Annotated in this window: 412 protein-coding genes, 3 tRNA genes, 3 rRNA genes and 2 pseudogenes (1 of these 420 running past the window's edge); 166 read left to right on the top strand and 254 right to left on the bottom strand. The window is 62.2% G+C overall.

Translation table 11 applies throughout. The annotated features are described in order from the left end of the window. Positions 1–566: the 3' portion of an NAD(P)-dependent oxidoreductase gene (locus MPZ60_RS23030; RefSeq protein ID WP_034354990.1), read on the top strand. It extends 346 nt beyond the left edge of the window; the window shows 566 of its 912 coding nt (coding positions 347–912); its start codon lies off the left edge, out of view; the stop codon is at positions 564–566. 61 nt (positions 567–627) lie between these two features. Here the strand turns inward: MPZ60_RS23030 and MPZ60_RS23035 are convergent, their stop codons facing one another. From MPZ60_RS23035 to MPZ60_RS23045, 3 genes are all read right to left on the bottom strand, one after another. Continuing rightward, positions 628–1281 carry a BON domain-containing protein gene (locus MPZ60_RS23035; RefSeq protein WP_003068458.1) on the bottom strand — a complete coding sequence of 218 codons (654 nt, stop codon included), beginning with the start codon at positions 1279–1281 and terminating at the stop codon, positions 628–630. After that, positions 1278–1886 carry an SIS domain-containing protein gene (locus MPZ60_RS23040; protein WP_003068456.1) on the bottom strand — a complete coding sequence of 203 codons (609 nt, stop codon included), beginning with the start codon at positions 1884–1886 and terminating at the stop codon, positions 1278–1280. The genes MPZ60_RS23035 and MPZ60_RS23040 overlap by 4 nt, the downstream gene beginning before the upstream one ends. An 89-nt stretch (positions 1887–1975) precedes the next feature. Continuing rightward, positions 1976–2377 carry a YraN family protein gene (locus MPZ60_RS23045; RefSeq protein ID WP_034354994.1) on the bottom strand — a complete coding sequence of 134 codons (402 nt, stop codon included), beginning with the start codon at positions 2375–2377 and terminating at the stop codon, positions 1976–1978. On the opposite strand from MPZ60_RS23045, the gene rsmI reads away from it, so the two are divergent. After that, positions 2377–3300 (top strand): 16S rRNA (cytidine(1402)-2'-O)-methyltransferase, encoded by a 924-nt coding sequence (gene rsmI, locus MPZ60_RS23050; protein ID WP_034354997.1) that lies wholly within the window; start codon positions 2377–2379, stop codon positions 3298–3300. The genes MPZ60_RS23045 and rsmI overlap by 1 nt on opposite strands. An 84-nt stretch (positions 3301–3384) precedes the next feature. Here rsmI and MPZ60_RS23055 read toward each other — a convergent pair whose 3' ends face one another. The 3 genes from MPZ60_RS23055 to MPZ60_RS23065 form a co-directional block, all read right to left on the bottom strand. After that, on the bottom strand, positions 3385–4635 hold the full coding sequence (locus MPZ60_RS23055) for an Hsp70 family protein (protein WP_034355331.1): 1251 nt from the start codon (positions 4633–4635) through the stop codon (positions 3385–3387). Between the two features lie 118 nt (positions 4636–4753). Beyond that, positions 4754–5575 (bottom strand): VOC family protein, encoded by an 822-nt coding sequence (locus MPZ60_RS23060; protein ID WP_034355000.1) that lies wholly within the window; start codon positions 5573–5575, stop codon positions 4754–4756. A gap of 22 nt (positions 5576–5597) precedes the next feature. Then, positions 5598–6182 carry an OsmC family protein gene (locus tag MPZ60_RS23065; RefSeq protein ID WP_187771833.1) on the bottom strand — a complete coding sequence of 195 codons (585 nt, stop codon included), beginning with the start codon at positions 6180–6182 and terminating at the stop codon, positions 5598–5600. Positions 6183–6403: 221 nt separating this feature from the next. Between MPZ60_RS23065 and MPZ60_RS23070 the strand changes: the two genes are divergently transcribed. The 7 genes from MPZ60_RS23070 to MPZ60_RS23100 are packed head-to-tail and all read left to right on the top strand — an operon-like array spanning position 6404 to position 14079. Continuing rightward, positions 6404–8116 (top strand): TIGR04028 family ABC transporter substrate-binding protein, encoded by a 1713-nt coding sequence (locus MPZ60_RS23070; protein ID WP_187771834.1) that lies wholly within the window; start codon positions 6404–6406, stop codon positions 8114–8116. A 26-nt stretch (positions 8117–8142) separates the two neighbouring features. After that, complete coding sequence (locus tag MPZ60_RS23075; protein WP_034355003.1) at positions 8143–9090, top strand: ABC transporter permease; 948 nt, start codon at positions 8143–8145, stop codon at positions 9088–9090. Continuing rightward, positions 9087–10019: an ABC transporter permease gene (locus MPZ60_RS23080; RefSeq protein WP_034355006.1), complete on the top strand. Its 933-nt coding sequence runs from the start codon at positions 9087–9089 to the stop codon at positions 10017–10019. Before MPZ60_RS23075 ends, MPZ60_RS23080 begins: the two co-directional genes overlap by 4 nt. Further along, on the top strand, positions 10016–11701 hold the full coding sequence (locus MPZ60_RS23085; RefSeq protein WP_034355009.1) for an ABC transporter ATP-binding protein: 1686 nt from the start codon (positions 10016–10018) through the stop codon (positions 11699–11701). The genes MPZ60_RS23080 and MPZ60_RS23085 overlap by 4 nt, the downstream gene beginning before the upstream one ends. Further along, a complete protein-coding gene (locus tag MPZ60_RS23090) occupies positions 11682–12800 on the top strand; it encodes a putative FMN-dependent luciferase-like monooxygenase (RefSeq protein WP_034355012.1) in 1119 nt (372 codons plus the stop codon). Before MPZ60_RS23085 ends, MPZ60_RS23090 begins: the two co-directional genes overlap by 20 nt. Then, positions 12797–13492, top strand: a complete 696-nt coding sequence (locus tag MPZ60_RS23095; protein ID WP_034355015.1) for a CMD domain protein — start codon at positions 12797–12799, stop codon at positions 13490–13492. Before MPZ60_RS23090 ends, MPZ60_RS23095 begins: the two co-directional genes overlap by 4 nt. Beyond that, the gene (locus tag MPZ60_RS23100) at positions 13489–14079 is read left to right on the top strand and encodes an alkylhydroperoxidase domain protein (RefSeq protein ID WP_034355018.1); all 591 of its coding nucleotides are present in this window, start codon (positions 13489–13491) and stop codon (positions 14077–14079) included. Before MPZ60_RS23095 ends, MPZ60_RS23100 begins: the two co-directional genes overlap by 4 nt. A gap of 9 nt (positions 14080–14088) precedes the next feature. Here MPZ60_RS23100 and MPZ60_RS23105 read toward each other — a convergent pair whose 3' ends face one another. Then, positions 14089–15594, bottom strand: coding sequence for a DASS family sodium-coupled anion symporter (locus MPZ60_RS23105; protein ID WP_034355020.1), 1506 nt, complete (start codon positions 15592–15594; stop codon positions 14089–14091). A gap of 268 nt (positions 15595–15862) precedes the next feature. On the opposite strand from MPZ60_RS23105, the gene MPZ60_RS23110 reads away from it, so the two are divergent. Further along, positions 15863–16189, top strand: coding sequence for a hypothetical protein (locus MPZ60_RS23110; protein WP_034355023.1), 327 nt, complete (start codon positions 15863–15865; stop codon positions 16187–16189). A gap of 72 nt (positions 16190–16261) precedes the next feature. Here the strand turns inward: MPZ60_RS23110 and MPZ60_RS23115 are convergent. From MPZ60_RS23115 to MPZ60_RS23205, 19 genes are all read right to left on the bottom strand, one after another. Beyond that, positions 16262–16338 (bottom strand) — tRNA-Met (locus MPZ60_RS23115). 40 nt (positions 16339–16378) lie between these two features. Further along, the gene (gene rplQ / locus MPZ60_RS23120) at positions 16379–16762 is read right to left on the bottom strand and encodes a 50S ribosomal protein L17 (protein WP_003050544.1); all 384 of its coding nucleotides are present in this window, start codon (positions 16760–16762) and stop codon (positions 16379–16381) included. 131 nt (positions 16763–16893) lie between these two features. Further along, complete coding sequence (gene rpoA / locus MPZ60_RS23125) at positions 16894–17892, bottom strand: DNA-directed RNA polymerase subunit alpha (RefSeq protein WP_003050542.1); 999 nt, start codon at positions 17890–17892, stop codon at positions 16894–16896. 112 nt (positions 17893–18004) lie between these two features. Continuing rightward, on the bottom strand, positions 18005–18628 hold the full coding sequence (rpsD, locus tag MPZ60_RS23130; RefSeq protein ID WP_003068426.1) for a 30S ribosomal protein S4: 624 nt from the start codon (positions 18626–18628) through the stop codon (positions 18005–18007). A 90-nt stretch (positions 18629–18718) separates the two neighbouring features. Next, the gene (rpsK, locus tag MPZ60_RS23135; protein ID WP_003050538.1) at positions 18719–19123 is read right to left on the bottom strand and encodes a 30S ribosomal protein S11; all 405 of its coding nucleotides are present in this window, start codon (positions 19121–19123) and stop codon (positions 18719–18721) included. 17 nt (positions 19124–19140) lie between these two features. Then, positions 19141–19506 carry a 30S ribosomal protein S13 gene (rpsM, locus tag MPZ60_RS23140; protein ID WP_003068424.1) on the bottom strand — a complete coding sequence of 122 codons (366 nt, stop codon included), beginning with the start codon at positions 19504–19506 and terminating at the stop codon, positions 19141–19143. A 22-nt stretch (positions 19507–19528) separates the two neighbouring features. Continuing rightward, the gene (rpmJ, locus tag MPZ60_RS23145) at positions 19529–19642 is read right to left on the bottom strand and encodes a 50S ribosomal protein L36 (protein ID WP_003050535.1); all 114 of its coding nucleotides are present in this window, start codon (positions 19640–19642) and stop codon (positions 19529–19531) included. 118 nt (positions 19643–19760) lie between these two features. Further along, entirely contained in the window at positions 19761–21074 is a 1314-nt protein-coding gene (secY, locus tag MPZ60_RS23150; RefSeq protein WP_003050520.1) for a preprotein translocase subunit SecY, read from the bottom strand. 24 nt (positions 21075–21098) lie between these two features. Next, positions 21099–21530: a 50S ribosomal protein L15 gene (gene rplO / locus MPZ60_RS23155; RefSeq protein WP_003050519.1), complete on the bottom strand. Its 432-nt coding sequence runs from the start codon at positions 21528–21530 to the stop codon at positions 21099–21101. Positions 21531–21541: 11 nt separating this feature from the next. Further along, positions 21542–21724, bottom strand: coding sequence for a 50S ribosomal protein L30 (gene rpmD, locus MPZ60_RS23160; RefSeq protein WP_003050517.1), 183 nt, complete (start codon positions 21722–21724; stop codon positions 21542–21544). Positions 21725–21738: 14 nt separating this feature from the next. Further along, entirely contained in the window at positions 21739–22260 is a 522-nt protein-coding gene (gene rpsE, locus MPZ60_RS23165; protein WP_003050515.1) for a 30S ribosomal protein S5, read from the bottom strand. A 15-nt stretch (positions 22261–22275) separates the two neighbouring features. Further along, the gene (rplR, locus tag MPZ60_RS23170) at positions 22276–22641 is read right to left on the bottom strand and encodes a 50S ribosomal protein L18 (RefSeq protein ID WP_003050513.1); all 366 of its coding nucleotides are present in this window, start codon (positions 22639–22641) and stop codon (positions 22276–22278) included. 11 nt (positions 22642–22652) lie between these two features. Continuing rightward, entirely contained in the window at positions 22653–23186 is a 534-nt protein-coding gene (rplF, locus tag MPZ60_RS23175; RefSeq protein ID WP_003068417.1) for a 50S ribosomal protein L6, read from the bottom strand. Positions 23187–23210: 24 nt separating this feature from the next. After that, on the bottom strand, positions 23211–23606 hold the full coding sequence (rpsH, locus tag MPZ60_RS23180) for a 30S ribosomal protein S8 (RefSeq protein ID WP_003050510.1): 396 nt from the start codon (positions 23604–23606) through the stop codon (positions 23211–23213). A 20-nt stretch (positions 23607–23626) separates the two neighbouring features. Beyond that, on the bottom strand, positions 23627–23932 hold the full coding sequence (gene rpsN, locus MPZ60_RS23185) for a 30S ribosomal protein S14 (RefSeq protein ID WP_003050509.1): 306 nt from the start codon (positions 23930–23932) through the stop codon (positions 23627–23629). An 8-nt stretch (positions 23933–23940) separates the two neighbouring features. Next, complete coding sequence (rplE, locus tag MPZ60_RS23190) at positions 23941–24480, bottom strand: 50S ribosomal protein L5 (protein ID WP_003050507.1); 540 nt, start codon at positions 24478–24480, stop codon at positions 23941–23943. Positions 24481–24490: 10 nt separating this feature from the next. Next, complete coding sequence (gene rplX / locus MPZ60_RS23195) at positions 24491–24808, bottom strand: 50S ribosomal protein L24 (protein WP_003068411.1); 318 nt, start codon at positions 24806–24808, stop codon at positions 24491–24493. Positions 24809–24820: 12 nt separating this feature from the next. After that, complete coding sequence (gene rplN, locus MPZ60_RS23200; RefSeq protein ID WP_003050500.1) at positions 24821–25189, bottom strand: 50S ribosomal protein L14; 369 nt, start codon at positions 25187–25189, stop codon at positions 24821–24823. A 421-nt stretch (positions 25190–25610) separates the two neighbouring features. Further along, positions 25611–27206 (bottom strand): glycerol-3-phosphate dehydrogenase/oxidase, encoded by a 1596-nt coding sequence (locus tag MPZ60_RS23205; protein WP_034355026.1) that lies wholly within the window; start codon positions 27204–27206, stop codon positions 25611–25613. 499 nt (positions 27207–27705) lie between these two features. On the opposite strand from MPZ60_RS23205, the gene MPZ60_RS23210 reads away from it, so the two are divergent. The 3 genes from MPZ60_RS23210 to glpK are packed head-to-tail and all read left to right on the top strand — an operon-like array spanning position 27706 to position 30460. Next, a complete protein-coding gene (locus tag MPZ60_RS23210) occupies positions 27706–28470 on the top strand; it encodes a DeoR/GlpR family DNA-binding transcription regulator (RefSeq protein WP_003068405.1) in 765 nt (254 codons plus the stop codon). Beyond that, positions 28467–28949: a GNAT family N-acetyltransferase gene (locus MPZ60_RS23215; RefSeq protein WP_034355029.1), complete on the top strand. Its 483-nt coding sequence runs from the start codon at positions 28467–28469 to the stop codon at positions 28947–28949. The genes MPZ60_RS23210 and MPZ60_RS23215 overlap by 4 nt, the downstream gene beginning before the upstream one ends. Positions 28950–28963: 14 nt before the next feature. Next, positions 28964–30460: a glycerol kinase GlpK gene (gene glpK / locus MPZ60_RS23220; RefSeq protein ID WP_034355032.1), complete on the top strand. Its 1497-nt coding sequence runs from the start codon at positions 28964–28966 to the stop codon at positions 30458–30460. 110 nt (positions 30461–30570) lie between these two features. On the opposite strand, the gene aqpZ is transcribed toward glpK, so the two are convergent. Next, entirely contained in the window at positions 30571–31269 is a 699-nt protein-coding gene (gene aqpZ / locus MPZ60_RS23225; RefSeq protein ID WP_003068393.1) for an aquaporin Z, read from the bottom strand. A gap of 100 nt (positions 31270–31369) precedes the next feature. On the opposite strand from aqpZ, the gene MPZ60_RS23230 reads away from it, so the two are divergent. Continuing rightward, complete coding sequence (locus MPZ60_RS23230; protein ID WP_034355035.1) at positions 31370–32548, top strand: esterase-like activity of phytase family protein; 1179 nt, start codon at positions 31370–31372, stop codon at positions 32546–32548. Positions 32549–32618: 70 nt separating this feature from the next. After that, entirely contained in the window at positions 32619–33458 is an 840-nt protein-coding gene (gene proC / locus MPZ60_RS23235) for a pyrroline-5-carboxylate reductase (RefSeq protein ID WP_034355038.1), read from the top strand. Between the two features lie 85 nt (positions 33459–33543). On the opposite strand, the gene ubiA is transcribed toward proC, so the two are convergent. The 5 genes from ubiA to recG form a co-directional block, all read right to left on the bottom strand. After that, a complete protein-coding gene (ubiA, locus tag MPZ60_RS23240) occupies positions 33544–34425 on the bottom strand; it encodes a 4-hydroxybenzoate octaprenyltransferase (RefSeq protein ID WP_034355040.1) in 882 nt (293 codons plus the stop codon). Positions 34426–34474: 49 nt separating this feature from the next. Beyond that, positions 34475–35323, bottom strand: a complete 849-nt coding sequence (locus MPZ60_RS23245; RefSeq protein ID WP_034355043.1) for a phosphatase PAP2 family protein — start codon at positions 35321–35323, stop codon at positions 34475–34477. Positions 35324–35421: 98 nt separating this feature from the next. Then, entirely contained in the window at positions 35422–35958 is a 537-nt protein-coding gene (locus MPZ60_RS23250; RefSeq protein WP_034355046.1) for a Dps family protein, read from the bottom strand. A gap of 63 nt (positions 35959–36021) precedes the next feature. Then, a complete protein-coding gene (locus tag MPZ60_RS23255; RefSeq protein ID WP_003050465.1) occupies positions 36022–36990 on the bottom strand; it encodes a LysR substrate-binding domain-containing protein in 969 nt (322 codons plus the stop codon). A 142-nt stretch (positions 36991–37132) separates the two neighbouring features. Further along, entirely contained in the window at positions 37133–39316 is a 2184-nt protein-coding gene (gene recG / locus MPZ60_RS23260) for an ATP-dependent DNA helicase RecG (protein ID WP_034355049.1), read from the bottom strand. Between the two features lie 148 nt (positions 39317–39464). Here recG and MPZ60_RS23265 point away from each other — a divergent pair, with 148 nt between their 5' ends. From MPZ60_RS23265 to MPZ60_RS23280, 4 genes are all read left to right on the top strand, one after another. Then, entirely contained in the window at positions 39465–40676 is a 1212-nt protein-coding gene (locus MPZ60_RS23265) for an HD-GYP domain-containing protein (protein ID WP_034355051.1), read from the top strand. 87 nt (positions 40677–40763) lie between these two features. Further along, the gene (gene queA, locus MPZ60_RS23270) at positions 40764–41852 is read left to right on the top strand and encodes a tRNA preQ1(34) S-adenosylmethionine ribosyltransferase-isomerase QueA (protein WP_034355054.1); all 1089 of its coding nucleotides are present in this window, start codon (positions 40764–40766) and stop codon (positions 41850–41852) included. A 127-nt stretch (positions 41853–41979) separates the two neighbouring features. Next, positions 41980–42834, top strand: coding sequence for a Wzz/FepE/Etk N-terminal domain-containing protein (locus MPZ60_RS23275; RefSeq protein ID WP_034355057.1), 855 nt, complete (start codon positions 41980–41982; stop codon positions 42832–42834). A 104-nt stretch (positions 42835–42938) separates the two neighbouring features. Continuing rightward, positions 42939–43865, top strand: coding sequence for a DMT family transporter (locus tag MPZ60_RS23280; protein ID WP_242608132.1), 927 nt, complete (start codon positions 42939–42941; stop codon positions 43863–43865). A gap of 20 nt (positions 43866–43885) precedes the next feature. On the opposite strand, the gene MPZ60_RS23285 is transcribed toward MPZ60_RS23280, so the two are convergent. Then, a complete protein-coding gene (locus MPZ60_RS23285; protein ID WP_080746147.1) occupies positions 43886–44623 on the bottom strand; it encodes a uracil-DNA glycosylase in 738 nt (245 codons plus the stop codon). A gap of 172 nt (positions 44624–44795) precedes the next feature. Here MPZ60_RS23285 and MPZ60_RS23290 point away from each other — a divergent pair, with 172 nt between their 5' ends. Next, the gene (locus tag MPZ60_RS23290; protein WP_012840108.1) at positions 44796–45200 is read left to right on the top strand and encodes a winged helix-turn-helix domain-containing protein; all 405 of its coding nucleotides are present in this window, start codon (positions 44796–44798) and stop codon (positions 45198–45200) included. A gap of 21 nt (positions 45201–45221) precedes the next feature. Here MPZ60_RS23290 and trpC read toward each other — a convergent pair whose 3' ends face one another. The 6 genes from trpC to trpE all read right to left on the bottom strand — a co-directional run bounded on the left by trpC (position 45222) and on the right by trpE (position 49739). Beyond that, complete coding sequence (trpC, locus tag MPZ60_RS23295) at positions 45222–46022, bottom strand: indole-3-glycerol phosphate synthase TrpC (RefSeq protein ID WP_034355065.1); 801 nt, start codon at positions 46020–46022, stop codon at positions 45222–45224. After that, complete coding sequence (locus MPZ60_RS23300) at positions 46015–46176, bottom strand: hypothetical protein (protein WP_242881955.1); 162 nt, start codon at positions 46174–46176, stop codon at positions 46015–46017. The genes trpC and MPZ60_RS23300 overlap by 8 nt, the downstream gene beginning before the upstream one ends. Beyond that, positions 46173–47216, bottom strand: a complete 1044-nt coding sequence (trpD, locus tag MPZ60_RS23305; RefSeq protein ID WP_122974741.1) for an anthranilate phosphoribosyltransferase — start codon at positions 47214–47216, stop codon at positions 46173–46175. Before trpD ends, MPZ60_RS23300 begins: the two co-directional genes overlap by 4 nt. Before the next feature lie 111 nt (positions 47217–47327). Continuing rightward, positions 47328–47909 (bottom strand): aminodeoxychorismate/anthranilate synthase component II, encoded by a 582-nt coding sequence (locus tag MPZ60_RS23310; protein ID WP_034355070.1) that lies wholly within the window; start codon positions 47907–47909, stop codon positions 47328–47330. Between the two features lie 4 nt (positions 47910–47913). Further along, entirely contained in the window at positions 47914–48243 is a 330-nt protein-coding gene (locus tag MPZ60_RS23315) for a chorismate mutase (protein ID WP_034355072.1), read from the bottom strand. Then, positions 48240–49739, bottom strand: a complete 1500-nt coding sequence (gene trpE / locus MPZ60_RS23320) for an anthranilate synthase component I (RefSeq protein WP_034355345.1) — start codon at positions 49737–49739, stop codon at positions 48240–48242. The genes MPZ60_RS23315 and trpE overlap by 4 nt, the downstream gene beginning before the upstream one ends. A gap of 444 nt (positions 49740–50183) precedes the next feature. Between trpE and MPZ60_RS23325 the strand changes: the two genes are divergently transcribed. Next, a complete protein-coding gene (locus MPZ60_RS23325; protein WP_034355074.1) occupies positions 50184–50789 on the top strand; it encodes a chalcone isomerase family protein in 606 nt (201 codons plus the stop codon). Position 50790: 1 nt separating this feature from the next. On the opposite strand, the gene speE is transcribed toward MPZ60_RS23325, so the two are convergent. The 3 genes from speE to rpe all read right to left on the bottom strand — a co-directional run bounded on the left by speE (position 50791) and on the right by rpe (position 53755). Then, complete coding sequence (gene speE, locus MPZ60_RS23330) at positions 50791–52056, bottom strand: polyamine aminopropyltransferase (RefSeq protein WP_034355077.1); 1266 nt, start codon at positions 52054–52056, stop codon at positions 50791–50793. 138 nt (positions 52057–52194) lie between these two features. Continuing rightward, complete coding sequence (locus MPZ60_RS23335) at positions 52195–52878, bottom strand: phosphoglycolate phosphatase (protein ID WP_034355080.1); 684 nt, start codon at positions 52876–52878, stop codon at positions 52195–52197. Between the two features lie 196 nt (positions 52879–53074). Beyond that, on the bottom strand, positions 53075–53755 hold the full coding sequence (gene rpe / locus MPZ60_RS23340; RefSeq protein WP_034355083.1) for a ribulose-phosphate 3-epimerase: 681 nt from the start codon (positions 53753–53755) through the stop codon (positions 53075–53077). 31 nt (positions 53756–53786) lie between these two features. On the opposite strand from rpe, the gene apaG reads away from it, so the two are divergent. The 6 genes from apaG (at position 53787) to MPZ60_RS23370 (ending at position 60075) form a co-directional block, all read left to right on the top strand. After that, entirely contained in the window at positions 53787–54194 is a 408-nt protein-coding gene (gene apaG / locus MPZ60_RS23345; protein WP_034355086.1) for a Co2+/Mg2+ efflux protein ApaG, read from the top strand. Positions 54195–54213: 19 nt separating this feature from the next. Continuing rightward, a complete protein-coding gene (locus MPZ60_RS23350; RefSeq protein ID WP_034355089.1) occupies positions 54214–56181 on the top strand; it encodes a site-specific recombinase in 1968 nt (655 codons plus the stop codon). Between the two features lie 61 nt (positions 56182–56242). Beyond that, entirely contained in the window at positions 56243–57220 is a 978-nt protein-coding gene (thiL, locus tag MPZ60_RS23355) for a thiamine-phosphate kinase (protein ID WP_034355092.1), read from the top strand. 99 nt (positions 57221–57319) lie between these two features. Further along, a complete protein-coding gene (locus MPZ60_RS23360) occupies positions 57320–58936 on the top strand; it encodes a DUF4139 domain-containing protein (protein WP_034355095.1) in 1617 nt (538 codons plus the stop codon). 21 nt (positions 58937–58957) lie between these two features. Further along, positions 58958–59551, top strand: a complete 594-nt coding sequence (locus tag MPZ60_RS23365) for a phosphatidylglycerophosphatase A (RefSeq protein ID WP_080746148.1) — start codon at positions 58958–58960, stop codon at positions 59549–59551. A 23-nt stretch (positions 59552–59574) separates the two neighbouring features. Next, positions 59575–60075: a CinA family protein gene (locus MPZ60_RS23370; RefSeq protein ID WP_034355098.1), complete on the top strand. Its 501-nt coding sequence runs from the start codon at positions 59575–59577 to the stop codon at positions 60073–60075. Here the strand turns inward: MPZ60_RS23370 and MPZ60_RS23375 are convergent. The 14 genes from MPZ60_RS23375 to MPZ60_RS23440 form a co-directional block, all read right to left on the bottom strand. Next, positions 60069–61640 (bottom strand): pilus assembly protein TadG-related protein, encoded by a 1572-nt coding sequence (locus tag MPZ60_RS23375; RefSeq protein WP_034355101.1) that lies wholly within the window; start codon positions 61638–61640, stop codon positions 60069–60071. The genes MPZ60_RS23370 and MPZ60_RS23375 overlap by 7 nt on opposite strands. A gap of 21 nt (positions 61641–61661) precedes the next feature. Next, on the bottom strand, positions 61662–62087 hold the full coding sequence (locus tag MPZ60_RS23380) for a DUF3613 domain-containing protein (protein ID WP_034355104.1): 426 nt from the start codon (positions 62085–62087) through the stop codon (positions 61662–61664). Positions 62088–62104: 17 nt separating this feature from the next. Further along, entirely contained in the window at positions 62105–63781 is a 1677-nt protein-coding gene (locus MPZ60_RS23385; RefSeq protein WP_034355108.1) for a tetratricopeptide repeat protein, read from the bottom strand. Further along, positions 63778–64731, bottom strand: coding sequence for a type II secretion system F family protein (locus MPZ60_RS23390; RefSeq protein WP_034355112.1), 954 nt, complete (start codon positions 64729–64731; stop codon positions 63778–63780). Before MPZ60_RS23390 ends, MPZ60_RS23385 begins: the two co-directional genes overlap by 4 nt. Next, positions 64731–65696: a type II secretion system F family protein gene (locus MPZ60_RS23395; RefSeq protein ID WP_034355116.1), complete on the bottom strand. Its 966-nt coding sequence runs from the start codon at positions 65694–65696 to the stop codon at positions 64731–64733. The genes MPZ60_RS23390 and MPZ60_RS23395 overlap by 1 nt, the downstream gene beginning before the upstream one ends. Further along, positions 65689–67023: a CpaF family protein gene (locus MPZ60_RS23400; RefSeq protein WP_034355119.1), complete on the bottom strand. Its 1335-nt coding sequence runs from the start codon at positions 67021–67023 to the stop codon at positions 65689–65691. The genes MPZ60_RS23395 and MPZ60_RS23400 overlap by 8 nt, the downstream gene beginning before the upstream one ends. Beyond that, entirely contained in the window at positions 67020–68357 is a 1338-nt protein-coding gene (locus MPZ60_RS23405; protein ID WP_231905884.1) for a histidine kinase, read from the bottom strand. Before MPZ60_RS23405 ends, MPZ60_RS23400 begins: the two co-directional genes overlap by 4 nt. Positions 68358–68385: 28 nt before the next feature. Continuing rightward, a complete protein-coding gene (locus MPZ60_RS23410) occupies positions 68386–69750 on the bottom strand; it encodes a type II and III secretion system protein family protein (RefSeq protein WP_034355123.1) in 1365 nt (454 codons plus the stop codon). A 3-nt stretch (positions 69751–69753) separates the two neighbouring features. Next, positions 69754–70743 (bottom strand): Flp pilus assembly protein CpaB, encoded by a 990-nt coding sequence (gene cpaB / locus MPZ60_RS23415; RefSeq protein ID WP_034355126.1) that lies wholly within the window; start codon positions 70741–70743, stop codon positions 69754–69756. Between the two features lie 49 nt (positions 70744–70792). Then, entirely contained in the window at positions 70793–71203 is a 411-nt protein-coding gene (locus tag MPZ60_RS23420) for a pilus assembly protein (protein WP_316249325.1), read from the bottom strand. A 120-nt stretch (positions 71204–71323) separates the two neighbouring features. Continuing rightward, positions 71324–71785, bottom strand: coding sequence for a prepilin peptidase (locus tag MPZ60_RS23425; protein WP_080746149.1), 462 nt, complete (start codon positions 71783–71785; stop codon positions 71324–71326). An 11-nt stretch (positions 71786–71796) separates the two neighbouring features. Then, positions 71797–71973: a Flp family type IVb pilin gene (locus tag MPZ60_RS23430; RefSeq protein ID WP_063663527.1), complete on the bottom strand. Its 177-nt coding sequence runs from the start codon at positions 71971–71973 to the stop codon at positions 71797–71799. 417 nt (positions 71974–72390) lie between these two features. Then, positions 72391–72705: a helix-turn-helix domain-containing protein gene (locus MPZ60_RS23435; RefSeq protein ID WP_034355129.1), complete on the bottom strand. Its 315-nt coding sequence runs from the start codon at positions 72703–72705 to the stop codon at positions 72391–72393. Positions 72706–72886: 181 nt separating this feature from the next. Then, the gene (locus tag MPZ60_RS23440; RefSeq protein ID WP_003076152.1) at positions 72887–73684 is read right to left on the bottom strand and encodes a YecA family protein; all 798 of its coding nucleotides are present in this window, start codon (positions 73682–73684) and stop codon (positions 72887–72889) included. Between the two features lie 194 nt (positions 73685–73878). On the opposite strand from MPZ60_RS23440, the gene MPZ60_RS23445 reads away from it, so the two are divergent. Together MPZ60_RS23445 and MPZ60_RS23450 are read left to right on the top strand one after the other, a co-directional pair. Further along, the gene (locus MPZ60_RS23445) at positions 73879–75627 is read left to right on the top strand and encodes an FMN-binding glutamate synthase family protein (RefSeq protein WP_034355134.1); all 1749 of its coding nucleotides are present in this window, start codon (positions 73879–73881) and stop codon (positions 75625–75627) included. 68 nt (positions 75628–75695) lie between these two features. Continuing rightward, the gene (locus MPZ60_RS23450) at positions 75696–76514 is read left to right on the top strand and encodes an RIO1 family regulatory kinase/ATPase (RefSeq protein ID WP_034355136.1); all 819 of its coding nucleotides are present in this window, start codon (positions 75696–75698) and stop codon (positions 76512–76514) included. Positions 76515–76629: 115 nt separating this feature from the next. On the opposite strand, the gene MPZ60_RS23455 is transcribed toward MPZ60_RS23450, so the two are convergent. Continuing rightward, the gene (locus MPZ60_RS23455; protein WP_003068289.1) at positions 76630–77946 is read right to left on the bottom strand and encodes a dicarboxylate/amino acid:cation symporter; all 1317 of its coding nucleotides are present in this window, start codon (positions 77944–77946) and stop codon (positions 76630–76632) included. Between the two features lie 215 nt (positions 77947–78161). On the opposite strand from MPZ60_RS23455, the gene MPZ60_RS23460 reads away from it, so the two are divergent. The 4 genes from MPZ60_RS23460 (at position 78162) to MPZ60_RS23475 (ending at position 82508) form a co-directional block, all read left to right on the top strand. Beyond that, on the top strand, positions 78162–80825 hold the full coding sequence (locus MPZ60_RS23460) for a PAS-domain containing protein (protein ID WP_034355139.1): 2664 nt from the start codon (positions 78162–78164) through the stop codon (positions 80823–80825). Between the two features lie 178 nt (positions 80826–81003). Then, positions 81004–81540, top strand: coding sequence for a DUF2867 domain-containing protein (locus tag MPZ60_RS23465; protein ID WP_034355142.1), 537 nt, complete (start codon positions 81004–81006; stop codon positions 81538–81540). A 112-nt stretch (positions 81541–81652) separates the two neighbouring features. Beyond that, positions 81653–82066, top strand: a complete 414-nt coding sequence (locus MPZ60_RS23470; protein WP_242607070.1) for a hypothetical protein — start codon at positions 81653–81655, stop codon at positions 82064–82066. A gap of 7 nt (positions 82067–82073) precedes the next feature. Next, complete coding sequence (locus MPZ60_RS23475; protein WP_242899883.1) at positions 82074–82508, top strand: GFA family protein; 435 nt, start codon at positions 82074–82076, stop codon at positions 82506–82508. Between the two features lie 126 nt (positions 82509–82634). Here the strand turns inward: MPZ60_RS23475 and MPZ60_RS23480 are convergent, their stop codons facing one another. The 4 genes from MPZ60_RS23480 to MPZ60_RS23495 all read right to left on the bottom strand — a co-directional run bounded on the left by MPZ60_RS23480 (position 82635) and on the right by MPZ60_RS23495 (position 86584). Next, on the bottom strand, positions 82635–83273 hold the full coding sequence (locus tag MPZ60_RS23480) for a response regulator transcription factor (protein ID WP_003068280.1): 639 nt from the start codon (positions 83271–83273) through the stop codon (positions 82635–82637). A 107-nt stretch (positions 83274–83380) separates the two neighbouring features. Beyond that, entirely contained in the window at positions 83381–84355 is a 975-nt protein-coding gene (locus MPZ60_RS23485; protein WP_187771835.1) for a tripartite tricarboxylate transporter substrate binding protein, read from the bottom strand. A 96-nt stretch (positions 84356–84451) separates the two neighbouring features. Continuing rightward, entirely contained in the window at positions 84452–84718 is a 267-nt protein-coding gene (locus tag MPZ60_RS23490; RefSeq protein WP_003068276.1) for a DUF2783 domain-containing protein, read from the bottom strand. A gap of 189 nt (positions 84719–84907) precedes the next feature. Further along, positions 84908–86584 carry an FAD-dependent oxidoreductase gene (locus MPZ60_RS23495; RefSeq protein ID WP_034355359.1) on the bottom strand — a complete coding sequence of 559 codons (1677 nt, stop codon included), beginning with the start codon at positions 86582–86584 and terminating at the stop codon, positions 84908–84910. Between MPZ60_RS23495 and MPZ60_RS23500 the strand changes: the two genes are divergently transcribed. Then, on the top strand, positions 86568–86735 hold the full coding sequence (locus tag MPZ60_RS23500; RefSeq protein ID WP_165571704.1) for a hypothetical protein: 168 nt from the start codon (positions 86568–86570) through the stop codon (positions 86733–86735). The two genes, MPZ60_RS23495 and MPZ60_RS23500, sit on opposite strands and share 17 nt — an antisense overlap. 102 nt (positions 86736–86837) lie before the next feature. Here the strand turns inward: MPZ60_RS23500 and MPZ60_RS23505 are convergent, their stop codons facing one another. Then, the gene (locus MPZ60_RS23505) at positions 86838–87794 is read right to left on the bottom strand and encodes an MBL fold metallo-hydrolase (protein WP_034355148.1); all 957 of its coding nucleotides are present in this window, start codon (positions 87792–87794) and stop codon (positions 86838–86840) included. Positions 87795–87941: 147 nt separating this feature from the next. Here MPZ60_RS23505 and MPZ60_RS23510 point away from each other — a divergent pair, with 147 nt between their 5' ends. Further along, complete coding sequence (locus MPZ60_RS23510) at positions 87942–88769, top strand: IclR family transcriptional regulator (RefSeq protein WP_034355151.1); 828 nt, start codon at positions 87942–87944, stop codon at positions 88767–88769. A 3-nt stretch (positions 88770–88772) separates the two neighbouring features. Here MPZ60_RS23510 and MPZ60_RS23515 read toward each other — a convergent pair whose 3' ends face one another. Next, positions 88773–89615, bottom strand: a complete 843-nt coding sequence (locus MPZ60_RS23515; protein ID WP_034355361.1) for an IclR family transcriptional regulator — start codon at positions 89613–89615, stop codon at positions 88773–88775. A gap of 230 nt (positions 89616–89845) precedes the next feature. Between MPZ60_RS23515 and MPZ60_RS23520 the strand changes: the two genes are divergently transcribed. The 3 genes from MPZ60_RS23520 to MPZ60_RS23530 all read left to right on the top strand — a co-directional run bounded on the left by MPZ60_RS23520 (position 89846) and on the right by MPZ60_RS23530 (position 94653). Beyond that, positions 89846–90832, top strand: a complete 987-nt coding sequence (locus tag MPZ60_RS23520; RefSeq protein ID WP_034355153.1) for a tripartite tricarboxylate transporter substrate binding protein — start codon at positions 89846–89848, stop codon at positions 90830–90832. Positions 90833–90935: 103 nt separating this feature from the next. Next, entirely contained in the window at positions 90936–93287 is a 2352-nt protein-coding gene (locus MPZ60_RS23525; RefSeq protein WP_034355155.1) for a cytochrome P450/oxidoreductase, read from the top strand. A 58-nt stretch (positions 93288–93345) separates the two neighbouring features. Continuing rightward, positions 93346–94653, top strand: coding sequence for a hypothetical protein (locus MPZ60_RS23530; protein ID WP_034355157.1), 1308 nt, complete (start codon positions 93346–93348; stop codon positions 94651–94653). Positions 94654–94681: 28 nt separating this feature from the next. On the opposite strand, the gene MPZ60_RS23535 is transcribed toward MPZ60_RS23530, so the two are convergent. Then, positions 94682–95512 carry an urease accessory protein UreD gene (locus MPZ60_RS23535; protein ID WP_034355160.1) on the bottom strand — a complete coding sequence of 277 codons (831 nt, stop codon included), beginning with the start codon at positions 95510–95512 and terminating at the stop codon, positions 94682–94684. 166 nt (positions 95513–95678) lie between these two features. Here MPZ60_RS23535 and MPZ60_RS23540 point away from each other — a divergent pair, with 166 nt between their 5' ends. After that, positions 95679–96746: a tripartite tricarboxylate transporter substrate binding protein gene (locus MPZ60_RS23540; RefSeq protein ID WP_242607071.1), complete on the top strand. Its 1068-nt coding sequence runs from the start codon at positions 95679–95681 to the stop codon at positions 96744–96746. A 27-nt stretch (positions 96747–96773) separates the two neighbouring features. Beyond that, positions 96774–97763 (top strand): TauD/TfdA family dioxygenase, encoded by a 990-nt coding sequence (locus MPZ60_RS23545; RefSeq protein WP_080745845.1) that lies wholly within the window; start codon positions 96774–96776, stop codon positions 97761–97763. Between the two features lie 77 nt (positions 97764–97840). On the opposite strand, the gene urtE is transcribed toward MPZ60_RS23545, so the two are convergent. The 9 genes from urtE to MPZ60_RS23590 all read right to left on the bottom strand — a co-directional run bounded on the left by urtE (position 97841) and on the right by MPZ60_RS23590 (position 107497). Further along, entirely contained in the window at positions 97841–98533 is a 693-nt protein-coding gene (gene urtE, locus MPZ60_RS23550) for an urea ABC transporter ATP-binding subunit UrtE (protein WP_034355166.1), read from the bottom strand. A 211-nt stretch (positions 98534–98744) separates the two neighbouring features. Continuing rightward, complete coding sequence (gene urtD / locus MPZ60_RS23555; RefSeq protein WP_034355169.1) at positions 98745–99620, bottom strand: urea ABC transporter ATP-binding protein UrtD; 876 nt, start codon at positions 99618–99620, stop codon at positions 98745–98747. Further along, positions 99617–100825, bottom strand: coding sequence for an urea ABC transporter permease subunit UrtC (gene urtC, locus MPZ60_RS23560; RefSeq protein ID WP_034355172.1), 1209 nt, complete (start codon positions 100823–100825; stop codon positions 99617–99619). The genes urtD and urtC overlap by 4 nt, the downstream gene beginning before the upstream one ends. A 165-nt stretch (positions 100826–100990) precedes the next feature. Further along, positions 100991–102604: an urea ABC transporter permease subunit UrtB gene (gene urtB / locus MPZ60_RS23565; RefSeq protein ID WP_052057604.1), complete on the bottom strand. Its 1614-nt coding sequence runs from the start codon at positions 102602–102604 to the stop codon at positions 100991–100993. A gap of 105 nt (positions 102605–102709) precedes the next feature. Further along, positions 102710–103978: an urea ABC transporter substrate-binding protein gene (gene urtA, locus MPZ60_RS23570; protein ID WP_034355175.1), complete on the bottom strand. Its 1269-nt coding sequence runs from the start codon at positions 103976–103978 to the stop codon at positions 102710–102712. A gap of 256 nt (positions 103979–104234) precedes the next feature. Continuing rightward, positions 104235–104459, bottom strand: a complete 225-nt coding sequence (locus tag MPZ60_RS23575; RefSeq protein WP_034355177.1) for a hypothetical protein — start codon at positions 104457–104459, stop codon at positions 104235–104237. Further along, entirely contained in the window at positions 104459–105190 is a 732-nt protein-coding gene (locus MPZ60_RS23580) for a DUF4198 domain-containing protein (protein ID WP_034355368.1), read from the bottom strand. The genes MPZ60_RS23575 and MPZ60_RS23580 overlap by 1 nt, the downstream gene beginning before the upstream one ends. Positions 105191–105204: 14 nt before the next feature. Continuing rightward, on the bottom strand, positions 105205–107274 hold the full coding sequence (locus tag MPZ60_RS23585) for a TonB-dependent receptor (RefSeq protein WP_242607072.1): 2070 nt from the start codon (positions 107272–107274) through the stop codon (positions 105205–105207). Then, positions 107267–107497 carry a hypothetical protein gene (locus MPZ60_RS23590; protein WP_034355180.1) on the bottom strand — a complete coding sequence of 77 codons (231 nt, stop codon included), beginning with the start codon at positions 107495–107497 and terminating at the stop codon, positions 107267–107269. Before MPZ60_RS23590 ends, MPZ60_RS23585 begins: the two co-directional genes overlap by 8 nt. Before the next feature lie 65 nt (positions 107498–107562). Between MPZ60_RS23590 and MPZ60_RS23595 the strand changes: the two genes are divergently transcribed. From MPZ60_RS23595 to ureC, 5 genes are all read left to right on the top strand, one after another. Further along, a complete protein-coding gene (locus tag MPZ60_RS23595) occupies positions 107563–107865 on the top strand; it encodes an urease subunit gamma (RefSeq protein WP_003068240.1) in 303 nt (100 codons plus the stop codon). A 64-nt stretch (positions 107866–107929) separates the two neighbouring features. Further along, positions 107930–108547 carry a HupE/UreJ family protein gene (locus MPZ60_RS23600; RefSeq protein ID WP_034355183.1) on the top strand — a complete coding sequence of 206 codons (618 nt, stop codon included), beginning with the start codon at positions 107930–107932 and terminating at the stop codon, positions 108545–108547. 54 nt (positions 108548–108601) lie between these two features. Beyond that, positions 108602–108925, top strand: a complete 324-nt coding sequence (locus MPZ60_RS23605) for an urease subunit beta (protein ID WP_034355186.1) — start codon at positions 108602–108604, stop codon at positions 108923–108925. A gap of 6 nt (positions 108926–108931) precedes the next feature. Further along, entirely contained in the window at positions 108932–109603 is a 672-nt protein-coding gene (locus MPZ60_RS23610) for a LysE family transporter (protein WP_034355189.1), read from the top strand. Between the two features lie 23 nt (positions 109604–109626). Next, positions 109627–111369, top strand: coding sequence for an urease subunit alpha (gene ureC, locus MPZ60_RS23615; RefSeq protein ID WP_034355192.1), 1743 nt, complete (start codon positions 109627–109629; stop codon positions 111367–111369). Here ureC and MPZ60_RS23620 read toward each other — a convergent pair. Continuing rightward, positions 111354–111860, bottom strand: a complete 507-nt coding sequence (locus MPZ60_RS23620) for a gamma-glutamylcyclotransferase (RefSeq protein WP_034355195.1) — start codon at positions 111858–111860, stop codon at positions 111354–111356. The genes ureC and MPZ60_RS23620 overlap by 16 nt on opposite strands. A gap of 109 nt (positions 111861–111969) precedes the next feature. Between MPZ60_RS23620 and ureE the strand changes: the two are divergent. The 5 genes and pseudogenes from ureE to MPZ60_RS23645 form a co-directional block, all read left to right on the top strand. Then, positions 111970–112488: pseudogene (gene ureE, locus MPZ60_RS23625) on the top strand (urease accessory protein UreE); the annotation flags it as partial. Then, positions 112475–113191, top strand: coding sequence for an urease accessory protein UreF (locus tag MPZ60_RS23630; RefSeq protein WP_034355374.1), 717 nt, complete (start codon positions 112475–112477; stop codon positions 113189–113191). The pseudogene ureE and the gene MPZ60_RS23630, both read left to right, overlap by 14 nt. Positions 113192–113204: 13 nt before the next feature. After that, positions 113205–113537, top strand: coding sequence for an antibiotic biosynthesis monooxygenase (locus MPZ60_RS23635; RefSeq protein WP_034355202.1), 333 nt, complete (start codon positions 113205–113207; stop codon positions 113535–113537). Positions 113538–113569: 32 nt separating this feature from the next. Then, positions 113570–114229, top strand: a complete 660-nt coding sequence (ureG, locus tag MPZ60_RS23640; RefSeq protein ID WP_003068221.1) for an urease accessory protein UreG — start codon at positions 113570–113572, stop codon at positions 114227–114229. A 624-nt stretch (positions 114230–114853) separates the two neighbouring features. After that, a complete protein-coding gene (locus MPZ60_RS23645) occupies positions 114854–115369 on the top strand; it encodes a GNAT family N-acetyltransferase (protein WP_034355206.1) in 516 nt (171 codons plus the stop codon). Between the two features lie 119 nt (positions 115370–115488). Here MPZ60_RS23645 and MPZ60_RS23650 read toward each other — a convergent pair whose 3' ends face one another. Next, positions 115489–116625 carry a 3-deoxy-7-phosphoheptulonate synthase gene (locus MPZ60_RS23650; protein ID WP_034355209.1) on the bottom strand — a complete coding sequence of 379 codons (1137 nt, stop codon included), beginning with the start codon at positions 116623–116625 and terminating at the stop codon, positions 115489–115491. Between the two features lie 122 nt (positions 116626–116747). Next, a complete protein-coding gene (locus MPZ60_RS23655) occupies positions 116748–117065 on the bottom strand; it encodes a multidrug efflux SMR transporter (protein WP_034355212.1) in 318 nt (105 codons plus the stop codon). Positions 117066–117305: 240 nt separating this feature from the next. On the opposite strand from MPZ60_RS23655, the gene MPZ60_RS23660 reads away from it, so the two are divergent. Genes MPZ60_RS23660 through MPZ60_RS23670 form a run of 3 tightly spaced genes read left to right on the top strand, consistent with a single transcriptional unit; the run spans position 117306 to position 119549 of the window. After that, positions 117306–118109 (top strand): SDR family NAD(P)-dependent oxidoreductase, encoded by an 804-nt coding sequence (locus MPZ60_RS23660; protein ID WP_034355215.1) that lies wholly within the window; start codon positions 117306–117308, stop codon positions 118107–118109. 52 nt (positions 118110–118161) lie between these two features. Continuing rightward, positions 118162–118572: a VOC family protein gene (locus tag MPZ60_RS23665; protein WP_034355376.1), complete on the top strand. Its 411-nt coding sequence runs from the start codon at positions 118162–118164 to the stop codon at positions 118570–118572. A gap of 29 nt (positions 118573–118601) precedes the next feature. After that, positions 118602–119549, top strand: coding sequence for a hypothetical protein (locus MPZ60_RS23670; RefSeq protein WP_131324657.1), 948 nt, complete (start codon positions 118602–118604; stop codon positions 119547–119549). On the opposite strand, the gene MPZ60_RS23675 is transcribed toward MPZ60_RS23670, so the two are convergent. Further along, a complete protein-coding gene (locus MPZ60_RS23675; protein WP_034355224.1) occupies positions 119546–120046 on the bottom strand; it encodes a putative toxin-antitoxin system toxin component, PIN family in 501 nt (166 codons plus the stop codon). The genes MPZ60_RS23670 and MPZ60_RS23675 overlap by 4 nt on opposite strands. Further along, positions 120043–121341 (bottom strand): class I SAM-dependent RNA methyltransferase, encoded by a 1299-nt coding sequence (locus tag MPZ60_RS23680; protein WP_034355226.1) that lies wholly within the window; start codon positions 121339–121341, stop codon positions 120043–120045. Before MPZ60_RS23680 ends, MPZ60_RS23675 begins: the two co-directional genes overlap by 4 nt. 179 nt (positions 121342–121520) lie before the next feature. Between MPZ60_RS23680 and MPZ60_RS23685 the strand changes: the two genes are divergently transcribed. From MPZ60_RS23685 to MPZ60_RS23695, 3 genes are all read left to right on the top strand, one after another. After that, positions 121521–121859: a tRNA-binding protein gene (locus MPZ60_RS23685; RefSeq protein ID WP_003068205.1), complete on the top strand. Its 339-nt coding sequence runs from the start codon at positions 121521–121523 to the stop codon at positions 121857–121859. 57 nt (positions 121860–121916) lie between these two features. Continuing rightward, positions 121917–123149, top strand: coding sequence for a DUF711 family protein (locus MPZ60_RS23690; protein WP_034355228.1), 1233 nt, complete (start codon positions 121917–121919; stop codon positions 123147–123149). A 133-nt stretch (positions 123150–123282) separates the two neighbouring features. After that, positions 123283–124203 (top strand): aspartyl/asparaginyl beta-hydroxylase domain-containing protein, encoded by a 921-nt coding sequence (locus tag MPZ60_RS23695; RefSeq protein ID WP_080746150.1) that lies wholly within the window; start codon positions 123283–123285, stop codon positions 124201–124203. 190 nt (positions 124204–124393) lie between these two features. On the opposite strand, the gene MPZ60_RS23700 is transcribed toward MPZ60_RS23695, so the two are convergent. From MPZ60_RS23700 to argS, 6 genes are all read right to left on the bottom strand, one after another. Beyond that, positions 124394–125995 (bottom strand): RNA polymerase factor sigma-54, encoded by a 1602-nt coding sequence (locus MPZ60_RS23700; protein WP_034355230.1) that lies wholly within the window; start codon positions 125993–125995, stop codon positions 124394–124396. A gap of 145 nt (positions 125996–126140) precedes the next feature. Next, complete coding sequence (gene lptB, locus MPZ60_RS23705) at positions 126141–126923, bottom strand: LPS export ABC transporter ATP-binding protein (protein WP_034355232.1); 783 nt, start codon at positions 126921–126923, stop codon at positions 126141–126143. After that, on the bottom strand, positions 126920–127576 hold the full coding sequence (gene lptA, locus MPZ60_RS23710; RefSeq protein WP_003068194.1) for a lipopolysaccharide transport periplasmic protein LptA: 657 nt from the start codon (positions 127574–127576) through the stop codon (positions 126920–126922). The genes lptB and lptA overlap by 4 nt, the downstream gene beginning before the upstream one ends. A gap of 130 nt (positions 127577–127706) precedes the next feature. Further along, positions 127707–128357, bottom strand: coding sequence for a thiol:disulfide interchange protein DsbA/DsbL (locus MPZ60_RS23715; protein WP_034355235.1), 651 nt, complete (start codon positions 128355–128357; stop codon positions 127707–127709). 160 nt (positions 128358–128517) lie between these two features. Next, positions 128518–129222, bottom strand: a complete 705-nt coding sequence (locus tag MPZ60_RS23720; RefSeq protein ID WP_034355240.1) for an SPOR domain-containing protein — start codon at positions 129220–129222, stop codon at positions 128518–128520. Positions 129223–129323: 101 nt separating this feature from the next. After that, positions 129324–131033: an arginine--tRNA ligase gene (gene argS / locus MPZ60_RS23725; protein ID WP_003068188.1), complete on the bottom strand. Its 1710-nt coding sequence runs from the start codon at positions 131031–131033 to the stop codon at positions 129324–129326. Between the two features lie 156 nt (positions 131034–131189). On the opposite strand from argS, the gene MPZ60_RS23730 reads away from it, so the two are divergent. Further along, positions 131190–131333, top strand: a complete 144-nt coding sequence (locus MPZ60_RS23730) for a hypothetical protein (RefSeq protein WP_156507088.1) — start codon at positions 131190–131192, stop codon at positions 131331–131333. 65 nt (positions 131334–131398) lie between these two features. On the opposite strand, the gene MPZ60_RS23735 is transcribed toward MPZ60_RS23730, so the two are convergent. Together MPZ60_RS23735 and MPZ60_RS23740 are read right to left on the bottom strand one after the other, a co-directional pair. Beyond that, the gene (locus MPZ60_RS23735; protein ID WP_034355242.1) at positions 131399–131845 is read right to left on the bottom strand and encodes a DUF2214 family protein; all 447 of its coding nucleotides are present in this window, start codon (positions 131843–131845) and stop codon (positions 131399–131401) included. Between the two features lie 83 nt (positions 131846–131928). Continuing rightward, complete coding sequence (locus MPZ60_RS23740; protein ID WP_034355246.1) at positions 131929–132864, bottom strand: LysR family transcriptional regulator; 936 nt, start codon at positions 132862–132864, stop codon at positions 131929–131931. 388 nt (positions 132865–133252) lie between these two features. On the opposite strand from MPZ60_RS23740, the gene MPZ60_RS23745 reads away from it, so the two are divergent. Together MPZ60_RS23745 and MPZ60_RS23750 are read left to right on the top strand one after the other, a co-directional pair. Beyond that, positions 133253–134452, top strand: a complete 1200-nt coding sequence (locus tag MPZ60_RS23745; protein ID WP_034355248.1) for a sensor histidine kinase KdpD — start codon at positions 133253–133255, stop codon at positions 134450–134452. Between the two features lie 12 nt (positions 134453–134464). Then, on the top strand, positions 134465–135151 hold the full coding sequence (locus MPZ60_RS23750; protein WP_034355251.1) for a response regulator transcription factor: 687 nt from the start codon (positions 134465–134467) through the stop codon (positions 135149–135151). A gap of 64 nt (positions 135152–135215) precedes the next feature. On the opposite strand, the gene MPZ60_RS23755 is transcribed toward MPZ60_RS23750, so the two are convergent. Next, on the bottom strand, positions 135216–135575 hold the full coding sequence (locus tag MPZ60_RS23755; protein ID WP_003068180.1) for a hypothetical protein: 360 nt from the start codon (positions 135573–135575) through the stop codon (positions 135216–135218). Between the two features lie 493 nt (positions 135576–136068). Between MPZ60_RS23755 and MPZ60_RS23760 the strand changes: the two genes are divergently transcribed. From MPZ60_RS23760 to MPZ60_RS23800, 9 genes and pseudogenes are all read left to right on the top strand, one after another. Continuing rightward, positions 136069–138258, top strand: coding sequence for a malate synthase G (locus MPZ60_RS23760; protein ID WP_034355254.1), 2190 nt, complete (start codon positions 136069–136071; stop codon positions 138256–138258). Positions 138259–138449: 191 nt separating this feature from the next. Further along, positions 138450–138668 (top strand): cysteine-rich CWC family protein, encoded by a 219-nt coding sequence (locus tag MPZ60_RS23765; RefSeq protein ID WP_034355383.1) that lies wholly within the window; start codon positions 138450–138452, stop codon positions 138666–138668. Positions 138669–138722: 54 nt separating this feature from the next. Beyond that, positions 138723–138911: a 4-oxalocrotonate tautomerase gene (locus MPZ60_RS23770; RefSeq protein ID WP_003060526.1), complete on the top strand. Its 189-nt coding sequence runs from the start codon at positions 138723–138725 to the stop codon at positions 138909–138911. A gap of 102 nt (positions 138912–139013) precedes the next feature. After that, the gene (locus MPZ60_RS23775) at positions 139014–139202 is read left to right on the top strand and encodes a 4-oxalocrotonate tautomerase (protein ID WP_003060524.1); all 189 of its coding nucleotides are present in this window, start codon (positions 139014–139016) and stop codon (positions 139200–139202) included. A gap of 157 nt (positions 139203–139359) precedes the next feature. Next, entirely contained in the window at positions 139360–140241 is an 882-nt protein-coding gene (locus MPZ60_RS23780; RefSeq protein ID WP_242881953.1) for a class II glutamine amidotransferase, read from the top strand. Beyond that, positions 140241–140294, top strand: a pseudogene (locus tag MPZ60_RS23785) (hypothetical protein); the annotation flags it as partial. The gene MPZ60_RS23780 and the pseudogene MPZ60_RS23785, both read left to right, overlap by 1 nt. Before the next feature lie 3 nt (positions 140295–140297). Further along, complete coding sequence (locus tag MPZ60_RS23790) at positions 140298–140699, top strand: hypothetical protein (RefSeq protein ID WP_242882098.1); 402 nt, start codon at positions 140298–140300, stop codon at positions 140697–140699. After that, entirely contained in the window at positions 140696–141028 is a 333-nt protein-coding gene (gene tnpB / locus MPZ60_RS23795) for an IS66 family insertion sequence element accessory protein TnpB (protein ID WP_157667094.1), read from the top strand. The genes MPZ60_RS23790 and tnpB overlap by 4 nt, the downstream gene beginning before the upstream one ends. A gap of 65 nt (positions 141029–141093) precedes the next feature. After that, complete coding sequence (locus MPZ60_RS23800) at positions 141094–142650, top strand: IS66 family transposase (RefSeq protein WP_242881682.1); 1557 nt, start codon at positions 141094–141096, stop codon at positions 142648–142650. Between the two features lie 283 nt (positions 142651–142933). Here the strand turns inward: MPZ60_RS23800 and rrf are convergent. The 12 genes from rrf to MPZ60_RS23860 form a co-directional block, all read right to left on the bottom strand. Continuing rightward, positions 142934–143046: ribosomal RNA gene (gene rrf / locus MPZ60_RS23805) — 5S ribosomal RNA — on the bottom strand. A 165-nt stretch (positions 143047–143211) separates the two neighbouring features. Then, positions 143212–146089, bottom strand: a 23S ribosomal RNA gene (locus MPZ60_RS23810). A gap of 366 nt (positions 146090–146455) precedes the next feature. Beyond that, positions 146456–146531: transfer RNA gene (locus MPZ60_RS23815), tRNA-Ala, on the bottom strand. A gap of 28 nt (positions 146532–146559) precedes the next feature. Next, positions 146560–146636, bottom strand: a tRNA-Ile gene (locus MPZ60_RS23820). A gap of 91 nt (positions 146637–146727) precedes the next feature. Continuing rightward, positions 146728–148260, bottom strand: a 16S ribosomal RNA gene (locus tag MPZ60_RS23825). Together the 16S, 23S and 5S rRNA genes with 2 tRNA genes alongside form the textbook arrangement of a ribosomal RNA operon. A gap of 409 nt (positions 148261–148669) precedes the next feature. Beyond that, entirely contained in the window at positions 148670–149617 is a 948-nt protein-coding gene (gshB, locus tag MPZ60_RS23830) for a glutathione synthase (protein ID WP_034350733.1), read from the bottom strand. A 79-nt stretch (positions 149618–149696) separates the two neighbouring features. Beyond that, positions 149697–150875, bottom strand: coding sequence for a benzoate/H(+) symporter BenE family transporter (locus MPZ60_RS23835; RefSeq protein WP_034350734.1), 1179 nt, complete (start codon positions 150873–150875; stop codon positions 149697–149699). Between the two features lie 138 nt (positions 150876–151013). Next, complete coding sequence (locus MPZ60_RS23840; RefSeq protein WP_034350735.1) at positions 151014–152882, bottom strand: potassium transporter Kup; 1869 nt, start codon at positions 152880–152882, stop codon at positions 151014–151016. A gap of 79 nt (positions 152883–152961) precedes the next feature. Further along, on the bottom strand, positions 152962–154257 hold the full coding sequence (gshA, locus tag MPZ60_RS23845; RefSeq protein ID WP_004340452.1) for a glutamate--cysteine ligase: 1296 nt from the start codon (positions 154255–154257) through the stop codon (positions 152962–152964). 78 nt (positions 154258–154335) lie between these two features. Next, complete coding sequence (locus MPZ60_RS23850) at positions 154336–155802, bottom strand: TrkH family potassium uptake protein (protein WP_004340449.1); 1467 nt, start codon at positions 155800–155802, stop codon at positions 154336–154338. 9 nt (positions 155803–155811) lie between these two features. Further along, positions 155812–157272, bottom strand: coding sequence for a Trk system potassium transporter TrkA (gene trkA, locus MPZ60_RS23855; RefSeq protein ID WP_034350736.1), 1461 nt, complete (start codon positions 157270–157272; stop codon positions 155812–155814). A gap of 83 nt (positions 157273–157355) precedes the next feature. Further along, complete coding sequence (locus tag MPZ60_RS23860) at positions 157356–158636, bottom strand: glutamate-5-semialdehyde dehydrogenase (RefSeq protein ID WP_034350738.1); 1281 nt, start codon at positions 158634–158636, stop codon at positions 157356–157358. Between the two features lie 107 nt (positions 158637–158743). Here MPZ60_RS23860 and MPZ60_RS23865 point away from each other — a divergent pair, with 107 nt between their 5' ends. Next, the gene (locus tag MPZ60_RS23865) at positions 158744–159052 is read left to right on the top strand and encodes a hypothetical protein (protein WP_242881933.1); all 309 of its coding nucleotides are present in this window, start codon (positions 158744–158746) and stop codon (positions 159050–159052) included. Between the two features lie 8 nt (positions 159053–159060). Here MPZ60_RS23865 and holA read toward each other — a convergent pair whose 3' ends face one another. The 3 genes from holA to leuS all read right to left on the bottom strand — a co-directional run bounded on the left by holA (position 159061) and on the right by leuS (position 163626). After that, positions 159061–160107 (bottom strand): DNA polymerase III subunit delta, encoded by a 1047-nt coding sequence (gene holA / locus MPZ60_RS23870; RefSeq protein WP_034350742.1) that lies wholly within the window; start codon positions 160105–160107, stop codon positions 159061–159063. A 133-nt stretch (positions 160108–160240) separates the two neighbouring features. Then, positions 160241–160753, bottom strand: a complete 513-nt coding sequence (gene lptE / locus MPZ60_RS23875) for an LPS assembly lipoprotein LptE (protein ID WP_034350743.1) — start codon at positions 160751–160753, stop codon at positions 160241–160243. Between the two features lie 164 nt (positions 160754–160917). Beyond that, positions 160918–163626, bottom strand: coding sequence for a leucine--tRNA ligase (leuS, locus tag MPZ60_RS23880; RefSeq protein ID WP_034351496.1), 2709 nt, complete (start codon positions 163624–163626; stop codon positions 160918–160920). Positions 163627–163994: 368 nt separating this feature from the next. Between leuS and MPZ60_RS23885 the strand changes: the two genes are divergently transcribed. From MPZ60_RS23885 to MPZ60_RS23895, 3 genes are all read left to right on the top strand, one after another. Then, a complete protein-coding gene (locus MPZ60_RS23885) occupies positions 163995–165215 on the top strand; it encodes a mechanosensitive ion channel family protein (RefSeq protein ID WP_034350744.1) in 1221 nt (406 codons plus the stop codon). Between the two features lie 59 nt (positions 165216–165274). After that, positions 165275–165856, top strand: a complete 582-nt coding sequence (locus tag MPZ60_RS23890; RefSeq protein ID WP_003060496.1) for a DJ-1/PfpI family protein — start codon at positions 165275–165277, stop codon at positions 165854–165856. A gap of 118 nt (positions 165857–165974) precedes the next feature. Beyond that, a complete protein-coding gene (locus MPZ60_RS23895; protein ID WP_034350746.1) occupies positions 165975–166328 on the top strand; it encodes a ribbon-helix-helix domain-containing protein in 354 nt (117 codons plus the stop codon). Between the two features lie 3 nt (positions 166329–166331). Here the strand turns inward: MPZ60_RS23895 and MPZ60_RS23900 are convergent, their stop codons facing one another. The 3 genes from MPZ60_RS23900 to trxA form a co-directional block, all read right to left on the bottom strand. Next, positions 166332–166820 carry an META domain-containing protein gene (locus tag MPZ60_RS23900; protein WP_034351497.1) on the bottom strand — a complete coding sequence of 163 codons (489 nt, stop codon included), beginning with the start codon at positions 166818–166820 and terminating at the stop codon, positions 166332–166334. A gap of 52 nt (positions 166821–166872) precedes the next feature. After that, positions 166873–167919, bottom strand: coding sequence for a nuclease-related domain-containing protein (locus MPZ60_RS23905; protein ID WP_034350748.1), 1047 nt, complete (start codon positions 167917–167919; stop codon positions 166873–166875). Between the two features lie 185 nt (positions 167920–168104). Beyond that, on the bottom strand, positions 168105–169055 hold the full coding sequence (gene trxA / locus MPZ60_RS23910) for a thioredoxin (RefSeq protein WP_034350751.1): 951 nt from the start codon (positions 169053–169055) through the stop codon (positions 168105–168107). Between the two features lie 319 nt (positions 169056–169374). On the opposite strand from trxA, the gene MPZ60_RS23915 reads away from it, so the two are divergent. From MPZ60_RS23915 to MPZ60_RS23960, 10 genes are all read left to right on the top strand, one after another. Beyond that, entirely contained in the window at positions 169375–170352 is a 978-nt protein-coding gene (locus tag MPZ60_RS23915; protein ID WP_034350752.1) for an ABC transporter ATP-binding protein, read from the top strand. After that, positions 170349–171761 (top strand): hypothetical protein, encoded by a 1413-nt coding sequence (locus MPZ60_RS23920; RefSeq protein ID WP_034350756.1) that lies wholly within the window; start codon positions 170349–170351, stop codon positions 171759–171761. The genes MPZ60_RS23915 and MPZ60_RS23920 overlap by 4 nt, the downstream gene beginning before the upstream one ends. 100 nt (positions 171762–171861) lie before the next feature. Further along, entirely contained in the window at positions 171862–172356 is a 495-nt protein-coding gene (purE, locus tag MPZ60_RS23925; protein WP_034350760.1) for a 5-(carboxyamino)imidazole ribonucleotide mutase, read from the top strand. Further along, a complete protein-coding gene (locus tag MPZ60_RS23930; RefSeq protein ID WP_034350763.1) occupies positions 172353–173519 on the top strand; it encodes a 5-(carboxyamino)imidazole ribonucleotide synthase in 1167 nt (388 codons plus the stop codon). Before purE ends, MPZ60_RS23930 begins: the two co-directional genes overlap by 4 nt. A 191-nt stretch (positions 173520–173710) precedes the next feature. Beyond that, on the top strand, positions 173711–174709 hold the full coding sequence (locus MPZ60_RS23935; protein WP_034350766.1) for an L-threonylcarbamoyladenylate synthase: 999 nt from the start codon (positions 173711–173713) through the stop codon (positions 174707–174709). Between the two features lie 109 nt (positions 174710–174818). Further along, positions 174819–175835 carry an ABC transporter substrate-binding protein gene (locus MPZ60_RS23940; RefSeq protein ID WP_012840209.1) on the top strand — a complete coding sequence of 339 codons (1017 nt, stop codon included), beginning with the start codon at positions 174819–174821 and terminating at the stop codon, positions 175833–175835. Beyond that, on the top strand, positions 175832–176725 hold the full coding sequence (locus tag MPZ60_RS23945; protein WP_034350769.1) for an ABC transporter ATP-binding protein: 894 nt from the start codon (positions 175832–175834) through the stop codon (positions 176723–176725). Before MPZ60_RS23940 ends, MPZ60_RS23945 begins: the two co-directional genes overlap by 4 nt. Next, a complete protein-coding gene (locus MPZ60_RS23950; RefSeq protein WP_034350771.1) occupies positions 176722–177555 on the top strand; it encodes an ABC transporter permease in 834 nt (277 codons plus the stop codon). Before MPZ60_RS23945 ends, MPZ60_RS23950 begins: the two co-directional genes overlap by 4 nt. Beyond that, positions 177548–178429: a hypothetical protein gene (locus MPZ60_RS23955; RefSeq protein ID WP_034350774.1), complete on the top strand. Its 882-nt coding sequence runs from the start codon at positions 177548–177550 to the stop codon at positions 178427–178429. The genes MPZ60_RS23950 and MPZ60_RS23955 overlap by 8 nt, the downstream gene beginning before the upstream one ends. A 36-nt stretch (positions 178430–178465) precedes the next feature. Then, a complete protein-coding gene (locus MPZ60_RS23960; protein WP_034350778.1) occupies positions 178466–179632 on the top strand; it encodes an acyl-CoA dehydrogenase family protein in 1167 nt (388 codons plus the stop codon). 57 nt (positions 179633–179689) lie between these two features. Here the strand turns inward: MPZ60_RS23960 and MPZ60_RS23965 are convergent, their stop codons facing one another. The 3 genes from MPZ60_RS23965 to dacB form a co-directional block, all read right to left on the bottom strand. Beyond that, positions 179690–180361: an OmpW family protein gene (locus MPZ60_RS23965; RefSeq protein ID WP_034350779.1), complete on the bottom strand. Its 672-nt coding sequence runs from the start codon at positions 180359–180361 to the stop codon at positions 179690–179692. Positions 180362–180396: 35 nt separating this feature from the next. Then, entirely contained in the window at positions 180397–181572 is a 1176-nt protein-coding gene (locus tag MPZ60_RS23970; protein ID WP_034351499.1) for an SGNH/GDSL hydrolase family protein, read from the bottom strand. Between the two features lie 240 nt (positions 181573–181812). Next, positions 181813–183261, bottom strand: a complete 1449-nt coding sequence (dacB, locus tag MPZ60_RS23975) for a D-alanyl-D-alanine carboxypeptidase/D-alanyl-D-alanine-endopeptidase (protein WP_034350781.1) — start codon at positions 183259–183261, stop codon at positions 181813–181815. 173 nt (positions 183262–183434) lie between these two features. Here dacB and tsaB point away from each other — a divergent pair, with 173 nt between their 5' ends. From tsaB to corA, 4 genes are all read left to right on the top strand, one after another. After that, positions 183435–184151, top strand: coding sequence for a tRNA (adenosine(37)-N6)-threonylcarbamoyltransferase complex dimerization subunit type 1 TsaB (tsaB, locus tag MPZ60_RS23980; RefSeq protein WP_034350783.1), 717 nt, complete (start codon positions 183435–183437; stop codon positions 184149–184151). A gap of 7 nt (positions 184152–184158) precedes the next feature. Next, positions 184159–184671 (top strand): ribosomal protein S18-alanine N-acetyltransferase, encoded by a 513-nt coding sequence (gene rimI / locus MPZ60_RS23985; protein WP_034350786.1) that lies wholly within the window; start codon positions 184159–184161, stop codon positions 184669–184671. Next, positions 184662–185573 (top strand): uracil-DNA glycosylase family protein, encoded by a 912-nt coding sequence (locus tag MPZ60_RS23990; protein WP_034350788.1) that lies wholly within the window; start codon positions 184662–184664, stop codon positions 185571–185573. Before rimI ends, MPZ60_RS23990 begins: the two co-directional genes overlap by 10 nt. A gap of 212 nt (positions 185574–185785) precedes the next feature. Continuing rightward, complete coding sequence (gene corA / locus MPZ60_RS23995; RefSeq protein WP_034350790.1) at positions 185786–186772, top strand: magnesium/cobalt transporter CorA; 987 nt, start codon at positions 185786–185788, stop codon at positions 186770–186772. An 84-nt stretch (positions 186773–186856) separates the two neighbouring features. Here the strand turns inward: corA and MPZ60_RS24000 are convergent, their stop codons facing one another. Then, positions 186857–188443 (bottom strand): aldehyde dehydrogenase (NADP(+)), encoded by a 1587-nt coding sequence (locus MPZ60_RS24000; RefSeq protein WP_034350792.1) that lies wholly within the window; start codon positions 188441–188443, stop codon positions 186857–186859. 246 nt (positions 188444–188689) lie between these two features. On the opposite strand from MPZ60_RS24000, the gene MPZ60_RS24005 reads away from it, so the two are divergent. Both MPZ60_RS24005 and MPZ60_RS24010 read left to right on the top strand, forming a co-directional pair. Beyond that, positions 188690–189772 (top strand): Ldh family oxidoreductase, encoded by a 1083-nt coding sequence (locus tag MPZ60_RS24005; protein WP_242606998.1) that lies wholly within the window; start codon positions 188690–188692, stop codon positions 189770–189772. A 176-nt stretch (positions 189773–189948) separates the two neighbouring features. Continuing rightward, positions 189949–190659 carry a GntR family transcriptional regulator gene (locus MPZ60_RS24010; protein WP_012840221.1) on the top strand — a complete coding sequence of 237 codons (711 nt, stop codon included), beginning with the start codon at positions 189949–189951 and terminating at the stop codon, positions 190657–190659. Between the two features lie 78 nt (positions 190660–190737). Here the strand turns inward: MPZ60_RS24010 and MPZ60_RS24015 are convergent, their stop codons facing one another. From MPZ60_RS24015 to MPZ60_RS24140, 26 genes are all read right to left on the bottom strand, one after another. Next, a complete protein-coding gene (locus MPZ60_RS24015) occupies positions 190738–191730 on the bottom strand; it encodes a TRAP transporter substrate-binding protein (RefSeq protein WP_012840222.1) in 993 nt (330 codons plus the stop codon). Between the two features lie 45 nt (positions 191731–191775). Continuing rightward, positions 191776–193041, bottom strand: coding sequence for a TRAP transporter large permease (locus tag MPZ60_RS24020; RefSeq protein WP_034382281.1), 1266 nt, complete (start codon positions 193039–193041; stop codon positions 191776–191778). Between the two features lies 1 nt (position 193042). Beyond that, positions 193043–193675 carry a TRAP transporter small permease gene (locus MPZ60_RS24025; RefSeq protein ID WP_034350798.1) on the bottom strand — a complete coding sequence of 211 codons (633 nt, stop codon included), beginning with the start codon at positions 193673–193675 and terminating at the stop codon, positions 193043–193045. Between the two features lie 212 nt (positions 193676–193887). Beyond that, positions 193888–194832, bottom strand: coding sequence for a dihydrodipicolinate synthase family protein (locus MPZ60_RS24030; RefSeq protein ID WP_034350800.1), 945 nt, complete (start codon positions 194830–194832; stop codon positions 193888–193890). Positions 194833–195599: 767 nt separating this feature from the next. Continuing rightward, positions 195600–196868 (bottom strand): MFS transporter, encoded by a 1269-nt coding sequence (locus MPZ60_RS24035; RefSeq protein ID WP_034350802.1) that lies wholly within the window; start codon positions 196866–196868, stop codon positions 195600–195602. A gap of 151 nt (positions 196869–197019) precedes the next feature. Further along, entirely contained in the window at positions 197020–198084 is a 1065-nt protein-coding gene (locus MPZ60_RS24040) for a porin (protein WP_034350805.1), read from the bottom strand. Between the two features lie 197 nt (positions 198085–198281). Next, positions 198282–199241: a PDR/VanB family oxidoreductase gene (locus MPZ60_RS24045; protein ID WP_034350807.1), complete on the bottom strand. Its 960-nt coding sequence runs from the start codon at positions 199239–199241 to the stop codon at positions 198282–198284. Then, positions 199238–200263, bottom strand: a complete 1026-nt coding sequence (locus tag MPZ60_RS24050; protein WP_034350808.1) for an aromatic ring-hydroxylating dioxygenase subunit alpha — start codon at positions 200261–200263, stop codon at positions 199238–199240. The genes MPZ60_RS24045 and MPZ60_RS24050 overlap by 4 nt, the downstream gene beginning before the upstream one ends. A gap of 24 nt (positions 200264–200287) precedes the next feature. Then, positions 200288–200509, bottom strand: a complete 222-nt coding sequence (locus tag MPZ60_RS24055) for a recombinase-like helix-turn-helix domain-containing protein (RefSeq protein WP_034350811.1) — start codon at positions 200507–200509, stop codon at positions 200288–200290. A gap of 136 nt (positions 200510–200645) precedes the next feature. Further along, a complete protein-coding gene (locus tag MPZ60_RS24060) occupies positions 200646–201623 on the bottom strand; it encodes a tripartite tricarboxylate transporter substrate binding protein (protein WP_034350813.1) in 978 nt (325 codons plus the stop codon). Between the two features lie 162 nt (positions 201624–201785). Next, positions 201786–202745: a VOC family protein gene (locus tag MPZ60_RS24065; RefSeq protein ID WP_034350816.1), complete on the bottom strand. Its 960-nt coding sequence runs from the start codon at positions 202743–202745 to the stop codon at positions 201786–201788. Positions 202746–202915: 170 nt separating this feature from the next. Then, entirely contained in the window at positions 202916–204391 is a 1476-nt protein-coding gene (locus MPZ60_RS24070) for an aldehyde dehydrogenase (RefSeq protein WP_034350818.1), read from the bottom strand. An 11-nt stretch (positions 204392–204402) separates the two neighbouring features. Then, positions 204403–206097: a thiamine pyrophosphate-binding protein gene (locus MPZ60_RS24075; protein ID WP_034351504.1), complete on the bottom strand. Its 1695-nt coding sequence runs from the start codon at positions 206095–206097 to the stop codon at positions 204403–204405. Continuing rightward, on the bottom strand, positions 206090–206890 hold the full coding sequence (locus tag MPZ60_RS24080) for an SDR family oxidoreductase (protein WP_034350820.1): 801 nt from the start codon (positions 206888–206890) through the stop codon (positions 206090–206092). The genes MPZ60_RS24075 and MPZ60_RS24080 overlap by 8 nt, the downstream gene beginning before the upstream one ends. Further along, positions 206883–207740: an IclR family transcriptional regulator gene (locus tag MPZ60_RS24085; RefSeq protein ID WP_034350821.1), complete on the bottom strand. Its 858-nt coding sequence runs from the start codon at positions 207738–207740 to the stop codon at positions 206883–206885. Before MPZ60_RS24085 ends, MPZ60_RS24080 begins: the two co-directional genes overlap by 8 nt. A 7-nt stretch (positions 207741–207747) precedes the next feature. Then, a complete protein-coding gene (locus MPZ60_RS24090; RefSeq protein ID WP_034350824.1) occupies positions 207748–208524 on the bottom strand; it encodes an SDR family oxidoreductase in 777 nt (258 codons plus the stop codon). A gap of 324 nt (positions 208525–208848) precedes the next feature. After that, positions 208849–209607, bottom strand: coding sequence for a 5'-methylthioadenosine/adenosylhomocysteine nucleosidase (locus tag MPZ60_RS24095; RefSeq protein ID WP_034350827.1), 759 nt, complete (start codon positions 209605–209607; stop codon positions 208849–208851). A gap of 119 nt (positions 209608–209726) precedes the next feature. Next, the gene (locus MPZ60_RS24100) at positions 209727–210725 is read right to left on the bottom strand and encodes a tripartite tricarboxylate transporter substrate binding protein (RefSeq protein WP_034350829.1); all 999 of its coding nucleotides are present in this window, start codon (positions 210723–210725) and stop codon (positions 209727–209729) included. A 206-nt stretch (positions 210726–210931) separates the two neighbouring features. Next, complete coding sequence (locus MPZ60_RS24105) at positions 210932–211732, bottom strand: aspartate dehydrogenase (protein ID WP_034350831.1); 801 nt, start codon at positions 211730–211732, stop codon at positions 210932–210934. A gap of 42 nt (positions 211733–211774) precedes the next feature. Then, positions 211775–212581 (bottom strand): IclR family transcriptional regulator, encoded by an 807-nt coding sequence (locus tag MPZ60_RS24110; RefSeq protein WP_034351506.1) that lies wholly within the window; start codon positions 212579–212581, stop codon positions 211775–211777. Between the two features lie 5 nt (positions 212582–212586). Further along, the gene (locus tag MPZ60_RS24115; RefSeq protein ID WP_034350832.1) at positions 212587–213465 is read right to left on the bottom strand and encodes an alpha/beta fold hydrolase; all 879 of its coding nucleotides are present in this window, start codon (positions 213463–213465) and stop codon (positions 212587–212589) included. 8 nt (positions 213466–213473) lie between these two features. Next, entirely contained in the window at positions 213474–214007 is a 534-nt protein-coding gene (locus tag MPZ60_RS24120; RefSeq protein WP_003072476.1) for a cupin domain-containing protein, read from the bottom strand. Positions 214008–214268: 261 nt separating this feature from the next. Then, positions 214269–215945 carry a long-chain-fatty-acid--CoA ligase gene (locus MPZ60_RS24125; RefSeq protein WP_034350834.1) on the bottom strand — a complete coding sequence of 559 codons (1677 nt, stop codon included), beginning with the start codon at positions 215943–215945 and terminating at the stop codon, positions 214269–214271. A 213-nt stretch (positions 215946–216158) separates the two neighbouring features. Continuing rightward, a complete protein-coding gene (gene fba, locus MPZ60_RS24130; protein ID WP_004340312.1) occupies positions 216159–217223 on the bottom strand; it encodes a class II fructose-bisphosphate aldolase in 1065 nt (354 codons plus the stop codon). 130 nt (positions 217224–217353) lie between these two features. Next, the gene (locus MPZ60_RS24135) at positions 217354–218712 is read right to left on the bottom strand and encodes a histidine kinase dimerization/phospho-acceptor domain-containing protein (RefSeq protein WP_080746046.1); all 1359 of its coding nucleotides are present in this window, start codon (positions 218710–218712) and stop codon (positions 217354–217356) included. Continuing rightward, positions 218709–219404 (bottom strand): response regulator transcription factor, encoded by a 696-nt coding sequence (locus tag MPZ60_RS24140; RefSeq protein WP_034350838.1) that lies wholly within the window; start codon positions 219402–219404, stop codon positions 218709–218711. Before MPZ60_RS24140 ends, MPZ60_RS24135 begins: the two co-directional genes overlap by 4 nt. A 155-nt stretch (positions 219405–219559) precedes the next feature. Here MPZ60_RS24140 and MPZ60_RS24145 point away from each other — a divergent pair, with 155 nt between their 5' ends. From MPZ60_RS24145 to MPZ60_RS24155, 3 genes are read left to right on the top strand one after another with little or no spacing between them, the layout of a single operon-like run. Continuing rightward, positions 219560–220150: a phosphatase PAP2 family protein gene (locus MPZ60_RS24145; protein WP_003072465.1), complete on the top strand. Its 591-nt coding sequence runs from the start codon at positions 219560–219562 to the stop codon at positions 220148–220150. Positions 220151–220197: 47 nt separating this feature from the next. Then, a complete protein-coding gene (locus tag MPZ60_RS24150) occupies positions 220198–220953 on the top strand; it encodes a phosphatase PAP2 family protein (protein WP_034350841.1) in 756 nt (251 codons plus the stop codon). Between the two features lie 26 nt (positions 220954–220979). Further along, positions 220980–221555 carry a phosphatase PAP2 family protein gene (locus tag MPZ60_RS24155; protein ID WP_034350844.1) on the top strand — a complete coding sequence of 192 codons (576 nt, stop codon included), beginning with the start codon at positions 220980–220982 and terminating at the stop codon, positions 221553–221555. Between the two features lie 157 nt (positions 221556–221712). On the opposite strand, the gene pyk is transcribed toward MPZ60_RS24155, so the two are convergent. From pyk to MPZ60_RS24185, 6 genes are all read right to left on the bottom strand, one after another. Next, positions 221713–223149 (bottom strand): pyruvate kinase, encoded by a 1437-nt coding sequence (gene pyk, locus MPZ60_RS24160; protein ID WP_004340286.1) that lies wholly within the window; start codon positions 223147–223149, stop codon positions 221713–221715. Between the two features lie 310 nt (positions 223150–223459). Continuing rightward, entirely contained in the window at positions 223460–224239 is a 780-nt protein-coding gene (locus MPZ60_RS24165) for a CPBP family intramembrane metalloprotease (RefSeq protein WP_034350846.1), read from the bottom strand. Positions 224240–224261: 22 nt separating this feature from the next. Further along, the gene (locus MPZ60_RS24170; RefSeq protein WP_034350856.1) at positions 224262–225671 is read right to left on the bottom strand and encodes an aminopeptidase P N-terminal domain-containing protein; all 1410 of its coding nucleotides are present in this window, start codon (positions 225669–225671) and stop codon (positions 224262–224264) included. A gap of 31 nt (positions 225672–225702) precedes the next feature. Next, on the bottom strand, positions 225703–226530 hold the full coding sequence (locus MPZ60_RS24175) for a TSUP family transporter (protein WP_034350862.1): 828 nt from the start codon (positions 226528–226530) through the stop codon (positions 225703–225705). Between the two features lie 172 nt (positions 226531–226702). Beyond that, positions 226703–227731, bottom strand: coding sequence for a hypothetical protein (locus tag MPZ60_RS24180; protein WP_034350863.1), 1029 nt, complete (start codon positions 227729–227731; stop codon positions 226703–226705). A gap of 3 nt (positions 227732–227734) precedes the next feature. Continuing rightward, positions 227735–228502: a nucleotidyltransferase family protein gene (locus MPZ60_RS24185; protein ID WP_052052938.1), complete on the bottom strand. Its 768-nt coding sequence runs from the start codon at positions 228500–228502 to the stop codon at positions 227735–227737. Positions 228503–228655: 153 nt separating this feature from the next. Here MPZ60_RS24185 and tkt point away from each other — a divergent pair, with 153 nt between their 5' ends. The 3 genes from tkt to MPZ60_RS24200 all read left to right on the top strand — a co-directional run bounded on the left by tkt (position 228656) and on the right by MPZ60_RS24200 (position 233557). Then, complete coding sequence (gene tkt / locus MPZ60_RS24190; RefSeq protein ID WP_034350865.1) at positions 228656–230704, top strand: transketolase; 2049 nt, start codon at positions 228656–228658, stop codon at positions 230702–230704. 142 nt (positions 230705–230846) lie between these two features. Further along, complete coding sequence (gene gap / locus MPZ60_RS24195) at positions 230847–231845, top strand: type I glyceraldehyde-3-phosphate dehydrogenase (RefSeq protein WP_003060372.1); 999 nt, start codon at positions 230847–230849, stop codon at positions 231843–231845. A 209-nt stretch (positions 231846–232054) separates the two neighbouring features. Next, positions 232055–233557 (top strand): rhomboid family intramembrane serine protease, encoded by a 1503-nt coding sequence (locus MPZ60_RS24200; RefSeq protein ID WP_034350867.1) that lies wholly within the window; start codon positions 232055–232057, stop codon positions 233555–233557. A 17-nt stretch (positions 233558–233574) separates the two neighbouring features. On the opposite strand, the gene MPZ60_RS24205 is transcribed toward MPZ60_RS24200, so the two are convergent. After that, positions 233575–234894, bottom strand: a complete 1320-nt coding sequence (locus MPZ60_RS24205) for a hypothetical protein (protein ID WP_034350871.1) — start codon at positions 234892–234894, stop codon at positions 233575–233577. Between the two features lie 305 nt (positions 234895–235199). Here MPZ60_RS24205 and MPZ60_RS24210 point away from each other — a divergent pair, with 305 nt between their 5' ends. Then, on the top strand, positions 235200–235616 hold the full coding sequence (locus MPZ60_RS24210) for an OsmC family protein (RefSeq protein ID WP_012840258.1): 417 nt from the start codon (positions 235200–235202) through the stop codon (positions 235614–235616). A gap of 136 nt (positions 235617–235752) precedes the next feature. Here MPZ60_RS24210 and MPZ60_RS24215 read toward each other — a convergent pair whose 3' ends face one another. Further along, on the bottom strand, positions 235753–236034 hold the full coding sequence (locus MPZ60_RS24215; protein WP_003072434.1) for a hypothetical protein: 282 nt from the start codon (positions 236032–236034) through the stop codon (positions 235753–235755). A gap of 233 nt (positions 236035–236267) precedes the next feature. Between MPZ60_RS24215 and MPZ60_RS24220 the strand changes: the two genes are divergently transcribed. Together MPZ60_RS24220 and MPZ60_RS24225 are read left to right on the top strand one after the other, a co-directional pair. Next, a complete protein-coding gene (locus MPZ60_RS24220) occupies positions 236268–237200 on the top strand; it encodes a pirin family protein (RefSeq protein ID WP_034350874.1) in 933 nt (310 codons plus the stop codon). Positions 237201–237486: 286 nt separating this feature from the next. Then, positions 237487–238887, top strand: coding sequence for an aspartate ammonia-lyase (locus tag MPZ60_RS24225; RefSeq protein ID WP_034350879.1), 1401 nt, complete (start codon positions 237487–237489; stop codon positions 238885–238887). A gap of 124 nt (positions 238888–239011) precedes the next feature. Here MPZ60_RS24225 and MPZ60_RS24230 read toward each other — a convergent pair whose 3' ends face one another. From MPZ60_RS24230 to MPZ60_RS24250, 5 genes are all read right to left on the bottom strand, one after another. Then, positions 239012–239389: an HPF/RaiA family ribosome-associated protein gene (locus MPZ60_RS24230; RefSeq protein ID WP_003060358.1), complete on the bottom strand. Its 378-nt coding sequence runs from the start codon at positions 239387–239389 to the stop codon at positions 239012–239014. A gap of 279 nt (positions 239390–239668) precedes the next feature. Next, complete coding sequence (locus MPZ60_RS24235; protein ID WP_034350882.1) at positions 239669–240112, bottom strand: biopolymer transporter ExbD; 444 nt, start codon at positions 240110–240112, stop codon at positions 239669–239671. 11 nt (positions 240113–240123) lie between these two features. Beyond that, positions 240124–240783, bottom strand: a complete 660-nt coding sequence (locus tag MPZ60_RS24240) for a MotA/TolQ/ExbB proton channel family protein (RefSeq protein ID WP_034350885.1) — start codon at positions 240781–240783, stop codon at positions 240124–240126. A gap of 60 nt (positions 240784–240843) precedes the next feature. Next, positions 240844–241677 carry a 4-hydroxy-tetrahydrodipicolinate reductase gene (gene dapB, locus MPZ60_RS24245; RefSeq protein WP_012840263.1) on the bottom strand — a complete coding sequence of 278 codons (834 nt, stop codon included), beginning with the start codon at positions 241675–241677 and terminating at the stop codon, positions 240844–240846. Between the two features lie 106 nt (positions 241678–241783). After that, positions 241784–242329, bottom strand: coding sequence for an outer membrane protein assembly factor BamE (locus MPZ60_RS24250; RefSeq protein WP_034350888.1), 546 nt, complete (start codon positions 242327–242329; stop codon positions 241784–241786). Positions 242330–242475: 146 nt separating this feature from the next. On the opposite strand from MPZ60_RS24250, the gene fur reads away from it, so the two are divergent. The 3 genes from fur (at position 242476) to MPZ60_RS24265 (ending at position 245891) form a co-directional block, all read left to right on the top strand. After that, positions 242476–242901, top strand: a complete 426-nt coding sequence (gene fur, locus MPZ60_RS24255; protein ID WP_003060349.1) for a ferric iron uptake transcriptional regulator — start codon at positions 242476–242478, stop codon at positions 242899–242901. A 162-nt stretch (positions 242902–243063) separates the two neighbouring features. Next, entirely contained in the window at positions 243064–244659 is a 1596-nt protein-coding gene (locus MPZ60_RS24260; RefSeq protein WP_034350890.1) for a DUF1800 domain-containing protein, read from the top strand. An 11-nt stretch (positions 244660–244670) separates the two neighbouring features. After that, positions 244671–245891 carry a DUF1501 domain-containing protein gene (locus MPZ60_RS24265; RefSeq protein ID WP_034350893.1) on the top strand — a complete coding sequence of 407 codons (1221 nt, stop codon included), beginning with the start codon at positions 244671–244673 and terminating at the stop codon, positions 245889–245891. On the opposite strand, the gene hprK is transcribed toward MPZ60_RS24265, so the two are convergent. The 3 genes from hprK to hpf form a co-directional block, all read right to left on the bottom strand. Next, positions 245888–246847 carry an HPr(Ser) kinase/phosphatase gene (hprK, locus tag MPZ60_RS24270; protein ID WP_034350896.1) on the bottom strand — a complete coding sequence of 320 codons (960 nt, stop codon included), beginning with the start codon at positions 246845–246847 and terminating at the stop codon, positions 245888–245890. The genes MPZ60_RS24265 and hprK overlap by 4 nt on opposite strands. A 36-nt stretch (positions 246848–246883) precedes the next feature. After that, positions 246884–247357 carry a PTS sugar transporter subunit IIA gene (locus MPZ60_RS24275; RefSeq protein ID WP_034347954.1) on the bottom strand — a complete coding sequence of 158 codons (474 nt, stop codon included), beginning with the start codon at positions 247355–247357 and terminating at the stop codon, positions 246884–246886. A 156-nt stretch (positions 247358–247513) separates the two neighbouring features. Further along, positions 247514–247873: a ribosome hibernation-promoting factor, HPF/YfiA family gene (gene hpf / locus MPZ60_RS24280; protein ID WP_003067012.1), complete on the bottom strand. Its 360-nt coding sequence runs from the start codon at positions 247871–247873 to the stop codon at positions 247514–247516. Between the two features lie 441 nt (positions 247874–248314). Between hpf and MPZ60_RS24285 the strand changes: the two genes are divergently transcribed. Next, a complete protein-coding gene (locus MPZ60_RS24285; protein ID WP_003067010.1) occupies positions 248315–249232 on the top strand; it encodes a phosphoribosylaminoimidazolesuccinocarboxamide synthase in 918 nt (305 codons plus the stop codon). 145 nt (positions 249233–249377) lie between these two features. Here MPZ60_RS24285 and MPZ60_RS24290 read toward each other — a convergent pair whose 3' ends face one another. The 4 genes from MPZ60_RS24290 to MPZ60_RS24305 form a co-directional block, all read right to left on the bottom strand. Then, complete coding sequence (locus MPZ60_RS24290; RefSeq protein WP_034350897.1) at positions 249378–249863, bottom strand: peptidylprolyl isomerase; 486 nt, start codon at positions 249861–249863, stop codon at positions 249378–249380. A gap of 77 nt (positions 249864–249940) precedes the next feature. After that, a complete protein-coding gene (locus MPZ60_RS24295; protein WP_034350898.1) occupies positions 249941–250912 on the bottom strand; it encodes a tripartite tricarboxylate transporter substrate binding protein in 972 nt (323 codons plus the stop codon). 67 nt (positions 250913–250979) lie between these two features. Further along, positions 250980–251354 carry a hypothetical protein gene (locus MPZ60_RS24300; protein WP_034350899.1) on the bottom strand — a complete coding sequence of 125 codons (375 nt, stop codon included), beginning with the start codon at positions 251352–251354 and terminating at the stop codon, positions 250980–250982. A 15-nt stretch (positions 251355–251369) separates the two neighbouring features. After that, on the bottom strand, positions 251370–252731 hold the full coding sequence (locus MPZ60_RS24305; protein ID WP_034350900.1) for an acyclic terpene utilization AtuA family protein: 1362 nt from the start codon (positions 252729–252731) through the stop codon (positions 251370–251372). Between the two features lie 127 nt (positions 252732–252858). On the opposite strand from MPZ60_RS24305, the gene MPZ60_RS24310 reads away from it, so the two are divergent. After that, on the top strand, positions 252859–253746 hold the full coding sequence (locus MPZ60_RS24310) for a LysR family transcriptional regulator (protein ID WP_034350902.1): 888 nt from the start codon (positions 252859–252861) through the stop codon (positions 253744–253746). A gap of 180 nt (positions 253747–253926) precedes the next feature. Here the strand turns inward: MPZ60_RS24310 and MPZ60_RS24315 are convergent, their stop codons facing one another. From MPZ60_RS24315 to MPZ60_RS24325, 3 genes are all read right to left on the bottom strand, one after another. Then, entirely contained in the window at positions 253927–254973 is a 1047-nt protein-coding gene (locus MPZ60_RS24315; protein ID WP_034350904.1) for a pirin family protein, read from the bottom strand. A gap of 147 nt (positions 254974–255120) precedes the next feature. After that, the gene (locus tag MPZ60_RS24320) at positions 255121–255837 is read right to left on the bottom strand and encodes a glutathione binding-like protein (RefSeq protein WP_034350907.1); all 717 of its coding nucleotides are present in this window, start codon (positions 255835–255837) and stop codon (positions 255121–255123) included. A gap of 50 nt (positions 255838–255887) precedes the next feature. Beyond that, positions 255888–256772, bottom strand: a complete 885-nt coding sequence (locus MPZ60_RS24325; protein WP_003066996.1) for a LysR family transcriptional regulator — start codon at positions 256770–256772, stop codon at positions 255888–255890. A gap of 163 nt (positions 256773–256935) precedes the next feature. On the opposite strand from MPZ60_RS24325, the gene MPZ60_RS24330 reads away from it, so the two are divergent. After that, positions 256936–257745 carry a substrate-binding domain-containing protein gene (locus MPZ60_RS24330; protein ID WP_034350909.1) on the top strand — a complete coding sequence of 270 codons (810 nt, stop codon included), beginning with the start codon at positions 256936–256938 and terminating at the stop codon, positions 257743–257745. Between the two features lie 67 nt (positions 257746–257812). Here MPZ60_RS24330 and MPZ60_RS24335 read toward each other — a convergent pair whose 3' ends face one another. After that, entirely contained in the window at positions 257813–258343 is a 531-nt protein-coding gene (locus MPZ60_RS24335; protein ID WP_003066992.1) for a hypothetical protein, read from the bottom strand. A 277-nt stretch (positions 258344–258620) separates the two neighbouring features. Between MPZ60_RS24335 and MPZ60_RS24340 the strand changes: the two genes are divergently transcribed. After that, positions 258621–259292, top strand: coding sequence for a DUF924 family protein (locus MPZ60_RS24340; RefSeq protein WP_187771843.1), 672 nt, complete (start codon positions 258621–258623; stop codon positions 259290–259292). 5 nt (positions 259293–259297) lie between these two features. On the opposite strand, the gene MPZ60_RS24345 is transcribed toward MPZ60_RS24340, so the two are convergent. The 8 genes from MPZ60_RS24345 to MPZ60_RS24380 all read right to left on the bottom strand — a co-directional run bounded on the left by MPZ60_RS24345 (position 259298) and on the right by MPZ60_RS24380 (position 266161). Further along, a complete protein-coding gene (locus MPZ60_RS24345) occupies positions 259298–260401 on the bottom strand; it encodes an acyltransferase (protein ID WP_034350912.1) in 1104 nt (367 codons plus the stop codon). Between the two features lie 435 nt (positions 260402–260836). Next, entirely contained in the window at positions 260837–261607 is a 771-nt protein-coding gene (locus MPZ60_RS24350) for a sterol desaturase family protein (protein WP_034350915.1), read from the bottom strand. A 50-nt stretch (positions 261608–261657) separates the two neighbouring features. After that, complete coding sequence (locus MPZ60_RS24355; RefSeq protein ID WP_034351513.1) at positions 261658–262620, bottom strand: transporter substrate-binding domain-containing protein; 963 nt, start codon at positions 262618–262620, stop codon at positions 261658–261660. Positions 262621–262775: 155 nt separating this feature from the next. Next, positions 262776–263612: a tRNA-uridine aminocarboxypropyltransferase gene (locus MPZ60_RS24360; RefSeq protein WP_034350919.1), complete on the bottom strand. Its 837-nt coding sequence runs from the start codon at positions 263610–263612 to the stop codon at positions 262776–262778. Positions 263613–263693: 81 nt separating this feature from the next. Further along, the gene (locus tag MPZ60_RS24365; RefSeq protein ID WP_034351515.1) at positions 263694–264476 is read right to left on the bottom strand and encodes a hypothetical protein; all 783 of its coding nucleotides are present in this window, start codon (positions 264474–264476) and stop codon (positions 263694–263696) included. Between the two features lie 72 nt (positions 264477–264548). Continuing rightward, on the bottom strand, positions 264549–265160 hold the full coding sequence (locus MPZ60_RS24370; RefSeq protein WP_034350923.1) for a class I SAM-dependent methyltransferase: 612 nt from the start codon (positions 265158–265160) through the stop codon (positions 264549–264551). Between the two features lie 131 nt (positions 265161–265291). Continuing rightward, positions 265292–265534: a hypothetical protein gene (locus MPZ60_RS24375; protein WP_019042688.1), complete on the bottom strand. Its 243-nt coding sequence runs from the start codon at positions 265532–265534 to the stop codon at positions 265292–265294. Positions 265535–265786: 252 nt separating this feature from the next. Next, the gene (locus MPZ60_RS24380; protein WP_034350925.1) at positions 265787–266161 is read right to left on the bottom strand and encodes a VOC family protein; all 375 of its coding nucleotides are present in this window, start codon (positions 266159–266161) and stop codon (positions 265787–265789) included. A 103-nt stretch (positions 266162–266264) separates the two neighbouring features. On the opposite strand from MPZ60_RS24380, the gene MPZ60_RS24385 reads away from it, so the two are divergent. The 3 genes from MPZ60_RS24385 (at position 266265) to MPZ60_RS24395 (ending at position 268963) form a co-directional block, all read left to right on the top strand. After that, positions 266265–266840: a flavin reductase family protein gene (locus MPZ60_RS24385; protein ID WP_034350926.1), complete on the top strand. Its 576-nt coding sequence runs from the start codon at positions 266265–266267 to the stop codon at positions 266838–266840. A gap of 247 nt (positions 266841–267087) precedes the next feature. Continuing rightward, on the top strand, positions 267088–267906 hold the full coding sequence (locus MPZ60_RS24390; protein ID WP_034350928.1) for a hypothetical protein: 819 nt from the start codon (positions 267088–267090) through the stop codon (positions 267904–267906). Next, the gene (locus MPZ60_RS24395; protein ID WP_034350932.1) at positions 267899–268963 is read left to right on the top strand and encodes a PAS domain-containing protein; all 1065 of its coding nucleotides are present in this window, start codon (positions 267899–267901) and stop codon (positions 268961–268963) included. Before MPZ60_RS24390 ends, MPZ60_RS24395 begins: the two co-directional genes overlap by 8 nt. Positions 268964–269891: 928 nt before the next feature. Here MPZ60_RS24395 and MPZ60_RS24400 read toward each other — a convergent pair. Beyond that, the gene (locus tag MPZ60_RS24400; RefSeq protein WP_034350935.1) at positions 269892–270899 is read right to left on the bottom strand and encodes an NAD(P)-dependent alcohol dehydrogenase; all 1008 of its coding nucleotides are present in this window, start codon (positions 270897–270899) and stop codon (positions 269892–269894) included. 157 nt (positions 270900–271056) lie between these two features. On the opposite strand from MPZ60_RS24400, the gene MPZ60_RS24405 reads away from it, so the two are divergent. Then, positions 271057–271461: a helix-turn-helix domain-containing protein gene (locus MPZ60_RS24405; RefSeq protein ID WP_278043680.1), complete on the top strand. Its 405-nt coding sequence runs from the start codon at positions 271057–271059 to the stop codon at positions 271459–271461. 103 nt (positions 271462–271564) lie between these two features. Here the strand turns inward: MPZ60_RS24405 and ycaC are convergent, their stop codons facing one another. Together ycaC and MPZ60_RS24415 are read right to left on the bottom strand one after the other, a co-directional pair. After that, entirely contained in the window at positions 271565–272194 is a 630-nt protein-coding gene (gene ycaC / locus MPZ60_RS24410) for an isochorismate family cysteine hydrolase YcaC (protein ID WP_034350937.1), read from the bottom strand. Positions 272195–272276: 82 nt separating this feature from the next. Further along, positions 272277–273185 (bottom strand): pirin family protein, encoded by a 909-nt coding sequence (locus MPZ60_RS24415; RefSeq protein WP_034350940.1) that lies wholly within the window; start codon positions 273183–273185, stop codon positions 272277–272279. A 131-nt stretch (positions 273186–273316) separates the two neighbouring features. Here MPZ60_RS24415 and MPZ60_RS24420 point away from each other — a divergent pair, with 131 nt between their 5' ends. After that, on the top strand, positions 273317–274228 hold the full coding sequence (locus MPZ60_RS24420) for a LysR family transcriptional regulator (protein ID WP_034350941.1): 912 nt from the start codon (positions 273317–273319) through the stop codon (positions 274226–274228). Between the two features lie 66 nt (positions 274229–274294). Here the strand turns inward: MPZ60_RS24420 and MPZ60_RS24425 are convergent, their stop codons facing one another. Next, positions 274295–274780, bottom strand: a complete 486-nt coding sequence (locus tag MPZ60_RS24425; RefSeq protein ID WP_034350942.1) for a glutathione peroxidase — start codon at positions 274778–274780, stop codon at positions 274295–274297. A gap of 266 nt (positions 274781–275046) precedes the next feature. Here MPZ60_RS24425 and MPZ60_RS24430 point away from each other — a divergent pair, with 266 nt between their 5' ends. The 4 genes from MPZ60_RS24430 (at position 275047) to MPZ60_RS24445 (ending at position 280337) form a co-directional block, all read left to right on the top strand. Next, positions 275047–277521 carry a penicillin-binding protein 1A gene (locus MPZ60_RS24430; protein ID WP_052057545.1) on the top strand — a complete coding sequence of 825 codons (2475 nt, stop codon included), beginning with the start codon at positions 275047–275049 and terminating at the stop codon, positions 277519–277521. 127 nt (positions 277522–277648) lie between these two features. Further along, the gene (gene putP / locus MPZ60_RS24435; protein ID WP_080746049.1) at positions 277649–279172 is read left to right on the top strand and encodes a sodium/proline symporter PutP; all 1524 of its coding nucleotides are present in this window, start codon (positions 277649–277651) and stop codon (positions 279170–279172) included. 177 nt (positions 279173–279349) lie between these two features. Continuing rightward, on the top strand, positions 279350–279769 hold the full coding sequence (locus MPZ60_RS24440) for a ribonuclease domain-containing protein (protein WP_003066953.1): 420 nt from the start codon (positions 279350–279352) through the stop codon (positions 279767–279769). A 142-nt stretch (positions 279770–279911) separates the two neighbouring features. Then, positions 279912–280337 (top strand): barstar family protein, encoded by a 426-nt coding sequence (locus MPZ60_RS24445; RefSeq protein ID WP_003072350.1) that lies wholly within the window; start codon positions 279912–279914, stop codon positions 280335–280337. A 74-nt stretch (positions 280338–280411) separates the two neighbouring features. On the opposite strand, the gene MPZ60_RS24450 is transcribed toward MPZ60_RS24445, so the two are convergent. Beyond that, positions 280412–281104 carry a TerC family protein gene (locus tag MPZ60_RS24450; protein WP_034350943.1) on the bottom strand — a complete coding sequence of 231 codons (693 nt, stop codon included), beginning with the start codon at positions 281102–281104 and terminating at the stop codon, positions 280412–280414. Between MPZ60_RS24450 and MPZ60_RS24455 the strand changes: the two genes are divergently transcribed. From MPZ60_RS24455 to MPZ60_RS24470, 4 genes are all read left to right on the top strand, one after another. Continuing rightward, positions 281103–281321, top strand: coding sequence for a hypothetical protein (locus tag MPZ60_RS24455; RefSeq protein ID WP_059440002.1), 219 nt, complete (start codon positions 281103–281105; stop codon positions 281319–281321). The two genes, MPZ60_RS24450 and MPZ60_RS24455, sit on opposite strands and share 2 nt — an antisense overlap. A 61-nt stretch (positions 281322–281382) precedes the next feature. Beyond that, entirely contained in the window at positions 281383–282075 is a 693-nt protein-coding gene (locus MPZ60_RS24460; RefSeq protein ID WP_034350946.1) for a response regulator transcription factor, read from the top strand. Positions 282076–282141: 66 nt separating this feature from the next. Then, positions 282142–284016: an ATP-binding protein gene (locus MPZ60_RS24465; protein ID WP_242607001.1), complete on the top strand. Its 1875-nt coding sequence runs from the start codon at positions 282142–282144 to the stop codon at positions 284014–284016. Positions 284017–284034: 18 nt separating this feature from the next. Then, positions 284035–285231: a hypothetical protein gene (locus MPZ60_RS24470; RefSeq protein ID WP_034350950.1), complete on the top strand. Its 1197-nt coding sequence runs from the start codon at positions 284035–284037 to the stop codon at positions 285229–285231. 14 nt (positions 285232–285245) lie between these two features. Here the strand turns inward: MPZ60_RS24470 and mnmA are convergent, their stop codons facing one another. Further along, entirely contained in the window at positions 285246–286376 is a 1131-nt protein-coding gene (gene mnmA, locus MPZ60_RS24475; RefSeq protein ID WP_034350952.1) for a tRNA 2-thiouridine(34) synthase MnmA, read from the bottom strand. Positions 286377–286429: 53 nt separating this feature from the next. On the opposite strand from mnmA, the gene MPZ60_RS24480 reads away from it, so the two are divergent. Beyond that, a complete protein-coding gene (locus tag MPZ60_RS24480; RefSeq protein ID WP_034350953.1) occupies positions 286430–287368 on the top strand; it encodes a LysR substrate-binding domain-containing protein in 939 nt (312 codons plus the stop codon). On the opposite strand, the gene MPZ60_RS24485 is transcribed toward MPZ60_RS24480, so the two are convergent. Next, complete coding sequence (locus MPZ60_RS24485; RefSeq protein ID WP_034350955.1) at positions 287352–289367, bottom strand: DUF2075 domain-containing protein; 2016 nt, start codon at positions 289365–289367, stop codon at positions 287352–287354. The two genes, MPZ60_RS24480 and MPZ60_RS24485, sit on opposite strands and share 17 nt — an antisense overlap. Before the next feature lie 248 nt (positions 289368–289615). Here MPZ60_RS24485 and tcuA point away from each other — a divergent pair, with 248 nt between their 5' ends. From tcuA to MPZ60_RS24500, 3 genes are all read left to right on the top strand, one after another. Then, positions 289616–291061 (top strand): FAD-dependent tricarballylate dehydrogenase TcuA, encoded by a 1446-nt coding sequence (gene tcuA, locus MPZ60_RS24490; RefSeq protein WP_034350958.1) that lies wholly within the window; start codon positions 289616–289618, stop codon positions 291059–291061. 155 nt (positions 291062–291216) lie between these two features. Continuing rightward, positions 291217–292428 carry a tricarballylate utilization 4Fe-4S protein TcuB gene (gene tcuB, locus MPZ60_RS24495; protein WP_034351522.1) on the top strand — a complete coding sequence of 404 codons (1212 nt, stop codon included), beginning with the start codon at positions 291217–291219 and terminating at the stop codon, positions 292426–292428. Between the two features lie 91 nt (positions 292429–292519). Continuing rightward, complete coding sequence (locus tag MPZ60_RS24500; protein WP_080746050.1) at positions 292520–293503, top strand: tripartite tricarboxylate transporter substrate binding protein; 984 nt, start codon at positions 292520–292522, stop codon at positions 293501–293503. Positions 293504–293610: 107 nt separating this feature from the next. On the opposite strand, the gene MPZ60_RS24505 is transcribed toward MPZ60_RS24500, so the two are convergent. The 4 genes from MPZ60_RS24505 to MPZ60_RS24520 all read right to left on the bottom strand — a co-directional run bounded on the left by MPZ60_RS24505 (position 293611) and on the right by MPZ60_RS24520 (position 298222). Beyond that, positions 293611–294108 (bottom strand): carboxymuconolactone decarboxylase family protein, encoded by a 498-nt coding sequence (locus MPZ60_RS24505; protein WP_034350959.1) that lies wholly within the window; start codon positions 294106–294108, stop codon positions 293611–293613. A gap of 231 nt (positions 294109–294339) precedes the next feature. Further along, a complete protein-coding gene (locus MPZ60_RS24510) occupies positions 294340–295263 on the bottom strand; it encodes an RNA polymerase sigma-70 factor (protein ID WP_034350966.1) in 924 nt (307 codons plus the stop codon). A 199-nt stretch (positions 295264–295462) separates the two neighbouring features. After that, positions 295463–297064: a gamma-glutamyltransferase family protein gene (locus tag MPZ60_RS24515; RefSeq protein ID WP_034350973.1), complete on the bottom strand. Its 1602-nt coding sequence runs from the start codon at positions 297062–297064 to the stop codon at positions 295463–295465. Positions 297065–297211: 147 nt separating this feature from the next. Next, on the bottom strand, positions 297212–298222 hold the full coding sequence (locus MPZ60_RS24520; RefSeq protein WP_034350975.1) for a tripartite tricarboxylate transporter substrate binding protein: 1011 nt from the start codon (positions 298220–298222) through the stop codon (positions 297212–297214). A gap of 158 nt (positions 298223–298380) precedes the next feature. Between MPZ60_RS24520 and MPZ60_RS24525 the strand changes: the two genes are divergently transcribed. Next, positions 298381–299301, top strand: a complete 921-nt coding sequence (locus MPZ60_RS24525) for a LysR family transcriptional regulator (RefSeq protein ID WP_242881934.1) — start codon at positions 298381–298383, stop codon at positions 299299–299301. A gap of 22 nt (positions 299302–299323) precedes the next feature. Here the strand turns inward: MPZ60_RS24525 and MPZ60_RS24530 are convergent, their stop codons facing one another. From MPZ60_RS24530 to MPZ60_RS24540, 3 genes are read right to left on the bottom strand one after another with little or no spacing between them, the layout of a single operon-like run. Further along, positions 299324–300220, bottom strand: coding sequence for a DMT family transporter (locus MPZ60_RS24530; RefSeq protein ID WP_034350976.1), 897 nt, complete (start codon positions 300218–300220; stop codon positions 299324–299326). 58 nt (positions 300221–300278) lie between these two features. Continuing rightward, complete coding sequence (locus MPZ60_RS24535) at positions 300279–300836, bottom strand: NUDIX hydrolase (RefSeq protein WP_003066904.1); 558 nt, start codon at positions 300834–300836, stop codon at positions 300279–300281. Between the two features lie 26 nt (positions 300837–300862). Continuing rightward, complete coding sequence (locus MPZ60_RS24540; RefSeq protein ID WP_034350978.1) at positions 300863–301375, bottom strand: GNAT family N-acetyltransferase; 513 nt, start codon at positions 301373–301375, stop codon at positions 300863–300865. 197 nt (positions 301376–301572) lie between these two features. Between MPZ60_RS24540 and MPZ60_RS24545 the strand changes: the two genes are divergently transcribed. Next, complete coding sequence (locus tag MPZ60_RS24545) at positions 301573–301827, top strand: DUF2061 domain-containing protein (protein ID WP_003066898.1); 255 nt, start codon at positions 301573–301575, stop codon at positions 301825–301827. 337 nt (positions 301828–302164) lie between these two features. Then, on the top strand, positions 302165–303520 hold the full coding sequence (locus MPZ60_RS24550; RefSeq protein ID WP_034350980.1) for an aspartate aminotransferase family protein: 1356 nt from the start codon (positions 302165–302167) through the stop codon (positions 303518–303520). A gap of 63 nt (positions 303521–303583) precedes the next feature. Here MPZ60_RS24550 and rsmA read toward each other — a convergent pair whose 3' ends face one another. From rsmA to MPZ60_RS24565, 3 genes are all read right to left on the bottom strand, one after another. Further along, positions 303584–304345, bottom strand: coding sequence for a 16S rRNA (adenine(1518)-N(6)/adenine(1519)-N(6))-dimethyltransferase RsmA (gene rsmA, locus MPZ60_RS24555; protein ID WP_003072305.1), 762 nt, complete (start codon positions 304343–304345; stop codon positions 303584–303586). Between the two features lie 103 nt (positions 304346–304448). Continuing rightward, positions 304449–305876 (bottom strand): peptidylprolyl isomerase, encoded by a 1428-nt coding sequence (locus MPZ60_RS24560; protein WP_034350982.1) that lies wholly within the window; start codon positions 305874–305876, stop codon positions 304449–304451. Between the two features lie 14 nt (positions 305877–305890). Further along, the gene (locus MPZ60_RS24565; RefSeq protein ID WP_242607004.1) at positions 305891–308236 is read right to left on the bottom strand and encodes an LPS-assembly protein LptD; all 2346 of its coding nucleotides are present in this window, start codon (positions 308234–308236) and stop codon (positions 305891–305893) included. Positions 308237–308479: 243 nt separating this feature from the next. On the opposite strand from MPZ60_RS24565, the gene MPZ60_RS24570 reads away from it, so the two are divergent. From MPZ60_RS24570 to MPZ60_RS24580, 3 genes are all read left to right on the top strand, one after another. After that, positions 308480–309586 (top strand): aminoglycoside phosphotransferase family protein, encoded by a 1107-nt coding sequence (locus MPZ60_RS24570; RefSeq protein WP_034350985.1) that lies wholly within the window; start codon positions 308480–308482, stop codon positions 309584–309586. Positions 309587–309751: 165 nt separating this feature from the next. After that, positions 309752–310492, top strand: coding sequence for a 16S rRNA (uracil(1498)-N(3))-methyltransferase (locus MPZ60_RS24575; protein ID WP_034350987.1), 741 nt, complete (start codon positions 309752–309754; stop codon positions 310490–310492). Between the two features lie 4 nt (positions 310493–310496). Continuing rightward, positions 310497–311231 carry an SOS response-associated peptidase gene (locus tag MPZ60_RS24580; RefSeq protein ID WP_034350989.1) on the top strand — a complete coding sequence of 245 codons (735 nt, stop codon included), beginning with the start codon at positions 310497–310499 and terminating at the stop codon, positions 311229–311231. On the opposite strand, the gene MPZ60_RS24585 is transcribed toward MPZ60_RS24580, so the two are convergent. The 6 genes from MPZ60_RS24585 to MPZ60_RS24610 all read right to left on the bottom strand — a co-directional run bounded on the left by MPZ60_RS24585 (position 311232) and on the right by MPZ60_RS24610 (position 318246). Next, entirely contained in the window at positions 311232–312110 is an 879-nt protein-coding gene (locus MPZ60_RS24585) for an alpha/beta hydrolase (protein WP_034350991.1), read from the bottom strand. Between the two features lie 166 nt (positions 312111–312276). Beyond that, positions 312277–313770: a M20 family metallopeptidase gene (locus MPZ60_RS24590; RefSeq protein ID WP_034350992.1), complete on the bottom strand. Its 1494-nt coding sequence runs from the start codon at positions 313768–313770 to the stop codon at positions 312277–312279. A 111-nt stretch (positions 313771–313881) separates the two neighbouring features. Further along, on the bottom strand, positions 313882–315366 hold the full coding sequence (locus tag MPZ60_RS24595) for a methyl-accepting chemotaxis protein (protein ID WP_034351529.1): 1485 nt from the start codon (positions 315364–315366) through the stop codon (positions 313882–313884). 303 nt (positions 315367–315669) lie between these two features. Then, positions 315670–316254, bottom strand: a complete 585-nt coding sequence (metW, locus tag MPZ60_RS24600) for a methionine biosynthesis protein MetW (RefSeq protein WP_003066861.1) — start codon at positions 316252–316254, stop codon at positions 315670–315672. Further along, positions 316251–317459: a homoserine O-acetyltransferase gene (locus MPZ60_RS24605; protein WP_034350993.1), complete on the bottom strand. Its 1209-nt coding sequence runs from the start codon at positions 317457–317459 to the stop codon at positions 316251–316253. Before MPZ60_RS24605 ends, metW begins: the two co-directional genes overlap by 4 nt. 217 nt (positions 317460–317676) lie before the next feature. Next, positions 317677–318246 (bottom strand): TMEM165/GDT1 family protein, encoded by a 570-nt coding sequence (locus MPZ60_RS24610; protein WP_242882095.1) that lies wholly within the window; start codon positions 318244–318246, stop codon positions 317677–317679. 494 nt (positions 318247–318740) lie between these two features. Between MPZ60_RS24610 and MPZ60_RS24615 the strand changes: the two genes are divergently transcribed. Together MPZ60_RS24615 and MPZ60_RS24620 are read left to right on the top strand one after the other, a co-directional pair. Then, positions 318741–319127, top strand: a complete 387-nt coding sequence (locus MPZ60_RS24615) for an RNA-binding protein (RefSeq protein WP_003066853.1) — start codon at positions 318741–318743, stop codon at positions 319125–319127. A gap of 241 nt (positions 319128–319368) precedes the next feature. Continuing rightward, positions 319369–319857: an RNA-binding protein gene (locus MPZ60_RS24620; protein ID WP_003066850.1), complete on the top strand. Its 489-nt coding sequence runs from the start codon at positions 319369–319371 to the stop codon at positions 319855–319857. A gap of 97 nt (positions 319858–319954) precedes the next feature. Here MPZ60_RS24620 and MPZ60_RS24625 read toward each other — a convergent pair whose 3' ends face one another. From MPZ60_RS24625 to MPZ60_RS24640, 4 genes are read right to left on the bottom strand one after another with little or no spacing between them, the layout of a single operon-like run. Continuing rightward, positions 319955–320746, bottom strand: a complete 792-nt coding sequence (locus MPZ60_RS24625; RefSeq protein ID WP_034350995.1) for an SDR family oxidoreductase — start codon at positions 320744–320746, stop codon at positions 319955–319957. 3 nt (positions 320747–320749) lie between these two features. Further along, complete coding sequence (gene lptC / locus MPZ60_RS24630) at positions 320750–321370, bottom strand: LPS export ABC transporter periplasmic protein LptC (RefSeq protein ID WP_034350997.1); 621 nt, start codon at positions 321368–321370, stop codon at positions 320750–320752. Continuing rightward, the gene (locus MPZ60_RS24635) at positions 321367–321927 is read right to left on the bottom strand and encodes an HAD family hydrolase (RefSeq protein ID WP_034350998.1); all 561 of its coding nucleotides are present in this window, start codon (positions 321925–321927) and stop codon (positions 321367–321369) included. The genes lptC and MPZ60_RS24635 overlap by 4 nt, the downstream gene beginning before the upstream one ends. Beyond that, positions 321927–322928 carry an SIS domain-containing protein gene (locus tag MPZ60_RS24640; protein WP_034351000.1) on the bottom strand — a complete coding sequence of 334 codons (1002 nt, stop codon included), beginning with the start codon at positions 322926–322928 and terminating at the stop codon, positions 321927–321929. The genes MPZ60_RS24635 and MPZ60_RS24640 overlap by 1 nt, the downstream gene beginning before the upstream one ends. A gap of 111 nt (positions 322929–323039) precedes the next feature. Between MPZ60_RS24640 and MPZ60_RS24645 the strand changes: the two genes are divergently transcribed. Then, positions 323040–323597 (top strand): adenine phosphoribosyltransferase, encoded by a 558-nt coding sequence (locus MPZ60_RS24645; protein WP_003066840.1) that lies wholly within the window; start codon positions 323040–323042, stop codon positions 323595–323597. Between the two features lie 22 nt (positions 323598–323619). Here MPZ60_RS24645 and MPZ60_RS24650 read toward each other — a convergent pair whose 3' ends face one another. The 8 genes from MPZ60_RS24650 to def all read right to left on the bottom strand — a co-directional run bounded on the left by MPZ60_RS24650 (position 323620) and on the right by def (position 329744). Continuing rightward, entirely contained in the window at positions 323620–324285 is a 666-nt protein-coding gene (locus MPZ60_RS24650) for a hypothetical protein (RefSeq protein ID WP_034351531.1), read from the bottom strand. Between the two features lie 142 nt (positions 324286–324427). After that, on the bottom strand, positions 324428–324907 hold the full coding sequence (locus tag MPZ60_RS24655; protein WP_034347941.1) for a Crp/Fnr family transcriptional regulator: 480 nt from the start codon (positions 324905–324907) through the stop codon (positions 324428–324430). A gap of 295 nt (positions 324908–325202) precedes the next feature. Then, positions 325203–326396 carry a phosphoglycerate kinase gene (locus MPZ60_RS24660; protein ID WP_034351002.1) on the bottom strand — a complete coding sequence of 398 codons (1194 nt, stop codon included), beginning with the start codon at positions 326394–326396 and terminating at the stop codon, positions 325203–325205. A 222-nt stretch (positions 326397–326618) separates the two neighbouring features. Continuing rightward, positions 326619–326951: an AzlD domain-containing protein gene (locus MPZ60_RS24665; RefSeq protein ID WP_003066830.1), complete on the bottom strand. Its 333-nt coding sequence runs from the start codon at positions 326949–326951 to the stop codon at positions 326619–326621. Beyond that, on the bottom strand, positions 326948–327718 hold the full coding sequence (locus MPZ60_RS24670; protein WP_122974712.1) for an AzlC family ABC transporter permease: 771 nt from the start codon (positions 327716–327718) through the stop codon (positions 326948–326950). The genes MPZ60_RS24665 and MPZ60_RS24670 overlap by 4 nt, the downstream gene beginning before the upstream one ends. Beyond that, positions 327715–328680 carry a methionyl-tRNA formyltransferase gene (gene fmt / locus MPZ60_RS24675; RefSeq protein ID WP_034351004.1) on the bottom strand — a complete coding sequence of 322 codons (966 nt, stop codon included), beginning with the start codon at positions 328678–328680 and terminating at the stop codon, positions 327715–327717. Before fmt ends, MPZ60_RS24670 begins: the two co-directional genes overlap by 4 nt. Before the next feature lie 42 nt (positions 328681–328722). Continuing rightward, positions 328723–329220 carry a hypothetical protein gene (locus tag MPZ60_RS24680; RefSeq protein WP_034351006.1) on the bottom strand — a complete coding sequence of 166 codons (498 nt, stop codon included), beginning with the start codon at positions 329218–329220 and terminating at the stop codon, positions 328723–328725. Positions 329221–329231: 11 nt separating this feature from the next. Then, positions 329232–329744, bottom strand: a complete 513-nt coding sequence (gene def / locus MPZ60_RS24685) for a peptide deformylase (RefSeq protein ID WP_003072256.1) — start codon at positions 329742–329744, stop codon at positions 329232–329234. A 203-nt stretch (positions 329745–329947) separates the two neighbouring features. On the opposite strand from def, the gene MPZ60_RS24690 reads away from it, so the two are divergent. Both MPZ60_RS24690 and dprA read left to right on the top strand, forming a co-directional pair. Continuing rightward, complete coding sequence (locus MPZ60_RS24690; protein WP_034351536.1) at positions 329948–331135, top strand: LysM peptidoglycan-binding domain-containing protein; 1188 nt, start codon at positions 329948–329950, stop codon at positions 331133–331135. Positions 331136–331142: 7 nt separating this feature from the next. Next, positions 331143–332342: a DNA-processing protein DprA gene (dprA, locus tag MPZ60_RS24695; protein ID WP_045839339.1), complete on the top strand. Its 1200-nt coding sequence runs from the start codon at positions 331143–331145 to the stop codon at positions 332340–332342. Positions 332343–332447: 105 nt separating this feature from the next. Here dprA and MPZ60_RS24700 read toward each other — a convergent pair whose 3' ends face one another. From MPZ60_RS24700 to MPZ60_RS24720, 5 genes are all read right to left on the bottom strand, one after another. Then, a complete protein-coding gene (locus MPZ60_RS24700; protein WP_034351010.1) occupies positions 332448–334853 on the bottom strand; it encodes a DUF1631 domain-containing protein in 2406 nt (801 codons plus the stop codon). Between the two features lie 56 nt (positions 334854–334909). Further along, on the bottom strand, positions 334910–335866 hold the full coding sequence (secF, locus tag MPZ60_RS24705) for a protein translocase subunit SecF (RefSeq protein ID WP_003066813.1): 957 nt from the start codon (positions 335864–335866) through the stop codon (positions 334910–334912). Positions 335867–335877: 11 nt separating this feature from the next. Further along, positions 335878–337776, bottom strand: coding sequence for a protein translocase subunit SecD (gene secD, locus MPZ60_RS24710; protein ID WP_034351013.1), 1899 nt, complete (start codon positions 337774–337776; stop codon positions 335878–335880). Positions 337777–337864: 88 nt separating this feature from the next. Next, the gene (yajC, locus tag MPZ60_RS24715) at positions 337865–338197 is read right to left on the bottom strand and encodes a preprotein translocase subunit YajC (RefSeq protein ID WP_003066810.1); all 333 of its coding nucleotides are present in this window, start codon (positions 338195–338197) and stop codon (positions 337865–337867) included. Between the two features lie 365 nt (positions 338198–338562). Next, the gene (locus tag MPZ60_RS24720) at positions 338563–342141 is read right to left on the bottom strand and encodes an indolepyruvate ferredoxin oxidoreductase family protein (protein WP_034351015.1); all 3579 of its coding nucleotides are present in this window, start codon (positions 342139–342141) and stop codon (positions 338563–338565) included. Positions 342142–342339: 198 nt separating this feature from the next. Here MPZ60_RS24720 and MPZ60_RS24725 point away from each other — a divergent pair, with 198 nt between their 5' ends. Both MPZ60_RS24725 and MPZ60_RS24730 read left to right on the top strand, forming a co-directional pair. Further along, the gene (locus MPZ60_RS24725; RefSeq protein ID WP_003060152.1) at positions 342340–342822 is read left to right on the top strand and encodes an Lrp/AsnC family transcriptional regulator; all 483 of its coding nucleotides are present in this window, start codon (positions 342340–342342) and stop codon (positions 342820–342822) included. Between the two features lie 221 nt (positions 342823–343043). Beyond that, on the top strand, positions 343044–344753 hold the full coding sequence (locus MPZ60_RS24730) for an MFS transporter (protein WP_034351017.1): 1710 nt from the start codon (positions 343044–343046) through the stop codon (positions 344751–344753). Between the two features lie 94 nt (positions 344754–344847). On the opposite strand, the gene MPZ60_RS24735 is transcribed toward MPZ60_RS24730, so the two are convergent. Beyond that, positions 344848–346023 (bottom strand): murein transglycosylase A, encoded by a 1176-nt coding sequence (locus MPZ60_RS24735; protein WP_034351018.1) that lies wholly within the window; start codon positions 346021–346023, stop codon positions 344848–344850. Between MPZ60_RS24735 and MPZ60_RS24740 the strand changes: the two genes are divergently transcribed. Both MPZ60_RS24740 and MPZ60_RS24745 read left to right on the top strand, forming a co-directional pair. After that, positions 346022–346192 (top strand): hypothetical protein, encoded by a 171-nt coding sequence (locus tag MPZ60_RS24740; RefSeq protein ID WP_003072234.1) that lies wholly within the window; start codon positions 346022–346024, stop codon positions 346190–346192. The two genes, MPZ60_RS24735 and MPZ60_RS24740, sit on opposite strands and share 2 nt — an antisense overlap. A 184-nt stretch (positions 346193–346376) precedes the next feature. Continuing rightward, a complete protein-coding gene (locus MPZ60_RS24745; protein ID WP_034351021.1) occupies positions 346377–347036 on the top strand; it encodes an OmpA family protein in 660 nt (219 codons plus the stop codon). 69 nt (positions 347037–347105) lie between these two features. Here MPZ60_RS24745 and MPZ60_RS24750 read toward each other — a convergent pair whose 3' ends face one another. Genes MPZ60_RS24750 through MPZ60_RS24765 form a run of 4 tightly spaced genes read right to left on the bottom strand, consistent with a single transcriptional unit; the run spans position 347106 to position 354686 of the window. Further along, the gene (locus tag MPZ60_RS24750) at positions 347106–347735 is read right to left on the bottom strand and encodes a response regulator transcription factor (RefSeq protein WP_003066795.1); all 630 of its coding nucleotides are present in this window, start codon (positions 347733–347735) and stop codon (positions 347106–347108) included. 5 nt (positions 347736–347740) lie between these two features. Then, positions 347741–349816, bottom strand: a complete 2076-nt coding sequence (locus MPZ60_RS24755) for a nitrogen regulation protein NR(II) (protein WP_034351024.1) — start codon at positions 349814–349816, stop codon at positions 347741–347743. Then, positions 349813–350628: a carbon-nitrogen hydrolase family protein gene (locus tag MPZ60_RS24760; protein ID WP_034351026.1), complete on the bottom strand. Its 816-nt coding sequence runs from the start codon at positions 350626–350628 to the stop codon at positions 349813–349815. Before MPZ60_RS24760 ends, MPZ60_RS24755 begins: the two co-directional genes overlap by 4 nt. Then, the gene (locus MPZ60_RS24765) at positions 350625–354686 is read right to left on the bottom strand and encodes a YhdP family protein (RefSeq protein WP_080746051.1); all 4062 of its coding nucleotides are present in this window, start codon (positions 354684–354686) and stop codon (positions 350625–350627) included. The genes MPZ60_RS24760 and MPZ60_RS24765 overlap by 4 nt, the downstream gene beginning before the upstream one ends. A 183-nt stretch (positions 354687–354869) precedes the next feature. Between MPZ60_RS24765 and glnE the strand changes: the two genes are divergently transcribed. Beyond that, positions 354870–357662, top strand: coding sequence for a bifunctional [glutamate--ammonia ligase]-adenylyl-L-tyrosine phosphorylase/[glutamate--ammonia-ligase] adenylyltransferase (gene glnE, locus MPZ60_RS24770; protein WP_034351030.1), 2793 nt, complete (start codon positions 354870–354872; stop codon positions 357660–357662). 340 nt (positions 357663–358002) lie between these two features. Here the strand turns inward: glnE and MPZ60_RS24775 are convergent, their stop codons facing one another. Continuing rightward, positions 358003–358620, bottom strand: coding sequence for a glutathione S-transferase C-terminal domain-containing protein (locus MPZ60_RS24775; protein WP_012840344.1), 618 nt, complete (start codon positions 358618–358620; stop codon positions 358003–358005). 170 nt (positions 358621–358790) lie between these two features. Here MPZ60_RS24775 and purB point away from each other — a divergent pair, with 170 nt between their 5' ends. Continuing rightward, positions 358791–360170 (top strand): adenylosuccinate lyase, encoded by a 1380-nt coding sequence (gene purB / locus MPZ60_RS24780; protein WP_003066783.1) that lies wholly within the window; start codon positions 358791–358793, stop codon positions 360168–360170. A 150-nt stretch (positions 360171–360320) separates the two neighbouring features. Next, entirely contained in the window at positions 360321–360881 is a 561-nt protein-coding gene (locus MPZ60_RS24785; protein WP_003072218.1) for a YaeQ family protein, read from the top strand. A 3-nt stretch (positions 360882–360884) separates the two neighbouring features. On the opposite strand, the gene MPZ60_RS24790 is transcribed toward MPZ60_RS24785, so the two are convergent. Then, complete coding sequence (locus MPZ60_RS24790; protein ID WP_034351032.1) at positions 360885–361334, bottom strand: DUF3717 domain-containing protein; 450 nt, start codon at positions 361332–361334, stop codon at positions 360885–360887. A 425-nt stretch (positions 361335–361759) separates the two neighbouring features. On the opposite strand from MPZ60_RS24790, the gene MPZ60_RS24795 reads away from it, so the two are divergent. From MPZ60_RS24795 to MPZ60_RS24805, 3 genes are all read left to right on the top strand, one after another. Next, positions 361760–362515 carry a TerC family protein gene (locus tag MPZ60_RS24795; RefSeq protein WP_034351034.1) on the top strand — a complete coding sequence of 252 codons (756 nt, stop codon included), beginning with the start codon at positions 361760–361762 and terminating at the stop codon, positions 362513–362515. Between the two features lie 133 nt (positions 362516–362648). Continuing rightward, the gene (locus MPZ60_RS24800) at positions 362649–363122 is read left to right on the top strand and encodes a hypothetical protein (protein WP_034351037.1); all 474 of its coding nucleotides are present in this window, start codon (positions 362649–362651) and stop codon (positions 363120–363122) included. 109 nt (positions 363123–363231) lie between these two features. Then, positions 363232–363582 (top strand): phage holin family protein, encoded by a 351-nt coding sequence (locus tag MPZ60_RS24805; RefSeq protein ID WP_034348032.1) that lies wholly within the window; start codon positions 363232–363234, stop codon positions 363580–363582. On the opposite strand, the gene MPZ60_RS24810 is transcribed toward MPZ60_RS24805, so the two are convergent. Continuing rightward, a complete protein-coding gene (locus tag MPZ60_RS24810) occupies positions 363541–365187 on the bottom strand; it encodes a M48 family metalloprotease (RefSeq protein ID WP_034351540.1) in 1647 nt (548 codons plus the stop codon). The genes MPZ60_RS24805 and MPZ60_RS24810 overlap by 42 nt on opposite strands. Positions 365188–365387: 200 nt before the next feature. Between MPZ60_RS24810 and moaC the strand changes: the two genes are divergently transcribed. Continuing rightward, the gene (gene moaC, locus MPZ60_RS24815; RefSeq protein ID WP_034351041.1) at positions 365388–365858 is read left to right on the top strand and encodes a cyclic pyranopterin monophosphate synthase MoaC; all 471 of its coding nucleotides are present in this window, start codon (positions 365388–365390) and stop codon (positions 365856–365858) included. 14 nt (positions 365859–365872) lie between these two features. Here moaC and MPZ60_RS24820 read toward each other — a convergent pair whose 3' ends face one another. The 6 genes from MPZ60_RS24820 to istA (MPZ60_RS24845) all read right to left on the bottom strand — a co-directional run bounded on the left by MPZ60_RS24820 (position 365873) and on the right by istA (MPZ60_RS24845) (position 372916). Beyond that, complete coding sequence (locus MPZ60_RS24820; protein WP_034384857.1) at positions 365873–367258, bottom strand: PglL family O-oligosaccharyltransferase; 1386 nt, start codon at positions 367256–367258, stop codon at positions 365873–365875. Between the two features lie 324 nt (positions 367259–367582). Further along, positions 367583–368089 carry a pilin gene (locus tag MPZ60_RS24825; protein WP_034351046.1) on the bottom strand — a complete coding sequence of 169 codons (507 nt, stop codon included), beginning with the start codon at positions 368087–368089 and terminating at the stop codon, positions 367583–367585. A 187-nt stretch (positions 368090–368276) separates the two neighbouring features. Beyond that, a complete protein-coding gene (locus tag MPZ60_RS24830) occupies positions 368277–368993 on the bottom strand; it encodes an FHA domain-containing protein (protein WP_034351048.1) in 717 nt (238 codons plus the stop codon). A 621-nt stretch (positions 368994–369614) separates the two neighbouring features. Then, positions 369615–370223 carry a hypothetical protein gene (locus MPZ60_RS24835; RefSeq protein WP_242881935.1) on the bottom strand — a complete coding sequence of 203 codons (609 nt, stop codon included), beginning with the start codon at positions 370221–370223 and terminating at the stop codon, positions 369615–369617. 376 nt (positions 370224–370599) lie between these two features. Continuing rightward, the gene (gene istB, locus MPZ60_RS24840; RefSeq protein ID WP_015585970.1) at positions 370600–371415 is read right to left on the bottom strand and encodes an IS21-like element helper ATPase IstB; all 816 of its coding nucleotides are present in this window, start codon (positions 371413–371415) and stop codon (positions 370600–370602) included. Next, a complete protein-coding gene (istA, locus tag MPZ60_RS24845) occupies positions 371408–372916 on the bottom strand; it encodes an IS21-like element ISCsp4 family transposase (RefSeq protein WP_024310277.1) in 1509 nt (502 codons plus the stop codon). The genes istB (MPZ60_RS24840) and istA (MPZ60_RS24845) overlap by 8 nt, the downstream gene beginning before the upstream one ends. Before the next feature lie 594 nt (positions 372917–373510). Here istA (MPZ60_RS24845) and istA (MPZ60_RS24850) point away from each other — a divergent pair. After that, positions 373511–375019, top strand: coding sequence for an IS21-like element ISCsp4 family transposase (gene istA / locus MPZ60_RS24850; protein ID WP_024310277.1), 1509 nt, complete (start codon positions 373511–373513; stop codon positions 375017–375019). After that, positions 375012–375827, top strand: coding sequence for an IS21-like element helper ATPase IstB (gene istB / locus MPZ60_RS24855; RefSeq protein WP_015585970.1), 816 nt, complete (start codon positions 375012–375014; stop codon positions 375825–375827). The genes istA (MPZ60_RS24850) and istB (MPZ60_RS24855) overlap by 8 nt, the downstream gene beginning before the upstream one ends. Positions 375828–375961: 134 nt before the next feature. Here istB (MPZ60_RS24855) and MPZ60_RS24860 read toward each other — a convergent pair whose 3' ends face one another. The 3 genes from MPZ60_RS24860 to MPZ60_RS24870 are packed head-to-tail and all read right to left on the bottom strand — an operon-like array spanning position 375962 to position 379830. Further along, positions 375962–376933 (bottom strand): Bug family tripartite tricarboxylate transporter substrate binding protein, encoded by a 972-nt coding sequence (locus MPZ60_RS24860; protein ID WP_370688535.1) that lies wholly within the window; start codon positions 376931–376933, stop codon positions 375962–375964. 37 nt (positions 376934–376970) lie between these two features. Continuing rightward, complete coding sequence (locus MPZ60_RS24865) at positions 376971–378578, bottom strand: thiamine pyrophosphate-binding protein (RefSeq protein WP_242881936.1); 1608 nt, start codon at positions 378576–378578, stop codon at positions 376971–376973. A gap of 52 nt (positions 378579–378630) precedes the next feature. Continuing rightward, positions 378631–379830, bottom strand: a complete 1200-nt coding sequence (locus MPZ60_RS24870; RefSeq protein ID WP_242881937.1) for a pyridoxal phosphate-dependent aminotransferase — start codon at positions 379828–379830, stop codon at positions 378631–378633. A gap of 75 nt (positions 379831–379905) precedes the next feature. Between MPZ60_RS24870 and MPZ60_RS24875 the strand changes: the two genes are divergently transcribed. Then, positions 379906–380832, top strand: a complete 927-nt coding sequence (locus MPZ60_RS24875; protein WP_242881938.1) for a LysR family transcriptional regulator — start codon at positions 379906–379908, stop codon at positions 380830–380832. 30 nt (positions 380833–380862) lie between these two features. Here MPZ60_RS24875 and MPZ60_RS24880 read toward each other — a convergent pair whose 3' ends face one another. The 3 genes from MPZ60_RS24880 to MPZ60_RS24890 are packed head-to-tail and all read right to left on the bottom strand — an operon-like array spanning position 380863 to position 383480. After that, positions 380863–381744: a LysR family transcriptional regulator gene (locus tag MPZ60_RS24880; protein WP_242881939.1), complete on the bottom strand. Its 882-nt coding sequence runs from the start codon at positions 381742–381744 to the stop codon at positions 380863–380865. 54 nt (positions 381745–381798) lie between these two features. Continuing rightward, on the bottom strand, positions 381799–382965 hold the full coding sequence (gene argE / locus MPZ60_RS24885) for an acetylornithine deacetylase (RefSeq protein WP_242881940.1): 1167 nt from the start codon (positions 382963–382965) through the stop codon (positions 381799–381801). Next, positions 382962–383480, bottom strand: a complete 519-nt coding sequence (locus tag MPZ60_RS24890) for a tripartite tricarboxylate transporter substrate-binding protein (protein ID WP_242881941.1) — start codon at positions 383478–383480, stop codon at positions 382962–382964. The genes argE and MPZ60_RS24890 overlap by 4 nt, the downstream gene beginning before the upstream one ends. A 69-nt stretch (positions 383481–383549) precedes the next feature. On the opposite strand from MPZ60_RS24890, the gene istA (MPZ60_RS24895) reads away from it, so the two are divergent. Both istA (MPZ60_RS24895) and istB (MPZ60_RS24900) read left to right on the top strand, forming a co-directional pair. Continuing rightward, positions 383550–385058 (top strand): IS21-like element ISCsp4 family transposase, encoded by a 1509-nt coding sequence (istA, locus tag MPZ60_RS24895; protein WP_024310277.1) that lies wholly within the window; start codon positions 383550–383552, stop codon positions 385056–385058. Then, on the top strand, positions 385051–385866 hold the full coding sequence (gene istB / locus MPZ60_RS24900; RefSeq protein WP_015585970.1) for an IS21-like element helper ATPase IstB: 816 nt from the start codon (positions 385051–385053) through the stop codon (positions 385864–385866). Before istA (MPZ60_RS24895) ends, istB (MPZ60_RS24900) begins: the two co-directional genes overlap by 8 nt. 16 nt (positions 385867–385882) lie before the next feature. On the opposite strand, the gene MPZ60_RS24905 is transcribed toward istB (MPZ60_RS24900), so the two are convergent. The 5 genes from MPZ60_RS24905 to MPZ60_RS24925 form a co-directional block, all read right to left on the bottom strand. Next, positions 385883–386266, bottom strand: a complete 384-nt coding sequence (locus tag MPZ60_RS24905) for a hypothetical protein (protein ID WP_242881942.1) — start codon at positions 386264–386266, stop codon at positions 385883–385885. Next, positions 386259–387833, bottom strand: a complete 1575-nt coding sequence (locus MPZ60_RS24910; protein WP_242881943.1) for a site-specific integrase — start codon at positions 387831–387833, stop codon at positions 386259–386261. The genes MPZ60_RS24905 and MPZ60_RS24910 overlap by 8 nt, the downstream gene beginning before the upstream one ends. Then, on the bottom strand, positions 387833–389134 hold the full coding sequence (locus MPZ60_RS24915) for a tyrosine-type recombinase/integrase (protein ID WP_003064696.1): 1302 nt from the start codon (positions 389132–389134) through the stop codon (positions 387833–387835). Before MPZ60_RS24915 ends, MPZ60_RS24910 begins: the two co-directional genes overlap by 1 nt. A gap of 127 nt (positions 389135–389261) precedes the next feature. Further along, a complete protein-coding gene (gene ssb / locus MPZ60_RS24920) occupies positions 389262–389810 on the bottom strand; it encodes a single-stranded DNA-binding protein (protein WP_003064700.1) in 549 nt (182 codons plus the stop codon). Between the two features lie 271 nt (positions 389811–390081). Next, on the bottom strand, positions 390082–391254 hold the full coding sequence (locus tag MPZ60_RS24925) for an MFS transporter (RefSeq protein WP_034351543.1): 1173 nt from the start codon (positions 391252–391254) through the stop codon (positions 390082–390084). 226 nt (positions 391255–391480) lie between these two features. On the opposite strand from MPZ60_RS24925, the gene uvrA reads away from it, so the two are divergent. Both uvrA and MPZ60_RS24935 read left to right on the top strand, forming a co-directional pair. Next, the gene (gene uvrA, locus MPZ60_RS24930; protein ID WP_034351051.1) at positions 391481–394549 is read left to right on the top strand and encodes an excinuclease ABC subunit UvrA; all 3069 of its coding nucleotides are present in this window, start codon (positions 391481–391483) and stop codon (positions 394547–394549) included. Between the two features lie 54 nt (positions 394550–394603). Continuing rightward, positions 394604–395776: an FAD-binding oxidoreductase gene (locus MPZ60_RS24935; protein ID WP_034351053.1), complete on the top strand. Its 1173-nt coding sequence runs from the start codon at positions 394604–394606 to the stop codon at positions 395774–395776. Positions 395777–396208: 432 nt separating this feature from the next. Here MPZ60_RS24935 and MPZ60_RS24940 read toward each other — a convergent pair whose 3' ends face one another. The 3 genes from MPZ60_RS24940 to pyrF all read right to left on the bottom strand — a co-directional run bounded on the left by MPZ60_RS24940 (position 396209) and on the right by pyrF (position 399153). Continuing rightward, entirely contained in the window at positions 396209–397192 is a 984-nt protein-coding gene (locus tag MPZ60_RS24940) for a tripartite tricarboxylate transporter substrate binding protein (RefSeq protein WP_012840358.1), read from the bottom strand. Between the two features lie 205 nt (positions 397193–397397). Further along, complete coding sequence (locus MPZ60_RS24945) at positions 397398–398306, bottom strand: LysR family transcriptional regulator (protein WP_012840359.1); 909 nt, start codon at positions 398304–398306, stop codon at positions 397398–397400. 19 nt (positions 398307–398325) lie between these two features. After that, positions 398326–399153 carry an orotidine-5'-phosphate decarboxylase gene (pyrF, locus tag MPZ60_RS24950; RefSeq protein ID WP_003064718.1) on the bottom strand — a complete coding sequence of 276 codons (828 nt, stop codon included), beginning with the start codon at positions 399151–399153 and terminating at the stop codon, positions 398326–398328. 209 nt (positions 399154–399362) lie between these two features. Between pyrF and MPZ60_RS24955 the strand changes: the two genes are divergently transcribed. Then, the gene (locus tag MPZ60_RS24955; protein WP_003064721.1) at positions 399363–400247 is read left to right on the top strand and encodes a DMT family transporter; all 885 of its coding nucleotides are present in this window, start codon (positions 399363–399365) and stop codon (positions 400245–400247) included. On the opposite strand, the gene MPZ60_RS24960 is transcribed toward MPZ60_RS24955, so the two are convergent. From MPZ60_RS24960 to sucC, 6 genes are all read right to left on the bottom strand, one after another. Beyond that, entirely contained in the window at positions 400244–400813 is a 570-nt protein-coding gene (locus MPZ60_RS24960) for a dihydrofolate reductase family protein (protein WP_034351057.1), read from the bottom strand. The genes MPZ60_RS24955 and MPZ60_RS24960 overlap by 4 nt on opposite strands. A 116-nt stretch (positions 400814–400929) precedes the next feature. Next, positions 400930–401364: a PaaI family thioesterase gene (locus MPZ60_RS24965; protein WP_034351060.1), complete on the bottom strand. Its 435-nt coding sequence runs from the start codon at positions 401362–401364 to the stop codon at positions 400930–400932. Beyond that, the gene (locus MPZ60_RS24970; RefSeq protein WP_034351064.1) at positions 401361–401798 is read right to left on the bottom strand and encodes a MerR family transcriptional regulator; all 438 of its coding nucleotides are present in this window, start codon (positions 401796–401798) and stop codon (positions 401361–401363) included. The genes MPZ60_RS24965 and MPZ60_RS24970 overlap by 4 nt, the downstream gene beginning before the upstream one ends. Positions 401799–401938: 140 nt before the next feature. After that, positions 401939–402631, bottom strand: a complete 693-nt coding sequence (locus MPZ60_RS24975) for a TerC family protein (RefSeq protein WP_034351067.1) — start codon at positions 402629–402631, stop codon at positions 401939–401941. Positions 402632–402777: 146 nt separating this feature from the next. Beyond that, complete coding sequence (gene sucD, locus MPZ60_RS24980; RefSeq protein WP_003064739.1) at positions 402778–403677, bottom strand: succinate--CoA ligase subunit alpha; 900 nt, start codon at positions 403675–403677, stop codon at positions 402778–402780. A gap of 20 nt (positions 403678–403697) precedes the next feature. Further along, a complete protein-coding gene (gene sucC / locus MPZ60_RS24985) occupies positions 403698–404858 on the bottom strand; it encodes an ADP-forming succinate--CoA ligase subunit beta (protein WP_003064741.1) in 1161 nt (386 codons plus the stop codon). Positions 404859–405330: 472 nt separating this feature from the next. On the opposite strand from sucC, the gene argC reads away from it, so the two are divergent. From argC to yddG, 3 genes are all read left to right on the top strand, one after another. Beyond that, positions 405331–406263, top strand: coding sequence for an N-acetyl-gamma-glutamyl-phosphate reductase (argC, locus tag MPZ60_RS24990; RefSeq protein WP_034351070.1), 933 nt, complete (start codon positions 405331–405333; stop codon positions 406261–406263). Positions 406264–406605: 342 nt separating this feature from the next. Next, complete coding sequence (locus MPZ60_RS24995) at positions 406606–407949, top strand: MFS transporter (protein ID WP_003064745.1); 1344 nt, start codon at positions 406606–406608, stop codon at positions 407947–407949. A 280-nt stretch (positions 407950–408229) separates the two neighbouring features. Continuing rightward, positions 408230–409144 (top strand): aromatic amino acid DMT transporter YddG, encoded by a 915-nt coding sequence (gene yddG, locus MPZ60_RS25000; protein WP_034351073.1) that lies wholly within the window; start codon positions 408230–408232, stop codon positions 409142–409144. A 23-nt stretch (positions 409145–409167) separates the two neighbouring features. Here yddG and MPZ60_RS25005 read toward each other — a convergent pair whose 3' ends face one another. The 3 genes from MPZ60_RS25005 to recA form a co-directional block, all read right to left on the bottom strand. Next, the gene (locus MPZ60_RS25005; protein ID WP_012840366.1) at positions 409168–409902 is read right to left on the bottom strand and encodes a hypothetical protein; all 735 of its coding nucleotides are present in this window, start codon (positions 409900–409902) and stop codon (positions 409168–409170) included. A gap of 62 nt (positions 409903–409964) precedes the next feature. After that, entirely contained in the window at positions 409965–410441 is a 477-nt protein-coding gene (gene recX / locus MPZ60_RS25010) for a recombination regulator RecX (RefSeq protein WP_034351075.1), read from the bottom strand. A gap of 185 nt (positions 410442–410626) precedes the next feature. Next, positions 410627–411736 (bottom strand): recombinase RecA, encoded by a 1110-nt coding sequence (gene recA / locus MPZ60_RS25015; RefSeq protein WP_003072158.1) that lies wholly within the window; start codon positions 411734–411736, stop codon positions 410627–410629. A 138-nt stretch (positions 411737–411874) separates the two neighbouring features. Here recA and MPZ60_RS25020 point away from each other — a divergent pair, with 138 nt between their 5' ends. The 4 genes from MPZ60_RS25020 to MPZ60_RS25035 all read left to right on the top strand — a co-directional run bounded on the left by MPZ60_RS25020 (position 411875) and on the right by MPZ60_RS25035 (position 415923). After that, positions 411875–412366, top strand: coding sequence for a MarR family winged helix-turn-helix transcriptional regulator (locus tag MPZ60_RS25020; protein ID WP_034351077.1), 492 nt, complete (start codon positions 411875–411877; stop codon positions 412364–412366). Positions 412367–412492: 126 nt separating this feature from the next. After that, positions 412493–413170 (top strand): response regulator transcription factor, encoded by a 678-nt coding sequence (locus tag MPZ60_RS25025; RefSeq protein WP_003064757.1) that lies wholly within the window; start codon positions 412493–412495, stop codon positions 413168–413170. Between the two features lie 112 nt (positions 413171–413282). Further along, entirely contained in the window at positions 413283–414725 is a 1443-nt protein-coding gene (locus MPZ60_RS25030; RefSeq protein WP_034351080.1) for a sensor histidine kinase, read from the top strand. Positions 414726–414945: 220 nt separating this feature from the next. Then, the gene (locus MPZ60_RS25035) at positions 414946–415923 is read left to right on the top strand and encodes a tripartite tricarboxylate transporter substrate binding protein (protein ID WP_003064761.1); all 978 of its coding nucleotides are present in this window, start codon (positions 414946–414948) and stop codon (positions 415921–415923) included. A 90-nt stretch (positions 415924–416013) separates the two neighbouring features. Here MPZ60_RS25035 and MPZ60_RS25040 read toward each other — a convergent pair whose 3' ends face one another. From MPZ60_RS25040 to MPZ60_RS25050, 3 genes are all read right to left on the bottom strand, one after another. Next, entirely contained in the window at positions 416014–416817 is an 804-nt protein-coding gene (locus MPZ60_RS25040; RefSeq protein WP_034351081.1) for a hypothetical protein, read from the bottom strand. Between the two features lie 156 nt (positions 416818–416973). Further along, positions 416974–417804, bottom strand: a complete 831-nt coding sequence (locus MPZ60_RS25045) for a biotin--[acetyl-CoA-carboxylase] ligase (RefSeq protein WP_003064764.1) — start codon at positions 417802–417804, stop codon at positions 416974–416976. A 143-nt stretch (positions 417805–417947) separates the two neighbouring features. Further along, positions 417948–418454 carry an SET domain-containing protein gene (locus tag MPZ60_RS25050; RefSeq protein ID WP_034351085.1) on the bottom strand — a complete coding sequence of 169 codons (507 nt, stop codon included), beginning with the start codon at positions 418452–418454 and terminating at the stop codon, positions 417948–417950. Positions 418455–418571: 117 nt separating this feature from the next. Between MPZ60_RS25050 and MPZ60_RS25055 the strand changes: the two genes are divergently transcribed. After that, positions 418572–421496, top strand: coding sequence for a DNA topoisomerase III (locus MPZ60_RS25055; RefSeq protein WP_012840372.1), 2925 nt, complete (start codon positions 418572–418574; stop codon positions 421494–421496). 65 nt (positions 421497–421561) lie between these two features. On the opposite strand, the gene MPZ60_RS25060 is transcribed toward MPZ60_RS25055, so the two are convergent. Further along, positions 421562–422155 carry a TetR/AcrR family transcriptional regulator gene (locus MPZ60_RS25060; protein WP_012840373.1) on the bottom strand — a complete coding sequence of 198 codons (594 nt, stop codon included), beginning with the start codon at positions 422153–422155 and terminating at the stop codon, positions 421562–421564. Between the two features lie 168 nt (positions 422156–422323). Between MPZ60_RS25060 and MPZ60_RS25065 the strand changes: the two genes are divergently transcribed. The 5 genes from MPZ60_RS25065 to MPZ60_RS25085 all read left to right on the top strand — a co-directional run bounded on the left by MPZ60_RS25065 (position 422324) and on the right by MPZ60_RS25085 (position 428037). Next, the gene (locus tag MPZ60_RS25065) at positions 422324–423568 is read left to right on the top strand and encodes a branched-chain amino acid ABC transporter substrate-binding protein (protein ID WP_034351088.1); all 1245 of its coding nucleotides are present in this window, start codon (positions 422324–422326) and stop codon (positions 423566–423568) included. A gap of 103 nt (positions 423569–423671) precedes the next feature. Beyond that, complete coding sequence (locus MPZ60_RS25070) at positions 423672–425321, top strand: acyl-CoA dehydrogenase family protein (RefSeq protein ID WP_034351090.1); 1650 nt, start codon at positions 423672–423674, stop codon at positions 425319–425321. Between the two features lie 14 nt (positions 425322–425335). After that, complete coding sequence (locus MPZ60_RS25075) at positions 425336–426877, top strand: class I adenylate-forming enzyme family protein (RefSeq protein WP_080746054.1); 1542 nt, start codon at positions 425336–425338, stop codon at positions 426875–426877. A 105-nt stretch (positions 426878–426982) separates the two neighbouring features. After that, the gene (locus tag MPZ60_RS25080) at positions 426983–427750 is read left to right on the top strand and encodes a tyrosine-protein phosphatase (RefSeq protein WP_034351093.1); all 768 of its coding nucleotides are present in this window, start codon (positions 426983–426985) and stop codon (positions 427748–427750) included. A gap of 113 nt (positions 427751–427863) precedes the next feature. Next, the gene (locus MPZ60_RS25085; RefSeq protein ID WP_165571696.1) at positions 427864–428037 is read left to right on the top strand and encodes a hypothetical protein; all 174 of its coding nucleotides are present in this window, start codon (positions 427864–427866) and stop codon (positions 428035–428037) included. A gap of 65 nt (positions 428038–428102) precedes the next feature. On the opposite strand, the gene MPZ60_RS25090 is transcribed toward MPZ60_RS25085, so the two are convergent. Both MPZ60_RS25090 and MPZ60_RS25095 read right to left on the bottom strand, forming a co-directional pair. Beyond that, positions 428103–430412: an NADP-dependent malic enzyme gene (locus tag MPZ60_RS25090; protein ID WP_012840379.1), complete on the bottom strand. Its 2310-nt coding sequence runs from the start codon at positions 430410–430412 to the stop codon at positions 428103–428105. Positions 430413–430652: 240 nt separating this feature from the next. Continuing rightward, positions 430653–432167, bottom strand: coding sequence for a sulfatase-like hydrolase/transferase (locus MPZ60_RS25095; protein WP_242607414.1), 1515 nt, complete (start codon positions 432165–432167; stop codon positions 430653–430655). A 141-nt stretch (positions 432168–432308) separates the two neighbouring features. Here MPZ60_RS25095 and mnmE point away from each other — a divergent pair, with 141 nt between their 5' ends. Further along, positions 432309–433736, top strand: a complete 1428-nt coding sequence (gene mnmE / locus MPZ60_RS25100; protein ID WP_034351098.1) for a tRNA uridine-5-carboxymethylaminomethyl(34) synthesis GTPase MnmE — start codon at positions 432309–432311, stop codon at positions 433734–433736. Between the two features lie 56 nt (positions 433737–433792). Beyond that, complete coding sequence (locus tag MPZ60_RS25105) at positions 433793–434785, top strand: restriction endonuclease (RefSeq protein WP_034351101.1); 993 nt, start codon at positions 433793–433795, stop codon at positions 434783–434785. Between the two features lie 116 nt (positions 434786–434901). On the opposite strand, the gene yidC is transcribed toward MPZ60_RS25105, so the two are convergent. The 4 genes from yidC to rpmH all read right to left on the bottom strand — a co-directional run bounded on the left by yidC (position 434902) and on the right by rpmH (position 437663). Next, complete coding sequence (gene yidC, locus MPZ60_RS25110) at positions 434902–436614, bottom strand: membrane protein insertase YidC (protein WP_012840382.1); 1713 nt, start codon at positions 436612–436614, stop codon at positions 434902–434904. Next, the gene (gene yidD, locus MPZ60_RS25115) at positions 436611–436910 is read right to left on the bottom strand and encodes a membrane protein insertion efficiency factor YidD (RefSeq protein ID WP_003064792.1); all 300 of its coding nucleotides are present in this window, start codon (positions 436908–436910) and stop codon (positions 436611–436613) included. Before yidD ends, yidC begins: the two co-directional genes overlap by 4 nt. After that, entirely contained in the window at positions 436907–437464 is a 558-nt protein-coding gene (locus tag MPZ60_RS25120) for a ribonuclease P protein component (protein WP_034351102.1), read from the bottom strand. The genes yidD and MPZ60_RS25120 overlap by 4 nt, the downstream gene beginning before the upstream one ends. Positions 437465–437528: 64 nt before the next feature. Continuing rightward, positions 437529–437663: a 50S ribosomal protein L34 gene (gene rpmH / locus MPZ60_RS25125; protein WP_003060014.1), complete on the bottom strand. Its 135-nt coding sequence runs from the start codon at positions 437661–437663 to the stop codon at positions 437529–437531. Between the last annotated feature and the right edge of the window lie 494 nt (positions 437664–438157).

Genomic DNA, 438157 nt, shown 5'->3' on the forward strand with positions numbered 1-438157 from the left:
CCCAGGTGGCACGCGAGTTGTATGCAGAAGCACGCAAACGCGGCCTGCACTTTATCGATGCCCCTGTATCGGGCGGTCAGGCCGGGGCGGTCAACGGCCAGCTCACCGTCATGTGCGGCGGCGATCAGGATGTGTTCGACCAGGTGGCCCCTGTGGCCGATGCCTTCTCGCGCGCCTTCACCTATATGGGCGCCTGCGGCAACGGTCAGCTGACCAAGATGGTCAATCAGATCTGCGTGGCCAGTGTGGTGCAGGGCCTGTCCGAAGCCATCGCCTTTGGCCTTCGTGCCGACCTGGACGTTGAGAAAGTCCTCGATGTGATCGGCAAGGGAGCCGCCCAGAGCTGGCAAATGGACAATCGCGGCAAGACCATGGCCGTGGGAAAGTTCGACTTCGGCTTTGCCGTGGACTGGATGCGCAAGGATCTGGGGCTGGTGCTGGCCGAGGCCCAGCGCAATGGCGCACGCCTGCCCGTCACCGCGCTGGTGGACCAGTTCTATGCCGATGTACAGGCCATGGGTGGCAATCGCTGGGATACCTCCAGCCTGATCCAGCGCCTGCGCTGAGCCGCTGCGCCATGAAAAAAGCCGGACTCGAGTCCGGCTTTTTTGTGACCGTCAGTTCACCTCAGTTCATGCTGGAGCGATCCTCGACCACAGGGGCGGCCTTGGATGTTGCTGCTGCCAGCTCATCTTCGGAGATGACCTCAAACAGGCGCACAACCTTGCTCACATCGTTGACGCCACGAGCGATCTCGGCAGCCCGCTTGGATTCGCGCGGCGTAACTATGCCCATCAGATAGACCACGTTGTTCTCGGTCACGACCTTGATGGCCGAGGATGAAATGTCCTTGGCGTTGACCAGACTGGCCTTGACCTTGGTCGTGATCAGAGAATCCTGGGAGCGCTGACCCAGAGTGGCCGTGAAAGGCGCGACCTCGATCTCGTTATAGACCTGACGCACGGTGGATTGTTCGCGCACCAGCTTCTCGATGGTCGCCTTGTCCGTCGCATTGCCTGCCTGGCCGGTCAGCAACACCACACGGTTGTAGCTGGTGGCGCTGACGCGAGCCTTGTCGCCCATCACCTCGCTGATGCGATTGCCGGCACGCAGCTCTATGCCCTGGTCCTCAACCTGTGTGCCGGTGGTACGCCTGTCCACTGCCGACATGCCCGCCACGGCAGCACCGCCGCCCACCAGAGCCACGCAACCGCTCAAGGCACCGCCCAGAGCGGCAACAGTCAGGGCCGCACATGCAACACGGGTCCACTTCAACTTCATAAAGGCATCTCCTGGTCACCAAGCAGTTGAGAGTCCACACCATCGGCCAGACAGTGCAGGATCAAGGTATGGGTTTCGCGCACGCGCGCCGCACGGTCGTGGGGCACGCAGATCAGTACATCGGTCTCGCGCACGGCGGTGGCCAGATTGCCGCCGGTGCGGCCTGTCAGCACCACAGCCATCATGTCGCGCTCGTGGGCGGCTTCAAGAGCCTCCAGCACAGCCGTGTCGTTGCCGGTCACCGACATGAGCAGCAGCAGATCGCCGGGCTGCCCCAGCGCCCGCACCTGACGCGCCAGATACTGGCTGGCATTGCCGCCCGAGCCCGTAGCTCCCACGCTGCCCAGCAGGCCGCCATCGGAAGTCAGGGCCACGGCCGCCAGCTCGGGACGATCGCGCTCGAACCCTGTCACGCACAGGGAGGCAAATAACTGGGCATCGCTGGCCGAAACGCCCGTACCGCAGGCCAGCACCTTGCCGCCGCCCGTCACACAGGCCAGCATGGCCTGTACGGCGGAAGCAATAGGTTGGCTCAGCGCCTGGGCGGCCTGGTACTTCAGGTCGGCACTGTCGATGAAATGCTGTTGAATTCGTTGCTCTAGCATGGAGGCCCGATGATACCCGCCACCTGTTATCTCTTTGGTAGCAAACCGTTATTTGCGCATCAGTGTTGCGCACAGCTATGACGCGGCGACTAAAGCGCCTCGAATGCCGCTTGGAGCCACTCGATGCGCATCGGGTTCCCGGAGCTGTCGACCAGCACCACATCGAAGCGGCATGGCGGCGCTGCCGCAAGCCTCATCAGATAGTATCTGGCGGCCAGCACGATGCGCTGCTGCTTGAGGCGGCCGATGCTGCCGCCGGCACCGCCGAAGCGCTCGGTGTTGCGACTGCGGACTTCGACGAACACCAAAGACCCGTCGCGGTCACGCAGGATCAGGTCGATTTCGCCGCCACCACGGCCCGGCGTCCGATAATTGCGCTCGACAAGCTTCAGGCCCCGCGTCTGCAAATGCGCCAACGCGGCATCCTCGGCCTGTTGCCCGCGTGCGGTTGTGCTTTGCGCCGGCTTGGGCCGCTTTCCAAGGAAATCCATTGACTACCTCTTTCGCCTCTGCACTGACTGCCGCACATGACGCGGCCGCTTCCCAGCATTATCCGCAGGGAGCCCTGTATGTGGTGGCGACGCCGATTGGCAATCTGGCCGATATCAGCCTGCGCTCGCTGCATGTACTGCAGATCGTGGACTGCATCGCCTGCGAAGACACGCGCCACACCCAGGGCCTGCTGCGCAGCTACGGGCTGGACCGACCCGGCAACCAGTTGCTGGCGGTGCACCAGCACAACGAGGCAGAAGCCGCCCAGCAGGTGATCGAGCGCCTGCAGCAAGGCCAGCGCATCGCCTATGTCAGCGATGCCGGCACTCCCGGCGTCAGCGACCCGGGCGCGCGCCTGTGCGCGGCGCTGCAGACCGTGGGTCTGCGCAGCATTCCGCTGCCCGGCGCCAGCAGCGTGACATCGGCCATCAGCGTGGCCGGCGCCGTCACTCCGGCACAGGGCGAAAGCGGTTTTGTGTTTGCCGGCTTCCTGCCCACCAAGAATGCCGAACGACTGGCCGCCGTGCAGAAGCTGGCCGACCAGCCGCGTTGCACCGTGCTGCTGGAAGCACCGCACCGCATCATCGAGCTGGCCCAGGCTCTGGCCCTGCTGGGCGAGCGTCGCGTCACGCTGGCGCGCGAGATCACCAAGCAGTTTGAAGACATCGCCAGCATGCCGGCCCACGAGCTGGCAGCCTGGCTGCAGGCCTCGCCGCAGCGCATCAAGGGCGAGTTCGCCATCGTGCTGCACCCCGTGGCAGTGCAGCAGGAATCGGGCGAGGCCGAGCGTGTGCTCAAGCTGCTGCTGGCCGAGTTGCCGACCAAGACGGCCGTGAAGCTGGCCGCAGAAATCACTGGGGCCAGCCGCAACACGCTCTACGACCGGGCGCTGGAACTCAAGCGGGCTGCCGAAGAGGAATAACTACGTCAACCGGGCGCGGTACAAACCAGAGACGCCTGGCAAGGGCTGCCCCGCAGCCCCCTTTTGGGGAAGCCTGGTTGCGACTCAAGCGTAGGCCAGACCGGTTGCCACGCCACCAAACATGTCGCCCTCGACCTGCGGCACATCGGGGAAAGCGACGCGCAGCGCATCGCGCAGGGTACGCAGGGCCGACGAGCCGCCGGTCAGATAGATGGCGTCTGGTGCCGCCACACCGGCCTGGCGCACACAGTCCTGCGCACATTCGACCACCTGCAGCAGCAAGGCCTGCAACTGTTCCTGCAGAACCTCCGGGGAGATGGCCGCCGGCAGGTCTTGCTCCAGCCAGTCCAGCGCTATGGCCGAGGCCGCATGGCTTTGCGAAGCTGCAATCTTGGCCTGCTCCACCGCATCGGCCAGCCTATGGCCTTCGCGCCAATCCAGCACCTTCATCAGGCGCTGGTGCAGCTGCGGATCGCTGTAATCGCTCTTGAGACCGCGCGCCGAAGCCAGGGCCTTGGCCGTGTACAGCCACTGGATCAGATGCCAGGTGGAGAGATCGAAGAACACGCTGCTGGGCACCTCGCGCCCGCTGGGGCCGATGTGCTTGTAGCCCAGCAGGGGCATGACCTGGGCCACGTTGAGGCGATGGTCGAAATCCGTGCCTCCGATATGCACGCCGGTGGTGGCCAGAATGTCCTCGGTGCGGTCGGCATGCCCGGCCTGTTGCGGACCCAGACGCACCACCGTGAAGTCCGAGGTGCCACCGCCGATATCGACCACCAGCACCAGTTGCTCCTCGCTCAGGCGCTGCTCGTAATCCAGCGCCGCCGCAATCGGCTCCAGCTGAAAGCTGACTTCGCCCAGGCCAGCGGCGCGCGCCGCAGCGGCCAGGGCATCCTGAGCCTGACGGTCTCGCTCCGGGTGTTCGTCGACAAAATGCACGGGACGCCCCAGCACCACACGCTCGGGCAGACGCCCGTCCAGCGCCTGGCGTGCCTGATCGGCCACACGCTTGAGAAAGATCGCGATGATGTCCTGGTAGCTGACGAGCTGCTCGTGCACCGCGGTCTTTTCCAGCAACAGGCTGCTGCCCAGCAGGCTTTTGAGGGAACGCATCAGACGCCCTTCCTCGCCTGCCAGATACTGCTGCATGGCATCGCGACCGAAATGCGTGCTGTGCTCTTCGGTATTGAAGAACAGTGCCGTGGGCATGCCGGTGGCAGCGCCTTCCAGCGGCAGCAGACTGGCGGTCTTGCCAGGCAGGCGATAGGCGGCAGCAGAGTTGGAGGTTCCGAAATCGATGCCCAGAGTGGCAGGCGTGAGAGCTGTGGTCATGGAAGGCGGCGCTGCACCGCGCCGGCCCGCAAAGGCTGACGCGGCCGCAACGAAAACGCCCACCGAAGTGGGCATGGGTGTCAGCGGGGGCGCTATTCTAGCGCCCCTGTTATTGGGCCTAGGCGGCGGCGGTTTCCCGCTCGCTGCCAGAATGCAGTGCCAATTCAATGCGCACCCCGTGGGTGGCAACTTCGTCCAGTTCCCGTGCTACCGCCTGCTGCGGCACCGACAGCACAATGGCATAAGGGCCTTCGCCGCGCGTGGCCAGTCTTTGGGCCAGGAAGCCTGCAGCCTGTACGGGTGCGGCCAGCACCAGCTCGGTGGTGCCCAGACCCAGCGATACCTGCTGCGTGCTGCCGTCGGCCGAGACCCGCAGCGCGCTGACATCCACGCCTTCGCCGAGCAATGCCCGCCAGCGCGCCAGGCTGGCCTGCAGGTCCTTCACCGCCACTTCCAGGCGCGCCACGCCGGTCACGCCATTGGGATGCACCCGGGCCTGGCCTTCGGGCACGCGCAAGGCACGCGGCGTCAGGTCGCCGCACAGAAACGGCAGATCCTGGCTGTGGGCGCGTGCATTGCGCCAGCGCAGCTGCTCTCCATCGGGACGCAGACGTCCGCCCTCATAAGGCGCTTCATAGTTCAGGCCGCGCGCCTGGGCCGCCGCCACCACGGCGCCGGTCTCGGAGGGCAGCAGCGCGAAGTCGACCAGCCCCTCGCCGTGCTGCTGCAGCTGCTGCCACCAGCGCTCCTCGGGCGCTGGCGCACGCCAGGCAATGAGTTCGAAATAGGCGCCGTCGGCAAAGACCACCAGGGCGTTGTGCGTGGAGCGGCCCGGGTGCTCGCCGCCGCGCAGCACGTTGAAACCCAGGGACTGGTAGTCGGCAATCGTGTGCTCCAGGTCCCGGACCGCGATGACGATATGGTCGAGTGGCAGGCTCATGCAAAAGTCTTTCTAGAGGTTCTCAGGCCGCCAGGCGCTCGGGCGCGCTGGAGTCGGTATGGCGCACCTCGGCGCGGATGGACTGGGGGTTGCGCAGCAGGTTGAGGATGGGGCAGCTTCGCTCCACGGCCTCGAACAGCGCATCGATCTCGGTGCGGCTGGCTGGCGAATCGATATGCACGGTATAGCCGATATCGTGCGGCCAGATCGGCGTCGCCTCATGGCCGGGCTTGCCGCCGCGCGGGTCTATGACGCCCGTGACCTCGACTTCGAGGCTCTCCAGCGGCACCTGGCGCTCGGCCGCCTGGATCAGAAAGATATGGGTCACGCAGGTGCCCAGCACGCCCAGTTGCAGCTCGGGCGAGCTCGGACCGAGGTTGTAGCCCGCGAAGTCGGGCGGGCTGTCGCTGATGACCTGGTGTTCGCGGATGCGCAGACGACGCACGCCGCTGCGCCCCTCGGCACGCACGCTGGCCTTGAGTCTGGCGGCCTGGGCCGTACCCGCCTCGATGGCGGCGCTGCGTGCCAGCACGGCCGCGCGTTTTTCGGAAAGATATTCGTTGAGATGACTCATGAGCGGGCTTTCGATAGAGGAATGCCAGGCCATTGTTGTGAGATCGGCGCGCCGGGCCAACAAAGGAATTCGTCTGCGCTTATGCGCTTTGCAAATATGCGACCTCGCACCTCTTAGTTGTTTTTCGCATAACGATGCTACTCAATATATGAACACGAATATTTGGTGTCGATAGCATGAGAACCATGAATCCGGTCGGTCGCTGCGGCGATGCGTCCGGCGCCTGAGTTTTCAACGCCATGCGGCGACGAGGTATGAACGTGTTTTTCCCTTCGCAGACGGATCCATCGATAAAACAGCCGGTGAACAAGCCGGCCCGACGCCGCGCCCTATGGGCCGCAGTGGCGGTACTGACGGGCAGCATGCTGCTGGCCGGCTGCTCCAGGCAATCAGGCACGGCCCAGGCCGGCGCCTCGGCGGAACCGGTCCAGGGCGGCACCCTGGTCTATCTCGAACAGCAGGCACACACCAACCTCTATCCGCCTGCCGGCGGCTTTTATCCCAACGGCGGCGTGCTCAACCAGATCACGGACAAGCTGACCTACCAGGACCCCGAGACGCTGGAGATCCAGCCCTGGATCGCCGAATCCTGGACCGTGAACGCCGATGCCACCGAGTACAGCTTCAAGCTGCGCTCCGGCGTGAGCTTCTCGGACGGATCACCGCTGGACGCGGCCGCCGTGGCGCGCAACTTCGATACCTACGGTCTGGGCAACAAGGCGCTCAAGCAGCCGGTTTCCGAGGTCATCAACAATTACGAACGCAGCGAAGTCGTCGATCCGCTGACCGTGAAGTTCTTCTTCAAAAAGCCCTCGCCGGGCTTTCTCCAGGGCACTTCGGTGATCGGCTCGGGCCTGGTCTCGCCGGCCACGCTGGATCGTCCGTTCGAGGAGCTTGGCGATGCCACGCGCATCATAGGTTCGGGCCCCTTCGTGGTGGCCAGCGAGACCCTGGGCAAGGAGCTGGTGCTCAAGGCACGCCAGGACTACGCCTGGGGCCCCGCCAGGCTGGCCCACCAGGGCCGCGCACGCCTGGATGAAGTCAAGTTCATCGTCACACCCGAGGACAGCGTGCGCATAGGCGCACTGCTGGCCGGCCAGGCCGGCTTCATCCGCCAGGTCCAGGCCTATGACGAAAAGCGCGTGGAGCAACAGAAGTTCAGCATCTACGCGCCGTCCACGCGCGGCGTGAACAACAGCATCGCCATCCGTCCCGACAACGCCCTGGTGGCCGATCTCAAGGTGCGCCAGGCCCTGTTGCATGGCACCAATACCAAGGAGATCGTCGAAACCCTCTTCTCGCCGCGCTACCCGCAGGCACGTTCGGTGATCGCTTCCACGGCAGCCGGCTATGTGGACCTGTCGGCCAAGCTGGTCTTTGACGAGGCCAGGGCCAGGCAATTGCTCGACGAGGCCGGCTGGAGCCTGGGCGCCAACGGCCTACGCCAGAAGAACGGCCAGGACTTCGTGCTCTCGACCTACGAATCCCTGCCCCAGCCGCAGAACAAGGAAACCCTGCAGCTCGTGGCCCAGCAATGGGCCAGGCTGGGCATCAAGCTCAATGTGCTGGCCGGAGACTCGGGCAGCCGCACGGTGGACACACTGGACCCCGACAAGACCGGCGTGCTGCCGGGCATGGTGGGCCGCGCCGATCCCGACGTGATCAAGAGCAATTACTACCCGAGCAACCGCAATGTGCTGCTGCAAAAAGGCGGTGTGAGCCAGAAGGTCAAGTCCTTCGAGGACGGCAAGCTCAACCGCCTGTTCGATGCCATCGCGGCCGAGACCGATGCCAACCGGCGTCTCGCGCTGACCGGCGAGGTGCAGAACTATCTGATCGATCAGGCCTATGTGATCCCGATCTTCGAGGAGCCCCAGGCCTTCGCGGGTGCGACCTGGGTGCGTGAGGTGGGCTTCGAGGCCGTGGGCCGTCCCAGCTTCTACAGCACCTGGCTGGCCAAGCGCTGAGCGCGAGCGACCAAGGAGGCGCACCCATGCCACGCCGCTATCTGCTTGGCCGCATCGCACAGGCCGCCCTGGTGCTGTGGGCGGCTTTCACGGCCTCTTTCATCCTGCTGCAGCTGCTGCCGGGCGATGCCGTGCTGATCAAGTTCCTGAACCCCGAGCTGGGCCTGGGCCCGCAGGAAATCGCCGACATCCGCGCCGCCTATGGCGCCGACCAGCCCGTCTGGCAGCAATACCTGCACACGCTGGCTCAGTTCCTCACGGGCCATTTCGGCTACTCGCTGCAGGCCGGCGTGCCCGTGAGCCAGGGCCTGGCCACCAGTCTGCCGCCCACGCTGCGCCTGGCGGCCCTGGGCTTTTCCACGGCGGCGCTGCTGGCCATCGCTCTGGCGGCCGCGGCCAGCCTCGCGCCGCTAGCCTGGCTGCGCAATGCCCTGCAAGCCCTGCCCTCGGTCTTCGTCTCCGTGCCCGTTTTCTGGCTGGGCATCATGCTGATCCAGGTCCTGTCCTTCCGTCTGGGATGGATTCCCGTCATCAATCCCGGCCCCTGGGAAGGCCTGGTCCTTCCCACTCTCACGCTGGCCGTCCCCATTTCGGCGCCACTGGCCCAGATCCTGCTGCGCAATATCGACACCGCGCTGGCCCAGCCCTTCGTGGCCGTGGCGCGCGCCAAGGGCGCTTCTCGCGCCTGGGTACTGCTGCACCATGTGGCGCGCAATGCCTTGCTGCCGACCTTGACGATTGCCGGCGTGCTGTTCGGCGAGCTGCTGGCCGGCGCCGTGGTCACCGAGGCCGTGTTCGGCCTCAACGGCCTGGGAACGCTGACCCAGCAGGCCGTGGGCAACCAGGACACGGCCGTGCTCCAGGCCGTGGTCGTGGTCTCGGCAGCCGCCTTCGTGCTCATCAACCTCGCCGTGGACCTGCTCTACCCGCTGCTCGATCCTCGTTTGCGTCATTCTGTGGAGAACCGGGCATGAATACCGCCGTCTCGAACGCCATTCCCAAGCAACTGGCATCCGGCGTCGCCTCGACCGCAGCGCCCAGGCTGGCGCCCCCGCCGGCACCGGCCGCAAAAAGCCTGCGCCCCGTCCTGATCGATCTGCAAAGGCTCAGGCGCCTGCCGCCCACGCTGGTCCTGGCCTGGCTGGTGATTGCCACGGCCGCGCTGTGGGCCCTGGTTCCGGGCTGGTTTGCCCATCAGAACCCCGTCGTCGGCCAGGCCGGCCAGCAACTGCTGGAGCCCGGCCTCGCGCACTGGCTGGGCACGGATGCGCTGGGGCGTGATCTCTGGGCCCGCGTAGTGCATGGCTCCGTGCACTCCTTGTCGGGCGCTTTCCTGGCCGTGGCCGTGGGCCTGGTGGCGGGCACGCTGATCGGCCTGCTGGCCGGTGCAGCGGGCGGCCGCGTCGATGACGCGCTGATGCGCCTCGTCGACGTGCTTCTGGCCGTGCCCTCGCTGCTGCTGTCGCTGACCATCATCATCTTGCTGGGCTTTGGCACCATCAATGCAGCCATCGCCGTGGGGGTGGCATCCGTGGCCGGCTTCGCGCGCCTGGTGCGCTCCGAGGTGGTACGCGTGCGCCGCTCGGACTATGTGGAGGCGGCCTTCGGCAGCGGCGGACGCTTTGCGGCCGTGCTGTGGCGCCATGTGCTGCCCAATTCGCTGACCTCGGTGGTGGCCCTGGCCGCGCTGCAGTTCGGCTCGGCCATCCTGTCGATTTCCACACTGGGCTTTCTGGGCTACGGCGCACCGCCGCCCACGCCCGAATGGGGCCTGCTGATCGCCGAAGGGCGCAACTACATCGCCACCGCCTGGTGGCTGACCACGGCGCCGGGCCTGGTCGTGGTGGCCGTGGTTCTGGCCGCCAACCGCATCGGCGCCTCCTTCGCGCTGAGGCCGGCATGAGCACCCTGCTGCAAGACCGCCCCGCCACTGCAATCCCTGCCGCAGCCGCCGCCCCGCTGCTCGAAGTCCAGGACCTGGTCATCGCCTACCGCGACCACAGCGGCCGGGAACAGCGCGTGGTCCACGGCCTGTCGTTTTCCGTGGCCCCCGGCGAGGTCGTGGCTCTGGTCGGTGAATCGGGCTCTGGCAAGACCACCACGGCCCAGGCCGTGATCGGGCTGCTCGCCGACAACGGGCGCCGCGAGCAAGGCAGCATCCGGCTGCAAGGCACCGAGGTCTCGGACTGGAGTGCTGCGCGCTGGAACAACATTCGCGGCCGCGTGATCAGCCTGGTGCCCCAGGATCCGACCACCTCGCTCAACCCCGTGCGCACCGTGGGCGACCAGGTCGGCGAAATCCTGCGCATTCACGGCTTGCGCGACCGCTCTGCCATCGAGGCGCGCGTGATCGACCTGCTGACCCGCGTGGGCCTGTCCCAGCCCGCCCTGCGCGCGCGCCAGTATCCGCACGAGCTGTCGGGCGGCATGCGCCAACGCGTGCTGATCGCCATCGCCATCGCGCTGCGGCCTGCGCTGATCATCGCCGACGAGCCCACCAGCGCGCTGGATGTCACGGTACAGCGGCGCATCCTGGATCTGATCGACGAACTGCGCCGCGAAACCGGCACCGCCGTGCTGCTGGTCACCCACGACCTGGGCGTAGCGGCCGACCGCGCGCATCGCCTCATCGTCATGCAGGGCGGTCGCATCCAGGAACAAGGCCCGACACTGGAGCTTCTGCGCCATCCGCAAAGCGCCTATACGCGCCGCTTGCTGTCGGACGCACCTTCGCTCACGCCCGCCCCCCGTCGCACACCGCCTGAGACGGCGGTTGCCACCGAGGACTGGGCCATCGAGGTCGAGGACCTGGTTCACGACTTCCATGCCCCCAGCCAGGGGCGCGGCATTTTCCGCGCCGTGGACGGCGTGTCGCTGCGCCTGCGCCGGGGCTCCACGCATGCCATCGTCGGCGAATCGGGCTCGGGCAAGACCACGACCATACGCGACATCGTGGGCCTGGCACGCCCTACATCGGGTCGCATCCGCATCGCCGGCGCCGAACTCACGGGCCTGCGCGGCGAGGCCCTGCGCCAGCTGCGGCGCAAGGTTCAGCTGGTCTACCAGAACCCGTTCAGCTCGCTGGACCCGCGCCAGCGTGTCTTCGACATCATCGAGGAGCCGCTGCTCAACTTCGAGCCGCTGCCGCCCCAGGAGCGCCGCCAGCGTGTGCTTGACATGCTCGAGCGCGTGGGCCTGCCGGCCGCCGTGCTCGAACGGCGCCCGCATGCGCTCTCGGGCGGCCAGCGCCAGCGCGTGGCGATTGCACGCGCCCTGGTGCTGCAACCGGAGGTGGTGGTGCTGGACGAGGCCGTCTCGGCCCTGGACGTGACCGTGCAGGCCCAGATCCTCGCCCTGCTCGCGCAGCTGCAGCAGGACTTGGGTCTGAGCTATCTCTTCATCTCGCACGACCTTGCCGTGGTGCGCCAGATCGCCGACACGGTGTCGGTGCTGCGCGCAGGCAAGGTGGTGGACGCGGGCAGCGTCGAGGACGTGTTCCTGCGCCCCACCAGCGACTACACGCGCGAACTCATGGACGCCATTCCCGGCAAAAGGAGCATTGATTTTGTCCCCCACCCCGCCTGACACTCTTGCTCGCGCGCGCCCGACCCCGCGCCTGGGCTTCTTCAGCCGCCTGCTCGATGAGGTACCGGCCGGCGAACGCTACCGCCTGGTCACCGAGCAGATCGCCCATGCCGAAGCCCAGGGCTTCGACTCGGCCTGGATCGCCCAGCATCATTTCCACGAAAGCGAGGGCGGCCTGCCCTCGCCCTTTGTCTTTCTTGCGCATGTGGCGGCCCGCACGCGGCGCATCCGCCTGGGCACGGGCGTGGTCACGCTGCCGCTGGAAAACGCGCTGCGCGTGGCCGAGGATGCGGCCGTGCTGGACCTGCTCTCGAACGGCCGCCTCGAGGTGGGCCTGGGCACAGGCGGCACGGCGGAGTCCTTCGAGGCCTTCGGCGTCACAGGCAGCGAGCGCGGCGCAGTCTTTGCGCGCAATTTCGCCGTGCTGAGGGATGCCTGGGCCGGGCGCGAGCTGGCAGGCGGCGTGCGCCTGTACCCCGCAGCCCCGCAGCTGCTGGAACGCGTCTGGCAGGCCACGTTCTCGGTCGAGGGCGGTGCACGCGCCGGTGCCAACGGGGACGGCTTGATGCTCTCGCGCACACAGCCCCGACCCGAAGGCCGCCCCCGCGCCACGCTGTCCGAGATACAGAACCCCATCATCGAAGCCTATCTCGCGGCCCTGCCCGCAGGACGCGCACCGCGCATCCTGGCTTCGCGCACCCTGCTGGTTTCCGACCAGCGCGCCCAGGCACTGCAATGGGCCGAGGCTGGTCTGCGCCGCGCGGCCCAGCGTCATGCGGCCCTGGCTTCATCCGCGTCCACGCAATGGGCAACGCGCGTCGATCCGCAGGCGCCGCTGCAGCAGCTCATTGAAGCCTACGACGTGCATGTGGGAACACCCGAGGAGGTGATCGCCTCGCTACGCGCCGACACGGCGCTGACGCAAGCCACCGACATCGTGTTCCAGGTTCACTCCATCGACCCGCCGCACCAGGCCATTCTGCGCTCCATCGAGTTGACGGCAGCCGTCGTGGCACCAGCTCTGGGCTGGCGCCGCAACGAGGCCCCCACCGGCGCTTCCCACCCCCTAGTCCGGACCGAACTGCTTCAAGCTGCATGACCATGAGCAACACCGCACAGACCCGCTTTCCCGAAGATGTAATCGACCATCTCGCCGATATCGCTGCCGGCAGCACGCTGGATCAGGTGCGCCGCCATCGCAGCGAGGCACGCACCCAGGCCCAGCAGAGTTTTGCCGCCCTATTCACCCCCGCCGAGCCGGTTGCAGGAACCGTCTCGCTGCGCGAGCGCCTGACACTGGCCGCCTTCACGGCAGGCCTGCACGGCGAGCCACGCAGCACGGCCTTCTACACACGCGCCCTGGCGGCCGAGGATGCCGATCTGGCCGATGCCGTGAGCTCGGAAGTGGTGCGCGGGCGCGCTGCCAGCCTGCAGCCCGGCAGCGGTCCGCACGGCCCCTACGGGATCTATCCGGCCGGCCCCTTGAGCCGCGAGGACCAGAGCGGCCCCAGCTACGCCGTGGACCCGGCTCATGCGGCTTTGCTGGGCCCCCGCCTGAGCGCCGCGCTGGCCCATGTCCATCTGCTGGCCTACCACCCACGCGATGCGAGTGCCCAGGCCTTGCTGGCTCTGCAGCAGGCCGGCTGGAGCGAGACCGATATCGTCATCCTGTCCCAGCTCGCCTCTTTTCTGTCCTTCCAGATCCGCCTCGTGGCGGGGCTGCGCGTGCTTGGCGCAAGAGCAGCAGTCACCACGGCATCTTCCACCCTCGCCCTGCAAGCCCAGCCATGACCACCACGCACAACACCTCCCCTCAGGTCTTCACCCAGGAACAGCTCGACTGGCAGCCATGGATAGCTCCGCTGCAGGAGAGCGAGCTGAGCGAGCGCCACCATGCGGGCCTGGTGGACGCAGCGCGCGCGCGTTCACCCTATTTCCGGCTGCTGGCGCGTGACCCCGACACGCTGGGAGCACGCACTCGTACCGACAAGGACATCTTCTACAACCCCGACGCCGGCCTGCCGCGCGCCGAGCGCGAACTGGCAGCAGCTGCAACCTCACGCACCAACGGCTGCATCTACTGCGCTTCGGTACATGCGCGCTTTGCCACGCATTTCTCGCACCGCGCCGCCGATGTGCAGCGCCTGCTCGATGAAGGTCCGGGCACCGACCTGGGCCCGCGCTGGAATGCCATCGTTGCCGCCGCCGTGGCCTTGACGCAGACGCCGCCCGCACTGGAGTCCAGTCATATCGATGCGCTGCGCGCCGCCGGTCTCGACGATGCAGCCATCTCCGATGCGCTTCACGGCACGGCCTTCTTCAACTGGGCCAACCGGCTCATGCTGTCGCTGGGCGAGCCCCTGCGCACGAGCAGCTGACAGCGCAGCTCACCACAGCCCCAGCAGCTTCCACCAGACGCTGCCGACGACAGCAAAGATCAGCAACTCCAGCACGCACATCGCGGCCCCCACGCGCCACCAGACACCCAGAGTCACATAGCCGCTGCCGAAGATGATGGGCGATGTTCCGGTCGCGTAGTGCGTCAGCGTCATCATGATGGCCGAACCGGCCGTCATCATCAGCATGAAGGGGACGACGTAGTCAGCCGGGATCAGCTGCGCGCCCACAGTCAGAAAGGCCAGCATCATGGCGCTGATATGGGCCGTGGTGCTGGCAAACAGATAGTGCGAGAAGACGAAGACGCCCACCAGAATGGCAGCCACGGGCAGCCAGTCCAGGCCACTGGCGACGATGGCGCTCTTCAAGCCCTCGGCAAACCAGGCGACCACACCGAGCTTGTTGAGCTGCTCGGCCAGCATGACCAGGGCACCGAACCAGATCAAGGTGTCCCAGGCGCTTTTCTCGGACAGCACATCATCCCAATCGATGGTCCCCGTGATGATCAGGGCGAACAAACCGAGAAAAGCCACCACGGTCGGGTCCAGCGTGAACGCCGGGCCGAACAGCATTTGCGGCACATTCGCCCATAGCAGCAGCATCACGCCGAAGGTGCCGAGCATCACGCGCTCCTTGCCCGACAGCGGGCCCATGCGGGCCATTTCGGCACGCGCATACTCCACGGCATTGGGCGTGGCCTTGAGTTCGGGTGGCGACAGCAGATAGATCGCCAGCGGCATCAACAGCAGACACAGCAGCCCTGGCAGCAGCATGTACAGAGCCCAACTTGTCCAGCTCAGGTGCAGGGACTGACCCGTGGCCTTGGCCACCAAGTCCACGACCAGAGGATTGGGCGCCGTCGCGGTCAGGAACATGGCCGAGGTGATCGGATTGGAATGGTAGTTGACCAGCGCCAGATAGGTCCCGACCTTGCCTTGCGTTCCCTTGGCCGGGTCCGATTCAAAGGCGTTGGCGATGGACTTCATGATCGGGTGCACGATGCCGCCACCGCGTGCCGTGTTGCTGGGTGTGAACGGGGCCAGTACCAGCTCACAGATTGCGAGTCCGTAACCTATGCCTATGGTGCGCTTGCCCATCAGCGCAATGAACAGCAATCCGATGCGGTTGCCGAGCCCCGTCTTCTTGAGACCGCGCGAGATCAGAACCGCCACCACGATCAGCCAGATCAGGGGATTCGCAAAGCTGCTCAGCGCATCCGTGATCGCACCTTTGGACGAACTGGAGGTCACCTGAGACAGCGACACGATGACAATCGCCATCAATGCCATCACGCCTATGGGCATGACCTTGAGGATGATCGCCACGATGGTCGTCAGAAAAATGGCCACCAGTTGCCAGGCCTTGCTGTCCAGTCCCGCAGGCACCGGCATCAGCAGCAGACCGGTCAGCACCAGGGTGGAAATCAGTGCAGGCACGACCCGAAACGGAACGGCCGATTTGAAGTAACGGAACATCGAGACGATCTTCTCGAACATAGAAGTCCTTTTCTTTACCTGCAGCGCATCGAGACACCATACCTCAGCCCAGCAAAAGCCAGGAGTCCCCGACGGACATTGGCGCTCGGGTCGCAGACTGGCATCATGATGCAGTGCCGCATGGCTTCGACTCCAGGCCGACTTTTACGTTACCAAAGTTTGATCAACGGCAAGACTTGCAGAAGCAAAACCGATGGCAAGACCTCGTACATGCCAGTATTCAAGCATTGGGCACATGCCCATGGATTCAGCAGGAGAGACACTCTAAATGCCAGCGAACCGATTCCTGCCCGATGAATGGGAAAGCCGCCTTGAAGAAATAGATCTAGCGATACTGCATCAGGCTGCTATCTGCAAGATCCGGCTGCTCGACCCCGGTGCCGTCGAACGCGTGCTGGCCAACGATGCCGGCATCTGCGGTGCCGAACATGAGACGGCATTCAGGACCTTGCGCGGCCTGCTCTATCTGCACTACACCGAGGTACTGCATATCAGCGAGGTGCTGAGCCCGGAAATCGCCCAGGTGATCGCCAGCCGGGTGCGCGAGCATTTGAGCCGGCGCTCGGGCACAGCGCCGGGAGGGATGACGGGCTGATACCAGCGCTGCCGCCCTTCAATGGAAAATGGACAAAAAAAAGGTCACGACATTGTCGTGACCTTTTCAATTTGGTTGCGCGAGAAGGATTTGAACCTCCGACCTTTGGGTTATGAGCCCAACGAGCTACCAGACTGCTCCATCGCGCGGTATTTCCAAATTATAGCAGGCTTTGCAGCCTGCCCTGGCTTATTCAGCTGCTGCAGCGGCTTCTTCAGCGCGCTCGACCAGCTCCACATAGGCCATGGGAGCGTTGTCGCCCACGCGGAAGCCCATCTTCAGGATACGTGTGTAGCCACCGGGACGCTGAGCGTTGCGGGGACCCAGCACGTTGAACAGCTTGGTCACGCTGTCGCGGTCGCGCAGACGGTCGAAAGCCAGACGGCGGTTAGCCACGGTATCAACCTTGGCCAGAGTGATCATGGGCTCGATGACGCGACGCAGTTCCTTGGCCTTGGGGACCGTGGTCTTGATTGCTTCGTGCTCGATCAGCGAGTTCATCATGTTCTGCAGCATTGCCTTGCGGTGTGCAGAAGTGCGGTTCAGTTTGCGGAGGCCGTTGCCGTGACGCATGGTGCTTTTCCTTTGCTCCCCGTTTTTATCCGGAGATCTTTTCTAAATTAAATCAGGCAGCCGTATCAGGTACTGCCCGAGGCACTTGGACTTTGCCGGATCAACTCCAGCAAAGTCTTCTATTGTAGCAATTAACGCTTTTCCAGGCCAGCGGGTGGCCAGTTTTCAAGCTTCATGCCCAGAGTCAGACCGCGGGAAGCCAGAACTTCCTTGATCTCGTTGAGCGACTTGCGACCCAGGTTGGGAGTCTTGAGCAGCTCGTTTTCGGTACGCTGGATGAGGTCACCGATGTAGTAGATGTTCTCTGCCTTGAGGCAGTTGGCAGAACGCACGGTGAGCTCGAGCTCGTCCACAGGACGCAGCAGGATGGGATCGAACGACGTGGCAGCGCCGCGGCCACCGGCAGGAGCGTCGAACACGCTGGCGATATCGCCACCGTCGAGCTGGGCAAACACTGCCAGCTGCTCCACCAGGATCTTGGCGGATGCACGCACTGCGTCTTCAGCGGTGATGGCACCGTTGGTTTCGATTTCCAGAACCAGCTTGTCCAGATCGGTACGCTGTTCCACACGTGCGGATTCGACAGCGTAGCTCACGCGCTTGACGGGCGAGAACGAAGCGTCGAGCACGATACGGCCGATCGACTTGGTCGATTCGTCACCGTAGCGGCGCACGTTGCCGGGCACATAGCCGCGGCCCTTTTCCACCTTGATCTGCATGTCCAGCTTGCCGCCTTGCGACAGATGGGCGATCACATGATCAGGGTTGACGATTTCTACGTCGTGGGGGGTCTGAATGTCACGGGCAGTGACAACACCTTCGCCATCCTTGCGCAGGCTCAGGGTGACTTCGTCACGATTGTGCAGCTTGAACACCACACCCTTGAGGTTCAGCAGGATGTTGGTCACATCTTCCTGGACACCGTCGATGGAGGAGTACTCATGCAGCACCCCAGCAATCGTCACTTCCGTCGCTGCGTAACCCACCATGGAGGAGAGCAGAACACGGCGCAGGGCATTGCCCAGCGTATGACCGTAGCCACGCTCAAACGGCTCCAGAACAACCTTGGCACGGTTGTGACCAAGTTGCTCGACATTGATTGTCTTGGGCTTCAGCAAATTCGTTTGCATGCAGACTTCCTCTCAATACCCTCGGCTCGTTACACCGGTAAGGCTGGTGAAGCACCCACGGCGCGATGCCTCGCGCCGTGGGGACGGTTTACAGAAATGTCGCTGCTAAAGATTAACGCGAGTACAACTCAACGATCAGGGATTCGTTGATGTCAGCTGCGAATTCATCGCGGTCAGGAGACTTCTTGAAAGTACCTTCTGCCTTGTCAGCAGACACTTCAACCCATGCGGGGAAGCCCACTTGAGCAGCCAGTTGCAGAGCCTCGACCACGCGAGCTTGCTTCTTGGACTTTTCACGCAGGGCAACCACGTCGCCTTCCTTCACGGAGAAAGAAGGAATGTTCACGGACTGGCCGTTCACAGTGATAGCCTTGTGCGACACCAGCTGACGTGCTTCAGCGCGAGTGGAGCCGAAGCCCATGCGGTACACGACGTTGTCCAGACGCGATTCCAGCAGCGACAGCAGGTTGGCACCAGTGTTGCCACGCTTGCGGTCAGCAGCTTCGAAGTAGCGGCGGAATTGCTTCTCCAGCACGCCGTACATGCGCTTGACCTTCTGCTTTTCGCGCAGTTGCAGACCGTAGTCGGAAGTGCGCTGACCGGAAGTGCGGCCATGCTGACCAGGCTTGGTGTCGAACTTTGCCTTGTCTGCGATGGAGCGACGTGCGCTCTTCAGGAACAGATCGGTGCCTTCGCGGCGGGAGAGTTTTGCCTTAGGGCCAATATAGCGTGCCACTTGATTTCCTTTGTGTCATCTACCGTGCGCAAACACGGGAGCCGCCCGCGATGCAAATGCACCTGGGCGGCGGTGGGCTTGATAAAAAAGTTAGATACGACGACGCTTTTGAGGGCGGCAGCCGTTGTGGGGAACCGGAGTCACGTCCGAGATGGAAGTGATACGGATACCCAGAGCACCCAGGGCGCGAACCGAGGATTCACGGCCAGGACCGGGACCCTTGATTTCGACTTCCAGGTTCTTGATGCCCTGTTCGATAGCAGCACGACCGGCCACTTCCGAAGCAACCTGAGCAGCAAAGGGAGTCGACTTACGCGAACCCTTGAAGCCCTGGCCACCCGACGAAGCCCACGACAGAGCGTTGCCTTGACGGTCGGTGATGGTGATGATCGTGTTGTTGAACGAAGCGTGCACGTGCGCGATGCCGTCAGAAATATTCTTACGGACCTTCTTGCGAACGCGAGCAGCTGCGTTGTTTGCGGGAGACTTAGCCATAATGATCTTTCAATCTCTTATTTCTTCAGAGCCGCAGCACCCTTGCGCGGACCCTTGCGAGTACGGGCGTTTGTGCGGGTACGTTGACCGCGCATGGGCAGGCCGCGACGATGACGGAAACCGCGGTAGCAACCGATGTCCATCAAGCGCTTGATGTTCATCGTGGTTTCGCGACGCAGATCACCTTCCAGAGTCATGGGATTCAGGAAGTCACGGATCTTTTCCAGATCAGCGTCCGTCAGGTCCTTGACCTTCTTGGAATACTCGATACCGCATGCTTCGCAGATCTTGCGAGCTGTAGTGCGACCGATGCCATAGATGGCAGTCAGGCCGATTTCAGCATGCTTGTGCGGCGGGATGTTAATGCCAGCAATACGTGCCATATTAGTCCTCTAATGCTTTCAATCAACCTTGGCGCTGCTTGTGGCGCTGGTCAGTGCAGATCACGCGCACAACACCTTTGCGGCGGATGATCTTGCAGTTACGGCAGATTTTCTTGACCGAAGCCGAAACTCTCATTCTTTTCTCCTAAAACTTTCCATCCACTATCGGCCTATCGACCGGGAAACAATGCCCGCGATAGATCGATGGGCGTCTACTAACTTTTGGCAGGCTGCCCCCTTGGGCAGCCTTGTCATCAAATACCAGCCTTAAAGTTCGCTTTTTTCAGGAGCGACTCGTATTGCTGCGACATCACGTAGTTCTGCACTTGCGCCATGAAGTCCATTGTCACGACCACAATGATCAGCAACGATGTACCACCGAAGTAGAACGGAACGTTGTACTTCAGGATCAGGAATTCGGGCAACAAGCACACGAAGGTAATGTAGATCGCGCCAGCCAGGGTCAGGCGAACCAGAATCTTGTCAATGTAGCGGGCTGTCTGTTCGCCAGGACGAATCCCGGGGATGAAAGCGCCACTCTTCTTCAGGTTGTCGGCAGTTTCCCGGCTGTTGAAAACCAGGGCCGTATAGAAGAAGCAGAAGAAAATGATCGCGGCAGCATAAAGGATGACATAGATTGGCTGACCAGGGGTCAACGTGCTCGCAATATCCTTCAGCCAGCGCATGGATTCTCCTGCACTGAACCAATTCACCACCGTAGCGGGCAGCAAGATGATCGACGAAGCGAAGATGGGAGGAATCACACCTGCCATGTTCAGCTTCAGTGGCAAGTGCGAAGACTGACCACCGTACACCTTGTTGCCGACTTGTCGGCGTGCGTAATTCACCAAGATCTTGCGTTGACCTCGTTCGACATACACGACGAAATACGTCACGGCTGCCACAACGAGAACAATGAAGATTGCCGCCAGAATGCTCATGGCACCGGTGCGCACCAGTTCCAGCAGACCGCCGATGGAGCTCGGCAGGCCTGCGGCGATACCGCCAAAGATCAGTATCGAGATACCGTTGCCCAGACCACGTTCAGTGATCTGTTCACCGAGCCACATCAGGAACAGGGTACCGGCCGTGAGACTGACCACCGCAGTCATGCGGAAGCCAAAACCAGGGTTCAGAACCAAGCCTGCGGAGCTTTCCAGGGCAACAGCAATTCCCAAGGACTGAAACAGCGCCAGGCCCAGAGTGCCATAGCGGGTGTACTGGGTAATCTTGCGACGACCCGCTTCACCTTCCTTTTTCATCTGCTCGAATGTCGGGACCACGTAGGTCATGAGCTGCATGATGATCGATGCCGAGATGTACGGCATGATCCCCAGTGCGAACACTGTGAAGCGCGAGAGCGCTCCACCCGAGAACATGTTGAACAGATTGAGAATGCCGCCCTGCTGGCCAGAGAACAGCTGCTGCAGCTGCGCTGGGTCGATGCCCGGAACGGGGATATGCGCCCCGATGCGGTATACGACCAGCGCAAGCAACAGAAAAACCAGACGACGACGCAGGTCGCCGAATTTTCCAGTCTTTGCAATTTGAGCTGCGCTAGTAGCCACGGATGTCTTCTTTCAGAACTTTAATCAGGCGATGCTGCCACCGGCAGCTTCGATGGCAGCCTTGGCACCGGCGGTAGCGCCGATACCATTGAGCTTGACAGCCTTAGTCAGTTCACCGCTCTTGATGATCTTCACGACCTTAGCGATAGAGCCAACCAGACCGGCTTGCTTCAGAGCAGCCAGATCGACTTCGGCCAGGCCGAGCTTATCCAGCTCGGACAGGGTCACTTCTGCATTGAACTTCAGCAGATGCGACTTGAAGCCACGCTTGGGCAGGCGACGCTGCAGAGGCATTTGACCGCCTTCGAAGCCCACCTTGTGGTAGCCACCCGAACGCGACTTCTGACCCTTGTGACCGCGACCGGCAGTCTTACCCAGACCAGAACCGATACCGCGACCCACGCGACGCTTGGCGTGCTTGGCGCCGTCTGCAGGCTTGATGCTATTGAGTTCCATCATCAATCCTTTCAGAGAACCTTCACCAAGTAGGCGATCTTGTTAATCATGCCGCGCACTTCAGGAGTGTCCTGCAGTTCGCTGACGCTGTTCAGCTTGCGCAGACCCAGGCCACGCACAGTCGCACGGTGCGACTCTTTGGTGCCGATGGGGCTACGAACCAGCTGAATCTTGACAGTTTGTTGTGTTGTCATGTGCTGGACTCCGATCAGGCGGTGAAGATGTCTTCGACCGACTTGCCGCGCTTTGCTGCCACGTTCGCAGGGGTCGTGGAGTTCTTCAAAGCGTCGAAAGTTGCGCGAACCATGTTGTAGGGGTTCGACGAACCGTGGCTCTTGGCCACGATGTCGGTGATACCCACCACTTCAAAAACAGCGCGCATAGGGCCGCCAGCGATGATGCCGGTACCCTTGGGAGCTGGGTGCAGCTCGACCTTGGCAGCGCCGTGATGGCCCTTCACCGAGTGGTGAATGGTGCCGCTCTTGAGTGCAACCTTCATCAGGTTGCGACGGCATTCTTCCATCGCTTTTTGCACGGCAGCAGGCACTTCCTTGGACTTGCCCTTACCCATGCCAACGCGACCGTCACCGTCGCCAACCACGGTCAGTGCAGCGAAGCCGAGAATACGACCGCCCTTCACAACCTTGGTGACGCGGTTGACCGCGATCATTTTTTCGCGCAGACCGTCGTCACGACCTTCGTCTTGCACTTTGGGGGAAAATTTAGCCATTTGTATCCGCTCCGCTTAGAACTGCAGGCCCGCTTCGCGAGCGGCTTCTGCCAAAGCCTTCACGCGGCCGTGGTATGCAAAACCGGCGCGGTCGAAAGCCACTTTCTCAACGCCAGCAGCCTTAGCCTTCTCAGCAATGCGCTTGCCGATCAGCGTGGCGGCGGCCACGTTGCCACCCTTGCCAGCGGCGCCGAGTTGCGAACGCACTTCGACTTCTGCAGTGGAGGCCGAAGCCAGCACGGTAGTGCCGTCTTCCGAAACCACGGAGGCGTAGATATGGAGATTGGTGCGGTTCACGCTCAGACGTGCAACGCCTTGCTGGGCAATGCGGATGCGAGTCTGACGGGCACGGCGCAGACGCTGCTCTTTCTTGTTCAACATCATGCAGCTCCTTACTTCTTCTTGGTCTCTTTGATCACGACCTTCTCATTCGCATAGCGAATGCCCTTGCCCTTGTAAGGCTCGGGAGGACGAACGGCACGGATCTCAGCAGCCAATTGACCGACCACTTGACGGTCAGCACCCTTGATCACGATTTCAGTCGGAGTGGGGGTAGCGACAGTGATGCCGGCAGGCATCTCGAAGTTGACGGGGTGCGAGAAGCCCACAGCCAGGTTCAGCTTGGAACCTTGTGCAGCGGCCTTGTAGCCCACGCCAATCAGCGTCAGCTTCTTCTCGAAGCCTTCAGTCACGCCCTTGACCATGTTGTTGACCAGCTGGCGGATGGTACCGGCCAGAGCGTCAGCTTCACGGGAATCGTTGGCGGGAGCAAAGGACAGCTTGCCGTCGTTGTTGCCGATGGTCACCAGGCCGTTCAGAGCCAGCGACAGATCGCCGCCCTTGCCCTTGACCTTGATGGTTTCAGCGTTGATGGACACATCCACACCTGCGGGGATGGTCACAATAGCTTTTGCTACGCGAGACATTTCAGTATTTCTCCTTAATGTCCGTTAGGCCACATAGCACAGCACTTCACCGCCGATACCGGCAGCACGTGCTTTGCGATCAGTCATCACGCCCTTGGGAGTAGTGACGATGGCCACACCCAGGCCGTTCTGGACCTGAGGAATTGCGTGACGACCCTTGTACACGCGCAGGCCGGGACGGCTCACACGTTCGATACGCTCGATCACAGGGCGACCGGCGTAGTACTTCAGGGTAATTTCGAGTTCGGACTTGCCACCTTCGGACTTCACTTCGAAGCCGTCGATATAGCCTTCTTCCTTCAGCACTTGTGCGATGGCAACCTTCACCTTGGAGGAAGGAGCCGACACAGTGGCCTTGGAGACCAGTTGTGCATTGCGGATGCGGGTCAGCAAGTCAGCGATGGGATCACTCATGCTCATGTTTAATCTCTCCTGCTTGCTTACCAGCTGGCCTTGGTGACACCGGGGATGTCGCCAGCAAAGGCCAATTCACGCACCTTGGCACGACCCAGACCGAATTGGCGGAAGGTACCGCGAGGACGGCCAGTGATCTCGCAACGGTTACGCTGGCGAGTGGGGTTCGAGTTACGGGGCAGCTTCTGCAGACCCAGGCGAGCGGCGTCGCGCTCTTCGTCGGAACGCTTCACGTCGCCGGCGATTGCCTTCAGTTCTGCATACTTGGCAGCATACTTGGCTGCCAGCTTTTCGCGCTTCAGTTCGCGCTGAATCATTGCTACTTTAGCCATGCGCCACCTCAGTTCTTGAAGGGGAATTTGAAAGCGGCGAGCAGTGCCTTGCACTCTTCGTCGTTCTTCGCTGTTGTCGTGATGCTGATGTTCAGACCACGCAGAGCGTCCACCTTGTCGTACTCGATTTCGGGGAAGATGATTTGTTCTTTGACGCCAACGTTGTAGTTGCCGCGACCGTCGAACGAACGACCCGAGATACCACGGAAGTCACGCACGCGGGGCAGAGCCACGGTCACGAAACGGTCCAGGAATTCGTACATCTGAACGCCACGCAGGGTCACCATGCAGCCGATAGCTTGGCCTTCGCGGATCTTGAAACCAGCGATAGCCTTCTTGGCCTTGGTCACCACAGGCTTCTGACCAGCAATCTTGGTCAGGTCAGCCACGGCGTTGTCCATCACCTTCTTGTCGGCCACGGCTTCGCTCACACCCATGTTCAGAGTGATCTTGGTCAGACGGGGCACTTCCATAGCGGAGGTGTAGCCGAACTTTTCTTTCAGTTCAGCCGCGATCTTTTCGCGATAGAGTTTTTGCAGTCGTGCCATGTGTTACTCCTTAGGCGGCGATTTCAGCGCCATTGGACTTGAACACGCGAACACGTGTGCCGTCGGCGTTCACCTTGATGCCCACGCGATCGGCCTTGCCGGTCGCTGCATTGAAGATAGCCACGTTGGATTGGTGGATAGGCATGGCCTTTTCCACGATACCGCCGGTGGTGCCCTTCATGGGGTTAGGCTTGGTGTGCTTCTTGACCAGGTTGACACCGTCCACGATCACGTGGGAGTCATCCTTGCGCAGAGAAACCACGCCACGCTTGCCCTTGTCACGGCCGGTCAGCACGATAACTTCGTCGCCCTTGCGAATCTTGTTCATGGTGCTATTCCTTTAGAGAACTTCAGGGGCCAGCGACACGATCTTCATGAACTTTTCGGTACGCAGTTCACGAGTCACGGGGCCAAAGATGCGGGTGCCGATAGGCTCCAGCTTGGCGTTCAGCAGCACGGCGGCATTGCCGTCGAACTTCACGAGCGAACCGTCTGCACGACGGATGCCCTTGGCGGTGCGCACCACCACAGCACTGTAGATCTCGCCTTTTTTGACGCGACCACGAGGAGCTGCTTCCTTGACGCTCACCTTGATGATGTCGCCAACACTTGCGTAGCGACGATGAGAACCGCCCAGCACCTTAATGCACTGAACAGACTTCGCGCCGGTGTTGTCGGCAACCTCTAACCGAGATTCTGTTTGGATCATTTCAATATTCCCAACTTGCTCCAGCAACGCTCGACAGCCCCAGAGTCTTCTCAAGGGCTGATCAAGCAGCCGGTCAGTCTTGGGCCCGTCGTCCACCTTCCGGACCATTCCGGAGGGCTTCCCGCTGGGCAGAAAGTTCCACGCTTTTAAACGTGAAGCAGGAGATTGTCGCAGGAAATCCTTTGTGCGTCAAGCGTTTAGCCTGCAATACCCGCACTGATTTCACTGGCGCAAAGCCCGGCAGACAGGCCTTTCGCACTTGCAACTAAAACAATAGCATGCCGCGCCATTAGCCCATTGATTTCAAACAATAAATTAGCCGAAATCAACAGCCATCAAGCGCTGAAAGCTCACATTTTCACGAGGCCTGCGGATCGCAGCCTGTTGCCCGCACGCCACGCCCGCAGGGCGGCCGCACAGATCAGCCTTGGGCGGGTAGATATTGACGGGTCAGGGCCAGAAAGTCGTTGAGCTGCACATCCTGGGCCAGCTCTTCGGTCAGGATGGCCGCCACACGGGGCGCGATCTCGGCCGCCTTGCGGGCATCGAGAAAAAGCAGGCGGCTGCGGCGCGCCAGCATGTCCTCGACGGTGCGCGCGTACTCGAAGCGGGCGGCAAAGCGCACCATGGCCTCGGAAAGACCGCCCATCAGCCAGTTCTGAGCACCCGGCAACGCCGCCACGGCGGCAGCATCCGTTCCGTAGGAGTGCAGACCCTGGCTCTGGTTCATGCTGTGCGTGACTGCGGCCTCCGCCGGCGCACCAACCAGGGGCAGGTTCACGGTCACCCCGGCAGGGCGACTGGGCAGACGACCGATCTGGAAGCATTCGGCCAGCACATCCTCGGACATGGCTCGGTAAGTCGTCCATTTGCCGCCGGTGACGGTCACCAGGCCGGTCTTGCTGGCCATCACCGTGTGCTCGCGGCTGATTTTCTTGGTGTTCTCGCCATCATCGTCCTGCGGCTTGACCAGCGGACGCAGGCCCACCCACATGCTGCGCACATCGGCCAGCGTGGGCTGACGATTCAGATACTTGCCGGCCTCGCCGAGAATGAAATCCAGCTCTTCGGGGAAAGGCAGGGGTTCGCGCGCCAGATCGTGACGCGGCGTGTCGGTGGTTCCCAAAATGACCTTGCCCAGCCACGGCACGGCAAACAGCACGCGACCATCGGCCGTCTTGGGGATCAGCAGCGCATGATCCGTGGGCAGGAACTCGCGGTCCACCACCACGTGCACGCCCTGGCTGGGCGCCACCATGGGCTTGACGGGCTTGCCCTGGGCCTCGGCATCCTGCTGGCGGAACAGATCCACCCATGGTCCCGTGGCATTGACCACGCACTTGGCGCGCACGGTGAAGTTGCGGCCCGATTCCGCATCGCGGCAGATCAGGCCGGCAATCTGCTGACCCTCGTAGATCAGCTTTTCTGCCGGGCAGTAATTGATCAGCAAAGCGCCCTTGGCCGCTGCGGTACGCGCCAGCGCCAGCGCCAGGCGCGCATCGTCAAACTGGCCATCCCAGTACTTGACCCCGCCCTTGAGACCTTTTTGCTGAACGGTCGGCAGGTATTTCACGGTCTTGGCGCTGGAGAGGAATTCGGTAGCCCCCAGGCCGGCCTTGCCGGCCAGCGCGTCATACATCTTGAGGCCGATGCCGTAGAACGGCGTATCCAGCAGCTTGTACGAGGGCATCACAAAGGCCAGAGGCTGGGCCAGATGCGGTGCGTTGTGCAGCAGGGTCGTGCGCTCATGCAGTGCTTCGCGCACCAGGGAGATATTGCCCTGCGCCAGATAGCGCACGCCGCCGTGCACCAGCTTGGTGGCACGCGAGGAAGTGCCCTTGGCGAAGTCCAGCGACTCCAGCAGCACGACCTTGAAGCCGCGCGCCGCCGCATCCACCGCCACACCCAGCCCCGTGGCACCGCCGCCCACGATGGCCAGATCGAAGCTTTCGGTCTGCGCCAGGCGCTCCAGCAGTTGAGCACGCGTTGTAGCCAAGGGTTGAGTGGACTGGTTCATGGAACGACTTCTGCGGTGATCGCCGCGCCGCCATCATCCAGCGATGAGACGCGCACAGCAAAGAACAAATTTCAGATCGAATATTTTCGCTCTTTTTCGCTTTTAGTGCATTGCAAATCCCAAATATCGATTCGTTTTAGCGCGATTCGAGCCCAAACCGCTGGCCCGGCGCCACCCCGGCCAGGCCGCAACATCGGCAATCGGCGCGCTTGCACACTCTCAATGCATGAACTGCATTCTTCTTGCAGCGCCAATTGTTACTGCTGCAACAACTCGCCACGATGACATATAACCGCAGCTTGCTGTCAGACTTCAGACTCGGCATGGATTCATTTTTGTTTTTTACCGGGCAATTCCATAGAAAATCACCCTATTAGAGGTTCGTTTGGATTCGCTCACAATCCCTGCACTGCCGCTGCGGCTGACGCTCTCCCCTTTAGAGCTCTTCGCCTGCAGCGCGTCCATGCACCAATAGCACCTATATAACCAGTCACCAGTCATGAACAGCAATCCCCGCCAGTTGCAGCTTGTCGAAGAAGTCCGCGCCCGCCAGTCCACCTCGGTGGAGCAACTGGCAGAAATCCTCGGGGTCACGCTGCAGACCGTGCGCCGCGACATACAGAAGCTGGCCGATGCAGGATTGCTGGTGCGCTTTCATGGCGGCGTGCGCGTGCCCAGCGCCACCGTGGAGAACCTGGCCCATACCCAGCGCCAGGTGCTGCACGCCGAAGGCAAGATGCGCATCGCACGCGCCATTGCCGAAGCCATTCCCAACGGCTGCTCGCTGATTCTCAATATCGGCACCACCACCGAAGCGGTGGCCCAGGCCCTGCTGCAGCACAAGGGGCTGCGCGTCATCACCAACAATCTCAATGTCGCCGCCATCCTCAGCAGCAACGCCGATTGCGAGGTCATCGTCGCCGGCGGCGTGGTGCGCACACGCGACCGCGGCATTGTCGGCGAGGCGGCCGTGGACTTCATGCGGCAGTTCAAGGTTGACATTGCCGTGATCGGCATCTCGGCCATCGAGTCGGACGGCAGCCTGCGCGACTTCGACCTGCGCGAGGTCAAGGTGGCCCAGACCATCATCGGCCAGTCGCGTGAAGTCTGGCTGGCAGCCGACCACAGCAAGTTCAGCCGCCAGGCCATGGTGGAGCTGGCACGACTGAATCAGATCGACCGCCTGTTCACCGACGTTGCGCCCTCCGCGCCATTCGATGCCCTGTTGCGCGATGCTGAGGTGCAATGCACCATCGCCCAATGAATGCTGCCCCCCCCTATCTGATTCGCCCTGCGCTACCCGAAGATGCCGCAGGCATTGCCGGGCTGCTGCATGACATCGGCTGGTTCAAGGCCTACGAAAGTCACTCCACATCCCAGAACACCGAGGCCGTGAAGGCGCTGCTGGACGAGCTGCAGGCCGGGCCGGAGCGCTCTCTGATGCTGGTGGCGCAAGACGGCCAGCAACGCATTCACGGCTACTGCGCCGTGCACTGGCTGCCGGTCGCCGTGCTGCAAGGCTGGGAAGCCTATGTGAGCGAGCTGTTTGTCGCCGAGGCAGCGCGCGGTGCAGGCCTGGGCCAGCAGTTGCTGGACGCGGCCACACAGGCTGCGCGCGAGCGCCATTGCATACGCATCTGGCTGGTCAACAACCGCGAACGTCCTTCCTATGTGCGCGGCTTTTATTCCCGGCAGGGCTGGAGCGAGCAGACCGAAATGGCGCGCTTTGTGCTCCCCCTCTGAATCACGGACAACCCATGACAACCTATCTGCTCGCCCTGGACCAGGGCACCTCCAGCTCCCGCTCCATCGTCTTCGACACGCAAGGCCGCATCGTGGCGTCGGCCCAGCTGGAGCTGCCGCAGATCTACCCACAGCCGGGCTGGGTGGAGCATGACCCGCGCGAGATCTGGCGCACCCAGCTGAGCACCGCCAAGGAGGCGCTGGCCAAGGCGGGCCTCAAGGCTGGCGATATCCGCTCGGTGGGCATTACCAATCAGCGCGAGACCACCATCGTCTGGAACCGCAAGACCGGCGCGCCCATCCACCACGGCATCGTCTGGCAGGACCGCCGCGCCGAACCCACCTGCGTGCAGCTGCGCGAAGCCGGCCACAGCGACACCATTCTGCGCAAGACCGGCTTGCGCATCGATGCCTATTTTTCAGGTACCAAGCTCAAGTGGCTGCTGGACAACGTGCCCGGCGCACGCGCCGCAGCGCAGGCCGGCGAGCTGGCCTTCGGCACAGTGGATTGCTGGCTGATCTGGCAACTGACGGGCGGCAAGCGCCATGTCACCGATGTGAGCAATGCCAGCCGCACCATGCTCTTCAATGTGCACAGCAACCAGTGGGACGCCGATCTTCTGGCCCTGCTCGACATCCCTGCGAGCCTGATGCCCGAAGTCCTGCCCTCGGCCGCCGATTTCGGCCAGACAGCCGACGAGGTGCTGGGCGGCTCCATCAAGATCGGCGGCGTGGCCGGCGACCAGCAAAGTGCGCTGTTCGGCCAGGCCTGCTTCGACGCCGGCATGGCCAAGAACACCTATGGCACGGGCTGCTTCATGCTCATGCATACGGGTAGCAGCTTCCAGACCTCGAGCAACGGCCTGCTGACCACATCGGCCGCCCAGGCGGGCAGCCAGCCCCAGTTTGCGCTGGAAGGCAGCGTCTTCGTAGGCGGTGCCGTGGTGCAGTGGCTGCGCGACGGCCTGCAGGCCATCGAGCACAGCGGCCAGGTCCAGCAACTGGCCGAAAGCGTGCCCGACAGCGGCGGCGTGATGCTGGTGCCCGCTTTTACCGGCCTGGGCGCCCCCTACTGGAAGCCCGATGCGCGCGGCACCATCACCGGACTGACGCGCGGCACGACGATGGCCCATATCGCTCGCGCGGCCCTGGAATCCATTGCCTACCAGAGTGCTGCCCTGCTCGGCGCCATGAGCCGCGACGCCGTGGCCACGGGCGGTACGCCGGTCAGCGAGCTGCGCGTGGACGGCGGCGCCTGCGTGAACAATCTGCTGATGCAGTTCCAGGCCGATCTGCTGGGCATTCCCGTGGTGCGCCCGGCCTGCGTGGAAACCACGGCCCTGGGTGCAGCCTATCTGGCCGGCCTGTCCAGCGGCGTCTATCAGAGCACCGAGGAGCTGTCGGCATTGTGGAAGGCCGAGCGCCGCTTCCTGCCCACGCTGGGCAAGGACCGCGCCGACGAGCTGATGCAGCGCTGGGAACAGGCCGTGCGTCAGACCACGGCGCAGTAAAGCCGCTGCACTGGGCGCTGGCCAGGCAAGCGCTCAAGCCCTCAGAAAAGCCATCAAAAAAGGGATGCCAAGGCATCCCTTTTTGCTTGGACAGCGGCCGCGTTGAACGCTCAGTCTTCGTCACCCAGCAGCGCCTTGTGGATCACGGCGCCGATGATGGCGCCCACGATAGGAGCCAGCCAGAACAGCCACAGTTGCTCCAGCGCGATGGCCGGCCCGAACAGCGCCGGGCCGGTGCTGCGGGCGGGGTTGACCGAGGTGTTGGTCACGGGAATGGAGATCAGGTGGATCAAGGTCAGGCACAGGCCGATGCTCATGCCCGCAAAGCCCACGGCAGCCTTCTTGGTGGTGGAGCCCAGGATCACCAGCAGAAACACTGCGGTCAGCACCACTTCGGTCACCAGCGCCGCAGCCATATTGAACTTGCCCGGCGAGTGATCCCCGTAGCCGTTGGTGGCCAGATCGGCCACCTGGGCGCCAGCCTTGCCACTGGCAATGAAATACAGCGCGGCGGCCGCCACAATGGCACCCAGCACCTGGGCAATGATGTAACCGGGCAGCTCGGCAAAGCGAAAACGCCCCGCAACTGCCAGACCGACGGAGACCGCTGGATTGAAGTGACCGCCGGAGACGGGACCGAAGGCGTAAGCGCCCGTCAGTACCGTCAGGCCGAAGGCAAAGGACACGCCCAGCAGGCCGATGCCCACTTCGGGAAAGGCCGCTGCCAGCACCGCGCTGCCACAACCGCCAAACGTCAGCCAGAAAGTACCCAGAAACTCCGCCGACCATTTTTTGACATTGGATGCCATGATTGCTCCCTATTTCCGATGGCGTTGTCCGTGCAGCCCCGCGCGGCACAGAAATGCTGGCATCTTAGAAAGCGATCAGCGAAAAGTACAAGGCACAAATGTGAACAATCCACGACAGCTCTGCCTTTGGGGCCTCTCGTTGATCTGCGCCAGCCTCGCTGCCTGCACGACGGCGTCGCTCGCACCCCACCGCATCTGCAGCACATCCGCGGCCCGGCCCTGGTCCCTGCTTGGGGAAATCCGCTGGCAGCACGACAAGCAGTTTGCCGACACGCCAGTGGGCGGCCTGTCCTCGATCGACTACGACGCGGGCAGCAATCTGTACTACCTGGTCAGCGACGACCGCTCCGCCCACGGGCCGGCGCGCTTTTACACGGCGCGTATCGAATACGACGCTAGCGGCCTGCATCAGGTCAGGCTGCAAAATGCCCGACCGCTGCTCAGCCCCGCCCAGGCCCCCTACCCCAGCCACCGCCAGCCCGTGCCCGGCATCGCGACACCCGACGCGGAAGCCCTGCGCGTGCTGCCAGGAGGTCAGTCCCTGCTGTGGAGCAGCGAGGGCGACTTCTCACGCGGATTCGGCCCGCAATTGCTGCAATCAGGCAAGGATGGACACTGGCTGCGCGAATGGCCGCTGCCGCCCGAGCTGCACCTGCCGAGCAGCAAGACCCAAGGGCCGCGCAGCAACTTCACGCTCGAAGGTCTGGCACTGAGCCAGGATGGCCGAACGCTCTGGCTGGCCATGGAGGCAGCGCTCAGACAAGACGGGGCCCTGCCCGCAGCTGAGCACTCGGGCGGCCCGGTGCGCATTACCGCCTATGACATGGGCACGCAGCAGCCCGCGCGCCAGCTTGCCTATCTGCCCGATGCCCTGCCTGCCGACCTGTGGCTGCAACACGGTGCCATCAACGGCATCAGCGCCGTGCTGGCCGACGGCCCTGAACATCTGCTGGTGCTGGAGCGCTCCTTTGCGCCACCGCTGCGCTTCGGCGCCCGCATCTACCGCATCAGCACCCGTGCCGACGCAAGCAGCGATACGCTGGGCCAAACCCGGCTCGTGCCGGGCAGCTACCGCCCTGCAGACAAGGAATTGCTGCTGGACCTGGCAAATGCCGGCCTACGGTCCGTGGACAACCTGGAGGGCATGAGCTGGGGCCCGCAGCTGCCCGATGGCCGACGCGTGCTGCTGCTGGTTAGCGACAACAACTTCAACCCCGCCGAAGTCACCCAGTTCGTCGCCCTGAGTGAGGAGCCCGGCCGCTGCGGCACAGGTTTATAGTGCCGCTTTGCACCTGAAATCCGAATACAGGCTTGCCCACTTGCTGCATTGCAAAGCGAATCTAACCATCATGAGCCAGACCGACCACTCGACCTCCGTCTTCCCTCCCATCGCCTTTATCGGCGGCGGCAATATGGCCAGCGCCATCATCGGCGGCCTGATCCGCCAGGGCGTTCCGGCCAGCAGCATCACCGTGGTCGAGCCTTTTGAAGCCACGCGCGCTGCGATCAAGACCAGCTTCGGCATCGACGCCCTGCCCGCCGCCACCGAGACCCTGCAAAGCGCCCAACTGGTGGTCTGGGCCGTCAAGCCCCAGAGCTTCAAGGAAGCGACCGCTCCCGTTGCCGCCCACACCCGCAACGCCCTGCACCTGAGCGTGGCTGCCGGCATCACCACCGACAGCATTGCGGCCTGGACCGGCACCCACCGCATCGTGCGCGCCATGCCCAATACACCGGCCCTGGTGGGCAAGGGCATGACGGGCCTGTTCGCCCGCCCCGAGGTCGATGCCCAGGGCAAGGCCCTGATCGAGACCGTGATCGGCAGCACCGGCGAACTCACCTGGGTAGACAAGGAAGCCCATCTGGATGCCGTGACGGCCATCTCCGGCTCCGGCCCCGCCTATGTATTCCTGTTCCTCGAAGCCATGACCCAGGCAGGCGTCGACATGGGCCTCAGCGCCGAGCAAAGCTACAAGCTGGCCGTGGCCACGTTTGCGGGCGGCTCGGAACTGGCGGCACGCTCCAGCGAAAGCGCCGAAGTGCTGCGCCAGCGCGTGACCAGCAAGGGCGGCACCACCTACGCTGCCATCACTCATATGCAGGAGCAGAAGCTGCCCGAGCATTTCATCGAAGCCATGCGCAAGGCCCAGATCCGCGCACAGGAGCTGGCTGCCGAGTTCGGCAAATAAAAAAACCGGCCTCGGCCGGTTTCTTTTTTAGTCTTTCAAGAATCTATCGCTTATCAGTCAAGCGCTTTGAGCTATTAAAACAGGACTATTTCAACGCAAACCCTAGCGCCACGCCTGCAAAGATCGCGGCACCAATCCAGTGACTCTTGCTGAAGGCGACAAAACAGCCTTCGCGCGTGCGGTCCTTGATCAGGCTGAAATGCCAGACGATCTGTGCCGCTGCCACGCTCATGCCCAGCCAGAAGGGCCAGCCCAGCTGATAAGGAGCCAGCACCCAGGCGATCAGCCCCCAGCACAGGGCAAAGAACAGCATGATCGCCGTGACATCGAAACGGCCCAGGGTGATGGCCGAGGTCTTCATGCCGATCTTGAGATCGTCATCGCGGTCCACCATGGCGTATTCGGTGTCATAGGCCAGCACCAGAAACATATTCGCCAGCCACAGCGTCCAGGCCGTGGCGCTGACCTCACCGGTCACCGCCGCAAACGCAATCACGATGCCGAAATTGAAGGCAATGCCCAGAAAGGCCTGAGGCATGGCAAAAAAGCGCTTGGTGAAGGGATAGAGAATCGTGAACAGCACGGCGGGCACCGACCAGGCCACGGCCTCCCAGCGGGTGGACAACACCAGGCCGAAGGCCACCAGCGTGAGCACCAGGCCGACCATGGCCGCCTCCCTGACCGAGATCTGGCCACTGGTGATGGGGCGCTGGGTGGTGCGCTTCACATGCCTGTCGAAGTCGCGGTCGGCAATATCGTTGATGGTGCAGCCCGCGCTGCGCATCAGCACCGTGCCCAGCACAAAGACCACGAGCAGATGCCAGCCCGGAAAGCCCTGGCCTGCCACCCACAGCGCCACCAGCGTGGGCCAGACCAGCACCAGCCAGCCTGCGGGACGGTTGAAGCGGATCAGATCAAGATACAGCGACAGCTTGGAGCGCGGCGAAGCAGGGATGGAGGCGGACATGAGACGGGTTCCGAAAGGCAGGAGATCACGACCGGGCCCCAGGCCACGGTCAGCGCAGCGGCAATTGTGCCTCGGCCTGCGGCGGCCCGATGGCGCCGCCCCCATGCTCGACACGGTCTGTCAACCAGAGCACCAGGGCCGTCCAGCCCAGGCCCAGACACAGACCCGCCAGCACATCGCTGGCATGGTGCACGGACAGCAGCACGCGGCTCAAGCCCGTGCTCAGGGCCAGCAGCGCCGCCGCCGCAAAGACCCAAGCCCGCCAGCGCCGCGGCAGGCGACGAGCGGCCAGCCAGGCCAGCATGCCGAAAATCGCTGCCGTGCCCGCGCTATGGCCGCTGGGAAAGCTGAAGCCGGCCTCATGCACCAGCCCGTCCAGCGGACGCGCGCGCTGCATGGTCCCCTTGATGAAACGCACCCACAGTCCGGTGCCGGCCACCGCCACCACCCAGCTCAGCAGTTGCAGACCCTGGCGCCGCCACAGCAGCCACAGGCCCACGACCAGACTTAGCAACCCCATGACGCGCAAATCCCCGAGCAAGGTCCATGCCCGCACCAGAGGCTGCAGCATGGGCGGCAGGGCCGCGCTCACCGCGCGCTGCAGCTTCAGGTCCAGGGCCATCAGCCCCTGAGGCGGCTGCACCGACTGGGACTGGTGCACGCCGACGCTCAGCAGGGCCAGAAGCACAGCGGCCAGTGCCGCCACCGCCAGCAAGCGACCGCCATCCGGCCTGAAGTCCGCGCTGCAGTCCTGCCACAGCCACTCGGCCCGGCCCTGCGCACGGCAACGCAGCATGTAGGCCCCAACCAGCAATAGCAGCAGCAACACCCAGATGACATGGCTGTCCACCCATTGCGCCAGCAGGACCACGGGAGTCGCTGCAGAAAACACAGGCATTCCTTTCAAAAGCAAAAGCGAAAAGCCCTGACGGGCCTCTGGAGGCCAGCCCGTCAGGGCTTGGGGAAGACCGGAACGAGCGGCTGCCGCGGCGCGGCTCACTCCTCGAGCAGGGAGCGCAGCATCCAGGCGGTCTGCTCGTGCACGGCCAGACGCTGGGTCAGCAGATCGGCCGTGGGCTCGTCGCCGGCCTTGTCGGCACGTGGGAACAGCTGGCGTGCCGTGCGCGCCACGGCCTCATGGCCCTGCACCAGGATGCGCACCATCTCCAGGGCCTTGGGCGGCTGGGCCGGGGCATCGGGCAGGCTGGTGAGCTTGCCGAACTGGGCATAGGAGCCAGGTGCATGGTGGCCCAGTGCGCGGATGCGCTCGGCCACGGGATCGACGGCATTCCACAGCTCGGTGTACTGCGCCATGAACATGGTGTGCAGCGTGTTGAACATGGGCCCCGTGACATTCCAGTGGAAGTTGTGCGTGGTCAGGTACAGCGTATAGGTGTCGGCCAGCAGCGCCGACAACCCCTTGGCGATGGCAGCACGGTCCTCGTCGCTGATGCCGATGTGGATGCCTGCGGGCACCTGCGGCGTGGCATCCGGCTTGTGTTTCTGCGATTTGTCCTTGCCTTGCTTGGTCATGCACTCACCTTTCAGGTTTAACGGATCCAGACTCCCGCCCTCTTCGAGCCGCTGAAGCCACGCTTATTGCGACAGGCGCTGTACTCCTGGCAGCGGGCAGGCGTAGACGGCATTACGCAGTGCGGCAATCGCCTCATAGCGCGTGAAACTGCGCCGCCAGGCCAGCACCACACGGCGGGTGGGCGGTGCAATGCCGTCTTCCTCATGAATCGGAAGATAGCGGATATGAGGCTCATCGGCGCGGCGACGGCGTTCAATGGGAGCCAGCGCATCCTCGGGCACGGACAATCGCGGCACCAGGGTCACGCCCATACCGGCGGCCACCATGTACTTGATGGTTTCCAGCGACGAGCCCTCGAACGTGCGGCGAATGCCTTCGGAGTTGCTTGCATAGCGCGCGAACTCCGGGCAAACCTCGAGCACATGGTCGCGGAAGCAGTGACCCGCGCCCAGCAGCAGCATGGTCTCGTTCTTGAGATCCGTGGTAGACAGGCTTTTCTTCTGCGCCAGCGGGTGGGTGCTGGGCACGGCGGCCATGAAGGGCTCGTCGTACAGCGGCGCCAGTGCCAGACCGGTATCGGGGAAGGGCTCGGCCATGATGGCGCAGTCGATCTCGCCCGTGCGCAGCATCTCCAGCAGCTTGACGGTGAAGTTCTCCTGCAGCATCAGCGGCATCTGCGGCGTCATATTGATGGAGTTGCGCACCAGATCAGGGAGCAGATAGGGGCCTATGGTGTAGATCACGCCCAGGGTCAGAACGCCGGACAGCGGGTCCTTGCCGCGCTTGGCGATTTCCTTGATCTCGTTGGCCTGCTCCAGCACGCTTTGCGCCTGGCGCACGATCTCCTCGCCCAGCGAGGTCACCGAGACTTCGCCGGCACTGCGCTCGAAAATCTTGACATCCAGCTCTTCCTCCAGCTTCTTGATCGCCACGGACAGCGTAGGCTGGGACACATAGCAGGCTTCGGCTGCGCGGCCAAAGTGCTTCTCCCGCGCAACGGCCACGATGTACTTCAATTCGGTAAGAGTCATAGAGAGTGGATCTTTCGGATCATCAATAACGGCATTGATTCATCCTGTTTTTGCATTCAATCACATATTACCAAGGCAAAAGATTACATATATTCCTGCAAAAACGTAACTATTTACGTCTACAGACGCAATTTTCGGTACTTCAGGCCTTCAGATACTCGGCCTTGCCACCCAGCCAGCGGCTGACATGGCGTGCCGCCAGCGCAGGAAATTGCTCAAGCATAAGCGGTGCCAGCTCGCGCGCCCAGTCCAGCAGGAGCACGTCCTGCTCGAGATCGGCAAAGCGCAGCATGGGTGCGCCCGACTGCCGGGCGCCGAGAAACTCGCCCGGGCCGCGAATCTCCAGATCCCGCCTCGCGATCTCGAAACCGTCATTGGTCTCGGCCATGGCACGCAGGCGCTCCTTGCCGGTATCGGACAGTCGCCCGTTGTCATTGACCGAATACAGCAGCACACAGGCCGAGGCTGCAGCGCCGCGCCCCACACGGCCGCGCAACTGGTGCAGCTGCGAGAGACCGAAGCGCTCCGAGTGTTCAATGACCATCAACGAGGCATTGGGCACATCCACCCCCACCTCGATCACCGTGGTGGATACCAGCACCCCCATGACGCCGGCAGAAAACAGCTCCATCACGGCCTTTTTCTCGGCCGTGGGCATGCGCGAGTGCAGCAGCCCCACCATGACACCTGGCAGCATTTCGCTCAAATATTCATGAGTGGCCGTGGCATTCGACAGATCCAGCGCTTCGCTCTCCTCGATCAACGGGCAGACCCAGTAGACCTGACGCCCGCTGGCGACCTGGGCACCGATACGCTCGATCACCTCGTCCTTGCGGCTGTCCGAGATCAGCTTGGTGACGATGGGCGTGCGCCCTGGCGGCAGCTCGTCGATGGTGGAGACATCGAGGTCGGCGTAATAGCTCATGGCAAGCGTGCGCGGAATCGGTGTGGCGCTCATCATCAACAAATGCGGCTCCATACCCGTGGCCGCGAGCTTTTGCCGCAGTGCCAGGCGCTGGGCCACGCCAAAGCGGTGCTGCTCGTCGATCACGGCCAGGGCCAGGTTCTTGAACTGCACCTGCTCCTGAATCACGGCATGCGTGCCCACGACCAGCGCCGCCTCGCCGCTTTCCACCAGCGCCAGCATCGCTGCGCGCTCCTTCTTCTTCTGGGCGCCGGCCAGCCAGGCGACCTTTTTACCCAGCGGCGCCAGAATCGGCTCCAGCCAGCCGACCAGCTTGCCGAAATGCTGCTCGGCCAGGATTTCGGTCGGAGCCATCAACGCGCATTGCCAGCCGGCCTCGATACAGGCAACGGCAGACAGTGCTGCCACCACCGTCTTGCCCGAGCCCACATCGCCCTGCAGCAAACGATGCATGGGAATACGGCGCTCCATATCGGCCCGAATCTCTCCCACCACTCGCTGCTGCGCCCCCGTCAGGCCAAATGGCAGTTGCACCAGAAACTGCTGCGTCAAATCCGCCATGCCGGCCTGCGGCCTGAGCACGGGCGCGCGCAAGCGGGCGCGCTCGCGCTTGGCCTCGTACTGGGACAGCTGCTGGGCCAGCAACTCTTCCGCCTTGAGTCTTTGCCAGGTCGGGTGGGAATGGTCCTCCAGCGTGACCAAGGCCACGTCAGGGGTTGGATGGTGCAGAAAAATGAGCGCATTGCGCAAGTCATATGCCGGCTGCAGTCCATTTTGACCATAGGACTGCGCGATGGGAGGCGACTGCCCCGGTGGCAAAGTCTCGGACAGATCGGCACGCAACAGCGCCGAGGCGATGGCCCGGCGCAGATACGCCTGGGGCAGACTGGCAGTGGCAGGATAGACCGGTGTCAGCGCCGTGGGCAGCTCGCCGCCCGCCACCCGAAATGCGGGGTGCATCATCTGCCGCCCCCAGAAACCGCCCTTGACCTCGCCGCGAATGCGCAGACGCGCCCCGGGCGCCATGGTCTTTTGCTGCGAGGGGTAGAAGCTGAAGAAAGTCAGCAGACAAGTGCTGCTGCCATCATCCACGGTGACCTTGAGCATACGCCGCGGGCGCAGTTGCACCTCGCTGTGCGTGACCGTGGCTTCGATCTGCACCGTCTCGCCATCACGCGCGTTCTTCAGCGGCACGATGCGGGTTTCGTCCTCATAGCGCAGCGGCAGATGCAAAGCCAGATCGATATCGCGCGTCAATCCCATCTTCTGCAAGGCCTGCTGCGCAGGACTGACGGTCTTTTTGGGAGCGGCATCCTGGTCCATGCCCGCCTTTTTCTCACGAGCGGCAGCGCGCTTGACAGCAGACTTCGGCTCGGTAACAGGCTTTTTTGACACAGACAACTGAGACTCCTTGACTACACTCCCCGCGACAGGGAAAGCAATGTATGTATATACAGCATATTCAGGTTTGCAAACAACTGCCGCCAGCGCAATAACGTCAAAATCGCTACCATTTCCAAATTGTTACTATGTGTTTCCTCGTAAATCCATGTTGAAGAGAGTTGATGTCGAGCACCTGCGCCCGGGAATGTTTGTGCACGAGTTCTGCGGCTCGTGGATGGAGCATCCCTTTTTGCGTGCCCGCCTCCTGCTCGATCAGCCCAGGGACCTGGAACGCCTGCTTGCCACCACCATCCGCCAGGTGTGGATAGACACCGGCAAGGGGGCCGACATCGCCCCCGACATCACGCCCGCAGAGGTCTTGGAGTCGCCAGGCGACGAAGCTGTGCCCAGCTCGCCGGCATGGCCCACCAGAACCAGCGTGGAGTTGCAGCAGGCCCATCAGATCATTGGGCAGGCACGTGATGTGCTCAAGACCATGTTCAAGGACGTTCGCCTGGGCCGTCCGCTGGACCTGCCTGCCTCAGGCCTGCTGGTCGACGAGATGGCCGAGTCGATCAAGCGCAACCCCCATGCACTGATCAGCCTGGCGCGACTGAAGACTGCGGACAACTATTCCTATATGCACAGCATTGCGGTATGCGCGCTGATGATTGGTCTGGCACGCCGCATGGGCCTGGACGAGCACCAGGTGCATCAGGCCGGTATCGCAGGCCTGCTGCACGATATCGGTAAAAGCAGAGTGCCGCCGGATGTTCTCAACAAGCCTGGGCCGCTGGATGCCGAGGAATGGGTCATCATGAAGTCCCACCCTCGCTGGGGCTACGAAATCCTGTTGCCTCAGGGGCTAGACGACGCCGTTACCGACGCCTGCCTGCATCACCACGAAAAAGTCGACGGCACGGGCTATCCCGACGGACTGAAGCAGGACGAGATCAGTCTGATGGCGCGCATGACGGCAGTCTGCGATGTCTATGACGCAATCACCTCGGATCGCCCCTACAAGCAGGGCTGGCACCCGGCCATCGCGCTGCAGCGCATGGCGCAATGGGCACCCCATCATTTCGACAAGGCCATCTTCGAGCAGTTTGTCCAGACGGTGGGCATCTACCCGCTGGGCTCGCTGGTGCGGCTGCAGTCGCAGCATCTTGCCGTGGTGCTGGATGTCTCGCCGACCTGTTTGCTGACCCCGAAAGTGCGGCGCTTTTACTGCCTCAGCCAGCAGCGCCGCATCACGCCCGAAATTCTCGACCTGGCCTGCCCACATGCCAACGACAGCATCGTCGGGCGCGAAGACCCTGCCGACTGGCCCTTCAGGAATCTCAACGAGCTCTGGAATCCAGCCGCTGCTCAGCCCTGAAGCCGGCAGCCCTAATGGCGATTTGCGACAATCGCCCACTTGTTTGATTGAACTTGGAACGGGCCTCGTACGGCCCTCAAGCACCGCATGTCTTCCTGCACCCGTGAATTCACACTCAGCGATTTCGACTTCGACCTGCCTGAATCCCTGATTGCCCAGCATCCCACCGCCGTTCGCAGCGCCTCGCGCCTGCTTGATGGCCGCAGCCTCCCCGCCACCGATCGCATCTTCCGCGAACTGCCCGATCTGCTGCAGCCCGGCGATCTGCTGGTCTTCAATGACACCAAGGTCATCAAGGCGCGCGTCTTCGGCGAAAAGGCCAGCGGCGGCAAGATCGAACTGCTGGTCGAGCGCGTGCTGCAGAACAACGAGGTCGTGGCCCATATGCGCGTGAGCAAAAAGCCCTTGCCTGGTGCCAAGATCCATCTTTGCGGCGGCCTCAAGAACGGCGGTTTCGAAGCCACCCTGCTGGGCCGCTGGCCGGATGAGAACGGGCCGCTGTTCCATCTTTCCTTCAAGGGCAACCAGGGCGAATCGCCCTATGAATTGCTGGAGCAGTTCGGCCACCTGCCGCTGCCGCCCTATATCGAGCGCCAGCAGAACGCCGAGCATGATCCCGATGAGAAAGAAGACAGCGAGCGCTACCAGACCGTGTTCGCAGCCCACCCTGGTGCCGTAGCCGCACCGACCGCCGCCCTGCATTTCGACGAGACCGTTCTGGCCGCCCTGCAAGCCAAGGGCGTGGAACGCGCCAGCGTCACCCTGCATGTGGGAGCCGGCACCTTCCAGCCCGTCAAGACCGAAAACCTTGCCGACCACACCATGCACAGCGAGTGGTACGACATTCCCCTGCCCACATTGGCTGCCATGGAGCGCTGCCGCCAGCGCGGCGGCCGCATCATTGCCGTGGGCACCACCACGGTGCGCACGCTGGAGTCCTGGGCCAAGTACGGCAATATCAGCGGCGACACCAGCATCTTCATCACACCGGGCTTTCAGTACCAGGTGGTGGACATGCTGATCACCAACTTCCATCTGCCCAAAAGCACGCTGATGATGCTGGTCAGCGCTTTTGCGGGCTATGAGCACATCATGGGCATGTATCAGCATGCGATTGCCCAGCATTACCGCTTCTTCAGCTATGGAGACTCCATGCTACTGGAGCGCCAGCACTGATCTGCAACACATTGGAGCCGCCGTGCCGGCTCCTGGCATAAGGAGTTACAGAAACACTGGGTCCAATCTTTTCTTAGTGGTAGATTTCATCGTTTTGTCAAAGTGCTTATTCATTTAGAAAAAATCAATGGAAGTTCAAACCCCACAAGATGAAGAGTTGGATCTGCTGGATCTATTGGTCACACTCGCAGAAAACTGGAAAATTCTGATTTTCGGCCCGCTATTGGCTGGCATTGCGGCTTACGGAATCGGCTTGGTGATCCCCAAGACCTACGAGAGCAGCGCATCGGTTCAAGTGGAGCGTGCCGGCTCCAGCTTTACCGCCCCCATGGCCGCCAGCCTGGCCATGTCTGCTGACGTACTGCATCAGCTTGCCCCCGTTGCAGGCCTGGACGATGGCCTGACCAAGGAAGAGATCTATAAGAAGCTCAGCAAGCGCATCACCGTCAATGTCGGCAAGCAGGACAAGCTGCTGAATATTTCAACCCAGGCCAAATCGCCTGAAGCGGCTCAAAAGCTCAACCAGGCACTGCTGGACACTTTGTTTCCTCTGAGCAAGCCACGCGGTCTGGAAAAAAAGCAGCTGGAGGTGCAACTGGCCTCCGAGAAGACACGCCTGGAGGAATCGCTCAAGCTGGAGCATGACACTTCTGCCAATCTCTCTTCTGGAAAAAGTGTCACCGAAGCCACCAGCCGCCTCTATGGTGAACTGCTGACCGCCAACAGCAATCGCCAGAAGGGGATTCTGGACATGGAGCGTCGCCTCGGCGGCCTGGACAACGACGATGTGATCCAGATGCCGACCCTGCCCGAGCGCTCCATCAAGCCCAAGAAGCCCATGCTGGCCATTGGTGCGGCTGTGGGTACCGGTTTCCTGCTGCTGCTGTTTGTCTTCATCCGACAGGCGCTGCGCACCGCCAAGGAGTCCTCGACCGAGCAGGCCGAAAAAATTGCGCGTATTCGTAACGCCATGCCCTGGTAATCCTTCTTCACCCCATCCAGTGCCCGCATCTAACAGTGCGGGCATTTTTATGGGCGTCACAACCAGAGCCGACAACTTCATCCCCCTAGAATTCCTCGCTTCTCTTGTCGCAAATCGCTACGGACATGCTTCCCAGCTGGCTCTCTCCCACACTTTCCACGTCAGCGCAATCAGCCATCCGCGGTGTTCTGCTCACCATATTCGCCTGTGCGCTGTTTGCCGTTCTGGATAGCGCCACCAAGTTCACGGGAACGCTGCTTCCGGTTCTCATGGTTCTGTGGCTGCGCTTCACGGCCCAGGCTCTGGTCACCAGCGTGCTGGTTTTGCCTCGGCACGGCCTTTCGGCACTGAAAACCCGGAACCAGAGGTTTCAGCTGCTGCGCGCGATCTCGGGGCTGTTGACCACGGTCTGCGCCTTCTTCTGCATAAAGAACATGCCTTTGGCCAATTTCACGGCCATCTGGTCAGCAGCGCCGCTCTTTATCGTGGTGGCCTCGGCGCTATTTTTCAAAGAGCAGGTCAGTCCTGCCCGTTGGTCGCTGCTGGTGATCGGTCTGCTGGCAGTGATTGCCATCGTCCGACCGGAAAACGATGGACAGCCCTTGGGCCTGGCCGCCCTGTGGCCGGTTGGTCTGCTGGTATCGGGCACCACCTACCAGGTCCTAGGAAGTCGCCTGTCGCGCCTGGATTCACCTCCAACCACCCAGCTTTACTCGACCTGGCTGCCCTTGCTGCTGACCACGCCTCTCATAGGCTTTGTATGGCAGCCCATCGATGACTGGCAGATCTACGCAGCAGCAGCTGTGATGGGCCTTTGCAGCGGCATTGGCCACCTGATGCTGCTGCAGGCATACACCCACGCCACGCCCGCAACCGTGGCACCTTTCCTCTACAGCCAGATCGGCTTTGCCATGCTGATGGGCTGGCTGTTTTTCGGGCAGCTTCCCGACAGCACATCGCTGCTCGGAATGACGGTGGTGACGCTCAGCGGCCTGACGGGCGTCTGGCTTGGAATCAGGGAAAAGCGCTGAGACAGCCCAATCTGGCCATCTCAATAGCCGTGTCTGAGCTTGAACTCCCTGGCCTTGCCGAAGTGTCCGTTACCGATAAAGGGTACGGGAGGCCTCAGAGCCGATAGCGGTGAAGGGTGATTGCTCATCAACACCAGATGGCCACGATCCTGAGGAATGAATACACGCTTGGACTGGGCGTGCGAGCCCCAGAGCATGAAGACCGTGGGCCGCCCCTGCTCTGCCACCTGGCGGATGATGGCATCGGTCAGCTCTTCCCAGCCTTTTTTGGCATGGCTTGCGGCCTGCCCTTCTTCCACCGTCAGGCTGGTGTTGAGCAGCAGTACACCACGCTGAGCCCAGCTCACCAGGCTGCCGCCTGGCTGGGGAAACGCCGGAAACGGCGTGCCCAGTTCGCGCTGCATTTCCTTGAAGATGTTCTGCAACGATGGCGGAACGCGCACCCCGGGTGCTACAGAAAATGCCAGGCCCTCGGCCTGCCCACGACCATGATAGGGGTCCTGCCCCAGGATCACGACACGCACCTCCTCGGCGGGTGTCAATTCCAGGGCCCGCAGAGGTTTGGGCGGGAAAATCACGGCCCCTGCACCCAGTCTTTGCTGCAAAAACTGCAGCAAGCCCTGGCCTGTGCTCCCTGCAAAGAAAGAGTCGACAACGGCTTGCCAGTCTGGCGAGACAGGCCAGTCCTGCGGATCTGCACTCATCAACTGGGTAGGCGCAGCGGTGTTGGCACTCATGCTCTGACTAGTGAAGTTCATGCGTGGATTCTCTCAACTTCCAGAGTCACCTCGAATGATTTCCTCAAGGGTTCCTACCTATTTTGAGGCTCAAAATACCTGATTTCAGTGAGTGACACATTCTGACAATTTGCAAAGAATCGATTCCAACATAGCTGACCACTTGGCGGCTCAGGCTCACAAGGAGTTATTCATGCACACATCTTCTGCCAGTCACTCACAAGCCTCTGCCGCGCAGGCCTTCTTTTCCTGCGCCCGCCCTGCGTTCACCTTGAGTCCCCAGGGCTTCAAGTTTGCCGACTGGGAGTTGAGGCTGCGCTCGCGCAGCCTCATCAGCGCTGCCGGGCATGAGGTGGGACTGACCAAGAGCGAGTTCGCGCTGCTGCTGGCCCTGCTCAAACGTCCCAGGCAAATCATGAGCCGTGAGCAGATCATGGATCTGACGCAGGCCGAAGACGATGTCTTTGACCGTGCCATTGATGTGCAGATGCTGCGCTTGCGCCGCAAGGTCGAAGCATCGAGCCGCGCGCCCACACTGCTCAAGACCAAGCGTGGTGCCGGCTATTTTCTGGATGCCGATGTGCAGGTTCTGCGCTGAACCTGCACAGCAGCCAATCGCTCACTGAAACAACTGGGCCAGGGCCTCGCCCGGCTCGCGGGCACGCATAAAGGCCTCGCCCACCAGGAAGGCGTCAATGCCGGCGTCACGCATGGTCTTCACATCGTCGCGGCTCAGGATACCGGACTCGGTCACCAGCAGGCGATCGGCGGGCACATCCTTCTTGAGGGCAATCGTGGTCTGAATATCGACCTCGAATGTGCGCAGATTGCGGTTGTTGATGCCCACCAGCGGCGTCTTGAGCTTGAGAGCGCGCTGCAACTCCTCGCCGTCATGCACTTCCACCAGCACATCCATGTCCAGGCTGTGCGCAATCTGCTCCATCTCCGCCATCTGCGCATCGTCCAGGCAGGCAGCGATCAACAGCACGCAGTCGGCGCCCATCACCCGCGATTCGTAGATCTGATAGGGGTCGACCATGAAGTCCTTGCGCAGCACCGGCAGCAGCGTGCTCGCGCGGGCCTGCTTGAGATAGTCTGGTTGCCCCTGGAAGAACTGGCGATCGGTCAGCACCGACAGGCAGGCCGCACTGATCTTGCCGTCGCCCACCATATAGCTCTGGGCGATATCTGCAGGATCGAAGTCGGGACGGATCACGCCCTTGCTGGGGCTGGCCTTCTTAACTTCGGCAATCACGCCGGCCTGTCCCTTGGCAATCTTGGCACGGATGGCGCCCACGAAATCGCGCGTGGAGACACGGCTTTCCGCATCGCGGCGCATCTCGGCAAACGGCACGGCCTTCTTGGCGGCAGCAACTTCCTGGACCTTGACGTCGCAGATTTTCTTGAGAATGTCAGACATGGTTTTCCTTGTTGGTGGCGGCATCCGCTGGGCCGCGCAAGACCTTCACGATGACGCGGTGCATGCCTATGCCCACCACGATGAACAGCAGGGAGAGGCCCAGCAAGATCCAGGTGCCGGCATCACTCCAGATGGGCGCATCCAGCAGGCTCATGCCGCTGCCTGGCCAAGCTTTTGCGAATAGGCCACCAGCTCATTGAGCTTGGCCAGTGCCGCGCCGCTATCGATGGCCTGTTGCGCACGCTCCAGGCCCTCTTCGATAGAGCCGGCCACATTGGCGGCATAGAGGGCGGCGCCGGAGTTGAGACAGACGATATCGCGTGCCGGGCCTTGCTCACCCTGCAGCACGCCCATCAGCATGGCTTTGGACTCCTCGGGATTCTCGACCTTGAGCGAACGCGTGCCAGCCATGCGCAGGCCAAAGTCCTCGGGATGGACTTCATACTCGCGCACCACGCCGTCCTTGAGCTCGCCGACCAGCGTGCCCGCGCCTAGGCTGATCTCATCCAGGCCGTCGCGGCCGTAGACGACCAGCGCATGCTCGGCACCCAGGCGCTGCAGGGCACGCACCTGAATGCCGACCAGGTCTTCGTGGAACACGCCCATCAGGATATTGGGCGCAGATGCCGGGTTGGTAAGCGGGCCCAGGATGTTGAAGATGGTGCGCACGCCCAGTTCCTTGCGCACAGGGGCCACGTTCTTCATGGCCGGATGATGGTTGGGCGCAAACATGAAGCCTATGCCCACATCGCGTATGCAATCGGCGATCTGTGCGGCGTTGAGGTTGATGTTGACGCCCAGCGCCTCCATGGCATCGGCGCTGCCCGACTTGCTGCTGACGCTGCGCCCGCCATGCTTGCTCACCTTGCCGCCCGCCGCCGCAATCACAAAGGTCGAGCAGGTGGAGATGTTGAAGGTGTTGGCGCCGTCGCCGCCGGTGCCGACGATATCGACCAGATTCCTCTTGTCGTGCACGTTCACCTTGTTGGAGAACTCACGCATCACCTCGGCCGCAGCCGAGATCTCGCCAATGGTTTCCTTCTTCACGCGCAGGCCGGTGATGATGGAGGCCGTCATCACGGGCGAGAGCTCGCCGCGCATGATCATGCGCATCAGATGCAGCATTTCGTCATGGAAGATTTCACGATGCTCGATGGTCCGCTGCAGCGCTTCCTGGGGAGTGATCATTGCAATATCTCTCTATATTTTTGAGAGCTGCTTACGCTTTCCTTCACTTGCATTCCTATTGTTTTCAATCTGAAATCAAGCAATGACATGCGCTAGCAGCTATCAATAAATCGGCTGTTATTTCTGATCGAGAAAGTTCTTCAGCATGGCATGACCATGCTCGGTCAGAATGCTCTCGGGGTGGAACTGCACGCCCTCGATGGCCAGCTCGCGGTGGCGCACCCCCTGGATTTCACCATCTTCGCTGGTCGCCGTGATTTCAAGGCACTCGGGCAGCGTGCTGCGGTCTATGACCAGAGAGTGATAGCGGTTGACCGTGAACTGCCTTGGCAGGTCGGCAAACACGCCCTTCTGGTCGGTGCTGATCACGCTGGTCTTGCCATGCATCTGCTGGCCCGCCCGGATGATGTCGCCGCCAAAGGCCGCGCCAATGCTCTGGTGACCCAGGCAGACACCCAGAATCGGCAGCTTGCCCGCGAAATGCTTGATCGCCGCCACCGAGATGCCCGCCTCGTTGGGCGAGCAGGGGCCGGGCGAGATTACCAGCCGCTCGATGCCTTCGCGCGCGATAAGCGCCTCGACTTCGGCCACCGTGGTTTCGTCATTGCGCACCACGGTCACCTCCGCGCCCAGCTCGCCAAAGTACTGGACGATGTTGTAGGTAAAGCTGTCGTAGTTATCGACCATCAGCAGTTTCATGGTCTTACTCCCCTGATTTCCTGGGTTCACGCAGACGCGCAAATTCCTGGTGTTCGTAGTCGATGCAGGCTTCCATCAGTGCGCGATAGACGGTCTCCATCACATCGGGCTGGCCGCCCTCCTGCACCGTGCGCTCACGCACGCGGCTGACGATGGCTTCGATGCGCGCCTCATCGCGCACCTGGCTCGCATCACCCTTGATGCGCGCTGCCTGCTGCATATAGCCGATGCGGGTGACCAGCAGCGGTACCAGCACATCGTCGAGCGCATTCACATTGCGGCGCACATCTTCCATGGTGGTGCAGTGCTGCACCAGATCAATGGCTTGGCTCATTCCAGACCTTCCTCAACCAGTTCTGCGGCGCGCAGCAGAGCGCGGGCCTTGTGCTCGGTCTCTCTCCACTCCAGCTCGGGCACGGAGTCGGCCACCACGCCGGCAGCGGCCTGCACATAGAGCACGTTGTCCTTGATGACGCCGGTACGGATCGCAATCGCCAGATCCATGTCGCCGGCAAAGCTCAGATAGCCGCAGGCGCCGCCGTAGATGCCGCGCTTGCTGGGTTCGAGCCGGTCGATGATTTCCATGGCATGCACCTTGGGAGCGCCCGTCAGCGTGCCTGCGGGGAAGGTGGCCTTGAAGACATCCATATTGTCCATGCCGTCCTGCAAGATGCCTTCCACATTGCTCACGATATGCATGACATGGCTGTAGCGCTCCACGGCAAAGGCCTCGGTCACCTTGACGCTGCCTGTCCTGGCAATGCGGCCGATATCGTTGCGCGCCAGATCGATCAGCATCACATGCTCGGCACGCTCCTTGGGATCGGCAATCAGCTCCTGCTCGGTGGCCTTGTCGGCCTCCACCGTATTGCCGCGCGGACGGGTGCCGGCCAGGGGACGAATCGTGACTTTCTGGCCGTCGGGCGTGCGCTCCTGGCGCACCAGAATCTCCGGGCTGGCCCCCACCACATGGAAATCTCCGAAATGGTAGAAGTACATATAGGGGCTGGGGTTGAGCGAGCGCAGCGCGCGATACAGCGACAGCGGCGAGGCCGTGAAACGCTTGTGAATGCGCTGGCCCACCTGCACCTGCATGAAGTCGCCCGCCGCTATCAGCTCCTTGGCCTTTTGCACGGCGTCCAGATAGTCCTGCTTGTCGAAGCTGCGCTCTGCGGGATAGCTCTCGCCGGCACGAATCTGCGGCGCGCTGACGGAATAGCGCAGCTGGTCCTTGAGCTGGCGCAGTCGCTTCTTGGCGCGGGTATAGGCTTCGGCCTCGCCGGGGTTGGCGTAGACGATGAGGTAGAGCTTGCCCGAGAGGTTGTCGATGACGGCGACCTCTTCGCACTGCAGCAGCATGATGTCGGGCGTGCCCAGGCTGTCTGGCGGGCAGCTGTTCTCCAGCTTTTTCTCGATGTAGCGCACGGCGTCATAGCCGAAATAGCCGGCCAGGCCGCCGCAAAAACGCGGCATGCCGGGCGTGACGGCCACCTTGAAGCGCTGCTGATAGGCCGCGATGAAGTCCAGCGGATTGCCGCCGGCTGTCTCCACCACCTTGCCATCGGTCACGACCTCGGTCCTGGCCTGGTCGCCGAAGCCAGAGGCGCGCACAAAGCTGCGTGCCGGCAGGCCGATGAAGCTGTAGCGGCCGAAGCGCTCGCCACCGACGACGGATTCCAGCAAGAAGCTGTACTTGCCGTCCCCATTGGCATGGGCGAGCTTGAGATAGAGGGACAGCGGGGTTTCGAGGTCGGCAAAGGCCTCGATCAGCAGCGGGATGCGGTTATAGCCTTGGGCCGCAAGCGATTTGAATTCCAGTTCCGTGATCACGGGAGAAGCTCCGGTAGTCATGGCGCATGGTGCATCTGCACGGATTGATTACGGGCAGATGACGCGTTTGAAGAGAGGATGCGCCGGTTCATTCCAATTGGCCCGAAGTATGCAACGCATGGGGCCGCGGGGTGCACGCCGGGCTCGTGCCGGGTGCTTCAGCAGTTCGGATGTGCAGGCTTACGCCAGGGCCAGGCTCCCCGGTCTCCACAACCTGCATTGAACGTGCGATGAATGAACATGATGCGGACAGTGTAGCGCATAGCGCCGCCGCGCAAACAATAGCGCTCCGATGCCGTGCAACTCCCCCTTTGCTGGGGACAGACCTGATTGCAGCCATCGCGGACAAAAACAAACATACCGTTTTTACCGGAACGCTCGCCCACGGCGTGCAAGCGAAGCGGTCACCAGAACTGCTCGACCGGAAATCACGAGGAGACCGCCATGCCCAGTGCCCGTTTGATGCCAGCCTTGCTGCTGGCTGCCGCTCTTGCCTGCCCGGCCGCTCAGGCACAAGGCATGCCCTCCGAGCCCGTGAAACTTCACGGTGTCATCTATGCCCCCAGCTTGCAGTCCCAGGGCAGGACGCTGGAACTCAATGGCGCAGGCACCCGCTACAAGGCTGTTTTCAAGGTCTATACCGCCGGCCTGTACCTGGAAAAGCCGGCGCGCAGCCTGCAGGAAATCGCCGCCCTGCCCGGCCCCAAGCGTATCAGCGTGACCATGCTGCGCGATATCGACTCGGCCGAGCTGGGCAAGCTGTTCTCGCGCGGCATGGAAGACAATATGGAGCGCGCCGCCTTCTCCAAGCTGATTCCGGGGGTGATGCGCATGAGCGAGATCTTCACCCAGCACAAAAAACTGCTTGCGGGCGAGAGCTTCATGGTGGACTGGCTGCCCGGCCAGGGCGCCATCGTGACCGTCAAGGGCCAGCCTCAGGGCGAGGCTTTCAAAGAGCCCGAGTTCTTCAACGCCCTGCTGGGCATCTGGCTGGGTCCCAAGCCCGCCGATCAGCAGCTCAAGAAAGCGCTGCTGGGCGAGGCTGGCTGACTCACTTGAGCAGCTCGCGGTAATAGTTGGGCAGCGCAAACAGCGCGCCGTGCACTTGCTCGTTGTAGTACTGCAGATCCCTCACCTTGCGCTGCCTGAGGCGCTCGGCCACTTGTTGCGCCTTCAGCTCCAGCGGATCCAGCTCATCGGAGGCCACGGCCAGCCCCCAGTAAGCGCCGTAAAGCGGAATATAGAGGCCGTAGCAGCGCACCACGGCAAACTGCTGACGCAGGCTGCGTACCAGTTCGGCCACCTGCGGACCGTGGAAGACAGGGCTGCCCAGATGCAGCACCAGCGCGCCGCCCGGCGCCAGCACGCGCTTCATGCGTGCCAGCGAGTCGGGCGCATACAGGGCGCTGGCCGGGGTATCGGGATCGGTCAAATCCATCAGTGCCAGATCAAAGCGCTCATCCGTTGCCTCCATCAGGGCCAGACCGTCGCCTATGCAGACCTCAACACGGGCATCATCGAGCGCGCCGCGATGCACGGACCGCAGATGCTGGCGCGAGAACTGCACCACGGCCTCGTCCAGCTCGGCCAGCACCACACGCTCGATGCTCGGATGCTTGAGCAGCTCCTCGGCGGCACCACCGTCGCCGCCGCCCAGAATCAATGCCTTGCGCGGCGCGGGGTGGGCCGTGGCGACCGGGTGCACCAGGGCCTCGTGATAGAAGAACTCCTCGCCCTCGGAAGTCATGAAGCAATCATCGAGACGCAGCACCTTGCCGAACTGCGGCGTCTGCAGCAACTCCAGCTTCTGGTATGGGGTCTGCAGCGTCTGCAACGCCGTGGCGCGATAGCCAAAGCGTGCATGGGGCGTGAGCTGCTCCAGGGCCCAGCCGGATTCAGGCTCGGGTGCAGGGTCCACGGCATGGTCTGCCGGCTGCGCCATGCCGATGTCTCCGCGCATCAATTGCTGGCGCAGCACCTTTTTGGGCACAAAAGCGTCGATCACGCCTTCCATCAGACGGCGGGCCTTGCCCGAGTTGTCGGCGGAAAAATTGCACACATAGACGTCAATGGTGACACTACCCGTCTCGGGCCAGGTATGTATGGCCAGATGGGACTCCGCCAACAGCACCGTACCCGTCACCCCACCGGGCTGGCCTTCATAGGGCGGGAACTTCACCCAGGTGTCATCCACCAGGGTCAGCCCCGAGGCCGCAGTCTGTTCGCGGCAAAGCCCGGCGATGGCGTCGGCATCGAGCATGTAGCGCTCGGAGCCTGCGCATTGATAAAGGTCGGCAGTCAGGTGCAGTCCATGCATGTGGCGTGAGTCCCCCTTCGTTCTCTGCCGGCTGCAAGGCGATGCACGAGCCGACATTGGTTCAAACAAAGCAAATGACTCTAGCAAATATGCTTATCCGCACTCTTTCCTGCCAGATATGCGGACCAACAGACGGCATCACACCACAAGCTGTTCCAACGAATCCAGATGAGCCCTGGCCTCGACAGCCGTGATGGGCTGGCCGTGGTTGTAGCCGTAGGTCATCAGCACCACGGGGCAGCCGGCGGCATGGGCAGCCTGGGCATCGTTGCTGGAGTCGCCCACCATCAGCGTGCGCGCGGGTTCGCTGCCCAAGGCCTTGCAGGTTTCGACCAGCGGCATGGGGTCGGGCTTTTTGCGCGGGAAGGAGTCGCCACCGAACACGCAGTCGAAAAAGCCGTCCAGCCCCTTGGCGGCCAGCAGGGGCTGGGCAAAGGACAGAGGCTTGTTGGTCAGGCAGGCCATGCGCAGGCCCCGGGAGCGCAGAGCCTGCAGACCCTGGGCCACGCCAGGGTAGACATCGGCAAACTGGCCGTTGATGGCCAGGTAATGGTGTTCGTAACGCTGCCAAGCCCGAGGATACAGGGCATCGATATCCATGGCCTCCACATGCGCCAGCACGGAACGGATCAGATGCTCGCTGCCCTTGCCCACCATGTTTTCGATGATCTGCGGCTTGATGGCCGGCAGTTGCAGATCGGCCAGCATGCGGTTGAGCGCTTCGGCAAAGTCGCCCAGCGTATTCACCATGGTGCCATCGAGGTCGACCATGACGGCATCCAGTTCCAGGGCGGCGGCGGGAGCAGGCAGATTCAGCTTCATACAACTATCAATTCAATAGCTGCATGCTCTTTTCAATACTGGGCTTGCAGCCAAAAACACTAAAACTTCCATGCCCCGACTCCAAAAGCCGCGCTCTTGCATCAAGCGCAGCCGAAGCCAGGACAGCGAGCCAGACCTGGGCGGCTTCGCCGCCTCAGTGCAAAGGAGCTGCGGGGCGCAGCGCCTTAAGCGGGAGTCAGGCAAGATTCTTGCGCATGGTGTCGATGACAGCCTTGTAATCCGGCTTGCCGAAGATGGCGCTGCCAGCCACAAAGGTGTCGGCACCGGCATCGGCCACGGCGCGGATATTGGCTTCCTTGATGCCGCCGTCCACTTCCAGGCGAATGTCCTTGCCAGAAGCATCGATCAACTTGCGGGCCTTTTCGATCTTGCGCAGCGTGCTATCAATAAAGCTTTGACCGCCGAAGCCAGGGTTCACGCTCATCAAGAGGATCAGGTCGATGTCTTCGATCATCCAGTCCAGCACCTCCAGCGACGCGGCGGGATTGAACACCAGACCGGCCTTGCAGCCGTGGGCCTTGATGTTCTGAACGCTGCGGTGCACATGCGGCGATGCATCGGGGTGGAAGCTGATGTAGTCCGCTCCTGCCTTGGCAAAGGCCGTGGCGAGATCGTCCACGGGCTGCACCATCAGATGCACGTCGATGGGCACGGGCTTGCCATCGGGTGTGACCGAATGGGGCTTCAAAGCCTGACAGATCATGGGGCCGAAGGTCAGATTCGGCACGTAATGGTTGTCCATCACGTCAAAGTGGATCCAGTCGGCGCCGGCCGCAATGACATTACGCACTTCTTCACCCAGACGGGCGAAGTCGGCTGACAAGATGGAGGGGGCAATACGGTAGGTGGGGCTCATGGATTGCAATTGTCGCAGTTACCATTAGCTCATGCCGATGAATGAGTTTCTGGTCCAAGTCCAGCCCGCCTACCTGCCTGAGCAATCTGCCCCGGCCGCCGGCGTCTATGTGTTTTCCTACACCATTACCGTCACCAACACGGGTGAGGTGCCGGCGCAGCTGATTGCGCGGCACTGGATCATCACCAACGAGCTGGGCCATGTCGAAGAGGTCAAAGGCTTGGGCGTGGTGGGCCGACAGCCGCTGCTGCAGCCTGGTGAATCCTTTGAATACAGCAGCGGCTGCCAACTGCGCACGCCCACGGGCACCATGCGCGGCAGCTATCTCTGCGTGAACCACGAGGGCGAGACCTTCGACTGCGAGATTCCGCTCTTCGTATTGCAGATGAATGAGTCCGGCGACCCCATGCCCATGCCTGAGAAGCGCGTTCTGCACTGAGGCAAGCACCCACATTTGCATGAAGAAAAGCACTCTTGACCTGCCCGGCCTGCTGGCGTCCCTGGACCCCGATGCAGGCCTTGCGCAACGCCATCTGTGGCTGATCCATCTGGCCGAATGGATACGCGCAGCCGAACCCTCTGTCGAAGGCGCCGTGCAGCGCGTAAAACAGATCGTCGAGGCCTTCGAGGCCGATCCCGAGGCCCTGTCCCGGCTGCGCCGCTGGAGCCAGACGCTGATGGAGACGGTGGACATCACCGCCCTGCTGGCCGATTTCGGCTTTGCCCCGCGCACGGCCATGGCCAGCGAAGTGGCCGAGCGCCTGCGCTACAAGCTGCTGCCCAGCACGCCCGAGACCGAGGATGCCTCCGAGCTGTTCATGCTGGTCTTTCCCGACCGTTTCGACGCCCGCTGGCTGCATGCGCTGGACAGCCAACTCATGGCCCGCATCACCACCTTGCTGACCCCGCAACAGCTCGAAGAAGGTGTGAGCTTCTGGGAGCGCAACCTGCTGGATGCCATCACCTATTGCGCGGGCCAGATTCTCTCCACGGGGTTTGCCCCAGAGCTGCGTCTGCGCATGAGCGAGCAGGCACGCGAGGAAAAACCGTTTCATGCGCTGATCCACGATGTGGAGAACCTGCGTGTGGAGGTCATGCTGCCGCTGCGCACCACCGACAGGCGCGACGCCGCAGCCGCCCAGCTGCGCGAACGGCTCGAGGCCTGCCGCGCCGCCGTATCGTCGGTCTACTCCTATGTCGAGGCCGAAGGCATTTCCGTCGGCCTGATCTTCCGCCTGCGCCAGGTGCGTGCGCGCATTCTGCGCATTCGCCGCCTGCTCGATTGCCTGCTGGCAGAAGACCGCGCCTACGAGACGTCAGAGCTGCTCTCCAACCTCGTGGCCGTGGGCATAGAGCGGCGCAGCGTGCGCGCGCTGATGTCCACCAACTCATCGCTGCTGGCAGCCAAGGTGGCCGAGCGCAGTGCCGAAACCGGCGAGCACTACATCACCCGCGACGGCAGCGAATACCGCAAGATGGTTGCCAAGGCCGCGGGTGGCGGCTTTGTGATGGCCTTCACCACGCTGGCCAAGTTTGCACTGTATGCGCTGGGCCTGTCCGTCTTCTGGTCGGGACTGGCTGCGGGCTTCAACTACGCCATCAGCTTTGTGCTGATCCAGATGCTGCACTTCACGGTGGCCACCAAGCAGCCGGCCATGACGGCGCCGGCCATGGCGGCCAAGCTCAAGGACATCCAAAGTGATGGCTCCATCCAGGAGTTCGTCGACGAAGTCGCCCATCTGGTGCGCTCCCAGGTGGCGGCCATTCTGGGCAACGTGCTCATCGTCTTCCCCGGTGCGTTGCTGCTGTCGCTGGGCTATGCCTATCTTGTCGGTCATCAGGCGCTCAGCACCCCGCATGCGCGTCAGGTGCTGGACTCGCTGAGTCTGCTGGGGCCGTCGGTGCTCTTCGCCGCCTTTACCGGCGTGCTGCTGTTTGTCAGCAGCCTGATTGCCGGTGGTGCGGAAAACTGGTTTGTGCTGCGCAACATCGATTCGGTGATTCGCTACAACCCGCGCATCACTCGCTTTCTGGGCACGGGCCGCGCGGATCGCTGGGCAAGCTTCTTGCGCAAGAATGTCTCCAGCCTGGCATCCAATATCGCTCTGGGTTTCATGCTGGGGCTGGTGCCTGCATTTGCGGCCTTCTTCGGTCTGGGACTGGAAGTGCGCCACGTCACCCTGTCCACGGGCCAGATCGGCGTGGCCGTGGCATCGCTGGGCTGGGAGGTGCTGCATGACGACCTGCTGTGGTGGGCCATGGCCATGCTGCCCTTCAATGCGGCGCTGAACGTGGGGGTGAGCTTCTATCTGGCTTTCCGCGTCGCCCTGCGTGCCCACAACGTCAGCGGCGTGGACCGCTCGCGCATCTACAAGGCGATACGCCAGCGCTTCTGGCGCAGGCCGCTGAGCTTTTTCTGGCCTTGACCTTTAACCGCCGCCGACCAGCGGCCACCAGGCCGCAGCATCGCGGGCGGCCAGAGACTTCATGGGTGAATTCGATCTGATCCGCCGCTACTTCCAACGCCCCGTACGTCGCGCCGCCCTGGGCGTGGGCGACGATTGCGCGCTGCTGGCCCCGGCCCCCGGCATGCAGCTGGCCATCTCCAGCGACATGCTGGTCGAGGGCCGCCATTTCTTTGCCGACGTGAACCCGCGCCTGCTGGGTCACAAGGCTCTGGCCGTCAATCTCAGCGACCTGGCCGCCAGCGGCGCCAGGCCTCTGGCGTTCACGCTGGCCCTGTCTCTGCCCCGTGCCGACGAGGCCTGGATCAGCGAATTTGCAACCGGCCTGCTGACCCTGGCCGATGCCCATGACTGCGAACTCATCGGCGGCGACACCACGGGCGGACCGCTCAATATCTGTATTACCGTGTTCGGCGAAGTCCCTGCCGGCCAGGCCTTGTTGCGCAGCGGCGCCAGGGCCGGCGATGAGATCTGGGTCAGCGGCAATCTGGGCGATGCACGCCTAGCACTGGAGGCCATGCTGGGCCGCGTGCAATTGCCTGCCGAGCTGCTGCAGCAGGCCCGCCAGCGGCTGGAAGCGCCCACGCCGCGCGTGGCCCTGGGCCTGGCGCTGCGCGGCATTGCCAGCAGCGCGCTGGATGTCAGCGACGGTCTGCTCGGCGATCTCGGCCATATCCTGGAGCTGTCCAGCGTCGGCGCCACGGTAGACAGCCGCTGCACCACGCCCTTGATGGCCGCAGCCGCCTATCCGCAAAGCGATGCATGGCAATTCGATTCAAAGCTGCAACTGCAATGCACACTGGCCGGCGGCGATGACTACGAGCTGTGTTTTACTGCCCCCGCAGCCCGGCATGCCGACGTGCTGGCTGCAGGCGCTGCCAGCGGCACGACTGTGCATCGCATAGGCCGCATCGATGCCGAGCCGGGCCTGCGCGTGATCGACGCAAATGGAGCCCTGCTGCAAAACCGCTGGAAATCCTTCGACCACTTCGGCAGCTGAACGCCGAGCACGCGGGCAGGAGGCGGCCGGCACCTGACAAGCGGCGCGCCCAGAGCCCTGGGTTAAGCTCAAGCCCTCGCTATCCACAAGAGCTGCCCAATGCGTTCAAGCCGTCTTCTGCCCGTATCCATGGTCTGTGTCGCAGCTGCTTTGCCCGGGCTCGCCCTGGCCGACGCCAGCAGCCTCAGTGTCTCGGGCAATCGCGCGCCCATCACCGAAGTCACGCTCTATCCCGGCATCGCCGCCGTACAGCGCGAGGCTCGCATCGACGCCCAGACACGCCTGCTCAGCTTTGAATGCCTGCCCGCCAGCGTGGACACACAAAGCCTGCAGATCAGCGGAGATGAAGGCGTGCGCGTGGGTGAGATCAAGACCCTGATGCAGTCCAGGCAGATGGCTGCCAAGGAGTGCACCAGCCCGCTGGACCAGCAGATTCGCAGCCTTGAGGATCTGCTCGCGAACATCGAGGCCGAAGAAAGCGCAGCCAGGCTGGTGGGCGATTTTCTGCAGGGCATGAGCAAGCCCGGCGACGAAGCCAGAATCAGCCCCGCTCAGATCGCCGGCACCAGCCAGGCCCTGCGCCAGACCAGCCGCGACAACAGCCTGCGTGCTCACCAGATTCAGCGCCAGAAGCAGGATCTGCTGGCGCAGTTGCAGCCTCTGCGCCAGGAGCGCGACCGCACGGGCTCCGAGCAGTCTCAGGTCATGAAAGTCAGCGTGCAGCTGGCCAGCGCACGCGCTGCCAATGTGCGCCTGAGCTATCAGGTGCGCGGCCCCAGCTGGCAGCCTAGCTACCGCGCTCAGTTGAACACCACCAAGCAGCAGGTGCAGCTGGAGCGCCAGGCCCTGGTCGTGCAGGCCAGTGGCGAGGACTGGAGCAATGTGCGCCTGCGCCTGTCCACCGGCCAACCCAGCCGCAGCACCCAGGGTGTCATGCCGCGCCCCTGGACGGTGGATATCGCGCAACCAATGCCCCCCGCCGCTCCGGCACCAGCCCCCGTCGCCATGATGGCGCGCAGCGGAGCCCGGGCGATGCGCGAGGAGGCAGTGGCACCGGACTTGCCGGTGCTCGATGTCTCCAGCATCAACACGGCCTACAGCACGCAATTCATCGTGCCGTACAAGATCAGCGTGCCCTCCAGCGCCGAGCGCATCACGCTGTCGCTAGGTCAGGAAAATTTGGCCACCAGCTTGCTGACTCGCACCGCGCCGGCCATGGAAGAGGCGGCCTATCTGATTGCCACGCTACAGGCTCCGCCAGGCATCTGGCCGGCGGGCCCGGTAGCACTGTTCCGTGACGAGGCACTGGTTGGCAATGGCAGGCTGGACTTTGGCAACGCCCAGGCACTGGCGCAAGGACTGTCTTTTGGCCGCGATGAGAACGTGGTGGTACGCCGCCTGCCTGCGCAAAGCCATACCGGCAGCGGCGGCTGGGTCAGCAGCAAGACTGAGCGCAGCATCGTGCGCAGCTACGCCGTCGAAAACCGTCACAACCAGCCCATCGCACTGCAGGTGCTGGACTCGGCCCCTGTTTCACGCAATGAGCAGATCAAGGTGCAGTCGCAATACAGCCCGCAGCCAGCCACCACCAGCTGGAATGCGCAAAACGGCACGGTTGCCTGGGAGCAGAATCTGGCCGCCCGCAGCACGGCCCAATTCCAGGCCACGCACCAGATCCGCTTTCCCGAAAACCAGCCCATTACCGGCCTGCAATAAGCCTGCGCTTATCATCACGTCATGACGGATGACTCATCAAACAGCGCTGCAGCGCCTGCCGATATTGCGCAAGCAGCTATCAATAACAAAGCACACCTCGGCATGAATGCGGCGGGAATCGCCCACCCCAGCGTGAAGTTCATGCTGCAACACCCGGCCCATCTGATTGCTCTGGGCTTTGGCTCCGGCCTGCCCCGCGTCGCCCCCGGCACGGTGGGCAGCCTGTGGGCCTGGCTGGCCTATCTGGTGCTGGCACTGTGGCTGAGCCCGGCACAGATCGGCTGGCTGATTGCCGCCAGCATTCCCGTAGGCTGGTGGGCCTGCACCGTCACCGCAAAGCATATGCGCGTGGCCGACCCCGGCCATATCGTCTGGGACGAAGTGGTCGCCATGTGGATTGTTCTGTGGCTGTGCATGCCCATGGGCTTCTGGGGGCAGCTCACCTGCTTTGCGCTGTTCCGCTTTTTTGATGCCGTCAAGCCCCAACCCGTCAAATGGGCAGACCGCCTGTTCAAAGGCTTCGGCCTGCGCGGCGGCTGGGGAATCATGTGGGATGACCTGGTTGCTGCCTTCTGCACCCTGCTGGTCGTGGCCCTCTGGCGGCATTTCTTCTGACCGCGTGAGTCCTGGAGGAGACGATGAGCAAACAAGAAGCCAATATCGAAGAACTGGTTCAGCAACTGGCGGCCAGACTGACCGAAAAAGGCTGGATGCTGGCCACTGCCGAAAGCTGCACCGGCGGCATGATTGCCGCAGCCTGCACCGATCTCGCAGGCTCCAGCCAGTGGTTCGAGCGTGGCTTCGTGACCTACTCCAACGAGGCCAAGACCGAAATGCTAGGCGTGCCCGCCGAGCTGATCGCAAAGCACGGCGCCGTTAGCGAGGAAGTCGTGCGCGCCATGGCTGAAGGCGCCATCCGTCACTCACGCGCCCAGGTCAGCATTGCCGTGACGGGGATTGCGGGCCCTAGCGGAGGCTCTGCTGAAAAGCCAGTGGGGACGGTGTGGGTGGGGTGGAGCACCTCGGATACCTCTAATACACGACGTCTTGCACTCCATGGCTCTCGCCAGAAAATCCGAGAGATAACTACACATATAGCACTACACGACCTGACACGACTGCTGATGTCCGATCAATAAACCAACTCCACATTGGTGTCGCAATTGAGTTGTGCCCCAATATCTGTTTGCGCCAAACTCAAACCCAAAAGGTTCAGCAGCAAATTCAGTATCGACTCGAGTGCATATGTCAGCGGCTTCAATACCAGCGCTAGCAAATCACCCAGTCCTGGACCTAATAGATTTTTCAGTGCAGAAACCAAGCTACCTACCAAATCTCCTTGCACGATAGTGAGCCAAATCGCTGGCTTATCAAGCCTAGGAGGAGAAGGGCTGTTGAAAAACAAGGTCTGAGGCTTTGAATCTAAAGGCAGTGAGATTTCTACCGGAATTTTGACAATGGAAAACAACAATGCCACATCTCCTTTCAACACCACCTTACCCAGCCCCGTTTGTCCCAAGGCAGTCAGAGACTTACCAGGGTTCGAACACTGATAGCCCGTTACTCGCGCTGTGCCTTGGGCAATCTTCACGTCCAAAGACAGATTGACACCTGCTACAAACAAAACGTTCAGGCCCAATCCAACCACAAGGTCGATTTGGGATGTCTTTGCTTCAATGACATCTCTGTCAGGATCTCCAATCGCACTCTGCGCAGGCTCTATGACTTTGAGATTCACGCCCGCATGAACCAGTCCTAGATCCAGATTAACTCCTACCTTGGCCGCACTTTTGCTATTGGCAAACTGAGCCAGTAAGGTGACCATATCCAGCACGTTCACATCCGTACGCAACGCATCTGTTCCCAGTCCCGTTCCCAGCTTCAAGACATCCGCCAATGCCAATTGGATTTGCCCGACCCCGGCGGCCAATATCTTCAAGGCCGTAACCGCCGCAGCATTTCCTTGCTGAGGCAATACGTCTGCCATGGCAAGCATGAAGTTGCTAAGAGACACTTTTGCGTTGGCGACTTCATCGTAACTGCCCACATTCAGTGAGCCACGAATCTTCAATGCATCCAGAAATTTGAGCAGATTGATATCGGCACCCGCGATACCCTGCCAACCAACCGCACCCAGCTTAATGCTGCCTCCCAGCATTCCTCCAATCACGGCGTCCAGCAAGTCCGACTTTGTCGTATCCAGCTCTAGCAAGGTAGACCGTACGGAAAGGCGTGCGAGACGTGGAGCGCGAAAAGCCGTGGCAGATGCCGTTACTTGTCGCACCCCCGCATCCAAGTCCGCTCCGAAAAGAAACAAGTAGGGGACCACTCTGGCCACTTGCACCTTGCAGGCATTCAACGGCGCCTGTCCTGCGACGAAATACTGCTCTGACGTCAATCCGGTTCTGACTTCCCAACGCCCCTCCGCAGTGCTCACTAATTCCGATGGAATGCCCCCATTTCTTGGAATGCTATCTGCCGCCACCGACTGACATGCTCCGCTGCGAGGTGTGCCACTGGCCCCGGCCAGCGCCGCCAGATCCGCCATCTTCTGCAGCTCGCGCTTCTGCCAGAACACATTGCCGATATCGATGGTTGCCAGGCAGATCACGGCAATCATCAGCCACAACGCCCCCAGCATCGCCACCGAGCCCGACTGGCGACGCATGGGAGCAGGACCCAGGCCTTTGGCAAAAGACTGCATGCAGAGAGCCTCTGTTGACGGCTAGCGACTGCCGCTGGTTGTACTACCCACCTGTGTTTCAGAGCTCTCCGGAATCTTGTAGGTAAAACTCTCGAGATAGCGCTGATAGGTACGCTGGGCCACATCGCTTGTCACGGGATAGGCATTGCGCGATGCGTACTGACCACTGGCCTGCAGCGCCAGCAGATAGCTGGTGGCGTCGCCCACCCGATTGCTTGCGGACGGTGTCAGGGAAGCATTGCCGGGAGCTGGTGTCTGCGTCACTGCTGCCTGAGCTGTTGCAGTGGGCGTCACCGCCGCACTTCGGGGCGCACTCATATTGGTCACGCCTGTGCTGGAGCCGGTATTGCTGCCGGCCTGCGCCAAGACGGCCGAGGCCATGCCCAGTGCCATCAACGTCAGGGTGAATGCGCGGGCCCGTTGGGTGAATGCTGTCTGCATATTCATGGGGACTCCTTGAAGGTTCAGGGCCAGGCACGTTCGGGCGCACTCTTCTTGGCAGAAGCTGCAGGCTTGCTGCCGGCATCTTCATCGGGTGTCTCGAAGAACAAGCCGCCCGCCGCTGCGCGCTGGGGCAGCAGGGCTTGCACAGCCTGTTTGCTACCGGATTCACCGGCCTGGCGAACAGCGGCAGGATGTGCCGCCGCCATCACCACCGCAGCGTCCGGCACTGATCTTGTCGGGCGCACGGGCTGGCGCGAGATCACGGGCTGCGGTGCAGGCTCGGCGCGCGGAGCCGGTACCGCCTGCGTCTGCTGCAGTTTTACGGGCATCGCCTCGGTAAGTAGAGGCTGCGCAGGCTTGGGCGTCTCCTGCTTCGCGGACTGAGAAGCCGTTGCCACGGCCACCTCCAGGGGTGGCGCCACTTTTGCTATCAATGCAGGAGCTTGTTGCGCTTTAAGTATGGAAACTTCAGGTCGATTTGACTCTTGAATCCTTTCCAATGGAGCGGCAGCCGCTACATCGACAGGAGCGTCAATTGTCTGCACAGGCACAGGCGGCGCGTAGGCATAGGTTTGCGGAGCTGCTGGCATCAATTGGCTCGCCCCCTGACCAGGGTGACGTGGTCGCCCTGCATCGAAGCTGCCGCCAGAGACCATCCACTGACCACCACTGAGCCCCCGCTCCACATTCCGCGCCATCATGGGCGCAGCTGCGGGCAGCGGCAACGGGGGCTGGGACGTTTGAGCAGGAGGCTGCACAGACTCCGCTGCCTTGACTACCACTACCGGAGCCTTTGCGGCTTCAGGCTCCGGTGCGGGCTTTTTTGCGGCGGGCACCTCCTGCGCTGCAGCAGGCTCCGGCACTTCGGCGGATTTCCCGGAACTGGCCACGGCCTCGGGCGCGGTCTTCACTTCCGGACGGGAGAGGTTGACGACCTTGCCGGTCGCAGCCGCGGCAGGCTTTGCCGCGGCCAGGCTTGCAGCCCTCAACCACTCCCCAGCCTGCTCCTTGACCAGTTGCTGGGTCTGTGCATCCAGCTTGCGCTGGCGCATGAATTCCTCAGCCTGTGCGCCCTGGCCGCTGACCATCATGAACAGGCTCAGATTGACATTGGCCTGAGCGTCCTCGGGGTTGAGCTGCGCCGCCTGCATCAAGGGGATGCGCGCTGCATTCAGATCACGCGCACGCAGATAGGCATAGCCCAGATCGGTCAACAGGCGCGAGTCCACGGGATTGCTCATGCGCGCCTGCTCCATCTGCAGAGCGGCACTGCGAAAGTCGCCCTGCTCTGCGGCCACACGGCCCAGGCCGTAGCGTGCGGCTCCGTCCTTGGCGCTGCCCAGCAGGCCCTGGTAAATGGGGATGGCCGCACTGAGCTGCCCCACCTGACGCAATGCATCGGCACGCAACAGCCGCGAATCGCTGGAAGCGCCCCACTGCTTGTCCAGCGCATCCAGGTGCGCAATGGAGGCATACCAGAGCGACTTGGACTGCATCTGCTTGACCAGAGCGAGGTAAGTGTCCTGCGTGTCGACCACCGCCTCCTTCTCCAGCGGTCTGTCTGCTGCTGCCTTGGCTGCGGGCGACAACACGGGCTGGTTCTGCCCCAGCAAATTACCCATGCTGGAGCAGCCCGACAGCAGGGCCATGGTTGCAGCGGCCAATGGCAGCATCAGATATCGGCTTTCTTTTTTCATTTCGTCATCCCTCCCAGCGCCCGAATCACGGCAAGGAACCCCGGTCCGGCTGTAATGATGATCAGGGCCGGAAGCAGCGTCACCACCATGACGGCAGTCATCTTGACCGAGATCTTTCCTATCAACTCCTTCATCTTGGCCTTGCGCTGCTCGCGCAGACGTTCGCCAAAAATGCGCAGCGGCTCCTGCACGGCTCCGCCGTATCTGTCGATCTGAATCATCAGCGATGTCAGATTGGCCAGGTTGTCGTTCTGATAGACCTCGCTCATGCGCCCAAAGGAACGCTCACGCGTGCTGCCCCGGCTGTACTGCTGGTTGGCCAGCTGTATCTCTCGCGAAAGCACAGGCATGACATTGCCAAAGTCAGAGCCTATGACCTGCAGAGTCTGGTCCAGACTCATGCCCGTGCCTTGCAGCAAGCCCAGCAAATCGACGAGCAAAGGCAGCTCGCGGGCGACGCTAGCCCTGCGGCGGCGAGCCACGCTGCGCAGCACCCATTTGGGAAGCAGAAAGCCTATGGTGAACGCTGCAAACAGGTAGAGCAGAAATTGCTTGCTACCCGAAAAAACAAAGGCAGCAAGCAGCGAAAACAATACAGAGACCACGCAGCGCGCTATCAAATACTGCAGCTGCGCGCGAGTCGACCCCCAGCCGCATTTGCTCAGCAAAATGCGATCTTCCTGTGCAACCAACGCCTTGCCAAGCGAGGTATTGAGCCAGTGCGCAGGCAGCTCGCCATCGCCATTGAGCGAGCGCAGCAGATCTGCGGGCCTGGCAGGCGTAGCAGCCTCATTCGCCGCAGCCGCGCCGCTGCGGCTCAGTGCATCCCGCACCACCTGACTGCTGCGTTCGCGTCGCTGATGCGCATAGGCAATCAAAGCCGCCCCGATCAGCGCCGCCAAGGCCAGAAATGCCACGCTCAGCATCAGCAAAAGACGGGATGTCTCCATCAATCTGCCCCCTCATCGAGCTTGGCCATGCGGTAGAGCAGCAGCACACCAAAGACCTGCAAAGCAGCTGCTGCCCAGATGATGTTGCGGCCACTGGCGTCATTCCACATATTCAAAAAGTAGCTCGCATTGAAGGAAATGATCAGACAGCACACGGCCACCGGCAGCAGGCTCAACACCCAGGCGGACAGACGCGTTTCGGCCGTCATGGCAGAGAGATCCTGCTCGGCCTGTTCGCGGTCGCGCATGAAATTGGCCACACGCTCCAGCAGCAGATCGACCCGGCCGCCATAACGCACGCTGATGCGCAGAATAGCTGCCAGCAAGTGCAGCTCGTCCAGCCTGGTCTGCCTCGCTACATGGGCCACCGCATTTTCCAGATCCATGCCCGCGCGGGCCAGACTGGCGGCTTTTTCCATGACCGACTGCAACGGGTCTTTGGTGCTGGCTGCAGCCATCTGGAAGGCTGCCTGAACGGAGTTGCCAATGGTCACCAGGCGCACCGTGTTATCAAGAAAACCGGGCAGTTGCTGCGTGAGCCTGGTGCGGTACTTCTGTGCCCGCGTGTAAAGCAAAAAGAAAAAGCCAATTACCAATACCACCAGCGCCGCACTACCGGCCAGCCAGCCAGCAGCAAAGCCAACGATCAGAAACGCCGCGACAATCAAGGCCAGACTGCCATAGAAAAGTCTGGCACTGGCCGTCCCCAACAAAATGGCGGGAACCGGCCAGCCTGTTCTTTTCTCGTTGCCCAGTAAGGCATCCGCCACTGAACCATCAAAAGCCGATGTCGCATCCTTGGCGACAAACCCGGCCGCAGCGGCCGCGCTTTTTTCCAGGCTCTGCTCCAGATGCCTGGTCATACGGTGCGTCCTCTGCTGCCGGCTGGCAAGCATCCACAGCGCAATCGCGGCAGCCGCAATCAGCAGCGCCAGACTCAGGAGCAAAAACGCATTGCTAGCCATGGCGCAGTCCCGCATGGTTTGCGCCGTTGCCTCCGGCGTGCTGCAGCACCGCGCGATAGCGTGTCAGCTTGGGCGTATGCGGCACCATGCCCAGCGTGGTCCAGCGCTCCAGATCCTCGCTGTCGGGTTGCGGCAGCAGCTCGTGACGATAGAGCTCCTGCGTGGCAATCACGCTATCGATGATGCCCGTGACTTCGGTAATTGATGTGATGCGCCGCTTGCCATTAGGCAGGCGGCTGATCTGCACGATGAAGTCGAGCGCATTGGCAATCTGGCGGCGCAGGCTGACCTCGCTGCCCTGAAAGCCCGCAAAACCGGCAAGCATCTCCATGCGATGCAGACACTCACGCGGAGAGCTTGCGTGGATGGTGGCCATGGAGCCGTCGTGGCCGGTGTTCATGGCCTGCAACATCTCCAGCACTTCCGCGCCGCGCACCTCGCCCACCACAATGCGATCCGGGCGCATGCGCAAGCTGTTGCGCAGCAGATCCCGAATGGAAACCACTCCCGCGCCTTCAAAGCCACCGGGACGGCTTTCCATGCGCACCACATGCGGATGAGGCAGCGTCAGCTCGGCCGTATCCTCAATCGTCACCACCCGCTCATTGGCGGGGATAAAACCCGCAATCGCATTGAGCATGGAGGTCTTGCCGCAACTGGTGCCGCCGCTGATAAGAATATTGCAGCGCTCACGCACCGCCAGCTCGAGCAAGCGGGCCATGCCTTCGTCCATGGTGCCGAAATCGACCAGATCCTGAACCCGCAGAGGATCATTGCGAAACTTGCGTATCGACACCGCCGGCCCGTCCAGCGACAAGGGCTCTATCACCACATTGATACGCCCTCCATCCGGCAAGCGCGCATCGACCATGGGCGTGGATTCATCGAGGCGGCGACCCAAGGGAGAGATGATGCGGCGCACGATGCGCAACACATGGGCGTTGTCGGTGAAATGCAAGGCCTCCTGCTGCAAAATTCCCTTGCGCGAGACAAAGACGCGCTGATAGCCGTTGATCAGAATGTCCTCGACCTCCGGGTCGGCCATCAGGTCATCAAGCGGCCCCAGCCCGGACAGCTCCTTATTCAGAGCCTGCGCAATCCATTGCACCTCCTCGTCATTGACGGGAAACCGCTGCTGACGCACAAACTGCTCCAGTTCCTGGTGTACAAACTGGCGCACACGACTGGTTGACCATTTGGCAAACACCGCGCCAAGCTCCTCCACACGCGTCAGCAAATGCTCGTGTGCGACGTTCTTGATCAGCAGCAGTTGCTTCGAGTCCGAAAAATGACTGCCTTTTTCGGCGAAAACAATGTCCATGCTCATTCGCCTCTCCTCAATCGCTTGGCCCATTGCCCCAGAACGCCCGACGCTGGCGCTGCGACCTTGTCGGCAGCAACCGCTCCGCTGAGCAATGCTCTGGCCATGCTTCTGACACAGGTCACATAGGGATCACCGCGCAGCGACTGCGACAACAACTGTCCACAGCTGGCGGCATTCAGCAAAACCGTGGATCGATCCGGAACCACGTGCAGCAATTCCAGACCAAGGCGCTGCGCGACCTCTTTGGCTGGCAGGCCGGCCTGCAAATTGAAGCGGTTGAGCACCAGTTTGAGCGTGCTGCGATTCACACCCTTGGCATCAAGCTCCTTGAGCATCTGTGCCGTAGACACAATGCCTCCCAGCGACTGGTCACAAACCACCCAGCCCTGTCCGCTCTCGCGCAGCAAAGGCGCCAGAAAATCAGCCTGCACCATGCCGCCCAGATCAATCACCTGCACCCCAAGCAAGCTCTTGAGCGTGTTGACTACGCCCGCTGCAGCTGCAGGGCTGACTTCGCGCAGCATGCCCAGATCGGAAGGCCAGGCCAGAGTCACAGTGCCCGTGGAGTGCTTGGCAAAGGCCGATTCGATCAATGTCGCGTCCAGGCGGCGCGTGTTCTGAACCGCATCCACAAAACTGAAGTCACCAGCGATGCCCAGATACAGCAAGCCATCGCGTGCAGGCAAGCCCAGATCCAGCAATACCGCATGTGCGGACTCATCCAGCGGCAACTGACTTGCACCAAAAGGCCTGGCAAGCTGTTTCTTGTTCTTGGCGCCTCTCACGTCATAGGCATGCATTTCCTGGAACATCACGGCCAGATGCGTTGCCAGCGTAGTCACTCCCATCCCTACACGTGCCCCCAGCAAAGGCAGTGAGAAACCTTTTGTTTCCTGCTCCAGAGCTACAGCCGCAGGCAGCTGACTGCGTACATGCATCTGATGCCTGATGGCGACGCTGGCCTCACTTTCGGACGCATCCCAGTCAATGAATTCAGCCACACCACAGCGCAGGGCTGCGCGCATGGACATTGGCTCTACGGCGGATCCAGCCCCCATGATCACCACCCCAGGGAATATGACGCGCAGATCGCTGACCAGGACGATGGCAGCCTCCGTCATGGGAGCCGAGAAATCCACTACCACCACGCCAAGCCCTGGCGCCGAAATCGCAGTGTGAAGCGCAGCCAGATCGCCTGCCACCGGTATCACTTCCGCATCGCTACCCAGAGCACTCGCAAGCCAGAAAGCGTGCGATGGCGACTGGGTGACCAGCACCACTCGTGCATTGCCTCTCGCCGCCCCTGGCTGCGCGGTATTGAGCTGGGATGAGTCCATGCGCATATTCATGCCTCTACCCGGACACTCAGCGCGAGAAGCCCGGCGCCACGCTGGACGACAGACCACCCGCCACCCATGGACCCCACACCGCAGGATCACGCTGCTCGGTGCGCCCAGGCAGCAGCGGCTCCACATTCACATCGCGCGCCAGCGGTTTGACAAGGCGCGGCGTCACCACAATCGCCAGCTCGCTCTCCTTTTGCTGAAACTCCTGACGCTTGAACAGCACACCCAGAATCGGAATATCGCCCAGCAAAGGAACCTTGTCGGTACCTGATGTGGTGTTGCGGCTGACTAGGCCGCCAATCACAAAACTCTCGCCATCCCCCAGCTCCACCGTGGTATCGGCACGGCGGGTGGTAATCGAGGGGACAGTCGCACTATTCAGAACAATGGTGTTGGCGTAATCCAGCTCGCTGGCCTCCGGCGCAACCTTGAGCACGATGCGATCGTTGGACAGCACCGTGGGTGAGACCGTCAAGCCAATGCCGTAAGGCTTGTACTGAATGGCCACCATACCCGTACCCGCAGGTACGGGAACCGGCACTTCCCCGCCCGACAAGAAATTGGCACTCTGACCCGACAGAGCCACCAGCGTTGGAGCCGCCAGCACTCGCGCCAAATTGTTGCCTTCAAGCATGCCGATGTTGACGCCAATTCCGGCCTTATCGAACTGCATCAGCAAGTTGAAGGCCTGGGTCAAAGGGTTTGCTGCCGCGCCCGTCGTGGAACTTCCGCCGCCAGTTCCATAGGACCCGCGTCCAAAAATGCCAAAGCTGAAACCCGAGCTGTTGGGCGTCGTGCTGAACAGGTTGAGGCCTACCTTCTTCATCTGGGTCTTGTTGAACTCGACCACCTTGACATCGACCTGCACCACATTGCTCTTGAGCTGGACGCTGGAGAGATCGACGGTCTTGGCCTTGTCGGCGGACTGCGCGTTCGCCAGCTCGCCGGCAAATTGCTGCTCTATCAGGCTGGAAGCCTTGGCCGTGCGCAATTCCACTCGCTGCTGCACATTGAGCATATAGGTCTGCGCCTGTGCTTCACCGCGCGGCCAGACCATGAACGATGTACTGCCAGGCTTGAGTGGGCTCAACAGGATCTTGGCGGCAGCCCCCTTGCCTGCACGCTTGATATGCACCGCCGCAATCGTGTCGTCACCGATTGCAATGCGCTCCACTCCGCCGGGCAGGTTCAACTCATGCTGAGCGCCCATCACCAGCTTGATTTCCCTGGCTGCTGTCGCTTGCTGCGCTCTACTTTCGCCCACATTGGGCACTTGCTGCGCAAGGGCCGGGACAGTGACAACACTCAAGGACAGGCCGCAGAGCAGATACAGCGGCTTCAGCGAAAAGGTGCGGGATGCGATTGAAACAGTCTTGTTGTTCATAGATCAATACCGCACTGTTTGGGAGTTGGCGCCACGCACGAATTCAACGGGCAGGGAAGAGTCTGCGGAAGCGGTACGTGTGCGCGGCACAGCAGGCTTGGCAACCCCGGCTGTCATGGGCTTGGCCGCATTCATGCGCGCTGCCGAAGTGCCTGCAGACCCTGCCAGGCTGCTCATGGCCACACCGGCCTGCGCTGCGTCAGCACCTTCCAGCGGCGCTGCAACGGCTCCTTTGGACATGGCCACAGTCAGCACGCCGGGCAGCGGCGCAAACTTTTCCATATCCGGCCCTGTCATATCCGTCGGATTGCGCAGTGCGAGGACCAAGCTGCCGTTAGAGCCTCCCAAGGCCAGTTGGCTCACCTCTGCCACAGGTACTGCAAGCACTGCAGTGCGGGCGTTGTCGGGGCCATTGGCCTGCTTGCCTTCTGCTTTCTCAGCCGTAGTCAGTGCATCGACTGACGCCGCGCCATAGGCCAGCACACGCTTGCGCGAGAGCAGCAAGCGCGCCTGGCTCTGGTCGATTTCATTGCCATCGCGGCGCAGTACAAAGAAGACATCGACAAAGTCCCCAGGGCGTATGCGATTGCCGGCGCCAATGCTTTCATCGACCTTGACGGCGACGGCACGCTCACCTTCTGCGACCTTGAGGGCAAGGCCCGTCACCATCTGCCCTTGGAGTACAGGCGCGCCCTTGGGAATGTCCACCGCGGGAACGGAGCCAATAGCAGCCTGAATCTCGCCAAAAGCACCATCGGGCTTGACGGGCAACTGCGTGAGCTGCAGATCCTCGGCCTTGAGTGTCTGACCCGCCGGAACGGCCTGTGCAGCCACAACTAGGTTCACATTGGCGCTGGACTTGCTGTCGTCATTTGTCGACTGAGCCTGAAGATCTGCCATCTGAGGTGTCTTGGCGAGCATCCAGCCATAAATGCCCAAAGCCAGAGCAATGGCCAGCAAAACACCGACTGCTATCTTTGCAATATTTACCATAACGCCCCTCTCTTATTGCTCTGTATCTTCGGCAGTGCTTTTTAATTTTTTAGTCCAGCAAACTTACCTGTGCCACTGCACCGCCCCTCAACACATCTGGAGTTGGCACACTTAGCAACGGCCCTAACAATCTAGGAATCAATGGTGAATCGGCATAGCTGTAATTAATTCGGACATTGACACAAGAAACGCCTGCACTCGCTGCAATACCTGCACAGTCACCCGAAGAAACATAAATCCCTGGAGCATCTGCGCTTGCGCTATCCATGCAAGAGCCTCCACCCAAGCCACCTCCCATTTTCCTTAGCCAATCCACCGCACCAGTGGCCATAGCACATGCTGCATTTTTACGAGCAGCAATTTGCAATGTATCAGCCGGTAACTGAGCCGGATACCGCACTGCTGCCCTGGCACCTTCCGCAGCAGCTAATGTCAAAGTCTGTTGCGCAGCAAAAATCAAACCATAGGTAACTATGGCGTAGAAAATTAAAAAAAAACAGGCAGGAGAATTGCGAACTCAATCGCTGCTGCACCTTGCTGTTTATTTTGAACTTGCATATTTTCTCCTTTCTCCCATCCATTATTTACTTATCATTAAAACGATTACGGTAGCGATGGAAAGATATGTAACGTAAGGAATAAATTTATCATTTCTTTTAGGAAAATCAAGACTTCCACCCAAAAAAATCAAAACGAAATATCTCCACTTAGAAAAAATCCCATGAATCAATGCAAATGAACAACTTAGCGCCCATACAGGCAATAAGAAATTGAAGCCAATAAATGCCCCCAATGCCATACCAAATTTCACATCACCCGCCCCCATCTTTCTAAAAAAATAAAAAATAAAAAATACAAAAAAACATACCAAAGCAGAAATTAATGACTCCCCGAAACTCACCCCCAAAGGATGAATTTCAGGGCCCATGGCTGAAGCTGCAAAAGCCAAGAACAGGCCAAATATCACGACCAAATTCCTCGCTTTGCGATTTCTGAAATCATCAACCCCAGAAAAGCATAACCACAGCAAGAATAAAATCATCACATTAGTATTTACTTTCCCACCTTTGTCAGCTCGGTCACAATGGCTTGGAACATCGCAGACAACTTTGTCCCAATTGATGATACAGATGCAATAATTCCCACAGCAATCAATCCTGCGATCAGGCCGTATTCAATCGCCGTTGCACCTTCTTCATCACGCCAGAATTTGATGATTTGGTCTTTCATGACTAGCTCCTTCAACAATCAGGTTTGTAGATCGCTGTGGCTGTTTTCGACCACCGCGGAACCAATCTTACGAAGCCAGAAACATCTTGAAATATTTGAAATAGCTATCAACAACTATGCAGCATAGTTCTCGGCAATTTCAATCAATGTGCAAGCGAGTACTCCCACAGAAAAACCCCAATAAAAACAAAGACTTCACAAAACACCGAGACGCATCTGCAATTTTCTTGACTCTTCCCTCACATATGTCTTCCGGTTCAATCTACGCAATCTTCATTTATTTCCTACAGATTAATAGATTTCGTCCTACATTCAATAATCGGGTTAACCCTTGTTTTTAAATGAAAAAACAAAAAGGCCTGCAGATAGCAGGCCTTTCTGAAACAAAAGAGATTGCTCAATAAAGTGATTCGGAAATCACTGCAGAGCTTTAATCAATTTGAGAGCAATGTCCTGCAGCGGTGGCTGCAGTTTTCTATAGGAGTCGAGCAAGCGCTGCTCATCGCTGGGTAGCGATGCGGTCTCGGAATGCAGGCCTGCCATCAATTCCAGCGCCGTGGTCTGCAGCGCGACGGCCAGTCTTGCCAGCGTGTCATTCTTGAGAGTGCGAATGGCTCCCGACTCGATCTGCGAGATGGCGGATGCAGTGACATCCGCCATCTGCGCCAGGCGTCCCTGACTCAAACCCAGCGCCTGTCGCCGGGCGCGTATGCGTTCACCTAAATGCGTCATCTATCCCACTAACTCACACTGCACGCAAATGCCTGCGCAAATATCGCGCGACTTTTTGAGCACCCCAACAACCGAGACGCTTTTATAGAAGGCCTTTGCAACCCTAACTCGGTGGCAGCAAGCAAAGACCGCCCTGCGCCCCTTGGGGGAAAGCGCAAAGCGCCTCAGGCGATGGCTCTGGTCAGGCTCCGTGGCACTTCTTGAACTTCTTGCCGCTACCGCAGGGGCAAGGGTCGTTACGGCCGGGCTGCTCGCCCTTGACGATGGTTTCCTGGCGTGGGCCCATGCTCTTCCACAGACGGTACAGGTCATACACGGCCCAGATGGCTTCGCCAAAGGCATCCACACGTTCCTGGCTGGTCGAGGCAGGACCGGCTTCGTCGTACAGATTCAGAGCCGGCTCGTCCGTGTCGTCCTCGGTCAGGTTGACGATGAACTCCATGGCCGCGTCCAGCAACTGGGCTGCTTCCTTGTCGCGTGGCGCGGCCCATTCGTCGGCCCAGTTCTCCACCACGAACATGAAACCCAGCGCCCAGACCTGAGAGAACGACGGCACTTCTTCGCCAGCCAACTCGGCCTGTTCGGCTTCGGGCAGGATGGCGATGGCACCACGCGTGTCCAGCGCCTCGGGCTGGAAGGCCGCGTCGTCGGCCAGGGACTTGATGTCGGCGTCCAGTTGCTCGCGCACTTCGGCCAGGCGCAGCTCGAACAGCTCCATGAAACGTGCCTGCTGGGCCTCGTCCTTGAAGACTTCCAGCTTGGGCAGAGGCTGGCCTTCGGCCACTTGCAGGGCTTCGCCATCGCCCAGCAGCATGGGCATGTATTCGGCAGCGGCGATGGGGCGGCGTGTGCAGACCAGAGCGGTCAGGAAACCGTCACAGAATTCCCACTGGGGAATTTCGTCGCCGCGGGTGCGCAGCTCGTCGAGCAGCGCGTCCAGCTCTTCGAGCTGATCATTGCTCAGCGCGCCCTCGGGCATGTCGGCGAGAGCCGCGTCTTCTGCGGCGGAGTTAGGTGCTTGTTCTTGCATAGGGAAAGGCTTTTATGATGGCCCGAACCATTTCATCACTATCGAAGTGCAGGGCCGGGCGATGGATCAAGGGGACAAAGCATCCAGGATGGATGCCCCCGTACAGGCTGAATTTTAGCGGGCCGCCATCAACACACCCTGCCATGGGAGTATCTGCAGTGCATCGCTTCTTCAATAGTCTGCCCCTGCGCTATGGCGCCCTCTTCATTTCCGCGCTCGTGCTGGGCATTTCGCTCTACACGCTGACCACGGCAGGCAAGGGGCTTGGGTGGTTGATTGCGTCTTTGCTGCTGGTGCTTCTAGGCATCTGGGATCTGCTGCAAAAGCAGCACGCCATACTGCGCAACTATCCCGTCATGGGACATATGCGCTTCATCTTCGAATTCATACGCCCCGAGATCCGTCAGTACTTCATCGAAGGCGATACCGAGGCCCAGCCGTTCTCGCGCGCCCAGCGATCGCTGGTCTATCAGCGTGCCAAGGGTCAGGTCGACAACCGGCCGTTCGGCACCCAGCTCGACGTGAGTCAGCAGGGCTATGAGTGGGTCAACCACTCCCTGCAACCCACCAAGCTCAGCTCGCATGACTTCCGCCTCTGGATTGGCGGCACGCAGGAGCAACCAGCTGAAGGAGTGGATCCCTGCACCCGCCCCTATCACGCCAGCGTCTTCAATATCTCGGCCATGAGCTTTGGCGCGCTGTCGGGCAACGCCATCCAGGCGCTGAACCAGGGCGCGAAGATGGGCGGCTTCATCCACGACACGGGCGAAGGCTCAATCAGCCAGTACCACCGCATGCATGGCGGCGATCTGATCTGGGAGGTGGCTTCGGGCTATTTCGGCTGCCGCAATGCGGACGGCACGTTCAGCGAAGAGAAATTTATCGCCAATGCCACCGATCCGCAGGTCAAGATGATCGAGATCAAGCTCAGCCAGGGCGCCAAGCCCGGCCATGGCGGCATGCTTCCCGGCGCCAAGGTCACTCCTGAAATTGCAGCAGCGCGCGGCATACCGATTGGCGTGGACTGTATTTCGCCCTCCAGTCACAGCGCTTTCTCCACCCCTGTGGAGCTGATGCAGTTCATTGCCAGGCTGCGCCGTCTTTCAGGCGGCAAGCCCACGGGCTTCAAGTTCTGCGTCGGTCACCCCTGGGAATGGTTTGCCATGGTCAAGGCCATGCTGGAAACCGATATCACGCCCGACTTCATCGTCGTCGACGGTGCCGAGGGCGGCACGGGCGCTGCGCCTGTGGAATTCGTCGACCATGTGGGCGTGCCGCTGCAGGAAGGCCTGCTGCTGGTGCACAACACCTTGCTGGGCGTGAACCTGCGCCAGCGCATCAAGATCGGTGCGGCAGGCAAGGTCATCACGGCCTTTGACATTGCCCGCATGATGGCCCTGGGTGCCGACTGGTGCAATTCGGGGCGTGGCTTCATGATGGCGCTGGGCTGCATTCAGGCCCAGAGCTGCCACACCGGCACCTGCCCCACGGGCGTCACGACGCAAGACACCGTGCGCCAGCAGGCGCTGGTCGTGCCCGACAAGGCCACGCGCGTCGCCAACTTCCACCGCAACACCCTGCATGCGCTGCAGGAGCTGGTTCAAGCCGCCGGCCTCAGGCATCCCAACGAGATCACAGCCCACCATATCGTGCGCCGGCTGGACGACACCCAGGTCAGTCTGCTGTCCAACCTGATACTGCGCGTGGAGCCAGGCTGCCTGCTCAAGAACCTGGAGCGCCAGCACAAGGTCTTCCAGAACTACTGGCCGCTGGCCACGGCACAGAGCTTTCAGCCCCTGCATGAACCTGTATTGCGCCCATCAGCTGCGGGCGGCGCCGGCAACACGGCACAATCGCAAGCTTTTCCCCAACGCAACGGTATCTGGACCTGAGAAGCCAGAGCCTCGCGCCCGACAGATCCCACGCCGTGCCATCTCAGGATATTTCCGCCCAAGAACAGATGCCCTCTGCGCAGAACGCCATCGATTACCAGGCATTTCTGCGCGAGCATCTGGACCAGCCTCACAGCATCATGCGCTATGAACTGGCGCATGAAACCCTTTGGGTCAAGCGCGCCAACAAAGGCAACCCGGCCCTCAACTACTGGCTGCTGAGCACGCTGGCCAAGCTGTTCAGGGCCGCCGTGCTGCAGCCCGTGCCCAACCCCGGAGGGACCGAGTCCCTGCAAACCGAGGTGCGCCGCCTGCGCAGTTTCAAGGCCAAGGGGCTGCGCGTGCCGCAAGTGCTGGCCACGGACGACCAGGCCTTTGTGATGCGCCATCTGGGCCGCCCGGGCGAAGAAGCTCCATCGCTGAGCAATGCCATCGAGGAAGCGATTGCCCGGGGCGCGCAGCCCACGCTGGAGCTCTGGCGAAAAGGCCTGGAGGCCATCCAGCAGGCTCATGCCCGCGGCGAGGTGCTGAGTCAGGCCGTGGCGCGCAATATGGTGGTCTGCGCCGACGGGGTCATAGGCTTCATCGACTTTGAAGACGACCCTGCAGCCCATTTACCGCAAGCTGTCTGCATGGCGCGCGATGCGCTCAACTACGCCCAGTCCACAGCGCTGTTTCTGCAGCAGGCAGATGCGCTGGAGCAGGCCCGGGAGACCTGGCAGCAGTTTGTGCAGCAGCTTCCCGCCGAGGCCCGGCAGGTGCTGGAGCGCACCGTCAACAAACTGAGCTGGGTGCGCTTTCTGCCCCGCAACAAGAGCCTGGGGCGCGACACCCTTCGCGTGCTGGCTGCCCATGACTTGCTGACAGCGTCCCCGCTCTCTGCCTGAATGCAATTCAATCAATAACTACCAGCACTCTCCCCGATTGGGCTTGAAGCCTGAAACCCATGAAAAAAGCCCCGACCATCAGATCGGGGCTTTTTGGATTGAGGCCTGTGCGCGCTCAGGCGTGAGCGGACACCGCCTCGTTTTCTTCCTTGCCTGCCAGAGCAGCATCCAGCTTTTCGTAGTCCAGCGCGTTTTCCCACTTGGAGACCACCACGGTGGCGACGGCGTTACCGATGAAGTTGGTCAGCGAACGGCATTCGGACATGAAGCGGTCCACACCCAGAATCAGTGCCATGCCGGCCACGGGCACCTCGGGCACCACAGCCAGGGTCGCTGCCAGGGTGATGAAGCCAGCCCCCGTCACGCCCGCCGCGCCCTTGGACGACAGCATGGCAACCAGCAGCAGCGCGATCTGGTGGCCCAGGGTCAGATGCGTGTCGGTCGCCTGGGCAATGAACAGCGCAGCCAGCGTCATGTAGATATTGGTGCCGTCCAGGTTGAAGGAGTAACCGGTAGGCACGACCAGACCGACGACGGACTTGCTGCAGCCGGCCTTTTCCATCTTGTGCATCAGCGAAGGCAGAGCCGATTCGGAAGACGATGTGCCCAGCACCAGCAGCAGCTCGTCCTTGAGGTACTTGATCAGCTTGATCACGGAGAAGCCGCAAAAGCGCGCCACTGCACCCAGGATCACCAGCACGAACAGGGCCGAGGTAATGTAGAAGGTCAGCACCAGCTCGGCCAGGTTGACCAGCGAGCCCAGACCGAACTTGCCGATGGTGAAGGCCATGGCACCAAAGGCACCGATGGGAGCGAACTTCATCACGATGTTGACCAGCTTGAACACGGGCTTGGTCAGGGCTTCAAAGAAGTTCAGCACGGGCTTGCCGGCCTCGCCGACCATGGCCAGGGACACGCCGAACAGCACGGCCACCAGCAGCACCTGCAGGATGTTATCGCCCACGAACGGACTGATCAGCGTCTTGGGGATGATGTCCATCACGAAGCCGGTCAGCGTCATCTCATGCGACTTGGCCACATAGCCCTTGACGGCCGTCTGGTCCAGATCGGCGGGGTTGATATGCATGCCGGCACCGGGCTGCATGACATTGGCCACGATCAGGCCCACGACCAGCGCCAGCGTGGAGAAGGTCAGGAAATACGCCATGGCCTTGCCGAACACACGCCCCACGGCGCTCAGGTGCGTCATGCTGGCGATGCCGGTGACGATGGTCAGAAAGATCACCGGCGCGATGATCATCTTGATGAGCTTGATGAAGGCATCGCCAAAGGGCTTCATGGCCTCGCCGTAGGCGGGCTCGAAATGCCCCAGCAGCACGCCCACGATGATGGCGAACACCACCTGGAAGTAAAGCTGACGGTAGAACGGCAAGTGCTCGCGCGGAGCAGATTCTGTGGGCAGAGTGTGCACGCTGCATCTCCAAAATTGCGGGCGCACCACCGTGGTGCGCCGAATTGCTGCCGTTTGTACTCCCGCGCCCTTTTTGTGCCGATAACCCATTGGTATTAGGTCCGTACGCGCTCCCTGGGAGAGCATGCACCAACTTAGGGAAATCCCTAGTCCTCAGAATCCACACTGAACCTGCTCCAGAGCCACACTGGACTCCTTGATCACCCACTCTCGTCATGCGTCTTGCGCGAAACCTTGCCCGAAACCGACTGTTTCTGACCCTTGTCATCGTGCTCAGCGGCATGCTGCTGAGCATGTGGACCGCCAGTCGCGTCGCGCTGCAAACCTCTTTGCACGATGAAAGCGAAAGCGTGCAACGCCAGCTCACGCTCTATGCCCAGGCCATGGTGCAGCGCGTGGACCGCTACCGCACCCTGCCCGAGGTGCTCGCGCTCGATGCCGAACTCAAGAACGCGCTCAGCCACCCGCTCAGCGCCACCGAGGTGGACAGGCTCAACCACAAGCTGGAGCAGGCCAACGGCGCCAGCCGAGCTTCCACGCTGACCCTCATCGACAAAAGCGGCAAGGCCCTGGCCGCCAGCAACTGGCGCGACTCGCACAGCAATGTGGGCGAGGACTACAGCTTTCGCCCCTATGTGACCCAGGCGCTGAGCCAGGGCAGTGGCCGCTTCTACGGCATCGGCATGACCACGGGACTGCCCGGCTACTTTCTCTCCCAGGCCATTCATGATGATGACGGCTCGGTGCTTGGGCTTATCGCCATCAAGATCCTGTTTCAGGAGCTCGAAGGCGAGTGGAGCCAGTCGCCCGACATCGTCTTTGCCTCGGACGAGCATGGCGTGGTCTTTCTCTCCAACCGCGACGAATGGCGCTACCGCCTGCTGGAGCCGCTGTCCAGCAGCGACCAGCAGGAGGTGCGGGACACCCATCAATACGCGGGCCAGGCCCTGATTCCGCTCGGCTATCGCACCAGCCGGCAGCCTGCGGGCATCGGCATGCTGGCCCATTTCAGCCAGCCTCCCCTGGTCGACCCCATGCTCTGGCTGCGCATGGAACTCCCCGAAAGCCAATGGCAGCTGCACCTGCTGCACGACATCGTCCACAGCCAGACGGCCAGCCACTGGGCGGCAGTGGCCGCCGGCGGCCTGTGGCTGGCCGCATCGCTGCTGGTGCTCTATATCCGCCAGCGCCAGCGCCTGGCGGCCCTGCGCCAGCGCAGTCGCAAGGAGCTGGAGACCGTTCTGCACCAGCATGCGCAGGAGCTGCGCACCGCGCAGGACGGCATTGTCCAGGCCGCCAAGCAGGCCGACACCGGACTTTCGCGCAGCCTGCAGCATCTGCCACAAGGCGTGGTGGTGGTGGACCCACAGCTGCGGCTGGTGGCCTGGAACTCGCGCTATGTGGAGCTGTTCCGCTACCCGCCCGAGCTGATGCATGTGGGCCAGCCCATCGAGGCTCTGATACGCCACAACGCCAGGCGCGGCCTGCTGGGCAAGGGCGATGTGGAGTCTGCGATCCAACGCCGGCTCCAGCATCTGCGTAGCGGCAGCCCCCATCTGCACGAGAGCGCCAAGGGCGACGGCACGGTGCTGGAGATTCGCGGCAACCCCCTGCCCGATGGCGGCTTTGTCACCAGCTATGCCGACATCACCAGCTACAAGAACACGGCGCGCGAGCTGCGCAATCTGGCCGATACGCTGGAAAAGCGCATTGCCGATCGCACCCGGGACCTGGCCCAGGCCAAACAGGAGGCCGAGCGCGCCAACCGCTACAAGACCCGCTTTGTCGCCTCGGCCGTGCATGACCTGCTGCAGCCGCTGAATGCAGCGCGCATTTTCACCAGCCTGCTGCCCACCTATCTGCACGATGAGGCCGGCCGCCAACTGGCCCAGCGGGTGGACAAGGCACTGGCCTCTCAGGACGCCATCCTCACCAGCCTGCTCGACATCTCGCGCATGGAATCGGGCCAGCTCGAAGTCCGCGTGCGTGACTTCGCGCTCAACTCCTTGCTGGAAGTAGTGCACAACAATTTTGCGCTGCAGGCCGAGAACGAGGGCCTGAGCCTGCACTGCATGCCCAGCCGGCTGATCGTGCGCAGCGACGAGGCCCTGCTGCGTCGCATACTGCAGAACTTTGTCTCCAACGCCATCCGCTACACGCGCAAGGGCCGTATCGTCGTGGGCTGTCGCCGCCAGGGCGACCAGGTGCGCATCGAGGTGCATGACCAGGGACCGGGCATTCCCCAGAGCCTGCAAAAAGAGATCTTCGAAGAGTTCCGCCGCCTCGACGAAGGCCATGCCGACGACCGCGGCACCGGCCTGGGCCTGGCCATTGTGGAGCGCCTGGGCAGATTGCTGGACCATGAGATCGGCCTGCGCTCCACCCTGGGCAAGGGCAGCGTCTTCTGGGTCAAGGTTCCATTAGGGCAGGCTGCAGTATTGACACCGGTCTCCCAGGAGCCGTCTCCCAGCGCCCGCGTGGACAGCCCGCTGCAGGGCGGCACCGTCTGGTATGTGGAGGACGATCCCGCCACTCGCGACGCCACCTGCGCCCTGCTCGAGCGCTGGGGCTGCGATGTGCCGCTGGCCGCCAACGCCCCCGAAGCCCTGGCCTATGCAGCGCCCGGCAATGCCCCGCAACTGGTGCTGCTCGATGTGCATCTGGGCCAGCTCTACGGCCCCGATATCTATGCCCAGCTCTGCGAGCGCTGGGGCCGGCAGCCTCCAGTCATCCTGCTGACTGCCGAAGGCGATAGCACCCTGCGCCGCCAGGCTGCTGAACGCGGTTGGGGCTTTCTGGCCAAGCCGGTCAGGCCGCCGGCGCTGCGGGCGCTGATGAGCCAGACCTTTTTGCGCGGACGAGAAGGCGGGAGCGCCTGAAAGCCAAAGTCACTTCCAGCTGCGGCGCTTTCAGTGCATTGCGCCATAGCTATGAATTCAGGAGCTAAATTGGTCTGCACGCCATGACTGTACAAGCCGAGTGGCGGATTCTTCGATATGCTGCATCAGCCTCTGCGGCTTTCAGGCACGCGGGCCGTTCAACCCTGACAGAGACAGCATGCACCATCATCCCGTTGAATCCGCCGTTCCGCCCGGCAGCCGCATCGCACAGCGATTGGCCGGGGCCAGCTTTCACGACTCCTGGAGCATCGTCTCGGACGCCACAGGCCTGTCTGCACTGGAGCACTTCATTCTTGCCGCGCGGAAAACGCCGCGCTGGATTGAAATCTGCATGCGTGCGCGCAATCTGGTCGGCGGTCTGGTGGGGCTCAAGAACCTGGGCACCTTGTCGGCCCTGAAGCCCGGAAAACCAGCAGCCAGCTACGGCCCCGGCGATAGGGTCGGCATCTTCACAGTGTTCGAGAACACCTTTGATGAAGCCCTGATCGGCGACGACGACAAGCATCTGAAGGTCGTGCTCAGCATTCACCGCAAGAGCGACATCAGCTCCCTGGACACCGTCATCACCGTCACAACCGTCGTGCATGTCAAGAACGCACTGGGGCACCTCTACATGCTGCCCGTCAAACCCCTGCACAGGCTGATCGCTCCTGCCGTTCTGTCCTCCCTGGGAGGACGAACCCATGCTGCCTAAGGAGACACACCTCTTCATGCCTGCTCTTGCCTAGACGGTTGCCAAAGACATGCGCAACTACGACAGCCTGGCTCATCGACACAGCAGCAAAGACATGTGTGTGGAAAAGCCCATGTCACTCATTGCCAATCTGATCGGCTTTGCACCCGCAGAGGAAGACTTGCACTATGCGCTGGGCTTTTATGCCGGAGGCAGTGGCATTGACGACCGCCTGGCTGTGCGCTGCCGGATCGATCTCGCTCATTGGCCCGATGTGGTCAGCAGGCTGCGTCTGAAATCCGTGCATGAAGTACCGTGCGACGCCGACTGGCAAGAGGATTTCCTCTGGCTGATCGATGCGCAAGATGCCCAAGGCCCGCTCCAAGCCCATTGTCATCGCTTCATCAATGCGGCGAGACAGGTTTTTCAGGACCAGGTCGATCATCGCTGGGAGATCTTTTTCTCCCACGGCAGCGATATCAATGCATGGTGTGCGGTCTGGCGTAGCCAGGAGCATCTGAACTATCTAAGCTTCGATCAAGGCTGACACCCCGATGGCAGCCCGTCTCAACACAGGGGGTCGCCAGATGCTGAAATCCTATCGTGCCAGCTGCCATTGCAGCCGGGTTCAGGTTGAAGTCGGCCTGAACCTGAGCCAGCCCAGCTATCGCTGCAACTGCTCCATCTGCAGGCGCAGCCGGTTCTGGCCCGCCATCGCCAGCCCCGAAAATTTCCGCCTTATTACGGGCGAGAAGGAACTCACCTTCTATGTGTTTGGCTCGCAAAAGAACCAGCATTTCTTCTGTAAACGTTGCGGCATCCGCGTCTTTGGCGTGGGCCACGACACGCCGATAGGCCAGATGTACGGCATCAATATCGGCTGCCTGGAAGATCTTTCGGAGGAGGAGCTGTCGCGAATTCCCGTCACGTATGTCGATGGCATGCACGATCGCTGGGACGCGACGCCGGAGTTTTTCGCGCACTTGTAGCCATCGAACTGCGATGACGACTTGCAGCGGCAAGCTGCGCAGAAATGAGGTCAGAAAGGCCTCAATCCATGACCAACAAAGCGCAGCAAGCTATCGAAACAGAGAGCTCTTGAGGCACCAGGGCAATCAAACCTCGTGATCGTTTTCCAGGCTCTTGACCAGCACTGCCGCCTGGGTGCGTGAATAGCATTCGAGCTTCTTGAGAATCGCCGTCACATGGACCTTGACGGTGTTCTCGGCCAGGCCCAGTTCGTGCGCGATCTGCTTGTTGAGCAATCCGTCGGCAATGCACAGCAGCACACGAAACTGCTGAGGCGTGAGCTGGGCCAGGCGAGCGGCCAGGGCCGCATCGGCCTCCGAGCGCTCGGCCACCATGGAGGGAAAGCTGATATCCCCGCTCAGCACATCGTCAATGGCGGCACTCATATCGTCTGCCGCCGCAGACTTGGAGATAAAGCCTGCCGCCCCGAACTGCTGGGCGCGACGGATGATGCGAGGGTCGTCATTGGACGAGATGATGATCACCGGAACCTGCGCATATTCGCCGCGCAGATGCAGCAGGGACGAGAAGCCGCGCGCGCCGGGCATGGCCAGGTCCAGCAGCACCAGCTCGATTTCAGGATTCTCCTGCATCGCTGCGCCCAAGGTCTGGGCGCTGGCCGCCTCCACAATGCGGAATTGCGGAAAGCGGTCGTGCAGCACCTGGATCAACGCTGCGCGAAACAGCGGGTGATCGTCGGCAACGAGAAGAGTGGGCTCGGACATGGCCCGCAGTCTGCCACGGCTGGCACGGCGCTGCATCTGCAAAAACGCATATCCCGCAGCGCCCGGGCCTGTCCGTCACCCAGGCTGCAGCCCACTGAGTCCGGTTCTCAATCGAGCTTGATGTTGTTGGCCGTGATCACACGCCCCCATTTGCTGCGTTCGTTGCTGACGAATCTCTCCATCTGCTCGGAGCTGCCGGGCATGGGCTCGACCCCCATGGCTGCCAGACGGGCCTTGGTGCGCGTGTCGGCCAACGCAAACTGCAGCGACTGGCTGAACTTCTTGACCACCTCGGCCGAGCTGCCCTTGGGCACGACGATGCCCTGCCAGGCATAGCCTTCGAAGCCCTTGAGGCCCTGCTCCTGCAAGGTGGCGACCTTGGGCAGCACATCGATGCGGGCCGGGCTGGCCACGCCTATGGCCTTGAGCTTTTTCTCGCCGAGGAAGGGAATAATGGTGGCGCTATCGGCCCACATGGCAGGTATCTGGCCGCCGATCACATCCTGCACTGCGGGCGCAGCACCGCGATAAGGAACATGGGTCATATTGCCCAGACCTGCTTCTTCGCGGAACAGCTCGCCAACCAGATGATGAGGGCTGCCCAGGCCGGCCGAGCCCCAGCTCACGCCGGTCTTCTGCTGCTTGGCCCAGGCGACAAACTCGGTCAGATTGCTGACCGGCACATCGTTGTTGACCACCAGCAACATGGGGAAGCGCACCAGCATGCCCACGGGCTTGAAGTCCTTTTCGGCGTTGTAGTTGAGCTTGCGGAACAGAAACGGATTGGCAGCCAGCGTGGCGAAGTCGGCCGTGAACATCAGGTTGCCGTAGTCATGCGAGCGCGCGCTGTACTCGGCCGCGATATTGGTTCCCGCACCGGGCTTGTTGTTGATGACGATGGGGCGCTCCAGATTGCGGCCCATGGCTTCGGCAATCACGCGGGCCACCACGTCGGAGCCCCCGCCTGCGGCGTAGCCTATGACCCATTCCAGGGGCTTTTCCTGCGCCATGGCGGCCGGCCCTGCAGCCCATGCCAGCGTCGAGCAGGCCAGTGCGGCCAGAAATTTTTTGCGTTGCATCATCCTTGTCTCCTTGATTCATGGCCCCTTGAATAGATTTTGGTGACGGGGCCTTTAGGGGATGGCGCAGCTGCCGCCAGGCCGGCGGCTTGCTGCATCTCAAGCGGCAGCGTGTACCGGGGCAACCGGTGTCACGGCACCGCGCTCGGCCGGGTCCGCACCGGCAGGAGCGAATCCTGCGCTGGCGCGGGCCAGTTCGAGCGCATGCAGCAAGGTCTCTTGATGGCCGATGTGATTGGCCAGCAGCAGCACCAGGCGGGCATTGAGGGCGTGGCTTTGCGCGGTTTCCAGGCCCTGATGCGTGGCGATCAGGGCTTCATAGAAATCGTCGCAGGCCTGCAGATTCGGGTGAGTGGACAGCAGCATGGCAGTCTCCTAAAAAAGAGGGGAATCCTCAGAGGGTGTTGCACTCCACCAGGGACAGCGAGCAAGGACTTGGGCCGGCCACGCCGCCCCGCAACGAGGCTGTCGTCGGTTGCCCGCATGCCCCCTCCCGCGTAGCAAGAGAGGACGCCGTGCACACGGGGGAAGGCGCGCAGCGCCACAGGGGGTATTTCATGTCACGCCGCCGGCGCGCTGCAGCGCGGCACGCACGGCAGCCTCGTCGGGACGGCGCCAGCGCGCGCAGACATGCTGATCGGGGCGCAGCAGGTAACTGGTGCCGGGGCGCGCATCCAGGCGCTGCGCGGCCAGACCCTGGGCATCCAGCAGATCGGCTTGCGCGGCCCCGGCATCGCCCTCGGCGGCAATGGAGAGATTGAGCACACCGGTCAGCTCGCGCGCCCAGGCCGGCGTGGGGCCGAAATGCAGCAGCGTGAAGTCCGGGCCCAGGGCGCGCAGCAGCCAGGTGGTCTGGCTGTTGCCGGGACGGCGCATGGGCGCATCGCTGAGCACGGCGCCGGGCAGTTGCAAGCCTGCGAAGACCTCGCTGTCCGGCGTGTTGAGCGGCGAGTGATGCAGCGTGGCCGGCACCGACAGACGCCCGCTGTTGACGATGCGACGCGCAAACTCATGCTCGCGCGCCAGCTCCAGCGCCGCATCGCGAAACAGGCGGCTGATCTCGCTCTTGGGCGTGATGAAGTCGGTGGCGCGCGTGGAGTTGCGGATGTTCTCGTCGGCCGCGTATTCGCGCTCGGCGCCGTAGGTCGCGATCAGCGCAGCATCGGCCTGGCCGCGCAGCACGCGGTCGAGCTTCCAGGCCAGGTTTTCGGCATCCTGCACGCCGCTGTTGGCACCGCGTGCGCCGAAGGGCGAGACGCCATGCGCGCTGTCGCCCGCGAAAACCACGCGGCCGTGGACGAAGCGGTCCATGCGCAGGCAGGCAAAGGTGTAGACGCTGGCCCATTCGAGCTCGAAGTGCGCGTCCTTGCCCAGCAATGCGCGGATGCGCGGCAGGATGTTCTCGGGCTTTTTCTCCTCCTCGGGATCGGCCTCCCAGCCCAGCTGGAAGTCGATGCGCCAGACATCGTCAGGCTGGCGGTGCAGCAGCACGCTCTGGCCCGGATGGAACGGCGGATCGAACCAGAACCAGCGCTCGGTCGGGAAATCCGCATGCATCTTCACATCGGCAATCAGAAAGCGGTCGCGGAAGATGCGGCCATGGCTTTCCTGGCCCAGCAGACCGCGCAAAGGCGAGCGCGAGCCGTCGCAGGCCAGCACCCACTGGGCATCGATCCGGTAATCGCCCTCGGGCGTTTCCACTGTCAGTTCCGCCCCATCCTCGCGCGGCGCCAGCGCCGTGACCTTGTTGTGCCAGCGCAGGTCGATCAGCGGCAGCTGCAGTGCGCGCTCGACCAGATAGGCTTCGGCGTAGTACTGCTGCAGATTGATGAAGGCCGGGCGCTCGTGGCCGGCCTCGGGCAGCAGATCGAACTGGTAGAGCGACTGATCCCTGGCAAACACCTTGCCCAGATTCCAGGACACGCCCTTGTCCACCATGGGCTGGCCCACGCCCAGGCGGTCCCAGATCTCCAGCGTGCGCTTGGAAAAGCAGATGGCGCGCGAGCCCGTGGACAGCTTGCAGTCGTTGTCGAGCACCACCACCGGCTGGCCGCGCTGCGCCAGATCGATGGCCAGAGACAGGCCCACGGGCCCGGCTCCGACCACCACCACGGGGTGGCGAGCCGGCGCATCGGCATCCTGGTCCGCATGACGCCGATAAGGAATCTGGATGGACTGGATGTCGGCGGCGCTGCCGCGCAGGGCGTCAAGAGAAATGGCGGTGGTGGACATGGCGTTCATCGGTGCGCAAACCTTGAAAAGCGTGGATCTGTTTCTTGGGGCAAAAGCCGCCCCTCCGGCTCTTTGCGGCCGGATTCAAGCTCTGTTTTTTGATAGCTGCTACCGCTTTTCAATCAATGAGTTCAACGCTGTTTCCATTTGAATTCATTGAAATCAAAGCGCAAGCAGCTCCTGTTTTAGATAGCTTTGCCGTAGACCGCCGCGCCTGCGCAAGAGACTGCCGGCCGGGCGGCCCGGGAGGCGATCAGCCTTCCAGCGCCAGCCACATCTCGCGGTCGCGCTCGGCAGTCCAGATGCGCGGGTCGGCGTGGCCCGATGCTTCGTCATAGGCACGTGTCACGTCAAACGGCATGCAGTGGTTGAAGATCACCCAATGGCCGTATTTGGGCTGCAGCTTGGCAAAGGCTGCCTCGTAGACCTTGCGCAGGTCCTGGCGCGCATCGGCGCCGGCCTTGACCTCGGCCCACAGGTCGCTGATGAAATTGCGCGTGCCCGCCAGGCCGGCCTGCACTTCGGCGGAGTTCTGCAGCGCCGCACCGCGGCCGGGCACCAGCTTTTCGGGCTTGAGGGCGGCGATGGCGTCCAGCGTCTGCGGCCAGTCCTGGAAATAGGCGTCGCCGGCATAGGGCGTGGCATCGAACTCGACCAGATCACCGCTGAACAGCACCTTCTCCTGTGGCAGCCAGACCACGGTATCGCCCTTGGTGTGGCCGCGGCCCAGCTGCAGGATCTGAACCTCGAGCTTGCCCAGCCACAGCGTCATCTTGCCGGTGAAGGTCATGGTCGGCCAGGTCATGCCCTCGGGCACGCTCTCGACGTTCTGGAACAGGCGCGGAAAGCGGCCGATCTCGCTGGCCTTGTCCTGCTCGCCGCGCTCGACGATGAGGTCGTAGGTGTCCTGGCTGGCAATGATGTGCTCGGCGCCATAGGCCGAGGCACCCAGCACGCGCACCGCATGGTAATGCGACAGCGTGACGTATTTGATGGGCTTGTCCGTGACCTCGCGGATACGGCGGATCACGTCCTCGGCCATGACGGGCGTGGCCTGGGTGTCGATGACCATCACGGCGTCGTCGCCAATGATGATGCCGGTGTTGGGGTCGCCCTCGGCCGTGTAGGCATAAGCATGTTCGGAGAGCTTGTCGAAGCTCACCTTCTTGACTTCAAGGTCGGCGGCGGAGGCAAAGGTCTTGGTGCTCATCGTTGCAATCTCTTTGTTTTAAACAAATGCATTCAGCTTTATCGAATTTCTGAATGCTAGATATAAATTCAACATTGCACAATCAATTTGTCATAGTGAAAAACCCTTGAGACTTTCCAGCCGCTTTTCCACCGTCACAATGCCGTCATGCCTCATGCCAACTCTTCTTCGACCGACGCCCGTTTGATGCTTGAATCCAGTGCCGACGAACCCGCGCGCGCACCGCGCGGCATACAGAGCGTGGAAGTCGGCGGCCAGTTGCTCAAGGTGCTGGCGCGCACGGGCCGGCGCATGGCGCTCAAGGATCTGGCACGCGAGGCTGAGATGACGGCAGCCAAGGCCCACCCCTATCTGGTGAGTTTTTGCAAGCTGGGCCTGATGGAGCAGGATCGCGTCAGCGGCCATTACGGCCTGGGGCCGCTGGCCATTCAGATGGGACTCATCAGCCTGCAGCAGGCAGATCCCGTGCGCATGGCGATTGCCGAGCTGCCCGCCCTGGCGCAAGAGGTGGGCTACACCGTGTCGGTTTCCATGTGGAGCGGCCAGGGGCCGACCATCATCCGCGTCGAGGAAGGCCCGACCCATGTCTATGTGGCCATGCGCCACGGCACGCCGGCCTCCTTGCGCCATACCGCCACGGGCAAGATTTTTGCGGCCTTTGGCGACCCGGCCCGTATCGCACCGCTGCTGCAGGCCGAAGGCCACAGCCTGGACGAACCGGCGTTTGCCAAGGAGCTGGACACCATTCGCCGCAACCACCTGAGCGTGGTCGAGAACCAGTTGCTGTCGGGCGTAAGCGCGCTGGCGGTGCCGGTGTTCGACGGCTTCGGCCAACTGGTGCTGGCGATTGCCGCCATCGGCCCTTCGGTCACGCTGACGCTGGACCCCGCTGGTCTGCCGGCCCAGAAACTGCAGGCCCAGGCCCGTCAGCTATCCCTGCGCCTCGGAGCCCCGGCTGTGCTGACCGGGGCCTGAGACCTAGGCCCGGTAGCCCAGCGAAGCGCTGATACTGCGCGCCTCTTCGCATACAGCCTGGGCAATGCGGCCCTGCGGATCGGGGTCGAAGCCGCCGCTGGCCCCGAGCGCGCAGAGCACGGCCACCACATGACCGTTGTAGTCGAGCAAGGGCGCCGCAACGGCGCTGATGCCAGGCAGATTCAGGTCCCGGATCGCCGCACAGCCGGCTGCGCGAATCTCGCTGCGCAGCTGCTCCAGAGGCTTGCTCGCATGCAGCAGACGGCGATGCTCGGGGCTGGCTGCCTCCAGCTCGCGCGCCAGCAGCGCCTCGACCTCGGGCTGCGGCTCCATGAAGGCAAAGAATGCCCGCCCCGTGGCCGACCACAGCATGGACATGACCGAACCCACACGCACATTGACGGTAATGGGCAGGCTGGGCTCTTCAAAGCGCACGATGGTGGGGCCCATATTGCCCATGACCGCGACAAAACTCGTGACCTGCAAGGACTCGCGCAGATGCTGCAAAGCAGGCTCGGACATGCGCACAGGATCGTTCTGGCGCATCGCAGCCAGGCCGATATGGATGGCCTCGCGTCCCAGCGCGTACTGGGTGCCGCCACGATCCTGCTCCACCAGGCCCTCGGCCATGAGGCTGGCCAGATAGCGATGCACCTTGGCCGGACTTTCATCGACGGCAGCGCCGATGGCCGTGAGACTGGCACGCCCGCCCAGCCCGGCCAGTGCCTTGAGCACGGCCAGACAGGTCTCCGCTGCCTGCACACGCTGGCGACGTTGATCCGGCTCTTGCCGGGCATTCTGCGACGCCACTCTTGCTGCGGGGCTGGCTGCTTGCCGCTTCGCCATCGCCAAAGTCTTCTTCTCGATTTTCATAGCTGGTTGCGCCTGTCTCGTAAGCCGTTGAAGACATTTTCACGCATGTCTCGTGCTGGCTCTCGGGTAATCCCTTGAAGCATATTTACGCTATGCGTATAAAAATTACGCAAAACAATTTCCGTATTAAAGCGGAACCGCAGGCGGAGTGAAGCTTGGTTAACCCGCAGGCAAACAACACCACAGCCCAGGAGACACCCTCAATGAAAAAACGCCTATTCACCGCCTCGGTTCTGGCCACCAGCATGCTCTGGCTGGCCGCAGCCCCTGGCACCGCCGTGGCCCAGGACAAGTACCCGAGCAAGAGCGTGCGCTGGATCGTGCCCTATGCCGCCGGCGGTGGCTCGGACTTCCTGGCCCGCACCATAGGCCAGGCCTGGGGCGCCCACGCCCATCAGCCCATCGTCGTGGACAACCGCCCGGGCGGCAACACAGCCATAGGCGCATCGGAGACCGCGCGCGCACCGGCCGACGGCTATACCGTGCTGTCGGCCGACAACGGCACGCTGATCTTCAACCCCGTGCTCTACAAGAGCCTGAGCTACAACCCCGGCAAGGACCTCACTCCCGTCACGCTCATGGGCCGCTTTCCCATGATTCTGGTGGCCGGCCCCGCCGAGAAGGCCAAGACCGCCAAGGAGTTCATTGTCGCCGCCAAGGCCAGTGCCGAGGGCGTGAACTACGGCTCCGCCGGCGCGGGCAGCCCCCATCACCTGGCCATGGAACTGCTGAAGTCCGAGGCCGGCCTCAAGCTCGCCCATGCGCCCTATCGCGGTGCGGCTCCGGCGCTGGCCGATGTGGCGGGCGGTCAGATTCCCGTGATGATGGTGGACCTGGCCGCCGGCGCCGGCTTCATCAAGGGTGGCAAGGTACGTCCGCTGGCCGTGGCCAATGCCACGCGCCTGCCCCAATTGCCCGATGTGCCCACCTTCGGCGAGCTGGGCCTGCCTGGCGTGCAGGCTGCGGCCCTGGTCGGCATGGTGGCTCCGGCCAAGACACCGGCCAATGTCGTCACGGCGCTGAACAAGCAGGTGGTCGCCGCCATCAACGAGCCTGCCGTCAAGCAAAAGCTCATCGACTTTGGCGTGGAGCCCGTGGGCAACACGCCCGAGCAGTTCCAGGCGCTGATCCACAGCGAAAGCACACGCTGGCAGAAGCTGATCAAGGATCTGAACATCACGCTGGACTGATTGCCCCGCTGATCCATGCCGCAGAGGCTGGCGGCAGGCCGCCTCTGCACTCTCGTCCGATGGCGCAAGCCATCTCCTGCCTCTTTGCGTTTGCGAGCGAGCCATGACCGTTTCCACCCCCAGCCGTTGCCCCATCGATCACAGCCAGTTCGGCAAGCCCACCGGCCAGAGCGGCCCTACGGGCTGCCCCATCAGCCACGGGGCCGCCGGCTTCGATCCCTTTGCCGACGGCTACCAGCAGGACCCGCCCGAGTATGTGCGCTGGGCACGCGAACAGGAGCCGGTGTTCTACAGCCCGCAGCTGGGCTACTGGGTGGTCACGCGCTTCGACGACATAAAGGCCATCTTCCGCGACAACCTGACCTTCAGCCCCTCGATCGCGCTGGAGAAGATCACGCCCACGGGCGATGAAGCCAATGCCGTGCTCGCCAGCTATGGCTTTGCGCTGAACCGCACCCTGGTCAACGAGGACGAGCCCGCCCACATGCCGCGCCGCCGCGCGCTGATGCAGCCCTTCACGCCCGAAGAGCTCAAGCACCACGAGCCCATGGTGCGCCGGCTGGCCCGCGAATATGTGGACCGTTTCATCGACGACGGCCGCGCCGATCTCGTCGACCAGATGTTGTGGGAAGTGCCGCTGACGGTGGCCATGCATTTCCTGGGCGTGCCCGCAGACGATATGGACACACTGCGCCAGTACAGCATTGCCCACACCGTCAACACCTGGGGACGCCCCCGGGCCGAGGAGCAGGTGGCCGTGGCCCATGCCGTGGGCAATTTCTGGCAGCACGCGGGCCGGATTCTCGACAAGATGCGCGCCGACCCCGATGCCGAAGGCTGGATGCAATACGGCATTCGCAAGCAGAAGGAACTTCCCGATGTCGTCACCGACTCCTATCTGCACTCCATGATGATGGCCGGCCTCGTCGCCGCCCACGAGACCACGGCCAACGCCACGGCCAATGCGGTCAAGCTGCTGCTGCAGCACCCCAAGGTCTGGCAGGAGATCTGCGCCGATCCCTCGCTGATCCCCAATGCCGTGGAGGAATGCCTGCGCCACAACGGCTCGGTAGCCGCCTGGCGGCGCCTGGCCACCAAGGATGTGGTGATCGGCGGCCAGGCCATTCCGGCCGGCAGCAAGCTGCTCATCGTCACCTCTTCGGCCAACCACGACGAGCAGCATTTTGTCGATGCCGACCTGTTCGACATCCACCGCGACAATGCCAGCGATCACCTGACCTTCGGCTACGGCTCCCACCAGTGCATGGGCAAGAATCTGGCGCGCATGGAAATGCAGATCTTCCTTGAAGAGTTCACGCGCCGCCTGCCTCATATGCAGCTGGCCGAGCAACGCTTCACCTATGTGCCCAACACCTCGTTCCGCGGCCCCGAACATCTGTGGGTTCAATGGGATGTGAGCCGCAACCCCGAGCGCGCCAACCCCGCCGTGCTGGCCGAACAACAGCCGGTGCGCATCGGCGAATCCTCGCAGGGCGGCGTCAGCCGCAGCATGCTGGTGGACAATACCGAGCTGATTGCGCAGGACGTGCTGCGCGTGCGCCTCAAGGCGCCCGACGGACGCGAGCTGCCACGCTGGACCCCGGGCTCGCATATCGACCTGCACTGCGGCGACACCGGCATCTCGCGCCAGTACTCGCTATGCGGTGATCCGCAGCAAGCGGACACCTACGAGATCGCCGTGCTGCGCGAGGAGCACAGCCGTGGCGGTTCGGCCTGGATACATGGGGCACTGCAGGCCGGCATGAAGGTGCAGATGCGCGGCCCGCGCAACCACTTCAGGCTCGACGAAGGCGCGCGGCAGCTGATTCTCGTCGCAGGCGGCATAGGTATCACTCCGGTTGCGGCCATGGCGGCTCGTGCCCAGGCCTTGGGCATCCCCTATGAAATCCACTACAGCTGCAGCCAGCGCGAGCGCATGGCGCTCCTGGATGCCTTGCAGGCAATGCATGGCGAGCGTCTGCAGATCTATGTGGGCGCGGAAGGCCGGCGCGCCGATTACGCGGCACTGCTGGCCGAGGTCAGGCCCGGCGCACAGATCTATGCCTGCGGTCCGCAGCGCATGCTCGACGGGCTGGCCGAGGCCAGTCGCCACTGGCCCGAGGACAGTCTGCGCGTGGAGCATTTCTCCAGCACCCTGGGAGCGCTGGACCCGGACAAGGAGCACGGCTTTGAAGTCGAGTTGCGCGAATCCGGCATCACGCTGCAGGTGCGCAATGACGAGACCCTGCTCGATGCACTGCGCAGCGCCAATATCGATATCGAGAGCGACTGCCGCGAAGGCCTGTGCGGCTCCTGCGAGGTGCCGGTGCTGGAAGGCGATATCGATCATCGCGACATGGTGCTGACCCGTGCCGAGCGCGCGGCCTGTACCAAGATGATGAGCTGCTGCTCGCGCGCCAGGACGCAGGAGTCCAGAATCGTTCTGGCGCTGTAACCACGGCGGACTGCTCCCACCAGGCCATGCATGGCTTCTGCCTAGAATCACTGCCCATATGGGCCTGTTGCAAATACTGCTGATTCTTGTGTGGGCGCCGACTGCAGCGCTCATCGCCTTCATGGCCACCACCTGGCTGAGCCATGGCGCGCAAGCCATCTGGAGCGCCATGACTGGCACTCGCGCTGACGAGCGTTCGACCTGGCCGCTGGTGCTGGGCGGCGTCGCGGCCCTGGCGGGCATGGTGGGGGCAGTCATCACTTTTCCGAATCAGGCCGTCATGCGCCATGCGTTCGACAAGCTGCTGGGCTATGGCTCGACACGCGTAGAGATCACACTGCGCCAGGACGATGCCGCCACACGCCAGGCCCTGCTGGAGACGCTGCACCCCTTCATGGAAATGGGCGGACGCGAGATCCGCTACCGCGTCTCCACCCGTCACGGCAGCTATACCGAGACCGACGAAGTGCCCAGCTACTACCGCTTTGCGGACGGGCGCCTGGAGATCGCCACAGGCGGCGTGGTCGGCAACGACAGACTGTCCGTGATGCAGCCCGGCTTCAAGGCACTGGCGCAATTTTCCACGGCCGACTCCATCGACGCCAGCGTGGCGGCCACCGTAAACCTGGACAAGGCACGGATAACCGTGGAGATGCTGCCGCGCACGGCCATGCTGGTCCACCGCGACGCTGCCAAGGACTGGTCAAGTGTGCTGCGTCCGGCCCCGCCTACCCGTTGCCATCTGGAGGTGCGGGCGCTGTTCTCCACGGATGCCTTCAGGCTGCTCATGTTCGCGGGCCGGGCCTCAGGCGAGGTCGAGATCCACACCGGCCCCGATACCGCCCTGCGCGACACGCAGTACCAACTGGTCGGCATGGGCCTGGTGCCGGGCAGCAATGGACGCAGCGTCAAGGAACTAGAAACCGATGCCACCCGCATCTATGGCGTGCTGAGGCTGCTGCCGCCGGGCCTGAATCCCGATGTCATGGACTGCGATACCGCCCTGGGACGCATGAGCGACCCGGCCCTGGTGGCAGCCGCCATGCTGTCCACATTTCCCGGCCTGGAAGGACGCGTGAATGACATAGAGATCACGCCTTCAGCCTCCTTCTCGCCCTGGCACAACCGGGGCTGGACGGCCGTGCCGCCCGGCACACGCTCGCAAGGCGGAACACGAGCCGAAGCAGGTACGCTCGCCTGCACCCTGGAGCAGAACCGCCACACGCGCACCCTGATATCCATGGTCGAGGAGCACTGCACGGAACGCGAGCCGCAAAACGCCGGTGCCGCCTGCCCCCAACTGCGCGAACGCCTGAACTGGACCCGGGCCGAGCTGGCCCGATGCAGAAAACAGCTGGTGCGTTGAAACGGGGTCTGGGCCCGTGCAACAGCGATCACATGGACCAGATTCTCGGCGTGCCACCCTGCAGGCCCCAGAGTTCTTTTCTCCAGAAACTCCACACAGTTTTCCACAACATCATCACAGGCTCCACCACAGGTGATACACAGCGCAGAACCAGCATGTTTTCATTGGGAGCGGTGACACCGCTCAACACCGCCGGAGCGGCCTTGGCAAGCAGCTCCTGCGTGCCTTCCAGCAAGGCTTCGCGCTGATGGCGCGCCATGGCTGAGCCGCTTGCAAAGATCAGACTGCCCAGGCAGCGATGCCCGGCCAGCCCCAGATCGCCGTTGAGCAGCAGCTCGTCCTGTGCATCGATCACACCGCGCTCCAGAAAACGGCCCGGCCATTCGATGTGCTGTTCGAACCTGCCGCAGGCATAGGGCTGGGCGGCCAGCGGCAGGCCCAGTGCCGTCACATCCCAGGTCAGCAGTTGCGCGTCTTCGGCGAGGTCGAACTCCAGCTGGTTGACGGCATCGCAGGCGTTGTAGGCAATCGCCTCCAGCGGCAGCCACTCCAGCCTCGCACCGGGGTCCAGACGCAGCCGGGTGCGCTGCATGGCCTGCTTCCCGTTGCTTTTGTAAAAGCGCGTGGCACCGGGCGTGGTGACCAGCGCATGCGCACCTTCTGCGACATGGACATCAATGTCCAGTGCATCCCCACCCACCAGCCCGCCAGGCGGATGCACCAGCACGTTGTGGCAGATGGCAGGACCTTCGGGATAAAGACTTTTGAGGATGCGCAGCGGACCATTGTGCGTGAATTGCACCGAGGTCTTGCCAGCCTGCAGGAAATAGTTCAGCGCCAGTTGCGCATGCCAGGTCATTGTCTTTCTCGCCTCTTCAAGCAGGCCTGCCGTTCAGGCCGGGATAGCTCAGCTCTTTTGCTTACTAACTCATGAAAATTCATTCGTTGTTGTATCGCAGCAGCGCTTCTACAGTCTCTCGCACGCCAGCTTGTCAAGCATATGGCGATTGATTTCAGGAGCTTTCATGTCGGTCGCTACCGTAACGCATTCACGCCTGCATCGCACTCTGGCCCCGTGGCTTACATCGATGGCGGTGCTGTGCTGCACGCTGGCAACTGGCCCTGCTGCCGCGCAAGCCGGCGGCGCAGCGGCACAGGCCTGGAAGCCCAGCAAGTCCACGGAATTCATTGTCCCCAGCGGAGCCGGCGCGGCGCTGGATCTGGCGGCCCGCAAGCTCACCGAGCTGCTGGCACGCGATGGCCATGCACCGCAGTTCGTGGTCAGCAACAAGTCCGGCGCACATGCGATCGCCGCGCTGGAGAGCCTGCACCGCCACCCTGGCGACGCCCACACGCTGATGACGCTGAGCACCAGCTACGGCAACAGCCTGGCACAGAACGCCCTGCCCGCGCACCTGCAGAAAGGCACGCCGCTGGTGACCTTGCTGCGCGAGTTCACCACCGTGGTCGTGCGTGCGGATTCGCCGCTGCGCAATGCCCAGGATCTGATCGCCCAGCTGCGCAAGGACCCCGAGAAATACTCCATAGGCATTGCCACCACGCTGGGCAATCACATCCATCTGGGCGTGGCCCAGCCCTTGCAGCAAGGCGGTGTGAATATCCAGAAGCTGCGCATCGTGCCCTACAAGTCCTCCGCCGAATCCATGGTGGCGCTGGCAGGCGGGCATCTCGATGTGGTTTCGGCCACCACGCCGAACCTGCTGCCTTATCTGCAGTCGGGCCGTGTACGCGTGCTGGCGATTGCGGCCGACAAGCGGCTTGAAGGCGTGTTCTCCCAGTCGCCCACCTGGAAGGAGCAGGGGATCGACTATGTCAGCGATTCGTTTCAGGGCGTGATGACGGCCCCCGGTGCCAGCACCGCGCAACAGGCGTATTGGGTGAATGCGCTGCGCAAGGTTTCCGAAACCCGGGAATGGAAGGAGTTTGTGGCGCTCAACCAGTGGGAGCCCATCTTCCTCGGCCCGCAGGACACGGCTCGCGCACTGCATGCCCAGGTCGAACGCAGCCATGCTCTGCTGAACGAACTCGGCCTGCTGCCGGCCAGCGCCTCCCGTATTGCCCAGGCCCGTTGAAGCCCCGCTCTCATCAGGAAAAATCCCATGAACATGCCCCTGCCCCACGCTCCGCTGCAGCATCTGGACCAGCGTCTGAGCTCTGCCAACCACATCACTCCGCACATCCGCATCGCGCCGCAATCGGCGCATATCGGCGCGCTGATCAGCGGCGTCAATCTGAAGCAGGCCTTGAGTGCCGCCGAGGTGCACACCATCCGCTCGGCATTGCTGCGCTGGAAGGTGGTCTTCTTTCGCGACCAGCACCTCAGCCATGAGCAGCAGATCGCTTTTTCGCGCCAGTTTGGCGAGCTGACGCCCGGTCACCCCGTCTTCGGTCATGTCGAAGGCTTTCCCGAGCTGTATTCGATTGCCAAGCACCGCAAGGCCAACCGCCACAGCGGCCAGGCCGAACAGCGCCCCTGGACCGGCTGGCATGCCGACGTGACGGCAGCCCACAACCCGCCTGCCGCATCGATTCTGCGCGGCGTGACGATTCCGCCCTATGGCGGCGACACGCAATGGACCAATCTGGCGGCTGCCTACGAAGCGCTCTCCAAACCGCTGCAGGCCTTTTTGCAGGGCCTGCGTGGCGAGCACCGCTTCAGCGCACCGCAGGGAGCCACGGCATCGCAGGAATATCTGGATCTGGTGCGCGACAACACCCTGATCAGCGAACACCCGCTGGTCACCATTCATCCCGAGACCGGCGAGAAGGTGCTCTACATCAGCCCCGGCTTTCTCAAGTCCATCGTGGAACTCAATACTCGCGAATCGCGCGTGCTGCTGGAGCTGCTCTGGGAGCATGCCGTGAGCAGCGAGTTCACCGTGCGCTTCAAGTGGGAACCCGGCTCGCTGGCTTTCTGGGACAACCGCTCCACGGCCCATGTGGCACCACAGGATATCTTTGCACTGGAGTTCGATCGCCAGCTCTACCGCACCACGCTGGTGGGCGAAGTCCCCCTGGGCGCGGACGGCCGCGCCAGCACTGCCATACAGGGCAATCCGGTGCTGGCCGCGCACGGCGCAGCGTATTGACGAAATGAGTTGTCCTCCGGGCATGGCCTGAGGCTTTGAGGTGCCGCTTGCGGCACCTTTTTTTCTTCGCCCGATATTCAAATCGCCACCAGTGAGCGCACATTCTTCTCGTGCATCTCGCTGCCCGGGCCCGATGCAATCACCTCGCCGCGCTCCATCACCACATAGTGATCAGCCAGCTCCTCGGCAAAATCGTAGTACTGCTCGCACAGCAGAATGGCCATGTCTCCGCGATTGGCCAGCATGCGGATCACGCGGCCGATGTCCTTGATGATGCTGGGCTGTATGCCCTCGGTGGGCTCATCCAGGATCAGGATCTTGGGCTGCGGCGCCAGTGCGCGCGCAATGGCCAGCTGCTGCTGCTGCCCGCCCGAGAGATCGCCACCACGGCGGTGCAGCATCTGCCCCAGCACGGGGAACAGCTCGTACAGTTCACCCGGAATCCGGGTGCCTGCCGAACAATAGGACAGACCCATGCGCAGATTGTCCTCCACCGACAGCCGCGAGAAGATTTCGCGTCCCTGGGGCACATAGCCGATGCCGCTGCGCGCGCGCTCATAGGGCGTCCTGCGCGCGATATCGCGGCCCTGCCATTCAATGCCGCCGCTTCTGATGGGAACCAGCCCCATCAGGCTTTTGAGCAAGGTGGTCTTGCCCACGCCGTTGCGGCCCAGCAGCACCGTGACCTTGCCGATCTCGGCCGTGAAATTCACGTCCCGCAGGATGTGCGAGCCGCCGTAGTACTGATGCAGGTTCTGAACTTTAAGCATTTTTGACCTCTAACGCTTACACAGCAAGCGCAAGCAGCTATCTAATTTGACTATCTGCGGAGCGCATGACGTTTGAAACTGGCGCTGCCCAATCAAAGAGACAGCGAGGAAGCGCCGCCGAGCACCGAAGCTGTCGTCCCCCTCCCTTAGCGCGAAGCGCGTAGAGAGAGGGGGAAGGCGCGGGGCCGCTCAGGCGAAGCGTCTCAGGGGGTTACCTCCCAAGATACACCTCGATCACGCGCTCGTCAGCCTGCACCTCGGCCAGCGTTCCCTCGGCCAGTACCGAGCCATCGCAAAGCACCGTGACCTTCTCGCTGATGGTGTCGATAAAGCTCATGTCATGCTCCACCACCATCAGCGAATGCTTGCCCTTGAGCGTCAGAAACAGCTCGGCCGTGCGCACGGTTTCCTCGTCGGTCATGCCCGCCACGGGCTCGTCGAGCAGCAGCAGCTTGGGCTCCTGCACCAGCAGCATGCCGATCTCCAGCCACTGCTTCTGACCGTGACTGAGCAGGCCCGCCTGGCGCGTTACGCTGCCTGCCAGATGAATGGTGTGCAGCACCTCGGCAATGCGGTCCTTCTGCGCGCCGCTGAGCTTGAACAGCATGGAGGAGGCAATGCCCTTGTGGGTCTTGAGCGCCAGCTCCAGGTTCTCGAACACGCTGAGCTGCTCGAACACCGTGGGCTTCTGGAATTTGCGGCCTATGCCCATGGCGGCGATCTCGGGCTCCTTGTAGCGCAGCAGATCGATGGTGGAGCCGAAGAACACCGTGCCGCTGTCTGGCCGGGTCTTGCCGGTGATGATGTCCATCATCGTGGTCTTGCCTGCGCCATTGGGACCGATGATGCAGCGCAGCTCGCCGGGCGCGATATCGAGACTCAGACCGTTGATGGCCTTGAAGCCGTCGAAGCTCACATGCACGTCTTCGAGATAGAGAATTCGGCCGTGGGTCACATCCACTTCGCCGGCCACCACGGGGCGCGCCAGACTAGCGTTGCGACCACCGGATTCGGTGCGCAGCGCGGCTTCGCGCTGCTGGTAGGAGGCCAGGCGCTGCTCGCCTTCCTGCATCAGATCGGGGGTCATGCGCGCACTCCTTCGATGGCATCGGCAGAAGCCGGCTCGGCAGCGTTTTTGGCAGCTGCGGCTGCAGTCTGGTTCAACGGCGCCTTGACCTGAGCCTTGCGCTTCTCACGCCACTGGCGAAGCTGCTGCGGCAGGCGAATCAGTCCTCCCGGCATGAACAGCGTCACGACGATGAACAGCGCACCCAGCACGTACAGCCAGTACTCGGGGGCAGCCACGGTGAGCCAGCTCTTGCCGCCATTGACGGCGAACGCGCCGATGATCGGGCCGACCAGCGAGGCACGTCCGCCCACGGCCGTCCACACCGCCATTTCGATGGAATTGCCCACGCTCATTTCGCTGGGATTGATGATGCCCACCTGGGGCACATAGAGCGCGCCCGCCAGGCCGCACATCATGGCCGAGATGACCCAGATCGACAGCTTGTAGGGCAGCGGGTTGTAACCGCAGAACATGGTGCGCGATTCGGCATCGCGCACGGCCTGCAGCACACGGCCGTACTTGCTTCGTATCAGCCAGCGCGAGAACAGAAAACAGCCCAGCAGCGCCAGGCCCGACAGCGCGAACAGCAGCACATGCATGGCTTGCGAGTTGACCGAATAGCCGAGCAGGGTCCTGAAACCCGTGAATCCGTTGTTGCCGCCAAAGCCGGTCTCGTTGCGGAAGAACAGCAGCATGGCGGCGTAAGTCAGGGCCTGGGTGATGATGGAGAAATACACGCCCTTGATGCGCGAGCGAAAGGCAAAGTAGCCGAACAGCCCGCCGATCAGGCCCGGCACCAGAAACACCAGCAGCACGGTGGTGGCAAAGCTGCCCGACAGCGCCCAGTGCCAGGGCAGCTCCTTCCAGTCCAGAAACCCCATGAAGGCTGGCAATGCATCGGGGCCTGCGGCCTCACGCATCAGGTACATGCCCATCACATAGCCGCCCAGTGCGAAGAACAGGCCGTGCCCCAGGCTCAGGATTCCGGTATAGCCCCAGATCAGATCAATCGCCAGCGCGCAGATGGCATAGCACATGAACTTGCCCAGCAGGCCGAGCATGTAGTCGGAAAGGTGCAGTGCACTGTCCTCGGGCACCCACAGATTGAGTGCGGGAGCCACGGCGCAGACCATGGTCAGGGCCAGCAGAAATGCCGTCCAGCCCTTGGCGGATAGCGGCGGCGCGGGCTTGGGCAGTTCGATGGATATGGATTGGGTTGTCATGTCAGTTTTCCCTCATGTCGAGCAAGGCACATGGCCTGCGCAACTGGCGCGGCCCAGGTACGAGACACCGAGCAAGGGCCGCCCCGCAGCGAGGGTGTCGTCCCCTGCCCGCAGCGCGCAGCAATGCGAGAGCGGGGGAAGGCGCGAAGCGACTCAGGGGGTGTTTCATGTTTCCGCACTGCGGCCCTTCAAGGCAAAGATGCCTTGCGGACGCTTTTGAATGAAGACCACGATGAACAGCAGCACGGCGATCTTGGCCAGCACGGCCCCGGTCCAGCCTTCCAGCAGCTTGCTGAGCACGCCCAGACCCAGAGCCGCATAGACGGTGCCCGCCAGTTGCCCCACACCGCCCAACACCACCACCAGGAAGCTGTCCACGATGTAGTTCTGCCCCAGATCCGGGCCCACGTTGCCGATCTGGCTCAAGGCGCAGCCGGCAAGACCGGCGATACCGGAGCCCAGTGCAAACGCATAGGTGTCGGTGCGTGCCGTGTTGACGCCCACACAGGAAGCCATGGCGCGGTTCTGTGTCACGCCGCGCACGAACAGGCCCAGGCGCGTTCTGGCGATCATGAAGGCCACGCCCGCCAGCACGGCAAAGGCAAAAACGATGATGGCGATGCGATTCCAGGGCAGCGTCAGATTGGGCAGCAGCGCAATCCCGCCGCTCATCCAGACGGGGTTTTCCACGCCCACGTTCTGCGCTCCGAAAATGCTGCGCACGGTCTGCTGCAGCACCAGGCTGATGCCGAAGGTGGCCAGCAGGGTCTCCAGCGGACGGCCGTAGAGAAAGCGGATCACGCCGCGCTCCAGCACCGCGCCGACCAGCGCCGAGGCCAGAAAGGCCACAGGAATCGCCACCACCAGATACCAGCCAAACCAGGCCTCGGGCAGCCAGCGCTGGAATGCGACCTGCACCAGATAGGTGGCATAGGCACCGATCATGATCAGCTCGCCGTGCGCCATATTGATGACGCCCATCAGGCCGTAGGTGATCGCCAGACCCAGAGCCGCGAGCAACAGCACTGATCCCAGGCTGATGCCGCTGAAAACAGCACCCAGCCTGTCCCCCCAGGCCAGGCCTTCGGCAATGCCGACCAGCGCGGTCTTGATGGCTTTTTGCACGCCGGGGTCGGACTCTTCGGACAGGCGTTGGTTCAACAGCAACTGCGTCTCCGGGGTCTGCTGATGCGACAGCTGCTGCACCGCCTTCAGACGCTGCTGCACATCGTCGCTGCCCAGCAGGCTGGCAGCCAGGCTGCGCTCCAGCAGGGCTCGGACCTGCCCGTCCTGTTCAGCGGCCAGCGCTTTTTCGATCAGGGGAAGCCGCCCAGCATCAGGCTCGGAGGCCAGTTGCTCGGCAGCCTTGCGGCGTGCCTGCACATCGCTGCTGCCCAACGCCAGCGCGGCCTGCGCCGTGTCGATGACCGAGCGCAGGTAATTGTTGCTGACGACCTCCTCGGCATCGGGCGGGAGCTTGACGGCTGCGCCGGTCGCCGCATCGCTGACCGCATCGCCGCTCATCACATAGACCTTGCCCTGGGACACGCGCACTTCATCGTTGGCGAGCGCGCCCAGATAGGCCGACAGGCGACCGCCGTCGGTCTGTGCATCCGGCGCCAGCACGGCCTGATTGATCGCCAGCACGCGCTGCTCGGAGTCGTCTGCCGCAGCCATGGCATAGGCCTGCTCGGTCGTCAGTGCGTGACTGGTAAAGCTCAGCAAGGAGCCCAGCCCGGCGGCCAATGCCAGCCTCAATGACTTGCGCAGTATGTTCATAGGAATTTCAGGTTTCTAGCGCTGCGGCCCTTGTCAATAAAGCGCAAGCAGCTATCTCTTCAGGACTGGAGAGCCCACCAGACCTCTCCAGTCCGAGGGAGCGAATCAGGAGCTCTTGCCGTTGGGCTCGTCCTTCTTCTTGTCGTTGCCTTCGATATACGGGCTCCAGGGCTGGGCCTTGACCGGGCCCTTGGTCTTCCAGACCACGCTGAACTGGCCGTCGGCCTTGATCTCGCCGACCATCACGGGCTTGTGCAGATGGTGATTCTTCTCGTCCATCTTCAGCGTGAAGCCGCTGGGTGCGGCAAAGGTCTGGCCGGCCATGGCCGCGATCACCTTGTCGGTATCCGTGCTCTTGGCTTTCTCCACGGCCTGCTTCCACATATGGATGCCGACCCAGGTGGCTTCCATCGGGTCATTGGTCAGAGGCTTGTCCTTGTGGCCCGCGATGTTCTTGGCCTTGGCGTAATCGCCCCACTGTTTGATGAAGGCCGTGTTGGACGGGTTCTTCACGCTCATGAAGTAGTTCCATGCCGCCAGGTGACCGACCAGAGGCTTGGTGTCCACACCGCGCAGCTCTTCCTCACCCACGCTGAAGGCTACGACCGGCACATCCTTGGCCTTGAGGCCGGCATTGCCCAGCTCCTTGTAGAAGGGCACGTTGGAGTCGCCGTTGATGGTGGAGATCACCGCCGTCTTGCCGCCCGTGGAGAACTTCTTCACATCGGCCACGATGGTCTGGTAGTCGCTGTGGCCGAAGGGAGTGTAGGTTTCCATGATGTCGGAATCCTTGACACCCTTGGACTTGAGGAAGGCACGCAGAATCTTGTTGGTGGTGCGCGGATACACATAGTCCGTGCCCAGCAGCACAAAGCGCTTGGCTCCGCCGCCTTCCTTGCTCATCAGGTACTCGACAGCGGGTATCGCCTGCTGGTTGGGTGCGGCGCCGGTGTAGAAGACGTTCTTGGAGAGTTCCTCGCCCTCGTACTGCACGGGGTAGAACAGCAGGCCGTTGTTCTGCTCGAACACCGGCAGCACGGACTTGCGCGACACGCTGGTCCAGCAACCGAAGACCACGGCCACCTTGTCCTGGGTGATCAGCTGCTTGGCCTTTTCGGCAAACAGCGGCCAGTTGGAGGCGGGGTCCACCACCACGGGCTCGAGCTTTTTGCCGAGCACGCCGCCCTTGGCATTGATGTCGTCGATGGCCATCAGCACCGTGTCCTTGAGCACGGTCTCGGAGATGGCCATGGTTCCCGAGAGACTGTGCAGCACGCCCACCTTGATGGTGTCTGCAGCCAGCACCTGAGAAGTCAAGCCCAGGCCCAGAGCCATGGATGCAGCCAGTGTTGTGAGGGTTCCGCGACGATTCATTTCAGCACTCCCAGGAGGTTTTGTTCGGTCACATTGACCGCAAAAACTTAAGTGCAATTACCGTGCCAGCACCACCCGCCATGGCTTGCTCACTGCATACGGCGGCGCTGCTGCCGCTTTTTTGCCGAGCACAGGCCGAATGCAACTTTGTGCGATCAGCATCGGCCACATGCAGGCACCATTGCAGTGCCGCATGCACCAGATGCAGACCACGCAAACCAGCCAGCACTATTGAAGTGCACGACAGCCCTTCGCCTCAGAGCGGCTGCAGGCATGCCGGCAAGGCCGCGCTGCGCAGCTTGCCAGTCCACGGATCGAGAGCGGCCTTGGTCTGCAGCAAAGCAGATCGAGTTGTTTGCTGGCCTTGCCGTCCTGCACTGCATAGACATGCAGCTTGCTCATCTGCACGGCAAATTGCCGCCTCGCGGATGCCTTGCAGAATCTGCGCTCCGGTGCGAAAGCCGACGGAACGCAGCTTCATCAATGCACGGCAAAGCGCAGCAGATACTCGTAGCTGTTCTCGGTTGTCATGGGGTCGCCCTGCACAGGCTGACGCAGTATGGCCTGCAGCGTATTGCTGCCGACAGCAGGCGTCATGATCGCCAGACCCTGCGCGTCCGTCATCGTGGGAGAGCCGTTCTCCCCCCAGGACAGCCTCACGCCAGACTGCGGCTTGCCATGCAGCAACACCTGCAGCCTGAGCGGCTGACCGGCATAGGGAGACTGCCCCTGAAGCGGCACCACCTCGAACATCTGCCCAAGCGGCTTTTGCATGACGGCGCCCCAGCGCACCACGGTCTTGTGGAACTTGCGCGCATGCACGCCGCGCACCGCACCGGGGTTCTGATCCATGGGCAGAGGCAGCATTGCGCCCTCAGCCCTGGCACTGCTGAAATAGCCGTTATCGAGTTCCACTGCGATCAGCGCAGCCCCGGCATCCGGCTTGATGCGGATGCCACCCTGCACATTCTGTACGGCGCTGGGCACTTCACGCCCGCGCAGGTCATAGGCATGCACACGCTGCAGCTTGGCCGGATCGAAGGCTTCTGTCCTGCCTTCATGACCGCCAAACTGCATGACATAGCCGCCCTGCGCATCGGGCTCCAGCCAGACGTTATGGGCAGAGACCGGATTGGCGCATAGCAGCCAGGCAGCGGCCGTGGTGCACAGAATGCGCGCGATGATGTTTTTACGTGTGCTGCAAACAGACATGGAAGCTCCGGAAATCATAAGGAAAACTGCAGGCCCAGCTGCACGCTGCGCGGCGCGCCGGGGGCGACCAGACGCTGGCCGGCAATCATGGTGGTGGTACTGGCATAGCGGGTGTTGGCGGCGTTGCGCAGCCACAGGCTCAGGCTGGCATTGCGCGCCAGGCTTGCGGGCAATCGGTATTGCAGACCCAGGTCCAGCCAGCGAAAGCTGCCGGCCCATTCGGTATTACTGGCGTTGATGGGCGCACGCCCCACATGACGCAGCACGCCATGCAAGGTGACATCGCCACGCGGCATCCAGCGCGCATGCAAGGTGCTGGTGTACTCGGGCACGGCCACCACGCGCCGGCCCAGCAGTGCGGCATCCGCGTTCTGCGTGACTTCGGAGCGATTGTGGCCATAAGTCCATTCCACATGCCAGTTACGGCTGGGCAGCCAGTGCAGCTGCAGCTCTGCACCCTTGCGCACGGTCGCGCCCAGGTTTTCATATTCACCAGGTGCCGTGTTGCGTATTTCATGGCTGGAGCTGATGCGGTAGAGCGAGGCATCGATCAGCCAATGGACCGATGGCTTCCACTCCACGCCCAGCTCGCTCTGGCGAAAGACATTGGCATGCAGGTCGCTGTTGCGCAGCGCGTATTTGGCAAAGTCGCTGGGCAGCGCAAAGCCTTGCGACCAGTTGGCCCGCACGGCCGTCCGGGCATTGAGCTGCGCCAGGGCTCCCAGCTTGGGGCTGGCATGGCTGCGCCCCTGCATGCTCCTGCATTCATCGCCACTGGCCTCTGCCCCCAGCAGACTGCAACGGCCGTCAAAGTGGTCCCAGCGCAAGGCCGCCGTGGTCTGCAACCAGGCCGTTGGCTGCCAGCCAGCCTGGCCGTAGATCGCCGTGTTGTCGAGCCGTGTATTGCGATCATTCAATGCAGGGCCGGTACGCCGGCGATCCAGCAATCCATCCCAGTAGCCATAGTCCGTAGACTCGCGCACCTGCTCCAGGCCCAGCATCCAGTTCAGCTCGCGCGCAGCCAGAAGCGACTTGCCGCTGAGATTCAGCCCCGCTCCCAGCACGCTGCGGTCGTAGCGCTCCTCGCGCTGCATCCAGGTGGCGCTGCGCGGGCGCGTGAACCAGCGCACAAAATCCTGCTGCGTGCCGTAGACAAAACCCAGCAGCCGGGTATCTGCATCCAGTGCGTACTGCGCATCCAGGCGCAGCGTGCCAAAGTGCTTGTTGGCACCATCACCCACCACGCGGCTGTCCTTGCCCTGTGGGTCCTGCCGCCACTGCGCTTCGGTCAGATAGCCGGGCGAGTCGCCACGCGCCTCGTGCCAACGACCGGACAGCGAGATATCGAGCTTTTCATGCACATGGTGCTTCCAGGTGCCGCTGATGGTGCTGCGCTCATGGCGCGAGGCGGGCCGCGCTCCATCACCGCGTGCATGCTGAGTCGCCAGGTTGAGCTGATCGCCGCCTTCCAGCTCGCGCCCGAGAGCGGCCTGTGCATCGAACATGCCATGCGAGCCGGCGCTGACATCGAACTCCGCATAGCTGCCGTTGCGCCGCGTGCGCAGCTCCAGCAACCCTGCGCGGTTGTAATTGCCCTGCAGCACCGACACGGGACCGCGATAGACATTGACCTTGTCCAGCTCCAGCGGCACCACCACATTGAGATCGAAATAGCCATCCGCATGCGACATGGCTTCGTTGAGCGGGATGCCATCCAGTGTGGCCGCCACATCACCGCCGTGGCCACCGCCGGCAAAGCCGCGCAGCACCAGCCCGTTGGCCACACCGCTGAGCTGGTAGTGATTGACATGCATGCCGGGTACCTGGCTCCACAACGATTCCACCTCCTGTCTGGGTTGCTCGCGAATTTCGTCGCGCCTGAACTCGGTGACGGAAAACGCGCTTTGTGACTCATCCAGCGCCTGGCCTTTGACCAGGGCATTCACCCTCACCTCGGGCAATACCTTGTCGCCTTCCTCGGCTGTTTGCGCTTGTACGGCCGAAGCCGTCCACAGCGTACCGCCCAAGACCAGCACTCCGAGTCTTGCCGTGGCCCCCAGGCCCTGAGCGACGCCCTTATTCAATGGTCTTTTGTACATGCACCAGAACAGCAAAGTTCGTGCCATGCAATGCACCGCTACGGCTCGACAATGCACCACAAAGCACCATCGCTGCCTCGCCGATACGCCGTGGTGCATAACCGCGTGCCGACAGCACCAACAAGGTGCAAAACATCTGCGGCGACTTGCCTGCATGCTGGCAATAAAGACTGGCCTTTGGCATGGCACTTGCTACATAAAAGGGCATGAAACTGACTCCTCGCGTTCATTCAGCCCTGCCGGATGCGCGTGCCGACTGAGGGATTGAAGAAGATGGAACTGACACCACGCGAAAAAGACAAGCTGTTGATCTTCACTGCGGCCCTGCTGGCCGAGCGGCGCATGGCTCGTGGCCTCAAGCTCAACTACCCCGAGGCCGTGGCGCTGATCAGTGCCTTTGTGATGGAGGGTGCACGCGATGGCAGGACCGTGGCCCAGCTCATGAGCGAAGGCCGCAGCGTGCTGACCCGCGCCGATGTGATGGAGGGCATCCCCGAGATGATTCCCGACATCCAGATCGAAGCCACCTTCCCCGATGGCACCAAGCTGGTCACCGTGCATGAGCCCATCGCCTGAAGCAGCGTCCAGAGACTTCGAGCCTTTCAGCCATCAAACCCTTACCCATCAAGCGCAGATAGCTATGAAATTCAATAAGCTCCTTGCCACCACAGCCGCCGCGGCGACTGCACTGCCCCTGTCCGCCCTCGCACATATGGGCACCGATGCAGGCGGCCATCACCACTTTCTCGACAGCCTGGGTCACGCCTTTGTCCACCCGTTTACCGGTGCAGACCATCTGGCCGCCATGCTGGCCGTGGGCGCCTGGAGCGCACTGACCATGCCCAGCCTGCGCACGGCCTGGCGTGCACCTGCGGCCTTTGTGGCCCTGCTGGTGGCGGGTGCCGTGGCCGGCTTTGCCGGCCTGTGGGTGCCGGGCGTGGAGCCCATGATTGCCGCATCCGTGCTGGTGCTGGGCCTGCTGGTGCTGGTTCAGCAAAAAATGCCCTGGGGCGCAGCCGCCGCCCTGGCTGCGGTGTTTGCCTTCTTCCACGGCGCTGCGCACGGCTTTGAGCTGGCTGGAGACAGCGGCCTGGCTGCCTTCGGCGAACTGCTGGGCATTGCTCTGGGCTCGGCCACACTGCATATCGCCGGCATGGTGCTCGGTCATGCCGTCATGCAGCGCCACCAATGGGCGGCCAGGTTCGGCGGTGCAGCCACCGCCGCACTCGGCGCGTTCATGCTGACGAAACTGGTCTGATATGACACACCTCGGCACAGCGCAGCACAATGCCTTTGCGCAAGGAAACGAAAGATGATTCCCGGCGAATTGATTCTTGACGAGGGCAGCCATGCACTCAACCCCGGCCGCAGCACGCTCACGCTGGTGGTGAACAATGCCAGCGACCGGCCGATTCAGGTCGGCTCGCACTACCACTTCGCCGAAACCAATGCGGGCCTGGATTTCGACCGCACCGCCGCCCACGGCATGCGCCTGAATATTGCCAGCGGCATGGCCGTGCGCTTCGAGCCGGGCCAGCAACGCACGGTGGAGCTGGTCGAGATCGGCGGCGACCGCCAGATCTATGGCTTTCGCGGTCTGGTCCAGGGCCCACTGCCCGCAGATTCCAGGGACTGACCTGCCATGCTGATGCTGTTTGCTTCTGCTTTTGTGCTGGGCCTGGTGTTCAACGCAGCGCCCGGAGCAGTGTTTGCAGAGACCGTGCGCCAAGGTGTGCGCGGCGGCTATCGTCCGGCGCTGGCCGTGCAACTGGGCTCCCTGGTGGGCGATGCGAGCTGGGCCTTGCTGGGCCTGGCCGGCATTGGTCTGGTCATTCAGATCGACGCCTTGCGCTGGCCGATTGGCCTGGCGGGCGCTGCCTACCTGCTCTGGCTGTCCTGGGACAGCTGGCAGGCCGCGCGTACCGAACACCGGCTCGATGCTTCAAACACCGCCGCCGCCACGCAGAAGCAGGCCCTGCGCCGCGGCATGGCCCTGTCGCTGACCAACCCGCAAAACCTGGCCTACTGGGCCGCCATGGGCAGCGCCCTCGGGGCGGTGGGCGTGGCACAGCCCGGCGCCAGCGATTACGGGGTCTTCTTCGCGGGATTCATGACTTCGTCCCTGCTCTGGTGCTTTGTCTGCGCAGCCTTGGTGGACCGACTGTTCCGCCGCGCTGCCGCGCACTGGAGCCGTTTTACCTACCGCTGCTGCGCTGCCCTGCTGCTGGCCCTGGCACTGGGCACATTGCGCGACCTGCTCAGCACAAGCCCCGCCGCCCTGCCACCGGCAGCCCAGCAGCAGTCCCTGCGCTGAACACCTTAATCGGAGATTCCTCAATGGCCACCATGGACCGACGAGCCTACGCAGAAACCTTTGGTCCCACCGTGGGCGACCGATTGCGCCTGGCCGATACCGAACTCATCGTCGAAGTCGAAAAAGACTACACCCTGGCCGCTGGCGGTTATGGTGAGGAAGTGAAGTTCGGCGGCGGCAAGACCATCCGCGACGGCATGGCGCAAAGCCAGCGCACACGCGACGGGACGGGAACAGGGCCCTCTCGCGGTGGCTCGGTCGACACCGTGCTGACCAACGCACTGATCCTGGACCACTGGGGCATCGTCAAGGCCGACATCGGCCTCAAGGACGGCCGCATCGTGGCCATAGGCAAGGCCGGCAACCCCGACACCCAGCCGGGCGTGAGCATCATCATCGGCCCGAGCACGGAGATCATCTCCTGCGAAGGCAATATCGTCACCGCAGGCGGCATCGACACCCATATCCATTTCATTGCCCCGCAGCAGATCGAAGAAGCACTGACCAGCGGCGTGACCACCATGATCGGCGGCGGCACCGGCCCGGCCACCGGCACCTTCGCCACCACCTGCACGCCAGGCCCCTGGCATATGGAACGCATGCTGCAGGCCGCCGACGCCTTTCCCATGAATCTTGGCTTTCTGGGCAAGGGCAATGCCAGCCTGCCCGGCGGCCTGCACGAGCAGATCAATGCCGGCGCCATCGGCCTCAAGCTGCACGAGGACTGGGGCAGCACGCCGGCAGCGATCAGCAACTGCCTCGATGTGGCCGAAGACACCGACACCCAGGTCGCCATCCACACCGACACGCTCAACGAGTCCGGCTTTGTGGAGGACACCGTGGCCGCCTTCAAGGGCCGCACCATTCACACCTTCCACACCGAAGGCGCGGGTGGCGGCCATGCGCCCGACATCCTCAAGGTGGTGGGCGAGGCCAATGTCCTGCCCAGCTCCACCAACCCCACGCGCCCCTACACCATCAACACGCTGGACGAGCATGTGGACATGCTCATGGTCTGCCACCACCTGGACGCCGGCATTGCCGAAGACCTGGCCTTTGCCGAAAGCCGCATCCGCAAGGAAACGATTGCTGCCGAGGACATCCTGCACGACATCGGCGCCATCAGCATGTTCAGCTCCGACAGCCAGGCCATGGGCCGCGTGGGCGAGGTCATACTGCGCACCTGGCAGACGGCGCACAAGATGAAGCTGCAGCGCGGCGCCCTGAATGGTGACGGCGCGCGCAACGACAACTTCCGCATCAAGCGCTACATCGCCAAATACACCATCAATCCCGCGATTGCCCATGGCATCAGCCACGAGGTGGGCAGCATCGAGGTGGGCAAGTGGGCCGATATCGTGATCTGGAAGCCGGCCTTCTTTGGCGTCAAGCCGTTTTGCATACTCAAGGGCGGCAGCATCGCCATGGCGGCCATGGGCGATCCGAACGCTTCCATTCCCACGCCTCAGCCCGTGCATTACCGCCCCATGTTCGCGAGCTTTGGCGGGGCGGTTGCCAGAACTTCGCTGACCTTTGTCTCCCAGGCAGGACTTGCCGCCGGCATCGGCCAGCGCTTCGGGCTGCACAAGACCTTGTCGGCGGTCAGGGGCATACGCAATGTGAAGAAGCAGCACATGATCCACAACGATCTGGCGCCGCATATGGAGGTGGATGCCCAGACCTATGCCGTGCGCGCCAATGGCGATCTGCTGACCTGCGAGCCCGCGGTCAGCCTGCCCATGGCACAGCGCTACTTTCTGTTCTGAGCGGTGTTTAGCTGAAACTCCGAATCCGGATGCTGCATGCCCTTGCCCTCAAACCAGGCCAGCCAGTCACTGACGGCAAGCTCCGGCGCAGCGCTCACGGTGGCGGGCAAGGCCTCGTACACCAGCACAGTGATGGACTGCTGACCGCCCTGGGTCAGCATCACGGGCAGGGTCAGAATGCGCTTGGTGTATTCGCCCAGGTCTTCGGGCCACAGGCCTTCGATGCGATCCATGGCCCGCTCCAGCGCTGCGTCCATGGGGTAGACCTCGGCCAGCACGGTCTGCGAGCCTTGCAGCCTCAGGCCCGGGTACCAACCGAGGTCATGCAAAGTGCCGGTCAGCTGGGTCCTGCCGACACAGGCAACGCCCGGCTGGAGCCTGGCAATATCGTTGATGCCACCGGCACGCAAAGTGCCATACACCGCCACATAGGCTGCGCCACAGCCCTGCCAGTCGGCAGGCGCATCATGCAAAGAGGTCGGGGCTGCCATTTCTGTCGAAGTTTCCAAAAGAGTTGTCCATCAAAATCACTGAGATGCGCAGCACATGCAACATGCGCGCCAATCTGGTCCGGGCCTTTTATTTCATTGTGAGTTCACCATGCTGACTGCCAACAAACTGCTGCTTCAGGGCCAGGGCCTTTCCGCCGTCATCCTCAAACGCGCCGCGTCCGTGGAACTGGACTGGGACGTACGTCAGAAGAGCCGCTTTGCCGCCACCGACAGCCAGGGTCGCGAGCTGGCCGTCTTCTTGCCACGCGGCCAGGCTGTGCGCGGCGGCGATGTACTGGTGGCCGAAGACGGCAGCCTGATCCGCGTGCTGGCCGCGCCGCAAAAAGTGCTGCATATCACGGCCTGCGCCGAGCATGGCACGCCGTTTGACCTGATGCGCGCGGCCTACCATCTAGGCAACCGCCATGTGCCGATCGAGCTGCAGCCCGACCATTTGAAGATCGAACCCGACCATGTGCTGGCCGATATGCTGCGCAGCATGCATATGACGGTGGTCGAAGCCGATCTGCCTTTCGAGCCCGAAGGAGGCGCCTATGGCGGCCATGTGACCAATGACGGCCACAGCCACCATCATCACGGCCATGGACACTCGCATGACCACGCCCACTGAGCCACTGCTGGCTCTTGGCGCGCAGAGCTTTCTGCAGCTGATGTGGCTGGCCTCGCCGGCCCTGCCCATCGGCGGCTTTTCCTACTCGGAAGGGCTTGAAGCGGCCATCAATGCGGCGCTGGTCGCAACGGAAGCAGAGGCCGCCGGCTGGCTGGTGCAGCAGCTGCATCTGACCCAGTCGCGCGGGGACATGGCCGTGATTGCGCAGGCCATGCCTGCCTGGAAAGGCGCCGATCTGGCGCGCATCGCCAGCCTCAACCAGTGGGTAAGAGTCACGCGCGAAACCAGCGAGCTGCGCCTGCAGACCGAGCAGATGGGCCGCTCGCTGACCGAGTGGCTGAAAAACCGCTACGCCGATGAAGCAGTCCCTCTGGCCTGCGTCCACTGGCTGGCCGCGCAGGATGCCAGCTACCCCATCGCCTTCTCGCTGGCGGCCCAATGCACCGGAGCCACGCCGCGCGATGCGCTGCTGGCCTATGCCTTTGGCTGGGCCGAGAACATGGTTCAGGCCGCCATCAAGACCGTGCCCCTGGGCCAGAGCGCCGGCCAGCGCATCCTGGCGCGACTGACTTCCGAGATTCCTGCCGCCGTCGAATACGCGCTGGCATTGCCGGACAACGCAAGACAGGCTTTTTCGCCCATGCTGGCCATTCTCTCGGCCCAGCATGAACACCAGTATTCTCGACTTTTCCGTAGCTGAACCTTCGTCCGCCATGTCTGCACTGTTTGCCGCCACACCCCAGCCACCGTACTACGCCGCCATCTTCACCTCCCAGCGCACCCAGGAGGACCGGGGCTATGGCGAGATGGCCGACCGCATGGTGGAGCTGGCCGGCCAGCAAGCAGGCTATCTGGGCGCTGAAAGCACCCGCGATGCCCAGGGCTTCGGCATCACCGTGTCTTACTGGGAAAGCGAGGAAGCCATCCGTCAATGGAAGCACAACGCCGAGCACCAGATCGCCCAGGAAAAAGGTCACACCGCCTGGTACCAGCATTTCGAGCTGCGCATTGCCAAGGTGGAGCGTGCCTACGGCAAGGCCCGCTGATCGCAACCCTCTCACCCCCGAAAGAACTCACCATGTCGACCGCACTGCACCATATCCCCAACCGCACCAAGAAGCTGCCGCCGCTGCGCGTGGGCATAGGCGGGCCCGTGGGCTCGGGCAAGACCACGATTCTGGAGATGCTCTGCAAGGCCATGCGCGGCAAATGGGACCTGGTTGCCATCACCAACGACATCTACACCAAGGAGGATCAGCGCCTGCTGACCATCAGTGGTGCCCTGCCCGCCGAGCGCATCATGGGGGTGGAAACCGGCGGCTGCCCGCACACGGCGATTCGCGAGGACGCCTCCATCAACCTGGAAGCCATCGACCGCATGCTCAAGGACTTCCCCGATGCCGACATCGTCTTCATCGAATCGGGCGGCGACAACCTGGCGGCCACCTTCAGCCCCGAGCTGTCGGATCTGACCATCTACGTGATCGACGTGGCAGCAGGCGAGAAGATTCCGCGCAAGGGCGGCCCCGGCATCACCAAGAGCGATCTCTTCGTCATCAACAAGACCGACCTGGCCCCCCATGTGGGCGCCAATCTGGACATCATGCGCAGCGACACCATCAAGCAGCGCACCACGCCCAAGGGGCTCAAGCCTTTTGTGATGACCAATCTCAAGACACTGGAAGGTCTGGACGAGGTGGTGGCCTTCATAGAAAAACAGGGCTTGTTGGCGGCCTGACACCTCTTTCGGGACGAAAAAAAGCCGCCTTGAGCGGCGGCTGTTTCTCGAACCAGTGCGTGATTACTGGTTGGCCAGGTCCAGATGGAACTCGCGAGCTTCTTGGATGAATTCGATCAGGGAGTTGATAGCTTGGCGCATGATGAGCTTTCTATGAAATCAAGAGATGCACTTCAAGCGATGGACAGCACGCATCTCATGTACCGTCATTCGCGGGTTAAACCTTAAGGGTTAACCCTTTGAGCTAAGTATAAACCACTATCTCCGTTTTTGCAAAGCCCGTCCTGCGCAAAGGACGTCAGACTCGTCAGCGCACTGACTCGAAGTACTTGCTCACGCAGTTACAAGGCCTGTGCAGGTCAATATTTGCGAGATTCCTGCATCAAAATTGCCGCAGAACGCTGTACTTTTCACCAGTAGGTCACCGAATTTGCCCTCCGACTGCTACGCTATGGCCTGTTGACAATATTTGTGGCGGGCTCACTACTCCCGCAGGTGGAAAGTGGAAATGGCGCGAGATTGTGGTTTGCAGCAGATGGACGGGCTTGCGTCCCATCGAGTGAATGCCGACATCCAGCCCGGCCGATATGCAGCGCCCGCCTTCCGCCGCAAGGGAGTGCGCGCATGAGCTCCACGCTGACCGGCCCGGGCACGACCGACTCCTGGCATATCACCACCATGAACCCCGCAGAAGCCCCCTGGCATCTGCTGCTGCTGGCCGACCCCTCGCGCGAGCGCATCAAGCGCTATCTGCCCGGCTCCACCTGTTTTGGAGCGCGCCAGACGACCCAGTTCACGCCCAGCGGCCTCGGTGCCCTGATCGGCGTATGCGTGCTGGTCCCCGAGGGCGACGGCCTTCACCGATGGGAGCTGATGAATATGGCCGTGTCCACGGCCTGGCAGAGCAAGGGCATAGGTTCGGCCCTGCTGCAGCGCGCCATCCGTGAGATGCGTGAACACGGCGTACAACAGCTGGAAGTGGGAACTGGCAGCTTTGGCGACCAGTTGCTGTTCTATCAACGCCTGGGGTTTCGCGTCACCGACATCGAGCGCGACTTCTTTTTGCAGAACTACACCACCCCGCTGTGGGAGCGCGGCGTGCAGCACAAGGACATGCTCAAGCTGACGCTGGATCTCTGAAAGCACTAGCGGCCGCCCCAAGATCCAGAAGGCTGGATGCCTGAAAAGCACAACGCACAAAGCACAAAGAACAAGAGGCGCCGCAGCGCCTCTTGCTCATCCAGCCTCGTCCGGCTACCTCAGGCCGCCTTGAGGCGACGTGCGCGCACGGCGGCTGCCAGTTGCTCCAGCACCGGGGTAGTCTGCTCCATGCTGATGCAGGCATCGGTGAGCGAGACACCGTATTGCAGCTCCTGCCCTTCGACAATGTCCTGGCGGCCTTCGTGAATATGGCTTTCGATCATCACGCCGGTGATGCGTGTGTCGCCCCCGGCAATCTGCTGGGCCACATCCGCTGATACATCGATCTGGCGACGATGTTGCTTGCTGCTGTTGGCATGCGAGAAGTCGATCATCACCTGCGGGTGCAGGCCCGCTTTTTCCAGCACTTCGCACGCGGCCTGAACATGGGCCGCGTCGTAGTTGGGAGCCTTGCCGCCGCGCAGGATGATGTGGCAGTCCTGATTGCCGCGTGTCTCGAAGATCGCACTCTGGCCCATCTTGGTCATGCCCATGAACGCATGCGAGGACTGGGCTGCCAAAATGGCATCGCTGGCCACCTTCACGCCGCCATCGGTGCCGTTCTTGAAGCCCACAGGGCAGCTCAGACCGCTGGCCAGCTGGCGATGGCTCTGGCTCTCCGTGGTGCGCGCACCAATCGCGCCCCAGCTGACCAGGTCGCTGATGAACTGCGGCGACAGCAGATCCAGGAATTCCGTGCCCGCGGGCAGGCCCAGCGCCAGCACATCGAGCAGCAGGCGGCGCGCCAGCTCCAGCCCTTCGTTGACGGCAAAGCTGCCGTCGCGGTACGGGTCATTGATATAGCCCTTCCAGCCCACTGTAGTGCGCGGCTTCTCGAAGTAGACCCGCATCACGATCAGCAGATCGTCCTTGAGCGCATCGGCCTGGACCTTGAGCTGGCGCGCGTAATCCATGGCCTGATCGTGATCGTGAATGGAGCAAGGCCCGACCACCACCACCAGCCGGTCATCCTGGCCATGCAGCACGCGCGAGATGGCGGCTCGGCTGGATTCGACCAGCTGCTGCGCCTCTTCGGTCACGGGCAACCACTCTTCCAGCAGTGCCGGGGTCAGCAGCGGGCGCACGATCTTGATACGTGTGTCGTCAATGCGGGTCTTGTCCAGCGTGGTCAGTTTGGGCTGGGCCTTGCGGGCCGAAGCTGCGCTGGGATGCAGGGGCGTCGTGGAGGATGTCATCCCGCTATTGTCGCGCCATGCGCTTCACCCCACGCGTTCGTCCCCCGTCGCCATTCACGCCAGGAGATCGGGCGCAACCTCCACATGGGACTGCAGCGCTGGCCGGGACGAAGCCCGGGCATTCATTCCGCCGACAGCTTCATCAGCACCAGACCGCTGACGATCAGGACAGCCGCTCCCACGCGCATGGCGCTGAGCTGCTCGCCCAGCACCGTGACGCCCACCAGGAATGCACCCACGGCGCCGATACCGGTCCAGATCGTATACGCCGTGCCCAGGGGCAGCGTGCGCATGGCCACCGACAGCAGGCCAAAGCTGGCAATCATGGCCACGATGGTGATGGCGCTGTATTTGAGGTTGGTGAAACCATGGGACTGCTTCATGGTGAAGGCCCAGACCACTTCCAGAATGCCGGCCACCAGCAGATAAACCCAAGCCATAGAAAACCTCTTTGAAGATCAAATGGCCAGGCCGTCCCGGCAGGAATACAGGCCATGCATCGCATGGCCTGGCAAGGTCGTCCCTGCGGCATGAATCCTAATCCGCATGGGCAAATCCGGGCCAGCCATGGGTGGTTCGGCCGCCACAATCTTGGGCCGATTTCTCGTCCGATTCGACGATGTCGCAGCGCCGGCGACACCGCACAGTGACTCGTCCATGGAACGAGGAAGAGCTGAACAATGAACCGACTGCAAGACCGCGTAGCCCTGATCACGGGCGCAGGTGCCGGCATTGGCAAAGGCGTGGCACGCCGCTTTGCGGCGGAAGGCGCCAGCCTGTGGCTGGCCGATATCAATGCCGAAACCTGTGCCAGGGCCGCCGCAGAAATCCGCGCCGAATTTGGCGTTCAGGTGGGACATGCCGTGGCCGATGTGAGCGAGCATGTCGCCGTGCAGAGCATGGTCGATGCCGCCCTGGCGCAGTTCGGCCACATCGACATCCTCGTCAACAATGCCTGGGGTCGGCGCCCCGGCAGCCAATCCGGCTTTGCCAGGGTCGAAACGCTCGGCGATCTCGATTCCGACTGGGCCTGGCGCATAGGTGCGCAATCGGCGCTCTGGGCCATGCAGGCAGTCTTCCCCAGCATGAAGGAGCGACGCTGGGGCCGGGTCATCAATATGTGCTCGCTCAACGGCGTCAACGCCCACCCCTATTCGGCGGACTACAACATGGCCAAGGAAGCGCTGCGCACACTCACCCGCTCTGCCGCGCGCGAATGGGCGGCCTTTGGCATCTGCTGCAACGCCCTGTGTCCCGGCGCGGCCACCGAAGCCTATCAAAGATTTGCGGCGAGCCAGCCCGAGAACGCAGCCGACATGCTGCGCCTGAACCCCATGGGCCATATGGGCGATCCCGAGCAGGACATTGGCGGCGCGGCCCTATTCCTGGCCAGCGAAGACTGCCGCTATGTCACGGGCAATACGCTGTTTGTCGATGGCGGCAGCCATATCAACGGCGTGCCGTGGCTGCCCAGAACGAAGTGATGCATGGCAATGGCACACTCCACGCCTGGTGCTGTTCATGCCCATCGCCACCATGCTTACCGGATTGAATCACCTCACGCTTGCCGTCACGCACCTGCAGCGCAGCGTGGACTTCTACGTGCGCGTGCCGGGGTTTCGTCTACGCGCGCAGTGGGATACGGGTGCCTATCTGGGACTCGGCGATCTGTGGCTGTGCCTGTCGTCAGACGAACAGCGAAGTCAGGCCCGCACCTCTGGCTACACCCACTACGCATTCACCATTGCTCAGCAGGACTTCGCGCACTTTGTGGAGCATGCCAGGTCATTCGGGGCCCGGGAGTGGAAGAGCAACCACAGCGAAGGCGATTCCTTCTACTTTCTGGACCCGGACGACCACCAGCTCGAAGCCCATGTCGGTTCGCTGGAGAGCCGCCTGGCGCAATGCCGCTTGCGGCCCTATGCGGGCATGCGGTTTTTTGATTGACGATTCACTGCGACCAGCTCACCTACCTTATGGACATCATTTACCTTGATCAGAACCAGTGGATAGAGCTCGCCAAAGTCCGATCAGGGAAAGCTACTGAATCTTGGCTCACCTCTCTATCCGAAGAGCTTGAAAATGCAGTCAAGAATGGAAAAGTACTCTTCCCTCTGAGCGGCACTCACATCTTGGAAACATCGAAGCGCAATGACCCCGCAAGTCGCAGGCATGTTGCGGAAATACAAGCTGTGCTTAGCCTCGGCTGCGCATATCGCAGTTATACAAGCCGGCTGCAGGTGGAGATCAAGGGGATCATTCACCGCCTTCTAGACCTTCACCCCTTCGAGATGCCAAAGAACTGGTTTCTCGGCCGAAGTTTCTTGCAAGCGTTTGAGCCTGCAGATGCACTTGTTGCTGAACCGTTAGATGCGCTTCGGTTTATGCGGATTGAGTCAGCATTCGACCCAAAGTATTTATACCTTGATTACATGCAGAACCAAGATGATGCTACTCGGCGAATAGCCCATCAGAAACTAGAAGAAGGCTTGAGGCAACTGATTGAACGAAACGAAAAACGGCGTGCCCTATGCCAAGGAGAGAGCATCGATTTGCGCCGCCGCGTCTATCGTGCTCGTCAATTTTTGGATGTTCAAGACACCGTAATCAAGCTAATGACCCAGCTCGGCATCAGCTATGAAAAATTTCGCGCACTTGGAGACGTTGCAGTGAAAAGCATTGTCGAGCTTTCTCCAACGCTCGATGTTGAAGCGGAGTTCAGCGCACGAATAGATGCACGAGCCAAATCGCTCAACACACATGACGCCCTTGACCTCCAAGCGATATATACAGCCATTCCCTACTCAAGCCATGTTATCGCTGAGAAATCCGCTATATCAATTGCACAGCAAGCCAAACTCGACAAAAAATACAAGGTCAAGCTATCACGCTCTTTGCAAGATCTTGTTGGCGTCTATGCCTAAACGAATAGAGCCTCAGCGGCCACTTCCTCCATCACCACCACATTGCCCACCGTCGCGCCATAGTGCGTTGCCACGCGCTTGCGCTGCTTGAGCACGGCCCTGTCCTTGCTGACCAGCAAAGCCTTGTGCTGGCTGGCCAGATCGAGGAAATGCTGGTCGTCGGGATCGGTGCAGGTAAAGCGAATCTTGGGTGCAGCGGACACATATTCGACGGCCTCATCAAACGCCGCCATCACGCCTTCGGGCGTCTTACCGTAGTAGCTGACGCGCGGCGCAATCTGGCTGTAGTGCAGCACGCGACCCAGCTCGATGCGCTGGGCTTCATCGGCAATCCAGCGCACCTCGCCACGGGCGACCAGCTCGCGGATGGCGGGAATATCCGGATCGTCAAAAATCAGCATGTCCAGCACCACATTGGTGTCCAGAATCATGGGACGCGGCAAAGGGCCGTCGTAGCCGGCGTTGCAGGCCGGCCAGCGCAGGGGAGCGATCTTCATTGAGGCCGGCCTTCCGGCTTGCCGCTCTGAGCAGCATCGTCTGCGGGCTTGCGTGGCTTGACCGCACCCTTGACCATGTCGAAGCGGAACAGACGGCACTCGATAGGACCGTTCCACATGGGCGTACGGCGCGATTCCTTGAGGCGCATCTTGCTGGGCAGCTTGAGGTCGGGCGTCAGCATCCAGGCACTCCAGCCGCTGTAGTTCTTCTTCCAGTGGCTGGCCAGCTGGTTGAAGAATTCGCCGCCGTCCTCGGTCTGCGCGGTTTCACGGCCTGCGCGTTCGACCTGGCCCATGCGCTCGGCCGCATTGCGGCCTGCGCTGCCGGCAGCCGCGATACGCTCGCCATAGGGCGGGTTCAGCAGCATCATGCCGGGCTGCTCGCTGGGCGGCATGCGCTGCAAGGCATCGCCGCCGCGCAGGCTGACGGTATCGGACACACCCGCGCGCTCGGCATTGCGCTGGGCAAAGTCCACCATGCGGAAGGCGATGTCAGAGCCGTAAATGCCCACCGGCGATTCGGGCAGGATCTGGCTCTCTGCCTCATCCAGCATGGCTTCCCAGACATGACGCTGAAAGGGCACGAGCTTCTCAAACGCAAAGCGACGCAGAATGCCGGCTGGAATCTTGCGCGCGATCTGCGCGGCCTCGATCACCAGGGTACCGCTGCCGCAGCAGGGGTCGTACAGCGGCTGGGGGTTGTCGCCATGCGGGTTCCAGCCCGAGGCCGCAATCATGGCCGCGGCCAGGGTTTCCTTGAGCGGGGCATCACCCTTGTCTTCGCGCCAGCCGCGCTTGAACAGCGCCTCGCCCGAGGTGTCGATATAGATGGTGGCGCCGTCGGTCGTCAGGTGCAGGTGCACGCGCACATCGGGGTGATGGGTCTCGACGCTGGGGCGCACGCCGTTGCGCTTGGCGCGAAAACGGTCGGCGATCGCATCCTTGACCTTGAGCGCCGCGAAGTTCAGGCTGGTCAGCGGGCTGTGCTGGGCCGTGACTTCGATCTTGAAAGTTTCCTTGGGCGTGAACCAGATCTCCCAGGCCACCTCGCTGGCGGCGCGGTACAGATCGTTCTCGCTGCGGTACATGGTGTGCGACAGCTCGATCAGCACGCGCTGGGCCAGACGGCTGTGCAGATTGAGCAGCATGGCATCGCGCCACATGCCGCGCAGCATGACGCCACCCCGGCCCACGAGCAGATCCTGCCCGCTGGCGCCGGTGATGGCGTGGACCTCGTCGGCCAGAAAGCCCTCGACGCCGGCGGCGCAGGGCAGAAACAAATGCAGTTGGTTCATAGAAATCAGTGCGCGCCAGCAACGGCGCAGACGCCGGACGCTCACGGGAGCCTGTTGTGCGCTTTACAGGGCATAAGCATACGCGCTAGGCCTTTTCCGGTGCCCGCGCACGACAAGCGTTGCTCTACAGATGCTCGCAGGGCCCGAGGCATGATGCCAGGCGAAGGAGCAATGACGACATGGAAGAAATCAGCTGGAACGACTTTATGAAGGTGGAGCTGCGCGTGGGCCGCGTGCTGCAGGCCGAGGTATTTGCCGAGGCCCGCAAGCCCGCCTACAAGCTGCTGGTGGACCTGGGTCCCGAGCTGGGCCAGCGCAAGTCCAGCGCGCAGATCACCGAGCATTACCAACCCGAGGAGCTGATAGGACGGCTGGTGGTGGCCGTGATCAACTTTCCCAAGAAGCAGATTGGGCCCTTGATGAGCGAATGTCTTGTGACCGGTTTTCACGATGCCACGGGAGCCGTGGCCCTGTGCGTGCCCGACAAGGAGGTGCCGCTGGGCACGCGCCTGCTGTAATCGGCGTGTTCAGAGGCAAAATGGCCGCCAGCCATTCTCCCGCCTACGGATACTGCTATGAATATCAGCTTCAACCCGCTGGTGCGCGTGCGCACCGTCACCGCCTTTGTCAACCTGAGCGCCGATGAGGCACAGTGGCAGGCCGACCTGACCCAGGCCAAGCAGCAATGCGATGCCGTGGCCGATGCCATCGAGGCCCGGGGCTATCAGGTGCAGTCCATCCGCATCGTGAGCAACCCGTTTGGCGAATATCTGGATGTCTCCAGCGCAGACAGCGCCCAAGCCGGCCTGCAGCGCATTGCCGAAACGCTCAAGGCCATCAACACCGGCAAACGCCGCATCCGCTTTGCCGTGGGCGAGGCGCGCAATGCGCAGGAAGTGGCCCTGCTGCCGCAGCTGATTGCCGCCTATGGCGACCTGTGCAACGCCTGCGTAAACATCGATCTGGATGAACATGGCTTTCTGCAGACCGGCTTGCTGGCCCATAGCGTGCAGGCAATTCAGCAGATCGCGCGCACCACGCCGCGCGGCGAAGGCAACTTCAACTTCACGGTCAACTTCAACTGCGCGCCCGGCATTCCCTATTTCCCGGCCAGCTACCACCGCGGCCAGCACCACGGCGCCCTGGTGCTGGGCCTGGAAACGCCAGACCTCATGGTGGCTGAACTGCAGGAGCTGCAGCAGCAGCGCCTGCAGCTCGATCACGCGGCGTGGTTCAGGCTCGCATTCGAGCGCCTGAGCCAGACCCTGAACGAGCATGCCACTGCCATCCAGCGCTGTGCCGACGGCGTGAAACTGGCCGAGGGCTGGCATATCGCGGGCATGGACACCTCGGCCGCGCCGTCCAAGTCCTGCGCCTCCATGGTCGATGTCTACCAACTGCTGGGCGTGCCCTGTTTCGGCGCCAGCGGCACGGTGGAAGCGTCGGCCCTGCTGACCCGCGTCTTCAAATCGGTCAACGGCGTGACACAGATCGGCTTCAGCGGCCTGATGCTGGCCGTGACCGAGGACCAAGGCCTGGCCCAGGCCAGTCTGAATGACGAATTCGATATCCGCGCCCTGCTGACCTACAGCAGCGTCTGCGGCATCGGCCTCGATACCGTGCCTGTGCCGGGCGACAGCAGCGCCGAGCAGATCGCCGCCGTCATGCGCGATACGGGCACCATGGCTTTTCGCCTCAACAAGCCGCTGACGGTGCGGCTATTCCCCGTGCCGGGGCTCAAAGCGGGCGACACAACGGCGTTCGAGAGCGCGGATCTGTGCAACTGCGCCGTGCTGGCTCTGCCTTGAACATCTAACAAGCGGGCTGCTGCGCTTGGCCGTCAAGCGCCGGCAGCTATTGCTTTTGATATTCCCCTACCCCGGTTCTGTTTGACCTGCCCCCATGGTGGCCGCCGGGGTGCCCCCGGTAAAATTGGCCCTTATGGCAAAAATAATCGTTCTGGCACTGGTGCTGCTTTTCTTTGGCTGCGGGCTGTACATGCATCTGCGCGGCAAGGTGCGCCACAAGGTGGTCAAGCAATTGTTTGACCACTCCACGTTCACAGCGCCGTTCAACGTCTTCATGCTGATGTTCAGCAAGGTGCCGCGCACGCCCTATCTGCCCACCAGCACCTTCCCCGAGCTGGCGCCGCTGCAGGCCAACTGGCGTGAAATCCGCGAGGAAGCCGTCAATCTGCAAAAGAACATGCAGATCAAGGCCGCCGCCAACAACGACGACGCAGGCTTCAACTCCTTCTTCAAGACCGGCTGGAAGCGCTTCTATCTCAAGTGGTACGGCGATGCCCACCCTTCGGCCATGGAGCTGTGCCCCAAGACCACGGCCCTGGTGAAATCGATTCCCAGCGTCAAGGCCGCCATGTTTGCCGAGCTGCCGCCCGGCGCCAAGCTCAATCTGCACCGCGACCCCTATGCAGGCTCGCTGCGCTATCACCTGGCCGTGCTGGCCCCCAACGACGACCGCTGCATGATCGAGGTCGACGGCCAGCCCTATAGCTGGCGTGAAGGCGAAGGCGTGATCTTCGACGAGACCTTTATGCACTGGGCCGAGAACCGCTCGGAAGGCAACCGCATCGTGCTGTTCTGCGATGTGGAGCGCCCCATGACCAATGGCTTTGCCCAGTGGCTCAATCACTGGCTGGGCAAGAACGTGGTGGCCGCCGCCAGCTCGCCCAACAACGAGGGCGATCCGCGCGGCATGATCAGCAAGCTGTTCAAGATCTCGTTCTATGCGGGCAAGTACCGCCGCGCCTTCCGCGACTGGAATCCGACCTTCTACAAGATCCTCAAGTTCGGCCTGATGATTGGCGTGCTGGTCTGGTTTATCTGGTGGTTGGTTTCTTGATAACCCCCTGAGGCGCTACGCGCCTTCCCCTGGCCGGGCGCCCCCAAGGGGGGACGGCAGCATCGCCGCAAGGGCGGCTCTTGCTCGCTGCCCCTTGCTTGAGGAATGCCTTATCAAGGCTCCCGCCCTAAATACAGAACAAGAAAGCCGCTGTGTGATGCATCAGCGGCTTTCTTGTTTCTGCGGTGCCCTACAGCGCCTTGCGCAGCGTGGTCGTCGGTATCTTGAGCTGCTCGCGGTATTTGGCGACGGTGCGGCGCGCGCACTCGATGCCCTGCTCTTTGAGCATATCGGCCAGCTTGGCGTCCGACAGCGGCTTCTTGGCATCTTCGGCATCGACAAACTGCTTGATCAGCGCACGCACGGCCGTGCTGGAAGCACTGCCGCCGGTTTCCGTGCCCAGGCCCGAGCCGAAGAAATACTTGAGCTCGAAGGTGCCCTGGGGCGTGGCCATGTACTTGGCCGTGGTCACGCGGCTGATCGTGGACTCGTGCAGACCCAGGGTGTCGGCGATATCGCGCAGCACCAGCGGGCGCATGGCCAGTTCGCCATGCACAAAGAAGTTCTTCTGCCGCTCCACAATGGCTTCGGAGACCCGCAAGATGGTGTCGAAACGCTGCTGGATGTTCTTGATGAACCAGCGCGCCTCCTGCAACTGCTGCTGCAGCGCCGCATGGCCGTCGCTGTTCTTGTGGCGGCGCAGCACGCCGGCATAGATGTCGTGCACGCGCAGACGCGGCATGACCTCGGGGTTGAGCTGCACGGAGAAGTCCACCCGGCCCGAGCCGGACCGCAGCGGGCGCACGATGACATCAGGCACCACGATATGGCGCTCCACGTCCACAAAGCGCCGACCCGGACGCGGCTCCAGCCTGGCGATCAGGGCCATGGCTTCGCGCAGCTGTTCCTCTCGCGCGCCGCACAGGCTGGTGAGCTTGCGCAGATCGCGCCGCGCCAGCAGGTCCATGGGCTGCGCGCAGATGGCCTGCGCCAGCAGCAGCCGGTTCATATGCGCCTCGGTCGTGCCCTCGTCCTCGGCGGTGCGGATCAGGTCGCGCAGCTGCAGCTGCAGGCACTCGGCCAGATCACGCGCTCCCACGCCCACGGGCTCCAGGCTTTGAAGCAGCTTCAGAGCAATGACAAAGTGCTGCTCCAGTTCCTCGCGCTCTTCCAGGTCGTCGCCGGCCAGGCTCTGCGCCAGCTCCTGCAGGGAATCCTCGAGATAGCCGTCGTCGCTGAGCGACTCGATGAGAAAGCGCAGCGCCGCCATGTCCGCCGCGCCCAGATGCAGGCTCAGCGCCTGACGATGGAGAAAGTCGGTCAGGCTCTGGTGCTCGCGCGCCAGATCGATGGCATCGGTTTCGTCATCGCCATCGCGGTTGCGCGTGGAGCTGCTGGCCGAGGGCGTATCCCACTCGCTGCTGGATTCGCCACCCCATTCCCCGTCCTGGCCGTCCAGGCCCTCGGCCTCCCAGTTCAGCGTTTCAGGGGTTTCGGGGTTTGATGCCTCCGCTACCGTTTCAGTAGCTTGTTGCGCTTGCGATGCATCTCTTTCAGCATGAATACCATCTGAAGTACTGTATTCACTGGCGCTATTAGCTACATCTACAGGAGCATCTCCCGCAGTTTCGGCCTCATCGCCCGCACGTTCCAGAAAAGGGTTGTCGACCAGCATCTGCTCGACTTCCTGCGCCAGCTCCAGGGTGGAAAGCTGCAGCAGCTGAATGGATTGCTGCAGCTGCGGCGTAAGCGATAAATGCTGCGAAACGCGTAGCGAGAGACCTGGCTTCATCGAGGCGCGGCCCCCAGACAATCATTGCAAACGCGCGCAGTGCTACGGGTTTGCCGCCGGGCCGCCCCAAGGCAAACCTCGGCGCAGCCGGTCAGGGCCCCTTCTGGGGGCAGCGACCGCACAAAGTGAGGGAGCGTGGGGGTCATCACATTCTGAAATGTTCGCCCAGATAGACGCGGCGCACATCGGCGTTCTCCACGATCTCCTCGGGCGTGCCTTCGGCCAGCACATGGCCGTCGCTGATGATGAAGGCGTGGTCGCAGATGCCCAGCGTCTCTCGCACATTGTGGTCGGTGATCAGCACGCCGATGCCGCGCTCCTTGAGGAAGCCGATGATGCGCTGGATCTCGATCACCGCGATCGGGTCGATGCCGGCAAAAGGCTCGTCAAGCAAAATGAAGCGCGGTTGCGTGGCCAGGGCGCGGGCAATTTCCACGCGCCTGCGCTCACCGCCTGACAGCGCCAGCGCCGGCGACTGGCGCAGATGCTCGACGCGCAGCTCCTGCAGCAGGCCCGTGAGACGCTTTTCGATTTCGTCGCGCGTCAGCGCCTTGCCCTGCTCGTCCTTTTGCAGCTCCAGCACGGCGCGCACATTGTCTTCCACGCTGAGCTTGCGGAAGATGGAGGCTTCCTGGGGCAGATAGGACAGGCCCAGGCGCGAGCGCTGGTGAATCGGCATGCCGCCCACCGGCTGGCCGTCGATGAAGATCTCGCCGCCGTCGCTGCGCACCAGGCCCACGATCATGTAGAACGATGTGGTCTTGCCCGCACCGTTGGGGCCGAGCAGACCGACCACCTCGCCTTTTTGCACGGACAGCGACACATCCTTGACCACCTTGCGGCTGCCGTAGGACTTGGCCAGATGTTTGGCCTCCAGGCGGCTGTCGGACTCGCCGCTGCGGCTGCTGGAGAAAGTCGGCTCGCTCATTTCTTCTCGTCGGCTTTCTCGCCGCCCAGCGTCATGCTCTGGCGCAGCTGCGTGGCAGGTGTTGCAGGCTTGGGCTGTGCCCCCGGCGTGCCGTCCTTGGGCGCCATGATGGCGCGCACACGGCCGCCCTGTCCCACGGAGGAACTCGGCAGGCCGCCGCTGGTCTTCTGGCCATCGACGGTATAGACGTCGGTGATGTTGTTGTAGACGATGATGGAGCCCGTGACCTGATCGCTGAGCTGACCGCCACGGTAGCGGCGCATCTCGCCACGACGGATGAACTTGACGATATCGGCCTTGCCGTCGTACTCGATGACTTCGCCTTCGCCCTCGATGAACTCCTCGGGCTGACCGGCCACGGTATCGCGCTTCTGACGGAAGAACGCTCGCTTGCCGGCCTCGGCCTTGATCACACCGTACTGATAGCCCTCGGCGTCCTGCCGCACATCGAGCTGAGCACCGCGCAGCACGATGGAGCCCTTGGTCATCACCACATTGCCAGTAAAGACACTGGTCTGCTGCAGCTCGTCATGACGCAACGCATCCGCCTCGATATTCATGGGCTTGGCGCTGTCGGCTTTTTCGGCATGGACAATGCCGGTCGCTGCTGCCAGGGCGCAGGCCAGCGCAAGAGGTAGGAGTGTTTTTTTCATGGAAGGCACGTTTCTTGCATCCATTGTAGTCATTCCCTTTTTGCAACTTGCGTAAAAAACACCCACAAAAAAGCCCGCACGGCGGCGGGCTTGTTGGACGTCAAACGTCACTGGCGTCTGCTGCCTGATCTCAGGCCTTGCGGCTGGAGGCGACCAGCGCATTGACCACGCGCAGCACATTGTCCATATTGCCGGCCTTGGTGCCGTCCGTGTAGTAGCGGCCGGCCACACCCATGGCGGGCACGCCTTCCACGTCATATTCGTTTTGCAGCTGAGCGGCCTTGCGCGCCTGATTGGCCACGGTAAAGGAGTTGTAGACCTCCTTGAACTTGGCCAGATCCACGCCCTGCTTTCCGACCCAGTCAAAGATGGCGTCATCGGTCTTGAGCAGATTGCGATCCACGTGGATGGTACGGAACACCTTGGCGTGCAGCTGGGGCAGCAGGTTCATGCCCTCCAGGGCGTAGTACAGCTTTTGCTGTGGCACGAAAGAGGCATTGAAAGCCACGGGCACGCGGCGCACCACCACATCGGCAGGCTGGCTCTTTGCCCAGGCTTCGAACTGGGGCTCGAAGGCATTGCAATGCGGGCAGCTGTACCAGAAGAACTCGACCACCTCGACCTTGCCGGCCGGCGCGCTCACGCTGGCGGGCTTGCCGAGCTTGATGTAGTCCTTGCCTTCCTTGGGCGCAGCGCCCTGGGCCCAGCTGGAGGAGGCACCCAGAGTCAGGGCACCGGCAGCAGCTGCCGAGGCAGCCAGAGAGAATTCGCGACGTTTCATCTAAACAAACTCCTGTATCAGGTCTGCAGTATCAGAGCCAACAGGCCCAAAAAAGTTCAGCGTTGTCAAAACTACCAATGGCACAAGCCAGAGGCCTCAAGCAAGGGCCGCCCCGCAGCTAAGCTGCAGTCCCCCGACGCGCAGCGCCTCAGGGGCCTTGTTATCTGGCCGCGCGCACCAGAGTCGAGTCCACGCCCGCACCGTCGAGCTTGCCCTTGAGCTGCTCGGCGTCGTCACGCTTGCTGAACGGCCCCACGCGCACGCGGAAAACGGTGATGCCGTTCTGCTCACGCTCGCTGATGCGCGACTCCCAGCCCAGCATGGCCAGCTTGGCACGCTGCGCTTCCGCTTCGCTCTGGCCGCGGAAAGCACCGGCCTGCACAAAGTAGTTGAACGCAGAGTCCGAAGAGGATGCCGTCTGCGCGGCCGCCTTTTCCTTGTCTGCACGCGCCTTGTCTGCCTTGTCGGCTGCTGCGGAGCGCTCCTTGACCAGATCACCCAGCGGATCACCCGATGCGGACTTGGCAGGCTTCTCCGGCGTAGAAGGTGGCGGCGGCGTGGTGACTCCGCCGGTTGCAGTAGGTTGTACCGCAGGTGTAGGCGGCGACACCGTCACATCGCTTGGAGGAACTGGTGGTGTCACCGGGGGCGGTGCAGGCTGGCGGCTCTGCAGCGGTGCGTTGGGGTCCCAGTTCTTGTTGCGCTCGGCCTCGGCCGCATCGCGCTGAGTGTTGTTTCCACCCTTGTTGAGGAAGGGCACCGGCACCTTGGTCACATAGATGGCCACGGCCAGGGCCGCAGCCAGACCGATGACCATGCCAAAGATAAGCCCCAGGATGGTTCCACCGCGTTGCTGGTTCTTCATATCAGTCGCTTAACGCTTTCTGCTTCAGTTATTCCATTCTCAGATCCATCGACCCCTGACAGGCAAGGCCGGCAAGGCGACCGATGGACAGGAAACTGGGATTACATGCGCTCGGGTGCGCTCACACCCAGCACCGCCAGACCATTGTGCAACACCTGGGCCGTGGCAGCGACCAGGGCCAGACGTGCGAGCTTGACCTTTTCGTCGTCCACCAGAATGCGCTCTGCGTCGTAGTAGCTGTGATAGCTGGAGGCCAGATCGCGCAGGTAGAAGGTCACGTCGTGCGGTGCGTTGCCTTCGGCAGCAGCGGTCAGCATCTCGGGGTACTTGGCCAGCAGCAGCATCAGCGCCTGGGCCTGTGGGCCTTCCAGAGCGGACAGGTCCACATCCTTGAGTGCCGCCAGACCTGCACCGCCGGCCTCCTGCCAGGCGCGCAGCACGGACTGGATGCGCGCATGGGCATACTGCACGTAGTACACGGGGTTGTCGTTGTTCTGGGCCACGGCCAGATCCACGTCGAAGGTGTACTCGGTGTCGGGCTTGCGCGAGAGCAGGAAGAAGCGCACGGCATCCTTGCTGGTCCACTCGATCAGATCGCGCAGCGTGACGTAGGAGCCGGCGCGCTTGCTGATCTTGACCTCTTCGCCGTTGCGCACCACGCGCACCATGGTGTGCAGCACATAGTCGGGATAGCCCTCAGGGATGCCCACATCGGCAGCCTGCAGGCCGGCACGCACGCGGGCAATGGTGCCGTGGTGGTCCGTACCCTGAATGTTCACCACCTTGGTGAAGCCACGCTTGAACTTCTGGATGTGATAGGCCACATCGGGCACAAAGTAGGTGTAGCCGCCGTCAGTCTTGCGCATCACGCGGTCTTTGTCGTCGCCGTAGTCGGTGGACCTGAGCCACAGCGCGCCGTCCTGCTCATAGGTCTTGCCGTTGGCGATCAGGCGGTTGACCGTCGCTTCGACATGACCGTTTTCATAGAGGCTGGACTCGAGGTAGTACTCGTCGAACTTGAGGTTGAAGGCCTGCAGGTCCTTGTCCTGCTCGTTGCGCAGATAGGCCACGGCGAACTGGCGGATGTTGTCGTAATCCTCGACATCGCCGTTGGCGGTGAACTCGCGGTCATCGGCCTTGATGGTTTCCTTGGCCAGGAAAGCCTTGGCGATGTCGGCAATGTAGTCGCCGTTGTAGAAATTCTTGGCCAGCGGGTTTTCGCTGTCGGTGGGCCAGCATTCGTCACCAGGCTTGAAGCCTTTGGCGCGCAGCTGGGTGCTCTTGGTCAGGGTGTCGATCTGCACGCCTGCGTCGTTGTAATAGAACTCGCGGTGAACCTTCCAGCCCTGGGTGGAATAGAGGTTGCTGATGGCGTCGCCGATCGCAGCCTGGCGGCCATGGCCCACATGCAGAGGGCCGGTGGGGTTGGCGGAGACGAACTCGACGAGGATGTTTTCACCGCGATCGGCCTGGTAGCCGAACTTCTGGGCTTGCGCCAGCACTTCGCGCACTACCTCCTGCTTGGCAGCAGGCTTGAGGCGGATGTTGAGAAAGCCCGGACCCGCGATCTCGATCGCATCCACCCACTGCTGGAAGGCGGCTGTAGCCTCCAGCGCGGTCTTGAGCTGCTCGCCCAGGGCGCGCGGGTTGGCCTTCAGAGGCTTGGCCAGCTGCATGGCCGCCGTGCAGGCGAAATCGCCATGGGCTGCCACTTTGGGGTTTTCAAACGCAGCGCGTGCGCCGGCGCCGGGCGAGAGTGTTTCGAGCTCAGCAGCCAGGGCTGCGAGCAATTCCTGTTTGACGGAGAGCATCGCGGGATTTTACGTGCCGGATTCAAGTCCTGCCGAATCGCTGGCGCCACACCCTTGTTCCTGGGCCGGTTCACAGGCTGAAGGGCGGTATCTGCATGTTTCGGCGGCCACACACAGTCATTGCGCAAATGGAAGTCATTCTCGCTTGAACCCCGAATGCAGACCATGCCCACGTTCAGCGGCGAGCTCAGCCGCGGCTGGAGCCAGTTTGCCGGCTACACCTTCAACCGCAACACCTGCGAGCGCGACATCAACCACCAGGATCTGGCTGTGATGCTGACGCTGCGCGGCACGTTCTGAATGCCGCAGACGTGAAAAAGGCCGCTTTGCAGCGGCCTTTGTCTTTTGTAGGGTCTGGGGGCAGATTACATGCCGCGCGCCCAGAAGATGGCAACCACGGCGATCACCGGCACCACATGGCCCTGCCACATCACCCATTTGCGCGTCTGCTTGATTTCCTCGGGCGCCGGCAGCTGACCGCTTGCATCCAGCGCCTTCTTCCAGCGGCGGAAGGTCAGCGTGGGCTTGAGCGAGAGCAAAAAGGCGATGACGAACAGCGTCATCTTGAGATGGAACAGCGGCGAGGCCGTATAGGCCCCCATGCCCTTGACGCCCCAGAGCAGGCGCGCAATACCGGTCAACAGCAGGATGACGGCGGCAATGCCGTAAATCATGTCCAGCCTGGCCAGGCGCTGCACCACGGCGGCATTCATCCATTCCATACGGCACAGGGCGGCCTGGCTGGTCAGAAACACCACCAGGGTCAGGATCGCCAGCAGATGGGCGCTGGCAAGAACAGCTTCAAAGGTCATGGCTTCACAGTAAAAAAAGGACGGGTTCAGCGGCCTGTATCAGGCCACGGCGACCGGTCCATTGTCTACCGTTTCAGGCCCGCTCAGATATCCACGCCGAGACGAAAGAAGTCCGGCTGGTTGTAGTGGTGCTTGAGGTAGTCGATCCACATACGCACGCGCAGCGGCATGTGCTTGCGCTGGGGGAAGACCACGAAGATGCCGTTGGGCGGCGCGGCAAACTCTTCCAGCACGGGCACGAGGCGACCGGCGGCGATCTCGGCCTCCACCTCCCAGGTGCTGCGCCAGGCAATGCCCCAGCCGCCCAGGCACCAGTCGTGCAACACCTGACCGTCGGAACAGTCCAGCGGGCCGCCCGGCTTGAAGTGCACGACCTCGCTGGTGCCGCTTTCGGGATGCGGGATGCGGAAGGCCCAACCCCGTGTTTGCGAGGCGTCGGACGACAGCGTCAGACAGTCATGCTGGGTCAGTTCGCTGGGGTGCTTGGGCGTGCCACGGCGCTCCAGATAGCCGGGCGTGGCCACGCACAGGCGGCGATTGTCGGCAATGCGCACGCTGACCAGGGCCGAGTCCGGCAGATCGCCCACGCGCACCGCGCAATCGAAGCCCTCGCCCGCCAGATCGACCACGCGGTCGCTGAGGTTCAGCGAGATGGTGACATCGGGGTGCAGGTCGCGGAAGCGCGGCACCAGCGGCGCCACATGGCGGCGGCCGAAACCGGCAGGCGCCGTGATGCGCAGATGGCCTGTGGCCTTGACGCCGCCGGCCGACACGCTGGCCTCGGCATTGCACACATCGGAGAGCAGGCGCTGGCAATCTTCCAGGAAGGCGCTGCCTTCGTGGGTCAGCGAGATGCGGCGCGTGGTGCGCACCATGAGCTTGACGCCCAGATGCTCTTCCAGAGCGTCCAGACGGCGCCCCATGATGGCGGGCGCCACACCTTCGGCCTTGGCTGCAGCCGTCAAGCTGCCCCTGGTCGCTACCGATACAAAAGACTCAAATGCCTTGAGTTTGTCCATGACCGCTGCTCCTGTCTGGTCCGTGTTGTCTCCTGCTGCGGTAGCGTGCACTACTAATACAAGAGCACATACCGCACAAGCAGTCTTGATTTCTCAAATGTTTTTATCGAAAGTTCTTTAAACAAGAGCGCTGACTGCTATCACTATAAAAGTCATCAATCAGCGCTGCATGCCTGTCCCGCATGCGACTTCATTGCGATATATCTTACTTAGAAGTCACAAGTTGCCGGTGAATCTTTGATGTTTATATATGTTTATATCAAAATTTACCGTTTTCCCTGAGGCAGGAATATCGCTTATTCGCTAGCGCCATGAGCTGTTGGGCAGAGCCAGGCGTTAAACCTATGATTTGCAAAACACATTTACAAATCCGCTGCCGCCCGCCGTCATGAGCTTTTCACCCGTTTCTGCCGCCCATCTGGCCGATCTGCTGGGCCGCTCCGGCCAGGGCTGTGCACTCTGGAATGCCGAAGGGCTGCTGCTCATGGCCACTCCCGCCTGGTGCCAATGGCTGGATGTACCCGAGGACGCCAGCCCCATCGGCCAGCCGCTGCAGGGTCTGCTGCCTGCCCAGATCTGGCAAGTCCACGGCCCGCGCTTTACGGCCGCCGCCCGGGGCTTGCACCAGGAATATGACGACATACGGCCCGGTGACTCCGGTTCGCAGCACCACCGCCGCATACAGCTCACGCCTGGTGCAGCCGATGCCCAGGGCCGGCACGAGGTGCTGATGCAGCTCAGCGACATAGGACGTGAATATGCGCGTGGCGAAGTCATTGCACGCCAGCGCGAGCAGCTGCAGGCCTTGCACGAGCAACTGCGCAGCAGCCGCCAGAACGCGGGCGAGCTCGGCAGGTTGCGTACCCTGCTGGACTGGCGCACGGCCATGCTGAGCGAACACAACGAGATGCTGCAGCTGCTCTCCCATGAGATCCGCCAGCCGCTGAACAATGCCTCGGCTGCCATGCAGGCCACGCTCAAGGCCATCGAAGATCTGCATCTGGCCGATGCCGCACCCGCCGCCAGGGCCTTGCTGCGCGCCGAGCATGTGCTGCAGCAGGTGATAGGCACACTGGACAACACCCTGACCGCCGGCACGATTTTGGCCGCGGGCGGCAAGGCCGGCGCCTCCAGCGAAACCGATCTGCCGACCTTGATCAAGCTGGTGCTGCACGATATTGCGGCCGACCTGCGCCCGCGCATCGATGTGCAATGGCTGACCACGGCACGCACCGTACAGCTGCATCCGGCGCTGATGCGGCTGACGCTTCGCAATTTGCTCAACAACGCCCTGGCCTATGCGCCCGCAGATACCCCGGTGCAGCTGCGCATCTCCGAGTCCGACGAACCGCTGGCACTGATTCTGGAAGTCGTGGACCAGGGCCCCGGCATTTCCGAGGAGCTGCTCCCGCGTCTGTTCGAAAAAGGCTCGCGCGGCAACCACAGCCACGGCCGCCCGGGCGCCGGCCTGGGCCTGTTCATCGTGCGCTCGGTCTTGCAGTTGCACCAAGGTACAGTACAAGCTCTGCCGCACAGCCCGCATGGCACGATCATGCGCCTGGTCATTCCCCAAGGTCTTGCCGAATGAGGTCCGCCGCCCATGCTGCCTGCCACTCTTGCCCTGGTCGACGACGACACCGAGTACTGCGAATTTCTGGCCCAGCATCTGCGCGGCCAGGGCGTGGAGGTCACGGCATACAGCGACAGCAGCGACCTGCTGACCGACGACGCACCCTATCGATTTGATTTCTATGTGCTGGACCTGATGCTGCCCGGGGTGGCTGGCACCGAGCTGCTGCGCATCATCCGCAAGCGCAGCCAGGCCGGCGTGCTGATTGTCTCGGGGCGCCTGGGGCCCGAAGTGTTTGCCGAAGTCATCAACGCCGGTGCAGATATGTATCTGACCAAGCCCGTGACCTTCGAGCAGGTGGAACTGGCCGTTCGCGCCGTGCACCGGCGCATCATGACCACGGCCCGGACGGCCACGGCCTGGAAGCTGGACAGCCGCCGCAGTCTGCTGACCGCCCCCGATGGCCAGAGCGTGGAGCTGGGCGCCACCGACCTGATATTGATGGAGTGCTTTTTGCAGGCCCAGGGCGAAACCGTCAGCCGCGACCATATCCGCAGCCTGCTGACCCATACCAGCGCAGCCGAGTCCGACAACAACCTGCACGCCACCATCTACCGCCTGCGCCGCCGCATCGAAAAGGCGACGCCCGTGGCCGTGCCGCTGCAGTCCCAGCAGAAAGTGGGCTACCAGTTCCGCGCCCCCTTGATCGCGGCCTGATCAATTCGGCGCGAAAAACAAGAACGGGCCTCCAGGCCCGTTGCGCGTCTTCAGACCGGCTGAATCACATGACGAACTTGGACTCCACATCCGAGACCTTGCGCCTGGCCAGGGCCAGGTTGGCACGGCCGTTGTCCAGCACGTAGTAGATGAAGATGCCGTTGATCTTCTCGGCAGGGCGCAGGATGTGATACTGCTTGCCCAGGGTGATCAGAATGTCTTCGATGCTGTCGTTCAGACCCAGGGACTTCATGGTCTTCATCTTGGCGCGCACCACTTCGGTATTGCCTGCGGCAGCCAGCTCCAGGTCCACGCCGGAACCTATGCTGCCCAACAGCATGCCGCTGTTGTAATCCACCACTGCCGCGCACATGGCGCCATCCAGGGTCATCAGATCTTGCAGGCTTTCGTTCAGATTCGCCATCAGGAGCTCCTTGGTAAAGATTGGCTGGCCGATATCGGAAGATGCTCAATTTGTTTCAAGATTAACAAATCATTTCTGAGCGCGGATATCGACTTATGACAGACAAAGCCTTGTCATTTGATTGCATGCACTTACTTCAGGAACAAAGATTAGACACGTGAAAACACCGTCCAATCTGCCGCCAGCTCAGGCCTGGCAAGCGATTGAAGCTATTGCTTCGGGAGAAACCTCGCGCCGCCTCCTTCAGGCTCTGCCATCTATTGCTGAGCCCGTCACCGCCGCAGCCGCCGCGCATACCGGTCAGAACTGACGAACTCTGGCGCCTTTGGTACGTAAAACGCATAAATTCCAGGAACTCCATATAAAAACATCATGAGTTCTGAACTATTTAGGCTATTTATGTACTCAAAAAATTCAAATACAGTCTCCCCACATGCTGCCCGTGATGGGCAACGACTCCTGAATCCCGAGACATCACAACCAGAGGTTTCCAATGACTGATCGCACCCAAGTCCACGGCCTGCAAGTCGCCACCGAGCTGTACAACTTTGTGAACACGCAAGTGCTGCCTGGCACGGGCGTGGACCAGGACACCTACTGGAAGGGCTTCGACGCCATCGTGGCCGATCTGGCGCCCAAGAACGCAGCCCTGCTGGCCGAGCGCGATCGCCTGCAGACGCAGCTCGATACCTGGCACAAGGCCAACCCCGGCCCCATCGCCGACATGGCGGCCTACCGCCAGTTTCTGACCAGCATCGGCTATCTGGTGGAGTCTCCCAAGGACGCCAAGGCCACGACCGAAAACGTCGACGCCGAACTGGCCATTCAGGCCGGCCCCCAGCTGGTGGTGCCCATTCTGAACGCCCGCTACGCGCTGAACGCCGCCAACGCCCGCTGGGGCTCGCTGTACGACGCGCTGTATGGCACGGACGCCATCAGCGAAGAAGGCGGCGCCGAGAAGGGCAAGGGCTACAACCCCGTGCGCGGCGCCAAGGTCATCGCATTCGCACGCAACTTCCTCGATCAGGCCGTGCCCCTGGCCTCGGGCTCGCACAAGGACTCCACCGGCTACGCCGTCGAAGGCGGCAAGCTGGTCGTGTCCCTGAAGGACGGCAGCAAGACCAGCCTGAAGGACGAAGCCAAGTTCATCGGCTACCAGGGCGATGCTGCGGCTCCCAAATCGGTGCTGCTCAAGAACAACGGCATCCACATCGACATCATCATCAACAAGTCCACCCCCATCGGCAGCACTGACGCCGCCGGCGTGGCCGATGTGGTGGTCGAGGCCGCTCTGTCCACCATTCTGGATCTGGAAGACTCCGTGGCCGCTGTGGATGCCGAAGACAAGGTCAACGGCTATGCCAACTGGCTGGGCATTCTGAAGGGCACGCTGACCGAGTCCTTTGAAAAGGGCGGCAAGATCGTGACCCGTGGCCTGAACCCCGACCGCGAATACACCGGCGCCGACGGCAAGCCCGTGAAGCTGCACGGCCGCTCGCTGATGTTCGTGCGCAACGTGGGCCATCTGATGACCAACCCCGCCGTGCTGTGGGGCCCCGAGCAGAAGGAAATCCCCGAAGGCATCATGGACGCGCTGGTGACTACCGCCATCGCCATTCACGACCTGAAGGGCGGCGCCAACGGCATCCGCAATAGCCGCACAGGCAGCGTCTACATCGTCAAGCCCAAGATGCACGGCCCCGCCGAAGCCGCCTTCGCGAACGAACTGTTCGGCCGCGTTGAAAAGGTTCTGGGCCTGCCCGAGAACACCGTCAAGCTCGGCATCATGGACGAAGAGCGTCGCACTTCTGTCAACCTGAAGGCCGCTATCGCTGCTGCACCCGCACGCGTGGCCTTCATCAACACCGGCTTCCTGGACCGCACCGGCGATGAAATGCACACCGCCATGTATGCCGGCCCCATGGTCCGCAAGGCCGACATGAAGACCTGCGCCTGGCTGCCCGCCTATGAAAAGAACAACGTGCTGGTCGGCCTGAACATGGGCCTGCGCGGCCGCGCCCAGATCGGCAAGGGCATGTGGGCCATGCCCGACCTGATGAAGGCCATGCTGGAGCAGAAGATTGCCCAGCCCAAGGCCGGTGCCAACACCGCCTGGGTGCCCTCGCCCACCGGCGCCACCCTGCACGCCCTGCACTATCACCAGATCAATGTGGCCGACGTGCAAAAGGGTCTGGAAAGCCCCAACGCCGATGCCGAGTGCGACGAACTGCTGAACGCCATCCTGCAAGTGCCCGTGTCCACCAACCCCAACTGGTCCGATGCGGAAAAGCAGCAGGAAGTGGACAACAACGTGCAAGGCATCCTCGGCTATGTGGTGCGCTGGATCGACCAGGGCGTGGGCTGCTCCAAGGTGCCCGACATCCACAACGTAGGCCTGATGGAAGACCGCGCCACGCTGCGCATCTCCAGCCAGCACATCGCCAACTGGCTGCAGCACGGCATCGTCACCGAAGCCATGGTGCGCGACAGCTATGCCCGCATGGCCAAGATCGTTGACGAGCAGAACGCCGGCGACGCAGCCTACAAGAGCCTAGTGGCCAATCCCGATGGCGCGGCCTATCAGGCGGCTCTGGACCTGGTGTTCAAGGGCAAGGAACAGCCTTCCGGCTACACCGAGCCTCTGCTGCACGCCTGGCGCCTGAAGGTCAAGGCCGGCGCCTGATTGCCGGGCAAGGCCGCTCCTGAACAAGGAGTGGCTCCCGCTTGATACCAATGGATTTGAAAGACATTTCCACCCGAATCCATTGATTCAATTGCGCAATCCGCTATCAAAATGCACTCCATGTCAGTACATCGAGTGCATTTTTCTTGGCCACGGCCCTAGTGGTGCGGTATGGCTTCTACACTGCTGCCATGCCCACCGATCCCCTCATAGACGCCAGCCGCTGCCCTCTGTGCGGCCAGCCCAACCAGTGCGCCATCAGCGCCGGCCTGCCGCCGCAGAGCTGCTGGTGCATGCAGGCCCCGGTTTCACCGGACGCACTGGAGCGGCTGCCCGCAGACGCACGTGGCAAGGCCTGCATCTGCCCCGCCTGTGCGCGGCCGGTCGCCGACGATTCCACCCCTGCCTGATCCTGCGCTCACCGCCTTGCAGCTCGGGCATTCAACATCAGCAAGGAGACCTTGATGCCCACCTATCGCATTGAACTGTTTGAAGGCCGCAGCGTTGAACAAAAGCGCAAGCTGGCCGAAGAAATCACCCGCGTGACCACCGAGGTGCTGGGCAGTGCCCCCGAGTCCGTGGACATCATCATCACCGACGTGCCGCGCCACAACTGGGCCACCGGCGGCAAGCTCTGGTCGGAGCAAAGCTGACCGACCCGCACGCGGCCGAGGCCGTCCTGGGACGGCTCTTGGCCAGCCCGGCCTTATGATGGGCCTCTTTTCCCAACCCCAAGCCAGCAAGGAAACCTGCACATGCCCACCTACCATGTCGAAATGATGGAAGGCCGTACCGTCGAACAAAAGCGCAAGCTGGTCGAAGAAATCACCCGCGTCAGCGTTGAAGTGCTGGGCGGCTCGCCCGAATCGGTGGACATCATCATCACCGACATCAAGCGTCACGACTGGGCCACCGGCGGCAAGCTCTGGCTGGACCGCGAATAGGCCATCGCCGCCCTCTTGCGCAAAGCAGCTTAGGCTGCTTTTTTCATGCTGGCTTGGCAGCGGTTGACGATCTCTGCCATGCAGCACCATCATTGACGAAATCATCCATAGATTCTTGGGCTATAAAGCTTTTTTGCTTGAAAGATATGACGAAGCCATGTGCCAGCTGCTTGGAATGAACTGCAACACGCCTACCGATGTGCGCTTTAGCTTCTCAGGCTTCACGCAGCGCGCAGGCAACACCGGCGACCACACAGACGGCTGGGGCATCGCCTTCTTCGAAGACAAGGGCCTGCGCCACTTCGTCGATCACGAACGCGCCGTCGACTCCCAGATCGCCAAGCTCATCCGCGAATACCCGATCAAGAGCACCAACGTCATCGCCCATATCCGCAAGGCCACCCAGGGCGTGGTCAGCCTGCAGAACTGCCATCCCTTTGTGCGCGAGCTCTGGGGACGCAACTGGGTCTTCGCGCACAACGGCGATCTCAAGAACTTTGCCCCCAAGCTGCACGCCCACTTCCAGCCCATTGGCAACACGGACAGCGAGCAGGCCTTCTGCTGGATCATGCAGGAGCTGTGGAAGTCCCATGCGGGCGTGCCCAGCATCGAAGAGCTGACCCACACCCTGCGCGAGCTGGCCGCGAAGATCGCACCGCACGGCACGTTCAACTTCCTGCTCTCCAACGGCGAGGCGCTCTGGGCCCATGCCACGACCCACCTCTGCTACATCGAGCGTAGACATCCCTTCACCCAGGCACAGCTGTCCGACGAGGATCTCAGCGTGGACTTCTCCCGCGAAACCACCCCCCAGGACAAGGTGGCCATCATCGTCACCGCCCCTCTGACACAGAACGAGCAGTGGACTCCCTTCCAGAGTATCCGTCCGGCCACCCCATCTACCCCGAATGAGCAATTGCAAGCACCATCGTGTCCACGTAAACCATCGTGCACACCATGTCTCAAGAGATCCCCAACTCGCGCTCCCGTGTCCCCCGCACACGCCGGGTCTACAGCGCGCAATTCAAGGTTGAACTGATCGCCGCGTGCCAGCAGCCCGGCGCATCAATTGCCGCCACAGCACGTGAACATGGCATGAATGCCAATGTGCTGCATCGCTGGCTCAAGGAGCATCGTCTGGGCCTTCACCAGCCCACCTGCGATACCGCGCATGCTGTGGCGTCCGGCATCGCCCCGCACTGCGACGATGCAGCGGCTGAGCCAATGGCCAATGCACAGCCTGTTCGTGCCCCGGCGCATCTGCCTCATGCCAGCACCGTGCCCGCCTTCATCGCGATGACGCTGGGCTCGCCGGCGATGGGGCCTCAGCCAGCGGGTGCGCAAGCTGCCCCAAGTGCTGCATCGGCAACTCCCTCATCAGACATCCGCATCGAGTGCTGTCATCACGGCACCCTCGTGACGGTCAATTGGCCGGTGGCCGCTGCTGGCGAGTGTTCCCGCGCATTGCAGGGTTTGCTCCAGGTGCTGCGGCAATGATCCGTATCGACGCTGCCTGGCTTGCCACGGCCCCGCTGGACATGCGCGCCGGCACCGACACGGCGCTGGCCCGGGTGGTCAGCGTGTTCGGTGCTGCCCACCCTCATCACGCCTACCTGTTCGCCAACAGACGCGCCAACCGCATCAAGGTGCTGGTGCACGACGGCATCGGCATCTGGCTGGCCGCTCGCCGCCTGCACCAGGGGAAGTTCGTCTGGCCGGCGCCAGGCAATGAGCAGTGGCAGTTGGAGCCTGTCCAGCTTGACGCCCTGGTGCTGGGCCTGCCCTGGCAACGCATGGGAAACGCCGGCATTATCACCATGGTCTGAAGCCGGCGCGCAATCGGTGGATCTGCGCATGGCAGCGCAGGGCCTTCCTTGGCACACTGGCTGCCATGGTGGTGCAGCAACAATCCCTGAACAATCTCAGCGCAGAGCAACTGCGCGAGATGGTTGCCAGCCTCATGGGCCACGTGAGCGACAAGGACGCGCAAATCGCCCGCCACCAAACCGAACTCAAGCACAGCCAGGCGCTCAACGCCAAGCTCACCCACGAGAACGCGCTCTTGAAGCGCATGAAGTTCGCGGCCCAGTCCGAGCGCTTCAACGCCGAGCAGCGCAGCCTGCTTGAAGACGAGATCGAGGCCGACCTGGCAGCGGTCGCCGTCGAGATCGAGCAACTGCAGCCGCCTGCGCCAGCGCCCCAAGCCAAACAACAACCCAAGCGCCAGCCGCTGCCGGCCAACCTGCCGCGGCGCGAGATCCGCCACGAGCCTGAGTTGACTACCTGCGCCTGTGGTTGTGCGATGAAGCGCATCGGTGAAGACGTGGCCGAAAAGCTGGACTATGTGCCCGGCGTGTTCACGGTGGAGCGCCACATCCGTGGCAAGTGGGCCTGCGCCAAGTGCGAGACCATCACCCAGGTGCCGGTCGAGGCGCATGTGATCGACAAGGGCATCCCGACTGCGGGCCTGCTGGCCCAGGTGCTGGTGGCCAAGTACGCCGACCACCTGCCCCTGTACCGTCAGGAAGCCATCTTTGCTCGCGCAGGCTTGGGCCTGCCTCGCTCCACCCTGGCGCAGTGGGTGGGCACCTGTGGCGTGCGACTGCAACCGCTGGTCGATGCGCTCAAGGCGGAGATACTCAGCCGCAGCGTGCTGCACGCCGACGAGACGCCGGTGCAAATGCTCAAGCCTGGCAAAGGCAGCACCCACCGGGCTTACCTGTGGGCTTACGCACCAGGCGCCTTCGAAGACATGAAGGCCGTGGTGTACGACTTCTGCGAGTCAAGAGCGGGCGAGCATGCGCGCCACTTCCTGGGCGATTGGAAGGGGGCACTGGTCTGCGACGACTTTGCTGGTTACAAAGCCACGATCGCCAACGGTGTGACCGAGGTGGGCTGCCTGGCGCACGCCCGGCGCAAATTCTTTGACTTGCATGCGGCGAACAAAAGCCAGCTTGCCGGGTTCGCGCTGGAGCAGTTCGCCAAGGTTTACGACATCGAGCGCGAGGTCAAGGAGCTGAACGCCGATCAACGCAAAGCCATTCGTCAGCAGCACACCAAGCCGATCCTGGATGCGTTACACCAGTGGATGACATTGCAGCGGCAAAAGCTGCCAGACAGCTCGGCGACTGCCAGGGCCCTGGATTACAGCCTGCGGCGCTGGACTGCACTGACGCGCTTCGTTGATGACGGGCAACTGCCCGTGGACAACAACTGGATCGAAAACCAGATCCGGCCGATTGCCATTGGACGCAACAACTGGCTGTTCGCCGGCAGCCTGCGCGCGGGCCAGCGTGCGGCGGCGGTGATGAGTCTGGTGCAGTCGGCACGCATGAACGGGCATGACCCCTATGCCTACCTACAGGACGTGCTCACCAGGCTGCCCACGCACAAGGCCAGCCGTATCGACGAGCTCTTGCCGCACCGCTGGCAGCCCACCGACATCTGATCGTCAGCCATGGTAGCCATCTGCGGTCAACATGGGTTTGCCGTGCGCTTACCTTCCAGAACGGCGAGCTGCGCGTGTTTGTGCATGGCCAGGCCGCACCATACTGAAGTGCTTCAGGCTGACTGCTGAAGAATAAAAAGAGAGCGCCAGGCGCTCTCTTTTTATGGGGTTCCGGTATTTTTGTAGCCGGAATGCTTTGACACCCTGCGGCAAGCGCTCCTCGTTTCGAAGCGCCCAATAAAAAACCCCGTAATCTTTCGACTACGGGGTTTTCACTGTAAGAGCCTGACGATGACCTACTTTCACACGGGAACCCGCACTATCATCGGCGCAAAGTCGTTTCACTGTCCTGTTCGGGATGGGAAGGAGTGGTACCAACTTGCTATGGTCATCAGGCATAAACTTTTTGTCAGATTGACAGCGCCTCGATTAACTTCTTAATCTCGCTCACCTTCAATCCAACGAATTCATAGAGTCTTCAATCAGCTTTTCGATTGCGCCTTTTCGGCATAACTAGAACTTGCGTTCTGTCTTTCATTTTCCAGGCTTACCCAAAGTTATAGGGTCAAGCCGCACGGGCAATTAGTACTGGTTAGCTTAACGCATTACTGCGCTTCCACACCCAGCCTATCAACGTCGTGGTCTACAACGACCCTTCAGGGGGCTCAAGGCCCCGGCAGATCTCATCTTGAAACGAGTTTCCCGCTTAGATGCTTTCAGCGGTTATCTCTTCCACACTTAGCTACCCTGCGATGCCACTGGCGTGACAACAGGTACACCAGAGGTGTGTCCACTCCGGTCCTCTCGTACTAGGAGCAGGCTTCCTCAAATCTGCAGCGCCCACGGAAGATAGGGACCAAACTGTCTCACGACGTTTTAAACCCAGCTCACGTACCTCTTTAAATGGCGAACAGCCATACCCTTGGGACCGACTACAGCCCCAGGATGAGATGAGCCGACATCGAGGTGCCAAACACCGCCGTCGATATGAACTCTTGGGCGGTATCAGCCTGTTATCCCCAGAGTACCTTTTATCCGTTGAGCGATGGCCCTTCCATACAGAACCACCGGATCACTATGTCCTGCTTTCGCATCTGCTCGACTTGTCAGTCTCGCAGTTAAGCACGCTTATGCCATTGCACTATCGTCACGATGTCCGACCGTAACTAGCGTACCTTCGAACTCCTCCGTTACGCTTTGGGAGGAGACCGCCCCAGTCAAACTGCCTACCATGCACTGTCCCCGATCCAGATAATGGATCCAGGTTAGAACCTCAAACGCACCAGGGTGGTATTTCAACGTCGGCTCCATGCGATCTAGCGACCGCACTTCAAAGCCTCCCACCTATCCTACACAGATCCGTTCAAAGTCCAATACAAAGCTACAGTAAAGGTTCATGGGGTCTTTCCGTCTTTCCGCGGGGAGATTGCATCATCACAAACATTTCAACTTCGCTGAGTCTCAGGAGGAGACAGTGTGGCCATCGTTACGCCATTCGTGCAGGTCGGAACTTACCCGACAAGGAATTTCGCTACCTTAGGACCGTTATAGTTACGGCCGCCGTTTACTGGGACTTCAATCAAGAGCTTGCACCCCATCATTTAATCTTCCAGCACCGGGCAGGCGTCACACCCTATACGTCCACTTTCGTGTTTGCAGAGTGCTGTGTTTTTATTAAACAGTCGCAGCCACCAATTTTTTGCAACCCCTTTGAGCTCCATTTGTACAACTTCACTTACTTGGGGTACACCTTCTCCCGAAGTTACGGTGTCAATTTGCCGAGTTCCTTCTCCTGAGTTCTCTCAAGCGCCTTAGAATACTCATCTCGCGCACCAGTGTCGGTTTGCGGTACGGTCGTCAATAGCTGAAGCTTAGTGGCTTTTCCTGGAAGCAGGGTATCACTCACTTCGTCTGCAAGCAGACTCGTTATCACGCCTCATCTTAGCTCTCCGGATTTGCCTAAAGAGCACGACTACACGCTTGAACCAACATATCCAACAGTTGGCTGAGCTAACCTTCTCCGTCCCCACATCGCACTATTGATCGGTACAGGAATATTGACCTGTTTCCCATCAGCTACGCATCTCTGCCTCGCCTTAGGGGCCGACTCACCCTACGCCGATGAACGTTGCGTAGGAAACCTTGCGCTTACGGCGAGGGGGCTTTTCACCCCCTTTAACGCTACTCATGTCAGCATTCGCACTTCTGATACCTCCAGCATCCGTTACCAGACACCTTCACAGGCTTACAGAACGCTCTCCTACCACGCACAGTAAACTGTGCATCCGCAGCTTCGGTAACTGGCTTAGCCCCGTTACATCTTCCGCGCAGGACGACTCGATCAGTGAGCTATTACGCTTTCTTTAAATGATGGCTGCTTCTAAGCCAACATCCTGACTGTTTTAGCCTTCCCACTTCGTTTCCCACTTAGCCAATTTTAGGGACCTTAGCTGGCGGTCTGGGTTGTTTCCCTCTTGAGTCCGGACGTTAGCACCCGGTGCTCTGTCTCCCAAGCTGTACTCGTCGGTATTCGGAGTTTGCATAGGTTTGGTAAGTCGCCATGACCCCCTAGCCTAAACAGTGCTCTACCCCCGACGGTAATACTTGAGGCACTACCTAAATAGTTTTCGGAGAGAACCAGCTATTTCCAAGTTTGTTTAGCCTTTCACCCCTATCCACAGCTCATCCCCTAATTTTGCAACATTAGTGGGTTCGGACCTCCAGTACCTGTTACGGCACCTTCATCCTGGCCATGGATAGATCACTTGGTTTCGGGTCTACACCCAGCGACTAGTCGCCCTATTCGGACTCGATTTCTCTTCGCCTCCCCTATTCGGTTAAGCTTGCCACTGAATGTAAGTCGCTGACCCATTATACAAAAGGTACGCCGTCACCCCTAAGGGCTCCGACTTTTTGTAAGCATACGGTTTCAGGATCTATTTCACTCCCCTCCCGGGGTTCTTTTCGCCTTTCCCTCACGGTACTGGTTCACTATCGGTCGATGATGAGTATTTAGCCTTGGAGGATGGTCCCCCCATATTCAGACAGGGTTTCTCGTGCCCCGCCCTACTTGTCTGCAGCCTAGTACCACCGATCGGTTTTCACATACGGGACTATCACCCACTATGGTCGGCCTTTCCATGCCGTTTTGTTAACTGATCGACTATCACTGCAAGGCTCTTCCGAATTCGCTCGCCACTACTATCGGAATCTCGGTTGATGTCTTTTCCTCTGGGTACTTAGATGTTTCAGTTCTCCAGGTTCGCTTCGTGCACCTATGTATTCAGTGCACGATACCTCTTGCGAGGTGGGTTCCCCCATTCAGAAATCTCCGGATCAAAGCTTATTTGCCAGCTCCCCGAAGCTTATCGCAGGCTATCACGTCTTTCGTCGCCTATCATCGCCAAGGCATCCACCATATGCTCTTAGTCACTTGACCCTATAACTTTGGACTCTCTTAGCGAGAATCAAAGCCTGGTTTCAAAGACTGGTGAGGTCTTGCACCTCACGCGTTATGCCGTAATGTGAATATCTTTGGCTGCATCTTTCGATGCAGCTTAGAGAATATTCGTCATTACTAGATAAATTTGCATTCGCAAAATATCTGTTTTGACGCAATCAAAATGTTGCTGGCGGCACGGTGAGTATTTTTCAACTCTTTCCACCAGCAACGCTGATTTCGACTCTATGAATTTTTAAAGAACAGCCAATTGATCGACGTTTCGATCAATACAAAAGCAGTCTTTGCAAGACTGCTTTTGTATTGGGAAGCCTTCGATTATAGCACCATTAGCGCTATCATTTTTGGTGGAGGATGACGGGATCGAACCGACGACCCCCTGCTTGCAAAGCAGGTGCTCTCCCAGCTGAGCTAATCCCCCGGGATCCTCTGACCAGATATTGGAATCTTGGTGGGTCTAGTTGGGCTCGAACCAACGACCCCTGCGTTATCAACACAGTGCTCTAACCAGCTGAGCTACAGACCCATTCCACGCAGCCCACTTTTTCAGCAGGCCACCTGGCTTGTTCCAACAACCGATAAGTGTGGACGTTCAATTTGAAGCAGCATTTTTCCAGAAAGGAGGTGATCCAGCCGCACCTTCCGATACGGCTACCTTGTTACGACTTCACCCCAGTCACGAACCCCGCCGTGGTAAGCGCCCTCCTTGCGGTTAGGCTACCTACTTCTGGCGAGACCCGCTCCCATGGTGTGACGGGCGGTGTGTACAAGACCCGGGAACGTATTCACCGTGACATTCTGATCCACGATTACTAGCGATTCCGACTTCACGCAGTCGAGTTGCAGACTGCGATCCGGACTACGACTGGCTTTATGGGATTAGCTCCCCCTCGCGGGTTGGCAACCCTTTGTACCAGCCATTGTATGACGTGTGTAGCCCCACCTATAAGGGCCATGAGGACTTGACGTCATCCCCACCTTCCTCCGGTTTGTCACCGGCAGTCCCATTAGAGTGCTCAACTGAATGTAGCAACTAATGGCAAGGGTTGCGCTCGTTGCGGGACTTAACCCAACATCTCACGACACGAGCTGACGACAGCCATGCAGCACCTGTGTGCAGGTTCTCTTTCGAGCACCAAACCATCTCTGGTAAGTTCCTGCCATGTCAAAGGTGGGTAAGGTTTTTCGCGTTGCATCGAATTAAACCACATCATCCACCGCTTGTGCGGGTCCCCGTCAATTCCTTTGAGTTTCAACCTTGCGGCCGTACTCCCCAGGCGGTCAACTTCACGCGTTAGCTTCGTTACTGAGTCAGTTAAGACCCAACAACCAGTTGACATCGTTTAGGGCGTGGACTACCAGGGTATCTAATCCTGTTTGCTCCCCACGCTTTCGTGCATGAGCGTCAGTGCAGGCCCAGGGGATTGCCTTCGCCATCGGTGTTCCTCCGCATATCTACGCATTTCACTGCTACACGCGGAATTCCATCCCCCTCTGCCGCACTCTAGCCTTGCAGTCACAATGGCAGTTCCCAGGTTGAGCCCGGGGATTTCACCACTGTCTTACAAAACCGCCTGCGCACGCTTTACGCCCAGTAATTCCGATTAACGCTTGCACCCTACGTATTACCGCGGCTGCTGGCACGTAGTTAGCCGGTGCTTATTCTTACGGTACCGTCATGACCCGGGGATATTAGCCCCAGGCTTTTCGTTCCGTACAAAAGCAGTTTACAACCCGAGGGCCTTCATCCTGCACGCGGCATTGCTGGATCAGGCTTTCGCCCATTGTCCAAAATTCCCCACTGCTGCCTCCCGTAGGAGTCTGGGCCGTGTCTCAGTCCCAGTGTGGCTGGTCGTCCTCTCAGACCAGCTACAGATCGCAGGCTTGGTAAGCCTTTACCCCACCAACTACCTAATCTGCCATCAGCCGCTCTAGTAGCACAAGGCCCGAAGGTCCCCTGCTTTCATCCGTAGATCTCATGCGGTATTAGCTACTCTTTCGAGTAGTTATCCCCCACTACTAGGCACGTTCCGATGTATTACTCACCCGTTCGCCACTCGTCAGCATCCGAAGACCTGTTACCGTTCGACTTGCATGTGTAAAGCATGCCGCCAGCGTTCAATCTGAGCCAGGATCAAACTCTATAGTTCGATCTTGAATTTAAAGTCTTTCGACTGCTCACTCACTTGACGGAATCAAGAAGAATAAATTCTTCCTCATTACTGTTTTTGTGAGCGCTTGATAACTCCGAAGAGTTTGCTCCGAAGAACTGGCTGCTTGCCCTCAAACGCCCACGCTTATCGGCTGTATTTTTTAAGGAACCGAGTGCAAAACCGGAAGTACCGATCTTGAATCTCGTTGCTTGCTGCGATCAGCGAAGCCTTGAATTCTATCACAACTTTGCCGCCTGATTTCTTTCAGATCGACTAGCAAAAATTTGCATTTCGCTCAGTGAAGCCTTGCATTGTACACAGATTTTGGCAGGCCAGGCAACATCCACACGGACATCCAGACAAAGAACCCCGGCAGGCCCTGCCTGCCGGGGTTCTTTGTCGCTTCTCAGGCGCTAGCTGCCTGCTCCAATGCATCAACAAACAGTGCTGCCACATCGCAGCCGGTCTGATCAAAGATCTCCTGGAAGCAGGTGGGACTGGTCACATTGATCTCGGTGACGTTGTGACCAATCACATCCAGTCCGATCAATAGCAGGCCACGCTGCACCAAACGCTCCCCAATGAACTCGGCAATTGCCTTGTCCTGCTGCACCAATGGCTGGGCAACCCCCTTGCCGCCAGCCGCCAGATTGCCACGCACCTCATTGCCCTGCGGAATGCGTGCCAGGCAGAACGGCACGGGCTTGCCGCCGATGATGAGCACCCGCTTGTCGCCATGAACGATGTCGGGCAGGAATTTCTGCACCATGACGCTGGTGGAGCCGCCCTGATTCAGGGTTTCGATGATGCTGCCGAGATTGCGGCCGTCTTCGCCAACCCGGAAGATGCCCATGCCGCCCATGCCGTCCAGCGGCTTGAGGATGATGTCCTTGTGCTCTGCATGAAAAGCACGGATGTCCTGGGCGCTGCGCGTGACCAGGGTGGGCGAGATGAACTGTGCAAACTCCATGATGGCGAGCTTTTCGGGATGCTCGCGCAGTGCGCTGGGTTTGTTGAAGACCTTGGCGCCCTCACGCTCGGCCTGACCGAGCATGTGCGTGGCGTAGAAGAACTCGGAATCGAAGGGCGGATCCTTGCGCATGACGATGGCATCAAAATCTGCCAGTGCCGTCAAAGCGCTTCGCGTCTCCTCAAACCAGCGGTCTTGTTCCCCGGTCAGGCTGATGTGACGCACCTGCGCCATGACCTTGCCGCCGCTTTGCCAGGAGATATGGCGGGGCTCGCAGGCCACGATCTGGTGTCCTCGGCGTTGAGCCTCACGCATCATGGCAAAGGTGGAGTCCTTGTAGATGACAAAGGATTCCAGCGGATCGGCAACAAACAGTATTTGCATGGTGAAAAACTCTAGCGGTAGAGGTAGATACCGGCATCATGCCCAGCCGGGCAAAACACCACAATATGACGGCAGATACTCAGGTCCTGCGCGCACGCAGGCTCTGGACAAGCAAGGCCAGGCTTCCAGCGACCACGCCCCAGAAGGCCGAGCCCACCCCTGCGATGACGACGCCGCTGAGCGTGACCAGAAAGGTGATGAGCGCTGCCTCTCGGTGCTTTTCCTCCTTGAAGGCCGTCGCCATGCCGCCGCCTATGGAGCCCAGCAGGGCCAGTCCGGCGATGCAGGCCACCAGCTCCTTGGGAAAGGCCGTCAGCAGGCCCGTGACCACCGCACCAAAGACACCTATCAAAATATATAGCAGTCCGCACACAGCAGCGGCGGTATAGCGCTTGTCCCTGTCCTCATGCGCCTCGTCTCCCATGCAGATCGCCGCCGTGATGGCGCTGAGGTTGAGGGCATAGCCGCCAAACGGTGCCAGCAGCAAGGTCGCCACGCCGGTCATGCTGATGACCTTGGACACCGGTATCGGATAGCCCGTGGCGCGTATCACCGCCACGCCCGGCAGATTCTGCGAAGCCATGGTCACGACAAACAGGGGCAACGCCAGGCTGATGAGCGCCTGCAGCGAGAACTCGGGAGCCGTATAGACCGGCATGGCCAGCCCGCCATGCACAGCCGACCACTGCATCTGCCCGCTCAGCGCCGCCCAGGCGGTTCCGGCCAGCAGGGTGATGATGACCGCATAGCGAGGCGCCATACGCCGCGAAAGCAGATAGGCAAGCAGCATGACCAGCACCAGGGACAGATTGGTTTCGGCCGCAGAGAAAGCCTGCATGCCGAACTTGGCCAGCACGCCGGCCAGCAGGGCCGACGCAATTTCCATGGGGATGCGGTTCATGATGCGCTCGAACCAGCCGGTCACCCCCACCAGAATGATGAGTGCCGCGCTGACAATAAAGGCACCGATCGCCTCCCCCATGGAGAAACCACCCGCCAGCCCGGCGGTCGCCAGCACCGCCGCCCCTGGGGTGGACCAGGCCACCATGACTGGCATGCGCAGAATCAGCGACGGGAGCAGCGAACACAGACCCATGCCCAGACCCAGTGCCCAGATCCAGGAAGTAATCTGCTCAGGCGTGGCATGAAACGCCTGCGCCGCCTGAAACACCAGGGCTACCGAGCTGGTAAAGCCCACAAGCACGGCCACAAAGCCTGCGGCCACGGCGGCAGGACTCAAGTCTTTGAAAAAGCGCATCCGTGCATTCTGGCACCAGCACCACCCAAAATGATGCACTCCGCGTAAGCGCGAATGACGAAGCCCATCATCACATCAAAATCAATAGCTATCAGCGCTTGCTGATAAAGAGCCAAAGGCCTATTTGACTCAAAGTATTTACAGCTCGATCTTGGAGCCCAGCTCCACCACCGAGTTGCTCGGGAGGTGCAGGAAATCAGCAACCCGGCTCGCGTTCTTGTGCATCTGCGCGAACAGCTTTTCGCGCCAGTGCGCCATGGAGTTGTTCATGCGCGGGATGATCACATCACGCGAAAGGAAATAGCTGGTGGACATGGAGTCCAGCTTGCAGCCCTGGGTACGCAGCTGCGCCAGCGCCGCAGGCACATCGGGCTCGTTCTTGAAGCCGTAGTGGATGATGACTTCCCAGCAGTCGCCGCCCAGCGACTCGGACTCCACCCGCTTGTCCATCCCGACCCAGGGCACTTCGTGGTTGCGTACGGTCACAAAGAGATTGCGCTCATGCAGCACTTTGTTGTGCTTGAGGTTATGGAGAAGCGCATGCGGCACGGTGCCGGGCTCCCCCGAGAGGAAAACCGCCGTGCCGGGCACGCGCGTGGGCGGATGACGCCAGGTGGATTCCAGAAACTGACGCAGATCCAGCGCATCCGCCTGCAACTTCTGATGCAGCAGCTCGCGCCCTCGGCGCCAGGTCATCATCAGGGTAAAGACCGTGCCACCGATCAGCAGCGGGAACCAGCCGCCTTCAAACAGCTTGAGCAGATTCGAGGCGAAGAAAGCCAGATCCACCACGAAGAAGAAGCCCGTCGCCAGCAGGCACAAGGCCAGCGAATAGTTCCAGCGATAGCGGATGACAAAGAAGGTCAGCATGGTGGTGATCAGCATGTCCAGCGTCACCGCAATACCGTAGGCCGCCGCCAGATTGCCGCTATTGCGAAACAGCAGAACAGCCAGCGCAATCGCCACAAACAGACCCCAGTTGACCAGAGGCATATAGATCTGGCCAGTCTCCTTCACACTGGTGTGGCGTACTTCAAAGCGAGGGAAGTAGCCCAGCTGAATGACCTGACGCGTCACGCTGAAGGCCCCCGTGATCAGCGCCTGCGAGGCGATCACCGTGGCCATGGTGGCCATGATGACCAGCGGCAGCAGCGCCCAGCTGGGCGCCATCATGAAAAACGGGTTCTTGACTGCCTCGGGATTGGCCAGCAGCAAAGCGCCCTGACCGAAGTAATTCAAGGTCAGCGCCGGCATGGCAACGCTGAACCAGGCCAGGCGGATCGGCTTCTTGCCGAAGTGCCCGAGATCGGCATACAGAGCCTCGGCACCGGTCACACAGAGCACGACCGAACCCAGAATGATGAAGCTGATGCCCGGGCTGTTCCAGATGAAGCGGACCGCGTAATGCGGGCTGAGTGCCGCCAGGATTTCCGGATGCCCCATGATCTGGTGCACACCCAGCAGGGCGATACAGGCAAACCAGGTCACGGTGACAGGGCCAAAGAACTTGCCTATGCCTGCAGTGCCGCGCTTTTGCACGAAGAACAGCAGAAACAGAATCACCAGCGTCAGCGGAATCACGGCCTTGGTGAAATGTGGCGAGATGACCTCCAGGCCCTCGACCGCCGAGAGCACGGAAATCGCCGGAGTGATAACGCCATCGCCATAGAAAAGCGAGGTGCCGAACATACCCACCAGAAACAACGTGCTGGACAGTCGCGGCCTGTCCTTGACCGTCTGCGAGGCCAGGGCCAGCATGGCCACCAGCCCGCCCTCGCCGTTGTTGTCGGCGCGCAGCACCAGGGTCACGTACTTGAGGGAGACGATGACCGTGAGCGTCCAGAACAGTACCGATAGCACGCCATAGACGTTGGCCGGCGTGAACGGCACATAGCCTGAGCCGAAAACCTCCTTGACCGAGTACAAAACACTGGTTCCGATGTCTCCGTAGACGACACCGATCGCGCCCAGGGTCAGGGCGCCTAGCGAGGATTTCGAATTTTGCACGGTTCAGGAAGCGACTCGTAAGGCAGTCACCAAGTGATCAATTTGTCGGCATTGTGCGCTGTCCTCAGCGCCTGCGAAATCAGTCGTAAATTTCTGCGTCGGGATTAGTGGCTTCCAACTCGTAGCTGGCCGCCAACATGGCCAAACGTGCTATCACGCCATACATATAGAAGCGGTTGGGTGCGCTGGCGCCCGGACGTGCGCTGGCCTGAGGCAGGTGGTTGCTCTGCTGGAAAGCCAGCGGCACGTAGCCCGCACCGGGAGCATTGAGGTTCTCGTCCTCGCCGCGCTCGGGGTGCATGCGGTAGAAACCGCCCACCACATAGCGATCCATCATGTAGACCACGGGCTCGGCCACGGCGTTGTGCATGCGCTCATAGGTCAGCACGCCCTCCTGCACGATGACGTCATGCACGGTCTGGCCGTCCTTGATGACGCCCATCTTGTTGCGGCTCTTGCGCGGCAGCGCAGCCAGCTCCTTGGCGTCGCGCACGGTCATCACGCCCATGCCATAAGTGCCGTTGTCGGCCTTGACCACGGCAAACGGCTTTTCCTTGATGCCGTATTCCTTGTACTTGCGGCGCACCTTGGAGAGGATCACGTCCACCTGCTCGGCCAGGGCCTCCATGCCAGTGCCTTCGGCAAAGTCGATGTTCTCCACATGACCGAACAAGGGGTTGATCAGCCAGGGGTCGATGCCCAGCAGCTTGCCGAAGCGCTTGCCGACTTCCTCGTAGCTCTGGAAGTGACGGCTCTTGCGGCGCACATTCCAGCCTGCATGCAGCGGCGGCAGCAGGTATTGCTCGTACAGCTCCTCGATAATGCCGGGCACGCCGGTGGAGAGGTCGTTGTTGAGCAAAATGGTGCAGGGGTCGAAATCCTTGAGGCCCAGACGGCGCTTGCTGCGGATCACCGGCTCCAGCTTGATCTCGTCGCCCAGGGGCAGCGTGATGGACAGCGTCTTCTTGATCTCGGGGCTGATGGAGCCGATGCGCACATTGAGACCCGCCATGCTGAAGATGCGCTTGAGCTGCAGCACGCTGGCCAGATAGTGGGTGTTGCGCGTGTGGTTCTCGGGAATGATGAGCAGATTGCGCGCCTCGGGGCATATCTTTTCGATGGCAGCCATCGCAGCCTGGACAGCCAGTGGCAACATTTCATCGGTCAGGTTGTTCCAGCCGCCTGGAAACAGGTTGGTATCCACCGGTGCCAGCTTGAAACCCGCATTACGAATATCCACCGAACAGTAGAACGGCGGCGTGTGCTCCATCCATTCCAGGCGGAACCAACGCTCAATGGCAGGCATGGAGTCAAGAATGCGCTGCTCAAGTTCGTTAATGGGGCCGGTCAAAGCCGTGACGAGATGTGGAACCATAAATACCCTCAGGAGACGATGGTGGGGGGCAATTGTAGAGATTGAAGCATGAGATAGGTGTTTTCCCCAGTCTTTGTTTCAACGACGCCAGAACGCCGGTGACAGCAAAGCCATGAAACTCAGTATCTCGAGCCGCCCCAACAGCATGCCCAGAGTACACACCCAGATCTGGAAATCCGTCAACACCGTGTAGTTGGATGATGGGCCAACCGCGCCCAGTCCCGGTCCCATGCAGTGCACGCTGGCCAGCACGGCAGAGAACGCGGTCAGAGGGTCGAGATCGGTCAGCAGCAGCACCATGCTCAGCACAATGACGGTGGCACCGTAAACCAGCATGTAGGCCAGCACCGAAAAAATCATCGGGTTATCTACCACCGCATCGCCCAGCCGCACCGGCTGCACGGCGCGCGGGTGCACCAGACGTGTCATCTCGCGCCTGGCCTGCTTGACCAGAATCAGCATGCGCACCATCTTGATGCCGCCGCCGGTCGAGCCTGCGCTGGTGGCCACCCCCGACAACAGCAACAGCAAAACAGGAATGAACACCGGCCAGGACAGATAGTCCGTGGTGGAAAAGCCGGTGGTCGTGGCGACCGAGACCGTGTGGAACATGCCGTTGCGCAAGGCATCGAGCGGCCCATAGACCCCCTTGACCCAGAGCAGCAGCGCCACCAGCAGGCCCGAGCCCAGCAACACGCCGATCGTGGCGCGCATTTCGGGGTCGCGCATGAAACTATCGATACGCCCCTTGCGCATGGCCACGAAGTACAGCGCAAAGTTGCAACTTGCCAGCAACATGAACAGCAAGGCCGCGGCCTCCAGCAGCGGCGAGTTGAAATAGGCAAAGCTGGCATCGTGCGACGACAGCCCGCCCAGGCTCACCGTGGCGAACATATGCATCAGCGCATCCAGCGGCTGCATGCCGCAGGCCCAGAAGGTCAGAAAACAGCCAATGGAGAACAGCGCGTACACACCCCACAGGCCTTTGGCCGTCTCGGTAATACGCGGCGTGAGCTTGGTGTCCTTGACGGGACCTGCAGCTTCCGCTCTGAAAAGCTGAGCACCGCCGACACCCAGCAGTGGCAACACGGCCACGGCCAGAATCAGAATCCCCATACCCCCCATCCATTGCATGAAGGTACGCCAGACATTGATGGACACCGGCAACTGATCCAGACCGCTGAGCACCGTGGCCCCAGTCGTCGTCAGGCCCGATACGGCCTCGAAGTAGGCATGGGTGAGACTGATGGAAATGCCCACCCGGTTCAGCCCCATCATCAGCGGCACCATGGCACACAGCGGCAGCACTACCCAGACCAGGGTCACCAGAATCACGCCATGGCGCGGTTGCAGATCCTGCTTGTGACGGTGCAGCCCCCCCCACAGCAGCAGGCCCACGCCTACCGTCAGTCCGATCGACCAGGGATAGATGCGCCAGATGCCATCCTGCGTGAACCAGGAGATGCCAAAGGGCAGCAGCATGGCGCCGGCAAACATGATCATCAGCATGCCCAGCACACGCAGGACAGGAAGCAGGTCTTTCATGTGTGCAGCTTAGAAAAAGGTGGCGCTGACGCGGAACAGGTTTTCCACGTTGCGCACCAGTCGCTTGTTGGGCAGAAAGAACACCACATGGTCGCCGGATTCGATTACGGTATGGCTGCGCGGAATGATGACCTCGGTCTCCAATGCCGTGCCCGCCACTTCCTCGCAGGTCTTGCCTTCTGGAATGCCGCGTACGATGAGACCGATATGCACTTCCTCGGGCAGGCGCAGCTCTTCCACCTTGCGCCCCACCACACGCGAACTTTTGCGGTCGCCCCGCGCCACGATCTCCAGTGCCTCGGCAACGCCGCGGCGCAGGCTGTGCACGGCCTGCACATCGCCGCGGCGCACGTAAGCAAGGAACTCGCCCAGCATGGCCTGCGCCGGCGACAGCGCAATATCGATCTGCGTGCCGTGCATCAGGTCAGCATAGGCGCGGCGATTGATCAACGACAGCACGCGGCGCGCGCCCATGCGCTTGGCCAGCAGGCTGGACATGATGTTGTCCTCGTCGTCGTCCGTCAGCGCGAGGAACAGATCCACCTCCTCGATGCCCTCTTCCTCCAGCAGCGCCTCATCGGTGGCATCACCCTCCAGCACCAGCACTTCGGCAGGCAGCGCCGACGACAGGCTCAGACATTGCTGGGCGCTGGACTCGATGATCTTGACGTGAAAGCGCCCGGGCGTCTGCGCCAGCTTCCTGGCCAGCCGCAGGCTGACCTGACCTCCGCCCGCAATCATGATGCGGAACACTGGCCGGCTCGGGCGGCCTTCGGGCAGATTGATGGCCTTGAGAGCCTCGGACACATGCTCGGTCGCTGCCAGCATGAAGACCTCGTCGCCGGGCTCTATGCGCGTGGCCCCGTCGCAGCGCACAAACCGGTCTGGCTCGTCCATGAAACGGCGGTAGATCGCCACGATGCGCATGGCCAGCTCGGGCATGCGCTCGCGCACCTGGGCAATCTGCAGGCCCACAGCTGGCGCGCCGGCGCGCGCGCGCACCGAGGCCAATGCGGCCCGACCGCCCGCAAATGCGCGCACCTGCATGGCTTCCGGGTATTCGATGAGCTTGCGGATGTAATGGGTGACCGATTCCTCGGGACAGATGATGCGATCGACCGCAAAACCCTCCTTGCCCAGCACCGGGTCATCCACCGCAAAGCTGGACGAGCGCACCCGCGCAATGCGGGTGGGAATATCGAACACGGCCTGGGCAATCTTGCAGCAGACCAGGTTGGTCTCGTCCATGGAGGCGCAGGCGATCAGCAGGTCGGTATCCTTGGCGCCGGCCTCGGCCAGGACCTGGGGATCGATGCCGTTGCCAACCACACCGCGCAGGTCGAAGCGAGATTCCAGCTCACGCAATGCTCGCGCATCCGTGTCGATGACGGTGATTCCGTTTTGCTCGGACACCAGACTTTCGGCCACACTCTGGCCTACGCGCCCGGCACCCAGAATAATGATTTTCATGGTGTTATGGAAAGGGATCCAAGCTGCGGCATTGAGTCATATCCGGAAAAGACCGCGCCTGCAGCCTCTCCGGAAGACGGATTTCAGGAGCGGACTTCGCCGTCGCCCAAGACCACGTATTTGAGCGAAGTCAAGCCCTCTATGCCCACCGGACCACGCGCATGGAACTTGTCGGTGCTGATGCCGATCTCGGCGCCGAGTCCGAACTCGAAGCCATCGGCAAAGCGGGTGCTGGTATTGACCATGACGCTGGCCGAATCGACCTCGCGCAGGAATTTCTGCGCATGCAGGTGATTGGTGGTCAGAATCGACTCCGTATGGTGGCTGGAGTACTTGTTGATGTGTGCAATGGCCTCGTCCACACCGTCCACCAGCTTCACGCTGATGATGGGGGCCAGATATTCCTCGTACCAGTCCTGCTCCACTGCCTCGGCCAGCTTGGCATCCTTGACAGTCTGCAAAATAGCCAGGGCCTCGGCATCGCAGCGCATCTCCACGCCCTTGGCAGCATAGACGACACCGATCCTGGGCAGGAAGTCTGCAGCCACGGCGCGTGCCACCAGCAGGCTTTCGCTGGCGTTGCAGGGGCTGTACTTGTTGGTCTTGGCGTTGTCGGCCACCTTCACGGCCATGGCGATGTCGCAGGGATCATCCACATAGGTGTGGCAATTGCCATCCAGATGCTTGATGACGGGCACCTTGGCCTCGCGGCTGATGCGCTCGATCAGGCCCTTGCCGCCACGGGGGATGATGACGTCCACATAGTCGGGCATGGCGATGAGTTGACCCACGGCGTCACGGTCGGTGGTCTCCACCAGCTTGACGCCGTCTTCAGGCAGACCGGCCTCGGCCAGCGCCTGGGCCACCAGCCTGGCCAGCGCCTTGTTCGAGTCGATCGCCTCCGAGCCACCGCGCAAAATGCAGGCATTGCCGCTCTTGATCGAGAGGCTGGCCGCTTCGATGGTCACATTCGGGCGGCTTTCATAAATCATGCCGAACACGCCCAGGGGCACACGCATCTGGCCCACGCGGATACCGCTGGGCATTTGCTTGAGGCCGCTGATCTCGCCGATCACATCGGGCATGGCAGCCAGCTGCTCGCAGCCTTCGGCGCAGGTCTCCAGCACCTTGGGCGTCAGTCGCAGCCTGTCGACCATGGGCGCCGACAGGCCATTGGCCACGGCACGCTCCAGGTCGCGGGCATTGTCGATCTGCAGCGGCTCGACGTTCTCGCGAAGCAGACGGGCCAGCGCCTTGAGTGCTTTGTTTTTAGTAGCTGCAGACGCACGCGCCATCAGTGCAGAGGCGGCTTTTGCCTGTACACCGAGGTTGTGCATGTATTCGACGGTATTGAGCGCGTTCATGGCGTGATTTTCGCCGAGATAAGCAAGTTGCGCAGACAAGCCCGACCATGAGGGGGTTTATGGCCCTGCTGACACCTACACTCGGCCTCTGAATCGCAAGGAGACTTATGAGCCACAACACCACAGCGCTGCAGGAAAGCGCCCGCCAGCTCCAGCAGCTGCGCAGCGGATTCGAGCAGCTCGCCCGCTCACAGATCAGCGCCAGCGCCCTCGGCCAGCAGGCACGCGCCGCGACCACATTGCTTGCGGCACTGCCGCCACGCTATGGCGAGGTGCTGCTCAATCTGCTGGACCAGCTCGAATCCAGCGCGCTGTTCACCGAGGAAAGCTGCTCCTTCAGCCAGAAGGACCTGCTGGACAATCTTCGCCTATGGGCCGACAAGGCCCAAGCCCAGCTCACTGCCAATCCCGACTGAGCCGCAAATCAGCGCCCGGCCTGGGCCAGCTGCATGGCCAGCTGCCGCAGGGCCTGCCAGCTGTCGCGTGGCCAGCCCGCGCTGGGCAGGCCTTTGACAATTCCGTCCACGGCATGGGTAGCCTGGAGCAGTTCGGCCGCACGTGCATCGCTGACACGCGGCAGCAGCCGCTCCATCAGCCTCTCCTTGGGGCCCCAGATGCGGTTCTCGCGCAGCGCCATGGGCAGGGGCTTGCCGCCCGCCATGGCGTCCTTGACCCGCTTGATGTTTCGAATGTCCTCGGCCAGCGCCCAATGCACCAGCACCTCGGCCTCGCCTTCGGCCTGCAGGCCATCCAGCATGCGCATGCTGCGCGCCACCTGGCCCGATAGCACGGCCTCGGACAGCTTGAACACGTCGTAGCGCGCCACATTGAGCACGGCCTGCTCCACCTGCGCCAGACTCAGCTCGCCCTCGGGGTGCAGCAGGGCCAGTTTCTGAATTTCCTGGTGCGCGGCCAGCAGATTGCCTTCCACTCGGTCGGCAAAGAACTGCAGCGTGCGCTGGCCTTCTTCCCCGGCCGCCACGCGCTGGTTCTGCAGCGCCAGACGCTGGGCAATCCAATGCGGCAGCGCACCGCGCTCCACCGGGTCGACCTGGATGGAGACACCGTTGCCGTCCAGCGCCCCAAACCAGGCCCCGGTCCTGGTGGCCTTGTCCAGGCGCGGCAGACTGATCAGGGTCAGCGTGCTGTCGTTGCCCTGGGCGCTGCTGGCCAGCTGCTGCAGCGCAGCACTACCATCCTTGCCGGGTTTGCCGCTGGGAATACGAATTTCGAGAATCTGCTTGTCCGCAAACAGGCTCAGGCTGCCGCCGGCCGCCAGCACGCCGCTCCAGTCAAAGTGCGCGCCCATGACGGTATAGCTGCTGCGCTCGGTATAGCCCTGAGCACGCGCCGCTGCACGAATCGCGTCGGCCGCTTCCTGCTGCTGCAAGGGCTCATCGCCATGCAGCACATAGAGCGAGCGCAAGCCCTTGGCCAGATGGGAGGGAAGCTGGTTCAGCGCAAGCTGCATGGAGAAAAGTTTTCTATAAAAAGTATCTGAAACGCCCTGAATTCAAGCGTCAGCAGCTATCAGATTCACCGGCGCATCGCCGGCGACTCGCGGCCTCCGCCCGGGACCGCCGCGCAGCAACTCAGGCAATGGCTTATGACACCTGCAGGCTCTTGACCGCAGCCAGACGGCGAATGATCTGCTGCACGATGTCGTTGCGCATGTCCTTGTTCAGCATTTCCTCTTCTACTGCCTTGGACAAGGCATTGGTTTCGTTATAGGTCACGTTGCGAATCTGGCGAATCTCGACCGGCTCGATCAGCTCATCGCCGCCGGGCGTGCGCAACGAGAAGCGCACGATCAGGCGCAGTTCGATTTCACGCACCTGGCCAGCCACGTTGGAGCCGATGATCACGCGCTGGGCCTGCTCGCTGATGATCTGGCAGATCACCTCGGCGGTATCGGGCGATGCCGGGTCCTTGACCACGGTCAATTGATCGCCGCTCGATTCCAGACTGCGACGCAGCAAAGTGCCCACGGGCGCACCACGCCCCGCCTGCACATAAATGGAGCGAAACACAAAATTCGGCGCACCGCGCAGGCGAAAGCCGCAGGCCCCCAGCAAAGGCGTCAAGGCCATGGCGGCCAGCAGCGTACGTTTTTGCATCAACTGTCCTCAAATCTTCAAGCCCTGCTGCGAGCATCGCCTCCTGCTCCAGAAATACCGAGCAAGAGCCGCCCCGCAGCGAAGGTATTGTCCCCCTCCCGCGAAGCGAGAGAGGGGGAAGGCGGGGCCGCCTGGGCGCGAAACGCCTCAGGGGGAGACTCCGGTCACACGACAATATTCACCAGACGCCCCGGCACCACGATGATCTTCTTGGGTGCACGGCCTTCGGCAAACTTCTGGTACTCCTCATTGGCCAGTGCAGCCGCCTCGATGGCAGCCTTGTCGGCAGTGGCAGACACCAGGATCGCACCGCGCAGCTTGCCGTTGACCTGCAGCACCAGCGAGATCTCGTCCTGCACCAGGGCCTTGGGATCGACCTGCGGCCAGGGGGCATCGAGCAGATCGCCCAGGTGGTTGGCATAGCCCAGTTCGCTCCACAGCACATGCGCCAGATGGGGCGTAGCGGGGTAGAGCACGCGCAGCAGAATGCCGAAGCCTTCGATCAGCGCCACCTTGGCACCGGTGTCATCCAGGGCCTTGAAGTCTTCCAGCGCATTGATCATCTTCATCGCGCCGGAAACCACAGTGTTGTACTGCATGCGCGAGTAGTCGTACTCGACCTGCTTGAGCACGTTGTGGATTTCCAGACGCAGGGCCTTTGCCGCCTTGCCGAATTCCACATCGTCCAGCGACTTGGCGCCGGCCACGCCCTGCACCGCGGAAGCCATGTCCATGCCTGTCAGCTTGCTGCCGAAGTTGTAGACGCGGCGCAGGAAGCGATAGCTGCCTTCCACGGCGGCGTCGTTCCACTCCAGCGTCAGCTCGGGGGGCGAGGTGAACATGGTGTACAGACGTGCGGTGTCGGCGCCGTACTTCTCGATCAGATCCTGCGGGTCCACGCCGTTGTTCTTAGACTTGGACATGGTGCCCACGCCCTCGTAATCGATGGCGGTACCCACGGGCAGCAGGCCGTCGGCGCTGTCCACTTCGACCTTGAGCTTGGCGCCGATGATCTTGCCGGAGTCGTCGAACACATGCTCCACATCCTTGGGCCAGAAGTATTCCTTGGCGCCCTTGGCCGTGCGACGGCTGTAGATGTGGTTGAGCACCATGCCCTGGGTCAGCAGCTTGGTGAAGGGCTCGTCGATCTTGACCAGACCCAGGTCGCGCATGACCTTGGTCCAGAAGCGCGCATACAGCAGGTGCAGGATGGCGTGTTCCACGCCGCCGATGTACTGGTCCATGGGCATCCAGTAATCGGCGCCGTCGGCCACCATCTGCTCGCTGTTCTTGGCGTCGCAATAGCGCATGAAGTACCAGGACGAATCCACGAAGGTATCCATGGTGTCGGTTTCACGGCGGGCAGGCTTGCCGCAGCAGGGGCAGACCACGCCTGCGTGGAAGGCCTCGGACTTGACCAGCGGATTGCCGGAGCCATCAGGCACCAGATCCTGGGGCAGGACCACGGGCAGATCCTTCTCGGGCACGGGCTGAGGACCGCAATCGGCGCAATGAATGATGGGGATGGGGGTGCCCCAGTAGCGCTGACGGCTGATGCCCCAGTCGCGCAGGCGCCAGGTGGTCTTGAGCTCGCCCAGGCCCTTGTCGCCCACGATCTTGGCCACGGCCTGCACCGCATCCTTGTGGTTCAGACCGTCGAGATCGCCGGAGTTGATCAGTACGCCGCGCTCCTTGTCGCCATACCAGTCGTTCCACTGCTTGTCGTCATAAGCGGCCTGGCCTTCCACGGCCACCACCTGCTTGATGGGCAGGCCGTACTTGTTGGCAAAGGCGAAGTCGCGTTCGTCGTGGGCGGGCACGCCCATCACGGCGCCGTCGCCATAGCTCATCAGCACATAATTGCCGATCCACACCTCGACCAGCGCGCCGGTGATGGGATGGGTGACGAACAGGCCCGTGGGCTTGCCTTCCTTTTCCTTGACGGCCAACTCGGCCTCTGTCGTGCCACCCTTTTTGCATTCTTCGATGAAGGCAGCCAGTTCGGGCTTGTCGGCAGCGGCCTGCTGTGCCAGGGGGTGCTCAGGCGCCACGGCGCAGAAGGTCACGCCCATGATGGTGTCTGCACGCGTGGTGAAGACATACATCTTGCCGTCCTGGATCAGTTGGCCGTCAGCCCCCTTGATGTCATGGGTGAACGCAAAGCGCACGCCAGCGGACTTGCCGATCCAGTTCTCCTGCATCAGGCGCACCTTGTCGGGCCAGCCATTCAATGTGGCCTTCTCGTTGCCGACCTGCACATGGTCCAGCAGCTCCTGGGCGTAGTTGGTGATGCCCAGGTAGTAGCCGGGAATCTCGCGCTTTTCCACCAGCGCGCCGGTGCGCCAGCCGCGGCCGTCGATGACCTGCTCGTTGGCCAGCACGGTCTGATCCACCGGGTCCCAGTTCACCACCTGGGTCTTGCGATAGGCAATGCCTTTTTCCAGCATCTTGAGGAACAGCCACTGGTTCCACTTGTAGTACTCGGGGTCGCAGGTGGCGACCTCGCGGCTCCAGTCGATGGCCAGGCCCATGGCCTGCATCTGCTTCTTCATGTACGCGATGTTCTCGTACGTCCACTTGGCGGGCGGCACTTTGTTCTTCAGCGCAGCGTTCTCGGCAGGCAGGCCGAAGGCGTCCCAGCCCATGGGCATGAGGACGTTGTAGCCCTTCATGCGCAGCTGACGCGTGAGCATGTCGTTGATGGTGTAGTTGCGCACATGGCCCATGTGCAGCTTGCCGCTGGGGTAGGGCAGCATGGAGCAGGCGTAGTACTTGGGCTTGCTGCCGTCTTCGGTGACGCGGTAGGCGTCCTTGGCTTGCCAGTGGTCTTGCGCGGCGCGCTCGACCTCGATGTGGTTGAATTTTTCTTGCATGGTGCAGTGCAGTGGCCGCCAGCCCCACTTGGGACCCGGCAAGGTAGAAATCTGAAATCAGCAGGGATTTTAGGCTGCCCGACCGCTTGCGCCGTTTTAGCCCCGCATGACCGCAGAACCCGCTGCGCCATCCCTGCGGCCTTCCTGCACACCACGCTGGGAAATACGGCTTTGCGTAAGCTAGTGGTTGTTCACACATTGCTGAACTTTTTGCACGCCTGCCGGTCTGACCGGCCTGTTTCCGTGCCCGACGCCATCGCCTGCCTTCTGCCCGAAGTTGCCAGACTTGCGCTCCTGCCCCGGTCCATTCTTCTGAGGAGCTGCTCTTGCTTTCCCGCTGGTCTTTTGTTTCTGACTGGAATCCCGCCATGCAAATGCTGGCCTCGCTCTGCGTCCTGGCCCTGAGCGCTCTTGTGGCCGGCTGGCTGACCCAGTGGCTGGGGCTCAAGGTCTTTCGCCGTATGCGCGACACCCTCAGGACCGGCTGGGCCCAGATCCTCATGCACGACAAGGTCCTGCGCCGCCTGGCCAAGGTCGTGCCCTCGCTGATCGTGCAGTTCGGCGTGCAAGGCGTGCCGCATCTGGAGCCGCGCTGGACCACGCTGATCACCAATGTGGCGGTTGCCTTCACGCTCTACCACCTGGCACGCGCGCTGTGCGATCTGCTCAATGCCACGAACGAGGCCCATGAACGCGACGAGGCACGCAAGGCCGCCGTCCAGACCCACTCCATCAAGAGCTATGTGCAACTGGGCAAGCTGCTGGTCTGCAGCTTTGCCGTGGTGCTCATCGTGGCCACGCTGATGGACCGCTCGCCGCTGCTGCTGCTCTCGGGCCTGGGCGCCATGTCGGCCGTGCTGATGCTGGTCTTCAAGGACACCATCCTCTCATTTGTCGCCGGCGTTCAGCTCGGCAGCAACGACATGCTGCGCGTGGGCGACTGGATAGAGATGCCCCAGGTCGGCGCCGACGGCTTTGTGACCGATATCGCGCTCAATACCGTCAAAGTGCAAAACTGGGACAAGACCATCACCACCATTCCCACCTGGCGGCTGATGACGGACAGCTTCAAGAACTGGCGCGGCATGTTCGACTCGGGCGGACGCCGCATCATGCGCTCGCTGAACCTGGACGCCAACACCGTGCATCTGCTCTCGCCCGAGGAACGCGCAGGCATGGGCCATATCGCGCTGCTGCAACCCTACTGGAGCGAGCGCGACGGCCTGCAGGCCATGCCGGGCGCGGCCGAGGCCGCCATGCCAACCCAGGCCATCGCCGCCCACCAGGTGACGAATCTGGCCGCCTTCAAGGCCTATGCCTACGCCTATCTGATGGGCCATCCGCGCATTGGCAAAGGCCCGGGCATGTTCCTCATGGTGCGCACCATGGAGACATCGCCCACGGGGCTGCCGCTGCAGCTGTTCTGCTACACCAACACCACCGTCTGGGTGGAGTACGAAGGCATACAGGGCGAAATCTTCGACCATCTGATCGGTGTGCTGCCGCAGTTCGGGCTGACGCTGTACCAGCGCTCGTCGGACTATGGCACCCACTATCCGCCCGCCCGTCCCGATGTAGTAGCCCGTTAATACCTGCCGCGTGCCCTGACTGCCCACAATGGCCTGACCCAACCACAAGGAGACAGACCATGGCAGGCAAGAAAATTTTGATGATTTGCGGCGACTACTGCGAGGACTATGAAACCATGGTCCCGTTCCAGGCCCTGCTGGCAGTGGGCCATACCGTGCACGCGGTCTGCCCCGACAAAAAGGCCGGCGACCAGATCAAGACCGCCATCCACGACTTTGAAGGCGCGCAGACCTATAGCGAAAAGCCCGGCCACAACTTCACGCTCAACGCCACGTTTGCCGATGTGAAGCCCGAGCAGTACGACGCCCTGGTCATCCCCGGCGGCCGCGGCCCCGAGTATCTGCGCGGCTATGAAAGCGTGCGCGCCGCCGTACGTCACTTCTTCGACACCAACAAGCCCGTGGCCGCCGTCTGCCATGGCGCGCAACTGCTGGCCGGGGCCGGCGTGCTCAAGGGCCGCACCTGCTCGGCCTACCCCGCCTGCCGCGCCGAGGTGGAACTGGCCGGGGGCAGCTACGCCGACATCCCCGTCGATCAGGCCCATACCGAAGGCAATCTGGTCAGCGCTCCGGCCTGGCCTGCCCATCCTGCCTGGATTGCACAGTTTCTCGCGCTGCTGGGCACGAAAATTTCACACTGAAATCGGCCTCCAGCGCTTTCCCATAAAGCGTATCAAGCTATTAATTCGAGAGTTCACCTCTTGACGCAGCAGTCGCCGGGCCACACCATGGCCCGGTTTTGTTTTGGAGAGTCGCGCCATGTGCCAGGTCTTTATCAGCGCCGATCCCCAGCTCTGGGCCCACCGGGCCCGCTCCATCCGGCTGCATGGAGTCGCCACCAGCATCCGGCTGGAAAACCTGTTCTGGCAGGTACTCGAAGAGATTGCCGCGCGGGACGGCTATACCGTTCCCCAGCTCTGCACCAAGCTCTACGACGAACTGCTGACCGAGCGCGGAGCGGTGGACAACTTCAGCTCTTTTTTGCGCGTCTGCTGCACCCGCTATCTGGCGCTGCAGCTGTCGGGCGAGATTCCGCAGGACATGGGCATACCGATTCGCTCGCTGGGCAATGCCTCGTCACTCAAGTCCTCAAGCCCACAACTCACGCACTGAGGTTCAGCGCAGATACACGGCCTCGAGTCGCAGCAGCGCACGCCCCTCGGCATCGCTGAGCACCAGCTTCTGTCCCTGCACGGCGTAGCTGCTGACCTGAGCCAGGGTTGCCAGCAGCAGTTGCTCCCGACGCATGCCCTGCACACAGGCCATACGGGTGCCGCCCACGTCTGAAAATCGCAGCCAGCGCCCGTCCAGGCTGTAGTTGCCGCGCAGGCGATTGCAGCCGCCCGCGCCATGAAAACGGCCGCTGCCGGTCTCCAGCACCAGATGCGGCTCGGGCTGATTGTCATAGGCGCTGACATGCGGGCCGTCACCCAGCTGCACCAGTTTCCAGTAGGTATCGAGAAGCGGTGCCGGCACGGCAGCCATGGCTTCGCCCTCGGACGCTGCAGGCCCTGCATCCGCAGCGCCGACTGCCAGGCTCCCCAACAGCAAGAGTGCGCTCAATGCAGGGCGAAGAAAGGTATGCAGCTTCGAGAAAGCAGTCATCACAAACACCTTTTCGGCCTTCAACGCATACAGACAAAGCGCTTGCAGCTCATTATTCAGGAGCATCAGACGCCTGCGCAAGCACCTGATCACCGCGCACAAAGCTGCAGGCCACCGCATTGGTACAGCGCCAGATGGCCTGCCCCGCCAGCGGCCCGCGCTGCATCAGCAACCTGCGCAACGGCCATTCGCATTGCGGGCAGACCGGCACAGCCTCGACCCGTCCGTGCCGCACCGACTCTGCAGCCTCTGCCGCAGTGTCAGCCAACCTGGCAGGAGCCGCAACGGCAGGCTGGGCGGGCGACACCTGCGCCGACAGATCCCTATCGACCGCTGTCGAAGGCGGCGCCGACATGACAGGCTCCAGCAGAACATCCACCGTCTCGGGCGCGGGCGGCCTGACCAGCTGGTCAGCGGCCTCCGCCACCGGCTCCTGCCTGGGTTTGCGCGCCTTGCTGTGCAACTGCCGGACATGCGCCACATGCCGCCTGTCGGTGGCACGACCGGGCTGCAGCCGCAGTTCTTCGAGCTTGTCCAGCAGCGCCTGCATTTGCTCGGGGCTCCACACGGGCTGGGTAAAGCTCTGGATATGGCCGACAAAGCCAAGGCCGCGCGTGACATGGGCCGGCATCTCGGTCTTGAACTCGCAGTCACCCACAAAGGCGATCACCGAGTGCAGATGCTCGGGCGCGATGTCCAGCAACGCCTGCAAGGTCTTGATGTGCTTGTAGTTCTGGCGCAGCGGGTTCTGGAAGCGGCTGCGCTTTCTGAAGATCTGCTGCGTCCATTCGCGCTGCTTTTCGGTGCCGAAGATCCAGCCCTGGTAGTTCTTGGTTTCCAGCACGAACAGGCCGTAGGGCGAAAAGATCAGATGATCGATCTGCGTGCTGCCGCCATCCGCCGTGGGCAGGGTGACGTTGTGCATGTCCACATAGACCAGCGGATCGAGCTGCCGGCGAATCGCTGCCTGCACGGCCCGCTCGCCGCGCCAGCCCTTGAAGCGCGGCGAGCGCAGCACGGCCGCCAGCACCATGAATGCGAGCGCCAGCCCCAGATACAAAAACAGGCCATCAAAGGCCGTGGAAAGAATCTGATTCATTGATCCCACCATGTCAAACACTGGCGCGTACAAAAGTCAGAGATGCCAAGCAGGAGCCGCCTCGTGGCAGGGGCGCCCAGCCGAAGGCATCGCCCCCTCCCATAGCGCGCAGCGCGTAGAGGAGAGGGACGCCCGGCCAGGGGGAAGGCGCGGGTCAGCCCAGGCAAAGCGCCTCAGGGGGAGGTTTAATTCAACGCCATGCTCAGCTTGCGGCGATAGCTGTTGACCAGCGCCGTCGCCTCGTCCTGCTCGGCACTGTTCTTGCCCAGCAGCTCGATGCCGCCGCTGGTCTTGCCGGGAACGGCGTCCTGCTTCTTGGGCTTGGGCGGGGTCAGCAGCTCCAGCACGCCGACGATGAGCTTGCGCGCCGCCTGCTCGTTCCAGGTCTTGTCGCGCATGATGATTTCCAGCAACTCGTCCATGGCATCGGTCCACTGGCTGTGGGCCAGCAGCGCGCGCGCACGGCCAAAGCGGGCGTCAAAGTCGCGCTTGTTGGCGGCGATGGCGGCGTCGTACTTGGCCACATCGGCATTGTCGTCCTGCACGGCAAATTCCAGCGCCTTGAGCCACTGGTTCAGCGCTTCGAAGCGCAGCGGCTGGGGAATGCGCTTGACGGGCTCGGCCAGCAGGGCTGCAGCTTCCTCGAAGCTGCCGGTGGCGATCAGCAGGCGCACATAGTCAAAGCGCGCATCGTCGTTGGCCGGGTCGGCCGCCAGCACATCGGCCAGCTTTTGCAGCGCGGCCTGGGTGTCGCCGGACTCCAGCAGGGCCTGGGCTTCGTCGGCGTCAGCCTCGGCCGACAGCTCGCCCTCGGAGGGCAGATGCTTGTCCAGGAACTCGCGCAGCTTGCCTTCGGGCTGGGCGCCCATGAAGCCATCCACGGGCTTGCCGCCGATCATCAGCACGCAGGTCGGGATGGAGCGGATGCCGAACATGCTGGCCAGTTGCTGCTCCTGATCGGAATCGATCTTGACCAGCTTGAAGCGGCCTTCATAGGCGACTTCCAGCTTTTCGAGCACCGGGCCCAGCGTCTTGCAGGGGCCGCACCAGGGTGCCCAGAAGTCCACCAGCACGGGTACGGCCATGGAGGCGGCTACGACTTCGGCTTCAAAATTCTCGAGGGTGACGTCAATCATGTGATTCCCAATGCTGCTTGTGCGCTGCCACGCGGGCAGCGGCGCTGAAAAGTCTGCGAACCGGCCACTCCAGCAGAGTGTCCACCGCGCGATGCTGCGATTCTCCACGCAAATGCGCGAGCGCAAGCCATAGACCAGAGCGGACCGGGCCTTTGCTACTCAGATGGGAGCAGCCTGCGCATGTTTCAAGGTCGATTCAAGGTGGTTTATGCCGACAATCGATGAACGGCATACGCAAGCAGCTACGGTTTCAAGAGTAACCGCCCCGCAGCCGCGCTCGCCCCTGGGCTATATTGCTTGCGAACCAAGGAGCGCAGACTTGATTGAAGTTTCACAACTGGTGTTTGAATATCCGGGCCACCGCGCCCTCGACGGCGTGAGCCTGTCCATCGCTGCAGGCAGCGTGACGGCACTCGTCGGCCCCAACGGCGCTGGCAAATCCACACTGATGCGCTGCATCGCCGGCCTCGAGCAGCCGCTGTCCGGCCATATCCGTGTCAAAGGCCTGTCGGTCGAGGAACAGCCGCGCGAGGTGCATCGCCACCTGGGCTATCTCTCGGACTTCTATGGTCTGTACGACCGGCTCAGCGTGATGCGCTGCCTGCAGTACTCGGCCCTGTCCATGGGCGTTGCACCCGGTGACGTGGATGCCCGCGTACGGCAGGTGGCCGCCCAGCTGGGCCTGACGGAGCTGCTGCACCGCCACCCGACCGAACTCTCGCGTGGTCAGCGCCAGCGCGTGGCGATCGGCCAGGCCATCGTCCACCAGCCCGGCGTGCTGCTGCTCGACGAGCCGGCCAGCGGCCTCGATCCCGATGCGCGCAGCAGCCTCTCGACGCTGTTTCGCCAGTTGCAGGCCCAGGGCATGACGCTGATCGTCTCCAGCCACATCCTCAGCGAGCTGGACGAGTACTGCACCCATATCCTGAGCATCCGCGACGGCCGCATCGAAAGCCATGAGGCGCTGCAGAACGCCCACGGCCCGGGCCAGCCCGCCGCTGTCGGCCAGCAGCCCCAGCTCTATGCGCTGGAAGTGGCCATGGAGCAGAGCGAAGGCCTTGAGGCCCGCCTGCGTCAGGCCTTGCTGAGCACCTCGGTGCAGGACTTCGACACCACAGGTCGCCGCCCGATCCAGCTCTGGCTGCCGGCCGCCGCCGGCGCACGTGCCCAATGGCTGGCCCAGCTGGTGCAGGCCGGCATTCCCGTCGCCGCGCTGTACCCGGTGCGCGAGCGGCTGCAGGACCGCTATGCCCGCACTGCCCAGGCCCGCGATACCGAAAGTCAGGAGCAAGCATGAGCCAACGCAATCCCGAATTCCAGCGCCAGCTCTGGCTGAACTGGCGCCCCTCGCTGCTGGCCTGGAGCCTGGGCCTGAGCCTGCTCATCCTGGCCCTTCCCTTCGCCTTGTCCTCTGCCAAGGGTCTGCCCGGCACGCTGAGCATGACCGCCATTGCCGGCCTGTATCTGGCCGCCATCATCTATGGCAGCGTGCTGGCCGGGCGCAGCCTGGCCGAGGAAGCCAGCCAGAACACCTGGGACTGGCAACGTCTGTCCGTGCTCACGCCCTGGCAGATGGCCTGGGGCAAGCTGCTGGGCGCCACCTTGCCTGCCTGGCTGTATGTGCTGTGGTTTGCGCTGGCCGTGGCGGGTGTGACCCACTTCTGGGCGCTGGAGCCCCTGAAGTTGCAACACACGATTGGCCTGGCCGTGATCTGGGGCCTGGGCCTGCAGACCTGGGCCATGAATTCCGTGCTCATGAGCTGGGGACTGAGGGACAGGCCCATCAATCGCCGGCGAGCGGCACTGCTGCCTCTGCTGATCCTGTTCTTCGCCCCCGGCCCCTTTATCGACCATGTCTACAAGGGCATTGTGGACATCGACGCCGAGCCGGTGTTCTGGTGGGGCCTGAATGTGGGCGGCCTGGGCCTTGCCTATCTGGCCGGCACCCTGGTGTTGGGCCTGGGGCTGCTGGCCCTGTGGCGCCAGCTTTGCACCCGACTCGATGTACGCACCCTGCCCTGGGCCTGGCCTCTGGGTCTGGCGCTGACTGGATTTTTCGCAGCCGGCTCGCTCAATCTGGGCATTGCCGAATTTTTCAGCAGCACAGCCTGGATCGCGCTGATCGGCACCGCCTATGTCGCCCTGCAGCACATGGACCAGCATCTGCGCGCCTGGCGCCAGGTTCAATGGTCGGCCAGCCGCCAGCGCTGGCGCGAAGCGCTGGAGGCGCTGCCGCTGTGGCCGGTCAGCCTGCTGCTGGGCTTTGCCATGGCCTTGCTGCTGCTGTTCGCCCCCCAAAGCCTTGAGGCGGCCATCAGCGGCAAGCTCAACAGCTTTACTTTCTATCTGTGTCTGCATCTGCTGCGCGATTGCCTGCTGCTGACCGGCTTCGCCCTGCTGGCGGGCAGGCTCAAGTCCCCCCTGGCCTCGTTTGTCATCGCCTGGCTGATCCTCAACATCGCCGCGCCGCTGCTGGCCTATGGCATGGGGGGCTATACAGGTGCCATGTTTGTTCAGCCCGTGGTGGCCATGTGGATGAGCTCGCCGGACGGCATAGAGCAAGCCGGTGCCTGGCTCAGCTATGTGCCCTGGGCTTCCCTGAGCCTGCAGATCCTGGTCACGCTGGCCTGGGTCATCCATGTCTTCAGGGACCGCGTGCTGGGCTTTGCGCGCGATAACGCGGCGGCCCATATCCGGGAGTCATAGTTGCTTTACCCGGACGGCTATGCCCCACAGTCGGGCGGCAATGCGGCGAAACCGTAAAATCAGGGGTTCCACTAGGCCGGGCGGCAGCGCCCTGAAGAACATGAACCCCATCCAAGTTGGCGTGGTCATGGGTTCCAGCAGCGACTGGGACACCATGCAACACGCAGTTGCCATCCTCCAGCAATTCGGTATCGCTTTTGAAGCGCAGGTCGTATCGGCCCACCGCATGCCGGACGACATGTTCCGCTTTGCCGAAGCCGCAGCCGACCGTGGCCTCAAGGCCATCATCGCCGGCGCCGGCGGTGCTGCCCACCTGCCCGGCATGATTGCCGCCAAGACCACCGTGCCGGTGCTGGGCGTGCCCGTGGCCAGCCGTCACCTGCAGGGTGTGGATTCGCTGCATTCCATCGTGCAGATGCCCAAGGGCGTGCCCGTGGCCACCTTTGCCATCGGCAATGCCGGTGCTGCCAATGCGGCCCTGTTTGCCGTGGCCCTGCTGGCCAACGAAGACCCCGCGCTGCGCGCCAAGCTCGAAGCCTTCCGCGTCGAGCAGACCGAGGCCGCCCGCAATATGACCCTGCCGGTGAACGCATGAGCAACACCGATGTGATCCTGCCCGGCGCGACGCTGGGAGTACTCGGCGGCGGTCAGCTGGGCCGCATGTTTGCCCATGCCGCACAGGCCATGGGCTATTTCACCGCCGTGCTGGACAAGGACGAGACCAGCCCCGCCGGTCTGGTGAGCCACCAGCATGTTCGCACCGGCTACGAAGACCCTCAGGGCCTGGCCGAGCTGGCCAGACTCTGCGCGGCCGTGACCACCGAGTTCGAAAACGTACCTGCCGGCTCGCTGAACAAGCTGGCCGAGAGCCTGCCCGTATCGCCCGCCGGCTCTGCCGTGGCGATCGCCCAGGACCGCGCTGCCGAGAAAGCCCACTTCGTGAAGTGCGGCGTGCCCTGCGCCCCCTATGCCGTGATCGAGACGGCCGAGCAGCTGGCCGCCGTCAACGACGCGCTGCTGCCCGGCATCCTCAAGACCGCGCGAATGGGCTATGACGGCAAGGGTCAGATCCGCGTCAAGACCCGCGACGAGCTGATCAAGGCCTGGGACGAGCTCAAGCAGGTGGCCTGCGTGCTCGAAAAAATGCTGCCGCTGGCGCACGAATGCTCGGTCATCGTGGCCCGTGGCCGCAATGGCGACATCGTCAACCTGCCCGTGCAGCGCAATCTGCACCGCGACGGCATTCTGGCCGTGACCGAGGTCTACGAAGGCAACGTACCTGCAGCACAGGCAGAGCAAGCGGTAGCCGCTGCGAAATCCGTAGCTATCGGCCTCGATTACGTGGGCGTGCTCTGCGTGGAATTCTTTGTGCTGGACAACGGCCAGCTGGTGGTCAACGAGATCGCCCCGCGCCCGCACAACAGCGGCCACTACAGCCAGAACGCGATGGATGTGTCGCAGTTCGAGCTGCAAGTGCGCTGCATGACCAATCTGCCCCTGGTGCAGCCGCGCCAGCACAGCGCCACCGTCATGCTCAACCTGCTGGGCGATCTGTGGTTCAAGGACGGCGAAACCGCCAAGGCTCCGGCCTGGGATCAGATCCTGGCCCTGCCCGGTGCTCACCTGCACCTGTACGGCAAGGTCGATGCCAAGCCAGCCCGCAAGATGGGCCACTTGAACATCACCGCGGCAAGCCCCGAAAAAGCGCGTGAAACCGCTTTGAAGGCCGCTGAAATCCTCGGCATTGCTGCGTTCTGATAACACCCCCTGAGCGGCTTTGCCTAGGCGGCCCCGCCGCTTCCCCCTAGCCGGGCGCCCCTCTCTCGCTACGCGGGAGGGGGACGACGCCCTCGCTGCGGGGCGGCCCTTGCTTGGCGTCCTTCGCTGATGCTCTGCAAGCGCAAAAGCACCGCACATACGGCGGCGCAGTGCATGAAAGAGGAATTGAAATGATCTTGGATGGAACGCTGGAAGCCTCGGTGCAAGCCGCTGCTGCTGCGCTGCAGCAAGGCCGGCTGCTGGGCCTGCCCACCGAGACGGTCTACGGTCTGGCCGCGGACAGCGACAACGATGCGGCCGTGGCGCAGATCTTTGCCGCCAAGGGCCGCCCGGCCAACCATCCGCTGATCGTGCATGTGGCCGACGCCGCCGCCATCACGCGCTATGCCAAGGAAGTTCCGGTCTTTGCCCAGCAGTTGATCGACGCGTTCTGGCCCGGCCCGCTGACCCTGATCCTGCCGCGCCTGCCGCATGCCGCCAAGGCATCGACCGGCGGTCAGGACAGCGTGGGCCTGCGCTGCCCCTCCCACCCCGTGGCCCATGCGGTGCTGCAGGCCTGCCAGCAGCTCGATCCGCCGGTCTGGGGCGTCTCGGCCCCCAGCGCCAACAAGTTCGGCCGCGTCAGCCCCACGACGGCCGAGCATGTGGCCACCGAGTTTGGCGAAGAACTGCTGGTGCTCGATGGCGGCGCCTGCGAAGTGGGCATTGAATCGACCATCGTCGACTGCACGCGGGGCGTGCCCGTGCTGCTGCGCCCCGGCGCCATCACGCGTGACGATATAGCGCGTGCCTGCGGCCTGCGACCGCTCTCGAAAGAAGAGCTGACTGCGGATACCCCGCGTGCATCAGGAACGCTTTTGGCGCACTACGCGCCCAACGCCAAGGTGCGGCTCATGGATGCCAGGCAGCTGCAATCGGCACTGGACATCCTGGGCAAGGATGGCAGGAATATTGCCATCTATCACCGCAGCCCCCTCAATGTCACCACCGCCCAGTTGCTGCTGCGCCGCATGTCCGACGAGCCGCGCGACGTGGCCCGCGAGCTGTTCGGCATGCTGCGCAATTTCGACGACTGGGGCGCCAAGCTGATCTGGATCGAAACCCCGCCCGACACCGCCGACTGGGAAGGCGTGCGCGACCGCCTGCAACGTGCGGCGGCTGCGGGCTGAGCGGTCGCTTAGCTGATTTTCAAGTAAAGATACAAATTTTTATTCGTTTTCTTTATTAGACGCCTTCTCTAACCTTGCTTGCTTCAAAGCAACTTCAAAGGTTAGAACCATGGGAACCCGTCGCGACGCGCTTGGCAAGCTTCTGTCCATCAGTGCTGCATCCCTGGGCTTGGCGGCTTGCTCGCGCTCCGACAACCAGGCCAGCAGCGAAACGAGCCGCACGGCACAAAACGGCAAGGTCGTTCCCTTCAACTACCCCGACAACCCCTCTTTCGACCTGATCTATCTGGCCGACAGACTGGGCTACTTCGACGGGACCTCCACCCGCCCCAACTACGTGGGCAAGATTGCCGCCCCTCAGATCATTCCGCTGGTCGGCACGGGCGACATCCATTTCGGCTCGCGCATGGTGCCGCTGGTGATTTCGGCCATTGCGGCCGGGGCCGACATGAAGGTGATTGCCGCCGGCAGCAAGACGCTGCAGGAGGCACCGCATATGAAGTACTTCGTGCGCAAGGATTCGGGCATTCGCACGCCCAGGGATCTGGAAGGCAAGACCATAGGCTTCAACAGCTTCGGCGCCTGCGCCGAGTTTGTCTCCAAGACCTATTTCCGCGAGCACGGCGCCGATGTCAACAAGATCAACTTCCTGGTCGTTCCCGACAACCAGGGCGAGCAGGCCGTGATCGGCCGCAATGTGGATCTGGCCATCATCCACCCACCCCATTCCGGCGGTGCCGAGGCCAACCCCGAGTTGCAGCGCCTGTGGACCGACTACGACCTGGACCGCGGCCTGGGCGGCATGGCGCCCTATAGCGTCAACGGCAAGTTTGCGCGCGAGAACCCGCAGGCCGTGCGCGATGTGGTCACCGCCATCGCCAAGGCAGGCAACTGGGTCAACGCCAACACCGACGAAGCGCGCCGCTACACGGCCGAGCGCCTGGGCATGGAGCTCAAGCATGTGGAACGCTATGCCTATGTGGACGACCAGATCATCACCGAGCCGCCCATCCAGTACTACATCGACGTGCTGGAGCGTGAAGGCAAGCTGCAGCCGGGCAAGGTGGCCGTCAAGGATGTGTACACCAACGAGTTCAACCCCTTTGCCAAGGGAGCTGCGACATGAGCACGGCCCTGGACGACTCCGGCTCCGCCATCAAGATCCGGGCACGCGATGTGCGCATGGATTTCGCCATTGCCGACGAGCGCGGCCGCAAGCAGCAGATCGCTGCCCTGCAGGACTTCAATCTCGACATCCGTGAAGGCGAGTTCTTCACTCTCCTCGGGCCCTCGGGCTGCGGCAAGTCCACGTTTCTCAATGTGCTGGCCGGGCTGGCGCGCAAGAGCGGCGGCAGCATCAGCATCGACGGCCAGCCGGCCAGCGGCATCAACCGCGAGCAGGGCGTGGTGTTCCAGGGCTATGCGCTGTTTCCGTGGCGTACCGTGCTTCAGAACATCGAGGTCGGGCTGGAGATCCGCAAGATTCCCAAACGCGAGCGCCGGGAGACTGCCGAGCAGTTTTTGCACCTGGTGGGCCTGGCCGGCTTCGGCCAGCGCTACCCGCACGAACTCTCGGGCGGGATGCGTCAGCGCGTGGCCATCGCCCGCTCCCTGGCCTATTCGCCCAGTCTGCTGCTGATGGACGAACCGTTTGCCGCCCTGGATGCCCAGACACGCGAAATCCTGCAGTCCGAGCTGCTGCGCATCTGGGAGCAGCACAAGACCACCATCGTCTTCATCACCCACAGCCTCGATGAAGCCATCTATCTGTCGGATCGCATCGCCGTCATGACGCACCGACCCGGTCGCATCAAATCCGTGCTGGAAATAGCGCTGCCGCGTCCGCGCCCCGCCGAGATACGCCATGCCCCGGCCTTTGTGCAGCTGCGCGAACAGGCCTGGGATGTGCTGCGCGACGAAGTCGCCTTTGCCAGCGGCCACCGCCAGCAACCGCTGGCACCGCTGCTGCCCACCGCCCCTGATTTCAGCCTGGCCTTGCGAGGATTTGCCATATGAGCCAACTGGCCGCATCCCCATCCCGGCGCCCCGCCAAGCCGGTGTCACTGCTTTCCTCCTGGCAACTCGGGCTCCAATGGCTGGAGCGCTCAGCCTGCGTGCTGCTGTTCTTTGCCATCTGGGAATTCCTGCCGCGCGCTGGTCTGGTCAATTCGGCCTTTCTCAGCCCGCCATCCGCGGTCCTGGCAGCCATCGTCCAGCTGGCGCAGACCGGCCAGCTGGGCAAGCATGTGGCGGCCAGCCTGCAACGCTCGCTGGCAGGCCTGATTCTGGCCGTCGTGGCAGGCGTGGCGCTGGGCCTGCTGATGGGCGTGGTGCGCCGCTTCGAAGCCTTTGTCGACCCCTTGCTTCAGCTGTTCCGTCAGGTTTCTGCCCTGGCGCTGTTTCCGGTCTTTCTGCTGTTCTTCGGCATCGGCGAGGCGTCCAAGATCGCCATCATCTTCTGGGCGGCCTTCTGGCCGGTGTTGCTCAACACCATCAGCGGCGTCAAGCAGGTAGAGAAGCTGCTGATTCATTCGGCGCTGTCCATGGCGGCCTCGCACGGCTTCATCTTCTTCAAGGTCATCCTGCCGGCGGCGGCACCGTCCATCTTCACCGGCATCCGACTGGCGGGTGCCTATTCGATCACCGCGCTGGTCGCTGCCGAGATGATCGGCTCGCATGCAGGCCTGGGCTTTCTCACGCTGAACTCCCAGGAAATCTTCCAGATCCCCAGCATGTACGCCGGCATCGTGCTGCTGGCCATTCTGGGCCTGGCACTCAACTATGGGCTGGCCTTGCTCGAAAAGCGCCTGACGCGCTGGCGCAGCGGGCTGGAATTTCATGAGTAGCGCCACGCAATCCTGGCGGCGTTTGGTCCTGGCCGGCACCGCGCTGGCGGCCGCTGCCGCCGGCGCTGGCGTGCTCTGGCCCGCCCTGCCGCAGCTCGGCGACATCGAGGCTGCAGGCCCGGTGCTGCAGCAGGCTCGGCGCAATGGCGTGCTGCATGTGGCCCTGCGCAGCTATGCGCGCCCTGCCCTGCCCGGCGAAGCCTTGCCGCCAGAGCCCGATGCCTATGACCTGGCGCTGGCGGACTGGCTGGGCCGGCAACTGGGCACCAGCGTCAAAATCACCCCCGCAAGCGATGCAGACCTGGTGCTCGAAGGCGTGGCGCCGCAGGACGGCCAATCCGCTGCTGATCGACAGACCGGCGGCAGCTATATGCCGCAGAGCCTGCAACTGCTGGTGCTCAAGCAGCAGGCCTCCCTCTGGAGCCGCCATGCCCCCGGTCACTGGAGCTCCTGGCTGCCGCATGTGGCGCAGAAGGCCGCCCTCAGACCCACGGCCTGCGTCGCCACGGGTCAGGCCTCTGCCAGTACCTTGCAGGCCCAGGGCCTGCAGCCTCTTTTCGCGCCCTCCAGCATTCATGCAGTCAGCGATTTTCTGGCCGGCAAATGCCATGTTCTGGCCGAGTCGCCAGAGGTCATCACGCGCCTGCTGCAACAGGACAACTGGCGCTTCTACACCCGCCTCGGCAACCGATTTCGCACCACGGATCAGGCCCATATCCGTCTGGCCAAGGCCGATGCGCAGTCCACCCGCTGGCTGCAGCACGCCGTCCAGCAATGGCAGCGCAGCGGTCTGCAGCAACGTGCACAGGACAACCGCGTCAGCACGATTGCGCTGGAAGCTTCCTTGCTGGAAGACGGAGCTATCTGCCACTGACCTCCCGCCTCTTTTCCGCTCTCCACCTTCTTCACCATGTTCTCCAGTCACTTCAACGATGTACTCGGCGCCCTGGAAAAAACTGCCGTTGCACGCGACCGCCAGGGCGGCCATGCGGCAGCGGAAAAAGCCTTGCTGCGCGATGCCGGCCTGCTGCGCCTAGCCATCCCCCACGAACATGGCGGCGATGCGCTGAGCTGGCCCGACATCTACCGCCATGTCCGTGCCCTGGCCGCAGTCGACAGCGCCCTGGCCCATGTGCTGGCGTTTCACCAGCTTCAGGTCGCCACCGTGCTGATCTATGGCTCGCGCCAGCAGCAGCGCCTCTGGCTGCGCCGCACCATCGACGAAAACGGCTGGTGGGGCAATGCACTGAACCCGCGCGACACGCGTCTGCAGGCCCTGCCCCGCAGCTCGGAGCTGGCCGGCGGCTATGTGCTCGACGGTCTGAAAGGCTTTTGCTCGGGCACGCGCGGCTCTCATTACCTGACGGTATCGGCCAGCGTGGCAGGCCATGCGCAGCCGGTTCTGGGCCTGCTTGAAACCGCCTCGCCCGGCATTGCCGTCAAGGATGACTGGAACCCCATGGGCCAGCGTCAGACCGACAGCGGCTCGGTTCAGTTCAATCGCGTCCAGCTTCCCGCCAGCGCCGTCATGCGCGACGAGAATGCCGAAGTCACGGCCTTTCATACGCTGCGCAATTGCCTGGCTCAGCTGGTGCTGGTCAATCTGTTTGTCGGCGTGGCCCAGGGCGCACGCCGGCAGGCACGCGACTACGCGCGCGAGCATGGCCGCCCCTGGCTGGGCTCGGCGGTGGAGCGCGCCACCGACGATCCCTATCTGCTGCGCCGCATGGGCGAGATGCAGGCCCAGATTTCGGGAGCAGCCCTGATGGCCGACCACGGCGCAGAGCTGCTGCAAAAAGCCTGGCAGCGCGGCCCTGCGCTGAGCGCAGCGGAACGCGCCGAGGTCGCCATCGCCGTCTTCGAAGCCAAGGTCATGGCGCATCGCTGCACCCTGTTCGCCACCCAGGAAATGTTCGATGTGGTGGGCTCGCGCGGCACCCATGCCGATCTCGGCTTCGACCGCTTCTGGCGCAATGTGCGCACCCATACCCTGCACGATCCGCTGGACTACAAGCTCCAGGCCCTGGGCCGCTGGGCCGTGCATGGCGAAGAGCCCTCGGCCCAGCACTACAACTGAGCCGCAACACAAAAAAATCCGGGACCAGCCCGGATTTTTCGTGTCGACCGTGCCGACTCAGAAGCGATAGCCTATGGCCATGGCAAACACATCGGGATTGAGCCTGACGCTGACGCTCTGGCCCGAAGACAGATGGATCTTGGTCTTCAGAAAGCTCTTGGAGTAGGAGGCATCCACAAACCAGCGCTCGTTGAACTGGTAGACAAAGCCCAGCTGCGCCAGCGCGCCGAACTTGTCGTCGAGCTCGGCCGTGGTCGGATTGGCCAGCGTGCCGCCGCTCAGACCGTTGAGCGTGGCCGTGGTCTTTTCGCCATAGAAATGGGCATAGGTGACACCGACTCCCAGATAGGGGCGGAACGCGGCCTTGGCCTCGTTGAAGCGGTATTGCAGCATCAGCGTCGCGGGTATCGCCTTGGTGCTGCCCAGCTTGCCCACGCCGGCAATCGAGCCTGCTCCCGACAGGTCATGCTTGAAGGGCGTGGCCAGAGGCACGTCCAGAGCCAGATTGTCGGTCACCATATAGGTGATGCCGCCGCCCAGCTGAGTATTGCTGCCGGCGTCGACCTTGGTGTTGGGAAAGGACGGCGCCGACAGATTGCCGCTGCTCACATCAGGCGACAGATGGGTCACGCCCACACGCGCCATCCAGCTTCCGGCCGATTGGGCGCTGGCCAGACCGCAGGCCGCCAGCGCAGCAGCGGCTGCAATGATCCGCACAGAAATTTTCATGGTTTTGTCTCCTTGTTATTGAGGTGCGGACGGATTTACAGCCAGCCCTTCTGGGCCAGAGAGCGGGAAACCAGCTGGCTCATTTGCTGATGGCCGTAAGGCGTGGGGTGGAAACTGTCGGCAAAGACATGGTGCTGCCACCAGTCAGGGCTGGATTTGCCGGGTGTGGCACTCAAGGCCGCCGCCGTGCAGGTGGGGAAGGTATAGGTGGGCAGGCCGCTTGCGTCCACGCCAGTGATCGGGCAGACCGGGTCCTTCACGTTATCGAAGTCGTATTGGGCCGGGTTGCTGATCTGGCTCTTGAACTCGGTGTAGAAATCGACCAGGACCACCTGGGACTGGCCTGCCAGACTGGCAGCCAGCTGGTTGTTGAAGACCTGTACCAGGGCATCGAATGACGCTTCCTGCTTGGCGGCCGCAGCAGCCCCCTGATCCCCGCCGCCTGCGGCCTTGGCAATGCTGGCCAGGACCATCTGGAAGCGCGGTGTCTTGGTAATGGCGGGAACATTCAGCACGGCCACACGCGTGGCGCCCTTGGCGACCACATTCTGCGCAATGGAGCCGGCAAAAGTCTTGGCCAGGGTCTGCAGATAGGCACCCGCCGCCAGGCCGGCAAACTTGGAGGCATCGCCACCGGCCTGGGTCATCAGGGCCGTGGACGTGCCCGGAGCCTTGGAATCCAGCCAGGCCACCATGGCGTTCAGCGGCTGCGAATTGCCCTTGGCTGCGGCAATCAGCGCCCCGATCACGTCGGCGGCATCGTTGGCGCCGCCATCGATGACGACGAGATCATCGGCGCTGAAGCCAGCCTTGGATGCGGCCTGGATCTGCACCAGAACCGACTTGGGCGATGTCGGCGCATCCAGCGGGTTCACGCGGCCACCACCCACTGCGTAGTTGGTGCAGGTGGCGACTTCCTGATAAGTCGTGAGATTTTCGTCACCGGCACGAAAGTGGGCGCACAAGCTCTGGCTGAACTGGTCGGCAATGCGCTCAGGCCAGATCATGGTCGAGCCAGCCCCGGTGGGCGCCGAGCCCTGTACCGTGAACTTGAAGCCGAAGGTACCGCTGTCCGAGAGGCTGTCGCCCATGACCTTGACCGAGGTGACCTTGGCCTTGGGGGTGGTATCGGCCCCGCCTCCACCGCCGCAGGCCGCCAGCAGGCCTACCGTTGCCATTGCAGCCGCCAAGAGTTTGAGTTTGCTTGCCAAGATGATGTTCTCCTGATGTGTTGTGAATCGCACGGTCGTGCTTTTTTTCATCAGCGTCATCCTAGCGACAGTCACCCAGGCGCGGTTATCGGGCAATTACCGATGGTCGGACAAAAATCCAACGCCCAATAACTTGGTCATCGTTCCGTCACGCAACAAAAAAACCGGACCAGGGTCCGGTTTGTCGAGGCGGGCAAAGGGCGGTGATTGGGCAGGGATAGAGCGGCCGCCCCCGGGCGGCTACTGGGCCGCCGTCCAGTCCACCAGCGCATCCCAGGCCGTGCGCGCCGCGGCCGCATTGGCATGGTTGGCCATGGCCACCAGCACATAGCGCTGGCCGCTGGCACCGTCGACATAGCCGGCCAGCGCGGCCGAGTCGCGCAAGCTGCCGGTCTTGAGGTGGGCGGCGCCTGCAAACCGGCTCTTGCTGCGCCGCAGCGTGCCGTCCACGCCGACGATGGGCATGGAGGAGACGAACTCGGGCATCACGGGCGAGACCCAGGCGTTCTGCAGCATCTGCCCCAGTCCGTTGGCCGTGATGCTGGCATTGCGGCTCAGGCCTGCGCCGTTGTCCACCACGGGCTGCTCGGAATTGCCCCAGCGCGCGGCCCACCACTGTGCCAGCGACTGGCGCGCGGAGTCGAAGCTGGCCACGCCGGTGCGCTGCATGCCCAGGGTGAGCAGCACATGCTGGGCCATGATGTTGTTGCTGTATTTGTTAATGTCGCGCACCACCTCGGACAGTGCCGGAGACTCCAGCTGGAAGGCCGGCTGCAGGCCCTGGGGCACGCTGCCGTCGCGTACGGCTCCGGTGAGCTTGCCGCCCAGCTCGCGCCACATGCCTTCTATGGCCTTGGCCGCAAAGCGCTCGGGCTGCGCCGGTGCGATGGACCAGCTCTTGTCGCCGCAGCTTGCCGGATAGCTGCCGTTGAAGGCGATGCGCTGCGGATTGTTCATGTCCAGCTGCATTTTGCTGCGCCAGTCGCCGCAATCAGAAGTAGGAGCAGCCAGCGCAACCGTTTGCTGGTTTTCCATGCCAAACATTGGTGGATCGTATTGAATACGAGCGATACCAGCTCCTGTATCAGGAGCAATATTCAACGCCACGGCCTTGTAGTTGATCAGCAGCGCATCGGGCGAGGCGTTGTAGGGCCGCCAGGGCTCGTTGTCGAAGACCGCCGCATCATGCGTGGGCAGCTGAAAGGCGCTGCGGTCCAGCACGATATCGCCCACGACGACCTTGATGCCCATGCCTTGCAGGCGGCGCAGCATCAGCCACAGGCGCTCCAGCACCAGCTTGGGGTCGCCCTGACCCTGGATGTAGAGATTGCCGCGCAAGGCGCCATCGACCACCGGGCCGCCCAGATAGACGGGCGTGCGCCAGACATAGGCCGGGCCCAGCTGGTCTAGCGCCGCATAGGTGGTGACCAGCTTCATGACCGAGGCCGGATTCATGGCCTGGTGCGTGCGCCAGGCCAGGTTCGGTGGCGATTTTCCATCCACATTCATCACCAGCAGCGATACGGCATCGCGCGGAATCTTGGCGCGTTGCAGCGCCGCGTCCACGGCGGCGGGAATGCGGGTGTCGGCAGGCAGGGACTGCGCCAGCGCGGGCTGGGCCAGCAGCGCCAGCAACGATGCGCCCAGTGCGCTCAGGGTCTTGCGAAGAAAGAAGGGGGTCTGCAGCATGGGGCCAGAGTCTACGCCGGGCTGCGCCCATGCCGGGCATTGGCAGCGCCCGCGGCAAGCTGGCTCCGGGCGTCCGATAATGCAGGGCTATGCTGCCCTCTCCTGCAGCCCAGTGCAGCCCAGTGCAGCCCTTATTGCGCTCCAGCCCGCCTGCGGCTGACGCCCCGCCGAACATGAATCTTCTCGCCATCGACACCAGTACCGATACCTTGTTTGTTGCCGTCCAGCGTGGCGATGCCATCTGGCAGCACAGCGGGCCGGGCGCGCAGCAGTCGTCGGCCCAGTTGCTGCCGGCCATCCGCCAGCTCATGAAGGATGCGGGGCTGAGTTTCGCGCAGCTGGACGCCATTGCCTTCGGGCGCGGCCCCGGCTCCTTCACGGGCCTGCGCACGGCCTGCGCCATCACCCAGGGCCTGGCCTTTGCCGCCAAGGTGCCCGTGCTGCCTGTGGACTCGCTGCTCACCGTGGCCGAAGAGGCCCGTCATCTGCATGGCTGCACCGAGGTCGAGGCCGTGCTCGACGCACGCATGCACGAGGTCTATCACGCAGCCTTTTGCTATGTGGACGGCCAGTGGATCGAGCCCGAGGACTTCGGTCTCTGCGCCCCCGAGGCTCTGCAGGCTGCAGCCGGCCATGCCGTGGCGGGCAATGCCCAGCCCGTCTACCCCGAGCTGCTGGCGCCCACTGCCCGCCATGTGCACGCCATGCCCACGGCCACGGCCATGCTGCGCCTGGCACCGGCACTGTTGGCAAAAGGCTGCGCGGTGCCTGCCGAAGAGGCGCTGCCGCGCTATATCCGAGATAAAGTGGCAAAAACCACGGCCGAGCGCGAAGCCGAAAAGGCCGCCGCAGCCCTCACACCCGATGCAACCGGCATCGCCTCCCGATAAGCGTCCAATGACCTTGCCCAGCAGCTCCACACTCGCCGCCGACGCCAGCACCCAGGATGCGGCATCCCTGGTGCATTTCGAGCCGCTGTCCGCGCTCTGGCTTGACACCCTGCTCCCAATCGAGGAGCAAGCCTATGTCCACCCCTGGACGCGCGGCAACTTCCAGGATGCCATGGTGGCCGGCTACCAGATACAGCTGCTGGTCGATGCCGATCACCAGCTGCTGGGCTACTTTGTCGCCATGCAGGCGCTGGACGAGGTGCATCTGCTCAATATCACCGTCAACCCGGCCTGCCAGCGTCAGGGCTGGGCGCGCGTGCTGCTCGATGCGCTGGCTTTGTGGTCGCGGCAGCAGAACGCCCAATGGATCTGGCTGGAAGTGCGCGAAAGCAATGCCCGCGCCCGCGAGGTCTATCTCAGGCATGGCTTTGCCGAAGTCGGGCTGCGCAAGAACTACTACCCCAACCCCAACGGCCCGCGCGAACATGCGGTGCTCATGAGTCTGAAACTATGGCCCTGAACCTGGACGCCCGCCAGCGGGCCATGCTGGAAGCCATGGGCATCACCGTCTGGCTGCCCGACCCCGTGGAACCCGCAGCAGTGGCTGCAGTCACTGCAGTCGCAGCCGCACCATTGCCGGTCGCGGAGCCCCTGCCCGTCACAGCGCCGGTGGTGCGCATGACGCCGCCCGCCCCCGTAAGCCCGCCCGTGGCTCAGGCCGCTGCACCTGCGGCCGAGGCAGCGCCAACACCGGCCCAGCCGCCCGCCCAGACCGCCAGGCCCGCCAGCCCACCGCCCCAGAATCTGTCCGGGCACCGGGCGCACGAGCCTCGTCAGTTTGTGCAGCAACCCGCCGCAGGCCCGGCAGGCGAGCCAGGCCTCGGCTGGACCATCAGCCCGGCCCAGCTGGTCTACCCCCATGCGCCGCAGCATGTGCACAGCGCCGAGCAAGGCGGCTGGCTGATCCTGCTGGAGCCTGCCGCCAACCCGCCCCTGCTGAGCCCGGCGCAAAGGCCTGCGGCCGACAGCGCCCAGACGGCGCTGCAGGGTGATGCCGCCAAGCTGCTGGACAATATGCTGCGTGCCCTCGGACTGCAGGAAAAACCGCGCGTCTTCAGCGCCGCACTGCACCGCGCGCCGCCCGATGCCGACCTCAGCCATGCCCAGGCGCTGCAACCCGCCCTGGAGACTCTGCTGCGCGAACTGCGCCCGGACTGCGTGCTGGTTCTGGGCCTGGCCAGTGCACGCGCCGTGCTGGGCCGCCATGACGCGCTGGGCCGGCTGCGGGCCGAACCGCACCACATTGCGGGCGTGCCCACGGTGGTGACCTACGACCCCAACTATCTGCTGCGTGCGCCGCAGGCCAAGGCCGGTGCCTGGGCCGATCTGGTGCAGGCCGACGCGTTTACCAAGGGGCTGTGACAGGCGGGCGACAAGCCCCGCTTACCCACTTGCCCAACTATGACGCACGCGACATGCTGCAGTGCAACGTAGCATAATCACTGGCTTCGAATTACTGAAAGACATCCGTGGAAACCTACCCTAGTTGGTAGCTTTCAGCTCCCGGTGAAGACTGTGGGGGTTGAAAGCGCCCTGATCCCTGCAGAACCTCAAGAACAACCGGGAGTGAGCTGATGCTCAACATCTTTACGCTAGCCAATGGTCGACTCGTTCAGGAAGAGATCGAGTCCCTGGCAGACCTTGAACGCTTTCGCCCCGTCTGGGTCGATCTGGAATCGCCAACCCTCGAAGAAAAGCGCTGGATCAAGCAGCACTACGAGCTGTCCATCCCTGAGGATGCGATGGACGACGACATCGAGGAATCGGCGCGTTTTTACGAAGAAGACAATGGCGAGCTGCATATCCGCAGCGACTTTCTGATCGACGACGACGAAGACCCCCGCTCGGTGCGCGTGGCCTTCATCGTCAACCAGCACAACGCAGCGCTGCGCAGCCATGGCGTGCTGTTCTCCATCCACGACGAGGATGTGCCTGTCTTTCGCCTGCTGCGCATGCGAGCGCGCCGTGCGCCCGGCTTGATCGACGATGCCAAGGACGTTCTGCTCAAGCTGTTTGACGCCGATGCCGAGTACTCCGCCGACACGCTGGAGCGCATTTACGACGACCTGGAAAAAGCCAGCAAGATGGTGCTGTCCGGCGATGTGACCGACGAGATGGCCAAGGAAGTGCTGGGTGCCATTGCCCGCCAGGAAGACTTGAACGGCCGCATCCGCCGCAACGTCATGGACACGCGCCGCGCCGTGAGCTTTCTGATGCGCTCCAAGATGCTCAACGCCGAGCAGTTTGAGGAGGCTCGCCAGATTCTGCGCGACATCGAGTCGCTGGACAGTCACACGGCCTTTCTGTTCGACAAGATCAACTTCCTGATGGACGCCACGGTCGGCTTCATCAACATCAATCAGAACAAGATCATCAAGATCTTCTCGGTGGCCAGCGTGGCTCTGCTGCCGCCCACGCTGATTGCCAGCGTCTACGGCATGAACTTCAAGTTCATGCCCGAGCTGGAGTGGGAATTCGGCTACGGCTACGTGGTCGCCCTGATGATTCTGAGCGCCGTCGGCCCCATGCTGTACTTCCGCAAACGCGGCTGGTTGAAATAACACATTCCCGGCACAGCTGGTCGCTCACACATCGACACAGGCAAGCGCCCTCTCCTTGGAGCCGAAGAGCGCGCTTGCCACCAGTCAACGCGCCACTAAATCGCCATTGATCACTCGGGCAAGTCCCTGCGGGTTCGCTTGCTGTACAGCCGCTGGGAGCAGCACATCCGGCAAATCCTGATAGCACACCGGGCGCAGAAAGCGGTCAATGGCGCTGGCGCCCACAGAAGTGAACATAGCGTTGGACGTGGATGGGAAAGGACCTCCATGCACCATGGCGTGGCATACCTCGACTCCGGTCGGAAAACCATTGGCCAAGATGCGTCCCGCCTTGCGCTCCAGCACGGGGATGAGGCGCTGCGCGTCGGCATAGTCTGCGGGATCGATCTGCAGCGTCACTGTCAGTTGGCCCTCCAGTTGCTCAGCCAGTTCAAGAACCTCATCGAAATTCCTGGCCCGAATGACAATAGAGGCCGGGCCAAACATCTCCTCCTGCAGCACAGGCGATGACAACAGGCGCTGCACATCCGTCACATACAGCGCAGCCTGCGCAGCATTGTGCAGCCCATCCGCAGGCTGCCCTTGTGCAACTTTCTCCACACCTTCCACGCCACCAACCTTGACAGCGCCGGCATCAAAGGCCTGGTGAATGCCCGGCGTCAGCATGGTCTGGGCCGGCTTGGTGGCAAGCGCCTGGCTTGCGGCATCGATGAAGCGCTGCACATTGCGGTCGCCAATGACCACCACCATCCCAGGATTGGTGCAGAACTGCCCCGCCCCCATCGTCAGCGAATCGGCAAAACCGCGCCCTATCGACTCTGCACGCGCGGCCAGGGCAGCCGGCATCAGAAACACCGGGTTGATGCTGCTCATCTCCGCGTAGACGGGAATGGGTTCCGGGCGTGCGTTGGCGATGCGCATCAACGCAAGCCCTCCCTGGCGAGATCCGGTAAAGCCAACGGCCTTGATGGCAGGATGTGCTACCAATGCTTCACCCAGCTTGCGCCCGGCGCCCATCAGCAGGGAAAACACCCCTTCGGGCAACCCCAAATCTCTGACCGCTTTCTGAATCGCTCGACCCACCATTTCGGAAGTGCCTAGATGGGCGCTGTGGGCCTTGACGACCACAGGGGCACCGGCAGCCAAGGCCGACGCCGTATCGCCCCCTGCCACCGAGAACGCCAGCGGAAAATTGCTCGCACCGAACACCGCCACCGGGCCCAGTGCCATCTTGGCCAGACGCAGGTCGGCACGTGGCAGCGGCGTGCGCTCGGGCTGTGCGTGGTCGATGGCGGGGCTCATAAAGCGGCCATCGCGCACCACCTTGGCAAACAGCCGCAACTGTCCAACCGTGCGCCCACGCTCGCCTTGCAGGCGCACCAGCGGCAGGCCGCTTTCGGCCATGGCGCGCTCGATCAGGGCATCGCCCAAAGCCATGATGTTGTCGGCAATCAGCTCCAGAAATTCTGCACGCTTGGCAAGCGACAGCTGACGGTAGGGATCAAATGCCTGCGCCGCCAACTGGGCAGCCCTGTCCACTTCGGCCTGCCCTCCCATACCGAACGTGGGCGTTGCGATGAATTGATCCATGCGGGGATCGAACGCTTGCTGCTGTCCTTCTGTGCCGCGCACCAAACTCGCGCCGATAAGCATTTCGCCAGTAATTTGCATCTTTGTCTCCTAATGTGTTTATGGATCGGAATGGCAGAGCTCCAGCCGACCAGGAAGTGCAAGCAACGCCTGGATAACGCACGATCTCGTCAGGAATATGAGTGCCTTTGAAAATCATAAAGTATCTTGTTAATATATTTGAATTATCCTTAGAAAATTTCCCATCAATCTTGACAGGCTTCTTTGCCATTCCGCGCAACCAGGGCACGTCAACAAGCAGTCCATAACCAAGCACAGGAGCACGCCATGGAACTCATGCCAAACATCGACCTGAACCACCCTGGCCAAAGTGCTCAAACAACCGCATCGAAACCAGGCCACACTGCGCTGACGCTGGATGAGGTGCACAACCTGGCCTATCGCGTATTTACCCACCTCGGCCTGTCTGCTGAACATGCGCAGGCCATTGCGCGCGTGATCACAGCGGGAGAGCGCGACGAGTGCCATTCGCATGGCATGTACCGGGTTCTATCGTGCGCTCGCACGCTCCAGCATGGCGCTGTCGTGCGCGATGCCATACCCATCATCAGCGACCGCGGACCTGGCGTCGTCGCAGTCGATGCACAGCGCGGCTTTTCACAACTCGCTTTCGAGGTGGGCAGCAAAGTACTGCTCGGGAAGGTCCGGACAACCGGGATCGCAGCCTTGGCCATCAACAACTGCTATCACTTCTCAGCCTTGTGGCCCGAAATCGAAGCCTTGGTCGAGCATGGCGTTGCTGCCTTAGCCATGACTCCCAGCCATTCCTGGGTGGCCCCTGCGGGCGGAAGCCGACCTGTTTTCGGAACCAACCCTATCGCCTTTGGTTGGCCCAGGGTCGGTGCACACCCCTACATTTTTGACTTTGCGACCAGCGCAGTGGCCCGCGGTGAAATTGAGCTCTACCAAAGAAGCGGTCGCGCACTGCCCGAAGGCTGGGGGGTCGACGCCGAAGGCTTACCAAGTACCGATGCCACAACCGTACTCCAACAAGGCGCCATGCTGACTTTTGGCGGCTACAAAGGCTCTGCCCTGTCGACCATGATCGAGCTGCTGGCCGGGCCATTGATTGGCGACATGACCAGTGCTGAATCACTGCGCATCGACGACGGTGCCGGTGCAACCCCTTGTCATGGGGAAATCGTTATCGCATTTGATCCCCAATTTTTCAGCCCGGGCAATTTCATCGAAGAGCGTCAACGTGCTGAAAAGCTGTTCGAGAGTATTACCGGCCAAGGGGCGCGCCTTCCTTCCCAACGCCGCTTTACCGCAAGAAGCCGCAGTCTAGCCAATGGATATGTGCAGATCCCCGAGCCCTTGCTGCGTGACATCCAGCAGTTGTTGAACTAGGCTCATGAGAACATGCTCGCATGCTTCGCCTCTGCTGAGGAGAAAGAATCCAGATAAAGAGTTTTGTCACAGGCTGCGCCAAGCACCAAGCCCATGATGTATTCTAAATATCGGATCAATATAATCAGAACCCCGCCATCTCTGCTCTTGCGACACGATGGCGCCAGCACGCTTTTTTGATGCCAACTTCCAAGAAATCTCCAGCTGCACGTGTAAAAGCCGCTGCAACAAAAACCAAGACTTTGCCTACGGTGAAGCGCCGTGCTGCAGACCTTGCCTACGACGCCATTGAAACCATGCTGTCGACCATGCAACTTGAGCCTGGAAGTCCCATCGTGGAGGCGGAGTTGGCAGAGCGCACGGGCATGGGCCGGACGCCTGTGCGCGAGGCATTGCTGCGCATGATCTCCATCGACTTGATCGTCCAGCAACCGCGCCGCGGACTACTGGTTTCCAACATCGATCTGGCAGAGCACCTGGACGTCATCCAGACACGCAGGGTTCTGGAGAATCTGTTGGCGGCTTGCGCTGCCCGGCGAGCCTCGGTGCAGCAGCGCAAAGATATCCTCCAATGTGCCAAGCAGATGGTCGCTGCAGCCAAGCGCGGCAACCTGGAAGAGTACATGCATGAGGATCATGCGCTCGATGCCATCATCCATACTGCCAGCCGCAACCGTTCAGCAGTCAAAAGCGTCACGCCTCTGATCGTGCAGTGCAGACGTTTTTGGTATGCCTACCAGCATGAAGGCGATATCCTTGAAGGCGCACTTGCTCATCTGGAGCTGGCTCAGGGTATCTCTACCGGGGATGAAGCGGCTGCCATTACCGGCGCCAACCGCCTGATGGACTATCTGGAAGCTTTTGCCAGACGCATTATCGAAAGCTAAACAGCAGGCCGCTCCCAAGGGGAGCGGCCTGCTGTGCATATTCATGGCGCCTCCCAATCGGCGCCCCCCGATCATCAATCAGAGCTTGGCTCCCACCGCGCGCAGTTCTGCAATCTGAGGCGCTTTGGGCAGCCAGATCTTGTCGAAGGCATCAATAGCAGGTTTATTGTCAAAGGCATTGATATCGCGAATGACAATCGACTCCTTCTTGAGTTTCTCCAGCAGGCCAACCTCTGTCGTCACGATATCGTTGATCTGGCCGTCCAAGGCTTGGCTGGTCAATTGGCGAATCAGGTCACGGTCCTTCCCATCCAGCGTAGCCCAGATACGACCCGAGAACAGTGGTGCCACAGGCATGAACAGCGCGTTCATGGGCATCATCAGTTTCGACACCTTGTCAAAGCGCTGGCTCCAAGAGAGCTCTATATCCGCCTCGAGTCCATCCACTTGCCCATTGGTCATGGCATCGAACACAGCAGGTGTGGGAATGGGAGTCGGCGCTGCGCCGAAATACTGGTAGAAGTCACGGTAAACCGGCGTCGGATTAATACGCAGCTTCATACCCTTGAGGTCATTGGGCGTCTTGATCTCCTTGTTCGAGAACACCACACGCATGCCGGTGATGCCCCAGCCCAAACCGATGCAGCCGGTTTCGCGCGGCAGCACATCCAGCAATTTCAAGGCTGCAGGCGTCTTGACCAGCTTCGCTACAGCAGCAGTGGATCGGACAAGATATGGCGCGTTGATCGAGGCTACGCTCGGAACACGCGTTCCCAGCTCTGCCGCCTGAATCCACCCCATGTCCAGCGCACCCGATTGCAGCTGCTGCATCATGGCCGACTCATTACCCAATTGACCCGAATGAAAGACAGTCACCTTGAGCCTGCCATTGGTTTCTTTCGCCAAAGCTTCTCCAAACTGCACCGCCGCGCGGTTCCACGAATGCCCAGCAGGCGTGATGACGCCTAAGCGCAGTTCCTTGGCCGCAGCCGCACGCGAAGGCGTCACAAAGGCCAGTGGAGCAGCGGCAACAGCCGTGGTCTGAAGAAAGTGGCGTCGATTGAGTGTCATGAAAAACTCCGTAGAGGGAAAGGCGAAGCAGGGCGAAGAATCGGATCAGTTCAGCAAGCCCAACGACAAGCTGGGGAACAGCGAGAGCATGACAAGTGCCACGCAACTGATGATGAAGAATGGCAACGTGACGATGAACATGGGACCCGGCTTGGCACCAGTGACCGCTGCAGCCACGAAGAAGCTCAGCCCCACCGGCGGCGTCATCAATCCCAGCACCAGGTTGATGACGATCACCACTCCAAAGTGGCGGGGATCGATGTGGTAGATCTCGGTGGCGATGGGCAGAAGAATCGGCGCGGTCATGATCAAGCCGGGAATCCCGTCGATCACCGTGCCAATGACCAGCAAAATCACGTTGACCAGCAGCAGGAAGGTAATCGGGTCATGCGCCACGGTCTGCACCCAGGCAGCGACCATCTGAGGCACCTTGCCGTATATCAACAACCACGAGAACACTGCCGCTGCTGCAACCAGAAACAGCACAATGGCCGAGTAGATGCCCGAACGCAGCATGATCGCGCCCAGGTCTGAGTATTTGAATTCACGGGTCACATAGCGACCGACCAACACTGCGCTGATCGCACCCACAGCGGCAGCCTCCGTGGGGTTGGCGAAGCCGGTGAGGATGGAACCCACAATGACCAGCGGAATCAACAGTGTCGGGCTGGAAACCAGCACGGTCTTGGCCCGTTCGAGCAAGGTTCGCTTGGGGCTTCGTGGATAGTTGTAGATCACGCCCATACAGGCAATGACTGCAAAGAACAGCACCGTCAACAGAACACCTGGCAATATGCCTGCGATCAGCATATCGCCCACCGCGACCTGGGCCAGCACGCTGTAGACCACAAACATCACCGACGGCGGAATGATCGGACCCAGCATGCCGCCATACACGGTCAGGCCTGCAGCAAAGGTCTTGTCATAGCCTTGCTTCTCCATCTCCGGCACCATCACCTGCGACATGATGGCCACCTGCGCCGTTGCGGAGCCAATGATGGATGACACCAGCATGTTGGCCAGGATATTCACATAGGCAAGCCCGCCCTTGATGGAGCCCACGAACGCCATCGACAAGTCCACCAGTCGGCGTGTAATGCCGCCGCTGTTCATGACCTCACCGATCAAGATAAAGAGCGGTATGGCAATCAGGCCATAGCTGTCCACCCCCCCGAACATCTGGGAAGGAAAGGACTGCAGCAACACCGTGTTCTCGGTGTTGTAGATATAAAAAATCCCCGAAAGGCAAAGACAGAGGCCGATGGGAACACCCACCATCATGATTGCGATGAAGAAAATGGAGGTCAGCATGTCAGTTCACCGCGTCTGGGTTGGTTGCCGCAAAGCCAGGGTGCTGGCGCTTGGGTGCGAGGCTCATGTCTTCCAACAGGTTGGCAAGTGCATGCAGGCTCATACAGACTGCGAAGATCGGCATGATCAGTTGCAGCACCCAGACCGGCCACTCCAGCGTCTGGGTGTGTTCGGTATAGAGAAAGTTAAACGACTCCGCCGCGTATTCCTTGGCATCAAACCCCTTGCTGGCAATACCAATGGGATCCATCCAACGCCAGCACATCGCAAAGAGCGCCAAAGAAAAAAACAGCACTCCGACCGTGGCAATCACCTTGGCACGCCGCGCGTTGCGAGGACTCAGCTTATCGGTGAGCATCGTCACCGCAAAATCCAGTCGCAGGCGCGTCATGACCGAAGCACCGATGAAGGTGAGCCAGACCACGGTGTACACCGCCGCTTCATCCACCCAGTACAGCGGCATGCCGCTGTAGCGTGTCACCACATTGAGCAAAATGAGTGCGGTCAGAAAACACATCGCGAAGGTGAGCAACCACCGTTCTATGCGCAGCAGCGCATCAGAGGCATCCAGCACCCAGCGCACAATCCATGGCGGCTGCTTGATGGCGGTAGCGGGTCGGGTTGTATCGTCCATATAGGTTCTTTAGATTTGACGAAATGAGTCGCAGAAGATTGAATACATCTCAAAAATATATTAAATATATTAGAAGTTTTTTCAATTGATCCAATAGGTGTTTGCCTGGAAACCCGGCGAAACTGCTAACCCTGGTTTCTGGAAGATGCAAGCTTCCGATCTGGATCGATGCCCCAAAAAAAGCTCCCCACGGGGAGCTGACTCACGCTGGATCAATGACTCAGACCCTTGGACCAGGCGGCATACCAGTTGCGAAAGAGTTGATACTGGGATTCGGCATACCGGCGTTGCGGGTCGGTCAATACATCGCTTGCATTGAAGTGCAGCGTGTACTCCTTCTTGCCGTTGAGGACCAGCAGGTGCTTGTAGTACAGAACCAGATCCGTGCCTTCGTCAAAGGACGACAGCACGGCCAGTGCAGCATCCAACTCCTGAGCTTGACGCCGAGCAACGACATCTCCCTGGGCTGCTTTTTTGCTCAGCTCAACCAGGAGCAGAACTTCCTTGGGTAGTGCATTGCCAATGCCCGTAATGCAACCCGTAGCACCGCAATTCACAAAACCATAGAACACCTGGGTGTCGACACCCGCCATCAATGTGACGTCGTTGTCCTTCGAGGTGATGTGCTCAGCGGCATAGCGCAGGCCTTCTGCACCACCAAACTCCTTGAAGCCGATCAGGTTGGAGTACTTGGCGCGCAGCTCGAAGAACATGTCGGCGCGAGTTGCAAAGCCGTAGTGTGGGCTGTTGTAGATCACGGCCGGCAGCTTCGGGGCGGCTTCCAAAATAGCAGTGAAGTGGGCTTTCTGCGCAGCCAGGGAAGTGCCGCGCGACAACACCCGAGGAATCACCATCAACCCCTGTGCCCCCACTTTCGCAGCGTGGGCGGCATGAGCCACGGCTTCCTTCGAGTTCACCGCGCCGGTCCCCACAATAGTCGGGATACCTGCGGCCACCAGCCTGGCCACGCCCTCTTGGCGTTGCTCTGCCGTTAAAAGAGGCCAATCCCCCATGGATCCGCAGTACACAACAGCGCTCATGCCTGCGGCCATGAGCTCTTTGCCCATGGCGACCAGCGCGTCGTAATCTGGCGTGCCTTGTGCGGTGCATGGAGTCATGAGTGCAGGAATGGTGCCGGTAAAGATGTTCGTTTCCATAAAACTACCCTTGTAAAAAACCACCTAAGAACACCGCCTTCAGTTCCGCGCAAGTCCGTTGCACGAAACCGTTTGTTGGGATAACGCTCGCTGCATCAGCGCACGGAATCCAGATGAGCGGTGAAATACTTCGTCTTTAAATAGACTGTAAATATATTTGAAATATTCAGAAACGAAGACTAAGTAGTTCTTAGGCGTTGTGCAATAGGGTTCTCCTGGATACCTCGCCGAGATCGCCACCGCCCTCCCGTTGCATCCAGGCAGCGGTCCGCTTGCGACCATGACCCCACCGCGGCAGAAGCACCGCCTTCAGTTACTGCCCGGCGCTGCGGTCAAACCCGGCGCCGGGCCACGCTGGCGCTGCGCCGGGGTCAGGATGCACAGGTGATCGTTGTATGGCACACAAACCGCTCATGGAGGCAGCTTTGCGCTGGTCCCGGTCGCATGGCGACGGGACTGCCTCTTGCATCCCAGTTCGATGAGTTCGTGCGTTTGTTCCACATAGTCGCGGACGCGCTGAATGCGATGTTCGCCATCGCTCATTACCGCAGCTCCAGTCTGCCAGCACCAAGTACCAAGTGCATTGACGCGGTCCACCTCAGCCCCCCATGCAAGCGGGGATGAAGTCAAGCGCAGGCCCAGGACTGAAAATCCACAGGTCGCAGAGACAAGGTCACGGCACTGCAGAAGCTATCGTCTGAGCAGCATCACAGATGCATAAGTCAGGATGGTCTGAGACTGCTTCCACTAAACAGCCTGAGGGTAGCTTATGCTGCACTACCCTCACCGCGCTCGCGCACCCAGAGCACGATGCCGCAGAGCATCACGATCACCTGCGTGCCTATCAGCGCCGCGAAGCCCGCAAAGAATCCCGCACTCACGCCGCCGCGTGCCGACAGCGCGCCTATCACAGCACCCATGATGGCCGGCATGAAGCCCGCGACCAGACTGCCCGCGCCGTTGACCACGCCATAGGCGCTGGCCACATGCTCGGGCCGCGCGCAGTGCTGCACGGTGCTGGGGATGGCCGGGCTCATCAGTCCCCAGCAGAAGTTGGCGGCAATCAGGCAATAGGCCGCCGCATAGCGGTCTTCCATATGGATGGCCAGCCACACTGCAATCGCCACGCCCAAGCTGCCGAAGACAAAGATCAGCGGCACCTGCCGGCGCGCGATGCGGTCGATGATCATGCCGCCCGCGAAGACCGCCGCCACGCTCGCATATTGCGGCAGCGAGGCCAGCCAGCCCATCTCGCGCATGGAAAAGCCGCGCGACTCCTTGAGATAGGCGGGCAGCCAGTTGCTGCTGCCCCAGAGATAGGACAGAAATGCCGCAGTGAGAATGGTGATCAACCACAGATAGCGCGTGTGCATGGCTCCGCGCACGATCTGGCCGACCTGACCCACGGCCTCGCCCGGCGACTGGGGCTTGGGCATGCCGGTCTCCACCTTGGGCATGCGCACAAAGGCCCAGACCAGGGGAACGCCCAGCAGCACGTTGATCAGGCCCAGCACATGGAACGAGGTCTCCCAGTTGTGGCCCACTACCAGGTAGCCGACGAAGGGATAGCCCACCGCCAGGCCCAGTCCGGTGCCCATATTGACCAGGGAGTTGGGTTTGCCGTTCTCGCGGCTCTCGAAATGCGCCTTGATGTAGCTGCCGGCCAGGGAGAACAGCGGCCCCTCGGACACGCCCAGCAGAATGCGCGATGCCAGCAGCAGCCCGTAGCTGTTCATGGCCGGCGACAGAAAGGTCACCACACCCCATAGCAGCAAGCCGGCAAACAGGCTGCGGCGCACGCCGAACAGCGCCGCGCAGAACGGCGTGAGCACAAAGGACGAAACACCGTAGCCGACCATGAAGGCCGTGGCCAGCAGCCCCTGACGCGTTCGATCGTCGGGTGTGAGACCGATGTGCGACAGAAAGTCGTGATCGGTGATGAGGACCGAGATATTGATCCGGTCCACGTAGGAAATGGCGACGATCACGAACAGCGTGACCACGCCCCACCAGCGCAACGAGCGTGAGTCTTTCATGACAGGAGTCCGGCTAACGTTGAGAGAGAAAAAAGCCGGGACCGGCACCCGCCGGCCCCGCCAGGGCGCACGTCCTGGCGGGCGCGCGGTTCGGCAGCCGTGCTGCCGCCGAAACCCCGGGGCCGGCCAAGGCCGGCCCTGCGGGGCAGGATCAGAAGAAGTGGCGGATGCCCAGTTCCAGGCCATTGGAGTTGCCGCCCGGCGTGGTACCGGGAGCGCTCAGCCCCTGCACGCCGATGGACTTCGCCGCCGAGCCCTTGTTCTTCAGGAAGGCATAAGTGCCGTAGACCTGGGTGCGCTTGGATAGGTTGTAGCCATAGCCCACGCTGATCTTGTTCCAGTCCGCATTGCTGCCAGACAGGTTGTAGTGGCCAAAGGAGGCACGGGCCTCGCCATTGCCCACGGGAGCCGTCACGCCCAGCTGCACGGCCGTGATCTTGGTGGGGCCGCGTTTTTCCGAGGCCCACAGCAGCATGGGCTTGGCCACGCCGAAGTCGTAGGACAGGCCCACATTGTTCGCCGTCAGATTGGTGTCACTGGTATTGCCGTAGAGCCGGCCCGTGGCCAGCGCACCATTGAAAGCGCCCTGGCGGTAACCCAGGCGCAGGCCACGGTAGTCGCCCTCGCGCTTGTTGGGAGCACCGCTGGGCTGCTCGCCGAATGCCAGCTGTGCCTGGCCGTAGAAGCCACCCAGGTTCTGGGGCAGGAAATAGCTCACCGCATTGCTGATCTGTATGGGCGCACCGCCAGTCGAAGGGATGCCCGGAATGCCCAGCATGGTGAAGGCACCCGTGCCGCCAACGCCGTTGGTCAGGAAGGGATCGAAGATCAGCGTGTTCAGAAAGGTGGCCGAATCATCGCGCCCCAGGCGCACCTCGCCCCAGTTGCCCATCAGGCTGACTGTGGAGCGGCGGTTGAAGCTCAGACCGCCGCCCGTGGCCTTGCCAGCGCCGCTATCCACATCCAGGCCGGCCTCGAGCCAGAATCCCGCCTTCAGGCCGCCGCCCAGGTCCTCTGTGCCTCGAAAGCCCAGACGGCTGATGTTGGCACCGCCTGTGGAAAGGCCGGTCTTGGAAGCGCCCGAGCCGTCCAGACGAGCCACGCCGACGTCGACGACGCCGAAAAGCTCGACCTTGGACTGTGCCGAAGCGGCACCGGGCAAAGACGCCAGACAGGCTAGCGCCACGCCGAGGGCCGGCGTATGGATGGATTTCATGGTTTTGTCTCCTCTAAGAGGTGGTTTGGGACGGTGGCTTTTTTTTCAGTGGCTGGTCCGGTGCTGCGCTGGTCAATTCAACATGGCGCGGCCAAGGGATACCGAGCAAGGGCCCGGGCCGGTCGCGTCGCACCGAAGGTGCCACCTCACTCGCGCAGCGAGCAGGGAAGCACCGGTACGACACGTACCCCGGAGCGTCATATATCCAGAACTAAACGCTCGCTCTTGCAGCCGGAGACGCAGACCATCATGACCTTGTTGGCGGCGCGCTCCTTGGGGCTGAGCACCGAGTCGCGGTGGTCGGGCACACCTTCCAGCACGCGGGTCTCGCAGGAGCCGCAGACCCCTTCGCAGCAGCTGTGGTCCACATCGACACCGGCGTCCAGCAGCGTGTCCAGCAGGGACTTATCGGGCGTGATCTCGATAAAGCGGCCGCTGCGCTTGAGCTCCACCGTGTAGTTGCTGCGCGCATCGGACGCGGCCTTGACTTCCACCGGCGTGAAACGCTCAATGTGGGCGTTGGCATGGCCGAGCTCGGCGCAGAACTTCTCGAAAGCATCGAGCATGGGCGTCGGGCCGCAGGAATAGTGGTGCAGGCCCGCATCGGGTGCGCGCTGCGCCAGCAATGCCTTCAGGTCGGGCGGCCCGCCCGCCTCGGCATCGAAGTGCAGGTGCAGCGGCATGCCCAATGCCGTGAGCTCATCGAGGAAGGCCGCGCTCTTGCGCTCGCGCGCAAAGTACAGCATCTCGAACGAATGTCCCTGGGCCTTGAGCCGGCGTGCCATGCACAGCATGGGCGTGATGCCTATGCCACCGGCCACCAGCACCGAATGCGTCGCTGTCTCGTCGAGTGCGAAGTGGTTGCGCGGCTCGGAGATGGTGATGGGCATGCCCACGCGCAGCGACTCGTGCACGCAGCGCGAGCCACCGCGGCTGGCGCGGTCGCGCAGCACGCCGACCACGTAGCGGTGGCGCTCGCTGCTGTCGTTGGACAGGGAATAGCTGCGCACCAGCCCGTTGGGCAGGTGCAGATCGATGTGCGAGCCGGCCGTAAAGGCCGGGAACTCGCCGCCATCGACCGGGCGCAGCTCCACGCTGATGGTGTCCTGGGCCTCGAAGCGCAGCGTGTGCACAAAGGCCTGCAAGCTGTTGCTCATGATGCGATGCCTTCGTCGATCTGTTCCTGGGCCTGGCGACGCAGGTGGCGACGCAGGCGCACCAGGCCGATGTCATGCTGGTAGAGATTCTCGCGCTCGTTGGCGTCGGCTTCCATCTGCTCCATCATGATGCGGTCCTGCTCCAGCACGGCCCAGTGGCGTGCCTCGAGGCGGTTGCGGTAGAGGAAGCGCCAGGTATCGCGCATCCAGCCCTGCACCTTGCGCGCACGCCAGAAGAACACGGCGCACAGGTCGGCGCTGATGGGCGTGACACAGGCCACGATGGCAAAGTTGCCGCCGGGGCCGCCGGTCTTGGGATAGGGAATCTCCAGGCGCATCCACTGCGCGCCGGTTTCGCCGTATTCGGTCCAGTCGAAGTTCACGCCGCGCTGGCCGACCTTCTCGAACACAAAGCCGTGATCGGTGTCACGCACCTGGAAGCTGGCCTTGCTGTCGCCCTCGGCCATGGAGTGCGACTGCTTGTGCAGGAAAGTGCCGTGCATGGGGTCCATGACGTTGTCCAGCGCGTAGCGGTAGTCGCTGCGCCACTCGGCATAGCACAGGAAGTTCGAGTACTCGGGCGAGCTCAGTTCCTCGGGCAGGCTGAACTCGGGCGCCTCGTCCACATGCTTGTCGCTGTTGTAGAGAAAGATCGCACCATGCATCTCGCGCACATGGAAAGCCAGCGCGGCGCGCGAGCCTTCGAGCTTGCAGCCGGGGCTGCCAGGCACCTTGGTCACCGTGCCGTCGCAGCGCACTTCCACGCCGTGGTAGGGGCAGGCCAGGCGGTCGCCCAGGATCACGCCCTGGGACAGCGGTGCGCCGCGGTGCGGGCAATGGTCTTCCAGCGCATGGACCTGGCCGGCAGCGTCGCGCCACAGCGCGATCTTGCGGCCGAAGCGGCGCAGCGAGATGGGCTCGGTCTTGACGAAATCCGAAGGGCAGACCGCATACCAGAGGTTCTTCAGACCCGTGTTGAGCAAACGGTCCACCGGATCGATGGTGATGGTTTGTACGTTCATGGGGTACTCCTGTCCTGTTCTGTCTCAATAGCCCAGACGGGCCATCAGCGCCTGAAAGCTGTCTTCGGTCCAGGGCTCGCCGTTCTCGCCGGCGGGGCCGCTGCGGTTGATGTAGACCACCAGCTCGGGCAGCGTCTGCACGCCCTCGCCAAAGGCACGCTCAATGGAGTCGCCCAGCAGGTCCTCAAACAGGGTGGAGGCGCGCTCGCGCGCCTGATGCGGCTCGAGATATCGATCAGCGGCCATGGTTCTCTCCTTCGAAAACTGTCTTGAATCGTGGTTCTGCTTCATTGCCCTGAGTGCCGCCCCACACCGAGGGTCTCGTCCCCCTTGGGGGCGCCGTGCAAAGGGAAGGCGCGAAGCGACTCAGGGGGGTGATCATTTAGTCGGCCCGGATATCCAGGTCCTTGATAAGCTTGCCGAAGCGGTTGTAGTCGGCAGCATTGGTCTTTTCCAGACGTGCCGGCTCGCCGCCCGCAGGCAGGGCGCCGAAGGCCGCCATCTTGGCAACCACGTCCGGCATCCTCAGAATTTCATTGAGGTGGGTGTTCAGCAGCTTGACGGTCTCGGGCTTCATGCCCTTGGGACCGAACAGGCCTTGCCAGGCCGACACTTCCACATCCTTGACGCCCTGCTCGGCCAGCGTGGGCACATTCGGTGCCAGCGGGCTGCGCTGGGCATCGGCCACGGCCAGCACATTGACCTTGCCGCCTGCGTAGGGCGCGATGGGGCCCCAGGTCATGAAGGTCGTGGGCACATGGCCGCCGATCAGGTCGTTGACTGCGGGCGCCACGCCCTTGTAGGGAATGTGGGACAGCTTGGTGCCTGCGGCCTTGTTGAACATCTCGCCCAAGATGTGCATGGGCGAGCCGCTGCCCGGGCTGGCATAGGTCAGGCCGTCGCGCTTGCCCTGGCTCGCCAGGGTCTTGATGTCCTTGATGCCCGAGCCCTGGCTGGCAGCCACGAACATGGGCTGCACGCTGGTCTGCACGATGGGCGTGAAGCCGCCGAGCACGTCGTAGCTCGAACCCGCGTTGGTCTTGAGCACGAACTGGGCGATGGCAAAGGTATTGGGCGCCAGCAGCAAGGTATAGCCGTCGGGTGCGGCCTTGGCCACATGCACGGTGCCGATGGTGCCGCTGGCACCTGGCCGGTTGTCCACCACCACGGGCTGGCCCAGTCGCTGGCCCAGCTTCTCTGCATACAGGCGCGCCATGGCATCGGTATCGCCGCCGGCCGGATAGGCCACGACGATGGTGATGGGCTTGCTCGGATAAGCTTGCGCCAGCGCGGAACCGGACATCTGGGCTGCAGCCAGCAATGCAGCAGAGATAACTACCTGGCGACGAATGTTTTTCATGAAATAGCCCGTGGGGTTGTGGTTAAGCCTCTAGCCAGCCAGAGGATCTGGTGAATTCGCTCACATCAGAGACACCGAGCAAGGGCCGCCCCGCAGCGAGGGTGTTGTCCCCCTCCCGCGCAGCGAGAGAGGGGGAAGGCGCGAAGCGACTCAGAGGGTGTTTCATTTCTTGTCGGTCAGGAACTTGCCGTCGGCAGCGCCCACGCCCTTTTGGCGCCGCGTATTGCCGTCGAGGCCGCCGTCGATGGCCCATTCGGCAAACACCGTCGGGCCGGGCTCGAACTCGCGCGGCTGCCAGTCGGCTGTCAGTTGGTCCTCGTCGGCGTAGTACTCGACCAGGGCGCCGGCCGGGTTCTTGAAGTACCAGAAATAGGCCGAGGACACGGGGTGGCGACCCGGGCCGAGCTGGGTGTCCCAGCCGCAGCGCGAGATATGCATGCCGCCGCCGAAGACCTCGTGGATGTCGCGCACGGTGAAGGCAACATGGTTCAGGCCCGCATGCTTGTCGGGGCGCTGCAGCAAAAAGATGTCGTGGTGGCCGCCATCGGGCGCGGTGCGCAGAAAAGCGCCTCGCTCGGGATAGCGGTCCGAGGCCGCAAAGCCGAAGTTCTCCACATAGAAGCGCTCGCAGGCCTGCACGTCCTTGACGAAGAACACCACATGGCCGACCTCGATGGGCTGGGCGCGCTCGTAGGCCGGGCTGGCCTGGTTGATGCGACCCTTGCGGTCCCAGGTGTTGTACTCGGCACTTTGCATCTGCACATCGCGCTTTTGCGTGAGCTGCAGGCGCACGGCCAGGCCGTTGGGGTCGGTGCAGCCGATGCGGCCATTGCCCTGGACGAAGCCTGGAAGCGCGCGGATGCGATCTGCATACAAAGCCAGGTCGGCTTCGCTTTCCACTCCCCAGACCACTTCGCGCAGCGTGGGGCCGGCTTCGATGGCGGGCGGCAGATCGGGGTGATTGGTGGCGGCCACGATCACGCGGCAGCCGTTCAGTGTCTCGAACACCAGCCGGTCGGCCTGCTCCTCGGCCAGGCTCAGGCCCCAGTCGAGGAAGAACTGGCGGCAGGCCGCGAGGTCGTCGGCGCCGTAGCTGATTTCGTCAATGCCCAGTACGCTCATAAAAATCCTTTCTTTACCCGATCACGCGCCATGCGCTGCCCACATCGCCTGCAACCGGCGCGACCCATCGGCGGACGCCGAGCAAGGGCCGCCCCGCAGCGAAGGTGTCGTCCCCCTCCCGCGCAGCGAGAGAGGGGGAAGGCGCGAAGCGACTCAGGGGGTGTTTCATCTCAATTTGCCCAAGCCAGTGGGTTTGCGTTCAGTCCCCAGTACAGGCTCTTCTGCTCCATGTACTGCTGTATGCCCAGCCGCCCCTTCTCGCGGCCCAGGCCGCTATCGCGCCAGCCACCGAACGGTGTGGAGATCGAGAACTGCTTGTAGGTGTTGATCCACACGGTGCCGGCCTGCACCGCGCGGCCGATGCGCCACGCGGCCTTGTAGTCGCGCGTCCAGATGCCGGCGGCCAGCGCGTAGACGCTGTCGTTGGCCTGCTCCAGCAAGGCCTCTTCGTCGTCGAAGGGCATGGCCACGAGCACGGGGCCGAAGATCTCCTGCTGGCAGATCTGGTCGTTGTTGTTCACGCCTTCGAGGATGGTCGGGCGGTAGTAGTAGCCGCGCTCGTACAGCGCGCCCTCGGGGCGGTGACCGCCGGTGCGCAGCTGACCGCCTTCGGACAGGCCCAGCTGCACATAGCTCTCGATGGATTCGCGGTGCTTGGCGGTGATCAGCGGGCCCATCTGGGTGCGCTCGTCTGCCGGATCGCCCACGCGCAAGGCGGCGGCCTTGGCCGTGAGGCGCTCCATGAAGTCGCCATAGAGCTTCCTCGCCACGAACAAGCGCGAACCGGCGATGCAGGACTCGCCCGAGGAGCTGAAGATGCCGTAGAGCACGCCGTTGACGGCATGGTCGAGGTCGGCGTCTTCCAGCACCATCGTGGCCGACTTGCCGCCCAGCTCCAGCGAGACGGGCATCATCTTGTCGGCTGCGATGCGGGCGATGTGCTTGCCGGTGGAAGTGCCACCCGTGAAGGACACACGCTTGACCAGCGGGTGCTTGGTGATGGCGTCGCCGATCACCGAGCCGCGGCCGGGCAGCACGCTGACGATGCCCTTGGGCACGCCGGCCTCTTCGCAGATGCGGGCCAGCTCCAGCGCCAGCAGCGGCGTGGCTTCGGCGGGCTTGACGACCACGGCATTGCCTGCGGCCAGCGCGGGAGCGAGCTTTTGCGCCTCGCTGGCGATGGGCGAATTCCACGGCGTGATGGCCGCGACCACGCCCATGGGCTCGTAGACGCTCATGGTCATGAAGTCGCCACGCGACGGCGTGATGGTCTCTTCCATGGTCTCGCAGGCCGCAGCGAAGAACTGGAAGGTGCCGGCGGCGCTGGCCACCAGGGCGCGCGTCTCGCTGATGGGCTTGCCGTTATCGAGGCGCTGCAGCTGGGCCAGGGGCTCGGCGCGTTCGCGGATCAGTTGGGCCACGCGGTGCAGCACGGCGGCGCGTTCATGGGGCTTTTTCTGGGCCCAGCCGCTGGTGCGAAAGGCCTGGTCGGCCTTCTGGATGGCCTCTTGCACATCGGCCAGGCTGGGGGCGCGCAGGCGGCCCACCACCTCGCCGGTCGCGGGGTACAGCGTGGCGGATTCGTCGCCGCCGCCAAGACGCCATTCGCCGGCGATATTGATGGGAAGCAGTTCTAGCTTGGACATGGTGGAACTCCTCACTGAGCCTTGGTGGTGGCCGGGATCTGGTCCAGCTTGTTCACAGGCGGGCCCGAGAACGTGGTCTTGAAGCTGCCGATGGCGCGCATGTCGATCTCGAGCAGGAATGGCCCCTTCTTGCCCCAGGCGCCTTCCAGCACCGCAGGCAGCTCGTCGAGATGGCTCACGCGGGCATGGGGCAGCTTGATGGACGCGCACAGCTGGGCGTAGTCGGGCGTGTGCAGCTCCACATAGCAGCGGCGGCCGCCGTAAGAGGCGTCCTGGATGTTCTGGATCACGCCATAGCGCTGGTCGTTCATCAACACGATCATGGTGTCGCACTCTTCCTGCACCAGAGTGGCGAGCTCGCCCAGGTTCAGGATGAAGCCGCCGTCGCCGGCCAGGCCCAGCGTCTTGCGGCCCGAGCCGCTTTCGGCCGCGCCGATGGCCGCGCCAATGGCCATGGGCATGCCCATGCCGATGCCGCCGCCCGTGGCGTGCACACCTGCGTTGGGCTCGAAGAAGCGCAGCTCGCGGTTGCCCCAGGTGCTGTTGGAGACGGTCACGTCACGCACCCAGTTGAAGTTGCGGCCCACGGCCTGCTGCAGCTGCTGCACCAGGGCGCTGTAAGGGCCCAGGCCGTCGCGCATGGTGGCCACGACTTCGTCGTGCACCTGGCGCAGGTCGGCCAGCAGCTCGGGATCGGCCCGGTAGCCGCGCGCTTCCAGGCGGTCGGCCAGGCCGTTCAGGGCCAGGGCCGAGTCGCCGCAGACAAAACCGTCATCCATATAGCAGCGGCCCTGCTGAGCGGCGTCCACATCGATGCGCAGCAGCGGGCGCGGCAGCTTGAGTTCGTACTTCAGCGTCTCGTTGCTGCGCAGGCGCGTGCCCACGGCCAGCATGGCGTCGCAGCGCTGGTAGAAGGCCTCGACGGGCTTCTGGATGTTGTAGGCGCCCAGCGATGCGGGATCGTCCTCGGGCACGATACCGCGGCCCTGGCCGGTGCTGACGATGCCGAAGCCCATGGCTTTGAGGCGCTGCACTGCGGCAACGGCATGGCGGGCGCCGCCGCCCAGCCACAGCAGCGGGCGCCTGGCCTTGGCCAGCTGGTCGGCCAGTGCATCGAGCGCGGTCTCGCTCGGTGCCAGCACAGCCACCGGCAGCGGCGACAGATCGGCCGGCATGTCTATCAGCGCCTGCTGAATGTCGATGGGGATCTCCACGCTGACCGGGCCCGTGGGGGCCGTCATCGCGGTCTGCACCGCAGCCTTGAGCGTGGACAGGCAGGTCTCTGCGCTCAGCACGCGGAAGGCGGCCTTGGAGACGGACTTCAGCATGGTCAGCTGGTCCGGTGCCTCGTGGATGTACGACAGCTTCTTGTCCAGGTACTGGGTCTCGATCTGGCCCGTGATATGCAAGAGCGGCGTGCCGGCCGTATAGGCTTCCACCAGGCTGCCGGCGATATTGCCCGAAGCCGGGCCGGTGCTGGTGATGCACACGCCCAGGCTGGAGGTGGAACGCGCGCAGGCGTCGGCCATATTGCCGGCGCCTGCCTCGCCGCGCGCCATCACAAAGCGCACCTTGCCGCGTGCAAACATCGCGTCGAGGATGGGCATGTTGTGGATGGAGATCACCCCGAAGGCGGCCTTCACGTCGCAGTGCTCGAGGAATTCGGCAATGACGGCGCCGACGGTGATTTGGGTTGCGTTAGGCATGGCGGGAAAGGCCTCCGGAAACATCGATATGGCTGCCGGTCGTGTATGACGACAACGGCGTGGCGAGATAGAAAATGGCGCGCGCGGCTTCGGCGGGTGATCCCAGGCGGCCCAGCGGAATGGACTTCTTGGAGGCCAGCTCGGCGCTCCACTGCTCCCAGGTCTGGCTGCGGTCCTCGCGGGCATCGAAGCGGCGGCGCCACTGGCCTGACTCGATGAGGCCGACCAGGATGCCGTTGACGCGCACGCCCTTGGGCGCGAACTCGGTGGCCATGGAGCGCACCAGGTTCTTGAGACCGGCGCGCGCCGCCGAGGTCGCGACCATATGCGGCTCCGGCTGGGAAGCCAGCAGCGAGTTCACACAGACGATGGCCGAGCCTTCGCCGCGCTCAAGCTGTGGCAGAAAGGCGCGCGTGGGATGCAGCACCGAGAAGAACTTCAGGTGCAGCTCTTCGGTCCAGGCTTCGTCGCTGGTGTTCTCGAAGGTGGAGACACGTCCCTGACCGGCGTTGTTGATGAGGATGGAAGCCGGGCCCAGAGCCGCTTCGCTGGCGCGGGCGAACTGCTGCACCTGCCCGGCATCGAGCACGTCGCAAGCCTGGGCGAACAGGCGCGCGCTGGCCTCGGGATGGCGCTCCAGCAGTTGCTTGACGGCCTGCTCCAGGCGCTCTGGATTGCGGCCGCACAGGGCCACGCGTGCGCCCTGGGCCAGCAGCAGCTCCACCGTGGCCAGGCCTATGCCCGAAGAGCCGCCGGTGACGACGGCCGTCGCGTCGAGTGTGAAATCATGCATGGCCGCCTCCTGCGCGCCTTGAAGTGATGGACAGAACCTGCGCGCTGGATTGCGGCCGGTAGTTGAGCAGCTCCGACAGTTCGGTGGCCGCCGCACAGACACGCGGCACCAGCTCCGTCTGGCGCTCGAGGTCGATCTGGGCCGAGGCCAGGGTCACCCCAAGGGCTGCGATGACTCGACCGCTGTGATCGCGCACGGGCGCCGCGATGGTGGAGATCGAGCTTTCGTAGAAGCCCGCACCGGCCACATGGCCACGCTCGCGATCGGACTGAACCAGGTCGAAGAGCTCGATCACGGTCCTGGGCGTATTGGGCGAATGGCCTTCCAGTTGCTCTTCGGGATAGAGGGCACGCAGCTCCGGCAGCGACAGGTCGGCCAACAGGATGCGACCCAGCAGCGTGGCATGGGCGGGCAGCCGCGTGCCCACGCGCACCGAGCTGGTCAGCGGTGTCGGCGGCGTGACCTTGGCCACATAGACGATGTAGCGGCCGTCGCGCACCACGATGTTGCAGGGGAAGCGGATTGCCTCGCACAGCCGCGCGATCACGGGCTGGCCCAGCTCGGTCAGGTCCATGGAGGACAGGAACTCGAAGCCCAGGCGCAGCACGGACAGGCCCAGCCGGTAATCGTTGCCGCCCTCGGCGCGCTGCAGAAAGCCCATGCTCTCCAGCGTGTTGAGCATGCGGAACACTGTGGCGCGCGGCAGCTGCAGGCGGCGCGCCAGCTCGGGAGCGCCGAGCGTGGCGTTGCCGCGACCGAACTCCTGCAGCAGGCGCAGGCCGCGCTCCAGCGCGGGCACCATGTACTTGTCGGAGCCGCCGTCGGCGGAGACGTTGTCGTTGTCGCTCATGGGGCGCTCAGTTCATGACGAAGCCGCCGTTGACGGGCAGCACCTGCCCCGTCACGAAGCGCGCACCGTCCGACAGCAGATAGGACACGGCACCCGAGACATCCTCGGGCCCTTGCTCGCGCTGCAGCGCGCGCTGGTCGATGTAGAGGCGATGACGGTGCTCAGGCACGTACTCGGTGGCCTCGACCAGCACCAGGCCCGGAGCCACGGCATTGATGGTGATGGCATCCGCGCCCAGCTCGCGCGCCATGGAGCGCGTCATGGCCATCACGGCGCCCTTGCTCGCCACATAGGCCATCAGGTTGGGAGCGCCCCACATGGCGGTGTCGGAAGCCAGATTGACGATGGCGCCGCGCCCGCTGTCCTTGAGCGCCGCACGGCAGGCACGGGTCATCAGCCAGACACCACGCACATTGACGTTCATCACCTGATCCCACTTTTCCAGGGCGATGTCGTCCATGCCCTTGCCGCCGGAGTCCGTCACGGCCGCGTTGTTGACCAGGCCGTCCAGACCGCCGAGGGTCTGCACGGCCTGCTGTGCGCACTGTTCTATGGAGGCCGGGTTGCTCGCATCAAAGGCGATGCCGTGAGCCTCGAAGCCCATGGCGCGCAGCTTGGCAACGGCTTCGCTCAGCAATTCGGCGCGCAGATCGGCCAAGACGAGCTGTGCCCCCTGTTGGCACAGCGTCTGAGCAAAAGCAAAACCCAGGCCGCGGGCAGCGCCGGTCACAAGGATCCGGCGCCCAGCGAGCTGACCGGTGGAAGGCATGGTGTTGAGGGTCATCTTAAACCTTGTTTGTTTCAAATATGAAATGACACTTTTTTCTTGAAACAAGACTGCAGTTTAGTGAGCTTCTTTTGAGTCAATACCCGGAGAAACCCGTAGTCAGCACACCACAGCGACATACGGGCGTAAAAAAACCGCGACAAGCGCGGTTGAAAGGAAAACGGGGCAACAAAAGGTATCCGGCCTGCAGTTGTCGGCAGGCTGGATCGAAGTCATCAATATCAATAGCTTATAGCGCCTATTAGTGAATGAGTTCAGGCTTAAAACACCTTAAAACACCTTAAAACTCATATTTATCAATCGTTTACAGCTATTAAAAGATTAGCAAACAGCCTGCTTCTTCGCGGGCGTCTGGCGCAGAAAGTCCAGCACCACGCGTTGCGCGTAGCGGCTTGCCACCGTGCGCACGAAATCCGAAAAATCCACATGGGCGCTGTCGTCCGCCCGGTCCGAGATGGTGCGCATTGCAGTAAACGGCGTGCCGTAATCCAGGCAGGTCTGGGCCACGGCAGCGCCCTCCATCTCCACGGCCAGCACGGCATGGCCGGCGGCCTCCAGATCGGCTCTGAGCTGTGCGCTAGCCTGGCGCGAGCTGACAAACTGATCGCCGCTGGCAATCAGGCCCTCATGGACGCGGGCCGAAGCATACGAAGCCACGATGCCGGAGCGCAGTGCCGAGTCGGCGGCCTGCACCAGTCTGTCCGTCGCCGCTTCGTCGCAGGCCAGGGTGCTGCGACCGTAGCCGGGCAACTGCCAGCGCGGAAAGATCGGCGAGGCATCCATGTCATGCTGCAAAAAGCTCCGCGCGATCACCACATCGCCCACGTTCACATCCGCGCCGATGCCGCCCGCCACTCCGGTGAACAGAATGCCGCGCACGCCAAAGCGCTCGATCAGCGCGGCGGTGGTGGTGGCGGCGGCCACCTTGCCTATGCCCGATAGCGCGCAGACCACCTCATGCCCGTGCAGCCGGCCCAGCCAGAAGTCGCGTCCGGCATGGCGCAGGCATTGCATGTCCTGCATGGCGTCGACCAGGCCGTGTTGTTCTTCGGCAAGAGCGCTGAGAATGGCAAGCGTCATGGATGGGGATACTCCGAACATGGGCCTCTAGGCCCTGGTGAAAGCACAAAAGAAAGCACAAAAGCGGCACTGGGCCGCTTTTGTGGGAAGCGCAAGAGGCGCGATTAGAGCATGACGGTTTACTGCGCCACGATATTGTGGCTCTTGACCACGGGTGCCCACAGCGCGGTCTCCTTGCGGATCAGCTCGCCAAAGGCATCGCCCTTGACCACCCAGGGGGTCATGCCCTGGGCCTTGAGCTGGTTCTGCGCGGCCTGGGTCTTCATGACCTTGTCGATGTCCTCGGCCAGCTGCTTGACCACTTCGGGCGGTGTGTTCTTCGGAGCCAGCACGCCATACCAGGACGAAACGGCAATACCCGGAACACCAGCCTCCGCCAGTGTCGGCACATTGGGCAGGAAGCTCGAGCGCGTGGCATCGGTCACGGCCAGGGCGCGTAGCTTGCCCGACTGCACATGGGGCAGCACGGTGGGCATGTTGGCGATCAGCATGGGGATGGTACCGCCCAGGGCATCGTTCAGGCCCTGCCCCGAGCCCTTGTAGGCCACGTGCATGATGTCGGCACCCGACTTGTCCTTGAACAACTCGCCGGCCAGGTGCAGGCTGGAGCCCACGCCGGGCGAGGCATAGCTGATCGAATCGGGCTTGGACTTGGACAGTGCCACCAGCTCCTGGATGGTCTTGGCTGGTACCTGGGGATTGACGACGATGACATTGGCCGCACGCCCCATGGAGGCCACGGGCACGAAGTCGCCGAACACGTTGTAGGGCAGCTTGGGCATCAGCGTGGGATTGATGGTCAGGTTGCCCTGAGGCACGACCAGCAAGGTATGGCCATCGGGCTTGGCGCGCTTGACCATGTCGATGCCGATGTTGCCGTTGGCACCGGGGCGGTTGTCGACGATGGAGGCCTGCTTGTACTCCTCAGTCAGGCCCGTGGCCAGGATGCGGGACAGGATGTCCACCGCTCCGCCGGCGGGGAACGGCGCAATGATGGTGAACTGACCGCTGGACAGCTGTTCGGCGGCACTGGCAGCGAAGGCCGGGGATATGGCGGCGGGGAGCGCAGCGGTGCAGGCCAGCGCCAGGCAGGACTTGAGGAAGGCGGAACGTTGCATGGTCTTGTCTCCTGGGAGAACGGAAATTTCAAAAAGGCTAAAGGCCGATGCGCCTCAGGCTTGATGCAGCGCAAAGGCCGGCGGGCAAAGACATGACACCATGGATGCCATGCTCAGATGGGTGGTGCTGGCGCGCACTTTTGCAAACACGCAAGCAAGACCGATGCCACCGGCACGGCACATGGCTGGAACGGGTCAGTACCGGGTTAGATGGCCAGGGAAGCCACGTTGTTGAGCACGGCGCGCACCACGCTGTACACGGTCAGCGCCGAGGTCTTGGGGTTGGCCGCCAGCGGCTTGCCGCGCATGGTCAGTTCCATCGCACCGAATGCACCCCGCGCCTCGACCTGGTGCACGTTCTCCTGAACGGCAGGATCGGCAAACAGACGCACCATGGTCTTGTCCAGCCCCAGTCCGGCCAGCGACAAGGTGGCCGCCACATTCGCATTCTTGGGATAGAGCTGTGCGGCCTCGCGCGCCGAACCCTCGAAAATGCAGAAGGCCTCGGTCAGGCCGTCCAGATCGCAGACCTGCTCGGCCGGGGTGCCGCTCCATGCCTTGGGCGGCTTGCGGCCCGTATAGAGCACCGTGTCCAGGCCGCCGACACGCGCCGCAGCCAGGGCATCAATGCCGCCGATGGCGCCCGACAACAGCTGGGCCTGCGTCTTGCCGGTCTCGGCCGCAGCCTGTACGCGCTCGGCCATGCCCGGTGCGCTCAAGGCACCTATGGATGCGATGACCGCAGGAATGCCGCGCGCCAGCGCCGGCAGCACATGCTCCTCTATGGCTGCATGACCTGCGCATTCCACGAGAAGATCCGGCACCGCATCGCCGGGCAGGGCCTGCAGCAGCTGCGCCTGTGGCGCCAGGCGGGCAGCCGTCTCGCGCACGGCTGGCGTGATCTCGGGAACCAGTACCCAGCCCACTTGCAACCGGGTATCTCCGCTCAACAGCTCCAGCACACTGGAGCCAATCGCGCCGCAGCCAATCAAAGCAATATTTTTCATCTCTAGCCTCCTGAAAAATGCGCTGGCCCGGCGTGATCGGGGTCAGCGCAAATGGTCCGGGTGCTGCTGGCGCAAATGGGCGGACAGAGTCTCTGCCGCCTGCTGCACCTTCTGCACCCAGAGCTGGGTTTTTTCGGGCCCCAGCTCGGTAAACGGAATGGCCATGGCCAGCCCCGCAACCACCTGCCCGTCTGCGGCGCGCACCGGCGCTGCAATACTGGAAACGCCAGGCTCGTAAAAGCCCTCGCCCATGGCATAACCACGCTCGCGATCCTCGGCCAGCAGGCGCAGCAGCTCGTCGACATTGCGCGGCGTGCTCTCGGAGAACTGGGGCAGTTCCTCGCCGCCAAACACCGAGCGCAGCTGCGCGCCGTCCATGTCATGCAACAGGGCTCGTCCCAGCACCGTCGCATGCGCCGGCAGACGCGAACCCACGCGCACAGCGCCCTGGAATGCTCCGGACGGAGTGACGCGTGCCACATAGACCACGGAAGTGCCGTCGCGCAATGCAAGATTGCTGGTCATGCCCAGCTCATCGCACAAGGCCTGCAGCACAGGCTCGGCCAGTTGCGCCAGCGGCTGGGTGGACAGGTAGTCATAGCCCAGGCGCAGCACGGCCAGACCGAGCCGGTATTCGGTGCCGCTGCGCTGCAGATACCCCGAGTTTTCAAGCGTGGTCAACATGCGAAACACCGTGGAGCGCGGCAGCTCGAGGCTGCGCGCCAGCTCGGGCGCGCTCCAGACCGGTTGCGCCGGGCCAAAGCAGGCCAGCAGGCGCAGTCCTCGGTCCAGAGCTGGTACGGTGTAACGGTCTTGTTCGTTGGTTGAAATCTCGGAGGTTTCGCTCATGGCAATCAGCTGGTATTGGGGCAATAGCTTTGGTTCAACAAAGATGCCAGCCTATGCGCGACCTCCATTGGTTGTTCCACGGGTGAAGCATGACCGGCAGCCGCAAGCGTACCGTAGTGCGCGCCCAGCATTTCGGACCAGGACTTGCAAGCTGCAGGTGTAGTCACCACATCGTGCTCGCCGACCCAAACCTCGACCGGCATGTCAAGCCTGCCCCGTGCCTGTGCCAGATCGCTGCCGCAAAGCAGCTCGACCGCCTGCGCATAGCCCTGCGGCTGCATGCGCGCCGTATTCCAGCGCACCCATGCACGCACGACTTCAGGAGCCTCGGAGGACACCAGACGCTGGTCGATGACGGCCGCCAGACCGGCGACGCCCTTCTCTGCCAGAGCCGCCAGCCGGCCCTCGCGCACCTTGGCCTGCTGCTCGGCCTTGGCCTCAGCGCCGTAGCCGCCCGCCGGGCTGATGAGAACCAGTTGCTCGACCAGTCCTGGTGCGGCCATGGCAGCCAGCCTGGCTGCCATCAGGGCGCCCAGCGAGTGCCCGACCAGAATGCAGCGCCGCACGCCCAGCACCAGCAGCGACTGGGCCAGCGCCTGCGCATAGTCGGCATCGGCAGGCGCCGACTGTGCCAGCGGCGTCGACACGCCATAACCGGGTGCATCCCAGGCCAGGACACGCACTTTGTCAGCCAGCTGCAGCGCCACATCCAGCCAGGATGCAGCCCCGGAGCTGATGCCATGCAGCAGCACCACCGCAAAGTCGGAGCTGGCGTCGCCTGCCTCACGCCAGGCGACCTGGGCGCCCTGGGGAAGCTTCACCAGCCGCTCGGGAAAACCGGTCTGCAGCAGCTGCAGTTTCAGCGACAGCAAATCCTCGTGCATGACGAAGCTCAGCGCTTGATCTTGGCCAGAGGATGCTCGGGCGGATAAGTCGGAGTGACGGGCTTTTTAGCGCCCAGCATCACGCACATCAGCGCATCCTCATCACCGACATTGATCTCTTCGCGGTAGACGCCGGGCGGCACCGAAACCACATCGCGATCGGTCAGGATGGTCTCGAAACGCTCGCCGTCCTTTTCCAGCACCAGCTTGAGCTTGCCGCGCATCACGAAGAACACCTCTTCCACATCGGTGTGCAGATGCGAAGGGCCTTCATGGCCGGCAGGAATCACCATGGTGGAGAAGGTGAAGTTTTCCGACGGAATGGTGTTGCTGTCGGAGGCCACGCCCGTGCCGCCCGTGCCGATGTAACGCATCTGGCCGCGGCGGTATTTGGGATCAAAGTCGGCCTGGAACTTCAGGGCATCGAAGTCGTACTTGCGCGTGGCAAAGCGCGCAATGCGTGTGCTCATCCAGTCTTCAAAGCTGGAGCCCTCGGGGCGATCCCAAGTACGGGCGCTGTTGTCTTGTGCGATCTCGCTCATATGTCTCTCCTGAAACCGTTGTAGAACACAAAAAGCGATTTGCTTTTTGTTTTACTAATAAAACCAGGTTCATTTGGCGAAACAATTATAAGAAGACTTGCCCGATATCAACAAGCACATTTCCTTGTTGCTGCGGTGGAGACAGGTATCGGTGTGGCGTTTTGCTCCCGGCTCACACAGGCACGAGCCTGAAAACAGGCATAAAAAAAGGAGCGCCAAGCGCTCCTGTGAACTCGCCTTGAAGGACAAGATGAAAAACTCTCAGGCGTCGCGCAGCTCCCGGCGCAGGATCTTGCCCACGGGAGTCTTGGGCAGATCGGTGCGAAAGACGATGTGGCGCGGACGCTTGTAGCCGGTCAGATTGGCTTGGCAGTAATCGCGAATGGCCTGCTCGGTCAGTGCCGGGTCTTTCTTGACGACGACGAGCTTGATGGCCTCACCGGACTTTTCGTCGGGCACGCCGACCACCGCGCACTCCAGCACGCCGGGGCAGTTGGAGACCACGTCCTCGACCTCGTTGGGGTAGACATTGAAGCCGCTGACGATGACCATGTCCTTTTTGCGGTCCACGATCTTCACAAAGCCGCGCTCGTCCATGGTACCGATGTCACCCGTGAGGAAGTAGCCATCGGCCGTCATGACCTTGGCGGTTTCGTCGGGGCGCTGCCAATAGCCGGCCATGACCTGCGGGCCCAGCACGGCGACTTCACCGGGCAGACCCGGCTCGCTCACGTCCTGGCCGTCGCTGCCGACCAGCTTCACATAGGTGCTGGGCAGGGGCACACCTATGGTGCCCGAGTAAGCCGTGGCCGTGACCGGATTGCAGGTCACCGAGGGACTGGTCTCCGAGAGGCCGTAACCCTCGCAGATGGGGCAGCCGGTCTTCTTGAGCCACAGCTCGGCCACGGCACTCTGCACGGCCATGCCGCCGCCCACCGAGACCTTGAGGTGGCTCCAATCCACGGTGCCGAAGTCGGGGTGGTTGGCCAGTCCGTTGAACAAGGTGTTGACGGCCGGAAAGCTGTGGAAACGATGTCTGGACAGCTCCTTGAGCGTGGCCTTGAGATCGCGCGGATTGGGAATCAGCACGGTCTTGCCGCCAGTACGCATGGCCAGCATCATGTTCACCGTGAACGCGAAGATGTGATAGAGCGGCAGCGCGCAGATGCTGGTGGGCTGTTCGCCGGCCGGCACCTTCTTCATGGCAGGCTCGTTCCAGGCTTCGGACTGCAGCACGTTGGCGATGATGTTCCGGTGCAGCAGCACAGCACCCTTGCTCACGCCGGTGGTGCCACCCGTGTATTGCAGCAGCGCCATGTCGTCGGCCTTGAGCACCGGCGCGTTCAAGGTCGCACCACGCCCCTTGGCCAGTGCATCCTTGAAGCGCACGGCACCGGGCAGGCTGAAGGGCGGCACCAGCTTCTTGACGGAGCGCACCACGTAATTGACCAGCATGCCCTTCAAAAGCCCCAGCTCGTCGCCCATGGCACAGAGCACGATGTGCTGCACGGCGCTGCCATGCATGCCATCCTGCAGCGTCTTGGCGAAGTTCTCGATGATGACGATGGCCTTGGCGCCCGAGTCCTTGAGCTGATGCTCGAGCTCGCGTGCCGTGTAGAGCGGGTTGACGTTGACCAGTACATAGCCGGCACGCAGCACCCCGGCCACGGCCACCGGGTACTGGGGAATATTGGGCATCATCAGCGCCACACGGTCGCCGCGCTGCAGCCCCAGGCTTTGCAGATAGGCGGCAAAGAGCTTGCTCTGCGCATCGACCTGGGCGAAGGTCAGCTCCTTGCCCATGAAGGAATAGGCCACCTTGTCGGCATGCTTGGCAAATGCCTCTTCCATCAAGGCCACCAGCGATGGATACTGGGACGCATCGATGTCCGCAGGAACTCCCTCTGGATATGCATTCAGCCAAGGACGGTCACTCATTCTTCTGTCTCCGTGTCTTATCGTCTGATCCGGCCATTGTGATAAAAAGCACGATCGTTCGATACTGTAGTAACCCTAGGAAACAAGCCGGGTCACCTTGGTAACAGAAGTCAAAGCCCATGAAAAAAGCCCGCAGGCACCAGGCTGCGGGCTTTGAGTGTTTTCAGCCTCCAGTGCTTACTGGAAAAGCGCTGACAGCTATCAAACTTGAGTTCACTTGACCAGCTGGGCCAGATCGCCGGCGGCGTACTTCTTGGCCATTTGCTCCAGGCTGTAACCCTTGATCTTGGCACCCTGGCCTTCGCAGCCGAACTCGATGTAGCGGGCCTTGCAGACTTGCTTGGCCGCTTCGCGTGCAGGCTTGAGCCATTCGCGGGCGTCAAACTTGTCGGGGTTCTCGGCCAGGAACTTGCGCACGGCGCCGGTCATCGCCAGACGGATGTCGGTGTCGATATTGATCTTGCGCACGCCGTACTTGATGGCTTCCTGGATCTCTTCCACGGGCACGCCGTAGGTTTCCTTCATCTTGCCGCCGTACTGGTTGATGATGGCCAGCAGCTCCTGGGGCACGGAAGAGGAGCCATGCATCACCAGATGGGTGTTGGGGATGCGGGCGTGGATTTCCTTGACGCGCGAGATCGCCAGGATGTCGCCTGTGGGCTTGCGGCTGAACTTGTAGGCGCCGTGGCTGGTGCCGATGGCGATCGCCAGCGCATCCAGCTGGGTGGCCTTGACGAACACGGCAGCTTCTTCGGGGTCGGTCAGCATCTGGCTGTGGTCCAGCTTGCCCTCGGCACCGATGCCGTCTTCTTCGCCGGCTTCGCCGGTTTCGAGGTTGCCCAGGCAGCCCAGCTCGCCTTCCACGGTGGCGCCGATCTGGTGGGCCATGGCCACCACCTTCTGGGTCACGTCCACGTTGTAGTCGAAGGACGAAGGTGTCTTGCCGTCGCTCATCAGCGAGCCGTCCATCATTACCGAGCCGAAGCCCAGGTTCAGCGCGCCCTGGCAGACTTCAGGCGTGGTGCCGTGGTCCTGGTGCATCACCAGGGGGATGTGGGGATACATCTCGGCAGCCGCCTGGATCAGGTGCTTGATGAAGGGCTCACCGGCGTACTTGCGGGCACCGGCGCTGGCCTGCAGGATCACGGGCGCGCCGACTTCGTCAGCCGCCGACATCACGGCCTGGACCTGCTCCAGGTTGTTCACGTTGAAGGCGGGGATGCCATAGCCGTTTTCAGCAGCATGGTCCAGCATTTCGCGCATCGAGATCAAAGGCATGGTGGGTTCCGTTCAAAGTTTTGAGAGGCAACGCCCCCGGCGATGAATCACTGCAGTGCGCCGCACGACAGCTGTGGCCCGGGGAAAGACCAGCGGCCACACTTCGGTAACCGCTTAGTAACCGGGCATTTTAACCGGCTAGCGGTAATTCCATGCGATAGCAGGTGGTGAAGCCTTGCGGCGCCTCGGCCACCATGAAGCGCCCGCCATGGGCCTGCATGACACGGCTGACGATTTCATGACCCAGATGCAGGCTGTCCACGGGCGGCACATGGTCCGGTGCGGCATCACGTCGGCCGTCATCGCAGACCTGCACCCAGGCCCGTTCCTGGACGCTGTCAAGGCCGGCCTGCACCTCGATCTGCGTGCCCGTCGGCGTGTGGCGCACGGCGTTTTCCACCAGATTGCGCAGGGCCGAATCGAGCAGCAGCGCATTGCCGCGCACCGGCAGCTCCTGCGGGGCGTCCACGGAGATCATGTCTTCACGCTGCCAGGCATGCTGGGCCTGCGCCGCCGCCACATTGCGCACCACATCGGCCCAGTTCACGGTCTGCAAAGGCGCATCCAGCATGCCGCGTCCAGCCCGGGCCAGGGTCAGCAACTGATCGAGCACATGGCCGGCATGCAGGGCGTCCTGACCGATGCGCTGCAGCGCGGCCTGCATGACAGCGGTATCGGCCTGCCCCTCCGTCTTCAGCGCCTGGGCCTGCAAAGCGATGGAAGCCAGCGGCGTGCGCAGTTCATGGGCCACTTCATTGGCCAGATTGCGCTCGCGCTCCAATGCCTCCTGCTGGCGGTCGAGCAAGGTGTTGATCGAGCTGACCATGGGCGAGAGCTCGCGCGGCACATGGGCATCGGAGAGGCGCTGGTCACGGCCCAGATCCAGCGCCTCCACGCGTTGCGTGAGCTGATTGAGAGGACGCATGCCGCGGCGCATGGCCACACCCAGCGCAATCACGATCACGGGCAGCAGCCAGAATCCCGGCTCTATCATCTGCATGGCGATGTCGTCGGCCAGACTGTCGCGCTCGGCCAGGTCGATCATCACCGTGACCTTGGCAGTTTTGTCGTGGCTCCACTGGGTATAGCTGCGCCAGGCCTTGCGTTCATCCGCACCAATCGTGGCAAAGCCCTGCTCGATGTCGAAGTCCGGCAAGGGCGCCTGTCCGGTGCGCGATATCAGCAGGCCTTGCGCATTCCAGAGCACCACGCTCAGCGACTCCTGATAGTCGTGGGCGTGCAGGCCTGCAGGCGGCTGGACAGCCGTGGTCTCTCCGGCCGGCACATCGTCCTGCACATGCCAGTTCAAGGTCAGCGCGGCCACTCCGGCCAGGTGTCCGTCGGTCAGCTCATCGGCCTCGTGCACTCCGGTCTGGTAGCCCCAGATGACGAAGCTGCCCCAGACCAGCGCCAGCGCGCCCAGCATCCAGGCCAGCAGATTCAGCTGCAGCGAGCTGCGGCGCATGCCGGTCTGCGGCATGGCCTTCATTCCTGCTCCTGCGGCATGAAGTAGCCCACGCCGCGCATGGTCACAATGATCTTCTGGCCCAGCTTCTTGCGAAGATGGTGGACATAGACCTCCACGGCATTGCTCTCCACCGTATCGCCCCAGCTGTAGAGATGCTCCTCGATTTGCGGGCGCGACAGCACCCGCCCGCGCGCAAGCAACAAGGCCCAGAGCACGGCAAATTCGCGCGGTGATACCTCCACCTTCTGCCCCGCCTGCCTGATGGTGCGGGTAGCCGGGTCCACCTCCAGATCTGCATGGCGGATCACCGGCGATGCCTGACCGGCCGCGCGGCGCATCATGGCGCGCAAGCGTGCCTCCAGTTCGTCCATGTCAAAGGGTTTGACCAGATAGTCATCGGCGCCCAGATTGAGCCCCGCGACCCGGTCCTGCACCTGATCGCGTGCCGTGAGGATCAGCACCGGCGTGGCCGGATCGGGCAGTTGCGGCGCACCGGGCCGTCCTGTCTGCAGACGCAGGCGGCGCACGACCTCGCTGCCATCACCGTCGGGCAGACCCAGGTCCAGCAACACGGCATCGAAGCGCTCGGCACTCAGGGCATGCCAGGCCTCGGCCACGCTGGCGCACACGTCCACCGCATAGCCGCGCTGCATGAGATTGGTTCGCAGCCCTGCTGCAATGCCTTCGTTGTCTTCGACCACCAGAATTCGCATGCACGCATTGTGCGCGGCAATCCGCAATCCGCTCAACTGGCTGGTCAACGCCGGCAACCACCTCCCCTGATCGCTCATGGGCTTGACATCCGCAAGCCAGCATTTCGCTTTAACATCGGCCACCTTCCATTGCCGCAATCTGCCGCAGCGCCTTCATGTTCTTCTTCGATCCATTTCTGTTTGCGCTGTTCAATGCCGATGCCCAGACGCACTGGTTCAGCATCCAGCTGGCACGTGCACTCTCGGCCTGGTTGCCCAATCTCAGCGGCATTCTTGTCCTCATCGCCCTGGTGTTCGGCTCACCGGCAACACGCCGCACCATGTTGATGCTGCTGCTGTCCATGGCCACGGCCTGGCTGATCGCCAGACTCATACGCTGGGGCTTCCCGGCCCCGCGCCCGTTCCAGCTCAATCTGGGTACGCTATGGATTCAGCATGGAGGACGTGCCGGCTTTCCCAGCCTGCATGCCAGCGGAGCCTTTGCCCTGGCCATGGCCCTCAGCCTGGGCGCAACCCGCCACCGCAAGCCGCTTGTCTGGCTAGCCTGGATAGCCGCCATCGGCATCGCCTGGAGCCGCGTCCATCTGGGGGTGCACTTTGCGTCCGATCTGATGGCCGGCGCGCTGGTAGGCATCAGCGGCGCGCTCATCGTCTGGCACATCGCCTTCCAGCTGCGCCGCCGCCGTCATCTGCGCGTCGTGCCGCATCTCAAGCGCCTGCGCGGCGCATGGGCGGCCCAGGGCTGAGCCTGCTCTTAAGCGCTTGTTAAGCAGCGCTTTCTATCGTGGCGGACATGAAGTCGTCCGCCCCCTCGCGCCCCCTCCCTCCTCTTCGCCAAGCCTCCGCTCCAGCCCTGCTGAGCTGGACTGTCATTGCCCTGGCTTGCGTACTGGCCTGGGACATGAGCAGCCTTGACATGCCCATGGCGCACTGGTTTGGCAGCAGCCAGGGCTTTGCCCTGCAGAACGACTGGTTCATGGTCAACATTGCCCATGAAGGTGCGCGCAAACTGGCCTGGGCCATCGTCATGGGGCTGAGCCTGATGATCTGGTGGCCCATAGGCTGGATGCGAAAAGTGTCTTACCCACGCCGGATACAACTGGTCGTGGGCGCACTGGTCTCGCTCATCATCATGGCGCTGATGAAACGCATCAGCGTGACCAGCTGCCCCTGGGACCTCGCCGACTTCGGCGGCGTGGGCCACTATGTCTCGCACTGGGCCTGGGGTGTCATAGATGGCGGTGGCGGCCACTGCTTTCCGGCCGGTCATGCCTCGGCGGGCTTTGCCTTCATCAGCGGCTACTTCGCGCTGCGCCACGAGCTGCCGCGCACTGCATGCCTGTGGCTTGCCGCTGCCCTTGCGGTCGGTATGGCCCTGGGTCTGGCGCAGCAGATGCGCGGTGCCCACTTCATGAGCCACACGCTGTGGACCGCCTGGCTGTGCTGGACGGCCAGCTGGTTTTGCGATCTGCTGACCACCCGCCGCCTGGCGCACCAGACACCGGCGGATGCAGCCCTGCCCCTCGACGAGCTGCTTGCCCAGGACTGAGCGCAGCACACACGCAAAGGCCATTCATGCTGCTTATCGATGCCCCCGTATTTCACTTTCTGAATGCCAACACCCAGAGCCCGCTGTGGTGGATTCAGGCCTCGCGCTTCGCCTCCAACTGGTTGCCCGGCCTGTGCGCCCTGCCCGTGATTGCCGCCATGCTGGCGCTTGGCAAGGGCTGGCGGCGCAGCCTGCAACTGGCCTTGCTGTCAATGGCATGTGCCTGGGTGGCCTGCCGTCTGATTCGCTGGGGCCTGCCCATGCCCAGGCCGGCGCAACTGGGCATGGGCATGCAGTGGATAGCACATGGTGCCAGCGCCAGCTTTCCCAGCATGCACGCCGCCGGCGCCTTTGCCCTGGCTCAGGGCATCAACCTGGGAGTGGGCAGACACCAGCGCTGGCTGGTTGTTGTCGCATGGCTTCTCGCCACCAGCGTGGCACTGAGCCGCGTGGTGCTGGGCGTGCATTTCCCTTCGGACGTTCTGGCCGGCATGCTGGTCGGTGCCGCCAGCGCCGTGCTGGTCTGGCGCAGCGCCCTGCAGATCCAGCAAGCCCGGCGTCGCAAACAGCTCAAGCGCCGCCTGCAACCCCTGCTCGGCTGATTCACGCTCTCAAAACAAAAGCTGCCAGCGCTTATGCATAAAGCGCTGGCAGCTTTTTTGATGAGGCATGCTTCAAGTCAGAGACATCAAGCAAGAGCCGCCTCGCAGCGAAGATGCCGTCCCCCTCGGGGGGAAGCGGCATAGCCGCTCAGGGGGCTCACTCCACCCTGCAGATCTTAAGCATATTGGTACCACCGGGCTGGCCCATGGGCTCTCCGCAGGTGATGGCGTAGACATCACCGGACTGCACGATGCCGCGGGCCAGCAAATGGCCCTTGGCCTGGTCCAGCGCCATGTCGCGCTCGGCGCTGGTGTCCATCAGCAGAGGGCGCACGTTGCGGTACAGCGCCATCTTGCGCTGCGTGGCCAGCTTGGGTGTCAGAGCGTAGATGGGAATATGGATGCGATGACGGCTCATCCACAGCGCTGTCGAGCCGGAGTCGGTCAGCGCCACGATGGCCTTGGCACCCAGGTGATGAGCGGTGAACAGCGCGCCGATGGCGATGGCCTGATCGGTACGCTTGAACTGGCTGTTGCTGAAGTCGGCATCCTTGACGCGGTCTTCGGCCGCTTCCGCAGCGGCGCAGATGGCGGCCATTTCGCGCACGGTTTCCAGCGGGTACTTGCCGGCAGCGGTTTCGGCGCTCAGCATCACGGCATCGGTGCCGTCCAGCACGGCATTGGCCACGTCGCTCACTTCGGCACGGGTGGGCACGGGGTTGGTGATCATGGACTCCATCATCTGGGTCGCGGTGATCACCACCTTGTCCATGTCGCGCGCCATGCGGATCATCTTCTTTTGCAGCGCGGGCACGGCAGCATTGCCCACTTCCACGGCCAGATCGCCACGGGCAACCATGATGCCGTCGGAGACCTTGAGAATCTCTTCCAGGCGCGGAATGGCCTCGGCACGCTCGATCTTGGCGATCAGGCCGGGCTTGTGGCCGTACTGGGCAGCGGCCACATTGCAAAGCTGGCGCGCCATTTCCATGTCGGTGGCGTTCTTGGGGAAGCTCACGGCCACGTAGTCGGCCTGGAAGGACATCGCGGTCTTGATGTCTTCCATGTCCTTGGCGGTCAGTGCGGGAGCCGTCAGGCCGCCACCTTGCTTGTTGATGCCCTTGTTGTTGGACAGCTCGCCACCCAGCTTGACGACGGTGTGTACCTCTTCACCGCGCACTGCGTCCACGGTCAGCACGATCAGGCCGTCGTTGAGCAGCAGCACATCGCCGGCCTTCACGTCACGGGGCAGCTCCTTGTAATCAAGGCCCACGCCGTTGATGTCGCCCAGTTCGGTGCGCGATGCATCGAGCACGAAGCGCTCGCCGGGCTCGAGCATGACCTTGCCCTCGGCAAACTTGCCGACGCGGATCTTGGGACCCTGCAGGTCGGCCATGATGGCCACTTCGCGGCCTGCACGCTGGGCAGCCTCGCGCACCATGGTGGCACGGTCGATATGGTCCTGCGCCTTGCCATGGCTGAAGTTCAGGCGCACGACGTTCACGCCTTCGCGCACCATTTGTTCAAGCAGTTGCGGATCGCTGGAAGCGGGGCCCAGTGTGGCGACGATCTTGGTAGCACGACTCACTTGCATGAAATGTCTCTCTCGCGATGGAATGTAATCGGGTTTCAATTCTGGCACGAATGCGGTTACATGACTGCATCTTGCACGCGGCTGCCGCACCCGACAAGCCAGCCAAAGGGCCGCAAAAACAGTAGCTGCCTACGCATGCCCATTATTGAACTCAGGTCATATCAAGCATGAAATGTTTATATTTCAAGCGCTTGCAGCTACTGATTCAGAAGCATAAGAGCGAAACTCGCGCCCGAATCGGCGCGCCTGCTGCAGCGCATCAAAGACCGCGTCGAAACAGTTTTGCCCGGCAGGTTCAAATGTGCAGGCCTCAGATCAGTCCGTGCGAGAGCAGATAGGTCACCACATGCGTGAGCATGGCGGCCTCAAGTCCGTAGCGCCAGAACATGATGCCCGCCAGCAACCCGTAGACGCTTTCACACACCAACAGCTGCAGTACGACCGGCGCCGACAGCTCGCCGACCACGGTCCAGCCCAGAAACACCGGAATGCAGCCGGACAGCAAGGCAGCCAATGCAATCGCCGCCCAGCCCAGCCGCCAGTCCGGGCGCTGCCTGGGGCTGCCAAAGGCCTTCCACAGCAGCCACATCACGGCGCTCAGCATGCCAAGACGCAACAGCAACTCTTCGGTAATCGCGCCATAGAGCAGCTTGGGCCATAGCGGCAGGCCGTAGACCGGGTCCACAAAAGACATGCTCTCGGGCCAGACCACGGCCAACGTCACCAGCCAGGCCGCGCCGATCACGCCGCCCGCCACGCCGGGCAGGCTCAGCACGCGCATGCCGCGCCAGGGCATGCGCCCCTCGGCCACGGCATGAATCAATGGTGCGCTCAAGCCCAGCCTCGGGCCCAGCCGGACCCCGAGGCCCACGCTCAGCGCCAGCAGGACGCTCAACCCCGCCGTCGCGGCCCAGCCGACCACAATGTCTGAGCCGCCACTGGCCAGAGCGGCCAGCCAGGCAGGCGGCGTCGTCCAGGCCAGCGCCACCACGCCTGGCAGACCCAGCAACCAAAGCAGCAAGCCCATGCGCGCGGCAGACTGTGGCCTGGCCGCAGCGCGATGAGACAGGTGGGTAAAGGTCTGCGGCATGATGAACCCTGGCTCAGGCCTCTCAGTCACGCATCAACGCTTCGATCTCGTCGGCCTTGACCGGCACGCCGCGGGTGATGAGCTCGCAGCCGGTCTCGGTGACGATGGCATCGTCCTCGATGCGGATACCGATGTTGTGGAACTGCTCGGGCACGCCGGGCGCAGGACGCACATAGATGCCCGGCTCTACCGTCGTGACCATGCCGGGGCGCAGGATGCGGCTGGGGCGATTGGCAATGGTTTCGCCCGAGATCGGGTCCTTGCGCTCGCTGACCACGCCCAGCTCGCTGGGTTCCACATAGCTGCCGCAGTCATGCACATCCATGCCCAGCCAGTGGCCGGTGCGGTGCATATAGAACTGGAAGTAGGCACGCGACTCGATCACATCCTCGGCCGTGCCGTACTTGGTACGGTCCAGCAGCCCCAGGTCCAGCATGCCCTGGGCCAGCACGGCCACGGTGGCGTCATGCGGGTCGTTGAAGCGCTTGCCGGCCCTGGTGACGGCAATCGCCGCTTCCTGGCTGGCCAGCACCAGGTCGTACAGCGCACGCTGCGCCCCGCTGAACTTGCCGTCGGCCGGGAAGGTGCGCGTGATGTCGCTGGCATAACCATCCAGCTCGCAGCCCGCGTCGATCAGCACCAGCTCGCCCGCGCGCACCGGCGCCTTGTCGGCCTGATAGTGCAGCACACAGGCATTGGCACCGGCGGCCACGATGGAGCCGTAGGCCACGTACTGCGAGCCATGCTGGCGGAACTCGTGCAGCAGCTCGGCGTCCAGATGGTATTCGCGCACCTCCTCGCCATTGCGGATCATGCGGGCCGAGCGCTGCATGGCACGCACATGGGCCTGGGCACTGATCTGCGCGGCGCGGCGCATGATGTCCTGCTCGTGCGCGTCCTTGACCAGACGCATTTCATCGAGCAGCGCACAGGCATCGCCCTGCTGTGTGGGACAGAGCACGCCAAAGCGCGAGCGGGCGCGCACCTGGCTGAGCCAGCCTTCGACCTGCTCGGCCAGGCCCTTGTGGGTGGCAAAGGGGAACCAGACGCGCTCACGGTTTTCCAGCAGGCGCGGCAGGCGGGAATTGATTTCATCGCTGGAGAACGCCTGAGCCATGCCCAGCTTGGTCTTGGCAGCCTCGGGACCCAGGCGATAGCCGGTCCAGACCTCGCGCTCCAGATCCTTGGGCTGGCAGAACAGCACGCTCTTGCCGTCGCTGGTCAGCACCAGGCAGGCATTGGGCTCGGAAAAGCCCGTGAGGTAGTAGAAGTAGCTGTCGTGGCGATACAGATACTCGGTATCGCGGTTGCGATGCAGCTCGGGAGCCGTGGGGATGATGGCGACACCGCCGTCGCCCAACTGGGCGGCCAAGCGTGCGCGGCGTTGGGCATATACAGAAGTCATGGGCATATCGTAATGCTGGCCGGGCATCTGTACATCAGCTTACATCTGCGGATGTCAGCTATTGCGCTCCTACCCTTGTGCCGGTCTGAATCCCGGCGGCCAGCAGCGCCATCGCATCACCGGGCACCAGGGCCTCGGGCTGACTCGCGCGCCAGCCCGACCAGAGCAGGCTTGCCCCGGACAGAATCAGCAGGCCGCAGACCAGCCATTCCACCAGCCTTTTGGGCCAGGCGGGCGGATGTCTGGCACTCCACCAGGTCACGCCTGTGACGACAGGAAAGGCCAGTGCCGTCCAGCCCATGACCGCCCAGTTCAGTTGCCCCTCCACAGCCACCATGGCAGCGCGCAGCAAGGAGCAGGAGACAAACATGGCAAACAGGCAGTGGCGCACCAGCATGCGATCCAGCGGCTGACGGTAGAGGTGATAGACCATGGGCGGGCCGGGTGTGGCAAACAAGCCACCGAGCAGCCCCGACGACACGCCGGCCACCCACATCGAGACAGGGCCCGAGGGCTGGTCCAGCGCCTTCTTCTGCATCAGCAGCAACATGGCGCACAGCACGATCACCAGGCCCAGCAGCATGCGCAGGCCGTTGAGCGTATTGCCGCTGAGCCAGTGCAGCAGCAGCACCCCGCCGACCACGCCCAGCACGCTGCTGATGAGCATGGGCTTGAGCATGACCCAGTCCGGCTCGAAGCGGTAGGCGCGCATATAGCTGATGCCGTTGATGATGGACAGCAGACAGGCCACATTGGCCGCATCGGCAATATTCATCAGGCCCGTGGCCCCTGCCACGCCGACAAAGATCAGTCCGAACGCGAAGCCCGTGAGGTTCTGGCAGAACGCGGCCAGCCCCACCAGAGCCATGAAGAAAACGATTTGCATGCACTCACCCGATGACGGCCACAAGAGGAACTGTGGATTTGCATCCGGTTGCGCCAGTCAGAAAACTAAAAAGCATAGCAGACGCTTGCCATGACAAGCATTCGTGCAATCCACAGAGAAGCGCCTCAACTCATAGCTTCGTGCGCATTGCTGGCATAAGTTCCAAAGCAGTTTAGGGAGTAAGTATTTTCATCTGCTGCGCCGACCACTCGACCAGCTCGCCACGCTGCGCATGCCAGCCCTGGGGCGCGAAATCCGGCCAGTGGCAAAGCAGCTCGCGGGTTGGCATATCCCAGAGCCAGCTCTGCCCTTCGCCCACCACCAGCAAGCGACCGTTCACGCAGTGCAGATATCGGGCGCGCGGCAGGCCAGGCATGGGCCAGAGCTGGCCGGCATGGCCTTCCTCGGGCACAGGCGCATGGATATCGAAGATCACCACGCCCGGCGCATGCAGACAGTCGCCAAAGCCGTCGTCATCCCAGTTGCCGACGTTCCAGATCGCGACGCGCGAGTCATCCAGCCACACGCAGGGCTGGTCCCAGCCCTCGCCCTGCGCCAGCCGCTTGCGCGAGGGGCCGTCCTCGGACTCCCAGCGATTGCCATCCAGCCAGGCCGGCAGCGACCACACGGCGGGAATGCCCACGGGCGCCCAAACCCAGCCGTCGTCCAGCAGCCATTGCTGCGAAGGGCTGGGCAGAAGACGGCCATGAAAATAATCCAGATAGTGCGGCTGCTCGAACGCCATCCCGTCGCGCTCGGTCAGGTTCTCGCCCGTCGCGCAATCCATGGCATCAAGCCGGTTCCACTGCGTGCGATGAATCAGCACATCGCGGCCCTGGTGCTGGACAAATGCGATGGAAAAAGGCACGGTCCTGGGGTGGTAGTCGCCCCCAAAAAGCTGCACGACGCGCTCGCCCGTACACAAATTCACCAGCACGCCAAATGTGCCTCCATCATCTGCAATCACCGCATAGTCGCCACTGATTGCGCAATGCACCTTGAAGCCATGCTGCCAGTGCGGCGTAGGCGGTGTCGGCTCTGGCAAATCCAGCTGCGCCAGTTGCTGGCTCCGGCCGCTTGGCAGCTTCAACGCATGCAAGCCGCCGTCCCCGGTCAGCAGCAGCAACTGGCCCCAGCCAGCCTGCGCAGTGCAGGCGTGGACGATGTGCGGGCCTTGCCAGTCGATGCTGCGTGCGCTCATGTCTCAGCCCTGATTCAGCTCGGCCAGTCGCTCGGGCGTGCCCACATCGACCCAGCGACCGGTGTAGAGCGAGGCCCCCACGCGGCCGTCCTGCATGGCGCGGCGCAGCAGCGGGGCCAGCGGGGCGCGCAGGCCTTCAGGGTTTCCGGGCTGCACATCGAACCACGGTGCTGCAAACAGCTCGGCTTTCAAGAGCGCAATCGTGCTGTAGGTATAGCGCGGGCGTTCGTCGTCGGCAGGCAGATCCAGCGCCTTGCCGTCCTCGCTCAGACCGAAGTCGCCACGCGGATTGTGTGCAGGATTGGGCACCAGCCACAGATGGGCCAGTTCATCGCTGTGCGCAAACGCCTGGGCATCCTGCACCGCAAAGCAGAAATCCGGCGCATAGACATCGCCCGCGGCCAGCCAGAAAACCCGGCCCAGCTGAGGCAGGGCGCGGCTGATGCCGCCAGCGGTCTCAAAGGCTTTCTCGGGTTCCTCCGAATAGGAAAGCGCTAGCTTCGCGCTCGCGCGCCCATCGGGTTGCGGCACGAATTCATCGCCGAAATACGCGGGAATCTGCGCCCCCAGCCAGCCGGTATTGATGACGGCTCGCGACACGCCCGCAGCCTGCAGCGCCTGCAGGTGCAGCTGCAGCAGCGGCACGCCCTGCACCTTGAGCAACGGCTTGGGCGTGATATCGGTCAGAGGCCGCATGCGCTCGCCCCGGCCTGCGGCCAGCAGCATTGCAGGGGGTTGCACCAGGAGGGGGGCAGCGTTTTCTACAGTCATTGCAATCAGCTTTTCAACACGGGTTGAGGTGTAGCAGACACCTGTTTCTGGGGTTGCACTGTAGAGCATTGACCCGCATCCCGCCTGCGAAAATTGGGCCTCCATTAAAATGATGGGCTTAGCAGAATTACCCCTCCTTTTCGGAGCGCCCTGATGGCCAACACTCAAAATATGGCGAATGCAATCCGTGCACTCGCAATGGATGCCGTTCAACAAGCCAATTCCGGCCACCCCGGTGCCCCCATGGGCATGGCCGACATGGCCGTAGCGCTGTGGAGCCGCCACCTCCAGCACAACCCCGTGAACCCTCACTGGGCCAATCGCGACCGCTTCATTCTGTCGAACGGTCACGGCTCCATGCTGATCTATGCGCTGCTGCACCTGAGCGGCTACGACCTGCCCATCGAAGAGCTGAAGAACTTCCGTCAGCTGCACAGCAAGACTGCCGGCCACCCCGAAGTGGGCATCACTGTCGGCGTGGAAACCACCACCGGCCCTCTGGGCCAGGGCATCACCAATGCCGTGGGCTTCGCACTGGCTGAAAAGCTGCTGGCTGCCGAGTTCAACAAGGACAAGCACGAGATCGTCGACCACCACACTTACGTGTTCCTGGGCGATGGCTGCCTGATGGAAGGCATCTCGCATGAAGCCGCTGCCCTGGCCGGCGCCTGGAAGCTGAACAAGCTGATCGCCCTGTACGACGACAACGGCATCTCCATCGACGGCAAGGTTGCCCCCTGGTTCATCGACAACACGCCCGAACGTTTCGAAGCCTACGGCTGGAACGTGATCCGCGCCGTGGACGGCCACAACGTGGACGCCCTGGACAAGGCCATCGCCGCCGCCAAGAAGAGCGCCGACAAGCCCACGCTGATCTGCTGCAAGACCCATATCGGCAAGGGCTCGCCCAACCGTCAGGACACAGCCAAGGCCCACGGCGAACCTCTGGGCGCCGAAGAAATCGCACTGACCCGCGCGGCTCTGGGCTGGACTCATGGCCCCTTCGAGATCCCTGCCGAGGTCTACACCGACTGGAACGCCAAGGATCTGGGCACCAAGGCCGAAGCGGCCTGGAACGAAAAGTTCGCAGCCTACACCGCTGCCTTCCCCGAGCAAGCCGCCGAGTTCACACGCCGCATGGCTGGCGATCTGCCCGCCAACTTCGGTGAAATCGCCGCCAAGATCGCCTCCGACGCCCATGACGCCGGTGCCACCGTGGCCAGCCGCAAGGCCAGCCAGCTGGCTCTGGAAGGCCTGACAGCCGCTCTGCCCGAGCTGCTGGGCGGCTCTGCCGACCTGACCGGCTCCAACCTGACCAACACCAAGTCCACCCCCTCTTTCCGCGTGGACGACAAGGGTGCCGTGGTCAAGACCGAAGAAGGCCAGATCGGCCGCCACATCAACTACGGTGTGCGCGAGTTCGGCATGGCAGCCATCATGAACGGTGTGGCGCTGCACGGCGGCTTCATCCCCTACGGCGGCACCTTCCTGACCTTCTCCGACTACAGCCGTAACGCCATCCGCATGGCGGCTCTGATGAAGCAGCGCGTGATCCACGTCTTCACGCACGACTCCATCGGCCTGGGCGAAGACGGCCCCACCCACCAGTCCATCGAGCACGCAGCCTCCCTGCGCCTGATCCCCGGTCTGGACGTGTGGCGCCCCGCCGACACCACGGAAACAGCCGTGGCCTGGACTGTGGCCCTGAGCCAGAAGAACAAGCCCACAGCCATGCTGCTGAGCCGCCAGAACCTGGCTTACTCGCCCAAGAGCGAAGACGCGCTGGACGACATCGCCTGCGGCGCCTATGTGCTCTCCGAGCCCAAGGATGTGGGCCTGAAGGGCAAGAAGGCCCAGGCCGTGATCATCGCCACCGGCTCCGAAGTGCAGCTGGCTCTGGCTGCCCAGAAGCAGCTGGCCGAACGCAAGATCGCCGTGCGCGTGGTCTCCATGCCCAGCACCACGACCTTCGACAAGCAGGATGTGAAGTACAAGAAGGCCGTGCTGCCCGCCGGCCTGCCCCGCATCGCCGTGGAAATGGGCGTGACCGACTTCTGGTGGAAGTACGGCTGCGCCGCCGTGGTCGGCATCGACACCTACGGTGAGTCCGCTCCTGCAGGCGTGCTGTTCAAGCACTTCGGCTTCACCGCCGAGAATGTGGCCGACACCGTGCAGGTCGCCCTGCAGAACGCTGGCAAGTAAGCGCAAAAGGGGCCTCGTGCCCCTTTTTTCCGGCTGAAGTTTGCTCACCCGCAGTCCTCAGCCATCCGGACCAGGCCCCAGGGTGCCGAGTCCGGGCACAATCCGCTCCGGTTTTTCATTACTCACTATCTACGAGGCAACTATGACGATCAAGGTTGGTATCAACGGCTTCGGCCGCATTGGCCGCAACGTGCTGCGCTCCGCAGTGCAAAACTTCTCCGACATCGAAATCGTCGGCATCAACGACCTGCTAGAGCCCGACTACCTGGCTTACATGCTGAAGTACGACAGCGTGCACGGTCGTTTCGACGGTGAAGTTTCTGTCGAAGGCAACACCCTGGTCGTCAATGGCAAGAAGATCCGCCTGACCCAAGAGCGCGATCCCGCGAACCTGAAGTGGAACGAAGTCGGCGCCGACATCGTGATCGAGTCCACCGGCCTGTTCCTGACCAAGGAAACCGCCCAGAAGCACATCGACGCAGGCGCCAAGAAGGTCATCCTGTCCGCCCCTTCCAAGGACGACACCCCCATGTTCGTGTTCGGCGTGAACCACGGCACCTACAAGGGCGAAGCCATCATCTCCAATGCTTCGTGCACCACCAACTGCCTGGCTCCCGTGGCCAAGGTGCTGAACGACAAGTGGGGCATCAAGCGCGGCCTGATGACCACCGTGCACGCAGCGACCGCCACGCAAAAGACCGTGGACGGCCCTTCCAACAAGGACTGGCGCGGCGGTCGCGGCATTCTGGAAAACATCATCCCCTCCAGCACTGGCGCTGCCAAGGCCGTGGGCGTGGTGATCCCCGAGCTGAACAAGAAGCTGACCGGCATGTCCTTCCGCGTGCCCACTTCCGACGTGTCCGTGGTTGACCTGACCGTGGAGCTGAACAGCGAAGCCACCTACGAAGAAATCTGCGCCGAAATGAAGGCCCAGTCCCAAGGCGCTCTGAAGGGCGTGCTGGGTTACACCGAAGACAAGGTCGTCGCCACCGACTTCCGCGGCGAGACCTGCACCTCCGTGTTCGATGCCGAAGCCGGTATCGCCCTGGACAAGACCTTTGTGAAGGTCGTGTCCTGGTATGACAACGAGTGGGGCTATTCCAACAAGTGCCTGGAAATGGTGCGCGTAGTGGCCAAGTAATCTTCACGATTACATGCCAAAACAGGCTCAATCGCTTATCAGATAAGCGCTGAAAGCTATCAAAAAGCCAGCATGGGACGCCATGCTGGCTTTTTTTCGTCCAGCAAGACCGGAGCCGGCCGGAGCATGTCTCGGATACATTTGTAACACGCAGCCACCACCAACGCCCAAGAGTATGAAGCGCTGCCACTTCCTCGGACAAGGCCGCCATGTTTATTGCGATTCCTCTTGAGAACAAGCCTTCCTGGCGCTCACCGCCCTGGATGACGGTGCTGCTCATCATCATCAACTGCGTGATCTTCTGGGGCTGGCAGGCACCCGAGGAACATGCCGTGGAAAAAGCGGCCCAGCAATATGCCCAGACCGCCTTGCCGATGCTGGAGCTGCCACCGTTCCTGAGCTATCTGGAGGAACAAGCCGCCCAGGGCAGCAAGCGTTTTGACCAGCACACGCTGCAGACCGTGCGAAAGCTCTATCAGCACAAGGCCTATGCCCAGCTCTATGCGCTGCTGTGGCAGGAGAAGAAATTCCGCCAGCGCCTGCTGGACGGCCAGGTCATTACCTCCAGCCACCCGCGCCATGCGCAGTGGCAAGCTGCACGTGCCGCCTTCGCGCCCCACGAGCCGCGCGGCAGCTTTACCGAGCAATGGTCCATGAGCTATGAGAATGGCGCCGGCTGGCAGCCCCTGCAGGCCTTCACTTCCATCTTTCTGCATGGCAGCACCAGCCATCTGCTGGGCAATATGGTGTTTCTGTTCCTGTTCGGCTTCACCCTGGAGCTGGCTCTAGGAGCCTTCACCTATCTGGCCTTTTACGTGATCGGCGGCATCGGCGCCTCGCTGTTCGCGCTGATGTTCTATGCCGGCATGGGCGGTTACGGCCTGGGGGCATCGGGCGCGATTTCGGCCCTCATGGCCATGTATGCGGTGATGTACCGCATGCGCCGCATCCGCTTCTTCTACATGCTGCTGTTCTACTTCAACTACGCGCGCTGGCCGGCCCTGATCATGCTGCCGGTCTGGATGGGCGTGGAGCTGCTGCAGCATCTGCTGGGCGACAAGCAGGTGGCCTATATGGCGCACTTTGGCGGTCTGCTGACGGGTGCCCTGCTGATGTGGAGCTATATGCGTCTGCAGACCGTCGCGGCGCCAGTCAACGAAGAAGAGCAGGCCCTGGCCGCCGCCCGGCCGCTGGCCGAAGCCGTGGCCCGGGCCCAGCGCCATACCGATGCGCTGGAATTTGGCCGCGCCGCTCCGGCCTGGCGCGAAGCGGCACGCCTGGCCCCCTCGGACCCGGCCATTCTGCGGGCCTGGTTTGAAAGCTCGCGCCATCAACCCGCCAGCGAGGACTTTCATGCTGCGGCGCGACGTATCTTCAAGCTGCCGGCCACCACGGACGCCGAACGCCAGCTGCAGCTGGCCAGCTATCGCAGCTATCAGCAGCGCGCACAGCCCGGCATGCGCATGAGCGCCGACACCATGCATGGACTGGTGCGCAGCTTCGTGCGCCTGGGCGCCCTGCCCGAGGCCGAAAAGCTCTGCCGCTCCCTGCACAAGCTGGCGGACCATCCCCAATGGCCGGCAAGCTTGCTGCTGCTGGTCAACGGTATGGCCCAGGCCGGACGTGTGCAGGAGGCCAAAGCCTGGCTGCCTGTGCTGCAGCAATCGGCCCCTGAGGAAGCTCTCACGCGCTGGCTGGCACAACAGCGCTAGCCAACGCCTTGCCGCGCTCAGGTCTTGGCTTCCAGCTCCTGCAGCTCATCACGCAGCACCCACTGCGCCTCCTTGGTGCTCTCGTGCTCGGGAAAGAACTGCTTCATGCGCATGTAAACGGCCACCCCCTGCATGGGCTGCTCCACGCCCTGCTTGTAGGCGCGCACCACCAGCTCCAGCATGAATGGAATCAGACTGCTGCCGGCAAAGCGCTTCTCAAAATCCTTGGCCAGGATCAACACATACCTGGGCTTGCCGGCCTTCCAGGCCTGCTGTGCCAGCTCGTAACTGAGCTGGGCCGAGTCGGGCTTGAAGTCCGGCTTGCGCTTGACGCAGCTCACCCAGGCTTCCAGGGCCTCGCTGGCGCGCTGCTGGGCGAGCAACATGGGAATGAAACGCTGGCCCAGCTCCGCCAGGGCATCCGCGCGTTCGGTCAGCTTGAGCACCCGGAAGTAACGGCGGCAATCGGGCAGGCTCTCATAGTCCTGCCGCTGCCATTCGCGCGCCTGGTTAACAGCCTCGTCCATCTTGTTGTCCTGCACCAGTCTGGCCACCAGCGCATCGCGATGCCTGGCCTCCAGGGCCGCAGGGTCGATCTGCACGGTCGCAGGCCCCTCGGGTGCCTGCACGGGATCGATATCCAGAGCCGCATGATGCTGGTACATGACATAGCCGATCATGGCCGCCATCACCCAGCTGAAATAAATCATCACAAAGCTCACCAGGGGCAGCACCAATCCAGGCGCCGCAACCTTGAGCAGCATCGCCAGAACCATGGGCGAGCCCTGCTGCAGCAGAAACAGAAAAAAGCACAGCAGCAGATAGGACTTGCCGATACCGAAAATCGTCGCCAGCAGCTCGAAGGGATTAACGGCCGAGCTCAGGCTATTGGTATTGATCAGCACCATCCAGGTAGCAGGAATCAGGAAGGCCACCAACAGATTGGCAACCACGCCCAAGGTCAGGCTGCGGGTCGCCATAAAGCCCACAAATATCCCGAAAACGACGAGTACCCCGAAGAATTTCCAGGGCAGCCATTTCCAGTCTTCATCGACCTGACTGGACCGGAAATCGGAGCTATGAGTAATTCCACGAGATGCGAGTGCCGAAACCTTGAATGCATAACGGCTGACTGCCAGCATCAAGCCCAGACCCACAAACAAGACTCCAATCCACCCGAACATCAAGCCATAACTGCATGCCGACAACAGCAAGGCATAGAGCAAAGGCTCGGTCTGCAGAGGAAACAGAAAAAAGCTATTGAGCTTTTGCCAGAACGGAGGGATTTTCCACTCGGAAGAATCACCTTTTTGGTGAACACCACGTATCGAATTCAATGTCTGCTCTCCCACTCTCGGTTTGATGAATCATCTGCAAGCCCGCTTGCAGTGACCTAATCCGCTCTGGTATTGCCCGATTTTTCTTTGAAATCGGGTCATTGCGGAATTCTGCGGTAGAAATTCGCCCTGAATCCAAATACCGATAAACAGCCGGCATATTGCTTTTTTTCGCTTGCCAGAAACCCCGCAAACGCTTTTGCAGCCGTGCTGGCTGGCCAAACCGCATCGAACCGATAACGGATATGACTGCAAGAATTGCAGGCAGCGCTTAAAGTGGCCCAGGTTTTATGGAGAAGCAGCGAATGATTCACAGCGCACACGCACAAAGCAGCCCCACCCCGTACCGCATCACTCTGACCGATGCCCAAGGCCATGTCTGGCATGCCGATGAACCCGTGAATGATGGCGGCGCCGACACCGCGCCCAACCCCATGCAGCTCATGCTCTCGGCCCTGGGAGCCTGCACGGCCATCACCCTGCATATGTACGCGGGTCGCAAGCAGTGGCCGCTAAGCCATGTCGATGTGGATCTGCAGCTCAACCCCGAAGGCAAGCCCGCGGACGCCAACCAGATCACGCGCAGCATCACCTTGCATGGCGAGCTCGATGACGAGCAGCGCCAGCGCCTGCTGCAGATTGCCAATGCCTGCCCCGTGCACAAGCTGCTCGAAGGCAAGGTTTCCATCCCCACCGCCTTGACCGAAGCCGCACAGGCATGAAAAAAGGCACCTCACGCCCCCACCGCGTGGTGCTCGCCTCCTTAGGGAGGGCCGCCTTCATCTTGGGAACTGCCTGGCGATAAAAAAAGCCCTGCAGTCACCGGCAGGGCTTTGGTCGCTGTTGTGTGTAACTTGATTACACCGTCACTTCCAGCGCACCCACTTCCACATAGTGTTCGAACTCACGTTTGGCCAGAGATGCGGTTTCGGGTTGCTGGTCCTCTGGGTCAACCCAGGACAGCACATAGCTTGCGATGGCGGTATCGACCTTCATCTCTATGCCCATGGGAATCTGCTCGGACGGACCATCTCCGACACGATGCTCCACCTTGCCTGTCACGCGAGCGGCAAAGTGCTCGGGATACAGCTGGATCTCGACTGCCGAGATCTGGTTGCCTTGAGTGCTGTGTTCGTTCATGTTTATTCCTCCTGCAGTTGTTAGGTCGCTGCGCACGAATTGCGCAACGTGAAAGCCACTGCTAGCGGCCTACGCCTTTAACTTAGCCGACTCCTGGCGGAGCCCGTGTCAGCCTATTGGCTGAATCCTCACAGTGATGTAACTGCGTGCAAGGCGTTGCTGCATTCTGCCGTCTGATTGCGCGAATACCGCATATCCCTGACACTCGAATCCCCTCGCCGTCAGGATTTGTCATGAGTGAATCAAAGAACTTACAACGTCTGCCCACCCGTATAGCCGATGTCGGCGGCATCCCCATCCACCGAGCCATTCCTCAGGCCGCGCTGCGCAAAGTAGGGGCCTGGTGCTTCCTCGACCACGCCGGCCCGGCCGTCCCCCCTCCACCCGGCATGCAGGTCGGGCCCCATCCTCACATCGGCCTGCAGACTTTCACCTGGATGATCGAGGGAGAGGTACTGCACCGCGACAGCCTGGGCAGCGAGCAGATCATCCGCCCCGGCCAGGTCAATCTGATGACGGCCGGCCACGGCATTGCCCACTCCGAAGAAGCCCAGACACTGGGCGTGCATGCAGCCCAGTTGTGGATTGCCCTGCCCGACAGCCATCGCCATATCGCGCCCCGCTTCCAGCATTACCCCGACCTGCCCAGGACCGAGATCAGCGACTTTGCCGTGACCGTGCTGGCCGGTGAAGCCCTCGGTCTGGCGGCCCCCGCAGAAGTCCACTCCCCGCTGATGGGCGTGGACCTTCTGGCCTGCGGCACGGCTGGCCAAGCGTGCGCCACCATGCCGCTGCGTGCCGACTTCGAGCATGCGGTGATGAGCCTGTCAGGCGAGGTGAAGGTTGAAGGCCAGGTGTTGCCCTCGCAGGAGCTGATCTACCTGCCCGTGGGCACGCAGGAAGTGCAGCTGGAATGTACGCCCGGCAGCCGCCTCATCATCATCGGGGGCGAACCCATGGATGAAGCCATCTTGCTGTGGTGGAACTTTGTGGCCCGCACCACCGAAGAGATGCAACAAGCCCGGCAGCAATGGGAGGCCGAGGCGGCCACCGATGCGGAACTCGTCAACGGCCAGCCACGCCGTTTTGGCAAGCCAGTGGCTTCGCCTCTGAAGTCGCTGCACTCTCCCTCGCTGGCTGGTGTCAGCCTGCGCGCCTCCAGATAATCCTGCCGGCGCTTATTCAATTCGCACCAAATTGGTGCGAATTGAATTTTTCAAAAAGAAAAATAAAAGCATCTTTGCAAGTTTTGATGGATTTTGAAAGCTTTTAGAGGCAACGCACTCTATTCAAGAGAAGGTAATCCGGACGTTATGCATGAAACGTTTGGACTCATGCACGCCAAGCTTTCATAATCGAGCCAACGCCCTGGCCACGAGAATGCGACCGCCGCTTTTCGTCCGGGGCGTTGCCACGTCCTGCCCAACTCAACTTTGCAAAGAAAGCCGATCAATGCGTCAAGAACATGACTTCATTGGCATCAAAACCATCCCTCCCGACGCGTACTGGGGCGTTCATTCCGCACGCGCAGTGGAAAACTTCCCCATCACCGGTCACTCGGTCGCGCACATGCCCGAGCTGATCCGCGCGTTTGCCTTTGTCAAAAAGGCCGCGGCCCAGGCCAATCTGCAGTTTGGCGCCATCAATCTCAAACAAGCCACCGCCATCTCCCAAGCCTGCGATGATCTGATTTCCGGCCAGCTGCACGAGCAGTTTGTGGTCGATGTGATCCAGGGCGGCGCCGGCACCTCCACGAATATGAACGCCAATGAGGTGATCGCCAACCGTGCACTCGAGCACCTGGGATTGCCCAAAGGCACTTACGACGTGATCCACCCCAATGATCATGTCAATGCTTCGCAGTCCACCAATGACTCCTACCCCACCGCCGTCAAGCTTGCCACCTACGCTGGCATCCAGAAGCTGCTGATCGCCCTGGCCGAGTTGCGCTCTGCTTTCGAAGCAAAGGCCGGCGAATTCGCCCATATCCTGAAAATCGGCCGCACACAATTACAAGATGCCGTGCCCATGACTTTGGGCCAGGAGTTTTCCGCTTTTGCAGCCATGATCGCCGACGATGAAAAGCGTCTGCGCGAATCCGCCTATCTGATGACCGAGGTGAATATGGGTGGCACGGCCATCGGTACCGGCATCAACGCTCCCGTAGGCTACGCCGGCGCCGTGACCAAGGCCTTGGCAGAAATCTCTGGCGTCCCCGTCGTCAAAGCCGGAGATCTGATCGCCGCCACGGGAGATACCGGCGCCTTTGCCGACATTTCCGGCATCTTGAAGCGTGTTGCAGTCAAGCTATCCAAGATCAGCAATGACCTGCGCCTGCTCTCCTCGGGCCCTCAAGCAGGAGTGGCAGACATCAAGCTGCCGGCGCGCCAGGCCGGCTCATCCATCATGCCCGGCAAGGTGAATCCCGTGATTCCCGAGGTAATGAACCAGGTCTGCTTTGAAGTGATAGGCAACGATGCCGCCATCACCATGGCCGTGGAAGCCGGCCAGTTGCAGCTCAACGCCTTCGAGCCGCTGATGGCCTGGGCTCTGCATAAAAGCCTGAGCCACCTGAGCAGCGCCTGCAAGACGCTGCAAGTCAACTGCGTGGAAGGCATTGTGGCCAATGAAGCGCTGCTGGATTCCCGGATTGCCGAGTCGGTGACGCTGGTGACGGCGCTGAACCCTCTGATCGGCTACGAAAAGGCCGCCAAAATTGCCAAGACCGCCATTGCCAACGGCAAGCAGATTGCCGTGGTGGCGGAAGAACTGGGCATCATGAGCCGGACCGAAATGAACAAGCTGCTGGTCGCCGACAAGCTGACCCAGGCCGGCGCATTGACCGCTGCATAAGCGCACTCTTTATCGACAATGCAAAAGGGCATGTTCGCCATGAACATGCCCTTTTTGGTTGATATGCTTTTAATAGCTTGCTGTGCCTATATTCAAAGGTCAGGAAGCCAAAAACGCTTCATATTCAAGCCACTGCGGCATTCTCGTCACTGGGGTCATCCACGCCGCGCACGCTTTCACGAAGATTTTTGTCCTTGAGCTTGCCAAGATCGGTCTCCACCGCGCGTTTGAGCTTTTCAATCGCCGCGCTGAAGGCCTCCTTGACCTTTTCGGCTTCCGCATTCACTGCGATGGGGGGGCGACCTGTGGCCCGGGTTTCGAGCACACAGCGTTTGCCTGGGCCGCCCGTGGTCTTGAGGGCATCAACGCCCGTGAGGAAGACCTCCACACGCACCACATACTCCTTCAGGCGGGCCAGCTTGGCATTGATCTCCTCCTGCGCCCATTGAGCCAGAGACTCTCCACCCTGGATGGAATCGTCGGCATGAACCTGTACTTGCATGCAAATCCTCCTAGTCACCAAATGCCGCAACCGCTGCGGCGAAATCTGTAGGGGTGCCATAAAGGCAGGCGAAAACATCGTAACGCCAGAACCTTGTTCTGCCCATCGGGGCTTGTTACGCCAGCAAAGGACAGGGGCTTTGACCATTGTGGAGGCAGCTTCTCCCGGATTTGAAAGAGATAGCAACAAGGGTAGGTTCTATGAGCTTTGCCCTTGAGCCAAAGCAAAAAGTGCCGACCGGTAATTTGCAAAAAGTAAGCGTTTTTACGCCTCGGGCCGTCAGTTAATGCCAGCCTTCGATTCAGGCTCCGCGACAAAGCCGATGCGCGTCAGGCCTGCTGCGTGGGCCCAGCCCATGACCTGCACCACGCGACCATAGGGAACGCTGGTGTCGGCACGCAACTGCACCTCGGCCTGAGGATTGCGCCGCCCCAGCTCTTCCAGTTGCTGCTGCACTGCCGCATCGTCCGCCACGACTCCCTGAATCCAGATTTCGCCGGCGGGGCTGACCTCCACCATCAAGGCATCGCTCTTGCTCACGGCAGTCTGCTGCACTGCTGTTTGCGCCTTGGGCAGTTGCACGCGCAAAGTGGCAGCCAGCATGGGAGCAGCCAGAATGAAGATCACCACCAGCACCAGCATCACATCCACCAGCGGCGTGACATTGATGGTGTTGATCGGAGTTTCCGCCCCCTGACGGCGGCTCATGCGACCGAATGCCATGACGCCATCCTTTATGAAGCATCCACTCCGAACTGGGCATGCAGATCATGGGCAAACCCCTCCAGCACAGCCTCCAGCTGGCTGGCCGAACGCCCGAGCAGGTTATAGGCCAGCACGGCCGGCAAAGCGACAGCCAGACCGGCGGCCGTCATGACCAGAGCTTCACCCACAGGCCCGGCAAGCTGAGCGATATCGACCTGACCGCTGCCCGCCAGCGTTCCCAGTGCATGGTGAATGCCCCAGACCGTACCCAACAGGCCCACAAACGGTGCCGTTGCACCAATGGTGGCGAGCAAGGTCTGACCCCATTGCAACTGGGTCGATGCCTGACCCAGAGCCTCACGCAGGCTGCGCAACAGCCGCTGCCCCTGCGCCGCGCTTTGTGCCAGAGAGCCTTGCGCAGCCATTCCGCCCTGCGCCACGGCATCGGCCATGGCCTGCACCAGCCCCTGCCTATCCAGCGCCTTGACCTGCGCCCTAGCCTGGACCAGATCGGGCATTTGCCAGAACGCGGCCACGGCCTGCGGCACGCTGCGGCGCGCAACAGCCATAAACCAGAGCTTGTAGAGGATGACCACCCAGCTGAGCACGGACATCAGCAGCATCAAGGCCGCCGTCGCCCATGTGACCGCATCGCCCTCTGCCAGCCATTGCCACATTCCTGCAGACATCGCTCACCTCGCTCCCAGAAATAGCAAGGGGCCGTCACGGCCCCTTTGCAAATTACGCGGTCAGCGCAGATTCAGCACATCGTACATATCGTACTGGCCGGTCTTTTTGTCGGCCAGATAGGCCACGGCGCGCAGGCTGCCGTTGGCATAGCCGGCACGGCTGCTGGATTTGTGCGCGATCTCGATGCGCTCGCCGGTACCGGCAAACAGCACGGTGTGATCACCCACAATATCGCCGCCGCGCACGGTGGCAAAGCCAATGGTGTCGGCCTTGCGCTCGCCGGTGTGGCCGAAGCGCTCATACACGGCGCGGTCGGCCAGCTTGGTACCCTGGGCTTCGGCAATTACCTCGCCCATTTTCAGGGCCGTGCCCGAGGGTGCGTCGACCTTGTGCTTGTGGTGGGCTTCGACGATCTCGATGTCGTAGCCGCCTTGCTGCAGGGCCTTGGCCGCCATCTCCAGCAGCTTGAAGGTCACGTTCACGCCCACGCTCATATTGGGGGCGAAAACGATGGAAGTTTTTTGGGCAAACTCGGCGATCTGCGTCTTTTGCTCATCCGAGAAGCCTGTGGTGCCGATGACCACGCCCACGCCCAGATCGGCCGCCACGGCCAGGTGCTCCATCGTGCCTTCGGGGCGCGTGAAGTCGATCAGGCAGTCGGCCTTCGACAGGGCTGCGCGCACATCGCTTTCGATCTTCAGCCCGCTGGGCTTACCCAGGAATGCAGAAGGATCGGTGCCGATGGCAGGGCTGTCGGCGCGGTCCAGTGCCGCAGCCAGCACGCAGTCGCTGCTGTTCAGAATCGCTTCGATCAGCATATGGCCCATGCGGCCGGAGGCACCCGCCACAGCAACGCGCTGAGGGGTGGAGGAATGGGTGGTGGATGCGGTCATGGCGCTATCACTCGATCAAATGAAAGACGGCAGGATCACATCCACGCCGTCACAAAAAGAGAGCATCCACCGCTTTCTGCAAGCGGGGAACAGCCTGTTCTGATGCTTAACGCGATTCCAGCGATGGATAGCTGGTGGCGGCGGGCGGCAGATTGGCCGCAGCCTGCTCGGCTTCGGCGTTATTGCGTGCAGGGTATTTGGCCAGCTGGGCTTCGCTGGCTTCCAGCTGCGGAACCTTGGGCGTGCCCTTCATGCCTTTGAGGCTGGCCACGAACTCGGACTCGGAAGGCATCTCGTCACCCTCGGCGCGCGCAAAGGCGTCGCCATTGAAGAAGACGGTGAGCTTGCGGATCTGCGACTCCACGCCGGGGCGATTGATGGTGAACACGTATTCCCAGCGATCGCCGTGGAACACGCTGGTCACGAGGGGTGTGCCCAGAATGTCGCGAATCTGCTGACGGCTCATGCCGGGCTGCAAGGCCTCGACCTGTTCCTTGGACACGAAGTTGCCCTGCACGACATCAATCTTGTAAGGAGTGACGGCATTGGCGACACGGTGCGCGGCGCCATCGATACTGTTGCAGCCGGCCAGTGCCGCTGCGATTGCCAACGTCAGGGCCAGACCTGCGCGGCTACGGGCTTGAACATGCATGGGTAATGGCATAGGGATATGATCGGGTTCATTGTAGCGGCAGGCCCCGGAGACACTTGGAGATTCCCTTTATCTGCGTGTAAAGCTTCTCCTTAAACAAGTGAGTCCAGCCTTCCATGTGCCCGTAGTCCACCAAGAGAGCCGACATGAAAAATATTGATGAACTCAAAAGCACGGGCCTCAAAGCCACTTTGCCGCGTCTGAAAATCCTGGAAATCTTCCAGAAGGGCGCCCAGCGCCACATGACGGCCGAAGACGTGTTCCGGGTGCTCCTGGACGAGCGCTCGGATATTGGCCTGGCCACGGTTTACCGCGTGCTGACCCAGTTCGAGCAGGCCGGCATCCTGATCCGCAGCAACTTCGAAAGCGGCAAGGCCGTCTACGAGCTCAACGAGGGCCAGCACCACGACCACTTCGTCTGCACCAGCTGCGGCAAGGTCGAAGAGTTCTATGACGCCGAAATCGAAAAGCGCCAGAACCTGATCGCCAAGGAAAAAGGCTGGGTGATCCAGGATCACTCCATGGCGCTCTACGGCCAGTGCGCCGAATGCGCCACACGCGCTGCCAAGTAAGAACGCAAAACGCGACGGTGAACCCAGGGGCAGGACATGCAGATGTCTTGCCCTTTTTACATTTGGTGAGGACTTCTTTACATAGCTCCATCAAGCCTCAAGCCAATATCGAGCCGGACTGCGTATGCTGCAGTCATTCCCGCGCTTGAGGAGACCCGGTTCATGCGGCTGCTACCGTTTTCACCTGTCCAGGGCCTGCTCTGTCTGGCAGCCCTCGCCTTGACCGCCTGCGCACCGCTGGCCCCCTCATCGGGCCGCCCCAGCCCCGAGGTGCTGCAGACGCTGCACAGCAGCGCCCTGCCCGACAAGCCCAGCGCGCAGCAAAGCCAGCAATGGCTGGACCGGGTCACCTGGGGCGCCACCGACCATGATGCGGCCCGGCTGCAGCAGCAAGGCCTCAAGCGCTGGCTGGCCGCCCAGCTCAGTCCCTCCTCCGCGCCCATGCCGACCGAGGTGCAGCAGCACATCGATGCCCTGGGCATCAGCCAGAAGCCCATGACGCAGATCCAGCGCGAAATTGCCGACCAGCGCCTGGCCATTCGCAACAGCCAGGATCCCGAGGAAGCCGCCAAACTGCGCAGCGAGCTGCAACGCCAGCTCAATCAGCTGGGCGGCGAAGCCCAGAAACGCCATATCTGGCGCGCGCTTTATTCGCCTCACCAGTTGCAGGAGCAAATGACCTGGTTCTGGATGAATCACTTCAACGTCAGCACCCGCAAGGGCGATGTGCGCATGTGGGTGGGCGACTACGAGGAGCAGGCCATTCGCCCCCATGCGCTGGGAAAATTCCGCGAGCTGCTGACTGCCAGCATGCGCCACCCGGCCATGCTGCTGTATCTGGACAATGCCAGCAATGCCGCCGGGCGCATCAATGAAAACTACGCGCGCGAACTGCTGGAGCTACACACCATGGGCGTGGGCAGCGGCTACACCCAGGCCGATGTGCAGGCCATGGCCCATGTGCTGACCGGTGTGGGCTTCTCCACCCGGGAAGCCGATGCCCCACCACCCAGGCTGCGCCCCGAACGCCAGGGCGACTATCTGCGCCATGGCTTCTTCGAATTCAACCCCAATCGCCACGACTACACGCCCCAGGTCTTGCTCGGCAGGCCGCTGGAAAAAAGCGGACTGGCCCAGGTCAATGAGGCGGTAGACCGCATCGTGGCCTCGCCCGTCACTGCGCGCTTCATAGCACGCAAGCTCTGCGTCTATTTTCTCGGCGACAAGCCGCCCCAGGCCGTGGTCGAGCGCACGGCCCAGGCCTTCGAGCGCAGCCATGGCGATATTGCCGCCACGCTGGCGGCCCTGCTGAGCGACCCGCAGGCTCAGCAGTTCGGCCAGGGCTTCAAGGACCCGGTCCACTATGTGCTGGGCGCCACACGCCTGGCCTATGACCAGCGCGTGGCCAGCGACGTGTCACCGGTACAGAACTGGCTCAATCAGTTGGGCCAGCCGCTGTACGGCCACGAAACTCCCGACGGCTACCCCGTGACGCAGTCGGACTGGTCCAGCTCCGGCCAGATGAATGCCCGCTTCGAGGTCGCAAGGCAGATTGGCAGTCGCGGCGCGCTGCTGTTCCGCAGCAGCGCGCAGCAGCCGCTGGAGAAGCCTCCCTATCCCGACCTGGACAAGCGCAGCAGCGTCCAGGCTCGCGTGCCGGCATTGGGTGCCGCCACACGCGCCGCACTGGCCCAGACCAGGAACCCGGCGGACTGGAACAGCTTTTTCCTCTCTGCCCCCGAAATGATGTACCGCTAAGGAGGGCAGCCATGCAAAGACGTCAATTTCTCAGCCTCGGCGCTGCCCTGCCGCTGTTCTGCCAGCTGGGCCAAGGCCTGGCCGCCCCCTTGCAAAGCGGCTCGCCCCGTTTTCTGCTGGTCTTCCTGCGCGGCGCCTACGACAGCAACAGCCTGCTGGTGCCAACCCATAGCGACTTCTACTATCAGGCCAGGCCCAACATCGCCATTGCCCGCTCGGGATCGGCCGACGGGGCTCTGGCCCTGAGCTCTCAATGGGGACTGCATCCCGCGCTGCAAAGCAGTCTGCTGCCGCTGTACGAGCAGGGCCAGGCCTGTTTTGTACCGTTTGCAGGCAGCCACGACCTCTCGCGCAGCCATTTCGAAACCCAGGACTCGATCGAGCTGGGCCAGCCCCAGGAAGGCGGGAAAAGCTATCAGAGCGGCTTTCTGAACCGGCTGACCCGGGTGCTGCAGGCCGACAGCCAGAGCCGGCTCAGCCTCAGCCCCATGGCCTTCACCGCCCAGCGGCCTCTATGCCTGCGCGGCAGCGCCCAGGTGGCGAACATGGCGCTGGCCTCCGTGCGCAAGACGGCCGTGGATGAGCAGCGCAGCCAGATCATTGCCTCCATGTATCAGGGCTCGGCACTGGAGACGCCGGTTCGCGAAGGCTTTGCGGTACAGCGTGCCGTGCAGCGCAGCATGCAGGAGGAAATGGACCAGGCCGGGCGCAATGCCATCAGTGCCAAGGGCTTCAGCCTGGTAGCCCAGCGCATGGCGCATCTGATGCGCGAGCAGTTCGACCTGGGCTTTGTCGATATCGGAGGCTGGGACACCCATGTCAACCAGGGCGCCGCCAGCGGCAATCTGGCCAACCGGCTCGGCGACCTGAGCCAGGGCCTGGCGACTTTCGCCGAGGCCATGGGAGCCGAAACCTGGCGCCATACCGTGGTGGCGGTGATCAGCGAGTTCGGCCGCACCTTCCGCGAAAACGGCAACAAGGGCACGGACCACGGCCATGGCACGGCTTACTGGTTTCTCGGCGGCGGCCTCTCGGCCCAGGCCGGCGGCAAGGTGCTGGGCGAGCAGATCGAAGTCACCGAAAAAGCGCTGTTCCAGAACCGCGACTACCCCGTGCTCAACGAATACCGCTCCCTGCTCGGCGGCCTGTTTGCGCGCATGTACGGCTTGAACGCAGCGCAGCTGCAGCAGATCTTTCCGACGTCCCAGCCAGGCAGGCTGCAGCTGGTCTAGAACGACTCGCCGCTTTCCATGGCGCGGCGGTGGCGCATCACGAATTCCTGGTAGGTGTCGATGCCGCGCAGCTGCAAAATGGCATTGCGCACTGCGGCTTCCACCAGCACGGCGATGTTTCGGCCCGCCACCACCTGGATCACCACCTTGCGCACGGGCACGCCCAGCACATCCTGGGTCAGCGGCTCGGCGGGCAGGCGCTCGTATTCGCGCTCCATGGTTTCCTTGCGCACCAGGTGCACGATGAGCTTGAGCCGCATCTTGCGGCGCACTGCCGTCTCGCCAAAGATGGAGCGAATATCGAGCAGGCCGATGCCGCGCACTTCAAGCAGGTTCTGCAGCAGCTCGGGGCATTTGCCTTCGACCGTGGTCTGGTTGATGCGGTACAGGTCCACCGCATCGTCGGCAACCAGACCGTTGCCGCGCGTGACCAGCTCCAGCCCCAGCTCGCTCTTGCCCAGGCCCGATTCACCCGTGATCAGCACCCCCATGCCCAAAATATCCATGAACACGCCGTGCATGGTGATGCGATCGGCGAAATGCTTGGACAGATAGGCACGCAGCACGTCGATGACAAAGGCCGACTGCTCCTTGGTGGAGAACAGCGGGATATGCGCGCGCTCGCACATGGAGATCAGCTCGTCGGGAGCGTCCTGGCCATCGGCCAGCACCAGCACCGGCGGCTCCAGCGTGACGATGCGGGCAATGCGGCGCAGGCAGTCCTGCGAGGTGGCATTGGTCAGATAGGCGATCTCACGCTCACCCAGCACCTGCAGGCGGTAGGGGTGAATGTAGTTGAGGTAGCCGACCAGATCGGCACCCGAGCGGGCCGAGCGCACGGCCATCTCGTCAAAGCGGCGCTCGGAGGCACCCAGCCCCGCTACCCACTGCCAGCGCAGGCTGGAGTTGCGAAATGCCTCGAACAGTACGTCGGCACTGATGGCGCTGGGTCTCATGGCAAGGCCCTGTCAGTCAAAAAGAAGGGCCAGGACTCAGGCCTGGGAGGTGATTGAGGACTGCCAGCTGTCGATCATGCCGTGCAGCTGCTGCGCATCGGTGGACGACTTCAGACGCTCGCGCAACTGGCTGTCGCTGAGCAGCTCGGCGATCTCGGAGAGGATTTCCAGGTGCTTTTGCGTCGCCGCCTCGGGCACCAGCAAAAAGATCAGCAGGCCGACCGGCTGCTCATCGGGCGCATCGAAGCCGATGGGGTTGGCCAGCTGGAACACTGCCGCCATGGGAGCCGTCAGGCCCTTGATGCGGCCATGGGGAATGGCAACTCCATGCCCCAGACCGGTAGAGCCCAGGCGTTCGCGTGCGAACAGGCTATCGGTGATCAGGGCACGAGACAGACCATGCAAGCTCTCAAAGAGCAAACCCGCTTCCTCGAAAGCGCGTTTCTTGCTGGTGACATCAACGCTCACAAGCACTTGAGCGGCGGGAAGGATAGAGGCTAGGCGATTCATGGTGTGATCAACAATTATGCACCGCAGCGCTGAAAACCGTGGGGAAACCCTGATCACCATCAAAAACCGCCCCGTAGGGCGGCGCTTTTAGCGTTGTAACAAGGCTACAGCCCTGCAACAAACCGGCGCAAAAGCTAGGTTTGCGCCTCGCTTTCATCAAGCTGACACCTGCGCCAGCTGCAAGCCCCCGGAGTCCAGTCGCTTGGCTGTGGCACGCGGGCCTTGCTGACGAGTCTTGTAGCGCATCACCACACGGTCGAGTTTGTCGGCCAGGGCGTCCACGGCGGCATAGAGGTCGAAATGCTGCGTCTCTACGAACAAGTCTTGCCCTTTCACGCGCACCGTGCAACCGGCGCGCTGTCGTTTGTCTTTTTCCTTTTGCTTGTGGACTGTGAGCAGTACCTTCACGTCCACAACCTGATCGAAGTGCCTGAGAATGCGTTCCAGCTTGGCCATGACATAGCTGCGCAGCGAGGGAGTGACCTCCAGGTGATGCCCGCTAATCGTCAAATTCATAACAAAACACTCCTTAGCTCTCGGTGAAATCACTGCGGTTTCACAGCGCCTGATGGCTGTGCCGCAGCCTGGCAGTTCGGAATGCGCATTCGTCTTTGCTGTGAACCCACTATGCGCCCGCCCCACGCCAAAGGCAACGAAATGACCGTGATAGCGCAGGCTCGCCAGGGGCCTTGTTTGTCGGTTTGATGACAGGCGGTTTTGACGCCACAATGAGTGGCTTTGGCCCGCATGCAAGGGATACGCCGGCATGCCCCAGGGCCTCGATCGCAGCAGGCGTGCACTGGCAAAGACCGTGACCGTCCAAACCCCTGCCTGCGCCATTAAAATCGCGTTTTTACGCAGCCGCCTCTCGGGCCTGCGACGCTGGCAGCCCCTTGGGCTTTCAGGCGCCTGCTGACCGACTGCACGCCTGAATTGCCTGACAGCCCTATCTCGACCATGACCACCCAGCCCTCCGCCCTGCATACCTCCAACATTGCCTCGCTGCCCCTGCTCGCACGTGGCAAGGTCCGCGACAACTACGCCGTGGGCGACGACCGCATCCTGATGGTGGCCTCCGACCGCCTGTCCGCCTTTGACGTGATCATGGGCGAGCCCATTCCCGGCAAGGGCGTGCTGCTGACGCAGATGGCGCTGTTCTGGTTCGACAAGCTGGGCCATATCTGCCCCAACCACCTGACCGGCGAAGCGCCCGAGTCCGTGGTCAAGCCCGAGGAAGTCAAGCAGGTCGAAGGCCGCTCCATGCTGGTCAAGCGCCTCAAGCCCGTGCTGATCGAAGCCGTGGTGCGCGGCTATCTGGCCGGCAGCGGCTGGAAGGAATATCAGGAATCGCAATCGGTCTGCGGCGTGAAGCTGCCTGCCGGCCTGACCAACGCGGCCAAGCTGCCCGAGCCCATCTACACCCCCGCGGCCAAGGCCGAAATGGGTGACCACGACGAGAACATCACCTACGAGCGCACCGTGGAAATGGTGGGCGAGCAGCTCGCGGCCCAGATCCGCGACACCGCCATCCGCATCTACAAGGAAGCGGCCGAGATCGCGCTGACCAAGGGCATGATCATTGCCGACACCAAGTTCGAGTTCGGCCTGACCGAAGACGGCACCCTGGTGCTGATGGACGAGGTGCTGACCCCCGACAGCTCGCGCTACTGGCCCGTGGAAGGCTACGAGGACGCGCTGGCCAAGGGCGAGAACCCTCCCAGCTACGACAAGCAGTTCGTGCGTGACTGGCTGGAGCAGGCCCAGGTCAACGGCAAGGCCTGGGACAAGAAGGCTCCTGCGCCCCGCCTGCCCAAGGAGGTGATCGACAGGACGGCGGCCAAGTACCGCGAAGCGCTGGATCGCCTGACCGCCTGAGCGATCGGTCCCAAACAGACAAAGGCCTCCGGAACAGAAATTCGGGGGCCTTTTTGTTTTGATAGCTGCTTGCGCTTTCAGATAAAGGATTTCAGCTGAAAATAATGCTGGAATCCTTTATTTGCATACGCTTGAAGCTATGTTTTTAGTGGTGATGGCCGTGGCCGCCGTGCACGTGCTTGTGGGCAATTTCTTCTTCGGAGGCCGCACGCACCTCGTTGACCACCGCGCTGAAGCGCAGCGCAAAACCGGCCAGAGGGTGGTTGCCATCCAGCAGCACCACGGGGCCCTTGATCTTCACCACGTTGTAGATCTGGGGCAGGCCCTGGTCATTGGTTCCGCGCAGCTGGCCACCCACCTTAACGCCCGCAGGGAACTCGCCCTTGGGAATGGTGCGCTTGAGGCTTTCGTCGCGCTCGCCGAAGGCGTCGGCCACGGCCAGATCCACGGTCACGGTATCGCCTTTTTGCTTGCCGTCCAGAGCGGCTTCGACCTTGGCGAAGATGTTGTCATAGCCGCCGTGCAGATAGGCCACATCGCCCTTGTCCAGCAGTTTGACGGCCACGCCGCCCGCGAGCAGCTCGTGAATCTTGTAGTTGATGGTGACGGCAGTGTCTTTGGTGATGTTCATGACAATGGATTTCGAGTGGTGCAGTGTCTGACCCCGAGTCAGGCACCGCGCAAAGCTGCCATTGTCGGTGACTCGGGCTATTCCAGTGTCACGCCCGTGGCCTTAACCACGCCGCGCCATTTGTCCACGTCGGCGCGGATCTGCTGCGCGAAGGTCTCGGGCCTGCTGGCCACGGGCTCGGCGCCCAGGCTGCGCAGTTGCCGGGTCACCTCAGGGTCCCGCACGGCCTGGGCGACTGCGGTCTGCAGCGTGTCGAGCACCGCCTTGGGCGTTCCCGCCGGAGCCAGCAGGCCGAACCAGCCCGAGACCTCGTAGCCGGGCACGCTTTCGGCGACGGAGGGAATGTCTGCCGCCCCGGGCCAGCGCTGCGTCGTGGTCACAGCCAACGCCCGCAGCTTGCCGCTGCGCACGAAGGCGATGGTGGACGGCAGGTTGTCGAAGCCTGCCTGTATCTGCCCGCCCATGAGATCGGTGAGCATGGGCGATGCGCCCTTGTAAGGCACATGGGTCATGTCCACGCCCGCCATCATCTTGAGCAGCTCGGCGCTCATGTGCGGAGAGCCGCCGGGGCTGGTCGAGCCGAAGTTGATCTGCCCGGGCCTAGCCTTGGCCAGCGCCAGCAACTCGCCCAGGGTGCGCGCGGGGACGCTGGGATGGACCACGATGATATTGGGCGTGCTGGCCACCACGGTAACGGGCGCGAAGTCCTTGACGGCGTCATAGGGCAGGTTCTTCTGCAGCGCCGAGTTGATGCCGTGCGAGCTGGCCGTTCCCATGACCAGGGTATAGCCGTCGGCGGCGGCCTGGGCCACGGCCACCGAGCCTATGGCACCGCTGGCGCCGGCCCGGTTTTCGACGACGAAGGGCTGGCGCAGCCGCTCGGACAGCTGGGCCGCCGCCAGCCGTGCGATGATGTCCGTGGTGCCTCCTGCCGGATAGGGCACGATGATGCGAACGGGCTTGGCGGGATAGGCCGTGGCCTGCGCGAGGGCCACGCCCGCGCAGGCCGCCATGGCCAGCGCGGCGGCGCGAAACAGATGCAAGGTCATTGCGGTGTCTCCTGGTGGAGTTTTATGGAATATGCGGCGGATGCCCGTACTGGATGTCGGCGCCAGTTCAGCCCGGCGCACGGCGGCGCAGCAGCGGCGCCAGCACTGCGGGCACGAGCAGTTCGAAGCCCAAGATGGCCGCCGACAGCGCCTTGCCGTAGTTGTCCACCGACAGGCTGCGCGAGACGCCGCCGCCCAGCGCACCGTGCGCCACGAAGTTCAGCGCGTGCAGGTTATCGGCCTCGTAGCGCAACACCTCGCCGGTGATGACCCGGCCATGGGAGGCCTTGAAGCGTTCGGCGCTCAGTTGCTGCTTGAGCAGCGCATAGAGCTCGGGCTCGTAGGCAAACACCGCGATGTTGGAAGTATTGCCCTTGTCGCCCGAGCGCGTATGCGCCACCTGCTCCAGCGGCACCCGGATGTCCTGGTTCATGTCCTGCATGCTTTGCTCCCCTGCTCAGCTCGTGAAGTAGTCGATATGCGCCGTCACCTGCTCGCGCGGCACCAGTGAGGACCACACGCCTATCACCTCGCGCGTGCGCTCCTGGTGCGGCACGCGCTTGCCGGTGTGGGCAATCCCCGAGACCGCCATGCCGTCCACTTCCCGCCCCACCTTGACTGCCTCCTCGCGCGAACGGGTGCGTGCCGCCACGCGCACGGCCACTTCATAGGGCTCGGGCGCATCCACCGGCGTGGCAGCGCCATGCACGGCATTCAGGCCCAGGAAGTCGATGCGTACCTCCTCGGCATCGAGCTTCACGATACGCAAGCGCTCCTCCAGGATGCGCCTGGCCAGTTGGGCGCGGCGCAGCGCGCCGGGGCCGGCGTAGAAGAACATGTCCTCGCCGATGAAGCCCTCCGTGCATCCCATGGAGACCTTGAGCGTGGGTGTGCGTGGCTTGCCCGTGAGCCCCGTCACGCGCACGCGGTCCGGCGCCAGTTGCTCGATGCGGGCCTGCGTGAAGTCGACCACCACATCAGGCGTGATGTAGTTCGCCGGGTCGTGCACCTCGTAGAGCATCTGTTCCTTGACTGTCTGCGGGCTGATCATGCCGCCCGTGCCGTCCACCTTGGACAGGGTCACGCCGCCTTCGGCATCGACCTCGGCGATGGGAAAGGCCAGGTTCCAGGGCTCGGGCACGTCCTTGAGGCCGGGGTCCGCAAAATACCCCCCGGTGACCTGAGCCCCGCACTCCATCAGATGGCCTATCGCACTGCCGGCACCCACGCGCTCATGGTCCAGCAGGTCCCAGCCGAACTCATGCACCATTGGAGCCAGGAACAGCGAAGGGTCGGCCACGCGGCCCGTGACCACGATCTGCGCACCTTCCGCCAGAGCATCGACGATGGGAGCGGCCCCGAGATAGGCTTCGGCCGAGATCAGCGAGTGGGCAATGCTCTGCGTGGGGGCACCGGTCTCCAGGATGGTGGGGGCCAGCGACAGCACGCGGTCGGTGATCAGGCTGCCGCCCACGGCCGCCACCTTGACGCCGGTGATGCCCAGCTCGCGCAGCAGCTCGACGATGCGCCGTGCCGCACCCTGCGGGTTGATCCACCCCTGGTTGGAGATGATGCGCGTGCCCTGGCGCATACAGGCAGGCAGCACGGCTCGCATGCGGTCGTCGAGATAGGTGTCGTAGCCCGGGAAGGACGGGTCCCGTCGGGCCCGGACCTGCGCGGCGGAGACCGTGGCCTCGGCCATGGTCTCGAAGCACAGGTAATCGAGCCGGCCACGCTCGGCATTGAGGGCTGCGGGCTCGATCCGGTCGCCCCACCAGGCGGCTCCCGCGCCTATGCGCAGGATCTTGCTGTCATTCATTGCGCTTGTCTCCGTTGTTCCCCCAGACCCGGGGGCTGAGACCATTCTGTACAGTCGTTTTTCAAGAGACAACGCATGCGCGCGCACAGCGCATGTGAATCAAATTCACAGGGGGCGAAGACCTTAGATGGACCAGTTCGGCGAGATGACGGTATTCCTGCGCGTGATCGAAGAAGGCAGTTTTTCCGGTGCCGGCAGAAGGCTAGAGCTGTCGCCTTCGGCGGTGAGCAAGCTCATCGCTCGCCTGGAGGCACGCCTTGGCGTGCGGCTGTTCGAGCGGATTGCCGGAGCCATACGCCTGACCCAGGAAGGCGAGCACTTTCGCATCGCCAGCCAGCGCGTGGTGCAGGCCATGGAGCAGGCTGAGGCCTGTGTGCGCGTGGCCGATGCCGAAATCTCGGGCACGGTGCGCATCCATACGGCGCTGACCACGGCCAAGTACCTGGTGGCGCCGCGTCTGCATCTGCTGATGGACCGGCACCCGCGCCTGCACCTGGATTTCGTCCTTGGCACGGAGCGCGGCGACTTCGTGCGTCAAGGCATAGACGTAGCCATCCACAGCGGCAGGCCTACGGAGCAGACGCTGATCGGCCGCCCGCTGATGCTCAGGCCCTGGGTGATAGCCGCAGCGCCGCAGTACCTCCAGCGCTTCGGCCATCCCGAGCAGCCCGAGGACCTGCTGCAGCACCGCTGCCTGAACTTCACCATACGCACGCAGTGGAACCGCTGGACCTTCCACGAGGAAGGCGGGCTCAAGACCATAGACATTCCCAGCCACATCGGAGCCAACCAGGGCGAGCTGTTGCGCAGCCTGGCGCTGCTGGGCCACGGCGTGGTGCGGCTGGCCCACTTCCATATCGCCGCCGACCTGGAGCGCGGAGCCCTGGTGCCGCTGCTGCAGCAGTTCCAGGAGCGCAGCGAGGACGACCGCTTCTATCTGCTGTATCCGCGCGGCAGATCCCTGGCACCGCGCGTGCGCGCCGTGGTGGATTTCCTCGCAGGGGAGTTCGGCTGAGCGGATGCCCCCAGGCATTGCCGTGCACATTCAAGCAGGCTGCGCCCCCTTGGATCTGGGCACCGCCCGCAGGGACGCAGTCCATGCCCGCGCGCGCGAACACGAACAATACCGGCATGGCCGGTGCTCAGGGAACTGGGCCGCACGCCGGAGGCTGCCAGCTTCAGGCCCTGAGCCGTATCAGGCGCCGGGAGGCAGCTCCTCGACCTCGGCCCCCGGGTAGCGCGCAAAGCGGCGGTTCTCGCTGCCATGCACCGGATCGTTGTCCTTCCAGGGCCAGCCGCCGAACTGGGTGCGGCGGTAGTCCTGCATGGCCTGCATGATCTCCTCCTGCGTGTTCATCACAAAGGGGCCGTATTGCGCCACCTTCTCGCCAATCGGCTTGCCCTGCAGCAGCACCAGTTCTGCACTGACATCGCCGGTGTTGACCAGCTCCAGCTCGCGCTGAGCGTCGATATGCATGGCCAGATGTCCGTTCACGGCTTCGCCACCCACAGTCATGCTCTTGCCTACGAAGAAGTAGAGCATGCGGTGAGTTTGGTCACCTGCTGCCCTGGGCATGCTCCAGCGGGCACCGGGCTCCAGCTCCAGCGTCCAGATGGCCACATCGCTGCCGGCCTGGGAGGCCCAGGATTCGGGCGGAGGCGGCAAAGCCTTGTCCGCACCGTCCAGGGCACCAGCCACTACGGTCACGGTGGTCTTACGGCCCGCCGCATCGCTGAAGCTCAGGCGCGGAATCTGCTCGTTCCAGAACATGGTGAAGTGGGGCTCCACCATCTTGTTCCTGGCGGGCAGGTTCAGCCAGATCTGGAACAGCTCCAGCGGATTGGGCTTGTCGCTGTTCAGCAGCGGAAACATCTCCGAGTGCTGGATGCCCTTGCCGGCCGTGAGCCACTGCACATCGCCGCCGCCGAAGCGCGCGGCCGCGCCCAGCGAGTCCGCATGGTCGATGCGGCCCTTGCGCACCAGGGTCACGGTCTCGAAGCCGCGATGCGGGTGGCCCGGAAAGCCCGGAATCGGCTCGCCGTGGTACATGGAGAAGCCGTTGCGGGCGCTGAAGTCGCTGCCCATCTCGCGCCCCTCGAACTCCACGGCCTGCACGCCCATCTTTCCGTTGCTGGCCGGATAGCTGTCATCGTGGTGAGCGCAGAACAGAAAGGGGTCCAGGCAGGGCCAGCGCGGACCCAGCGGGGCACTTTCCAGAATGGGTTGACGATTCGTGGTCATGGAGTTCTCCTCTTGAGAGGCCGCAGCCAGCTGCAGGGCCTTAAGTCTCGAAGATAAGGCCAGACCATGGGTTTGAAAGACATCACCGCTGGGACAGTACTTGCCGCTTTTGCAACAGCGGCAAGCCCGTACTGCCCTGGTCGGCGCTCAGCCGCGCGGCGGAATGTTCAGGCCTTTTTGCGTCGCCGGGCGGGCCATGAAGGCCTTGAGCACGCGCTGCAGCTCTGGAAACCCGTTCCAGCCCACCAGCTCGGCGGCGTTGTAGCCGTTCTCGTCGACCATATTGCGCACCCAGGGCCAGATGGCGATGTCGGCAATCGTGAGCTGCTCGCCCATGATCCACTCGCGGCCCTGCATGCGCTGCTCCAGCACGCCCAGCAGGCGTTTGGACTCGTTGATATAGCGGTCGCGCGGGCGCTTGTCCTCGAAGTCCTTGCCCGCGAACTTGTGGAAGAAGCCGACCTGGCCGAACATGGGTCCCACGCCGCCCATCTGGAACATCAACCACTGCAGCGTCTCGTAACGCGCCGCGGGGTCGGCGGGTAGCAGCGGGCTGCTGCTCTTCTCGGCCAGATAGATCAGGATGGCCGCCGACTCGAACAGCGCCAGTGGTTTTCCGCCCGGGCCTTGCGGGTCGATGATGGCGGGAATCTTGTTGTTGGGGAAGGTGCCGACAAACTCTGGCGTGAGCTGGTCATTGGTCTGGAAGCTGACCAGATGCGCCTCGTAGGGCAGCTGCATTTCCTCCAGCGCAATCGACACCTTCACGCCGTTGGGCGTGGGCAGCGAATACAGCTGGATGCGCTCGGGGTGCTGCGCGGGCCATTTGCGGGTCACGGAAAAATCGGCAAGGGTGCGGGTCATGCGGCTGGCTCCTGAAAAAGGGTTTGCCGCATCGTAACGGCAGAGGCCGCTCAGCGCAGCAACTGCCAGAACATCTGCACGCAAGGTGATGGTGCCTGCTGCATGCTGACCAGCGCAATGCGCGAGTGGCGCGCGGCATCGGCCAGCGGTTGCAGCACCACGCCGGGCGGGCAGATGCGCTCATAGACGCTGGGCACGATGGATAGCCCCAGGCCGGCGGCCACCAGTGCCAGCATGGTCGAGGTCTCACGCGCCGGCTGGGCGATGCGCGGCACAAAGCCGGCCTCGCTGCACAGCGCCAGAATATGTTCGTGCAGGCCGCCGCCGAGCACGGCCGGGTGCAGCACAAAAGGCTGGTCGGCCAGGCTGCTCAGTGCCAGTGCTTCGCCCGCAGCCGCCTTGGCATGTGCCACCGGCAGGGCCAGCTTCAGCTCGTCGCGCCACAGCGTCTGCTCCCTGATCGGCACGGGGATGCGAAACGTCGGCGAGGGGCGCATGAAGCCGATGTCGATCTGCCCCGCCGTCAATGCCGCGATCTGCTCGCCCGTGGTCATATGCTGCAGATCCAGCTCCACCTGCGGGTGACGGCTGCGAAAGTCGCGCAACATGGTGGAGAACTCATCAAACAGTGGCACCGATGCCGTGAAGGCGATGCGCAACCGCCCCGCCAGGCCATGGGCGGCCATGCGCACCAGTTCGCCCGCCTGCTGGTGCAGCTCCACGATCTGCCGCGCCTTGTCCTGCAGCAGCAGGCCTGCCGGCGTCAGCGCCACAGCGCGACGCGAGCGTTCGAACAACTGCGCCCCCATCTCCTGCTCCAGCAGACGGATCTGCTGGCTCAGCGGGGGCTGGCTCATATGCAAGCGCTGGGCCGCACGGCTGAAATTCAGCTCCTCGGCCACAGCCAGAAAACAGGTCAGACGGCGCAAATCCATAGGACGATTTTCGTATCAAGTCCAGACGCAAACGGTATTGGACGCAATAACCGCAGCTTTTCACAATCCGGTCAGCCGCAGCAGCCATGACGAAAGTAGCTGCCTGCGTTGATTCCAAAAGGGTTCAAGGCCTATCCCGCCCGCCCAATACAGAGAGACATTGATGAAGCCGTTTCCTCTTTTCACCGTCCGCCGAGCCCTGCTGATCAGCGCTGTGGCGCTGGCTGCAGGCTGTGCCCAGCAACCGGGCAGCACGCCCAAGGAGCCTGTGCGTCTCATGACCTCGGGCGGCTTCACCGCAGCGCACAAGCTGCTAGCACCGCAGTTCACGACCCAGACCGGCCTGGCGGTGGAGTCGGCCTATGGCTCGTCCATGGGGGCCTCGCCCACCTCCATTCCCAATCGCCTGAGCAAGGGCGAGAAGGCCGATGTGGTGATTCTGGCGCGCGGTGCGCTCGACGATCTGGCCGCCAAGGGCCTGGTGCGCAACGGCACCCAGATCGACCTGGTGCGCTCTGCCGTGGGCGTGGCTGTGAAGAAGGGTGCCCCCATCCCCGACATCAGCAGCGAGGACAAGCTGCGTCAGGTGCTGCTCAATGCCAAGAGCATTGCCTATTCGGCCAGCGCCAGCGGCACTTACTACGAAACCCAGATGCTCAAGAAACTCGGCATTCACGATCAGGTCATGCCCAAGAGCAAGAAGATCGTGACCGAGCGCGTGGGCACCATCGTGGCGCGAGGCGAAGCCGAAATCGGCCTGCAGCAGGTCAGCGAACTGCTGCCCATCGAGGGCATCAGCTATGTCGGCACCCTGCCCGATTCGGTACAGCACTACACCATCTTCTCGGCCGGCACGGCCAGTACCTCCACCAACCCGCAGGGGCTGGAGCAACTGCTCAAGTACTACACCTCGCCCGCCGCCGCCAAGACGATTCGTGACACCGGCCTGGAGCCCGTCGCCAAGCCCCGCTGAGCGCCGCAGTTCCCGCAAAAAAGCCCGCCAGGCAGACGCCTGCGGGCTTTTTTTGTCACCTGGCAGCTCAGCGCTTGCTGCCCGCGCTAGCCTTCTGCACCAGGGCCACTGTCAGTCCCTGGGCGGTGACGGTGATGGCGCCAGGCTCCATGGCCAGCGCATCCACCAGGGCCAGATCCTGGTCCTGCAACTGATAGAGCACTACCTGACCCATGGCCTGCTCAGCCAATGCCGTGGCATAGGTCCCCAGCATATCGCTGAGCGCGGGCGACAGCCCGTCCATGCTCAGCTGGTTGACCTTGATCTGGTAGGCGCGCAAGGTGCGGTCAGTGGGCTCATAGCGCAGTGCGAAATCGACATTGAGCAGGCCGCTGTACTGCTCCTTGAGCACCTTGCCGCTGAGCTCGGCCGGGATCACGGCGTTGAGCATATTGCGCTCGGGCAACATGCTCAGCTGCGGCGCCTTCAGGTCCAGTTGCAGCAAACCCGCCACGGGGAACTGCCTGGGGAAACGCCTGGCCAGCATCTCCTGCAGCTTCTGCTGGCTCACGCTCACGCTGCTGGGCACGGACTTGCCCGAGCAGCCCGTGGCAGCCATTCCCAATCCCAACACTGTCACCGCCAACCATGCGCGCCGATTCATCACGACCACCGAACTCCGTAAAACCTGATTCAAAACCCATGCAAACACTTGACAAACCAACGCTGTCAGCTATGGTTTTTGATCAATCCATTGTCTCTGAGACTGCTATTCCACAGAGTCTCGATGGGTGTTCGCAGTTCCCTATCTGATGCAATCTGCAGGTAAAAGACTGTTATCTAACGTCCGACGCCATCCAGGGTTGACTGTCAACGCTAGCGGCAGTGCATGCACAATGATTTGCATGACTGCAAATTCCCTTCCCGTCAGCCATGAGGCGCTGACCGCCGCCGCCCAGGACACCAGCCTGCCCGACCAAGTTCTGACCCAGTGGTTCGGCAGCCCCAGGCCTGGCAATGCCGATGCCCTGAAGCACAAGGCGCAGTGGTTCACCAAATCGGCGGCCTTCGACGAGGAGCTGCGCCAGCGCTTTGGCACTGCCGTGGAAGCCGCCCTGGGCGGTGCACTGCAGCACTGGGCAACCCAGGGTCCATGGCAGCAGCTGGCATTGGTGATCCTGCTGGACCAGTTCACGCGCAATATCCACCGCAACACTCCCAAGAGCTTTGCCGGTGACGCGCAGGCCCTGGCACTGGCGCTGCAGGCAATCGACGCCGGCAGCGACCGGCTGCTGCCCGAGGTGGCCCGCGTCTTTATGTATTTGCCGCTGGAGCATGCCGAAGACCCGGCCATGCAGCAACGCAGCGTGGCCGCCTTCGAGGCTTTGCTGCAGAGCGCCACGGACGCCGAGTTGCGCGAGTATCTGACCGGAACGCTGGACTACGCCCATCGCCATCAGGTGGTGATAGAGCGCTTTTGCCGCTTCCCGCACCGCAACAGCATTCTGGGCCGCGCCAGCACCGCCCAAGAGACCGAGTACCTGGCCCAGCCCGGCTCAGGCTTCTAGGGCAATCACGAGCCGCGCGTAGCCTCGCGCAGCGCGGGCTCCTGGCGCGCCTGAGGCTGGCGCTCAGGCTTCTTGCTCGCTCCCAGGTCGCGGTGGCGCATGGCCCAGCGCTCCACCGTGTAGAACGACAGTGCCGACAGCGCGGTAGAGATCAGCAGGCCTGCGACCACAGTCACGGGCCAGGAGTAATCGGCGCGCAGATAGCGCACCACCGGGTAATGCCAGAGGTAGATGCCATAGGACAGCTGGCCCAGCTTGATGAGCACCGGTGCCGTCAACATCTCATAGACCAGTCCCGCGGGCTTTTGCACGGCCAGCAGCACGACCAGGGCCGCGCATTCCACCACCGTGATGCCCCAGACCATGGCGTGCTGGTTGTCCCACTCCAGCTCCATGATCAGCGGTACGGCCAGCACAAACCACATGGTGTAGGCGCGCAGCGACTGCAGACGCTCTACCCATTGCGGGCGCTCCATCATCAGCGCCGCTAGCAAGGCGCCGGCCAGCAGACCCGAGGCCCGCGTGTCGAAGCGGAAAAAGATTTCGTAGAACTGCTGGCCCTGCACCACCCAGAAGATGCGCCACAGCGTACTCAGCAGCCACAGCGCCGCAAGCGGCGCCCAGACCCGGCCAGGCGTGGCCTTGCGCAGCAGCAGAACCAGCAGCGGCGGCCAGATCAGATAGAAATGCTCCTCCACCGACAGCGACCACATGTGCAGCAGCGTGTCCGGACTGTCGAAGAAGGCAATGCCGTAATCGGCCAGATAGAGAATGGAGACCAGGGCGTCCGAATAGATGTCCGTGAGATCGGGCCAGATAAAAGGCGCGAACACACAGTAGGCTCCAAGGAACAGCGCCAGCGCAGGCATGAGCCGGAAGAAGCGGCGACGGTAAAAGCGCCAGTAATCGAGCTTGCCATGCTGCCGATACTCCATCAGCAGCAAGGAGGTGATCAAAAAACCGCTGAGCACGAAGAACAGATCGACGCCGAAGAAGGCGCCATCGAACATCGGGGCATGTGCATGCGAGAGCAGCACCAGCACAATGGCTATGCCTCTCAATCCATCGAGCGCTGGGTTGTAGCGCAGCTTGAACGCCGACTCCACCAAAACCGGACACCTTTCCTTTCGCCCAGGCACGGGCCGGGCTTGCAGACAAACAATCACAGCCATGCACAAGACATGGCTGAAGCAGTATTCAGAGTTTGAGCAAAGAGGCAGTAACAGCTCTTTGCAGCGACCCGGGGGTCACTGAGCGCATGAAAACGCGCTCGGGGGTGCCGGAACCTGGCAGGCGATTTGTCTGCTTCAGCTCACTGACGGTGAGACGGCAGATTGTTATGGATGCCCACAGCCAGACGGCTTGGCGTCTGTTGACAGGTGAACAGACCGGGCCAATTTGAACAGATTTTTGCCGCCGTCCCAAACCAGGGGCAGAGCTTGCCAGGCTCTGGCAGGGTCTTGGCAAGCCGTGTTAACAATTAAGAACAAAAACAGCATGCCGAGCTCCACCCATCGGCATCATCAGCTATCAAATTCGAAGCTTCAGGATGACTTGCGGCGCCCGCAGGCGGGCGCACTCTGGTGAACATCGCGCCACAGCAGCATCTCGGCCACGCGCTCGGACTTGTCGTCATCAAAGCCCAGCTTCTGCGCGCGCTCGGCGGGGTTGGTCCAGGTGCCGAACAGCATGTCCCACAGCGGCAGACCGTAGTTCTGCGCATGGTGGCCATGCTGATGGTGCACGGTATGCATTTCCGGGCGCTGCAACACATAGCCAAGCCAGCGCGGCGTGCGCATGTCGGCATGGGTGAACAGGTCGAAGGCCGCCGTCAGTCCCAGGGCCACGGCCGCCGCCGCCGGGCTGGCACCCAGCACCCAGTAGCTGGAGATCACGCTCAGCAGCATGGCAGCGCAGGAGTCCAGCGGGTGGGCGTAGAACGAAGTCAGCACCTCGATGCGGCGTGCGCTGTGATGCAGCTGGTGGAACACGCGCCACAGCAGGTCCGAGGCATGGGTGGCGCGGTGCCACCAGTAAAAGACAAAGCTGGTGATGAAAAAACTCAGCAGCCCCGCCAGCAGCGGGTTCCAGCGTGCCCCCACATCGAAAAGCGCATGCTGGCGAATGCGCTCCTCCAGCAACCAGCCCAGAACCAGCGTGCAGACCAGCGTCAGCGCGCCCAGGGCGCTGCTGTAGATCAGCCAGCGCCGGTCGCAGAGATTGCGCGAGGCGGGCGCAATCACCTCGCGCGTGAAGACTGCCACGAACAGCAGCGCAATCAGCGGATAGACCAGGTACTCCAGCACGGCAATCATTCCCCTTGAGGTTTGCCATGCAGTCTATCGACTGGCGCCGCTCCAGTGCTTTATTGGGGCAATACGAACTGCTCCAGCGGCGTGTCGTTGGGCGCGGCCAGCTGTTTCTTGAGCACCTCGCCCATGGGCAGGTTCAGATTCACGTTCTTGGGCGCAATGGGCTGCATGAACCACTTGGCGTAGAGCTTGTGCATCTCGCCCGAGCGGATCATCTGCAAGATGGCGCCGTCCACGGCCTTCTTGATCTGCGGGTCGTTCTTGCTGAACTGGATGGCAATCGGCTCGGCACCAATCACCTCGCCCACGATCTTGTAGCCCTTGGGATTCTTGCTCTGACCGATCACGCCGGCCAGCATGTTGTCGTCCAGCACAAAGGCATCGACGCGGCCCGACTCCAGCATCAGAAAGCTCTCGAACTGGTCCTTGCTCATCAGCGTCTTGAAGTTCAGCTCGTTGTCGCTGGCGTATTTGCGCAGAATCTGCACCGCCGTCGTGCCCGTGATGGCGCCCACATTACGCCCCTGCAGCTGCTTGAAGGAGGTGATGCCCGAGTCGGCACGCACGGCCATGCGCACCTCGCTGACATAGGTGGTCAAACCAAACGCCACCTGCTTCTGGCGCGTGAGGTTGTTGGTCATGCTGGCGCAATTGAAATCGGCCGTGCCGTTGTTGATCAGCGGCATGGTGTTCTGCGGCGTCAGCACCATGTACTTGATCTGGGCCTTGGGCGCGATCGCATGCACCACGCGCTCGCAGAGGTCCATGTGATAGCCGACGAACTTCTCGTTGGCACCGATCGCGTAGGACATGGGGACAGCGGCTTCGCGCACGCCCAGCACCACGGTGCCGCCGGCCTGCCAGCGCTGCAACGTGGGCGATGCGGACAGATCCACGGCCGTGTCGATATTGGCACCGATAGTGGAACTCGCCGCTTCAGTCTTGCCCGCAGCCATGGCCGAACCCGCACATACCAGCGCTGCTGCCAGCCCAACCCATTTCAAGGACATGCCCATCATCCACTCCCAAAAACAAAAGCGCCGAGACCCCTGGTCATCGGCGCTCATCACCAACCCGATCCGGCACACACCTCATGCAGTCATGAGGCCCTGGCCCGATTGTCCTTGTTCGCTTATTGCTTTGAGTGGAATGCTTATGCCTGCACTGCGCTTCATGCGTCGCGTTTGGCGGGGGCGGCCCCCATCAGTTCACGCAGGCGCTGGTGGGCGCTGCTGGCCTCATCGACCGGCTGCTGGTGCTTGGCCTGCAGATAGCGCTCGGTAAACACCCCCAGATAGCTCTCCAGTACCTGGCCGGCCTGCACATCGCCGGCATCGCCCACCAGCTCCAGACACAGCGCCGCCACCTCGCTGGTGCAGAAATGGTCGTCGCGCTTGGATCTGCGCAATTGGTAGCGAGAGATCAGATCCGGGTGCAGGCTGAGCACGGGAAAGCCATCGAGATACGGGCTTTTGCGAAACATCTTGCGCGCCTCCGACCAGGTCGCGTCCAGCAGTATGAACAGCGGGCGTCTGCCGGGCTGCAGCGCACGGCTGTCGCCGCCGTCCAGCGTCTCCAGCACACGCTCTGCAGGCTCTGCATATTCACCGGGGAAGACCACATAGGGCTGCCATTGCGGATCGGCCAGCAAGGCCTCCAGTTGGGGGTCCAGCTCGGTACGCGACCAGCCGAAGGCATGGGTGTCCTGCACCACGTCGGCAATCAGCCAGCCCGTGTTGCTGGGTTTGAGCGGCTCGGCATCATGCATCAGCAGGCAGAAGGCCGCGCGCGTGGCCAACTCGGGGCGCAGCGCGCACATGCAGTGGGAGGGGCGTAAACGGCAGCCCTCGCAGCGCTCGCCCTTGGGGCCGCCACGCGCCAGAAACGGACGCGTGCTGCGCGCCAGCCGTGCCTGGCGCAAGCGCGAGACGGCATGCGGGGGCAACGTGGAGGCAACGCTTTTCTGCGGGGTCAGAGTGGCGGAGGACAAAGGCGTGGAAGCGGGCAAGACAGACACCAGCGAGTTCGGACAGATGCCCGGATTGTCCCGCCTTTGCCAAATCCAGTGCTGATGCTGCAGGAGCGCAGCTTAGTCGCAGTCGCCCTGCTCGAAGGTCGGACCACGGCCGAAGCTGAACACCGTGGGTCTGGCATTCCTGAGTCCGGCGGAAATCACGTTCCTGAAGCGGTTCGGCTCGCAGTTGAAACGCGTGTCCAGCACATAGTCGTCGGACTCGGCCTTGACCATGGCGTCGCGCCAGGCGGCCGTCGCATCCAGCACCTTGCCGTCAACCATGGGGGCCTGCACCGAGTAATTGATGAAGTTGGTCAGGCGCGAGCCCTTGGCCTCCAGATAGACCACGGGGTCGGCGGCATTGCCGCACAGCGTCAGGCAGTCGGCATAGTAGCGGCTGTCCAACAAGGGCTCGAAGCTGCCGAAAGTCAGGTCGCCGAGCTTGATATCGGGCTGGCCCTCGGACACGTTCAGCACGCTCTTGAGCGAGAGATTGCAGCTTGGTGCGATATCGATCTCGACAGACTCGATCACCTTGTCGGCCTCGTCGCTGACCAGAGTGATATCGCAGCCGTCGGTGCGGAACTGGTGGCGGTGGAATTCCGAGCGCATGGCCGGGCCGGCAATCTTTTGCACATAGGCCAGATTCATGCCTATGGTCTCGGTGCTGAACAACTGGTCGATCACGCGCCTGGCTTCTGCGGCAGGCGGTGCCGGCGCAGGGGCTGGCGCAATTGCGGGGGCCTGTGCCGGGGGCGCGGCGCCCTCGGTCTTGGAATCCGAGCAGGCCAGCAGCAGGGCAGCGCCAGCCATGGCAGCGGTCCAGACTCCGCAGCGTTTGATCCAGCGATGAGGCATCTGCATATCCTTGTGAGTTCGCAAGCCCCGCAATATAGGTGCAGGCCCCGAAATCACCAAGAACCAGAGGCTTCAGCCCCCAACGCACTCCAGTTCGAACAGCGGCATATCGGCCTGACGACTCAGCCATACGCCGCCGCCCAGCTCCTTGAAGTGAGGCTGCAGGCCGCGGCGGTACAGCTCGGCGCGGTGGCGATACAGGCGCGGGTCGGTCAGTTCCTCGTCGATGATGTCGCGCTCGTAGTCCTCGCGTGCCACAGCCTCGATGTAGAGCCCGCCGCGCGACAGCCGGCCCAGATTGGCCAGCGCCTTTTTCAGGTCAGTCGGACTCAGATAGGGCAGCACGCCCTGGCAGATCACCAGATCGAAAGGCTGGCAATCTTTGGGCTGCCAATCCACCACCGAGCCCTGCTCCCAGCCATAGCGCTCGCACAGATAGGGACTGAACTCCACGCCCTGATACTGCACGCCCGGAAAGTGCTTTTGCACCGCCTCGCGCCACAGGCCTATGCCGCAGCCCACATCAAGCACCCGCTGCACGGGCACGCGCAGATACGCAAGATACGAGCAGACAAACGCACCCAGCCGCCGCGCGTGCTCGGGGTCGATCACGCTGGTCTTTTTGTCAAAGTAAAAGCGCTGGTAATACGCCTCGTCAAACCACTCGTTGCTTGCTGATTGCACGCAGCCTCCTTCAAAAACAAACGGCGCCCGAAGACGCCGAAACTTCAAAAACCGACGCTGACTCAGGAAAGAGACAGCCAGCAAGGGCCTGGGCGGCCCCACCGGGGCAAGGCGCGCAGCGCCTCAGGGGGTTAAATTCTGCCAACCACGGACCAGCCCTTGCGCTGGTCCTGCTTGTTGTTCTCATAGTCCCACACCGTGCCGCAGCGCTCGCAGACATAGCGGGTCACCGTCGCCGTGGTCGAGCCGCGCTCCTCCTTGCGGTTGCCGCGCTGCATCAGTTCGGCATGGCCGGGGGCTTTGCGCCAGTTGCGCTGAATGCCGGCACAGGCGTCGCACAGATGGTCTTCGGCAGGAGTGGTGGTGTTGGTCATGAAAAAACTACTGAATGTGGTGCAGGCCCCGGACATACGCCCGCGCTGCAAAGCAGCCATTGTGCCGCCTGCCCCGGTTTTGCACCGGCAGCGGGCACAGCATCACCGCTTGCAGGTCGGGCATGACCGCACTCCATGTTGCCGTTCGTGGCTCAAGGCCTTGCCCTGCAAGCGCAGACAGCTCCTGTTTTTGATCCCCTCCACTGAAGATAAAAAAGGCCGCTTGCGCGGCCCTGGTTCAGGCAGCCTGGATCAGACCTTCGCGGGGCGATAGGCCAGGCAGATCTTGTTGCCGTCTGGGTCGCGCAGATAGGCCAGATACATGGAGTCGCCGCGCCAGCCCGGCGCGTCCTCGATCGACACACCACCCGCTGCCAGGCCTGCCGCATGGGCCGCATTCACCTGATCGGTGGACTGGGCCAGAAAGCCCGTGGTCGCACCATTGCCCGAGCTGGCCGACTCGCCGTTGATGGGCGTGGAGATGGCAAACACGCCCGTGGGGCTGCGGTAGAAGAAGCGGTTCTTGTTGGCAACGCCGGGCGCAATGCCCAGCTGACCCAGCAGCGCGTCGTAAAAGCGCTTGCTGGACTCCAGATCATTTACACCCAGCATGATGTGGCTAAACATGGTTGTCTCCTGGAAAAGCCCTGTTTCGGGCGAAGATGGGAAATCGGCAAGCCATCGTAACGGGAGCTTGCCGCCCTCTTCTGTCACCCATATTCAGCCCGCCATGCTGCCAGACCATTTCACCCCGGTTCCCCTGGACAAGTCCTACCGCCTGCTCAACCACGGCCCCACAGTCATCGTCTCGGCCCGGCATGCGGGCGAGCGCAATGCCATGAGCGCTGCCTGGGCCTGCGCGCTCGATTTCGCACCGCCCAAGATCAGCGTGGTGCTCGACAAGGCCACGCGCACGCGTGCGCTGGTCGAGGGCAGCGGCCTCTTTGCCGTGCAACTGCCCACCGTGCCCCAGGCCGCGCTGACGGTGGGCATAGGTACGGACAGCGCCGTCACCGAACCCCACAAACTCGTCAAACATGGTGTGCAGCTTTTCGACGCACCGGGCTTAGCTGTACCGCTTGTGGCAGGCTGCGCCGCATGGCTGGTCTGCAAGCTGATCCCCGAGCCGCACAACCAGCAAAGCTATGACCTGTTCATCGCCGAAGTCGTCGCCGCCTGGGCCGACGAGCGCGTGTTCCGCAATGGACACTGGGAGTTCGGCTCCGCGCCTGCCGAGCTGCGCACCCTGCACTATGTGGCGGGCGGGCAGTTCTTCGCGATTGGCGAATCGGTGCTCGTGAAATAGAAGCTCTCATGGCCGCATCGCTTATGTATCAAGCGCCGGCAGCTATCAAAATAATGCGAACTTTGCCGTGACGGCCACTGACGCCCTCAGGCGCCCTGGCCCGCAGCGCCTGCACACCCGGGTCTTTGTAACCGCCTTGATTTAGACTGCATCACTGACTGACATATCAAGCAACCCATGACTGCAGGTGCCGTACCTCCGCACAGGGCAACGATCTCTGCTATCAATCACCGTGAAGTGACAGGCAATGGCGCAAGAGTTTTTTGATCCCGTGCTGTTCATCAAAGAAGATGCGCCGACGTCGGTCGATCTGTCGCAGACACCGTTTTTCTGCAATATCCATGGGTTCCCGCACTATTGCGCAGAGCCGCCCACAGGCTTGCAGCTGCTTGAGCCTGCAACCAGTGACCCCACGGCCGTCATCGGCAACGCATACCGCGTCCTTTCTGCGACCACCACCCACCCCGACCCCAAGTACGGCAATCAGACCAGACTGGAGTTCCAGGCCGATCAGGTCGAGTACGAAGCCATTGCAGTCACGCATCAAACTGCAGCGGCATTCGGCATGACGCTGATCGAGCCGGGCCAGGGAATTCGCATCACCAGCCCCCAGCCACATCTTTCGCTGGTCGACTATGAGTACGGCATGTTTGCCGGACACCGCTCCCCCTATGAGGGAACCGGCTACCGCTTGCTGGGCAAGGTCTGTACCGACCTTGAGCATCACGATTTCCCGCATGTCTTCGCCTCCATCGACCCTCACCTGCCGCTGGTGATTTCGGTGGGAAAGTACTGGCCGGAGCAACAGAAAATCTGCCTGGCAGACCTCTGGCTGCCGCGCGGCATGGCCTTGTATGTGCCGCCCCGGCCCAGCCTGCCCGGACAGACCTGCCTGGATCTGCACGGCAACCGCAACTCGGCCCTGGCCTGCTGGAGCGGGATAGAGCGTTCCAGCGTCAAAACCCAGACCCTGCTGCAGACCGAAGGCGGCTATTTCTACTGGTTCTGGAACGAGCTGCCCACCACCCACCCTCTTCTCGATCTGACAGGAGCGTCCCATGCTTGAAGCCCGCCCCCGCCTGCGCACCCTTGAACCCGACACGGACAACGGCCTCTACCAGACGCTGCTGGAATCCACCCTGGCGATTCCGTTCAAGATTGACTGGATCACGAAGAAATACAGCTATATCGGCCCGCAGATCGCTGATCTGCTGGGCTGGAGCCCCGAGAGCTGGGAGACCGTGAACGACTGGGCCGAACGCATCCACCCCGACGAGCGCGAGCAAACCGTCTCGCGCTGCGTGGAGCTGTGCCTGGCGGGTGTGGATCACGAGGCCGAGTACCGGGCGCTGACCAGCGACAACCGCTTTGTCTGGGTCAAGGAAGTGGTGCATGTGCTCTGCGACGAACAGGGCCAGCCCACAGCGCTGATCGGCTTCACCTTCGACATCACCGAGCAGAAAAAATCCGAACATTTGCGCGCCGAGCTGGAGGCCCAGAAGCTCTCCAACGCGCGCCTGCAGGAGCGCCTGCGCCTGACCCACGACCTGCACGACGGCCTGGGCGGCGAGCTGGTCCATATGATTGCTTCCGTCGAGCAGGGCAGCGATGCCATGACCCGGCCCCAGGTGCTGTCCATGCTCAAGCTCATCCGCAACGATCTGCGCCAGAGCATAGACAGCAACGCCTCGGCCCAGGTGCGCGTGCCAGCCACTCCACAGGAATGGCTGGCACCCTTGCGCCGCCGCTTCAACGATCTGTTCGAGGCCCTGGGTGTGCGCTGCGACTGGCAGTTTCCGCAAAGCTGGAGTCAGCCGCCTAACGCGCTGCAATACCTGGCTCTGACCCGGCTGATCGAAGAGGCACTGACCAATGTCATCAAGCACAGCCAGGCCCGCCATGTGCGCCTGTCCCTGGTGCAACCGCAGGCCGAGGAGTTGCTGCTGGAGATCGAGGATGACGGCGTAGGCTTTGATGTGCAGGCCGTGGATGCATCGGGTCTGGGCGTGGGCATGCGCTCCATGGCCGTGCGCATTGCGCGGGTCGGCGGACTGCTGGGGATTGAGTCGTCGCCGGGGCGGACGGCTTTGACGGCGCGGGTGGTGTTGGGGGCTGAGGATTGAAGTTTTGGGCTGTAGTGCTTATGCAGCAAACGCTAGCAGTTATCAATTTCCTACTGCCCTGAATTCACCGTTTGCTGCGTCGCCTGCGACAGAGGCCGGGTCTCGCCCCGGCAGGCGACCTTCTTTTCTTGTTCGTGCAAGCAAAGAAGGCAAAAGAACACGCCCCGACTGTCCGCGTCCCTGCGCTTCGCTCCGGGCAAACCTGCGTCACGCCATTCGGTCTGCGGTGCGGCAAAACTCGCTTTGCGCTACGCGCGCCGCTCAGACAGGTTGCCGCAAATTTGATGACAAAGCATTGGCACTCTGCGGTGCCAATGCCCGCAGCCCGAACCGCGTGCCGCAGGCGCAGACACACGGGTGAATGCGGGTGCGGAGGGCCTGCGAGAGTTTTAACGAAATTGGCTTCTAGCGCTTACCTGGATTGCGGTAGCAGCTATCAATTTCACAAAGAAGCTATCTGGCTGTCCGCATTCGCTATCGCCCCTTTTGCCCACGCCTACGACGGCAAGCTCTTGGGCTGGCTGCTGCACCGCAGAGTGCAGCAGCTTCGTGCTCTAACTTGCGGCCGTTTGCTTGAACGCAGCGGCTTGCCGCGAAGTGAGTTGGGCCGCACAGCCCCAAGAGCTTGACGGCACAGGTTGCCCCGTAGCGAAGCGAAGGGGTCGTGCGCAGCAGGGGCTGGCTCTTTGCCTACTTTCTGGTGGTCCGGCATACCAGCAGCAGAAAGTAGGTCGGCAGGCGGGCCGAGACCCGCCCTCTGTCCATAAATCATGGCATATCGCCGAATAAACCAAACCAAGAACCTAATCCGCCTCTAGCCCGATAGCAGCAAGCACGGACAGCTATCCAAACAAAAAGGGCATGCGACCCAACAAGAACCACATGCCCCATCATCCTCAAACCCAGGCGCACAAAGCGCCATCAGCCATCAATATTCGAGGCAGATCTTGCCGAAATGCCTGCCCGCTGCCTGATGCTCGAAGGCCGCCACCATCTGCTCCAGCGGATAGCGGCTGTCGATCACGGGCTTCCAGCCGAAGTTTTCCAGCGCGCGCACCATGTCCTGCTGCTGCTCGCGGCTGCCGACGATCAGGCCCTTGAGGGTTTGCTGCTTGCGCATCATCTCCACCGTGGGCACGGCGCCCGCAAAGCCGGTCAGCACGCCGATCAACGCGATATGGCCGCCGACGGCACAGGCACGAATGGACTGGGGCAGAGTGCCCGGGCCGCCGACCTCGACCACGATATCGGCACCGCGACCGCCGGTGGCTGCCAGCACGGCGTCGCCCCATTCGGGCTGGTCCTTGTAGTTGATCACCAGATCGGCTCCCAATGCCTTGAGCTGCTCGGCCTTGGCCGCGCTGGAGGTGGTGGCGATGACGGTGGCGCCCATGCTCTTGGCCATCTGCAGCGCAAAGATGGAGACGCCGCCCGTGCCCAGCACCAGCACAGTGTCGCCGGCCTTGAGATGGCCGTCCACCACCAGCGCGCGCCAGGCCGTGAGGCCGGCCGTGGTCAGCGTGGCGGCCTCGGCATGGCTCCAACCCTCGGGGGCATGGGTAAAGCTGGTGGCGGGCAGGTTCACGAATTCGCGTGCAAAGCCGTCCACGCCGTCGCCGGGCACGAGCTGGAAGTCGGAGGGCACGTGACGGCCCGACAGCCATTGCGGGAAGAAGGTGGAGACCACGGCATCGCCCACGGCAAATTCCTTCACGCCTGCGCCCACTGCCGTGACCAGGCCTGCGCCGTCAGCCATGGGAATGCGGCCGTCGGCCGCCGCGCCGGGACGGCGCACCACACCCAGGTCATGGTAGTTGAGCGAGCTGGCGTGAATGCGCACCTGGATCTCGCCCGCAGCAGGCGCCGCAGGTGCGGGCAGGTCGACAAGCTTCAGGTTTTCGAAACCGCCGGGCGCGGCCAGTTGCATGACTTTCATGGAGTGCTCCTCAAGAGGTGAAACAGATGCTGCGCATGGTGCCTTCAATGCGCAGCCACCACCAGTACCAACATATTTGTTGGGTAGTATTAAAAATGTAAGCAATGCATGAATGCGGGCTGACGCTAGGATGCTTGCACTTTGGAACTGCAGCGAGGTGCCCATGAAACGATTGAACAGCAAGAGCGGCTGCGCCGTGGAGGTGACGCTGTCCGTCATGGGTGGCACCTGGAAGCCCATCATCCTGTTTCAGCTGCTGCATGGAAAAAAGCGCTTTGGCGAGCTGAGCCGTGCCATCCCCGGCATTACCCAGCGCATGCTGACACTGCAGCTGCGCGAGCTGGAAGAAGCCGGCATCGTCGAGCGCACGGTGTATGCCGAAGTGCCGCCGCGCGTGGACTATGCGCTGACCGAGCTGGGCCGCAGCCTGCAGCCGGTGCTGATCGCCATGCGCAACTGGGGCATCGCCTACAGCAAGAACTTTGCTCAGGCCGAGCCCATGCACGACACAGATCAGAACAGCGCAAGCTGCCTGCCAGATTTGAAGCAAAAACAGGCTTGAGCGCTTACCCATCAAACGTCAGCAGCTATCAATTCCAATAAATCGACAGCAAAAAGCCCGCAGGCTGCAAAAGCTTGCGGGCTTTGGTCTGAAGCCGCAGGGCTTATTTGCCGGCGGTCAGCGTGGTGTAGCTGTTGATCAGATTGCGGTAGTCGGGGATGTGGTTGGAGAACAGAGTCCCCAGACCTTCGATGTCGTTGCGCCAGTCGCGGTGCAGCTCGCAGGCCGCGCCGAACCAGGTCATGAGCTGGGCGCCGGCCTGCTCCATGCGGCTCCAGGCAGCCTGCTGGGTCATGCTGTTGAAGGTGCCCGATGCATCGGCAATGACGAACACCTCGAAGCCTTCAGCCAGGGCAGACAGCACGGGGAAGGCCACGCAGACCTCGGTCACCACGCCGGCGACGATAAGCTGCTTCTTGCCCGTGGCCTTGACGGCCTTGACGAAGTCCTCGTTGTCCCAGGCATTGATCTGGCCGGGACGCGCGATATAGGGGGCAGTGGGGAATTTTTCCTTGAGTTCGGGCACCAGCGGGCCATTGGGGCCGTTCTCGAAGCTGGTGGTCAGGATGGTCGGCAGCTTGAAGTACTCGGCCATGTCGGCCAAGGCCAGCACATTGTTCTTGAACTTGTCGGGGTCGATATCGCGCACCAGGGACAGCAGACCGGTCTGGTGGTCGACCAGCAGCACGGCGGCATTGTCTTTGTCGAGGCGAACGTAAGGCTTTTGGCTCATGGGAATCTCCTTCAAGAGTGGAGGTGGGTGAAAGCCGGCGGGCGCGCCCGCCGGTGGGAAAACTCGATACCGTGCGACCTGCTCAGGCCGCAGCGCCATGGCGCTCGACCGCCGGGATGCGGCCGAACTGGCCGCTGCGGAAGTCCTCCAGCGCCTGCTGGATTTCCTCGTCGCTGTTCATGACGAAGGGGCCGTAGCCGACCACGGGCTCGTCAATCGGTTCACCCGACAGCCACAGCAGCGTGACGTCGCTGTTGGCTTCCAGATGCACGCTGTCCGCAGCGCGATCCATATGCACCAGCTGTCCGGCGCGGGCAATCTCCTGTCCGTTGACCAGCAGCGTGCCGTGCAGCACCACCAGCGCCAGCGTGTGACCGACCCGGGCCTGCAGCTCGGTCGCGGCCCCGGCGTTCAGCCGCACATCCCAGACATTGATGGGCGTGAAGGTTTTCGCCGGGCCGCGATAGGCGGGCCCCTTGCTGCCACGGTAGTCACCGGCGATGACGCGCAGATGACCCGCGTCATCGGGCAGAGCGACCTGCGGGATGTCGGCATTCAGCAGGTTCTGGTAGCCGGGGGCGGACATCTTGTCCCTGGCTGGCAGGTTGACCCACAGCTGCACCATCTCCAGCGGTCCACCGCTGCGTGCAAAGGCTTCGGAGTGGTACTCCTCGTGCAGGATGCCCGAGGCCGCCGTCATCCACTGCACATCGCCGGGGCCGATGGTGCCGCCGGCGCCCGTGGAGTCGCGGTGGGCCACTTCGCCCTCATAGACGATGGTCACGGTTTCGAAGCCGCGGTGCGGGTGCGTGCCTACGCCGCGCCGCGCCGTGGTGGGCGTGAAGCTCTGGGGACCGGCGTGATCGAGCAGCAAGAAAGGGCTCAGGGCCTTGCCGTGGTCGCCATAGCTGAACAGCGAGCGCACCGGAAAACCGTTGCCCACCCAGTGGGGACGGGGAGCTTCGTAGACACCCAGGATTTTCTTGAGCATGACATTTCTCCTTGCGGCTGGCCTGCAGTCCCTATGGAGACCGTAGGCGTTGAACATGGAGAAAGTATGAATTTGGAACGATAACTTGAGTAGCCCACAATATTCAGTCTCAGAGTTCTATTTTTAAAACGATGAAGCTGCCAGATCTCAACGAGCTCTACTACTTCGCCCAAGTGGTCGAGCATGGTGGATTCGCGCCTGCAGGCCGCGCCCTGGGCCTGCCCAAGTCCAAGCTCAGCCGCCGCGTGGCCTTGCTCGAAGAGCGCCTGGGCGCGCAGCTTTTACTGCGTTCCACGCGCAGCTTTGCCGTGACCGAGGTGGGCAAGCGCTACTACCAGCACTGCCGCGCCATGCTGACCGAGGCCAAGGCCGCCGAAGAGTCGGTGGCGCTGGTGCATTCCGAGCCCTGCGGCAAGGTGCGCATGAGCTGCCCCGTGGCCCTGCTGGCCTCACGCGTGGGCCGCATGCTGGGCGAATTCATGCGCCTGTATCCGCGCGTGGAGCTGCAGGTGGACGAGACCAACCGGCGCGTGGACGTGGTCGGCGAAGGCCTGGATCTGGCCCTGCGCGTGCGCCCGCCACCGCTGCAGGACAGCGATCTGGTGCTGCGCACGCTGGCCGAGCGCCGGCAATGCCTGGTGGCCGCACCCGAGCTGCTGCAGCACCTGGGTCAGCCCGGCGGCCCCATGGACCTCTCGGCCTGGCCCAGCCTGGACATGGGCGGCGTGCAGGAAACCCACCGCTGGGTGCTGCACGGCCCCGACGCCGTGCGCGCCGAGGTCAGACACCAGCCGCGGCTGGTGACGCAGTCCTTGCTGGCCCTGCGCGACGCGGCCGTGCTGGGCGCCGGCGTGGTGCAGTTGCCCAATATGTTTGTGCGCGAGGAGCTGCGCAGCGGCACGCTGGTGCAGGTGCTGCCAGGCTGGCAGCCGCGGCCCGAGATCATCCACGCCGTCTATGCCTCGCGCCGCGGGCAGCTGCCTGCCGTGCGCGCCCTGCTTGACCATCTGGCTCAATCCTTCAGGACCTTGTCGGAAGACTGAGCATCAAAAACGCCTCCAGCAATTACTGGGAAAGCGCTGTCAGCTATCGAAACGATAACAGCAGCATCAACCCAGAGCCGCCTCGATATCGCCGGCCAGCTTCTCGGGCTTGTCCTGAGGCGCGTAGCGGCGTATCACCTGCCCGTCGCGGCCCACGAGGAATTTGGTGAAATTCCATTTGATGGACTTGGTGCCCAGCACACCCGGCGCTTCGGAGGTGAGCCAGCGGTACAGCGGATGCGCACCGTCACCGTTGACCTCGATCTTGTGCATGAGCGGGAAGCTGACGCCGAAGTTCAGCTCGCAAAAGCTCGCGATCTCGTCATCCGAGCCTTTTTCCTGGGCACCGAACTGGTTGCAGGGAAAGCCCAGCACCACCAGGCCCCGGTCCGCATACTGTTCGTGCAGTGCCTGCAGCCCCTTGTACTGGGGCGTGAAGCCGCAGGCACTGGCGGTATTCACGATCAGCAATACCTTGCCCTGATACTGCGACAGAGGAACGCTGCGCCCCTGGATATCGGTGGCTTCAAAGTCATAAACGCTGTTTGCCATGCTGCTCTCCCGCCAATGCGAAGCCGCAAGCTTAAGGCAGTCGGCAACTTGTCTCACAGCTAGAAACAACCCTGCATAACCGCGCCACAGAGACAATACCGGGGCTGCGACCATAGAAAAACCGATCCCCGCAAGCAGAGCGCCTGTTTTTTGGGCATTCTTCGCAGTCTTGCCTTCTTGCGGCCCTTGGCGGGCTGCCTTGCAACGTGCGTTTGTCCTTGAACGAATTGAAAGAAAAATGGGTAGCTCAGGCCACAGCTCTGTGGATGCGCGCTCGCGCCAGCACTGCTGGCCAGCGCATTGCGGCCCTGCCCTGGTGGCGTCGCTGGCCGACGCGGCGTGAATGGCTGTGGTTTGCCGCAGCCTTGCCGGTGCTGTTTGTCGTCTATGTGCTGCTGCTGATTCCGTTCACGCCCAGCATCAGCGACATCCGCAAGGCCAAGCTCGAGCAACCCGCGCAGATCCTGAGCGCCGACGGCAAGCTGATCGGCGAGTTCAAGCGCAGCAACCGCCAGTGGGTGCCGCTGGAGCAGATTTCGCCCGCCGTGGTCAAGGCCCTCGTGGCCACCGAAGACCACCGCTTCTACGAGCACCATGGCATGGACTTCACGCGCACCGTGGGGTCGGCCATCCACACGCTGGGCGGCAATCCCCAGGGCGGCTCCACCATCACCCAGCAGCTGGCGCGCAATCTCTATCCCACGGAAATCGGCCGCGCCCGCAATGTGAACCGCAAGCTCAAGGAGGCGATCACGGCCTTCAAGATCGAAGCGCTCTACACCAAGGACGAGATTCTCGAAACCTATCTGAACACCGTGCCCTTTCTCTACAACGCCTATGGCATAGAGATGGCGGCGCGCACCTATTTCGACAAACCGGCGGCCAGGCTCACGGTGCTGGAAAGCGCCACGCTGGTGGGCATGCTCAAGGGCAATGCCTATTACAACCCGGTGATCAACCCCGACCGCGCGATTGCGCGGCGCAACACCGTGCTGAGCCAGATGGTCAAGCGCGGCGAACTCAAGGACGATGAGTTCGAGCGCCTCAGGAAACGCCCCATGCGTCTGGACTTCGAGCGCCAGGAAGAACCTACAGGCATGGCGCCGCATTTTTCCCAGCAGCTGCGCAAATGGCTGATCGCCTGGGCCGACAAGCACGACTACAACATCTATACCGACGGCCTGGTGGTGCGCACCACCCTGGATTCGCGCCTGCAGAACTGGGCGCAGCAGGCCGTGAACCGCCAGATGCATACGCTGCAAGGCATTGCCAACAACAACTGGAGTCACCGCGACGGCTGGAGCGCAGAGAACGCGCTGGTGCTGCAGCTGGTACGCGAGACGGAGGCCTTCCGCAGGCTCGCCAGAAGCGGCAAACCTTCCGACATCAGCGAGGAAGAGGCACTCAAGAAGCTGCTGGCCGACAAGACCTTCATGAGGCAGCTGCGCGAGGACAAGACCCGCGTGCAGGCCGGCTTTCTGGCCATAGACCCGCGCACCTCGGCCGTACTGGCCTGGGTGGGCAGCCGCGACTATGCCCAGGATGCATTCGACCATGTGGCCCAGGCGCGTCGCCAGCCCGGCTCCACCTTCAAGCCCTTTGTCTATGGTGCAGCCCTGCAGCGCGGCGCCAGGCCCGAGGACACACGCAAGGACGAGGCCGTGGAAATCCAGCTGCCCGGCGGCGAGGTATGGCGTCCCAGCGATGCCGTCGAGCCCACGGGCGTGCCCATGAAGCTCAGCGATGCGCTGGCCTATTCCAAGAACACCATCACTGCCGAGCTGGGTCAGGAAGTGGGCATGGACCGCGTCATCAAGCTGGCCCGCAGCCTGGGCGTGCGCCAGAGCCCGCTGGAGTCCGTGCCTTCGCTGGCACTGGGCTCCAGCCCCGTCACGCTGCTGGAAATGGTCAACGCCTACGGCAGCATTGCCAACTCCGGTCGCTACATACCGCCCCAGCTGGTCACCCGTATCGAGAATGCCGACGGCGAGCTGCTGGCCGAATTCACCCCGCCCAAGCCCGATCAGGTCTGGGACGAGGAAGAGAACTACGGTCTGCTGGAGATGATGCGCGCCGTGATCGACAAGGGCACAGGCCGCGCGATTCGCAAGCAATATGGCATTCGCGCCGACGTGGCCGGCAAGACCGGCACCACCCAGGGCAATGCCGACGGCTGGTTCATCCTCATGCACCCGCAGATCGTGGCCGGTGCCTGGGCAGGCTTCAACGATGCACGCATCACGCTCAAGAGCGACCAGTGGGGCCAGGGTTCGCGCAGCGCCCTGCCCATGGTGGGTGACTTCATGTCGCGCGCCATGCGCAGCCCGCTGCTCAATGCCAAGGCCCGGTTCACCGAGCCCAACACCAGCCACTGGTGGAGCGATCTGGTGGGCCGTCTGCGCGACAAGGTTCAGGAATGGAGCGGGCCCGCAGATGAGGGCAACAACCCTGATCGCACAGCGCCGACAGCTCCCGCCCATCCAGCGCCCAACAGAAGCAACGGCAGCGAGGTGGACATCATCGAGAGTACGCCCGCTGCACCGCCCTCGACAGGCGGCCAGCCCGCGCCAGCCGACAGCAGCGCCCAGCCGCCTGACCTCGACAGCAGCCCCGGGCTGGCTCCCGGCGAGATGATGTCTGCGCCTGCACCGAGCAAAGCCCCCGCGCCTTCAAGCTGGAGCGACGTAGGCACACCACTGCCGCCTGCGGCGCCGCTGAATGCGCCGCAGGACAGCCAGTAGCGCGGTTTTCAGCCACATGCCCCACTGGGCTGTCGAATAACTGGTCCAATTGCAGACTGATACCCGCCAGCAGGTCTCCCACCAGGAGGCCGCTGGCGGATTTGTTTTCGCCGGGCATGTAACCCACATGCCGATGGCGCTGCGCCGATCCGGAGCCGACATGACCGCCAATACGCCAACCATAGTCACCTTTGCCATCTACCTGCTGGGCATGCTGCTCATCGGTTGGGCGGGATACAAAGCCACGTCCAACCTGTCCGACTACATCCTGGGCGGGCGCAGTCTGGGCTCGGTGGTCACGGCCCTGTCGGCCGGGGCATCGGACATGAGCGGCTGGCTGCTCATGGGCCTGCCCGGGGCGGTGTTTGCCACCGGCCTGTCGGCCTCGTGGATTGCCATCGGCCTGTGCGTCGGTGCCTGGCTCAACTGGCGCTTTGTGGCGGCACGCCTGCGCGTCTATACCGAAAAGGTGGGCAATGCGCTGACATTGCCCGATTACTTCACCAACCGCTTCGAGGATGGCAGCAGTCTGCTTCGCATCGTCACCGCGCTGGTGATTCTGGTGTTCTTCACCGTCTACTGCGCCTCCGGCGTGGTCGCCGGAGCCCGCCTGTTCGAATCCATGTTCGGCATGGACTACCAGACAGCCCTGTGGGTGGGTGCCGTGGCCACCATGGCCTATGTGTTCATCGGCGGCTTTCTGGCCGTGAGCTGGACCGACACCATCCAGGCGTCGCTGATGATCACCGCGCTGATTCTGGCGCCGCTGATGGTGATCTATGCCGATGGCGGCGTTGGGGCCAGCGCAGCCATCATCGAAACCGCCCGCAGCGGCGCCTTCGACATGTTCAAGGGTCAGGGGGCGATTGCCATCATCTCTTTGCTGGCCTGGGGTCTGGGCTACTTCGGCCAGCCCCACATTCTGGTGCGCTTCATGGCGGCCGAGTCGATCAAGACCATTCCCAACGCGCGCCGCATCGGCATGACCTGGATGATGCTGTGCCTGGGCGGCGCCGTGGCCGTGGGCTTCTTCGGCATTGCCTTCTTTGCCAGCCGCCCCGAGATTGCGGCAAACGTCAATGGCAACCATGAGCTCGTGTTCCTGGAAGTCGCCAAGCTGCTGTTCAATCCCTGGATCAGCGGCGTGCTGCTGGCCGCCGTGCTGGCGGCCGTAATGAGTACCCTGTCCTGCCAGTTGCTGGTCTGCTCCAGCGCCCTCACGCAAGATATCTACAAGACCTTTCTGCACAAAAGCGCCAGCCAGAAGCAGCTGGTCTGGTTTGGCCGCGCCATGGTGTTTGCCATTGCCTTGATCGCCATCCTCATTGCGCAGGACCCCAAGGCCAAGGTGCTGGGCATGGTCAGTAATGCCTGGGCCGGCTTCGGTGCCGCCTTCGGCCCGCTGGTGCTGATATCGCTGCTCTGGGCCCGCATGACACGCAACGGCGCACTGGCCGGCATGGTCGTGGGTGCGGTCACGGTTCTGGTCTGGCAGCATTACCAGTGGTTCAAGCTCTATGAGATCGTTCCCGGATTTGCGTTTTCCGCTATCGCAATCATAGTGGTCAGCCTGCTGGACAAAGCGCCTTCTGCCACGATCACGGCCAAGCACCGCGAGGTAGAGGCTGAAATCGCTGCCCACGGCGAATAAAAGCTGCCACGCCCCTGCCAAAGCCCTGTCCGGCCATGCCGACAGGGCTTTTTTGTCGTCGAAAACCGCTCGACAGACTGCACAAAAAATAGGCGCAACTTGCATTTTCGAGGCCTATCCGTCACACTTACGGGTCGAAATTTCAGGCATTACCTGAGATTCTGAAAGGTTTAGTGAATGCTCAAGGCCGCTGCAGCCAAGGTATATCAGACGGGTTTAGCGTTGATGCTGGGTGCCGCTTTTGCGCTGGCATCCCCTGCGGCTTTGGCGCGCAAAGCGCCCGAAGTCGGTGCCACCGTTCCCGGCTTTGAGACCGTGAGCCTGGCCGAACTGCCGCGCGAAGGCCGCACCACCTATGGTCGCATCCTCCAGGGTGGTCCGTTCTCCAGCGACAAGGACGGCACAGTTTTCGGCAACCGTGAGCGCATACTTCCGCGCCAGGCCAGAGGCTATTACCGCGAATACACCGTGCGCACGCCAGGCGCGAAAAACCGGGGTGCGCGACGCATAGTCTGTGGCGGCTTGCAGCCCCAGGTGCCCGATGCCTGCTTCTACACGGGCGACCACTACAACAGCTTTCAGCAAATCGTCCAATGAAGTTAAAAGATGCCCTCCAGGCCCGCCATACAGCGGCTTTTGACCTCTTGAATTCCGCAGCGGCGGTTTGCGCAGACAGCCTACAGCGCTGTCAGTACCGACTCTGCCACCAGTTTTGATGTTTTTAGAAAGAATCACGGAGATGGACACGCCACTTCGTAAGCCCTCGGAAACACCGTTGCGCAATGTTCGCCCGAACATCGTGCAATCCATTCGCGCCTATCGCATTCCTGATCTTCAGGCAGCAGCAGAGGCGCTGGGCTCCCATTTCCTCTATGCCAACCTGGCCCATGCCCAGACCAAGGCCGATGTTTTCGAGCTGCTGTCCACACAGTTCTACCTGCCGGCACACTTTGGCAAGAACTGGGATGCGCTGTATGACTGCATGACCGACCCGATCAACAAATCCGGCCCGCAACCCGGTTTTGTGGTGGTGCTCGACCAGATTCCGACCACTCCCAAGTTCGACAAGGAAGTGCGCGAGCAGTTGCTGGACGTGTTCCGCGATACCGCGGACTTCTGGGCAGAGCGCAAGATTCCCTTCCGCTGCTTTTACTCATTCCTATAGGCCGGCTGCTGCGGCGCACACAACACAAAATGCCCGCCTTGAATGCGGGCGTTTTTGCTTTCAGAACCAAGGGCTCAGGCAGTGCTGTCCTGAGTGGCGACCTTGAGCTGCATCCACTTGCCCATTGCAATCACCAGCACGGCGCCGCAGGCGGCCGCTGCGTAATGCGCCCAGGGATTGATCCGTACAAAACCTTCGAGCATATGGTCGCTGGTGATGGTTTCGCCGGCCACCCAGCCAATCAGTGCCGCGCCCAAAGTGACGATGACCGGAAAACGCTCCATCAGCTTGATCATCAGCGTGGAGCCAAAGATGACCAGCGGAATGCTGATGGCAAGGCCCAGAATCAGCAGCAGCATATCGCCGCCCGCTGCCGCAGCCACGGCGATCACATTGTCCAGGCTCATGACCAGATCGGCGAGCAAAATGGTGCGAACGGCAGCCATCATGCCCTGCCTGGCCACGCTGCCGGAATCCTCTTCTTCATCTTCGCCCTTGAGCAGGCCCACGCCAATCCACAGCAGCAGCAGGCCACCGATCACCTCGACGAATGGCAGCTGCATCAGCTTGGCAGCCACCACCGTCAGGACAATACGCAACACCACGGCGGCACCGGAGCCGAACAGCACCGCTTTTTTCTGCTGCTGCGGCGGCAGGCCACGTGCGGCCAGAGCAATGACCACCGCGTTGTCACCCGAGAGAATGATGTTGATCCAGACGATCTTGAACAAGCCGATCCAGAAATCGGCACCGAGCATGGCATCCATGGAAAATATTCCTGAGTTCTCTGTACATTGCACCTTGAACGGACAAACGCCCGGCATTGCAAAGCCAGGCGTGATCAATGCAGGGAAGTTTAGCCAACTGCCTCTTGGAGCCGCTATCGGCGTATTGCTTCTGACGTCATGGGAATTGCAGGCCACGGAGTTCGCTTCCGTTTTGGGACAGACTCCGCAGGCACCTCAAATTACCAGTTTTCAGTGATAGCCAAGCGACTTGATCTCGGTAACAGTGGGACACGAAAACCAGCGGCACCTCACACAATATGGCAGAGACTTTTTCCCTCCCTACAGAGTCCATTCTCCCCAGCCCCTTGATCGTGGTGGAGGATGAGCCGTTGATCCGCAATCGGCTGGAAAACATTTTGCATGGCCTCGGATATGCGGATGATGCCCTCATCTTTGCTGCAACCCTGGGGCAGGCACGCGCCCGGCTGGCGGAGCATCCAGTCGCCATGGCACTGGTGGACCTGGGCTTGCCCGACGGCAGCGGCATAGAGCTGATCAGCCAGCTGCGCGCCGCCGATCCCGGCATGGGAATTCTGGTCATCTCCGCCTGGAGCACCGAGGACGCCATTCTGTCGGCGCTGCGTGCCGGGGCCAACGGCTATGTGCTCAAGGAGCGCGACGACCTGGAGGTCACCCTGTCCATACGCAGTGTGCTGCGCGGTGGCGCCCCCATCGACCCTTTCATTGCACGGCGCATCATTGCCGAGTTGCAGCCCTCCCAGCCCACGGAAGCGCACAAGGAGATGCCGCCCGAAGCCATACTCAGCGCCCGCGAAATCCAGATCCTCAAGCTGGTCGCAGACGGCATGACCAACCGGGAGATCGCAGAGTCGCTCTTTCTCTCGCGCTACACCGTGGAGTGCCATGTGAAGAACATTTACCGCAAGCTGGCCGTGCCTTCGCGCACCAAGGCGGTCAGCGAGGCCCGGGCACGCGGTTTGCTGAGCTGAATGTTCAAGCGGTCGGCTCTCTTGCTCCGCCTGATATTTGCGCTCGTCATGGGCTGGAGTTGCGGCGTGGCCTGGGCACAGGAGCCCAGGCCTCAGGATCTGCTCTGTGAACCGCGCATTGTGGCCCGCCAATCGGCCAGGGCACTGCCCGAGGGGCCTCCACCCGATGCGGCCTTGCTGAAATGGGTGGATGTGCCGGGGCTGGATGACTGGAGTCAACGCTGGCCCGGCCATGACGGTGCAGCCTGGTACCGCATCGATTGGGAGAGTCCCTGCGGGCGCGATCAGCCCGTGGCGCTGGCCGTCGTCAATATCGTAATGGCGGGCGAAGTGTTCGTGAATTCAGAACTGATCTGGCGCGATCAATCGCTGGTGGAGCCGCTGAGCCGCAGCTGGAATATGCCACGCTACTGGCTGCTGCCCAAGGCGCTGCTCAAGGAGCAGGGCAACAGCATCTGGGTGCGCGTCCACGGGCTCAGCAGCCAGACGCCAGGCCTGGGGCGGCTGCGCATAGGCCATCCAGCCGAGCTCAAGCAATGGACGGCACAGGCCACCTGGAACCTGCGCACCATTTATATGGTCTGCATCACGGTCAGCCTGGTGCTATGCCTGCTGTTTTCGTTTGCCTGGCTCCACAACCGCAATCAAAAACTCTATGGCTGGTACGCACTCAATCTGATGTGCTGGGCACTGATGCTCTGCTTTATGGTCATGACTGATCCCTGGCCCTTCAGCAGCACGCCGGCCTTTGCCAAGGGAAATCTGCTGGTTTTCATTGCCTTTACCTACACTTTCTGCATTTTTACCCTGCGTTTTGCCGAATTACGCCTCATGCGTCTGGAACGTACGCTGACCGGCATATGCGGCCTCTGCGCTGTATTCGCCCTGTCTGTCCCCGATGCACAGATGGCGCTGAGCCAGGCCGTCTGGCTGCTGATGTTCTGTCTTTGCGCTCTGGTCTGCCTGCTGTTTCCACTGCGCGCGCTGCAGACACGCACGCCAGCCCACATCGCTTTCAGCCTCTGCTTCGTGCTCTACCTGGCCATCGGCGTGCATGACCTGCTGCTGCTGACCAAGACCCTGGATCACAATCTGACGCTGACTCCCTACACCACCTTGCTGAGCATGCTGGTGATCGCGTGGTTGCTGGGGCGGCAGGTCGTGTGGAATATGCGCCGCATCGAGCACTTCAACCACGAACTCAGTCTCACCGTCACACAGGCCTGCGACGACCTGAGCCAGACTCTGGAGAGGGAGCACCATCTGGCTCTGAGCCACTCCCGCCTGCAGGAACGTCTGCGCATTTCCCAGGATCTGCACGACGGTCTGGGCGGCTCTCTGGTGCGCTCCATTGCCCTGGTCGAGCAGAGCAGCGCCCCTTTGCCCAATGCCCAGGTGCTGTCCATGCTCAAGCTCATGCGTGACGACCTGCGTCAGATGATTGATACCGGCACCAGCACCGCCATCCAGGTTCCCGAGACACCCACGCAGTGGCTTGCTCCACTGCGCCACCGCTTTGCACGGCTGTTCGAGGAGCTGGACATTCAGGTGAAGTGGTGTCTGCCCGAATACTGGACTCACGCGCCCAGCCCCATTCAGTGCCTGACGCTGACCCGCGTGCTGGAAGAGGCATTGACCAATGTCATCAAGCACAGCCGCGCCAGCCAAGTCCAGGTTCGGCTGGAGATTCCCGACTCCAGGGAGTTGCAGCTGCAGATCGAGGACAACGGCACAGGCTTTGATTTGGATAGCACACAGATCAACAGCATGGGCGTGGGCATGCGCAGCATGCTGGCGCGACTGGAGCGCCTGCAAGGCACTCTGGTCATACAGTCCCGCCCCGGCCGCACCGAGCTGCGGGCCAGCCTGCCGCTGTTCGGCAAGGTGCAACGCCACACCGATGTACAGAGCTCCATGCCGTCTCCCCAGAGCATCTGGTAACTGCGCTAAGCTTTCTGCATGCCCCTGCTTATCGACGGAACACCGCATGAAGACGGCGTCTTCACCCTACAGCTGACTCCTGACGCGCCGCACAGACTCAAAACCAGCCCCGGTCAGGGCAGCCTGACCCTTGGCCCCAGGACGCTGTTGAAAACAGCGGACCTGTGGCTGCCTGTCGACGCCTGCGTGCTCTGGTCCTGCTTTGACCCCTTTGCCACGCCCGCCGGCTCGCCCTGGCCACGCAGCTTCTACTACACGGGCAATGACAGCGGCTTCTTCACATGGGCGCAGTTGCGTGCTATCGAAAACTTCAGCTGGTACCCACAGCTGCAGCAAGATGTACATATCGACGCCAGCCGGTCACAGATTCGCGAACTGAGCATTCATCTGCAAGCGGGCAATCAGGGCCACATCCACCTGAAGCTGCCGCAGCAGGGCATGCGCCTTCATCTGCATGGCAATCTGGAGCAAATCACCATCACCGCAGGCCTGCCTGAAAGCCTGAGTTTGAGCCCGGCCACCAGCAAGAACCCGGCCGACGAGGCCTTCCAGCTGCCCGACATGGGCAGCCTGAAGCAGGTCACCACGCTGGAGCTGAGCAATGGAGCGGGAAAGCAACCCATTTCGCTGCAAAACCTGCTGCAGTTTTCGAAGCTGGAATCGCTCTCCCTGTGGGGAAACCACAGCGATTTGGCTCAGCTTTCATCATGTACGCAGCTCAAGGCGCTATCACTGCGTTTTATGCGCCATCTGTCGGGACTGCCTGCGCTGCCAACCTGGCCGGAGCTGGACTTCTTCATCGCCTACAACGTGGAAGAAGCCACTGGCAAACACCTGCGCCAGCAACTCAAGGACCGTGCCAAGGCACGACCCTGGGCTGACTACACATCCGTCAGCCAGTTGCGCAAGCCCGAATGGTGGGCCAAGGAATATGGGCGGCCATTTGCGGGCTGGCCCGCAGCCCGCGCCAGGATTGCGCATGCGGCTTATGAGCTGGCAGAGCAGGAAATCGGCACTGCCAGCAGCCTTGGCCATGTGCAAGCTGCACTGACGGCCTTTGCCGCCCGCTTCAACACGGTCAAGGGCATTGAAACCAGCGAACGTGAAGACCTGGGGCTGGCCGTGCAGCAACTGGCACAACTGCCTGCGGCACTGTCACTGAAGCTGACGGATGAGCAGGCCCAGCAGTGGTTTGATGAAAACCGCGATTACTAGCGCCTACCTAGCGCTTACCTAGTGGCCGCAGGATCGACCTGCGCAATGATGCCGCCGCCCAGGCAGACATCGCCGTCATAGAGCACGGCGGACTGACCAGGGGTGACAGCCCACTGCGCTTCTGGAAAGTCCAGACGGAAGCCGGCATCCGTGGCCTGGGAAATCAGCGCAGGCGAATCGGGCTGACGGTAGCGGGTCTTGGAGCCGTAGGCCTTGCCCTCAGCCGGAGCATGGCCGGCCACCCAGCTGACCTGATCGGCCAGCAGGGCATGCGACTGAAGCAGCGGATGGTCATGGCCCTGCACCACGCGCAGAATGTTCTTGTCCATTTCCTTGCGCGCCACAAACCAGGGCGCATGGTCCCCCGCACCACGGGCGGCGCCCTTTTCCTTGACGCCGCCAATGCCCAGACCCGAACGCTGGCCCAGCGTGTAGAAGGACAGGCCCACATGCTTGCCCAGCTTGCGGTTGCGGTCGTCGAGGATAGGCCCCGGCTCCTTGCTGATGTAGCGGTTCAGGAAGTCGCGGAATGGGCGCTCGCCGATGAAGCAGATACCCGTCGAGTCCTTCTTCCTGGCATTGGGCAGGCCAATCTCTTCGGCAATGCGGCGCACCTCGGTCTTGTGCAGCTCGCCCACGGGAAACATGGCCTTGGACAGCTGGGACTGGTTCAGCCGGTGCAGGAAATAGCTCTGATCCTTGCTGTTGTCCAGGCCTTTGAGCAGCTCGAACAGCTGGGTGGACGGATTCTGGCGCACGCGTGCATAGTGGCCGGTGGCGATCTTCTCGGCACCCAGGCGCATGGCGTGGTCGAGGAAGGCCTTGAACTTGATCTCCGCATTGCACAGCACGTCCGGATTGGGCGTGCGACCGGCCTGGTACTCGCGCAGGAACTCGGCAAACACGCGATCCTTGTAGTCGGCGGCGAAGTTCACGTGCTCGATCTCGATGCCGATCACGTCGGCCACGGCCGCCGCATCGACAAAGTCGATATTCGACGAGCAGTACTCGCTGTCGTCGTCATCTTCCCAGTTCTTCATGAAGATGCCGACGACCTCATGGCCCTGCTGTTTGAGAAGATAGGCGGTGACGGCGGAATCCACACCGCCCGACAAACCCACCACGACACGCTGCTTGTTGCTCATAGGTATGCGATTATCCCAGCGCCCGTCAACTGCTGCGGGCGTGAGGATTTGCCATGGAACTGCGCCAGCTGCGCTACTTTGTACGAATTGTTGAACTGGGCTCCATGAGCCGGGCGGCGCTGGATCTGGACATGGTGCAATCGGCGCTGAGCCAGCAGATCAGCCGCCTGGAGTCGGAACTCTCGACCCGGCTGCTGCAGCGCACACCACGCGGAGTCATCCCCACCGAGGCCGGCCAGGCCTTTTTTCACCAGGCCCAACTGACCCTGCGCCATGCCCAGCAGGCCATACATGCGGCCCAGCAGGCGCGGCTGTCGGGCGCTGTCAGCATGGGACTGTCGCCCACGATTGCCAATGTGCTGGGCCTGCCGCTGATGCGAGCCATGCGCGAACGCTACCCCGATGTGAGGCTGCACATGGTGTCAGCCCTCTCGGGGCATCTGACGAGTCTTCTCAACGCCAGACAGCTGGATCTGGCTATCCTTTTCGATACTCAGAGCGCCCGGCGATGGAGCGTGATGCCGCTGCTGGAAGAGCAGCTGTTTCTGATTCAGTCGCGCCAGCAACCGGTGGCGCCGCAGATTCGGCATGAAGTACCCATCAGCCTGGAGCAGTTGCAGCAAGTGCCTCTGATCCTGCCCTCGGGCAGCCACGGCCTGCGCAGCTCCATCATGGCCTCGTTCACCAGCGCCGGTTTCCAGTCGCAGATGGCCATGGAAATCGACTCGCTGTCCCTGCTGATGGAAGCGGTCGCTGCCGGCATGGGCGCCACAGTCCAGCCCTGGTCGGCCGTGGGCATGTACCGTGATGCTGCCGAGCGTTTTCAGTGGTCGCAAATCGCCGATGACTCGGTGCGGCGCAAGGCCGCGCTGTGCAGCCTGTCGGACGATGAGCTCTCGCCAGCAGCTCTTGCCGCCCGCATAGTGCTGATGGATTGCGCCCGCCAGCTGGTGCAGTCAGGGGGATGGGTGGGGGCTAAGCTGGTGTCCTAATAAGCACCTCGGGAATACCCAAAAGCGCCAAATATTCCCAGCTCGGGTCATAAAACTGCGAATCGCGCGTTGAGTCTTGTTCGTCGCCCTCGGGCACCACAATAACCATGCCTTGGCGCGCTCTGGTGAGCAACACCCGGTAGGCATTCAAGCGATAGCGTTGATCGACCTCTTGCCGAATCTCTTGCCACCGCGTGCCGCTGAAGCTGCGAAAGCGCCAGGGGGCGGATGGGCTCTGGGGCTGGTACATCAAATCGCCATCCCAAACCACCATGGTCCAATCCAACTCCAAGCCCTGCACATCGAACTCACTGCCGGCATCTTCCAGGTAATAAGACGATCTCACGTCATTGGCATCGTTCAAGAACCATGCACAAGGGTCGATCTTCACGCCCATATTCAAGCCCAAGGGCTTGATGCGCTTGGCGCCCGAGGATGCCAACGCCCCATAGCGCTCGCTGCCCCGTGCCTTGCTTTTAAGCCACTGCTTGGCCTGTGCCAACGAGCGCGTGCGCACGATGGGGTAATGTTTGAGCACTTGCTGCAGCTGCGCTTTTGCCTCAGCAATCTCGCCAGCCATCACGGCGGCGATGGCTTGTGACAGCCGCTCTGAACGAAAAGATCGTAGCGACACCCCTAGGTGCAATGCGGGCGAGCGCACGATTTGGCTATGTTTTATCTCTGACAACTGAAAGCTGTGCAGATAGCTGCTGTTCTCCAATTGCGCGGGAAGATAGATATCCCAATGCGTAAAGCGGTCCCGCAGCGCGCGCAGCCATTCTTCCAATCCGGCTTCGCCGGTGTTGATTTCTTGGCCTCCGCCAATTAAGCAAACAATGGCAGCCCAGCCCTCGTGCCAGTCCATCACACCAATCAAAAAAGCTGGCTCTGATTGGTCAAAGTCGGGCTGGTTGCGCTTGGTACGCATGAACTTGCTGGCTTGCTCGCGGTCCCATGCGCGCTGGGCTTCATCAAAAACTACCACCCCCTCAACAGGCGCCGCCTCGCTTTTAAGGTTGTCATCTCGAAAATGGTGAATGTTTTGGATAAACGCCTTGGCTTTGCGCTCTGCATCGTTTTTTCTGACGGGCTGGGCGCTTTGCTTGCTTTGCAGCACTTCATCGCGGGCCAACGCCTCCCGCAAAACATCCACCAAAGGGCCATTGCCCGACAAGAACACCGCATGCTCTTGCTCATCAGCATCATGTTTGCGGCGCTCGCACACCAAGTTCAGCCCCGCCAAAGTCTTGCCTGCACCTGGCACGCCAGACACAAAGCAAATCACCTTTCGCTTGAACTGCCGCGCACGATCAATCGCCGCCGTCAACGCCTCGGTGGTAGCTCCTAAGTTCTCTGCCCCGGCTTCGGAGTGCGTAATCTCCTCCACCCCATGACCTTTGTAGAGGGCTTGCGAGGCCTCCACAATGGTAGGCGTTGGCCGGTATCCGGCAGCCAGCCAGGCTGCATAGTCCAGTTCAAGCCCTGCGGCAGACTGCGCGAACTTCGCCAGCACCGCGCGCAAGCTGTCGGTATTGGCTTGGATGACAGGGTAGATGCCATCCACTGGGTAGGTATAGACCTGCTCCACATCCGGCGCAGCAGTCGCTACCAAGATGGGTGCAATCACTGCCGTATGGCTGCCCCCATGAAAGTTGCGCAGGTCCAAGGCATAGTCCAAAACCTGTGTTTGCGCCGCCGCGTCGTATTGCTTGGCGCCCACCTTGAACTCCAGTACCGCCACTTTGTTCCCCAAAAGCAGCAAGTTATCCACGCGCCGGCCAATGCGGGGGATGACGAACTCAAAGCCGATCATGCCTTCCATACTGGAGTCGAGCGCCTCGCGGAGAATTTCGATCTGCTGCTTCCAAGCCCCCATTTGCTCCGTCGCTACATCACCTTCGGATGCGATGGAAAGTTGCCCCAAGATGGTATGGTCTGAGGCAGCAAAAAATTCCTGAATCGTGGCGATGTATGCAGCGCGCTGGGAAGGTTTTTTCATTTCTAAGGGCGATGTCCAAAACCGTTTGAGCATAGCCCGCGCACGGCAATGCGAGCTGCTTCGGCGTCAATTCATCACAAATCGTGATACCCCTATCCCCTCCCCCTGCTACACGGGTGAGGCGGCACTCACTACATTCCGGTTCAATACTTGTTTGACGGTGTCCCCCCTCTCACGCGGGGTCGCCGCCTGCGCTCGATTCCCCCACGTTGAACCGCCACCGGCCCCCCCGTCCGTGGCAGCCCATCATGAAAACTGAAGCCTTTGACACCGATGTACTCGTCATCGGTGGTGGCAATGCCGCCCTGTGCGCCGCGCTAATGGCGCGCGAAGCCGGCAGCCGCGTGCTGCTGCTCGAATCCGCACCGCGCGAATGGCGCGGCGGCAACTCCGGCCACACCCGCAATCTGCGCTGCATGCACGACGCTCCCCAGGACGTGCTGGTCGAGGCCTATCCCGAAGAAGAGTACTGGCAGGACTTGCTCAAGGTCACGGGCGGCATCACCAACGAGCATCTGGCGCGCATGGTGATCCGGGCCTCCTCGACCTGCCGAAACTGGATGCGCAGGCATGGCGTGCACTTCCAGCCGCCGCTGTCGGGCGCGCTGCATGTGGCGCGCACCAATGCCTTCTTCATGGGCGGCGGCAAAGCGCTGGTGAACGCCTATTTCCGCAGCGCCGAAAAGCTGGGCGTGGAAATCCGCTACGAGTCCCCCGTGGACAAGCTCGAAATCGAGAATGGCCGGTTCCAGGCTGCCTGGGTCAAGACCAAGGATGGCAGCCAGCGCATCACGGCCAAAAGCTGCGTGCTGGCGGCGGGCGGCTTCGAGTCCAACCGCGAATGGCTGCGCGAGGCCTGGGGCCAGAACGAGCGCGGCGAATGGCCGGCCGACAACTTCATCATCCGCGGCACGGCCTTCAACCAGGGCGTACTGCTCAAGCATATGCTGCAAGAGCAGCAGGCCGACGGCCTGGGCGATCCCACACAAGCGCACATGGTGGCCATCGATGCCCGCGCCCCGCTGTACGACGGCGGCATATGCACGCGTATCGACTGCGTCTCGCTGGGCGTGGTGGTGAACCGCGATGCCCAGCGCTTCTATGACGAGGGCGAGGACTTCTGGCCCAAGCGCTATGCGATCTGGGGCCGCCTGGTGGCCCAGCAGCCCGGCCAGATCGCCTACTCCATCATCGACAGCAAGGCCATAGGCCGCTTCATGCCGCCGGTGTTCCCTGGTGTGAAGGCCGATTCCCTGCCCGAGCTCGCGCAGAAGCTGGGGCTGGACGTGGACACCTTCATGGCCACGCTCGACGCCTACAACAGCAGCTGCAAGGTCGGCCATTTCGACCATACCGCGCTGGACGACTGCCACACCGAAGGCCTGGCTCCGGCCAAGACGCACTGGGCGCGCCCGCTCGATACCGGACCTTACTACGGCTATGCGCTGCGCCCCGGCGTGACCTTCACCTATCTGGGCCTGAAGGTGGACGACACCTCCGCCGTGCGCTTCAAGGATCAACCCAGCCAGAACCTGTTCGTGGCCGGCGAAATGATGGCCGGCAATGTGCTGGGCAAGGGCTACACGGCTGGCGTGGGCATGTCGATAGGCACCGCCTTTGGCCGTATTGCCGGACGCAATGCTGCTCTCGCGGCTGCAGGCAAACCCGCTATTCATGGCGCCGTAAAGGACTGAAATGAAACACCCCCTGAGCGGCTTCGCCGCTTCCCCCTCCCTCTTTGGGAGGGGGACAACGCCCTCGCTGCGGGGCGGCCCTTGCTCGGCGTCTCTGACTTGGAGCACGCCAGTTTCAAGTGATGCGAATCACGCTCAACATCATTGATACTGACATGCAAACCCTGAAATCCCTGCAAGAACTGGGCAAGGAAGCCCAGACCCTGGCCACCGGCAAGGTGGTTCCCATCCTCCCCGCCCCAACGGAAACCGCTGCCGAAAGCGAAGTGGCGCGCGTGATGCAGATCTGCAATGCCTGCCGCTATTGCGAAGGTTTCTGCGCCGTGTTCCCGGCCATGACGCGCCGTCTGGAGTTCGGCAAGGCCGATGTGCATTACCTGGCCAATCTCTGCCACAACTGTGGCGCCTGCCTGCACGCCTGCCAGTACGCACCGCCGCACGAATTCGGCATCAACATTCCCAAGGCCATGGCCGAAGTGCGCGGCCAGACCTATGCCGACTATGCCTGGCCGCCCGCCATGGGCAAGCTGTACCAGAAGAACGGCCTGACCCTGTCCCTGGCACTGGTGGCCGGACTCTTCCTGTTCCTGGCGCTGGCCGTCGCAGCGCAAGGTGGCATTGGCCAGCTGTGGAACGGCAATCTGGGCAACAACTTCTACAACCTGTTCCCGCACAATCTGCTGGTCGGCATCTTCGCGCCGGTGTTCCTGTTCGTGGTGTTTGCGCTGTCCATGGGCGTGCGCCGGTTCTGGAAGGATGTGAAGCCCGCCACCAGCAATGTGGATGTCAGCGGCCCTGCCGCTGCCGAAGCCACACACGACGTGCTGCGCCTGAAATACCTGGACGGCGGCCATGGCGACGGCTGCCACAACGAGGACGACGAGTACACGCTCAAGCGCCGCCGCTTCCACCACCTGACCTTCTACGGCTTCATGCTGTGCTTTGCAGCCACGGGCCTGGCCACGGTCTATCACTATGTCTTTGATCTGCCTGCTCCCTACGAGCTGCCCAGTCTGCCCAAGATTCTGGGTGCCCTGGGCGGCGTGAGCCTGATGATCGGCACGGCCGGCCTCTGGATGCTGAACCGCGCGCGCCATCCGCTGCATGGCGATGCCAAGCAAAAGCCCATGGACCTCGGCTTCATCGCCCTGCTGTTCCTGGTGGCTGCCAGCGGTCTCGCGCTATGGCTGGGCCGCACCACGCCGGCGCTGGCACTGCTGCTGTGCCTGCACCTGGGCGCCGTGATTGCGCTGTTTGCCACCCTGCCCTACGGCAAGTTTGCCCACGGCGTGTTCCGCACGGCTGCACTGCTGCGGCACAACACCGAAAAGCGCGAGCCCAGCCCCATCGGCCTGGGCGCTGATTGAGCGAAGTCCCATGACAGGCACGCCCTCCGTGCCTGCTTTCAAAAAAATCAGCCGGGATACCGGCATTCCTTTCCGACCAAGGAGACATCCCATGATGAACAAACGCCATTTCCTGCGCGCCACGGCCGTGGCCGCCTCCCTGCTGAGCCTGGGCTCGGCGGCACAGGCCGCACCTGACTGGCTGCCCAACAAGCCCGTGACCCTGGTCGTGGGCTTTGCCGCAGGCGGCGCCGCCGACGCGGCGGCGCGCATGATTGCCAAGAAGCTGGGCGAGAACATCGGCCAGACCGTGGTGGTGGACAACAAGGGCGGCGCAGGCGGCAATATCGCCCACCAGTTCGTGGCCAAGGCACCGACCGACGGATCGGTGCTGCTGTTCGGATCCATCGGCCCTCTGACGATTGCGCCCCACATCATGAAGGTAGGCTACAACCCCTTCTCCGATCTGGCTCCCATCTCGGGCGGTGTGAACTTCCCCAATGTGCTGGTGGTGCACAAGGGCGCGGGCGTGAAGAACCTGGCCGAGTTCGTGGCCAAGGCCAAGAAGAGCCCCGGCAGCGTGGACTATGCATCGACCGGCGCGGGCTCGGCCTCGCATCTGGCAGGCGAGTTGTTCAACCAGCGCGCCGGCGTGGAGATGGTTCACGTGCCTTACAAGGGCGGCGCACCGGCCCTGCAGGACCTGCTGGGCGAGCGCGTCACCTCCTACTTCGCCGCACCCCCGACGGCCCTGCCGCATGTCGAGACAGGCAAGCTGATTCCGCTGGCCACCACGGGTCTGACGCGCCCCGCCTATATGCCCAATATCCCCACCGTGGCCGAAGCCGGCTTCCCCGGCTTCGAGGCGCTGAACTGGTATGCCTTCGTCGCCCCCGGCAAGACCCCCACGCCCGTGCTGGATCGCTGGAACCTGGAAATCGTCAAGGTGCTCAAGGACCCCGGCGTGGCCGAGGCGCTCAAGGTCCACGGCCTGACGCCCCAGCCCACGACGCGGGCCGAGTTCGCGGCCTTCATGAAGAAGGAGTACGAGCAATGGGGCAAGGTGGTCAAGGAACGCAAGATCACCCAGAACTGAAAGCGTGTTCACGATCTGAGAGCACAAACCCGCTCGCGCCGATGGCATAACGCATGAATTGGGCGCAATCCAGGTCAGGGCGGCGAGAGAGGGCGCCGCGCAGCAGCTCAGACGGTGATGGGCTTTTTCTCCACGGGAGCCGCAAAACCCACGCACAGACGGTTCCAGACATTGATGCAGCCGATGGCGTAGCTGAGCTCCACGATTTCGCGCTCGCTGAAGTAGGGGCGCAGGGCCTCGAAGTCCTGCAGCCCGGGATGGGCCTGGCTCAGCTGGGTGCAGCGCTCGGCCCAGTTCAGCGCGGCGCGCTCGCGCATCTCGAACAAGTCCACCTCGCGCCAGACCACCACGCTGTTGATGCGCTGCAGGTCCTCGCCGCGCGACAGCAGCTCGCGCACATGCATGTCCACGCAGAAGGCGCAGCCGTTGATCTGCGAGACGCGCAGATAGACCAGCTCCAGCAGCTGCACACCGAGGCTGGAGCGCGCAATCTGGGCGTTGAGACCGGCCTGCGCCTTGTAGAGTTCGGGAGCCAGCGCACGGAAGTCCAGACGCGGCGTGGGGATGGCAATAGGGCTGGCGGTGGGATTGGCGATGTCGGCCATGTGAATACTCCTTGAGGGACATTGCAGGCCCGCCCCTGCGGCCGGCCCATAGCTCTTAGACGCGGCAGCGCTGCGGTTTGTGACAGGGTCCGCCATCCATCTCCGGGCCATCAATAAACATAGCTGTTATCGCTCATTACTAAACGAATTCAGCAATAAAACTATCTGAATTTGTTGATTAACTAGCGGTAGCAGCTATTGTTTTTTGCCTTCTGCGACAAACCCAGCCCCTCAGGCAGCCGGCACCAGCACGCGGGTCAGCTTGTCCGGATTGCGCAGCGTGTAGATGCGCCGGATCAGTCCGTCCTCGACCAGCAGCGTCTGCACCGACTCCACCTGGCCGTCCACACAGCGCACCAGACCCGGCAGGCCGTTGACCCGCGCCAGATGCAGGGTCTGCTCCTGCCCGTCGCGGCGCAGACGCCGGGCCGTGGCGAAGTACAGCAGCGCCAGGCGGCGCCCGGTCTCCAGCACGCGGCCAAAGGATGCCACCTTGCCGCCGCCGTCGCTGATCAGCGCGGCGTCGGGTGCGAAGAGCGCCTGGATCTGCGCCAGATCGCCGCCCCGTGCAGCCTGGGCAAAGCGGCGCAACAGCTCGGCATGGGCTTGTGCGGGTGCCTCGAAGCGCGGCCGCCCGGCCTTCACATGGGCACGCGCGCGGTGCACCAGCTGGCGGCAGGCGGCCTCGCTGCGGCCCAGCGCCTGGGCCACTTCGGCGTAGTCGGCATCGAAGACCTCACGCAGCAAAAAGGCCGCGCGCTCCTCGGGCGTCAGTTGCTCCAGCACGAACAGCAGCGCCGTGGAAACATCATGGGCCTGCTCCAGCAGCTCCTCGGCCGAGGGAGCGGCCTCGGTCCAGGGCTGGACCAGCGGCTCGGGCAGCCAGAAGCCCGCATAGTGCTCGCGCTCCACGCGCAGGCGTCGCAGCCGGTCTATGGCCAGCCGCGTGGCCGTGGTCACCAGCCAGGCCTCGGGCTGGGCAATGGAGGTGCGCTCGCTGTCCTGCCAGCGCAGCCAGACATCCTGCACCAGATCCTCGGCCTCGGCGCGCTGGCCCAGCATGCGATAGGCCAGCCCGAACAGACGCGGGCGATGGCGCTCGAAATCCTGCAGTCCCGCATCGGCGGACGGCGCAGTGTGGGAAGTGGGGCTCACGTGATGTCTCCTGCAAATAGGCCGGGCCAGCCACCCAGTGTGACAGGCACCAAGCCTTAGACGCAGAACCAGCGCACTTTGTGACAGGGTGCCGGCTTAAAACCGGCGCGCCCTCAGCCAGAGACACCGAGGAAGGGCCGCCCCGCACCGAAGGTGTCGTCCCCTCGGGGGGAAGCCGCGCAGCGGCTCAGGGGGGACCTCAGTACCCCACCGCGCACCCATCCTTGCGCGGATCGGAACCCGCGATGTAATGCTCGCCGTCGCGCAGCACCAGCTGGGCGCCGCCAAAGGCGAACACGCCATGGCCGGCCTCGACGCTGACCTCATGGCCGCGTGCGCGCAGTTGCTCAACCACGGCGGCATCGAAGGACGGCTCCACGGCCACGCCCTTGCCGCCGGTCACGCGCCAGCGCGGTGCATCGGCCGCAGCCTGCGGGTTCTGGCCGTAGCGCAGCACGCGCAGGGCCATCTGCAGATGGCCCTGGCTCTGCATCGGCCCGCCCATGACGCCGAACGCCATTTGCGGCGTGCCGTCGGCATGCATGGCAAAGGCCGGAATGATGGTGTGCGAGGGACGCTTGCGCGGGCCGACCTGGTTGGCATGACCGGCCTCGGTGGTAAAGCCGTGGCCGCGGTTCTGCAGGCTGATGCCCGTGCCCGGCACGACCACGCCCGAGCCGAAGCCCATGTAGTTGGACTGGATGAAGGAGACCATCATGCCGCTGGCATCGGCCGCTGCCAGGTAGACCGTGCCGCCGGGACGCGGTGCGCCATAGCTGGGCAGGCTGGCCTTGTCACGGTCAATGAGCTGGGCGCGTTCGCGCAGGTAGTCGCGGTCCAGCAGTTGGGCGGGAGTGACGCGCATATGGTCGAGGTCGGCGTTGTACTGGTGCAGGTCGGCAAAAGCCAGCTTCATGGCCTCGATCTGCAGGTGCACGCTGTCCACGCCGTCCAACGGCTGCGATCCCGCGCCCAACTCGTCCAGCATGCCCAGCGCCATCAGCGCCGCAATGCCCTGGCCGTTGGGCGGGATCTCGTGGATCACCGAGTCACCGAACTTCTGCGACACCGTTCCCACCCAGTCGGCCTGGTGCGCGGCCAGGTCTTCCTCGCTCATCACGCCGCCGCAGGCCCGCGAATGCTCGACCATCTTCCTGGCCAGTGCGCCTCGGTAGAAGGACTCGCCCATGGTCTCGGCAATCTCTTCCAGCGTGCGCGCATGGGCTTCGCTCCTGAACACCTCACCGGCCCGGGGAGCGCGGCCACCGGGCAGAAAGCACTCGGCAAAGCCGGGCTGGTCGCCCAGTTTCTTGCCGCCCAGCTCCCAGAGCGTGCCAATCGTGGGCGAGACCGGGAAACCGTTGCGTGCATAGTCGATGGCGGGCCGGGCCACCTGCGTGAATGGCAGCTTGCCGAAGCGCTTGGACAGCGCCACCCAGGCCGACACGGCGCCGGGCACGGTCACGGCATTCCAGCCCTTTTCCGGAATGCCGCCCAACTGGGCAAAGTAGTCGGGCGTCCAGCCCGCAGGCGAGCGGCCCGAGGCGTTGAGGCCGTGCAGCTCCTTGCCGTCCCAGACGATGGCAAAGCCGTCGCTGCCGATGCCGCAGCCCGTGGGCTCGACCACGGTCAGCGTCATCGCCGCAGCCAGTGCCGCATCCACGGCGTTGCCGCCAGCCAGCAGCATGGAGAGGCCAGCCTGCGCGGCCAGCGGCTGCGAAGTGCTGACCACATTGCGCCCCAGCACCGGCGAGCGGTTCGAAGCATAGGGAAGCGTCCAGTCCTTGATGAGGTTGGTCATATTTAAGTCCGATCAGTGATTCATGGGCGCCGCGCTTAACACTGACACGCCCCAGGCCAAAGGCATCGAGCAAGGGCCGCCTCACGGCAGGAAGCGCCTAGCCGAGGATGCCGTCCCCCGGCGCAGCCGCACAGGGGGTTGCATATGTCATTCCAAAGTAATGTTGTTGTCCCTGATGACCTTGGCCCAGCGCGCGCTGTCGACCTGCACCATGGCCGCGAACTGCGCGGGCGTCTGCGGCTTGGCGGGCTCCACGCCCTGCTTGGCCAGGCTGGCGATCACCTCGGGATTCTGGATGGCGCGGTTGAAGGCCTGGTTGATTCTTGCAACCAGCTCGGGCTTCATGCCGGCCGGGCCGTAGATGCCGAACCAGGTGACCGAGGAATAGCCTGGCAGGCCGGATTCGGCCACCGTGGGCAGATTCGGAGCCTGCGTGCTGCGCCTGTCGCCGGTCACGGCCAGGGCGCGCAGGCGGCCGCTGGCCACATGGGGCATGCCCGTGGGGATGGAATCGAACAGCAGATGCACCTGGCCTGCCGCCAGATCGGTGATCGACTGCGCCGTGCCCTTGTAGGGCACATGGGCGAGCTGGATACCGGCCTGCGCGGCAAAGGCGGCGGTGTTCAGGTGCACGATGGTGCCATTGCCGCTGGTGGCGTAGTTGAGCTTGCCGGGGTTGGCCCTGGCATAGGCAATCAGCTCCTGCACGCTCTTGACCGGCAGCGAGGGCGTGACCAGCAGCACGCTGGCTGCATCCGCCGTGTGGGCGATGGGACTGAAATCCTTGTCCGCCTTGTAGGCCAGCCTGGGCATCAGATGCGGCGAGATGGCATGCGTGCTGCTGGTGGTGAACAGCAGGGTGTAGCCGTCGGCCGCCGCCTTGGCGGCCTCGGCTGTGCCTATGGTGCCGCCGGCGCCGGGCCGGTTGTCTATGACCAGTTGCTGGCCCAGCTCCTGCGATACCCGCTGCGCGATCACGCGTGCCACCAGATCGGTAGCGCCGCTGGCCGGAAACGGCACGATCACGCGCACCGGTCGGCCGGGCCAGGCGGCCTCGCCCTGGGCCAGGGCCGGAAAGGCCAGCAAACCACCGGCCACGGCCGCAGCGGCCTGAAGCCACTGGCGGCGCGTCGTTGAAACAGTAAACCGTGCCCGCATGGCAACTCCCACAGAAATGGAGGGCTGGCCGCTGCCTGGCGACCATCGAACGGGAGATCTTAGAAAACCGGGGCATTTGCCGCTATCGGCAAATTTGCAAGCCATCGTTGCCAAAACAGCAAACCGGGCACAATGGCGCTTTGCCGCCACCGCCTGCCATGCCCGAGTCCCGCCATTTGCTGCTGCAAGACACCGCGCTGCGCTACTTCCACGAAGTCGCGCAATGCGGATCGCTGAGTGAGGCTTCGGCAAGACTGCATGTGGCGGCCTCGGCCATCAGCCGCCAGATCGCGGCATTGGAGGCGCGCCTGGGCACGCCGCTGTTCGAGCGCCACCCGCGCGGCATGGTGCTCAACGCCGCCGGCGAGATCCTCGCCGATCATGCGCGCCGCGCGGGGCTGGACGCGGAGCGCGCGCTCGACGAGATCAAGGCCTTGCAAGGCCTGCGCAGCGGCAAGGTACGCATCGCCAGCTCCGATGCCTTCGCCAGCGAATTCCTGCCGCGCCTGTGCGCGGCCTTCCAGCGCGAGCACTGCGGCATCGTCTTCGAAGTGACGGTGCTTCCCACGCACGAGGTTTCCAGTGCCGTGCGTACCGGCACGGCCGACATAGGCCTGTGTTTCAGCCGGGCCCCCGAGCCCGGCATCGCCGTCGCCTGCCGCGTGGCCGCGCCCGTGCTGGCGCTGGTGGCATCCGGCCATGAACTGGCGCAGGAGCGCAGCGTGGCACTGGCAAGGCTGGTGCGCTATCCGCTGGCATTGACGCCGCCCAGCACGGCCGTGCGCCAGTTGCTGGATGCAGCCTGCAGCCGCCAGGGACTGATGCTGGCGCCGGCCCTGGAGAGCAATCACGGCAAGACGCTGCTGAACTTTGCGGCCCAGGGCACGGCGGTTGCCGTGGCCAGCGAAATCGCCGCCCGCGACATGGTGGCCACAGGCGCGCTCGTGGCCGTGGCGCTCAGCGACCGCGGCATGGATCTGCGCGATATCGAGGTTCAGACCCTGGCCGGCCGCACGCTGCCACATGCGGCACAGTCCTTTCTGGAGCTGTTGCAGCTGCGCCTGCCCGCCGCCTGGTGAAAAGACGGCCGGAGACCTCGGCTCAATCCGCCTTGGGGCGCAGCACCAGCCAGAGCGACAGCGCAATCAGCCCGCCACCCATGGCATGAGCGATGGTCAAGGACTCATCGAGCAGGGCCCAGCCCCAGAGCACGGCAAACACGGGCACGATAAAGGTCACGGTCAGCGCTTTTTGCGGGCCTTCATCGGCAATCAGCCGGAAATACAGCACATAGGCCAGAGCCGTGCTCAGCAAGCCCAGCAGCGCCACATTGCCCCATGCCAACAGCGGAGCGGCCTGCAGCCTGGCCAGCATGCCGGGCTCCAGCGCCATGTCGATGAGCAGCGCCGGCGTCAGCACCATCAGCGCGCCCAGCTGGCTGATGAAAACGGCAGCGCGCGTGTCCACGGACGCATTGGCACCCGCAAGCCTGAGCGTCAGATAGCTGGAAAACGCATAGCAGACCGTGGCCACAAAACAGGCCGCCATACCGCCCAGCACGGCTGCGCCGAGATCCAGCGGCCCGGCCTGGGCCAGCACCGCCACACCGCCAATTCCGAGCAGCACGGCAGCCACACGCGCGGGCGTGATCGCCTCGGCAAACACCAGCGCTCCCACCACGGTAGCAACCAGTGGCGTGGTGGCATTGAAGATGGCGCTATAGCCCGATGGCAGCACCTGGGCCGCCAGCGCGTACATGAGAAAGGGGATGCCGGAATTGATGACACCCAGCCCCAGCAAGGGCCAAAGATAGCGTCCTAGCCTGGGCCGGTAGCCCATGGCAAACAACGCCGCGCCAAGGCCCAGCGCCGAAAACAGGCCGCGTCCCACGGCCGTGGGCACGGTCCCCAGATGGGGTACGGCCACGCGCATGAATAAAAAACTGCCGCCCCAGAGGGCGGCCAGTGTCATGAGTCGGATCAGGCTGGCTACAGACATACAGGGCATTGTGCACAGCCCCGGCCTGCACGCCTGTCACAACTGCCGAATGCCAATATCAGTGAATCTGCACCAGCACATCGTCCAGCGTGGCACCGGCCTCTTCGGGCACCGGGCGCGTGAGCTGCGGCACCTTGTAGATGCTGGCATCGGCATGAATGAGGCCTATGTCATAGCGCTGGCCGGCCAGATAATCGCCCACCGACTCCAGCACGATGGGGCTGCGATGCAGATGCTCGGTGGCCTTGAGTTCGTCGAGCGAGAGCCAGACGCTGCGCACGATGCCGTCGTCCAGATGGCGCTGGGCATGGTGCATGCCCAGATCGCCCGTAAAGGCAAAGCGCAGATAGGTGATGTCCGAGCCCGTGCGCGTGCGCACAAAGCGGTTCATATAGATGCCGACCAGAGCCGTGGGCGTGAAGCTGTAGGCCGTCTCTTCCATGACTTCGCGCACACAGGCATCGACAGGGCTTTCGGAAGGGTCGAGATGACCGGCCGGCGTGTTCAGACGCAGTCCATCCGCCGTTTGTTCTTCCACCAGCAAAAAACGGCCATCGCGTTCGATGATGGCCGAGACAGTCACATTGGGTTTCCAGCGATTGGGCATGGCGGGCATTATCCTTGTCCCAACCCGACGATGTGTCAGATAAATCCCACCATATAGAGCGCTCCTTCGCCGTAACTGGCCAAATGTTGCTGCTGCGCAGCATTTGTCACGGATTCGACCGCATAGCCTTGACGCTCCCAGTAAAGCCGCGAACCCTGCACCGAAACCAGTGCCGTGCGCTGCACGCCGCGCGCTCTGGCCTGCGCCTTCAGGACCTGGACCATGCGCCGCGCCAGGCCCTGGCCGGCTGCAGCCTCGGACACAGCCATATCGTGCAGATAGAGCACGCTGGCATCGTCATATTCGGCAAAGTCGCCGTTGAGCGGCGTGATGGCTCCGGGGCGCGACCAATAGGCTGCCAGATAGGCCACCAGCTCTCCGCCCTGCTCTGCCGCCCAGGAACAATGCCCGGCCGTCCGCAAACGGCGCACAAACACCTCGCGCGGCTCCGAAAAGTCCGCACCATAGCAATGCTGCTGTATGCGCATCACGGCATCCACATCGTCCGCGCCCAGCGCACGCAGCTGAATTGGCATCGACCCCGTCATCAAAAACTCTCAAATCAATAGCTGCCAGCGCTTATCAGTCAATGGCTGACGGCCAATTTCAATCAAAATCTGGCACATAGCTTAGCAAGCCGTTCATCTCGCAGCAGTCTGTAGGCGCTATCGCAATAGTAATGATTCTCAATTGGAAATGCATCGCCATCCTCCCTACCATTCATTCATCGCACAGGGAGAAACAGATGACACGCTTGATCAAGACATTGCGCCAGAACCAGCTCACGCTGACCAAGACCGCCAGCTACTACGTGATCCACATCACCGTCGCCGCCTGCGTCGCCTATGCCGTGACCGGCAATCTGATTGCCTCGCTGACGCTGAGCCTGCTCGAGCCAACGGTCCAGGCCTTTGCCTTCTTCTTCCATGAAAAAGTCTGGGAGCGCCGCCTGAAGAAACGCGAGCAACAAGCGCTTGCCGGACAGGCACTGAGCGCCTGAGAGCCGTCTATGAACACCGACCAGCCCACCACTTTTACGCAATGGCTGCTGCAGTCCCTGGCCATGCTGGGCGACTGCAACGGCCATCTTCATGATCTGTAGAAATCATGTGAACAAGCCTTTTGATAAGCCATGGGTAAATATTGAATATCCCAGACTCTTTGTGAGCTTCTGATCATTCACGCCAGAAAATCATCCGAGCCTGACTCTCCGGCATCAGAAAATACTGTGGATAAGTCATGCGGAAGATGCCAATTCGGACTCGCTCCCATGGGTTTGCGGCTATTTGCCAAACCGGGCCCAAGGCCAACAATGGCCGGGAATCCAAGGAGTTCCCATGCAGCTTGCAGACCGCCAGACATCCGCAGACCTCGCGCGCCACGACGAACAATGGCTAAGCGCCCACTGGATGCCGTTCACCGGCAACCGCAACTTCAAGGCCAGGCCCCGCATCATCACGGGCGCACAGGGCGCCTACTACAGCGATGCCGATGGCCGGCGCATTTTCGACGGCCTCTCGGGCCTGTGGTGCTCGGGTCTGGGCCATGGCCGCCGCGAGATCGCCGAGGCCATTGGTCAGGCCGCGCTGCAGCTCGATTACGCACCCGCCTTCCAGTTCGGCCACCCGGCCTCGTTCGCGCTGGCCAACCGCATCGTGGCGCTGATGCCCCAGGGGCTTGAGCATGTGTTCTTCACCGGCTCGGGCTCGGAAGCAGCCGACACCTCGCTGAAGATGGCGCGCGCCTACTGGCGCGCCAGGGGCCAGGGCACCAAGACCCGGCTGATCGGACGCGAGAAGGGCTATCACGGCGTGAACTTTGGCGGCATCTCGGTAGGCGGCATGGGGGGCAACCGCAAGATGTTCGGCCAAGGGGTCGAAGCCGACCATCTGCCGCACACCCAGCCGCCAGCAGGTTCGTTTTTCAAGGGCCAGCCCCAGACCGACGGGCGCGCCCTGGCAGACCGGCTGCTCGATCTGATCGCCCTGCATGACGCCAGCAATATCGCCGCCGTGATCGTGGAGCCCATGTCGGGGTCGGGCGGCGTGGTGATTCCGCCCGCCGGCTATCTGCAGCGCTTGCGCGAAATCTGCACCCAGCACGACATTCTGCTGATCTTCGACGAGGTCATCACGGGCTTTGGCCGCCTCGGAGCGATGACGGCGGCCGAGGCCTTTGGCGTGACGCCGGACATCATGAATATCGCCAAGCAGGTCAGCAACGGCGCCCAGCCGCTGGGAGCCTGCGTGGTCACGCCCGCCATCTATGAGCAGTTCATGGCGGCCGGCGGGCCGGAGTACATGCTGGAATTTGCCCACGGCTATACCTATTCGGCCCATCCCGTGGCCTGCGCGGCAGCCATTGCGGCACTGGATCTGCTGCAGCGCGAAGACGGCCCGGGCCGCGTGCGCGCGCTGGCCCCCTTCTTCGAGCAGGCCGTGCACAGCCTCAAGGACGCCAGGCATGTGCTGGACATCCGCAATATCGGCCTGGCGGCGGGCATCACGATTGCATCCCTGCCTGGCGAGCCCGCCAAGCGCCCTTATGAGATCGCCATGAAATGCTGGGAGGCCGGCTTCTATGTGCGCTACGGCGGTGACACGATTCAGCTGGCGCCGCCCTTCATCAGCGAGCAGGCCGAGATCGAGCGGCTGATCAACGCACTGGGCGATGCGCTGCAGGCCACTGACTGAACTATCAAATCAGTAGCTTCAATCGCTTACCTATAAAGCGATTGAAGCATTTTTCATCCAAATTCAGGAAAGCTGTGCCGCCAGGGCTTCGAATTCGGCGACAGGCACTTCTTCCGCGCGGCGCTGCAGATCGAACTCGCCGGCAAAGCCCTTGGCTTCCAGCCACTTGCCCAGGGTGTTGCGCAAGATCTTGCGGCGCTGGCTGAAAGCGACCTGCACCAGCTCTTCCAGCAGCTTGGGATCAAGATCCGCAGGCTGCTCGCGCGGAATCATGCGCACCACGGCACTGTCCACCTTGGGAGGCGGATTGAAGCTGCCCGGCGGCACGAACAGCACATCCTCCATGGCGTAGCGCCATTGCAGCATCACCGACAGACGGCCGTAGGCCGAGGTGCCGGCGTCCGCCACCATGCGGTCTATGACCTCTTTTTGCAGCATGAAATGCTGATCCTGCACCACATCCACCTGCTCCAGCAGATGAAAAAGAATGGGGCTGGAGATGTTGTAGGGAAGGTTGCCGACCACACGCAGCTTGGCCACGCCCAGACGCGCAGCCAGCGCACGGAAGTCCACCTTGAGCACATCGGACTCGACCACATCGAGATCGTCGCGCAGACGCAGACGGGCCGCCAGGTCCCGGTCCAGCTCGATGACGGTGAGCTTGCCCAGGCGCTCGACCAGGGGCTGCGACAGCGCCATCAGGCCGGGGCCGATCTCGACCATGGGTTCGCCCGCCTTGGGGTCGATGGCCTGGACGATGTTGTCGATGATGGCGCCGTCGGTCAGGAAGTTCTGGCCGAAGCGCTTGCGGGGAATATGTTTCATGAATGCGAAAGCGGTGCCTGGGCACCGCTTGGAATGAGGGGGAGCTCCGATGCCCGGTGCGCAATGATGACATTACCGGGCACTTCAAGCGGATTGAATGGGCTTATTGGGGCGGCTCGCGGTATTCCACGAAGGCCTTGCCGCGCAGTTCCTTGAGCCAGGTTTCGTAGTCCTGCTCGGCCTTGCGCTCGCGCACCACGTTGCGAACCATTTCGCGCTGCTCGCGCTCGGTGAGCTTTTCCTGGCGGCGCTCGATCAGCTGAATCAGGTGCACGCCGAAACGCGACACCACGGGGTTGCTGATCTGGCCCGGCTGCAGGTTGTCGAGCACGCGTTCAAACTCGGGCACGAACTGGCCGGGCGAGGACCAGCCCAGATCACCGCCATTGCGCGCGCTGCCGTCCTTGGAGAACTCCTGGGCCAGTTGCTGGAAGGTGGCCTGGCCGGCTTCCACGCGACGCTTGTAGTCCTCCAGACGCTTGGCCGCCTGGGCTTCGGTCATGCCATCGCCTACGGTCAGCAGAATATGGCGGGCGTGGTTCTGCGTGATGTATACAGGTGCTCCGGTCTGAGATTTTTCCAGCACCTTGAGCACGTGGAAACCTGCGCCCGAACGGAACGGACCGACGATGGCACCGACGGCCGAATTGCCCACCTGTTGAGAAAACAGCTCGGGGTAATCGCTCATGGGGCGCATGCCCATGGCGCCGCCCCCCTGACCGTTGGGTACATCCGAAAATTCCCGCACGGCGGCGATGAAGTCGGGATTCTTGCGCGCCGCTTCTGCCGCCTGCTTGGCCTTGGCCTCGCGCTCCGCCACCACGGCAGGGCTGGCATTTTCAGGCACGGTGATCAGGATGTGGCCCAGATTGGCTGCCGCACCTGCAGCCGCATCGCCCGGACGCTTCTGCTCCTTGAGATAGCGATCGATGTCGGCTTCCGCGACCTTGACGCGACCGTCCACATCACGCTCGCGCACGCGCTGCATCAGCATCTGGTTGCGGATCTCCGAACGGAACTGCGCTTCGGAAATCCCTTCGGCCTTCAGGCGCGACACCAGGCCGGCCTTGTCGGTATTGTTCTGGCGCGCCACATTGGCAACGGCCTGATCGACCGTCATGTTGTCAATGTTGATGCCCGTGTCCTTGGCTTCCTGCAACTGCACGCGCTCGACAATCAGGCGCTCCAGAACCTGGCGGGCCAGCTCGCTCTGGGACGGCAGCTGCCCGCCCTGCTCGGTCACGTTCTGCGCAACGCGCGCCATGCGCGCACGCACTTCGTTATTGGTGATGGGCTCGGAATTGACCACGGCCACGATGTAATCGGCCGAGCGAACACCCTGTGCGGCTGCTGGAGCCTGACGCCCCGAGGGCTGGGCCGTAGCCTCCAATGCACGCGAGATAGAGGAGTCATTGCCAGCCTTGGCCTTGCTGCCGGGACTCTTCAGGCCCTGGGCCTGCACACCGGCAGCCATTACAGCCAGTGCCACGGCAACAGCACATGCATTGGATGTCTTGGAGAAAAAACGCATGAAAAAAGCCTTGATTAATCGTAATTGGTAAAGCGGCTGGGCGGAGTCACCGCCTCACGCAAATATTGGTAGCGCGGCACATTCTGCTTGAGACTGGAGGTGGGGTCGGCACCAAAGCTCAGGCGCGAGAAGCCCACGAACTCCATCTGGAACAGCAGACGCAGATTGGACTGGATGACCGAGCTTTGCAGACGCTCCAGCACCACACGGCCAATCCAGCAGCAACCGTCGTATTCGAAGCCGACCACGGTATCCACCAGCTTGTTGTCCTTGATGGAGTAGTTGAGGCGGCCCACCGCATACCAGCGGCCACCGCCCTGGCCGCGACCGGCGCCCAGATCCTTGCCCTTGTCACCCCAGAGGTCGTTGATGGGCCATTGCCAGCCCACGTCCACCAGCTCGCTGGACGGCTTCTTGGTGACCGTATCCAGCTGCGTGCGGTAGCCGATGTTGAAGGTGCGATAGTTGCCCGGGCTGTAACGCGCCGTGGCCGTGGTACGGACCGTGCGGTTCAAGTCCTTGTTGTACTGGGTCGTACCTTCCAGCGACCATTTGTCGGTCCAGTTGAAGGCAGCACCCAGCAGGATATCGGACAGCTTGCTGGTAGCAGCCACCTCACCGGGCAGCAGCACGCGCTGATCTGACAGGCGAACGCGCTGGGCCACGGCGAACTTGAGCTTTTCCGCACCGCTTTCAGGGTCGATGAAGCGCGAGGTCGCGCCCAGCGTCATCAGATGGTTGTCGGCAATGCGGTCCTGACCGACATAGTCGTTCTCGGAAAAAATACTCGCGAAGTTGAAATCGCTGCGACCCGTATCGTAGAGCGGCAACATGCTCTGATCGCGATAGGGCGTATAGGTATAGAAGGCTCGGGGTTCGAAGGTCTGCAACAGATTCTTGCCGAACCAGGAGGTGTCGCGCTCGAAGACCAGGCCGCTGTCCAGGCTGAAGGTGGGCAAGGTCCGGTTGGCGCTCTTGCTGCCGTTGCTCATCAACTGATCGGTCTGATACATGGAGGTATGCAGCATCAGCTTGGGCGTGATGAAGGCGCCGGGAGACAGGAATGGCCGGCTCAGCTGCGCCTGCACATAGCTGCGCTGGCCGTTGTTGCCGACCTGACCCGTGATGGGGCGAATCAGCTCGAAGCGTGTGGTGTCGGCCACCACGGAGAAATCCAGCCCATGCGGCAGGTCCAGCGGCGTGTAGCGGTACTGCAGCTGCGGCACCATGCTGTAGGGCGGCGCAATCGGCGAAGTCACATCCTGCTGCACTTGATAGCGCAGCACATTGAGGCTCAGCACCCCATCGCCCTTGGCCCAGCTCAGATTGGCCGTGCTGGGCAGCAGGCGCTGGCGCAGCGCCACGGGAGCCAGGCGGAAGTCGCGCCAGTAATCACCGTCGCTGACGCGGTTCAGATTGAGGTTCAGCCCCAGACCGCCGACCGGCGTGTCGAAGCTCGCACGATGCTGCCAGGAATAGCCCCAGCGATCGCGGTTGCGCAGATTGTCTCCCAGCATGTAGCTGGCATAGGTCTCGCCCGAGTAGCTGGGCTCCAGATAGCGGAACTGCCCCGTCAGGTTCACGCCGCGCTTGGTCATCAGCGAGGGCGTGATGGTCATATCGCGATTGGGGGCGATATTCCAGTAATAGGGCTGCGAATACTCGATACCGCCGAGCTTGTCCATGCCTATCATGGGCGGCAGCAGGCCCGATTTGCGCTTGTCCGAGAGCGGAAAGCTCATGCGCGGCACGGGCAGGACGGTCACGCCCTTGAACTTCAGGGACGCACCCTCGGCCACCCCCACCTCTTCGGCCATGTCCAGATGAATGGTCTTGGCCTCGAGCACCCAGCTCGGCTCCCAGCTGGCCTCATCATCGCGCTGGCAGGTGGTGTAGGTGGCGTCATGGACGACCGAACGATCCTTGTCGATGAAATCCACTCGCGAGGACTCGCCATGGCCACCCGTGGCCAGAAAGCGATAGTTGGCGTTGTCGAACTGGCCCTTGAAGGCATCCATCTGCAGATCCAGCGCTGTACCCTCGTAGACATTGCCGGCCTGGTTGATGTGGACCGAGCCCACGGCGTTGATCCTGTCGTCCGGAACCGCATAGTCGAGCTTGTCCGCGCGGATCATGGTGTCGCCGCGGCGCAACTCTGCCCCGCCATGAACCGAGGCCTTGAGATCGGGCTGACCGGACAGGCTGTCACCTTTGATATAGATGGGCTGCTGGTCACGCACTTCCTGAGGATAGCTCTCCTGCAGCGCGCTGCTGGACTTGAGTTCCAAGGCTGGCAGCTCGCCCGCGACGCTGGAGGAGGACGATCCGCTCGTTTCGGCCGACTGGGCATAGGCCTGCATGCCAGCACCCGCCCATGCCAGTGCCACAGCCCATGCCAGAGGACGAATCACCGGCCGAGCAGCCCCCGCACGCGTCGAACGGGCAGGGCAGGCAGGTAGGAAATCTCGCGGATGGGATGGGGATTGCACGATGATCTTGAACGTCAAAAGCGCGCGTGCCCTGGCACACGTCAACAGAAAACCGAGAGCCTAGCACCACTGTCCACAGATGCGGCGGCATCGGTTTGTAAAATCCGATTATCCATGACCGCTCCTATCACCCCCACAGTTGGCGTTGCCTGGGCAGATTCTGCCCGCCACGCCGCATTCGACGCCTGGCTGGCACCGCTGGCTCAAAAGCACCAGCTGCTTCCCGCAACCCTGCGCCCCGCTTCGGCCGATGCGAGCTTTCGCCGCTATCTGCGCCTGGATCGCAGCGATGGAAGCAGCCTGATCGTCATGGACGCGCCGCCAGACAAGGAAGATTGCGCGCCTTTTGCCAAGGTTCAGGGCCTGATGAGCCAGGCCGGCCTGTGCGTGCCGCAGATCCTGGACTGGGATGCCGTTCATGGCTTCATGCTGCTCAGCGACCTGGGCGGCCAGACCGTCATCGAGGCTCTGAACCCCGAAAAACCCCAGGATGCCGAAGCCTGGTACCGCTCGGCCATCGAGGTGCTGCTGGACTGGCAACTGGCCTCCAAGGCCGGCAATACCGGCAGCTTGCCTCTCTATGACGAGGCCCTGCTGCGCCGCGAGCTGCAGCTGTTTCCCGACTGGTACATCGCCAAGCACCGCCAGTTCACGCTGGACGACAAGCAGCAGGCCCTGCTCAGCAAGACCTTCGATCAGATCGTCGCCCACAATCTGCAGGCTCCCAGCGTCTATGTGCACCGCGACTTCATGATGCGCAACCTGATGCAGCCTGTGGCAAGCGGCGCGCCGCTGGGCGTGCTGGACTTCCAGGATGCCGTCTACGGCCCCATCACCTATGACATCGCCAGCCTGCTGCGAGATGCCTTCATCAGCTGGGAAGAGGACTTCATCATCGACATCACCATCCGTTACTGGGAAAAGGCCCGCAAGGCCGGCCTGGTGGGAGCCAACAGCGCCAGCGGCTGGGGTGATGACTTCGGCGAGTTCTACCGTGGGGTTGAATGGATGGGTCTGCAGCGCCACCTCAAGGTTGCGGGTATCTTTGCGCGCCTGACGTTGCGCGACGGCAAGCCCAAGTATCTGGCCGATACGCCTCGTTTCATCCACTACATCCGATCCACCTGCAACCGCTACCGCGCGCTGGGCCCGTTCCTCAAATTGATCGACGAGATCGAGGGTATCCAGACGCAGGTGGGTTACGCCTACGGGCGGATGTGAGCACACCCCCTGAGCCGCTTTGCGGCTTCCCCCTCTCTGCTTCGCGGAGGGGGACGACACCAGCGCTGCGGGGCGGCCCTTGCGCGGTGTCCCTAGGTTAGAGGGTGCCAGTTTTACAGGTTGCGAAGCAGCTCTAACCGCAAGTAACAAATATCAATTTCCCCTATGCCGCGCTATCACTGCCCTATTCCACTGCACATCGGCAACGAGCTGGACCTGCCTGCAGGTGCCGCCCGCCATGTGCAGGTGCTGCGCCACCAGCCCGGCGATGTCATCACGCTGTTTGAGGGCCAGACCGGCAACGGTTTTACCGGTGGCGAGTTCCAGGCGACCATCACCCACATGGGCCGCAGCGATGTGGGCGTGCGCGTGGACAGCCACAGCCCCGCCGAGCGCGAAGCCGCACGTGCCGTGCACCTGGTCGTCGGCATGCCCGCCAACGAGCGCATGGACTGGCTGGTGGAAAAAGCCACCGAGCTGGGTGTCGCCAGCATCCAGCCCGTGATGGCGGCACGCAGCGTGCTCAAGCTCAAGGGCGACCGCGCCGACAAGAAGATCGAGCGCTGGCAGTCGATTGCCGTCTCGGCCTGCGAGCAATGCGGGCGCAACCAAGTGCCCGTGATTCATGCCCCGCTGTCGCTGGCCGACTGGCTGCGCAGCCAGCAGGCGCCTGCGGCCGATGCGGCGCGTCTGGTGCTGTCGCTGCGCGAGGGCAATCAACCGCTGCGCGCCGCCGCCGGCGATGCCCGGGCAGTCTGGGTGCTGCATGGCCCCGAAGGGGGTCTGACCGCCCAGGAAGAAGACTGGGCGCTGGAGCAGGGCTGGAAACCTGCCAGCCTCGGCTCCCGCGTGCTGCGCGCTGAAACGGCATCTGTTGCCGCCCTGTCCCTGTTGGCCCTGGAGTAAATCAATGAGCAGCTGTCATCTCTCTCTGGCCAAGCCCGAGTTTTATCTGCAGAACTTTCGTGTGGAGGCTCCCGAGCCCAGGCCCGAAAGCATCATCACCCCGCGCCGCCTCGGCTGCATCATCATCAACGCTGCCACAGAGTCCTCTGCAGCGCTCTTGGGACGTACGTTTACAGCTCCTGAAGAAGGAGCACCCGCACTGCCGGTGGAACGGCTGCTGGTGCCGGCCAGCTTCGGTCTGGTGCCGCACTGGGTGAAGTCGGCGTCTGACGGCCGCCTGCGCGCGCTCAAGCTGGTGAATGCAAAAATCGACAATCTGACCACGGGAACGGCGTTCCGCGATGCCTGGCTGGCCGGCCAGCGCTGCATCGTGCCGCTGCAGTCCTTTCAGGTCGACGACCTGCGCCCCGGCAAGCCCCTGCCGACCCGTATCACCCGCGTGGACAACCAGCCCATGGGCGCCGCTGGCGTCTGGGCGCGCTGGGTGGGCGAGGACGGCGAGGTCATCGTCAGCTACGCCCTCATCACCATCAATGCCAATGCCCATGCGCTGATGAACCGCTACGGCCAGCCCGGCAACGACAAGGCCATGCCGGCCATCCTCAACGAAGGCGCATACGACGCCTGGCTCAATGCCAAGGTCAACAAGGCCAAGGAGTTTCTGCGCCCCTACCCGGCAGAAAAACTGCGTGCCAACCCCGTGGAAAAAGGCCGCAAGCAACCGCCACAGCAGTGGTAATCAGGGAGCTGGAAACTGCTGTTCCAGCCACTGCCCCAATCGCGCAAACACGGGAGCTGCCAGCTCGGGGCTCTCGTTGAAGATCTCGTGATAGGCCGCCTCAAAGCACTGGGACTGCACCAGACCGCGTGGTGCCTGGGCGGCAAAGGCGGCGCTGCCGGCAGGGTTGACCAGCTTGTCCTCGCCCGCCCATAGCAGCAGCGTGGGCACGCACCAGGCCGTGGCCTTGGACAGCACATGGCGGCCCCCCTCGGCCATATAGCGCGCCAGCCTGGCGCTGATGCGTCTGTGCTGCAGTGCATCGGCGTCATAGGCCAGAGCCACTTCGGGATCATGCGAGAGATGCGCGGACTGCACGCCATTGGCCACGCGCAGATTGGGCAGCAGCCTGGGCAGGCTCGCCACCAGCGCCTTCTGCACACCCGACAGATGCAGGGCCAGCGCCGGCGAGGACAGCACCAGCCCGTCCACATGACGCAGGCCGGACGCGACAAAATCAGCGGCCACCAGTCCACCTAGGCTGTGCCCCAACAGCACCAGGGGCTGATGCCTGGGCATGGCTGCACGTGTGGCATCGAGCACCACGGCCAGATCGTCGAGCAAGCGCATATCGCTGGTCAGGCCGCCCTGCGGCCCGCCCGACAGGCCGTGGCCGTACTGGTCATAGGCCCGCACCGCAAAGCCGAGCTCGTTGAGCCGCTGCGCCAGCACGGCATAGCGGCCGCTGTGCTCGCCCAGGCCATGCACCAGCAGCACCTGGGCACGGGGCTTGACGCCCGGCGCCAGCGGCCAGTCGCGCAGCGCGAGCTGGGTGGCGTCCGATGCGGCCATATGCAGCAGCCGGGGCGTCGTCTGGGTGCGGGTATCGGTAGGCGTCATGCACGGTCTCTTCAGCTGGCAAGAGCTTGCAGGATGCAGCCACCCCCCGCCCGCGTCAACCGTGGCAATCCTCGGCCCGCCCCCGGGAATTCAACACTATCGCCACCAAAAGGATAGCTACCGACGCTTTCTGGAAAAGCGTCAGCGACTATTTCCAATGCCGCGATCAGGCCTGGTCCGGCTCCGTCTGATGGCGGGCCATTGCGGCAATCACCTCGGCCACCGAAGCCGTGAGTTTCTTGGCATAGGGCACATGGAGGAACTCGTTGGGACCGTGGGCATTGCTCTTGGGTCCGAGCACGCCGCAGACCATCATCTGCGCCTTGGGAAAGCCCTTGCTCAGCATATTCATCAGCGGAATCGTGCCGCCCTGGCCGATATAGCCGCAGCCGGCGCCGAAATGGGCCTGGCTGGCGGCATTGAGCGCCTTCTCGAACCAGCCGTCCATGCCCGGCGCATTCCAGCCGCTGGAGCTGGACAGGCCTTCCCAGGTCACCCTGGCCTCATAGGGTGCGTTGTCCTCCAGCAGGGCCTTCATCTCCTGCACGCAGGCTGCGGCATCGACCAGCGGCGGCAGCCTCAGGCTGAGCTTGAAGGCCGTGTAGGGGCGCAGCACATTGCCGGCATTTTGCAGATTGGGCATGCCCTCCACACCGGTCACGCTCAGCGTGGGCTCCCAGGTGCGACGCACCAGGGCCTGGACGGGATCGGTGGTCGTGGGCAGGGACACACGGGCCGAGCCGCCGCAGTCGTAATGCGCCCAGGGAAAGCGCGCATAAGCGTCCTCGCCGAGGATCTCCGCCGTGGCGCGGATCTGCGCCATGCGCTCGGCCGGCACCTCGCAGTGAAAGCTCTGCGGCAGCACGCGGCCGTTCTTGCTGTCCTCGAGACGATCCAGCACCTGGCGCATGATGCGAAAGGACGAGGGCACCACGCCCGAGGCATCGCCCGAGTGCACGCCCTCGGTGAGGATCTGCACCTTGAGCGTGCCGCTGGCCATGCCGCGCAGGCTGGTGGTCAGCCACAGCTGGTCGTAGTTGCCGGCACCGCTGTCCAGACAGATCACCAGGCCCACATCGCCCAGACGCGGGCGCAAGGCATCCACATAGGGCAGCAGATCGGCCGAGCCGCTTTCCTCACAGGTCTCGATGATGGCCACGATGCGGGGGTGAGGCACGTTCTGGCGCTTGAGCTCCTGAATCGCCGCCACGCTGGCATAGACCGCATAGCCGTCGTCGGCGCCGCCACGCCCGTAGAGCTTGCCGTCCTCGTACTTGGGCGCCCAGGGACCCAGATCGCTGCGCCAGCCTTCGAACTCGGGCTGCTTGTCGAGGTGGCCGTACATCAGCACCGTGGGACTGGTCGAGGCCTTCTCGGCCGTACCTTCCACCTCGAAGAAGATGACCGGCGTGCGGCCCGGCTGCTGAATCACTTCCAGCGTCAGCCCGGCCACCTTCTGCGCTTCCACCCAGGCCGCAGCGTTGCGCAGCACGGTAGCGATATGGCCTTGCTGCTCCCAGTCGGGTGCAAACATGGGCGACTTGGCAGGGATGGTGATGTAGTTGGTCAGCTCGGGGACGATGCTCTGGTCCCACTGCTCGGTGATGTGCTGCAGCGCGTCCTGTGGCTGCAGCAGATTGGTGGGAGTACGTGCGTTCATGGTCGGCTCCTTCAGTGACGGGGCTACGAGCCATGACGGGCCCGCGCCATGCCCGTGATTGTGCGCCAATGCCGGTGCCTGCGCCGCAGGCATTGACATGGCGATCAGGGTTTAGCGCAATGCCAGCGCCCCCCGCTCCAATTGGAAGCGGGAAACCTCTCTCAACAGGCTTTCTGCCTGTTGGCGCAGCCCCTCGGCAGCGGCTGCGCTTTCCTCCACCAGGGCAGCGTTTTGCTGCGTGGCCTGGTCCATCTGCATGACAGCCTCGCCGACCTGGGCCACGCCTGCGCTCTGCTCGCTACTCGCTGCGCTGATCTCGCCCATGATGTCCGTCACGCGGTGAATGGCACTGACGATCTCGTCCATGGTGTGACCTGCCTGGTCGGCCAGCGCACTGCCGTCTGCCACGCGCTCCACGCTGGCAGTGATCAACGTCTTGATTTCCTTGGCCGCATCGGCGCTGCGCCCCGCCAGGGCGCGCACCTCGCTGGCCACCACGGCAAAGCCTCGGCCCTGTTCACCGGCGCGTGCAGCCTCCACGGCCGCGTTCAGTGCCAGGATATTGGTCTGGAAGGCGATGGCGTCTATGACGCCGATGATGTCGGCAATGCGCGAGCTGCTGGTGTTGATGTCCTGCATGGTCTGCACAACGCGCGCTACTACGGCACCGCCCTGCCGGGCCACTTGCGAGGCGTTCTGCGCCAACTGATTGGCCGTCTGGGCGCTATCGGCGTTCTGGCGCACGGTGGCGTTGAGCTGCTCCATGCTGGCCGCCGTTTCCTCCAGCGCGCTGGCCTGGCTTTCGGTACGCGCAGACAGGTCGGCATTGCCCTGAGCAATCTCGCTGGAGGCATGCTGCATCTGCACCGATGCGCCGTGCACGCGCTGGACCAGTTCGCGCAGCGCGCCGCGCATGGTTTGCAGATCGGACATCAGCCCCCGGGCCATGCCGCCCGAGCTCCCATCGGTCAGATCGCCATCGGCCACGCGGCGCAACGCCTTGCGCGCATCGGCCGGGTCTCCGCCCAACTCGCTGCGCAGCGTGCGCACCATCACCCAGAGCAGCGAGGCCGAGATGACCACGGCCAGCAGGGCCAGCAGACCCGACCACAGCTGCATGCGCTGGGCGCTGGCACGGGTGGCTGCATGCGATGCTTCGGCCGCATCGCGGGCCGCCTTGAGCTGTTGCAGCACGGCTTCGCGCAGCTTGCGCCAGGCCGGGGTTTCCCGAGTCTTGAGCGCGGCGGCGGCGGTGTCATAGTCCTCGGCCGCCAGAGTCACGATCTGGTCCTGCGCTTCGGACTGGGCCTGGCGCAAGGCCTGCAGGCTCTTGACGGCGACTTCCATGGCCGTGCCCTGCACGCGCCGGCTCAGATCGTCATAGGCAGCGTCATAGGCCAGACGGGCATTGCCCAGGTTCTGCACGGCCTGCCCGTCCGACGGATCCATCACGATATTGCGCAGTGCCTGGCCCGATTGCAGACCCTGGGCATACAGCTCCTGCAACTGCGCCACCACGGCTTGGTTGTTCCTCAGGTAGTCGTTGAAATCGGACTGTGTGCGGGTCAGCCCCCACTGGCTGCTGAGCAGCGCCAAAACAAACAAGGCTGCAGGCGCAGCCGAGCAAAAAATGAGACGGGAACTAAAACGCATGGCAAGGCGCGCACCGGCCGAAGCGTCGGTGCATTGATTCAGATCAAAAAGAAATAAGCAGTTGATTATGAATCAAATGCTTACATTTTTGCATTACGGCGGCGGCAGCACCCCCGCCTTGCCGCAGGAGTGCAACCCTCTCAAATTTAAGAGCTTCCAGCTCTTGTCAGACAATGAATCCAATGTGAATCAATACCCAATTCATTGCCAATGAGTCGCCATAAGCTACTGTTTCAGGAGCATCAATCAGGCATGCTCGAAGTGGAACACCGCCGTTGTCGCCAACAGATTGGGCAAGCTTCTCACCACCTGACCGTTTTGCAGACCGAAGGAGTCGCGAATGCGCAAGCGGTTCTTGGTGGCCAGCACCTCGAAGTCCTTGTAGGTGCCCACCCGGATATTCGGCGTGTCATACCACTGGTAAGGCAGGCGACGCGTGACCGGCATGCGCCCGCGCAGCACGGAAAAGCGATTTTGCCAATGTGCAAAGTTGGGAAAGGCAACCACGCCTTGCTTGCCGATGCGGGCCGTCTCCTGCAACATCACCTCGGCATTGCGCAAATGCTGCAGCGTGTCGATCTGCAGCACCACATCGAAGCTGTTGTCGCCGAAGATGGCCAGGCCGTCCTCCAGATTGAGCTGCAGCACGTTCACGCCGCGGCGCGTGCAGGCCAGCACATTGGCGTCGTCCAGTTCCACGCCATAGCCCGTACATCCGCGCTCTCGCACCAGATGCTCGAGCAGCGCTCCGTCGCCACAACCCAGGTCCAGCACGCGTGCGCCCTCGGGCACCAGCTGGGCAATGGCTTTCATGGTGGTCAACTCGGTCATGCGGCTTCTCCTGCGCGTTCGGCGGTGTTCAGTTCTTTGGCAATGCCTTCAAAATAGGAGCGCATCACGCCCATATAGCGTGGGTCATCAAGCAAAAACGCATCATGACCATGGGGGGCGTCGATCTCGGCATAGCTGACGTCGCGGTTGTTCTCCAGCAGCGACTTGACGATCTCTCGGCTGCGCGCCGGTGCGAAGCGCCAGTCCGTCGTGAAGCTCACGAGCAGAAACCGGGCCTTGGCCACGGCCAGCGCCCGAGTCAGATCGCCGTCATGAGCGCGCGCCGGATCGAAATAGTCCAGTGCGCGCGTGATGAGCAGATAGGTGTTGGCGTCAAAGTAGCCGCTGAACTTCTCGCCCTGGTAGCGCAGATAGCTCTCGATCTGGAACTCCACATCCTGGGTGCTGTACAGGTAATCGCGCCGCTCCGGCGCCGGGCCGCCCCGAGTCAGGTCGCCCCCCTCGGCGAGGAGCGCGGGGGCCCTGAGACTGCGGCCGAACTTCTGGTTCATCACGTCATCGCTCAGATAGGTGATGTGGCCTATCATGCGCGCGATGCGCAGGCCGCGCGCGGGCACCACGCCATGCTCGTAGAAATGGCCGCCGTTGAAATCCGGGTCGGTGACGATGGCGCGACGCGCCACCTCGTTGAAGGCAATGTTCTCGGCGTTCAGATTCGGCGCACTGGCCACCACCACGGCATGGCGCATGCGCTCGGGATAGCGCAGCGACCAGGACAGGGCCTGCATGCCGCCCAGGCTGCCGCCCAGCACGGCGGCGAGCTTGCCTATGCCCAGGCGGTCCAGCAAACGTGCCTGCGCATCCACCCAGTCCTCCACCGTCACCACGGGAAAATCCGCACCATAGGGCTTGCCCGTGGCCGAGTTGGTGTGCATGGGGCCGGTAGAGCCGAAGCAGGAGCCAAGATTGTTGATGCCGATGACAAAGAACTTGTCGGTATCGACGGGCTTGCCCGGACCGATCATGTTGTCCCACCAGCCCTCGCTCTTGGGCTGGCCCTCGTAGCTGCCTGCTACATGGTGGGAGGCATTGAGCGCATGACAGACCACGATGGCATTGCTCTTGTCGGCATTGAGCTGGCCATAGGTCTCGAAGGCAAGATCGTAGTCGGCGATGGAGCCACCGCTCTGCAAGGGCAGCGGCTCATCAAAATGCATGAACTGAGGTGTCGCGATGAAGGACATATGAAAAAACCCGGCATCGCTAAAAACGAGGCCGGGTCGGTGTACTGTCACTTCGCGGACGGGTCTTTAGCTGGATTTATAAAGCGCCCGCAAGCTTTGGCAAATCGGCGCGTGAAAAGTGCAGTGTACTGCATTCATTGCACCGAACTCAAAAGCAGACTGTCAAAGCTGTCCAAGCCTTTTGAGCCTTGTCCAAATAGCTATGCTTTCGGTAGTTTCACACTTTGGTCAGGAGCGCCGCCACACCCAGCACCAGGAAGATCAAGGCGCACACACGGTGAATCGTCTTGATCGGCAGCTTCTTGGTGATCTTCTCGCCAAACCACACCACCGGTGCATTGGCCAGCATCATGCCCAGCGTGGTGCCAGCCACCACCCAGTAATACGACAGAGGGTACTTGGCGGCCAGGCCCACCGTGGCCAGTTGGGTCTTGTCCCCCATCTCGGCCAGGAAGAACAGCATCAGCGTCGTACCGAAGACACCCCAACGCCCGGCGCCATTGCCGGTATCGTCATCGTCTAACTTGTCGGGAATCAGCATCCAGCCCGCCATGAGGATGAATGAAACCCCCAAGATCCAGCGCAGCACGTCGGGACCTAGCATCGTGGTGATCCAGTTGCCCACGGCGCCGGCCAGAGCATGGTTGACCAGCGTCGCGGCAAAAATGCCGGCCACGATGGGCAGTGGTTTGCGGAACTTGGCTGCCAGTACCAATGACAGCAGTTGGGTCTTGTCCCCCATTTCGGCCAGGGCAACGATGGAGGTGGATATGAGAAAGGCTTCCATGATGGGGATAGACGGCCGGAGTTGCCAGAACGCATTGATCACGCACCGACTCCGGCCTATCTCTTCATAGGTTTTCTCGGTACGTAATCAATGGTCTCGGCCGGTCGCACCGCGCATTGCACGCGGTACCGCATGCGCCATAGGTCACGAGGACCCAAGTCTGTTGACGCATGCATCCGGCAGACGGCTGCCGAACGGCCTACTCCCCAAAGAAAGTAGCCGTCATTCTACATGCTTAACCCTGTAAGACATCTGCGTATTTGGATATTCAAAATTTTGTATTTCAGGGTAACTCCCATCAGGACAATGTTGTTACAAGCACGAAATTTGATCTTTTCGTAATACTACGGCTTCTCTTGTGACTCATAATGCTTGAGTCTTTGTCTGGAAAGCAATTTCTGGATGGGGCAAGTGCGTTAGCGTCTCTAATGTTGTCATCCAAGGCTGACTCCCTAGGGCTCCATCGCGTTTTCAAGTTTTTTCAGGAGTCCAGCATGGGCAACAAGCTTTACGTAGGCAATCTGCCTTATTCCTTCCGCGACCAAGATCTGCAAGACAGCTTCAGCGAATTCGGCACTGTGAACAGCGCCAAGGTGATGATGGAGCGCGACACCGGCCGTTCCAAGGGCTTTGGCTTTGTGGAAATGGGCAGCGATGCCGAAGCACAAGCCGCTATCCAAGGCCTGCACGGCCAAAACCGTGGCGGCCGTGATCTGGTCGTGAACGAAGCACGCCCCATGGAGCCTCGTCCTCCCCGCTCCGGCGGCTTCGGCGGCGGCTTCGGCGGCGGTCGTGAAGGTGGTTTTGGCGGTGGCCGTGGTGACGGCGGCTTCGGCGGTGGCCGTGGCGACGGCGGCTACGGCCGTCGCAATAGCTACTAATCAGTTATTGCCAATAACAAAAAAAAGGATCTTCGGATCCTTTTTTTGTTGCTAAACGTTAGCAATGCGGTTTTCGAGCATTTATTTTTTTCATTGTTCTCCGTCATAATTCCTTTCTCGGGCATTTCCCGTTCACAAGCGAATAAGTGTTCAGGATTTTTTGCATGTTTTCCCATGGATATGCAGTGGACCTCCTGAATTCGATCGCGCCATTGAAGCATTGAGGAGCTAGGAGTTATTAATGGGCAATAAGCTGTATGTCGGCAACCTTCCTTATGGTGTGCGTGACAACGATCTTGAGCAGGCGTTCAGCCAGTTTGGAGCCGTAGCAAGTGCACGCGTCATGATGGAACGAGACACCGGCCGCTCCAAAGGCTTTGGTTTTGTGGAAATGGCCAGCGAAGCAGAAGCACAAGCCGCCATTCAAGGCATGAATGGTCAGCCCCTCGGGGGTCGCAGCCTCGTCGTGAATGAGGCACGCCCTATGGAACCCCGCCCCCCTCGCTCCGGCGGTTATGGAGGCGGCTTCCGCAGTGAAGGCGGTTTTGGCGGCGGTAATCGCGATGGCGGTTACGGTGGCCGCAGTGAAGGTGGTGGCTATGGTCGCGGTGATGGCGGCGGCTATGGCGGTGGTGGTCGCGGCGAAGGCGGCTTCCGCAGCCCCTATGGCTCAGGCCCACGCCACGGCGGTCGCGGCGGCTACGGTGGTGGCAATAACCACGGCGAATGAGCTCCTTTTAGCAGCTCAGCAATAAAGGCACGATATCGTGCCTTTATTTATTTTTGAAGACATTCAAATGCATAGTCATTTTCTCAATGTCTTCCACTCAATCCTTTTTTAGATGCCGGGGCTTTCTGGTTTTCCCCAGAGTCAATCTATCCCACAGATAAGCGGGCAACAGCCGCATTACGCTGCCGACAATCCTCATCTGCCAGGGAATAATCGCATATCTGGCTTTGCGCTCGATAACACGAAAGGCACGCCTTGCGAACTCCTCGGGCGAGAGCAGAAAAGGCATGGAATACGGATTATTTTTCGTCAACGGAGTGTCCACATAGCCAGGCAATAAACTGGTCACAGAGACCCCGGATTTCTGCAACTCAACACGCAGACTCTCACAGTAAGCAATGGCTGCCGCTTTACTGGCCGAATATGCGGCATGGCCAGGCAAACCGCGAATACCAGCCACACTGCAAATACCCACCAGACGCCCGGAGCCGCGTCGCACCATGGGTGCAATAAACGGCTGGAAGCTTGCAGCCAGCCCCATTGTGTTGCTGGCCAGCACCTGCTGCATGACCTCAAGATCCTCGCGCAAGGCGGTATCCACACCCCAGCTGACACCCGCGTTGGCAATAACAACATCAGGCAGACCCTGGCGCTCAAGACAGGCATTCGCAGCACTGCAAGCACTTGCTATGTTCGTGACATCCGCAGCATAAACGGCGTAGCGGGATGCATCCATTCGCATGGACTGCGCCCATTGCTCCATGAGCACGGTGCGTCTTGCCACCAATGCGATCGACCAGCCACGCTGATAGTAGTACCAGGCCAGGGCCTGCCCAATGCCGCTGGAAGCACCGGTGATATAGACGAGTCCGGCCCCATGCCCTGCCATGATTTACGGCTTTTGGTTGGGCAGGATGACACCCTTGACCCGCCCCTGCATCTGCAGAATCTGATCAAGGTGCGCATACTGCATGCTGTCACCCGTAAATCTGTCATTGCCACGGGTCATGACCACCGCTTTGTTGGTGCTGACGCGCTCGTCATTGGGCCAGATTTGCAGGAACTCGCTCTCCAGCCGCATGGCAGGCAAGGCCTTCTGGGTTGCAGTTGCAGGCACCGGCTCGCGCTGAATGACGGCCTGGCCGAACATCTGGATTTCCGAGCCGTCGCCATTGCTCAATGCCCGGTTGGAGCTGCCCACGGTCTTGCGTCCATCAGGCGTGAAGCTCAGCATGCGTGCGTCGTAGACTTCCAGCGTATCGGTATCGGGAAAGTGCTCACCTGTCGTGCCATTCAGTCGATTTTTGAGGCGACCCGATGCTTCGAAATTCTTGATGACGAAGTCTTTGAGGAAATAGTCCGGGTCGTGCCGCACGGCCTTCTCCGCGCCACTGACAATCGGCTTGGGAGCATTGCGCACCAGCCACCAGGTGCCCAGCGCCAGCAGGCCCATGATGAGCACGGGGAGGTACATCGAGGCCTTGTCGCCCACACGGCGCCATTGCCCGCTCATGAGCCATACCCCGAAAGCAGCGCCGCATAAGCACCATTGGCGGCCAGCAGCAGATCGCAAAACTGCCGCACCGCCCCCTCTCCGCCATTCTTGGCACTGACCCAGTCCGCCACATGCGATGCCTCGTCATGGGCATTGGCGGGTGCGCAAGAAAAGTGGCTGCGACGCATGACGGGAAGATCGGGCCAGTCGTCCCCCATGGCGGCGGCCTGCGGCCATTGCAGACCCAGTTCAGCCAGGATGGACTCGGCAGCCGGCACTTTGTCCTCCGTGCCAAAGCGCGCATGTTCAATGCCCAGTTGCTTCAAGCGCAAACGCAGCGGCGCAGAATCTCGCCCCGTCACCACGGCCGGCGTGATGCCGGCCTTTTGCAACATTTTCAGGCCATGACCATCCAGCGTATGGAAGCGCTTGAGGACCTCACCCTCACCCGAGAAGTAAAGGCCGCCGTCGGTCAGGACGCCATCCACATCGAAGAAGGCCACACGAATTCCCTGGGCCTTGAGCAACAGCTGTGGGTCCCATTGCTGACGGGGTGTCAGAGCAGGTCGGTTCATCAAATCACCTTGGCACGCATCAGATCGCGAATATGCACCACACCCTGCAGGCGCTGATTGTCATCGGCCACCAGCACTGCGGTAATGCCATGTTCTTCCATCATGCGTGCCGCAGCCACCGCCAGCAGATCGGGCTTGATCGTCAGAGGCCTGGCATGCATGACGTCCTGCGCCGTGCGGCTGCGCAGATCCACGCCGGCTTCCACACAGCGGCGCAAATCACCATCGGTAAAGATCCCCACCAGCTCACCGGATGCGTTGACCACGGCGGAGCAGCCCAGGCCCTTGGCACTCATTTCGCGCATCAGGTCCACGCTGCTCACATCCTGGGCAACCTGGGGCACATCGACACCACGACGCATCACATCGCGCACATGGGTCAGCAGTCGTCGTCCCAATGCTCCTCCGGGGTGTGAGCGCGCAAAATCCTCGGCACCAAAGCCCCGGGCATCGAGCAAGGCCACGGCCAGCGCATCTCCCATGGCCAGCTGAGCCGTGGTGCTGGCAGTGGGAGCCAGGTTCAAGGGACAAGCTTCCTTGTCGACATGGGTGTCCAGCACCCAGTCTGCATGCTTGGCCAGTGTCGATTGCAGACCGCCGGTCACGGCCACCAGGGGCACGCCCATGCGCTTGATGGCAGGCAACACGCCCGTCAGCTCATCGGTCTCGCCACTATTGGACAGGGCCAGCACCAGATCGTCCTGCGTCAGCATGCCCAGATCGCCATGACTGGCTTCTGCGGGGTGCACGAAAAAGGCAGGGGTCCCTGTGGACGCGAGCGTCGCAGCCACCTTCCGGCCCACATGCCCGCTTTTACCCATGCCCATGACCACCACACGGCCTGGCAGCTGCAGAATGCGCTGAACCACCGCCGTGAATGCGCCATTGAGGCGCACCGACATCGCACGCAAGGCAGCGGCCTCTATATCCAGGGCCTCACGGGCCAGGTTCAAAGCTCGCGGTGCGTCGATCAGACGCGAATTGGCAGCATCAGAATTCATGCCCGGATTTTAGCCAGCCCATGCCTGCCGGGCAGCGGGCAACACCCCTTTGGCCCGCATTTCAAGCCCGAGCCCATACACTGGCGAGCATTCAAGAACTCAGGCGGCCACATGCAAACTTCCACCAGCGTCAACGACTATCTGCGTGACCATATCCGCACCGTGCCGGACTGGCCTGCGCCGGGCGTGCAATTCCGTGACATCACGCCCCTGCTGCAGGACCCCAAGGTTTTTCGCATCATGACCGATGCCTTTGTTCATCGTTACATGGACCCCAAGCTGCGCCCCGACGTGGTTGCCGGCCTGGATGCGCGCGGATTTATTCTGGGTGCCGTGATCGCCCACGAGCTCAACGTCGGCTTTGTGCCCATCCGCAAAAAAGGCAAACTGCCCTTCACCACGGTGGAGGAAACCTATGAGCTCGAATACGGCAGCGCTACCGTGGAGCTGCACACCGATGCCGTCAAGTCCGGCGACCGTGTGTTGCTGATCGACGATTTGATCGCCACCGGCGGCACCATGATGGCCGGCAAGAAACTGCTGGAAAAGCTGGGGGCTACCGTGGTGGAAGGCGCAGCGATTGTGGATCTGCCGGAACTGGGCGGCTCCAAGCACCTCAAGGACAGCGGCCTGCCCCTGTTCACTCTGGTTGACTTTGCAGGGCACTGAGCAGCCCCGCAACAGCCCTGGATCAGCGTAGCTCTCCGTACTGCGTCGCGCCCAGAGAGCCCAGTCCGGACACGGCAAATTCGCCGCCTTCCTCATGACCAGAGCCAGGGCCCAGCAATGGCGCCTGGCGTGATTGGCGCACACTCGCGGGCGATGCAGCGGCCATAGCCACTGCCTGCTTGAACGCATCCATTTCCTGCGCGTCAATGGGCTCGAAAGAGCGGCCTGAATGTGCCGCAACCGGAGCATGTCGTGGCGCCTTCATCGGGGGTGCGGCCCCGTCAAACTGCATCTGCGCAAAATCAGGGCTAGCAGCGCTTTGAAGCTGTCCGTTCACGCGCCAGTAAACAGCGTGAACCCCTGCATCCATGCGGGTTCTGGCGAGCTCGGCAATCAATGCCTCGATACGTCTTTGCTGCAGAGCATCCGCAGCGTATGCAGGAGCCAGATCCACCATCACGACAAAGCGCTGGCCGACGTTGTCCAGCGAGAGCACCTTGAACTTGTAGCCGGCCGAAAGAATGCCGACCCTGACCATGGCTTCGCGCACGATGACGTACAGCTGCTCGCGTCTGGCGGAGCGCTCCCGGCGCTGCGACTGACGCGCTACCGAATCATCCTCGTGGCGCGGTGCTTGCGTGCTACCTTCTCGGCGAGGCCCGCGAGAAAACCATCGGAACAGGGACATGAGCACACTCGAACAAGCAGGATTTACAACGAGACACATTCTGCATCCAGGTCTGGAGCAGCTCGTGACATTTACCGAAATATTAGCCTTTGTCCGACGTGGATCAAGCGCCCAGCCCGGCCGAAATACAAAAAATCTTCACTCAGGTGCTGGCCACCCGGCGACGACTGTCCCCAGCGCGGCGGGCCAGCACCTGACCTGCCATGGTCAGCAGCGCCAGGGCCAGAGCAGGCTGACGGTTGGCAATTTCGGAATAACGCAGCGCTGTCAGACACCATAGACGGCTGGGCGCTGCGGCCTGAACCGTGGCCTTGCGTGGTCGATGGGCGAAGAAGGCTCCTTCCCCCACAATCGCCCCCGGCCCCACCAAAGCCAGGCGGATTCTTTCCTTCGAATCCTGGTAATGCACGCTCAGCGAGCCGTACTCCACCAGATACAGATTGCGATCCAGCGCCCCTTCGGCAAACAACACCTCGCTGGCCGCCAGATTGATCGGCTGCAGATAGGGCGCCAGCAACTCCCATTGAGCGGCACTGAGCACGTTTTGAGCGGTATCGGTGGCAACCGAGGTCGTCATCGCCTGGATCAGCGCCGACAAATCCTGAGGTGTTGAAGCGAACATAAGCAGTGGGTGGAACGCGAACGCCGCATGCCATCCGGTGGATAAATCCGGATACGCATCCCGGCCGCTCAGGGTAAAAGAAATTCATAGCGCGCCATGGCTCACCATCAACGCAGGCTGAATGCTAAGCGACTCTGACAGTCCCGCCAATCACTTGCGGTGCGGAGTTGCTTTTACTTCCCCAGAGTGTTCGCATCTTCATCCGCGTCAAAACAAAAAAGGATCGATGAATCGATCCTTTTTTGATAGCTTACATCGCTCTTCCCATTTGGGCTAGCGCCATTTCTCAAGGAAATCAGCCATGGGCGCGCTTTTCCAGGATCTCGAAGGCAGGCAGCTTCTTGCCCTCCAGCACTTCCAGGAAGGCACCGCCGCCGGTGGAGATGTAGCCCACGTCCTTTTCAATGCCGTACTTGGCAATGGCGGCCAGGGTGTCGCCACCGCCGGCAATGCTGAAGGCGGGTGACTCGGCAATCGCCTGGGCGATGACCTTGGTGCCATTGGCAAACTGGTCGAACTCGAACACGCCCACGGGGCCGTTCCAGACGATGGTGCCAGCCTTTTTGAGCTGCTCGGCCAGCAGGGCTGCGGTTTCCGGGCCGATGTCCAGAATCATGTCGTCGTCGGCCACTTCGGAGGCCTTCTTGACGGTAGCCACGGCGTCGGCAGCAAAGGTCTTGGCGGTGACCACATCGGTGGGCACGGGCACATTGGCGCCACGGGCAGCCATGGCGTCGATCACGGCCTTGGCATCCGCCACCAGATCGGGCTCGGCCAGGCTCTTGCCGATCTTCAGACCGGCAGCCAGCATGAAGGTGTTGGCAATGCCGCCGCCCACGATGAGCTGGTCCACCTTGTCGGCCAGGCTCTTGAGGATGGTCAGCTTGGTGGACACCTTGGAGCCTGCGACGATGGCGGCCAGAGGACGCGCAGGCGCGGCCAGGGCCTTGTTCAGCGCATCGATCTCGGCCGACAGCAGCGGGCCGGCACAGGCGATGGGGGCGTATTCGGCAATGCCGTAGGTCGTGCCTTCGGCACGGTGAGCGGTGCCGAAGGCATCGTTCACAAAGATGTCGCAGAGCTTGGCCAGCTTCTGAGCCAGCTCGGGCTTGTTCTTCTTTTCACCCACGTTGACACGGCAATTCTCCAGCAGCACGACCTGGCCGGGAGCAATCTGCACGCCGTCCACCCAGTTGGCGACCAGGGGCACATCGCGGCCCAGCAGCTCGGACAGGCGCTTGGCCACGGGAGCCAGCGAGTCCTGGGGCTTGAATTCACCTTCGGTGGGGCGGCCCAGGTGGCTGGTGACCATCACGGCAGCGCCGGCCTTCAAAGCCATTTCAATCGCAGGCACGGAAGCGCGCACACGCGTGTCTTCGGTGATTTCACCAGCGTCGTTCAGGGGTACGTTCAGGTCGGCACGGATGAAAACACGTTGACCCTGGGCCTTGCCCTGGGCGCACAAATCGGAGAAGCGGATGATGTTCATGCAGCAAAAAAGCGACTCCGAAAGTCGCCCATACAAAGGTTGGAAAACACAAAATCTGCCTGCATTCTAGGGCGATCGCCACTTTCAGGCATCGCTTTTACACGCTTACTCGACTCAAAAACAGGAGCATCCTGCGCGCTCTGTAACTTGGTTTCAAGCCTTTTTATAGACAACCCATATGAAAACAGGAGCACGCAGCTCCTGTTTTCTCTGGTCTTGGAGCTACCAGCCCAGACCGATATGCAGAGGCAGATAAATCGCCATGCCCAGAGCAATGGTGCCAAGAATGCTGCGCTTGTAAAAAAAATACACCACCGAAGCGGCCAGCGCAGGCAGTCGAGCATCAGCCAGACTGTTGATCAGCTGACCATTGCTCATCACGATCTCGGGCGCAATCACCGCCGCCAGGGCCGCCAGCGGTGCGTATTTGAGCCCGCGCTTGAGCCAGTCGGGCAGCGGCAGTTCACGCTCGGGGATCATGAAGAAAGCACGCGTGATCAGCGTGATGAGGGCCAGACCGATACAGGCAACGATGACCCAGAAACTGCTCATCATGACCGGTCCTCCTCATTCTTCACCGCAGGCAGCCGGCTGGCCTGCTTTTGCAGTTGCTCGGCCGTCAGGCCTGCAGCCACCGCAGCTGCGATCGCCACCAGGATATTGAGCTTGAGCGGCAGCGCAAAAGCCGCCACAGCTGCCGTACAGGCCACGATGGAGGCCACCCAGGTTGCTCGGTCCTTGAGCATGGACAGCAACACGCCCAACAACGCCAGCACGCCGGCAAAGCCCAGTCCCCAGGACAGAGGAATCTGGTCGGCCAGGAAAATGCCCAGCGTGGACGGGATCTGCCAGGCCAGCCAGTTGGTCAGTGCTGCGCCCCAGAAATAGGGCAGTTGCTCGGGCTGCGGCCTGGCCTCTGGGTAGCGACGCATGAAGTTCACGAAAATCACATCGCCGCTGAAATAAGCCACCGCCAGACGGTGACGCAGACTCAGCTTGGCGAAATAGCTGCGCCACATGCTGGACAGGATCACAAAACGCAGGTTCACGCAGATGGCGGTGAACCAGACCACCCACAGCGGAGCCCCCACGGCCATCAGCGGCAGCACGGCCAGTTGGGCACTGCCCGCATAGACAGTCAAACCCATGAGCAGCGCCAGAGGAACGGACAGGCCGCTCTTGACCATGGCCACGCCGGTCACCAGACCCCAGGCGGCGATGCCCAGGGCGGTGCCGCCCATCTCCTTGGAGCCGACCCAGAAGAACGGATCCCTGATTATCGATTTCGCACGCTGACCCAGCGTGAACGCCATATCCGTCATACCTCGCCAGCACCCTCGCCCAGTTGCGCGCCTGCGGGCAGCTCGAAACCACGCAGAAAATCGCCTGCGGCCAGACGCTTGCCACCGGCACGCTGCAACAGCGTCATGTTGAGCACGCCACTGCCACAGGCCACGCGCACGCCGCGGGCGTCGGCCGACAGCACGGAGCCGGGCGCGCCGCTGCCTTGCTGGGCCTCTGCTTCCCAGACCTTGATGGCCTCGCCGCCCAGGCTGGTGGCGCCACCGGGGAAGGGGTTGAAGGCACGCAGGCGGCGCGCAATGACTTCGGCGCTTTCGCTCCAGTCGATCAGGCTCTCGGCCTTCTCGATCTTGTGTGCATAGCTCACTCCATCGGCAGGCTGTGGCGTGCGACTGAGACCTCCGCAGGCCGCCATTTCCAGCGCTTCCACGATCAGGCGGCCGCCCAACGCGGCCAGCTTGTCCTGCAGGCTGGCCGTGGTGTCGTCTGCGGCTATCGGCAGACGCTCGATCACACACATATCGCCGGTATCCAGGCCTGCATCCATCTGCATGATGGTGACGCCGGTTTCGGCGTCACCGGCCTCGATGGCGCGATGAATCGGCGCTGCACCGCGCCAGCGCGGCAGCAGGCTGGCGTGGATGTTCAGGCAGCCCAGGCGAGGCGTATCGAGCACCCACTGCGGCAGGATCAGGCCATAGGCCGCCACCACCATCACATCGGCCTGAGCGGCATCGATCGCGGCCTTGGCGGCAGCGGCATCTTCGGGATATTTGCCGTCCAGACGCAGACTCAGCGGCTGAGCCACGGCAATGCCATGCTCCAAAGCGCACTGCTTGACGGGAGAAGCCTGGAGCTTCATGCCACGCCCGGCCGGACGGTCCGGTTGGGTCAGCACCAGCGGAACTTCAAAACCTGCAGCCAGCAGACTCTCCAGGGCCACGCGCGCAAATTCGGGCGTGCCGGCAAAAATGACTTTCATGGGACTCACAAATTAAAAAGGCAGCCGCCGGCTGCCAGATGTTCAACGATGCGGCTCTCTGAGGTACATGCTTTCATCGGTAAACATGACCTTCTGCACCACACCTTGCTGGTCTATGTGCACATGGGCACGCCGAGCAAAGGTATTGTCCAGAAAACGGTAGGTCCAGATGTCACCTTTGAAGCTGTAGACCCTCTCGACTATGGCGGGCGGGCCGAACATGCGGTAGACATCATCACGGGTATCCACACCATTGCGCAACGCGAAAAAGTGCGCCGTATCCAGTACCTGCTCCACATGCACCAGCTTGCGCTGGGCATCGAAATCCATGTGATAGACCTGCTGACCGGCCGGCTGCTGGCTATAGAGCAGGCGCTGGCCGCCCTCGGGCAGAGGCACGACCAAAGTGGGCTTGCCCATGCCTTTTTCCACCTCGGCCTGAGGCATGCCGGGCTTTTGCCACTGGGGCACCATGCAACCCGCCAGTCCCGCTGCCAGCAGACTTGCAGTCAACAGCGTTTGCAGGCGAGGCAGGGACATGGACACTCCGATCAGGCCCTCAGGGCCTGCTTCTGGGCTTTGACCAGCTTGGTCTTGATGCGATTGCGCTTCAGCGGCGAGAGGTATTCGACAAACACCTTGCCCAGCAGGTGATCCATCTCGTGCTGGATGCAGATGGCCAGCATGCCTTCGGCGTCGATCTCACGGCTGTTGCCGTTTTCATCCAGGGCCTTGACCTTGACGGCAATGGAGCGCTCCACGCCGTCGTAGATGCCGGGCACGGACAGGCAGCCTTCCTCGCCCAGCTGCTTTTCCTCGCTGGCCCAGAGAATCTCGGGGTTGATCAAGGCCATGGGCTCGTTGCGCTTCTCGGACACGTCGATCACGATGACGCGCTCATGCACATCGATCTGTGTCGCGGCCAAGCCGATGCCCTGAGCGTCATACATGGTCTCGAGCATGTCTTTCACCAGAGTCTGGATGCGCTCATCCACCTGCGCCACGGGCTTGGCGACCTTGTGAAGACGGGGATCGGGGTAGCAGAGGATGGGAAGAATGGCCATGGTGTCTCGGTAAATCTGTCGTTATTGTCCCAACATTTGATGCCAAACGCTTGGCACGTCCTCAATAAACATTGATCTATCGAGGCCTTGCATCGAGAATTTCGACACATTTGTAAGACTTGTTGGCTGGCTATGCCAAGATCGGCCACAGTGCGGCGACGCGAGGGACGCTGCAGCAAACGAATCCCGCCAGAAGGAACTTCATGACCGCATTTGCCACTGCACGCGCCTTGAGCATTGGAGCCACATTGCTTGCAGCCCTGACTTCGGTCCACGCCCAAAGCTATCCTGTGACCGCCACCCAGCGCTCCACCGCACAGCAAGTCGCTCAGCAAGGTATCCCCGAGAACGAACTGGCGCCCAACGCTCCCGCGCAATACACCGTCAAGCGCGGCGACACGCTCTGGGGCATCTCTGGCATGTATCTGCGCCAGCCCTGGCGCTGGCCCGAACTCTGGGGCATGAACCTCTCCAGCATCGCCAACCCTCATCAGATCTACCCCGGCCAGGTGCTGTATCTGGTGCGCAGCAACGGTTATGCCCGTCTATCGACCACTGCCCCCAACGGCGATTCCGAGGTAGTTCGTCTGTCGCCGCAAACGCGTGAATCGTCACTGAACGACCTGGCCCTGCCCACGCTGCCGCCGCATCTGATCGAGCCCTTCCTGGCCGAGCCGCTGGTAGTGGACAGCCAGGCACTTACACAAGCCCCGCGCATCATCGCCACCCAGGACAAGCGCGTGCTCATGGCCATTGGCGATCGCGCCTATGTACGCAACTCCGGTGGCGCGCTGGTCACCGCCGGCAAGGGCCGGCCCGCGAGCTATCGCATCTTCCGCGATGCCACGCCGCTCAAGGACCCCATCACCGGGGAAATCCTTGGCTACGAAGCCAAGTACCTGGGCAGTGCCACCGTGGCACGTAGTGAAACATTGCTTGAATCCGCGCCAGGCCAGCCTGTACAGACCACGCCTGGAACTGTGGACATCATCCGCTCCAAGAATGAAATCCGCGCAGGTGACCGTCTGCTGCCCTCGCCCGAGCAGCAGTATCTGAGCTATGTGCCCCATGCACCACGCCATGCGGTGGATGCCGCCGTGGTCTCCATCTATGGCGACTCGGTGGGCTATAACGCAGCTCAGAATCAGGTCATTGCCATCAACAAGGGAGCCCAGGACGGCATGGACATCGGCGCAGTGCTGGAACTCGTCAGCAAGGGCAATGTCATCGTGGACAAGACCAGCCCCAGTCGTGACCGGGTGAAGCTGCCCGATGAGGCCAATGGCTATGCCATGGTCTTCAAGGTGTTTGACCGGGTTTCCTACGCGCTCATCACCACGGCCCAGCGTGGTGTGAACGTGGGCGATGGCCTGCAGTCGCCCCAGCCCTGAATGGAGCATGAGCACGGTGTCGCCCCCTTCACAAGATGCGCACCATGCCCTGCCCGATGCCGAAACTCTGGCCTGGCTGCGCCTGCTGCTGACGCCGGGTCTTGGACGCACCACGGCACGCCGCCTGCTGGCCAAAGCCGGCAGTGCAGACGCGGTCTGGCGGCTGCCGCTGTCAACATGGGCTGAATGCGCCACTCAGGCTCAGATCAAGGCTCTGACAGAGCTCCCGACAGACTGGGAAAAACATTGCAGCACCCTGGCTCGATGGCTGGCCTCGCCCGCACCGGGTACCTTGCACACCGTGATCCATCTGGGCAACTCTCAGTATCCGGACTGCCTGCTGCAGACCGAAGATCCGCCCCTGCTGCTGTTTGTCCAAGGTCCAGCGGCACTGCTGGCATCTGCCCGGCCCTGGTTTCCCTACCCCGCCACCCTGGCCATGGTGGGCAGCCGCAATCCATCCGCCCAGGGCGTCATCAATGCGCGCAGCATGGCGCAGGCACTGGCCGAGCAAGGGCTGTGCATAGTCTCAGGCCTGGCACGCGGCATAGATGCAGCTGCCCATGAGGGAGCACTTCAGGCCCGCTCAGGCCCTACCCCCTGCACGATTGCCGTCGTCGGCACCGGACTCGATCAGGTCTATCCGCGTGCGCACGCCAAGCTGGCACAGCAAATTGCGCGCAACGGGCTGGTCATCAGCGAATACCCGCTGGGCAGCGAGCCCCTGCCCCGGCATTTCCCTCAGCGCAACCGCATCATCTCCGGCCTGTCGCAAGGCACCCTGGTGGTGGAAGCCGCCCTGCAGTCTGGCTCGCTGATCACGGCCCGCCTGGCCAACGAGCAGGGGCGTGAAGTCTTTGCCATCCCCGGCTCCATCCACGCGCCGCAGGCCAAGGGCTGCCATGCGCTGATACGCCAGGGTGCCAAGCTGGTGGAAACCGCTGACAACGTGCTCGAAGAGCTTCAAGGACTGAAACTCGCGTCGACCAGAGCCGAACCAGCGCAGGAAGCTGCCAAAAACAAGGCGTCGACACCGGATAACCCGTTGCTGCAGGCGCTGGGCCATGACCCCATGACCCTGGAGTCCTTGAGCGATCGCACGGGCTGGGATGCCGCCCATTTGCAGGCGCAGCTGATGGAACTGGAGCTCGACGGCCTGGTCGCGCGCCTGCCTGGCGGCCTGTACCAGCGACTTACGCAAAGCTGAAGCCCCAAACCGGCATATCCCGACAAGGCGACGCCCAGCAAGGGCTGCTCCCTTCCCTGGTGCAGCGCGTAGAGAAAGGGGAAAGATGCAAAGCACCTCAGGGGCTTAGACCAGTCTTTCCGGATTCGCCTGAATTTTCTGCAGTGCATCGCGTGTGGCACGCACCGTCAGGGCTTCGGCATCATGCACCGCGAGCAAGCCGGCCTGCAGATAGGTCGCCATGCGTTGCGCCTGCAGCAGATAACAGTGTCCATCCAGCGAGGCGAACAAATGCAGATGCTTGCGACGGCTATGCCAGACATATTGCACCTGCACACGGGCACCGTTGTGGTCCAGCGTGAACCAGCGACCGCTTTCCAGCGACTGGGCCCACTCCAGCATGGCGGGCTCCACCGGACTGTCCGTGTTGGGAATGACGTTCAGATCGCCCGCATCCACGCCCAGCATCAGCTCTATGCTCTCGCTGGACAGCGGCATATCGTCGAGCTTGCCATCCTCGCTGATGTATTTCTCCAGCTCCGCCAGGCGCTTGGCCATGGCCTCGATACGCTCGGCCGGAATGGCTGCCGTCTTGGACATGAAGGCCTGGGCCAGCGTATCGGTCAACACCTTGATCGCGGCAGACTGTGCATCGCCGGTCACGCTCACCAGCTCCAGCCCCTCACGCAAGGTCTGCAGCAAGGTCGGCAAGCCCTGGATGACACGCGCGCGCTCCTGACGCAAGGGCTTGGCGCTGGCCGACCAGACCAGCTCGCTGGCCGCCTGCTTGAGGCGCATGGCTCGTGCATCCTTGGCGCCATAGCGCACGGTGGCCATGGCCAGCACATCGGCCCAGGATTTGAAGAGAAAATCTCGCACCTCTTCGCGCACCGGCATGTCGGTGAGCATATTGCGCAGCTCTATGGTGTATTGGATGGCCAGCGTCTCCTTCTGCTCCACCTGCTGAGCCACGCTGGTGATCTTGGCCGTGGACCGATTCTGGGCAAAGTGCCTGGTGAGGAATTCCTCAAACTCGCGCAGCACCAGGGCAAAGACCTTCTGCCCGGTTTCAGGGTACTGCTCTATCACCTGAACCACCCGGCGGATCTCGGTCTCCAGCGCATTGCCGTTGATGCTGCTGGCGTCAAAACCCATGACGCAGGAGCCCATGCGGTCGATCAGCTTGCGCGCCGGGTGATTGAGGTCGCTGAAGAACTGCGGCTCGGCCAGGGCCACGCGCAACACGGGGACCTGCAGGCGCGCGAACCAGACGCGAATGGACGGCGGCAGCCGGTCTTCCGAAAGAATGCTCTGGAACATCAGCGCCACCACCTCGATGGTCGCCTTCTCGCTCTTGGTCTCGGCCTTTTGCTTCCAGTCGGCCGAGCGCTCGCGCACCAGATTGACCAGCTGGCCGATCGCTGCCGGACTGTAGTCCATGGCGGGCATGGCCATGGCCGAACCGGCCGCAGACGGATACTGGGCCTGGAGCTCGGCCGCCATCAGCTGTTGCTGTTGCTGCTCCTGCAGCGCCTGCGCCAGAGCAGCAGATGCAGGAGGCATGGGAACGACAGGCGTGCCAGGCATCAGTCCTGGAATGCCGACCGCAGGCTGACTCAGCACCTGGCGCAGCTGATTCATGGCATCCAGCGCGCGATGGCGCGCCCGCGCCAGCATGCCCAGGCCGGCGCTGGCGCCTGGCGGCAGGGCAATGCCCGGAGCCATCCCTGGCCCGGCGCCCAGACCTGCAGCCATACCGGCCGGCATGTACTGCATGGCAGAGTTGCTCCAACCCGCATCGGACGCATTGCCATAGCCACTGCTGGCGCCCAGATGCATGGCACCGGTGGACGGGCCACCCTCGGTACGTCGCACGCGCAGCGGCGCATCCTGTGCCTTGCTGACGCCCTTGGCATCGAGCAGCTTGTGCAGGATGCTGTATTCGGACTCCATCAGCGGTGCCAGCGCATTCTGCAAAGGCTCCACGGCCCTGAGCAAATGCTTGCGCTCCATGCCGCTGCCAAGCCATTGCTCGACCAGATGCAGACAGATGGTCTCGGCACGGAACATGTCCCGAGAAGCCAGCTCATGGCCCTCCAGCGCCTGAATGCGCAGGCGCATGGCCTCGAAGCCGGGCTGCAGCGTCTCTCCCATGGCCAGAGCCATGCGGGAGGCCAGAATCCTGTTTTCGACGACATCGTCGCTGAGCAGCTCGAAGGTCAGCGGAGCCGAGCCCGAAGCATTGCTCTCGGCTCCACCAGAGGGTGGCTTGCGCGCAGCCTGCTGCAGCGCCTGAACGCCTGCCTGCAACCAGGCGTCCTTGTTCTGCTGAAAGCCGACCCAGGCCTCGCGCCACTCCTGCATCTCCTTGGCAGTGGAGACGGCACTGCTCTGGTTGGAGAGGAATTCATCCAGCTGCCGAGCGACCTTGGGCAGGCCCTGACAAATGCCATGGACCCAACGCAAGCGCGCCTGCCAGCCCAGCTGTTGCGGGGCCGCAGGCGCGGTGGAGGAAGACTGCGAGAGAGCCATTCCGTAAGTGTAATGGCGGCAGAAGCAGTCATGCACCCGCCGCAATGGTCAAAGCGTCAGACCACGGCTCCCGCGTTGGGATCGTTGGGGTCTTGCGACCCGGACTTGGCGGGAGCCTTGACCAGATCTTCGCGCTTGACGCCCAGCCACATGGCAATGGCAGCCGCCACGAACACCGAAGAATAGATACCGAACAAGATACCGATCGTCAGCGCCAGCGCAAAGTAATGCAGGCTGGGGCCGCCAAAGAAGAACATGGACAGCACCATGGCCTCGGTCGAGGCGTGGGTGATGATGGTCCGGCTCATGGTCGAGGTGATGGCGTGGTCGATCACCTCGTGGGTGCTGAGCTTGCGGAACTTGCGGAAGGCTTCGCGGATACGGTCGAAAATCACCACGGACTCATTGACCGAGTAGCCCAGCACGGCCAGCACGCCTGCCAGCACGGAGAGCGAAAACTCCCACTGGAAGAAGGCGAAGAAGCCCAGGATGATGATCACGTCGTGCAAGTTGGCAATGATGGCCGCCACGCCGAACTTCCACTCGAAGCGAAAGGCCAGATAGATGATGATGCCCAGCACCACCATGCCCAGCGCCATCAGGCCGTTGTGCATCAGCTCATCGCCCACCTGCGGGCCGACAAACTCGGTGCGGCGCAGCGTGACCTCGGCATCCTCGGCCTTCAGTGCAGTGATCACCCGCTCACTTTGCTGAGCAGTCGTCACGCCCTTTTGCACGGGCAGACGAATCATCACATCCTTGGATGTACCGAAATTCTGCACGATCACATCGGCATAGCCGAGCTTGGAAACGGTTTCACGCACCTTGCCGATATCGGCAGGCTGGGTGTAGGCCACTTCCATGACCGTACCGCCCGTGAACTCCACGGACAGATGCAGGCCGCGCGAGAACAGGAAAAAGACGGCCAGCGCAAAGGTGATGAAGGAAATCGCGTTGAAGACCAACGCGTACTTCATGAACGGAATGTCTTTTTTGATGCGGAAGAACTCCATGATCTTCCTCCTTAGTTGTTGCTGCCGCGACCGGCCACGGAACGGTGACCCTCACCCTCAGGCTTCCAGACCTGACCGATGGAGACGCTCTTGAGCTTCTTCTTGCCGCCATACCAGAGGTTGACCAGCCCGCGAGAGAAGAACACGGCAGAGAACATGCTGGTCAGAATGCCGATGCAGTGCACCACGGCAAAGCCGCGCACCACGCCCGAACCGAAGGCCAGCAGGGCCAGACCGGCGATCAGCGTGGTCACGTTGGAGTCCAGAATGGTGTGCCAGGCGTTCTCGTAGCCTGCATGGATGGCCGCCTGAGGCGAAGCACCGGCACGCAGCTCTTCACGAATACGCTCGTTGATCAGCACGTTCGAGTCGATGGCCACGCCCAGCGCCAGTGCCATGGCGGCAATGCCGGGCAGGGTCAGCGTGGCCTGCAGCATGGACAGAATGGCCAGCAGCAGCAACACGTTCACCGACAGAGCAATCGTGGAGAACACGCCGAACAGCATGTAGTACATGCACATAAAGGCCGCAATCGCCACCATGCCCCAGACCACGGAGTGAATACCGCGGTTGATGTTGTCGGCGCCCAGGCTCGGGCCGATGGTGTATTCCTCGATGATTTCCATGGGCGCGGCCAGCGAGCCGGCGCGCAGCAGCAGCGAAGTGTCGTTGGCTTCAGCCGTAGTCATGCGACCCGAGATCTGCACGCGGCCGCCGCCGATTTCGCCACGGATCACGGGAGCCGTCACCACTTCGCCCTTGCCCTTTTCGAACAGGATGATGGCCATGCGCTTGCCCACGTTCTCGCGCGTCACGTCCTTGAAGATGCGCGCGCCCTTGGCATCCAGCGTCAGGTTGACGGTGGGCTCCTGGGTCTGGCTGTCAAAACCGGGCTGTGCATCCGTCAGGTTCTCGCCGGTCAGCGTCACCTGCTTTTGCACGATGATGCTCTGGCCGTTGCGGTCCAGGTATTTCTCGGAGCCGAAAGGCACGGGGCCGGAGCCCATCTCGGCAGCACGCGCTTCGGCGGACTCGTCCACCATGCGCACTTCCAGCGTGGCGGTGCGGCCCAGAATGTCCTTGGCCTTGGCGGTGTCCTGCACGCCGGGCAGTTGCACCACGATGCGGTCCAGGCCCTGCTGCTGGATCACGGGCTCGGCCACGCCGAGTTCGTTGATACGGTTGTGCAGCGTGACGATGTTCTGCTTGAGCGCCTGCTCCTGCACCTTGCGCAGGGCTTCGGGCTTGATCGAGGCCACCAGCTTGAAGCCCGTGCCGTCAGGCGTGGAAGTGGCCGCCAGATCGGGGAACTGGTCCGCGATCAGATTGCGCGCCGCCGTCAGCGTGGCTTCGTCGCGCACGCGAATGGTGACGTTGTTGCCATCGCGGCTGACACCGCCGTGGCGGATATTCTTGTCGCGCATCGAAGAGCGCAGATCGCCCGCATAGCTCTCGGCCTTCTTGGTCAGGGCCGCCGCCATGTCCACCTGCAGCATGAAGTGCACGCCGCCACGCAGATCCAGACCCAGATACATGGGCTTGGCACCGATGGCTGTCAGCCAGTCGGGCGAGCGCGACACCAGGTTCAGCGCCACGATGTAGGAGGGGTCGGTGGGGTCGGAGATCAGGGCCTTCTGGATGACGTCCTTGGCCTTGAGCTGCTCATCGGGCGTATCGAAGCGGGCGCGCACCGAAGTGCCTTCCAGCGACATCGATGTGGCTTTGACACTGGCTGCGCTCAAGGCAGATTCCACCTTTTGCAGCACCGCGTTGTCCACCTTGACGGTGGACTTGGCCGAGGACACCTGCACGGCAGGCGCTTCACCAAAGAAATTGGGCAGGGTGTAGAGCACCCCCACCAGCAGCGCGATCACGATGATCGCGTACTTCCAGACCGGGTATCGGTTCATGATCGCGCTCTTTTTTTTACAGCAACGCACAACGGGTACGCGCACTCTGGTCGAGCGCCGTACCCCTCAAAATCCACAGCGGACAGGCTTACTTGGCCGTGCCCTTGGGCAGCACCTGCACCACAGCGGAGCGCTGGATCTGGACTTCCACGCCGGAAGCCACTTCGATGTAGATGAATTGCTCGGCCATGCGGGTCACGGTGCCGATGATGCCGCCGGCGGTAGCCACCTCATCACCCTTGGCCAGCGCGTCGATCATGGAGCGGTGTTCCTTCTGGCGCTTCATCTGTGGACGAATCATCACGAAGTACAGCACCACGAACATCAGCACCAGAGGCAGCATGCCGGTGAGCGAACCCATGAAGCCGCCTTCAGCAGCGGCGGCAGGAGCGGTCTGGGCGAAAGCAGAAGAAATGAACACGAAAAAGACTCCGAAAGAGTGAATTTGTCAGGAATAGGTCCCGGCAGGCGCGCACTTGCGCGATCTCGCCAGGTCAGCGGGACATTGTATTCGGCTGGCTTGTACCCAAGATTGGCATGGACAGCCGCGCAGCACAGGCATTCCCTGATGCGATGAGGACCTCCCTTTCCACATCAGCAATGTCTGCAAAAAACATAGCTATCAGCGTATTACCTGTCTTGCTTTGTGACTGTTTTATATTTGAATATCACTCAATACAGGCGCTGGCAGCTATCAAATTCAGATAGCCCACTGCCAGCATCGCCTCTGACCATGAATACAAAGGCCGGGTTGCCCCGGCCTTGTTGTGATGCGCCTCGGCGCAATTAGTTCACTGCCATCAGCTTGACTGCTGGCGCAGCGGGTGCAGCCGAGCCATTCCAGCGAGTCATCAAGGACTGCCACTTGATGCGCGCAGCCGCCAGATGGTGCTCCTTCACGTGGCCGTAGCCTCGAATGTCTTCGGGGATGGAGGCGATCTCCACGGCCAGCGCCAGCTTGTCGGCCGTCAAGCCCGTCAGCAGGGTTTCGATGCACTGGCGGTATTCGACGATCAGGGCGCGCTCGGTACGGCGCTCCTCGGTGCGACCGAAGGGATCGAGCGCCGTGCCGCGCAGCCCCTTCATGCCGGCCAGCCAGCCCATGGCCTTGCGCATCCAGGGGCCATAGGATTTTTTGAGCAGATGACCCTGCTCGTCCTTCTTGGCAAAACCGGGGGGCGCCAGGTGATGGACGAGCTTGTAGTCGCCCTCGAACATCTCGCTGATCTTCTGGGTGAAGGCCGCATCGGTGTGCAGACGCGCCACCTCGTACTCGTCCTTGTACGCCATGAGCTTGAACAGATAGCGCGCCACGGCCTGGGACAGGCGCGTGCCCTGGGCCAGCGGCTCTTCCACTGCGCGCACCTTGGCCACGAAGTCGCGGTACTGCTGGGCATAGGCCGCGTTCTGGTAGGCCGTGAGGAACTCCACACGCTTGTCTAGCATTTCCTCCAGCGACGGCTTCTTGACGAACTGGATCACCTGCGATGCCTGATACAGAGCGCGCACGGCCTCCAGATCGTGGGCGCAGCGGCGGCCCCATTCAAAGGCCTCCTGGTTACGCGCCACCTGCACGCCGTTGAGCTCCATGGCGCGCATCAGCGAGGCATGGCTGAGCGGCACCCTGCCTTTTTGCCAGGCGTAGCCCAGCATCATGGGGTTGGCGTAGATGCTGTCGCCCAGCAGGGCCGTGGAGGCCTTCTCGGCATCGAAACTGCCCAGGGCGCCATGACCCACGGCCTCGGCCAGCGCCGTGGCGCAGCGTGCGGCCGGCGACTGCCAGTCGGGGTTGCCCACGAAGGTGGCCGTGGGCGCGGCATGGCTGTTGAGCGCCACATAGGTGCGCCCCGGCTGCATCACGGACAAGGTGGTCGGCGTGGCCGCCACGATGGGGTCGCAGCCTATGACCAGATCGGCCTTGGCCATGTCCACCTTGGTGGTGTAGATCGCATCGGCGCGGTTGGCGATCTGGATATGGCTCCAGGTGGAGCCGCCTTTTTGCGCCAGACCCGCCGCATCCTGCGTGACCACGCCCTTGCCTTCCAGGTGTGCGGCCATGCCCAGCAGCGAACCGATGGTGATCACGCCCGTGCCGCCGACACCGGCCACCACGATGCCCCAGGCCTGCTCGGCCACGGGCAGGACGGGCTCGGGAATATGGGGAAGGGCCTCCAGGCTGCCCTTCTTCTCCTGCTTGGGCTTCTTGAGCTGACCGCCCTCGACGGTGACGAAGCTGGGGCAGAAGCCCTTGACGCAGGAATAGTCCTTGTTGCAGCTGTTCTGGTTGATGCGGCGCTTGCGGCCGAACTCGGTCTCCACGGGCTCGACCGACAGGCAGTTGGACTGCACCGAGCAATCGCCACAGCCCTCGCAGACCAGCTCGTTGATGACCACGGTCTTGTCGGGCGTGCTCAGCACGCCGCGTTTGCGGCGGCGGCGCTTTTCCGTGGCGCAGGTCTGGTCGTAGATGATGGCCGTGCAGCCCTTGAGCTCGCGGAACTGGCGCTGGATCGCATCCAGCTCGTCGCGATGGTGCACGGTCACGCCCTCGCCCAGCTTCACGCCATCGTATTTCTCGGGCTCATCGGTGACGATGACCAGCTTGCCCACGCCTTCGGAGAGCAGGCTGTTCATGATCTGCAGCACCGAATGGCCTTCGGGCCGCTCGCCCACGCGCTGGCCGCCCGTCATGGCCACGGCGTCGTTGTAGAGCACCTTGTAGGTGATGTTGGTGCCGGCCGCAATGCTCTGGCGGATCGCCAGCAGCCCGCTGTGGAAGTAGGTGCCGTCGCCCAGATTGGCGAAGACATGGGCTTCCTTGGTGAAAGGCGCCTGCCCCACCCAGGTCACTCCCTCGCCGCCCATCTGCGTGAAGGTGCTGGTGCGGCGGTCGGGCATCCAGGTGGTCATATAGTGGCAGCCGATGCCGGCCACGGCGCGCGAGCCTTCGGGCACGCGTGTCGAGGTGTTGTGCGGGCAGCCGCTGCAGAACCAGGGCGTGCGGTCGCCGGTCGAAACCTCCTTGGCCGCCTTGATCGCCGCTTCGCGGGCGTCGAGCACGGCCAGACGCTGCTGCATGCGCGTTTGCACATGCTCGGGCACGCCCAGCTTCTTCAGGCGCTGGGCAATGGCGCGCGCAATGATGGCGGGAGTCAGATCGGCCGTGGGGCGCAGCAGCCAGTCGGTGCTGGGATTGGGCAGCGACCATTCGCCGCCATGCTCGTCGCTGAACTTGCCCACCACATTGGGGCGCACGTCGTCGCGCCAGTTGTAGAGCTCTTCCTTGATCTGGTATTCGATGACCTGGCGCTTCTCCTCGACCACCAGAATCTCCTGCAGGCCGCGTGCGAAATCGCGCGTGATGGTGGCCTCCAGCGGCCAGACAACGTTGACCTTGTGCAGCCGGATGCCCAGCTGGCGGCAGGTGTCCTCGTCCAGCCCCAGATCGGCCATGGCCTGGCGCGTGTCGTTATAGGCCTTGCCGCTGGCGATGATGCCGAAGCGGTCGTTGGGCCCTTCGATCACATTGTGGTTGAGCTTGTTGGCGCGCACATAGGCCAGGGCTGCATACCACTTGTAGTTCATCAGCCGCGCTTCCTGCTCCAGCGGCGGATCGGGCCAGCGGATATGCAGGCCGCCGTCCGGCATCTGAAAGTCTTCGGGCAGGATGATGTTGACGCGATCCGGGTCCACCAGCACCGAGGAGGAGGACTCCACCACCTCCTGGATCGTCTTCATGCCCGACCACAGGCCCGAGAAACGGCTCATGGCAAAGGCATGCAGGCCCATGTCGAGGATGTCCTGCACATTGCTGGGGAAGAACACCGGCGTGCCGCAGGCCTTGAAGATGTGGTCGCTCTGGTGCGCGGCCGTGGAGGACTTGCTGATGTGGTCGTCGCCCGCGATCGCAATCACACCGCCATGCTTGGCCGTGCCCGCCATATTGGCGTGCTTGAACACGTCGGAGCAGCGGTCCACGCCCGGACCCTTGCCATACCAGATACCGAAGACACCGTCGAACTTCTTGGTCTCGGGATAGAGATCGAGCTGCTGCGTGCCCCAAACGGCCGTGGCGCCCAGTTCTTCGTTCACGCCGGGCTGAAAGACGATGTGATTCGCCTCCATATGCTTTTTGGCCGCCCACAGGGACTGGTCGTAAGTGCCCAGAGGCGAGCCGCGATAGCCGCTGATGAAGCCGGCGGTATTGAGCCCGGCCTGCGCATCGCGCAGCCGCTGCAGCATGGGCAGGCGGACCAGGGCCTGCACGCCGCTCATAAAGGCGCGGCCGCGGGCCAGGGAATATTTGTCGTCCAGAGTCACAGACTCCAGGGCGCGACGGACTTCATCGGGCAAAGGGGCATTCATGGCTTGTCTCCATGTGGGTGACCACCCGTGGCAGCTGTTGGCTACCAGAGCAGCATATTGCTTTGGGCATTCCTGCGCCAGAGGCATGGAACGCGAGTTGTTTGAGCAAAGTTTAAGGAAAACACCCCGAATAGAGCTTTCTTTTTATTGCCGGGATTAACCTAGTTTTTGAAAGAATCTTGCTGTAAATTGCGAATCATGAACCAACTTGATCGCTTCGACTGGGCCATCCTGAATGAGCTGCAAATGGATGGGCGCCTCACCAATGCCGAGCTGGCCCAGCGCGTGGGCCTGTCCGCCGCGCCCTGCTGGCGACGCGTGCGCGCGCTGGAGGAGTCGGGCTATATCACCGGCTACCACGCCACACTGGACCGCCACAAGCTGGGCCTGGGCGTGCTGGCCTTTGTGCGCGTGGATGCCGCACAGAACACGGCCGACATCACGCTGCGCATGGAGGAAGCCATTCGCCTGCTGCCCGAAGTCACCTCCTGCCACTACATCAGCGGCGCGGGCACCTTCGAGCTGCAGGTAGTGGCCAGGGATCTGGAGAGCTTTTCCGGTTTTGTGCGCAATGTGCTGCTGCGCCTGCCCAACGTCAAAGACGTGCACACGATTTTTTCGCTGGGTGAGGTCAAGTCCAGCAGCGCGCTGCCGCTGCCCAGCACGCTGACGCACGCCTGAGTGCCGTTCGCACCAGGCCGGCATCCTTCAAAAGTGGAGCATGTACCGCTTTATTCATCTGCGATGTGGACTCAATCAACATTGAAATCCTTGCTCAAAAAGCGCTGCAAGCTCACTTATCAGTAGCGCTCAGGACATGAGCAGCATTGAGCTCCGAGCCAGGCAGGTTTGAGTAACTACGTATTTGTCACATCAACTTTCCTGCTACAGAATCATGCCCCATGGCCCACGATGATTCCGCAGAGCGCGCTTCCCACAATCCAATAACTTCAGAATCCGGCCAGGTCCCTGCAGGCAAGCTGCTGGAAGATCCCTCGGCCATGCATGACGGCGGTGCGCCGCCTGCCGCAGCCCCGGGCGTCTGGACGCCGCTGGCCACGCCCACCTTCCGCATGCTGTGGATGATCTGGATGACGGCCAATATCTGCATGTGGATGAACGATGTGGCGGCCGCCTGGCTGATGACATCGCTGACCACCTCGCCCGTGCTGGTGGCACTGGTGCAGTCGGCCTCCACCCTGCCGGTCATGCTGCTGGCCCTTCCCAGCGGGGCGCTGGCCGATATCCTGGACCGGCGCCGCTACTTCATCGTCACCCAGTTCTGGGTGGCTGCCGTGGCCCTGCTGCTGTGCCTGGCCGTGCTCTCGGGCCAGCTGACGCCCTATCTGCTGCTGGCCCTGGTGTTTGCCAACGGCATCGGCCTGGCCATGCGCTGGCCGGTGTTCTCGGCCCTGATCCCCGAGTTGGTGCCCAAGCACCATCTGCCTTTTGCGATGGCGCTCAACGGCGTGGCCATGAATGCCTCGCGCATCATCGGCCCGCTGGTGGCGGGTGCCCTCATCGCCAGCCTGGGCAGCGCCTGGGTGTTTGTGCTCAACGCCGTGCTGTCCATCGTCTCGGGCTTTGTGCTGCTGCGCTGGAAGCGCCAGCAGCCCGCCAACCCGCTGGGCCGCGAGCGCCTGGGCTCGGCCATGCGGGTGGGCCTGCAGTTCATCCAGGAGTCGCCGCGCATGCATGCCGTGCTGCTGCGCACCGTCTGCTACTTTCTGCAGGCCGCCGCCATCATGGCCCTGCTGCCGCTGACGGCCCAGCGCCTGGACCACGGCACGGCCAGCAGCGGCAGTGCCGGCACCTTCACGCTGCTGCTGGCCTCCATGGGCGCGGGCGCCATCCTGGGCGCCATGCTGCTGCCGCGCATACGCCAGATGCTGTCGGGCGAGCGCACGGTACTGGCCGGCGTGGCCGCGCAAAGCCTGGCCACGCTGACCGTGGCCTTCGCCCCCCATATCGCCGTGGCCGTGCCGGGCATGATGCTCTCGGGCATGGCCCTGCTGGCCACGGCCAACACGCTGGGCGTAGCCGCGCAGATGGCCCTGCCCAACTGGGTGCGGGCACGCGGCATGTCCATCTACCAGATGTCCATCATGGGCAGCACGGCCATTGGCGCCGCCATCTGGGGCAAGATCGCCAGCCTGGGCTCGGTGCAGATCAGCATGGCCGTGGCCGCCGTCAGCGGGCTGACGGCACTGCTGATCGTGCAGCGCCTGAACCCGGACCGCGACATCGAGGAAGACCTCAGCCCTTCTCGCGCCTTCACGCCGCCGACGGCAGCGCTGCCGCCCGAAGCCGGCCGCGTGGTGGTGACCATCGAATACCTGATCGACCCGGCCAGGGCCGGTGCCTTCCGCGATCTGATGCAGCTGAGCCGGCGCAGCCGCCTGCGCCAGGGCGCGCTGTCCTGGAGCCTGCTGCACAGCATGAGCCAGCCCGAGCGCTTCGTGGAGCAGATCACCGACGAATCCTGGACCGAGCATCTGCGCCGCTTCGAGCGCGTGACGACCGCCGATGTGGCGCTGCGCGACCGCAAGCTGAGCTTTCACAAGGGCAAGGAGCCGCCCGTGGTGCAGCGCTACTTCACCGACGCTCTTTAAAAGAGAGCTTACAGCGCTTTCAGTTCAATGATTTCAGATAGTTATTCATCGAAATTCATTGACTGACAAGCGCTGGCAGCTCCTGTTTTTAGCATCAACGCAGATGCGGTGCCGATCCGGCCAAGGCCTTGGGCCAGAAGGCCCAGAGCTTGAGCGGCTGCTTGATGCGGCCCGCCACATCACCGGCCTCGGCCCCCCAGCCCATGAAATAGTCGGCACGCACGGCGCCCAGAATGGCGCTGCCCGTATCCTGCGCGAACACCAGGCGGTTGAGCGATACCGTGGGGCCGGGCGTGGACAGCCAGACCGGCGTGCCATAGGGGATGCTGTTGCGGTCCACGGCAATCGAGCGGCCCGGCGTCAGCGCCACGCCCTGGGCGCCCTTGGGACCGAACTGGGCATCGAAGTCATTGAGCGCCTCCTCGCGGAAGAACACATAGCGCGGATTGCTCCAGAGCATCTCGTTGACACGCGAGGGATTGGCGGCAATCCAGGCACTGATGCCGGGCCAGGTGGCATCGCGCACCAGGTTCTGGTCGAGCAGCCAGCGGCCCACGCTCTTGTAGGGCTGATCGTTGGTGCCGGCATAGGCCACGCGGATCATACGCTGGCGGCCGTCGGCCTCGGTCAGCATCAGCCGGCCCGAGCCCTGGATATGCAGCACCAGCATGTCCACCGGATCGCGCAGCCAGGCAATGGCACGGCCGGCCAGGGCGGCCTGCGCCTCGGAGTTGGTGTCGATCTGCTGGCGCGTGAACCAGGGCTTGCGCTTGCCAAAGCCCTGCGGGACCTGATAGATGGGCACGTTGAAGCCGTTGCCCTGCACACGGCGCGCCTCGTACAAGGGCTCGTAATAGGCGGTCAGCATGCCGTCGGGGCTGCCCGTGGTCGCTTCGATGCGATAGGGCTGCAGCGTGTTCATCATCCAGCTGCGCTGCTCGTCTTCCGAGGCAATGCTCAGCCTTCGCACCTCGCCGCACAGATTGGCAAACACGGTGCTGGGACGCTCGCAGTTCTTGATCCAGGCATTCCAGGCCTCGTTCAGGGAATCCTGGGGCACGCCGGGCAACTCGCCCCAGTCCACCGCCACCCAGCGGCTTTTAGTCGGTACATTGGCGGTGAACGGCGGCTTGGCTGCGGAAGCCGACCCGCCATGCGGAGCCATCTCGGGCACCGATGCCGGGTCGTTTTGCTGCTTGGTGGTGGTGCATGCCACCAGGGTTCCTACAATCAGCGCCAGTGAAGCACGGCGCAGGAGATGGAAATTCATGGGTCTGATTTTGCTTGAAGCACTGCTGGCATTGGCCATTTTGGTCGCTATTGTGTGGTGGACCATGTTCTCAGGTCGAAAAAAGGGTGAGTTGCCGGCCCCGGTCGAGCCTGCGCCGCACAAAGAAGTGCTTGCAGACCCCGAACAAGATCGCTCTAATCGAGCTTAGCCCATGGCGCTGCAGCCACTGCAGCGCGGGCCGGATGTGACAATCTTTTGCATCAGAAACCGCGCGCTGGCACGCGTCCTACTTTTTTCGGTTTCTCTTGGCAGTACGCTCAAGGCCTTGCAGCTTTTACGCGAAGCTGGTTTGCAAGACCCTCCGGGTCGTTCATCAAACTAAGGAGTTTTCTATGCGCAAGCAATTGGCTGTGACGGCCGCTCTGGCCTCTGCATTGTTGATCACCGGCTGTGCCAATACCGGCGGCATGTCGGACACCACGCGCCGTACTGCCACCGGCGCAGGCGTGGGCGCGCTGGGCGGCGCTGCCATTGGCGCCATTGCTGGCGGCCATGCCGGCAAGGGTGCACTGATCGGTGCCGGTGTCGGCGCCCTGGGCTCCTATATCTGGTCGCAGAACCTCGAGAAGCAAAAGCGTGAAATGGAAGCCGCGACCCAGGGCACAGGCGTGGGCGTGACACAGACCGCGGACAACCAGCTCAAGCTGGACATCCCCAGCGACATTTCCTTTGACACCGGCCGCGCCGACATCAAGGGCAACTTCGCCCCCATCCTCGATCGCTTTGCCGAAGGTCTGCGCAACAACCCCAACGCAGAAGTGCGCATCATCGGTCACACCGACAGCACAGGCTCCGATGCCATCAACAACCCTCTGTCGCTGCAGCGCGCCGAGAGCACCCGCAACTATCTGACATCGCGTGGCGTCAACGGCGCCCGCATCCAGGTGCAGGGCATGGGCTCGCACCAGCCCGTGGCATCCAATGCCACCAACGAAGGCCGTGCGCGCAACCGCCGCGTGGAAATCTTCGTGGGTGAGCGCGCTCCTCAGTAAGACAGGCGCCAGCCAGCAAAAAGCCCCGCAAAGCGGGGCTTTTTTCATCTCGGGGAGGCTTGCTTCCGCTCAGGCGTTGCGCAGCAGATTGGCCAGCTCCACGGCCGACTTGACCTGCATCTTGTCGAAGACACGCGCCCGATGCACTTCCACGGTGCGCACGCTGATATCGAGCTGATCGGCAATCAGCTTGTTCGGCACGCCCTCGACGACCAGCTTCATCACGTCTTTCTCGCGATCGGTGAGCTCGTCCAAGCGACTGCGCACCTCTTCGCGCGCCTGCAAGGCGGCCAGATGCTCGGCTGACAGCGCCAGCGCCTGCTCCACCCGGTCCACCAGCGCGTTGTCGGAAAACGGCTTCTCGCAGAAATCGAAGGCGCCACGTTTGACCGTATCCACGGCCGTCGGCACATCGGCATGGCCAGTCAGAAAGATCACAGGCATGGCCTCGATCTGGCCGCGCTCCAGCATGCGGTTGAACAGCGACAGCCCGCTCATGCCCGTCATGCGCATATCGAGCAGCAGGCAGCAAGGGCGACGCGTCACGGGGCTGGTCTGCAGCACGGCCTGCTCGAATTCTTCGGCGTTGCGATAGCACTCGCTCAGCAATCTGCGCGAACGCAGCAGCCATGCCAATGCCTCTCGGACATCGGCATCGTCGTCCACCACGTAGACGGTAGCGTCGGTTACAGGTTCCATGAAGCCTAGTTCTCTCTGGGTTCCCAGTGGGCCGGAAGCGTGAAGACAAACTCCGTGCCCTGCGGGAGGTGCGGGCGGTAATCAAGGTGACCACCATGTTGCTCCACCACCGTGCGGCACAGACTCAGGCCCAGGCCCATGCCTTCGGTGCGCGTGGTGAAGAAGGGGGTGAACAGCTGCTCGGCGACTTCCGCAGAAATGCCGGCGCCGCAGTCCATGATGGAAAATTCTACCCAACGCGCGTTATTACCGTCAGAACTGCGCCTGACAGCCATGGTCAACACCCTCTCCTTGAGCTCGGGCAGGTCCATGGCCTGCATGCCGTTGCGCGCCAGATTGAGCAGCACCTGCTCGACCATGGTGACATCGCACAGCACCCCTGGCAGATCGGGCTCCAGCTCCAGCTGCACAGTTGCATTGAGCTTGTGCGCCTGCAGATAGACCAGAGGCATGACGGCATCGATCAGCTCCACGGGCTGCACCACCTCTCTGGACTTGTCGCGCCGGCGCACGAAATCGCGCACGCTCTTGATGACCTTGCCTGCGCGGTCGGCCTGAAAACCGATGCGCTCCAGAGCCATGCGCAAGTCCTTGAGATGCGGGACCTGAGGGCCGGTCGGCTCATGCTCCAGCAGATTGAGCGAGCCCGTGGCATAGCTGGAAATGGCGGCCAGCGGCTGTGTCAGCTCATGGCTGAGCATGGAGGCCATCTCGCCCACCGTCGCAAGGCGTGCCGTGGCCTGCAGGCGCTCCTGGGAGGCACGCGACATCTCCTCCATGCGGCGCTGCTCGCTGATATCGATGAAAGCGCTCATCCAGCCCGTGTGCTGGCCCTGGGCGGTGATCAGCGGCGCCTCGAAAATCAGCACCGGAAAGCGCGAGCCGTCCTTGCGCATGAACACGCTCTCGTGGCCCTGGCGCGGTGTGGGCAGCAGGCCGGCAAGGCGCTGATCGCGCCGGCTCACATATTCCTGGGCCAGCTCGGGCGGCCAGTAAGGCGCCACATTGAGGCCCAGCAGCTCCTGCGCGCTGAAGCCCACCATATTGCAGAAGGCCGGGTTCACATAGGTGATGCGGCCCTGGAGATCGCGTGCACGCATGCCCGTGACCAGGGAGTCCTCCATGGCCTTGCGAAAGGCCAGCGCATCGCCCAGATCGCGCTCCGCCCGCAGGCGGCGGCGGTTGTCGCGCACCAGCACCACCACCACGGTCACTAGCGCGATCGACATGCCGGTCACCAGCGCCGTCATCACATTCGGAAAAACACTGGGCGCGTGATGCCAGCTGTCCATGCGCAGCACCAGGGTGTTGCCCGGCAGATCCAGCAACTGCTGGGCCGTGAACATGCGCGAGCCGCGCCAGGCCGCCCCCACCATGGCCAGACGCGTGCCGTCCGGCTCGGTGAACGAAACCTCCTGGGTGCGCGGCAGGGATTTGCCCACCTGGGCCATCAGAATGCCCTGCAGGCTGTACGTGCCCAGCACATAGCCCACCACATGGCCGTTCTCCGTCAGCGGCATGCAGACCTGCATGGTCTCCGTGCCCAGGCCCTCGCCCAGCAGCTGGAAGCGGCTGGGCGAGTACGATGGCCCGTTGACGCGCCTGGCCTGGGTACAGGTCAGTGCCTCGCCTGAATGCAGCTCGGGCAAATGGCTTTCGTCCTCGACCAGCAAGGTGCGATAAGGCGTCTCGGCATGCTCGATGAGACGCATGTTTTCACCGCGCCATTCGATGCGCATCAGGTCGCGGCGCTGCTGCAGCAGCTCGGTCGCATGCTCGCGCCAGGCGGCATGCTTGCTGCTGTAGGCGCTCAGCGCCAGCAGGTCCTGCAGATTGCGGCCCAGCGCTGCACGGATATCGCCGACCGCATTGGCGGTGTCGCGCTCCAGCTTTTCCTGCACCTGCGAGGCCTCATAGCGTCCGGCCAGCCAGACCATGGTGACCAGCATGCTGACCACCAGTGCCACCAGCAAGGTCCATAGCGACCAGCGCTTCCAGGCCATGCGCCAGCGCCGCCAGGGCCAGTGGGCGGGATGGTCCTCGGGCAGTGCGTCAAGAGCGGTATTCAGCGGATCAGTCACAGCACACGATGGGTTAAGGCCGGCAATTGCTGGCGCACCTGCAGCAGGCGGTCACGATTGAGCTCTCCCGCCACCACGCCGGTGCCGCTGGCCTGCAGGCCCTGCACCTCGCCCCAGGGGTCGATCAGCAGGCTGTGGCCCCAGGTGCGGCGACCGTTTTCATGCACGCCGCCCTGGCCCGGTGCCAGCACATAGGCCAGGTTCTCTATCGCCCGCGCCCGCAGCAGCACCTCCCAGTGCGCCTGGCCCGTGGTGTAGGTGAAGGCACTTGGCACCAGCAGCAGATCGGCCCCCTGTGCGCTGAGCGCGCGGTACAGCTCGGGAAAGCGAAGGTCATAACAGACACTCAGGCCCAGGCGCCAGCTCACGCCATCTCTGGCCTGTACGTCGCAGACCACGGGCTGGCTGCCCGCCTGCACCACGGCGGCCTCGGTATAGCTCTCGCGCCCGTTGTCGAACTGAAAGAGGTGGATCTTGTCGTAGCGGGCCACGCATTCGCCCTCGGGCGAATAGACCAGACTGGTGTTGAGCACATGGCTGTCGTCAGCGGCCTGCAGCGGCAGCGTGCCGGCCACCACCCACAGCTGCAGCTGCCTGGCAGCCCCGGCCATGAAGTCCTGGATCGGCCCCTGGCCAAAATCCTCCCGATAGGCCAGCTTGTCGGTGTCCCTGGCTCCCATGGCACAGAAATACTCGGGCAGCACCACCAGCTCCGCACCCAGGGCGGCAGCCTGCTGCATCAGGCTGCGCGCCTGCGCCAGATTGGCTGCGACGTCCTGATCCGAGACCATTTGTAGAGCGGCAATCTTCATGGCTTCTCCTCCGAGCTTGGAGCGGCGGCGGGCTGCTTGCCGGCATCGTCGGCTCCGGCCTTGGGCACACTGCGCCTGGGCAGCTCGGTCACCTGCGGGTCTTCCCAGCTGCCGTGGATATGGAACTCCTTGGTCGTGGCCGCAATCAGCGGGCCACGCAGAATCATCTGTGCCAGAAAGCTGCTCAGCCCCACCACGGGATTGATGGCCGTCGCAACCAGGGAGGCGGACAGGGCGTTGATCTCCGGCACCACCACCACATGCAGGTCCTGGGTTTCCTTGTCGATATCGGCAGAGCCCTCCATCAGCACGGCCGCGTTCACGCCCTTCATCTGCATGTTATTCGTCTTGGCAATGCCGCGCTCTATGGTGACATCGCCTCGCATGAAGTCGAACGAGAAGCCGTTGCGGAACACGTCGCGGAAATCCAGCGTCAGCCGCCTGGGCAAGGACTGCAGGCTGAGCACGCCCAGCAGCTTGGCCAGTCCCGGATCGGCCTTGAGGAACTGGCCTTTTTGCACCTCCAGATGCACGGCGCCGGACATGGTCTTGAACTCCGGCGTCACGGGCGCTCCTGTCCAGCTGATTTCACCCTGCAGCTGGCCCTGTCCATTGGCAACCACGCCAGGCATGTCAAAGCGATTGAGCAGCTTGCCCACATCGCGCAGATTGAGCTGGAACTGCAGCTGGGTCTGCCCCGGGTGCTTTTTGTCACTGGAGCGCAGCCCCCAGGAGCCCTGGGCCGTCAACGTCGCCTCGGGCGTGCTGATATTGAAGCGCGACAGCTGCCATTCGCGCTGCCCCGCGCCGACGGACAGCCCGTGATTGCGCGCCACCACATCCAGCTTGCCCAGCGAACGCCTGCCCAGCTGGAAGTCGTCCACACTGACCTGCAAGGCCGGTAACTCGCGCACATTGCCGGTCTGTTCCGCAGCGGCATCCAGCCCTTCGTCCGGGCCGTCGGGAATGCTCAGACGCGAGAGCTTGGCGATGACAAGGCCGCCCGGCTCCTGCGCAGAGGGCTCTCGGTACTCCACACGCCCCGCCAGCTCGCGTGACTGGATCTGGTTGATCCAGACCTTGCTGGCATGGCTGAGCTGCAGGGATACATCGTGCAACGAACGGCCATGGAGCTTCACCTCGCGCGCCTGGAGCGCCAGCTGCTGCGGCACAAACTGGCGCCAGCTCTCTTCCTCGGTACCGGGGCCATCGGCAGCGCCCCCTGCACCATCGGGCCACAAACGACTCCAGGCATCCAGATCAAGCACCGGCAGTTGCACCCTGGCCTGCAGGCCGGCAGGCGGCAACACGGCTTCCGCCGTGCCCGACTCCACCAGCTCCAGGCTGCCACGCGTGATGCGGGCCTGAGCCCCGCTGATATCGCGCTCCAGCAAAGCTGCGGCGTGATTGCCCCATTGCACGCCGAACTGATCGGTCAGCGGCTTGGCCACGGCTGGCACCGTGCGGTTGACACGCAAGGCCAGGGAGCTGTCGGCCGCCTTGCCCAATGGAGCTGGCAACATGACCGCCATGCCCTGCAGGTCGGACTGCAGACTGATTTCCGGCACGCTGTGCAGCACCTTGATCTGCAAGCCATAACGGGCCTGGCCCTGCAGATGCTTGCCCAGAGCCACCAGTTCGCTCATCTCCTTGGCATCACGCAGGCCCTGGGCCGTGGCAATGCCGTCCACACGCACTTGCACCGGAGCCGTGGCGGCATCGGCGGCAGGCTTCATGCCGCCCTCGATGCGCACATCACCGCCCAGCGCTCTGGCCTGCACGCCCGAGAGCTGAAAGCCGGTCTCCGAAAACTGCACATTGCCGCGCAGTTGGCTGAGTGTGGGCACCTCGGGCATCAGCTGCAGCGTATTGCCCGCCAGCGCCACTTCACCCTGTACCTTGCTGCGCTCCATATGCATGGTGGGCAGATGCAGCCTGAGGCTGAGCTTGGCATTGCCCGTGGCCTTGCTGCCATCCAGAGCATGGGCAGTCAGCGCAGACAGGGCAGAGCCTTGAACCAGGTTCAGCATATCGCCCAGGGCTCCATGAGCCTTGGCGTTGACCTCCACCTCGGTCAGGTTCCAGTCGGCCACTCCGGCCTGCGCTTCATCAACCACGATGGCGGTATGCCCCAGAAAGCCCTTGGCCTTGCGCACCTGCATGGAGTTGCGGTCAAACACCAGCTCGCCCGACAGCCTGGTCAGCGGCGGCCAGGGCTTTTCGCCAGGGCCCAGCAGATAGCCGGGCACAAACTGGTAGTTCACATCATGCACCTGGGCACTGATGTGGAATTCGCCCTTGCCCGGTTTTTCAAACGGCACATGCTCGAGCTCGCCCTTGACGCGGAAGTTCACCGCGCTGGCCTGACCCGTGGTGATGGCCTCGCGCACATAGCGCAGCGCATCGCTGCCCAGATCCTGGGGCAGATAGCGATAAATCCGTTCACCCTTGGCGCGGCTGAGCTGCCCTTGCAGATCCAGCAGTCCCGGAAAGCGCGGCTGCTCCTTGGTCCCAGCACCGGACTGCCAGCTGGCCTGGGCCTGGCCGGCCGTGTCCTCATTGGCGAAACGCAGCCGGGGCACCTGCACCTTGATGGACTGGCCCTTGTCCAGCAGCTGCCAGCGCACCAGGCTGTCGAACTGGTCGAACGGAATATCGGGGTCTTCAAACACTCCGGGGAAGCTCAGCATGGCCTGGCTGGCGGCCGCCGTCTTGGTCAGCGTTGCCTCGCCGCTGTCCTGGTCCAGGCTGAACTTGCCACTCAGCCCCCGCACGCCGGGGATACCAATGCTGTGCGGGCCCTCCTGCGAAGCCTGGGAACGCAAGCCCAGTTGCTCGAAGCGCCCCGAAGCCTTGTACTGGGCCAGCTGCTGCAGAGGTCCGCGCCATGACAGCTTGAGATCACTCAGCTGTCCTGCCGGCGCAAGCGCCTTGAGCTGGGTCTGCACGGCCTGCGGCAGGGGCAGACGCTGCAGCATCTGCGCCGCAATGGCCAGATCGATGCCATCGGCCTGAACCTCGCCATGCTCGCCCTGGCTGCCCTGCTCGGAAGCGCCGGTCGGCACATAGCGCAGGCTGAAGTCGCCTCTGGGCCAGTTCAGGCCGTCATCGGCCGTGAACTGCAAACCCTGGACGGAAAACTGGTAACCATTCTGGTTCTTGGCCCGCAGGCGCCCCCGCAAGGCCTGCAGGGCCAGGGGCTCAGGTCTGTCTCGCCATTGGAGTTGCAACGCCTGTACCGCGACATCGGCCACCCCGCCCACGGGCTGGCCGTGCTCCACATCCAGCCAGGCCCTGACCGAGCCCTTGCCCTGCTGCAGCTTCCAGTCCTGCGGCCCCAGATACTGACCCAGATGGGACAGATCGATATGCGTGAAGTCCAGATAAGCCTGTCCGCTCCAGCGCTCCAGACGCCCTTCATGCACCGACAGCAAAGGCTCCTTGAAGTTGCCCATGACCGTAAAGCGCTGGCCCCAGCCCTCTGGCGGCGTGGCATCCAGCCGCAGGGAGTGGTGCCAGCGCTTGTTGCGCAGCACCAGATCCACATCCTGCAGTTGCAAGGGCGCGGCATTGCGCAGCTCGTCCACCCACTGCAGCTTGCCGCTGCGGATGGCGATTTCGGGCTGGGAGAAGATCCAGTCGGAGTCGGTACCCTGCCCCGGATCGGATGACACGGCAATACCGGCCACAAAGATCTGGCCATCGGCATCGCGGCGGACCGTCAGATCCGGCCCTTCCAGATATATCTGCTCGATGCCCAGGGTCATCAGCGAATGGGCAGAGACCGCCACCACCACCTTGGGCAGCAGCAAGGCCTCACTCTTGTTCGCAGGGTCATGCAGGACTACGTCGCCCAGCTCGAAAGTCGGCACCAGACCCGAGCGGTAAGCATTCAGCCTGCCAATGGAAACCGGTACACCCAGGCTGCGTGAGGCCAGGGATTCCAGCTCGGGGCGCCACTGTTCGATTCGCGGCACAATCCAGAAATGGAGCACCCCCCACACGGTGGCCAGCAGCAGCCACAGGCTCAGGACCAGTCCCAGAGACCACCGTGCCAAGCTGGCCAGCCTATGAATTTGGCGAGTTGGGAGTGGTTTCGGTTCGATCATCGGTGGCCTAGCAATGGCAGGAATTATGACCGGCGCCCCCGTGCGCGTTTCGGTAACCACACGTTGCCGGGCTGATTACCTGCCTGCCTGACACCATTTTTCACGGTCCGCATGCAGTCCCCAGAGCAAGCAATGGCAGAAAACGCCCTCAATGTTCCTTCCCCGGCCCAGTACTCGCGCTTTGTGCAGCGCCTTCACCGCCGTTACGAGAACTGGTTTGACGCCTTGCCGCCGGGAGCCCCCGACCGGGCCCTGATGGAGCAGGCCCTGGGCACGTTGCAGTCGCGCGGCCTGGATCTCTCCGCGGCGCTGCGCGTGCTGCGCCAGCTGGTGATGGAGCGCATCATCGTGTTGGACTGCGAACAGCAGGCACCTCTCGCCGTGGTGACCAAGGCCGTCACCGAGCTGGCCGAGCTGGCCCTGGATCGCGCCTGCACCCAGGTGCGCGCCGAACTCGACACCCGGCATGGTGCACCTCAAGGACCCGCCGGCCAGGAAGTCCAGTTCTGGGTCATAGGCATGGGCAAGCTAGGTGCCCGCGAGCTCAATGTCTCCAGCGACATCGACCTGATCTACGTCTACGAACATGACGGCGACACCCGGGGCAAGGCCGACGGCCGCGGCGTGATCTCCAACCACGAGTACTTCGGCCGTGCCGTCAAGGGCATCTTCAGCCTGATCGGCGACACCACCGAGCACGGCTTTGTCTTTCGCGTCGACCTGGCCCTGCGGCCCAACGGCAATTCAGGCGCCCCCGCCGTTTCGCTGTCCTCTCTGGAAGAGTATTTACAGATCCACGGCCGGGAGTGGGAGCGCTTTGCCTGGCTCAAGAGCCGCATCGTGGCGCCGCTGGCCGATATCCAGACCCCCAACGTCCAGGCCCTGCGCGGCGTGGTGCTGCCCTTTGTGTTCCGCCGCTATCTGGACTATGCGGTGTTCGACTCGCTGCGCAGCCTGCATCGCCAGATCCGCGACCACGCCTCCAAGCGCAGCGCAGGCCATCCCGAGCGCGCCAACGACGTCAAGCTCTCGCGCGGCGGCATCCGCGAGATCGAATTCATCGTGCAGCTGCTGCAGGTGGTGCGCGGCGGCCAGTTCCCCGAACTGCGCCGCCGCCCCACGCTGGAAGCGCTGCAGCGCCTGGTGCAGGCCAATCTGATGAGCGCCGAAATTGCCGATGCGCTGAGCCGCGCCTACATCTTCTTGCGCCAGGTAGAGCACCGCATCCAGTATCTGGACGATCAGCAGACCCATGTGCTGCCCACACGCGACGATGATCTGCTGTGGATTGCCCGCACCCTGGGCTATGCCGATGCCTGCGGCTTTCTGCACCAGCTGGACGAGCACCGCGAACTGGTGGCACAGGAGTTCGACACCTTGCTCGGCGGCGACTCCCAGCAATGCAGCAACGGCCACTGCAATGCCGCCAAGGCCGCGGCAGGCGGACCGCCCACGCCCAGAGACATCGAAGACCTGATCGAGGCCCTGCCTCCCTCGCTGGCCGGGCAGGTCGCCGACTGGCGCAGCAATACCCGCATCAACGGCCTGCGCGACGAGGCGCGGGCCCGTTTGTTCAGGCTGGTGGAGCGCACCTCGCAATGGGTGGAAAGCGGCCAGTCCAGCGAAGAAGCTGCCAAACGCTTTCTGCAGTGGCTGGAACCCTTGCTGCGCCGCGAAAGCTACCTCGCCTTGCTGCTGGAACGCCCTGCAGTTCACGAGAGGTTGCTACATCTTTTGGGAGCTGCACGCTGGCCTGCACGGTACCTGCAGCAACACCCCGGGGTGATCGATGAGCTGGCCAGCGATGCCATCCTCAAGGAGCGCTTTGTCGCAGCAGACTTCGAGCACGAGCTGGCCATGCGCCTGGCCGCCCTGCAGTCCACGGGCGAGGACGACGATGAAACCCTGCTCAATCTGCTGCGCCGCGCCCACCATGCCGAAGTCTTCCGCACCCTGGCGCGCGATATCGAAGGCCGCATTACCGTAGAGCAAGTGGCCGACGACCTCAGCGCCCTGGCCGACAGCGTGCTGCGCATCACGGCCCAATGGTGCTGGAGCCGGCTCAAGAACCGCCATCGCGATACGCCACGTTTCGGCATCGTGGGCTACGGCAAGCTGGGCGGCAAGGAGCTCGGCTACGGCAGCGATCTGGACATCGTCTTCGTCTTCGATGACGACGATGACCGCGCACCCGAGGTCTACGCGGCCTATGTGCGCAAGCTCATCAACTGGCTGACCGTCAAGACCGGTGAAGGCGATCTGTTCGAGATCGACACCGCGCTGCGCCCCAACGGCAACTCGGGCCTGCTGGTGACCAGCTTCGAGTCCTATGCCAATTACCAGCAGCAGCGCGGCAGCAACACCGCCTGGACCTGGGAACACCAGGCCATGACGCGTGCCCGCTTTGTGCTTGGCAGCCGCGACTTTCCCTCGCCTGCAGGCGAGCCTGCGACCGATCTGCACCTGCATCAGCGCTTTGATGCGGTGCGCGAAGCCGTCATCACCGCGCCGCGCGATGCCGCTGCTCTGCGCAACGAGATTGAAACCATGCGTGAGCGGGTGCGCGGCGCCCACCCGGTACGCGGCGGCCTGTTTGACGTCAAACACAGCCCCGGCGGCATGGTGGATGTGGAATTTGCCGTGCAGTACCTGGTGCTTGCCGAATCCGGCGCGCACCGCGAGCTGATCGCCAATGTGGGCAATATCGCCTTGCTGCAGCGCGCCGAAGACGCGGGCCTGCTGCCCAAGACAGTGGGCTATGAAGCAGCCAAGGCCTACCGCGAGCTGCGCCGCCTGCAACACGTGGCAAGACTGGATGAGCGTTCCGGACAGCTGGAGCCGGAGCAGGCCCAGGCCCAGCGCGAAGCGGTACTCAAGCTCTGGGCTGCGGTGTTCGGGCCTGTCGCCTCAGCACAAAGCAGCTAACTGTCTCAAGGGACCGGAGATTGGTGAGTACCTGCTTTTCGAAGCACTGGCAGCATCCATCAAGATTTGCCTACAGGCATTGCCAAACTGTTACAAAAATGAAACCCACGGGGGCTGGAACTTCTGCAACAGTGTCTTATCTGATAGTCAAGTGCAATGAACTGACAGGTCTGCATTCACCAATTTCCAGTTGCGAAGCCCTTGGGTACGCCCATTGAACAATCCCCGGAGCGCTTCTCCTCCCTCCCTCTCTTAATTCGTTTCGGGATGCTTCGCAGCTTTTTTATGCCCCAAAAAAGGCCACTTTCGAGTGGCCTTTTCTTTGACGACATGCTGCCACTCAGTGGGGCACGGTGTTCACAAAGCTGGGGCGTGCCGCCAGCTTGATCAGCAAGGCGGCCAGATTCGGATGCTCGGCGCGCCAGTCCATCTCGGGAAAGCGGAAATCCAGCCAGGCCAGGGCACAGCCGACGCTGATATCGGCCAGCGTCAGATGCGTGCCTCCGCAGCAAAACGGCTTCTCGCCCAGGCCCTGAGACATGACCTTGAGCGCGGCCTGGACCTTGCCCATCTGGCGGTCCATCCAGGCCTGGCTGCGCTGCTCTGCGCTGCGGCCGGGCCAGGTGGCCTCCAGCCGCACCAGAACGGCAGCGTCCAGCATGCCGTCAGCCAGGGCCTCCCAGGTCTTGACCTCGGCGCGCTCGCGGCCCGTGCCCGGAATCAGCTTGCCAACCGGCGAAAGTGTGTCCAGATATTCGACGATGACGCGCGAATCGAACATGGCCTCCGTGCCGTCCATCACCAGACGCGGCACCTTGCCCAGAGGATTGCCCGTACCCGGCGCAAGCGCTTCCTCCCAGGGGTTTTCTTCGACGAATTGATAGTCCAGCTTCTTTTCGGCCAGCACGACGCGGACTTTGCGCACAAAGGGGCTGGTGGTGGAGCCTATTAGTTTCATAGCAGCGGTTCCATGACACGAGTCACCGGCGACGGGCCGGTGCGATGATTCTATGCGCTGGCATGGCGGCACGGCTGCCGCCGCAAAGGGCCGGCATGCATGCCGGCCGCGGCCGCCGAGCAACCCAGCGCGGCGTGCGACTGATGCAGCGCACCTACAATTGCGCCACCATGAACCTGTCCTCCCTCACCGCCATCTCTCCCTTGGACGGCCGCTACGCCGCCAAGCTGTCCGCACTGCGCCCCATCATGAGCGAATACGGCTATATGCACCGCCGTGTTCAGGTCGAGGTGACCTGGTTCATCGCCCTGTCCGATGCCGGCTTTGCCGAATTCCCCGCGCTGTCGGCCGAATCGCGCGACTATCTGCACGCGCTGGTCGCCAACTTCTCCGAAGCCGATGCAGACGCCATCAAGGCCATCGAAAAGACCACCAACCACGACGTGAAGGCCGTGGAGTACTGGATCAAGTCCAAGTTCGATGGCCGCGCCGAGCTGCAAAAGGCCGCCGAGTTCGTGCACTTTGCCTGCACCAGCGAAGACATCAACAACACCAGCCACGCGCTGCAGATCCGTGTCGGCCGCGACACCGTGCTGCTGCCTGCCATCGACGGCATCATCGCCAAGCTGCGCGAGATGGCCCACCTCTACGCCGAAGTGCCCATGCTCAGCCGCACGCACGGCCAGACCGCCTCTCCCACCACCGTGGGCAAGGAACTGGCCAATGTGGTCGTGCGCCTGCAAAAGGCCGCTGCCAACATCGCCGGTGTGAAGATCCTGGGCAAGATGAACGGCGCCGTGGGCAACTACAACGCCCACCTGTCGGCCTGGCCCGAGTTCGACTGGGAAGCGTTCAGCCAGAACGTGGTGGAATCGGCCGAGCCCAAGGGCCTGGGCATCAGTTTCCAGCCCTACTCCATCCAGATCGAGCCCCATGACTACATGGCCGAGCTGTTTGACGCGATGGCGCGCACCAACACCATCCTGATCGACCTGTCGCGCGACATCTGGGGCTATGTGTCCCTGGGCTTCTTCAAGCAGCGCCTGAAGGCCGGCGAGATCGGCTCGTCCACCATGCCCCACAAGGTCAATCCCATCGACTTCGAGAACTGCGAAGGCAATCTGGGCATGGCCAACGCCATGCTCAAGCATCTGGCCGAGAAGCTGCCCATCAGCCGCTGGCAGCGTGACCTGACCGACTCCACCGTGCTGCGCAACATCGGCGTCGCCTTCGGCTACACCACGCTGGCCTACGCTTCGCTGATGACCGGCCTGAACAAGCTCGAACTCAACGAAGAGCGCCTGCAGGAAGACCTGAACCACGCCTGGGAAGTGCTGGCCGAGCCCATCCAGACCGTGATGCGCCGCTATGGCGTGCAGGGCGCCTACGAAAAGCTCAAGGAAGTCACGCGCGGCAAGACCGTGCTGGCCGAAGACCTGCACCGCCTGATCAACGGTCTGGAAATCCCCCAGGCCGACAAGGACCGTCTGCTGGCCATGACGCCAGCCTCCTACATCGGCAAGGCTGCCGAGCTGGCCAAGCGCGTTTGAACCGCAAGTTTGATCCGCAAAAAGGATAGCTGCTAGCGCTTGACACTCAAGCTTTTCAGCATCAAAGAGCTGCCAAAGCCAATGTTTATTGGCGCTGGCAGCTCTTGTTTTTGATAGTTTTCAAAAGGACTGCCTGCGGGCAGCACCGCCATGGCCATCAAGTCCACCATCTTCAAAGCCAATCTGTCGATTGCCGACATCGACCACAACTACTACGCCGACCACAATCTGACGCTGGCGCGCCATCCCAGCGAAACAGATGACCGCATGATGGTGCGCCTGGTGGCCCTGGCGCTGAACGCCTGGAAGCTGCAGGACCTGTGCAATGGTGACGGCACGCTGGGCTTTGGCATCGGCTTGTCCGACCCCGATGATCCGGACGTGCACATCACCGACTACACCGGCCAGAAGCGCCTGTGGATCGAAGTCGGCCAACCCGACGAAAAGCCCATCACCAAGGCCTGCAACAAGTCCGACCATATGCTGGTCTATCCCTTCAACCACGCCGCCCATGTCTGGTGGAAGGGTCTGGAAGGCAAGCTGGCCCGCCAGAGCAAGCTGGAAGTGCATTACATCGACTCGGAAGTGGCCCAGCAACTGGGTGCGCTGGCCGAGCGCAGCATGCAGCTGCAGGCCACGATTCAGGAAGGCCAGCTCACACTGTCCAGCAATCTGGGCACGGTGTTTGTCGAGCCCACGCGCTGGAAATAAGCCTCAGAAACTCTGGCCGCGCCGCTCCGCCGCGCGCTCCGCATAGCGGTTGAAGCGCCAGGAATCGCCCTCGACCGTGATGCGACGCCATACGGCCCGCTTCTCGGCGGGCTCCATGGCCGTCCAATACTGCACCTCGTCGAAACTGCGGCCGCAGCCCTTGCATTTCTCGTCGCCCTGACTGGTGGAGCAGATGGCAATGCAAGGCGTATCGGGCATGGTGTCAAACCAGGCCAGCCAGGCAGCCATGGCATGTGATGGAAAGCCCTCCACCGCCACCTCGGACTCGCATGCATGAATCATCAGCGCATACACCTCGGCCAGCGCCTTCACCTCGGGTGCCAGCAGCACGCCGTCGGGCGATGGAGCTCGGCCTCGCCAGTAATTGATGGCAGCTTCGATGTCGGTGATGTGAATGGCAGTCATGGAGCAGGCATCATAAGCCGCTGCCATGAGGCCTGCGTCAGCAAGGTTGCTTCTTTTTTGGTAGCTGCCTGTGCTGTGTGCAAAGGCGCTGCAAGACGGCTGCTCAATATAAAACCTGTGAACTAGATGGGGTTTGAAACTTGAAATCCCATGCCTGCTGTGTTGAAATGCGCAGCTTCGAAGGGGAGTAGCTTATCGGGCGCATGTTTTGCGTCATGAGCGGATGGTCGTCAATACGAAGCGCAAGCTTCCGGCCATACGGTTTGCAGCCAGGCTGCAATCGAGCAAGACCTTTGATAGGCCGATGACGGTCAATCAAAGTGTCTGCCCCTGCACGATTCCTCGCGCGGGTTTGCGCTTCGACTTACGTCACCTTGGTCTTCACCCGCTGGCGTCAAGTGCCAAACCTATGCAGACTGCACCAGCGGCATTCCACAACGAGGAAAAATCACATGGATCTGGACTTTCTGACCCACACGCCCTTCTGGATTGCGCTGGGCCAAATCATCATCATCGACATCCTGCTCGGCGGCGACAACGCGGTCGTGATCGCACTGGCCTGCCGCAAGCTGCCACCCGAGCAGCGTCGCAAGGGCATCATCTACGGTACTGCCGGTGCCATCGTCCTGCGCATCATCCTGATCGCCTTTGCCATGGTGCTGCTGCAGCTGCCGTTCCTGAAGGTCGTGGGTGCCATACTGCTGATCTGGATCGGTATCAAGCTGATTGCTCCCGATGACGAAGGTCACGACAACATCGAAGGCAGCGACAAGCTGTTTGCCGCCATCAAGACCATCATCGTCGCCGACCTGGTGATGTCCGTGGACAACGTGATCGCCATCGCCGGCGCAGCCCAGAGCTCGGGCGACCACCAGATGCTGCTGATCGTGCTGGGTCTGCTGATTTCCGTGCCCATCATCGTCTGGGGCTCGCAGCTGGTCATCAAGCTGATGGAGCGCTTCCCCATGATCATCGTGGCCGGCGGCATGCTGCTGGGCTGGATCGCGGGCGGCATGTTCGTGACCGACCCCGTGTTCGTGAACACCGACAAGTGGCTGTGGATGCCCAAGCTGGGCACGACCGATGCACAAGGTCTGGCCGAGATCTCCAAGACCCTGTACTGGGCAGCCCATATCGGCGGCGCGTTGCTGGTTCTGGCCCTGGGCAAGTTCATTGCCAGCCGCCGCCCCGCGGTTGCAGCCCACTAAGTCTGGAAAACCCAGCAATTCGTGAAGGAATGCGGGAACTGACCGCAGCCTTCACGACTCACAATAGAAACAAGTCGGCACATTCCTACAGATGTGCCGCATTCTTCAACCTTCGTTCCAGTTAGGACGCACTTTGAACCCCATCATTGTTTACGTGGATGACGCCACATACGCCCAGCCTATGCTCGAGGCACTGGCGGGATCGAGCCAGGCGGCTTCCTCCCACTGGTTGCTGGTGGCCTGTGCTCCGCGCATGACCCACCGTGTGAGCAAATGGGTCAGCCATCGCGCTCGCGAGAACTGGCGCGGCAAATGGGCAGACAAGCTGTTTGCGGCGCTGATGCCCGTAATGGCGACGACAGGAGGCAAGGTCACCGCCGTGCTGGCCAAGGGCCCGCTGACCGAGCTGGTCGCCGAGTTGCAGCAGGAACATGGCGCAGCGCAGATCATCGACGCCCGCCGCCCCAAGCAGGAGGTCGTGCAAGCCGCTCCCGTCAAGGCCAATGCCAAGACAGGCGCCACCGGCGGCCGCTGGAATCTGCCCGGCACCATGGCGGCAATTGCCGCCATGATGGGCTTTGTGATCGACGACTCGCTCTCGATTTAAGAGCTTCAAGCACTCTCTGAATAAGCCTTGCGCGGCCAAAACCTCGCAAGGCTTTTTTTATGCTGCGCCGCGATGACCGCAGACACGGCCTGCTGCTATGCTGGCCAGCATGAAAATCCTCGTCAAATGGCTTCTTTGCGCGGCTGCTCTTCTCGCGGTCGCCTATGTCTACAGCGGCGTACAGGTACAGAGCTTCGGCTCGGCCATGATTGCGGCCCTGGTCATCGGCCTGCTCAACACCATCATTCGCCCCATCCTGGTGATACTGACGCTGCCCGTGACCATCATCACCGTGGGTCTGTTCCTGCTGGTGGTCAACGGCCTGATGTTCTGGATGGCCTCCGGCATCCTCGGCGGCTTCCATGTCACCGGCTTCTGGGCCGCCATGCTGGGTGCGCTGATCTACTCGGTGCTGGGCCTACTTATTGACCGCCTTGTCGCGCAGCTGTTCCCGGAGTAACTCGTCCACGGCACGCAAACGTGTGTCGATGATGGAAGCCTCGAAGTAATCGGCACCGGCGCCGGCCTTGCGGGCCAGATCCTGCGCGGCCTTGAAGCGATCCACCGCTGCCGCGTAGTCATAGTGCGCCACCTGGGCCTCTGCTTCGGCCCGTAGGGCGCGCATCTCCTGGCCCTGGCTGCGCCACACGCGGGCCAGCGTCTGCCAGGCCGAGCCATCGCGGGGATGGTCCGTCACCCAGGTCTGCAAGGGGCTGGCCATGGAGCCAGCCTGGTTGAGCCTGAGCAGGATTTCGGTCTTGAGCAACAGCTCTGGCCTGCGCGGCGCAACCCGCTCCACCACGTCAATCGTGGCCAGACTCGGCCCGGCCTCGCGCGGCCCGGCCAGATTGCCGCTGGCCGTGACCCTGGGCGCCGCCTGGGGGGCATTGCCGGACTGCAGCGGCAAAGCCGCCAAGGCCGCCTGCGGGTTGTCGGCCTTGAATTCAAGCTCGGCATTCAGCCATCTGGCCTGAATATTCGCTGGTGCGTTGCCCGCCGTCGCCGCGAGCAACCGCTGCGCCATCTCGCGCGCCAGCGGCCAATCGCGCAGATACATGGCACTGAGCGTCGCTGCATAGCGCTGAGCAACCTGCTCCAACTGGCTCAGGCTGGAAAAACTGCCGGAACGCGGTAGCGTGGCCCACTGGCGACGTACCTCGACACCGGGGTTGGAGATCACACGGGCGCGGGCTGCCATCATCACATGCTCCAGCGTCGGCACGGGGTCGGCCGCACGCTTGCCGGGCGGAATGCGTGAATCCATGTCCGCGATACGCTGGGTGGTCAGCGGGTGGCTGCGCAGATAGGGCCAGCTGCCGTTGTCATTGAGCCTGCTGGCCTGCTGCAGCTTGCCGAACATGCTCACAAAACCCTGGGGAGCAAAACCCGCAGGAGACATCAGGCTGTAGCCCATGCGGTCCGCCTCGCTCTCCATGGCGCGCGAGAAGTTCAGCTGATTCTGCATCACCGCCGCCGGACCGCCCATCATGATGGCCATGGCCGCATCGGGGCTGCGCGTGGCCGCCAGGGCGCCCAGCAGCATGGAAGCCAGCATCAGCGGCGTCTGCTTGCCTTGCTGCGCCATCATGCGGGCAATGTGGCGCTGGGTGATGTGGCTGGTTTCATGGGCAATGACCGAGGCCAGCTCATCGCCGCTGCTGACCACGCCGATCAGGCCCAGATAGACGCCCATATAGCCGCCGGGTAGCGCAAACGCGTTGACCTGACGATCCTTGCCCAGGAGCAGCGTCCAGGCAAAGCGCTCCTCCAGCTCGGGCGACAGCTCGCCATTCTTGCGCGCCGCATCCTGCAGATGCAGCCAGATGCCTTCCACATATTCCTGCAGCACCGGGTCGTCCAGATAGTCCGGATCGCGGTACAGCTCGCGGACGATGGAATCGCCCAGACGCCGCTCCTCGCCCGTGGTCAGCGACGATGCGCCGTCGCCCAGGGTCGGCAAACCCGCCGCCTGCGCAGAGGAAGCCAAGGGGGATACGGCCTGAATAGCTATCAAAACAGAAGCTGTCAGCGCTTTTAGAATATGAACTGTACGCAGTTTTGGCATCAAAAATGGCATGGCAATCACAGCATTGCCGACATACGGATCCTCCATATGCCGACCGTTCAACACCCCACTATGATGCCTTGATTGATGGATGCGGCGAGATGCCCGCCTGTGATGCCCAGGTATAGCCGCCACCCACCACCCGCTCAACCCTGATTGCGCCGCAGAGCCGAACCCGTCTGCAGCCGGAAAGAACCGCCATGTCCTCTCTTACCCACTTCGACGCCCAGGGCCAGGCCCATATGGTGGACGTCGGTGCCAAACCCAGCACCCACCGCATCGCCGTCGCCGAAGGCCGCATCACCATGAAGCCCGAGACCCTGGCCATTGTGCAGGCTGGCACGGCCAAAAAAGGCGACGTGCTGGGCGTGGCCCGCATCGCCGCCATCATGGCCGCCAAAAAGACCAGCGACCTCATCCCCTTGTGCCACCCCCTGGCCCTGACCCGTGTCGCCGTGGAGTTCGAGCTGGAGCCCGAATCCAGCTCCATTCTCTGCACCGCCACCGTCGAGCTAAAAGGCCAGACCGGCGTGGAAATGGAAGCCCTGACCGCCGTGCAGGTCGGCTTGCTGACTATCTACGATATGTGCAAGGCGGTGGATAAGGGGATGGTGATGGGGGGGGTCAGAGTGATGGAGAAGCGAGGGGGGAAGTCGGATATCATGTTTTAAAAGTTAAAAATATATCAATTGCATATACCATTCAAATTATATTTAATTGAATATTCATCGGCTTTTAGCACACCAAAACGGCCAAATAATGACTCTATGATCAATTTCTGATTCTTTGCTTCATCGCATTTTCCTAATTTCAATAAAAATAAATAATACTGGCGTATCGTTATGAGCCAAGGAAAGCGTTTAGAAATTACTCTAGCAATTTCCAAATCCTCGTCATCTATATCAGAGGATGGGGTAGTTCTTAATACTTTCACCAGTTCATAGTACTGATTCAGTATTAAAGGCAAATCGCTGTATTGATGCAATTCATTTTCTTTTGTGTAAAAATTCTCCTCTAGCAAAGCGGCTTTGAAATCATTTTCAATTTGAAAGTACTCCTTGCCAATAACAACAGATAATATCAATGAAATAAATACAAGCACCCATATTAATTTCCTAAACCACATTGAAATAATTTTTAAGAATTTTGCATCACCTTCGACCACCCCCATAAAAAAAACAGTTGGCAGCATAAAGTACATGTATGCAAATGGGTATTCCAGCATGCTATGTATTGCAATTGGAAAAATCAATAAAACTGCACATTGAGCGGTAATTGCAGATTTGTCATTGCCCTTAACAAAAAAATTAAAGAATAAGGATTTCCACAACCAAAAAATTAATGCCAAAACAATAATACCACCAACAGGAACCCCAAACCAAATTATCAAATCCAAAAATAAATTGTGGGCATGGTCCATATTCTCTACACCACCAATACTTACGGCAAATTCTTGCTGAGCTGCTCCTAAATTCAACCATCCCCAACCAATCAATGGTCTTTCAGAGATCGCTGCATATATCTGCTCCCATAACTTGTAACGTGTTGTACTTAAGCCGATGAATTCTCGAGCAGCACTCCCCCCCAATGCATTGGAGATGTCTCCCCACTTTATATAAAGTACCCAATAAAGTAATAAAGAAGCTGATATCCAGCACAGGGAACTTCTGAAATTTTTAATAAAAAATACTGCTACTGCCAAAATTGTAATTGATAGGGCACCGGTTCTAGACTGAGTTGCAACTAATGTAAAAACAAGAATCGCAGCAGCACTATATAACCAAACCTCCCTCACCTTTTTATTTATATCGAAATAAAGCAGAGATACCAGCGCCATTAGCAATAAAGTAGCCAGCTGATTCGGTTGTGCAATATTTCCATAGACTCGCCCTTTGCTGGGGTACATAAACATTCCTTGCTCTACGCCCTGCCATTGAGCAAGACCCACAATGCTGTTTATCAAAGCCGCAAAGAGAATCGTCAAAAATACGATGTCTATCTTTGAAATATTCCCAAAACTCATAACATCTCTCTGCTCTACAAAAGATAAAGCCCCGAGAGAAGAAGACATGCAGCAATATGTTGACACTAATATCAAAAATATAAAGTCTCCGAAACTAATTATGCCAAGTCCATACTGAAGTAAGGAGATAATAATTAACAGGAGTAAAAAAATATAGATGCGTATTGGTATAAGTGTAAAACTACGCCCACCCCATAGCAATGCAAATCCAATACAAGCAAATGCTTCCTGCAAAAAAGTATTCCAAGGTGATATGTGATCAGGAAATACCCACATCAGCATTAGAAAAATACAAGCAGTTAGTTGACTATATTTTTTGAAGTACGACATAAAAAAAGCCCCCTTGCGGAGGCTTCTGTGATTGAATAGATATTACTTGCAGGAACCGGGAAGGTATTTGCTAATGGCTGTAGAACCACCACTGCACTTCCAGCTCACAATTTGCGAACCCTGGTGATTCGAAGCTGCGTCAACCTTCAGTGCAGTTGTGTTAGCTGTATCCATGAATGGTTCCAGCTTGACCGTATCATTGGCGCCGAGCGTAACACCCAGCGCAGCAGTATCAGGAGTGACGGTAATAACGCCATTGGCAGTTGTTGCCACAGATTTCACCATCTTCGATGGATTGGAGCCGGCACCATCAGAGTTGGCTTCACAGCCCCAACCATTGGCCGAACCTGTAGAAGTGGAGTTCATAGATTGAACCTGTTCGCTAATCGATGTACGGCATTGAGAAGCGGCCAGTACCACCTCAGCCATACGAGCTTTGACTGTGTAGTCCTTATAAGCAGGCAGAGCCACGGCAGCCAGAATACCGATAATCGCGACAACGATCATCAGTTCGATCAGGGTGAAACCCTTTTGAATGGAACGCTTCATTTCAAACTCCCTAGTTGGATGAGACGCAAGGTATCAAGCAAGCTGCATGCCAACAATTTGGCAAAGGCAGCCCACATCCAAGATGACACGTTTGGCAACATTCAAGCGAGATTTAGTAACAATTTTGGCGACCCAACTGCAACACTGACAAATTTGTCAGACGCTTAACACCCATCAAGCCGGCCTGTCACTCCACGACAAAGCGCATGGTGCTGCCCGCGAGGTCCACTGTATCGCCATTGAGCAGCGGCACAGACAGAGGGCCCACCACCTGACCATTGAGCTTGAGGTCTTCGCTTGCGCCCTCGAGTTGGGTGAGCACAAAGCCATGGGGCTTCTGAGTGATGGAGGCGATGGCTACACCGGGCTTGCCCAGGGTGGTGACGACCTTGAAAAGAGGTATTTCCCTGCCGGCCAGGCTGCCGGTGAGCATGCGAATCACCGCGTGGCGCTCGGGCAGTGCGGCGAGCGAGCCCTGGATGGTGGAGCTGAAGCTGGAGATTTCACCAAATCCCGAGGGACTGGCGAGCTTGGCGTAGCCGCTGTCTGCCTCTTCGGAAATATGCGCCAGCGCCTTTTTGCCGCCTTGGGCAGATGGCGTATTCGTATCGGCAATCACGGTATCGAGAAAGCGGATTTTGTAGCGGCCAATGTCCAGCAGGTCGCCGTTGAGCAGGTCCTGCTTCTGGATGGCGCGACCGTTGACATAGGTGCCGTTGGTGCTGCGCAGGTCTTCAATGCAGACCTTGCCGCCAGAGATGGTGAGCACGGCATGCTCGCCGCTGACCGCCAGATTCTCGATCACGATGTCGTTGTAAGGACGACGACCCAAGGTCGTGCGCTCCTTGGTGAGCTGTACTTCCTTGATGACTGCGCCGTCGATTGAGATGACCAAAGTCGGCATGCTCGAAGCTCCTGAGGAAACGCCAAGTCCTGCTTGGCTGCACTGGCTAGGACCACTCCCACTTGAGTGAGTGATTCAGCGCTCAATCATCAATCGTAACTGGATGAAACGCGCTTGCATGCTGCATCTTATTTCACTAATTCGATGAAGCCAGCTATTCGATTGAAATTTTCAACCTTGCTGGCATTCGTCTGCAGCATCTTTGGAATCGCACCCGCAATCTATCAAGTCGCCATATAAGAAAAGCCCGCGCTCGTTGAAAGCGCGGGCTTTTTTGCAAATCTTTGCAAAGTGGCGACAGCCACCTATCCGTGATTTAAAAGGGCAGAGGTCACCTTTTATGTAAACATCTCTATGAGAACTAGTCAGAAGGCCACTTTTCCGAAATTTTATACCAACCGACGTAAACAAGTAAGCCATTTTTAGCAGGTTGTTTACATTGTGTGAGTAGGTGCCCCGCGCAGCATGTTCCAACGCTAGTCAAGTGACGAAATCGCACCATGCGCAGCAGGGCAGCCAACAACTGAACAGCATCAGCAAGCTAGTCCAGTACTTCTACCAACCAGCCTTGAAGTTGAAGAACGCTCACGCATACTTCCTCGCTGAAGCTAGGGTCTACAGCTAGTCCGGGAGTGGGGGAAATGACCGTTGAGTGACCGTCTTGCGTTGTGGACTGAACGGCAATTCATCTGGTCCGTGTGTCATCACCAGCAGCAATGGGACATGCCCTACCGGCAAGCTGTCCAGAGCGTCTTGCGACCTATCATCAGGGGGAGCACCATACCCATCGTTATCTTCTCTCGCAGCTTCAGAGCTGATGCTGGCCAGAAGCGCATTGGTTAACGTGAAGCCCAAGGTTGGCGATTGTTCGACTGCAGCAGCCACAAACTCGTCCAGTTCTTCCGAAGCAGCATGAAAGAGCCCAGGAACAGCTGCGAAGAAACGCAGATTGCGGCCGCGAAGACTCGAAGTGATGCCTTGATTCGCTAGCTTGTAAACATAGTCCCGGTTCGCGGAAAACGCCAGCATTTGATTGACAAAAAGAGACCAGTGGTCGGAGGTTGGAGAGATTACCCCGGGCTGAAAATGCCTGCCACTGTTGCCAAAAAGAAAGTCACAAAGCGTGTCTGCAAAATCGGTCCTGCAATTGACGCCAGCTTTCGCTGAACTTGGCAGGGGAGGACAGCCTCCGGTAGACCATGTGGAAGCATTGGGATAGTTTTTTCTCACGAACCTGACGTCAGGCCCAGCTATGGTGGTTGCCATCCATTGAGGCGTCGTCAGTGGAGTTTGATAGGCGTGCCCCTTAAATACTGTCAAATATTGCGCCCCATCTGATGCTGGTTGAGTAATTGCACTGGGGTTTTGAAAGTTCCAAAAGGGCGTAGATGCATCAGGTTGCTTTGCGAGGCGTGTTTGCCCCGTGAACTCGGGCCATGATTGATAGAGTTCGAACTGAATTGCCTCTGTGCCTTTCGCAAGGGAGCCGGTACGTGGAGTCCTTGCTCTTTTCGCCTGAAAGAGGATTGCACGACTGTTGATTCACCGTACAAACTGAGCCAGTGTTCACGCCGAATATTGAGCCACTAGTTTTAAGGATGTTTTGTCAGTTGGTTGTGGATAAGTCTAACGGCTGGGTCGTTTGATCGGCTCCTTTCTGGGCTTTGGCCCGTGCGGTTTTGGTGATCCCCGCAGCGGCACTGGAATGCTTGAAGCGCCAGCTCTCGTTGCCGCTCTCCACGATGTGGCAGTGGTGGGTCAGCCGGTCCAGCAACGCCGTTGTCATCTTGGCGTCGCCAAAGACGGTGCTCCACTCCGAGAAGTTCAGGTTGGTGGTGATGACCACGCTAGTTCGCTCGTAGAGTTTGGACAGCAGGTGGAACAGCAAGGCGCCACCCGACTGCGTGAAGGGCAGATAGCCCATCTCGTCCAGGATCACCAGATCCACGTACATCAGCCGGTGGGCCAACTGCCCAGCCTTGTTCTGGGCCTTCTCCAACTCCAGCGCGTTGACCAGCTCCACCGTCGAGAAGAAGCGCACCCGCTTGCCATGGACCCGAATCGCCTCGATGCCCAGGCTGGTGGCCAGGTGCGTCTTGCCCGTTCCGGGACCTCCGACGAAGACCACGTTGTGCGCGGATTCGGTAAAGCGCAGGGTGTGCAGCTCTCGCACCTGTGCCTCCTGCACATGCGCCTGGGCAAAGTCAAACCCCGCCAGGTCCCGGTGCGAGGGGAAGCGGGCCACGCGCATCTGGTAGGCCATGGAGCGCACCTCGCGCTGCGCCATCTCGGCCTTGATGAGCTGGCGCAGCACCGCCTCGTGGTCCATCGCCTTGATGCGTGCCGTGCCCAGCACCTCCGGCCAGGCACTGGCCATGCCGTGCAGACCGAGTGCCTTGAAGTCGGTGACCAGTTCAAGCATGGCGCACCTCCTTGGGCTGGCGCAGCCGGTCGTAGCGCTTCAGATCGGCCTGTGAGGGTGTCTTCAGGTCAACGGACGTGGTCGCCGGCTCCACCCGCAGCTCGGGTTCTTTCAAGCGCGACAGCACATTGAGTACGTGCTCGGCGCTGACCCGCCCGGACTGCAGGGCCAGCTCCACCGCCACCAGCACCGCCTCCAGCCCGTGGGCGGTCACCGCGCTGAGCACCTGGGCCATCACCCGATCACCGCCCGCATGACGCAGCAACTGGTCTTGCAGCAGTCGCAGCGGCTCGGGCATGGTCTTGAACGGTGCGCCATTACGCAGCGCCCCGGGCTTGCGCTCGATCAGGGCAATGTAGTGGGTCCAGTCGTAGATCGTCTGGTCACGATCGAAGCAGCGCTGCAGCGTCACACTGTGGCCCTTGGGGCCCACCACCAGCAGCCGGTCGTGGTACGCCCGCAGGCTGACCACCGCATGCACCCATTCGCACGGCACGCTGTAGCGGTTGCGCTGGAAGTGGATCAGCGAGGTCGAGGTCACCCGCACCGGGTCCTCCACATAGCCATCGAAGGGACGCGGGTTCGGCGTCAGGCGCAGCCTCTCGTCCTGCCACACCTCGGCCACCGTGAGCTCGTGCCACTCGGGGTGGCGCAACTCGCTCCAGGCGTCCACGCACGCCTGCTGCAGCCAGGCGTTGAGCTCGCTCAGGCTGGCCCAGCGTCGCTCGCTGGCTTCACGCCAGATGCCACGCCGGCGGTCCTGCACGTTCTTCTCCACGATGCCCTTCTCCCAGCCCGCTGCGCGGTTGCAGAACTCGGGATCAAAGAGGTAGTGACCGGTCATCGCCTCGAAGCGGGCGTTGACGCTGCGCTGCTTGCCCGCGCCCACCTTGTCCACTGCCGTCTTCATGTTGTCGTAGATACCCCGCTTGGCCACCCCGCCCAGCACCGCAAAGGCCCGGGCATGGGCCTCAAACAGCATCTCGTGCGCCTGGCTGTGGAACGCCGACAGCATAAACGCCCGGCTGGCCGCCAGCTTGGTGTGCGCCACCTCCAGGCGCCGGCGCAGTCCGCCAATGAACGCGTACTCGGTGCTCCAGTCAAACTGGAACGCCTCGCCCAATTCAAAGGACAGGGGCACAAAGCCTGCCCCTCGGGCGCTGTGGTCCTGCGCCAGACGCCACTGCTTGGCAAAGCTGTAGACCGGCCCACGGCTGCCGCCGTAGCCCATGGCGCGCAAGGCCTCGAACATGGCCTTGATGCCTCGGCGCTCGCGCTTGTTACGGTGCTGGTCGGCCTTGAGCCAGCGGGCCAAGGTGTCCTCATAAGGCGTCAGTACGCCCTGCGCCTTCACCCGCACGGGGTACTTCGGCTCCCGCATTTCGGGCTCAGACAGCCACTTGCTGGCCGTGTTGCGCGAGATCCCCAGCCGCCGGCTGGCCTCCCGCACCGATACGCCATCCCTCAGCACGAGGCGGCGCAATTTACTCAATGTGCTCACGTTGATCACTCCTGACCACCTTGCTGAAAAATTCAGCAGCGTAGCCGTCAACGTGGCTCAATTTTCAGTGTGATCCACCCCAAAAATGGCCCAGTTTTCGTTGTGATTCAACATGCACGACCATTGATTGGTTGGCCTGTGGTCGTCGAAAAATGTTGATGCACAAGCATCAGGTCTCCAATCTCGACGGACTGCGTTTTCCCTTTCGGCAATACCTTTGGTGTTTGATGAGTGAATATTCCTCGGACTAACACTTTAGTTGACGATGAGACATGGTTCCGGAGTATGTTTCGCAGTCCTCGATAGGTGTCCCTGCTCAGGAAAGCACTCACTAGCGCCGGCTCATCAGGCACGGCTGGATGTGCTTTCCTCCATGCATCTCCATGGCACAAATTCACGTATGCGCGGATTTCGTCTTGTAGAGCCATTTGCAGATAAATTTCCGAAAAAATCCACTAAAGCGGAACTCTAGTGAGAAGGGTGTTGAATCACAACGAAAACTGGGCCATTTTTGGGGTGGATCACACTGAAAATTGAGCCACGTTGACGGCTACGCTGCTGAATTTTTCAGCAAGGTGGTCAGGAGTGATCAACGTGAGCACATTGAGTAAATTGCGCCGCCTCGTGCTGAGGGATGGCGTATCGGTGCGGGAGGCCAGCCGGCGGCTGGGGATCTCGCGCAACACGGCCAGCAAGTGGCTGTCTGAGCCCGAAATGCGGGAGCCGAAGTACCCCGTGCGGGTGAAGGCGCAGGGCGTACTGACGCCTTATGAGGACACCTTGGCCCGCTGGCTCAAGGCCGACCAGCACCGTAACAAGCGCGAGCGCCGAGGCATCAAGGCCATGTTCGAGGCCTTGCGCGCCATGGGCTACGGCGGCAGCCGTGGGCCGGTCTACAGCTTTGCCAAGCAGTGGCGTCTGGCGCAGGACCACAGCGCCCGAGGGGCAGGCTTTGTGCCCCTGTCCTTTGAATTGGGCGAGGCGTTCCAGTTTGACTGGAGCACCGAGTACGCGTTCATTGGCGGACTGCGCCGGCGCCTGGAGGTGGCGCACACCAAGCTGGCGGCCAGCCGGGCGTTTATGCTGTCGGCGTTCCACAGCCAGGCGCACGAGATGCTGTTTGAGGCCCATGCCCGGGCCTTTGCGGTGCTGGGCGGGGTGGCCAAGCGGGGTATCTACGACAACATGAAGACGGCAGTGGACAAGGTGGGCGCGGGCAAGCAGCGCAGCGTCAACGCCCGCTTCGAGGCGATGACCGGTCACTACCTCTTTGATCCCGAGTTCTGCAACCGCGCAGCGGGCTGGGAGAAGGGCATCGTGGAGAAGAACGTGCAGGACCGCCGGCGTGGCATCTGGCGTGAAGCCAGCGAGCGACGCTGGGCCAGCCTGAGCGAGCTCAACGCCTGGCTGCAGCAGGCGTGCGTGGACGCCTGGAGCGAGTTGCGCCACCCCGAGTGGCACGAGCTCACGGTGGCCGAGGTGTGGCAGGACGAGAGGCTGCGCCTGACGCCGAACCCGCGTCCCTTCGATGGCTATGTGGAGGACCCGGTGCGGGTGACCTCGACCTCGCTGATCCACTTCCAGCGCAACCGCTACAGCGTGCCGTGCGAATGGGTGCATGCGGTGGTCAGCCTGCGGGCGTACCACGACCGGCTGCTGGTGGTGGGCCCCAAGGGCCACAGTGTGACGCTGCAGCGCTGCTTCGATCGTGACCAGACGATCTACGACTGGACCCACTACATTGCCCTGATCGAGCGCAAGCCCGGGGCGCTGCGTAATGGCGCACCGTTCAAGACCATGCCCGAGCCGCTGCGACTGCTGCAAGACCAGTTGCTGCGTCATGCGGGCGGTGATCGGGTGATGGCCCAGGTGCTCAGCGCGGTGACCGCCCACGGGCTGGAGGCGGTGCTGGTGGCGGTGGAGCTGGCCCTGCAGTCCGGGCGGGTCAGCGCCGAGCACGTACTCAATGTGCTGTCGCGCTTGAAAGAACCCGAGCTGCGGGTGGAGCCGGCGACCACGTCCGTTGACCTGAAGACACCCTCACAGGCCGATCTGAAGCGCTACGACCGGCTGCGCCAGCCCAAGGAGGTGCGCCATGCTTGAACTGGTCACCGACTTCAAGGCACTCGGTCTGCACGGCATGGCCAGTGCCTGGCCGGAGGTGCTGGGCACGGCACGCATCAAGGCGATGGACCACGAGGCGGTGCTGCGCCAGCTCATCAAGGCCGAGATGGCGCAGCGCGAGGTGCGCTCCATGGCCTACCAGATGCGCGTGGCCCGCTTCCCCTCGCACCGGGACCTGGCGGGGTTTGACTTTGCCCAGGCGCATGTGCAGGAGGCACAGGTGCGAGAGCTGCACACCCTGCGCTTTACCGAATCCGCGCACAACGTGGTCTTCGTCGGAGGTCCCGGAACGGGCAAGACGCACCTGGCCACCAGCCTGGGCATCGAGGCGATTCGGGTCCATGGCAAGCGGGTGCGCTTCTTCTCGACGGTGGAGCTGGTCAACGCGCTGGAGTTGGAGAAGGCCCAGAACAAGGCTGGGCAGTTGGCCCACCGGCTGATGTACGTGGATCTGGTGATCCTGGACGAGATGGGCTATCTGCCCTTCACGCAGTCGGGTGGCGCCTTGCTGTTCCACCTGCTGTCCAAACTCTACGAGCGAACTAGCGTGGTCATCACCACCAACCTGAACTTCTCGGAGTGGAGCACCGTCTTTGGCGACGCCAAGATGACAACGGCGTTGCTGGACCGGCTGACCCACCACTGCCACATCGTGGAGAGCGGCAACGAGAGCTGGCGCTTCAAGCATTCCAGTGCCGCTGCGGGGATCACCAAAACCGCACGGGCCAAAGCCCAGAAAGGAGCCGATCAAACGACCCAGCCGTTAGACTTATCCACAACCAACTGACAAAACATCCTTAAAACTAGTGGCTCAATATTCGGCGTGAACACTGGCTCAGTTTGTACGGTGAATCAACAACGTTGCCATCGTGACCTCCGCAGAAGCATCACTGATGACTTCAAGTGAGGTCACGAAAGGCTTTAGTCGATGCGGATTTTTGCCGCCTTAGCGACGGCCGCCCAGCGAGGTACTTCGCTGTCGACTAGTGCAGCAAGTTCACTTGGCGCACCACCGCCTGGCTCGGCACCAAACTCTCGCCATTGAGCGACGAACTCCTTACTGGCATAGACCTGATTGATGGCTTCATTGAGCCTTTGAACGACGTCTTTTGGGGTATTGGCTGGTGCGAACATTCCGTACCAGCTCGAAGCGTCATAGTTGTCGAGACCACTCTCTGCAAGCGTTGGAATTTGAGGCAATGCTATCGAGCGCTGCTTCGATGTAACCGCCAAAGCGCGCACAGTGCCTGAACGGATTTGCTGCAGCGCGGAAGGCATGCTCTCAAAGTAGACATGAATAGCTCCTCCAATCAGGTCGACCATTGACTGTCCCGCACCCCGGTAAGGAACGTGAGACATCGAGGTCCCTGTCATGGCTTTGAATTGCTCTGCTAAGAGGTGGTGGAGCGAACCGTTGCCCGGAGTGCCATAGTTAAGCTTGCCAGGATTGGCCTTGAGGTAAGCCACCAAATCCGCAACAGTTCGCACCGGAAGGCTGTTGTTCACGATGAGGACGTGGTTTACACGACCCAACATGCTCACTGGGACCAAATCACGCTGAAAGTCGTAGTTGAGCTTTGAGTAAACAGACTGGGCGATAGCTTGGTGAACTGCACCGAACAACAGCGTGTAGCCGTCGGCAGGCGCATGCGCAACCAAATCAGTCCCCAAAGTGCCTCCTGCCCCACCTCGATTGTCCACAACTACGGACTGCCCCAACGCCTTCCCCAACGGCACCCCAATCGCCCGAGCGAGGATATCTACGGTCCCTCCTGCGGGGTACGGGGCGACCAGCCTAATGGGCCGGGAAGGGAACTTACTCTGGGCTGAAGCGACAGACCAAGGAAGTATCGCCATCCCTGCCATGGCTGCGCATAGATTTCGACGGTTCATCTGTTGTCTCCTCCTATTTTTGGAGTTAATTTGCTTATCAGATGCGGCCGTCGTAGGCCATGCGTGGGATGCGGCAGGAAATCAGACTGAACTTGGAGGCTTTCAAGGAGGTATTGATGGCCTCGGCGAGTTCATCGCGACTCGACACGTCAAAGCCCAAGCCGCCAACGGACCGACTTACGGCAGCGAAGTCCGTGCTCTCAAAATCAACGCCCAGGTTGGGTTGACCGTTTGCGCGCTGTTTGATTTCGATTAGTGAGAGCGACTCATCAGCGAACACAATGACAATTACAGGAGTCTTTGCATCACGTGCTGTGGCCAGTTCACCGAGGGTCATCTCCAGGCATGCATCACCAGTGAAGACTACCACTGGTCGCTCGGGGTCCGCCAACTTGGCGCCAATGCCCAATGGAAGTGAGCAACCCATAGTGCAGAGTCCGGAAGACTGCATCAAAGAGCGAGGCTCGTAGCAGTTCCATGTCTGAGACAGCAGGATACGATGCGCACCACTGTCGACCGAAGCAATTGTGTCGTCGGGCAACATTTTTCGTGCCACGTCAACGATAGCGCCAGGGCCCCACTCTTCGTCGAGCTTATAGATATTCGCAAGACGTTCTTTGATATTCCCCACCTCTTCAGCAGTCCAAGTGGAGTTACCAAGAACCTCATCACTCAGTGCTGCGAGCCCTTCCTTGACGTCGCCCACGAAAGTTATCGACGCCTGGTGCATGTAGTGCGTGTTGCGTGTCGCGGCGAATTCGACAACCTTGGCGTTTTCATCCCAAATGTTGCGCCAACCAGTACGCATCTCAATGGGGTCGTATCCAGCAAGGAGAATAAGGTCCGCATTCTGGATTAGCGGCAGCAGGATTTTGTCAGCTTGTGGCGAGAGGCCCGCTCCACCCAGAACCATCTCGTGACGCTCATCGACAATGCCCTTTGCTTTGTATGTCGTGATAAGAGGGATTTGCAGCTCCTCAGCGAGGTACTCCACTTCCGCTTCTGCGCGGTGGTAGAGCGCATCGACACCGGCAATCATCACTGGACGCTTAGCCTTTGCAAGCCACTCACGTGCCTGATAGAACTGCTCGCTCAAGGCTGGAGCAACAGGTGCCGGAAGGACGCGATGCGCACCCCGAGTCTCTGGAACTTCCTGGTTGGCGACAGAAATGGGAACGTCAATGTGGACAGGACCAGGGGGGTCATCCATCGCGATGGCGATGGCTTTGTCAATCTGTGCCTGTGCAGCGCCGGCGCTGATGCGAATAGAAGCCTTGGTGATAGGGCGCATCAAGGCGGCATGGTCGAAGACTTGGTGGGTATAGGTCGCAGCCTCGTCTTCATCCACGCAGCCTGTAACGAATAGCATTGGCACGCGGTCCTGCAGCGCGTTGGCCACTACATTGACCGCGTTGGCGACGCCTGGACCAAGAGTTGCAATCAGAACGCCGGGAGCTCCTGTGCGGTGAAAAACACCTTCGGCCATGAAACCGCCAGAGTTTTCGTGCTTCACCAGAGTGAACTTCACTCCCGCATCGTCCAAGCCTTTCATTACAGAAAGCACTTCGCCGCCGGGGATGCCAAATGCGTGATGGCAGCCTGCTTCGTGCAGACGCTTGCCAATAACCTGAGCTACGGTAGCCATAATATTTCCTCGAAATAGTAGGTGGTGGGGAAGTTGTGAGCTGTGTAGAGGTTCAAGCCAGCGCGCCTAATGCCCCGGCTAGACGAACAGATGCCATCTGCAGCTTTTCGTCGGAAGTCGCGTAAGACAGGCGCATAAAGCCCGGCATGCCGAAGCCTGAGCCTGGAACAATCGCAACGCCTTTTTCTAGCAAGTAGCCCGCCAGCACTACATCGCTATCGATGCGTGTGCCCTCGGGCGTTTTCTTGCCTATGAAGGCACGAACGTCAGGAAAGAGGTAAAACGCCCCTTCCGGCTTTGGCGTATATAGACCATCAATAGTCGAGAACTTCTCGAGCAGATAGTCCCGACGCCTTTGAAAAACATCGCGACGGAGTGCAATCTCTTCCTGTGGCCCGTTCAGCGCAGCTGTTGCAGCCGCTTGCGAGATTGACGACGTGTGCGAGTTGATTTGCATCTGCACCTTGGTCATCGCATCGATAAGAGGACGCGGCCCACAGGCATAGCCAACCCGCCACCCTGTCATCGCATAGGCTTTGGAAACACCATTTACAGTCAGGATTCGGTCGGCGAGGTCTGGCGCAATGCTGGCGAGCGTTACGAACACACGTCCGTCAAAGAGAATGTGCTCATAAATGTCGTCGACAAGAATGAAAAAGGACTTGTTAGGGCAGCGACGTATCACCTCAGCAAATTTCAGTAGCTGCTCTTTGGTGTAAGCCGTACCGCTTGGGTTGCTGGGTGAATTCAGTACTAGCCACTTGGTCTTGTTGTTCAGCGCCTCTTCAAGAGCTTCAACGGTAAGGGCATATCCCTGTTCTGGAGTCGTTTGAATGGGGTGCAGTACGCCTCCATTCATGCTGACGATGTCAGCATACGATGCCCAATAAGGCGTAGGAATCGCGACCTCGTCACCAGGGTTAAGCGTCGCCAAGAACGCTTGATAGATGACTTGCTTACCGCCACAGCCGACGCTAATTTCTGAGAGAGCGCAAGAAATGCCGTTCTCACGTTTGAACTTGGCCAAGATGGCTTCGCGCAACGGAACAGTGCCATTTATAGGCGTATACCGAGTTTGCCCATCAGTTATGGCTTGAACTGCAGCCTCACATACATGGGCTGGCGTAGGGAAGTCCGGCTCACCCAACGTCATGTCGACGACGCTTTGTCCTGCCGCAATTGCTTGGCGTGTTCGCTCAGCCATGACTTGTATCGGTGATGGCTGCAGCTTGTCGATGACTTTCGAGTACATGGTTGTCCGTTGACTGAGAAGAAGACATCAGCATAAGATTCAACAATCTCATGCTCAATTGAGTTTTCATTCAATATGAAGAACACCCTTGGCCCTCAAACACCGACGTTGCGGCAGCTCGAGCTCTTTCTTTCTCTTTCGGGGTCTGACGGCATCGCGGGAGCTGGTGCAAAAATCGGGATGACCCCGTCCGCAACGAGTCATGTGCTCCGGTCACTTGAATCTGCACTTGGCACTTCACTCATCGACCGCAACGCGTCAACTGTCGAGCTAACGCACGCAGGCAAGCAAATCCTTCCTCACGTAAGGGACCTCTTCGCCGCGATGCACCTAATCCAGTCCACAGCGACTGCTAGCGCGGGACTCCACAGTGGTGTACTTCGCATCGGGTCATTTGGTGCAAGCTCGTCGTTGAAGCTGTTGCCACCTTTGCTGGAGGCGTTTCGGCGACGTCATCCGGGTATCGAGGTGTACGTGACTGAGAAGCCCGATGCCGCGATTGAGCAGGACCTCATTGAGCGGAAGATAGAAATCGGAGTCGTGACGTTGCCAAAGGCTCGCTTCGACACGCTCCCACTAGCCATCGACGAGTTGGTTGCAGTGCTTCCCGCTGAGCACGAGTTGGCAAAAGATGAAACTGTTGGCCTAAAGGCCTTGGCGGCCTACCCGCTTATCCTGACGCATGCGGGGTCCCAGAGTCTGGTCGCAAGAATGTTCGAGAAGGCAGGTGTGCACGCCCACGTAACACATGAGTTATCGCAACTGCTTTCCATTCTTGGGTTTGTTGCTAGTGGACAAGGTGTGTCAGTCGTTGCATCGCTCGCTCTTCCCGAGCAATATCCTGGAGTTGTCTATCGTCGAATCACATCAGGCCTGTCGCGAAGAGTTGGTTTGGCATGTCTAAACGACCGCAGGCTCTCTCCTGCCGCGAGCGCTTTGTGGCAGCAAGCACAAGCGGGGGCAATGAAAAAGCTTAGAAACGTAGCACCAGGCTCTCGGTAGCACTCGGCGCCTCAACGTATGCTGGAAAAGTTAATCGGGCTCCAGCCTGATACGTGTCTTTCTGACAATGCCGACAAATGCCGCGGCAGCGGGTGAGAGCTTTTCAAAGCTAAGAGCAGCCAAGGCAATTTTTCGGCGATACCGAGGCTTCAGGCTTCTGTAAACAACGCCTGGGGGAGGCTCCGGCAAAGCAAAACGTGCAGCAATCGTGAGCGCGCTTCCCTGCGCAACAAAGCCAATCGTGGAAGAGAGTTGTTCGAATTGGAAAAGAGTCTTAGGCACTGCTCTCTCTTTTGCCAAAAACGCTTCAACCCTAGGACCTGAGCCAGCAGAGGTGTGAATGAACGGCTGTCCGTGAAAGTCGCCTGCGCTGATGGCTGGATAGGATGCAAGACGATGCGTAGACGGCAGAACTGCTACCAATTCATCCTCCGCCAGAGGCAAGCAGTCAAAGCGTGCATCCGGCAAGACAACAAACCCAAGCTCAACTCGACGCTCCAAAAGCCACTGTGTCACAACGCTATCAATAGCTTCCTCAATTTGCACTTCTACAAGCGGATGAGCCTCCTGGAAGCGCGCCATGAACTTGGGCAGCAAGCGAAGTGATGAGCCTGCACCAAACGATGCAATGCGCAAGGTGCCCCGTGCGATGCCGCGCTCAGCGAAAGCTTCTTGTTGCAGCGCTTCTTTCTGCTGAAGGATGTCATTGGCTCTGATGAGCAGTTGTGCCCCGACATCAGTCAAAGTGCTAGTAGCGCCTTCGCGGTTTAGTAGAACTACCCCCAACTCACTTTCTAACTGCTTAATGGCATGGCTCACACCACTCTGAGTGATGCCCAAAACGCCTGCGGCACGCGAGAAGCTAGCCACCTTGGCTAGGACTGAGAAGACTTCCAGTTGAGTGAATGTCATGATTCTTCAATCAACCAACAATCAGTTTCAGGGACAGAGCGGGCAGACACCGCTCTAGTTCGAGAGCAGCCGGGCAAGCACCGCTTCGCAGGCACCAATCTCTGATTTGAGAATGAATTCGTCAGCGGTATGCGCCTGAGCTATATCACCAGGACCACACACAACTGTGGGTATACCTTGGGCTTGATAGAGCCCGCCTTCGGTCGTGTAGGCAACGTGTCCACCTAGGTTTCCACCCGCCTTGACGATGCGAGTCACGATATCGTCCGTACTGTTTTCAGGTACCAGTGCTGGAACCTCAGTGCGACGCTCTAACTTGATTCGTGAAGACTGGACTCTTGATTGCATCTCATCTTGAAGAGCGCGAGCACGAAGATGGATAGGGTTCAGAACCATTTCCGGTTCAACGCCTGGTAGGTACCGGAGGTCGAAATCGAACTCTGCCTCCTCGGGAATAACATTAGTTGCTGTTCCAGAGTGAATGCGGCAGGTTGCCATTGTCGAATAGGGAACGTAGAAGCCCTCATCACGGTTACTCGTCTGCAAATGCAGCGCTTGCCCTGATATTTCGGCAACCAATCGTGCAGCCACTTCGGCGGCATTCACGCCAAGGCCGGCGGTCGAGGAATGCGCAGCTTGGCCCTGGACAGTGCATCGCCAAGAATGCCTACCTTTGTGTGCCCTCACCACTTTCATACTGGTGGGCTCGCCAACAATACAGGCTGCAGGACGAATTCCTTCATTAGCCAAATCACGAAGTAGACCGCGCACACCTAGGCAGCCAATTTCTTCGTCGTATGTGAAGGCCACATGAAGTGGCAACGATAGCGTCCGGGCATCTATACGCTCGACCACAGCCAACACCGCAGCCAAGTACCCCTTCATGTCACATACACCACGCCCATAAAGGCGGTCCACTTCCTCTGTCACGGCGAAGGGAGCACGCGACCAGTTCTGCCCACTCACGGGGACAACATCAGTGTGTCCCGAAAGCATAATGCCCCCTTCCTTGGAGGTACCGAGTCGAGCGTACAAGTTGGCTCGCTTTCCATCGGCACTATGCGTGTAACGAACTTCAAAACCTCTGGCCGACAGAAATGCCTCAACCTGCTCAAGCAATGCTAGGTTTGATTCACTTCCTGAGACGGTCTGGTACTGGACTAGGTCATGCAGCCAACGAAGTGCTTGAGGAGAGCATGTTTCGGTTGTTGCTTGCATCATGCTTCCAAGGAAATCTTTGCAACCTGAGCCACTTCCTTCCACTTGGCCAGCTCTTTTCTCAAGTCGTTTGCGAACTCTTCGGAAGTGCTTCCCAGTGGGACTGAGCCCAGCTCCTCAATGCGTGCACGTGCCAAAGGCTGAGCCAGCGCCGCTGCGACAGCCTGCTGGAGCTTTTGCACGAGTTGCGGCGATGTTCCCTTCGGCGCGACCAGCCCGAACCACGCGGGGCCATTGAGCACCTCCAGCCCAGCCTCAGCAAAGGTAGGCACATCTGGAAGTTGCGCCGTTCTTGTCGGCCAAGCGACAGCCATTGCTTTCAGTTTTCCCGCCTTGATATGCGGCAGGGAATTTGGGAGGTTGTCGCACAGCACCTTCACATGACCAGCGACTGTGTCAGCGAGAGCTGGGCCTCCACCGCGATATGGGATATGAGTCATCCAGCCCTTGGTGGATTGCTTGAATAGCTCACCCTGTTGAATCACAACGAAAACTGGGCCATTTTTGGGGTGGATCACACTGAAAATTGAGCCACGTTGACGGCTACGCTGCTGAATTTTTCAGCAAGGTGGTCAGGAGTGATCAACGTGAGCACATTGAGTAAATTGCGCCGCCTCGTGCTGAGGGATGGCGTATCGGTGCGGGAGGCCAGCCGGCGGCTGGGGATCTCGCGCAACACGGCCAGCAAGTGGCTGTCTGAGCCCGAAATGCGGGAGCCGAAGTACCCCGTGCGGGTGAAGGCGCAGGGCGTACTGACGCCTTATGAGGACACCTTGGCCCGCTGGCTCAAGGCCGACCAGCACCGTAACAAGCGCGAGCGCCGAGGCATCAAGGCCATGTTCGAGGCCTTGCGCGCCATGGGCTACGGCGGCAGCCGTGGGCCGGTCTACAGCTTTGCCAAGCAGTGGCGTCTGGCGCAGGACCACAGCGCCCGAGGGGCAGGCTTTGTGCCCCTGTCCTTTGAATTGGGCGAGGCGTTCCAGTTTGACTGGAGCACCGAGTACGCGTTCATTGGCGGACTGCGCCGGCGCCTGGAGGTGGCGCACACCAAGCTGGCGGCCAGCCGGGCGTTTATGCTGTCGGCGTTCCACAGCCAGGCGCACGAGATGCTGTTTGAGGCCCATGCCCGGGCCTTTGCGGTGCTGGGCGGGGTGGCCAAGCGGGGTATCTACGACAACATGAAGACGGCAGTGGACAAGGTGGGCGCGGGCAAGCAGCGCAGCGTCAACGCCCGCTTCGAGGCGATGACCGGTCACTACCTCTTTGATCCCGAGTTCTGCAACCGCGCAGCGGGCTGGGAGAAGGGCATCGTGGAGAAGAACGTGCAGGACCGCCGGCGTGGCATCTGGCGTGAAGCCAGCGAGCGACGCTGGGCCAGCCTGAGCGAGCTCAACGCCTGGCTGCAGCAGGCGTGCGTGGACGCCTGGAGCGAGTTGCGCCACCCCGAGTGGCACGAGCTCACGGTGGCCGAGGTGTGGCAGGACGAGAGGCTGCGCCTGACGCCGAACCCGCGTCCCTTCGATGGCTATGTGGAGGACCCGGTGCGGGTGACCTCGACCTCGCTGATCCACTTCCAGCGCAACCGCTACAGCGTGCCGTGCGAATGGGTGCATGCGGTGGTCAGCCTGCGGGCGTACCACGACCGGCTGCTGGTGGTGGGCCCCAAGGGCCACAGTGTGACGCTGCAGCGCTGCTTCGATCGTGACCAGACGATCTACGACTGGACCCACTACATTGCCCTGATCGAGCGCAAGCCCGGGGCGCTGCGTAATGGCGCACCGTTCAAGACCATGCCCGAGCCGCTGCGACTGCTGCAAGACCAGTTGCTGCGTCATGCGGGCGGTGATCGGGTGATGGCCCAGGTGCTCAGCGCGGTGACCGCCCACGGGCTGGAGGCGGTGCTGGTGGCGGTGGAGCTGGCCCTGCAGTCCGGGCGGGTCAGCGCCGAGCACGTACTCAATGTGCTGTCGCGCTTGAAAGAACCCGAGCTGCGGGTGGAGCCGGCGACCACGTCCGTTGACCTGAAGACACCCTCACAGGCCGATCTGAAGCGCTACGACCGGCTGCGCCAGCCCAAGGAGGTGCGCCATGCTTGAACTGGTCACCGACTTCAAGGCACTCGGTCTGCACGGCATGGCCAGTGCCTGGCCGGAGGTGCTGGGCACGGCACGCATCAAGGCGATGGACCACGAGGCGGTGCTGCGCCAGCTCATCAAGGCCGAGATGGCGCAGCGCGAGGTGCGCTCCATGGCCTACCAGATGCGCGTGGCCCGCTTCCCCTCGCACCGGGACCTGGCGGGGTTTGACTTTGCCCAGGCGCATGTGCAGGAGGCACAGGTGCGAGAGCTGCACACCCTGCGCTTTACCGAATCCGCGCACAACGTGGTCTTCGTCGGAGGTCCCGGAACGGGCAAGACGCACCTGGCCACCAGCCTGGGCATCGAGGCGATTCGGGTCCATGGCAAGCGGGTGCGCTTCTTCTCGACGGTGGAGCTGGTCAACGCGCTGGAGTTGGAGAAGGCCCAGAACAAGGCTGGGCAGTTGGCCCACCGGCTGATGTACGTGGATCTGGTGATCCTGGACGAGATGGGCTATCTGCCCTTCACGCAGTCGGGTGGCGCCTTGCTGTTCCACCTGCTGTCCAAACTCTACGAGCGAACTAGCGTGGTCATCACCACCAACCTGAACTTCTCGGAGTGGAGCACCGTCTTTGGCGACGCCAAGATGACAACGGCGTTGCTGGACCGGCTGACCCACCACTGCCACATCGTGGAGAGCGGCAACGAGAGCTGGCGCTTCAAGCATTCCAGTGCCGCTGCGGGGATCACCAAAACCGCACGGGCCAAAGCCCAGAAAGGAGCCGATCAAACGACCCAGCCGTTAGACTTATCCACAACCAACTGACAAAACATCCTTAAAACTAGTGGCTCAATATTCGGCGTGAACACTGGCTCAGTTTGTACGGTGAATCAACAGCCCGGGTTGCAGCAAGCCGAGAACCTATGGATTTTGTTGGACAAAAGGCATGTTGATAGCGGAAGTAGGACTTTGCGAAAGCGGCATAGGGCTCAGCCATAGGTGTCGGCTCGCTGTCATCGGCAGACTCCCACGTGCTGAAGACTGCACGCAGTGCCCCATTTTTGCCTTTGAGCTTTATGTGGTTCGTCACATCCCACTTCATCTCGTCGAACGGGAGGTCAGCCCCTAAAGCTGTCAATTCGTCACGACACATGGCAACGAACGCCACCAGATTTTTCTCAGCACTGAGTTCGCGACGTGGCTTGAATAGAACCAAGTTAGACATCCTTGGTCTCCTCGCTGGCTTCTACAGGGAGCAACTTTGTCTCTTCACTTGCCTTAACAGCGGGATTTTTTTTCTCCTCGCAAAGCCGAATCACTGCGGCAACGGCAAAGATAGTCCGGTCATTGATAGACGCAATTCGCTTGTCTGTGGTTTGAAGCTGCCTGTCACGGTTTTCAAGAAGGTGTGCCAAGACGCCTTCGTGTGGCCCATCAACCCATGCTTCGAAGCTTGAGCACGTGTAGCAAGCAATGGGAGCATTGAAACCACAGAAACCGTGTTTCCCACAGTCCCCCATAGGTGCACCGCTGCGGTCGACACGCAAGTCGATAATGCGATTTGAGGTGTCAACGCCCAACCCATCCACCAATTTCCCAGCAAACGCCTGGGCCAAAGGCGCAATTCCCATTGCAATTACTCGGTCGATTCGGTCGATGATTGCTGGAGAGCTGGCTGTATACACCTGAACATTCTGGGTATCACTGTGGTCAAGGAGGGCTGCGATTTCGAGCTCGCTGTAGCCTTCCTCTGCCGCCCGCGTCCCTGTCGTTCTTCGGAAGCGTGTTGGAGTAATGCTCATCACCTCTCCCGTACGCTCTGAGACGACCGACAGCCCCTCAAGCACGGTGGTGATAGTCTTTCCAATATCCAGCGCAGTCCGGTGAAATTCGAATCCGTTAGTACCACCCGCCGAGCGCTTTGTCGGAAACAAAGGAGCCTGCATTGGGTCCACCAAACGGCCCTCAAATTGCTTGCATACACCTTCAGCATAAGCTACAAGAATTTCGCCAAACTGCTCAAGGAGAGAGCGCTCTTTCAGTTCTGCACGGGCGTTCTTAGTGCGTTTCTTGGCGCGAGGCATGTGTATCGAGTACTTAAGTGCCCCCTCAGCATTTCTCTTAACCCGTACATCGCAGACCTTTAGGGCTGCGTATTGCTGATTTCGCTGACCCAGCAAAATGTACAACCAAGCCAAGACGTAGTCTTCTTCAGACACTGACCCGCAGGCATAGGCTTGGTTCAACGCGGCGTGAAGGCCCTCCATCTCGTTGGTTGTGAATGGACCATCTATGGGGTCCCAGGTCAGCACAGCTATACCTTTTCGATTTCCCTTAAGTCGCAGCTGCTTCAGCAGTAAATCCACGCCCTCATCAACACCGGGATAACCCAGCTGAATCCATTTCCTCAGAAATCCGGCGAGAGTTCCGAGATACCAACCTGTCGACTCGTCAAGGCCCGCACGGTAATTGAGTAGGCTCACATCACTGATACTTGAGAGCTGACTCGGCGTCATACGAATGAAGTGCTGGAATCGCTGAAAAAGATTCCTCATATGAGCGGATGAATTGTTCTCGGCGTACCAAGACAGCACTCTTTTCGCACTCTCACGTAACTCATCTGAAATGTTCGTCAGCTGACTAAAGTTCAGACTCACGTCTGTCACGTCATCACGAAATGCCCAGATATCAGCACTGGCGTCAAACTCAATACCAGACTTGGTGCGCACCGGTCCTAGCGTACTCAAAGGACGGGCGGGGAGATTCTCAGTGGTAGGCAAGTCTTTTTTCATCAGTTTTTCTTATCTGTGGGCTTGAACGATTTGGCTTGCAGCGCTAGTGAGGCTTCATTGCTCTTTCGTTCGATATGCCTCTTCGTATAGTGACCGGCCATCCTCGATTGAGGGGACCAACCCATCGCCTGGCGCCGCATCCTTTCCTCATCCTCTGATGACACACCCTTTGTGTCCATTAGCTCGGAGAAATCGTCGTTCCAGGTGTGACGCAGCACATGAGGCGAAAGGTCATTAGTTAGTCCAGGCACCTTCGTCCGTAGCTCTCTGAAAAGCTTGTTGAGGGCCGGCTTTGACAGTGCTGCACCTGTACCGTTGGCCACAAAAAGGTAAGGATGGCGTCGCGCGCCCTTGATGCTCGAACGCGAACCCTTTTTATCCTTGCTCTTCCCAATGATGTAATCACGCGTAAGGTCCATTAACCCAGGACTAAGGGCTAAGAGCCTGCTTCTTGTCTTAACCAGTGGAGCGTTCCCGCGCTCATCCTCTGGGTTATCTGGTCGGCGGGTGATGACAACTTCTCCTTTGCGGAGATTGACGTCATCGACATAGACCCCCAGAAGTTCACCATTCCGAATACCAAGCAGAAGCAGCCACATGAAAATGAGCTGATTCCTAAGGCGAACATGCCTGCCCTTCCAAGGGTTTTCTGGGCTATCAGGGTTTATGACCTCTAGTATTCGGGCGCGCACCTCAGCACTGACACCTTGTCGGCCACCGGCGTCATGGTCGCGACCAGGGATGCGTGCATTCAGTTGGCCTACCACAGTCTCAGTCGCTACATTCAAAGCACGGAAGTGCTCGTGACCAACATCAAGCTTCAAGCGTCTGCCTGCGCTTAGCCATTCAATGTACTTGCGGATATATATGAGTCGAGTGGCCTTCGTTTCAGACTCGACTCGCTTTGAAGCTCTAGCTGAGGTGCGCATACGCGCTCTTTCAAGCGAAACAACACGAGACGCTGCCTGCGACTTTTTTTTGTTTCCTAGGAGTGCGTCAAGCTCTTCTTGCTTCAGCCCTGCCAAATTCACAAGCTCATCTACTTCACTCAACGAGAGAAGCTTTCCTTGCTCTAGGCGCTGATTCAGGTCGATACCCAAGTAACGAAAAACCTGCAGGCCGACCATCACGGCTCTAGCCGCATGCGCAATCGTGTTGGTCGCCAAACTGGTAGAGCGCAGCGCCGTCAGGATGAACAGCGTCACATCCCAGACTGGCACTCCAGTTTCTTCGCTTAGTAGCAGCGGAAGCCGCTCACCAGACTCCAAACGTATCGTTCTGACTTGATAGCCTACTGACATGTTTACATTTCCTCAAAGGTAGTCGATAAGTACACACTATCGGCCTTCGAAAAAAATGTTAACAAAGAAAAAGGCCCGTAGATTCGTCATCTCGGGCCTCTTGTTTACAAATCAGGAAAGGTAGGCTCTAGAACGGGATGTCGTCATCCATGTCGTCAAACCCCGAAGCTGCGCGCTGGGGAGGAGGAGCCATGGGTGCAGGAGCAGGACGCTGCTGCATGGGTGCCGGTGCGGGGCGCTGCTGCATAGGAGCGGGAGCCTGACGGCGGGGTGCTTCGTAGCTGCTTTCGCCATAGCCATCATCGCTGCCGTAGCCGCCTTGCTGCTGACCACCACCCTGGCGGCTGCCCAGCATCTGCATGGCATCAGCACGGATTTCGGTGGCGTAGCGTTCCTGGCCGGAGGCCTGGTCGGTCCACTTGCGGGTGCGCAGGCTGCCTTCCACATAGACCTGGCTGCCTTTGCGCAGGTACTGGCCCACGATTTCGGCCAGTTTGCCGTTGAAGACCACACGGTGCCACTCGGTGGCTTCGCGGTTTTCTCCGGTGTTCTTGTCGCGCCAGCGGTCTGTGGTGGCGATGGTCACATTGGCCACCTGATCGCCGCTGGGGAAGGTGCGCATTTCGGGGTCACGACCCAGATTGCCGACGATGATGACTTTGTTGACGGATGCCATAGAGATACCTTTTCAAAAAGTGGCCCGGGCTATTGGGAGAGGTCCCGAACCAATGAACCTCGTATTCTGCCCCAAGCCAGCCATGAGGAGCACGGGATTGCCCTATATCCCATCACGGCGATACATGGTGCCCCAGCAGGAAAGGGGCCACTGCGCGCGAGCAGCCGAGCAAGGGCAGCCCCGCTGCGAGGGCTGCGTCCCCTCCGCGTAGCAGAGAGGGGGAAGGCGGGGCCGCCTAGGCGCACAGCGCCTCAGGGGGTGTTGCTGTAAGTCAGTGACGCCCCACCGGGCGCAGCGGCCAGGTCACGACCAGCCACAGGGCAACAAGCACAGCCGTCATGATGAACAAGCCCGGCACGCCCGCAAATTTGGCGACTGCACCACCGACAGCGCCACCGACAAACAGGCCCAGCGACTGCAACGTGTTGTAGGCGCCCAATGCCGCGCCACGCAGCGGCGCCGGAGCCATGCGCGAGACCAGACTTGGCTGGGTGGCTTCAAGAGCATTGAAACCGCAGAAAAACAGAAACATCAGCAGCGCCATGCACCAGACCGTCGGAATGGTGCCGCTGGCGGCCAGCATGCCCAGACCGATCTGCACAACCAGTACCAGGCCAATGGCTCCCAGCAAGGCCTTGCGCAGCTTGCCCTTGCGCTCCATGGAAAACAGCAGGCCCATGGCCAGAAAGGACAGCAGCACGGCCGGCAGATAGATATGCCAGTGCTGCTCCTTGGCCAGACCTGCCTGCACCAGCATGGCCGGCACGGCCACCCACATGGACATCTGCACGGTATGCAGAATGAAGACGCCAAAATTCAGGCGCAGCAGATCGGACTGGCCCAGCAGCTCGCTGAACCTGCCCTTGGGCGCATCGGCATGCTGCCTGGGCTCGGGCGGCACCACCCACAGCACCACGGCAATGCCGGCCAGCGCCAGCGCGCAGGTCAGGCCGAAGATGCCGGACAGGCCGATCCAGGCATTGAGCAGCGGCGCCAGCACCAGCGCCAGTGCAAACATCAGGCCGATGCTGCCGCCGACCATGGCCATGGCCTTGGTACGCACGCCATCGCGCGTCAGATCGGCCAGCAGGGCCGTGACGGCGGCAGACACGGCGCCTGCGCCCTGAATGGCACGCCCCGCCATCAGGCCGGTCAGCGAGTCGGCCATGGCCGCAATCAGGCTGCCCGCCGCAAACACCAGCAGGCCGGCGACGATGACACGCTTGCGGCCGATACGGTCGGAGGCCAGGCCGATAGGCAACTGGAACAGGGCCTGGGTCAGGCCATACAGGCCCATGGCCAGGCCGATCATGGCCGGGTCGTCACCGCCCGGGTATTTGCGTGCCTCCAGCATGAAGACGGGCAGCACCAGGAACAGGCCCAGCATGCGCAGCGCAAAGATCAGCGCCAGGGCGCCGCTGGAGCGGCGTTCCTGGGAGGTCATGGTGGAAGAGGATTTGTCCGTGCCCTGCGTGCCCGCGCTGGGGGAGGTATTGATTTTTTTCACGCTCAGATTTTGCCAAGAGTCAAAGTCTTATGCCCAGGTTAACTAAACCACTGCCGGGCAAAAGAGAGGAAATAAAACCGTAGATTGTCCGTGAACCTGAATCATCTAGTCACGCGCAAGCCCGTCTGACTATCATGGAGAGTTTTCCCCGTCTGGAGCGCCCGTGTCCCTGAAGCCTGATTCGCCCTCTGAAGTCCATGATGACAGCCTCTATCTGGGCCGTTCTCTGGCGCAGACACGTATCGCCATTCGCGGCGCACGCACGCACAACCTCAAGAACATCGACCTGGACATTCCTCGCAACCAGCTGGTTGTGATCACCGGCCTGTCGGGCTCGGGCAAGTCCAGCCTGGCCTTCGATACCTTGTACGCCGAAGGCCAGCGCCGTTACGTGGAGAGTCTCTCGGCCTATGCACGCCAGTTTCTGGGCCGCCTGGACAAACCCGATGTCGATCTGATCGAGGGCCTGTCGCCCGCCATTTCCATCGAGCAAAAGGCCACCAGCCACAACCCGCGCTCCACCGTGGGCACGGTGACCGAGATCAACGACTATCTGCGCCTGCTCTACGCCCGTGCCGGCACGCCGTTCTGTCCCGACCACAATCTGCCGCTGCAGGCCCAGACCATCAGCCAGATGGTGGACAGCGTGCTGCAGCTTCCCGAGGACACCAAGCTGATGATCCTCGGCCCCCTGGCGCGCGAGAAAAAGGGCGAGTTCGCCGAGCTTTTCGTGCAGCTCCAGGCCCAGGGCTATGTGCGCTTTCGCGTCGACGGGCAGATCTACGATGCCCAGTCCCTGCCCAAGCTGGAGAAGAACGAGCGCCACAACATCGATGTGGTGATAGACCGCGTCAAGGTGCGCGAAGACATCAAGCAGCGCCTGGCCGAGAGCTTTGAGGCTGCCTTGCGTGCCGGCGGTGCCGATGCCGGCGGCCGCGTCATCGCGCTGGAGATGGACGGCGGCAAGGAGCATCTGTTCAGCGCCAAGTTCGCCTGCCCGCTCTGCGACTATTCCCTGCCCGAGCTGGAGCCGCGCCTGTTTTCCTTCAACTCCCCCATGGGAGCCTGCCAGGCCTGCGACGGCCTGGGCAACAGCGAAGCCTTCGACCCCGACCGCGTCGTGCCCTTCCCGTCGCTGAGTCTGGCCAGCGGCGCCATCAAGGGCTGGGACAAGCGCAACAACTACTACTTCTCCATGCTGGAGAGCGTGGCCAAGCACTATGGCGTGAGCACCGAGACGGCGTTCGAGGAGCTGCCCGAGAAGGTGCGCGACGTGATTCTCTTTGGCTCGGGCGACGAGTCCATGGAGTTCAACTATGTTTTCGAGAGCGGCGAACGCAAGGGCGAAGCCTTTATCAAGTCGCACCCGTTCGAAGGCATCATCCCCAATATTCAGCGCCGCTTTCGCGAGACCGAATCCCAGGTGGTGCGCGACGACCTGGCCAAGCTGCGCAGCATTCGCAAATGCCCCGAATGTGAAGGCACGCGCCTGCGCCGCGAAGCGCGCTTTGTGCGCGTGGGCGATGGCGAGCAGGCTCGCTCCATCTACGAGGTCAGCCATGCCACGCTGGCCGATGCGCTGGGCTGGTTCAAGCAGCTGAGCATGGCCGGGGCCAAGGCCGAGATTGCGGACAAGATCGTGCGTGAGATCGCCTCGCGCCTGCTCTTCCTCAACGATGTGGGCCTCTCGTACCTGAGCCTGGACCGCAGCGCCGACACGCTCTCGGGCGGCGAGGCCCAGCGCATCCGCCTGGCGTCTCAGATCGGCTCGGGCCTGACGGGCGTGATGTATGTGCTGGACGAGCCCTCCATCGGCCTGCACCAGCGCGACAACGACAAGCTGATTGCCACGCTGGAGCACCTGCGCGATATCGGCAACAGCGTGATCGTGGTCGAGCATGACGAAGACATGATGCGCGCAGCCGACCAGATCATCGATATGGGTCCGGGCGCCGGCGTGCATGGCGGCCGCATCATGGCCCAGGGCAGCTATGAAGACATCAAGGCCAGCCCCGATTCGCCCACGGGCCGCTACCTGAGCGGCGTACAAAGCATTCCCGTGCCCAGGCAGCGCACCGCCTGGCTGCCCGTGCTGCGCAAGGACAGTGACGCCGAGGCCACCCAGAGCACATCGCGCTTTCCGGTCACGGCCGCCAAAAAGCGGGAATCTGCGAGCAAGGCACGCACCGACCTTCAGGCGCTGACCGTGCAAGGCGCGCGCGGCAACAACCTCAGGAACGTGACGGTGGACTTCCCCGTCGGCCTGTTCACCTGCGTGACCGGCGTTTCGGGCTCGGGCAAATCCACCCTGGTCAACGACACGCTATATGCCGAAGTGGCACGCCAGGTACACCGTGCAGGCACCGAGCCGGCTGCGCATGACGATATCGCGGGCATCGACTATTTCGACAAGGTCATCAACGTCGACCAGTCGCCCATCGGTCGCACGCCGCGCAGCAACCCGGCCACCTATACCGGCCTGTTCACGCCCATCCGCGAGCTGATGGCCGAAACCAATACCGCCAAGGAGCGCGGCTACGGCCCCGGGCGTTTCTCGTTCAATGTCTCAGGCGGGCGCTGCGAAGCCTGCCAGGGCGACGGCGTGGTCAAGGTGGAAATGCATTTTCTGCCCGATGTCTACGTGCCCTGCGACCTCTGCCACGGCCAGCGCTACAACCGCGAAACACTGGAAGTTCAGTGGAAGGGCCGGAACATCTCGCAGATTCTGGAGATGACGGTCGAAGACGCTCATGCTTTCTTCAAGGACGTGCCCAGCATTGCGCGCAAGCTGCAGACCCTGCTGGACGTGGGCCTGTCCTATATCCGCCTGGGCCAGAGCGCGACCACGCTGTCGGGTGGCGAGGCCCAGCGCGTCAAGCTCGCACAGGAACTGTCCAAGCGCGACACCGGCCGCACGCTTTACATCCTCGACGAGCCCACCACGGGCCTGCACTTTGCCGACATCGCCCTGCTTCTGAAGGTGCTGCACCAGCTGCGCGATGCGGGCAACACCATCGTCGTGATCGAGCACAACCTCGACGTCATCAAGACCGCAGACTGGCTGATCGACATGGGCCCCGAGGGTGGCTCGGGCGGCGGCCAGGTCGTGGCTCAGGGCACGCCAGAGGAAGTCGCGGCCAACCCGGCCAGCGTGACGGGCCGCTACCTCAAGCCCTATCTGGACAAGGCTCCCGCCAAATCCAGAGCCAAGTCGGCCACAAGCCAGGATTGACCAAGCACAGCCGGCCATGCAGGGCCATGGCCGGCGACACCGAGGAGAGAAGCAATGCAGAAAGATGTCTGGGATTTCGTCATCGTGGGCGCGGGCATGGCCGGTGCATCCGCCGCCTGGCAGCTGGCGCAGTCGGGTGGCGATACTCCGCCTTCCGTGCTGGTGCTGGAGCGCGAATCCCAGCCCGGCTATCACACCACCGGCCGCTCGGCCGCACTGTTTGAAGAGCATTACGGGCCCGCCCAGGTGCAGGCCCTGACCCGCGCCAGCCGCGCCTTCTACGATGCGCCACCGGCCGGTTTTGCCGAAGCACCCATCCTCACGCCGCGCGGCGTGCTTTATGTGGGCACGGCCGAGCAAAAGGATCTGGTCGACGCCGCCTATGCCGAAGCCACCATCCACTCCCCCGAGGCCCAGCGCTTGAGCGCCGAGCAACTCAAGGCCCTGGTTCCCGTACTCGACGCCGAAGTCTTGGTGGACGGCTTTCTGGACACCGGCGCACGCGACATCGATGTGCACGGCCTGCACCAGGGCTATATCCGCGGCCTGCGCCAGCGTGGCGGCGATCTGTGGTGCAACGCCGAGGTCCAGGCCATCACCCGCGTCAACGACTTCTGGCACATCGCCCTGCCCCAGGGCCGCAGCCTTCGTGCCAAGGTCATCGTCAACGCCGCCGGGGCCTGGGTGGATGTCGTGGCCGCCATGGTGGGCGCGGCTCCCATCGGCATCACGCCCAAGCGCCGCAGCGCCTTCACCTTCCCGGCCCCCGAAGGCATGGATGCCACGCACTGGCCCGCCATCATCAGCGCCGATGAAAACTGGTACATCAAGCCCGACGCCGGCCAGCTGCTGGGCTCACCCGCCAATGCAGACCCCGTGGCACCGCACGATGTGGTGCCCGAAGAGCTGGACATTGCCACCGGCATCTATCACATCGAGGAAGCCACCACGCTGCAAATCCGCCGCCCCTCGCATACCTGGGCCGGCCTGCGCAGCTTTGTCGCCGATGGCGAGCTGGTGATAGGCTGGGATGCCTCACCCACGCATGTGCCGGGCTTTTTCTGGGTTGCCGCCCAGGGCGGCTATGGCATCCAGAGCGCCGCCGGCTACAGCCTGCTGGCGCGCAATCTGCTGCTGGGGGAGACGCTGGATGCGTCGCTGACGCAGCAGAAGGTGAATGTGGGGGCGGTGTCACCTGCGCGTTGTCAGCTGGCGACTCAGAATTGAGAGCTGGTTGCGCTTTGTGGGTCTGCGCTTGATGCCGATTTGATTCGATTATTACGGCTTGCTTGATTGGCACTTAAAGGGCGGGGCTCGGCCCGCCAGCCGACCTACTTTCTGGCGTGCCAGAAAGTAGGCAAAGAACACAACCCCTGCTGCCCACGTCCCTCCGCTACGCTGCGGGCAACCTGCGTGGGCACAAGGGGCAATACCAGATAGCTTCTTTGAAAATTGATGGCTGCTACCGCAATCTAGATAAGCGTCAGAAGCAAATTTCTTCACATTGCCTTCAGTTCGCCCGCCGAGGCGAGACAGGGCCCCTGTCAACAACTCAGGCACGACACCGCAAAAGCCTAAACGCAAAAACGGCCTGCGCCCCAGAGGCACAAGCCGTTTTCAAACCTAGGCGACCTCAGGCCGCCGCCAGTCAACGCAAGATCAGTTCTCGATCTTGGCGAACTGAACAATCTTCGAGTACTTGGCAATCTCGGTGTTGATGTACTTGCCGGCATCCACCTTGGGATCGGCCACCACATTGCCGGTCTCTTCCATCTTCTTGCGGAACTCGGGCGAAGCCATGGTTTCCTCCAGCGCCTTCTTCAGCTTGGCGGCGATGGGAGCGGGCAGGCCCTTGGGAGCCATCAGCGCAAACCAGCTGTTGATGTCCACGTTCTTGAACTGGGGCAGTTCGGACAGGGCAGGAATATCGGGGGTGATGGCCGAGCGCTTGGCTTCGGTCGTACCCAGGGCCACGACCTTGCCGGCCTTGATATGGGGCAGGCCCGAGGACAGCACGAACACGCCAAACTCGATGTTGTTGCCCACCAGATCGGTGGTCAGAGGCGCCACGCCCTTGTAAGGCACATGGGTCATCTGCAGCTTGCCCTGCTCCTTGACCAGCTCGCCGGCCAGGTGCAGCGCCGTGCCCACGCCGGAGCTGCCGTAGCTGAACTTGTCGGGGTTCTTGGACACCAGGCTCACGAACTCGGCCGCGTTCTTCACGCCGGCCTTGTGCGATGCGACCAGCACCATGGGCTGGGAACCCACCAGACCGATGGGAGTGAAGTCGCCAATGTTGTACTTCACGGCCTTGTTGATGAGCCTGGCAATGGCCAGCTCATTGTTGGCGCCCACCATGATGGTGTAACCGTCGGCAGGGGCCTTGGCCACCTTCTGCGCACCGATGGCGCCACCGGCACCGCCCAGGTTTTCCACCACCACGGGCTGGCCCAGGTGCTTGGCCAGGCCGTCGGCCACCAGACGACCGACCAGGTCGGTGCTGCCACCGGCCGGGTAGCCCACGACCATGGTGATGGCCTTGCTGGGATAGTTGTCGGCGGCAATGGCAGGCACTGCCACGGCAGCGCCCAGCAGCAGGCCCGCGGCGATGGCGGTACGGCGGAGGATGTTTGTGTTCTGCATGAAACTATTCCGAATCTGTATGAGGCAATTGTCCGAATACGGAGAAAACCTTTTAGTGCCGATCTGGCATATTTCCGTGCCATTTCAGCACATCAACGCGTTTTTGAGCAAATAGAGGGGGAGCAGTGCCGCCAGGAGCCCGATACCCGCTGTTGTTTTTCCAGCTTCAGGTCTGGCCGCTGGCAAAAAAGGAGTGACTGCTTATTTACTGGCCAGTGATATCGGTCCAGAACTGCTCCGCAGCGGTGCTCAAGCGGCGTTTGGGCCGATAAAGCCGCACATCGAAATGCACGTCCAGGCTGCCGTCCCCGGCCAGCGCCAGACGGCCGTCCTGGCAGTCGCGCTGCACCATGGACCAAGGCATCCAGGCCACGCCCAGGCCCTTGAGCACGTACTCGTAATTGGCATCCGCCGAATCGCATTCGATGCAGCGGCGCAGACGCGGCCACAGCGGATGGCTGGCCAGATGATCTTCGGCCAGCCGCCCCAGCGCCATGCTGTGCGAGAAAGCCAGATAGGGCACGGGGCTGGCACCGGGCAGCAAGGCCTGCGCCAGTGCAAACAAGGGCTTGCCTTCGGCATCGGCCCGCGCCACGGGCACCAGCTTGTCGCTCATCACCGTCAGATAGCTGAACTGACGGCCATCCAGTCGCACGGCAATGGCCGCATGGTGATAGAGCAGGGCAAAGCTGACCTCGCCGCGCTGCAGCATGTGCACGGTTTCGTCGAGTGTGCGGGTGACGATGCGCATCTCCGCCGTCTGCAGCACGCTGCCGTAGCGCGCCAGCCAGTCGGCCACGATGGTGCGCGCCAGGGTACGCCCCGTGGCCAGCGTGATCACATGGGCCTGCCGACCGGCCACGGCCTGCAGCTCGTCATGCGACTGGGCCAGTGTGCGCACCATCTGCTCGGCGGTGTCGCGAAAGGCTTCACCGGCCGGGGTGAGGCGAACCGGCCCGCCGCCCGCTTCGATCAGCGGCGTTCCAGCCCATGCCTCCAGCGCACGAATGCGCCGGCCGAAGGCGGGATGGGTGACATGGCGCAGCTCTGCCGCACGGGTAAAGCTGCGCTCCTGAGCCAGAAGCAGAAAGTCTTCCAGCCATTTGCTTTGCATGGCCAGAGCCTACCCTGGCTCAGCTCTGGGCTGCAGCCTGCAGCGTGGCGCGCGTGGCGATGGCGGCTTCGCGTGCAGCCTTGGCAAAGTCGTCGCCCTGCCCTGCGTACAGAATGGCGCGCGAGGAGTTGATGATGATGGGTCCACCGCCAATGCGGGCCGCCTTGACGGTCGCCACGGCATCGCCACCCTGTGCGCCCACGCCGGGAATCAGCAGCGGCAAGGTGGGAGCCACGGCACGCACGCGCTCGATCTCGTTGGGACGGGTTGCACCCACCACCAGGCCCAACTGGCCGTTGGTGTTCCAGGGGCCTTGGGCCAGCTTGGCCACATGCTCGAACATATGGGGGTTGCCAGGCACATCGGCCAGGACCTGGGCCTGCAGATCGTCACCGCCGGGGTTGGAGGTGCGGCACAGCAAAAAAGCCCCCTTGCCCTCGTACTTGAGATAGGGCGTGATGGAGTCGAAACCCATGAAGGGAGAGAGCGTCACGGCATCGGCACCATAGCGCTCGAAGGCTTCCTTGGCGTATTGCTCGGCGGTGGAGCCGATATCGCCGCGCTTGGCATCCAGAATCACGGGCACATGGGGTGCCACTCGGCGCATGTGCTCCATCAGCTTTTCGAGCTGGTCTTCGGCACGGTGGGCGGCAAAGTAGGCGATCTGGGGCTTGAAGCTGTTGACCAGATCATGGGTGGCATCGACGATGGCTGCACAGAAGTCGTAGATCTTGGACGCATCGCCCTTCATGGCACCGGGAAAGCGGCTGGGTTCGGGGTCCAGACCCACGCACAGCATGGAGTCATTGCGCGTGGACGCGTCGCGCAGCATGTCGATAAAAGTCATAAAACGTGATTTTAATTGCTCGACCCTTCCAAGCCCCGCTACAGGTCTTGCGCCAAGCCGCAAAGCAGACGCACACACCAACTCAGTGACACAGAGGAAGCGCCGCCGCGCACCGACGGTGTCGTCCCCCTCCCGCGAAGCGAGTGAGGGGGAAGGCGCGAAGCGCCACAGGGGGAGAAAGTCATTCCGGAGGGAGATAATCCACACCCATGCCTTCGTTCACGCCCAAACAGCTCATTCTTCTCGTCCTGCTCACCATCGTCTGGGGCCTGAACTGGCCGGTAATGAAGCTCGGCGTACAGCATTTCCCGCCGCTGAGTTTTCGCATGGTCAGCATGTGGATAGGCCTGCCGATTCTGGCCCTGTTTGTGACCAGCCAGCGCTTGCCGCTGACCATACCGCGCAGCTACTGGGGCCAGCTGGCCAAGCTCACGCTGTTCAATATGGTGCTCTGGCACTGCCTGATCATCATTGCCATCCCCACGCTGTCCAGCGGGCGCGCGGCGATTCTGGGTTACACCATGCCCATCTTCTCGGCCGTGTTCGGCAGCCTGTTCTTCAAGGACCGGCTGGGCGCCCGCGCCTGGGCCGGCGTGGGAGCGGCCTTTGCCGGCGTGCTGCTGCTGCTGTGGCATGAGGTTGGCGCTCTGGGTAGCAAGCCCCTGGGCGTGATGCTGATGCTGATCGCCGCCGCCGGCTGGGCCTGGGGCACGCAGCTGCTGCGCCGCACCGAGGCACCGGTGCCGCTGATGACGCTGTCGCTGTGGATGGTGGCCATCACCACCGTGGTGCTGACCGTGCTGGCCTTTGTTTTCGAGCGCCAGCAATGGCATATGCCCGACCAGAGCGCTCTGGCTGCCATCGCTTTCAATGGTGTGCTGGTGCTGGGCTTCGCCCAGGCCGTGTGGTTCTATCTGGCCCGCAGCCTGCCGCCCGTGGCCTCCACGCTGAGCGTGATGATGATTCCGGTGCTGGGCGTGTTCGTGGGCGCCTGGTGGCTGGGCGAGGTCCTGCATTGGCAGGACTGGACTGCTGTCTGCCTGATGGTGGTGGCGATTGCTTCGGTGCTCTGGCCTGCCAGAAGCAGCCGTTAATTCGCGGGCGACTGCGTCTTGCACACGGTGTAGCGCAGCTCGGCCATTCCCGGGCCCATCTGCTGCACGGACTGCAGCTGCAGCACGGGACTCAGCAAGCGGCGCGGCAACAAAGGCTTGCCACGACCCAGAGTGGCCGAGCCAATCTGCACGATGACTTCATCGAGCAGGCCCGCGTCATGGAACTGTCCCGCCAGATCTCCGCCACCCACGATCCAGATGTTCTTGTCGCCGGCTGCAGCCCTCATGCTTGCCAGCACGGGCCGCACATCGCCGCTGACAAAGCGTACATCGGCTCCCTCTATCAACGGCAGCTGACGGCTGGAGAAAACCCAGGCAGGCTGTGCATAAGGCCAGGCCGCGCCGCTCTCCTTCTTCACCGCATCGGCGTTGCGGACCATCCACTCATAAGTGGACGAGCCCATGGCCAGCGCACCGACCTGGGCAATAAAGCCCGGATAGCTGGACTGCGTCAGGCTGCCCAATGGAAACAGCCAGTCCAGAGAGTCGTCTTCGGTGGCAAGAAAGCCGTCCAGGCTGGAAGCGGTGTAGTACTGGGTCTTCATGATGGGCTGTAGTTTGCCTTGAAGGCGCTGACTCGGCCGGTTACAGGCCTGCTATCGAGAAAAATCAATCTCGATAGCACCCAGCGTTCAGGCGCTACAACCCCCCAAAAGGCCCCCTACTGTGCAGGCGCCAGGTTCCGCGCCGTGGCCAGCATGGTGGCGCACAGCAGCTCCCGGCCCGCCTTGCGAGAAAACACATCCGCCCTGGCAACCGTCAGCAGCTTGCTGGCCTGGATGACGCGGCCACGTGCCAGCAATGTCTCGCCATCGGCAGGAGCCAGGTATTTGATGCTGCAGTCGATCGTGGCATTGAGCCAGCCCGGCGGCAGCAGCGTCCCTGCCGCCGATACGGCGGCAAAGTCTGCGATGGCAAAGACCGGCGTTGCCTGCAACTGGCCGGGCCTGAAACTCAGACTTTCCTGGTAGGGCAGGCAGAGATCGACCTCGCCGGGCTCTATGCGTTCAAAGCGCAGTTGCAGCATCTGCGCCACTGGCATGGACAGCACCAGCGCCCTGATGTCTCGGGCAAAGTGTTCGTTCTGCGGTGTCATGACTTGCACCCCCTCCTGCCGGATGGACCGGCATCATTGCCGCCTCGCGCAGAGACGCGAGGAAATCCCGGTTTCGAGGCTGGTCGCTGCTCGCGCAGACGAAACCATTCCACATGGGAAACCAGGTACTGACGCAGAGCGTTGCGCTTGGCGATTTCGGCATCGATCTCGGCAATGCGCTCCTCAAGCCTGCAGACGATCTGGCTGGCCGTCAGGGACTTGCAGCGGTAGGCCGGCAATACCTCGGCAATCTGCGCAAGAGAGAAGCCACATTGCCGCGACATGGCGATGAATCGCAGCTCGCGGATCACGCTGTCATCGAACTCGCGGTAGCCGGAAGGACGCCGACTGGCGGCAATCAGGCCCAGACTCTCATAGTGGCGAATGGCGTGTACGGACACACCCGACAGGCTGGCAAGTTCCGATATCTGCATGGCGACAAGGCTAACAAGCCTGGGGTTACACGAAGGTTGGTGTCCGCCAGATGTTCACACAGTTTGTCTCCGCACTGCGGCCATAAAAAAACGCACTGTGAATCCACAGTGCGTTCTTTGGGGAGAGACTTCCGGGGCGATCAGGCCGCAGCGACTTCCTTCTTCGCAGAGCGTGCCTGCATGAACTTGCCCAGTCCGACCACCAGCACGGCACCGACCGCAGCGGCAGCATAGTGCAGCCAGGGGTGAGCCATGGTGTAGCCATGCAGCAGATTGTCGTTGACGATGGTCTCGCCGCCCACCCAGCCGATCAGCGCCGCGCCCAGCGTGACGATGACGGGGAAGCGTTCCATGAGCTTGATCATCAGCGTGGAGCCGAAGATCACCAGGGGAATGGAGATGGCCAGACCCAGGATCAGCAGCACCATATTGCCCTGGGCGGTAGCGGCCACGGCAATCACATTGTCCAGGCTCATCACCAGGTCGGCAATCAGGATGGTGCGGATGGCGGTCATCATGGAGCCATGGCCCTTGGATTCGCCCTCGCCGTCTTCGTCGCCGGTCAGCAGCTGATAGCCGATCCACAGCAGCAGGCAGCCGCCCACAACCTGCAGGAAGGAGAGTTCCAGCAGCTTGGCAGCCACCACGGTCAGCACGATACGCAGCACCACGGCGGCGCCGGAGCCGAACATGATGGCTTTCTTTTGCTGTTCAGGGGGAAGAGAGCGCGCGGCCAGTGCGATGACCACGGCGTTGTCGCCGGAGAGAATGATGTTGATCCAGATGATCTTCACCAGGCCGATCCAGAAATCGGCGCTATTGAGAAATTCCATTTGTGACTCCACTGTTTTGAATATGAAAGCGCCGCATTGCGCGGCGCTTTCTTTTAAGAGTGGAGGCAGTGTAGGGCGCGAAGCCCATCTTGCCAGTTCGTAATACTGCGTAAATTCAACGCTGTATCACGAACTTTTGCACGAGCTTACTTCTTCAGCAGGCCTTGCAGCAGGCGACCCATTTCGGAAGGGTTGCGGGTGATGGTGAAGCCGCACTCTTCCATGATGGCCAGCTTGGCATCAGCAGTGTCGGCACCGCCGGAGATCAGGGCACCTGCGTGGCCCATGCGCTTGCCGGGAGGGGCAGTCACGCCAGCGATGAAGCCCACGATAGGCTTCTTCATGTTGGCCTTGCACCACTGGGCAGCTTCGGCTTCATCGGGACCGCCGATTTCACCGATCATGATCACGGCATCGGTGTCGGGATCGTCGTTGAAAGCGCGCATCACGTCGATGTGCTTCAGACCGTTGATGGGGTCGCCACCGATACCGACGGCGGAGGACTGGCCAATGCCCAGTTCGGTCAGCTGAGCCACGGCTTCGTAAGTCAGCGTGCCGGAACGGGACACCACGCCCACGCGGCCCTTCTTGTGGATGTGACCGGGCATGATGCCGATCTTGATTTCGTCAGGCGTGATCAGACCGGGGCAGTTGGGGCCCAGCAGCAGAGTCTTCTTGCCGCCGGCAGCTTCCTTGGCCTTCATCTTGTTGCGCACTTCCAGCATGTCGCGCACGGGGATGCCTTCGGTGATGCAGATGGCCAGGTCCAGGTCGGCTTCAACAGCTTCCCAGATGGCAGCAGCAGCACCTGCGGGAGGCACGTAGATCACGGACACGGTAGCGCCGGTTTCCTTGGCAGCGTCCTTGACGGAACCAAAGATTGGGATGTCGAAAATCTTTTCGCCAGCCTTCTTGGGGTTCACGCCTGCCACGAAGCAGTTCTTGCCGTTCGCGTATTCCTGGCACTTTTCAGTGTGGAACTGGCCGGTCTTGCCAGTAATGCCCTGGGTGATGACCTTGGTGTCTTTGTTGATAAAGATCGACATGTTTCTATCTCCGGGGCGTATTACTTAACGGCAGCAACGATCTTGGTCGCTGCTTCAGCCATGGTGTCGGCAGCGATGATGGGCAGGCCGGAATCCTTGAGGATTTGCTTGCCCAGTTCTTCGTTGGTGCCCTTCATGCGCACGACCAGAGGCACGGACAGGTTCACGGCCTTGCAAGCAGTGACCACGCCGGTGGCGATGGTGTCGCACTTCATGATGCCGCCGAAGATATTGACCAGAATGCCCTTGACTTCGGGGTTCTTGAGCATGATCTTGAAGGCTTCGGTCACCTTCTCGGCCGTAGCGCCGCCGCCCACGTCCAGGAAGTTGGCAGGTTCGCCGCCGAACAGCTTGATGGTGTCCATGGTGGCCATGGCCAGACCGGCGCCGTTCACCAGGCAGCCGATGTTGCCATCCAGGGAGATGTAGGCCAGATCGAACTTGGATGCTTCGATTTCGGCAGCGTCTTCTTCGTCCAGATCGCGGAAAGCCACGATTTCGGGGTGACGGAACAGAGCGTTGGGGTCAAAGTTGAACTTGGCGTCCAGGGCCATCAGGTCGCCCTTGGAGTCGCAGTTCAGGGGGTTGATTTCCACCAGCGACGCGTCGGTGTCCATGTAGCACTTGTAGATCTTGGCGAACAGATCCACGGCCTGGTCCACGGACTTGCCTTCCAGACCGATGGCAGCTGCCACCTTGCGCGATTGCGCTTCGGTGATGCCGGTCAGGGGGTCGATCATCTCGGTGATGATCTTTTCGGGAGTGGAGTGAGCCACTTCCTCGATGTCCATGCCGCCTTCGCTAGAAGCGATCAGGGCAACCTTCTGTGTGGCGCGGTCGGTCACCAGCGACACATACAGTTCGTTCTTGATGTCGGCGCCGTCTTCGATGTACAGGCGACGGACCTTCTGACCTTCAGGGCCGGTCTGGTGAGTCACCAGCTGCATGCCCAGGATCTGCTCGGACAGCTTTTGCACGTCCTCGATGGACTTGGCAACCTTCACGCCGCCGCCCTTGCCGCGGCCACCAGCGTGGATCTGGGCCTTCACCACCCACACGGGTCCACCCAGCTTCTGGGCTGCTTCAACAGCCTCTTGCACGGTAAACGCAGGAATGCCACGGGGAACGGGCACACCAAATTGGCGCAAGATTTCCTTGCCTTGGTATTCATGAATCTTCATGACTTTGTCTCTCTGAACTGAGGGGAAATACCCGCTTGCCACCGACTCGGGGGAGCCTGGCCATCGGGTTCATATGACATGGCGAGCAGGAATGTACCATGCTGCACCGCGCAAAACGACACCTGAACATGCGCAAAATCCACAATTTCGCGCAACTTTGTCGTGTTCCGGAAACAGCTGCAATGCCTTGAATTCTTTAGGGAAATTATTCCTACACGATATCTTTTCTTCCCGCAACTTTCTTATGTCTTATATACGAGTCAAGGACATTGGGGCAGCGGCTGGCAATGTGCTGACAACTGCGAATAGCTGCAGCGTCTACTGGGCCATTCGCGCGAGACTTGCCCAAAAGACAGGCAGTGCACATCCCTGACGAGATTCAAGGACAATCACCGTTCGGAAAGCGGCAATGGTGCCGCAGGCAGCGGCATATAAACCAAGAAATGCGCGCGCCGGTGCAGGAGAAAATGCAATGGCAAAAGTCTTTATTGACGGAGAAGCAGGAACCACGGGTCTGCAGATCCGTGATCGTCTGGTCGATTTTGCAGGTGTGGAACTGGTCAGCATCGACCCCGCACTGCGCAAGGACCCGGCCGCCAAGCGCGCTCTGATTGCCGGTGTGGATCTGGTCATCCTCTGCCTGCATGACGATGCCGCCCGTGAAACCGCAGCCATGGTGGACTCCATCACCGCAGAGACAGGCCGCGCCATCAAGATCATCGACGCCTCCACTGCCCACCGCACGGCCGCAGGCTGGGTCTACGGCTTCCCCGAACTGCGCGCCGGCCAGCTCGACGCCGTGAAGAGCGCCACCCGCGTCTCCAACCCCGGCTGCTACGCCACGGGCGCCATCGCCCTGCTGGCACCGCTGGTGGCTGCCGGCCTGATTCCCGCCGACTACCCCGTGAGCCTGCCCTCCGTGTCCGGCTACACCGGCGGCGGCCGCACCATGATCGAAGCCTATGAAGGCGGCGATGCCGCACCTTACGAGGCCTACGCGCTGGGCCTGTCGCACAAGCACATTCCCGAAATCCTGCACTACACGGGCATGACCCGCCGCCCCGTGTTCATCCCCGCCGTAAGCAACTTTGCCCAGGGCATGCTGGTGCAGTTGCCGCTGCACCTGGACCTGCTGCCCGGCGCACCCAAGGCCGCCGACCTGCATGACGCACTGGCCAGCCACTACGCCAGGACCAATACGCCTGCCAACTGGGTCAGCGTGTTGCCGCCTACTGATGACAACAAGCTGGCCGCCGACACTCTGGCCAATACCAACAAGCTGGAGCTGCGCGTATTTGCCAACGAACAATACCGCCAGGCCGTGCTGATTGCCCGCCTGGACAATCTGGGCAAGGGTGCCAGCGGCGCTGCCGTGCAAAACCTGCAGATCATGCTGGGTCTGTAAGCCCTGCCCTGCTCCCGAAAAAAACGGCCCTGGTGGCCGTTTTTTGCTTTCCATGTCCTGGCAAAAATCGAAAAAAGAAATTAGTTTTTCATATTTTCTTTTTTGAAATTTAAATTTCTTGTTTTGTCCAGACGGAAAAGCACCGGCTGTGCTTTGCGCAAGCCACTTCTATAGTCGCCCCATCTGAGCTGTACCTGGCAGAGCCTTTCCCGGCCTTGTGATGCCGGCCGCGCCTGACCCCGGCGCGGCGGCATCCGCGCAGGCAGCAGTGGATGCGCGGAGCTGCTACCCCTGCTCTCGTAGCCGTTCTCAGTCCCACTGTTGTACGAAAGCGAGGAAACCATGTCTTCCATCCCCGTCTCGGCGGCGCGCAGCGATGTCAGCACCGTGCAGGAGCGCGACATCACCTTTGGCCGCATCATCTGGCGGCTGATTCCGTTTCTCACCCTGATCTGGTTTCTGGCCTGGGTAGACCGTGTCAACGTCGGCTTTGCCAAGCTGACCATGATGAGCGACCTGCAATGGTCCGACGCCGTCTATGGCGCAGGGGCCGGCATCTTCTTCATCGGCTATTTCTTCTTTGAAGTCCCCAGCAATCTGCTGTTGCACAAGTTCGGGGCCAAGAAGACCATCATGCGCATCACCATAGGCTGGGGCGTGACCGGCATCCTCATGGCCTGGGTGCAGACGCCTTTGCAGTTCTATGTGCTGCGCTTCTTGATGGGTGCTTTCGAAGCCGGCCTGCAGCCCGGCGTGATTCTCTATCTGACCTACTGGTTGCCGGCGCACCGCCGCGGCAAGGCCCTGGCGTTCTTTGTCTCGGCGTCGGCCCTGTCGCTGATGCTGGGCAGCCCGATTGCCGCCTATCTGATGGAAACCTTCCACGGCGTGGCCAATCATGCGGGCTGGCAATGGCTGTTCATCATCGAAGGCATCCCGTCCGTTCTCGCGGGCATTGCTGCCTACTTTCTGCTCAGCGACACACCGGCCAAGGCCCCCTGGCTCAGCGCCCGTGAAAAACAGCATGTAGCCGAAGAGCTCAAGGCCGAGGAAGCCTCTTTGGGCCAACGCGAGCACAGCTTCTGGGCCTCCATGCGCAACCCTCGCGTGCTGATGCTGATCCTGATCTTCTTCTGCATCGTGGCCGGCAACTCCACGCTGGTGTTCTACGGACCCAGCATCGTCAAATCCGTGGGCATCACCGACCTCAAGACCTTGGGCTGGGTCATGTCCCTGATCTACGCCTGTGGCTGGATAGGCATGGTGGGCAACGGCTGGCTGTCCGATCGCAAAAAGGAAGTGCGCTGGCACACGGCGATTGCCGCTGCCATGGGCGCTGTCGGGCTGGTGCTGACGGCCTTGTTTCTGCAGCAGGGCAATGTGACCGGCGTCGTCGCGTCTCTGGCTCTGTCATCGCTGGGCACCATGGGCTCCATCCCCGTGTACTGGCAGATTCCCAACCGCTTCCTCTCGGCCACTGCCCTGGTCGTGGGCCTGGCGGTCATCAACTCTGCAGCCAATCTGGCCGGCTACTTCTCGCCGCAGTTGCTGGGTCTGCTCAAATCCAGCAGCGGCTCGTATGCGCCAGGCCTGCTCATCATCGCTGCCGTGGAGTTCTGTGCCGCCATTCTGGTGCTGCTGTTCGTGAAGCGCGACAGCGCCGGGGTCGCCAAACAGCATCCATGACCCATAGGCCGCAGGCCAGATGCAATATGCGCAAACAGTTCCACGACAGTGATGACAATATGCACGGCATGACCGTCAACGGCAGAGTGCCGGGCCGCGCATAGCGCAGCCCTCGCCCTTACCCTCCAAAGCCGCAGGTCTGCGGCTTTTTTCATATCTGCATTCATTAATTTCGCAGCAGCCTGCGCAGCATTTACAAGGTTTACATGGCAGTTATTGTGAATTTCTCAGATAGGACTAGCATTAACAGCTCCTGCTTCAGGAGCAGGAACGGCTGCGCATGAACGCAGCCGCCGCACAAAAGGCCACGGCCATCGGCCTGATCGCCGTACTCTGCTGGAGCTGCACCGTGGGCCTGATGCGTGCCGTGGCCGAGCCGCTGGGCGCCGTCGGCGGCGCGGCCTGCCTCTACACCATGGCCGCCATCTGCATTGCCGCAGCACGCGGGCGCAAAGGCTGGCGCGAGCTGGCACGCTGGCGCAGCATGCACCCGGCCTACCTCTGGGGCTGCGGCCTGCTGTTTGTGGTCTATGAGATCTGCCTGTCCGTGGCCGTGGGCCTGGCCCACGACCGCAGCCAGGCCATGGAAATCGGGCTCATCAACTATCTCTGGCCCAGCCTCACCATCGTGCTGGCCGTGCTCTGCGGCCAGCAGGCGGCTCGCTGGTGGCTGTGGCCAGGCGTGCTGATCTGCCTGTGGGGTCTGGCGCGCGTGCTGGGCGGCGACAGCTTCAGCCTGCCGGTCATGTGGAGCCATGTGCTGGGCAACCCGCTGGCCTATGGCATGGGTTTTGCAGCCGCCCTGCTCTGGCCGGCCTACTCGCTGCTGGCGCGCCGCTATGGCGCCGGCTTCAACGCCGTAGGCCTGTTCGTGACCTGGACTGCCATCGCGCTGTGGCTCAAGTGGCTAATGCTGGGCGAGTCACAGCCCATGCTCTGGAGCTGGCTCACCGCCGGCCAGGTCTTGCTGGTCGGGGCGCTCACGGCACTGGGCTATAGCTGCTGGGAGCACGGCATCCAGCATGGCAAGCTGGCCCTGCTGGCCGCAGCGTCCTATTTCACACCCGTGCTCTCGGCGCTGATGGCCAGCGCACTGCTGCAAGTGCTGCCGGGCTGGAGCTTCTGGCAGGGCGTGGCACTGGTAACGCTGGGTTCGCTGGTCTGCTGGTGGGCTACGCGCAGCCACCGACATTGAGCCGGCGCCAGCCGGCCGGGCGCTCAGGCGGTCAGCCAGATGCCCAGGCCGAGCACGGCGGCATGGCCGGCCAGCAAGATCCACAACAGCGTCCAGGGCGGCTCGGTCAGGCCCTGCAGCATCTCCTCGATGCGAGCGCCCAGAAAGGCGCGCAGCGCCGGGTCGTCCTTGCCGCCTTCGCTGCCCCACTGGGCACGCGTGCGCCCCCATTCCTCGAGCAGATCGGACAGCGGCAGGCGATTGAGCACGCTGCGCACCACGAACTGCACGGCACGCCCGTTGCCCACCCAGGGCTGCAGATGCTCCATCGCCGCGCCCACGGTGAGCAGGTCGGCCGCCTTGTGCATGGCCTTGTGAGCGCTGGGCAGGGCCTCGATGCGCTGTGCCAGCATGGCAGCCAGGCGCTCGGCCAGGCCCTGGCCGTAGCGCGCCACCAGCTTGCCTGCCGCACGGGCGCGGCCCAGTTGCAGACCGACCATGAGGTAGGCGGGGATGATGAAGATCAGCACCACGGCCACCAGCAGCGGCGGCGACATCAGCAGGCTGATCACGGCGCCGTAGATGCCGGTATGGGCCGAGGCATGAATGCCCTGGCCGGGATCGGCCATCAGGCGGGAAAAATAGAACACGGCCGCGCCGCAGCCCAGCACCAGGGCCAGCAAGGCACCCAGCATCAGGCCGCCCAGCAGCGATTTGCCGGCACTCAGGCCCACGCGCAGGGCGGATGGGGCGTCAGGGGGTTGCGAAGCAGTCAGCACGTGGGTCCCTCCGGTGTGAAAAGCTGTTCCCGCCGCTGGCGGGCGGGGACCGGGTGGCCGCCTCAGTCCTCGTCCTCGCTGTCGGGTGCAGGGGAGTATGGGGCATCGCGCAGCACGCGTGAAGCCACGCTGGACGAAAAGCCGCGCGAAGCCAGAAAGCGCAACTGCCGGGCCTTTTCCTTGAGGTCGACGGGCACGCTGCCAAAACGCTTGCACCACAGCTCGCGCGCACGCTGCAGCTCGCTGCCGCGCAGCTGCTCGCCCGCCTGGCGCACGGTCTCGTCATCAAGCCCCTTGCTGCGCAGATCATGCACCAGACGCGCTGCGCCATAACGGCCGGCCTTGCTGCGCAAGACAGACTCGACCACGCGCTCCACGCTGATGAAGCCCCGCTGCTCCAGCTCGTCGAGCACGGCATTCAGATCGTCGCCCTCCTCCACATGGGCGGCCAGCTTGCGCTGCAGCTCCAGCCGCGAATGCTCGCGCTGCGCCAGCAGCTTGAGGGCGCGGCCCTTGAGTGAAAGTTTGGCAAAGCTCACGACGCATCTCCAGAAACAAAAAGGCGCAGGACGAACCTGCGCAAAGATGGCAAACCTTTTGAGCCATGAGGCCCGCACTCAAACACTGGCGCTCACCAAGCCAGGGACATCAAGCAGGGGCCGCACCCGCAGCGAGGATGTAGTCCCCTTTCGCGAAAGGCGCATGGCGCCTCAGGGTGACTGAATCAACCTTCAATCACGCCGTCCTTGTCCACCTTGCCCTTGCCGCCCTTGGCAGGCTTGGCCTCGGCAGCCGCAGCACCGTCCACGGGCAGCAGCTTGATGCCCAGGCTTTCGCGAACCTTGTTTTCGATCTCAATGGCCAGCGCGGGGTTCTCGCGCAGGAATTCACGCGAGTTGTCGCGGCCCTGGCCGATTTTTTCGCCGTTGTAGGCATACCAGGCACCGCTCTTTTCCAGAATCTTGGCATTCACGCCCATGTCCAGGATCTCGCCTTCGCGGCTGATGCCTTCGCCAAACAGGATGTCGAACTCTGCCGTCTTGAAGGGGGGCGAGACCTTGTTCTTCACGACCTTGACCTTGGTTTCGTTGCCGATGGCCTCGTCGCCCTTCTTGATGGTGCCGGTGCGGCGGATATCCAGACGCACGGAGGCATAGAACTTCAGCGCATTGCCGCCGGTGGTGGTCTCGGGCGAGCCGAACATCACGCCGATCTTCATGCGGATCTGGTTGATGAAGATGACCATGCAGTTGGTCTTCTTGATGGTGGCCGTCAGCTTGCGCAGGGCCTGGCTCATCAGACGGGCCTGCAGGCCGGGCAGGGCGTCGCCCATCTCGCCTTCGATTTCGGCCTTGGGCGTCAATGCGGCCACCGAGTCGATGACGATCAGGTCCACGGCACCCGAGCGCACCAGGCTGTCGCAGATTTCCAGAGCCTGCTCACCGGTGTCGGGCTGGCTGATCAGCACGTCGCTGAGGTTCACGCCCAGCTTCTGGGCATAGCTGGTGTCCAGCGCATGTTCCGCGTCGATAAAGGCGCAGGTGCCGCCCTGCTTTTGCATCTCGGCAATGACCTGCAGCGTCAGCGTGGTCTTGCCCGAGGATTCGGGACCGTAGATTTCGATCACGCGGCCACGGGGCAGACCACCTACGCCCAGCGCGATGTCCAGACCCAGGGAGCCGGTGGAAACGACCTGAATGTCTTCGATGGCTTCACCTTCACCGAGCTTCATGATGGTGCCCTTGCCGAACTGCTTTTCGATCTGGGCCAGGGCTGCAGCCAGGGCTTTGGCTTTTTCGCTGTTGGCGTCGTTGGTCTTGGCGATGGCGTTCATATCAGGCTCCGAAGTAGGTGAATGACTGTCTGTGGCCAGTCCTGTTTTTGCATTCAGGCTGGATGCTTGAACAGTAGTTTAGATGCGGATACTGTAGATTTATTTAAATATTTAGTCAGTTTGCCTTACTATTTATCCATGTCAGAAATCGCCCCCGTCACCCCGCCCGCCGATGCCTGGCGCCAGACCCATCTGGGCCGTTTGCTGGGCCATGCCATGCGCCGCTTCGATGCGCGCGTGCTGCAGCTCATGGCGCGTGCAGTGGAGGTGCCGCTGGCGCTATCCAATCTGGCGGCGCGCGACAAGGTAGGAGCGGCCCATATCCACATCACGCGCCATCTGTCGCTGGCTGGCGACCGGCTCACCGATCTGGCCGACAAGGCCGGCATGACCAAACAGGCCATGGCCGATCTGGTGGCGCAGTGCGAAGCCTGGGGCCTGGTCACGCGCGAGGCCGACCCGCATGATGCGCGCGCCAGGCGCGTGCGCTTCACCGATGCGGGTCTGGCCTGGCTGCAGGCTTTTCACGACGCCGTAAGCCAGGCCGAGGCCGAATTTCGCGAAGCCGTGGGCGCGGATGTGGCCACCGTGGTCGCGCTGGGCCTGGAAGCCTATGCCGAAGGCTGCTGAGATTCTGTATTGACGCCTTCTTGACGCCTATGAGCGGCTGTCGAGAATTGCCCCGAACGGCCATGAGCCATCCCTACAATGGCAGCAAAAGTGCAAACAGGCACACATAACAAGCAGGAGACACACATGCGCATACTGATTGCCGAAGACGACCAGGTGCTGGCGGATGGCCTGCTGCGCACGCTGCGCAGCTCGGGCGCCGTCGTCAGCCATGTGGCCAACGGCAGCGAGGCCGATACCGCCTTGCTGACCAGCAGCGAATTCGATTTGCTGATTCTCGATCTGGGCCTGCCAAAGGTGCACGGCCTGGAAGTGCTCAAGCGCCTGCGCGGGCGCGGCGATGCGCTGCCGGTGCTGATTCTCACGGCCGCCGATTCGATCGAAGAGCGCGTACAGGGCCTGGACTATGGTGCCGACGACTACATGGCCAAGCCGTTTGCGCTGTCCGAGCTGGAAGCGCGCGTGCGCGCCCTCACGCGTCGCGGCATGGGCGGCGCCAGCTCCACCATCAAGCATGGACCGCTGGTCTATGACCAGACCGGCCGGGTCGCCACCATCGACGGCAAGATGGTGGAGCTGTCGGCGCGCGAGCTGGGCCTGCTGGAGGTGCTGCTGCAGCGCGCGGGCCGTCTGGTCAGCAAGGACCAGCTGGTGGAGCGCCTGTGCGAATGGGGCGAGGAGGTGAGCAACAATGCCATCGAGGTCTATATCCACCGCCTGCGCAAGAAAATCGAGAAAGGCCCGATCCGCATCGCCACCGTGCGCGGCCTCGGTTACTGCCTGGAAAAGATAGCCCCCCCCTGAGCGGCTTTGCCTAGGCGGCCCCCGCCGCTTCCCCCCGAGGGGGACGATGGCCTTTGCTGCGGGGCGGCCCTTGCTGGCCATCCCTGAGTTGGAATACGCCAGTTTTACAAGCATGAAAATTTTTCAGCGTGAGCAGCGATCCCTCTTTGGCGAGATCCTCGACTGGATGCTCACGCCGCTGCTGCTGCTCTGGCCCGTGAGCCTGGCGCTGACCTGGCTGGTGGCCCAGGGCCTGGCCAACAAGCCCTTCGATCGCGCGCTGGAGTACAACGCCCAGGCCCTGGCTCAGCTGGTCATCGTGCAGCGCGGCAAGGTGCAGTTCAATCTGCCTCAGTCGGCCAGCGAGATCCTGCGCGCCGATGAATCGGACACGGTGTTCTTCCAGGTCAGCGGCACCAGGGGCGAATATCTGGCCGGCGAGCGCGACCTGCCGCGCCCGCCCTCCGTCGACGAGGACACGCCCACCGGCTCGGTGCTGCTGCGCGATGAGGAATACAAGGGCATTGACCTGCGCGTGGCCTATATCTGGGTGCGCATGCCGCTGCCCGGCGAGCCCAACGCCCTGGTGCAGGTCGCGGAAACACGCGAAAAGCGCAGCGTGCTGGCCACGGAAATCATCAAGGGCGTGATGCTGCCGCAGTTCGTCATCCTGCCGCTGGCCGCCCTGCTGGTCTGGCTGGCGCTGGCACGCGGCATCAAGCCGCTGCACCGGCTGGAGGAGCGCATCCGCGCGCGCAAGCCCGAGGATCTCTCGCCCATCAATCACAAGGATGTACCGCTGGAAGTGGTGCCGCTGGTCGATTCGGTCAACGATCTGCTGCAGCGCCTGCATGACTCCATCGCCACGCAAAAACGTTTTCTGGCCGACGCGGCCCACCAGCTCAAGACCCCGCTGGCGGGCCTGCGCATGCAGGCCGACCTGGCCCAGCGCGAGGGCACGAATACCGAAGACCTGAAGCGCTCGCTGGCGCAGATCGGCCGCTCAAGCATGCGTGCCACCCATACTGTCAACCAGCTGCTGGCACTGGCACGGGCCGAGAGCGCCGTGCCCGCCATGCAGGGCTGCAACCTCGTGCGCATCGTCACCGACGTGGTGCAGGACTGCCTACCGCGCGCCATGGACAAGCACATAGACCTGGGCTACGAGGGTGCCGGCGCCAGCACGCCCGGTGTCTGGCTCAACGGCAATGCCACGCTGCTGGCCGAGCTGGTGCGCAATCTGGTGGACAACGCCATCAACTACACGCCATCGACCAGCGAACAGCCAGGCGTGGTCACCGTGCGCGTGCAGGCCGATCATTTCGGCCAGATCCTGCTGCTGCAGGTCGAGGACTCAGGCCCCGGCGTGCCGCTGGGCGAGCGCGAACTGATCTTCCAGCCCTTTTATCGGGCGCTGGGCTCCGAAGCCGACGGCTCCGGTCTGGGCCTGCCCATCGTCATGGAAATCGCCCGTCAGCACGGCGCGCAAGTGCTGCTGCAGGATGCCAGGCCCGCTCATACCCCGCCGGGGGCGCTGTTTACCGTGCGCTTCAAGGCCATGCCCGGACAGCAGTGAAGCACAACCTAGAAATGCACCAATTCGGTGCCAGTCAAGACTGAGAAGCCGCGCCAGGCTTGGCTTTGCGCCCGTTTGCCCCGATGCAAATATCGGAAACTGCGTATTTGGCAAGTTCTCGCTTACCCTAGAATCAATTCGATCATGGGTTGTCTGAAGAGTCGCTATTTGCGCTCTGCAAGACAGCAATTTGGAATCACTGGATCCTGGGAGCTTTTTGATGCAACGACGTCAATTCATCTACACCGCCGCTGCTGCCGCAGCCGCTTCTTCTTTCTCCGGCATGAGCATGGCGCAGGACACATCGCGTCCTCTGCGCATCGTCGTGCCCTTCCCCGCTGGCGGCCCCACCGACATGGTGCCCCGCAATATGCAGGACGTGCTGATCAAGCTGCTGGGCGGCCAGGCCGTGGTGATTGAAAACAAGGCCGGCGCCGGTGGCTCCATCGGCATGGCAGAAGTGGCTCGCGCCACCGATGGCGTGACTTTCGGTATTGCCACCCTGTCCACCCATGGCGTGAACCCCGCCGTGTTCAAGAAGCTGCCTTACGACGCGATCAACGACTTCGTGGGCGTGACCGAGATCGTCAAGGCCCCCGGCGTGCTGGTGATCAACCCCAAGCTGATTCCCGTGAAGACTTTTGCCGAGTTTGTGGCCTACCTCAAGGCCAACCCCGGCAAGGTGTCCTATGCCACCCCCGGCAACGGCACCATCGGCCATATGTGGGGCGCCCAGTTCCTCAAGAGCACGGGCACCGAAATGCACCACATCCCCTACCGTGGCTCGGCTCCTGCCATCAACGACGTGCTGGGCAACCAGGTTCCCGTGTACTTCGACCAGGTGAACTCTTCGCTGCCCCATATCAAGTCGGGCAAGGTGCGCGCCCTGGCCGTGTCCTGGCATGAACGTCTGGACGTGCTGCCCGATGTGCAGACCTATGCGCAGGCCGGTCACCCCGACCTGAACGAGCCTTCCTGGTTCGGCCTGGTGGCCCCCAAGAACACGCCCGCCGCACAAGTGGAACGTGTGCAAAAAGCCATCATTGCCGCACTCAAGGACCCCGCCGTCAAGCAGCGCATGGCTGCTCAAGGCCTGTACCCCTCGGGCACATCGAGTGCCGACTTCACCAAGCAGATCGCCAGCGAAGTGGCCAAGATGAAGAAGCTGGCCGCCGTCGCCAATATTCATCTGGACTAAAAACAGGAGCTGGTTGCGCTTGTCGCAACTGGTTTTCCAATGCAAAAGGCCTGCAAATGCAGGCCTTTCTTGCGATAGCAGCTACGAAAATTACTTGACGCAGGCCTGCAAGGCCTTGGGCACCAGATTCTTGCCAGCCAGCGCCGCCACTTCGTTGCGCAAGGTAGGCGTGGCCTTGGGCAGACGCAGCGCATAGGTCGTCACATCGGGGCGCTCCTGCACCACGCGCGCGGTGCGCACGCCCTGGCGCGCGAAAGTCGCCAGCTGGCGCTGGGCGGCTTCTTCCGTCGAAAAACGCCCCAGCGACAGACCGGGCTCGAAGCTGCCGCCGGCGCGGTCGAAGTCGATATTCATCAGGCGCAACTCGCCGCGCTTGCGGTCCATGAATTCGGCGTCCGGGAACTTGCCCATATAGACCATCCAGCGCCCGCCCTGATGGCTGGCCACCAGCTCCCAATCGCTCTTGGACTTGCCCGCCAGCGCACGGCGAATGCTGTCGGCCTGCGCCTCTTCGATGCCGTTGGCCTGATAGCAGGCCTCGGGCTCCTTAATGGCGGTCTTGGCATCCTTTGCGTCCTTGGCGTCCTTGGTTTCCCTGGCCGCGACGGTTGCAGCTTCGGGCTTGCCATCCGACTTGCTTTCGGGAGCGGCGGGCGGCGCGCTGTCGTCCACCGCAGGCGCTTCGGGCTCCACAGTCTTTGCCGGTTCAACGGCCGGAGCTTGCTCCGCTTCGGGCTGCTGCAGCACCAGGGCATCCGGCCTGATCTGCTCCTGAAGGCGCTGCGGCTCGGACTGCAACTCCGGCGCCAGCCCCATGCCGGCCAGATAGCCGTGGCTCCACATGTAGTAACCCGCGTTGCCCAGCAGCAAGAGCAGGAAAACGATTCTCAGCATAGGTTTCTCACATCAGTTATCCATGGGCTGCAGCCGCTCGCGGGCAGCCGAGCAAGGGCCTGGGCGACCCCGCAGCGAGGGCTGCGTCCTTCTCCCCTGGCGCGCAGCGCGTAGAGAGAGGAGGAAGGCGCAAAGCGCCTCAGGAGGTGCTTCATTTCAAGCCTGCAGCGGGCTGCCAGCCGGACGCACGCTGATTTCGGAACTGGTCACGGCTTGCAGCCCGGTCGCTGTACGCACCAGAAAGCCGCCATCGGCAGCCACACCCTGAGCCATGCCGCTCGTGCCGTCGCTCAGATTCACCTCGCGTCCGGCCAGCAGGTCGCGCTGGGCAAAGCGCTGCATCAGCGGGGCAAAGCCATGCCGGGCAAAGCTCTGCACCTCGGCCACCAGGTTGGGCAATATGCAGGCCAGGGCCGTAGGCGCATCCAGTGCGGCATCAAGCTCCTGCAGGCAGGCCGGGGCCGTGCGCATGCCGTCACCGGGACGGGGACGCACATTGATGCCGATACCGATCACCACATAGCGCGGAGCCGTCATATCGTGCTGTTGGCCGCCGACAAAGCTGGCGGTCTCGATCAGAATGCCGGCCAGCTTGCGGTCGCCCTCCAGCCACAGATCGTTGGGCCATTTGATGCCGATCTTGGGCGCGGCCCCCGCTGCGGGAAGCTGGGGCTGCAGGCTCTCGGCCACGCTCACGCCCACTGCCAGCGACAGCCCCGACCAGTCGCGCGGTGCCAGCGGCAGGCCCAGCGAGAACATCAGCGAATCACCGACGCCGCTGACCCAGTTGCGGCCCAGGCGGCCTCGGCCCTGGGTTTGCTGCTCGGCAATCAACAGCACCGGATCCGTCAGCCCGTCGCGTGCGCGGCGCATGAGTTCGGTATTTGAGGAGTCGATGGTCGGCAGCACCTCGACCGTAAAGCCCGGCAACTGCGGTGCAATGGCTTCCCACAAGGCTTCGGCATTCCAGTGAATCGGCTGAGTCATTTTTCTTTATCCAAAATTTCTATGCAGCTAGCACGCCTTGAACAAGGCATGCTCCAACTCAGAGACGCCGAGAAAGAGCCGCCTCGCGGCGATGGCGTCGTCCCCCTCCCGCGAAGCGAGAGAGGGGGAAGCGGCAAAGCCGCTCAGGGGGTGCCGTGAGGCATCGGCGGTTTCCAGCCCCTTTTCGGCGCCAGCATGGTGCCGCGGCAGTTCGCAGCGCCGCAGTAGCAGGCATATTCAGCCTTGAGCTTGGCCGTATAGCGCTCCTCCACCATCAGGCCATAGTCGTAGTTCAGTTCTTCGCCCGCTGCAATATTGCGCAGCGCCACGATATAGACGCGACCGTCGATCTCGTCGGTGTAGCAGTTGGGCGCGCAGCTGTGGTTGATCCAGCGCGAGGAATTGCCCTTGTGCGTGGCATCTATCACCCGCTCATCGTCGACCTGAAAGTAAAAAGTGTGATTGGGCTGGCTGGGATCATGCGGATGACGGTCCTGCGCCTCCTGCCAGTCAATCACTTCACCCACGTACTCAATAATGGTTTCGCCTTCCGCAATATCCTGCGCGGCGAAAACGCCTTTGCCATGAACGCCGGAGCGCCGGGTCTGGATGCGTCGACCCGTTGAAGAGGCCAGTGATGTGCGGGGCATGTTTTCTCTGATACTTTGAATATGCACACATGTGCGCATGCGCGCGCGTGAGAAGCGAATTGTATGAGCCTGAGTTTCGATTCGGGTTCAGGTGGTTAATGACGACGAGAACACACAATGACTAAAACCCTGGTGATTGCAGAAAAGCCTTCTGTCGCACAGGACATCGTCCGTGCGCTGACCCCGGTGGCAGGCAAGTTCGAAAAACACGATGACTATTTCGAATCAGACAGCTATGTGGTGACCAGTGCGGTCGGCCACCTGGTGGAGATTCAGGCGCCCGAAGAATTCGATGTCAAGCGCGGCAAATGGAGTTTTGCCAACCTGCCGGTCATCCCCCCGCGCTTCGACCTCAAGCCCGTGGACAAGACCAAGACCCGCCTGAACGCCGTGGTCAAGCAGGCCAAGCGCAAGGATGTGACCGAACTCATCAACGCCTGTGACGCGGGCCGCGAGGGGGAGCTGATCTTCCGCCTGATCGAGCAATACGCGGGCGGCGCCAAGGGCGGCCTGGGCAAACCCGTCAAGCGACTGTGGCTGCAGTCCATGACGCCGCAGGCGATTCGCGACGGCTTCAACAATCTGCGCAGCGATGCCCAGATGCAGGGCCTGGCCAGCGCCGCGCGCAGCCGCTCCGAAGCCGACTGGCTGGTGGGCATCAACGGCACGCGCGCCATGACGGCCTTCAACTCGCGCGACGGCGGCTTCTTCCTGACGACCGTGGGCCGCGTGCAGACACCCACCCTGTCCCTGGTGGTGGAGCGCGAGGAAAAGATCCGCAAATTCGTCAGCCGCGACTACTGGGAAGTGCACGGCACTTTCGACGCCCAGGCCGGCCAGTACCTGGGCAAGTGGTTCAACCCGCAGTGGAAGAAATCGGACGATGCCGAGGCCAAGGCCGACCGCCTGTGGAACAAGGCCGATGCCGAAGCGATTGCCGCCGCCGTGCAGGGCAAGCCGGCCCAGGTGACCGAGGAAAGCAAGCCCACCACGCAGGCTTCGCCCCTGCTGTTCGACCTGACCAGCCTGCAGCGCGAGGCCAACGGCAAGTTCGGCTTCTCGGCCAAGACCACGCTGGCGCTGGCGCAAAGCCTGTACGAACGCCACAAGGCCCTGACCTACCCGCGTACCGACTCGCGCGCCCTGCCCGAGGACTATCTGCCCGTGGCACGCCAGACCTTCGACATGCTGGCCACCAGCGGCATGCGCCATCTGGCGCCCTTTGCCCAGCAGGCCATCAACGACAACTACATCCGCCCCACCAAGCGCGTCTTCGACAACAGCAAGGTGTCGGATCACTTTGCCATCATCCCGACCACGCAGGCCCCTTCGGGCCTGTCGGAAGCCGAACAGAAGCTGTACGACCTGGTCGTGCGCCGCTTCATGGCCGTGTTCTTCCCCAGCGCCGAATACCAGGTCACCACACGCATCAGCAAGGTGGAACAGCACAGCTTCAAGACCGAGGGCAAGGTGCTGGTCAAGCCGGGCTGGCTGGCCATCTACGGCAAGGAAGCCGCCAACGAGGTGGAGGACGCCAAGGAAGGCGACAAGGGCCAGCCCCTGGTGGCCGTGCAGCCCGGCGAGCAGCCGCGCACCCACCACGCCGATGTCAAGGGCCTCAAGACCAAGCCGCCGGCACGCTACTCCGAAGCCACGCTGCTGGGCGCCATGGAAAGCGCCGGCAAGCAGATCGACGACGACGAGCTGCGTGAAGCCATGCAGGAAAAAGGCCTGGGCACGCCAGCCACGCGCGCGGCCATCATCGAAGGCCTGCTGACGGAAAAGTACATGCTGCGCGAAGGCCGCGAGCTGATCCCCACGGCCAAGGCCTTCCAGCTGATGACGCTGCTGCGCGGCCTGGAAGTCGAGGAGCTGTGCCGCGCCGACCTGACCGGCGAATGGGAATTCAAGCTGTCGCAGATGGAAAAAGGCCAGCTCTCGCGCGAAGCCTTCATGCAGCAGATCCAGGCCATGACCGAGAAGCTGGTCAAGAAGGCCAAGGAATACGACCGCGACACCATTCCCGGTGATTACGCGACGCTCTCCACGCCCTGCCCCAACTGCGGCGGCGTGGTCAAGGAGAACTACCGCCGCTACGCCTGCACGGGCGCCAATGGCGCCAGCGAAGGCTGCGGCTTCTCGTTCACCAAGTCGCCGGCCGGCCGCACCTTCGAGACGGCCGAGGCCGAGCAGTTGCTGCGCGAACGCCGCATCGGCCCGCTGGAAGGCTTCCGCTCCAAGGCCGGCTGGCCGTTCGTGGCCGAGGTCGCCATCGTGCGTGACGAGGAAAACAGCAACTTCAAGCTGGAATTCGACTTCGGCGACGACAAGGACTCCGAGGACACGGGCGAGATCGTGGACTTTGCCCACCAGCAAAGCCTGGGCCCCTGTCCCAAGTGCGGCTCGCCCGTCTTCGAGCATGGCGCCAACTATGTCTGCTCCAAGGCCGTTCCCACGCTGGCCCAGACCACGCCCAGCTGCGACTTCAAGAGCGGCCAGATCATCCTGCAGCAGCCCATCGAACGCGAGCAGATGAGCAAGCTGCTGCAGACCGGCAAGACCGATCTGCTGGAGAAGTTCGTCTCCAACCGCACGCGCCGCAACTTCAAGGCCTTCCTGGTCTGGGATGGTGCTGCGGGCAAGGTGAACTTCGAGTTCGAGCAGCGCGAAGGCAAATACCCGGCACGCAAGACTGCCGGCGCAGCGGCGGCCAAAACCACGACGGCTGCCGCCAAGAAGACAGGCACGGCAGCCAAGAAGACCGCCGCCAAGACAGCGACCAAGACCGCTGCGGTGAAGAAGCCCCGCACCGTGAGCGCCACGCTCAAGCCCAGCGCCGACCTGGCCGCCGTGATCGGCAGCGAACCCACCTCGCGCCCCGACGTGATCAAAAAGCTCTGGGACTACATCAAGGCCAACGGCCTGCAGGACGCCAAGGACAAGCGCGCCATCAACGCCGACGCCAAGCTCAAGCCGGTGTTCGGCAAGGAGCAGATCAGCATGTTCGAGCTGGCCGGCATTGTGGGCAAGCATGTGAGCTGATCGCCAGCCCTGCCGCAATGACCAACGAGGACCGCCACGGCTTGCCGCTGGCGGTCTTTTTCATTTCAGGCAGCGCAGCGCAAGGCGTTCAGATAACCGGATATGGCCGTGTTGGCGCGCTGGCGCAGCAAGTCCAGATCCGGCGGTGCATCGGCGGCCAGATAGCTGTGATTGAACAAGCCGTACAGAATGCACTGGCTCACCCGTGCAGCATCGCGCACCGGGTAGTCCGGGGGCAGATCGACGGCCTGCTCTATGGCTGCGGCCCAGGCATCCACAAATCGTTCGAACATCTTGCGGTAGGCCTCGGAAGTGGAATAGTGGCGCTCCAGCAGATAGTGGGCACCCCATTCGTCTGCCCGCTCGCGGTGCGCCTGCAGCTGTGACTCGATCACCGCCTCGGCAATCTGCATCAGCGGCTGGCCCGAATGACTGCCGGTCACGCCGCGAATGCCCAGCAGCAGCGACTTGGAGCGCAGATGCAGGCAGACCTTGGCCAGGTCTTCCTTGCCCGAGAAGTACTCGTAGAAGCTGCCCAGCCCGGTGCCCGCCACCAGGACGATCTCGCGCACGGTGATTTCCGCGTAGCTGCGCTCAAGCAAAAGCCGAACAAAGGCGTCCTGCAGGGCCTGAAACGTCTGCCGCGCGCGGGACTGCAAAGGGCGGCGACGCCCTGCTGTCGCGGTCGAAGGAGTGCGTGGTTTCATGCTGGCCAAATCCGAACACCTTTTTTGCACGGTTTCCTAGAATTTTTGACAGGTACCTCGATGCCATTGTGCATTGCGGCCTGGTGAATAAAAAATTCTTATGAGAGGACGGAGACAAGCATGCACCCTCGTATTTCCACTCCCCTGGCAGCAGTGGCTCTGGCCTGCGCATCACTCGTTCACGCGCAGCCGGCCACGGTGGTGAAAATTGCCTCGCTGGATGCCATGAGCGGCCCCATGGCGGGGCTGGGCCTGAACATACTCAAGAGCTTCCAGTACAGCGCCAAGCTTGCCAACGAGCAAAGCTGGGCCGGTGCCGTGAAGTTCGAAGTCGTGCCCTTCGACAACCGCCTCTCCGCACAGGAGGCGCTGAGCCAGCTCAACTCCATCATCGGACAGAACATCCGCTATGTGGTGCAGGGTGCCAGCTCCTCGGCCGTGGGCCTGGCACTGCAGGAAGCCATCGAAAAGCACAACAGCCGCAACCCCGGCAAGGAAATCATCTACCTGAACTATGCGGCCCAGGCACCGCAGATGACCAATGCCAGATGCAGCTACTGGCACTTTCGCACCGATGCGAATTCGGACATGAAGGTGGCCGCGCTGACCTCCTATCTGGCTGGGCAAAAGCAGGTGAAGCAGGTCTTTCTGCTCAACCCCAACTATGCCTATGGCCAGGAAGTCTCGCGCGCCGCACGCAGCATGCTGGCGGCCAAGCGCCCCGACCTGAAGATCGTGGGCGATGACTTCCACCCGCTGGGCCAGGTCAAGGATTACTCCCCCTATATCGCCAAGATCAAGCAATCCGGGGCCGATGCCGTCATCACCGCAGACTTCGGTGCAGACCTGGCGCTGATCGTGCGGGCCGCACGCGAAGCTGGCTTGAGCACGGACTTCTACACCCTCAACGGCAACAACTTCGGCGTGCCCAGCGCCATGGGGGCAGCAGGGCAAGGCAGGGTCAAGCTGATCTCGGCCTTCAGCCCCAACTCTGAGCCACTGGCAAGCAACCCGCTGCTGCCGGGCTTCAAGCGCCAGTTCAACGAGGACTTCATCAACGGCCTGGGCCACAACGCCATGCTGATGCTGGCCCAGGCCATTCGCGAGGCCAAGTCCGTGGAACCTGCTGCCGTGGCAGCCAGGATGTCGGGCATGCGCTTCGAGGGCATCAACGGCCCCGTGGAAATGCGCAAGAGCGATCACCAGGCCCAGCAACCCATCCATGTGCTGAGCTGGGAACAAGTGGACGGCAAGACCGTGGTGCATGACCAGGAAGGAACAGGCCTGGGATGGAAGCCCGTGAGCACGGTTTCCGCACAGGCGACCAGCCTGGACACCAGCTGCAAGATGAAGCGGCCATCCTGAACCCGCACCCTGGCGGCCCCTGACCGCCAGTTGCGCATGACATAGAAATCACAAAGCCCTGCGCCCTGCTGCGGGCAGGGACACATAGCAAGGAAGAGACATCATGACTGGCATCCATCCCCATAACCAGGCTCCGGAGCTCAAGGACTACAACGTCTACACCAGCGACCCGGTGCTGCAGCGTGCCGTGACACGCGGCGGCGCACAGTGGCGCGACCCGGAGCTGCAACGCCAGGGCGCGGAATACGGCGCCGAAGCCACGCTGCGCGCCGCAGAAGAAGCCAATCACTTCGAGCCCGAGCTGCACACGCATTCGCCCTCGGGCGACCGTATCGACCAGGTGCGCTTTCACCCTGCATGGCACCAGATGATGACGATTGCACGACGCAACGGCATCTCCAACCTGCCCTTCACCGACAAGCGGCAGACGGCCTGGGCCGCCTATGGCGCATCGCTGTTCATGCACAGCCAGATCGAGTCCGGCTCGACCTGCCCGACGACCATGACCAAGGCCAGCATTCCGCTGGTGCGCATCAACCCGCAACTCAATGCGGTGCTGGGGCCGCTGCTGGAATCCACCGATTACGACGCGCGCGACATCCCCGCCGAGGGCAAGCGTTCCATCACCGTGGGCATGGGCATGACGGAGCGCCAGGGCGGCAGCGATGTGCGCAGCAACACCACGCGTGCCGTGGCCCTGAACCCATCGGGCAGCAGCGGCCCCTGGGGCGAGGAATACCTGGTCACCGGCCACAAGTGGTTCTTCTCGGCCCCCATGTGTGACGGGCATCTGGTGCTGGCCAAGACCGAGGAGCGCGGCCCCACCTGCTTTTTCGTGCCACGCTGGCGGCCCGACGGCAGCAAGAACGCCATTCATATCCAGCGCCTCAAGGACAAGGTGGGCAACCGCTCCAACAGCAGCAGCGAAGTGGAGTTCGACAACGCCTGGGGCGTGCTCATAGGCCAGGAAGGCCGGGGCATTTCCACCATCATAGAAATGGCCACCTACACCCGCCTTGACTGTGCGCTGTCCAGTGCAGGCTTCATGCGCCAGGCCCTGGTCCAGGCCCTGCACTACACGCGCAACCGCCATGCCTTCGGCCTGCCCCTTGTAGAGCAGCCGGTGATGACCGGCCTGCTGGCCGATATGGCATTGGAATCCGAAGCCGCCACCTGGCTGGCCATGGATCTGGCTGCACGCTTTGGCTCCGAAGACCCTCTGGATCAGGCCTGGCGCCGCATCGTCACGCCTGCCGCCAAGTTCTGGAACTGCAAGCGTGCCGTGGGCTACACAGGCGAAGCCATGGAAGTCTTCGGCGGCAACGGCTATGTGGAGACCGGCCCCATGGGGCGCTTGTTCCGCGAGGCACCCGTCAACTCCATCTGGGAGGGATCGGGCAACGTCATGTGCCTGGATGTGCTGCGCGCCATTGCCCGCAATCCGGACGACGCCCATCTGCTGCTGGACCATTTGCGTGAAGTCGGCTCAGAGGAAGCCGTGCTGCGTGCGCAGGTGGACAAGCTGCGCCAGGCCGTCACCCTGCCCCCGCAGGATCTGGAGCGCGAGGCTCGCCGCTTCACCCAGCGCCTGGCCACCACGGTGCAAGCCACGCTGATGCTGCAGCATGCGGGCAGCGACAGTGCCTCGGCCTTCATCGGCAGCCGCTTCGACCCGGACTGGGGCCCGGTGACAGGTGTTGCCTGCGGCAGCAGCGACCCAGCCGCCCTGCTGCGCAATGCCTGGACAGGCTGAGGAGGACGCCAGCAATGATGAATTTCATTTCCCTGCTCGACCAGCAGGCACGCACGCGCCCCGAAAAACTGGCGCTGCGCGCCGACGGCCAGGACTGGAGCTATGCCGCGCTGGCGCAGGCCGGCCGCCGAGCCGCCACCGTGCTTTATGAGCAAGGTGTGCGCCAGGGCGACAAGGTAGGCCTGCTGTGCTTCAACACCCCGGGCTTTGTGTTTGCGCTGCTTGGCGCCTGGCGGCTGGGCGCGGTCGTCGTGCCCATCAACCACAAGCTGCAGGCCCCGGAGGTCAGCTACATACTGCGCCACTCGGGTGCCCGCCTATGCCTTGTGGATGGTGCGCGCGCTTCGCTGATCACCGCCATCCAGGCCGAACCACAGCCGCTGGCCGACATGCAGTGGCTGAGCACAGCTTCTGCCGCCGAGGGCCTGGACTGCTTCGATGAGCTGCTGGCGCAGGCTGCGCCCTGCGGCGACGAGCATGGCCGACCTGCGCCACACGCTCTGGCCGAGATTCTCTACACCTCCGGCACCACGGGCCAGCCCAAGGGCTGCCTGCACAGCCATGCCAATGTCTTCCATGCCGCCCTGTGTGCAGCGGCGGCCACCTCGCTGGCGCCCACGGAGCGCACGCTGATCGCCATGCCCATCTGGCACTCGTCGCCGCTGAACAACTGGTTCCTGGGCACCTTGCTCATGGGCGGCACCGCCGTGCTGATGCGCGAATATGCGCCCAGGGAGTTTCTGGAAACGCTGGCGCAGGAACGCATCAGCTTCACCTTCGGCGCACCGATTGCCTTTCTGGCTCCGCTGTCCGTGGTGCCCGATGTGGCCAGCTACGACTTCAGCGCCATGCGATTGTGGGCCTACGGCGGTGGCCCTCTGGGCGCGGACATGGCACGCAAGCTGGCTCAGGTCTATCGCAGCGACCGCTTCATGCAGGTCTATGGCATGACCGAATCAGGCCCTCTGGGCACCGTGCTCTACCCCGAAGAAGCCGTGGCCAAGGCAGGCTCCATAGGTCGCTGCGCCATACCCGGCGTTGAACTGGAAGTGCGCCGTCAGGACGGCAGCCTGTGCGGCCCCGGCGAAGTGGGCGAGATCTGCCTGCGCTCTGCGGCCATGATGCAAGGCTATCTGGACAACCGCGAGGCCACAGCCGCCGTGCTGGATGACCAGGGCTGGTATCGCAGCGGCGACCTGGCGCGCGTGGACGAGGACGGCTATCTCTACATCGTGGACAGACTCAAGGACATGATCGTCACCGGCGGCGAGAACGTCTACTCCAAGGAAGTGGAAGACGTGCTCTGCACCCACCCCGATGTGCAGGACGTGGCCGTCATCGGCCGCCCTCATCCCGAATGGGGCGAGACCGTGGTGGCAGTGCTGACCCTCAAGCCCGGCAAGACGCCGGACCATGAGGATCTGCGCCAGTTCATGGAGACCAGGCTGGCTCGCTACAAGATTCCGCGCATCTTCGAAATCCGTGACGCGCTGCCACGCACCGCGACCGGCAAGCTGCTCAAGCACATGCTGCGCGGCAGCACGACCAGCCACTGAGGTCAAAGGCAGGCGGCGCTTTTCGTCGGGCCGACGATGCATGCGCCACAGCTGGGTAACACGGATGACATGGACGGGTCTTTGCAATCCGCTATAAGCAGTGATATGCAACTGAACCACGACCTGCTGACGGAGCGCCCAGCGCGCCAAGTCTCCCTCTCGGGAGCCTCCAATTTCCGTGATCTGGGCGGATATCGGGGCCTGGACGGCCGCCGCCTGCAATGGGGCAAGCTGTACCGCTCCGCCCATCTGGCGCATTTGACGCAGCAGGACCTGGAACAGCTGCAAAAGCTGGGCATCCACCGCAGCGCGGACTTTCGCGGCGAAGGCGAAAGCGCGCATCTCTCCTATGACTGGCCCAGGATCGAACGCCATGCCCTGGTGGTCGAACCCACCGTGGTGCAGCGCGCCCAGTCCATGATGGAGCAGGGCCGCAACCTCAGCAGCCGCGATACCGAGGAGCTGATGCATGACACCTACCGCAGCTTTGTGAACGTGTACGGCAATCGCTTTGCACAGTTCCTCGCGCTGCTGCAGCTCAGCGATGCGCCGCTGGTCTTCCACTGCACGGCCGGCAAGGACCGCACGGGCTGGGCCGCTGCCCTGCTGCTGACGGCGCTGGGTGTGGACGAGGAGCAGATCATGGAAGACTATCTGCTGACCAATCAATACTTCAGACGCCCCGCCCAGATGTACGGCCAGCTGTCCGAAGAGGCTCTGGATGCGCTGTGGCGCGTGCAGCCGTCCTACCTGATGGCCTCGGTCGATGTGGTGCGCGCCCAGCATGGCAGCGTGGACCGCTATCTGACCCAGGTGCTGGGTATAGACGGTGCTGCACGCGAGCGGCTGGCCGAGCTGTATCTGGAGACTTGATCAAATTTGATAGCTGTCAATGCTTATCCTGAATTGGTTTCATACCAATTTCAGGCATAACAAGCTGTTACGGCAGGGTATCTTCGGCCCGCTACCATGGGCCATAAGCCGCAATGGATGCGGACAAGGAAATGCAGATGCGCAAATGGCTCACCCTGGCCGCAGCAGCCGCCACGCTGGCGCTGACGGCCTGCTCCGGCACCATGCCGGCCTCCTCCAGCTCCAGCGGCTCCGGCGGCGTGGAAATCTTTGGTACGGTGGACGCAGGCGTCAGCCGCACCTGGTAGGCCCCGCAGGCACAAAAAAGCCCGCCGTGCTCCATGCACGGCGGGCTTTTGTTTTTACCGCGTAATTAACGGCTGACGTTGGCGTCGGCCACGGTCAGCGCCGTCATGTTCACGATACGGCGCACCGTGGTGCTGGGAGTCAGCACATGCACGGGCTTGGCCGCACCCAGCAGCACCGGACCCACCGCAATGCCGCCGCCGGCAGCCTGCTTGAGCAGGTTGTAGCTGATGTTGGCGGCGTCGATGTTGGGCGAAACCAGCAGGTTGGCATCACCCAGCAGCGTGCTGTTGGGCATGAGCTTGGCGCGGGCCTTGCCGTCCAGGGCCACATCGCCGTGCATTTCGCCATCCACTTCCAGCCATGGCGCCTGCTCGCGCAGCAGCTCCAGGGTCTGGCGCATCTTGACGGCGCTGGGCTGGTTGCTGGAGCCGAAGTTGGAGTGGCTCAGCAGCGCAGCCTTGGGCTTGATGCCGAAGCGCATCATTTCCTCGGCGGCCATGATGGTGATCTCGGCCAGTTGCTCGGCCGTGGGGTCGTAGTTGACGTGGGTGTCGACCAGGAACACCTGGCGCTCGGGCAGCAGCAGGCCGTTCATGCAGGCATAGGTGGCCACGCCGCTGCGCTTGCCGATGACCTGATCGATGTAGTTCAGGTGCACATTGGTGTTGTTCCAGGTGCCGCAGATCAGGCCGTCGACCTCGCCCTTGTGCAGCAACATGGAGCCGATCAGCGTCAGGCGGCGGCGCATTTCGATCTTGGCGATGGGCGCGGTGATGCCCTTGCGCTCCGTCATGCGGTGATAGCTCTGCCAGAAGTCGCGGTAGCGCTCGTCATGCTCGACGTTGACCACGTCGTAGTCGGCGCCTTCCTTCATGCGCAGGCCGAACTTCTCGATGCGCTGGGCAATGATGGCGGGACGGCCGATCAGCGTCGGACGCGCAATGCGTTCGTCCACCACGATCTGGGCCGCGCGCAGGATGCGCTCTTCCTCGCCCTCGGCATAGGCCACGCGCTTCTTGGTGGCCTTCTTGGCGGCGTGCACGATGGGCTTCATCATGGTGCCGGAGGCGTAGACAAAGGTCTTCAGGTGCTCGCGATAGGCATCCATGTCCTGGATGGGGCGCTTGGCCACACCGGCTTCGGCCGCAGCCTGGGCCACCGCGGGCGCCACGATCAGCATCAGGCGCGGATCGAAGGGCTTGGGAATCAGGTACTCGGGGCCGAAGCTCAGCACTTCGCCCACATAGGCGGCTGCCACTTCTTCGGACTGCTCGGCCTGGGCCAGCGCGGCAATCGCGTGCACGCAGGCGATCTCCATCGAGGTGGTGATCGTGGTCGCACCGCAGTCCAGCGCGCCACGGAAGATGTAGGGGAAGCACAGGACGTTGTTGACCTGGTTGGGGTAGTCCGTGCGGCCCGTGGCGATGATGGCGTCGTCGCGCACCGCCTTCACATCTTCAGGAATGATTTCCGGGTTGGGGTTGGCCAACGCGAAGATGATGGGCCTGGCCGCCATCTTCTTGACCATGTCCTGCTTGAGCACGTTGCCGGCGGACAAGCCCAGGAAGGCGTCGGCGCCCTCGATCACCTCACCCAGCGTGCGCAGCTCGGTCTTCTGGGCAAACAGCGCCTTGTCCGGATCCATCAGCTCGGTACGGCCCTCGTAGACCACGCCGGCAATGTCGGTCACGAACACGTTCTCGCGCTTCAGGCCCACTTCCAGCAGCAGGTTCAGGCAGGCCAGGGCCGCGGCGCCGGCGCCCGAAGCCACCAGCTTGACCTCTTCGATCTTCTTGCCCGCGACCTTGAGCGCGTTGACCATGGCCGCTGCCACCGTAATGGCCGTGCCGTGCTGGTCGTCGTGGAAGACGGGAATGTTCATGCGCTTGCGCAGCTCGCGCTCCACGAAGAAGCACTCGGGCGCCTTGATGTCTTCGAGGTTGATGGCACCGAAGGTGGGCTCCAGCGCAGCAATCACGTCGACCAGCTTTTGCGGGTCCTTCTCGTCGATCTCGATATCGAACACATCGACGCCGGCGAACTTCTTGAACAGCACGCCCTTGCCCTCCATCACAGGCTTGGAGGCCAGCGCACCGATGTCGCCCAGGCCCAGCACTGCCGTGCCGTTGGAGATCACGCCCACGAGATTGCCGCGGCTGGTGTATTTGAAGGCCGCAGCCGGGTCCTTGACGATTTCCTCGCAGGGCGCAGCCACGCCGGGCGAGTAGGCCAGGGCCAGATCATGCTGATTGGCCATGGGCTTGGTTGCCGTGATGGCCACCTTGCCGGGCTTGGGGAACTCGTGATACTCCAGTGCCGCCTGACGCAGCAACGCACGTTTATCAATCGAGGTAATGGGCTTGGTGTCGGACATCAGCGGTCTCCAGCTCGCAAAGTAAGTCATCCGCAGTAAGGACTCTCTATGGGCACACAGCCCGGCCCCTGCGCTCCTGCGGACGATGAAATCGGATTTTGGATTGTAGGCCGAGTGCTATCAAAAAAAGAGGGGGTGCAGCTCGGCGTTTAAGGTCAAACAGCCATGACTGTTCAATAACAATGCAAACAAAATCATAACATTATGCGAATGATGCATAACACATGGAGATTTTGCACCTCAGGGCGTGCAGGCATCGTCGCGATAGAGCTCGGCATAAGGCACGCCATCGAAATGCAGCTTCCGGCTGTCCTGCAAATGCGGCATCGCCGTGCTGACGTCGTATCCCTGAGCTGCAATCAATATCTCGGGCGCCAGAGTCGTGCTGTGTGCCATAGGACTTTCAGAGATCGCCACCTCTTCACTCCCTTGCAGACCCCTCATTGCCTCGTTCGCCCAATATGCCAGTGGCACCTCCAGCACTGACTGATCATTGCCCTGGCGAGGGCTGTCCACACAAGGAGGAACTCCAAGGCCATGATCAGACACGTAAAGCAGCGCGCTGGGCGCGTCAGACGCTTCATCCAGCATGCGAATCCAGTCGGCCAGCAGGTCCGAGGTATAGCGAATCGAGTTATCGTATGCATCTGCGCCCTCATAGCGGGAACGAGGGTAGCGCTGGGAGATATCGGGATGACTGCCATAGGTATGAAGAACCACTAGCTTATGTGACGCTTCATCCGCCAGCGACTTCTCCAGCCAAGTCGTCATCACTTCGTCATGTGCCCCATTGCCCACCTTGGCATAGACATCCGCAGAGCGACGCAATATCTGCGAGTACATATCCTCGCTCTTGTCATTGAATCTGGAGTTGGAAAAGACAAAGGTCTTGTAGCCAGCATGCCGAGCCAAATCCAGGAACGAAGGCGAGGCATTTTTCTGGCTGTCGAAAGCAGACTGTCCCGTCAAAATAAAGGGCAGCGCCTTTGCCGTATTGAAGCCATGAGCCATGACCTTGTAGGTACGCAAACCGGAAACCTGTCTCAGTGACTGATTGGTATCGTCTTCCTGATAGCCCAATAGCGACCAGCGATGGCTGCTGGCACTCTCACCAATAATCACCACCAAGGTGTTTGCCTGAGATGCACTTGGCCTGGCAGGCAGTGTCGGCTGATAGAAAACCTCTTTTTCCAGATCTCCATAACGCACTGCAGCCTTGGCCATATGCATGGGGTAGATATGACGCAGTTTATGCACATAGTCATTGACGGTGAACTGCTGAGTCATGCCAAAGGCAAAAAAGCTGGTCCAGAGCAATCCTATGCCCAGCAGTATTCTTTTCTCCCATTTCTGAAATGGAGCTGCTCCAGCCTTGCAGTTTTTAAAGAGAAAGTAGCCACATCCGAAACTTGCCACCAGCCAGCACAGCACGACAAGAATCATCTGACGATTGATAGAGTTCAGGAACTCGGCTGCCTCGTGAGTCTCGGTGCGCAGCAGCGTGGCAAGGGAAAACTCATCGATCATGTTTCCCAAAAACTGGGCATGAAAAATATTCGCAGCGCCGATAAAAATCAGAAGTGGAATACAGATCGCCAGAGACTTTCGGGACAGCGCCAAAGGATAGAAGAACAGCGCGGCCAACAGCGTGTAGCCCACCTCTTTTCCATATGAGCGGATTAGAAACGGAGGTGAAAAAAGCAATATCCAGGCGAGTAGAGAGCCCAGTCTCATTGCAAAGGAAGATATATTCATTTTTCGTGACAGATTTGTGACGATTGTATGAAATACTTCTTTTGTTAAATAGCCGCCCAAGCAGCGCTCACCACTGACTTCCTAGGACTTGACCCGCAGGGCTATGATTCGCGGCTTCTCTTCTCGACCGAAAGTCCGCCCATGCTGCCCCGCCACAACGACCCGATTGCCGCCATTGCCACCGCTCCGGGGCGTGGTGCCGTGGGCATTGTTCGGGTCTCCGGCAAAGGCATTGCTGCGCTGGTACGGACGCTTTGCGGCAAGGAGCTGAAACCGCGCGAAGCGACTTATCTGCCCTTCAGGGACGCGGACGGCTCGCCCATAGACCATGGCCTGGCCATCTACTTTCCCGGCCCGCACAGCTACACGGGCGAGGATGTGCTGGAGCTGCAGGCCCATGGCGGCCCCGTGGTGCTGCAGCTATTGCTGGCACGCTGTCTGGAAGCAGCACAGAGCGCCAATGAAGACGGCAAGCAGGTGCTGACTGGGTTGCGCCTGGCCCAGCCCGGCGAGTTCACCGAGCGTGCTTTTCTCAACGACAAGATCGACCTGGCCCAGGCCGAGGCGATTGCCGACCTCATCGATGCCAGCACCGAAGCCGCCGCGCGCAGTGCCAGCCGTTCGCTGTCGGGTGCCTTCTCGCAGGAAATCCATGTGCTGCGCGATGCCCTGGTGCATCTGCGCATGCTGGTGGAGGCCACACTGGACTTCCCCGAGGAGGAAATCGACTTTCTGCAGAAGGCCGATGCCTTTGGCCAGCTGGAGCGCCTGCGCCACCAAGTCACTGCCGTGCTGGCACGCGCTCACCAAGGTGCGCTGCTGCGCGAAGGCATCAAGGTGGTGATTGCCGGCCAGCCCAATGCGGGCAAAAGCTCGCTGCTCAACGCGCTGGCAGGGGCCGAGCTGGCCATTGTCACCCCCATTGCCGGAACCACGCGCGACAAGGTGCAGCAGACGATTCAGATCGAGGGCGTGCCCCTGCATGTGATCGACACCGCAGGCCTGCGTGATAGCGATGACGAGGTGGAGCGCATCGGCATTGCACGCGCCTGGGACGAGATTGCAGCGGCCGATGCCGTGCTCTTCCTGCACGACCTGACCCGCGTGGAACAGGCCGACTATGCGGCAGCCGATGCCGATATCGCCCGCACCCTGGGGGACAAGCTGCCCGCGCAGGTACCGGTCATCCATGTCTGGAACAAGACCGATATGGCGGCTGCCGACGTGCAGTCCCGCCACACCGCCCAGCTCAATGCCGAGCAGATCGCCTTGTCGGCCCGTACCGGCGATGGCCTGGATGCGCTGCGCAAGCGCCTGCTGGAAGTGGCAGGCTGGCAATCCGCCCCCGAAGGCCTGTACCTGGCCCGCGCCCGCCATGTGGAAGCCCTGCAGGCCGTGGATGCCCATCTGGAGATGGCCGACGAGCAGTTGGCCGCTCAATCCGCCCATCTGGACCTGCTGGCCGAGGAGCTGCGCCTGGCCCAGCTGTCGCTGAACTCTATTACCGGCGAATTCAGCTCCGACGACCTGCTGGGGGTGATCTTCTCCAGCTTCTGCATTGGCAAATAACTCTGGTGTTCCGTCAGCAGAAATAGTGGACCGACACCCACTCAAAAAGGACTTTTATGGCACGGATGTGGATGGTACGAGGCGAAGGCGGCAGTCTGTACGATGCTTTCCGAGAGCAAGGCGTGGTCGCCGTCGGCTGGAGTCAGTTGGCGCCACATGCCAAGCCTGGAGTTGACCGAAAGCAGTTAATTGCACTCTTTCAATCCATGGAGCCGCAGTCCAAGCAAGGCAGCGTGATATCGGGCGCTTCGCAGGTCTGGCGTTTCGTCAATGAAATCCAAGACGGCGACTGGATCATTACTTACTCACCAGCCAACCGCCTCTACTCGATCGGCAAAGTTATGGGGCCATCCGAGCACCGCCCAGAATCGGCCGAGCAGGGCTTGTCTTTGGTGCGCAAGGTTCAGTGGCAAATGCAAGAACTCGCACGCGACAGTCTTAGCGCCAGTACAAAAAACAGCCTGGGCTCAACCCTGACTCTGTTTGAAGTCCCGTCCAGCGCAGCAAACGAAATACAAGCCGCACTAAAGGGCAAGCCAGCCCCAATACAGGCATACGAAGTAGAAGAAGAAACAATTGACCCACTGAGTGGCATTGAGGAACGTGCGCGAGAGCAGATCAAGGACCTCATCGTCAATCTGAGCTGGAAAGAGATGCAAGAGGTCGTCGCAGGCATCCTGCGAGCCATGGGCTACAAGACACAGGTGTCGCCAGATGGAGCAGACCGGGGCAAAGACATTGTTGCATCGCCCGATGGTTTTGGCTTTGAACACCCTCGCATCGTCGTTGAGGTCAAGCACCGCAAGGAGCAGATGGGTAGCCAGGATATCCGCAGCTTCCTCGGTGGCCGACACAAGGATGACCGGGGTCTGTATGTAAGCACAGGCGGCTTTACCAAGGATGCACTGTACGAAGCAGATCGTGCCTCCATCCCATTGGCGATGTGGACACTAGAGCATGTAGTCCGTGCATTAATCGAGCACTACGATGCCACCGATGCCGAGACCAAGCGCCTCATTCCACTAAAGCGACTGTATTGGCCTGCATAGATCTTTGATCAGACGGCGCATCAACATCGTTGGCAACCAACGAAATCTGCCCTTATTCGTCCCATAAAAAAACGCCACCTTTTCAGGTGGCGTTTTTGTTGGCGCTGGCGCCGTGCTTACTTGCCTTCGGCAGCCTTGCCGAACTTCGGCAGATTGAACTGAGGCGGCACGCCCATGCGCTTGTTGATGATCCACTGCTGAGCGATCGACAGAATGTTGTTCGTCAGCCAGTACAGCACCAGACCCGAGGGGAAGAAGAAGAACATCACGCTGAACATCAGCGGCATGATCCACATCATCTTGGCCTGCATGGGGTCAGGAGGAGCGGGGTTCAGGGCGGTCTGCAGCAGCGAGGACAGAGTCATCAGCAGCGGCAGGATGAAGAAGGGATCCGGCACCGAAAGGTCATGAATCCAGCCAATCCAGGGCGCGTTGCGAATTTCCACGCTGGATTGCAGCACCCAGTACAGAGCCATGAAGACAGGGATCTGAATAACGATGGGCAGGCAGCCGCCCATGGGGTTGACCTTCTCCTCGCGGTAGATGCGCATCATCTCCTGCTGCATCTGCTGGGGCTTGTCCTTCAGACGCTCGCGCATTTCCTGAATGCGGGGGTTGATGGCCTTCATCTTGGCCATCGAGGAGTAAGCCTTGGCGTTGAGCCAGTAGAAGGCAATCTTCAGCAGCACCACCAGGGCCACGATGGACCAGCCCCAGTTGCCGATGAACTTGTGCAGCTCGGACAGCAGCCAGTACAGCGGCTTGGCCAGAATCGTCAGCCAGCCATAGTCCTTGACCAGTTCCAGACCGGGCGAGAGCTTTTCCAGCATGGGCTCGACCTGAGGGCCGGAGAACAGGCGCGAGCTCACGGTCTTGGTCTGGCCGGGCTCCACGGTGCCCACGGGCGTGATCATGCCCACGGCGTAGAGGTTGTCACCCACCTTGCGCACGAAGTTGTCACGCTGGATGCCGTCGGCCAGCAGCCAGGCGCTGGCGAAGTAGTGCTGCACCATGGCCACATAGCCATTGGAAGATGCCTTGTCGACTTCGGCCTTGCCGTTCTCGATGTCCTTGAACTCGACCTTGTGGTACTTCTTGGCTTCGGTATAGACGGCCGGGCCAGTGAAGGTGGAGTAGAACGTGGACTCATGCTCGGGCTTGTTGCCGTCGCGCACCAGCTGCATGTACAGCTGGGGGTTCACGGCGGCAGAGCCGGTGTTGACCACATCGTGCTGCACATCGACGGCATAGGAGCCGCGCTTGAGCGTGAAGGTCTTGACCAGCTTCACGCCACCCTGGTCGGCCGACTCGAAGCGCACTTGCACGCTGTCCTGACCGTCCTTGAGCTCGCGCTCGCCGGGCATCACGGTCATGGGAGTCTTGTGCGTGGGGAAGTTGCCACCGATCAGGCCGGTCTGACCCAGATACACACGCTTGGCGTTTTCCTCGAACACCTGCATGAGCTTTTTGTCATCCACGGTGTCGGAGTACTTGAGCAGCTCGGAAGCTTTCAGCGTGCCGCCTTCGCTGTCGAAGGTCAGACGCATCACATCACTGCCCACGATCACATCCTGACGGGGCGTCACGGCTGCTGCGGGCTGAGCTGCGGCATTGGCGGCACCGGGCACATCGCCGGCAGAAGCTGCTGCTGCGGGCTGGGGCACGCTGACGTCAGCAGGCTTGACATCCGCCGCAGCAGGCGCACTGACCGTCTGCGGCGATGGGAAGAAGGTGGGCTTTTTGCCGTTATGGATTTGCCACTTGTCCCAGAGCAAAACCATGGAAAAGCCAAATATCACCCACAGTATGGTGCGGCGAATATCGTTCATGAAGACTTCTTAGGTGAGGAAGGTTGGGTGGTCGCGGAAGAGTCCGAGGCATCGTCCAGAAAGGAAAACAGCCTGGGCTTTTGCTGTGGCACGGGATCATGCCCTCCGTCACACCACGGATGACAACGCGCCAGCCGGCGCACCGTCAGATAAGAGCCTACCGCAGCGCCGTGTTGCTCCAGCGCTTGAAGGGAATAGGCCGAGCAGGTCGGCTCGAAGCGACAGGCCGAGCCCAGCCAGGGACTGAGCAGCAGCCTGTAGCCACGCACTACAGCCATGAGCAGTCGCTGCATCATGGCTGGTTCTCCGGCTGATTTGCTATTAAATCAGTAGCTTCTTGCGCTTTACCATCAATGGCTTGAGGTGAATTCTTCTTCAAATTCACCTCCGCCTCGGCGGTCTGACGGGCCTGCGTCAGGCGGCGCGCCCCGGTCGCAAAAAGCTGTTGCAGTTCCTTGCGGACCGCTGCCTTGAGCTGATCCGAAGTTGCACTGACGAATTGCTTACGGTCAAACCCCGAGCGCAGGCGCACCACATAGGAAGCACACAGCAGGGCATCCTCGTAATCCGAGGACACCGCGTAGATCTGGCGCTTGATGGTGTGGCGCGTGACCGAGCGGCGTGCCCAGCGCTTGGGCACCATGGCACCCAGCCAGGCCTGCTTGCGCACGGCACCAATGCCAAACAGGGCCTGCGGATCGTTCGATCCGGGCCCTGTCCTGGGGTTGGCAACCATGTCGGAAACCTCGGCCACCAGCTCCATGCGATGCAGGGCGAAGTGCGGGGTACGGGCAATCGTGCCCGCGGACATGGTGGCCTGGAATTGCGGACGCGTTTTCAGCCTTTGCATAGGAGAGCCTCCGTTCAGAGGCCTTCAGCGCAGCGAATGAGCAGACCGCTAGCCAACGCCGGCCTTAGACGGCCAGACGCTTGCGGCCCTTGGCGCGACGTGCGTTGATCACGGCACGGCCACCCTTGGTCTTCATGCGGACCAGGAAACCGTGGGTACGGGCGCGGCGGATCTTGGAAGGTTGGTAAGTACGTTTCATGTTGGTTCCTTGAGAAGGTTCAGTATTTGCGTCGGCAAGGCGCCATGTCTGCGCCCGACCATTCCGGTTTTGCGCCGCACACTGTCACCGCCAAACCCGATATTTTTTCACATGCCGTGCATGTCATCGGACCAGAAGGCAACAAACGGAACAAAGCACCCGCCACAGCGCCTAAAGCAACTGGGCGCGCGCGCACAAAAAAGGCGCCCGGCTCATATCACCCTGAACACATTCAGGGAAACCGGGGATTATCACAGCGTTGGGCCTTTGATGCAATGACCCTTGAATTTGCTAAGGACTCACGGGGTATCCCGTCAAGCACCTGCGCGGCCCAGAGATTCTTTACAAACAGCAGGCGGCCAATCTATTAGGATGTGCAGCCTATAACGCACCGGAGTCGGGGACAGCCTTCTGATATTTTGTGGATAACTTCCGCAAAAGCTACAATACCAACCCCGCAACTGTTCCTCCTATCCACAATTAGACTTTTGACA

Origin of the sequence: Comamonas sp. 7D-2 (assembly GCF_022749555.1) — a bacterium.
GTDB classification, from domain to species: Bacteria; Pseudomonadota; Gammaproteobacteria; order Burkholderiales; family Burkholderiaceae_C; genus Comamonas; species Comamonas thiooxydans.

Excerpts from the sequence above, each read along its gene's own strand:
- MPZ60_RS23535 (WP_034355160.1), bottom strand. The coding sequence starts at position 95,512 with ATGACCTGGCATGCGCAACTGGCGCTGAACTATTTCCTGCAGGCTGGC.
- MPZ60_RS23080 (WP_034355006.1), top strand. The coding sequence starts at position 9,087 with ATGAATACCGCCGTCTCGAACGCCATTCCCAAGCAACTGGCATCCGGC.
- MPZ60_RS23325 (WP_034355074.1), top strand. The coding sequence starts at position 50,184 with ATGCCCAGTGCCCGTTTGATGCCAGCCTTGCTGCTGGCTGCCGCTCTT.
- MPZ60_RS24385 (WP_034350926.1), top strand. The coding sequence starts at position 266,265 with ATGCTGCCAGACCATTTCACCCCGGTTCCCCTGGACAAGTCCTACCGC.
- MPZ60_RS25055 (WP_012840372.1), top strand. The coding sequence starts at position 418,572 with ATGACTAAAACCCTGGTGATTGCAGAAAAGCCTTCTGTCGCACAGGAC.
- MPZ60_RS24870 (WP_242881937.1), bottom strand. The coding sequence starts at position 379,830 with ATGTACTCGAAAGTCATCGACAAGCTGCAGCCATCACCGATACAAGTC.
- MPZ60_RS23635 (WP_034355202.1), top strand. The coding sequence starts at position 113,205 with ATGTCTGCACTGTTTGCCGCCACACCCCAGCCACCGTACTACGCCGCC.
- yddG (WP_034351073.1), top strand. The coding sequence starts at position 408,230 with ATGAACGCAGCCGCCGCACAAAAGGCCACGGCCATCGGCCTGATCGCC.
- MPZ60_RS23365 (WP_080746148.1), top strand. The coding sequence starts at position 58,958 with ATGACGGATGACTCATCAAACAGCGCTGCAGCGCCTGCCGATATTGCG.
- MPZ60_RS24330 (WP_034350909.1), top strand. The coding sequence starts at position 256,936 with ATGAAGCCGTTTCCTCTTTTCACCGTCCGCCGAGCCCTGCTGATCAGC.
- MPZ60_RS24925 (WP_034351543.1), bottom strand. The coding sequence starts at position 391,254 with ATGACCTCCCAGGAACGCCGCTCCAGCGGCGCCCTGGCGCTGATCTTT.
- purB (WP_003066783.1), top strand. The coding sequence starts at position 358,791 with ATGAACCTGTCCTCCCTCACCGCCATCTCTCCCTTGGACGGCCGCTAC.
- dacB (WP_034350781.1), bottom strand. The coding sequence starts at position 183,261 with ATGCTGCAGACCCCCTTCTTTCTTCGCAAGACCCTGAGCGCACTGGGC.
- MPZ60_RS23760 (WP_034355254.1), top strand. The coding sequence starts at position 136,069 with ATGACTGATCGCACCCAAGTCCACGGCCTGCAAGTCGCCACCGAGCTG.
- trkA (WP_034350736.1), bottom strand. The coding sequence starts at position 157,272 with ATGAAAATCATTATTCTGGGTGCCGGGCGCGTAGGCCAGAGTGTGGCC.
- MPZ60_RS24825 (WP_034351046.1), bottom strand. The coding sequence starts at position 368,089 with ATGAAGCGTTCCATTCAAAAGGGTTTCACCCTGATCGAACTGATGATC.
- thiL (WP_034355092.1), top strand. The coding sequence starts at position 56,243 with ATGGGTGAATTCGATCTGATCCGCCGCTACTTCCAACGCCCCGTACGT.
- MPZ60_RS24250 (WP_034350888.1), bottom strand. The coding sequence starts at position 242,329 with ATGCATGTTCAAGCCCGTAGCCGCGCAGGTCTGGCCCTGACGTTGGCA.
- MPZ60_RS23515 (WP_034355361.1), bottom strand. The coding sequence starts at position 89,615 with ATGGCGAAGCGGCAAGCAGCCAGCCCCGCAGCAAGAGTGGCGTCGCAG.
- MPZ60_RS23720 (WP_034355240.1), bottom strand. The coding sequence starts at position 129,222 with ATGAAGAACCAGCAACGCGGTGGAACCATCCTGGGGCTTATCTTTGGC.
- MPZ60_RS23900 (WP_034351497.1), bottom strand. The coding sequence starts at position 166,820 with ATGACTGCTTTCTCGAAGCTGCATACCTTTCTTCGCCCTGCATTGAGC.
- MPZ60_RS24120 (WP_003072476.1), bottom strand. The coding sequence starts at position 214,007 with ATGAGCGAGATCGCACAAGACAACAGCGCCCGTACTTGGGATCGCCCC.
- MPZ60_RS24260 (WP_034350890.1), top strand. The coding sequence starts at position 243,064 with ATGCGGCTGCTACCGTTTTCACCTGTCCAGGGCCTGCTCTGTCTGGCA.
- MPZ60_RS25065 (WP_034351088.1), top strand. The coding sequence starts at position 422,324 with ATGCACCCTCGTATTTCCACTCCCCTGGCAGCAGTGGCTCTGGCCTGC.
- MPZ60_RS24440 (WP_003066953.1), top strand. The coding sequence starts at position 279,350 with ATGCTCAAGGCCGCTGCAGCCAAGGTATATCAGACGGGTTTAGCGTTG.
- MPZ60_RS24225 (WP_034350879.1), top strand. The coding sequence starts at position 237,487 with ATGCGTCAAGAACATGACTTCATTGGCATCAAAACCATCCCTCCCGAC.
- MPZ60_RS23755 (WP_003068180.1), bottom strand. The coding sequence starts at position 135,575 with ATGGCGAATCTGAACGAAAGCCTGCAAGATCTGATGACCCTGGATGGC.
- putP (WP_080746049.1), top strand. The coding sequence starts at position 277,649 with ATGCCGATGGCGCTGCGCCGATCCGGAGCCGACATGACCGCCAATACG.
- MPZ60_RS24375 (WP_019042688.1), bottom strand. The coding sequence starts at position 265,534 with ATGACCAACACCACCACTCCTGCCGAAGACCATCTGTGCGACGCCTGT.
- MPZ60_RS23540 (WP_242607071.1), top strand. The coding sequence starts at position 95,679 with ATGTCGGTCGCTACCGTAACGCATTCACGCCTGCATCGCACTCTGGCC.
- MPZ60_RS23095 (WP_034355015.1), top strand. The coding sequence starts at position 12,797 with ATGACCATGAGCAACACCGCACAGACCCGCTTTCCCGAAGATGTAATC.
- MPZ60_RS23445 (WP_034355134.1), top strand. The coding sequence starts at position 73,879 with ATGGGAGTATCTGCAGTGCATCGCTTCTTCAATAGTCTGCCCCTGCGC.
- urtE (WP_034355166.1), bottom strand. The coding sequence starts at position 98,533 with ATGCTTAAAGTTCAGAACCTGCATCAGTACTACGGCGGCTCGCACATC.
- pyrF (WP_003064718.1), bottom strand. The coding sequence starts at position 399,153 with ATGACTTTTATCGACATGCTGCGCGACGCGTCCACGCGCAATGACTCC.
- MPZ60_RS23890 (WP_003060496.1), top strand. The coding sequence starts at position 165,275 with ATGGCAGGCAAGAAAATTTTGATGATTTGCGGCGACTACTGCGAGGAC.
- MPZ60_RS24040 (WP_034350805.1), bottom strand. The coding sequence starts at position 198,084 with ATGAAATCCATCCATACGCCGGCCCTCGGCGTGGCGCTAGCCTGTCTG.
- MPZ60_RS25080 (WP_034351093.1), top strand. The coding sequence starts at position 426,983 with ATGCAACTGAACCACGACCTGCTGACGGAGCGCCCAGCGCGCCAAGTC.
- MPZ60_RS24025 (WP_034350798.1), bottom strand. The coding sequence starts at position 193,675 with ATGGACGATACAACCCGACCCGCTACCGCCATCAAGCAGCCGCCATGG.
- MPZ60_RS24230 (WP_003060358.1), bottom strand. The coding sequence starts at position 239,389 with ATGCAAGTACAGGTTCATGCCGACGATTCCATCCAGGGTGGAGAGTCT.
- MPZ60_RS24960 (WP_034351057.1), bottom strand. The coding sequence starts at position 400,813 with ATGAAGACCCAGTACTACACCGCTTCCAGCCTGGACGGCTTTCTTGCC.
- MPZ60_RS23655 (WP_034355212.1), bottom strand. The coding sequence starts at position 117,065 with ATGGCTTGGGTTTATCTGCTGGTGGCCGGCATTCTGGAAGTGGTCTGG.
- istB (WP_015585970.1), bottom strand. The coding sequence starts at position 371,415 with ATGCTTGAACTGGTCACCGACTTCAAGGCACTCGGTCTGCACGGCATG.
- gshA (WP_004340452.1), bottom strand. The coding sequence starts at position 154,257 with ATGGTTCCACATCTCGTCACGGCTTTGACCGGCCCCATTAACGAACTT.
- MPZ60_RS23895 (WP_034350746.1), top strand. The coding sequence starts at position 165,975 with ATGTGCCAGGTCTTTATCAGCGCCGATCCCCAGCTCTGGGCCCACCGG.
- MPZ60_RS24560 (WP_034350982.1), bottom strand. The coding sequence starts at position 305,876 with ATGCGTTTTTTCTCCAAGACATCCAATGCATGTGCTGTTGCCGTGGCA.
- MPZ60_RS23310 (WP_034355070.1), bottom strand. The coding sequence starts at position 47,909 with ATGAAACTGCTGATGGTCGATAACTACGACAGCTTTACCTACAACATC.
- MPZ60_RS23085 (WP_034355009.1), top strand. The coding sequence starts at position 10,016 with ATGAGCACCCTGCTGCAAGACCGCCCCGCCACTGCAATCCCTGCCGCA.
- MPZ60_RS23335 (WP_034355080.1), bottom strand. The coding sequence starts at position 52,878 with ATGAAGCTGAATCTGCCTGCTCCCGCCGCCGCCCTGGAACTGGATGCC.
- rpsN (WP_003050509.1), bottom strand. The coding sequence starts at position 23,932 with ATGGCTAAAGTAGCAATGATTCAGCGCGAACTGAAGCGCGAAAAGCTG.
- MPZ60_RS24100 (WP_034350829.1), bottom strand. The coding sequence starts at position 210,725 with ATGCAACGTTCCGCCTTCCTCAAGTCCTGCCTGGCGCTGGCCTGCACC.
- MPZ60_RS24105 (WP_034350831.1), bottom strand. The coding sequence starts at position 211,732 with ATGAAAAATATTGCTTTGATTGGCTGCGGCGCGATTGGCTCCAGTGTG.
- MPZ60_RS23950 (WP_034350771.1), top strand. The coding sequence starts at position 176,722 with ATGAGCCAACTGGCCGCATCCCCATCCCGGCGCCCCGCCAAGCCGGTG.
- MPZ60_RS24350 (WP_034350915.1), bottom strand. The coding sequence starts at position 261,607 with ATGATTGCCGTGCTGGAGTACCTGGTCTATCCGCTGATTGCGCTGCTG.
- MPZ60_RS24570 (WP_034350985.1), top strand. The coding sequence starts at position 308,480 with ATGACCGCTCCTATCACCCCCACAGTTGGCGTTGCCTGGGCAGATTCT.
- MPZ60_RS24935 (WP_034351053.1), top strand. The coding sequence starts at position 394,604 with ATGCAGAAAGATGTCTGGGATTTCGTCATCGTGGGCGCGGGCATGGCC.
- MPZ60_RS23735 (WP_034355242.1), bottom strand. The coding sequence starts at position 131,845 with ATGACCTTTGAAGCTGTTCTTGCCAGCGCCCATCTGCTGGCGATCCTG.
- MPZ60_RS23425 (WP_080746149.1), bottom strand. The coding sequence starts at position 71,785 with ATGATTTTATTCTTGCTGTGGTTATGCTTTTCTGGGGTTGATGATTTC.
- MPZ60_RS25030 (WP_034351080.1), top strand. The coding sequence starts at position 413,283 with ATGAAAATTTTTCAGCGTGAGCAGCGATCCCTCTTTGGCGAGATCCTC.
- MPZ60_RS23460 (WP_034355139.1), top strand. The coding sequence starts at position 78,162 with ATGCGTCTTGCGCGAAACCTTGCCCGAAACCGACTGTTTCTGACCCTT.
- MPZ60_RS23600 (WP_034355183.1), top strand. The coding sequence starts at position 107,930 with ATGAAATTCAATAAGCTCCTTGCCACCACAGCCGCCGCGGCGACTGCA.
- MPZ60_RS24725 (WP_003060152.1), top strand. The coding sequence starts at position 342,340 with ATGAACCAACTTGATCGCTTCGACTGGGCCATCCTGAATGAGCTGCAA.
- MPZ60_RS24775 (WP_012840344.1), bottom strand. The coding sequence starts at position 358,620 with ATGAAACTAATAGGCTCCACCACCAGCCCCTTTGTGCGCAAAGTCCGC.
- MPZ60_RS23500 (WP_165571704.1), top strand. The coding sequence starts at position 86,568 with ATGGCGGTGGTGGACATGGCGTTCATCGGTGCGCAAACCTTGAAAAGC.
- MPZ60_RS24655 (WP_034347941.1), bottom strand. The coding sequence starts at position 324,907 with ATGTTCGCTTCAACACCTCAGGATTTGTCGGCGCTGATCCAGGCGATG.
- MPZ60_RS24095 (WP_034350827.1), bottom strand. The coding sequence starts at position 209,607 with ATGACGCTTGCCATTCTCAGCGCTCTTGCCGAAGAACAACACGGCCTG.
- MPZ60_RS23210 (WP_003068405.1), top strand. The coding sequence starts at position 27,706 with ATGAACAGCAATCCCCGCCAGTTGCAGCTTGTCGAAGAAGTCCGCGCC.
- MPZ60_RS24500 (WP_080746050.1), top strand. The coding sequence starts at position 292,520 with ATGATGAACAAACGCCATTTCCTGCGCGCCACGGCCGTGGCCGCCTCC.
- MPZ60_RS23990 (WP_034350788.1), top strand. The coding sequence starts at position 184,662 with ATGGCCCTGAACCTGGACGCCCGCCAGCGGGCCATGCTGGAAGCCATG.
- MPZ60_RS24305 (WP_034350900.1), bottom strand. The coding sequence starts at position 252,731 with ATGAATGACAGCAAGATCCTGCGCATAGGCGCGGGAGCCGCCTGGTGG.
- dprA (WP_045839339.1), top strand. The coding sequence starts at position 331,143 with ATGAGCACGGTGTCGCCCCCTTCACAAGATGCGCACCATGCCCTGCCC.
- MPZ60_RS23680 (WP_034355226.1), bottom strand. The coding sequence starts at position 121,341 with ATGAACCAACTGCATTTGTTTCTGCCCTGCGCCGCCGGCGTCGAGGGC.
- MPZ60_RS24380 (WP_034350925.1), bottom strand. The coding sequence starts at position 266,161 with ATGTTTAGCCACATCATGCTGGGTGTAAATGATCTGGAGTCCAGCAAG.
- MPZ60_RS24580 (WP_034350989.1), top strand. The coding sequence starts at position 310,497 with ATGAGCAGCTGTCATCTCTCTCTGGCCAAGCCCGAGTTTTATCTGCAG.
- MPZ60_RS24035 (WP_034350802.1), bottom strand. The coding sequence starts at position 196,868 with ATGAAAGACTCACGCTCGTTGCGCTGGTGGGGCGTGGTCACGCTGTTC.
- rplE (WP_003050507.1), bottom strand. The coding sequence starts at position 24,480 with ATGGCACGACTGCAAAAACTCTATCGCGAAAAGATCGCGGCTGAACTG.
- MPZ60_RS24070 (WP_034350818.1), bottom strand. The coding sequence starts at position 204,391 with ATGTCCAAGCTAGAACTGCTTCCCATCAATATCGCCGGCGAATGGCGT.
- MPZ60_RS23660 (WP_034355215.1), top strand. The coding sequence starts at position 117,306 with ATGAACCGACTGCAAGACCGCGTAGCCCTGATCACGGGCGCAGGTGCC.
- MPZ60_RS25020 (WP_034351077.1), top strand. The coding sequence starts at position 411,875 with ATGTCAGAAATCGCCCCCGTCACCCCGCCCGCCGATGCCTGGCGCCAG.
- MPZ60_RS24415 (WP_034350940.1), bottom strand. The coding sequence starts at position 273,185 with ATGCTCAAGAAAATCCTGGGTGTCTACGAAGCTCCCCGTCCCCACTGG.
- MPZ60_RS25025 (WP_003064757.1), top strand. The coding sequence starts at position 412,493 with ATGCGCATACTGATTGCCGAAGACGACCAGGTGCTGGCGGATGGCCTG.
- MPZ60_RS23700 (WP_034355230.1), bottom strand. The coding sequence starts at position 125,995 with ATGAAGCCAGGTCTCTCGCTACGCGTTTCGCAGCATTTATCGCTTACG.
- MPZ60_RS23580 (WP_034355368.1), bottom strand. The coding sequence starts at position 105,190 with ATGTCTGTTTGCAGCACACGTAAAAACATCATCGCGCGCATTCTGTGC.
- MPZ60_RS24860 (WP_370688535.1), bottom strand. The coding sequence starts at position 376,933 with ATGAACCGTCGAAATCTATGCGCAGCCATGGCAGGGATGGCGATACTT.
- MPZ60_RS23105 (WP_034355020.1), bottom strand. The coding sequence starts at position 15,594 with ATGTTCGAGAAGATCGTCTCGATGTTCCGTTACTTCAAATCGGCCGTT.
- MPZ60_RS24155 (WP_034350844.1), top strand. The coding sequence starts at position 220,980 with ATGCTGCTTATCGATGCCCCCGTATTTCACTTTCTGAATGCCAACACC.
- corA (WP_034350790.1), top strand. The coding sequence starts at position 185,786 with ATGCTCAACATCTTTACGCTAGCCAATGGTCGACTCGTTCAGGAAGAG.
- MPZ60_RS24115 (WP_034350832.1), bottom strand. The coding sequence starts at position 213,465 with ATGCACGAGGATTTGCTGTCGCTGAAACTGCAGCTGCTGCAGACCGGT.
- MPZ60_RS24455 (WP_059440002.1), top strand. The coding sequence starts at position 281,103 with ATGGAAAATATTCCTGAGTTCTCTGTACATTGCACCTTGAACGGACAA.
- rplQ (WP_003050544.1), bottom strand. The coding sequence starts at position 16,762 with ATGCGTCACGGCAACGGCCTCCGCAAACTGAACCGCACTTCTGCACAC.
- MPZ60_RS24110 (WP_034351506.1), bottom strand. The coding sequence starts at position 212,581 with ATGAGCGAAACCTCCGAGATTTCAACCAACGAACAAGACCGTTACACC.
- MPZ60_RS23375 (WP_034355101.1), bottom strand. The coding sequence starts at position 61,640 with ATGCAGTCTTTTGCCAAAGGCCTGGGTCCTGCTCCCATGCGTCGCCAG.
- MPZ60_RS24000 (WP_034350792.1), bottom strand. The coding sequence starts at position 188,443 with ATGCAAATTACTGGCGAAATGCTTATCGGCGCGAGTTTGGTGCGCGGC.
- MPZ60_RS23685 (WP_003068205.1), top strand. The coding sequence starts at position 121,521 with ATGGAAGAAATCAGCTGGAACGACTTTATGAAGGTGGAGCTGCGCGTG.
- rplF (WP_003068417.1), bottom strand. The coding sequence starts at position 23,186 with ATGTCTCGCGTAGCAAAAGCTATTGTGACCATCCCCGCAGGTGTGGAT.
- rpsM (WP_003068424.1), bottom strand. The coding sequence starts at position 19,506 with ATGGCACGTATTGCTGGCATTAACATCCCGCCGCACAAGCATGCTGAA.
- MPZ60_RS24610 (WP_242882095.1), bottom strand. The coding sequence starts at position 318,246 with ATGGAAGCCTTTCTCATATCCACCTCCATCGTTGCCCTGGCCGAAATG.
- MPZ60_RS23645 (WP_034355206.1), top strand. The coding sequence starts at position 114,854 with ATGAGCTCCACGCTGACCGGCCCGGGCACGACCGACTCCTGGCATATC.
- MPZ60_RS23905 (WP_034350748.1), bottom strand. The coding sequence starts at position 167,919 with ATGAATCAGATTCTTTCCACGGCCTTTGATGGCCTGTTTTTGTATCTG.
- MPZ60_RS23730 (WP_156507088.1), top strand. The coding sequence starts at position 131,190 with ATGCAGACCATGCCCACGTTCAGCGGCGAGCTCAGCCGCGGCTGGAGC.
- MPZ60_RS23410 (WP_034355123.1), bottom strand. The coding sequence starts at position 69,750 with ATGAACAACAAGACTGTTTCAATCGCATCCCGCACCTTTTCGCTGAAG.
- MPZ60_RS25120 (WP_034351102.1), bottom strand. The coding sequence starts at position 437,464 with ATGCAAAGGCTGAAAACGCGTCCGCAATTCCAGGCCACCATGTCCGCG.
- MPZ60_RS24480 (WP_034350953.1), top strand. The coding sequence starts at position 286,430 with ATGGAACTGCGCCAGCTGCGCTACTTTGTACGAATTGTTGAACTGGGC.
- gshB (WP_034350733.1), bottom strand. The coding sequence starts at position 149,617 with ATGCAAATACTGTTTGTTGCCGATCCGCTGGAATCCTTTGTCATCTAC.
- MPZ60_RS24670 (WP_122974712.1), bottom strand. The coding sequence starts at position 327,718 with ATGACGGATATGGCGTTCACGCTGGGTCAGCGTGCGAAATCGATAATC.
- MPZ60_RS24290 (WP_034350897.1), bottom strand. The coding sequence starts at position 249,863 with ATGAACATCACCAAAGACACTGCCGTCACCATCAACTACAAGATTCAC.
- MPZ60_RS23360 (WP_034355095.1), top strand. The coding sequence starts at position 57,320 with ATGCGTTCAAGCCGTCTTCTGCCCGTATCCATGGTCTGTGTCGCAGCT.
- MPZ60_RS23265 (WP_034355051.1), top strand. The coding sequence starts at position 39,465 with ATGTTGAAGAGAGTTGATGTCGAGCACCTGCGCCCGGGAATGTTTGTG.
- MPZ60_RS23055 (WP_034355331.1), bottom strand. The coding sequence starts at position 4,635 with ATGACCACAGCTCTCACGCCTGCCACTCTGGGCATCGATTTCGGAACC.
- MPZ60_RS23865 (WP_242881933.1), top strand. The coding sequence starts at position 158,744 with ATGAGCCACAACACCACAGCGCTGCAGGAAAGCGCCCGCCAGCTCCAG.
- yidC (WP_012840382.1), bottom strand. The coding sequence starts at position 436,614 with ATGAACGATATTCGCCGCACCATACTGTGGGTGATATTTGGCTTTTCC.
- MPZ60_RS24790 (WP_034351032.1), bottom strand. The coding sequence starts at position 361,334 with ATGGCAGCGGCTTATGATGCCTGCTCCATGACTGCCATTCACATCACC.
- MPZ60_RS24060 (WP_034350813.1), bottom strand. The coding sequence starts at position 201,623 with ATGAAAAACATTCGTCGCCAGGTAGTTATCTCTGCTGCATTGCTGGCT.
- MPZ60_RS24530 (WP_034350976.1), bottom strand. The coding sequence starts at position 300,220 with ATGTCTGTAGCCAGCCTGATCCGACTCATGACACTGGCCGCCCTCTGG.
- MPZ60_RS24295 (WP_034350898.1), bottom strand. The coding sequence starts at position 250,912 with ATGACCTTGCATCTGTTTCGCGCCGCCGCGCTGGCCATGGCGGCCTGC.
- fur (WP_003060349.1), top strand. The coding sequence starts at position 242,476 with ATGAAAAATATTGATGAACTCAAAAGCACGGGCCTCAAAGCCACTTTG.
- MPZ60_RS24200 (WP_034350867.1), top strand. The coding sequence starts at position 232,055 with ATGTTTATTGCGATTCCTCTTGAGAACAAGCCTTCCTGGCGCTCACCG.
- MPZ60_RS23525 (WP_034355155.1), top strand. The coding sequence starts at position 90,936 with ATGACCGTTTCCACCCCCAGCCGTTGCCCCATCGATCACAGCCAGTTC.
- MPZ60_RS24590 (WP_034350992.1), bottom strand. The coding sequence starts at position 313,770 with ATGAACGCACGTACTCCCACCAATCTGCTGCAGCCACAGGACGCGCTG.
- MPZ60_RS23290 (WP_012840108.1), top strand. The coding sequence starts at position 44,796 with ATGCACACATCTTCTGCCAGTCACTCACAAGCCTCTGCCGCGCAGGCC.
- MPZ60_RS23250 (WP_034355046.1), bottom strand. The coding sequence starts at position 35,958 with ATGACCAAGCAAGGCAAGGACAAATCGCAGAAACACAAGCCGGATGCC.
- MPZ60_RS24445 (WP_003072350.1), top strand. The coding sequence starts at position 279,912 with ATGGACACGCCACTTCGTAAGCCCTCGGAAACACCGTTGCGCAATGTT.
- MPZ60_RS24565 (WP_242607004.1), bottom strand. The coding sequence starts at position 308,236 with ATGCAGGCCTATGCCCAGTCGGCCGAAACGAGCGGATCGTCCTCCTCC.
- MPZ60_RS24365 (WP_034351515.1), bottom strand. The coding sequence starts at position 264,476 with ATGCCTCATCGCTGGATCAAACGCTGCGGAGTCTGGACCGCTGCCATG.
- MPZ60_RS23495 (WP_034355359.1), bottom strand. The coding sequence starts at position 86,584 with ATGTCCACCACCGCCATTTCTCTTGACGCCCTGCGCGGCAGCGCCGCC.
- MPZ60_RS24740 (WP_003072234.1), top strand. The coding sequence starts at position 346,022 with ATGGGTCTGATTTTGCTTGAAGCACTGCTGGCATTGGCCATTTTGGTC.
- MPZ60_RS23205 (WP_034355026.1), bottom strand. The coding sequence starts at position 27,206 with ATGAACCAGTCCACTCAACCCTTGGCTACAACGCGTGCTCAACTGCTG.
- MPZ60_RS23960 (WP_034350778.1), top strand. The coding sequence starts at position 178,466 with ATGTTCTCCAGTCACTTCAACGATGTACTCGGCGCCCTGGAAAAAACT.
- MPZ60_RS23450 (WP_034355136.1), top strand. The coding sequence starts at position 75,696 with ATGCCCTCTGCGCAGAACGCCATCGATTACCAGGCATTTCTGCGCGAG.
- def (WP_003072256.1), bottom strand. The coding sequence starts at position 329,744 with ATGGCCATTCTTCCCATCCTCTGCTACCCCGATCCCCGTCTTCACAAG.
- MPZ60_RS24425 (WP_034350942.1), bottom strand. The coding sequence starts at position 274,780 with ATGGCAAACAGCGTTTATGACTTTGAAGCCACCGATATCCAGGGGCGC.
- MPZ60_RS24995 (WP_003064745.1), top strand. The coding sequence starts at position 406,606 with ATGTCTTCCATCCCCGTCTCGGCGGCGCGCAGCGATGTCAGCACCGTG.
- MPZ60_RS24450 (WP_034350943.1), bottom strand. The coding sequence starts at position 281,104 with ATGGATGCCATGCTCGGTGCCGATTTCTGGATCGGCTTGTTCAAGATC.
- MPZ60_RS24810 (WP_034351540.1), bottom strand. The coding sequence starts at position 365,187 with ATGCCAAAACTGCGTACAGTTCATATTCTAAAAGCGCTGACAGCTTCT.
- ureG (WP_003068221.1), top strand. The coding sequence starts at position 113,570 with ATGTCGACCGCACTGCACCATATCCCCAACCGCACCAAGAAGCTGCCG.
- tcuB (WP_034351522.1), top strand. The coding sequence starts at position 291,217 with ATGCAAACCCTGAAATCCCTGCAAGAACTGGGCAAGGAAGCCCAGACC.
- MPZ60_RS23475 (WP_242899883.1), top strand. The coding sequence starts at position 82,074 with ATGGCAGCCCGTCTCAACACAGGGGGTCGCCAGATGCTGAAATCCTAT.
- MPZ60_RS24940 (WP_012840358.1), bottom strand. The coding sequence starts at position 397,192 with ATGCAGAACACAAACATCCTCCGCCGTACCGCCATCGCCGCGGGCCTG.
- MPZ60_RS24030 (WP_034350800.1), bottom strand. The coding sequence starts at position 194,832 with ATGGAAACGAACATCTTTACCGGCACCATTCCTGCACTCATGACTCCA.
- MPZ60_RS24975 (WP_034351067.1), bottom strand. The coding sequence starts at position 402,631 with ATGGAATTTCTCAATAGCGCCGATTTCTGGATCGGCCTGGTGAAGATC.
- MPZ60_RS24300 (WP_034350899.1), bottom strand. The coding sequence starts at position 251,354 with ATGCAGGACATGAACCAGGACATCCGGGTGCCGCTGGAGCAGGTGGCG.
- purE (WP_034350760.1), top strand. The coding sequence starts at position 171,862 with ATGAACCCCATCCAAGTTGGCGTGGTCATGGGTTCCAGCAGCGACTGG.
- MPZ60_RS24390 (WP_034350928.1), top strand. The coding sequence starts at position 267,088 with ATGGCGCAAGAGTTTTTTGATCCCGTGCTGTTCATCAAAGAAGATGCG.
- MPZ60_RS24660 (WP_034351002.1), bottom strand. The coding sequence starts at position 326,396 with ATGAACATCATCCGCTTCTCCGATTTGTGCGCCCAGGGCAAGGCCCAG.
- MPZ60_RS23505 (WP_034355148.1), bottom strand. The coding sequence starts at position 87,794 with ATGAGCACCAAGACCTTTGCCTCCGCCGCCGACCTTGAAGTCAAGAAG.
- MPZ60_RS24180 (WP_034350863.1), bottom strand. The coding sequence starts at position 227,731 with ATGAGCGCACGCAGCATCGACTGGCAAGGCCCGCACATCGTCCACGCC.
- MPZ60_RS23630 (WP_034355374.1), top strand. The coding sequence starts at position 112,475 with ATGACCACGCCCACTGAGCCACTGCTGGCTCTTGGCGCGCAGAGCTTT.
- MPZ60_RS24240 (WP_034350885.1), bottom strand. The coding sequence starts at position 240,783 with ATGTCTGCAGGAATGTGGCAATGGCTGGCAGAGGGCGATGCGGTCACA.
- MPZ60_RS23605 (WP_034355186.1), top strand. The coding sequence starts at position 108,602 with ATGATTCCCGGCGAATTGATTCTTGACGAGGGCAGCCATGCACTCAAC.
- ureC (WP_034355192.1), top strand. The coding sequence starts at position 109,627 with ATGGCCACCATGGACCGACGAGCCTACGCAGAAACCTTTGGTCCCACC.
- MPZ60_RS24805 (WP_034348032.1), top strand. The coding sequence starts at position 363,232 with ATGAAAATCCTCGTCAAATGGCTTCTTTGCGCGGCTGCTCTTCTCGCG.
- MPZ60_RS23765 (WP_034355383.1), top strand. The coding sequence starts at position 138,450 with ATGCCCACCGATCCCCTCATAGACGCCAGCCGCTGCCCTCTGTGCGGC.
- fba (WP_004340312.1), bottom strand. The coding sequence starts at position 217,223 with ATGCCTTTGATCTCGATGCGCGAAATGCTGGACCATGCTGCTGAAAAC.
- MPZ60_RS25045 (WP_003064764.1), bottom strand. The coding sequence starts at position 417,804 with ATGACTCAGCCGATTCACTGGAATGCCGAAGCCTTGTGGGAAGCCATT.
- MPZ60_RS25090 (WP_012840379.1), bottom strand. The coding sequence starts at position 430,412 with ATGTCCGACACCAAGCCCATTACCTCGATTGATAAACGTGCGTTGCTG.
- sucC (WP_003064741.1), bottom strand. The coding sequence starts at position 404,858 with ATGAAGATTCATGAATACCAAGGCAAGGAAATCTTGCGCCAATTTGGT.
- MPZ60_RS23070 (WP_187771834.1), top strand. The coding sequence starts at position 6,404 with ATGAACGTGTTTTTCCCTTCGCAGACGGATCCATCGATAAAACAGCCG.
- MPZ60_RS24005 (WP_242606998.1), top strand. The coding sequence starts at position 188,690 with ATGGAACTCATGCCAAACATCGACCTGAACCACCCTGGCCAAAGTGCT.
- MPZ60_RS23490 (WP_003068276.1), bottom strand. The coding sequence starts at position 84,718 with ATGCTGCTGTCCACTCACCCGAATCTGCAGGCCTGCGACGATTTCTAT.
- dapB (WP_012840263.1), bottom strand. The coding sequence starts at position 241,677 with ATGACCGCATCCACCACCCATTCCTCCACCCCTCAGCGCGTTGCTGTG.
- MPZ60_RS24760 (WP_034351026.1), bottom strand. The coding sequence starts at position 350,628 with ATGAAGATTGCCGCTCTACAAATGGTCTCGGATCAGGACGTCGCAGCC.
- mnmE (WP_034351098.1), top strand. The coding sequence starts at position 432,309 with ATGCTGCCCCGCCACAACGACCCGATTGCCGCCATTGCCACCGCTCCG.
- MPZ60_RS23740 (WP_034355246.1), bottom strand. The coding sequence starts at position 132,864 with ATGGACAAACTCAAGGCATTTGAGTCTTTTGTATCGGTAGCGACCAGG.
- MPZ60_RS23315 (WP_034355072.1), bottom strand. The coding sequence starts at position 48,243 with ATGAGCCAAGCCATTGATCTGGTGCAGCACTGCACCACCATGGAAGAT.
- MPZ60_RS24945 (WP_012840359.1), bottom strand. The coding sequence starts at position 398,306 with ATGCAAAGCAAATGGCTGGAAGACTTTCTGCTTCTGGCTCAGGAGCGC.
- rpmH (WP_003060014.1), bottom strand. The coding sequence starts at position 437,663 with ATGAAACGTACTTACCAACCTTCCAAGATCCGCCGCGCCCGTACCCAC.
- MPZ60_RS24140 (WP_034350838.1), bottom strand. The coding sequence starts at position 219,404 with ATGCGAATTCTGGTGGTCGAAGACAACGAAGGCATTGCAGCAGGGCTG.
- proC (WP_034355038.1), top strand. The coding sequence starts at position 32,619 with ATGAGCCAGACCGACCACTCGACCTCCGTCTTCCCTCCCATCGCCTTT.
- MPZ60_RS23545 (WP_080745845.1), top strand. The coding sequence starts at position 96,774 with ATGAACATGCCCCTGCCCCACGCTCCGCTGCAGCATCTGGACCAGCGT.
- MPZ60_RS23040 (WP_003068456.1), bottom strand. The coding sequence starts at position 1,886 with ATGCTAGAGCAACGAATTCAACAGCATTTCATCGACAGTGCCGACCTG.
- MPZ60_RS24355 (WP_034351513.1), bottom strand. The coding sequence starts at position 262,620 with ATGGGCATGTCCTTGAAATGGGTTGGGCTGGCAGCAGCGCTGGTATGT.
- MPZ60_RS24340 (WP_187771843.1), top strand. The coding sequence starts at position 258,621 with ATGATTTGCATGACTGCAAATTCCCTTCCCGTCAGCCATGAGGCGCTG.
- MPZ60_RS23045 (WP_034354994.1), bottom strand. The coding sequence starts at position 2,377 with ATGGATTTCCTTGGAAAGCGGCCCAAGCCGGCGCAAAGCACAACCGCA.
- MPZ60_RS23275 (WP_034355057.1), top strand. The coding sequence starts at position 41,980 with ATGGAAGTTCAAACCCCACAAGATGAAGAGTTGGATCTGCTGGATCTA.
- queA (WP_034355054.1), top strand. The coding sequence starts at position 40,764 with ATGTCTTCCTGCACCCGTGAATTCACACTCAGCGATTTCGACTTCGAC.
- istB (WP_015585970.1), top strand. The coding sequence starts at position 385,051 with ATGCTTGAACTGGTCACCGACTTCAAGGCACTCGGTCTGCACGGCATG.
- MPZ60_RS23920 (WP_034350756.1), top strand. The coding sequence starts at position 170,349 with ATGAGCCAACGCAATCCCGAATTCCAGCGCCAGCTCTGGCTGAACTGG.
- secF (WP_003066813.1), bottom strand. The coding sequence starts at position 335,866 with ATGGAGTTCTTCCGCATCAAAAAAGACATTCCGTTCATGAAGTACGCG.
- trpC (WP_034355065.1), bottom strand. The coding sequence starts at position 46,022 with ATGTCTGACATTCTCAAGAAAATCTGCGACGTCAAGGTCCAGGAAGTT.
- MPZ60_RS24285 (WP_003067010.1), top strand. The coding sequence starts at position 248,315 with ATGACCACCCAGCCCTCCGCCCTGCATACCTCCAACATTGCCTCGCTG.
- MPZ60_RS24320 (WP_034350907.1), bottom strand. The coding sequence starts at position 255,837 with ATGACCCGCACCCTTGCCGATTTTTCCGTGACCCGCAAATGGCCCGCG.
- MPZ60_RS24135 (WP_080746046.1), bottom strand. The coding sequence starts at position 218,712 with ATGAAGGCCATGCCGCAGACCGGCATGCGCCGCAGCTCGCTGCAGCTG.
- MPZ60_RS24645 (WP_003066840.1), top strand. The coding sequence starts at position 323,040 with ATGCAAACTTCCACCAGCGTCAACGACTATCTGCGTGACCATATCCGC.
- MPZ60_RS24175 (WP_034350862.1), bottom strand. The coding sequence starts at position 226,530 with ATGCAAATCGTTTTCTTCATGGCTCTGGTGGGGCTGGCCGCGTTCTGC.
- MPZ60_RS25035 (WP_003064761.1), top strand. The coding sequence starts at position 414,946 with ATGCAACGACGTCAATTCATCTACACCGCCGCTGCTGCCGCAGCCGCT.
- MPZ60_RS23100 (WP_034355018.1), top strand. The coding sequence starts at position 13,489 with ATGACCACCACGCACAACACCTCCCCTCAGGTCTTCACCCAGGAACAG.
- MPZ60_RS24165 (WP_034350846.1), bottom strand. The coding sequence starts at position 224,239 with ATGCCGCAGACCTTTACCCACCTGTCTCATCGCGCTGCGGCCAGGCCA.
- MPZ60_RS23935 (WP_034350766.1), top strand. The coding sequence starts at position 173,711 with ATGATCTTGGATGGAACGCTGGAAGCCTCGGTGCAAGCCGCTGCTGCT.
- MPZ60_RS23530 (WP_034355157.1), top strand. The coding sequence starts at position 93,346 with ATGGGCCTGTTGCAAATACTGCTGATTCTTGTGTGGGCGCCGACTGCA.
- MPZ60_RS23800 (WP_242881682.1), top strand. The coding sequence starts at position 141,094 with ATGGTGGTGCAGCAACAATCCCTGAACAATCTCAGCGCAGAGCAACTG.
- MPZ60_RS23435 (WP_034355129.1), bottom strand. The coding sequence starts at position 72,705 with ATGACGCATTTAGGTGAACGCATACGCGCCCGGCGACAGGCGCTGGGT.
- urtD (WP_034355169.1), bottom strand. The coding sequence starts at position 99,620 with ATGACCCCCGATCTGATGCAGGAAGGCGAGCAGCGCCTGGCCTCCTAC.
- MPZ60_RS24700 (WP_034351010.1), bottom strand. The coding sequence starts at position 334,853 with ATGGCTCTCTCGCAGTCTTCCTCCACCGCGCCTGCGGCCCCGCAACAG.
- speE (WP_034355077.1), bottom strand. The coding sequence starts at position 52,056 with ATGCATGGACTGCACCTGACTGCCGACCTTTATCAATGCGCAGGCTCC.
- rpoA (WP_003050542.1), bottom strand. The coding sequence starts at position 17,892 with ATGCAAACGAATTTGCTGAAGCCCAAGACAATCAATGTCGAGCAACTT.
- rplO (WP_003050519.1), bottom strand. The coding sequence starts at position 21,530 with ATGGAACTCAATAGCATCAAGCCTGCAGACGGCGCCAAGCACGCCAAG.
- MPZ60_RS24215 (WP_003072434.1), bottom strand. The coding sequence starts at position 236,034 with ATGAACGAACACAGCACTCAAGGCAACCAGATCTCGGCAGTCGAGATC.
- MPZ60_RS24830 (WP_034351048.1), bottom strand. The coding sequence starts at position 368,993 with ATGCCGACTTTGGTCATCTCAATCGACGGCGCAGTCATCAAGGAAGTA.
- MPZ60_RS24910 (WP_242881943.1), bottom strand. The coding sequence starts at position 387,833 with ATGAAAAAAGACTTGCCTACCACTGAGAATCTCCCCGCCCGTCCTTTG.
- MPZ60_RS23035 (WP_003068458.1), bottom strand. The coding sequence starts at position 1,281 with ATGAAGTTGAAGTGGACCCGTGTTGCATGTGCGGCCCTGACTGTTGCC.
- apaG (WP_034355086.1), top strand. The coding sequence starts at position 53,787 with ATGCCGATGAATGAGTTTCTGGTCCAAGTCCAGCCCGCCTACCTGCCT.
- MPZ60_RS24750 (WP_003066795.1), bottom strand. The coding sequence starts at position 347,735 with ATGGAACCTGTAACCGACGCTACCGTCTACGTGGTGGACGACGATGCC.
- rpmD (WP_003050517.1), bottom strand. The coding sequence starts at position 21,724 with ATGACAACACAACAAACTGTCAAGATTCAGCTGGTTCGTAGCCCCATC.
- MPZ60_RS24965 (WP_034351060.1), bottom strand. The coding sequence starts at position 401,364 with ATGACACCGCAGAACGAACACTTTGCCCGAGACATCAGGGCGCTGGTG.
- MPZ60_RS23285 (WP_080746147.1), bottom strand. The coding sequence starts at position 44,623 with ATGAACTTCACTAGTCAGAGCATGAGTGCCAACACCGCTGCGCCTACC.
- MPZ60_RS24585 (WP_034350991.1), bottom strand. The coding sequence starts at position 312,110 with ATGACGCCTACCGATACCCGCACCCAGACGACGCCCCGGCTGCTGCAT.
- MPZ60_RS24085 (WP_034350821.1), bottom strand. The coding sequence starts at position 207,740 with ATGAGCGACAACGACAACGTCTCCGCCGACGGCGGCTCCGACAAGTAC.
- moaC (WP_034351041.1), top strand. The coding sequence starts at position 365,388 with ATGTCCTCTCTTACCCACTTCGACGCCCAGGGCCAGGCCCATATGGTG.
- MPZ60_RS24545 (WP_003066898.1), top strand. The coding sequence starts at position 301,573 with ATGACACGCTTGATCAAGACATTGCGCCAGAACCAGCTCACGCTGACC.
- fmt (WP_034351004.1), bottom strand. The coding sequence starts at position 328,680 with ATGAAAGTCATTTTTGCCGGCACGCCCGAATTTGCGCGCGTGGCCCTG.
- MPZ60_RS23775 (WP_003060524.1), top strand. The coding sequence starts at position 139,014 with ATGCCCACCTACCATGTCGAAATGATGGAAGGCCGTACCGTCGAACAA.
- MPZ60_RS24820 (WP_034384857.1), bottom strand. The coding sequence starts at position 367,258 with ATGTCTTCTTCTCTCGGGGCTTTATCTTTTGTAGAGCAGAGAGATGTT.
- MPZ60_RS24635 (WP_034350998.1), bottom strand. The coding sequence starts at position 321,927 with ATGAACCGACCTGCTCTGACACCCCGTCAGCAATGGGACCCACAGCTG.
- gap (WP_003060372.1), top strand. The coding sequence starts at position 230,847 with ATGACGATCAAGGTTGGTATCAACGGCTTCGGCCGCATTGGCCGCAAC.
- MPZ60_RS23510 (WP_034355151.1), top strand. The coding sequence starts at position 87,942 with ATGCCTCATGCCAACTCTTCTTCGACCGACGCCCGTTTGATGCTTGAA.
- MPZ60_RS24505 (WP_034350959.1), bottom strand. The coding sequence starts at position 294,108 with ATGGCCGACATCGCCAATCCCACCGCCAGCCCTATTGCCATCCCCACG.
- leuS (WP_034351496.1), bottom strand. The coding sequence starts at position 163,626 with ATGCAAGAAAAATTCAACCACATCGAGGTCGAGCGCGCCGCGCAAGAC.
- urtC (WP_034355172.1), bottom strand. The coding sequence starts at position 100,825 with ATGACAACCCAATCCATATCCATCGAACTGCCCAAGCCCGCGCCGCCG.
- MPZ60_RS23470 (WP_242607070.1), top strand. The coding sequence starts at position 81,653 with ATGTCACTCATTGCCAATCTGATCGGCTTTGCACCCGCAGAGGAAGAC.
- MPZ60_RS24065 (WP_034350816.1), bottom strand. The coding sequence starts at position 202,745 with ATGAGCGTACTGGGCATTGACGAAATCAGCTACGGCGCCGACGACCTC.
- MPZ60_RS24785 (WP_003072218.1), top strand. The coding sequence starts at position 360,321 with ATGGCCATCAAGTCCACCATCTTCAAAGCCAATCTGTCGATTGCCGAC.
- lptE (WP_034350743.1), bottom strand. The coding sequence starts at position 160,753 with ATGCAAAAACGTACGCTGCTGGCCGCCATGGCCTTGACGCCTTTGCTG.
- tcuA (WP_034350958.1), top strand. The coding sequence starts at position 289,616 with ATGAAAACTGAAGCCTTTGACACCGATGTACTCGTCATCGGTGGTGGC.
- MPZ60_RS23255 (WP_003050465.1), bottom strand. The coding sequence starts at position 36,990 with ATGACTCTTACCGAATTGAAGTACATCGTGGCCGTTGCGCGGGAGAAG.
- MPZ60_RS25075 (WP_080746054.1), top strand. The coding sequence starts at position 425,336 with ATGATGAATTTCATTTCCCTGCTCGACCAGCAGGCACGCACGCGCCCC.
- cpaB (WP_034355126.1), bottom strand. The coding sequence starts at position 70,743 with ATGGTAAATATTGCAAAGATAGCAGTCGGTGTTTTGCTGGCCATTGCT.
- MPZ60_RS24220 (WP_034350874.1), top strand. The coding sequence starts at position 236,268 with ATGAGTGAATCAAAGAACTTACAACGTCTGCCCACCCGTATAGCCGAT.
- MPZ60_RS23430 (WP_063663527.1), bottom strand. The coding sequence starts at position 71,973 with ATGAAAGACCAAATCATCAAATTCTGGCGTGATGAAGAAGGTGCAACG.
- MPZ60_RS24905 (WP_242881942.1), bottom strand. The coding sequence starts at position 386,266 with ATGTCTAACTTGGTTCTATTCAAGCCACGTCGCGAACTCAGTGCTGAG.
- MPZ60_RS24720 (WP_034351015.1), bottom strand. The coding sequence starts at position 342,141 with ATGAATGCCCCTTTGCCCGATGAAGTCCGTCGCGCCCTGGAGTCTGTG.
- MPZ60_RS23940 (WP_012840209.1), top strand. The coding sequence starts at position 174,819 with ATGGGAACCCGTCGCGACGCGCTTGGCAAGCTTCTGTCCATCAGTGCT.
- MPZ60_RS24430 (WP_052057545.1), top strand. The coding sequence starts at position 275,047 with ATGCGCGCTCGCGCCAGCACTGCTGGCCAGCGCATTGCGGCCCTGCCC.
- MPZ60_RS24865 (WP_242881936.1), bottom strand. The coding sequence starts at position 378,578 with ATGGCTACCGTAGCTCAGGTTATTGGCAAGCGTCTGCACGAAGCAGGC.
- MPZ60_RS24680 (WP_034351006.1), bottom strand. The coding sequence starts at position 329,220 with ATGTCCCTGCCTCGCCTGCAAACGCTGTTGACTGCAAGTCTGCTGGCA.
- rpe (WP_034355083.1), bottom strand. The coding sequence starts at position 53,755 with ATGAGCCCCACCTACCGTATTGCCCCCTCCATCTTGTCAGCCGACTTC.
- MPZ60_RS23395 (WP_034355116.1), bottom strand. The coding sequence starts at position 65,696 with ATGGCTAGCAATGCGTTTTTGCTCCTGAGTCTGGCGCTGCTGATTGCG.
- MPZ60_RS24310 (WP_034350902.1), top strand. The coding sequence starts at position 252,859 with ATGGACCAGTTCGGCGAGATGACGGTATTCCTGCGCGTGATCGAAGAA.
- MPZ60_RS24485 (WP_034350955.1), bottom strand. The coding sequence starts at position 289,367 with ATGAAAAAACCTTCCCAGCGCGCTGCATACATCGCCACGATTCAGGAA.
- MPZ60_RS23770 (WP_003060526.1), top strand. The coding sequence starts at position 138,723 with ATGCCCACCTATCGCATTGAACTGTTTGAAGGCCGCAGCGTTGAACAA.
- MPZ60_RS23665 (WP_034355376.1), top strand. The coding sequence starts at position 118,162 with ATGCTTACCGGATTGAATCACCTCACGCTTGCCGTCACGCACCTGCAG.
- argS (WP_003068188.1), bottom strand. The coding sequence starts at position 131,033 with ATGCTCTCCGTCAAACAGGAATTGCTCGCAGCCCTGGCTGCTGAGCTC.
- rplR (WP_003050513.1), bottom strand. The coding sequence starts at position 22,641 with ATGTTGAACAAGAAAGAGCAGCGTCTGCGCCGTGCCCGTCAGACTCGC.
- MPZ60_RS23595 (WP_003068240.1), top strand. The coding sequence starts at position 107,563 with ATGGAACTGACACCACGCGAAAAAGACAAGCTGTTGATCTTCACTGCG.
- MPZ60_RS24470 (WP_034350950.1), top strand. The coding sequence starts at position 284,035 with ATGCCCCTGCTTATCGACGGAACACCGCATGAAGACGGCGTCTTCACC.
- MPZ60_RS24550 (WP_034350980.1), top strand. The coding sequence starts at position 302,165 with ATGCAGCTTGCAGACCGCCAGACATCCGCAGACCTCGCGCGCCACGAC.
- MPZ60_RS23385 (WP_034355108.1), bottom strand. The coding sequence starts at position 63,781 with ATGAAAAAAGAAAGCCGATATCTGATGCTGCCATTGGCCGCTGCAACC.
- sucD (WP_003064739.1), bottom strand. The coding sequence starts at position 403,677 with ATGTCGATCTTTATCAACAAAGACACCAAGGTCATCACCCAGGGCATT.
- MPZ60_RS24540 (WP_034350978.1), bottom strand. The coding sequence starts at position 301,375 with ATGACGGGGTCGATGCCAATTCAGCTGCGTGCGCTGGGCGCGGACGAT.
- MPZ60_RS23400 (WP_034355119.1), bottom strand. The coding sequence starts at position 67,023 with ATGAGCATGGACATTGTTTTCGCCGAAAAAGGCAGTCATTTTTCGGAC.
- MPZ60_RS24745 (WP_034351021.1), top strand. The coding sequence starts at position 346,377 with ATGCGCAAGCAATTGGCTGTGACGGCCGCTCTGGCCTCTGCATTGTTG.
- pyk (WP_004340286.1), bottom strand. The coding sequence starts at position 223,149 with ATGCAAGTGAGTCGTGCTACCAAGATCGTCGCCACACTGGGCCCCGCT.
- MPZ60_RS23670 (WP_131324657.1), top strand. The coding sequence starts at position 118,602 with ATGGACATCATTTACCTTGATCAGAACCAGTGGATAGAGCTCGCCAAA.
- MPZ60_RS24075 (WP_034351504.1), bottom strand. The coding sequence starts at position 206,097 with ATGCCTAACGCAACCCAAATCACCGTCGGCGCCGTCATTGCCGAATTC.
- MPZ60_RS23780 (WP_242881953.1), top strand. The coding sequence starts at position 139,360 with ATGTGCCAGCTGCTTGGAATGAACTGCAACACGCCTACCGATGTGCGC.
- MPZ60_RS23675 (WP_034355224.1), bottom strand. The coding sequence starts at position 120,046 with ATGAAGATCGCTCCCCTGCGCTGGCCGGCCTGCAACGCCGGCTACGAC.
- MPZ60_RS24615 (WP_003066853.1), top strand. The coding sequence starts at position 318,741 with ATGGGCAACAAGCTTTACGTAGGCAATCTGCCTTATTCCTTCCGCGAC.
- MPZ60_RS24640 (WP_034351000.1), bottom strand. The coding sequence starts at position 322,928 with ATGAATTCTGATGCTGCCAATTCGCGTCTGATCGACGCACCGCGAGCT.
- ssb (WP_003064700.1), bottom strand. The coding sequence starts at position 389,810 with ATGGCATCCGTCAACAAAGTCATCATCGTCGGCAATCTGGGTCGTGAC.
- tnpB (WP_157667094.1), top strand. The coding sequence starts at position 140,696 with ATGATCCGTATCGACGCTGCCTGGCTTGCCACGGCCCCGCTGGACATG.
- MPZ60_RS23715 (WP_034355235.1), bottom strand. The coding sequence starts at position 128,357 with ATGAAACGTCGCGAATTCTCTCTGGCTGCCTCGGCAGCTGCTGCCGGT.
- MPZ60_RS23690 (WP_034355228.1), top strand. The coding sequence starts at position 121,917 with ATGAATATCAGCTTCAACCCGCTGGTGCGCGTGCGCACCGTCACCGCC.
- argE (WP_242881940.1), bottom strand. The coding sequence starts at position 382,965 with ATGATGCAAGCAACAACCGAAACATGCTCTCCTCAAGCACTTCGTTGG.
- MPZ60_RS23300 (WP_242881955.1), bottom strand. The coding sequence starts at position 46,176 with ATGAGCCTGCTGGATGCGCCCATCTGGAGTGATGCCGGCACCTGGATC.
- MPZ60_RS24915 (WP_003064696.1), bottom strand. The coding sequence starts at position 389,134 with ATGTCAGTAGGCTATCAAGTCAGAACGATACGTTTGGAGTCTGGTGAG.
- MPZ60_RS24055 (WP_034350811.1), bottom strand. The coding sequence starts at position 200,509 with ATGGCCGCTGATCGATATCTCGAGCCGCATCAGGCGCGCGAGCGCGCC.
- MPZ60_RS24795 (WP_034351034.1), top strand. The coding sequence starts at position 361,760 with ATGGATCTGGACTTTCTGACCCACACGCCCTTCTGGATTGCGCTGGGC.
- MPZ60_RS25105 (WP_034351101.1), top strand. The coding sequence starts at position 433,793 with ATGGCACGGATGTGGATGGTACGAGGCGAAGGCGGCAGTCTGTACGAT.
- MPZ60_RS23955 (WP_034350774.1), top strand. The coding sequence starts at position 177,548 with ATGAGTAGCGCCACGCAATCCTGGCGGCGTTTGGTCCTGGCCGGCACC.
- MPZ60_RS24625 (WP_034350995.1), bottom strand. The coding sequence starts at position 320,746 with ATGGCAGGGCATGGGGCCGGACTCGTCTATATCACCGGTGCTTCCAGC.
- MPZ60_RS23745 (WP_034355248.1), top strand. The coding sequence starts at position 133,253 with ATGAGCTTTTCACCCGTTTCTGCCGCCCATCTGGCCGATCTGCTGGGC.
- MPZ60_RS24080 (WP_034350820.1), bottom strand. The coding sequence starts at position 206,890 with ATGCATGATTTCACACTCGACGCGACGGCCGTCGTCACCGGCGGCTCT.
- MPZ60_RS24315 (WP_034350904.1), bottom strand. The coding sequence starts at position 254,973 with ATGACCACGAATCGTCAACCCATTCTGGAAAGTGCCCCGCTGGGTCCG.
- hpf (WP_003067012.1), bottom strand. The coding sequence starts at position 247,873 with ATGAATTTGACGATTAGCGGGCATCACCTGGAGGTCACTCCCTCGCTG.
- MPZ60_RS23350 (WP_034355089.1), top strand. The coding sequence starts at position 54,214 with ATGAAGAAAAGCACTCTTGACCTGCCCGGCCTGCTGGCGTCCCTGGAC.
- MPZ60_RS23835 (WP_034350734.1), bottom strand. The coding sequence starts at position 150,875 with ATGCGCTTTTTCAAAGACTTGAGTCCTGCCGCCGTGGCCGCAGGCTTT.
- MPZ60_RS24150 (WP_034350841.1), top strand. The coding sequence starts at position 220,198 with ATGAAGTCGTCCGCCCCCTCGCGCCCCCTCCCTCCTCTTCGCCAAGCC.
- MPZ60_RS23245 (WP_034355043.1), bottom strand. The coding sequence starts at position 35,323 with ATGCCTGTGTTTTCTGCAGCGACTCCCGTGGTCCTGCTGGCGCAATGG.
- MPZ60_RS24400 (WP_034350935.1), bottom strand. The coding sequence starts at position 270,899 with ATGAAAGTCATGCAACTGGCCGCGCCCGGCGGTTTCGAAAACCTGAAG.
- MPZ60_RS23060 (WP_034355000.1), bottom strand. The coding sequence starts at position 5,575 with ATGAGCCTGCCACTCGACCATATCGTCATCGCGGTCCGGGACCTGGAG.
- MPZ60_RS23945 (WP_034350769.1), top strand. The coding sequence starts at position 175,832 with ATGAGCACGGCCCTGGACGACTCCGGCTCCGCCATCAAGATCCGGGCA.
- MPZ60_RS24970 (WP_034351064.1), bottom strand. The coding sequence starts at position 401,798 with ATGCAGATATCGGAACTTGCCAGCCTGTCGGGTGTGTCCGTACACGCC.
- holA (WP_034350742.1), bottom strand. The coding sequence starts at position 160,107 with ATGCAGCTTGCGCTGAACCAGCTTCCCTCCCATCTGGCCAAGGGCTTG.
- MPZ60_RS23695 (WP_080746150.1), top strand. The coding sequence starts at position 123,283 with ATGGCAAAAATAATCGTTCTGGCACTGGTGCTGCTTTTCTTTGGCTGC.
- MPZ60_RS24125 (WP_034350834.1), bottom strand. The coding sequence starts at position 215,945 with ATGAGTGACCGTCCTTGGCTGAATGCATATCCAGAGGGAGTTCCTGCG.
- rimI (WP_034350786.1), top strand. The coding sequence starts at position 184,159 with ATGACCTTGCCCAGCAGCTCCACACTCGCCGCCGACGCCAGCACCCAG.
- MPZ60_RS24395 (WP_034350932.1), top strand. The coding sequence starts at position 267,899 with ATGCTTGAAGCCCGCCCCCGCCTGCGCACCCTTGAACCCGACACGGAC.
- MPZ60_RS23065 (WP_187771833.1), bottom strand. The coding sequence starts at position 6,182 with ATGGCCTGGCATTCCTCTATCGAAAGCCCGCTCATGAGTCATCTCAAC.
- MPZ60_RS25070 (WP_034351090.1), top strand. The coding sequence starts at position 423,672 with ATGACTGGCATCCATCCCCATAACCAGGCTCCGGAGCTCAAGGACTAC.
- MPZ60_RS24275 (WP_034347954.1), bottom strand. The coding sequence starts at position 247,357 with ATGAATCGCCTAGCCTCTATCCTTCCCGCCGCTCAAGTGCTTGTGAGC.
- MPZ60_RS24170 (WP_034350856.1), bottom strand. The coding sequence starts at position 225,671 with ATGCCCGGCCAGCATTACGATATGCCCATGACTTCTGTATATGCCCAA.
- ubiA (WP_034355040.1), bottom strand. The coding sequence starts at position 34,425 with ATGTCCGCCTCCATCCCTGCTTCGCCGCGCTCCAAGCTGTCGCTGTAT.
- rplX (WP_003068411.1), bottom strand. The coding sequence starts at position 24,808 with ATGAACAAGATTCGCAAGGGCGACGAAGTTATCGTGCTGACCGGCCGT.
- MPZ60_RS24045 (WP_034350807.1), bottom strand. The coding sequence starts at position 199,241 with ATGAGCAACAGCTTGCAGGCCTTTGTGCACACGCTGCGCTTCGAGGCC.
- metW (WP_003066861.1), bottom strand. The coding sequence starts at position 316,254 with ATGACCGAGTTGACCACCATGAAAGCCATTGCCCAGCTGGTGCCCGAG.
- rpsK (WP_003050538.1), bottom strand. The coding sequence starts at position 19,123 with ATGGCTAAGTCTCCCGCAAACAACGCAGCTGCTCGCGTTCGCAAGAAG.
- MPZ60_RS23075 (WP_034355003.1), top strand. The coding sequence starts at position 8,143 with ATGCCACGCCGCTATCTGCTTGGCCGCATCGCACAGGCCGCCCTGGTG.
- MPZ60_RS24020 (WP_034382281.1), bottom strand. The coding sequence starts at position 193,041 with ATGCTGACCTCCATTTTCTTCATCGCAATCATGATGGTGGGTGTTCCC.
- MPZ60_RS23590 (WP_034355180.1), bottom strand. The coding sequence starts at position 107,497 with ATGCCCTTTTATGTAGCAAGTGCCATGCCAAAGGCCAGTCTTTATTGC.
- MPZ60_RS24420 (WP_034350941.1), top strand. The coding sequence starts at position 273,317 with ATGAAGCTGCCAGATCTCAACGAGCTCTACTACTTCGCCCAAGTGGTC.
- MPZ60_RS24605 (WP_034350993.1), bottom strand. The coding sequence starts at position 317,459 with ATGTCCTTCATCGCGACACCTCAGTTCATGCATTTTGATGAGCCGCTG.
- aqpZ (WP_003068393.1), bottom strand. The coding sequence starts at position 31,269 with ATGGCATCCAATGTCAAAAAATGGTCGGCGGAGTTTCTGGGTACTTTC.
- MPZ60_RS24090 (WP_034350824.1), bottom strand. The coding sequence starts at position 208,524 with ATGACCCTCAACACCATGCCTTCCACCGGTCAGCTCGCTGGGCGCCGG.
- MPZ60_RS25050 (WP_034351085.1), bottom strand. The coding sequence starts at position 418,454 with ATGCCCCGCACATCACTGGCCTCTTCAACGGGTCGACGCATCCAGACC.
- MPZ60_RS23620 (WP_034355195.1), bottom strand. The coding sequence starts at position 111,860 with ATGGCAGCCCCGACCTCTTTGCATGATGCGCCTGCCGACTGGCAGGGC.
- MPZ60_RS23465 (WP_034355142.1), top strand. The coding sequence starts at position 81,004 with ATGCACCATCATCCCGTTGAATCCGCCGTTCCGCCCGGCAGCCGCATC.
- MPZ60_RS24335 (WP_003066992.1), bottom strand. The coding sequence starts at position 258,343 with ATGGCTGCCACGGGCTGCTCGGGCAAGTCCGTGCCCAGCAGCGTGAGC.
- rpsH (WP_003050510.1), bottom strand. The coding sequence starts at position 23,606 with ATGAGCATGAGTGATCCCATCGCTGACTTGCTGACCCGCATCCGCAAT.
- MPZ60_RS23885 (WP_034350744.1), top strand. The coding sequence starts at position 163,995 with ATGCAAATGCTGGCCTCGCTCTGCGTCCTGGCCCTGAGCGCTCTTGTG.
- MPZ60_RS24235 (WP_034350882.1), bottom strand. The coding sequence starts at position 240,112 with ATGGCATTCGGTCGCATGAGCCGCCGTCAGGGGGCGGAAACTCCGATC.
- MPZ60_RS23390 (WP_034355112.1), bottom strand. The coding sequence starts at position 64,731 with ATGGAGACATCCCGTCTTTTGCTGATGCTGAGCGTGGCATTTCTGGCC.
- yidD (WP_003064792.1), bottom strand. The coding sequence starts at position 436,910 with ATGATGCAGCGACTGCTCATGGCTGTAGTGCGTGGCTACAGGCTGCTG.
- recA (WP_003072158.1), bottom strand. The coding sequence starts at position 411,736 with ATGAACGCCATCGCCAAGACCAACGACGCCAACAGCGAAAAAGCCAAA.
- MPZ60_RS23930 (WP_034350763.1), top strand. The coding sequence starts at position 172,353 with ATGAGCAACACCGATGTGATCCTGCCCGGCGCGACGCTGGGAGTACTC.
- MPZ60_RS24265 (WP_034350893.1), top strand. The coding sequence starts at position 244,671 with ATGCAAAGACGTCAATTTCTCAGCCTCGGCGCTGCCCTGCCGCTGTTC.
- MPZ60_RS24575 (WP_034350987.1), top strand. The coding sequence starts at position 309,752 with ATGCCGCGCTATCACTGCCCTATTCCACTGCACATCGGCAACGAGCTG.
- glnE (WP_034351030.1), top strand. The coding sequence starts at position 354,870 with ATGGCAGAAAACGCCCTCAATGTTCCTTCCCCGGCCCAGTACTCGCGC.
- MPZ60_RS24875 (WP_242881938.1), top strand. The coding sequence starts at position 379,906 with ATGAAGAACACCCTTGGCCCTCAAACACCGACGTTGCGGCAGCTCGAG.
- secD (WP_034351013.1), bottom strand. The coding sequence starts at position 337,776 with ATGAACCGATACCCGGTCTGGAAGTACGCGATCATCGTGATCGCGCTG.
- MPZ60_RS24880 (WP_242881939.1), bottom strand. The coding sequence starts at position 381,744 with ATGACATTCACTCAACTGGAAGTCTTCTCAGTCCTAGCCAAGGTGGCT.
- MPZ60_RS24515 (WP_034350973.1), bottom strand. The coding sequence starts at position 297,064 with ATGACCAACCTCATCAAGGACTGGACGCTTCCCTATGCTTCGAACCGC.
- MPZ60_RS25085 (WP_165571696.1), top strand. The coding sequence starts at position 427,864 with ATGGATGCGGACAAGGAAATGCAGATGCGCAAATGGCTCACCCTGGCC.
- tsaB (WP_034350783.1), top strand. The coding sequence starts at position 183,435 with ATGAATCTTCTCGCCATCGACACCAGTACCGATACCTTGTTTGTTGCC.
- argC (WP_034351070.1), top strand. The coding sequence starts at position 405,331 with ATGGCAAAAGTCTTTATTGACGGAGAAGCAGGAACCACGGGTCTGCAG.
- MPZ60_RS24145 (WP_003072465.1), top strand. The coding sequence starts at position 219,560 with ATGTTCTTCTTCGATCCATTTCTGTTTGCGCTGTTCAATGCCGATGCC.
- MPZ60_RS23850 (WP_004340449.1), bottom strand. The coding sequence starts at position 155,802 with ATGAAAGACCTGCTTCCTGTCCTGCGTGTGCTGGGCATGCTGATGATC.
- rpmJ (WP_003050535.1), bottom strand. The coding sequence starts at position 19,642 with ATGAGAGTTTCGGCTTCGGTCAAGAAAATCTGCCGTAACTGCAAGATC.
- MPZ60_RS25040 (WP_034351081.1), bottom strand. The coding sequence starts at position 416,817 with ATGCTGAGAATCGTTTTCCTGCTCTTGCTGCTGGGCAACGCGGGTTAC.
- lptA (WP_003068194.1), bottom strand. The coding sequence starts at position 127,576 with ATGAAAAAAACACTCCTACCTCTTGCGCTGGCCTGCGCCCTGGCAGCA.
- MPZ60_RS24620 (WP_003066850.1), top strand. The coding sequence starts at position 319,369 with ATGGGCAATAAGCTGTATGTCGGCAACCTTCCTTATGGTGTGCGTGAC.
- tkt (WP_034350865.1), top strand. The coding sequence starts at position 228,656 with ATGGCCAACACTCAAAATATGGCGAATGCAATCCGTGCACTCGCAATG.
- MPZ60_RS23485 (WP_187771835.1), bottom strand. The coding sequence starts at position 84,355 with ATGATGCAACGCAAAAAATTTCTGGCCGCACTGGCCTGCTCGACGCTG.
- MPZ60_RS23860 (WP_034350738.1), bottom strand. The coding sequence starts at position 158,636 with ATGAACGCGCTCAATACCGTCGAATACATGCACAACCTCGGTGTACAG.
- glpK (WP_034355032.1), top strand. The coding sequence starts at position 28,964 with ATGACAACCTATCTGCTCGCCCTGGACCAGGGCACCTCCAGCTCCCGC.
- MPZ60_RS24690 (WP_034351536.1), top strand. The coding sequence starts at position 329,948 with ATGACCGCATTTGCCACTGCACGCGCCTTGAGCATTGGAGCCACATTG.
- MPZ60_RS23480 (WP_003068280.1), bottom strand. The coding sequence starts at position 83,273 with ATGTCCGAGCCCACTCTTCTCGTTGCCGACGATCACCCGCTGTTTCGC.
- MPZ60_RS23520 (WP_034355153.1), top strand. The coding sequence starts at position 89,846 with ATGAAAAAACGCCTATTCACCGCCTCGGTTCTGGCCACCAGCATGCTC.
- istB (WP_015585970.1), top strand. The coding sequence starts at position 375,012 with ATGCTTGAACTGGTCACCGACTTCAAGGCACTCGGTCTGCACGGCATG.
- MPZ60_RS24735 (WP_034351018.1), bottom strand. The coding sequence starts at position 346,023 with ATGAATTTCCATCTCCTGCGCCGTGCTTCACTGGCGCTGATTGTAGGA.
- MPZ60_RS23405 (WP_231905884.1), bottom strand. The coding sequence starts at position 68,357 with ATGGACTCATCCCAGCTCAATACCGCGCAGCCAGGGGCGGCGAGAGGC.
- ycaC (WP_034350937.1), bottom strand. The coding sequence starts at position 272,194 with ATGAGCCAAAAGCCTTACGTTCGCCTCGACAAAGACAATGCCGCCGTG.
- MPZ60_RS23110 (WP_034355023.1), top strand. The coding sequence starts at position 15,863 with ATGCCAGCGAACCGATTCCTGCCCGATGAATGGGAAAGCCGCCTTGAA.
- MPZ60_RS23650 (WP_034355209.1), bottom strand. The coding sequence starts at position 116,625 with ATGACATCCTCCACGACGCCCCTGCATCCCAGCGCAGCTTCGGCCCGC.
- MPZ60_RS24730 (WP_034351017.1), top strand. The coding sequence starts at position 343,044 with ATGGCCCACGATGATTCCGCAGAGCGCGCTTCCCACAATCCAATAACT.
- MPZ60_RS24520 (WP_034350975.1), bottom strand. The coding sequence starts at position 298,222 with ATGCGGGCACGGTTTACTGTTTCAACGACGCGCCGCCAGTGGCTTCAG.
- MPZ60_RS23790 (WP_242882098.1), top strand. The coding sequence starts at position 140,298 with ATGAATGCCAATGTGCTGCATCGCTGGCTCAAGGAGCATCGTCTGGGC.
- rsmA (WP_003072305.1), bottom strand. The coding sequence starts at position 304,345 with ATGAAACATATTCCCCGCAAGCGCTTCGGCCAGAACTTCCTGACCGAC.
- MPZ60_RS23575 (WP_034355177.1), bottom strand. The coding sequence starts at position 104,459 with ATGAAGCTGCGTTCCGTCGGCTTTCGCACCGGAGCGCAGATTCTGCAA.
- MPZ60_RS24050 (WP_034350808.1), bottom strand. The coding sequence starts at position 200,263 with ATGAACGTACAAACCATCACCATCGATCCGGTGGACCGTTTGCTCAAC.
- MPZ60_RS23370 (WP_034355098.1), top strand. The coding sequence starts at position 59,575 with ATGAGCAAACAAGAAGCCAATATCGAAGAACTGGTTCAGCAACTGGCG.
- MPZ60_RS24015 (WP_012840222.1), bottom strand. The coding sequence starts at position 191,730 with ATGACACTCAATCGACGCCACTTTCTTCAGACCACGGCTGTTGCCGCT.
- urtB (WP_052057604.1), bottom strand. The coding sequence starts at position 102,604 with ATGAACATACTGCGCAAGTCATTGAGGCTGGCATTGGCCGCCGGGCTG.
- MPZ60_RS24525 (WP_242881934.1), top strand. The coding sequence starts at position 298,381 with ATGCCCGAGTCCCGCCATTTGCTGCTGCAAGACACCGCGCTGCGCTAC.
- MPZ60_RS24210 (WP_012840258.1), top strand. The coding sequence starts at position 235,200 with ATGATTCACAGCGCACACGCACAAAGCAGCCCCACCCCGTACCGCATC.
- MPZ60_RS24325 (WP_003066996.1), bottom strand. The coding sequence starts at position 256,772 with ATGGATTTGCGCCGTCTGACCTGTTTTCTGGCTGTGGCCGAGGAGCTG.
- MPZ60_RS25095 (WP_242607414.1), bottom strand. The coding sequence starts at position 432,167 with ATGAATATATCTTCCTTTGCAATGAGACTGGGCTCTCTACTCGCCTGG.
- MPZ60_RS23750 (WP_034355251.1), top strand. The coding sequence starts at position 134,465 with ATGCTGCCTGCCACTCTTGCCCTGGTCGACGACGACACCGAGTACTGC.
- MPZ60_RS24535 (WP_003066904.1), bottom strand. The coding sequence starts at position 300,836 with ATGCCCGCCATGCCCAATCGCTGGAAACCCAATGTGACTGTCTCGGCC.
- lptC (WP_034350997.1), bottom strand. The coding sequence starts at position 321,370 with ATGAGCGGGCAATGGCGCCGTGTGGGCGACAAGGCCTCGATGTACCTC.
- MPZ60_RS24650 (WP_034351531.1), bottom strand. The coding sequence starts at position 324,285 with ATGTCCCTGTTCCGATGGTTTTCTCGCGGGCCTCGCCGAGAAGGTAGC.
- MPZ60_RS24460 (WP_034350946.1), top strand. The coding sequence starts at position 281,383 with ATGGCAGAGACTTTTTCCCTCCCTACAGAGTCCATTCTCCCCAGCCCC.
- MPZ60_RS23610 (WP_034355189.1), top strand. The coding sequence starts at position 108,932 with ATGCTGATGCTGTTTGCTTCTGCTTTTGTGCTGGGCCTGGTGTTCAAC.
- MPZ60_RS23440 (WP_003076152.1), bottom strand. The coding sequence starts at position 73,684 with ATGCCCGAGGGCGCGCTGAGCAATGATCAGCTCGAAGAGCTGGACGCG.
- hprK (WP_034350896.1), bottom strand. The coding sequence starts at position 246,847 with ATGAGACCCAGCGCCATCAGTGCCGACGTACTGTTCGAGGCATTTCGC.
- trxA (WP_034350751.1), bottom strand. The coding sequence starts at position 169,055 with ATGATTGACGTCACCCTCGAGAATTTTGAAGCCGAAGTCGTAGCCGCC.
- mnmA (WP_034350952.1), bottom strand. The coding sequence starts at position 286,376 with ATGAGCAACAAGCAGCGTGTCGTGGTGGGTTTGTCGGGCGGTGTGGAT.
- MPZ60_RS23380 (WP_034355104.1), bottom strand. The coding sequence starts at position 62,087 with ATGAATATGCAGACAGCATTCACCCAACGGGCCCGCGCATTCACCCTG.
- MPZ60_RS24185 (WP_052052938.1), bottom strand. The coding sequence starts at position 228,502 with ATGACTGTAGAAAACGCTGCCCCCCTCCTGGTGCAACCCCCTGCAATG.
- rplN (WP_003050500.1), bottom strand. The coding sequence starts at position 25,189 with ATGATCCAAACAGAATCTCGGTTAGAGGTTGCCGACAACACCGGCGCG.
- MPZ60_RS23215 (WP_034355029.1), top strand. The coding sequence starts at position 28,467 with ATGAATGCTGCCCCCCCCTATCTGATTCGCCCTGCGCTACCCGAAGAT.
- MPZ60_RS24665 (WP_003066830.1), bottom strand. The coding sequence starts at position 326,951 with ATGATGAGCAGTTTCTGGGTCATCGTTGCCTGTATCGGTCTGGCCCTC.
- lptB (WP_034355232.1), bottom strand. The coding sequence starts at position 126,923 with ATGAGCGAGCCGACTTTCTCCAGCAGCCGCAGCGGCGAGTCCGACAGC.
- urtA (WP_034355175.1), bottom strand. The coding sequence starts at position 103,978 with ATGAATCGTCGCGGAACCCTCACAACACTGGCTGCATCCATGGCTCTG.
- rpsE (WP_003050515.1), bottom strand. The coding sequence starts at position 22,260 with ATGGCTAAATTTTCCCCCAAAGTGCAAGACGAAGGTCGTGACGACGGT.
- MPZ60_RS23965 (WP_034350779.1), bottom strand. The coding sequence starts at position 180,361 with ATGAAAATTTCTGTGCGGATCATTGCAGCCGCTGCTGCGCTGGCGGCC.
- MPZ60_RS24955 (WP_003064721.1), top strand. The coding sequence starts at position 399,363 with ATGCCTTCGTTCACGCCCAAACAGCTCATTCTTCTCGTCCTGCTCACC.